Origin of the sequence: Streptomyces sp. NBC_00663, assembly GCF_036226885.1 — a bacterium.
In the GTDB taxonomy this organism is placed as follows: domain Bacteria; phylum Actinomycetota; class Actinomycetes; order Streptomycetales; family Streptomycetaceae; genus Streptomyces.
On sequence record NZ_CP109027.1, the window covers coordinates 6,901,121 to 7,362,493 of the forward strand.

The window sequence follows — 461,373 nt, forward strand, 5'->3', positions numbered from 1 at the left end:
ACCCGCACCCGCTCCGCGGACGTCCACGCCTGATAGGCGCGCGGACGCTCCTTCGGTACGACGGAGTGGATCCGGACGAGTTGGGCCGCCAGCAGGTCGAGACGCCGTACGAGATCCTCCTCGTCGACCCGCACCCGGCCCGGCAGCCGGGACATCAACAGGCTGGGGTGGTCGGCGAGTTCGGCCGTGGCGTCCACCGCGACCAGCTCGGGCGCCGGAACGCCGTCCTGCCCGGCGAGCAGCGTGAGGATCGCCGCCTCGCGGGCGAGGAGCCCGGGGGCGTGGTGCCGGAAGAAGGGCTTCACGAAGGAGCGCTGCACGAGGTCCGTGCCGTCGTCGAGGGTGAGCCCACGCATCTGCGAGGTCCAGCCGCCCGACAGGAAACGGGTGGTGACGACCGTACGGCCCGCGGGGAGCTGCTTGGCCAGCCAGGCGCGGGTCGCCGTCCAGCCGTCGACCAGGAGCGCGTCGGCGAAGGCCCGCAGGTCGTCGGCGTGATCGCGGAACCAGAGCCCCAACCGGTGTGCGGCGTCCGGAAGTTCGAGGTGGGTGTACTGCGCGCGCGTGGCCAGCGCGTCCTGCACGGCCTCGGTGACGGCGGGCGGGATCACCTCGTCATGGCCCGGCACCGCGAGCACCGCGCGGCCCTCGTAGGCGCGCAGGACATCGAGCGCGGGCGCCTCGCGCCAGCTGTCCGGGGTGCGGATGAGCTCGCTGAACGGTCCGTCCCCGTCCCCGAACGGCAGCTCCCACGCCTCGGCCGCGTACACCGCGGGCGAGCACAGCCCGATCGCCGACACCCGCGCCCCGTAGTGCCGTACGAGATCGGCGACGGTCTGCCCGCTCATGCTGAACCCGACCAGGACCAGCGGACCGTCCGCCGCGACCCGTGCGTCGATCACCGCGACGGCCTGCTCGAACCGGCGGCGCAGACTCAACTCCCGCAGCTCACCGCTGCTTTCGCCGTGCCCGGAGAAGTCGAGGGCGAGCACCCCGCAGCCACGGCCCGCGAACTCCGCCAGCACCGGCGTCAGTCGCTCCTTGCTGCCGTTGCCGGCCCCGTGCAGCACGACGGCGGTGGCCCGACCCGCACCACCGCCGCCGTACACCCCGCTGAGCCGTTCGCCGCCGTGACTGAAGGTGAAGGAGGACAAGGTGAAGGAGGACAACATGCCCTCATTCGATCACGACGGTCGGTCTCAAGCGGCGGTCTTCCGCGCCGCCTTGATCGCCTCGCGCAGATGGTCCTCGTCGGCCTGGCTCAGCGAGGTCTGCACCAACTGGCCGCCGAACGGCGCCAGTTCCGGGATCACCTTGTCCTGTGCCGCCTGCCTGACCAGGGCGAACAGGGCCGCGGCACCCGGGCGCAGATTCTGGCTCAGCTCCTTCATGAAGTTGTCGTCGATGCCGGTGTCGGTGATCGCGCCACCGGCCGCACCGGCCGCCGCGCCCACCGCCGCGCCGAGCAGCGGGGCGAGGAACAGCAGCCCGATCACCCCGCCCCACAGGGCGCCGCCGGCCGCGCCCATGGTGGTGTGGTTGACGGCCTGATGCAGCTTGATCCTGCCGTCGTCCCGTCGCTCGACGACCACGATGTCCTCCAGCTCGACGAGATGCTGCTTGGACAGCTCGACGACCTTCTCGCGGACCTGATGGGCGGTGGCGAGGTCGTCGTAGGCGACGACGAAGAGATCACTCATCCCGGGCACCCCTTATGTTGCGAAACAGATGGAATCTTCCGTTTCGGCCGACTCTAGGCCGCGGGAAAAGGAGATGCACGCCGAGTGACGGACTCCCTACGCTGGACACCCGTTGCGGAGCAGTCACCTCTGCTTTCGGCAGGACGGGCGTCACTCTGCGCGTTCGGCACTACTCTGCTGCTCACCCACCCACGCACACGGAGGCCAATGATGGGCACCATCGTCATGGCCGGGACCGTTGTTCTGGTCGTCTTAGGATTCGGGAACCACCTCTACTGGCTCGCCGCCGTCGCCGTGCTCTTCCTGTACATGCAGTACGGGCGCGGGACGTCCTCGACGCCGACGCGGGGCGGCGGATCGTCGTCCGGCGGCGGCATGATGGCCGGCGACTACCGCACATACCGCGACCGCCGTGACAAGCAGGCCAAGTGGGAGCGCCGCTACCGCCGTGAGCGCCCCCTCGAGGCCCGTCGTCAGGCGCGCGAGAAGAGCAAGTGAGAGCGGTACGGGTAGCCCCTGGTCACAGGCCGGGGGCGCCCCACACCGGGAACCAGCGGCTCAGATCCTGTTCGAGGCGCAGATCGTCCCCGAGGGCCGCCTTCACCCGCAGTTCCAGCGCGTTGTCGCGCCGCTGCCCCTCGCCGGGCAGCGGCGCGAACGGGTAGAACGTGCCGCGCTTGTAGAGATAGACCAGCGCGAGCGCACGCCCCGCCTCGTCCCGGAACCCCGCGAGCGAGCACAGCAGCTGCGGCCCGAAGCCGTTGACCTCCATCGAGGAGTTCACCGCGTGCAGATCGTTGACCAGCAGATGCAGCTGGTCGGGGGCGCGCTGCGACACCAGCCAGGAGTACCCGTAGTCGTCTCGCCGCAGCTCGACCGGAGGGCCGTCCCGGTCGGCGTCCGCGTCCAGCAGCGCCTGCACCTCCCGGTGCGTCTGCTCGAACGCCGCGCCCTCGACGGTCGCGAAGCACACCGCGCCGCTCCCGGACGGGGTGAACCCCGCCGCGGCCTCCAGCGTCACCGCCGCCGAGGGCAGCGCGAAGAGCCGGTCGAGATCGGGCGCGACCGGCTTGGTGCGCCCGAGCAGAATGTCCAGCAGCCCCATCCGCTACTCCGGCTTCCCGGGCCGGGCGGCCTCGCCCAACTCGGCCGAGATCCGGCCCAGTTGATCGAGGCGCTGTTCCAGGGACGGGTGGGTGGAGAAGAACCGCTCGATGCCGGGCTCCTTGCCGGTGGCCGGGGTGAAGTAGAAGGCGTTGAAGGCCTGCGCGGTCCGCAGGTCCTTGGTCGGGATCCGGGCGATGTCCCCGGACACCTTCGTCAGCGCGGAGGCCAGCGCCGAGGGCCGCCCGGTCAGCTGGGCCGCGGCCCGGTCGGCGGCCAGCTCCCGGTACCGGGACAGCGCCCGGATGAGCAGGAAGCTCAACGCGTACACGGCCGCCGAGACGCCCAGGACGGCGGCGAGGACGACCGCGGTGTTCTGGTCCTTGCGTCCGCCGAAGACCTGCGAGTAGAACGCGAACCGCACGATGAGCCCCGCGATGACCCCGAGGAACGAGGCGACGGTGATCACGGCGACGTCCTTGTGCGCCACGTGCGACAGCTCGTGCGCGAGGACCCCCTCCAGCTCGTCCTTCTCCAGCCGCCGCAGCAGCCCGTCCGTCACGCACACCACGGCGTGGTCGGGATTGCGCCCGGTGGCGAACGCGTTGGGCATGTCCATGTGGGACACGGCGACGACCGGCTTGGGCATGTCCGCGATGGCACACAGTCGGTCCACGACCCCGTGCAGCTCCGGATACGCGTCCCGCTCCACGACCTGCCCGCGCATCGCGAACAGCGCGACCCGGTCGGAGAACCAGTACTGCGCCCCGAGCATCGCGGCCACCACGACGACGACCAGTACCCAGGACTTCAGCAGCACGATCAACGCGCCCACGAAGACGACGTACAACAACCCGAGCAGGAACAGCGTGACCGTCATCCGCACGGTCAGCCGCCGGTCGCTCCGGAAGCGGCTCTGCATCTGCCTCACCCCGCAGTCAGGCACTCGTCCCACTGCCAGTGTGCACCCGGCCCCACCATGAAGCGGTCGGGATCAGCCCTGCGCCCGGCAAAGGCTCGGTCCAGGCCGCGCGCCCGCCCTCAGGCCCGCAGTCCGGCCTCCCGCTTGCGCCGCGTCAGCACGTACTCGCTGAACAGCTCCCGCGACCGGTCGTACAGCTCACCCACCTCCGCCGACCCCAGCGGCACGTCCGCGGTCGGCCGCCAGAGCTGCACGGACTGCCGCGCCCAGTGCCGCAGCTTGTCGTCCGGGTCGTCGATGAGCTCGACCGCGGCCCGCAGCCGTACGACCCCGCCGTGCCCGTCGAGCAACCGGAACGCCGAGACCCGCACCGGCCGGGACCGCCCCGCCGCGAGCCGCCCCATCAGCCACCCGGCGTCCACCGACCGCGCCGAGGGCACCAGCGCCAGGGTCGCCTCCCGCACCACCCCAGGATCGGGATCGTCGAGCAGCGCCGTGAACCGCGCCAGGTCCGACACGTCCAGGGCCCGCAGCCCCGCCACGGCCCGCGCCCGCACGGCAGGCACGGAGTGCGAGGTCAAGCCCCACAGCACCCCCGCGTCCCCCCGCTCCCCACACTCCGCGAGCCCGCTCACGGCCCCCGGCGTCACCCCCGCACCGGCACACCGCTCCCGGTACCAGGCCGCCGGATCACCCCCGTACTGCCGCGTCACATACCGCGCACAGGCCCGCACCCGCCCCGACCGGTCATCAAGAAACGCGATGGCCCGCTCGGGCAGCCCCGCCCGCCGCAACGCGGTGACCCCGGCGGCCCGGGCCCGCGGATTGCGGGCGCCGAGGAGAGGCTCGAGTACGTCTTCGTCGGCACCGTCCTCCGCCACGGCGGCCAGCGCGGCGTCGGCGCACAGGTCCTGGAGCACGGTGTCGTCGTCCTGGGCGGCGAGGCGGGCGAGCTCGACGGGGGAGAGGAGGCCGTTCTCGATGGCGAGACGGTGGGCGTAGCGGCGTACGGCACGATCCTGGGCGGTCAGCAGCGGGCCGAGCCGCTCCAGCGACGCCTCGCGCAGCACGTCCCCGAGCAGTTCGACGCCGTACACGCCCCGTGCGCGTCGGCCGACCAGCAGGATCAGCGGTGCGAGGGCGATGGCGTCGGCCATCGTGAGCATCCCGCGCAGCACCTCGCGGGCCTTCTCCCGCACCGGGTCGGCCCAGTCGGCGGCGCGGATGACGACCAGGGGCAGCAGCACCGGGAACGACCCCACCTGTTCGAGCGCCGCCTCCCGCACCCGCCCGTCGCGATGACACAGCGCGAGGGCCAGCCTCGACTCGTCGAGCGCTTCCGGGCGCCGCAACGCGGCGAACCAGGTGCGCCGGCGCTTGGCGCCCTCCGGCTCCCCTGTCCGGTGCCATTGCAGCCATGACCGTGCGTCCAGGTCCAGCGCGATCCAGGCCCCGGGGTTCGCGCCGTCGACCGCGTCCCGGAGATCGGCCCCCTCGGCCAGCCGCAGCACAGCAGCCAGCTCGTCCCTCACGTCGTCACTCATGGCCCATCCCGCCTAGTACGGCGCCCGGAATCCGCCGTACCCCAGCACCACGATCACCGCCGCCACGATCCCGAACACGAGCGCCGTCGACGCCCAGCCCGACCGTGGCCGCATCCCCCCGTCCGGGTCGGCGCGGAACGGCTGGGGCTCCGGGGGGTTCTCCTTCCAGCGGGCCGCGAGCATCCGGGCCCGGGCCGAGGGCTCCTTCAGCTCGGCCGCTTCGGCCCAGCGAATGTCGAACTCCCGGTCCTCGTCGTCCCGTTCGGGCTTTCCCATGACCCCGTGACCCCCGTCAGCCGTTTTCGAACAGTCGTGCAGGAAACCATACGACGGCGCCCCCACCCCTGAAAAACAGGGGCGAGGGCGCCGTCGCACGGACTACACGTCGATCACACGTCGAAGTACAGCTCAAACTCGTGCGGGTGCGGACGCAGCTGAAGCGGAGCGATCTCGTTCGCGCGCTTGAAGTCGATCCACGTCTCGATGAGGTCGGACGTGAAGACGTCACCGGCGAGCAGGAACTCGTGGTCGCGCTCCAGCGAGTCGAGGACGGCCGGGAGGGACGTCGGGACCTGGGCCACGCTCGCGTGCTCCTCGGGAGCCAGCTCGTAGAGGTCCTTGTCGATCGGCTCGGCCGGCTCGATCTTGTTCTTGATGCCGTCCAGGCCCGCCAGCAGCAGCGCCGAGAAGGCGAGGTACGGGTTGCCGGAGGAGTCGGGCGCACGGAACTCGACGCGCTTGGCCTTCGGGTTGGAGCCCGTGATCGGGATACGCATGGCCGCGGAGCGGTTGCGCTGCGAGTACACCAGGTTGATCGGCGCCTCGAAGCCCGGCACCAGACGGTGGTACGAGTTCACCGTCGGGTTGGTGAAGGCGAGCAGCGACGGGGCGTGCTTGAGGATGCCGCCGATGTAGTAGCGGGCGGTGTCCGACAGGCCCGCGTAGCCGGCCTCGTCGTAGAACAGCGGGTCGCCGTTGCTCCACAGCGACTGGTGGACGTGCATGCCCGAGCCGTTGTCACCGAAGATCGGCTTCGGCATGAAGGTCGCGGTCTTGCCGTTGCGCCAGGCCACGTTCTTCACGATGTACTTGAAGAGCTGGAGGTCGTCGGCCGCGGCGAGCAGCGTGTTGAACTTGTAGTTGATCTCGGCCTGGCCGGCGGTGCCCACCTCGTGGTGCTGGCGCTCGACCTGGAGGCCGGACTTGGCCAGCTCCAGCGAGATCTCGGCACGCAGGTCGGCGAAGTGGTCGACCGGCGGGGTCGGGAAGTAGCCGCCCTTGTAGCGGACCTTGTAGCCGCGGTTGTTCTCCTCCGCACCGGTGTTCCAGGCGCCGGCCTCGGAGTCGATGTGGTAGAAGCTCTCGTTCGCGCCGGTCGCGAAGCGCACCGAGTCGAAGACGTAGAACTCGGCCTCGGGGCCGAAGTACGCGGTGTCCGCGATACCGGTCGAGGCGAGGTAGGCCTCGGCCTTCTTCGCCACGTTGCGCGGGTCACGGGAGTACTGCTCGCCCGTGATCGGGTCGTGGATGAAGAAGTTGATGTTGACCGTCTTGTCGCGGCGGAACGGGTCGACGCGCGCGGTGGACAGGTCGGCGCGGAGCGCCATGTCGGACTCGTGGATGGCCTGGAAGCCGCGGATCGAGGAGCCGTCGAAGGCGAGCTCCTCGGCCGGGTCGAAGGCCTCGGCCGGGATCGTGAAGTGCTGCATCACGCCCGGCAGGTCGCAGAAGCGGACGTCGACGAACTTGACGTCCTCGTCCGCGATGAACTTCTTGGCCTCGTCGGCGTTCTGGAACATCCAGCTCCTCCTACTCCCGACGATTCCGTGCCGGGGTGGTAGTTCGTTCGTGCGGCCAGTGCGGTGGCACACGCTGTTCTCGACCCTAGGGACGGGTGATTTCTCAGGCGTGACCCATTTGTTTCGCACAAGTTAACCGGACACCTTCCGATCCACCCCACCTGTCCGTATCGCGAAACGCGGGCAGTACCGTGGACGCGTGGACAAGAGGGAAGCAATCGGATCGTGGCTCTCCGGCCCCCGCGCGGCCGCCGAGGAAGCCGGTGTGGACTTCGGATACCGGGGTCAGCAGCTGGGGCTGCCCGAGGAGGGACCGGGCTCCATCGCCCGCCCGGGACGACGCCTCGGGGCGCTGGTCGTGGACTGGGGGATGAGCATGTTGATTGCATCCCAGTTGATCACGCACGGCTACGACCAGGCGACGGGCAACTGGGCCCTGCTGGTCTTCTTCGTGATGAGCGTCCTCACGGTCGGCACCCTCGGCTTCTCCCCGGGCAAGCGCCTCTTCCGCCTCCGGGTCGTCGACCTCGCCACCGGCCAGGTCAAGCCGCTGCGCGCCCTGCTGCGCACGCTGCTGCTCTGCCTCGCCGTCCCGGCCCTGATCTGGGACCGCGACGGCCGCGGCCTGCACGACCGGCTGGCCCGCACGGTCGAGGTGCGGATCTGAGACGCGTACGACCTACGACGAGAAGGGCGCCCGGAGATCAACTCCGGGCGCCCTTCTCGTCGTAGAGGCTGATTCAGCGAGCCTTCGGGCCGCCCTTCGGCAGCTTCATGCCCTTCGGCATGGGACCCTTCGGCAGCGGCATGTTGCTCATCAGGTCGCCCATCGCCCGCAGCCGGTCGTTGGTGGCGGTCACCTGGGGGCCGGTCAGCACGCGCGGCAGCTTGAGCATCGAGGTCCGCAGCTTCTTCAGCGGGATCTGGCCCTCGCCCGTGCCCACGATCAGGTCGTGCACCGGCACATCCGCGACGATGCGGTTCATCTTCTTCTTCTCGGCGGCCAGCAGGGTCTTCACCCGGTTCGGGTTGCCCTCGGCGACCAGGACGATGCCGGCCTTGCCGACGGCCCGGTGCACCACGTCCTGGCTGCGGTTCATCGCCACCGCGGGCGTCGTCGTCCAGCCCCGGCCGATGTTGTCGAGCACGGCCGCGGCGGCGCCCGGCTGTCCCTCCATCTGCCCGAAGGCGGCCCGCTCCGCGCGGCGCCCGAACACGATCGCCGTTCCGAGGAAGGCGAGCAGGAGGCCCAGGATGCCGAGGTAGACCGGGTGACCGATCAGGAAACCGAACGCGAGAAAGACACCGAGGATGAGGAGGAAGACACCCGCGAGCACCAGGCCGATCGTCTTGTCGGCCTTGCGGGTCATCTTGTACGTCAGGGCGATCTGCTTCAGACGCCCGGGGTTTGCGGCATCCGCCGCGCTGTCACTTCTCGCCATGCCAGGAAGTCTACGTGGCGTCCGGAGCGGGGACGACGGCGGAGGCGCTCAGAGGCGGGCGCCGATCGCCTTCTCCAGGACCTGCTGGGCCTCGACCCGGTCCTTGGCGCGACGGCGGTCCTCCAGGACGGACGTCCAGGCGTTGCGGCGCGCGGTGCGCTGGCCGCTGCTCATGAGCAGCGACTCGACGGCACGGAGTGCATCGGTGAACGACGGGATGGCGGTGGCGCGAACGGGCGCGGCCTGCATGATGGAGGTCCCCCCTCAGGGATAACGGCTCTGGTGAGTGGTGCACGGGCTGTACAGCCAGGGTCACTGAATGGTGTTACCAGGGCGTGACCGACCGGTCAAACACCAATGAAGCCTTGATATGCGGCCCGAGAACACGGACGCGGCCCTGACGGTGCCCCCATCTGCGGGGACGCCGCGGGCCGCGCCAATTGGCCACTACCGTGCGGTAGTTGCTTGTGCCCGGATTCACACGCGCCGAGTGGCACGCAGTGCCATCCAGTCGTTCTCCAGCGAGTCTCAGACCGCCTGCGAGGCGACGTACGCGCCACGCTTCTCGATGGCCATCTGGTACAGCCGGCCGGCGCGGTACGAGGACCGGACGAGCGGGCCTGACATCACACCGGAGAAGCCGATCTGCTCGGCCTCCTCCTTCAGCTCCACGAACTCGTGCGGCTTGACCCAGCGCTCCACGGGGTGGTGCCGGACGGAGGGCCGCAGGTACTGCGTGATGGTGACGAGCTCACAGCCCGCGTCGTGCAGCTGCCTGAGCGCCTCGCTGACCTCCTCGCGGGTCTCGCCCATGCCGAGGATCAGGTTGGACTTGGTCACCAGGCCGAAGTCACGGGCCTCGGTGATGACCTTCAGGGAGCGCTCGTAGCGGAAGCCGGGCCGGATCCGCTTGAAGATCCGGGGCACCGTCTCGACGTTGTGCGCGAAGACCTCGGGCCGCGACTCGAAGACCTGCTGGAGCAGCTCCGGTACGGCGTTGAAGTCGGGGGCGAGCAGCTCGACCTTGGTGTGGCCGCCCTCGCGCTCCGCGGTCTGCTGGTGGATCTGGCGCACGGTCTCGGCGTACAGCCAGGCCCCGCCGTCCTCCAGGTCGTCGCGGGCGACGCCGGTGATGGTGGCGTAGTTGAGGTCCATGGTGACCACGGACTCACCGACGCGGCGCGGCTCGTCGCGGTCGAGCGCCTCGGGCTTGCCGGTGTCGATCTGGCAGAAGTCGCAGCGCCGGGTGCACTGGTCGCCGCCGATGAGGAAGGTCGCCTCGCGGTCCTCCCAGCACTCGTAGATGTTGGGACAGCCGGCTTCCTGGCAGACCGTGTGCAGCCCCTCGCTCTTCACGAGTTTCTGCATCGCGGTGTACTCGGGACCCATTTTCGCCCGCGTCTTGATCCACTCGGGCTTGCGCTCGATGGGGGTCTGGGCGTTCCGGACCTCCAGGCGCAGCATCTTGCGTCCGTCGGGTGTGACTGCGGACACATCGGCTCCCTGTAGCTTCGATTCTTCGGCGCACACCAGGGTACGCCCGTGTTTTCTACGGCCCTAACGCTGAGGGCAACTTCTCGGCGCCGGGCTCCATTCCCCACCTGGGGGCGCGGGGCTGTACTGATATGCGGCTCCGCCGCGTGGGCGCGACCAGCCCCACCGGCCCGCAGTGATCCACCGACCGCCTACGCCGAAGCCTTCTCGATCTCCCGAGGCTTCAGATCGGCGTTCTCCAGCACATCCCGCAGATGCCGCTCCACCACCGGCAGCACCTCATCGATGGTCACATCCCGGCCCAGCTCGTTCGCCAGCGAAGCCACCCCCGCGTCCCGGATCCCGCACGGGATGATCCGGTCGAACCACCGGTTGTCCGGGTTCACGTTCAGCGCGAAGCCGTGCATGGTGACGCCCTTGGCGACCCGGATGCCGATCGCCGCGATCTTCCGGTCCTCGCGCCGCTGCCCGGCGTTGGACGGCGCGTACTCGGGCCCGTTCATCCGCGGGTCGAACTCCTCGTCGGTGAGACGCGGGTCGAAGTCCAGCGACAGTCCGCCGATCGCGGGGCGCTGCTCGACCGGATCGCCGAGCACCCACACGCCGCTGCGGCCCTCGACCCGGCTGGTCTCCAGGCCGAACTCCGCGCATGTGCGGATCAGGGCCTCCTCAAGGCGCCGTACATGCGCGACGACGTCCACCGGACGCGGCAGCTTCTGGATCGGGTAGCCCACCAGCTGCCCGGGGCCGTGCCAGGTGATCTTGCCGCCGCGGTCCACGTCGACGACCGGGGTGCCGTCGAGCGGTCGCTCGCTGTCGGCGGTGCGCCGGCCGGCCGTGTACACGGGCGGGTGTTCGAGCAGCAGCACGGTGTCGGGGACCTCGTCGGTGAACCGCGCCGCGTGCACCCGGCGCTGCTCGTCCCACGCCTCCTGGTACTCGACGGACTCCGCACCGAATCCCATCCGGACGAACCGCAGCTCGCTCACGGCAAGCGCCTCCCTGGAGAGTCGTAAGGCACGAACTGTGCCTACGCCACTGTACGACTCGCCGTCACGCGTCAGCCGTGCGGTCAATCCTCACACGATCGGATGAACGAACGTGGAAGTGTGCGATCGTCTGCTCACTCTCCGCTACATTCACGCCGTCCTATAGAGGCCATAAGGGCTGCTCACAGGCAATCCGGGCAGGAGACACCACCGCAGATGACGGAACGACCCGCGCAGCGCACTCCCAACCGCCAGCTCGCCGCGCTCATCGCAGAAGCGGGGTTCTCCAACGCGGGACTCGCCCGTCGAGTGGACCAACTCGGTCTCGAACACGGGCTTGATCTGAGATACGACAAGACATCGGTCACCCGGTGGCTGCGCGGCCAGCAGCCCCGCGGCACCACCCCCGCCCTCATCGCCGAGGTCTTCACCCGCCGACTCGGCCGGCGGCTCAGCGCCCAGGATCTCGGGCTCGACGCCTGCGCGCCCGTCTACGCGGGCCTGGAGTTCGCGGCCACCCCCGAGGAGGCCGTCGACATCGTGGGCGGGCTGTGGCGCAAGGACTCCGGAAGCCACGCCGAACTGCGGAAGATCGCCTTCACCCCGGCCGGTCTCGTCGTCCCCAGCCGCGACTGGCTCATCGGCCGGGCCGACGACAAGGTCGCCCGCGGCGAACCCCCGCTCCGCGTCCCCGCCCAGGGCCGCCCGGTGGTGCCCCGGCAGCGCGGCGCCGAGCGCGGGCCCGGCCAGAAGGTCACCGGCGGCGACATCGCCGCGCTGCGCTCGGTCGGCGAACTGTTCCGCTCCCTCGACGACATGTACGGCGGCGGCCACGCCCGCCAGGCCCTCGTGCGCTATCTGGAGCACGAGTGCGAGCCGATGCTGCGCGGCACCTACGGCGAACAGGTCGGCCGCCGGCTGTTCGCCGCCGCGGCCGACCTGACCCGGCTCGCGGGCTGGACGTCGTACGACATCGCGGCGCACGGGCTCGCGCAGCGGTACTTCGTGCAGTCGCTGCGGCTCGCGCAGGCGGCGGCGGACCGGGCCTACGGGTCCTTCGTGCTGATCACGATGAGCCGGCAGGCGGTCTATCTCGGGCACGGGCGCGAGGCGGTGCAGCTGGCGCGGGTCGCCCAGCAGGGGCTCGGGACCAACGCCCCGCCGGTCGTGCAGGCGCTGCTGCACTCCGTCGAGGCGCGCGGACACGGGGTGCTCGGCGAGGTGCGCAACTGCACGGGCGCGCTGGTCCGCGCCGAGCGCGCCCTGGAGGCGGCCCGGCCCGGTGACGAAGTCCCGTACTGGGCCCGCTTCTTCGACGAGGCACAGCTCGCCGACGAGTTCGGGCACGCGCACCGTGACCTTCAGCAGTTCCGTGCGGCGGCGCAGCACGCCGAGCGCTCGCTTCAGCTGCGGGCGCCGGCGTACGCCCGCAGTCGGCTCTTCTGCCGGGTGGTGCTTGCCTCCGCTCGCCTCGGCCTCGGGGAGCTCGACCAGGCCTGCGCGCTGGGTGCGGAGGCCGCGGGTGCCGCTGCTGAGATGCGGTCGGTTCGGGCGATCGAGTATGTGAGGGACTTCGAGCGGAGGCTGGAGCCGTACAAGGACGCGGCACCGGTGCGGGGTTATCGGGACAAGGTGGCCGCGTTCGGGTAGCGCCGTGACTTCGGGTGGTGTGTGCCGGGTGCGGGTGCGTCGGGGCTTGTCGCGCAGTTCCCCGCGCCCCTGGGTGCGTTCAGGCGGCCCGTGTTGCCGGGAGCGGGTCCGCCCTGTGCATCGAACCCCTCGCCCCGAGGTCCGTCAGCATCGCTGTCGTCGCCCGGTGCGCCGAGTGCAACGCCCCCTGGACCGTGCTCGTGTCCCGGTGGTCGCCGCAGACGTACAGGCCCGCCAGGAGGCGTACCGGGCGGCGTAGGTCGTGGGGGGTGCGCATGGTCGGCACCGCCTCCGGGGTGTGGTGGACGGCGAGGGTCTCCCAGCGGGCCGTCGACGTGCCGTAGAGGCGGGAGAGATGCATACGGACGGCGGTCTCGACGTCCGGCGGGGGCGGGCCGAGGACCGTCGAGGAGATCAGGGCGCGGCCCGCGGGGGCGCGGCTCGGGTCCACGCGGCTCACCACCGCCGTGTGGACCACGGGGCCGCCGCGGTCCGCGTCCAGCAGCAGCGCGGTACCGGTCTCCGGCGGTTCGTCGGTCGTGTGGTGAACCACCGTCACCGGGTGGAAGTCGGGTACGCGCAGGCCCGGCAGCAGCTCGGCCGCGGCGCGGGCGTCGGTCGCCAGAAGTACCGCACGGCAGCGGAACTCGCCGTGCTCCGCGGTGGTCACCGTGTTGGTGGAGACCGAGGTGACCCGGACCCCGGTGTGCACCGTCCCCGGCGGCAGCGAGCGGGCCAGCAGCTCCGGCAGGATCTCGGCCCCGCCCTCCGGCACACTCAGCCGCCCGCCCGCGAAGGCCCGCAGCGCGAGGTCCGCGCAGCGGCTGGACGTCGTCAGCTCCGGGTCGCACAGCAGGGCCGCCAGCAGCGGTCGCAGGAACCCGTCGATCGTGCGGGCGGGCAGACCGCGGGCCGCGAGGGCCTGGGCGGCGGGGAGTTCGGGGCGGGCGAGGAGGCGCTCCACGGGGGCGTCCGCGATCCGGGCGAGCGCGGCGCCGAGGCGGGCCTGGTCGACGGCGGTGCCCAGCGGGGCGGTGCCGCTCCGGGGGGCCGCGGCCGGGCGGGGCGTCGGACGGGGCGCGGGACGGGGGGCGCTCGCCAGGGCGCGTACGGCATGGAGTGCGCCCCTCGCGCGCCTTGTGCTCCGGGCGCTCCTCGCGCTCCGTGTGACGCTCCACGCGGCGCTCCTCGAGTTCGCCGGGGTGGCGCCCGCGCGATGGTGGCGGCCGTCGCTGTGCAACAGGACACCGGGCGCGAAGGGGCGCAGCACCAGACCGTCGAGCCCTGGTGTCAGGCGCAGTTCGGGATACGCGGTGGACAGCAGCTGCCCGATGCGGTCGAGCCGGAAGCCGTCGACCTTCTCCGTCGACATACGGCCCCCCACACCGTGGGCGGCCTCCAGGACTGCGGTCGTCACTCCTGCGCTGGTCAGCCGATGTGCCGCGGAGAGCCCGGCGACCCCGGCTCCCACGATCACGACGTCCGCCTGGTACGCGGGCTCAAGCACGTGCCCCTCCTCGAGGTTGCGCGGCCGGTGGGGACGTCATGCCCCCAACCGCCTCCGGGGATACCCGAGTTCGGCTTGAGGTTAAGGCCGTGATCGGTCAGGGACAGTCGCGCATGAACAGGGCACGGTCGCACAGCGGTCGCATACGGTCACACGGCGGCTTTCAGTGCCCCCTCGACCTCCGGGAACGCGAACGTGAACCCCGACTCCAACAGCCGCTTCGGCACCACCCGTTGACTGCCGAGGACATCCCCCGCCATCTCCCCGAGCACCGTCCGCAGCACCGGCGCCGGCACCGCGAAGAGCGTCGGCCGGTGCAGCACGCGCCCCATCGCCTCGGTGATCTCCCGGTTGGTGAGCGGGGTCGGCGCGGTCAGGTTGAACGGCCCGGACAGACCGTCGGTGTCGATGAGATACCGGATGGCGGCCACCTCGTCGTGCAGCGCGATGAACGACCAGTACTGCCGTCCGTCGCCCAGCCGCCCACCGAGCCCGGCCCTGAACAAGGGGAACAACCGACCCCAGGCCCCGCCCCCGCGCGCCACCACCAGCCCGGTCCGTGTGAACACGGTCCGCACGCCCGCCTCCTGGGCCGGAGCCGCCGCGCCCTCCCACTCCACGCACAGCTCGGGCAGAAAGCCGTTGCCCGCGGGCGCGCTCTCGTCCACGACCCGGTCGCCGGTCTCGCCGTAATAGCCCATCGCACTGCCGCTGACGAAGACCCGCGGCGGCTTCTCCATCGCGGCGATCGCCTTGGCCAGCGTCGCCGTGCCCAGCACCCGGCTGGACCGGATACGGGCCTTGTACGCCGGTGTCCACCGCCGGTCCCCGATCCCGGCACCGGCGAGATTGACCACGGCCTGGCACCCGGCGAGCCCGGCCGCGTCCACCCGCCCGCCCTCGGGATCCCAGCGGACCTCGTCCGCCCCGTGCGGCGCCCGCCGCACGAGCCGCACCACCTCATGACCATCCGCCGTCAAGGACCGCACCAGAGCACTGCCGATGAGACCGGACGCACCGGCCACCGCGATTCGGGAAGACTGCATGCCGCCCATTCTGCGCCCGGGCACCCGGAAAACCCGTCGCCGCGGGGCGGCCCCGCCGCCGTAGGGTGGCGGTCATGTCCGAGCCGTACATACGCTGCGCCCTGCCCGACGACGACGAGGAGCTGGGGGCTCTCGACCGCGCGACCTGGTCGCCGCTGCACGCGGTGACGCCCCGACCGCAGCCGCCCTACGGTCCGTTCTTCGACGAGCGCCACAGCCCCGACGACCACCTGGTCGCCGAACTCGACCGCCGTATCGTCGGCTACGTCCGGCTCGGCTTTCCCACTCCGCTCGCCTGCAACACACACGTCCGCCAGATCCAGGGCCTCGCCGTCTCCGAGGAGGCCCGCGGTCTGGGCGTCGGCCGGGCCCTGATCCGCGCGGTGATCGAGGAGGCGCGTCGGCGCGGCGCCCGCCGTCTCACCCTGCGGGTCCTGGGCCACAACACCCCGGCCCGCAGGCTCTACGAGTCGGAGGGCTTCGCCGTCGAAGGGGTGCTGCCGGAGGAGTTCCTGCTCGACGGCGAGTACGTCGACGACGTGTTCATGGGGCGAAGTCTCTGACCTGGTCGGCCTCGGCGGCCGCGCGGCGCCTGCGCACGACGCGGAAGAGCACGCCCCCCGCCAGCAGCAGGGAGATCAGGAAGAAGACGGGCAGTGTCATGGGCCCAGGGGTACGCCGCTGTCGGCGCCCGGCCAGGGCATTGGGCCGTACGAGGGCCGGGTCAGCCCGTCAACAGGCGCATGCCGCCCATGAGTTCCCGCAGACAGCGCACGGCCAGCTCCGCGGGTGAGCCCGGCCCGGTCACCTCGGCGTCCGTCGCGGCCCACGCCTCCAGCGCCACCCGGATCGCGTCGGTCGCCGCGGCGGCCGTCAGACGTACCGCCATCGGGTCCGCGCCCGGCCCCGCGAGCCCGGCGACCACGTCGACCAGCTTCTCCTCGGACTCCTGGTTCACCCGGTACCAGACGGCCCGCAGCGCCGGATCGTCCACGGCCGCCCGCAGCAGCGCCCGGGTCTGCCGCAGTCCCTCCGCCGTGTGCGCGTCCGACGCCGACAGCGACTCCTGGACCGCCCGCTCCAGGGCGGCCGGCAGTCCCGCGCCCGGCTCCGACTCCGCCAGCAGCTCGCGCCAGCGGTCCGCGCCATGGGCGAGCAGCGGTGCCACGGCGTCCTGCTTGCTGCGGAAGTACCGGTAGAAGGTGCGCAGCGCGACCCCGGCCCGCTCGGCGACGTCCTCCGCCGTCGTCTGGTCCGGCCCGCGCTCGGTGAACAGCTCGGCGGCGGCCCGCGCGATGTCCAGCTGGGTCGCCGCCTTGCGGCGCTCGGTCAGCGAAGGGGGCTTGGTGCTCACCCGGGGAAGCGTACGCCGTTTCACTTTGAACGACAGATTCCGCAGCTGTGGCAAAACGTGCCACTTGGGCGTACCGTGCACGCCATGAACCGTTACGAGAACCGACGTGCCCTCATCACCGGCGGCGGCTCCGGCATCGGCCAGGCCACCGTGCTGCGCCTGCTCGCCGAGGGCGGCCGGGTCGTCGCCGCCGACATCAGCGAGGCCGGCCTGAAGGACACCGTCGAGAAGGCGGGCGCCGACGCCGGACGGCTGACCACGGTCGCCGTCGACATCGCCGACGAGACGTCCGTCCGGGACGCCGTGGCCTTCGCCGTCGAGGCACTCGGCGGGCTCGACGTGCTCGTCAACGCCGCCGGCATCCTGCGCTCCGCGCACACCCATGAGCAGAGCCTCGCCGACTTCAGCCGGATCATCGCCGTCAACCTGACCGGCACCTTCCTGATGATCCGCGAGGCGATACCGGCGCTCCTCACGGGCGACGCCCCGGCCGTCGTCAACTTCAGCTCGACCTCGGCGCAGTTCGCGCACCCGTACATGGCGGCGTACGCGGCGAGCAAGGGCGGCATCCAGTCGATGACGCACGCCCTGGCGAGCGAGTACGGCAAGCAGGGCATCCGCTTCACCGCCGTACAGCCCGGCTCGATCTCCTCCGGCATGACCGACGGCTCGGGCGCCAGCGGTCAGAGCGCCGGGCCGGGGCTGCCGGACGACACCGACTGGAGCCTGTTCACCAAGCTCACCCCGGCGCTGGGGGAGGGGTTCGCGGGCCCGGAGGCGGTCGCGGGCGTGGTCGCGATGCTGGCCGGCGAGGACGGCCGGTTCATCACCGGCACCGAGATCCGCATCGACGGCGGCACGCACTTCTGAGGTCGGTCACGAGGTGATCAGCTCACCCGTGTCCACCGGCTCCGTGGCGTCCGCCGCCCGCTCGGCGTCCGGAGCGACCTCGTCGGCGGTCAGGACGTACCCGGTCTCGGCGTCGGACGTCGACCGGGCGAAGACCACGCCGTACACCCTGCCGTCCGTGGTCAGCAGCGGTCCGCCGGAGTTGCCGGGCCGGACCGTGGAGCGGATCGAGTAGATCTCGCGCGTGACCCGCTCGTCGCCGTAGATGTTCTGGCCGTTCGCGTGGACCCGGTTGGCCACGGTGGCCGCCTGGAGGTTGAGGTCGCCGTCCTGCGGATAACCGGCGACGACCGCGGAGTCGCCGCGCGAGGCACTGTCGTCGAACCTCAGCACCGGGGCCCGAAGGCCGGGCACGTACAGCACGGCCACGTCCTTGTCCGGATCGAAGAGCACGACCTGGGCCTCGTACGACCTCCCGACCCCGCCGATGCGCACGCTCGGGCGGTCGATGCCGGCCACCACGTGCGCGTTCGTCATCACGTGCTCCCGCGCGTACACGAAGCCACTGCCCTCGCGGCCCTGGGTGCCGGAGGCGCCCTCGATCTTCACCGTGCTCACCTTGGCGGCGGTCGTGGCGGCCTTGGTCACGCTGTCGCCGGTGGGCTTGGCGACCTCGGCCGTCGACTCGTTCTCGAACGGGTTGAAGACCTGGGGGAAGCCCGCCTCGGTCAGCGCGGACGTGGCCCGCGAGAACCAGGTCGGCGTGGTGTCCGGCATCGCGTCCTGGACCGCGCCCAGCACCCGGGAGTCCCGGATCGACGAGGTGAGCAGCGCCGACGAGGACGCGCCGAGCACGCTCGCCGCCACCCACGCCACGATCAGCACGGCCACCGAGTTGGCCGCGGCCCCGCCGATCCCGTCGGCGACCCGCAGCGGCCCCTTGTCCAGCTCCCGGCGCAGCCGCAGCGCCAGCCGCCCCGCCAGTTCGTGCCCCACCACGGCCGGGACCAGCACGGTCAGCACCGCGGTCACCGTCGCCGACGTACTGCCCGGCGTCACCAGGTCCATCATCCAGGGCAGCACCCACACCCCGATGACCGCGCCGCCCACGAACCCGGCGAAGGAGACACAGCCGGCCATGAGGCCGCGCCGGTAGCCGGATACCGCATAGGCCAGTACGACCAGCACCAGCACGATGTCGAGCAGGTCCACGGAGCCGCCTTTCTCTCGGACCCCTTATTACGGGCGGGACGGTCCCAGTGATCAGCACGCACCCGCGCGTGGCGTCCGGAACCGGCCACGCGTGCGTGCGCACGACGAGCGTGCATCCGGAGAAACGCCCCGGACCAGGACGATGGTTCCACCGGGTGGCACACCACACATCGCGGGCGCGGACGATCCGGCCGAGAGTGGGACCATGCGTGTCCGACGAACCAGAGGGATGCGAAAACGACGCCCGGTCCGAATACCCGGCCGGGCACTGCTGCTGGCCTGCGTGCCGGGCCTCGCGGCCGTGGTCGCCCTGATCCTGTGCGCGACCGGCGTCGAACGCCGTGCCGAGGCCCGCCCCGCCCGCCCCCTCGCGGCCCGCCCGGCCACCCTCCACCAGGCGCCGAAGCCGCACATAGTGCCGCGCTCGGTCTGGGCGACGGGTTCGGGCGAGGCGAACTCCGCCGCCCGTACCCCACCCCCCGCGCGCTACGACGACAAGGTCGTCGCCGTCTTCATCCACCACACCGACTCGCCCAACAGCTACGACTGCGCCGACGCGCCCCGCATCATCCGCTACCTCGCGGCCGGCCAGACCGGCGTCCGCGACTGGGACGACATCGGCTACAACTTCCTGGTCGACCGCTGCGGCACGATCTACGAGGGCCGCGCGGGCGGCGTCGACCGCCCGGTCACCGGCGCCCACACCCAGGGCTTCAACCACCGCACCGCCGGCATAGCGGCCCTCGGCACCTTCACGGCGGGCGTCCAGGTCCCGCCCGCGATGAGCCACGCCATCGCGGCCCTCGCGGCATGGAAACTGGGCCTGACGGGCGTCGACCCCCGGGCGAGCGTGAAACTGCGGTCGAGCAACAGCTACAGCCGCTACGCCGCCGGCACCACCGCCACCCTCCCGGCCATCGCCGGCCACGACGAGGGCTACATGACGAGCTGCCCCGGCGCCGCCCTCACGGCTCGGCTCCCGGGGATCAGGGAGGAGGCGGCCCGCCTCCAGGGCAGGACCCCACCGCGCTCAGCGACGCCCGAGGTAGACCCGCACCGCACGCTGTAGGACGGCCCCCTGACTGCCCACGGGCCGCTCCCACTCCCCGAGGTACTCCACGACCCGCCCACCGGCCCCGGTCTTGAAGAGCAGCCGCCCCAGCAACTTGCCCTCCGTCAGCACCGGCGTGACGGACCGCAGGTCATATGTCTCGGCACCCGCCGCCCGCGCGTCGTTGAGCATCCGCCACAACAACGCGCTGCTGGGCCGGAACTGACGCCCCTGACGCCCGGAGGCGGCGTACGAATGCCACCCCCTCGACCCCACGTTGATCATCAGCGCGGCGGACAGCGCGACCCCGTCGTACTCGGCGAGATACAGCCGCACCTGGTCGTCGTCCAGGGCGTTGAGTGCCTTCCACAGCCGCCGGAAGTAGTCCGGCGGCCGGGCCTTGAACCCGTCGTGAGCGGCGGTCGAGGTGTACAGCCGATGGAAGTCGGGCAGATCGGCGGCGCCGCCCCAGCCGACCCGGACCCCGGCGTCCTCCGCGGTCCGCAAGGCCTGCTCCCAGTGCGAGGCGAGCGCGCCCCGCAACTCGTCCACCGACCGCCCGGCAAGCGGTACATGACACCCGTACCGGGGCTGCCCCGGCCCGAACCCGTTCCCCTCCTCGGCGCACCGCCGCCACCCGAGCCGCCTCAACCGCTCCCCGGCGTCCAGCGCGAACCCGTCCACGCCGTCCGCGGGCACCTCCCGCAGATGCCGTACGCCGGGGTCGGCGACGCCCGCCGCGACGGTGCCCGGCTCCCAGTGCCGGACGACCAGCGGCGGCCCGATCCGCAGCGAGAACGCCCCGCGCTCCTCGACATGCGCGACGAGCGGATCGAGCCAGGGTTCCAGGCGGGTGCGCCAGTCGACGCCGGGCCCGTCGGGAACGTAGGCGAGGAAGCGCCGGGTCCCCGGCAACGGCCGGTACAGCACCAGAGCGGCGGCGACCAACACATCACCCCCGTCGAACCACCCCACGCTCTCGGCATGCCAGTCGGGCTTCACATCGCCCCACTCGGGGATCTGGAGATGACTGACGTCGGGATGCAGCCGCAGGTGGGCGAGATGCTCCTCGCGCGATATCTCCCGCACGTACGGGCTGGTCATGGGCAGGGTGCTCCTGTTTCGGGAGCGGCCACGGTACGCCGAGGAGCGCGCCACCGGTCAAGAGGCCAAAAGTGAACCTTCCATGTCGATGACCGACCATCCACACAGGCTTCTCGTAGGTGACTCAAGGATCACCCTGAAACAACCCCCCTACCGTCAGGGCATACGCACTGACCGGAGGTGGGGAAGATGAACAGCAGTCACACCGGCACCAAGACGTCCCGCGGCCCCTGGGCGGCGCTCTGCGCGGCCGCGGCGGTCGTCCTCGGCCCGGCCGCCGTCACGGCCTCCGCCCTCGACCAGGCCAACGCGGCCCCGATGCACCACGTCGTGCTGAAGACGGATCAGACCCAGGCCTACATCCCGACGGACACCTCCCGCCGAAGGACCGCGGCGTAACGGGCGTCAGCCCCTGAACCGCTCCCACAGCTTCGGGTAGCGCTCCGCCAGGACCGCGTCGCTCTCGAAGTCGACCGGGGTGCCCTCCGGCTCCGAGGGCGCCGGGGGGATGCCGAGGTCGGGGGCGACGGCGCCGGTGAGCTGTTCGTAGGCCTCGTCCGCGGCGTAGCCCAGCTCCTCCCCGTCGCCGTCGATCTCCTCGTCGAAGTCGCCGAGGAGGTCGGCCAGGGAGTCCGGCGCGTGCACGGCACCCTCGTACACTTCACGGCCCTGGCCGATCAGCCAGCACCGGAAGAAGTCGAAGGCGTCGTCGCTGGCCCCGTCCAGGAGCAGCCACGCGGCGCCCCACAGGTCCCAGGTGTACGCCCGGTTGTAGCGGGCCTCGAAGTGACGGGCGAAGTCGAGGACCATCTCCGGGTCCAGCTGGAGGAGTCTGTCGACGAGCAGGTCGGCCTGCTCCTCGGGGTCGCCCTCGGCGGCCTCGCGGGTGGCGTCCACCAGCTCCCAGAACTCCGTCTCGTCCATCACGGGTCCAGCATCGGCCCTGCGCGGGTGGGGCGCACGTGGAGTGCGGCGGATTGTTATGTCCCGTACAGACGCGCCAGGCGTACGGCATCCCTCACGAACCGCGCCCTGAGCCCTTCGGGCGCCAGCACCTCAACCTCCGGCCCCAGCCCCGCGAGCTGGCTGTGCGCGACCTCCTCGGACTCCACGGGCACGGTCACCGTCACCCAGCCGTCCCCGTCCGGCGCCCCCGCTCCCTCCAGCGCCTCCCGCGCCGAGACCCGGTCCAAGGCGTACGGCAGCCCGCGCACCCCGTCGGGAGACAGCCGTACGACCACCTCCGCCCGCAGGATCGAGCGCGCGAACCGAGCCGCCTGCGCCTCCCAGAAGGCCGGGAGATCGAACTCCTCGTCCCGTGCGAAGCGCTCCTCGAGCGCGTCCACCGCTGTGAAGCGGTCGATCCGATAGACGCGGTACGTCTCCGCCTCGGGCACCCGCGCGCACAGGTACCAGACCCCCGCCTTCAGCACGAGCCCGTACGGCTCCAGCTCCCGCTCGACCTCTTCCTCGCCCTTGCGATACCGCGCGACGACCCGCCGGTCGTCCCACACCGCGTCCGCGACGGCGGGCAGCAGCTCGGGGGTCTTCGGCTCGCTCCACCAGTTCGGGGCGTCCAGATGGAACCGCTGGGCGGCCGAGCGCGAGGCGTCCCGCAGGGACGGCAGCAGCGCCGCCGACACCTTCAGCCGGGCGGCCGAGGCCGCGTCCTCCAGGCCCATCTCGCGCAGCGCCCCCGGCAGCCCGGACAGGAACAGCGCCTCCGCCTCACCGCGGTGCAGGCCCGTGAGGCGGGTCCGGTACCCGCCGATCAGCCGATACCCCCCGGCCCGCCCCCGCTCCGCGTACACCGGCACCCCCGCCTCGGACAGCGCCTGCGCGTCCCGGGTCACCGTCCGCTCCGACACCTCCAGTTCCGAGGCGAGCTCGGTGGCGGTCATGGAGGGCCGGGACTGGAGAAGAAGCACCATCTTGATGAGGCGGGCAGCACGCATGGGGTCCATTTTCGGGTGCGGGCCCGGATGCGGCCGATCGCGCAGTTCCCCGCGCCCCTAAAAGCAGGTCCGCTGAGGCGTACCTGATCTTTTAGGGGCGCGGGGAACTGCGCGACCAGCCCCCACTACCCCGCAGCCGAGCTACAACCCGTAACGCTCGCGCGCTTCCTTCACAGCCGTCGCCTTCACCTCACCGCGCCGCGCCAACTGCGCCAGCGCGGCCACGACGATCGACTCCGCGTCGACGCCGAAGTGGCGGCGGGCCGCGTCACGGGTGTCGGAGAGACCGAAGCCGTCCGCGCCCAGCGACGACCAGTCCTGCTCGACCCACTGCGCGATCTGGTCCGGGACCTGGCGCATGTAGTCGGAGACGGCCAGCACCGGGCCCTCGGCGCCGTGCAGCGCCTGGCGGACGTACGGGACGCGCTCCTCGCCGCGCAGAAGGGCGGCGTCCGCCTCCAGCGCGTCGCGGCGCAGCTCCGTCCAGGACGTCGCCGACCAGACGTCGGCCGCCACGCCCCACTCCTCCGCCAGCAGCCGCTGTGCCTTCAGCGTCCAGTGGATCGCCGTGCCGGACCCGAGGAGCTGGATGCGCGGGGCATTGGCGGCAGCCACGTTGACGCCCGCCGACTCCGCCGTGTTGAAGCGGTACAGGCCCTTGACGATGCCCTCGTCGATGCCGAGCCCGGAGGGCTTCGCCGGCTGCGGGAGCGGCTCGTTGTAGACCGTCAGGTAGTAGAAGACGTTCGGGTCCTCGCCCGGGGCCGCCTCGCCGTACATACGGCGCAGGCCGTCCTTGACGATCGTCGCGACCTCGTACGCGAACGCCGGGTCGTACGTCAGCGAGGCCGGGTTCGTCGCCGCGATGACCGGTGAGTGACCGTCCGCGTGCTGGAGGCCCTCGCCCGTCAGGGTCGTCCGGCCCGCGGTCGCGCCCACCAGGAAGCCGCGGCCCAGCTGGTCGCCGAGCTGCCACATCTGGTCGGCCGTGCGCTGCCAGCCGAACATCGAGTAGAAGATGTAGAACGGGATCATCGCTTCGCCGTGCGTGGAGTACGCGGTCGACGCGGCGATGAAGTCGGCCATCGAACCGGCCTCGGTGATCCCCTCGTTGAGGATCTGGCCGTTCTTGGCCTCCTTGTAGTACATGAGCTGGTCGCGGTCGACCGGCTCGTACGTCTGGCCCTTGGGCGAGTAGATGCCCAGCGACGGGAACAGCGACTCCATGCCGAAGGTGCGCGCCTCGTCGGGGACGATCGGCACCCAGCGCTTGCCCGTCTCCTTGTCGCGGACCAGGTCCTTGATCAGGCGGACGAAGGCCATGGTGGTGGCCACGTTCTGGGAGCCGGAGCCCTTGTCGAAGGAGGCGAAGACCTTCTCGGCGGGGGCGGGCAGCGGGGCCAGCGGGTGCACCCGGCGCGCGGGGGCGGGGCCGCCGAGGGCCGCGCGGCGCTCCTGGAGGTAGCGCACCTCGGGAGAGTCGGCGCCCGGGTGGCCGTAAGGCACGACACCGTCGACGAACTGGCTGTCGGAGATGGGCAGTTCAAGAAGATCACGCATCGTCTTGAACTCGTCCACCGTCAGCTTCTTCATCTGGTGGTTGGCGTTCTTCGACGCGAAGCCCTCGCCGAGGGTGTTGCCCTTGACCGTCTGGGCCAGGATCACCGTCGGAGCGCCCTTGAACTCGACCGCGGCCTTGTAGGCGGCGTAGACCTTGCGCGCCTCGTGGCCACCGCGGGAGAAGTGGAAGCACTCGAGGATCTTGTCGTCGCTCAGCAGCTTCGCCATCTCGACGAGCGCGGGGTCGGCCCCGAAGAAGTCCTGGCGGATATAGGCGGCGTCACGGGTCTGGTACGTCTGGACCTGCGCGTCCGGTACCTCGCGCAGCCGTCGCAGCAGCGCGCCCGTGGTGTCGAGCTGGAACAGCTCGTCCCAGGCCGAGCCCCACAGCGTCTTGATGACGTTCCAGCCGGCGCCGCGGAACTGGGCCTCCAGCTCCTGCACGATCTTGAAGTTCGCGCGGACCGGGCCGTCGAGGCGCTGGAGGTTGCAGTTGATGACGAAGGTGAGGTTGTCGAGACCCTCACGGGAGGCGAGTGCGAGTGCCGCCGTGGACTCCGGCTCGTCCATCTCGCCGTCGCCGAGGAAGGCCCAGACGTGGGACTGCGAGACGTCCTTGATGCCGCGCGCCGTCAGATAGCGGTTGAAGCGGGCCTGGTAGATCGCCGACAGCGGGCCGAGGCCCATGGAGACGGTCGGGAACTCCCACAGCCAGGGCAGCCGGCGGGGGTGCGGGTACGACGGGAGGCCGTTGCCGCCCGACTCACGGCGGAAGTTGTCGAGGTGGTCCTCGTTCAGCCGGCCGTCGAGGAAGGCGCGGGCGTAGATGCCGGGGGAGGCGTGGCCCTGGATGTAGAGCTGGTCACCCGACCCGTCCGCCTCCTTGCCCTTGAAGAAGTGGTTGAAGCCGGTCTCGTAGAGCCAGGCCGCGGAGGCGAAGGTGGCGATGTGGCCGCCGACGCCGTATTTGCTGCCGCGGGTCACCATGGCCGCCGCGTTCCAGCGGTTCCAGGCGGTGATCCGGGTCTCCAGCTCCGGGTCACCGGGCAGGCCCGGCTCCGCGGCGGTGGGGATGGTGTTGACGTAGTCGGTCTCGAGGAGCTTCGGCAGCGCGATGCCGTTCCCCTCCGCCCGCTCCAGCGTGCGGCGCATCAGGTACGCGGCACGGTGCGGGCCCGCCGCCTTGGCGACCGCGTCCAGAGAGGCCTGCCATTCGGCGGTCTCCTCCGGGTCCCGGTCGGGGAGCTGGTCGAGCTCGCTCGGCTGGATGGCGTGGGGGTCGGTCATGTCGCCGCCTTCCTCAGTCGAAGGGGGTTCCCTCATCTGTAAGGGTTCGGGGTCGCCCTAGGTCTTTGGCAGGACAGGGCTGGGGCCTCGGTAGAGGCCCGTCGGCGACTGTAACTCCCTGATCGATGATCGATCAAAGGGTTGAGAGGCAAAACCTCTTGATTTCGAGAAAGTAGGCACGGGGTGCCTCCGGCGGTGGCACGGGGTGACCTTGGTTGGTGCCTGTTTTCGCAGGTGAGCGGGGGAGTGCTCGGGTGGGGCGGGTTCGCCGCAGGGGTACGGGTGCGTGGCCGGGTGCAGGCGATTTGTGGCTGGTCGCGCAGTTCCCCGCGCCCCTGGGTATGCCGCCCTACTCTCCTTCGTGTCGTGGCGCGCAGCCCAGCACGTGGGCCTTCACCAACTCCGCGATACGGGGATCCCGGCGCCGGAACGCCTGCACCAGCTCCTCGTGCTCCTCCGCGTACGACTGCTGCACCGTCCCCAGCCAGCGGATCGACAGGGCCGTGAAGACCTCGATGCCGAGCCCCTCCCAGGTGTGCAGCAGCACGGAGTTGCCGGCCGCGCGGACCATCTCCCGGTGGAAGCCGACCGTGTGCCGGACCTGGGCCGTGCCGTCCGCCTCCCGGTCGGCCTCGCACAGCGCGACGACATGCGGTTCGAGCGCCGAGCAGTCCACCGCCAGCTTCTCCGCCGCCAGCTCCGCCGCGATCGCCTCCAGACCGGCCCGGACGGGGTAGCTCTCCTCCAGGTCGGCCGCGGTCAGATTCCGCACCCGTACGCCCTTGTTCGGCGCCGACTCGATCAGCCGCAGCGACTCCAGCTCGCGCAGCGCCTCCCGCACCGGCGTCTGGCTGACCTCCAGCTCGGTCGCGATCCGCCGCTCGACGATGCGCTCGCCCGGCTTCCAGCGCCCGCTCACGATCCCTTCCACGATGTGCTCGCGGATCTGTTCGCGCAGCGAGTGGACGACGGGCGCGGTCATGAGTGCTCCTTAAGGGCGTTTGACGTTTAGACAATAAGGCCGAGTGCCCGTTCGGGAGGGGCGCATGGGGGCGCTTTCATGCAGGTGAGACGAGACTTACACGCTCCCAGTCCGCGGACTTCTGTCAAGACACGGAACCCCGTGACCCCGAGGAGTGTCGCGTTCGGCAGGGGTTGCCACATCGGTGCCCCTTCGTACGACGGGGGGACGGCATGCACATCGGGGGACACCGGGGACGGGTCATCGCGGCCGTGATCGGAGCGATCGCCGGGATCGTCGGGATCACGGGCTGCGGGCAGACGGCGACGAAGGCGACGACGGAAACCAGGCCCGACAGCACCGAAACGCTCACCAACATGGCGGGCGCCGGCCAGGCGGGCGGTGGTGGCGGCGCCTGCGTCTTCGTCAAGCCCGACGGGGCGCAGAAGTTCGGCCACGTCGGCTGGGGCTTCCGCGTCACGGGCACGGACCAGTGGGTCTACGGCGCCGTGGAGAACCCCACGAACAAGCTCTACACCCCGCCGGGCGGCGACATCGGCGCCTGGCACGCGCAGGGATCGTACGACCGCATGCTCAGCGACATGTCCCGGGACGCCCACTACCCCGGCAAGTCCACGCACCCCTACAGCCGCTACCGCTGCGTCGCCTCGTCGACCAGTGACGTGAACGCCGCCTGGGCCATGATCCATGCCGTCGAGAGCCGCGGCTTCCTCGTCGGCTTCGACCCGGCGACCGGCGAACTCACCTCACGCGACTGCCTCGACGCCACCTATGACGTGCTGCGCGCCTACCGCACCCGGCACTTGACCTACTCGCCCCGGCTCAACGTCCCGAACGCGTGGGTCGAGACCCTGTGGGCCTGGAGCGACCGCACGCTGACGCCCCGCTGAAAAGACCGGTGCCCCGCCCGGAGAAAGCTCCGGACGGGGCACCGACGTACTGCGTACGAGCCTTACAGGCCGAGCTCGACCTCGAACTCGCCCGCCTCCAGGATCGCCTTGACCGCGGTCAGGTAACGGGCCGCGTCGGCGCCGTCCACCAGACGGTGGTCGTAGGAGAGGGTCAGGTAGGTCATGTCGCGGACGGCGATGACCGTGCCCTCTTCGGTCTCCAGGACGGCCGGGCGCTTGACCGTGGCGCCGATGCCGAGGATCGCGACCTGGCCCGGCGGCACGATGATCGTGTCGAAGAGCGCACCGCGCGAACCGGTGTTGGAGATGGTGAAGGTCGCGCCGGACAGCTCGTCCGGCGTGATCTTGTTGGCGCGGACCTTGCCGGCCAGCTCCGCCGTGGCCTTCGCGATGCCGGCGATGTTCAGGTCGCCCGCGTGCTTGATGACCGGGGTCATCAGGCCCTTCTCGGAGTCCACCGCGATACCGATGTTCTCGGTGTCGAAGTAGGTGATCGTGCCCTCGGCCTCGTTGATCTTGGCGTTGATGGGCGCGTGCGCCTTCAGGGCCTGGGCCGCGGCCTTGACGAAGAACGGCATCGGGGACAGCTTGACGCCCTCACGGGCGGCGAAGGAGTCCTTGGCCCGGCCGCGCAGCTTCATCAGACGCGTGACGTCGACCTCGACGACCGAGGACAGCTGCGCCTGCTCGTGCAGCGCCTTGACCATGTTGTCGCCGATGACCTTGCGGATGCGCGGCATCTTGACGGTCTGGCCACGGAGCGGCGAGGCCTCCAGGGACGGCGCCTTCTTGGCGGCGGCCGGCGCGGCAGCGGCGGGAGCCGGAGCAGCGGCGGCGGCCTTCGCGGCCTCGGCGGCGGCGACGACGTCCTGCTTGCGGATACGACCGCCGACGCCGGTGCCCTTGACGGAGGCGAGGTCGACACCGTGCTCGGCGGCGAGCTTGCGCACCAGCGGGGTCACGTAGGCACCGTCGTCACCGGAGGTCGCGGCCGGAGCCGGGGCAGCGGGGGCGACGGGAGCCGGCGCGGCCGGCGCGGGGGCCGGGGCGGCCGGAGCCGGGGCGGCGGCGACCGGGGCGGGCGCCGCGGCCGGAGCGGCGGGGGCCGGAGCCGGGGCCGGCGGGGCCACGGGGGCGGCCGGGGCGGGCGCCGGGGCCGGAGCAGCGGCGGCCGGGGCCGGCGCGGCGGGAGCCGGGGCAGCGGCCGGAGCCGCACCCGGGGCGCCGATGACGGCGAGCTTGGCGCCGACCTCGGCGGTCTCGTCCTCACCGACGGTGATCTCCAGCAGGACACCCGAGACCGGGGCCGGGATCTCGGTGTCGACCTTGTCGGTCGAGACCTCGAGCAGCGGCTCGTCGGCGTCGACGGAGTCGCCGACGGCCTTCAGCCAGCGGGTGACGGTGCCCTCGGTGACGGACTCGCCGAGCGCGGGCAGGACGACGTCCGTGCCCTCGGCGGAACCGCCGCCGGTGGCGGCCTCGGCGGTGGGAGCGGGCGCCGGGGCGGCCTGCTCGGTGGACGGGGCGGCAGCGGCCGGCTCGGGAGCCGCGGCGGGCGCGGGCTCGGCGGCCGGGGCCGGGGCGGCAGCGGGGGCGCCCGTGCCGTCGTCGATGATGGCCAGCTCGGCGCCGACCTCGACGGTCTCGTCCTCGGCGACCTTGATGGAGGACAGGACGCCGGAGACGGGGGAGGGGATCTCGGTGTCGACCTTGTCGGTCGACACCTCGAGCAGCGGCTCGTCGGCCTCTACTCGCTCACCCTCGGCCTTCAGCCAGCGGGTGACAGTGCCCTCGGTGACGCTCTCGCCGAGCGCCGGAAGGGTTACGGAAACCGCCATGGTTTCGGTTGCTCCTTACGAATTGCGGAAGTCTGTGTCGTCGCGGAGACGGAGTCGCTTCGCGGTGTTCGACCGAGGGTCAGTCGTGCGCGTGCAGCGGCTTGCCCGCCAGGGCCAGGTGGGCCTCGCCGAGCGCCTCGTTCTGCGTCGGGTGGGCGTGGATGAGCTGGGCGACCTCGGCCGGCAGCGCTTCCCAGTTGTAGATCAGCTGGGCCTCGCCGACCTGCTCGCCCATGCGGTCGCCGACCATGTGGACGCCGACCACGGCACCGTCCTTCACCTGGACGAGCTTGATCTCGCCGGCGGTGTTGAGGATCTTGCTCTTGCCGTTGCCCGCCAGGTTGTACTTCAGAGCGACGACCTTGTCCGCACCGTAGATCTCCTTGGCCTTGGCCTCGGTGATACCGACGGAGGCGACCTCCGGGTGGCAGTAGGTCACACGGGGGACACCGTCGTAGTCGATCGGGACGGCCTTGAGACCGGCCAGACGCTCCGCAACCAGGATGCCCTCGGCGAAGCCGACGTGCGCGAGCTGGAGCGTCGGGACGAGGTCGCCGACGGCGGAGATGGTGGGGACGTTCGTCCGCATGTACTCGTCGACCAGGACATAGCCGCGGTCCATCGCGACGCCCTGCTCCTCGTACCCGAGACCGGCGGAGACCGGGCCGCGGCCGACCGCGACCAGCAGGACCTCGGCCTCGAACTCCTTGCCGTCGGCCAGGGTGACCTTGACGCCGTCGGCGGTGTACTCGGCCTTCGAGAAGAAGGTGCCCAGGTTGAACTTGATGCCGCGCTTGCGGAACGCGCGCTCAAGAAGCTTGGAGGAGTTCTCGTCCTCGACCGGGACGAGGTGCTTGAGGCCCTCGATGACGGTGACGTCCGCACCGAAGGACTTCCAGGCGGAGGCGAACTCCACGCCGATCACACCGCCGCCGAGGATGATCGCGGACTTCGGTACGCGGTCCAGGACGAGGGCGTGGTCCGAGGAGATGATCCGGTTGCCGTCGATCTCCAGGCCCGGCAGCGACTTCGGCACGGAGCCGGTCGCGAGGAGCACGTGCCGCCCCTGGATGCGCTGGCCGTTGACATCGACGGAGGTCGGGGAGGAGAGCCGCCCCTCGCCCTCGATGTAGGTGACCTTCCGGGAGGCGACGAGCCCCTGGAGGCCCTTGTACAGGCCGGAGATCACGCCGTCCTTGTACTTGTGGACACCGGCGATGTCGATGCCCTCGAAGGTGGCCTTCACACCGAACTGCTCGCTCTCGCGGGCCTGGTCGGCGATCTCGCCCGCGTGGAGCAGGGCCTTCGTGGGGATGCATCCCCGGTGCAGGCAGGTGCCGCCGACCTTGTCCTTCTCGATCAGGGCGACGTCCAGGCCCAGCTGCGCCCCGCGCAGGGCCGCGGCGTAACCGCCACTACCACCGCCGAGGATCACTAGGTCGAAAACGGTGCTGGCGTCGTTCGCCACGTCACGTCCTCCATGCATGTGCGCCTACGCCGGTCTGCGGGACCGGTCGGCGGCTGGTGTCCGGCCGCTCTTTCTTCGGCCCTGTGGTGGGGCCCTGTCCTGCCGAGCCCCATCTTCGCACTTGTCGGAAGGGAACGAGACGCCGGGCCGGGGTGTGAGACGCCACACGCTCACATGTGAAGAGGGCACGGAGTGAGATGCCCAAGGGCTGACGCCCCCAGGGGCGCGGGGCTGTATCGATCTGCGGCTCCGCCCCAGGGGCGCGGGGAACTGCGCGACCGGCCACAGCCGGCCCGCAGTCGCCCGCGAACCCCGGGCACCGGGCTCTCAGGCGACGGTCAGCCCAAGTCACCCGCGGCGGTCAGCTCCGCCAGCCGCACCAACGTACGCACCGCCGTACCCGTACCCCCCTTGGGCGTGTACCCGAACGGCCCACCCTCGTTGAACGCCGGACCCGCGATGTCGAGGTGCGCCCAGGTGATGCCCTCGCCCACGAACTCCCGCAGGAAGAGCCCGGCGACCAGACCGCCACCCATCCGCTCACCCATGTTCGCGATGTCGGCCGTCGGCGAGTCCATCCCCTTGCGCAGGTGGTCGGGGAGCGGCATCGGCCACGCCGGCTCGCCGACCTCCTCGGCCGCCTCGTGCACCGCGGAGCGGAACGCGTCGTCGTTCGCCATGATCCCGAACGTCCGGCTGCCCAGCGCCAGCATCATCGCCCCGGTCAGCGTGGCGACGTCCACGATCGCGTCCGGCTTCTCCTCCGACGCCGCCCACAGCGCGTCGGCCAGCACCAGCCGGCCCTCCGCGTCGGTGTTGAGGACCTCGACGGTCTTGCCGCTGTACATGCGCAGCACGTCACCCGGGCGCACCGCGGACCCCGACGGCATGTTCTCGGCGAGCGCCAGCCACCCGGTGACGTTCACCTCAAGACCGAGCCGCGCGACGGCGACGATCGCGGCGAAGACCGCCGCCGCACCGCTCATGTCGCACTTCATCGTCTCGTTGTGGCCGGCCGGCTTCAGCGAGATGCCGCCCGAGTCGTAGGTGATGCCCTTGCCGACGAACGCGAGGTGCTTCTTCGCCTTGGAGGAGGTGTACGACAGCTTCACCAGCCGCGGCTTCGCCTCGGAGCCGCCGCCGACGCCCAGGATGCCGCCGTAGCCGCCCTTGACCAGCGCCTTGCCGTCGAGCACCTGCACCTTGATGCCGTGCTCCTTGGCCGCGGCCTGCGCGACGGCGGCGAAGGCCTCGGGGTAGAGATCGTTCGGCGGGGTGTTGACCAGGTCTCGAGCGCGGTTCAGCTCCTCGGTGACCGCGAGGGCGCGCTCGACGGCCGCCTTGTACGCCTTGTCGCGGGGCTTGCCGCCCAGCAGGGCGACCTCGGCGAGCGGGGCCTTGGCGTTCTTCGGGTCCTTGCCGTTCTCCTTGTACGCGTCGAAGGAGTACGCGCCGAGCAGCGCGCCCTCCGCGACCGCGCCGGCGTCGGCGGCGTCCGTCAGGGGCAGCGCGAACGCGGCCTTCTTGGCGCCGTGCAGCGTGCGGGCGGCCGCACCGGCGGCCCGGCGCAGCGCCTCGGCGTCGAAGGAGGAGTCCTTCTCGGGCTCCGGGCCGAGACCCACCGCCAGCACGAGCGGGGTCTTGAAGCCGGACGGCGCGGGCAGCTTCGTCACCTCGCCCTCGGCACCGGAGGCGCCGAGGGTCTCCAGGACACCGGCGAGCTTGCCGTCGTAGGCCTTGTCCACGGCTTCGGCGCCCGGGGCGACGACCAGGTCCCCAGACCGGGATGCAGTGCCCTTGGCGACACCGATCACGATCGCGTCGGCCCGCAGGCCGGGCGCCGCGGCGGTGCTGAGAGTGAGAGCAGTCACGGTGGTGAAATCTCGCTTCCGATGTGAAGTTCCAGTGGTCGAGCGGGTGGGTCGACCGGGCCCGACAGCCGACCCTAGATCCGGGTCCGGGGGCGGCATCGACCGGGGCCTTCACCCCGTCGATGAACACCCGGAACGAGCCTACGCGCGTGGCGCGCTTTCGCTCATTCCTACGGGCGTTCACCTGTGGGTGGCGTCGTGGCCACTTCTCAGCTCTCACTCCCGGTCACCTCGGTCACACTCACTGTGTTCCGGCGGGCGCTCTGCTCGCCGCTTTGCATGATTTCCACGGATCCTCCGCAGATTTCCCCTCAATGGGGCGCAAGGGGATCTTCTGGGGGGAAGGGACACCAATGGCGCACCGTGCGCACAGATGGAAGGTCGCCGCGGCCGTCTCCACGACGGCGGGGCTGATCGCGCTGGGACTGGGGGCTCCCGGCGCCGTCGCCGCGGCGACACCACGTATCGACCTGAAGGTGCTGGTCGTGGACAATGGCGACAGCCCGGTCCAGGCCATCACCGCCCAGCTCAGGAACACCGGCATCCCGTACACCGTCGTCGACCTGAACGACGCCAACCGCCCGTCCCTCACGGCCGCGTTCCTCGCCGACACGGTCAACGGCACGGCCAGGGCCCGCTACCAGGGCGTCGTACTGCCCAACGAGGCCCCCTTCGGCGCGGGTTCGGCGGAGCAGACCGCGCTGGAGACGTACGAGCGGACGTACGGCATCCCGCAGGTCGACGCCTACACCTGGGCGCACCCGGAGGTGGGCCTGGACTACAGCGCGTACTCCGGGACGCTGGACGGCCGGACCGCCGACGTCACCACCGCCGGGAAGTCGGGCTGGTTCGGCTATCTCGACGGGGCCGTCGCCTTCGAGGACAACTCGGCCACCACGCAGGAGAGTTACGGCTTCGTCGCCACGCCCCGCACCGGGTTCACCAGTTATGTCGACGTACCCGTGCCGGGCGGCACCGGACGTGGCAGCCTGATCGGCGAGTACGCGCACGACGGACGCCGCGAACTCGTCGTGACCTTCGCCTACAACCAGTACCAGCAGCAGTTCCGGGTGCTCGCCCGCGGCATCGTCGAGTGGCTCACCCAGGGCGTGCACCTGGGGCAGACCCGCAACTCCTTCGAGGTACACGTCGACGACGTCTTCGCGCCCGACAGCCGCTGGGACACCGCCCACCACTGCACCCCGGGCGACTTCACCTGCCCCGGCGGCGACGGCGAGGGGACCGCCCCGATCCGGATGACCGCGGCCGACGCCCAGTACGCGGCGCAGTGGCAGCAGGAGCACGGCTTCAAGCTGGACATGGTCTACAACGCCGGTTCCGGCGAGGAGTGGAAGACCGAGAACGGCGGCGCCGACGCGCTCGCCGCCCAACTGCTCGCCGACAAGGCGAAGTACCGCTGGATCAACCACACCTACACGCACAAGTTCCTCGGCTGCGTCCAGGACACCACCGGCGTGCCGTGGAGCTGCGCCAAGAACGCCGACGGCACGACCCAGTACCTGAGCCGCGCCGACATCTCCGCGGAGATCAGCAACAACTACAACTGGGGCGTCGGCAAGGGCCTCCCGCTCAACCGCGCCGAACTCGTCACCGGCGAACACTCGGGCCTGCGCACCCTGCCCCAGCAGCCCGACGACAACCCCAACCTGGCCGGCGCCCTCGCCGCCAACGGCGTCAAGTGGACCGCCTCCGACAACTCCCGTGAACCCGACCAGCGTGCGGTCGGCAGCGGCACCCTCACCGTGCCCCGCTATCCGATGAACGTGTACTACAACGTGGGCACCGACGCGGAGATGGCCGACGAGTACAACTGGATCTACACCTCGGCGGCCGACGGCGGCAGCGGCCTGTGCGAGAACAACCCGACGTCCACCTGCCTGCCGGCGCCCCTCGACACGGCCACCGGCTACCAGTCCTACATCGTCCCGCAGGAGGCCCGCACCGCCCTCGGACACGCGATCTCGGGCGACCCCCGCCCGCACTACGCCCACCAGTCCAACCTGGCCGAGGACCGCACCCTCTACCCGGTCCTGAACAAGGTGCTGGCCGACTACCAGGCCCTGTTCGCCGACAACACCCCGCTGGAGAACCTCGCCCAGGCCGCGATCGGCACCGAACTCCAGCGCCGCGCCGGCTGGCAGGCCGCGCTGGCCTCCGGCAAGGTCACGGCGTACCGCGTCGGCAACACGGTGACGATCACGGCCCCGAGCGGGACGCAGATCCCGGTGACGGCGCCGGAGGGCACGAAGAAGCAACTCCTGCTGGGCACAGCGACGTTCGGCACCCCGTACGCGGGCAGGCGCTCGGCGTGGACCGCGCCGGAGGTACTACAGAGTGCGGTGACACTGAAACTGCCGTAGCGCACAACGCCCTCAGGGGCGCGGGGAACTGCGCGACAAGCCACGACGAACCCGCAGTCGGCCATGGCGCGCAGTTCCCCGGACCACATCCGCATAACAGGGGGGAACCGCGCTGCGATGCGCACGGGCAGTCACGTCACCATGCTCACCGAAGGCACCTACCCACATGTCCACGGCGGCGTCAGCACCTGGTGCGACCAGCTGATCAAGGGCATGCCGGAGGTCGACTTCCACATCCTGTCGCTCACCGGCAGCGGTCGCGAACCCGTGACCTGGGAGCTGCCGCCGAACGTCTACCGCCACACCTCGGTCCCCACCTGGGGCCCACGCCCCGGCCGCAGGACCGTCCCGTACGGCAGGGCGAGGCGCCGCTTCCTCGACTCCTACGAGCGTTTCCTGCTCTCCTTCCTCGACCCGGGGAACCACGACCACCACGACTTCGGCGAGTCCCTGCGCGAACTGGCCCGACCGGCCCGCGACGGGTGGCTGTCGGCGGCCCTGCGCACCGAATCGGCGCTGCGCTCCCTGATGTGGATCTGGACGATGCCGCACCTGCCCACCGCCGCCGCCCACCCCACGGTCCACGACGCCCTGACCGCCACCGACCTCCTGGAACACGCCCTGCGCCCGCTGGGCGTACGGATCCCCGAGGACTCGGTCGCGCACGCGGTGAGCAGCGGCCTCGCGACCCTGCCCGCCCTCGCCGCCCACCATCTGGACGGCGTGCCTTTCCTCCTCACCGAACACGGCATCTACCTCCGCGAGCGCTACCTCGGCTACCGCTCCGACGCCCAGCGCTGGCCGGTGAAGGCCTTCATGCTCGGCTTCTACCGTGAACTCAATTCACACGGATACAGGGCCGCCGACCTGATCACACCGTGCAACCAGTACAACCGCCGCTGGGAGGAGCGCGGCGGCGCCGACGCCGACAAGATCCGCACGGTCTACAACGGCGTCGACCCGGCCGCCTTCCCCCACGCGGGCCCCGAACCCGCCGCCCCCACCCTCACCTGGTGCGGCCGAGTCGACCCCATCAAGGACCTCGAAACCCTGATCCGCTCCTACGCCATGGTCCGCGCCGAACTCCCGACGACCCGCCTGCGCTTGTTCGGCCCGGTCCCACCGGGCGGCGAGGAGTACAAGACCCGCCTGGAGAAACTCGCCGCCGAACTCGGCGTCACCGACGGCCTCACCTTCGAGGGCCGCATCAGCGAGGTCTGGCGCGCCTACGCGGCCGGCCACGTGGTGATGCTCTCCTCCATCTCCGAGGGCTTCCCGTTCTCCATCATCGAGGCCATGTCCTGCGGCCGTACGACGGTGTCGACGGACGTGGGCGGCGTGCGCGAGGCCGTCGGTGACACGGGCCTGGTCGTCCCGCCGAGGGAACCGGAGAAGATGGCGGCAGCGGCCCTGACCCTCCTCAAGGACGACGAACGCCGCCTGAAGCTCGGCGAGTTGTCCCGCCAGCGAGTGATCGACCGCTTCACGCTCCGCCGCTCCGTGGACGCCTTCCGCACCATCTACCAGGAACTCGCGGGCCTGCCCGAGGTGTACGAGCCCACGATCGAGACCGTCACCGACTGGACCCTCGAACTGCGCGACCCCTGGTACGCGGCGGTCGCGACGGACGGAACCGACTGGTGAGCGGCTCGATCCGGCTCTCTCCAGGCACCGGCCCGGAGACCTTCCCCACCATCCCCAGACAACGCACCGCGCCCAGCTGGGCCGGCCCCGACCCCGTCGACGAACTCGCCGCCCGCCTCGACGACTTCGTGGCGGCGGCCGTCCACCCCGACGAGATCGCCGCACTCCTGGAGTCCGACGGCTTGTCGGACGACCAGATACGCGAGCGGTACGGCGTGAAGAACTCCTTCGCGCTGGCCGAGGAACTCTACGAACGCGTCACCCGCCGCCACCCCGAACCACGGACCCCACCCCACGACCCGTGGCGGGTAAGCCTGTTGACCTGCCTGCTCCGAGGAGTGCTCTTCGCCCTCCCTGGCCTCGCCTACGTCCTGGGCGCCGCGGCCCCGCTCCCGCTCCTGGCGAGCGCCCTGACCGGCTGGACCTGGAACCAGGGCCTGGCCCATCGGGCGTACACCTGGCTGGGTTTGGGCGACGTGAGGGCGGCGAAACGCAGCCTGCTGCTGGGCGCGCCCACGGGGGTGGTGCTGGGCGCCCTGGTGGCATTCCTGGTCTCAGGCACGGTCGACCAGTCCACGGCCTTCGCGGTGGGCCAGTCCCTGTACCTGGGAGCATCGACGATCTTGCTGGTACGGGCCCGCGAACGAGCATTGCTGCTGGCCCTGTTGCCGATGGCGGCAGGAGCAATCCTGACCCTGCTCCACTCCGTCCCGAACGCGACGAGACTGACGTTGCTGCTGGCTTCGCTGCTGACGGTGACAGTCCTGGCAGCACTTGAAGTCACGCCCGCGGGCAACGCACCTCAGGGGCGCGGGGAACTGCGCGCCCAGCCCCCACGCACCCGCAGCCGAAACGCAACAACAGGCCCCCAACTCATCGCGTCCTTCCCGCACGCCCTGTTCGGCCTGGCCACCGGCACCCTCGTCCTCCACGCAGCCCTGGAGGACAACCTCGCCGCAGTCGCCCTGACCCTGAGCATGGGCCCCGCCGAATACCTCCTCCACCGCCTCCGCAGCACCGGCGTGGCCGCCCTGCACTCCAGCACCACCCCAACCGCCTTCCGCCGCACCACGACCCGCACCCTCCTGCACCACCTCACCGCCTACCTCCTCACCCTCCTCGCCCTGGCCCTGGCCCTGGCCCTGGCCACCGGAATCAGCCCGGCACCCCTGCTGCTCCTGGGCGCGGTCCTGTGGACAGCCCTGCTGCTCCAGTCCTTCGGCGCGATCCTCCGCACGACAGCGATCTGCTGCACGGCGGCCCTGGCCCAGACCCTCGTCCCGCTGACCCACCCGGGCAGCCCGCACGGCATCGCCCTGACCGTGTACGCGACCGCCGCCGCGACCCAAGCAGCCCTGGCCTGCGCCCTGCTGGGGAAGGCGACCGCCCACCGATGACGAACCTGCTGCTCCCGTACTACGAGCACCCGTCCGTCCGCCCCGCGGAATGGGACGCGATCATCGAGGCGGCACCCCACCTCTACGCGGTCGTCCTCAACCCGGCCAGCGGGCCCGGCGACCGCCCCGACGAGGCCTTCGCCGAGATCGCGGCAAGACTGCGCGAGGCAGGCGTACGGACACTCGGCTACGTCGACACCGCCTACGCCCGCCGCCCCCACGCCGACGTCGTCCGCGACCTCGCCCACCACCGCGACTGGTACGCCACGGACGGCGCCTTCCTCGATCAAGTCGCCTCAGGAGAAGCCGAGTTCATGTACTACCGCAGGCTCGCCACAGCCGTGCGAGGCACCCTCGCCCTGAACCACGGAACCGCGCCGCACCCCTCCTACGCCCGCGTCGCCGACGTCCTGGTGACCTTCGAGGGCCCCTGGACGTCGTACCTCCACCTCGGCCCGCCGCAGTGGCGCGGCACCTCGGACGTACGGCTCTGTCATCTCGTGTACGGCGTCCCGCGTGGCGCGGATCTCGCGGTGCACGGGGCGGATCTGTACTGCGGGGTGCCGGGTATGGGTGATCATCCTTGGGGTACGTTGCCCCACACTCTGGAGCCCGCTCAGTGAAACGCCTCCTCTGGCTGTTCCCCCTGCTTCTCCTGGCCGCCTGCACCACGGCCCAGGACGGGAAGCCGGGCACGCGCTGGCAGCCGACCCCCGGGCTGGCCTGGCAGTGGCAGCTGAGCGGCCGGAAGATCGACACCTCCGTCGACGTGCCGGTCTACGACATCGACGGCTTCGACCAGCCCAAGGCGACCGTGACCGCCCTGCACCGCGAGGACCGCAAGGTGATCTGCTATCTCTCCACCGGCGCCTGGGAGGACTGGCGGCCCGACGCGAAGCGGTTCCCCGAGTCGGTGATCGGCCGCGGCAACGGCTGGGAGGGCGAGCGCTGGCTCGACATCCGGCAGATCGACGTACTGGAGCCGCTGATGGCGGCCCGCATCGACATGTGTCGCGACAAGGGCTTCGACGCGGTGGAGCCGGACAACATGGACGGCTACAAGAACCGCACGGGCTTCGAGCTGAAGGCCTCCGACCAGCTCCGCTACAACCGTCTGATCGCGAAGCTCGCGCACGACCGCGGTATGGCGGTGGGCCTGAAGAACGACCTGGACCAGATCCCGCGGCTGGTCGACGACTTCGACTTCGCGGTCAACGAGCAGTGCGCCCAGTACGACGAGTGCGAGGCCAACACGCCCTTCATCAAGGCGGGCAAGGCCGTGTTCCACGTGGAGTACGAGCTGCCGACGAGCGCCTTCTGCGCGGAGTCACGCCGGCTGAAGCTGAGCTCGATGGCGAAGAAGTACGAGCTGGGGGTGTGGCGCAAGGCCTGCTAGATGCCGAAGGTCAGGACGACCAGTGCTGTTGTGGCCGCGGTCTCCGCGAGCCCGCCGAACACGTCCCCGGTGATCCCGCCGAAGCGGCGCGTGCAGTGCCGTAGCAGAAGTTCGGACGCGGCGAGAGCGACGACGACGGCGATGACCGGCCCGTAGCTCCCCGCCAGCAGCCCGCCCCCGGCCGCCGCCACCAGCACCCCGACCGCGACCCCGGCCGCGCCCGCCACCGGCACCACCCCCGCCACCGCCGCACCCAGCCCCTCCGGCCGGGCGGCCGGCACTCCGGCACGGGCGGCCAGGGTCAGCGCGAGCCGCGCCACCATGCCCGAGACGACCGCGGCCACCGCACCCCGGGTCCAGGAGTCGTCGTACGCCTGTGCCAGCGCGGCCACCTGGCCGAGCAGCACGAAGACGAGCGTGAGCACGCCGAACGGACCGATGTCCGACTGCTTCATGATCCGCAGCGCGTCCTCCGCGGGCTTCCCGCTGCCGAGTCCGTCGGCGGTGTCGGCGATGCCGTCGAGATGCAGGCCCCGGGTCAGTACCGCGGGCACCGCGGCGGAGCCGACCGCGGCGAGGAGCGCCCCGGAGCCCAGCCACAGCAGCGCGAGCCCGACGCCCGCCGCCAGCCCGCCGATCACCACACCCACCAGCGGAGCGCACAGCATGCCGCCGCGCGCCGCCTCCCGGTCCCAGCGGCTCACCCGGACGGGGAGCACGCTCAGGGTGCCGAAGGCGAAACGGAGGCCGTGCAGACGGCCGTGGAGCTGCGGGGACGTGGACACGCCCGGAAGAGTAGCCCGGTCGCCGCACCCGCCGGGCAGCCCACCCCCGTCGGCCCGAGACTGGGCGCATGGGCCACTGGCTGCACCGCAACATCGTCGAACCCGGCAAGCTGCCGCTGCTCCTGGCCCTGACCGCGTTCGTCGTCACCTTCCTGGTCACCCGGGTCATCACCCGTCTCATCCGCGCGGGCAAGGGCCCCTTCGGCAACATCAGCACGGGCGGGGTGCACATCCACCATGTGGTGCCCGGCGTCATCCTGACGATCCTGGGCGGCTTCGGGGCGGTCGCGAGCGCGCGGCACGGCTTCGGGTCGGCGGCGTTCGCGGTGGTGTTCGGGGTCGGCGCCGGTCTGGTGCTGGACGAGTTCGCGCTGATCCTGCACCTGGACGACGTCTACTGGACGGAGGAGGGGAGAAAGAGCGTCGAGGTCGTCGTGCTCACCGCGGCTCTGGTGGGGCTGATGCTGTCCGGGTTCTCGCCGTTCGGGGTCAACGACATGAGCCAGGAGGAGCTCAAGGACCGCGGCAGTGTCATCACGACCGTGCTGGTCAACTTCCTCTTCGCCCTGGCCGTACTGCTCAAGGGCAAGGCGCGGATGGCCATCTTCAGCGTCGTCGTCCCGTTCGTGGGCATCATCGGCCTGGTCCGCCTGGCCCGCCCCGGCTCACCCTGGGCCCGCCGCTTCTACCGGCGCCGCCCGCGGGCCCGCGCCAGGTCGATCCTGCGCGCCTACCACCACGACCGCCGATGGGCCGGACCCAGCCGCCGCCTTCAGGACCTGATCGGCGGCAAGCCCGACCCCGACCCGGCCCTCGACGCCGGCCGCCGGTGACGCGGGGCCGACACCGCGCACAGCACCAGCACCGCCGCGATCGCCGCCAGATGCTCCTTGCCCGCGAGGTTGTCCTTCAGCAGCACCTCCACCACCATCGCGACGATCACCACGCCCGCGGTGACGTACGCCCGGTACCGCCAGCCCAGGAACACCGCCAGCCCCACCACCGCCGCCGACGGGCCGGTGTCCACGACCAGGGCGTCCGAGGCGGGCAGGCCGAGCGGGCTGTCGGGACCCAGCCCGATGCCCACGCGCGCGTACAGCGTGCCGGCGAGGGTGGCGACGTAGGCGATGACGAGCGTGCGCCACCAGCCCAGACAGATCTCCGCGATGCCGAACACCAGCAGGATCTGGGCGAGGGCGCCCCAGACGGGGAGGTCGAGGGCGGGGACGAACAGCGACAGGGGAGTGCGGAGCAGGGCCGGCCAGAGGGGATCCTCGGCCCGCACGGCCCCCACGTCCTCGACGAACCGGAAGCCCCACGCCTGGTTGTGGACGACGTGCAGCACCGCCGTCAGACCCACCACCCCGACCGTCATCGGCGCCGCCCGCCACCGCCGCCGGACCAGCGGTCCGCGTACGGCGAGGTACAGCGGCCCCCATTCGGCACGGGCCCAGCGGGCGAGCGTCGTCATCTCGGTTTCTCCAGGTGCGTCCGGTGCCTCCCCGGCAGCTCCAGGAAGCCTTCCGCGCGCGCCGAGGCGAGCCCGATGCGCGGCAGGTCCGCGCTCTTCTCGAAGAGCAGGAACCGCGGCTCCCAGATGGGCCGGTACTTGGCGTTGGCGCGGTACAGGGACTCGATCTGCCACCAGCGCGAGAAGAAGCTGAGCAGCGACCTCCACAGTCGCAGCACGGGTCCCGCACCGAGCCGTCCACCACGTTCGAAGACCGACCTGAACATCGCGAAGTTGAGTGACACCTGAGTGATCCCGATCTCGCGGGCCCGCCGCAGCAGATCGATCACCATGAACTCGACCAGCCCGTTGTCCGAGTCCCGGTCGCGCCGCATCAGGTCCAGTGACAGCCCGTGCGGCCCCCAGGGCACGAACGACAGCAGCGCCCTCAACTCGCCCTGGCCGTCCCTGCATTCGAGCATCACGCAGCGCCCGTCCCGCGCGTCCCCGAGTCGCCCCAGCGCCATGCTGAACCCGCGCTCGGTGGCCCCGTCCCGCCAGTCGTCGGCACGCTTGACCAGCGCGGCCATCTCCTCGGCCGGAATCTCCTCGTGCCGCCGGATCCGCACCATGTACCCGGCCCGCCGCACCCGGTTGTAGGCCTGCCGCACGGTCCGCATGGCCCGCCCCTCCAGCGTGAACTCGGCGACCTCCACGAGTGCCTCGTCCCCGAGCTCCAGCGCGTCCAGCCCGTGCCGCGCGTACACGGTTCCCGCCTCCTCGCTCGCCCCCATCACGGCCGGGATCCACCCGTGCGCCCGCGCCTGGTCGAGCCACGGCTCGATGGCGCCGGGCCAGGCCTCCGGGTCGCCGAGCGGATCCCCGGAGGCCAGGGCCACACCTCCTACGACGCGATAGGCGACGGCGGCCTTCCCGCTCGGCGACCAGACCACGCTCTTCTCCCGGCGCAGCGCGAAGTAGCCCAGCGAGTCCCGGTCGCCGTGCCGGTCGAGGAGCTCCCGCAGCCGCTTCTCGTCGTCGTCGGTCAGCGGGTCGACGGCACGGCGGGAGCGGAAGGCGGCGTAGAGGACGGCCAGGAGGAGGACCGTACTGAGTGCGTTGACGGTGACGTCGACCCAGTTGGGGGTGGCGATGCCGGGGGAGCGGAAGTCGGTGATGGAGACCAGGCGCAGGGTGCCGTAGCGCCAGCAGGCGGCGAAGGTGGAGTGCCGTTCGTTGGTCACCGTCACCAGCAGCGCCGCGAGCAGCGAGGAGACGAGCAGCCCGCCCGCGCCGACGGCCGCGGCCAGCTTCGGGTTGGCCCGGTCACCCTTGGCGTAGAACTCCCGCCGGCCGAGCAGCAGTGCGCTCACGAAGGCGGCGGTGAGGGTCAGCGACACCCAGTTCTGCGGGTGCCGCCGGATCTCCGGGAACACCATGGCGAACGCGAACAGCGCGAGGAACGCCCCGCTCAGCCCGAGGTTGAGCAGCCATGCGGCCCGCTTGCGGCGCCGCATGGTGATCGCCAGGAACGCCGTGAAGACCCCGGAGGCGAAGCCGGCGGTCAGCAGATACGGCGTGAACAGATCCTCCTGGTTGTGCCGCCGCACGTCCTGCCCCAGGGACACCCACACCGCACTGAGGAAGTTGACGAACGCGACGAGCCGGAGGTACCAGACGGCAAATCGGGCGTATCCCATGAGAGGGGATCATATGGGCGCCCATGTCCGTTGTGCCGGACCTACTCCTCCTTCTCCGGCTCCTCCTCGACGGCCGGCTCCGGCCGCTCGGGCAGCTCGGCCGCCAGCGCCGCCGCGGCCTGCACCAACGGCAGCGCGAGCAGCCCCCCGGCGCCCTCTCCCACCCGCACTCCGTGGTCGAGCAGCGGCTCAAGGGCCATCCGGTCCAACGCCTTCGCCTGGCCCGGCTCCCCGGAGTCGTGTGCCGCCAGCCACCAGTCCGGCGCCCGGAAGGCGATCCGCTGGCCCACCAGCGCACAGGCGGCGACGACCACCCCGTCCAGGACCACCGGCAGCTTCCGCACCGCGGCCTGCAACAGGAACCCGGTGAGTGCGGCGAGGTCGGCCCCGCCGACGGTCGCGAGGAGCTGAAGCTGATCGCCGAGCACCGGCCGCGCCCGCCGCAAGGCGTCCCGGATCGCCGCGCACTTGCGCATCCACGTCAGGTCATCGATCGCGAGGCCGCCCCGCCCGGTCACCACCGACGCGTCGGTCCCGCACAGCGCGGCGATGAGCACGCCCGCCGCCGTGGTCCCGCCGACGCTCACATCGCCGAGCACCACCAGATCCGTACCGGAGTCGGCCTCCTCGTCGGCCACCGTCATCCCGGCCCGGAACGCGGCCTCCGCCTCCTCCAGGGTCAGCGCGTCCTCGACGTCGATACGACCGCTGCCGCGCCGCACCCGATGCCGGACGACATCCTCCGGCAGCGTCTCCGGGTCGGTGTCCAGCGCCATGTCGACGACCCGCACCGGCACCCCGAGCCGTCGCGCGAGCACCGACACCGGGCGCCCGCCCGCCAGTACCTCACGCACCAACTCCCCGGCGCTGCCCGCCGGTCGGGCCGAGACGTCGAGCTCGGCGATGCCGTGGTCACCGGCGAAGAGCACGACCCGCGGCCGTTCGACCGGCCGCACCGGCACGGCCGACTGCGCGGCGGCCAGCCACTCACCCAGGTCGTCCAGGCGGCCCAGCGACCCGGGCGGCACGATCTGGCGCTCACGACGCGCCTCGGCGTCGCGGCGCACCCCGCCGTCGGGGCGCTCGATCAGATCGGAGAAGTCGTCGAGATTAAGCGAGCTCATTCGCCGAACAGTACCGGCACCGATCGAACAGAACGGCGCCACATGGCCACCACGCCCCCCTGACGTCGTTGCTCCCAAGATCGAGATCCCTTACGTTCCGTTTTGTAGTGGATTGTCGTACGTCTCAGGGAGCCTCCATGAAACGCCTGCGCGCCCGTCTCACCGACCTCGACCGCAGACGACGCCACCGCTCGACGGCCCGCGCGATGCTGCGCCTGAACCCGGAACCGGAGAGCTGGCTCGACATCGGCACGGGCCACGCCCACTTCCCGGCCGCTGCCAAGGCGTTGTTCCCCTACACCTCCTTCGACGGCCTCGACACGACCACCGCCGTGCTGGTGGCCCGCGAGGCGGAACGGGTGGAGGAGGCCTACCTCGGCAGCCCGGCCTCCCCGCACCTCACCCGGGCGCTGACCGGCCGCTACGACGTGGTCAGCGTCCTGCACCCCACCGAGGAACTCGCCGCGGTCCTGACGTTCCTCCGCCCCGGCGGCCTCGTACTGGTGGAGACCACGGAGGCCGTCGAGACCCTGCGCCCCGCACTGGAGGCCGGGAGCTGCGCGATCCTCCCGTCCACCCGTCACGCCGCCCTCGACCGACTGTCGAGAACGACCCGGGTGATCGCCCGCCGGGCGCCCTCACCCGCGTAGCACCAGCGCCTGCCCCGCCACCACCAGCAGCACCTGCTCGCACTCCCCGGCGAACGCAGCGTTCAGCCGCCCGAGTTCGTCCCGGTAGCGGCGCCCGGACGCGGTGGCGGGGACGATCCCCGACCCCACCTCGTTCGACACGGCGACGACGGTCCGCCGCGTCGCCCGCACCGCCTCCGTCAACTCCCGCACCCGCTCCCGCAGTGCCCGCTCCCCGCCCCCGGCCCACTCCGCGTCGTCCCACGCCCCGACGGCGTCCATGGCGTCCGTCAGCCACAGCGACAGACAGTCGATCAGCAACGGCGGCCCCTCGTCGGCGAGCAGCGGCACCAGGTCACAGCTCTCGGTCGTACGCCACGACCCCGGCCGCCGCTCCCGGTGCGTGGCGACCCGCGCCGCCCACTCGCCGTCCCCGTCGCGTGTCCCGCCCGTGGCCACGTACAGCACATCCGGGAAGGCCTCCAGCCGCCGCTCCGCCTCCACCGACTTCCCGGACCGCGCCCCGCCCAGCACGAACGTCCGCCGCGGCACATCCGGTACGTCCTCGTAGGCGCCGACGGCCAGCGTCGTCCCGTCGGGCACGACCCGCGCCCCGGCCGCCGCGAGCCGCCGCCGCACCTCGGCACCCGGCGGCACGTCATGGTCCAGATGCACGGCGACCACATCGGTGGTCGGCCCCACGGCCCCCACCGCCCGCAGCCTGGCCAGCGCGTCCGGCCGCTCCACGACATCGGCGAGGACCATGTCGTAGACGTCCCTGCCGTTGTCCTCCAGCCCCGCGGGAGCCCCGCCCGGCGGCAGATACAGCAACCGCTGCCCGTCCGGCCCGGTGACCGCGTACCCGGTCCCCGGCGCGTCCATCGCCACCGCCCGCACCCGATGCCCCGTCAGCAGCGCCAACTCCCGCCCGTCCGGCACCCGCCCCGGCTGCGGCAGCCCCGCGGGCACCTCGACGGCGGGCCCGTCGTGCGGATGCGACAACAGCACCTGCCGCACCCCGCCCAACGAATGCCCGGCCCGAGCGGCGGCGAAGGCGACGCCGGGCGTGAGATCGATCATGAGCGCCCCGTCGACGAGCAGCGCGGTGGCGGCACGGGCGTCGACACCGAGCGCGACAGCACACGAGGAACAGGGGCAGGAGGGCCGGGGGAGCCCCGAGGGCCCGCCGGTACCGAGCAAAGTCACGTCCACAGGACTGATTTTCGCCGGTAACTTCTGATCATGCGCGCGCTGCATGCCCTGAAGGGCGCGGGGAACTGCGCGATCAACCCCCACGCAGCCGCGGACAACCGAATAGGCTCTGAACCCTAGTCATACCTGGGAGGCGTACATGGCGGCATGGACGTGGCGATTCGAGAAGGCCGACGGGACGGAGGTCCAGCCCGCGGTGCAACCCGAGGAGTTCACCACGCAGGGGGATGCCGAGTCCTGGGTCGGTGAGTTCTGGAAGGACCTTGCCGAGGGCGGCGCGGATCAGGTGCACCTGTTCGAGGACGGCACGAAGATCTACGGCCCGATGAGCCTGCACGCCGAAGAGGCGTAAGCCACGGAGAAGGGGGCGGCCACAGAACAGTGGCCGCCCCCTTCTCGTCCTACTGCTCGCCCAGCGTCACATCCGCCGTCTTCTCGTCGCCGTCCCGCGTGTACGTCACCGTCACCTTGTCACCCGGCGACTCCGTCGCCAGCGCCTCCGACAGGGACGTGATGGTGGTGATGCCGGTGTCGCCCAGCGTGGTGATGATGTCGCCGGCCTCCAGGCCGGCCTTGTCCGCGGCCCCGCCGCCCTTCACCTCGACGACCGCGACCCCGGCGGCCCGGAAGCGGTCGTCCACGACCGTGCGGCCGGTGATGCCGAGCGCGGCCCGGCCCGAGTCGGTGACCTTGCCGTTCTCGACGATCTGGTCGGCGACCGTCTTCACCATCGACGAGGGGATCGCGAACCCGATCCCGGGCGCCGCGCTGTCCCCGAAGTTGGGGTCGGTCGCGGCGAGCGTCGGGATGCCGATGACCTGACCGTCGAGGTTGACGAGGGCACCACCGCTGTTGCCCGGGTTGATGGCCGCGGACGTCTGGACCATGTTGGCGATGGTCGCCCCCGTACCGCCGTCGCTACGGCCCTCCGTGACGGTCCGTCCGGTCGCCGAGACGATGCCCTGCGTCACGCTGGACGACAGTCCGAGCGGTGAGCCCATCGCCAGCACGATCTGGCCCACCTCGACCTTCGAGGAGTCCGCGAACGTCGCCGCCTTCAGCCCGTCCGGCACCTTGTCCAGCTTGATGACGGCGAGATCCTGATCCGGGTAGGAGTAGACGAGCTTCGCCGACAGGGTGTTCTCGCTGTTCGCCGTGGTCACCTGGAAGGTCTTCTCGTCGCCGACGACATGCGCGTTGGTGACGATGTGTCCGTTGTCGTCGTAGACCACCCCGGAGCCCAGGTCGCCGGAGGCCTGGATCTGCACGACCGACGGCAGGACCTCCTTGATGACCTTCTGGTAGTCGGACTGGAGGTCGCGGTTCACGGCGGGAGCGGCGGCCTGGGAGGTCGGATCCTGCTGCTCACCCGAAGAACCGGAGGAACCGGAGTCGGAACATCCGGCGAGCAGGGCGACGGAACAGACGAGCGCGGCGAACGGCACGACAAGGCGGAGGGCACGGCGGCGGAAAGCGTCCATGCCCCGAGTCTCACGTCAGGGTGAATGTCCAGCTTGCGGTGTACACCCGAACGGGCGCTTCAGCCCCGTACCCCGCACAGGTGCAGCAGTGCCGCGACCGCCCGGTACGGATCCGTCCGCCCGGCCCGCTCCTCGGCCACCAGCAGCGACTCCACATCGGCCGGGATCTCCGCCTCGTCCGCCGCGGTGTCGGTGAAGACCCGCACGCCGTACCAGGCCTGGAGCGGCGCCCCGATCCCGGCGAGCGTCGCGGTCAGCGCGGCCAGCCGGTCGGCGCGTACGTCGAGTCCGAGGCGGTTGGTGTACGAGACGGTGTCGAAGGAGTCGAGCGCGCCCGCCCAGTCACCCGACAGCCCCGGCCGCATGGCCAGCGCGTCCGCGTTGCGCACGAGCAGCGAGACCAGCCCGCCCGGCGCGAGCATCCGCGCGAGGCCCGCCAGCAGGGCGTCCGGCTCCTCGACGTACATGAGCACGCCATGGCAGAGCACCACGTCGAAGCTGCCCGGCAGGAAGTGCACCCCGGTGTCCCGGCCGTCGCTCTGGACCAGCCGCACCCGCTCCCGGATGCCCTCCGGCTCGCCGGCCAGCGCCTCGCGGGCGGCCATCAGCATCGTCGGGTCCTTCTCGACGCCGGTCACCTGGTGCCCGGCCCGGGCCAGACGCAGCGCCTGCGTGCCCTGACCCATGCCGACGTCAAGCACCCGCAATCGCTGCCCGACCGGGAAACGCCCGGCTATCTGCTCGTCGAGCTGCCGGGCCACCAGCTCCTGTCGTACGACGTCCCGCAGTCCGCCCAGCTTGTTCAGCCAGGCATCCGCGCCCCCGGTGAACGGCGTTGTGCTCAGGGCCGCTCTCCGCGCTTGACCTGCGGCTTGGGCAGCCGGAGCCGGCGCATCTGGAGGGAGCGCATGAGGGCGTAGGCCACCGCGCCCTTCCGGTTCTGGTCCGGGAAGCGCTCGGCGAGCCGCTTCTTGAGGCGCAAGCCCGTGAGAATCGAGTCGAGCACGATCAGCACGATCACGACGAGCCACAGCAGCAGCGCGATGCTCTGGAGCGCACCGACCTGCACCATGCTCAGCACGAGGATCACCACGGCCATGGGCAGGAAGAACTCCGCCACGTTGAACCGCGAGTCGATGGTGTCGCGCGCGAACTTGCGGACCGGGCCCTTGTCTCGCGCAGGCAGGTACCGCTCGTCACCGCCCGCGAGCGCCTGGCGCTGCTTCTCCATCTGCGCGCGGCGCTCGTCGCGCTGGCGCTTGGCGGCGTCCTTGCGCGTCATCGACGTATTGGCGACGCTGCGGCGCTGGGTCTGGGCCTCACTGCGCTTTGGCGTGGGGCGACCCTTGGGGGCCTGCGGGTCGCGGGGCTGCTTGGAGTCGGTCAGCGACGCCTGGTCGGCGGTCGCGGCCTTCTCTTCCTTGGCACGGCTTCGGAACACAAAACCCAAGGGTACGGGGTGCCCGGGGTTGGACCCCAGCCCGGTGGGGAACGATCCGGCAACACCAGTCGTCATGTAGGGGGACAGAGGGGACGTCCGGTGACCGACTGCTCACCCTGAAGGTCACCTACTCCTCACGCCGGAGCAAGGCCTTGGCCAGTCGTCCTTGGGGATGAGCGCATCCGTCCCCGGACAGTGCGTCAATGGATGCAGGGCCCGTACTGTGGGTTCTGTCGCAGACCTGTGAGCTGGAGTCCGTCAGAAGGGGGCGCGCGAAGCCCATGAGCGGTGTCATGAAGCGTATGGGGATGATCTTCCGCGCGAAGGCGAACAAGGCCCTTGACCGGGCCGAGGACCCGCGCGAAACCCTCGATTACTCGTATCAGAAGCAGCTGGAGCTGCTCCAGAAGGTCCGCCGCGGGGTGGCCGACGTGGCCACGTCCCGCAAGCGCCTGGAACTCCAGCTCAACCAGTTGCAGTCGCAGTCCACCAAGCTGGAGGACCAGGGCCGCAAGGCGCTCGCGCTCGGCCGTGAGGACCTCGCCCGTGAGGCGCTGTCCCGCCGGGCCGCGCTCCAGCAGCAGGTGACGGACCTCGAGACACAGCACGCGACGCTTCAGGGCGAGGAGGAGAAGCTCACCCTGGCGGCCCAGCGACTCCAGGCCAAGGTCGACGCCTTCCGTACGAAGAAGGAGACCATCAAGGCCACCTACACCGCCGCCCAGGCCCAGACCCGTATCGGCGAGGCCTTCTCCGGCATCTCGGAGGAGATGGGCGACGTCGGCATGGCCATCCAGCGGGCCGAGGACAAGACGGCCCAGCTCCAGGCCCGCGCCGGCGCGATCGACGAGCTCCTCGCCTCCGGCGCCCTCGACGACCAGTCCGGCATGCACAAGGACGACATCCAGGCCGAGCTGGACCGGCTCTCCGGTGGTACGGATGTAGAGCTGGAACTGCAACGCATGAAGGCGGAGCTGGCCGGAGGTTCCTCGTCCCAGCAGGCCATCGAGGGCGGCCCCGGCCAGGCGCAGTCCCAGCAGCAGCCGCAGGACACCCCGCGCTTCGACAAGCAGTGACGGACAGCGGGGCCCACGCCTAGGAGGGCGACATGATCGTACGGATCATGGGGGAGGGGCAGGTGAGGCTGGCCGACGGCCACCTCACCGAGCTGAACAAGCTGGACGACGACCTGTTGGCCGAGATGGAGAACGGCGACGGCCCCGGCTTCCGCCGCACCTTCGACGCCCTCCTGGCCAAGGTCAGGGAACTGGGCGAGCCCTTGCCGGACGACGCCCTGGAACCCTCGGAACTGATCCTCCCCTCCCCGGACGCCACGCTGGAGGAGGTCCGGGAGATGCTCAGCGACGACGGTTTGATCCCGGGGTAGAAGGCCACTTTCCAGCCGACGGTGAACCGGTGGTGGGTGGGCACAGGCCGGGGGTCCGGGGGCGGAGCCCCCGGTGACGGCCACAGAAGGGCCCCGTACCTTGTCTGACGTGAGCACCGTCGACCGCGTCCGGCATCAGCTGAAGGCGCACCCCATGGCGCTGGACGCCGTACTCGCGGTCGGCGTCCTCGCCTGCATGGTGGCCGGCTCATTCGTGGACCCGCACGGACCCGACGGTGTCACCTGGGGCATCCGCACCCCGGACCCGCTCAGCCTCGTCCTCATCGGCCTCAGCGCCGCGGCCCTCGTCCTCCGCCGCCGCGCACCGATGACGGTGCTCGCCCTCACCGGCACCTTCTCCGTCATCGAGTGCGTCACCGGCGACCCCCGCGCCCCCGTCGCCATGTCCGCGGTGATCGCCCTCTACACCGTCGCCTCGGCCACCGACCGCCCCACGACCTGGCGGGTCGGGCTGCTCACGATGACCGTCCTCACCGCCGCCGCGATGCTCGGCGGCCCCCTCCCGTGGTACGCCCAGGAGAACCTCGGCATCTTCGCCTGGACCGGCATCGGCGCCACCGCCGGCGACGCCGTCCGCAGCCGCCGCGCCTTCGTGCAGGCCATCCAGGACCGCGCCGAGAAGGCGGAGCGCACCCGGGAGGAGGAGGCCCGTCGCAGGGTCGCCGAGGAGCGGCTGCGTATCGCCCGCGATCTGCACGACGTCGTCGCCCACCACATCGCCCTCGTCAACGTGCAGGCCGGGGTGGCCGCCCATGTGATGGACAAGCGCCCCGACCAGGCCAAGGAAGCCCTCGCCCACGTCCGCGAGGCCAGCCGCTCCGCGCTCAACGAACTCCGTGCCACCGTCGGCCTGCTCAGACAGTCCGGCGACCCCGAGGCGCCCACCGAGCCGGCCCCCGGCCTCGACCGCCTCGACGAACTGGTCGGCACCTTCCGCAGCGCGGGGTTGCAGGTCGAGGTCGCCCGCGCCGACGCCGGCACCACCCTGCCCGCCGCCGTCGGCCTCGCCGCCTACCGGGTCATCCAGGAAGCCCTCACCAACGTCCAGAAGCACGCGGGCGGTGCGGCGAAGGCCGAGGTCAGCGTCGTACGGGTGGGACCGAACATGGAGATCACCGTCCTCGACAACGGCGCCGGCGCCGAGGACTCCGGGGACGGCGGCGGCCACGGCCTGCTGGGCATGCGGGAGCGCGTCACCGCCCTGCGCGGCACCCTCACCACCGGCCCCCGTTACGGCGGCGGTTTCCGGGTGCATGCGATCCTGCCGGTCAAGACCCGCGGCGCCGCCGACGCCGTATGAGCGATGTGCGGAACTCAAGTGCACCCCGCGGAAGTTGTCGTGGCACCGGACCATCTGCCGTGGAGGCCCCCGTATGACCATCCGTGTCCTGCTCGCCGACGACCAGGCGCTGCTGCGCAGTGCCTTCCGGGTGCTCGTCGACTCCGAGGCCGACATGGAGGTCGTGGGAGAGGCGTCCGACGGGGCGGAGGCGGTGCGGCTGGCCAAGGAGGAGCGGGCGGACGTCGTCCTGATGGACATCCGGATGCCCGGCACCGACGGTCTCGCCGCCACCCGCATGATCAGCGAGGACCCCTCCCTGGCCCAGGTCCGGGTGGTCATCCTGACGACGTTCGAGGTCGACGACTACGTGGTGCAGTCGCTGCGGGCCGGCGCCTCCGGCTTCCTCGGCAAGGGCAGCGAACCCGAGGAACTGCTCAGCGCGATCCGGATCGCGGCCGGCGGCGAGGCGCTGCTGTCCCCGGCCGCCACCAAGGGCCTCATCGCCCGCTTCCTCGCCCAGGGCGACGGCGCCGACGAGAGCGCCGACCCGGCCCGCACCGCCCGTCTGGAGGCGCTGACCGTCCGGGAGCGTGAGGTTCTCGTCCAGGTCGCCGGCGGACACTCCAACGACGAGATCGCCGAGCGGCTCGAAGTCAGCCCGCTGACCGTGAAGACGCATGTCAACCGGGCCATGGCCAAGCTGGGCGCGCGGGACCGGGCGCAGCTCGTGGTGATCGCCTACGAGTCGGGGCTGGTACGTCCAAGGGTGGAGTGAACTCCACCCCTCGTACTGCGACCGGAGTATGCGCCGGATAAGGAAATGGACCTGGGGGCTACGAAACACCGGCCTCACAGGACACAGGGTGTAGGGGCCGCTTCTGCCGCTCACAGAATTGAGATCCCTGACCCATGTCCTGGCTGTCGAGATTCAGCCTCGCGCAACGTGCCCTCATAGGCCTGATGTCGATCATCGCGCTCGCCTTCGGTGCGATCGCGATCCCCCAGCTCAAGCAGCAGCTGCTGCCCTCCATCGAGCTGCCCATGGTGTCCGTGCTCGCCCCCTACCAGGGCGCCTCACCGGACGTCGTCGAGAAGCAGGTCGTCGAGCCGATCGAGGACAGCCTCGAAGCCGTCGACGGCATCGAGGGCGTCACCTCGACGGCCAGCGAGGGCAACGCCGTGATCATGGCGTCCTTCGACTACGGCCCCGACACCAAGCAGCTCGTCGCCGACGTCCAGCAGGCCGTCAACCGGGCCCGCGTTCAGCTGCCCGACTCCGTGGACCCGCAGGTCATCGCCGGTTCCACGGACGACATGCCGACCGTGGTCCTCGCCGTCACCTCGGACAAGGACCAGCAGGCCCTCGCCGACCAGCTCGACAAGACGGTCGTGCCGGAGCTGAAGTCCGTGGACGGCGTCGGCCAGGTCACCGTGGACGGCGTCCGCGACCTCCAGGTCACCGTCACCCCCAACGACGCGAAGCTCGCCAAGGCCGGTCTCATCCCGGCCGCCCTCGCCCAGGCCCTCCAGGCGGGCGGCGCGACCGTCCCGGCCGGCTCCTTCGACGAGGCCGGCGCCAACCGCACCGTCCAGGTCGGCGGCGGCTTCACCTCGGTCGGGCAGATCCAGGACCTGATGGTCACCGGAGAGGTCGGGAAGAAGCCCGTACGCCTCGGTGACGTGGCCACCGTGCGGCAGGAGCAGGCCGCCGCCGACGCCATCACGCGCACCGACGGCAAGCCCAGCCTCGCCGTGATGGTGACCATGGACAAGGACGGCAGCGCGGTCTCCATCTCCGACGCCGTCGAGGACAAGCTGCCCGCCCTGCGCAAGGACCTCGGCAGCGGCTCCGAGATCACCGTCGTCTCCGACCAGGGCCCGGCCGTCGCCAAGGCCATCGAGGGCCTGACCACCGAGGGCGGGCTCGGCCTGCTCTTCGCGGTCCTGGTCATCCTGGTCTTCCTGGCGTCGGTCCGCTCGACCCTCGTCACGGCGGTGTCCATCCCGCTGTCGGTGGTCCTCGCCCTGATTGTCCTGTGGACCCGCGACCTCTCGCTCAACATGCTGACGCTGGGCGCGCTGACCATCGCCATCGGCCGGGTCGTCGACGACTCGATCGTGGTCCTGGAGAACATCAAGCGCCATCTCGGCTACGGCGAGGAGCGCCAGGACGCCATTCTCAAGGCGGTCCGCGAGGTCGCCGGCGCGGTCACCTCCTCCACCCTCACCACGGTCGCCGTGTTCCTGCCGATCGGCCTGGTCGGCGGCATGGTGGGCGAGCTGTTCGGCTCCTTCAGCCTGACCGTGACGGCCGCGCTGCTCGCGTCCCTCGTCGTCTCGCTGACGGTCGTCCCGGTCCTGTCGTACTGGTTCCTGCGCGCCCCGAAGAACACCCCCGAGGACGCGGCGGAGGCCCGCCGCCTCGCGGAGGAGAAGGAGGCCAGGAGCAGGCTCCAGCGGCTCTACGTCCCCGTCCTGAGGTTCGCGACCCGCCGCCGTCTCACCAGCGTCCTGATCGCGGTCGTCATCCTCATCGGCACGTTCGGCATGTCCGGCCTGCTGAAGACGAACTTCTTCGACCAGGGCGAGCAGGAAGTCCTCACCGTCAAGCAGGAGCTGAAGCCCGGCACCAGCCTGGCCGCGACCGACGAGCAGGCGAGGAAGGTCGAGCAGCTGCTCGCCGACACCGAGGGAGTCAAGGACTACCAGGTCACCGTCGGCTCGTCCGGCTTCATGGCGGCCTTCGGCGGCGGCACCGACACCAACCAGGCCTCCTACTCGGTGATGCTGGACGACTCGGCCTCCTCCGACGACGTCCAGGACCGCATCGAGGCCGGCCTGAAGAAGCTCGACGGCATCGGTACGACGACCATCGCGGCCGGCGACGGCTTCGGCAACCAGGACCTGAGCGTCGTCGTGAAGGCGGCCGACGCGGGCGTCCTGCGCGAGGCGTCCGAGGAGGTGCGCAAGACCGTCGCGGGCCTGGACGACGTCACCGACGTCACCAGCAACCTCGCGCAGAGCGTCCCGCGTATCTCGGTCAAGGCCAACTCCAAGGCGGCGGCGGCCGGTTTCAACGACCAGACGCTCGGCGCGGCCGTCGCCCAGGCGGTCAAGGGCACCACCGCCGCCAAGGCGATCCTCGACGACACCGAGCGGGACGTCGTCATCCGGTCGGCGAAGCCCGCGCAGACCCTGGACGAGCTGCGGAACCTGAAGCTCGGCCCGGTGAAGCTCGGTGACATCGCCACCGTGAAGCTGGTGGACGGCCCGGTGTCGATGACGAGGATCGACGGTCAGCGCGCGGCGACCATCACCGCCAAGCCGACCGGCGACAACACCGGCGCGGTGAGCCAGGACCTCACCTCCAAGCTCGACGCGCTGAAGCTCCCGGCGGGCGCCACGGCCGAGATCGGCGGTGTCACCTCCGACCAGGACTCCGCGTTCAAGAACCTGGGCCTGGCGATGCTCGCGGCGATCGCGATCGTGTTCATGCTGCTGGTGGCGACGTTCCGCTCGCTCGCCCAGCCGCTGATCCTCCTCGTCTCCATCCCGTTCGCGGCGACGGGCGCGATCGGTCTGCTGATCCTCACCGGCACCCCGATGGGCGTCCCCGCGATGATCGGCATGCTGATGCTCATCGGCATCGTGGTGACGAACGCGATCGTGCTGATCGACCTCATCAACCAGTACCGCAGGCAGGGCTATCCGACGGTCGAGGCGGTCATCGAGGGCGGCCGGCACCGGCTCCGCCCGATCCTGATGACGGCCCTGGCGACGATCTTCGCCCTGCTGCCGATGGCCCTCGGGGTCACCGGCGAGGGCGGCTTCATCGCCCAGCCGCTCGCGGTGGTCGTGATCGGCGGTCTGATCACCTCGACCCTGCTGACCCTGCTCCTGGTCCCGACGCTCTACACGATGCTGGAGCTCCGCAAGGAGCGCCGCGCGAAGAAGCGGGCCCTGAAGCGGGAGAAGAAGGCGGAGGTACCGGCGCAGCCGGAACCCGCGGGGGTGTGAGGGTCCCGTAGGAGGTGCAGGAGGGCGGCCGGGTGACCGGCCGCCCTCTCTTTTTCCGTGCGTATTCTGTGGCCTCGAACTGCCGTGCGCGGGAAGGGACATTCGGTCGTGCCACTGCACAAGGACGACCCGAAATCGGTCGGCGGGTACAAGCTGGTCGACCGGCTCGGCTCCGGGGGCATGGGTGTCGTCTACTGGGGCAGATCGCGCTCGGGCCGTGACGTCGCCGTCAAGGTGGTGCACGCGCAGTACGCGCAGGACAGGGTCTTCCGTGCCCGTTTCCGCCAGGAGATCGACGCAGTCCGCAAGGTCAGCGGCGCCTTCACCGCACCCGTGGTCGACGCCGACCCGGAGGCGGTACGGCCCTGGATGGCGACCCAGTACGTCCCCGGCAGCTCCCTCGCCCAGCGGATCCGCGACCACGGCGCCTTCAAGGGCCTCGAACTGCGGCGCCTGGCCCTGGGGTTGGTGGAGGCGCTTCAGGACATCCACCGCGCCGGAGTCGTCCACCGGGACCTCAAGCCCGCCAACGTCCTGATGGCCGAGGACGGCCCCCGCGTCATCGACTTCGGCATATCCCGCGCCGCCGAGAACCACCAGACCCTCACCGAGACCGGCCAGATGATCGGCACCCCGCCCTTCATGTCCCCGGAACAGTTCACCGACGCCCGCACGGTCGGACCCGCCTCGGACGTCTTCTCGCTCGCCGCGCTCCTGGTCTTCTCGGCCTCCGGACGCGGCCCCTTCGACGCCGACAGCCCGTATCTGACCGCCTTCCGGGTCGTCCACGAGCCGCCGGGACTGGACGGCGTACCGGGGCCGTTGCGCGCGGTCCTGGAACGCTGCCTGGTGAAGGACCCCGCCGAACGTCCCCCACTGGACGTTCTGGCCAAGGAGTTCGCCGAGGCGCTGCCCGAGCCCGACCTCATGGACCCCGACACCACGACCCTGCGCCTGGCCGACCTGCGGACCGTCGAGGAGACGTACGCCGGGACCGGCTCGGCCACGTCGACGACAGGGCGCCGCCGTCGCGGGCTCCGCCCGCTGCTGGTGGCGGCCTGCACGGCGGGCGTCCTGGTCCTGGGGACGGGGTGGTACCTGCGGTACGGGCCGGGCTTCCCGGACGGTGAACCGGCGGCGAGCTCCGCCTCGTCCGCGGACTCCCGCTGGGCGGCGGTCCCCACCGGCTGGCAGCCCTGGCAGACGACGATGACGCGGACGGCGCAGCGCGGCGAGGTCAACGCGCCGGCACTGAACGACGAGGACCCGCACGACGCCACCTGCGAGCGGTACGAGAACGCGGTCTACTGCGCGGGCAACAACATCCTCCCGGTCCGGCTGGACGGCCGTACCGGCGCCACCGTCTGGCGCTCCGCGCTCGCGTCCTCCGCCGAGGGCGCGGGCACGGGGCGGAACATCTTCCAGCTCCTCGGAGTGCGGGACGACGCGATGCTCGTCCAGCAGTCCGCCTACGGGGACGACGGGACCGCGAAGGTCAGCATCGTCGCCCTCGACACGGAGAGCGGCGACCAGCTCTGGACGCGCCCGCTGAACAGCGCGAACCTCGACCAGATCCTCTCCGGTGACCTCGTCCTGACCCCCGACTCGAGCGGCCGGCTGATCACGGCCCGGTCCCCGCGCACCGGCGCCGACCGGTGGACCACACAGCTGCCCGGCGACTACTACTGCCAGTTCATGACGGCCGGCTCCCGGCTGTACGCGCACTGCTTCCCGGACGACGAGACCCGGGACGCCGTACTCCTGGAGCTGGACAAGGCCGACGGATCGGTGCTCCGGCGTCTGAAGACCCCGCCGGGGAGCGGCCTGCTCGGCACCGTCGGCGGCCGGCTGGCCTTCGTGGTCGCCGGTGACCCCGGCCCGGCGCGCCCCGAGGCGGTGAAGTTCGGCGAGATCCGGCTCCTCGACCCGGACACCGGCGCCGCCACCACGACAAAACTGACGAAGACCTACTACGGCGCGGTGCGGCTGGCCGCCGGCACCCTGTGGATCACCCAGCCCAACGGCCAGGTGACCGCCGTGTCCCCATTGACCGGCAAGCAGCTGTGGCAGACCCGGACCGGCGTCGAGAGCTCGGGGCAGCCCACGTACGACGCGGGCACCCGCACCCTCTGTCTGGCCAGCATCAGCGGCCGGGTCGCGGCTCTCGACGCCCGCGAGGGCACGCTGCTGTGGGAGACGGACGCCCACGCCGAGCAGCCCGCGAGGGGCGAGGTGACCAAGTCCAGGGTGCTGCTGTACGGCGGCGCGCTGGTCGTGAGCACCCCGGACGGCACGGTCTTCAGCATTGACCCCGCTCACCCCGAGGAGAACTCCTCCTCGGGGTGATCACCAGGGGGCTACGGCAGGGCCAGCATCCGCTCCAGCGCCAGCTTCGCGAACGCCTCGGTCTCCTTGTCGACCTCGATGCGGTTGACGAGCTTGCCCTCGGCGAGCGACTCCAGCGTCCACACGAGGTGGGGGAGGTCGATGCGGTTCATGGTCGAGCAGAAGCAGACCGTCTTGTCGAGGAAGACGATCTCCTTGCCCTCGGGCGCGAAACGGTTCGCGAGCCGGCGGACGAGGTTCAGCTCGGTCCCGATGGCCCACTTGGAACCGGCCGGGGCCGCCTCCAGCGCCTTGATGATGTACTCCGTCGAACCGACGTAGTCCGCCGCCGCCACGACCTCGTGCTTGCACTCGGGGTGGACCAGGACGTTGACGCCCGGGATGCGCTCGCGCACGTCGTTGACCGAGTCCAGCGAGAACCGGCCGTGCACCGAGCAGTGGCCGCGCCACAGGATCATCTTGGCGGCGCGCAGCTGGTCGGCGGTCAGCCCGCCGTTCGGCTTGTGCGGGTTGTAGACGACACAGTCCTCCAGGGACATGCCCATGTCCCGGACGGCGGTGTTGCGGCCGAGGTGCTGGTCGGGGAGGAACAGCACCTTGTCGCCCTGCTCGAAGGCCCAGTCCAGCGCGCGCTTGGCATTCGAGGAGGTGCAGATCGTGCCGCCGTGCTTGCCCGTGAACGCCTTGATGTCCGCGGACGAGTTCATGTAGGAGACCGGCACGACCTGCTCGGCTATCCCGGCCTCGGTCAGCACGTCCCAGCACTCGGCGACCTGTTCCGCGGTGGCCATGTCGGCCATGGAGCAGCCGGCGGCGAGGTCGGGGAGGACCACCTTCTGGTCGTCGCCGGTCAGGATGTCCGCCGACTCCGCCATGAAGTGCACACCGCAGAACACGATGTACTCGGCCTCCGGGCGCGCGGCCGCGTCCCGGGCCAGCTTGAAGGAGTCGCCCGTGACATCGGCGAACTGGATGACCTCGTCACGCTGGTAGTGGTGGCCGAGGACGAAGACCTTGTCCCCGAGCTTCTCCTTGGCCGCGCGGGCACGCTCCACCAGGTCCGGGTCGGACGGCGAGGGCAGATCGCCGGGGCACTCCACACCCCGCTCGCTCTTCGGGTCGGCTTCACGGCCGAGGAGCAGCAGGGCAAGGGGCGTCGGCTGTACGTCGAGCTCCTGGGTCTGGGCGGTGGTCACGACACGCACCCTTTCTGTTCTGCGGAAGTGCTTTTCGTCGAACTGACGTTATCTATCATAACCCGGTTCACGTCACTTTGACGATGGTCATTGCGTCGATGTGACATGAATCCCGCCGCAGAATTACGGCCGCCTGTCAGATGCGGCATTTTCGGCTGCCTGTCAGGTGTGCGAGCATGAAGGAGACGCCGGAAACTCGGCGCCCGGCCCGGAATGAATCCGCGGCCTTGCCGGTTGCACCAGTCGGCAAGCAGTCTCCGTACAACCCGGGAGAGATGTAGATGTCCGTATCGGACGAGACCAGCACCGTCACCGACGGCATCATCCTGTCCGACGCCGCCGCGGCGAAGGTCAAGGCCCTGCTCGACCAGGAAGGCCGTGACGACCTGGCCCTGCGTGTCGCCGTTCAGCCCGGTGGCTGCTCCGGCCTGCGCTACCAGCTCTTCTTCGACGAGCGTTCCCTCGACGGCGACGTCGTCAAGGACTTCGACGGCGTCAAGGTCGTCACCGACCGCATGAGCGCCCCCTACCTGGGCGGCGCGTCCATCGACTTCGTCGACACCATCGAGAAGCAGGGCTTCACGATCGACAACCCGAACGCGACGGGCTCCTGCGCCTGCGGCGACTCCTTCAGCTAAGCCAAGCCGCTCCAGCTGAAGAACCGAACACACACGAAGGCGGCGGCCCCCTCCGACAGGGCCGCCGCCTTCAGCTGTTCTCCGGGACCATCGGGCCTACCGCGCCCCGGAGGTCTCCGGCAGCCGCGCCCCCGCCTTCTCCAGCGGGATCGCCTTGCCGTCCGAGCCCACGACCTCGCGGTCGCCCAGCGGCTCGTCGAGCTGCACGCTCTGGTGGTAGACCTTGGCGATCATGACGCAGACCTTGTCGGGCCACGGCGTCTCGGTGACCGTGACGGTCACCTTGTCCGAGCCCTCGACGGCCGCCGCCTTGTAGTCGGCGCACACCCCGCCCGTGAAGCTCACCGTCAGCTCCTTGCCGTCGGCGGAGTAGCCGTCCACCTGCACGTCCCGCGTGGCCGGCGCCGCGGTCGGCTCGTCGGAACCCGGCCCGGTCGGCCGCGGGCTCGGCGGGGCGGTCGGCTCACCCGTCGGCTCACCCGTCGGCTCACCGGTCGGCTCCGAGGACGGGGTGGCCGAGGCGATGTACTTCGGGTCGACCGCGGGATAGGTCACCGTGAAGGAGTCCTGCGCCCCCGACGCCTTCACCTCGAACAGCCAGGACGGCACCAGCGTCTGCCGCGCGTCCACATACTGCGCGGCAAGACCGAACACGGCCTTCTCGACGGTGATCGTGTCCTGCTTCGGCGTGCTGGGCGTGCCGGACGTCGACCCGCAGGGCGCCTCAAGGCGGTCCTTCAGCGGTACGGGACTGGCGCAGCCGCCGATCCCCATCCGATGGTCGGTCGCGGGCGCCGCGTTCATCAGCTCCAGGGCCTTCTCCGCACCCACGACCGGATATGTGTCGCCCTTCACCGGCGCCTTCAACTGACCGCTGCCGCCGACCACCTCACCCTGCGCGTTGACGGTGACCCCGGTCGTCCAGCCGTGCGTCGGCAGCCCGCCGACCACCGGATCGGCGTTCACGACCCGCTGCGCGCCCATGACCTGGCTCGCGTCGACCTTGGCGTCGTCCTGCCCGACCGCCTTCAGGACCGGCGCCGCCGCCTTCTTCGCGGCGTCCGCGCTCACCGGGTCGCCGGCCGGAGCGGCGGGGTCGCTCGCACACACCGTCTCGCTCTTGCAGTCGTCGGTGCCGGGCGCGTACCGGTGGAACGTCCACGTCCCCGGCGCGAGCTGGTTCACCTGGAGACTCGGCCCGGCGGCGTCCTGCCCGCCGACCTTCCACGCCTTCCCCTCCAGGACCGGCGTCCCGGCCACCCCGAGCGCCTCGGCCAGCCGGGCCACCTCGTCCTCGGTGACCTCGCCGGTGGCCCGGTACACGGGCGCGGAGTCGGGACCGTCCGGGAGCGTGCCGTCGGCCTGGTAGGTCACGCCGTACGGATTGGGCTCCCCGGGTGCGATACCGCCCGTACCGCCGCCCTCGGTGTACCCGTCCAGGTGCAGCGGCGGGGGAGTGTCGTCGCCGGGCGCCCCGGACGTCGTACCGCCGCCGCCCGAGCCGCCTGCGGCACCGGCGGCGAGATACGCCCCACCGCCGCCGACCAGCAGCACGGCGGCGGCGACGGAGGCGATGAGCACGGGGGACCGACGCCGTGCGGGGTGCTCGGCCTCGTCCCGTTCCGCCGTGGCCGCGACAACCGGCTCCTGAGAGTCACCGGTGTCTTCGGCGACCGTCTCGCCGGCCTCACCAGGCTCCTCGGCGACCGTCTCCTCGGCCGCCGTCTCCGTGGCCTCCTCGGCAGCCTCATCGGCGCCCGTGTCCCTGTCGACGACCTCGGCGTCGTCGTCGTTGTCGGGTCGCTCGGTGTTCACCGCATCGCTCCTTCGGCCGCGCAACTGTCCCTATGACCCTGACCCGGCCCTGACAAAGAGACCGGCCGGAGGGTCGTATCCCGCATCCCCTTTACGGGGGACAGCGATGGGACGCAGCGGGGGAGCGCACGGTTCCCCTGAGGGCGCCGGTTTCAGCCGCCGTCTGTGCTCAGTCGCCGTAGTCCGACATCGCGTCCAGCAGCCGGGCGGACTTCGTCGGCACCGTCACCCCGTGGATGAGGGAGGGCGAGACCGGGAGGGAGGCGACCCGGTCGGGAGCGGCCCAGTGCGGGACCATCCGGGCGCAGTCCCCGCGCAGCGACGCCAGGTCGCCGTCGAGGTCGGCCGGAGCGGGGGCAGGGGCCTTGAGGTTCGTCATGGCGGCACCGTAGGCACGTCGGAGCCCGCGAAGAAAGATCTACTATCGGGTAGTTTTGGCCGCTTCAGAGGCCCGCGCGAACCAGGTAGCGTGAACTGTCAATCCAGTTTCTCCCCACAGGAGAGTCCACGCCGTGCGCATCGCAGTCACCGGCTCCATCGCCACCGACCACCTCATGACCTTCCCCGGGCGCTTCGCCGACCAGTTCGTCGCGGACCAGCTCCACACGGTCTCGCTCTCCTTCCTGGTCGACAACCTTGACGTACGCCGGGGCGGCGTAGGCGCGAACATCGCCTTCGGCATGGGTCAACTGGGCACCGAGCCGATCCTGGTCGGCGCCGCAGGCTTCGACTTCGACGAGTACCGGGCGTGGCTGGACCGCCACGGCGTCGACACCGCCTCGGTCCGTATCTCCGAGACCCTGCACACCGCCCGCTTCGTCTGCACCACTGACGCCGACCACAACCAGATCGGCTCCTTCTACACCGGTGCGATGAGCGAGGCCCGCCTCATCGAGCTCAAGACCGTCTCGGACCGCGTCGGCGGCCTCGACCTGGTCCTCATCGGCGCCGACGACCCGGAGGCGATGCTCCGCCACACGGAGGAGTGCCGCTCCCGCTCCATCCCCTTCGCCGCGGACTTCTCCCAGCAGATCGCCCGGATGAACGGCGACGAGATCCGCGTCCTGCTGGAGGGTGCCACGTACCTCTTCTCCAACGAGTACGAGAAGGGGCTCATCGAGTCCAAGACCGGCTGGACGGACGCCGAGATCCTGGAGAAGGTCGGCCACCGGGTCACCACGCTCGGCTCGCGGGGCGTACGGATCGAGAAGACCGGTGAGGAGCCGATCGTCGTCGGCTGCGCCGAGGAGGAGCGCAAGGCCGACCCGACCGGTGTGGGCGACGCGTTCCGCGCCGGGTTCCTGTCGGGTCTGGCCTGGGGCGTCTCGCTGGAGCGGGCGGCCCAGGTGGGCTGCATGCTGGCGACCCTCGTCATCGAGACCGTGGGCACACAGGAGTACCAGCTGCGCCGCGGCCACTTCATGGAGCGCTTCACCAAGGCCTACGGCGACGAGGCCGCGGCCGAGGTGCAGAAGCACCTGGCGTAAGCCTCAGGAGGTCCGGCGGACGAGATAGGCCGTCCCCTTGTCCGCCGGCTCCTCACCCACGTACTCCTGCTCCCGCATCTCGCACCACGCCGGGATGTCGAGGCGGGCCGCCTCGTCGTCCGACAGCACCCGCACGAGGCCGCCCACCGGCACGTCGCCGATGACCTTGGCCAGCTCGATGACCGGGATCGGGCAGCGCTTGCCGAGGGCGTCGACGAGGAGTTCGTCCGCACGGACGACCGCCACCGGCATCGGCGCGCCCAGCTTCTCCCGTACGCCGTTCACCACACCCGGCAGCACGGCGAGGAACCTCTCCACATCCTCCGCCGCGGTCCCCGCCGGCAGCGAGACCCGCACATTCCCCTCACTCAGCACTCCCATCGCCTTCAGCACATGGCTGGGCGTCAGCGTGCTGCTGGTGCAGGACGAACCGGAGGAAACGGAGAAGCCCTCCCGGTCCAGCTCGTGCAGCAGGGTCTCCCCGTCGACATAGAGACAGGAGAAGGTGACGATCCCGGGCAGCCGCCGCTCCGGATCGCCGACCACCTCCACGTCCGCGACCAGCTCCGGCACCCGCGCCCGGATCCGCTCCGTCAGCTCCCGCAGCCGTACCGCCTCTTGAGCGGCCTCGGCCCGCACGGCTCGCAGCGAGGCCGCCGCCGCGACGATCGCCGGGAGGTTCTCGAAGCCGTATCCCCTCTCGTCCACCGGCCCTTGAGCGGCGAACCGCACGCCCTTGCGGACGACCAGCAGCCCGACTCCGGCGGGTCCACCCCATTTGTGCGCACTGGCCGTCAGCAACGACCACTGGCCCTCGACCGGTCCCCACCCCAGCGACTGCGCCGCATCCACCAGCAACGGCACCCCGGCCGCCCGGCACAGCTCGGCGACCTCCGACACCGGCTGTTCGGTGCCCACCTCGTGGTTGGCCGACTGCAGACAGGCGAGCGCGGTGTCCTCCTGGAGCGCGGCGGCACAGTCGGAGGCGTCCACCCGCCCCGCCCGGTCGACCGGCACCCGGGTGACGGAACCGCCCTCCTTCTCGTGGAGTTCGGCGGAATGGAGCACGGAGGAGTGCTCGACGGATGACACGACCAGGTGGCGTCCGACGCGTCGTCGTCCGGCCAGAGCTCCCGCGATCCCGCTGTGCACAGCGTGCGTCCCCGAAGGGGTGAAGCCGAGCTCGTCCGGTCGGCACCCCACCGCCTCGGCAGCGGCTTCCCGGGCGGCGTCGAGCAGCATGCGAGCCCGCCGGCCTTCCCGGTACAACCGCGCGGGATCAGCCCACCCTTCATCGAGCGAGGCCAACAGGGCCTGACGAGCAACGGGGTGGAGAGGGGCGCCGGAAGCGGCATCGAAGTAGGACACACAGCAACGCTAAGGCCTGCGACGACACGGTCGCGCCGGCCCGGATCGCATCGAACCGCCACTTCCGTTCCCCCTACAGCGAACACCTTGATCATCGGATGCCGGTCCGTAAGGGTGGATGCGGGAGGCGTCCGCGGCCGGACGCGTCCGTCAGGGCGACAGAACGGATGGAGCACATGACTGACGTGCAAGAGTTGAGGCACCGCTGGGTCAGGGAGTTCGCCTCTTCTCCGAACAGCGACATCACCGTCGTCTGCTTTCCGCACGCGGGAGGATCGGCCAGCTATTTCCAGCCGTTGTCCGCTCGGCTGACACCCCGTGCCGAGGTGGTCGCGTTGCAGTACCCGGGGCGTCAGGACCGTCGGCGGGAGCCCCCGCTCACCAGCGTCGACGAGCTGGTGGACGGGATAACCGGGGCGCTGCGCGCGCTCACCGACCGGCCGATGGTGTTCTTCGGGCACAGCATGGGCGGCACACTCGCCTTCGAGACCGCGCGACGTATGGAGGCGGAGCTCGGCGAGCGCCTGCTCGGGCTGGTCGTCTCGGGGCGCCGGGCGCCCAGCAGCGTGCGCCGGGACACGGTGCACCTGCGGAACGACGCGGGGCTCATCGCCGAGATACGCAAACTGGAGGGAACCGCGTCGGCGCTGCTGGACGACGAGGACGTGGTGTCGATGATCCTGCCCGCGCTCCGCGCCGACTACACCGCGGTCGAGCAGTACGTATACCGGCCGGGGCCGGCGCTGAGCCGTCCCCTGCACGTGTACATCGGTGACGCCGATCCGCAGGTGCGCGCGGACGAGGCCGAGGCGTGGGCCGAGCACACGAGCGCGGACTTCCGGATCAGGACCTTCCGGGGCGGTCACTTCTATCTGGCCGAGCAGAGCGACCAGGTGATCGCCGCGCTGCGCGAGGACATGGCGGTCTTTCAGGAGCGCTTGCGGGTCGACGCGGAGCGCTGACCGGGGCGGGGTGGGCACGCGCGGGCCGCGGTGGCGCGTGCCCCCAGGTCAGCGAGTGCCGGCGAAACGGGCGGTCAGTTCCCGCTTCAGCACTTTGCCGCTCGGCCCGAGAGGAAAGTCCTCGACGAACTCCACCAGGCGCGGGTACTTGTGCCCGGCCATCCGCTCCCGGCTCCAGGACACGATGTCCGCGGCCAGTGCCGGATCCGCCGGCGCGCCCGCCCTCGTCCGTACCACGGCGCACACCTCCTCGCCGTAGGTGTGGTCGGGGACACCGATGACCGCGACCTCGGCGATGGCCGGATGGCGCATGAGCACCTCCTCGACCTCTCGCGGGTAGACGTTGTAGCCGCCGCGCAGCACCATGTCCTTCTTGCGGTCGACGATGGTCAGGTATCCGTCGGCGTCCTTGACCCCCAGGTCACCGGAGCGGAACCAGCCGTCGACCAGCACGGCCGCCGTGGCCTCGGGCTGGTTGAGGTAGCCGGCCATCACGTTGTGGCCGCGTACGACGATCTCGCCCACCTCGCCCGCCGGCAGCAGCTCGACGCGGTCCTCGACGTCGGCCGCGGCGATCTCCGCCTCGACGCCCCAGATGGGGCGTCCCACGGTGCCGGGCCTGCGCGGCCACGCCTTCTGGTTGTACGCCACCACCGGCGACGTCTCCGTGAGGCCGTACCCCTCGTAGATCGGGCAGCCGTAGGTCTCCTGGAAGTCCTCCAGCACCTTGACCGGCAGCGCCGACCCGCCGGAGAAGGCTCGGTCGAGCGCGGGGCGACGGGTGTCCTGGGCGGCGGCGTCGAGGAGGGCGAGGTACATGGTCGGCACGCCCATGAACACCGTGCACCCCTCGGTCACCATGAGGTCGAGCGCGCCGGGGCCGTCGAAGCGGGGCATGAGGACCAGGGTGCCGCCGGCCAGGAAACAGGCGCTCATGCCACACGTCTGGCCGAAGGTATGGAACAGCGGGAGGCAGCCCAGCAGGACGTCGTCGGGGCCGAGATCGAACGGGGAGCGCATCGTGGTGCTGACGTTCATCACCAGGTTGAGATGGGTGATCATCGCGCCCTTGGGCTTGCCGGTGGTGCCCGAGGTGTACAGCACCAGCGCCAGATCGCCGGGCGCACGGGGCACCGGGCGGTCCACAGGTGCCGCCCGCTCGGCGAGGACATCCAGCCGGGGCGGACCGCAGTGGGCCTGCGTGCCGTCCTCGACCATGACGGTGAGCAGCGGAACCCCTGCCACCTCCGCCGCCTTGGCCCCCTCCGTCAGCATGGGGGCCGCGCACACCAACGCCTTCGCCTCGGAGTCGGACAGCACGTGGACGATCTCGTCGGCGCGCAGCAGACCGTGTACCGGGACCGCCACGGCGCCGAGCGCCAGTACGCCGTAGTACGCCATCGGGAAGTGCGGTGAGTTGGGCAGCAGCAGGGCGATCCGGTCGCCCGGACGCACGCCGTGCTCGCGCAGCACCGCCGCGTACCGCCGGGCGGCGTGCCACAGCTCGGCATAGCTGATCCGCTCCGGGCCGAAGACGAGCGCCGTGTGTCCCGCACGCCGCTCGGCGGACTCGGCGAGGACGGACGCCGCCGTCAGCATCAGGCCGTGCCGGTGTGCGACGCGGCCAGGGCCTGCTTGTCCGGCTTGCCCGCACCGGTCAGGGGCAGGGTGTCGTGGAAGGTGACCAGGGCGGGCACGTGCTTCGGCGACAGTTCGGCGGCGACATGGCCGATCAGGGCCTCGGCGTCCGAGTTCGCGTCCGGCCGGACCACGACGGCGGCGTGGATGTGCTCCACCCGGTCGTCGTCCACCACGCAGTACACCGCGGCCTGGGCGACGCCCGGGTGGCTCAGCAGCGCGTTCTCCACATCGATGGGATGGACCTTGATGCCGTTGGTCTTCATCACCTCGCCCATCCGGCCGTGCAGACGCAGCAGACCGCTCTCGTCGACGGAGCCGAGGTCGCCGGTGTGCACCCAGCCGTCGCGGACGGTCGCCGCGGTGAGCTCCGGGTCGCCCCAGTAGCCGAGCATGTTGAAGGGGGTGCGCACACACACCTCGCCGACCTCGCCGACGGCGAGGTCACGATGGTCGTCCACGTCACGGATGCGCACCTCGGCGGTCAGCCGGCCGACGGTTCGGCGCAGTTCGGGGTCGAAGTGGTCCGGCGGGATGAGCACGCTGATGCCGCTGGTCTCGGTGGTTCCGTAGAACTGCAGAAGCACCGGTCCGAAGGCCTCGACGGCCTCGGCCAGCCGGGCCGGGGAGGCGGCGCAGCCGCCGTAGGAGATGACCCTGATGCTCGACCGGTCGGTGGTGGCGAGATCCGGGTGGTCGACCAGCATGTACAGCTGTGGCGGGGTGACGGTGAGCGCGGAGACGCGGTGCCGTTCGACCGCGCGCAGCACCTCTCCCGGCTCGAACCTGTCGTGCAGGACCACCGTCCCGCCGGAGGCCAGGGCGAGGTCGACGCCGGAGCCGTTGGAGTGGCTCACCGGCAGGGTCGACAGGTACACGATGGGTTCCGGGGACTGGAGGCCCGCCTGGAGGTAGAGGCTGCGCACGCGGTAGGGCAGGGTGACGCCCTTGGGCTTGCCGCTGGTGCCGCTGGTGTAGAGCACCACGGCCGGCTGCTCGGGGTCGGCCTCGACGGCGCCGAGGTCGAAGACGTCCGGGTCGCCCGTCGAGAGGTCCAGGACATCGGGTCCGAGGGCGCCGAGCGCGGCCAGCCGCGGCGGCTCGGACAGCCCGTCGCACAGCTCGCGGGCCAGGTCGAGGTTCTCCTTGTCGACGGCGAGGAACGCCGCCCGGGTCGCGCCGAGGATCTCGCGCCGGGCGGCGGCGGCCAGCTGGTCGGTGGGGTCCACCGCGTTCGTGGAGTGCAGATGCACCACGGTGGCCCCGGCGAGGTTGGCCGCATAGCGGAGAATTACGGTCGCCGGGGTATTGGTGACGGTCAGCACCGCCACAATCGGAATCGCACCTTCCGAAAAATGCCGACGCAGGACTTCCGCCGCCGAGAGAACCGTCCTGGAGAACTCGCCCGCGGTCAGCTCCTCATCTTCCCGCCACAGCGCGATCCGGTCGGGATCGGGTGCCAGAGCTTCCAGCACCCGGCGGACGTAATTCTCGTTCGAAGACACCGGAACTCCCCCTCGCAACGCATTTCGGTCGATGCAGGATTGCACGCCCGCATGGCCGAGGCAACAGTGGGTGAACACCTGTCGGGTTCTCCGCATAGGCCCGAGTTGCCGTTTGTGTATGTTAAATAAGTGCCGTCCGAAAGTAGGTTGTACGCCGCCGGGTGACGGTGATATACAAGCGTGGCGTCCCTGTGCCTCCTCGAAAACGAGGACGGCGAATCGCTGGTATCCGGCCGATTCCATGGGTGACGCGTTCAGTCGGATCGATCCGAAGTCGGCGCCGTGGGGCGGTCCTGTACAGATCCGCTCAGTCGCCCGTATGTGCACGTGGCCTCAGTCAGCCCGAAAGCGAAGCGAGTAGACGTGACGACCCAATATCTGGACCTCTTTTCCCGCCTCATTGAAGGCTCCGACGGAGGAAAGAGAGAGTTCCTGGAGATCGGACGGCTCGCCGGGAGGTTCCCCGCGGCCAGCGTGCACAGCAGCGGGGACGCGGACAGCATCAGCGTCTGGTGCAGCAACGACTACCTCGGCATGGGCCAGCACCCCGCGGTGCTCGAAGCCATGAAGGAGGCGGTCGACAAGTACGGTGCCGGCGCCGGAGGTTCACGCAACATCGGCGGCACCAACCACTACCACGTGCTGCTGGAGAAGGAGCTCGCCGCGCTCCACGGCAAGGACGACGCCCTGCTGTTCACCTCCGGCTACACCGCCAACGACGGCGCGCTGTCCGTCATCGCCGGCCGGATGGACGGATGCGTGGTCTTCTCCGACGCGCTCAACCACGCCTCCATCATCGACGGCCTGCGCCACAGCCGCGCCCAGAAGCAGATCTTCCGGCACAACGACCCCGCTCACCTGGAAGAACTGATCTCCGCGGCCGACCCGGGGGCACCCAAGCTCATCGTCGCCGAGTCCGTGTACTCGATGAACGGCGACATCGCCCCCCTGCCCGAACTCGCCGACATCGCGAAGCGCCACGGTGCGATGACCTACCTCGACGAGGTGCACGCGGTGGGCATGTACGGCCCCGAGGGCGCCGGAATCGCGGCCCGCGAGGGCATCGCCGATGACTTCACCGTCATCATGGGCACCCTCGCCAAGGGCTACGGCACCACCGGCGGCTACATCGCAGGACCCGCCGAAGTGATCGAGGCGGTACGGATGTTCTCCCGCTCCTTCATCTTCACCACCGCCCTCCCGCCCGCCGTGGCGGCCGGCGCGCTGGCTGCCGTACGGCATCTCCGGTCCTCCGACGCCGAGCGTGAACGGCTGTGGTCAAACGCACAGTTGATGCATCGGCAGCTGAACGAGCGGGGCATTCCCTTCATTTCGGACCAGACGCACATCGTGTCCGTTCTGGTCCGGGACGAGGCCCTGTGCAAGCGGATGTCCGCCCTGCTGCTCGAGCGGTACGGCATCTATGTGCAGGCGATCAACGCCCCGAGCGTCCGGGTCGGCGAGGAGATCCTGCGGGTCGCCCCCGGAGCCGTCCACACCGCCGACGACGTGCGCGGATTCGTCGACGCCCTGGACCGAATCTGGGACGACCTGGGCGCCGTTCGGCTGCCGGGAGCCCGGGCCGTCGAGGCCAAGTGATCTTGGTCTCCTGAACTCGCGCGCATGCGCGGGGAGTTGGCCTCCGCGCAGTGTGCTCACAGCAAATATGTGCTTGACACACGATCACCGGCGGAGGTTGGATGAAATTGCCGACCAGTCAAGCGACCAGCAAGCAGAGGCGGACCCTTCGGGGCGCCGCTTATGATCGCCGCTAAGCGGTTTTGCTCTCCGGGCAGGGGAGCGGGAACGGGGGTTCTGAGTGTCACTGGCGTATGTCCTCGACGGCGGAATGAATGACCAGCCAGGAGCCGGTGCCGAACTGTACGAGATGTTTCCGAGTGTGCGGCAGACCTATGCGCATATCGCGGACTGGACCGGGATAGATGTCCAGCGAATCTTTCATGAAGAAAGAGCGCCGGGGCAGGAGCACCGCCAAGGAGTCGGGGCCATTCGGCAGGCCGCCGCTATTTTCGGAATCGCGGACGTTCTCGCCGAAGAATACGGAATCACTCCCGCTGCCGTGTGCGGCCTCAGTTTCGGCTCACTCATCGCGGCAAGCCTCGCAGGATCAGTGGAACGCCAGGAACTCTGCACCTTCCTGATGCGTTTGCGGGAAGTGCCGGCACCGTCCGCCGAATCAGCGCGACAAGCCGTCGCCATGCTGCGCATCCCCCTCGACACCGACCCGCCGGCGCTCATCGCGGACATCGCCGACGTCCATCTCTCCGCCGACCTCGGCCGCGTGGGCACCGGCACCGAACGCATGGTGCTGCTCGGCGGCTACCGAACCGCCCTGGAGACCTTCGGCGCGACCCTGCCCCCCGGCGCCCTGCACATCGCCGAGGAACACGGCAGCGCCTTCCACTCACCACTCCAGCGGCACATCACGGAGTTCCTCGCGCCCACCCTGGACGCCATGACCTTCGAGGACCCCCGCATCCCCGTCCATTCGTGCATGGAGCGAAAGCAGCTCACCACGGGCGAGGAGATCCGCGACCTGTTCCGCCGCAACCCGACCGACCCGGTCAGCGTCCCGCACATGATCGGCGGCCTCGAGGACGCCGGCACACAACTCGGCCTCGTCCTCGGCCCCGCCGCCTTCGGCACCTTCCAGAACGCGGACTTCCCCGTGGTCCACGTCGAAACCCCGGACCACGTCTTCGAAGCCATGACCGCCGTGTACGACTTCGGTGTCGACCTGCCCCCGGTGGAACCCGCCGCCCCCTCCAGCGAAGCAGTGGCGGGGTGAACGCGGTGAAGGACGTCACCCCCCTCGTCGACGAATGGCTCGCTCAGGACATCGATGCCTGGACGCGCCGAGTGGTCCGCCGTCACTTCGACCCCGACACGGGCAGCCCGTACTGGCTCAAGCGCGCCGCCGAACTCGCCGTCGACCCCAGGGACATCACCCGCTACGACCACCTCACCGCCTTCGGCCCGATGCCGCTCGGCGAACTGCGCACACTCGACCCGGCCGACCTCGTACCCCAGGCCGTACCCCGCCCCCTGGCCGGACGCGTCTGGGACTCCGGCGGCACCACGGGCAGCCCCTGCCGCGTCTTCTACACCGAACCGATGCTCCTCCAGCGCGCCGCCTGGCGCCGCTGGGTCATCGAACGCGAAGGGTTCGAGCCCGGCCGTGGCTGGCTCCAGGCCACCCCCACCGGCCCCCACCTCATCGGACACGGCGCCGTGGACCTCGCGGACCTGTACGACGGCCGCGTCTACGGCATCGACTTCGACCCCCGCTGGGTCAAGCGGCTGCTGCGGGCCGGCAGGCTCAAGGACGCCCAGGAGTACACCGCGCACATCATCGACCAGATGGCCTCCGTGCTGGAGAGCCAGCCCGTCGACTACCTCGTCACCACCCCGGCACTCCTCCAGGCCCTCATCAAGGCCCGGCCCGAACTGGTGGCACGACTGCACGGCGTACGCCTCAGCGGCACCCACGCCACCCCGGCGATGCGCCGCTCCTTCCACCAGGCACTCGGCGGCGGACTCGTCACCGTCACCTATGCCAACACCTTCGGCAACACCGTCGCCCTCCCCGTGGAGAACGACGGGGCGCTGATGCCCTACCTGCCCAACTATCCGCAGGTCACGATGGCGGTGGTCGACCCGGACGACTGGTCCGAGGTCGTCCCCTACGGAGAACAGGGCCAGGTCCGGCTGACCGTCCTGCACGACGACCTCTTCCTGCCGAACATCCTGGAACGCGACCTCGCCGTCCGCTACGACACCGGTGACGCCTGGCCGTGCGACGGCGTCGCCAACGTGCGCCCGCTCCAGAACGTCCGGTCGGCACCGGAAGGCATCTACTAGGCACCCCGGGCGGGCCCGCACGGGGCTCGCCCCGCCCCACTGAGGACTCACGACAACCCGCGGCGTACACCCGGCCGACCGCCCGTTGCCGCACACTCCGGCCCCCGGTCACCGGCCGAACCGGCCCCGGCCGGAACCGGTCGCCGGACCAGCGGGACGCAACGGCGCGTTCCCACGCAACCACCAGCAGCCGCGCCACGTGCGGCCGCAGCCGACACCCCGCCGTGCGAGGCGTCCCCCACAACAACCCATCAGCGTCACGCCCACCGGAGCCGGAAGCACCCCCATGGGCGCGTCGGCCCCCACGTCCTGGTCCCAGGGAGTTTTCCTCATGCAGCGTTCCGAGGCCGCCTTCGCAGACACGGCGGACACGGCGGACACTCCGATCGCGGTCGTAGGACTCTCCTGCCGGCTCCCCGGCGCCCCCGACCCCGCCGCCTTCCGGAACCTGCTGCGCACCGGTACCCACGCCATCACCGACGCACCCCCGGAGCGCTGGAACGCCGACGACCTGCCCGACGAGGCCGCCACCCGCCGCGGCGGCTTCCTCGAACAGCACCACGTCGACCACTTCGACGCGGCCTTCTTCGACATCTCACCCCGCGAAGCCGCCGCGATGGACCCCCAGCAGCGCCTCGTTCTGGAACTGACCTGGGAGGCGCTGGAAGACGCGGGTATCGCCCCGGACCGGCTCCGCACCACCGACACCGGCGTCTACATCGGCGTCATCGCCGACGACTACGCCACCCTGCAACGCCGGCGCGGCGTCGCGGCCATCGACCGGCACAGCTTCACCGGACTGCACCGCAGCATCATCGCCAACCGCGTCTCCTACCATCTTGGCCTGCGCGGCCCCAGCCTGACCCTTGACGCCGGCCAGGCCTCCTCCCTCGTCGCCGTCCATCTGGCCTGCGAAAGTCTGCGCCGCGGCGAGAGCACCGTCGCCGTCGCCGGCGGCGTCAACCTCATCCTCGCGCCGGAGAGCAGCGTCAGCGTCGCCAAGTTCGGCGGCCTGTCACCCGACGGCACCAGTTACACCTTCGACGCCCGCGCCAACGGCTACGTACGCGGTGAAGGCGGCGGCGCCATCGTCCTCAAGCCCCTCCCCGCCGCTCTCGCCGACGGCGACCCCGTCTACTGCGTCATCCGCGGCAGCGCCGTCAACAACGACGGCGGCGGCACCCACCTCACCACCCCCCACCAGGCCGCACAGGAAGACGTCCTGCGCCGCGCCTACCAGCAGGCCGGTGTGGACCCCGCCCGGGTCCAGTACGTCGAACTCCACGGCACCGGCACCAAGACGGGCGACCCGATCGAGGCCGCGGCCCTCGGCACCGTACTGGGCAGCGCCCGACGGCAGACCGGCACACCGCTGCGCGTCGGCTCCGCCAAGACGAACGTCGGCCACCTCGAGGGCGCCGCCGGCATCGTCGGCTTCATCAAGACCGCCCTGAGCCTGAAGCACGGCGAACTCTTCCCCAGCCTCAACTACCGCACCCCCAACCCCGAGATCCCGCTGGACGACCTCAACCTGCACGTCCAGACCGAGACCCAGCCCTGGACCCCCGACCCGGACAGTGACGCCCCCCGCACCGCGGGCGTCAGCGCCATCGGGGTCGGCGGCACGAACGCGCACGTGATTCTGGAGGAGGCTCCCGCTCCGGTTTCGGTTGAGGTTGAGCGTTCGGGGAGTGTGGCGCCGGTGGTGGTGCCGTGGGTGGTGTCGGGTAAGTCTGAGGGTGCGTTGCGGGGGCAGGCGGAGCGGTTGGCTGCGTCTGTGGGTGGTTTGTCGCCGGTGGATGTCGGGTTCTCGCTGGTGGCGGGTCGGTCGGTGTTTGAGCATCGGGCGGTGGTCCTGGATGGTCTGCCTGGTGTGGAGGCTCTTGCCGAGGGCCGTGAATCTGCGGGTGTGGTGCGGGGGAGTGCGGGGGGTGCGGATGGCCGTGCCGTGTTCGTGTTCCCGGGTCAGGGGTCGCAGTGGCTGGGGATGGCGGCTGAGCTGCTGGAGTCCTCCCCGGTGTTCGCGGAGCGGATTGGTGAGTGTGCGGTTGCGTTGGCGCCGTTCGTGGACTGGTCGCTGACCGACATCCTGCGGGACACAGCTGATGAGGCCTGGTTGGAGCAGGTCGATGTCGTGCAGCCGGTGCTGTGGGCGGTCATGGTCTCGCTCGCCGAGGTCTGGCGCTCGTACGGCGTGGAGCCGGCTGCGGTGATCGGGCATTCGCAGGGTGAGATCGCCGCCGCCGCTGTCGCCGGTGCGCTGTCGCTTGAGGATGCGGCGAAGGTGGTGGCCTTGCGTAGTAAGGCCATTCGGGCGTTGTCCGGGCGTGGCGGGATGGTGTCGGTCTCCCTCGGTATCGAAGACGTACAGGAGCGGCTGACTGCCTGGGATGGTCGTCTGGCGGTGGCGGCGGTCAACGGCCCGGCCATGGTGGTCGTTTCGGGTGACGCGGATGCCTTGGACGAGTTGCTGGCCGTCTGTGAGGCGGACGGTGTGCGGGCTCGTCGTATCGCGGTGGACTATGCCTCGCACTGCGCGCATGTGGAGGAGATCGAGGACGTACTGCTCCGGGAGTTGGCAGGGATCACTCCTCGGGCGGCGCAGGTCCCCTTCTACTCGACCGTCACTGCCGAGGTGCTGGACACGACGGCCCTCGACGCTGGCTACTGGTATCGCAATCTGCGCCAGACGGTGCGTTTCGCCGACACGGTGCGCGCGTTGTTGGATGACGGTTTCCGGTTGTTCGTCGAGTCGAGTGCGCATCCTGTGTTGACGATGGGTGTCGAGCAGACTGCTGAGGCTCACGTCAACTCGCCTGTGACCGCGGTGGGTTCGCTGCGCCGCGACGAGGGTGGTCTGGAGCGCTTCCTGACTTCCGCTGCCGAGGCGTTCGTCGGCGGTGCGCCCGTCGACTGGGCGGTGTTGTTCGAGGGTACGGGGGCTCGTCGTGTCGAGCTGCCGACGTACGCCTTCCAGCGTCGCCGTTACTGGCTCGACACGGTGGCGGACCCCCAGCCCGACCTGGCGGCGGAGGCGGTGGCGGACGCCGCATCCCTGCTCAGGGAACGCCTTTCAAGGCTGGACGAGGAGGAGCAGACAGAGCTGCTCCTGGAGCTGGTCTGTAGTCAGGTCGCCACAACACTGGGCTACGACAGCCCGGACGCCGTCGGCGCCGACCGGACGTTCAAGGAACTTGGTTTCGACTCGCTGGGTGTTGTCGAGTTCCGCAACCGTTTGAACATCACGACCGGACTGCGGTTGCAGACCACTCTGCTGTTCGACTACCCCACCCCGGCCGTTCTCTCTCGTCATCTGAGGGTCTCCCTCATCGGCGCCGACCAGTTGCTCAGCACCCCGGTGCCGGCAGCCGTGGCTCTTGACGAGCCCATCGCGATCGTGGGCATGGCCTGCCGGTTGCCCGGCGGCGTACGGTCGCCCGAAGAGTTCTGGGAGTTGATCGCATCCGAGGGTGACGCGATCGGCGGGTTCCCGGCGGACCGTGGCTGGGATCTGTCCGCCCTGTATTCGCCCGAGCGGGGCAAGCCGGGAACCACCTATGCCCGTGAGGGCGGTTTCCTGTATGACGCGGGTGACTTCGATCCGGCGTTCTTCGGTATTTCGCCGCGTGAGGCGCTGGCGATGGATCCGCAGCAGCGGTTGTTGTTGGAGACGTCGTGGGAGGCCTTCGAGCGGGCGGGTATCGCTCCCGACGGGCAGTGGCAGGGCGGGACCGGTGTCTTCGTCGGCGCGATGGCCCAGGACTACGGCCCCCGGATGCATGACGCCTCGGACGGCCTCCAGGGATACCTCCTCACCGGAAGCAGCGTGAGCGCTGCCTCCGGCCGCATCTCGTACACGTTCGGTTTCGAGGGGCCTGCGGTGACGGTGGACACGGCGTGTTCGTCGTCGCTGGTCGCCCTGCACCTGGCCGCGCAGTCACTGCGGCAGGGGGAGTGTTCGCTGGCGTTGGCCGGTGGTGTGACGGTGATGGCGACGCCCGGCCTCTTTGTGGAGTTCAGCCGACAGCAAGGCGTCGCGGCGGATGGCCGTTGCAAGGCGTTCGCGGCGGGTGCGGACGGCACCGGCTGGGCCGAGGGCGCGGGGATGCTGCTGCTGGAGCGTCTGTCGGACGCGCGTCGTAACGGGCATCGGGTGCTGGCGGTGGTCCGGGGTTCCGCCCTGAACCAGGACGGTGCGAGTAACGGCCTGTCGGCGCCGAACGGTCCGTCGCAGCAGCGGGTGATCCGGGCTGCGCTGGCGAATGCCCGGGTGTCGGCTGCCGAGGTGGATGTGGTGGAGGCGCACGGTACGGGTACGAAGCTGGGTGATCCGATCGAGGCGCAGGCGTTGCTGGCGACGTATGGCCAGGACCGGCCGGAGGACCGGCCGCTGCTGTTGGGCTCGGTGAAGTCGAACATCGGGCATACGCAGGCCGCGGCCGGTGTCGCCGGTGTGATGAAGATGGTCCTCGGAATGCAGCATGGTGTGCTGCCGCGGACGCTGCATGTGGACGAGCCGTCCCCGCATGTGGACTGGTCGGCGGGTGCTGTCGAGCTGGTGACGGAGTCGGTGGCCTGGCCGGAGAGTGGCCGGCCCCGCCGGGCTGGTGTGTCGTCGTTCGGCATCAGTGGGACGAACGCGCATGTGATTTTGGAGCAGGCTCCGGTCTCGACCGAGGTTGAGCGTTCGGAGAGTGTGCCGCCGGTGGTGGTGCCGTGGGTGGTGTCGGGGAAGTCCGAGGGCGCGTTGCGGGGGCAGGCGGAGCGGCTGGTGTCGTTCCTCGGGAAGCGTGCCGAACTCGCGCCTGTGGATGTGGCGTTGTCGCTGGTGGCGGGCCGGTCGGTGTTCGAGCACCGGGCGGTGGTGCTGGCCGGTGAGCGGGCTGGTATTCAGGCTGGGTTGTCGGCTTTGGTGGCGGGTGAGCCGGCTGCTGGTCTCGTCCAGGGGCAGGTCGTCCCGGGCAAGCTGGCGGTGCTCTTCTCCGGGCAGGGCAGTCAGCGGGCCGGTATGGGCCGGGAGTTGTATGAGGCTTTCCCTGTCTTCGCCGAGGCTTTTGATGAGGTGTGTGCGCAGTTCGATGCTCTGCTGGGCAGGTCGTTGCGTGAGGTTGTCTTCGGGGACGGCGATGCACTGGATGCGACGGGGTTCACGCAGTGCGGTCTGTTCGCTGTGGAGGTGGCGCTTTTCCGTCTGGTGTCGTCGTGGGGTGTGACGCCGGATGTGGTGGGTGGGCATTCGATCGGTGAGATCGCTGCCGCGTTCGTGGCGGGGGTGTGGTCGCTTGAGGACGCCTGTGTGCTGGTGGCGGCGCGTGGCCGGTTGATGCAGGCGTTGCCGTCGGGTGGCGTGATGGTGTCGGTGAGGGCCGCGGAGGCGGAGGTTGTTCCGCTGCTTGAGGGCCTGGACGAAGTCGGCGTGGCTGCGGTGAACGGGCCGTCGTCGGTGGTGGTTTCGGGTGCTGAGGCCGCGGTGGCGGTGGTGGTGGAGCGGCTGGAGCGGCGGGGTGTGAAGACGCGTCGGTTGCGGGTGTCGCATGCGTTCCACTCGCCGTTGATGGAGCCGATGCTGGACGAGTTCCGGGAGATCGTCGGCCGGTTGACGTACTCGGTGCCGCGGATCCCGTTGGTGTCGAATCTGACGGGTGAGCTTGTCGCGGATGAGGTGTGTGATCCGGGGTATTGGGTGCGGCATGTGCGGGAGGCGGTGCGTTTCGCCGACGGTGTCACCCGCCTCACCGCTGTGGGCGTGACCGCCTGCCTGGAACTGGGCCCGGACGGGGTGTTGTCGGGTATGGGGCAGGACAGTGCCCCGGAGATGCTGTTCGCGCCGGTACTGCGCAAGGACCGGAGCGAAGCAAGTGCGGTGCTGGAGGCACTCGCGCAGGTCTACGTCCGGGGCCATGGCGTGGACTGGGCCGCCTACCTTGCGCCCTCCCGTCCGCGTCGGGTGGAGCTGCCCACCTATGCCTTCCAGCGGGAGCGGTTTTGGGTTGAGCTGGGTCGGCCTGAGTCGGGGGCGTCGTCGGTGGTGCGGGACGCGGAGGGTTCCGGGTTCTGGGAGGCGGTGGAGCGTGGGGATGCGTCGGAGGTGGCGGGTCTGCTGGCGTTGCCGGGGGATGAGTCGCTGAGGGTGGTGTTGCCGGCGTTGTCGGCTTGGCGTCGGCGGGATCGTGAGCGGTCGGTTGTGGAGGGCTGGCGTTATCGGGTGGCGTGGTCGCCGCTGGCTGGGGCTTCGGGTGTGTTGTCGGGGGTGTGGCTGGTGGTGGTGCCGGCCGGGCTGGCCGGGGACGGATGGGTTGAGGCCTGCGTGGCGGGTCTGGCGCGTGGTGGTGCCCGGCCGGTGGTGCTGGAGCTCGGTGCGGAGGAGTTTGGTCGTGAGGTGATTGCCGAGCGGCTGCGTGACGCACTCGCCAGTGAGGCTGAGGCTGAGGTCGGGGTTGCGGGTGTGGTGTCGCTGCTCGCGCTGGCGTCGGGCCGTCATGCGGTGTTCGGGTCTGTGCCGGTCGGGGTGGCGTTGACTCTGGGGCTGGTGCAGGCGCTGGGTGATGCGGGTGTTGAGGCGCCGTTGTGGTGTGTGACCCGGGGTGCGGTCGCGGTGACCGGTTCGGAGCGGGTGGCGGATCTCGACCAGGCCCAGTTGTGGGGTCTGGGTCGGGTGGCTGGTCTGGAGTTGGCTGGTCGTTGGGGTGGTGTGGTCGACCTTCCTGAGGTGGTGGATGCCCGGTTGGTGGGGCGTCTGGCCGATGTGCTCGCCTCAGCTGAGGGCGAGGGTGAGGTCGCGGTTCGGGCTGCTGGTGTGTTCGGTCGACGTGTGGTGCGGGCTGGTTCGGGTGCTGGTGGTGGTTCCTGGCGGGTGTCGGGGACGGTGCTGGTGACGGGTGGTACGGGTGGTGTGGGTCGGCATGTGGCGCGGTGGCTGGCGGGGGCGGGGGCGGAGCATGTGCTGCTGGTCTCGCGTCGTGGTCCCGCGGCCGGGGGTGTGGAGGAACTGCGGGCTGAGATAGCCGGGTTGGGGGCGCGGCTGTCGGTGGTGGCGTGTGACGTCGGTGACCGTGATGCGGTGGCAGCGCTCCTGGCCGGTGTTCCTTCTGAGGTGCCGTTGACGGCGGTGGTGCATGCGGCTGGTGTGCTGGATGACGGTGTGCTGGACGGGTTGTCGGTGGAGCGGTTTGAGGGGGTGTTGCGGGCGAAGGCGGAGGGTGCCCGGCATCTGCATGAGCTGACGCGGGATCTGGGGTTGTCGGCGTTTGTGTTGTTCTCGTCGTTTTCTGCGACGGTGGGTGGTGCTGGGCAGGGTAACTATGCGGCGGCGAACGCGTATTTGGATGCGTTGGCGGAGGTGCGGCGGGCTGAGGGGTTGCCGGCGACCTCGATCGCGTGGGGGCCTTGGGCAGAAGACGGCATGGCGCGTGCCGTAGCGGACCGTTGGGAGCAGCACGGTCTGCCTGCGATGTCCCCCGATGCGGCGATCACCGTGTTGGAATCGGCGATCAACGACCCGATGTCCGCCTCACTGCTCGTTGCTGACGTCGACTGGGACACCCTGGCGCAGGCCAGGGCTGGTGCTGGTTCCTCGAAGCTGCTGACAGAGCTGACACGCCAGGCGTCGGGGAACGTGGCGGCGACTGACGGGGCCGCCGCGGCCGACGGATCGCTGCGCCAACGGCTCGCGGGATTGGGGGTCGCAGAACAGGAGCGCACTGTCCTCGAGTTCGTGCGCTCCCATGTCGCCGCCGCACTCGGGCACCGCCGACCGGAGACCCTCGACCCTGACCGGGCTTTCAAGGAACTGGGGTTCGACTCGCTGGCGGCCGTGACCTTGCGCAACCGCCTCAACGCGGCCGCGGGTCTGAAGCTCTCCAGCACCCTGGTCTTCGACCACCCCACGGTCAGGGCACTGGCACGGGCGCTCCGCGTCGAGGCGCTGGGGCTGCGTGGTGATGAGGGACCGACGCTGCCCGACACGGCGCCCACGGACGACGAACCGATCGCGATCGTGGCGATGAGCTGCCGTTTTCCGGGAGGCGTACGGACCCCTGAAGAGCTGTGGAAGCTTCTTGTCGACGAACGCGAAGTGCTGACCGAGTTCCCCGCAGGGCGCGGCTGGGATCTCGACAGCCTCTTCGCTCCCGATCCGGACGAGTCGGGCAAGAGCTATGTCCGAGAAGGAGCCTTCCTCAGCGACGCCGGTGCGTTTGACGCGAAGTTCTTCGGCATCTCGCCGCGTGAGGCGACGGCGATGGACCCGCAGCAGCGGCTGCTGCTCGAGACCAGCTGGGAGGCCTTCGAACGGGCCGGCATCGACGGCACCCTCCTACAGAGCACACCGACCGGAGTCTTCATCGGCAGCAACGGGCAGGACTACGGACGGAGTCTGCGCGAGGCACCGTCCGAGAACGTCGAGGGACACCTGGTGACCAGCAGCGCCGCCAGTGTCGTCTCCGGGCGCATCGCCTACACCTTCGGCCTTGAGGGGCCCGCGGTGACCATCGACACCGCCTGCTCGTCGTCGCTGGTGGCCCTGCATCTGGCCGCGCAGTCACTGCGCCAGGGGGAGTGCTCGCTGGCGCTGGCCGGTGGCGTGACGGTGATGTCCACCCCTGAGCTCTTCGTGGAGTTCAGTCGTCAGCGGGGTCTTGCTCCGGACGGCCGGTGCAAGGCGTTCGCGGCGGGCGCGGACGGTACTGGGTGGGGTGAGGGCGTCGGTCTGCTCCTGTTGGAGCGGTTGCCGGACGCGGAGCGCAACGGGCACCAGGTGCTGGCGGTGGTGCGTGGTTCGGCGATCAACCAGGACGGTGCGAGTAACGGTCTTACGGCGCCGAACGGTCCCTCCCAGCAGCGGGTGATCCGTGCCGCGCTGGCGAGTGCGGGGCTGTCGGCCGGCCAGGTGGATGTGGTGGAGGCGCACGGTACGGGTACGAAGTTGGGTGATCCGATCGAGGCGCAGGCGCTGCTGGCGACGTACGGTCAGGATCGGCCGGAGGACCAGCCGTTGTGGCTGGGCTCCATCAAGTCGAACATCGGGCACACGCAGGCCGCGGCCGGTGTCGCCGGGATCATCAAGATGGTCCTCGCGATGCGGAACGGTGTGCTGCCCCGCACGCTGCACGTGGACGAGCCCACTCCACACGTCGACTGGTCTGCCGGGGCTGTCGAACTGCTCACAGACTCGATCGGCTGGCCTGAGACAGGGCATGCACGCCGGGCGGGCGTCTCGTCCTTTGGCGTCAGTGGGACGAACGCGCATGTGATTTTGGAGCAGGCTCCGGTTTCGACCGAGGTTGAGCGTTCGGAGAGTGTGGCGCCGGTGGTGGTGCCGTGGGTGGTGTCGGGGAAGTCTGAGGCTGCGTTGCGGGGGCAGGCGGAGCGGTTGGCTGCGTCTGTGGGTGACTTGTCGCCGGTGGATGTGGCGTGGTCGCTGGCGACAGGCCGGTCGGTGTTTGAGCATCGGGCGATGGTCCTGGACGGTCTGCCTGGTGTGGAGGCTCTTGCCGAGGGCCGTGAGACCGCGGGTGTGGTGCGGGGGAGTGCGGGGGGTGCGGATGGCCGTGCCGTGTTCGTGTTCCCGGGTCAGGGGTCGCAGTGGCTGGGGATGGCGGCTGAACTCCTCGATGTTTCACCGGTGTTCGCGGAGCGGATCGGTGAGTGTGCGGTTGCGTTGGCGCCGTTCGTGGACTGGTCGCTGACCGACATCCTCCGCGACACCGACAGCGAGGCCTGGTTGGAGCAGGTCGATGTGGTGCAGCCGGTGTTGTGGGCGGTGATGGTCTCGCTCGCTGAGGTCTGGCGCTCGTACGGCGTGGAGCCGGCTGCGGTGATCGGTCATTCGCAGGGCGAGATCGCTGCCGCGTGCGTGGCTGGTGCGCTGTCGCTCCAGGACGCGGCGAAGGTGGTGGCCTTGCGTAGTAAGGCCATTCGGGCGTTGTCCGGGCGCGGCGGCATGGTGTCGGTCTCCCTCGGTATCGAAGCCGTACAGGAGCGGCTGACCGCCTGGGATGGTCGTCTGGCGGTGGCGGCGGTCAACGGCCCGGCCATGGTGGTCGTTTCGGGCGACGCGGACGCGTTGGACGAGCTGCTGGCCGCGTGTGAGGCGGACGGGGTCCGGGCCCGTCGTATCGCCGTGGACTACGCCTCACACTGCGCGCACGTGGAAGAAATCGAGGACGTACTGCTCCGGGAGCTGGCAGGGATCACTCCCCAGGCCGCATCGGTCCCCTTCTACTCGACCGTCACCGCCGAGGTGCTGGACACGACAGCCCTCGACGCGGGCTACTGGTATCGCAATCTGCGCCAGACGGTCCGTTTCGCCGACACGGTCCGTGCGCTGCTGGATGACGGTTTCCGGTTGTTCGTCGAGTCGAGTGCGCATCCGGTGCTGACGATGGGTGTCGAGCAGACTGCCGAGGCGCACGTCAACTCGCCTGTCACCGCGGTGGGTTCGCTGCGCCGCGACGAGGGCGGACTGCTCCGCTTCCTGACCTCGGCTGCCGAGGCGTTCGTGGGTGGCGCGCCCGTCGACTGGGCCAGTCTCTTCGACGGCACCGGTGCCCGCCGCATCGACCTGCCCACCTACGCCTTCCAGCACCAGCACTACTGGATCGAAGCCGACACGCGTCAGGGTGATGTGACGTCGGCGGGTCTTTCCTCCGCTGATCATCCGTTGCTCGGTGCTGCTGTTGCGTTGCCGGCGTCGGACGGGGCGTTGTTGACGGGGCGGTTGTCGCTGCGTACGCACCCCTGGCTGGCCGATCACGCGGTGCAGGGCACGCCGCTGCTTGCGGCCTCAGCTCTCGTGGAGTTGGCGTTGCGCGCCGGGGACGCGGTCGGCTGTGACCGGGTGGAGGAGCTGACGCTGGAAGCGCCACTCGCACTGTCGGAGCGGGGCGCCGTACAGATACAGGTGACCGTTGGCGGGCCCGACGGGAACGGGGCGCGTTCCGTCGAGGTGTACGCCCGTGGCGAGGACACCGTGGAGGGTCCTTGGACCCGGTACGCCTGTGGCGTTCTGGTCTCAGGGGCCGAAACCCCCGCTTCGGACGCGGAGTTGAGCGTGTGGCCGCCTGCGGGTGCGCACGCGGTCGAACTCGCTGGTTTCTACGAGCGGCTGGCGCAGACCGGAGTCACGTACGGACCGGCGTTTCAGGGGCTGAACGCCGCCTGGCGGCGTGGTGACGAGGTGTTCGCCGAGGTGGCGCTGCCGGAGGCGGAGCGCACGGACGTGGCTCGGTACGGACTCCACCCTGTGCTGCTGGACACCGCGCTACAGGCAGGCCTGGGCCCGCTGGACGCGGACGGCGGTGTCGTCGGGGGCACGCGGTTGCCGTTCGTCTGGCGTGGGGTGTCGCTGCATGCGACCGGCGCTTCGGCGTTGCGCGTGCGGCTGGCGCCGGTCGGGGCCGACGGGATGTCGGTGCTGGTCGCCGACGCGGCGGGCAGGCCGGTCGCGACCGCGGACGCCCTGGTGACGCGCCCGGTGTCGCAGGAGCAGCTGTCGGCGGTGGCCGATTTCGGCACCCGTGCGGCAGCCGGCGGGTCGGCCCGGACCGCTGTGACCCGGCGTGCGCTGGCCCAGGCGGCCACGGACACCGAAGAGCCGGCCCTGCGGCGGAGTCTGCTGCGCGCGGGCGAGGCGGAGGGGCGGCGCATACTGCTGCGGCTGGTGCAGGAGCAGGCTTCCACAGTTCTCGGGCACGCCACCCCGGACGAGGTTGAGCCCGAACTCACTTTCAAGGACCACGGATTCGACTCCCTCACCGCGGTTCAGCTGCGCAACCGTCTGAACAACGCCACCGGGCACCGGTTGCCGGCCACCCTCGTCTTCGACCATCCGACCCCGCTCGCCCTCGCGGATTACCTGCACGCCGAACTCCTCGGTCACCGGGACGACACCGCCACCCCCGTGGTACCCGTCGTCCGGGCAGCGGCGGACCAGGAACCCATAGCCATCGTTGGAATGAGCTGCCGCCTCCCTGGGGGGGTGCGGTCGCCCGAAGACCTGTGGGCGCTGCTGACCGATGGCCGCGACGCGATCTCCGGATTCCCCGAGGACCGTGGCTGGGACGCGGAGGGGCTCTACGACCCCGACCCCGACGCCCCGGGCAAGACGTACACGCGTCACGGCGGCTTCGTCTCCGACGCGGGCGCCTTCGACCCGGCGTTCTTCGGTATCTCGCCGCGTGAGGCGACGGCGATGGACCCGCAGCAGCGGCTGCTGCTGGAGACAGGCTGGGAGGCGTTCGAACACGCGGGCATCGACCCTGCGGTCCTCCGGGGCAGCCAGACCGGTGTCTTCATGGGCGCCGGCTCGCACGGCTACGGCACGGGCAGCCACGATCCGGCGACCGGCGTCGAGGGCTACCTCGTCACCGGCAACGCGCTCAGCGTCACCTCCGGCCGACTCGCGTACATCTTCGGTTTCGAAGGACCCGCCGTCGCCGTGGACACGGCGTGCTCGTCGTCGCTGGTCGCCCTGCACCTGGCCGTGCAGTCGCTGCGCCAGGGCGAGTGCCCGATGGCACTGGCCGGGGGCTCGGCGATCATGTCCACGCCGTGGACCTTCGTCGGCTTCAGCCGCCAGCGTGGGCTGGCACCCGACGGCCGCTGCAAGCCGTTCTCCGCTGCCGCCGACGGTTTTGGACCGGCCGAGGGCGTCGGCGTCCTGCTGTTGGAGCGGTTGTCGGACGCGCGTCGTAACGGGCATCGGGTGCTGGCGGTGGTGCGTGGTTCGGCGATCAATCAGGACGGTGCGAGCAATGGTCTTACGGCGCCGAACGGTCCCTCCCAGCAGCGGGTGATCCGGGCTGCACTGGCGAATGCCCGGGTGCCGGCTGCCGAGGTGGATGTGGTGGAGGCGCACGGTACGGGTACGAAGCTGGGTGACCCGATCGAGGCGCAGGCGCTGCTGGCGACGTATGGCCAGGACCGGCCTGAGGACCAGCCGCTGCTGTTGGGCTCGGTGAAGTCCAACATCGGCCACACGCAGGCCGCCGCCGGTGTCGCCGGTGTGATCAAGATGGTCCTCGGAATGCAGCATGGTGTGCTGCCGCGCACACTGCACCTGGACGAACCCACTCCGCACGTCGACTGGTCCACGGGGGCGGTGCGACTACTGACGGAGGACGTGGCCTGGCCCGAGACGGGGCGGCCCCGACGCGCGGCCGTCTCCTCCTTCGGAATGAGCGGGACCAACGCCCACGCAGTACTCGAACAGGCGCCGGATTGGGCTTCGGAGAAAGAACGGTCCGCACCGGGCGTGCTGCCTGCTGTGGTCCCATGGGTGGTCTCGGGCCGCTCGGACAGCGCGCTGGCGGCCCAGGCCGAGCGGCTGACCGCGTTCGTGCGTGAGCGGGCCGATGTGTCGCCGGCGGATGCCGGGTTGTCGCTCGCGACCACACGGTCGGTCTTCGAGCATCGAGCGGTGGTCCTCGCGGAAGACCGCGATGGACTCGTGGACGGCTTGGGCGCGCTGGCCGACGGACGCGCACTGCCCGGTGTGGTGCGGGGCGTTGCCGGTTCACGCGGTCAGACGGTGTTCGTGTTCCCGGGTCAGGGGTCGCAGTGGCTGGGGATGGCGGCTGAACTGCTGGATTCCTCCCCGGTGTTCGCGGAGCGGATCGGTGAGTGTGCGGTTGCGTTGGCGCCGTTCGTGGACTGGTCGCTGACGGACATCCTGCGGGACGCCGACAGCGAGGCCTGGTTGGAGCAGGTCGATGTGGTGCAGCCGGTGCTGTGGGCGGTGATGGTCTCGCTGGCTGAGGTCTGGCGCTCGTACGGTGTCGAGCCGGCTGCGGTGATCGGGCATTCGCAGGGCGAGATTGCCGCCGCGTGCGTGGCTGGTGCGCTGTCGCTCCAGGACGCGGCGAAGGTGGTGGCCTTGCGCAGTAAGGCCATTCGGGCGTTGTCCGGGCGCGGCGGGATGGTGTCGGTCTCTCTCGGTATCGAAGCCGTACAGGAGCGGCTGACCGCCTGGGATGGTCGTCTGGCGGTGGCGGCGGTCAACGGCCCGGCCATGGTGGTCGTTTCGGGTGACGCGGACGCGTTGGACGAGCTGCTGGCCGTCTGTGAGGCGGACGGTGTGCGGGCTCGTCGTATCGCGGTGGATTATGCCTCGCACTGCGCGCACGTGGAGGAGATCGAGGACGTTCTCCTGCGGGAGTTGGCGGGTATCACTCCCCGGGCGGCGCAGGTCCCCTTCTACTCGACCGTCACTGCCGAGGTGCTGGACACGACTGCCCTCGACGCGGGTTACTGGTATCGCAATCTGCGCCAGACGGTGCGTTTCGCCGACACGGTGCGCGCGTTGTTGGATGACGGTTTCCGGTTGTTCGTCGAGTCGAGTGCGCATCCTGTGTTGACGATGGGGGTCGAGCAGACTGCTGAGGCGCACGTCAACTCGCCTGTGACCGCGGTGGGTTCGCTGCGCCGTGACGAGGGTGGTCTGGAGCGGTTCCTGACTTCCGCTGCCGAGGCGTTCGTCGGCGGTGCGCCCGTCGACTGGGCGGTGTTGTTCGACGGTACCGGTGCCCGCCGCATCGACCTGCCCACCTACGCTTTCCAGCACCAGCACTACTGGATCGAAGCCGACACGCGTCAGGGTGATGTGACGTCGGCGGGTCTTTCCTCCGCTGATCATCCGTTGCTTGGTGCTGCTGTCGCGTTGCCCGCTTCCGACGGGGCCTTGTTGACGGGGCGGTTGTCGCTGCGTACGCACCCCTGGCTGGCGGATCACGCGGTGGCCGGGGTGACGTTGCTGCCGGGGACGGCGTTCGTGGAGCTGGCGTTGCGCGCCGGGGACGCGGTCGGGTGTGACCGGGTGGAGGAGCTGACGCTGGAAGCGCCACTCGTCCTGCCCGAAGTCGGTGGCGTACAGGTGCAGGTGGTGCTGGACGGACCGGGGGACGGCGGACGCCGGGAACTCGGTGTGTACTCGCGGCGGGACGACGCGTCCGACGGGGCGTGGACGCGCCACGCCTCGGGAATACTGGCTGCTTCCCAGGCCGAAGGCCCGCTGGCGGAGGCCGAGTTGGGCGTGTGGCCGCCCGCGGGAGCGCGTGAGGTCGAATGCGAGGACCTCTACGAGCGACTGGCCGCCACGGGGTTGACCTACGGGCCGGCCTTCCGTGGGCTGAACAGGGCGTGGCGGCGTGGCGACGAGGTGTTCGCCGAGGTCGCTCTCGCCGAGGAACAGCGCGCCGACGCGGTCCGGTACGGACTGCACCCGGCGCTGCTGGACTCCGCCCTGCATGCCTGGCTGACGGACACGGAACGCGACTCCGGCGGGATCCGGCTGCCGTTCGTCTGGCGTGGGGTGTCGCTGCATGCGACCGGCGCCTCGACGTTGCGCGTGCGGCTGGCGCCGGTCGGGGCCGACGGGATGTCGGTGCTGGTCGCCGACGCGGCGGGCAGGCCGGTCGCGACCGCGGACGCTTTGGTGACACGCGCGCTCACGGCCGACCAGGTTGCGGCGCCGACGCCGGGCGTGGTGAACGAGGCGCTGTACCGGGTGGACTGGACCGAAGTGTCCGGTGCCGGTGCCGGCACGGTGGGCGCGGACGGTGGCTGTGCCGTCGTCGGGGCGGACGACTCGGAGCTGGCCGGGGCGCTCAAGTCGGCAGGCCGGGCCCCGCAGGAGTACACCGACCTCACTGATCTCGCGGAGCAGTTGGACTCCGGCTCTCCCGCACCGGAGCTGGTCTTCGCCGGTGTCGCGCCGGGTACTGTGCCGGGTGACCACGACGATGTCGTGACGGTGATGCGGGAGGTGACGCAGCGGACGCTGGAGCTGGTGCAGGCGTGGCTGGCCACTGACGGCCTCGACCGGGCGCGGCTGGTTCTGGTGACCCGGGGCGCGGTGTCGGCCGTACCCGGTGAAGACGTGACCGGCCTGCCCGCCGCCGCCGTGTGGGGGCTGGTGCGCTCGGCGCAGGCCGAGCACCCGGACCGGTTCGTCCTGCTGGACGTGGACGACAGCGGCGCCTCGCTCGCCGCGCTGCATGAGGCCGTGCTGACCGGCGAACCCCAACTGGCCCTCCGCGAGGGCCGGGTGCGAGTGCCGCGGCTGGTCGGCGGCGCGGCCGACGGGGTGCTGGCGCCCGAGAACGGCGTACCGGCCTGGCGGCTGACGGCGTCCGAGGACGGGACGCTGGAAGGCCTGAGGCTGCGGGAGGCACCGGATGCGACCCGGGAACTCGGTGAGCACGAGGTGCGGATCGCCGTACGGGCCGCCGGACTGAACTTCCGCGATGTGCTCCTCGCCCTTGGCATGTACCCCGACGTGGCCTTGATGGGCGGCGAGGGTGCGGGCGTGGTGGTGGCCACCGGCCCCGGAGTGTCCTCGTTCTCGGTCGGCGACCGGGTGATGGGCATCTGGTCCGGCGGCTTCGGACCGATGGTCGTGGCGGACCAGCGGACGCTGGCCCGCGTGCCGGACGACTGGTCGTTCACCGAGGCAGCGTCAGTCCCCGTCGTGTACGTGACGGCCCTGTACGCGCTGCGCGAACTGGCCGGCGTACGCCCCGGCGAGTCGCTGCTGGTGCATTCCGCCGCGGGCGGGGTCGGCATGGCGGCGGTGCAGCTCGCACGAGCCTGGGGCGTCGAGGTGTTCGCCACCGCGAGCCCGGCCAAGTGGGAAGTGCTGCGGGCGCTGGGCCTCGACGACGCACACTTGGCGTCCTCCCGCTCGCTGGAGTTCGCCGGCCGGTTCGGCGGTGCGGCCGGCGGCGTGGACGTCGTCCTCAACTCCCTGGCCGGGGAGTACGTGGACGCCTCGCTGGGCCTGCTCCGGGCCGGCGGGCGCTTCGTGGAGATGGGCAAGACCGACGTACGGGACGCCGACACGGTGGCGGCGGCCCACCCGGAGGTCGACTACCGGGCCTTCGACCTCGGCGAGGCCGGTCCCGAGCGGATCGGCGAGATGCTGGCGGAGGTCCTCGACCTCTTCGCGCGAGGCCGGCTGCGGCTGCTGCCCACCCGGGTGTGGGACGTACGCCGGGCCCCGGAGGCCTTCCGGTTCATGAGCCAGGCACGCCACATCGGCAAGCTCGTGCTCAGCGTTCCCACCACAGGGCCGGAAACCGACGGCACCGTGCTGATCACGGGCGCCGCGGGCACCCTCGGCCGGCTCGTCGCCCGACACCTGGTGGAACGGCACGGGGTACGCAGCCTGCTGCTGGTCAGCCGACGCGGTCCGGCCGCCGAAGGCATGCCGGAACTCAGGGACGAACTCGTCGCCCTCGGCGCCTCGGTACGGATCGCCGCCTGCGACGTCACCGACCGCGACGCGCTGTCGGCGCTGCTCTCCGGCCTGCCGGACGGACAGGGTCTGACCGGTGTGGTGCATGCCGCGGGTGTCCTGGACGACGCCACGGTGGCGTCCCTGACGCCGGAGCGTCTCGACGCCGTGATGCGCGCCAAGGCGGACGCGGCCTGGCATCTGCACCGGCTCACGCGCCGCTTCGACCTCACGCTGTTCGCCCTGTTCTCCTCCACCGCCGGCGTCTTCGGCTCCGCGGGCCAGGCGAACTACGCGGCGGCCAACACCTTCCTGGACGCCCTCGCCCAGCACCGCAACGCGCACGGTCTGCCCGCGACCTCCCTGGCCTGGGGCCTGTGGGCCGAGCGCACCGGAATGACCGGCCACCTGGGCCGGGCGGACCTGTCCCGGATGACCCGCGGCGGCCTGCTGCCCTGCTCCTCCGAAGAGGGACTCGCACTCCTCGACGGCGCCGGCGGCCTGGCCGAGGCCCTCGTGGTGCCCGCCCGGCTGGACATCGGCGCCCTGGCCGCCGAGGCCGCCCAGGGTGCCACCCCACCCCCCGCCGTGCTGCGCGGTCTCGTCCGCCGCCCCGAGCCGGCCCGGCGGGCTCGCGTCCAGGAACCGCAGCGCCCCGACGAGCCGTCGCTGGCACAGCGCCTGACGCCCCTCGCCGCGCCGGAGCGGCGGCGCACACTGCTGCGGTTGGTCCAGGAGCACGGCGCCACCGTGCTGGGCCACGGCTCCGCGGTGTCCGTCGTGCCCGACCGGGGCTTCCTCGAACTCGGTTTCGACTCCCTCACCGCCGTGGAACTGCGCAACAGGCTCAACGCGGCCACCGGGCTGCGCCTGCCGGCCACGCTGATCTTCGACTATCCGACCCCCGAGGCACTCGTCGGACTCCTGGACGAGGAACTCGCCCCCGCCCCGTCAGCCGGGGTGCCGGACGCCGCCCTGAGCGACGAACTCGACCGCCTACAGGCCGCGTTGCGCGCGGCGGTGGCCGACGTCGGCACCGACGCCGCCGCGCGCGAACGGGTCGCCGGACGGTTCCGGGACCTGCTGTCCACCGTCTCCGCCTGGGGCGAGGGAACACCGCAGGACACCACACCGGGCGCCGGTGCCGCCGAGCCCGGCGCTGCGGACAGCGCCGCCGACCGCCTGGAGACCGCGGACGCGGACGAACTCTTCGCGTTCATCGACCAGGAGTTCGGCTCCGCGGAGGAGTCCTGATCCGCTTGACCACTTCCGCGCCCACCGGCGCCGCCCGGTGCTCCGCCCTGTCCTTCCCGCCGCACACCCAGCTTCCCAAGCACGTGAGGTCCTGATGTCGGAACAAGAAAAGCTCCTCGGTTACCTCCGGCGGGTCACGGCCGACCTGCATCAGACCCGCAACCGCCTGCACGAGGTGGAGGCGGCGGCCCACGAGCCGATCGCGATCGTCGGGATGGGGTGCCGCTTCCCCGGCGGTGTCCGCACCCCGGAGGACCTGTGGCGCCTGGTGTACGGCGAGGAGGACGCCATCACGCCGTTCCCCGCCGACCGAGGCTGGGACACCGACGCCGTCTACGATCCCGACCCCGACCGGCCGGGGACCACGTACGCCCGTGAAGGCGGCTTCCTTGCCGAGGCCGGCGACTTCGACGCCGACTTCTTCGGCATCTCGCCCCGCGAGGCGACGGCGATGGACCCGCAGCAACGGCTGCTCCTTGAGACCGCCTGGGAGGCGATCGAGCGCGCGGGCATCGACCCGGCCTCGCTCAAGGGAAGCCAGGCCGGCGTCTTCGCCGGCGCTGTCGCGCCCGACTACGGCCCGCGCGTTCATGAGGCCCCCGACAGCATCGAGGGCCACCTCGTGACGGGCAGCGCCATCAGCGTGGTCTCCGGCCGCGTCGCCTACAGCCTCGGTCTGGAGGGCCCCGCCGTCACGGTGGACACCGCCTGCTCCTCCTCCCTCGTCGCCCTGCACCTCGCCGTGCAGGCCCTGCGCCGCGGCGAATGCACCCTCGCCCTCGCCGGCGGTGTCACCGTGATGGCCACCCCCGGCACCTTCATCGGCTTCAGCCGCCAGCGAGGCCTCGCCCCCGACGGCCGCTGCAAGCCCTTCGCCGCCGAGGCCGACGGCTTCGCCCCCGCCGAGGGCGCGGGCATGCTCCTCCTGGAGCGTCTCTCCGACGCCCGCCGCAACGGCCACCCCGTCCTGGCCGTCGTCCGCGGAACGGCCATCAACCAGGACGGCGCCAGCAGCGGACTGTCCGCCCCGAACGGCCCCTCCCAGCAGCGGGTGATCCGCGCCGCCCTGGCGGACGCCGACCTCGCCCCCGCCCAGATCGCCGCCGTCGAGGCCCACGGCACCGGCACGAAGCTCGGCGACCCCATCGAGGCGCAGGCCCTCCTGGCCACCTACGGCCGTGAACGCCCCGCCGACGAGCCGCTGTTCCTCGGTTCCGTCAAGTCCAACATCGGGCACACCCAGGCCGCGGCCGGCGTGGCCGGCCTGATGAAGATGGTGCTGGCCATGCGGCACGGTGTGCTCCCGCGCACCCTGCACGTGAACGAGCCGTCGCCGCACGTGGACTGGTCGACGGGCGCCGTCGAACTGCTGACCGAGGCCACCCCGTGGCCCGAGGGCGAGGAACCACGACGGTTCGGCGTGTCCTCCTTCGGCATCAGCGGAACCAACGCCCACGCCATCGTCGAAGCTCCCCCCGCCCCGCGATCCGACATGGACGAGGACACTCCGGCTGCCCAGGCACCGATGGCCTCGCCCGTCGTCCCCTGGGTGCTGTCGGCCAAGTCCGCGACAGCGCTGCGCGCCCAGGCCGCACGCCTACTGGAGCATGCCGAGACCCACACCGAGGCAACCGGAGCCGACACCGCCCTCTCCCTCGCCACCACCCGGACCACCTTCGACCACCGAGCCGTGGTCCTGGCGCCCGACCGCACCGAGGCGATACGCGAACTCCAGTCCTACGTCGCCGGCCGCACCACCTCCGCCCTCGTCGAGGGCACCGTCCGACGCGGCACCGGGGTCGCCTTCGTGTTCCCGGGTCAGGGGTCGCAGTGGCTGGGGATGGCGGCTGAGCTGCTGGAGTCCTCCCCGGTGTTCGCGGAGCGGATCGGTGAGTGTGCGGTTGCGTTGGCGCCGTTCGTGGACTGGTCGCTGACCGACATCCTGCGCGACACCGGCGATGAGGCCTGGTTGGAGCAGGTCGATGTGGTGCAGCCGGTGCTGTGGGCGGTCATGGTGTCGCTGGCTGAGGTGTGGCGCTCGTACGGCGTGGAGCCGGCTGCGGTGATCGGTCATTCGCAGGGTGAGATTGCTGCCGCGTGTGTGGCTGGTGCGCTGTCGCTTGAGGATGCGGCGAAGGTGGTGGCGCTGCGTAGTAAGGCCATTCGGGCGTTGTCCGGGCGTGGCGGGATGGTGTCCGTTTCGCTTGGTGTGGAGGACGTGCGGGAGCGGCTGACTGCCTGGGGTGGTCGTCTGGCGGTGGCGGCGGTCAACGGCCCGGCCATGGTGGTCGTTTCGGGTGACGCCGATGCCTTGGACGAGCTTCTGGCCGCTTGCGAGGCCGAGGGGGTCCGGGCTCGTCGTATTGCGGTGGACTATGCCTCGCACTGCGCGCATGTGGAGGAGATCGAGGACGTTCTCCTGCGGGAGTTGGCGGGTATCGCTCCCCAGGCCGCATCGGTGCCGTTCTACTCGACGGTCACTGCCGAGGTGCTGGACACGACTGCTCTGGACGCGGGCTACTGGTATCGCAATCTGCGCCAGACGGTGCGTTTCGCTGACACTGTCCGTGCGTTGTTGGATGACGGTTTCCGGTTGTTCGTCGAGTCGAGTGCGCATCCTGTGTTGACGATGGGGGTCGAGCAGACTGCCGAGGCGCACGTCAACTCGCCTGTGACCGCGGTGGGTTCGCTGCGCCGTGACGAGGGTGGTCTGGAGAGGTTCCTGACTTCCGCTGCCGAGGCGTTCGTGGGTGGCGCGTCCGTCGACTGGGCCGGTCTCTTCGACGGCACGGGTGCTCGTCGTGTCGAGCTGCCGACGTACGCCTTCCAGCACCAGCGGTACTGGCTGGAAGCCGCGAGGACGGGGCCCATCGGACACGGTATGGCGGCCGGTGACCGCACGGACGCGATCTTCTGGGACGCGGTCGAACGGGAGGACGGCGCGGCGCTCGCGGCCACGCTGCGTGTCGACTCCGTCGAACAGCAGGAGTCGCTCGACGCCGTACTGCCCGCCCTCGCGCAGTGGCGTCGGCAGCGGCGCTCCGAGTCTGCCGTGGACGCGTGGCGCTACCGTGCCGTGTGGCGTCGTACGACCGGCACGGCGGTGCCGTCGGTCACGGGCACGTGGCTCCTGGTCACTTCGGACGCGTGCGATGCCGACCCGCTCGTGGCGGACGTACGGCGGGCGCTCGAAGAACACGGCGCCGACGTCGTGTCCCTGCCGCTGGGGGAGGCCGACGCGGACCGCACCGTACTGGCGCGGCGGCTGCGTGAGGTCACGGCGGGCCACCCGCCTACCGGTGTCCTCTCGCTGCTGGCGCTGGACGAGGCGCCGTATCCGGCGCACCCCGTCACCACCACCGGCCTGGTACTCACCCTCGGCCTGATCCAGGCCCTGGGCGACCTCGGCACCGGGGCGCGGCTGTGGTGTGCCACGCGGGGCGCGGTGTCCACCGGCAGCGCCGAGCCGCTGGCCACCCCGGCACAGGCCACGGTGTGGGGCCTCGGCCGGGTCGCCGCCGTGGAGTACCCGGAGAGCTGGGGCGGCCTGATCGACCTGCCCGCCACCCTGGACGGGCGGGCCCGCACGCGGTTCGCCGGTGTGCTGGCGGGCACCGACTCCGAGGACCAGGTGGCCGTCCGTGCCTCCGGGGTCATGCTGCGCCGACTGGAGCCCGCGCCGCTCGGCGACCGTCGGCCCGGCCGTACCTGGAAGCCGCGGGGCACGGTTCTGGTCACCGGAGGCACCGGCGCCCTCGGCACCCACCTCGCGCGGTGGCTGGCCCGCAACGGGGCCGAACACCTCGTCCTGACGAGCCGCCGTGGGCCCGCCGCGCCCGGAGCGGACGCCCTGGTCGCCGAACTCGCCGCGCTGGGCACCCGGGTCACCGTCACCGCCTGCGACGTCGCGGACCGCGACGCCGTGGCGGCCGTCCTCGCGTCCGTACCGGAGGACTGCCCCCTCACCGCGGTCATCCACGGCGCCGCCTACATAGATCTGGCTTCGCTTGCCGAGACGACGGCGGTCGAGTTCGCCGACGTCATGAACGCCAAGGCTGCGGGCGCGGCACACCTCGACGCGCTGCTGGGCGACACCCCGCTCGACGCGTTCGTCCTGTTCTCGTCGGTCTCGTCCGTCTGGGGCGTCGGCGACCACGGCGCCTACGCGGCGGCCAACGCCTACCTCGACGCGCTCGCCGAACGACGCCGGGCGAACGGTCTGACCGCTACATCGGTGGCATGGGGCGTGTGGGACGCGGTCGGTGACAACGCGCCCGAGGCCCTCGACCTCGACCAACTCCGTCGTCGTGGGCTGCGGTTCATGGACGTCGAACTCGGCATCGCCGCGCTCCACCAGACGATCGACCACGACCAGACGCACCTGGCGATCGCCGACATCGACTGGGAGAGTTTCATCCCGGTCTTCACCTCCGCCCGCCCCAGCCCCCTGCTGGCAGAGCTTCCCGAAGCGCGACGCATCCAGCGGGAGAGCGTCGCCGGCCCCCGGGACGCCGCCGCCTCCGAGACCGCCGCGGCCTCGCCGCTCCAGCAGCGGCTGGCCGCCCTGACGCCGGGCGAGCGCGCACACGCCGTCCTCGACCTCGTCCACGAGCAGGTGGCGGCCGTGCTCGGGCACACCACCCCGGACACGCTCGACTCCGAACGTGCCTTCAAGGACCTCGGATTCGACTCCCTGACGGCGGTGGAGCTGCGCAACCGGCTGAACACGGCCACCGGGCTGCGGCTGCCCGCCACCCTGATCTTCGACTACCCCAGCAGCGCCGTACTCGGCGAGTACATACAGGAGCAGCTCTTCGGCGGCGAGGCCGCGACGGCCTCCGGCGCGGACGCCGCGCTGCTGCCCGCTGCTGTCGCCACCGGGGTGACCGCGACCGACGACGATCCCGTCGCGATCGTCGCGATGAGCTGCCGCTACCCCGGTGGGGTGACCTCCCCGGAGGAGCTGTGGCAACTGATCACCTCCGACGGGGACGCGATCGGCGGACTGCCCACCGACCGAGGCTGGGACATCGAGGGCCTCTACGACCCCGACCCCGACGCCCCTGGCAAGACCTACGTGCGCGAGGGCGGCTTCCTCTACGACGCTGCCGAGTTCGACCCCGCGTTCTTCGGTATCTCCCCGCGTGAGGCCGCCGCGATGGACCCCCAGCAGCGGCTGCTGCTGGAGACCTCCTGGGAGGCCTTCGAACGGCTCGGCGTGCCCGCGTCGACCCTGCGGGGCAGCCGCACCGGCGTCTTCATCGGCAACAACTACCAGGAGTACGGGCCGCGCGTGCACGAGGCGCCCGCAGGCTCCGAAGGCCACCTGATGACGGGCAACGCGGCCAGCGTCGTGACCGGTCGCGTCGCCTACTCCTTCGGGTTCGAGGGCCCTGCGGTGACGGTGGACACGGCGTGTTCGTCGTCGCTGGTCGCCCTGCACCTGGCGGTGCAGTCGCTGCGGCAGGGCGAGTGCACACTCGCCCTCGCCGGCGGCGTCGCGGTCATGCCCAACCCCAGCGCGTTCATCGCCTTCAGCCGGCAGCGCGGGCTCGCCGCCGACGGCCGTTGCAAGGCGTTCGCGGCGGGGGCCGACGGCATGGGACTCGCCGAGGGCATCGGCGTGCTGGTGCTGGAGCGGTTGTCGGACGCGGAGCGCAACGGGCACCAGGTGCTGGCGGTGGTGCGCGGTTCGGCGATCAACCAGGACGGTGCGAGTAACGGTCTTACGGCGCCGAACGGTCCCTCCCAGCAGCGGGTGATCCGGGCTGCGCTGGCGAATGCCCGGGTGTCGGCTGCCGAGGTGGATGTGGTGGAGGCGCACGGTACGGGTACGAAGCTCGGTGACCCGATCGAGGCGCAGGCGCTGCTGGCGACGTATGGCCAGGACCGGCCTGAGGACCAGCCGCTGCTGTTGGGCTCGGTGAAGTCCAACATCGGCCACACGCAGGCGGCTTCGGGTGTCGCCGGTGTGATGAAGATGGTGATGGCGATGCGTCACGGTGTGCTGCCGCGGACGCTGCATGTGGATGAGCCGTCGCCGCATGTGGACTGGTCGGCGGGTGCTGTTGAGCTGGTGACGGAGTCGGTGGCGTGGCCGGAGAGTGGCCGGCCTCGGCGTGCGGGTGTGTCGTCGTTCGGGATCAGTGGCACGAACGCGCATGTGGTTCTTGAGCAGGCTCCCCTTTCGGACTCGGATTCGGATTCGGATTCGGCTGAGGATCCGTCGTCGCAGGGCGTGCCGCCGGTGGTGGTGCCGTGGGTGGTGTCGGGTAAGTCCGAGGCCGCGTTGCGGGGGCAGGCGGAGCGGTTGGCTGCGTCTGTGGGTGGTTTGTCGCCGGTGGATGTCGGGTTCTCGCTGGTGGCGGGCCGGTCGGTGTTTGAGCATCGGGCGGTGGTGTTGGGGGATCTGGCTGGTGGGTTGTCGGCTTTGGTGTCGGGTGAGCCGGCTGCTGGTCTCGTCCAGGGGCAGGTCGTGCCGGGGAAGCTGGCGGTGCTGTTCTCGGGGCAGGGCAGTCAGCGGGCCGGTATGGGCCGGGAGTTGTATGAGGCTTTCCCTGTCTTCGCCGAGGCTTTCGATGAGGTGTGTGCGCAGTTCGACGGGCTGTTGGGCAGGTCGTTGCGTGAGGTCGTCTTCGGGGACGGGGAGGCGCTGGATGCGACGGGGTTCACGCAGTGTGGTCTGTTCGCCCTTGAGGTGGCGCTTTTCCGTCTGGTGTCGTCGTGGGGTGTGACGCCGGATGTGGTGGGTGGGCATTCGATCGGTGAGATCGCTGCCGCGTTTGTGGCGGGGGTGTGGTCGCTTGAGGACGCCTGTGTGCTGGTGGCGGCGCGTGGCCGGTTGATGCAGGCGCTGCCGTCGGGTGGCGTGATGGTGTCGGTGAGGGCCGCGGAGGCGGTGGTTGTTCCGCTGCTTGAGGGCCTGGACGAAGTCGGCGTGGCTGCGGTGAACGGGCCGTCGTCGGTGGTGGTTTCGGGTGCTGAGGCCGCGGTGACGGCTGTCGTGGAGCGGCTGGAGCAGCGGGGTGTGAAGACGCGTCGGCTGCGGGTGTCGCATGCGTTCCACTCGCCGTTGATGGAGCCGATGCTGGACGAGTTCCGTCACGTCATCGAGCAGTTGGCGTACTCGGCGCCGCGGATCCCCGTGGTGTCGAACCTGACGGGTGAGCTTGTCGCGGACGAGGTGTGTGATCCGGGGTATTGGGTGCGGCATGTGCGGGAGGCGGTGCGTTTCGCCGACGGCATCTCCCGCCTGACCGCTCTGGGTGTGACGGCCTGCCTGGAACTGGGCCCCGATGGAGTGTTGTCGGGTATGGGGCAGGACAGTGCCCCGGAGATGTTGTTCGCGCCGGTACTGCGCAAGGACCGCAGCGAAGCAAGTGCGGTGCTGGAGGCACTCGCGCAGGTCTATGTCCAGGGCCATGGCGTGGACTGGGCCGCCTATCTTGCGCCTTTCCGTCCGCGTCGGGTGGAGCTGCCGACGTATGCCTTCCAGCGCGAGCGGTACTGGATGGGATCGGCCCCGCAGGTCGGCGATGACGTCCCCGAGACGGTTGATTCCGGGTTCTGGGAGGCGGTGGAGCGTGGGGATGTGTCGGAGGTGGCGGGTCTGCTGGCGTTGCCGGGGGATGAGTCGCTGAGGGTGGTGTTGCCGGCGTTGTCGGCTTGGCGTCGGCGGGATCGTGAGCGGTCGGTTGTGGAGGGCTGGCGTTATCGGGTGGCGTGGTCGCCGCTGGCTGGGGCTTCGGGTGTGTTGTCGGGGGTGTGGCTGGTGGTGGTGCCGGCCGGGCTGGCCGGGGACGGATGGGTTGAGGCGTGTGTGGCGGGTCTGGCGCGTGGTGGTGCCCGGCCGGTGGTGCTGGAGCTCGGTGGGGAGCAGTCGGGTCGTGAGGTGATTGCTGAGCGGCTGCGTGACGTACTGGCTGGTGAGGCTGGGGTTGCGGGTGTGGTGTCGCTGCTCGCGCTGGCGTCCGGCCGTCATGCGGTGTTCGGGTCTGTGCCGGTCGGGGTGGCGTTGACGTTGGGGCTGGTGCAGGCCCTGGGTGATGCGGGTGTTGAGGCGCCGTTGTGGTGTGTGACCCGGGGTGCGGTCGCGGTGACCGGTTCGGAGCGGGTGGCGGACCTCGACCAGGCCCAGGTATGGGGTCTGGGTCGGGTGGCTGGTCTGGAGTTGGCTGGTCGTTGGGGTGGTGTGGTTGATCTGCCTGAGGTGGTGGATGCCCGGATGGTGGGGCGTCTGGCGGGTGTGCTCGCCTCGGGTGGGGTTGAGGGTGAGGTGGCGCTGCGTTCGGCTGGTGTGTTCGGTCGGCGTGTGGTGCGGGCTGGTTCGGGTGCTGGTGGTGGTTCCTGGCGGGTGTCGGGGACGGTGCTGGTGACGGGTGGTACGGGTGGTGTGGGTCGGCGTGTGGCGCGGTGGCTGGCGGGTGCGGGGGCGGAGCATGTGCTGCTGGTCTCGCGTCGTGGTCCCGCGGCTGAGGGTGTGGAGGAGTTGCGGGCTGAGATAGCCGGGTTGGGGGCGCGGCTGTCGGTGGTGGCGTGTGATGTCGGTGACCGTGATGCGGTGGCAGCGCTCCTGCGTGATGTTCCTTCTGAGGTGCCGTTGACGGCGGTGGTGCATGCGGCTGGTGTGCTGGATGACGGTGTGCTGGACGGGTTGTCGGTGGAGCGGTTTGAGGGGGTGTTGCGGGCGAAGGCGGAGGGTGCCCGGCATCTGCATGAGCTGACGCGGGATCTGGGGTTGTCGGCGTTTGTGTTGTTCTCGTCGTTTTCTGCGACGGTGGGTGGTGCTGGGCAGGGCAACTATGCGGCGGCGAACGCGTATTTGGATGCGCTGGCGGAGGTGCGGCGGGCTGAGGGGTTGCCGGCGACCTCGATCGCGTGGGGGCCTTGGGCAGAAGACGGCATGGCTGTCAGCAGTGCCGAGGTCAGCCGTACCCTCCGGCGCACCGGCATGCTCCCGATGGACCCGGACCTTGCGGTGAAGGCTCTGGAGCAGGCCCTGGTCGTGGGGGACACCGCTGTCGCCGTCGTGGACGCCGACTGGAAGCACTTCGCCGGCACCTTCGAGGCCAGGCAGCTGTCCCGCATGCTCAGCGGAGTCCCGGAAGTCGCCCGAGTGACGGAGGCGGCCGAAACCGCCGCGGCGGACGCACCGCATGCCGAAGGGGCGTCCGCTCTCGTACGGCAGCTGGCAGGGCTGCCCGAGGCTGAGCGGCACCGGGTCGTGCTGGAACTGGTACGGGCCCACGTGGCCGCCGTACTCGGGTACGCCGGAGCCGACGCGATCGCGTCCGGCCGCGCGTTCACGGAGATCGGGTTCGACTCCCTGACGGCCGTCAATCTGCGCAACAGGCTCATCAAGGCGACCGACATGCAACTGTCGGCCACGCTGGTCTTCGACTACCCCACGCCGGCCGCGCTGTCCGACCACCTGCTCACCGAACTGCTCGGTGCGCGCGACGAGGACAGCGTCCCGGCGCTCCCTGCCTCGGTGGCCGCCGCTGACGAGCCCCTGGCGATCGTCGCGATGAGCTTCCGCTTCCCCGGAGGCGTGGGAACCGCGGAAGAACTGTGGGACCTGCTCGCCGTCGGCAAGGACGCCACCTCGGGCTTCCCGACGGACCGTGGCTGGGACCTCGATGGCCTGTACGACGCCGACCCGGACGCGCTCGGCAAGAGCTACGTCCGCGAAGGCGCGTTCCTCTCCGAAGTGAGCGGATTCGACGCCGACTTCTTCGGGATCTCGCCGCGTGAGGCGCTGGCGATGGACCCGCAGCAGCGGCTGCTGCTCGAGACCTCCTGGGAGCTGTGGGAGCGGGCCGGGGTCGACCCCGAGTCCGTGCGCGGCAGCAGGACGGGTGTGTTCATCGGCACGAACGGCCAGGAATACGTCTCCCTTGTCGACCAGGGCCCGGACGTGACCGAGGGCTACGTCGCCACCGGCAACGCGGCCAGTGTCGTCTCGGGCCGTATCTCGTACACGTTCGGCCTCGAAGGGCCCGCGGTCAGTGTGGACACGGCGTGCTCGTCGTCGCTGGTCGCCCTGCATCTGGCCGCGCAGTCCCTGCGCCAGGGCGAGTGCTCCCGCGCGATCGTCGGCGGTGTCTCGCTGATGATCTCGCCCCGTGGTTTCGTGGAGTTCAGTCGTCAGCGGGGTCTTGCTCCGGACGGCCGGTGCAAGGCGTTCGCGGCGGGCGCGGACGGTACTGGGTGGGGTGAGGGCGTCGGTCTGCTCCTGTTGGAGCGGTTGTCGGACGCGGAGCGCAACGGGCACCAGGTGCTGGCGGTGGTGCGTGGTTCGGCCGTCAACCAGGACGGTGCGAGTAACGGTCTTACGGCGCCGAATGGTCCCTCCCAGCAGCGGGTGATCCGGGCCGCGCTGGCGAGTGCGGGGCTGACGGCCGGCCAGGTGGATGTGGTGGAGGCGCACGGTACGGGTACGAAGCTGGGTGATCCGATCGAGGCGCAGGCGCTGCTGGCGACGTACGGTCAGGACCGGCCGGAGGACCGTCCCCTGCTGTTGGGCTCCATCAAGTCGAACATCGGGCACACCCAGGCCGCGGCCGGTGTCGCCGGGATCATCAAGATGGTCCTCGCGATGCGGAACGGTGTGCTGCCGCAGACACTGCACGTGGACGAGCCCACCCCGCACGTCGACTGGTCGTCCGGCAGCCTGCGGCTGTTGACCGAGGCGACCCCGTGGCCGGAGGCCGAGGAACCCCGCCGGGCCGGCGTGTCGGCGTTCGGCGTCAGTGGCACCAACGCCCACGTGATCCTGGAGCAGGCTCCGGTTTCGGCTCCGGAGGAGGACCCGGCCGAGGCCATCGAGCCGCCGGTGGTGGTGCCGTGGGTGCTGTCGGCGAAGTCTGAGGGCGCGCTGCGAGCGCAGGCCGAACGGCTGGCCTCGTTCCTCGCGAAGCGTCCGGAACTTGCGGTTGCGGATGTGGCGTCGTCCTTGGTCACCGGCCGGTCGGTGTTTGAGCACCGGGCGGTGGTGGTCGGTGATCTGGCCGGTGGTCTGGAGGCTCTTGCCGAGGGCCGTGAGACCGCGAGTGTGGTGCGGGGGAGTGCGGGGGGTGCGGATGGCCGTGCCGTGTTCGTGTTCCCGGGTCAGGGGTCGCAGTGGCTGGGGATGGCGGCTGAACTGCTGGATTCCTCCCCGGTGTTCGCGGAGCGGATCGGTGAGTGTGCGGTCGCGTTGGCGCCGTTCGTTAACTGGTCGCTGACCGACATCCTCCGCGACACCGGCGATGAGGCCTGGTTGGAGCAGGTCGATGTGGTGCAGCCGGTGCTGTGGGCGGTCATGGTCTCGCTCGCCGAGGTCTGGCGCTCGTACGGCGTGGAGCCTGCTGCGGTGATCGGGCATTCGCAGGGTGAGATCGCCGCCGCGTGCGTGGCTGGTGCGCTGTCGCTCCAGGACGCGGCGAAGGTGGTGGCCTTGCGCAGTAAGGCCATTCGGGCGCTGTCCGGGCGCGGCGGCATGGTGTCGGTCTCCCTCGGCATCGAAGACGTACAGGAACGGCTCACCGCCTGGGGTGGTCGTCTGGCGGTGGCGGCGGTCAACGGCCCGGCCATGGTGGTCGTTTCGGGTGACGCCGATGCCTTGGACGAGTTGCTGGCCGCCTGTGAGGCGGACGGTGTCCGGGCCCGTCGTATCGCCGTGGACTATGCCTCGCACTGCGCGCACGTGGAGGAGATCGAGGACGTACTGCTCCGGGAGCTGGCGGGTATCACTCCCCGGGCGGCGCAGGTCCCCTTCTATTCGACGGTCACCGCCGAGGTGCTGGACACGACAGCTCTCGACGCGGGCTACTGGTATCGCAATCTGCGCCAGACGGTGCGTTTCGCCGACACCGTCCGCGCCCTGCTGGATGACGGTTTCCGGTTGTTCGTCGAGTCGAGTGCGCATCCTGTGCTGACGATGGGGGTCGAGCAGACCGCCGAGGCGCACGTCAACTCGCCAGTGACCGCGGTGGGTTCGCTGCGCCGCGACGAGGGCGGACTGCTCCGCTTCCTGACCTCGGCTGCCGAGGCGTTTGTCGGCGGTGCGCCCGTCGACTGGGCCGGTCTCTTCGACGGCACGGGTGCCCGCCGCATCGACCTGCCCACCTACGCCTTCCAACACCAGCGCTTTTGGATCGAACCGTCCACCGCCCGCCAGGGTGACGTCACTTCGGCTGGTCTCTCGTCCGCCGATCACCCCCTGCTCGGCGCGGCCGTCACCCTGCCGGAGTCCGGCGGGCAGCTCTTCACCGGCCGGCTCTCGGTGCAGTCGCATCCCTGGCTGGCGGATCATGCTCTCTACGGCTCGACGGTGCTCCCGACCTCCGTGTTCGTGGAGTTGGCGCTGAGGGCGGGTGACGGGGTCGGGTGCGACCGGCTGGACGAGCTGACGCCTCAGGCACCGCTGGCGCTGCCCGACGGCGGGGCGGTCCAGCTCCAGCTCGCGGTGAGCGGACCGGATGATTCCGGCCGCCGTACGGTGAGCGTCTACTCGCGCCACGAGGACGGCGCGTCGGATCTCCCATGGACCCTGCATGCCCGTGGTGTGCTGACGGCGGGTGCGTCGCCGGTGGGTTCGGAGGCGGCCCGTGCGCTCGGCCAGTGGCCCCCGGCCGACGCCGACCCGATCGACGTGGCGGCGCTGTACGAGGACAGCGAGGAAGGTGTCGGCCTCGTCCACGGCTCCGCATTCCAGGGACTGCGGCAGGCCTGGCGCCGGGGCGAGGAGGTCTTCGCCGAGGTGACGCTGCCGGAGGAGCAGCGGGCGGACGCCGGGCGCTATGGCCTGCATCCCGCGCTGCTGGACGCCGTTTTCCACGCCGCGGACGGCGGGAGGGCCGACGTGGCCGAGGGGACGGTCGCGCTTCCGCACGCATGGAGCGGAGTGTCCCTGTACGCCACCGGCGCGACCACGCTGCGCGTGCGTCTTGCGCCGGGGGCCGGGGACGGTGCCGCGCTGCTGCTGGCCGACGAGTCCGGCCAGGTGGTGGCCACCGTGGAGACGGTGACGACCCGGAGCGTCACGCGGGACGACGTGGCCGGTCAGGGACGGGTGCCGCACGAGTCGCTGTTCCGCGTGGAGTGGGCGGCCCTCCCGGCGGCCTCCATGGCCGCGGTGGAGGACGACGGCGCCCGCCGCGTGGTCGTCGGTCCCGACGCGGCCGAGCTGTCTGCTCTGCTCGGGTACGCCGACGAGCGGATCGACGGGTACACCGGCATCCGTGACGCGGCGACGTCGGACGAGGCCGCGCCCGCGTGCGTGTTGCTGCCGTTCCTCTCCGGCTCCCGGGCCGGTGGGGGCGTCGGTGATCCGGCCGCCGTGCGGTCGGCGACGCGTCGTGCGCTGGAGGCGTTGCAGGAGTGGCTGGCCGAGGAGCGGTTGGCCGGGTCGCGGCTGGTCGTGGTGACGCGGGGCGCGGTGTCCGCGGAACCCGGTGAGGATGTGACCGATCTGGCGGCTGCCGCGGTGTGGGGTCTGGTGCGGTCGGCGCAGGCCGAGCACCCGGACCGGTTCGTCCTGCTCGACCTGGACGGGAACGAGGTGTCCGGCGCCGCGCTCGACGCGGTACTGGCCGGCGGGGAGCCGCAGATCGCCGTACGGGAGGGGCGGGTGTACATCCCGCGCCTGGCCAGGGCGATGGTCCCTGCCGCCGCTACCGCGTCGCCTGCCGTGTGGGATGCCGATGGGTCCGTGCTGATCACCGGCGCGAGCGGGGTACTCGGCCGTCTGGTGGCGCGACACCTGGTCGCCGAACACGGGGTCAGGTGTGTGGTCCTGGCCTCGCGACGCGGGCGGGACGTGTCCGGCGCGGCCGAACTCGAAGCGGAACTGGGCGCGTTGGGTGCCGAGGTGGTGTTCGAGGCGTGTGACGTGACGGACCGCGAGGCGCTGGCCGGCCTGCTGGCACGGATTCCCGCGCACCGCCCGCTGCGCGGCGTGGTGCACGCGGCGGGTGTCCTGGACGACGGTCTGATCGAGTCGCTTACGCCGGACCGGCTGGACGCCGTGCTGCGGCCGAAGGTCGACGCCGCCGTGCATCTGCACGAGTTGACCCAGGACCTGGGGCTGACGGCCTTCGTCATGTTCTCCTCCGCGGCCGCCACGTTCGGCGCCGCCGGCCAGGGCAACTACGCCGCGGCCAACATGTTCCTGGACGCCCTGGCGGCGCACCGGCGGGCACACGGCCTGCCGGCAGTCTCGCTGGCCTGGGGCTTCTGGGCCGAACGCAGTGAGATGACCGGTCACTTGGGCGAGGTCGACATGGCCCGCATGGCCCGCTTCGGCATGACGCCACTGCCCGCCGACGAGGGACTGGCCCTGTTCGACGCGGCGCACGCGACGGACGAGTTCCTCCTCGTGCCGACCCGTATGGACGTCGCCGTGCTGCGCACCAACGCGCGGCCCGGGACGGTACCCGCGATCCTGCGGCACCTCATCGGTGCTCCGGCCCGCCGGGTCGTCGAGTCGGCCGCCGCCGACGACGGCGCTCCCGCCCTCGTACGGCGCCTTGCCGGCCTCACGCCGGCCGCGCGCGAGGAGATGCTGCTGGAGCTGGTGGCCGACAGCGTGGCGGCCGTCCTCGGTCACACGGACGCGGTCGCGTTCGAGCGTGCCTTCAAGGACCTCGGGTTCGACTCGCTCACCGCTGTCGAACTCCGGAACCGCCTGAACGCGGCGACCGGCCTGCGACTCTCGGCCACGCTCGTGTTCGACTACCCGACCCCGGCCGCCGCCGCCCGCCACATCGTCGGCGAGTTGCTGGGCCCGGACCACGTGGACGGCGAACAGCAGGCCGCCGCCGCCCCGAATCTGGCGACGACGACACCACGGACCGTCCCCGACGACGACCCGATCGCCATCGTGGGCATGGGCTGCCGCTTCCCCGGCGGCGTACGCACCCCCGAGGAGCTGTGGCAGCTGCTCGCCAACGACGGCGACGCGGTGTCCGGCCTGCCCACCGACCGTGGCTGGGATCTGGAGGCGCTGTACCACCCGGACCCCGATCACAAGGGCACGGCGTATGCCCGTGAGGGCGGTTTCCTGTATGACGCGGGTGACTTCGATCCGGCGTTCTTCGGTATTTCGCCGCGTGAGGCGCTGGCGATGGATCCGCAGCAGCGGTTGCTGTTGGAGACGTCGTGGGAGGCGTTGGAGCGGGCGGGTATCGACCCGGCGTCGGTGCGGGGCAGCCAGACCGGCGTGTTCTGCGGCCTGACCTACCACGACTACGGCGACCTGGTCCATCAGGCGGGGGAGGCCTCCGAGGGCTACCTGATGACCGGCAACGCCGGCAGCGTCGCCTCCGGCCGTATCTCGTACACGTTCGGTTTCGAGGGTCCTGCGGTGACGGTGGATACGGCGTGTTCGTCGTCGCTGGTCGCCCTGCACTGGGCGGCTCAGGCGCTGCGCCAGGGCGAGTGCACGCTCGCTCTCGCCGGCGGGGCGACGGTCATGGCCAGCCCGGTCGCCTTCGTGGAGTTCAGCCGTCAGCGGGGCCTCGCCCCCGACGGCCGTTGCAAGGCGTTCGCGGCGGGTGCGGACGGCACCGGCTGGGCCGAGGGCGTCGGCATGTTGCTGCTGGAGCGTCTGTCCGACGCGCGCCGCAACGGGCACCCCGTCCTGGCGGTGGTCCGGGGCTCCGCCCTGAACCAGGACGGTGCGAGTAACGGCCTGTCGGCGCCGAATGGTCCCTCCCAGCAGCGGGTGATCCGTGCCGCGCTGGCGAGTGCCGGCCTCTCCGCCGACCAGGTGGACGCTGTGGAGGCGCACGGTACGGGTACGAAGCTGGGTGATCCGATCGAGGCGCAGGCGCTGCTGGCGACGTATGGCCAGGACCGGCCGGAGGACCAGCCGCTGCTGTTGGGCTCGGTGAAGTCGAACATCGGGCATACGCAGGCCGCCGCCGGTGTCGCCGGAATCATGAAGATGGTGATGGCGATGCGGCACGGTGTGCTGCCGCGGACGCTGCACGTCGACGAGCCGTCGCCGCATGTGGACTGGTCGGCGGGTGCTGTTGAGCTGGTGACGGAGTCGGTGGCGTGGCCGGAGAGTGGTCGGCCTCGGCGTGCGGGTGTGTCGTCGTTCGGCATTAGTGGGACGAACGCGCATGTGATTTTGGAGCAGGCTCCGGTCTCGAGCGAGGTTGAGCGTTCGGAGAGTGTGGCGCCGGTGGTGGTGCCGTGGGTGGTGTCGGGGAAGTCCGAGGCTGCGTTGCGGGGGCAGGCGGAGCGGTTGGCTGCGTCTGTGGGTGGTTTGTCGCCGGTGGATGTCGGGTTCTCACTGGTGGCGGGCCGGTCGGTGTTTGAGCACCGGGCGGTGGTCCTGGACGGTCTGCCTGGTGTGGAGGCTCTTGCCGAGGGCCGTGAGACCCCGGGTGTGGTGCGGGGGCAGGTCGTCCCGGGCAAGCTGGCGGTGCTGTTCTCCGGGCAGGGCAGTCAGCGGGTGGGGATGGGCCGGGAGTTGTATGAGGCTTTCCCTGTCTTCGCCGAGGCTTTCGACGAGGTGTGTGCGCAGTTCGACGGTCTGCTGGGCAGGTCGTTGCGTGAGGTCGTCTTTGGGGACGGCGATGCGCTGGATGCGACGGGGTTCACGCAGTGTGGCCTGTTCGCTGTGGAGGTGGCGCTTTTCCGTCTGGTGTCGTCGTGGGGTGTGACGCCGGATGTGGTGGGTGGGCATTCGATCGGTGAGATCGCTGCCGCGTTCGTGGCGGGGGTGTGGTCGCTTGAGGATGCGTGTGTGCTGGTGGCGGCGCGTGGCCGGTTGATGCAGGCGTTGCCGTCCGGCGGCGTGATGGTGTCAGTGAGGGCCGCGGAGACGGAGGTCCTTCCGCTGCTTGAGGGCCTGGACGAAGTCGGCGTGGCTGCGGTCAACGGGCCGTCGTCGGTGGTGGTTTCGGGTGCTGAGGCCGCGGTGACGGCTGTCGTGGAGCGGCTGGAGCGGCAGGGTGTGAAGACGCGTCGGCTGCGGGTGTCGCATGCGTTCCACTCGCCGTTGATGGAGCCGATGCTGGACGAGTTCCGGGAGATCGTCGGCCGGTTGACGTACTCGGTTCCGCGGATCCCCGTGGTGTCGAATCTGACGGGTGAGCTTGTCGCGGACGAGGTGTGTGATCCGGGGTATTGGGTGCGGCATGTGCGGGAGGCGGTGCGTTTCGCCGACGGCGTCTCCCGCCTCACCGCTGTGGGCGTGACGGCCTGCCTGGAGCTGGGTCCGGACGGGGTGTTGTCGGGTATGGGGCAGGACAGTGCCCCGGAGTTGTTGTTCGCGCCGGTACTGCGCAAGGACCGCAGCGAAGCAAGTGCTGTGCTGGAGGCGCTGGCTGGGGTCTATGTCCAGGGCCATGGCGTGGACTGGGCCGCCTATCTTGCGCCTTTCGGTCCGCGTCGGGTGGAGCTGCCGACGTATGCCTTTCAGCGGGAGCGGTTTTGGGTTGAGCTGGGTCGGCCTGAGTCGGGGGCGTCGTCGGTGGTGCGGGACGCGGAGGGTTCCGGGTTCTGGGAGGCGGTGGAGCGTGGGGATGCGTCGGAGGTGGCGGGTCTGCTGGCGTTGCCGGGGGATGAGTCGCTGAGGGTGGTGTTGCCGGCGTTGTCGGCTTGGCGTCGGCGGGATCGTGAGCGGTCGGTTGTGGAGGGCTGGCGTTATCGGGTGGCGTGGTCGCCGCTGGCTGGGGCTTCGGGTGTGTTGTCGGGGGTGTGGCTGGTGGTGGTGCCGGCCGGGCTGGCCGGGGACGGATGGGTTGAGGCGTGTGTGGCGGGTCTGGCGCGTGGTGGTGCCCGGCCGGTGGTGCTGGAGCTCGGTGGGGAGCAGTCCGGTCGTGAGGTGATTGCCGAGCGGCTGCGTGACGTACTGGCTGGTGAGGCTGGGGTTGCGGGTGTGGTGTCGCTGCTCGCGCTGGCGTCCGGCCGTCATGCGGTGTTCGACTCTGTGCCGGTCGGGGTGGCGTTGACGTTGGGGCTGGTGCAGGCCCTGGGTGATGCGGGTGTTGAGGCTCCGTTGTGGTGTGTGACCCGGGGTGCGGTCGCGGTGACCGGTTCGGAACGGGTGGCGGACCTCGACCAGGCCCAGGTATGGGGTCTCGGCCGTGTTGCGGCCACCGAGGGCATTGGCCGCTGGGGTGGCTTGGTCGACCTTCCTGAGGTGCTGGATGCCCGGTTGGTGGGGCGTCTGGCCGGTGTGCTCGCCTCAGCTGAGGGCGAGGGTGAGGTCGCGGTTCGGGCTGCTGGTGTGTTCGGTCGGCGTGTGGTGCGGGCTGGTTCGGGTGCTGGTGGTGGTTCCTGGCGGGTGTCGGGGACGGTGCTGGTGACGGGTGGTACGGGTGGTGTGGGTCGGCATGTAGCGCGGTGGCTGGCGGGTGCGGGGGCGGAGCATGTGCTGCTGGTCTCGCGTCGTGGTCCCGCGGCCGGGGGTGTGGAGGAGTTGCGGGCTGAGATAGCCGGGTTGGGGGCGCGGCTGTCGGTGGTGGCGTGTGATGTCGGTGACCGTGATGCGGTGGCAGCGCTCCTGCGTGATGTTCCTTCTGAGGTGCCGTTGACGGCGGTGGTGCATGCGGCTGGTGTGCTGGATGACGGTGTGCTGGACGGGTTGTCGGTGGAGCGGTTTGAGGGGGTGTTGCGGGCGAAGGCGGAGGGTGCCCGGCATCTGCATGAGCTGACGCGGGATCTGGGGTTGTCGGCGTTTGTGTTGTTCTCGTCGTTCTCCGCGACGGTGGGTGGTGCTGGGCAGGGCAACTATGCGGCGGCGAACGCGTATTTGGATGCGTTGGCGGAGGTGCGGCGGGCTGAGGGGTTGCCGGCGACCTCGATCGCGTGGGGCCCCTGGGCAGAAGACGGCATGGCGGCACAGAACAGCCTTGTCAGTGGCCGCATGGAGCGGTTCGGTCTGCCGCCCATGGCGCCCGAACTGGCCGTCAAGGCGATGGAGCAGGCGCTCAGTGGCTCCGAGACCTGCCCGGTGATCACCGACGTCGACTGGTCGCGGTTCGCCAAGGAGCTGAGCGGTTCCCGTACCAGCGTGCTTTTCGGTGAGATCGCCGAAGTGAAGCAGCTGCACCAGACCGTTGACGGCTCCATGGAAGACGGCCGACCCGCCGAGCGGACATCGCCGCTCGCGGAGACCCTGGTCGCCCTTCCGGTAGCCGAACGCGAGTCGTTGCTGCTGGACCTGATCCGCAAGCACGTCGCTACGGTGCTCGGATACGCCGCCCAGACAGGGATCGACGCCGAGCGAGGCTTCTTCGAGATGGGCCTCGACTCACTTACCGCCGTGGAGCTGCGGAACCGTCTGAACACGGCCACCGGCCTGCGGTTGCGGCCCACGACCCTGTTCGACTACGCCTCTCCCAATGCGCTCGCCCGCCACCTCCTGGCAGAGCTGGCCCCGGACGAGGCCGCGCCGGAGAACGTGCTGCCCGCGGAGATCGACCATCTTGAGACCGTTCTCGCCGCGCTGCCGGACGACGACATCGCCCGCACCAAGGCGGTGATCCGACTCCAGTCCATGTTGGCGAAGTTGAACCAGGCCGGTGCCGCCTCCAGCGGGGGCAGGGAACCGAACGTGACGGAAAACGATCTTGAAGATGTGTCGGTCGACGAGCTCTTCGACGTCATCGACCGAGAACTCGGGGATTCCTGAGAATGATCAAGAACCATGCGGAGTCCGCGAGGGGGCAGGGCCAAGTGTCGAACGAAGAGAAGCTCGTTGAGTATCTGAAGCGGGTCATGGCCGACCTGCGTCAGACACAGCGCCGCCTTCGCGATGTCGAGGACAAGTCGCAGGAGCCCATCGCGATCGTCGGGATGAGCTGTCGCTTCCCCGGAGGCGTCCAGTCCCCGGAACAGCTGTGGGAACTGCTCGCCGACGGCGGCGACGCCGTGGCCCGGTTCCCGGACGACCGCGGCTGGGACCTCGGTGCCCTGTACGACCCGGACCCGGACCGGGCCGGCACCTCGTACGTGAAGGAAGGCGCCTTCCTGTCCGACGCGGGCGCCTTCGACCCGGCGTTCTTCGGCATCTCGCCGCGTGAGGCGCTGGCGATGGACCCGCAGCAGCGCCTGCTGCTGGAGACCAGCTGGGAGGCGATGGAGCGGGCCGGCGTCGCACCGGCGTCGTTGCGCGGTGCCAAGGCAGGCGTCTTCGTGGGCACCAACGGCCAGGACTACATCGAGGCCCTGCGCCAGGCCCCCAAGGGCGTCGAGGGCTACCTGGCCACGAGCGTCGCGGCCAGTGTGATGTCCGGCCGGCTCTCGTACACCTTCGGTTTCGAGGGCCCCGCCGTGACGGTGGACACGGCGTGCTCGTCGTCGCTGGTCGCCCTGCATCTGGCCGTGCAGGCCCTGCGCCAGGGCGAGTGCTCGGTCGCCTTCGCCGGCGGCGTCACGGTGATGACGACTCCCGGACTGTTCGTGGAGTTCAGCCGTCAGCGCGGCCTCGCCCCCGACGGCCGCTGCAAGGCGTTCGCGGCCGGCGCGGACGGCACCGGGTGGGGCGAGGGCGTGGGCATGCTCCTGCTGGAGCGTCTGTCCGACGCGCAGCACAACGGGCACCCCGTACTCGCCGTGATCCGGGGCTCTGCCGTCAACCAGGACGGCAGCAGCAGCGGCCTGACCGTACCCAACGGCATCTCCCAGCAGAGGGTGATTCTCCAGGCGCTGGCGAACGCCCGTTTGTCCTCGGCGGAGATCGACGCCGTCGAGGCGCACGGGACAGGTACGACGCTCGGTGACCCGATCGAGGCGCAGGCGCTGCTGACCGCGTACGGCCAGGACCGCCCCGACGGTCGGCCGCTGCGACTCGGCTCCATCAAGTCGAACATCGGGCACACCCAGGCGGCTGCGGGTGTCGCCGGTGTGATGAAGATGGTGCTGGCGATGAAGCACGGTGTGCTGCCGCAGACCCTGCATGTCGATGAGCCGTCGCGCCAAGTGGACTGGTCGGCGGGGGCTGTTGAGCTGCTGACCGAAACCATGCCGTGGCCGGAGACCGAGGAACCCCGCCGGGCCGGCGTGTCGGCGTTCGGCGTCAGTGGCACCAACGCGCACGTGATCCTGGAGCAGGCTCCGGTTCCGGTTCCGGAGGAGGAGCCTGCGGAGAGTGTGCCGCCGGTGGTGGCGCCGTGGGTGCTGTCGGGTAAGTCCGAGGCCGCGCTGCGGGCTCAGGCGGAGCGGCTGGCCGCTCATGCGCGCCGCGATGTTTCGGCGAGCGATGTCGGGTTCTCGCTGGTGGCGGGCCGGTCGGTGTTTGAGCATCGGGCGGTGGTCCTGGACGGTCTGCCTGGTGTGGAGGCTCTTGCCGAGGGCCGTGAGGCTGTGGGTGTGGTGCGGGGGAGTGCGGGGGGTGCGGATGGCCGTGCCGTGTTCGTGTTCCCGGGTCAGGGGTCGCAGTGGCTGGGGATGGCGGCTGAACTGCTGGATTCCTCCCCGGTGTTCGCTGAGCGGATCGGTGAGTGTGCGGTTGCGTTGGCGCCGTTCGTGGACTGGTCGCTGACCGACATCCTCCGCGACACCGACAGCGAGGCCTGGTTGGAGCAGGTCGATGTGGTGCAGCCGGTGCTGTGGGCGGTGATGGTCTCGCTGGCTGAGGTGTGGCGCTCGTACGGCGTGGAGCCGGCTGCGGTGATCGGTCATTCGCAGGGTGAGATAGCCGCTGCCGCTGTCGCTGGTGCGCTGTCGCTTGAGGATGCGGCGAAGGTGGTGGCCTTGCGTAGTAAGGCCATTCGGGCGCTGTCCGGGCGTGGCGGGATGGTGTCGGTCTCCCTCGGTATCGAAGCCGTACAGGAGCGGCTGACCGCCTGGGATGGTCGTCTGGCGGTGGCGGCGGTCAACGGCCCGGCCATGGTGGTCGTTTCGGGTGACGCGGACGCGTTGGACGAGTTGCTGGCCGCCTGTGAGGCGGACGGTGTCCGGGCCCGTCGTATCGCCGTGGACTACGCCTCGCACTGCGCGCATGTGGAGGAGATCGAGGACGTACTGCTCCGGGAGCTGGCAGGGATCACTCCCCGGGCGGCGCAGGTCCCCTTCTACTCGACCGTCACCGCCGAGGTGCTGGACACCACAGCTCTGGACGCGGGCTACTGGTATCGCAATCTGCGCCAGACGGTGCGTTTCGCCGACACGGTGCGCGCGCTGTTGGATGACGGTTTCCGGTTGTTCGTCGAGTCGAGTGCGCATCCGGTGCTGACGATGGGTGTCGAGCAGACTGCCGAGGCTCACGTCAACTCGCCTGTGACCGCGGTGGGTTCGCTGCGCCGTGACGAGGGTGGTCTGGAGCGGTTCCTGACCTCGGCTGCCGAGGCGTTCGTGGGCGGCGCGTCCGTCGACTGGGCCGGCCTGTTCGACGGCACGGGTGCCCGCCGCATCGACCTGCCCACCTACGCCTTCCAGCACCAGCACTACTGGCTGAAGTCGCCGGATTCCCGCGTCGGTGACGTAGCGGCCGTCGGTCTCGGGGCCGCGGATCACCCGTTGTTGGGGGCGGTGGTGTCGCTGGCGGATGCGAACGGGCTTGTGCTGACAGGCCGGTTGTCGTCGGCGGCCCAGCCCTGGCTGGTCGACCACCAGGTGCTGGGCAGGGTGGTGGTTCCGGGGACGGCGTTCGTGGAGCTGGCGCTGCGCGCGGCGGACGCGGCCGGGTGCCGGACGCTGGAGGAGCTGACGCTCCAGACGCCGTTGGTGCTGTCCGAGTCGGGCGCGGTTCAGGTGCAGGTCGTCGTGGGTGGTACCGACGATCCGGGCCGCCGCGATGTGGGGATCTACTCCCGTGTCGAGGGCGACGACGAGGAGTCCTGGACCTGCCATGCCAAGGGCGTGCTGGCGGTTGTCGACACGGAAGTCGGCTCGTCCGCAGGTGAGTTGACGGTGTGGCCGCCGCAGGGGTCCATGCCGGTCGCGGTGGACGACCTGTACGAGCGGCTCGCTGGGCTGGGTCTTGACTACGGGCCGGTCTTCCGTGGTGTACGGGCGGCCTGGCGGCGCGGGGACGACGTGTTCGCCGAGGTGGCGCTCCCGGAAGAGCATCGTGTGGAGGCGGAACGCTTCGGCATCCACCCGGCGCTGCTGGACGCCGCGCTGCACGTGACCGGCGTCGGTCACCTGAGTGGTCCAGACGCCGGGGACGGGACGGAGACGGGATCGGCACGGCTGCCGTTCGCGTGGAGCGGCGTGTCTCTGCATGCCACAGGCGCGTCCATGCTCCGCGTGCACCTGGCCAGGGCGGGCACGGACGGTGTGTCGTTGCTGGTGGCTGACGCCACCGGCGCACCGGTGGCCTCCGTCGGCTCGTTGGTGGGCCGTCCGGTGTCGCCGGAACTGCTCGACACCGTCGCGCGGCCGTCGCTGGACTCGCTGTTCGCGGTGCGCTGGGAGACGGTTTCGGGCACGGCCGCGGTCGCCGCCGCGGACGACTGGGCGGTGCTCGGTACGGAATCCTCGTGCCCCAGCGTCCTGCACTCCTCCGTCGGACGGCTTGCGCCCACCCTCGCCGAGCTGTCCTCGATCACGGAAGAGACGTTCCCGCAGGTAGTCCTTCTACCGTTCTCCGCGGCGGATTCGGCTGCGGACGCGGCGGCGGACGAGGCCGCCGTCGCTGTCGCCGCCCGTGAGCGCACTCACCGGGCGCTGCGCGCAGTACAGGAGTGGCTCGGCAGCGAGGCAACCACGACGTCGAAGCTCGTGTTCGTCACGCGCGGCGCAATGGCGGCCATGGCCGACGAGGATGTGACGGACCCTGCCGCGGCTGCCGTATGGGGGTTGGTCCGGTCCGCACAGACGGAACACCCGGACCGCTTCCACCTGGTCGATGTCGACACCTGGGACGCCGCGACCGACGCGGCGCGCGCGGCACTTGCCTCCGAGGAGCCGCAGATCGCCGTCCGCGCGGGCGAGTTCCGCGCCCCCCGACTGGTCAGGGCGTCCGGACCGGCAACGGCTGGAGAGGCCGGGGCCTGGGCTGCCGACGGATCCGTGCTGATCACCGGAGCGAGCGGCGTCCTGGGCGGCCTGGTCGCCCGCCACTTGGCCGCCGAACACGGTGTACGCCGTCTCGTCCTGGTGTCACGCCGGGGCCGGGACGCGACCGGCGCCGCCGAACTGGACGCCGAGTTGGCCGCCTTGGGCGCGCAGGCGGTGTTCGAGGCGTGTGACGTGACGGACCGCGAGGCGCTGGCGGGCGTGCTGGCGCGCATCCCCCAAGACCTGCCTCTGCGCGGGGTGGTGCACGCGGCGGGCGCGTTGGACGACGGCGTGGTGGACGCGCTGACACCCGAGCGGGTGGATACCGTGCTGCGGCCCAAGGTGGACGCGGCTCTGCTCCTGCACGAGTTGACCCGGGACCTGGACCTGTCGGCGTTCGTGCTGTTCTCGTCGGCCGCCGCGACGTTCGGCGCGGCCGGACAGGCCAACTACGCCGCGGCGAACGCCTTCCTCGACGCCCTCGCCGCCGGCCGGCGCGCGCAAGGCCTTCCCGCGGTGTCACTGGCCTGGGGCTTCTGGGCCGAACGCAGCGAGATGACCGGTCACTTGGCCGACGCCGACCTCGCCCGGATGGCCCGCGGCGGCGTCATACCGCTGTCGTCCCAGGAAGGACTGGCCCTCTTCGACGCGGCAATCGCCGCGGACGAGGCACTGCTCGTTCCGGTGCGCCTCGCCGGCACGGTGCTGCGGGGTGAAAACGGCCCGGTACCGCCCCTGCTGCGTCGGCTGGTCCGCGTATCGGCGCGGCGCACCGCGGCGGCGTCCGCGACTGCGGTCGGCACGGCCGACGGCCTCGCCGGGGACCTGGCCGCACTGCCGGAGGCCGAGCGGGAACAGGCCGTACTGGACCTGGTAGGCGCCCACGTCGGCGCCGTACTGGGCTACGGACCGGGCGACACGGTCGCGGCCGATCGCGCCTTCCGCGAACTGGGCTTCGACTCGTTGACGGCGGTGGAGCTGCGTAACCGGTTGAACGCGGCTTCGGGGTTGCGGTTGCCGGCCACGCTTGTCTTCGACTATCCCTCGCCGGCGGCCTTGGCCCGGCATCTGCTGGCGGAGCTGTCGGTGGCGGCGGGTGAGATGGTCGGCGCCGTCTCCGAGCGTCCGGCGCTGCCTGGTGCCGGGACGGCGACGGTGGTGGACGAGCCGATCGCGATCGTCGCGATGAGCTGCCGCTACCCGGGCGGCGTACGCACCCCCGAGGACCTGTGGTCTCTGCTTGCCAGGGGCGACGACGCCATGGCCGCGTTCCCGGACGACCGAGGCTGGGATCTGGAGGCGCTGTATCACCCGGACCCCGATCACAAGGGCACGGCGTATGCGCGTGAGGGTGGTTTCCTGTATGACGCGGGTGACTTCGATCCGGCGTTCTTCGGTATTTCGCCGCGTGAGGCGCTGGCGATGGATCCGCAGCAGCGGTTGTTGTTGGAGACGTCGTGGGAGGCGTTGGAGCGGGCGGGTATCGACCCGGCGTCGGTGCGGGGCAGCCAGACCGGCGTCTTCGCCGGGATCATGCACCACGACTACGGCTCCTTGTCGATCCCGGAGGACGTCGAGGGCTACATCGGCAACGGCACCGCCGGCAGCATCGCCTCCGGCCGTATCTCGTACACGTTCGGGTTCGAGGGTCCTGCAGTGACGGTGGATACGGCGTGTTCGTCGTCGCTGGTGGCTCTGCATCTGGCGGTGCAGTCACTGCGCCAGGGGGAGTGTTCGCTGGCGTTGGCCGGTGGTGTGACGGTGATGGCGACGCCGGCGTTGTTCGTGGAGTTCAGTCGTCAGCGGGGTCTTGCTCCGGACGGCCGGTGCAAGACGTTCGCGGCGGGTGCGGATGGCACGGGGTTCTCCGAGGGTGCGGGGATGCTGCTGCTGGAGCGGTTGTCGGACGCGCGTCGTAACGGGCATCGGGTGCTGGCGGTGGTGCGTGGTTCGGCGATCAATCAGGACGGTGCGAGCAATGGTCTTACGGCGCCGAACGGTCCCTCCCAGCAGCGGGTGATCCGCGCCGCGCTGGCGAGTGCCGGCCTCTCCGCCGACCAAGTGGACGCTGTGGAGGCGCACGGTACGGGCACGAAGCTCGGTGATCCGATCGAGGCGCAGGCGCTGCTGGCGACGTATGGCCAGGACCGGCCGGAGGATCGGCCGCTGTGGCTGGGCTCGGTGAAGTCGAACATCGGCCATACGCAGGCTGCGGCCGGTGTGGCTGGTGTGATGAAGATGGTGATGGCGATGCGGCACGGGCTGGTGCCGCGGACGCTGCATGTGGATGAGCCGTCCCCGCATGTGGACTGGTCGATGGGCTCCGTCGAGCTGGTGACCGAGGCCACACCGTGGCCCGAGACCGGGCGGCCCCGTCGGGCGGGTGTCTCGTCGTTCGGCGCCAGTGGGACGAACGCGCATGTGGTCCTTGAGCACGAGCCGACGCCGGCCCGGCCTGCCGACGATAGTGCCGGAGCTGAACCGGTGGTGGTGCCGTGGGTGGTGTCGGGGAAGTCTGAGGCCGCGTTGCGGGGGCAGGCGGAGCGGTTGGCTGCGTCTGTGGGTGGTTTGTCGCCGGTGGATGTGGCGTGGTCGTTGGTGGCGGGCCGGTCGGTGTTTGAGCATCGGGCGGTGGTCCTGGGGGATCTGGCCGGTGGGTTGTCGGCTTTGGTGTCGGGTGAGCCGGCTGCTGGTCTCGTCCGGGGGCAGGTCGTGCCGGGGAAGCTGGCGGTGCTCTTCTCGGGGCAGGGCAGTCAGCGGGCCGGGATGGGCCGGGAGTTGTATGAGGCTTTCCCTGTTTTCGCTGAGGCTTTTGATGAGGTGTGTGCGCAGTTCGATGGTCTGTTGGGCAGGTCGTTGCGTGAGGTCGTCTTCGGGGATGGGGAGGCGCTGGATGCGACGGGGTTCACGCAGTGTGGCCTGTTCGCTGTGGAGGTGGCGCTTTTCCGTCTGGTGTCGTCGTGGGGTGTGACGCCGGATGTGGTGGGTGGGCATTCGATTGGTGAGATTGCTGCCGCGTTTGTGGCGGGGGTGTGGTCGCTTGAGGATGCGTGTGTGCTGGTGGCGGCGCGTGGCCGGTTGATGCAGGCGTTGCCGTCGGGTGGCGTGATGGTGTCGGTGATGGCCGGGGAGGGGGTGGTTGTTCCGCTGCTTGAGGGCCTGGACGAAGTCGGCGTGGCGGCGGTGAACGGGCCGTCGTCGGTGGTGGTTTCGGGTGCTGAGGCCGCGGTGACGGCTGTCGTGGAGCGGCTGGAGCAGCAGGCGGTGAAGACGCGTCGGCTGCGGGTGTCGCATGCGTTCCACTCGCCGTTGATGGAGCCGATGCTGGACGAGTTCCGGGAGATCGTCGGCCGGTTGGCGTACTCGGTGCCGCGTATCCCGTTGGTGTCGAACCTGACGGGTGAGCTTGTCGCGGATGAGGTGTGTGATCCGGGGTATTGGGTGCGGCATGTGCGGGAGGCGGTGCGTTTCGCCGACGGCATCACCCGCCTGACCGCTGTGGGCGTGACGGCCTGTCTGGAGCTGGGTCCGGACGGGGTGTTGTCGGGTATGGGGCAGGACAGTGCCCCGGAGATGTTGTTCGCGCCGGTACTGCGCAAGGACCGGAGCGAAGCAAGTGCGGTGCTGGAGGCACTCGCGCAGGTCTATGTCCAGGGCCACGGCGTGGACTGGGCCGCCTACCTCGCGCCCTCCCGTCCGCGGCGGGTGGAGCTGCCGACGTATGCCTTCCAGCGGGACCGGTACTGGCTGGAGGCGGCGCCGGCGGCGGGTGATGTCACCTCGGTGGGTCTGGGAGTGGCCGATCACCCGCTCCTCGGTGCGGCCGTGACGCTGCCCGACTCCGACGGCTGCCTCTTCACCGGCCGACTGTCCGCGCGTACGCATCCGTGGCTGGCGGATCACGCGGTGCTGGGCGCTGTACTCGTGCCGGGGACGGCCTTCGTGGACCTGGCCCTTCACGCGGGCGCCCGATTCGGTTGCACGCGGGTGGACGATCTGGTTCTGGAGGCACCTCTGGTCCTGCCGGAGAACGGTGGGGTTCAGGTCCAGGTCGTTGTCGCAGGCCCGGACGACAGTGGTCGACGCGAGGTCAACGTGTACGCGCGTCAGGAGTCCGGTGACCCGGACCAGCCGTGGACGCGGCACGCCGGCGCTGTGGTGACCAGGGCTGCCGCCGAGGTCGCGCACCCCGTGTCGGACGAGCCGGGCGTGTGGCCGCCTGCGGGTGCCGAGGCGCTGGACATCGAGGGAATGTACGAGCGGTTCACGCTCGGGGGGCTGGCGTACGGACCGGTGTTCCAGGGGGTACGGGCGGCCTGGCGGCGCGGTACCGAGGTGTTCGCCGAGATCGCGCTGCCGGAGGAGCACGCGGCGGAGGCCGTGCGCTACGGACTGCACCCGGCGCTGTTGGACGCGGCCCTGCATGTGGCCGGGCCGGGGGGACTCACCAAGCCGGGAGGGGAGGACCGGGACCAGATCCGGTTGCCGTTCGTCTGGAACGGGGTCTGCCTGTACGCCACCGGCGCGAGCAGGATCCGGGTACGGCTCACGGCCTCCGGAGCCGACGGCGTGTCCGCGGTCCTGGCGGACGAGGCCGGCCGGCTGGTGGCCTCCGTGGACGAGTTGGTGACGCGCCCGGTCACGGCCGAGCAGATCGACACCGCCCGGGGTGCTGCCTTGCGCGAGTCGCTGTTCCGGCTGGACTGGCAGGCCATGCCGTTCCCGGTGACCGACGGGCCGTCCGCACTCCGCTGTGCTGTGGTCGGCGAACCGAGTGAGGCCGGTCTGGCCGCCGCTCTGCGGTCGGGCGGTTGGGACGTGGCGACGCACCCGGACCTGAAGAGCCTGGGCGATGCCCATATCGGCTCGCCCGTGGGGGGCGCCGAAGTGGCGTCGCTTCCGGAGTGGGTCTTCCTCCCTGTGCCGGGCGCTCTCGACACCGGCACGGGCGAGGGTGAGCGACTGCGGTCCGTGGTGGCCGGAACGCTGGCCTGGGTGCAGGACTGGCTGGCGGACGACCGGTTCGCCGACGCGCGCCTGGTGATCGTCACTCAGGGCGCCGTGAACACCGCATCGTTCGCGGCGGACCCCGCAGAGCAGGCCGTGCGCGACGCGTCCATGGCCGCCGTCTGGGGGCTGGTGCGCTCGGCGCAGGCAGAGCACCCTGGCCGGCTGTTCCTCCTCGACACCGACGCGCCGGCCGAGATCGAAACCGAGATCGAAACCGACATCGAGATCGACACCGAGAACGACACCGATATCGACACCGATATCGAGACCGCGTCCGTCGCCGCCGCCCTCGCCACGGGAGAGCCGCAACTGGCCCTGCGCGCAGGACGCGTCCTGCTGCCCAGACTCGTCCGGGCTGCTGACACCGGCTCGGCTGCGAGCAGCGGACCGGTCGCGACCTGGGACCCGCAGGGCACCGTGCTGATCACCGGCGCGAGCGGCACGCTCGCCGGACTCGTGGCCCGTCACCTCGTGGACGAGCAAGGGATACGGCACCTGCTGCTGCTCAGCCGAAGGGGTGCCGAGGCGGACGGGGCGGCGGAACTGACCGCCGAACTCACCGATGCCGGCGCCTCGGTGACGTGGGCGGCCTGTGACGTGGCGGACCGGGATGCCCTCGGCGCGGTGCTCGCCGGTATCCCCGCCGCCCATCCGCTGAAGGGCGTGGTGCACGCGGCGGCGGTGCTGGACGACGGGGTCGTCACCTCGCTGACCCCGCAGCGGATCGGCGCGGTGCTGCGCCCGAAGGCGGAGGCGGCTGCCATCCTCCACGAACTGACGGCCGACGCCGACCTTGGCGCGTTCGTGCTCTTCTCCTCCGCGGCCGGCACACTGGGCGCCGCCGGACAGGCCAACTACGCCGCCGCGAACGCGTTCCTGGACGCCCTCGCGACCCGGCGCCGCGCACAGGGCCTGCCCGGTCTGTCGCTGGCCTGGGGACTGTGGGAGCAGCGCAGCGCGCTGACCGGCGGCCTGGGCGAGGCGGACCAGCGGCGCATGGCCGGCATCGGGCTCGGCGGACTGCCGACGGCAGACGGACTCGCCCTGCTCGACGCCTGCTGCGCCGGCGATACCGCGGTGATCGCACCGATGCGGCTCGACGCGGCGGCCGTACTGGCGACTGTCCGTGACAGCGGCGGTGAAGTACCGCACGTACTGCGGGAGTTGGTGCGTGCACTGCCCAGGCAGCGGCAGGCCGTGGAGGCCGCCGGGGCGGCAGCGGGGGGCCTTCGGGAACGGCTGGCCGGTGCGTCGGCTGCGGAAGGCGAACGCATGGTGCTGGACGCCGTGCGGCGCAATGTCGCGGCCGTACTCGGCCACGGCGGAATAGAAACCGTGGAACCGGCCCGCGCTTTCAAGGATTTCGGATTCGATTCCCTGACGGCGGTCGAACTGCGCAACCGGCTCAACGCGTTCACCGGACTGCGCCTGCCCGCAACCCTCGTATTCGACTATCCGACACCGACGGCCCTGGCCGCATTCCTGCACCAGGAGCTGGCGCCCCGGCCGGCACTCGACGGCGGCGACGTGCCCGTGTCGGTGGGTCTCGACCGGCTCGAAACCGGGCTGTCGGCCATGACCATCGAGGAGATCGGCCGCACCGACGTGATCGAACGACTGCGGAACCTCCTCGCGAAATACGGCGACACAGAGGAAGGAACGGAAGGAGCCGATCTCGTCGAGCAGCTCGAATCGGCGACGGACGGCGACCTCTTCAGGATGGTGGACGACCTCGGAATCAGCTGAACCGACCCTCCTGACGTACGAGAGACCACCCTCGGTCGAAGTCGAATCCTTTCCGCCGGCTGCCTTGTGGCCGACTGCTTTTGATGGGAAAGCACGATGAGCAACGAAGACAAGCTCCGGGACTACCTCAAGCGGGTCATTGCCGAACTGCACCAGACACGGCAACGTCTCCAGGAGGCCGAGACCGCGGACCACGAGCCGATCGCCATCGTGGCGATGAGCTGCCGCTACCCCGGCGGAGTGACATCCCCGGAGCAGTTGTGGCAGCTGGTGTCCGCCGGAGCCGACGCCGTTTCGGGCTTTCCCGAGGACCGTGGCTGGGACGTGGAGGGGCTGTACGACCCCGACCCGAACGCCGTGGGCAAGAGTTACGCCCGCGAAGGCGGCTTCCTGCACGCGGCCGGCGACTTCGACCCGGCGTTCTTCGGTATATCGCCGCGCGAGGCCCTGGCCATGGACCCCCAGCAGAGGCTGCTCCTGGAGACCAGCTGGGAGACCTTTGAACGCGCGGGCATCGACCCGGCCTCGGTACGCGGCACCCGCACAGGCGTCTTCACCGGCGTCATGTACCACGACTACGGCGCAGGCCTCGACGCCGTACCCGCCGGCCTCGAGGGCTACCTCGGCAACGGCACCGCCGGCAGCATCGCCTCCGGCCGGGTTTCCTACACACTCGGCCTGGAGGGCCCGGCCGTCACTATCGATACGGCCTGCTCCTCGTCCCTGGTGGCCCTGCACTGGGCGGCACAGGCCCTCCGCCGACGTGAGTGCGCGCTCGCGCTGGCCGGTGGCGTGACGGTGATGTCGACTCCCGGCACCTTTGTGGAGTTCAGCCGTCAGCGGGGCCTCGCCCCCGACGGCCGTTGCAAGCCCTTCGCGGCGGCGGCGGACGGCACCGGGTGGGGTGAGGGTGTGGGCATGCTCCTGCTGGAGCGCCTGTCCGACGCGCGCCGCAACGGCCACCCCGTCCTGGCAGTGGTCCGAGGCTCCGCCCTGAACCAGGACGGTGCGAGCAATGGTCTTACGGCGCCGAACGGTCCCTCGCAGCAGCGGGTGATCCGGGCGGCCCTCGCGGACGCCCGGCTCTCGGCCAAGCAGGTCGACGTGGTGGAGGCGCACGGTACGGGTACGACCCTGGGTGACCCGATCGAGGCGCAGGCGCTGCTGGCGACGTATGGCCAGGACCGGCCTGAGGACCAGCCGCTGTGGCTGGGCTCGGTGAAGTCGAACATCGGGCATACGCAGGCCGCCGCCGGTGTCGCCGGAATCATGAAGATGGTGATGGCGATGCGGAACGGTGTGCTGCCGCAGACGCTGCACGTCGACGAGCCGTCGCCGCACGTGGACTGGTCGGCGGGTGCTGTTGAGCTGCTGACCGAAACCATGCCGTGGCCGGAGACCGAGGAACCCCGCCGGGCCGGCGTGTCATCGTTCGGCATCAGCGGCACCAACGCCCACATCATCCTGGAGGAGGCTCCCGCTCCGGTCTCGGTTGAGGAGGAGCGTTCGGAGAGTGTGGCGCCGGTGGTGGTGCCGTGGGTGGTGTCGGGGAAGTCCGAGGCCGCGTTGCGGGGGCAGGCGGAGCGGTTGGCTGCGTCTGTGGGTGGTTTGTCGCCGGTGGATGTCGGGTTGTCGCTGGTGGCGGGCCGGTCGGTGTTTGAGCATCGGGCGGTGGTGCTGGATGGTCTGCCTGGTGTGGAGGCTCTTGCCGAGGGCCGTGAGGCTGTGGGTGTGGTGCGGGGGAGTGCGGGGGGTGCGGATGGCCGTGCCGTGTTCGTGTTCCCGGGTCAGGGGTCGCAGTGGCTGGGGATGGCGGCTGAGTTGCTGGAGTCCTCCCCGGTGTTCGCGGAGCGGATCGGTGAGTGTGCGGTTGCGTTGGCGCCGTTCGTGGACTGGTCGCTGACGGACATCCTGCGGGACGCCGACAGCGAGGCCTGGTTGGAGCAGGTAGATGTGGTGCAGCCGGTGCTGTGGGCGGTCATGGTCTCGCTGGCTGAGGTCTGGCGCTCGTACGGTGTCGAGCCGGCCGCGGTGATCGGTCATTCGCAGGGCGAGATAGCCGCCGCCGCTGTCGCCGGTGCGCTGTCGCTTGAGGATGCGGCGAAGGTGGTGGCGCTGCGTAGTAAGGCCATTCGGGCGTTGTCCGGGCGCGGCGGGATGGTGTCGGTCTCCCTCGGCATCGAAGACGTACAGGAGCGGCTGACTGCCTGGGATGGTCGTCTGGCGGTGGCGGCGGTCAACGGCCCGGCCATGGTGGTCGTTTCGGGTGACGCCGATGCCTTGGACGAGCTGCTGGCCGTTTGTGAGGCGGACGGGGTCCGGGCTCGTCGTATCGCGGTGGACTATGCCTCGCACTGCGCGCATGTGGAGGAGATCGAGGACGTTCTCCTGCGGGAGTTGGCGGGTATCACTCCCCGGGCCGCATCGGTGCCGTTCTACTCGACCGTCACGGCCGAGGTGCTGGACACGACGGCCCTCGACGCGGGCTACTGGTATCGCAATCTGCGCCAGACGGTCCGTTTCGCCGACACGGTGCGCGCCCTGTTGGATGACGGTTTCCGGTTGTTCGTCGAGTCGAGTGCGCATCCTGTGCTGACGATGGGTGTCGAGCAGACCGCCGAGGCTCACGTCAACTCGCCTGTCACCGCGGTGGGTTCACTGCGCCGCGACGAGGGTGGTCTGGAGCGGTTCCTGACTTCCGCTGCCGAGGCGTTCGTGGGCGGTGCGCCCGTCGACTGGGCCGGTCTCTTCGACGGCACGGGTGCCCGCCGCATCGACCTGCCCACCTACGCCTTCCAGCGTGAGCGGTACTGGCTGGAGAGCACCGGCGCGGTGGTGAGTCAGAACGCCGCTGCCGGTCTGGGGCTCGGTTCCGCCGATCACCCGCTCTTGGGAGCGGTCGTGGCGCTGGCCGATGCGGAAGGGTTCCTGCTGACGGGGCGGCTGTCCCTGCGTACGCACCCCTGGCTGGCCGATCACGCGGTGGCCGAGACGACATTGCTGCCGGGGACGGCGTTCGTGGAGCTGGCGTTGCGCGCCGGGGACGCGGTCGGGTGTGACCGGGTGGAGGAGCTGACGCTGGAAGCGCCACTCGTCCTGCCCGACAGCGGCGCCGTACAGGTGCAGTTGACGGTCGGTGGAGCGGACGCGGCGGGGCGGCGTCCGGTGGCGGTGTACTCGCGGCCGGAGGACGCTTCCGAGGGATCCTGGACGCGGCACGCCACGGGCACGCTGACGGACGGCCGGGTCGGTGATGGCGACGAGGCCTCGGTCGCCGCGGCACTCGCCGTCTGGCCGCCGGCCGGTGCGGAGCCGGTCGCGGTGGACGACCTGTACGAGCGGCTCGCGGCCACGGGGCTGCAGTACGGTGCCGCCTTCCAGGGCGTACGGGCGGCGTGGCGACGGGGCGACGAGGTGTTCGCCGAGGTCACTCTCGCCGAGGAACAGCGCGCCGGCGCGGGTCGCTTCGGCCTGCATCCCGCGCTGCTGGACTCCGCCCTGCACGCCATGGCGTCGGGAGCGGACGACCCGGAGCGCGGCGACAGCGAACGGCGTCCCGGGCTTCCGTTCGTCTGGGGCGGCGTGTCCCTGTTCGCCACGGGTGCGGACGCGCTGCGCGTTCGGCTCGCTCCAGCCGGAACGGACGCGGTGTCCGTGTTCGTCGCCGACACCACGGGAGCGCCGGTCGCGGCGGTGACATCCCTGGTGACGCGCACCGTGTCACCGGAGCAGCTGGGGGCTGCGGCACGGCTCACCGGCGAGGCGCTGTTCCGCGTCGCGTGGCGCAAGATCGAGCCGCGCACCTCGGCGCCGTCCCCGGTGACCCTGGTCTGCCCGGACCTGGAGGAGCTGCGGGCCGCCGTGGCGGCGGGAACCGAGACAGTGCCGGACGTGGTGCTGGCCTCCTTCACGACCCGCACGGATGACAGCATCGGTGGGGGCGTCGGTGATCCGGCCGCCGTGCGGTCGGCGACGCGTCGTGCGCTGGAGGCGTTGCAGGAGTGGCTGGCCGAGGAGCGGTTGGCCGGGTCGCGGCTGGTCGTGACGACGCGGGGCGCGGTGTCCGCGGAACCCGGTGAGGACGTGACCGATCTGGCGGCTGCCGCGGTGTGGGGTCTGGTGCGGTCGGCGCAGGCCGAGCACCCGGACCGGTTCGTCCTGCTCGACCTGGACGGGCAGGAGACGCCCGGTGCGATGCTGGACGCCGTGCTCGCCACCGGTGAGCCGCAGATCGCCGTACGGTCGGGAGAACTGCTCGCTCCGAGACTGGCACGGGCCTCGGCCCAATCCCTGGCCGGATCCGGTGCTGTCCCTGCCCCTGCCTCTGCCCCTGCTTCCGGTTCCGCGTCGGCCGGCTCTTGGAACCCGGACGGCACCGTAGTGCTGACTGGCGCCACCGGCACACTGGGCGCCCTCGTGGCGCGGCATCTGGTCGCCGAGCATGGCGTACGGCATCTGCTGCTGGTCTCCCGGCGTGGCCGAACGGCACCGGGCGCCCCCGAACTGGAGGTGGAGCTCACGGAGTTGGGCGCGTCGGTGACTGTCGCCGCCTGCGACATCGCCGATCGGTCGGCACTCGCGGAGTTGCTGCGGGCCGTGCCCGCCGAGCATCCGCTGACCGCGGTCGTCCACGCGGCAGGCGTCCTGGACGACGGTGTCGTGGAGTCGCTGACGCCGGACCAACTCGACGCAGTCCTGAGGCCCAAGGTGGACGCGGCCGTCCACCTCCACGAGCTGACCCGGGATCTGGACCTCGCCGCGTTCGTCCTCTTCTCCTCCGCCGCCGGGACGTTCGGTGGCGCCGGGCAGGGCAACTACGCGGCGGCGAACGCGTTCGTGGACGCCCTGGCGGCGCACCGGCGGGCACACGGCCTGCCGGCAGTCTCGCTGGGCTGGGGCTTCTGGGCCGAACGCAGTGGAATGACGGGCCACTTGGCCGACGCGGACGTGCGACGCATGCACCGCGCCGGCATCGCCGCCCTTACGTCGGAGGAGGGCCTCGCCCTGTTCGACGTCACAGCGATCCCGGCGACCGGCTCGGCCACGTCGGACGCGGTCCTGCTGCCCATACGCCTCGACCTGCCCGCACTGCGCGCCCAGGCCGCGTCCGGTGTCGTACCGACGCTGCTGAGGGACCTGCTGCGCATCCCCACCCGCCGCACGGTGGAGGCATCCGGTACTGGTACCGGTACCTCGGCGCTGTGGCAGCGCCTGACACCATTGCCGGAGGCCGAACAGAACGAGGTCTTGCGGACGCTGGTGTGCACCCATGTCGCCGCGGTCCTCGGCCACGCCGACGAGACCGCGGTGGACAGCGACCGCGCGTTCAAGGAGCTGGGCTTCGACTCGTTGACGGCGGTGGAGCTGCGTAACCGGTTGAATGCGGCTTCGGGGTTGCGGTTGCCGGCCACGCTTGTCTTCGACTATCCCTCGCCGGCGGCCTTGGCTCGGTATCTGCTGGCGGAGCTGTCGGTGGCGGCGGGTGAGATGGTCGGCGCCGTCTCCGCGAGCCCGGGGCTGCCTGGTGCCGGGACGGCGACGGTGGTGGACGAGCCGATCGCGATCGTCGCGATGAGCTGCCGCTACCCGGGCGGCGTACGCACCCCCGAAGACCTCTGGCAGCTCCTCGAGCGCGGCACGGACGCCATGGCCCCGTTCCCGGACGACCGCGGCTGGGACATCGAGGAACTCTACGAACCCGGTTCGGAAACCCCGGGGAAGATCCATGCCCGTGAGGGCGGTTTCCTGTATGACGCGGGTGACTTCGATCCGGCGTTCTTCGGTATTTCGCCGCGTGAGGCGCTGGCGATGGATCCGCAGCAGCGGTTGCTGTTGGAGACGTCGTGGGAGGCGTTGGAACGGGCGGGTATCGACCCGGCGTCGGTGCGGGGCAGCCAGACCGGCGTCTTCGCCGGGATCATGCACCACGACTACGGCCTGTTGCAGGGCCCCGAAGGCACTCCCGGCTCTCCCAGCCCCGGCAGCATCGTGTCCGGCCGTATCTCGTACACGTTCGGATTCGAGGGTCCTGCGGTGACGGTGGACACGGCGTGTTCGTCGTCGCTGGTGGCTCTGCATCTGGCGGTGCAGTCACTGCGGCAGGGGGAGTGTTCGCTGGCGTTGGCCGGTGGTGTGACGGTGATGGCGACGCCGGCGTTGTTCGTGGAGTTCAGTCGTCAGCGGGGTCTTGCTCCGGATGGCCGGTGCAAGACGTTCGCGGCGGGTGCGGATGGCACGGGGTTCTCCGAGGGTGCGGGGATGCTGCTGCTGGAGCGGTTGTCGGACGCGCGTCGTAACGGGCATCGGGTGCTGGCGGTGGTGCGTGGTTCGGCGATCAACCAGGACGGTGCGAGCAATGGTCTTACGGCGCCGAACGGTCCCTCCCAGCAGCGGGTGATCCGCGCCGCGCTGGCGAACGCTCACGTCCCGGCTGCCGAGGTGGATGTGGTGGAGGCGCACGGTACGGGTACGAAGCTGGGTGATCCGATCGAGGCGCAGGCGCTGCTGGCGACGTATGGCCAGGACCGGCCGGAGGATCGGCCGCTGTGGCTGGGCTCCATCAAGTCGAACATCGGGCATACGCAGGCTGCGGCCGGTGTGGCTGGTGTGATGAAGATGGTGATGGCGATGCGGAACGGTGTGCTGCCGCAGACGCTGCACGTCGACGAGCCGTCCCCGCATGTGGACTGGTCGGCGGGTGCTGTCGAGCTGGTGACGGAGTCGATGCCGTGGCCGGAGAGTGGCCGGCCCCGCCGGGCTGGTGTGTCGTCGTTCGGCATCAGTGGGACGAACGCGCATGTGATTTTGGAGCAGGCTCCGGTCTCGGTCGAGGTTGAGCGTTCGGAGAGTGTGGCGCCGGTGGTGGTGCCGTGGGTGGTGTCGGGTAAGTCTGAGGCTGCGTTGCGGGGGCAGGCGGAGCGGTTGGCTGCGTCTGTGGGTGACTTGTCGCCGGTGGATGTGGCGTGGTCGCTGGTGGCGGGCCGGTCGGTGTTTGAGCATCGGGCGGTGGTCCTGGATGGTCTGCCTGGTGTGGAGGCTCTTGCCGAGGGCCGTGAGGCCGCGGGTGTGGTGCGGGGGCAGGTCGTGCCGGGGAAGCTGGCGGTGCTCTTCTCCGGGCAGGGCAGTCAGCGGGTGGGGATGGGCCGGGAGTTGTATGAGGCCTTCCCTGTCTTCGCCGAGGCTTTCGATGAGGTGTGTGCGCAGTTCGATGGTCTGCTGGGCAGGTCGTTGCGTGAGGTCGTCTTCGGGGACGGCGATGCACTGGATGCGACAGGGTTCACGCAGTGCGGCCTGTTCGCTGTGGAGGTGGCGCTTTTCCGTCTGGTGTCGTCGTGGGGTGTGACGCCGGATGTGGTGGGTGGGCATTCGATCGGTGAGATTGCTGCCGCGTTCGTGGCGGGGGTGTGGTCGCTTGAGGACGCCTGTGTGCTGGTGGCGGCGCGTGGCCGGTTGATGCAGGCGCTGCCGTCGGGTGGCGTGATGGTGTCGGTGAGGGCCGCGGAGGCGGTGGTTGTTCCGCTGCTTGAGGGCCTGGACGAAGTCGGCGTGGCTGCGGTGAACGGGCCGTCGTCGGTGGTGGTTTCGGGTGCTGAGGCCGCGGTGACGGCTGTCGTGGAGCGGCTGGAGCAGCAGGCGGTGAAGACGCGTCGGCTGCGGGTGTCGCATGCGTTCCACTCGCCGTTGATGGAGCCGATGCTGGACGAGTTCCGGGAGATCGTCGGCCGGTTGACGTACTCGGTTCCGCGGATCCCCGTGGTGTCGAATCTGACGGGTGAGCTTGTCGCGGATGAGGTGTGTGATCCGGGGTATTGGGTGCGGCATGTGCGCGAGGCGGTCCGTTTCGCCGACGGCATCACCCGCCTGACCGCTCTGGGTGTGACGGCCTGCCTGGAACTGGGCCCCGATGGAGTGTTGTCCGGTATGGGGCAGGACAGTGCCCCGGAGATGCTGTTCGCGCCGGTACTGCGCAAGGACCGCAGCGAAGCAAGTGCGGTGCTGGAGGCACTCGCGCAGGTCTACGTCCAGGGCCACGGCGTGGACTGGGCCGCCTACCTCGCGCCTTTCGATCCGCGGCGGGTGGAACTGCCCACCTACGCCTTCCAGCGGGACCGGTATTGGCTGGAGGCGGCGCCGGCGGCGGGTGATGTCACCTCGGTGGGTCTGGGAGTAGCGGGTCACCCGCTCCTCGGTGCGGCCGTGACGCTGCCCGACTCCGACGGCTGCCTCTTCACCGGCCGACTGTCCCTGGCGTCACACGGCTGGCTGGTCGACCACCGGGTCATGGGGGCGGTGCTGCTGCCGGGAACCGCGTTCGTCGAACTCGCGCTGCACGCCGGTGGCTGGGTCGGATGCGAGCGGCTCGAGGAGCTGACGCTCGAGGCGCCCCTCGTGCTGCCGGAGCGGGGCGGTGTCCAGGTGCGGGTGGCAGTCGCCGACGCCGATGAGTCGGGCAGCCGAACGCTGACCGTGCATTCGCGCCCGGACGACGAGACCGCGCCGTGGACCCGGCACGCCACGGGCCGGGTCGCGCCGGAAGTGGCGCCCCCCGACGCCGATGAGCGCGTGTGGCCGCCGCGCGGCGCCGAGGCCCTGGCCCTGGACGGGTACTACGAGCGCGCCGCCGGTACGGGCCTGCGGTACGGGCCGGTCTTCCAGGGCCTGCGGGCCGTATGGCGGCGCGGTGACGACGTGTTCGCCGAGGTCGCGCTCTCGGAAGAGACGGCGGCGGAGTCGGGCCGCTTCGGTGTGCACCCGGCCCTGCTCGACGCGGCCCTGCACGCGATGGGCGCTGCGGCCGACCCGTCGGGCGTGCCCGGGTCACCGGAGTCGTCGGCTGCGATCCGGCTGCCGTTCTCCTGGAGCGGCGTGTCGGTGTACGCCAGGGGCGCCTCGGCGCTCCGCGTACGCCTGAGCCCCGGCGGAGCCGACGGTTCGGAGCTGTCGCTCGAGGTGAGGGATCAGAGCGGCGGGCTCGTGGCCCGCGTGCGGTCGCTGGTGACGCGTCCCGTTTCCGCCGAGCAGATCAGCACGGCGGGCGGTGTCCTCAACCAGTCGCTGTTCCGGCTGGGATGGCGCGCCGTGCCCGGTGCCGTCGAGGCGCGGGCCCGGCACGTCGGCACCGCGCCGGTCCTGCTGGGCTGGGCCGGAGTGACGTCCCGGGACGCATGGGCGGAAGGAGTGCTCGACCTGACGTCGTACCACGCGGACCTCGACGTGCTGCGTGCCGCGATCGACGCCGGTACGGCCGTGCCGCCGGTGGTCGCCTGTGTCCTGCCGTCCGCGTCGGGCGTGGACGCCGACGCGGCGCGAGAGGCGGTGCACCGGGGCCTGGAGCAGGTCCAAGGCTGGCTGACGGAGGAGCGGTTCGCCGACTCGCGGCTGCTGATCGTCACGCGTGGTGCGGTGGCGGTCGAGGACGGCGACGGCGTCACGGACCTCGCCGCGGCCGCGGTATGGGGGCTGGTGCGGAGCGCGCAGAGCGAGCATCCCGGCCGGTTCGTCCTGGTCGACCTGGAGGCCGGCGAGGAGCACCCGACCGCCGAGCCCTGCGCGTTCACCGTCGAGGACCTCTCGTTCCTGTCCGCCGTGGCGGCCTGCGGCGAGCCCCAGACGGCGGTCCGGGGCGGGTCCCTGCTGGCCGCGCGTCTGGACCGGGTGCGCGCCACCGAAACGGCCCCGGAGCCCTCGGCGACCTGGGACGCGGCGGGCACGGTCCTGCTGACCGGCGCCGGCGGCACCCTCGGCAGGCTGGTAGCACGCCATCTCGTGACGGAACTCGGCGTCCGGAACCTGCTGCTCGTGAGTCGGCGGGGCGCGGACATCGACGGTGCTTCCGAGCTGGAGTCGGAGTTGTCGGCCACCGGCGCCTCCGTGACCTGGGCGGCCTGTGACGTGGCGGACCGGGCGGCATTGGCGACCGTACTGGAGAGTGTTCCGGCGGATCGTCCGTTGCGCGCGGTGGTGCACACCGCCGGAGTGCTCGACGACGGCGTCATCGACTCGCTCACCCCGGAGCGCGTCGACACGGTCCTGCGTCCGAAGGTGGCCGCGGCGGTCAACCTCCACGAACTGACGCACGGTCTGGACCTGTCGGCCTTCGTGCTGTTCTCCTCGGCCGCAGGCACCTTCGGGACCGCCGGCCAGGGCAATTACGCCGCCGCCAACGCGTTCCTCGACGCGCTCGCACGGCACCGTCGCGCGACCGGCCTGGCCGGACTCTCCCTCGCCTGGGGACTGTGGGACACGGCCGACGGCATGGCGGGTGGACTGGCCCGCACCGATCTGCGCCGCATCGAGCAGTCCGGTGTGCTGGGTCTGGCCCCCGAAGAAGGACTGACCCTGTTCGACACCGCCTGCGCGGCGGACACACCGGTGGTGGTCCCGTTGCGACTGGACCCGGCGCAGGCCGGACGCGGTGGCGAAGTGGCCCACGTGCTGCGCGACTTGGTACGGCACACGCACCGCCGATCTGCCGACACCACCCGTGCCGCGGGATCCTCGCAGCTGCGCGAACAGCTCGCCGGAGCCTCGGCCGCGGACGGTGAACGACTGGTCCTGAACGTCGTACGCCAGAACGTGGCCGCTGTCCTCGGACACGCGGAGGCCGACGCGGTGGAACCGGGCCGGGCCTTCAACGACTTCGGCTTCGACTCGCTGACGGCCGTGGAACTGCGCAACCGACTTACCACGGCCACCGGACTGCGCCTGCCCGCCACTCTGGTCTTCGACTACCCGTCCCCGCTGGCCCTGGCCCAGTACCTCCACCAGGAACTGACCGGCCGCGAGGACACCGCACACGCCACGGCCCCTGCCCTGCCCTCCGGCCCGTCCGGCGGGGACGGCGAGGACGACCCGGTGGTCGTCATCTCCATGGGCTGCCGCTTCCCGGGCGGCGTCCGCACCCCCGAAGGACTGTGGAGCCTGCTCGCCGCGGGCGAGGATGCCGTTTCCGGCTTCCCCGAGGGGCGTGGCTGGGACATGGAGGGGCTGTACGACGCCGACGCCGACTCGGACGGCACGAGCTACGTCCGCGAAGGCGGCTTCCTGCACGGAGCCGGCGACTTCGACCCGGCGTTCTTCGGTATATCGCCGCGCGAGGCCCTGGCCATGGACCCCCAGCAGAGGCTGCTCCTGGAGACCTCCTGGGAGACCTTCGAGCGGGCGGGTATCGACCCGGCGTCGGTGCGGGGCAGCCAGACCGGCGTCTTCGCCGGCCTCATGTACCACGACTACGGTTCCCAGTTGCAGAGCATCCCCGAAGGCGCCGAGGGCTACCTCGCGACGGGCGGTTCCGGGAGCATCGCCTCCGGCCGTATCGCCTACACCTTCGGTTTTGAGGGGCCCGCGGTGACCATCGACACCGCCTGCTCGTCGTCGCTGGTGGCCCTGCATCTGGCCGCGCAGTCACTGCGCCAGGGGGAGTGCTCGCTGGCGCTGGCCGGTGGCGTGACGGTGATGTCCACCCCCGCGACCTTCGTGGAGTTCAGCCGTCAGCGCGGCCTCGCTACGAATGGCCGCTGCAAGCCTTTCGCGGCGGCCGCCGACGGCACCGGGTGGGGCGAAGGGGTCGGTCTGCTCCTGTTGGAGCGCCTGTCCGACGCGCGCCGCAACGGCCACCCCGTCCTGGCAGTCGTCCGAGGCTCGGCCGTCAACCAGGACGGTGCGAGCAATGGTCTTACGGCGCCGAACGGTCCCTCCCAGCAGCGGGTGATCCGCGCCGCGCTGGCGAACGCCCAGGTCTCCGCCACCGACGTCGACGCGGTCGAGGCGCACGGTACGGGTACGAAGCTGGGTGATCCGATCGAGGCGCAGGCGCTGCTGGCGACCTACGGTCAGGACCGGCCGGAGGACCGTCCCCTGCTGTTGGGCTCCATCAAGTCGAACATCGGGCACACCCAGGCCGCGGCCGGTGTCGCCGGAATCATCAAGATGGTGCAGGCGATGCGGCAGGGCGTGCTGCCGCGGACACTCCACGTCGACGAGCCCACCCCGCACGTCGACTGGTCCGCCGGAGCCGTCGAACTGCTCACCGAGTCCACGCCATGGCCCGAAACGGGCCGACCGCGCCGGGCGGGCGTCTCTTCCTTCGGTCTCAGCGGCACCAACGCCCACATCATCCTGGAGGAGGCTCCCGCTCCGGTCTCGGTTGAGGAGGAGCGTTCGGAGAGTGTGCCGCCGGTGGTGGTGCCGTGGGTGGTGTCGGGTAAGTCCGAGGCTGCGTTGCGGGGGCAGGCGGAGCGGTTGGCTGCGTCTGTGGGTGGTTTGTCGCCGGTGGATGTGGCGTGGTCGTTGGTGGCGGGCCGGTCGGTGTTTGAGCATCGGGCGGTGGTCCTGGACGGTCTGCCTGGTGTGGAGGCTCTTGCCGAGGGCCGTGAATCTGCGGGTGTGGTGCGGGGGAGTGCGGGCGGTGCGGATGGCCGTGCCGTGTTCGTGTTCCCGGGGCAGGGGTCGCAGTGGCTGGGGATGGCGGCTGAACTGCTGGAGTCCTCCCCGGTGTTCGCGGAGCGGATCGGTGAGTGTGCGGTCGCGTTGGCGCCGTTCGTGGACTGGTCGCTGACCGACATCCTCCGCGACACCGCTGATGAGGCCTGGTTGGAGCAGGTCGATGTGGTGCAGCCGGTGCTGTGGGCGGTCATGGTCTCGCTCGCCGAGGTCTGGCGCTCGTACGGTGTCGAGCCGGCCGCGGTGATCGGTCATTCGCAGGGTGAGATCGCTGCCGCGTGCGTGGCTGGTGCGCTGTCGCTCCAGGACGCGGCGAAGGTGGTGGCGCTGCGTAGTAAGGCCATTCGGGCGTTGTCCGGGCGTGGCGGGATGGTGTCCGTTTCGCTTGGTGTGGAGGACGTGCGGGAGCGGCTGACTGCCTGGGGTGGTCGTCTGGCGGTGGCGGCGGTCAACGGCCCGGCCATGGTGGTCGTTTCGGGTGACGCCGATGCCTTGGACGAGCTTCTGGCTGCTTGCGAGGCCGAGGGGGTCCGGGCTCGTCGTATTGCGGTGGACTATGCCTCGCACTGCGCGCATGTGGAGGAGATCGAGGACGTACTGCTCCTGGAGTTGGCGGGTATCACTCCCCGGGCCGCATCGGTGCCGTTCTATTCGACGGTCACCGCAGAGGCCTTGGACACGACCGGTCTGGATGCGGGGTACTGGTATCGCAATCTGCGCCAGACGGTCCGCTTCGCCGACACCGTCCGTGCGCTGTTGGATGACGGTTTCCGGTTGTTCGTCGAGTCGAGTGCGCATCCTGTGCTGACGATGGGTGTCGAGCAGACCGCCGAGGCTCACGTCAACTCGCCTGTCACCGCGGTGGGTTCGCTGCGCCGCGACGAGGGCGGACTGCTCCGCTTCCTGACCTCGGCTGCCGAGGCATTCGTCGGTGGCGCGCCCGTCGACTGGGCGGTGTTGTTCGACGGCACCGGTGCCCGCCGCATCGACCTGCCCACCTACGCCTTCCAACACCAGCACTACTGGCTGGAGTCGGAGCCGGTGGCTGTTGCCGATGTGACGTCGGCGGGTCTTTCCTCCGCTGATCATCCGTTGCTCGGTGCTGCTGTTGCGTTGCCGGCGTCTGACGGGGCGTTGTTGACGGGGCGGTTGTCGCTGCGTACGCATCCTTGGCTGGCTGAGCATGCGGTGGCCGGGGTGACGTTGCTGCCGGGGACGGCGTTCGTGGAGCTGGCGTTGCGCGCCGGGGACGCGGTCGGCTGTGACCGGGTGGAGGAGCTGACGCTGGAGGCGCCACTCGTCCTGCCCGAAGACGGTGCCGTGTCCGTGCAGGTCTCCGTCGGTGGGCCCGACGAGTCCGGGCGGCGCGCGCTGAGCGTGTACTCGCAGGTGGACGGAGGTTCCTGGACACGGCACGCGGTCGGGGCTCTCACGGACGGCGGCGGCGCGACGGTGTGGGCGGACGCCGGTGCGGCGTGGCCGCCGGCGGACTCGGAGGCCGTCGACGTGGCGGGCCTGTACGAGAGGTTCGCGCGGAACGGGTTCGGGTACGGACCGGCGTTCCAGGGGCTGCGGGCGGTGTGGCGTCGCGGTGACGAGGTGTTCGCGGAGGTCCGGCTGCCCGAGGAGCAGTGGTCCGAGGCCCGGAACCTGGGCGTGCACCCGGCGCTGCTGGACGCGGCGCTGCACGCGATGGCGTTCGGCGGGTTCGTGCGGCTGCCCGGCACCGTCACCCCGGACGGGGACACCGGACGGGTCCGGCTGCCCTTCGCCTGGAACGGTGTCTCCCTGCACGCCCAGGGTGCGTCCGCGCTGCGGGTGCGGCTGGCCCCGGCGGGACCGGACGCGGTGGCGGTGACCGCCGTGGACGAGTCGGGCCGGTCGGTGCTGTCGGTGGACTCGCTGGCGACCCGGGCGATCTCGCGCGAGCAGCTCAGCCGGGCGCACGGCACGTTCCACGAGTCGCTGTTCCGGCTCGACTGGACCTCGGTGGCGATGGCCGCCGTGCCCGGTGGGCCGGGCAGGTGGGCCGTGCTGGGTGACGACGGCGCGTCGCTGCCGACGGCTCTGAAGTCGGCGGGTGCGGCCGGGGCGCAGGCCGAGCGGTACCCGGACCTGGCGGCGCTGACCGAGACCGTGGCAGCGGGCGGGAGCGTCCCGGACCTGGTCTTCGTCCCGTTCATGTCGGCTCTCGGCGCGGGTGCGCCGGGTGAGCTGTCCGCTGACCGGGTGCGCGCCATGACGCACGAGGCCCTGCGGCTGGCGCAGGCGTGGCAGAGCGCGGAGGCTTTCGCGGGTTCCCGACTGGTGTTCGTGACCCGTGGGGCGGTCGCCGCAGGCTCCGGGGACGGAGTGCCGGATCCGGCCTGCGCGGCGGTGTGGGGTCTGGTGCGGGCGGCACAGTCGGAGAATCCCGACCGGTTCGTGCTGCTGGACCTGGACGACGAGGAGGCCTCGTTCGCGGTGCTGCAACAGGTCCTGGCCGGTACGGAACCGCAGCTGGCGGTGCGGGCCGGGCGGGCGTTCGCTCCTCGGCTGGCCCGGGTGCGCGCGGAGCGGCCCGCTGACGGGGCCGGACCGGACGCGGTGGACGAGGGCACGCCCGGCCCGTCCGTGTGGTCCCCCGAGGGCACGGTACTGATCACCGGGGCGACCGGCGTGCTGGGGTCCCTGGTGGCCCGGCATCTGGTGGCCGAGCACGGTGTGCGGCATCTGCTGCTGACCAGCCGCTCCGGCCGCGCGGCTGCCGGTGCCGTCGAGCTGGCGGACGAGCTGACCGCCCTGGGAGCGTCGGTGCGGCTGGCCGCCTGTGACGCGGCTGATCGGTCCGCGCTGGCGGAGCTGCTGGCGACGGTGCCGGCCGAGCATCCGCTGACGGGTGTGGTGCACGCGGCCGGTGCCCTCGACGACGGTGTCCTCGGGTCGCTGACGCCGGAGCGTGTGGACACGGTGCTGCGGCCCAAGAGTGACGCGGCGGTCAACCTTCATGAACTGACCCGGGAGTCGCCGCTCACCGCGTTCGTGCTCTTCTCGTCGGCCGCGGGGGTGTTCGGTGCCGCAGGGCAGGCCAACTACGCGGCGGCCAACGCGTTTGTGGACGCGCTGGCGCAGCACCGCAGGGCGGCGGGGCTGCCCGCGGCCTCCCTGGCCTGGGGACTGTGGGCCGAACGCAGCGCGATGACGGGGCACATGGACGACGGTGACGTACAGCGGCTGAACCGGTCCGGGGTGAGCGCGCTCACCTCCGCGGCGGGCCTCGCCCTCTTCGACCTGGCAGTGGCGCTGACGGCCGATGGCGGGGGTGCCGGTTCCGACGTGGACCCGCTGCTGGTGCCCATGCGGCTGGATGTCGCGGCCCTACAGGCGCAGGTTGCCTCCGTCGGCACGCCTCCGCTGTTGCGGGGGCTGGTCCGGGTGCCGGCGCGCCGGGTGGCCGACCGGGCCTCCGGCGGGGGAGAGGGCGGGCAGGGGCAGGTGCCGCTCGGGCAGCGGCTGGCCGGGTTGACGGCCGCGGAGCAGCTGCGGACGCTGACCGAGCTGGTGCGGACGCACACCGCGACGGTGCTGGGGCACGACTCCGTGGACCCGGTCGAGGAGGGCCACGCCTTCCTGGAACTGGGCATCACCTCGCTGACAGCGGTGGAGATCCGCAACCGGCTCAACCACGTCACCGGTCTGACCCTCCCCGCGACGCTGCTGTTCGACCACACCACTCCCGCCGCACTCGCCGGTTATCTGCGTGCCCAGGTGGTGCCGGGGGCCGCGGCGGCCCCGGCGGCGCCCACCGCCGGTCCCGCCGCCGGGCAGCCGGTGGCCCCCGCGGCCCAGAGCGGTTCGACGATCGAGTCGCTCTACCGGCAGGCGTGCGCCGACGGCGAGTACGTCGCGGGCACTCAGCTGCTGATGGCGGCGGCCCGGCTGCGACCGTCGTTCCGAACGGCCGCCGAGTTGACGAGCCCGCCCAAACTGGTGCGGCTGTCCAAGGGCAGCGCTGGGCCGGGCCTGGTGTGCTTCCCGTCGCTGGTGGCGATCTCGGGGGCCCGCGAGTACGCCCGTTTCGCGGCCGGGTTCCGGGGCCGCAGGGATGTGACCGTGCTGCCCGAACCCGGTTTCGGCAAGGACGAGTTGCTGCCGGCCGGCGTCGACGCGGTGGTGGAGATGCAGGCGGAGGCGGTGCTGCGGACCGTGGGGGAGGGGCCGTTCGTGCTCGTCGGCAGGTCGTCGGGCGGATGGATCGCCCAGGCGGTCGCGGGGCTGCTGGAGGAGCGTGGGAGCGCCCCGTCGGCGGTCGTCATGCTGGACACGTATCTGCCGCGCAGCGAGGCTCTGCCGTGGATCCAGACCAACCTGTCCGGAAAGATGTTCGATCGCGAGAAGATGTTCGGCGCGGTGGACGAGGGCCGGCTCACCGCGATGGGCGGCTACCTGCGCCTCTTCTCCGACTGGGGGCCGGCACCGATCGGTGCGCCGATCCTGGCGGTCAAGGCCGAGGAGACCTTCACGGGATCGGAGCAGACCTCCGACGAGGAAGCGGCGTGGGGCGCCCGGGTCACGCGGATCGAAGTGCCCGGCGACCACTTCACGATGATGGAGGATCACGCCGGCGCCACCGCCGGGGCCGTCCTCGACTGGCTTGCGGAGAACGGGTGAGGTGAGGGCCCGGCATCCCGCCGGGCCCGGATCACTCGTCGCGAGGAAGACGGAAGCCCCGCGGGCGCGCAGCGTGCCACTGTCGCCGTTCATGCGCCGCTCGGCTTCCGGACATTGCAGATCACAGCGTGCTCGTGCACGCGGATACAAACAGGAGATGAAAGTGACCTCTTCGGGTTTCACGCCGGTCGGTGAGCAGGTCGGTCAGTTCTACGATCAGCTGATGGGCGCGTTCGACGCCTCGCTGTACGGCCCCAACATCCACGTGGGCTTCTGGAGCAGCCAGGAGGACGCCACCGGGCTGGAGGACGCCGCCAACCGACTGACGGACATGATGATCGAGCGCCTCCAGGTCGGCCCCGGTGACCGGGTCCTGGACATCGGCTGTGGTCTCGGCGGGCCGGCGATCCGGCTCGCGCAGGCGACGGGCGCCGAGGTGGTGGGCATCAGCGTCAGCCGCAAGCAGGTGGAGAAGGCCAACGGGCTGGCCGAGGCGGCCGGTATGAGCGGCAAGGTCAGCTTCCAGCACGGCGACGCGATGAACCTGCCGTTCGACGACGCGTCGTTCAGCGCCGTGTGGATGCTGGAGTCCGTCATGCAGATGCCCGACCGGACGGCTGCGCTCACCGAGGCGGCCCGGGTGCTGCGCCCGAACGGCCGGCTCGCGCTCACGGACAACTACGAGCGGGAGACCATCTCGGCGGAGCGGCGCGTGGTGATCGAGGGCATCCTCAAGCGGTACCTCACCCAGTCGCCGGCCTCCTTCGAGGCGTACCCCACGATGCTGCGCGAGGCGGGGTTGCGGTGTGCGGAGATCATAGACGTCAGTGAGAACACCACGCGGCAGTCGGTCAAGCGGCTCGGCGAGGCACTCGCCAAGAACATGGAGCAGCTGGCGGCCAAGGTCGACCCGGAGGTCTTCGCCAAGCTGAAGCCCGCCGAGGGGGAGAACCTGGAGATGCCCGAGGTGGGGTACCTCATCGTGACGGCACGACGGCCCGCGGCCGTCTAGTCCTTTCACGGGCCGCCGCGGCGGCGCCGGTCACAGGGGTGCGTCGCCGCGGCGACGCACCCCTTTCTCCGTCGGGACGACGCGCTGCCGGCCGACGCGCCGGAGCCGAACTGCCGTGTCTGCGGCGGTTCCTCCCATCGGGTGACAGTGCGGAAGCGGAGCACCACAGGGGCCTGCGGTGCCCCGCGGCGCGTTTGGCACCCCTCCCGCGACTTCACTGAGGGCGTCGGCTAGGGTTTGGTCCGCATAAACATCCAAACCCCTGCCCGACGCAGGGCGGCGACCGACCGGCGAGAAGGCGGGCCGTAGCCAACCGCGCGGGCGAGACTCTCGGGAAGGCGCTACGTGAGTCCCAACGGCTCCGACCGCTCGCCGCGGCGCCCGATGCGGCGGAAGCTGCTGCAGGCAATGACCGCCGGCCTGGTCCTGGCGACCGCCACCGGTTGCACATACAAGGACTTCCCCCGCCTTGGTATGCCCACCCCCACCACGGAAGAGGCTCCGCGGATCCTCTCCCTGTGGCAGGGCTCCTGGGCTGCCGCGCTGGCCACCGGCGTGCTGGTGTGGGGCCTGATCCTGTGGAGTGCTTTCTTCCACCGGCGCAGCCGCACGAAGGTCGAAGTTCCTCCGCAGACCCGGTACAACATGCCCATCGAGGCGCTGTACACCGTGGTCCCGCTCATCATCGTCTCGGTGCTGTTCTACTTCACGGCCCGCGACGAGTCGAAGCTCCTCAGCCTCGACAAGAAGCCCGACGTCACGGTGAACGTGGTCGGCTTCCAGTGGAGCTGGGGCTTCAACTACATCGAGAACGTCGACGGTTCCTCCGGCGACGCGAAGACCGACAAGAACCTGGACGCCATTCCGGACCGGTTCAAGAAGGACTTCCCGGCGAGCGCCGGTGGTGTCTACGACGTCGGTACGCCCGGTACACGTAACCCGCAGACCAACAACCCAGGTCCGACCCTGTGGCTGCCCAAGGGCAAGACGGTCCGCTTCGTCCTCACCTCGCGTGACGTCATCCACTCCTTCTGGGTGGTGCCGTTCCTGATGAAGCAGGACGTCATCCCGGGCCACACCAACTCCTTCCAGGTGACCCCCAACAAGGAGGGCACCTTCCTGGGCAAGTGCGCCGAGCTCTGCGGCGTCGACCACTCCCGGATGCTGTTCAACGTGAAGGTCGTCTCCCCCGAGCGCTACGAGCAGCACCTCAAGGACCTCGCCAAGAAGGGGCAGACCGGTTACGTTCCCGCGGGCATCGAGCAGACCGCCCACGAGAAGAACCGGGAGACGAACAACCTGTGAGCATCCTCAACGAACCCCAGGGTGCCGCGGCAGCAGAGTCCCACTACGCGGACGAGTTGCCGGTCCGGCGCAAGCAGCCCGGCAACGTCGTGATCAAGTGGCTCACCACCACTGACCACAAGACGATCGGAACGCTGTACCTCGTCACGTCGTTCGCGTTCTTCTGCATCGGTGGCGTGATGGCGCTGCTCATGCGCGCCGAGCTCGCCCGGCCTGGTCTCCAGATCATGTCGAACGAGCAGTTCAACCAGGCGTTCACGATGCACGGCACGATCATGCTGCTGATGTTCGCGACGCCGCTGTTCGCCGGCTTCGCGAACTGGATCATGCCGCTCCAGATCGGCGCCCCCGACGTCGCCTTCCCGCGGCTGAACATGTTCGCCTACTGGCTGTACCTGTTCGGCTCGACGATCGCGGTCGGCGGCTTCCTCACCCCGCAGGGCGCGGCCGACTTCGGCTGGTTCGCCTACAGCCCGCTCTCGGACGCGGTCCGCTCGCCGGGCATCGGCGCCGACATGTGGATCATGGGTCTGGCCTTCTCCGGCTTCGGCACCATCCTCGGCTCGGTCAACTTCATCACCACGATCATCTGCATGCGCGCGCCGGGCATGACCATGTTCCGCATGCCGGTGTTCACCTGGAACGTGCTGCTGACCGGTGTGCTGGTCCTGCTGGCCTTCCCGGTCCTGGCCGCCGCGCTGTTCGCCCTGGAGGCGGACCGCAAGTTCGGAGCCCATGTCTTCGACTCCGCCAACGGCGGGGCCCTGCTGTGGCAACACCTCTTCTGGTTCTTCGGCCATCCAGAGGTGTACATCATCGCGCTACCGTTCTTCGGCATCATCTCCGAGGTCATCCCCGTCTTCAGCCGGCGCCCGATCTTCGGTTACATGAACCTGATCGCGGCCACCATCGCCATCGCCGGCCTGTCGGTCACCGTGTGGGCCCACCACATGTACGTCACCGGCGGAGTCCTCCTGCCGTTCTTCTCCTTCATGACGTTCCTCATCGCCGTACCGACCGGCGTGAAGATCTTCAACTGGATCGCCACCATGTGGAAGGGGTCCTTGAGTTTCGAGACCCCGATGCTCTGGGCCACCGGCTTCCTGATCACGTTCACCTTCGGTGGTCTGACCGGTGTCATCCTGGCCTCGCCGCCGCTGGACTTCCACGTGTCGGACTCGTACTTCGTGGTGGCGCACTTCCACTACGTCGTCTTCGGCACCGTCGTCTTCGCGATGTTCTCCGGCTTCCACTTCTGGTGGCCGAAGATGACCGGCAAGATGCTCGACGAGCGCCTCGGCAAGATCACGTTCTGGACGCTGTTCACCGGCTTCCACGGCACGTTCCTCGTCCAGCACTGGCTGGGCGCGGAGGGCATGCCGCGTCGTTACGCGGACTACCTCGCGGCCGACGGCTTCACCGCCCTGAACACGATCTCGACGATCAGCTCGTTCGTCCTCGGCGCGTCGATCCTGCCGTTCCTCTACAACGTCTGGAAGACCGCCAAGTACGGCAAGAAGATCGAGGTCGACGACCCGTGGGGCTACGGCCGTTCGCTCGAGTGGGCGACGTCCTGCCCGCCGCCGCGGCACAACTTCATCACCCTGCCGCGGATCCGCAGCGAATCCCCGGCGTTCGACCTGCACCACCCGGAGATCGCCGCTCTCGACCAGCTCGAGAACGCACCTCACGGTGAGAAGGCTCTCGCGGGCGGCAAGGAGGCCGGCAAGTGAAGATCCAGGGCAAGATGTTCATGTGGCTGAGCGTCTTCGTCCTCGCCATGGCGGTTGTTTATGGCGTTTGGTCGAAGGAGCCGGCCGGTACCACGGCCCTCTTCCTGGCCTTCGGCCTGTGCATCATGATCGGCTTCTACCTGGGCTTCACCGCCCGGCGGGTCGACGCGGGTGCGCAGGACAACAAGGAGGCGGACGTCGCGGACGACGCCGGCGAGGTCGGGTTCTTCAGCCCGCACAGCTGGCAGCCGCTGTCCCTCGCGGTCGGTGGCGCCCTCGCCTTCCTGTCGATCGCGATCGGCTGGTGGCTGATGTACTTCTCCGCGCCGCTGATCCTGATCGGCCTGTGGGGCTGGGTCTTCGAGTACTACCGCGGTGAGAACCGCACCCAGTAGCACGAGCTGAGCTCAACGAGAGCCCGGACACTCCGTCAGGAGGGTCCGGGCTCCCGCTTTTGCAGCAGTTTCGATGGCCGGATGCAGCAGCGTCCGTCCCTCGAACGAGTTACCCACCGCGCCGCCGCTGACGAACCTTCCTAGCGTGAAACGCATGAGCCACACTCCGCGCACGCGCACCGTTGTCTCCTGCACCCTGCTGGTGCTCGCCCTCACCGCGGGCGTCACCGCCTGCGGCAGCGACGGCAACCCGCTGTCGGCGGCGCCGTACGACGCGGCGGACCAGATCGCCTTCAACGGCCCCTCCGACGACGGCAAGAAGGCCGACCCGGACAAGCCCCTGGAAGTCACCGCCGAGGACGACGACGGGCGCATCACGGACGTCACGGCCATGGACGCCACGGGACGCCATGTGGCGGGCGAACTCTCCGCCGACGGCACCCGGTGGCACAGCACCTCTCCGCTGGCCGCCAGCGCCCACTACACGGTCCGGGTGAGCACCGAGGACGAGGACGGGGCACCCGGCCGCCGGGTCCTCGACTTCGACACCGGCAAGCCCACCACCAAGAAGCGCCTGAAGGTCACCTTCGGCCCCAAAGCCGGCAAGTACGGCGTCGGCCAGCCCATCACGGCCGAACTGAACAAGCCCGTCAAGGACAAGGCCCAGCGGGCCATCGTCGAGCGTGCCCTCAAGGTCGACTCGATGCCCGCCACAGAGGGTGCCTGGTACTGGGTGGACGACAAGGAACTCCACTACCGCCCCAAGGAGTACTGGCCCGCCCACGCCACGATCCAGGTGCACAGCAACCTGGACGGAGTCAAGATCAGCGATCGCTTGTGGGGCGGTCGGGTCAAGCCCCTCAAGCTGACCACCGGCGACCGCATCATCGCGGTCACGGACGCCTCGGCACACTCCATGAAGGTCTACAAGAACGGCGAGGTCATCAACGAGCTCCCCGTCACCACCGGCAAGCCCGGCTTCGAGACCCGCAACGGCGTCAAGGTCGTACTCGGCAAGGAGTACTTCGTACGGATGCGCGGCACCAGCATCGGCATCGCCGAGGGCTCCTCGGAGTCGTACGACCTGCCGGTCTACTACGCGACCCGGGTCACCTGGAGCGGCGAGTACGTGCACGCCGCCCCCTGGTCCGTCGGCTCACAGGGCTACGAGAACGTCAGCCACGGCTGCACCGGCATGAGCACCGGTGACGCCGAGTGGTTCTTCGACACCGTCCACGAGGGTGACGTCGTCAAGGTCGTGAACTCGTACGGCGACACCATGGAGACCTTCGGCAACGGCTTCGGTGACTGGAACCTCAAGTGGACGAAGTGGCGGACGGGCAGCGCCCTGACCGCCGGCACCCCGGAAGCCCCCAGCGCCGAGCAGCGGGCTCGACTGCGGCCGGAGAGCGTCTAGAGGCTCCCTCGGGCCCCTCAGGCGCTCAGCGCGCTCTTCTGCCGCAGCAGAGCGGCCAGCGCCGACGCGAACTCCACCGGGTCCACCGGGTGCGTCACCGCGGCCTCGGCGCGGCTCCAGGTGGCCAGCCAGGCGTCCTGCGGGCGGCCGATCAGCAGCAGCACCGGCGGGGAGTTGAAGACCTCGTCCTTGATCTGCCGGCACAGCCCCATGCCACCCATCGGCACGGCCTCGCCGTCCAGCACACAGACGTCGATCCCGCCCCTGTCCAGCTCTTTCAGCACCGCGGCAGGCGTCGCGCACTCCACGAACTCGACCTGAGGAACGTCCGGAGCCGGCCGCCGGCCGGTCGCGAGCCGTACCTGCTCGCGGGTGTTGGCGTCGTCGCTGTAGACCAGCACCGTGGCGGTCGCCTGCATGCTTCCTCCGTGACATCAGCGTCGTACGGACAGAACAGTTGCCGCGGATGCTACTCCCTTGAACAGCTCGTCAACACCCGCTGGAACACCCCTGCGATGGGCCATCCGGGCAGTACACACGCTGCGAACACTCCGAACGGCACCCCCCGGAGTGAGGGCGGGATAAGGGACCGACATAATGTCGGTCGTGGCGACAGCAACGACAGTAGAAACCGGGCACGCGCACCCGTCGGTCAATCGGCCGAACCTCACCAGCGTCGGAACCATCATCTGGCTGAGTTCCGAGCTGATGTTCTTCGCGGCCCTCTTCGCGATGTACTTCACCCTGCGATCGGTGACGGGTCCTGATCACTGGAAGGAAATGGCCGAGAGCCTGAACTTCCCGTTCTCGGCGACGAACACCACGATCCTGGTGCTCTCCTCCCTCACCTGCCAGCTCGGCGTCTTCGCCGCCGAGCGCGGTGACGTGAAGAAGCTCCGGGGCTGGTTCATCGTCACCTTCATCATGGGTGCGATCTTCATCGGCGGTCAGGTCTTCGAGTACACCGAACTGGTCAAGAAGGACGGGCTCTCGCTCTCCTCCGACCCGTACGGCTCGGTGTTCTACCTGACCACCGGCTTCCACGGCCTGCACGTGACGGGAGGTCTCATCGCCTTCCTGCTGGTCCTCGGCCGCACCTACGCGGCGAAGAGGTTCACTCACGAGCAGGCGACGGCCGCCATCGTCGTGTCCTATTACTGGCACTTCGTCGATGTCGTCTGGATCGGCCTCTTCGCCACGATCTACATGATCAAGTAGTCGGGTCCGTTCCCGAGCGCTTCCCGAGAAGCGCATTTCCAGCAGCATCGACGCAGAAGATCCTGACACCGGGGTAATCCGTGAAAAAGCTCTCCGCACGACGACGCCATCCGCTGGCGGCGCTCGTCGTCCTACTCCTCGCGCTGGCGTGCACGGGGGGGCTGTACGCCGTGTTCGCGCCCGCGGACAAGGCGCAGGCCGACGAAACCGCCCAGTCCCTCACCATCGAGGAGGGCAAGAAGCTCTACGCCGTGGGCTGTGCCAGTTGCCACGGCACCGGTGCTCAGGGCACCACCGACGGGCCGAGCCTCGTGGGTGTGGGCGCCGCGGCCGTGGACTTCCAGGTCGGCACCGGCCGTATGCCGGCCCAGCAGCCGGGCGCACAGGTCCCGAAGAAGAAGGTCATCTACACGCAGGCCGAGATCGACCAGCTCGCCGCGTACATCTCCTCCCTGGGCGCCGGTCCGGCCGTCCCGACGAAGAACGAGTACAGCCCGGACGGGGCGGACATCGCCAAGGGCGGCGAGCTGTTCCGCACCAACTGCGCGCAGTGCCACAACTTCACCGGCAAGGGCGGTGCGCTGACGCACGGCAAGTTCGCGCCGAGCCTTGAGGGCGTCGACCCGAAGCACATCTACGAGGCCATGCAGACCGGCCCGCAGAACATGCCGTCGTTCCCCGACACCACGCTGTCGGAGCAGAACAAGAAGGACATCATCGCGTACCTCGACGCGGTCAACGGTGACGACACCGAGAGCCCCGGTGGCCTCGAGCTGGGCGGCCTCGGTCCGGTCAGCGAGGGTCTGTTCGCGTGGGTGTTCGGACTCGGTGGCCTGATCGCGATCGCCGTCTGGCTCGCCGCTCGGACCGCAAAGGCCAAGAAGTCATGAGTAGCCAAGACATTCCAGAAGAGAACCTGCCCGCAGAGCAGGACGACCACGGCGCGGTGAGCGTCGCGGACGACAGGGACCCCTTCGCCGACCCCGGTCTGCCGCCCCACGAGCACCGGGTCCAGGACATCGACGAGCGGGCCGCCAAGCGGTCCGAGCGCACGGTGGCGATGCTGTTCACGGTGTCGATGCTGGCCACGATCGGCTTCATCGCCGCGTACGTGGGTGTCCCGCACGACAGGGCGATCTACGTCTTCCCGATCGGCCACATCAACGCGCTGAACTTCTCGCTGGGTCTGACGCTCGGCGTCGCCCTCTTCGCGATCGGCGCGGGCGCGGTCCACTGGGCCCGCACCCTGATGTCCGACGTGGAGATGGTCGACGAGCGCCACCCGATCGAGGCGCCGCCCGAGGTCCGCGAGAAGGTCTTCGACGACTGGAAGCAGGGCGCCAAGGAGTCCGCGCTCGGCCGTCGCAAGCTGATCCGCAACACCATGCTCGGCGCGCTCACCCTGGTGCCGCTCGCCGGTGTCGTGCTGCTGCGCGACCTCGGCCCGCTGCCCGGGACCAAGCTGCGGCACACCATGTGGCGCAAGGGCCTGCTGCTCGTCAACATGAACACCAACGAGCCGCTGCGTCCCTCCGACGTCGCGGTGGGCTCGCTGACCTTCGCCAAGCCCGAGGGCCTGGAGGAGCACGACGAGGCGTTCCAGACCGAGATCGCCAAGGCCGCCCTGATGATCGTCCGGATCCAGCCGGACAACATCAAGGACAAGCGCGAGCTCGAGTGGTCGCACGACGGCATCGTGGCGTACTCGAAGATCTGCACCCACGTGGGTTGCCCGATCTCCCTGTACGAGCAGCAGACGCACCACGTGCTCTGCCCCTGCCACCAGTCCACCTTCGACCTCTCCGACGGTGCCCGAGTGATCTTCGGCCCCGCCGGTCACGCCCTGCCGCAGCTGCGGATCGCCGTGAACGAAGAGGGCTACCTCGAGGCGCAGGGCGACTTCGAAGAGCCTGTCGGTCCTGCCTTCTGGGAGCGCGGATGAGCACCAACGAGAACAACGAGTCGTCCCGCGCCCGCGGGCAGGCCCCGGCCGGCGAGAAGCTCGCCGACTGGGCCGACGGCCGGCTGGGGATCTACTCCCTGGCCAAGGCCAACATGCGCAAGATCTTCCCCGACCACTGGTCGTTCATGCTGGGTGAGATCTGCCTGTACGCCTTCATCATCATCATCCTCACGGGTGTGTACCTGACGCTGTTCTTCCACCCGTCGATGAACGAGGTGGAGTACCACGGCAGCTACGTCCCGTTGCAGGGACAGCTGATGTCCGAGGCGTTCAACTCGACCATGCACATCTCCTTCGATGTGCGCGGTGGTCTGCTGATCCGGCAGATCCATCACTGGGCGGCGCTGATCTTCCTCGCCGGCATGTTCGTGCACATGATGCGCGTCTTCTTCACGGGTGCGTTCCGCAAGCCGCGTGAGGTCAACTGGCTGTTCGGCTTCCTGCTGTTCGTCCTGGGCATGTTCACCGGCTTCACCGGTTACTCGCTCCCTGACGACCTGCTCTCCGGCACCGGTGTCCGCTTCATGGAGGGCGCGATCCTGTCCGTGCCGATCGTCGGCACGTACCTGTCGTTCTTCCTCTTCGGCGGCGAGTTCCCGGGCGGCGACTTCGTGGCCCGCTTCTACTCGATCCATGTGCTGCTGCTGCCGGGCATCATGCTCGGCCTCATGGTCGGCCACCTGATCCTGGTGTTCGTCCACAAGCACACGCAGTACGCGGGCCCCGGCAAGACCAACAAGAACGTCGTCGGCATGCCGCTGTTCCCGGTGTACACCGCCAAGGCCGGAGGCTTCTTCTTCCTGGTCTTCGGTGTCATCTCGGCCATCGCGGCGATCGCCTCGATCAACCCGATCTGGTCCATGGGCCCCTACCGTCCGGACCAGGTGTCCACGGGCGCCCAGCCCGACTGGTACATGGGCTTCTCCGAGGGCCTGATCCGTGTCATGCCGGGCTGGGAGATCAACTTCTGGGGTCACACGCTCGTCCTGGGTGTGTTCATCCCGCTGGTGATCTTCCCGCTGGTCCTGGTGGCCATCGCGGTCTACCCGTTCATCGAGGCCTGGGTCACCGGCGACCGGCGCGAGCACCACATCCTGGACCGCCCGCGCAACGCCCCGACCCGCACGGCCTTCGGCGTCGCGTGGATCACCTGGTACATGGTGCTGCTCGTCGGTGGTGGAAACGACCTCTGGGCCACCCACTTCCACCTGTCGATCAACTCGATCACCTGGTTCGTCCGTGTGGCGTTCTTCGTCGCGCCGGTGCTCGCGTTCATCGTCACCAAGCGGATCTGCCTGGGCCTCCAGCGCCGCGACAAGGACAAGGTGCTGCACGGCCGCGAGTCCGGCATCATCAAGCGCCTGCCGCACGGTGAGTTCATCGAGGTGCACGAGCCGCTCAGCCAGGACGCGCTGCACACGCTCACCGCGCACGAGCAGTACAAGCCGGCCGAGATCGGCCCGACGGTCGACGACAACGGCGTCGAGCGCAAGGTGAAGGGCTCCGAGAAGCTGCGCGTCAAGCTCAGCGAGGCGTACTTCGGCGACGAGTCGCAGATCGCCAAGCCCACCGTCGAGGAGTACAAGGAGATCACGAGCGGCCACGGCCACCACTGATCGCTGCGCTCGCCACGCGCTGTGCAAGGGCCCCCGTCCGGTCTTCGGACGGGGGCCCTTCTCCGTGCCCGGGGCTGGATAGGGTGGGGTCAAACATCTGTTGAACCCTGTTGTACGACACCCAGGAGCGGCCGTATGAGCGCTGTGACCCCCGCTGGAGGCGACACCGCGGCGGGCCGTTCCTGGCCCGAGGTCCTGAACGCCCTGCTGTACGGCCGTGACCAGAGCGCCGCCGCGACCGCCTGGGCGATGGACCAGATCATGCGCGGCGAGGCGACGGACGCGCAGATCGCCGGGTTCGTGGTGGCCCTGCGGGCCAAGGGCGAGACGGTCGAGGAGATCACCGGGCTCGTCCAGGCGATGTACGAGCACGCCAATGTGATCGAGGTGTCCGGGCGGACCGTCGACATCGTCGGCACCGGCGGCGACGGCGCGAAGACGGTGAACATCTCCACGATGTCCTCCCTCGTGGTGGCCGGCACCGGCGCGAAGGTCGTCAAGCACGGCAACCGGGCGGCCTCGTCGGCGTCGGGTTCCTCGGACGTCCTGGAGAAGCTGGGCGTCAACCTCGACCTCACCCCGCAGCGGGTGGCCGAGGTGGCCGAGGAGGCCGGCATCACCTTCTGCTTCGCTATCAAATTCCACCCGGCGCTGCGTCACGCGGGCGCCGCCCGCGGCCAGTTGGGCATCCGTACGGTGTTCAACGCGCTGGGCCCGCTGACCAACCCCGCGAAGGTCAGGGCGCAGGCGGTGGGCGTCGCCGACCCGCTGATGGCGCCGATCGTCGCCGGGGTCTTCGCCGAGCGCGGCAACTCCTCGCTGGTCTTCCGCGGTGACGACGGCCTCGACGAGCTGACGACGACGTCCACCTCCCGGGTGTGGGTCGTGCGCGACGGCAAGGTCACCGAGGAGGCCTTCGACCCGCGTGACGTCGGCATCGAGCTGGTGCCGGTGGAGGCGCTGCGGGGTGGCGACCCGGCGTTCAACGCGGACGTGGCGCGCAGACTCCTCGACGGCGAGACGGGTCCGGTCCGGGACGCGGTCCTGCTGAACTCGGCGGCGGCGCTCGTCGCGCTGGAGCCGACCGGGGCGTCCCTGGCGGACCAGCTGCGGGACGGGATGGCGAAGGCCGCGGAGTCCATCGACTCCGGCGCGGCCAAGCGGACTCTGGAGCGCTGGGTGGCGGCCAGCAACCGGTAGCCGGTATCGATGGTCGTCCCGCGATCCGGACGCGGGTTGCGGGACGACGATCACATCGCGTACGTTCCTGTACCAGGTCATGAGTGACAGTCATGAGGCCCCGGCCGACTGTCCGGCAACCCTCCGTCCGTGGCGGGGTGCCCCGGGTGAAGACCAGGCCGTAGGCAGCGAGGTCTACGGCAAGCGCGGGCCCCTCTCGAAACCAGGGGTCCTGGTCGTTCGAGGGAGTCTTCCGTGAGCAAGCGAATGCGATAGGGCCGCCGAGCCCCGCCTCCGCGCACCCTTTTCCTCTTCCCCGCATGCCCTGCTTCAGCATGCCCTCTCACGGGAGTCCCCCATGTCTGTCTCCACCGCTGCCGCCACCCGGACCATTTGCTCTCCGCTGCCCGTTCTGGGCCGGGATGTCACCGTCCCGCTCGTCACCGGTGGCGAGGTCACCTACGCGGCCCTCGACTACGCGGCCAGCGCGCCGGCCCTCCAGCGGGTCTGGGACGACGTGGCGGCCTACGCGCCCTACTACGGCAGCGTCCACCGCGGTGCCGGGTACCTGTCGCAGCTGTCGACCGACCTCTTCGAGAACGCCCGGAACACCGTCGCCGAGTTCCTCGGCTGCCGCGAGGGCGACCAGGTCGTCTTCACCCGGTCCACCACCGACTCGCTCAACCTGCTCGCCGCCGCCCTGCCCGCCGACTGCCAGGTCTTCGTCTTCGAGACCGAGCACCACGCCTCGCTGCTGCCCTGGCGCGACGCCCGGGTGACCTACCTCGACGCCCCCCGCACCCACCAGCAGGCCGTGGAGACCCTGGAGCAGGCCCTCGCCGACCGCGACCCGTACGGCCCCGCCCTGGTCTGTGTGACCGGCGCCTCCAACGTCACCGGCGAGCTGTGGCCGGTGCGCGAGCTGGCCGCCGCCGCCCATGCGCACGGCGCCCGGATCGTCCTCGACGCCGCCCAGCTCGCCCCGCACCACGCGGTGTCCGTCGCCGACCTCGACGTCGACTGGGTCGCCTTCTCCGGCCACAAGCTGTACGCCCCCTTCGGCTCCGGCGTCCTCGCCGGCCGCGCCGACTGGCTGACCGCCGCCGAGCCCTACCTCGCCGGCGGCGGCGCCAGCCGCAAGGTCACCCGGCGCGAGGACGGCGGCGTGGACGTGGAGTGGCACGAGAACGCGGCCCGCCACGAGGCCGGCTCCCCGAACGTCATCGGCGCCTACTCCATCGCCTCCGCCTGCAAGGCGCTGACCGAGGCCGGCTTCGACACCCTCGTCGCCCGCGAGCAGTACCTGATCGAGAAGGTCAGGAGCGGCCTCGCCGACGTTCCCGAGGTCCGGATCCTCTCCCTCTTCGGCGACGACGCCCCCCGCGTCGGCGTCCTCTCCTTCGTCGTCGAGGGCTGGAACAGCTCCCACTTCGCCGCCGCCCTCTCCGCCGAGTACGGCATCGGCGTCCGCGACGGCCTCTTCTGCGCTCACCCCCTCGTCCGCACCCTGCTCGGCAGCGACCCGCAGACCCAGGGCGAGTGCGGCGCCCCCGAGGCCGCGCCCGGCGAGAAGTCCCTCAACGCCATCCGCGTCAGCTTCGGCGCGGGCACGCCGGACGAGCATGTCGAGCGGTTCGTGAACGCCGTGCGCGAGCTGGTGAGCGACGGTGCGAAGTGGCGGTACCGGACCGAGGACGGACGGTGCGTCCCCGCCGTCTGACCGGCTGACCGGCTGGGCGGCGGTTGCCGATACCCTCCCCTACGGCGTTCGTACGACACACAGGGGGAGCGGGAGTGCAGGCGCTGCGCGCGACGGATCCACGCAGGGTCGGCCCGTACGAGGTACGGGGCCGGCTCGGCTCGGGCGGCATGGGCGAGGTGTATCTCGCCGAGTCACGGACCGGGCTGCGGCTGGCGGTGAAGGTCGTACGGCCCGAGTACGCCCAGGACCGCACCTTCCGCGCCCGGTTCCGGCAGGAGGTGCGGGCGGCGCAGACCGTCGGCGGGGCGGGCACGTACACCGCGCGCGTGGTCGACGCCGACCCGGAGGGCGAGCACCCGTGGATGGCCACGGAGTTCGTGGACGGGCCGAATCTGCGGGACGCGGTCATGGACGGCGGGGCACTGCCCGAGCAGGCGGTGCGGGTGCTGGGGGCCGCGCTGGGTGAGGCGCTGGGCGCGATCCATGCGCGGGGCATGGTCCACCGGGACCTGAAGCCCTCCAACATCCTGCTGGCGCCGGACGGTCCGCGGGTCATCGACTTCGGGATCGTACGGGCCCTCGAAGCCACGGCGATGACCCGTACGGGCGCGATCGTGGGCTCGGTCGGCTATGTCTCGCCCGAGCAGATCCGCAACGGTGGCAAGGTCGGCCCGCCGAGCGACGTCTTCTCCCTCGGCGCGGTCCTCGCGTACGCGGCGAGCGGGCGCGAGCCCTTCGGCGAGGGCCAGGACTCGGTGATCCTGCTGCGCATCCTGACCCGGGACTTCGACCTGACGGGCGTACCGGAGGAACTGCTGCCGCTGGTGGAGGCGTGCCTCAGGGACGAGCCGGGGCAGCGGCCGATGCCGAAGGACGTCGTCGAGGCCGTGGGGGGTTCGCCGCGCGGCGGACTGCATCCTGGCTGGTACACGGGTGCGGGCCCGGAGCCCGAGGCTTCTCGGGGAGGCGAACTCTGGCTTCCCGAGCGGGAGTCGGGAGAGCGGGAGAGCCGGGTCGAGTACATGGCGCCGGTGCCGGAGACGCCTGACGTGGTGCGGCCCGAGGCCGAGGTGGCGGAGACACCTCAGGCTGCGCCGCCCGAGGCCGAGGTGGCGGACGTACGGCCCTCGCGGCGCGGGCTGCTGCGCCTCGCCGTGGGCGGGGCCGTGGTCGCCGGCGCCGGGGGAGTGGGCGGCTGGTGGTGGCTCGGGCGCTCGGAGGCCGGTAGCGAGGGCGGGGGGAAGAGCGGGAGCGCGAATACGCCGGGGTTCGTCGCGCGGAAGGCGGCCGTGAGCTGGTCGTACAACGTGGGCGGCGCGCCCAGCGTGGACGGCGGTCCCTGCGGGGCGCTCTCCGCCGACGGCCGGACGCTGTACTTCGCCGGGGCCGACGGGAACCTGCGGGCGCTGGGCAGCGACGGCGAGGAACGCTGGAAGGTGTCCGTCTTCCAGGGGGAGGCCTTCGTCACCAGGCCGGTCGTCACGGCCGACGGGATCTTCGTCGCCGTGGTCAGCGACACCGCGACCGAACCGGGGAGGCTCATCGCGGTGAGCGCCGCCGGTGAGGAGATGTGGAGGCGGGAGCTGCCCAGTCCGTACTTCCGCCAGCCCGCGGTGCTCGGGGGCGCCGTCGTCGTCGGCTCCGCGAAGAGCACGATCGACGGTGCGGGGGTCGTGCAGGCGTACGACAGCCGGGGCAGGGTGAGCTGGGACGTCCCGCTGGGTGGTGCGCCCTGCGACGAGCTCGTCGTGGCCGGCGGCGTCCTCTACGCGCCCTGCTACGACAACCACCTCTACGGGTTCACCGACGGCGGCACCAGCACGCCGTTCGACGCCGCGCTGGACGGTGATGTCGGCCGCCCCGCCGTCAGCGGCGACACCGTGGTCGTGAGCACCGGGAACCAGGCGAACGAGCTGTTCGGGCTGGATCTCGCGGGCCGACAGAAGTGGAAGAAGAAGGGCCTCGCCGGTTCCTACGTCCCGGCGAAGGCCGGCTCCTTCGCCTTCCTGGGCGTGACCGACGCGAGCGCGGCGCTCAAGGCGATCACGGAGGACGGGGACGAAGTCTGGTCGTACGGCGGGGGCGGGGCCCTCTCGGACCCGGTGCTGGTGGACTCCACGGTCTATGTGCGCACCGACACCGAGGTCCACGCCCTCGACACGCGGGGCAACCGGCTCTGGAAGACCGAGGTGGGCGCCGACCCGGGCGTCCTGCTGACCCCCGTCGTGCACGGCCGCCGCGTCTACGCCGGGACGAACAAGGGCGTCGCCGCCCTCGATGTCAGCGGTTAGTTGTCGAGCCCGATCGCGAACGCCGCCTCCAGGTCGTGCTGGGAGTACGTGCGGAAGGCGACGTGGGTGTCCGTGGCCTCCACGCCCGGGATCTTGCTGATGCTGCCGGGGATGACCTCGGCGAGGTCCTCGTGCTGCCGGACGCGGACCATGGCGATCAGGTCGTAGGTGCCGGTGACGGAGAAGACCTCGCTCACCGAGTCCAGGGCCGCGATCGACTCGGCGATCTCGGGGATCCGGTCCACGCTGGTCTTGATGAGGACGATCGCGGTGATCACTGCTGGTTCTCTCCCTCGGGGGCCGGAGCTGGGGCGGGCCTCACTCTAGTCGCAGGGGGGAATCGGACCCACGCGAAGGCGAAGCCCAGGCCGAAGCCCACCAGGTGGGCCAGATACGCCACCCCGGGCCCGTTCGCCGCCCGGCCCGCCGCCAGCCACTGGAGGGCCGCCCAGAAGGGCAGCACCAGCCATGCCGGGAACCGTAGGGGCAGGAAGAAGAGGAACGGGAGCAGGCTTGTCACCCGGGCGCCGGGGAACAGGTAGAGAAACGCTCCGAGCACGGCTGAGATCGCTCCGGAGGCCCCGACCAGCGACTGGTCGGAGTCGGAGTTCGCGGCGGCGTAGCCCAGCAGCGCCAGATAGCCGCAGCCGAGGTAGAAGAGCGTGAACTGGACGCGGCCCATCCGTTCCTCGGTCATCACTCCGAAGACATAGAGGAAGAGCATGTTGCCGAGGAGGTGGACCCAGCTGCCGTGGACGAAGAGGGCCGTCGCCGGGGTGAGTGCGGCCCGGGCCGAGCCTTCGAACAGTTCCGCGGGGACCACGCCCCAGTGGTGGAAGTAGGCCCGCTGGGCGACGAGCAGTTCGTCCCCGGTGCCGTAGGCCGGATTGAGGCCCCCCGCGGGGCCGATGACGAAGAGCAGACAGCACAGGGCGATCAGGCCGTAGGTGACCGGTGCCGTACCCCACAACGACCTGCTCGCGCCACCGACTGTCACCCTCCAGTTGCTGATCATGAACACAGAGCATGACGTAACGGGACGCAACCGAACAGAGTGCCTCGCCGCCCGGGCGGGCACTGAGACGGCCGAGCGACGAGTACCCGCCAGGCCGTAGGGTTACGAGCCACACACCGGGTCCGGTGTGTCGCGGACAATGGAAGACCTAGAAGGAAAGAGCTCAGGCACGATGACGGTTCCCCTGCCGACCGCCTCGACGCGGTGGCGCTGCACCCTCTGCGGCAACCTCACCCGCTTCGACGTGACCCGCTCGTCGAAGGTCGTCGAGTACGTCCACCTCGACCTGGCCGGTGAGCCGAAGGTGGAGGAGCGCGAGGTGGTCAGTGAGACCATCGAGTCGGTGCGCTGCCGCTGGTGCAACGCCGTGGATCAGGTGGAACTCGTGGACAGGCCGGGCGCCGACTCCTGAGGGAGTGGCCCCCGCACACAGGTTGGGGTGTTGACGGATGGTGGAGACACAAGGCGGGGGGCCGGGCGACGGCGCCGCCGAGGTGCTCGACCGTCCGCTGCCCGACGGCGTGCGCCGTCGCGTCGTGCAGATCGTCTCCGACGGCTTCGGCGGCCTCACCGTCGGTGAACTGCCCGCGCAGCTCAGACAGTACGCCCGGTTCGCGCCGAACCGGCGGGCCAAGTTCGCGGGCAACGCGATGGCCGCGGCACTGGAGACCGATCCCCTGTTCCGGCAGCGGATCGGCGAGAAGTTCAGAGAGGCCCAGCCGGAGCTCGCCGGCGCCCTCGACTCCGGCTCGCCGCCCCCGGCCGCGGATCCGCTCGACGTGGCGGCCGCGGCCTATGTACTGCGTCCCACGGGCTGGGTGAAGCTCGTGACCGCGGCCGGCGAGGAGGCCCAGCGGGCCGACGCCGAGCGCGCCGACGAGGAGAGCCGCGTCGAGCTGGAGCGGCTGCGCGAGGAGCTGGTGGCCGCCAGAGACCACACGCGCGCCGAGACCGAGCGGTTGCGCACCGAGCTGGACGCGGCCAAGAAGGAAGCCGAATCGCTTCACCGCAAGCTGCGGGCCGCCCTCAGTGACGTCAAGCGCGGCGAGGCGGCGCTGCGCAAACTACAGGTCGAGATGGACGCCGTGCGCGCCGAGGGGCAGACGCAGGTGTCCACCGCCGAGGTCGAGTCACGGCGGCTCAAGGCCCGGCTGAGCGAGGCCGAGGCCGCCCTGGAGGCCACGCGCAAGGCGGCCCGGGAGGGGCGCAGTGTCGAGGACATGCGCGTCCGGCTGCTGCTGGACACCGTGCTGGACGCGGCCCAAGGGCTGCGCCGGGAGCTGGCGTTGCCGCCCGTGTCCGTGCGGCCCGCGGAGACCGTCGACGCGGTCGAACCGGGACGAATGACCCCGAAGGACATCGCCGCGCGGGCGCTGTCCGAGAACGATCCGGCCATTCTGGACCAGCTGCTCGCCCTGCCCCAGGCCCACTTGGTGGTCGACGGCTACAACGTCACCAAGACCGGTTATCCCCAGATGCCGCTGGAGAAGCAGCGGCTGCGGCTGCTCGGGCAGCTCTCGCAGCTCGCCGCGCAGACCGGCGCCGAGGTGACCTGTGTCTTCGACGGGGCCGAGCTGCTCGCGCCGGTGCTGCTCGCGCCGCCGCGCGGCGTGCGGGTGCTGTTCTCCAAGGCGGGCGTCACCGCCGACGAGTTGATCCGCCAGTTGGTGCGCGCCGAGCCACCGGGCCGGCCGGTCATCGTCGCCTCCACCGACCGCGAGGTGGCCGACGGGGTGGCCAAGGCGGGGGCCCGGCCTGTCGCTTCGGCGATGCTTTTGAAGCGCCTGTCCTGAAGTTCTAACTTCCAGGTTTAATGACCGAATTGGTCGGATCGTCACGCAACGTAGTGTCAGTCGAGCATTACCGCACGTGAGTTGTGTGTAAAGAATGCAGTCCGTGACTGATTTTTTCGCGTGAGGATTTGAACTGATCACAAGAAGGTCACTAGGGTCTGGGCTCGAACCTCCGAACGGGTGATCACTCACAAGAAGGAGCTCACCTCCGTGGCGTCCCACCGTCGACCCAAGCAGCCGAGCCGCACACGCGTGACCGTGCTGACCACCGCCGCTGCCGCCGCCGTCGCGCTGAGCGCCAACGCCGCCAACGCGGCACCGAGCGAGAAGCCCAGCAAGGACGAGGTCAAGTCCAAGGTCGACAAGCTCTACGAGGAGGCCGAGCAGGCCACCGAGAAGCTCAACGGCGCCAAGGAGAAGCAGGAGAAGCTCCAGAAGGAGATCTCCGCCATCCAGGACACCGTGGCCCGCGGCCAGGAGGACCTCAACGGCCTCCGTGACTCCATGGGCCTCGCGGCCGCCGCCCAGTACCGCACCGGCTCCATAGACGCCTCCTTGCAGCTCTTCCTGTCGTCCAACCCGGACGACTATCTGGACAAGGCCTCCACGGCCGACCAGTTGAGCGCCCAGCAGGTCGAGGCGCTGAAGAAGATCCAGGAGAAGCAGCGCGAGCTCGCGCAGGAGCGCTCCGAGGCCTCCGAGAAGCTCAAGGACCTCTCCTCCACCCGGACCGAACTGGCCAAGAAGAAGAAGGAAGTCCAGGCCAAGCTCGCCGAGGCGCAGAAGCTGCTCAACACGCTGACGGCCGCCGAGAAGGCCGCCCTGGCCGCCGAGGACGAGCGCGCCAGCCGCTCCGCCAGCGAGCGCGTGGACCTCGGCGACGCCCCCGCCGCCTCCAACTTCGCCGCCGCCGCCTTCTCGGCCGCCCAGAGCCAGCTCGGCAAGCCGTACGTCTACGGCGCCACGGGCACCGCCTCCTACGACTGCTCGGGCCTGACCTCCTGGGCCTACGCCCAGGCGGGCGTCTCCATCCCCCGCACCTCGCAGGCCCAGGCGAACGCCGGCACGCGGATCTACTCGCAGAGCCAGCTCAAGGTCGGCGACCTCGTCATCTTCTACGGCGACCTGCACCACGTCGGTCTCTACGCCGGCAACGGCCAGGTGATCCACGCCCCGCGCACCGGCACGGTCGTGCGCTACGAGTCGATCGGCAACATGCCGTTCCAGTTCGGCGTCCGGATCTGATCCGCCCAGAAGTCACGCTCAAGATCACGACACCCTGCCGCCCGTTCGGGCGAATCCTGGCGACGTGAACTGACCCCACGCCCCGCCACTGACCTGCGTCGGTGGCGGGGTGTCACGTTGTGTGGCCGTGGAGGTCTTTGGAAGCGCCCTTGTCACGGGGCTACTGTCGGCCGCGTTTCCTGTCCGCCAGCGGAAGGGGTGCGGCTTCTCGTGGGGTCCCATCGCCGCCTTGCATCGACATCGTCCGGGTTCGACCGGGGCGCCAGTGCCGCGCTCTGCGTCCTGTCGGCCACCGCCGCGGTTCTCGGGGCCGTACCGGCCTCGGCCGCCCCGCACGACGACACCCGTGCCGAGGTGGACCGCCTCTACGAGGAGGCCGAGAAGGCGACCGAGGCCTTCAACAAGGCCGACGAACGGGCCGACGCGCTGAAGAAGCAGGTCGGCACCGCGCAGGACCGGATCGCCCGCCAGCAGGACCGCATCAACTCCATGCGGGAGACGCTCGGTTCGCTGGCCGGTGCCCAGTACCGCTCCGGCGGCCTCGATCCGTCCCTGGCCCTGCTGTTCTCCGACGACCCGGACGACTACCTCGACAAGGCCGCCGCCCTCGACCGGATCACCGCCCATCAGGCCGGTGAGCTCAAGGACCTCCAGTCGGCGATGCGGGAACTCGCCCAGGAGCGCGCGGAGGCGGCCGGGCAGCTGGCCGAGCTGGAGAAGAGCCGCAAGGCGGTCGCGAGCCACAAGCAGACCGTCGAGAAGAAGCTCGCCCAGGCCCGTCGGCTGCTCAACTCCCTGCCGTCCGAGGAGCGCGCCGCCTACGACCGGGCCTCCCGCTCCGGCCGCGACGACATGCCCGACCTCAGCGGGGCCCTGCCGCCCAACGCCCGGGCCGCCGCCGCGGTCGCCGCCGCCCGCGCCGCGATCGGCAAGCCGTACGTCTGGGGCGCGACCGGCCCCTCCGGGTTCGACTGCTCGGGCCTGATGGTGTGGTCGTACCGGCACGCCGGAGTCTCCCTGCCGCGCACCTCGCAGAGCCAGCGCTACGCCGGGCAGCAGGTCCCGCTCTCCCAGGCACAACCCGGCGACCTGGTCACCTACCGGTCCGACGCCAGCCATGTCGGCATGTACGTCGGCAACGGCCAGGTGATCCACGCGCCCTACCCCGGCGCCCCCGTCCGCTACGACCCGGTGGGCATGATGCCGGGCGCCACCGTCACCAGGGTCTGACCCAGGCCCTCTGACCCCGGCGGCCGTCCCGCCGTACGATCGTGAAATGGCTGGTCGAGGGCGGGCGTCGAGACACGGGATCCTCGCGCTGTGTCTGCTGCTGGTCTCCCTGGTGGCCTGTGGCGGCAAGGCCGGCACCGGCACCGCCAAGGCCGATGTCCAGGCACTGCTCGACCGGCGCTCGGTCGCCGTCCTGGACCGGGACCGGGCCGCGTTCATGCAGACGGGCGCGCTGGACTGGTTCGAGAACGCGCGGGGCGTGCCGTTCGCCTCCTGGGCGTACCGCGTGACGGGGCTCCACCGGGACGGCGCCGACGCCACCGCCGACGTCGAGCTCAAGTACCGCATACAGGGCTACGACAACGCCCCGGTCACCGTCGGCCGCACGCTCACCCTGAGCCTGGACGCGGGCGGCGAGTGGTTCGTCGACCAGGAGAAGCCCGCGAAGAAGTCCGCCCAGCAGTTGTGGGACCAGGGCGAGGTCGCCGTCGTCCGCGGCAAGGACAGCCTCGTCCTCGGCGTCGGACGGTCGAGCGCGGCGCTCCAGACCTATGTGGAGCTGGCGGACCGTGCCGTTCCGGCGGTGTCGGCGGAGTGGGGCACCGACTGGACCCGGCATGTCGTCGTGCTCGTACCGAAGTCCCTGGACGGTATGGCCGGGCTGCTGGCTTCGCCCGCGTCCTCGTACCGTGGGATCGCCGCCGTCACCACCGGCGAGACGGGCGCCCCGGCGCGCGCGCCCGCGGACCGGATCATCGTCAACCCCGACGCGTTCGGCGTCCTCGGCAGCGTCGGCAAGCAGGTCGTGCTCACCCACGAGACCACTCATGTCGCCACCCGCGACCACACCGGCGCGGCCACGCCGCTGTGGCTGTCCGAGGGGTACGCCGACTGGATCGGCTATCTCGACTCCGGCCGCTCGCCGGTCCAGGCCGCGCCGGAGCTGTGGCGGGCCGTGACGGAGGGGCGGACGCCGACGGCCCTGCCGAGGGACGCGGACTTCGGGTTCAGCGGCGACGCGACGAGGCTCGCCCAGGCCTACGAGGGCGGCTGGCTGGCCTGCCGGATGATCGCGGCAGAGTGGGGGACCGACCAGCTCCGCGCCTTCTACCGGGCCGTCGGCGCCCACAAGCAGCGCGCCGGGGCGGTCGAGGACGCGCTGAAGAACGTGCTCGACACGAACCTGGACGACTTCACGGACCAGTGGCGGGACTATCTGCGGGTTCAGCTCGACTGAGCCGCTCGACGGCCTCCTCCAGCCAGGTGCGTTCCGCCTCTCCGGTCGCCCGCGCGACCCGCAGCATGCCCTCCCGGAACAGGTCCGCCGCTTCCTCCGCGCGCACGGGTCTGCCCTCGTCGTAGAAGAAGCTCGTGGGCGCGTCGAGGAACTCCAGGCGGCGGCGGAGCACCGCGGCCTGTTCCTGGCGGTCCGGGAGGTGGCGCAGGAACGTCAGGACCGTGTTGAAGCGGACCTGGTCGGAGATCTCGACCGGCTTGGGCCGACGCAGGCGCTCCAGGAGGTCCGCGCGGCCCGCCTCGGTGAGGGAGAGCGTGCGCCGCGGGGCCGCGCTCGCGCCCGGCTCGGTGTGTTCGTCGAGCTTGCCCGCCTTGATGAGCCGGGTGATCGCCGGGTAGAGGGCGCCGTCGCTGACCGGGCGGACATGGCCGCTGAGCGCCTTGATGCGCTCCTTCAGCTCATAGCCGTGCAAGGGCTCTTCGGCCAGGAAGCCCAGGATCGACAGCTCCAGCACGCCGGTTCCTCCTTGTGGTGGTCGTGACGCCATGGTACCTCTTATCGAGCTATCTCGTTTCGAGGTAGCTCGAATCGAGGGGGTCACTTTTCGTGGACAGTCATCGCCGCCGGCTCATCGCGCTCGCCCACCCCGTCTACTTCTCGCTGCTCGCCTCCGTCGCCGCCGGGATCATCAACACCGTCTGGGTCTCCCGGCTCGGCGGAGCGGCGGTGGCGGCCGTCGCCGTGGCGACGAACGCCGAGAACGTGCTTCTGGGGGTCGCCCTGGTCTTCGGCTCGGGCACGACCGTGCTGGTCGCGCATGCCCGGGGTGCGCGGGACCCAGCGGCGGTACGGGCCGCCGTGCGCGGGGGCTGGGCGGTGTTCGGGCTGGTCACGCCGGTGGTCGTGGCGGGCGGGTATCTGCTGCGGGAGCCGCTGGCGCGGCTGGTCCTCGGCGGGGGCGCGCCGCTGTCGCTCGCTGTCGGGTACTTCGCGATATCGATGCCGGGCATCGCCGTGTTCTTCGCCCAGCAGCTGGTCGACGGGATCCTGAAGGGTGCGGGGGACACCCGGACCCCCATGCGGCTCGCACTGCTCGCCAACGGGCTGATCCTCGTCTGCGACCCGCTCCTGATTCACCTCTACGGCGTCCAGGGCGCCGCCGCCTCGACGGTCCTGTGCCGGTGCGTGGCCCTGGGGGTGGGGTTGCTCGCCCTGCGCCGGAACGCGCTGCTGCGGGCGTCCGCCGGGCCCGGGGTCGCCTTCGGACGGGTGCTGCGCACCGGGCTGCCCATGGCGGCCGACTTCACCGTGCGGCAGGGCGGGGCGCTCGTACTGGTCGCGATCGTGGCGCGGCTCGGGGTGACGGCGGTGGCCGCGTACGCCATCGCGTACAAGGTCCTGTACGTGGCCACCATGGGCTTCTACGCCGTACGGCAGGCCGCCTCGATCCACACCGCGCATCTGCTCGGCGCCGGGCGCGACGAGAGACGGGCGATCGGGCGGGAGGCGGTGCTGGTGTCCGGAGCCTTCGGGGCGACCGCCGCTGTGCTGTTCGCCGTCACCGCGCCCTGGATCATGGCCGCCTTCGGCGCCGGGGCGGGAGTCGCCGGGGAGGGCGTGCTGTTCCTGCGCTGTGCCGGGCCCTATCTGCTGCTGATGGCCTGCTTCATCGCGCTGGGCGGGGTCTTCGAGGGAAGCGGGGGCGCGCCCGTGCTGCTCCGGGTGACGCTGCTCGGTACGGCCGTCCAACTGCCGTTGGCGTACGGCCTGTCAGGGCTCGGGCTGCCGGGCGTGTGCCTGGCGATGGCGCTGGCCATGACGGTGCAGTGCGCGGTGGTGGGTGCGGTGCTCGGCCGGTCCCGGCGTCAGGAGGCGACCGAGGTCTCCGACGGCTCCTCGGTGGCCCGCGCCGGGTGAGCCGGCTCGAGGTCCTCGACGGGGACGCTGACCGTGGCCCGCCACAGCTTCACGGCCGCCAGGACGGTCGCGATGACGAGCAGGCCGTTGCGGAGGAAGAGCAGGGTGACGCCCAGGCCGTCGCTGGCGACGACGTTCGCGAAGTAGACCGGGAACTCGAGGACCGTCACGAAGGACGCCACCAGGACCAGCAGCGCGGGAAGCGTCATCCGGCTCGCCCGGAAGCACAGGCAGACCGCCGCGAGGCCGACCAGCCACACCATGTACTGCGGGCTGATCACCCGGCTCGTGGTCGTGAACAGCAGCACCGCCACGAACGCCGCGTCCGCCGTGGTGTGCGCCTCGAACCGGGTCGCCACCAGCCGCCACAGCAGCAGCCAGCCGAAGGCGACGCCGGTCAGGGCGAGCGCGGCCGTGCTGACGACGTTCACCCACGGGCCGAGGAACTCCACCGAGCCGTAGTTCAGCAGCACCTGGCCGTCCCAGCCGTACTGCCGGGCCACATGGAAGACCAGGGAGCCCAGCGACTCCACCTCGGTGCCCCGGTCGGCCTGGAAGGTCAGGAACGCGAAGGCACCGGGCATGGTCACCGCGAACAGCGCCGCGAGACCGGCCGCGGTGACCGCCGCCGACATCCAGACACCGCGCCTGCGGGCGGCCACCAGCAGCAGCACCGGCCACACCTTGAGCATCGCCCCGAAACCGACCAGGGCGCCCATCACCCGGGGATGCCGGGCGCCCGCGAGCAGGGCGGCCACGGCCACGGCGGTGACCATCACGTCGTAGCGGGCGTACACGGTCGGTCCGAGCAGCGGGACGCCCACCACCCACACCCAGACCCCGCGCAGGCTCCGCCCGGGGCGCAGGCCCGCGTACAGCAGCAGGGAGAAGACCACCAGGTCGGCCAGGAAGGCGAGGACGAAGAAGGCCGTCGCGTACGGCAGGAACGGCAGCAGCGCGGGGGAGAGGATCGCCAGCGCGGCGGCCGGCGGGTACTGCCAGGTGACGTCGTCCTGCGGGAAGGCGCCGGTGCGCAGCACGTCGTTCCAGCCCTGGTAGATCACCGACACGTCGCTGGTCACGTCCGGGCCGGGGAACACGTACACCTTGAGGACGAACAGGAGCAGCAGCAGCCTCGTCAGGCCCCAGGTCGCCAGCAGTCCCGCCAGAGACCGCCTCGCACCCGCAATGTCCACCGGAGCCCCTGTTCGCGCGTTGCTGTCTTTGCCGTCTTTGAGATGGCCATGATGTCCCGGCCTGCTGTGAGGTTGCCATAAACGTGGCCGTGCCCGGCTGTGAGGGGGGCGTTGGGTAGGGTCTGCGGCGATGCACACGACGATGTCCAAGACCCTGATCGTCACGAACGACTTCCCGCCCAGGCCGGGCGGTATCCAGGCGTTCCTGCACAACATGGCGCTGCGCCTCGATCCCGAGCGGCTCGTGGTCTACGCCTCGACCTGGAAACGCGGCCGGGAGGGCGTAGCGGCCACGGCTGCCTTCGACGCCGAGCAGCCCTTCACCGTCGTACGCGACCGTACGACGATGCTTCTGCCGACGCCCGCGGCCACGCGTACGGCGGTCGGGCTCCTTCGTGAACACGGCTGTACTTCGGTGTGGTTCGGGGCGGCGGCACCCCTCGGGCTGATGGCGCCCGCGCTGCGCAGGGCGGGTGCCGAGCGGCTGGTGGCCACCACCCACGGGCACGAGGCGGGGTGGGCGCAGCTGCCCGCCGCGCGGCAGTTGCTGCGCCGGATCGGGGAGGGCACGGACACGATCACCTACCTCGGGGAGTACACGCGGTCGCGGATCGCCGGCGCGCTGACGGCGGAGGCGGGTGCGCGGATGGTGCAGCTGCCGCCGGGCGTGGACGAGAAGACCTTCCACCCGGGGTCGGGCGGTGAGGTGGTGCGGGCGCGGCTCGGGCTCACCGACCGGCCGGTGGTGGTGTGCGTCTCGCGGCTGGTGCCGCGCAAGGGGCAGGACACGCTGATCCTGGCGATGCCGCGGATCCTCCTGAAAGAGCCCGACGCCGTGCTGCTGATCGTGGGTGGCGGGCCGTACGAGAGGGAGCTGCGCAAGCTGGCGCACGAGACCGGTGTCGCCGACTCCGTGCGCTTCACCGGGTCGGTGCCCTGGTCCGAGCTGCCCGCGCACTACGGGGCCGGGGACGTGTTCGCGATGCCGTGCCGCACGCGGCGGGGCGGCCTCGATGTGGAGGGGCTCGGGATCGTGTACCTGGAGGCCTCCGCGACCGGGCTGCCGGTGGTCGCCGGGGACTCCGGGGGCGCGCCGGACGCCGTGCTCGACGGGGAGACCGGGTGGGTCGTGCGGGGCGGCTCGGTGGAGGACTCGGCCGAGCGGATCGTGGCCCTTCTGGGCGATGCCGAGCTGCGGCGGCGGATGGGGGATCGGGGGCGGGCCTGGGTCGAGGAGAAGTGGCGGTGGGACCTGCTGGCGGAAAAGTTGAAGACGTTGCTCTAGCCGTCTAGGCGGAACCGAATAATCCGCACATGCTGCGCGCATGACAGCAAAACTGATGCAACGTCAGCTGACGAGACGTCAAATATTGGGCATGGTGGCCCTCCAGACCGCCGCCGCGTCCGGTCTCACCCGCATCGGTCTCGAGTCGGCGTCGGCCGTGGAACCGGCCGCCGTCGACAGCGCCCCGGCCATCGTGGTCGGTTCGGGCTACGGCGCCGCCGTGGCCGCCCTCCGCCTCGGTCAGGCCGGCATCCGCACGCTCATGATCGAGATGGGCCGGCTCTGGAACACCGCCGGCTCCGACGGCAAGGTCTTCTGCTCCACCGCCAACCCGGACCAGCGTTCCATGTGGTTCCGCACCCGCACCGAGGCCCCGCTGGCCACCTTCCTGTGGCTGGACGTCGTCAACAAGGACATCAGCCCCTACCCCGGCGTCCTGGACCGGGTGCGCTTCGCCAACATGTCCGTGTTCGTGGGACGCGGCGTCGGCGGCGGCTCCCTGGTGAACGGCTGTATGGCGGTGACCCCGCTGAAGTCGTACTTCGCCGAGCAGTTCCCGACCGTCGACGCCGACGAGATGTACGGCACCTACTTCCCGCGGGCCAACTCCATGCTCGGCGTCAACACCGTCGACCCGGCCTGGTTCGAGTCGACGGAGTGGTACCGCTTCTCGCGGATCTCCCGCAAGCACGCCCAGAACACCGGCCTGAAGACCACCTTCGTGCCCAGCACCTACGACTTCGCCTACATGCAGAAGGAGGCGGCCGGTACGGCGACCAAGTCGGCGCTCGCCCAGGAGGTCATCTACGGCAACAACCACGGCAAGAAGAGCCTCGACAAGACCTATCTCGCCGCCGCGCTCGGCACCGGGAACGTCACCATCACCACCATGGAGCGGGTGCGGGCCATCAGCCGGGCCGGCGACGGTTCGTACATCCTGACCGCCGACCGCATCAACGACGCCGGCACGGTCGTCGAGACCAAGCAGTACCGCTGCACCTACCTGTTCCTCGGCGGCGGCAGCCTCGGCACCACCGAACTCCTCGTCCGCGCCCGGGACACCGGCACCCTGCCCGCCCTGGACGCGAGCGTCGGCGCCGGCTGGGGACCCAACGGCAACACCATGCTCGGCCGGGCCAACCACCTGTGGGACACGGTCGGGGCCAACCAGTCGACCATGCCGGTCATGGGCATCGACGACTGGGCCAACACCGCCAACCCGGTCTTCGCCGAGATCGCTCCTTTACCCACGGGCCTGGAGCACTGGGTGAGCCTCTATCTGGCGATCACCAAGAACCCGTCGCGGGCCGCGTTCACGTACGACAGCGCCACGGACGGCGTGAAGCTGGGCTGGACCGCGGCCCAGAGCGCGGTGTCCTCGGGCATGGCCAAGAAGCTCTTCGACCGCATCAACTCGGCCAACTCCACGATCTACCGCTACGACCTGTTCGGCTCGTCCAACAAGGTCTTCGCCGACGACTTCACCTACCACCCGCTGGGCGGCTGCGTGCTGGGCAAGGCCACCGACAACTACGGCCGCGTGAAGGGGTATTCGAAGCTGTATGTCACCGACGGCTCGCTGGTGCCCGGATCGATCGGCGTCAACCCGTTCGTGACGATCACCGCGCTCGCGGAACGGACGATGGCGCGGGTCCTCGTGGAGGACACCGCGCCATGACGCTCTTTCAGCAGGCTTGCTACTTCTGGTAGATCGCCTCGATCTCGTCCGCGTAGTCCTTCGCCACCACGTTGCGCTTGAGCTTCAGGGACGGCGTCAGGTGGCCCGACTCCTCCGTGAACGGGGAGGACAGAATGCGGAACTTCCGCACCGATTCCGCCTTCGACACCGCGGCGTTGCCGTCGTCGATCGCGGCCTGGATGGCAGCGTTCAGGTCCGCGTCCCCGGCCAGCGACGCCGCGGTGGAACCCGCGGGCTTGCCGTGCTCGTCGGCCCAACGGCCCAGGAACTCCTCGTCGATGGTGACCAGCGCGCCCACGAAGGGCCGCCCGTCACCGACGACCATGCACTCCGCGACCAGCGCGTGGGCGCGGATACGGTCCTCGATCACGGCCGGGGCGACGTTCTTGCCGCCCGCGGTGACGATGATCTCCTTCTTGCGGCCGGTGATCCTGAGGTAGCCGTCCTCGTCGAGGGTGCCGATGTCACCGGTGTGGAACCAGCCGTCGGCCAGCGCCTCGGCGGTCGCGGCCTCGTTGTTCCAGTAGCCCTTGAACAGGTGCTCGCCGTGCAGCAGCACCTCGCCGTCGTCGGCGATGCGGACCACTGAGCCCGGCAGCGGCTGCCCGACCGTGCCGATCTTCTGCCGGTCCCAGGGGTTGAAGGCGGTGGCCGCGCAGGACTCGGTCAGGCCGTAGCCCTCCAGGACCGTGAAGCCGATGCCGCGGAAGAAGTGGCCGAGCCGCTCGCCCAGCGGGGCGCCGCCGGAGATGGCGTACTCGCCCTTGCCGCCGAGGACCGCGCGGAGCTTGCTGTAGACCAGCTTGTCGAAGGTCTTGTGTTTGATCTTCAGACCGAGGGACGGGCCCGAGGGGGTGTCCAGCGCCTTGCTGTACGCGATCGCGGTGTCGGCGGCCTTGTCGAAGATCTTGCCCTTGCCGTCGGCCTGCGCCTTGGCGCGCGCCGAGTTGTAGACCTTCTCGAAGACGCGCGGCACGCCCAGGATCAGCGTCGGCCGGAACGAGGCCAGCTCGTCGGTGAGGTTCTTGATGTCCGGGACCATGCCCAGCTTGATCGGCGCCATCATCGGCGCGACCTGCACGAGCCGTCCGAAGACATGCGCGAGCGGCAGGAAGAGCAGGACCGAGCACTCACCGGTGCGGAACAGCGGGCGCAGCCGCTCGACGACGTTGCCGCACTCGGCGAAGAAGCTGCGGTGGGTCAGCACACAGCCCTTGGGGCGGCCGGTCGTGCCGGACGTGTAGACGATGGTCGCCGGGTCGTCGGCCTTGGCGAGCGAGCTGCGCTCCTCGACGGCGGCGTCGGTGACGTCCTGCCCGAGCCGGCCCAGCTCCTCGACACCGCCGCCCTCGATCTGCCAGACGTGCTTCAGCGCGGGCAGCTGGTCGCGCACCGACTCGACGGCGGCCGTGTGGCTGTCCAGCTCGACGACGATGGCGGTGGCGCCCGAGTCGGAGAGGATCCACTGGACCTGCTCCGCCGAGCTGGTCTCGTACACCGGCACGGTGATCGCGCCCGCGCTCCAGATCGCGAAGTCGAGCAGCGTCCACTCGTAGCGGGTGCGCGACATCAGACCGACCCGGTCACCGGGCTGGACGCCGGAGGCGATGAGCCCCTTGGCGGCGGCGTGGACCTCGGCCAGGAAGGTCGTGGCGGTCACGTCCTGCCAGGCACCGCCCACCTTGCGGGCGATCACGGCGACGTCGGGATGCTGCGCGGCGTTTCTACGGACGATGTCCGTGAGATTGCCGTCCGCAGGGACCTCGTACAAAGCCGGAAGGCTGAACTCGCGCAAGACTGCTGCTCCTAATAAGGCGCCGGCGCCACGACGTTGTGCGATGCGACGGTGCGGTCCAAGGCTCGGGCAGGTGCTCGGACTTCTTGAGTGGTTGCAGCCACAAGTTGAAATCCTGAGCACGACTGGACTGCCCGGACGTTACCCGCCGGTATGGCGTCTGCGACAGGGGGTCCCGGCGAGATGTTCGCTGCGTCACACGGATTGGTGTTTCTCATTGCTCTTTCTCAGCGCACAGTAGTCGAGGCGTTTGATGACTAGCCAGTAACCGCAGGTCCGGCCGCCACTGTTCACGTATGCCGCACACGCCTACCCTTGATCGCCATGGCACCCTCACTGCCCGGTAACCGGAGGACACGCGTACATGTGGTCAGCGACGTGCACGGCAACGCCCGTGACCTGGCCCGCGCCGGCGAGGGCGCGGACGCCCTGATCTGCCTGGGTGACCTGGTCCTCTTCCTCGACTACGCCGACCACTCCCGCGGCATCTTCCCCGACCTGTTCGGCACGGAGAACGCCGACCGCATCGTCGAACTGCGCACCGCCCGCCGCTTCGAGGAGGCCCGCGAGTTCGGCGCCCGCCTGTGGGCCGGGATCGGTACGGACCGGGCGAGCGCCATCGAGAAGGCCGTACGCAAGCAGTACGCCGAGATGTTCGCCGCGTTCCCGACACCGACGTACGCCACCTACGGCAATGTCGACATGCCGCCCCTGTGGCCGGAGTACGCCGGGCCGGGCACGACGGTCCTCGACGGCGAGCGGGTGGAGATCGGCGGCCGGACCTTCGGCTTCGTCGGCGGCGGCCTGCGCACCCCCATGCGCACCCCGTACGAGATCAGCGACGAGGAGTACGCGGCCAAGATCGAGGCGGTCGGCGAGGTGGACGTGCTGTGCACCCACATCCCGCCGGACGTGCCGGAGCTGGTCTACGACACCGTCGCGCGCCGCTTCGAGCGGGGGAGCCGGGCGCTGCTGGACGCGATCCGGCGCACCCGGCCCCGGTACGCGCTGTTCGGCCATGTCCACCAGCCCCTCGTCCGCCGCATGCGGATCGGGTCGACCGAGTGCGTCAACGTCGGGCACTTCGCGGGGAGTGGCAGGCCGTGGGCGCTCGAATGGTGACCGGTCGGTGAAGTCGGGCCCCACGTGCGCGGTAGCCTTCACGCTGCACACACGTGCGCACGCTTCATGACCTACCGGCCCGTATCTGGAGGAGCCACGGCGATGGCGGAACACACCAGCTCGAGCATCACGATCGAGGCGGCACCGGCCGACGTCATGGCGGTGATCGCCGACTTCGCCCGCTACCCGGACTGGACCGGCGAGGTCAAGCAGGCCGAGGTCCTCGCGACCGACGCCGCGGGCCGGGCCGAGCAGGTACGGCTCGTGATGGACGCCGGCGCCATCAAGGACGACCAGGTGCTCGGCTACACATGGACCGGCGAGAACGAGGTCTCCTGGACGCTGGTGAAGTCGCAGATGCTGCGCCAGCTGGACGGGTCCTACCTCCTCAAGCCGGCCGGCACCGGGTCGACCGAGGTCACCTACCTCCTGACCGTCGATGTCAAGATCCCGATGCTGGGGATGATCAAGCGCAAGGCCGAGAAGGTCATCATCGACCGTGCGCTGGCCGGGCTGAAGAAGCGGGTGGAATCGGGGGCGAAGTAGGGATTCGCCGCCTGGCGATCTACCGTTCACTCCCATGCGCACCCTCCTGATCACCGGTCCCGGCGGCAGCGGTCGTACGACCCTTGCCGCCGCCACCGCGGTCGCCGCCGCCCGCGCGGGTGACCGGACCCTCCTCCTGAGCGCCGACCGGACCGACAGCCTCGGCGCGGTCCTGGGCGTGGCCACCGGGCCGGCGCCGGTCGAGGTCCGGGACGGGCTCACCGCCTGGCGCCCGGACGCCACCGCCGGTTTCCGGGACGACCTCGCCGGCTTCCAGGAGCGCGCCTCCTCCGTCCTCGACCTGCTCGGCGCCTCCCGCCTCGACCCCGAAGAGGTCACCCCGCTCCCCGGTGCCGAGGAGCTGACCCTCCTGCGTGCCCTGCGGGACGCGGCCCTGTCGGAGCGCCACGACCTCCTCGTCGTGGACCTGCCGCCCACCCCGCAGGCCCTCGCCCTCCTCGCCCTCCCCGAGGAACTGCGCCGCTATCTGCGCCGGCTGCTGCCGCCCGAGCGGCAGGCGGCGCGGGCGCTCAGGCCGATGCTGGGGCGGCTGGCCGGGGTGCCGATGCCGTCGGAGTGGCTGTACGAGACCACCGCGCGCTGGGACATGGAACTCGCCGCCGTCGAGGCCGTCATCGCCGACGGGAAGACCGTCGTACGCCTCGTCGCCGAGCCGGGTCCTTCCGGCGCCGACGCCGTGCGCGACGCCACGCTCGGGCTCGCCCTGCGCGGGCTGCGTCCCGACCACGTGGTCGCCAACCGGGTCCTCCCCGACGCGCCCGCCGACAGCTGGCTCGCCGGGCCCGTCGCCCAGCAGCGCAAGACGCTGGAGGGGTGGCGGGAGTCGTCCGAGGTCGTGGAGATCGCCCACCTCGGACGGGACCCGCGTGGCCTCGACGACCTCGAAGGGCTCGGTGCGCCCGGTGCGCCGGAGACCTCCTCCCGTGTCGAGTGGCCGGTCGCCGACCGGCTGGCCGGGGACGGCGTGCTGGTGTGGCACGTGCCGCTGCCCGGCGCGATACGGGACGAGCTGGACCTCATCCGGCGCGGCGACGAACTCGTCGTCAACGCCGGGCAGTTCCGGCGGATCGTGCCGCTGCCGTCCGCCCTGCGGCGCTGCACCGTCGCCGGGGCCGCGCTGCGGGACGGGGAGCTGTGTGTCCGGTTCGCGCCGGACCCGGAGCTATGGCCGCAGACACGGTGAATCCGGTACGGCCGTTCGGGTAACGTCGGAGAGACGAACCGCAGTCAGGAGTCCGTCATGAGCGAACAGCTCCCGCCGTCAGACGCCGCCGACGAGGCCGTGGACGAGGTTCGGGCCACCGACGCCGACGCCTGGGCGACGGCGTGCGCCGAGGACCTCGCGGAGGAGAAGGCCCGTCGCCGCGCCAACTACGGTCCGCCACCCGGCTCGGCCGCCGAGGAACTGCGCAAGCTGGTCGACGCCGTCACCGACAAGCTGTCCTCGATCCAGTCGCCGCTGTTCGGGGCGGTCGCCGGACCGGCCGCCCAGCAGGTGGTGCAGCAGGTCGTCCAGCAGGCCAAGGCCGCCGTCGAGCCCGTCATCGAACGCAACCCGGACGTCTTCGACCACCTGGCAGCCGCGGGCAACGAACTGCTGGCCGCCTACCGCTCCGCCGTCCAGGCCCAGGAGCAGCGCTGGACCGCTCGCGACACCAAGCCCGGACAGGGCGGCGAGGAGCCTGGTCCGGGGGAGCGCATCGACCTGGACTAGAGCGCCCTCGGGTACGGTGGGCCGTAGCGGGGCTCGACCGAAACTGAGGGATTCATGGGACTCACCATCGGCGTCGACATCGGCGGCACGAAGATCGCGGCCGGCGTGGTCGATGAGGAAGGCAACATCCTCTCGACCTTCAAGGTGCCGACCCCGGGCACGCCCGAGGGCATCGTGGACGCCATCGCCTCCGCCGTCGAGGGCGCACGCGCAGGTCACGAGATCGTCGGCGTGGGCATCGGAGCCGCCGGTTACGTCAACCGGCAGCGCTCGGAGGTCTACTTCGCGCCCAACATCGACTGGCGCAACGAGCCGCTGAAGGAGAAGGTCGAGGCCCGCGTCGGCCTCCCCGTCGTCGTGGAGAACGACGCCAACGCGGCCGCGTGGGGCGAGTACAAGTTCGGCGCCGGCAAGGGCCACCGCAACGTCATCTGCATCACGCTCGGCACCGGCCTCGGCGGCGGCATCATCATCGGCAACAAGCTGCGCCGCGGCCACTTCGGCGTCGCCGCCGAGTTCGGCCACATCCGCATGGTCCCGGACGGGCTGCTGTGCGGCTGCGGTTCGCAGGGCTGCTGGGAGCAGTACGCCTCCGGCCGCGCCCTCGTCCGGTACGCCAAGCAGCGCGCCAACGCCACCCCGGAGCGCGCCGAGGTGCTGCTCGCCCTCGGTGACGGTTCGCCCGAGGGCATCGAGGGCAAGCACATCTCCGTCGCCGCCCGGCAGGGCGACCCGGTCGCCGTCGACTCCTACCGCGAGCTCGCCCGCTGGGCCGGCGCCGGCCTCGCCGACCTCGCCTCCCTCTTCGACCCGTCCGCCTTCATCGTCGGCGGCGGCCTCTCCGACGAGGGTGAACTGGTCCTCGACCCGATCCGCAAGTCGTACAAGCGCTGGCTGGTCGGCGGCAACTGGCGCCCGGTGGCGGATGTCATCGCCGCCCAGCTGGGCAACAAGGCCGGGATGGTCGGCGCCGCGGACCTGGCCAGGGAACCCGACCCGATCATGTAAACAGGCGCCTGGGTGACGTCCCTCAGGGGCGCGGGGAACTGCGCGACCAGCCACATCGAACCGGCACTCGCGCACATACCTCGCGCCCCGAGCTGTCAGGCGCAAAAATCAACGCCATGGCACCTGACGATTCCACCCTCGTCCGAGTCCTGAGCTACAACGTCCGCTCCCTACGCGACGACACCAACGCCCTCGCCAGAGTCATCAAGGCCTGCGAGCCGGATCTCGTCCTCGTCCAAGAAGCCCCCCGCTTCTTCCGCTGGCGCAAGAAACTCGCCCGCCTGGCCCGCGCGGCCGACCTCGTCATCCTCACCGGCGGCGCCACAGCCGCGGGCCCCGCGATCCTCTGCGACCTCCGCGCCACCGTCGAGCGCACCGAGGACGTCCTCCTCCCGCTCACCCCCGGCCAGCACCGCCGGGGCTTCGCGACCGCCGTCGTCCGGTTCGGCAACTCCCGCGTCGGCGTCCTGAGCTGCCACCTCAGCCTTCAGAAGGACGAGCGCTACGAGCAGGCGGGCATGCTCCTCGACCGGCTCGCCGGCATGGGCGTCGAGCACGCCGTCGCGGGCGGCGACCTCAACGAACGCCCCGGCGGCCGTACGTTCCACCGCCTCGCCGAGAACCTCCAGGACTGCTGGGCGACCGCCCCGCTCGGCGGCGAGCACACCTGGGTGCACAGCGAACCCCACCAGCGCATCGACGCGATCTTCGCCACGAAGGGCATCGAGGTGCTCGGCTGCGGGGTGCCGCCGGATCTCCCCGAGACAGACCTGAGGGCGGCCACGGACCACCTTCCGGTCCTGGCCACCCTCAAGATCCCGGCCGGCTAGACGACCGCGCCCCGCCCGGGGTCCTCGTCCTCGTCCTCGTCCGTCCGCATCCGCGTCACCAGCGTCGCGAACCCGCCCAGGAAGCCGCCGATCCCGATGGTGGCGAGCCACCAGGTCATGTCCCAGCGCAGCAGTACCGCCAGCAGGAGGAGCAGCGGGCCGCCCAGCACCCCGAGCCACGCGAACCTGGCCGTGGTGTCGGCGGCGGGCAGCGGCGGCGGCTCCGGCGGGACGAAGTGGCCCTCGTCGTCCTCGTCGAAGTCGTCCTCGGCCGGCTCCGGCGCGGTGTAGTCACGCGGGCCGACACCGGGTGCGAAGGCGACGGAGCTGCCCAGCGGCTTGGCCGACGCCGGCTTCTCGTCCGCCTTCGGCTGCTCGGCGCCGGCGGCGTCCTTCGTGTCGGTGTCGGTGTCGGTGCCGTTGGTCTCCGGCTCCAGCAGCGCCAGGTCCTCCACCGACTTGAACGGCTTGGCGCCCGGCGGGTCCGGCGGCTCCTCGCCGTACCCGGCGACGATCGCCTCCCAGGCGGCGGTCTCGTCGAAGGGGACGTGCTGCTCCTCCGCGCCGAGACCCTCACGGTCGTCGCGGTTCTCCCAGTCCTCCCGGTCCTCGCGGTCCGAGTCGTACTCAGCCACGTACGGCCGTCCCTTCCTTGCTGCCGGTGCCGGCGGCGAGCCGGCCGATGAACGCGGAGCTCTCCTCGAAGATCCGCTCCGCGTCGTGGTCCAACGTCGCGACGTGGTAGCTCTGTTCCAGCACGATCTCTGTTACGTCCGTCGAGGACACCCGGCTCAGCACGCGCGCGGAGTCCGCCGCCGGCACGACGTGGTCCTCGGCGCTGCGCAGCAGCAACAGCGGCTGGGTGACCTGCGGCAGCTCGCCGTCGACCAGCCGGAAGAAGGTCCGCAGGGAGTGCGCGGCGTGCAGCGGCACCCGGTCGTAGCCCAGTTCGTGCCGGCCCTCCTTGGCGATGTCGTCGGCGATGCCCGGCGTCGACCGCAGGAGATGCCGCGCCACCGGAAGGGCGTACGGCGCGAGGCCGTGCATACGGTTCGCCGGGTTGACGACCATGACGCCCCGGACCGCGTCCCCGTGCTTCGCCGCCAGCCGCAGCGCCAGCGCGCCGCCCATCGACAGGCCGGCCACGAACACGTCGGCGCAGCGCTCACGCAGGGCGCGCAGCTCGCGGTCCACCTCCGCGTACCAGTCCTGCCAGCCCGTCAGCTGCATGTCCTCCCACCGGGTGCCGTGTCCCGGCAGCAGGGGCAGCGACACGGTCAGACCGCGCTCGGCGAGGTGCTCCGCCCAGGGGCGCAGCGACTGCGGGGAACCGGTGAAGCCGTGGCAGAGGAGGACACCCGTCTCTCCGCCCTCATGGCGGAACGGCTCGGCTCCAGGGAGGACCGGCACCTTCGGTCTCCTGTTCATGGGGTCGGTTGCAGGAACTTCACCGTACGCGACCGCACTGACACCGACCAGGGTCGTCGGGCCCTTTGAGGGTGCTCCGGGTTAAGGTCTGATCGACAGACACAGGAGGCACTCGGTTGTTGTACGGAACGATGAAGGTCGCCATCGGAGGGCCGCTGAAGGTCGCCTTCAGGCCCTGGGTGGAGGGCGCCGAGAACATTCCGGACCAGGGCCCCGCGATCCTGGCGAGCAACCACCTCTCCTTCTCCGACTCCTTCTTCCTGCCCGCGGTCCTCGACCGCAAGGTCACCTTCATCGCGAAGGCCGAGTACTTCACCACGCCCGGAGTGAAGGGCCGGCTGACGGCCGCCTTCTTCAAGGGGGTCGGCCAGCTCCCCGTGGACCGCTCCGGCGGGCGCGGGGCGGGCGAGGCGGCGATCAAGAGCGGCACAGAGGTCCTGGAGCGCGGTGAGCTGTTCGGGATCTACCCGGAGGGCACGCGCTCGCCCGACGGCCGTCTCTACCGGGGCAAGCCGGGCGGCCTCGCGCGCGTGGCGCTCGCCAGCGGAGCGCCGGTCATCCCGGTTGCCATGATCGACACGGAGAAGATCCAGCCGCCGGGCAAGGTGATGCCCAAGATCATGCGGCCGGGCATCCGCATCGGCAAGCCACTGGACTTCAGCCGGTACCACGGCATGGAGCACGACCGGTTCGTGCTCCGCGCGGTGACCGACGAGGTCATGTACGAGATCATGAAGCTCTCCGGCCAGGAGTACGTCGACATCTACGCGACCGCCGCCAAGCGGCAGATCGCGGAGGCGGCCAAGGCCGAGAAGGAAGCGGAGAAGGCGGCGAAGTCCGCCCTCGCGCAGGCCGAGAAGGAACGCTCCGGGTCCTAGCGGGCGCTCGGGGACGGTGGGGGACGGGTGGGGGACACATGGCCAGGCGTGAGCGTGTCATGAGGATGTCGGTCGAGCTGCCGCTGTGGCGTGCGCTCACCGGCTACCGGGTGCTGACCATGCTGTACGCGGTCGGCCTGTTCGCCACGCAGTACGACGACTACGACCGCCCGGGCATCGCCATCGGCTACTTCGTCGTCCTGTGCGGATGGACGCTCGCCACACTGCCCCGTGTCCAGAACGAGGCGGCCTGCACCAAGCGCTTCCTCGCCGCGGACCTGACCGTCGCGCTCACCGGCATCGTGCTCACCCCGCTGGTGGTCAACGACGCGCACATCGACAGCGGCGGCTCCACGCTGCCGTCGATATGGACCGCCGGTTCGGTCCTCGCATTCGCCATCAAGGGCGGCTGGCGCTGGGCCGCGTTCGCCTCGACGCCGGTCGCCGTCGCCAACCTCATCGAGCGCGGCGCCCCGGCCCGGGACACCATCCACAACGTGATCCTGGTCTGGGTCGCCTCCATCGCCATCGGCTACGTCGTCGAGGTCGCCCGCGCCTCCGAGCGCACCCTCGCCCGCGCCCTGGAGATCGAGGCGGCGACCCGGGAACGGGAGCGGCTGGCCCGGGACATCCACGACAGCGTGCTCCAGGTGCTGGCCATGGTGCAGCGGCGCGGCGCGGTCCTCGGCGGCGAGGCGGCGGAGCTGGGCCGGATGGCGGGCGAGCAGGAGGTGGCGCTGCGCACCCTGGTCTCCGGCGGGCTGACGCGGGTCTCCTGGGCGTCCGAGGACGTGTCCCAGGGGGCGGTCGTACGGGCCGTCGACGAGCCGGATGCCGAGGGTCCCGTCGATCTCCGCGCGCTGCTCGCCCCGTTCGCCGCCGCCAAGGTCAGCTTCGCCGAGCCCGGTGCTCCGGTGGAGCTGCCCCCGGCCGCCGCGAGGGAGCTGGCCGCCGCGGTGGGGGCCACCCTGGACAACGTACGCAAGCATGCGGGGGAGCACGCGTGCGCGTGGATCCTGGTCGAGGACGAGCCCGACGAGGTGATCGTGACCGTACGGGACGACGGGCCCGGCATCCCCGAGGGGCGGCTCGCCCAGGCCGAGGGCGAGGGGCGGATGGGGGTCGCCCAGTCGATCCGGGGGCGGTTGCGCGACCTCGGCGGCAGCGCCGAACTGATCTCGGTGCCCGGGCAGGGCACGGAGGTCGAACTGAAGATACCCAAGGCTTCACGGGGGAAGGCAGGACAGCGATGAGTGACCAGGGCCCGATCAAGGTGATGGTGGTCGACGACCATCCGATGTGGCGCGACGCGGTCGCCCGCGACCTGGGCGAGTCCGGCTTCGAGGTGGTGGCCACCGCGGGCGACGGCGACCAGGCGGTGCGCCGCGCCAAGGCCGCCGGGCCCGATGTGCTCGTGCTCGACCTGAACCTGCCGCTCAAGCCCGGCGTCCAGGTCTGCAAGGAACTCGTCGGCCACAACCCGGCGTTGCGGGTCCTGGTGCTCTCCGCCAGCGGCGAGCACGCGGACGTGCTGGAGGCGGTGAAGTCGGGCGCGACCGGCTATCTGCTGAAGTCGGCGTCCACGGAGGAGCTGCTCGACGCGGTGCGCCGGACGGCGGTGGGTGACCCGGTGTTCACCCCCGGCCTCGCCGGACTGGTCCTCGGCGAGTACCGCCGGCTCGCCTCCGAGCCCGCGCCCGCCGCCGACGCCGACCAGCCCAAGGCGCCCGAACTCACCGACCGCGAGACCGAGGTGCTGCGCCTCGTCGCCAAGGGCCTCAGCTACAAGCAGATCGCCGAGCGTCTGGTCATCTCCCACCGCACGGTCCAGAACCACGTCCAGAACACCCTCGGCAAGCTCCAGCTGCACAACAGGGTGGAGCTGGTCAGGTATGCCATAGAGCGTGGACTTGACGACGAGTAAACCAATGAACCGCTGATTCACCGGAATTGCCCGTCCCGCCCATCCCTGTGTGACCTGGATCACCATTAGCGTGGCCTTCACCAGGCAACCGCGGCGAAGGGACATTTCCATGCGGGTCGGAGTACTGACCGGAGGCGGCGACTGCCCCGGGCTCAACGCCGTCATCCGGGGCATCGTCCGCAAGGGCGTGCAGGAGTACGGCTATGACTTCGTCGGCTTCCGGGACGGCTGGCGTGGGCCCCTGGAGGGCGACAGCGTCCGCCTCGACATCCCCGCCGTGCGCGGCATCCTGCCCCGCGGCGGCACCATCCTCGGCTCCTCGCGCACCAATCCGCTGAAGCAGGAGAACGGCATCCGGCGCATCAAGGAGAACCTCGCCAAGCTGGAGGTCGACGCGATGATCGCGATCGGCGGCGAGGACACCCTGGGCGTGGCCGCGCGGCTCACCGACGAGTTCGGCGTCCCCGTCGTCGGCGTACCGAAGACCATCGACAACGACCTGTCCGCCACCGACTACACCTTCGGCTTCGACACCGCGGTCGGTATCGCCACCGAGGCCATCGACCGCCTCCACACCACCGCCGAGTCCCATATGCGCGTCCTGGTCTGCGAGGTGATGGGCCGGCACGCCGGCTGGATCGCCCTGCACTCGGGCCTCGCCGGCGGCGCCAACGTCATCCTCATCCCCGAGCAGCGCTTCGACCTGGACCAGGTGTGCGCCTGGATCACCTCCCGCTTCAAGGCCTCCTACGCCCCGATCGTCGTCGTCGCCGAGGGCGCCATGCCCAGGGACGGTGACGTGGTCCTCAAGGACGAGTCGCTGGACTCCTTCGGGCATGTGCGCCTGTCCGGGGTCGGCGAATGGCTCGGCAAGGAGATCGAGAAGCGGACCGGCAAGGAGGCCCGGACGACGGTCCTCGGACACATCCAGCGGGGCGGCACGCCCAGCGCCTTCGACCGCTGGCTCGCCACCCGCTTCGGACTGCACGCCATCGAGGCGGTGCGGGACGGCGACTTCGGGAAGATGGTCGCGCTGCGCGGCACGGACATCGTGCGCGTGCCGATCTCCGACGCCACGGCCAGACTGAAGACGGTCGACCCGGAGCTGTACGCGGAGGTCGGGGTGTTCTTCGGCTGACCTTCCCTGTCCGTTGCTCGGCCTGAGAGCGCCGCCGCGGTTTCCGTGGCGGCGTTCGCCGCGTGTGGGCGCGGGTACGAGAGGGGCGGGAGCGGCGGGCGACGGGGGAGGGCCGCATGGTCGGATGGTGGAGCGGGCGGGAGTTACGGGCGCTGCTGGAGCGGCACGAGAAGCAACTCGGCGCCGTATGGCCCGCGTTACGGGACGCCGGTGTGCCGCCGGCTCCGACGCCCGATCAGCTGCTGGGCCTCGCCGAACTGCTGCGGACCGCCGGGAAGTCGGGTGGGGACCGGGGCGCGAAGATCGACAGCACGCCCGAGACCGCGGTGATCATCCTCTCCCTCGCCCTGATCCACCGGCTGCAACCCGCCCTCACGCCGCTCCCGTTGCGCGTCCTGGTCGATCCGGCGGTACGGCTCGACGCCGACGACGTGAACTCCGCGGGCCGACTGACCGCACGGTTCGCGGAGCTGGCCCGGGACGAGCACACCCCGCAGCATCTGCGCCGTTGGTGCGCGGACGCCGCCCTGCTCTGCGGCGCCCGGTGCCTGAGCGGCTCGGCACCCGACGACCCCCGTCTCGGCGGGCTGCACCGGGTCGTCTCGGGCGCCGCCGAACAGCGCTTCGCGCACACCGGTGACGTTGCCGACGAGGACACGGCCCTCGCCCACGCCCGCGCGTCCTACGACCACCGCGCACCCGGCTCCTCCGGCGCCGAGGAGGCCACCCGGCTCGCCCAGTTGCTGGGGCAGCGCTGCTCCCGGCTCAGGGACGCCTCCCCCATGGGCGACGTACCCGACCTCGTCCGGGCCGCCCTCGCCGCGACCGACCCCGCGAGCCCGCACTGGCTGGCGTACGCCGCGACGGCCACCGGCGCGTATGTGACCGCCACCGCCCATGAGAGGCGGAGTGTCGAACTCCTCGACGCCGCCCTGGAGTTGCAGCGCGCGATCCGCAAGCACCCCCACTACGGGATCATCCGCGACCAGATGGAGCCGACCTGCGCCGGACTGCTGGCCCAGCGCTTCGCCCGCCGCCGGGACCGGGAGATCCTCCAGGAGGCCCTGGAGATCTACGAGACGCTGTACGCCGCCCAGCCCCGGCGCTACGCCGCCGACCTCGGCCGGCACCTTCAGTACCGCTACCAGATGCGCGGCGACACCGCCGACCGGCGCCGCGCCCTGGACCTCATGGGGCAGGGCCTGGCCGGGCCGGACCCCTCGCACGAGGCGGTGAGTTCGTACAGCGCCGCCGCGGTGCACGAGTTCCAGGAGACCGGCGACGAGGCGGTGATCGAGCGTGCCCTGGCCGTGGTGACCCCGCTGACCGCCCCCGGCGGCGTGCACGCCGAGACCGCTCCGGCCCACCGCGCCCTCTGCCGGCTGTACCTCATACGCGCCGACAGCGAGACCGCGTTCGACCACGTCCCCGCCGAGGCCGCCGCCCGTCGCGCCCTCTCCCTCGCCCGCTCCGCCACCGACCGGGCGCTGGCCCTGGGCATGCTCGCCGCCGTGCTCGTGTACCGCTACCGCTTCGGCCGCGATCTCGCCGTGCTCGACGAGGCGATCGCCCTCAGCCGCGAGGGCTTGGACGAGCTGCCGGACGAACCCGGCTCCGAGCAGCTGATCAGCATCAAGGGCAGTCTGATCATGGGCCTCTCCGAGCGGCACACCCGCACCGGACACCTCGCCGCGCTGCGCGAGGCGGTCACCGTGGCCGAGGAACTCGCCGTGAACATCCCGCAGTTCGAGGCCGAGACCCCGGTCATCCTCGGCAATGTGGCCACCCTGCTGGTCACGTACGCCCGCCAGAAGGCGGACCGGGGCGGCACCGGCGGAGCCGAACTCGACCGGGCCCAGCGGCTGGTGGAGCGCGCCCTCGCCGGTATCGATCCCGGCCACAACGGCCGGCACCACCTGGTCTCCGCGCTCGGCGGTGTCCTGCTCGCCCGCTTCCAGCAGCCCGGCGCCGGCCTCGACGACGCCGAGACCGCCGTACGCCACTACGAGACGGCCCTCGCCGACCCGCCCGCCGATCCGCTGAACCGCGCTCAGTTGTACGGCAACCTGGGCCACGCCCTGCGCGAGCGCCACCGGCACAGCGGGGACCGCGAGGACCTCGACATCGCCCTCGCCGCCGCCCGCAAGTGCGTACGCCTCGTACCGGCCGGGCATCCGCTGCACGGCGCCGGTCTGGCCGCGGTGTCCTGGGTGCTGCGGGACATCGCCGGCGCGGACGGGGGCTACGACGCGATCAGCGACCAGGCGCTCACCGTCAACGCCGAGCTGGCCGCCGACCCCGCGATGCCCCCGGCCCACAGCGTCGCCGCCTCGGTGCGGCTGGCCGAGGTGGCCCATGAGGTCGGGGACGAGGAGCGGGCGCTCGGCGCGTTGCGGACCGCGATCGACACGCTGCCGCTGGTGGTGTGGCGCGGCGGCGACCGCGACGACCACGAACGGGCGCTCAGCGAAACGGAGTTGGGTTCGTTCGCCGCGACGGTCGCGCTGGCCGCCGGGAAGCCGTACGACGCCCTGGAGCTGCTCGAAGCGGGCCGCGGCCTGCTCGCCGCCCAGGCCCTCGAACTGCGCACCGACACCGACGACCTGGCCGCCGCCCACCCCGAACTCGCCGACCGTTTCGGCGAGATGCGCCGACAGCTCGAACACGCCACAGCCACCGACGACCTCTCCGCCTCCGGCGCCGACCGCCGCCACCGGCTGGCCCGCGAGTGGCAGGAGACCCTGGCGGACATCCGGACCCGCCCCGGCTTCGCCGACTTCCTGCGCCCGCCCAGAGCCGGCCGGCTGCTGTCCGCGGGCGCGCACGGACCGGTCGTCGTCGTCACCGTCGGCCGACGGGGCACCGGACACGCCCTGCTCCTCGACGACACCGGCCTCAACGTCTGCCCGCTGCCCGGGCTCACCCATCAAGAGGCCCGGGAACGCAGCGAGTTGCTGTTCCAGGCGGTCGCCGCGGCCGGCCGTTCCGGACTGGCCCGCGCCTTCGCCGAGCAGTCCGTCGCCGACCTCCTCGACTGGCTGTGGACCACGATCGCCGAGCCGGTCCTCGACACCCTCGGCATCACCGGGCCGCCCCCGCCCGGCGAGGAGCCGCCCCGCCTGTGGTGGTGCCCCTCCGGGCCGCTGACCTTCCTGCCCCTGCACGCCGCGGGCGCCGTGCCCGACCGGGTCGTCTCCTCGTACACCCCGAGCCTCGCGGCCCTGCTGCGGGCGCGCGGCCGGAGCAGCCCCGCGGATCGAGACCCGCTGATCGTCGCCGTGCCGGAACTGGACGGCCAGGCCCCGCTGCCGGGCGCCCTGAGGGAGGCCGAACTGGCCCATCGGGTTGCCGGCGGCGTGCTGTGGCGAGGGGAGGAAGTACGGGCCGAGGCCGTGCGGAACGCGCTGCACGCCCACCCCTGGGTCCACTTCGCCTGCCACGGCGTCCAGGACCCGGAACGTCCGTCCCAGGGGCGGCTGTTGCTGCCCGACGGCGCCCTGTCCGTCCTCGACGTCACCCGACTCCACCTGCCCGCCGCCGAGTTCGCCTACCTCTCCGCCTGCGAGACCGCCGTCGGCGGCGCCCGCCTCCCCGACGAGGCGCTGCATCTCGCGGGCTCCCTCCAACTCGCCGGGTTCTCCCAGGTGATCGGCACGCTGTGGCGGGTGGACGACGACTCGTCCGCGGAGATCGCCGCGCAGGTCTACGGTCGGCTGTCCACCGCCGGTCCGGGGGCACCGCCTGCCGCGCGAGCCCTGTGGCACGCCGTACGGCAGGTGCGGGAGCGGTGGCCACAACAGCCGTTGAGCTGGGCCGCGCATGCGCATTCGGGGGCGTGAGGGGCGTGGACGGCTCTACGATCGATCCCGTGGAACCAGCCGACAGTGATCTGCACGCCGAATTCTGCCGGGAGTTGGCGACCTTCCGGCTCCTCAGCGGGTCCCGGCGCGCGGCCCTTGAACAGGCGGTACGACGGTTGCGCGAGGGGGCGGCCATCGACGAGGTCCTCGACGGCCTCGGGTTCGGTCTTCTGGACCGGCAGAACCTCCGCGGGGGCCTCCCCACCCGGGCCGCGGACACCCCCGGCCCACCCGTCCCCGGCACCTACCTCTGCCCCGTCGGCGCCTGCCACCGCACGGAGAAGCGGTACGCCGGCCACGGCCCACCCGAGTGCCTGGTCCACGAACGCGTCCTGACCTTCGTACCGGACGCCTGAGGACCGGCCGGTGACGGGGTTCCTCGCCGAGCTGGGCCGGAAGCTGGCCGAGCGCTGGTTCACGCTGCTGGTCCTGCCCGGGCTGGCCTATCTCCTCGTCGCCGCCGCGGCGTTCCGGCTCGGCCACCGCGACTGGCACGACGGGCGTGAGCTGTGGGACGGCTTCACCGCGCTCACCGAGGCCGGCGACCCCGGCCGCCAGGACGCCCTCGCGATGCGGGCGGTCCTGCTGGTCCTGGCCGCGGTACCGGTCTCGGCCGCGCTGGGCGTGCTGGCCCAGGCGCTGGCGGGCCCGGTCGAGCGTGCCCTCTGCGGCCCCTGGCCGCGCCCCTTCGCCGGCCTCTCCACCCGCCGGACCCGCCTGCGCGCCGACGCCTGGACCGCCGAGGACACCGCCTACCGCGAGCACCGCGACCCGGAGCGAGCCGCCCGCCGCAACGCCCTCTCCCTCATCCCGCCCGAGCACCCCACCCGCCTCGGCGACCGCCTCCGCGCCCCCGCCGTCCGCCTCCGCCAGGAGTACGGCATCGACCTCGCCACCGTCTGGCCACGCCTCTGGCTCCTCCTCCCGACCCCCACCCGCGACACCCTCACCGAGGCCCGCGGCCGTCTCGACACGGCGTTCACGCTCGGCGGCTGGGCGGTCCTCTATCTGGCGCTCGCCGCGCGCTGGTGGCCGGCCGTCCTGATCGCCCTGCTCGTCGCCGCCGTCGCCCGGCGCCGCGCCACCGTCGCCGCCGAGGTGTACGCCGAACTGGTCGAGGCCACCGTCGACCTCCACCTCGACCGCCTGCACACCCGCCTCGCCGAACCCCGCCCGTCCCCGCAGCAGGGCCGGGCCCTCACCGAGCGGCTCCGCAGAGGTCTGTGAACGCCGCCGGACGTATATTCGGCCCATACCCCACCAGAACGGGAGCTGCCGTGGAGATCCTCGCCTTCGGTGTCCAGGCCGACGAGAAGCCCCTGATCAAGCACGCCTTCCGGGACCACCACGAGGTCCGCTGCCTGGACGTCTTCCTCAACGAGGACACCGCCCTCATCGCCGCCGGGTACGAGACCATCTCCACCAGCGTCAACGCCGAGCTGGGCCCCCGCGTCCTGGAGGTCCTGGCGGCCGGCGGCACCCGGATGATCGCCCAGCGCTCCACCGGCTTCAACAACATCGACCTCAAGGTCGCCGAGCGGCTCGGCATGACGGTCGCCCGGGTCTCGTACTACTCGCCGTACTCGGTCGCCGAGTTCGCCTGGACCCTCGCCATGGCGGTCAACCGCCGGATCGTCCGCGCCTCCACCCGCACCCGCGACTTCGACTTCCGCCTCGACGGCCTGATGGGCCGCGACCTGCGCGGCCGCACCGTCGGCGTCCTCGGCACCGGCAAGATCGGCGAGGCCTTCACCCGCATCGCCCACGGCTTCGGCATGCGGCTGCTCGGCTGGGACGTCGCCGAGAACCCCGCCTGCCTGGAACTCGGCATGAAGTACGTCCCCAAGGACCAGCTCCTCGCCGAGTCCGACCTGATCACCCTTCACGTCCCGCTGATGCCGGAGACCCGGCACCTCATCGACGCCGCCGCCCTGCGCGCGATGCGGGACGACGCGATCCTCGTCAACTCCAGCCGCGGCGGTCTCATCGACACCGCCGCCCTGGTCACCGAGCTGCGCGCGGGCCGCTTCTCGGGCGTCGGCCTCGACGTGTACGAGGCGGAGGCGGGCCTGTTCTTCCTCGACAAGTCCCTGGAGGCCATCGAGGACGACACCCTGGCCCGCCTGGTCACCTTCCCGAACGTCCTGGTCACGTCCCATCAGGCGTACTACACCGAGGACGCCGTCGGCCAGATCGTCGACGCCACGGTGCGGAACGTCCTCGACTACAAGGCCGGCCGCCGCTCGGAGAACGTGCTGGTGCCGCGCAGCTGAGCCATCAACTCCCGTACGACAGCGGCCCCGTTCAGTGTCAGCACCGACTCCGGGTGGAACTGCACACCGGCGAAGCCGGGTCCGCGCAGCGCGTGCACCTCGTACGACCCGCTCCGGCTCACCTCGACCTCGTGCGCGGCAAGCTCCGCCGCCGTCTCGTCGTCGCAGCGCGCCACGAAGCTGTTGTAGAAGCCGACGGTCTCCTCCCGCCCGAACAGATCGACCCTCGTCTGCGCCCCCTGGTACGGCACTTCCTTCCGTACGATCTCCAGCCCCAGCTCCGCCGCGATCAGTTCGTGCCCGAGGCACACGCCGAGCACACCGTGCCGGTGCTCACGGACGACATGGGCGGCGAGATCGCGCAGGAAACGCATCTTCGGGTCGGTGAGGTCGGACGGGTCGCCCGGTCCGGGGCCGAGCACCACCGGGCCCTCGTGCGCGACGACCGCCGCACGCAGACCGGGCTCGTCGTAGCGCCGGACGGTGACGTCGAGGCCGCTGGAGCGCAGCACGTGCGCCAGCATCGCGGTGAAGGTGTCCTCGCCGTCGACGACGAGGGCGTGACCGGTGAGTTCCTCGGTCCGGTCCTGCATCCGCAGCCAGAACGGGGCGAGAGACGCCCGGCGCCCGTCGAGCGCGGCACGCACGCGTGGGTCGTCGGTCAGCCGGGGGCGCGCCTCCTGCGTGCGCGGGCGGGACGGTCGTACGCCCAGGGCCGCCAGTACCCCCGCCGCCTTCGCGTGGGTCTCCGCGACCTCGCCCGCCGGGTCCGAACCGCGGACCAGGGTCGCGCCGACCGGGACGCGGAGGCGTCCGTCGGGGGCGATGTCGGCGGTGCGGATCAGGATCGGGGAGTCCAGGGTCTGCGCCCCGCCCGAGTCCCGGCCGAGCAGCGCCAGGGCGCCCGCGTAGTAGCCGCGCCCGCCGACCTCGTGCCGCTCGATGACCCGGCAGGCGTTCTGCACCGGCGACCCGGTGACGGTCGCCGCGAACATGGTCTCGCGCAGCACCTCCCGCACATCCAGCGAGGACTTCCCGCGCAGCTCGTACTCGGTGTGCGCGAGGTGGGCCATCTCCTTCAGCCGCGGCCCGATCACCACCCCGCCCCTGTCGCCGACCGTGCACATCATCTTGAGCTCCTCGTCGACGACCATCGACAGCTCCTCGATCTCCTTGCCGTCGGCGAGGAAGTCCAGCAGGTGCTCGGGGGTGGGGCCCTCGGCGGGATAGCGGTACGTCCCGCTGATCGGGTTCATCACGACCGTGCCGCCGGACATCCGGACGTGCACCTCGGGACTGGCGCCGACGAGGGTGCGGTCGCCGGTGTGGACGACGAAGGTCCAGTAGGCGCCCCGCTCTCCCTCCAGGAGCCGCCGGAACAGGGCGAGCGCGTCGGCTCTTCCGAACCCCGGGATCTCACCCTCGTACGTCCGCCGGATCACGAAGTTCGCGCCCTCGCCCCGCCCGATCTCCTCCCGCAGCACCCGGCCGACGATCTCGCCGTACTCCTCGTCGGCGACGTCGAAGCCGCCGTTCTCGACGCGGACGTCATGGGCGGGCAGCTGCTCCAGTGCCGCGGTGAGCGGGACGGTGTGCGTCTCCTCGGGGACCAGCACCGCCAGCGGCGTCCCGTCGTCCCGCACGTCGAAGCCGCGTTCGCGGATCTGCCGGAAGGGGATGAGGGCGAGGCCCTCGTCGGGGAGGTCGGCGAGGCGGTCGTACGAGGAGACCGGGCCGAGGAACACCTCGACGGTGTTCTCGGCGTGCCCCGGCGTACGGCGGCGCAGCAGGGCGAACGGGCGGTCGTCGTGCAGGAGCTGGGTCAGGTCCATGGCGGTTCCTCGGCTGTCGATGATGTCGATGGAGAGGAACGACCCCGGAAACGCCGAAGGCCGCCCCTCGGGCGGCCTTCGCGAAGTCTTGCGTACGCGCAGTCAGTGGGCCGCCGGATGAGCGGTCCACCACCAGTTCTGGGTCGAGTGCGCGAACATGCGACGCACCCTATCCCATGTCCGTTCTCTGTACCCCGTGTCTCATTTGCTGGGCATACGGCGGGAGCCGTGACACGACCCCGTAATGTTGAGGCCGTGACCGTGAACGCTAAGACCAGCGCGAGCGCTGGCAACACCTGGCGAGACCTGCCCGCGGCGCAGCAGCCCGAGTACCCCGACACCGAGGCTCTGCGCGCAGTCGTTGCGGAGCTGGAGTCGTATCCGCCGCTCGTCTTCGCGGGCGAGTGCGACCAGCTGCGCGCCCGGATGGCGTCCGTCGCCAAGGGAGAGGCGTTCCTCCTCCAGGGCGGCGACTGCGCCGAGGCCTTCGACGCCGTGTCCGCCGACCACATCCGCAACAAGCTCAAGACCCTGCTCCAGATGGGCGCCGTGCTGACGTACGCCGCCTCGGTGCCGGTCGTGAAGGTCGGCCGCATCGCCGGCCAGTACTCCAAGCCGCGCTCCAAGGGCACCGAGACCCGCGACGGCGTGACCCTGCCGACCTACCGCGGCGACTCGGTCAACGGCTTCGACTTCAACGAGAAGGCCCGCATCCCGGACCCCGAGCGCCTGAAGCGGATGTACAACGCCTCCGCCTCCACGCTCAACCTGGTGCGCGCCTTCACCACCGGCGGCTACGCCGACCTGCGCCAGGTGCACGCCTGGAACCAGGACTTCGTGAAGTCGTCTCCCTCCGGCCAGCGCTACGAGCAGCTCGCCCGGGAGATCGACAACGCGCTGAACTTCATGCGGGCCTGCGGCACCGACCCGGAGGAGTTCAAGACCGTCGAGTTCTACTCGTCGCACGAGGCGCTGCTGCTCGACTACGAGTCGGCCCTCACCCGCGTGGACTCGCGCACGGGCAGCCTGTACGACGTCTCCGCGCACATGGTGTGGATCGGTGAGCGCACCCGGCAGCTGGACCACGCGCACATCGAGTTCGCCTCGAAGATCCGCAACCCGATCGGTATCAAGCTCGGCCCGACCACCACGGCCGAGGAGGCGCTTCAGTACATTGAGCGCCTCGACCCGGACCGCGAGCCGGGCCGCCTCACCTTCATCGTGCGCATGGGCGCGGACAAGGTCCGCGACAAGCTGCCCGAGCTGGTCGAGAAGGTCACCGCCTCCGGTGCGACCGTCGCGTGGATCACCGACCCGATGCACGGCAACACCTACGAGGCGGCCTCCGGTCACAAGACCCGCCGCTTCGACGACGTGCTGGACGAGGTCAAGGGCTTCTTCGAGGTCCACAAGGCGCTGGGCACCCACCCGGGCGGCATCCACGTGGAGCTCACCGGTGACGATGTCACCGAGTGCGTGGGTGGCGGCGACGAGATCTTCGTCGACGACCTGCACCAGCGCTACGAGACGGCCTGCGACCCCCGGCTGAACCGCAGCCAGTCGCTTGACCTGGCGTTCCTCGTCGCGGAGATGTACAGGGACCAGTAAGGGTTTCGCCTGTTACCAGGGCATGCAGTGGGGCGCGGATCACATACGATCCGCGCCCCACTGCACTTTTGTGGCTCCCGCATGGCGGGTAAGGTTAGGTTAGCCTCACCGATCAACGGGGATGGCAAGACCGATCAATCCCGTCGGGAGGTGACCCGCGTGTACGTGTGCAGTTGCTTCGGGGTCACCGAGCAGCAGGTGAAGAAGCACGCGGCGGACGGTGCCTGCACCCCCCGCCAGATAGCCTCCGCCTGCAAGGCGGGCACGGACTGCGGTTCCTGTGTACGCCGTATCCAGGCGATCCTGGGCCGGGGTGCCTGTCCGCGACGCGAGCTGGCCGACCAGGGTATGCCGGTCCTCGCCGAGGTGGCCGAGGCCGAGGTTCTGGAAGAGGCCGCCTAGCCCTTCGCGGCGGCTCAGCTCTCCGGCTGCTCGATCAGCTGGGCGATGTAGAGCGCCTCACCGAGCTTCTCCAGAAGCTCCAGCTGCGTGTCGAGATAGTCGATGTGGTGCTCCTCGTCCTCAAGGATCGACTCGAAGATGTTCGCCGACGTGATGTCGCCCTTGGCGCGCATCACCTCGATCCCGCGCTTGAGGCGGTCGATGGCCTCGACCTCGACCTGCCGGTCGGCCTCGAACATCTCCTTGACCGTCTGCCCGACCCGGACATGGAACAGGCGCTGGTAGTTCGGCAGCCCCTCCAGGAACAGGATCCGGTCGGTGAGCACCTCGGCGTGCTTCATCTCGTCGAACGACTCGTGGCGGGTGTACTTCGCGAGCTTCGTCCAGCCGAAGTTCTCCTGCATCTTCGCGTGCAGGAAGTACTGGTTGATCGCGGTGAGCTCGCCGGTGAGCTGCTCGTTGAGGAATTCGATGACCTCGGGGTCGCCCTGCATCGCAGAGGCTCCTTCCAAAGGGGGAACTGGCAGGTTGCGCCGCATCCTTGCACCGTCACCGAAGATCGTCCAGTAAGTCTTTGCTTAGTAAGTAAGTGCATGCTTAGTCCGGTTTGAGATGTATCGGGGTGGGGTTGGTCAGGTGCACCGCCCCAGGTCTGTCAGGATGGAGTCATGGGTCAGCCGGTGGAACGCGAGTCAGGAGAAGCGGCACACTCCGATCTTCCGCCGGGGCAGCGACTACAGCGTGGCTGGCCCGTCACGCACTACGGCCCGGTCCCCAAGTTCCGGCCCGAACGCTGGGAGTTCCGGGTCTTCGGGGCCACCGCGGACAGCGAGAAACGCTGCTGGAACCACGAGGAGTTCACGGCCCTGCCGTACACCTCCGTGGTGGCGGACCTGCACTGTGTGACCAAGTTCAGCATGCTCGGCGCCGAGTGGGGCGGGGTCCCCGCCCGGACCGTCCTGGAGATCGCGCCGCCCGCGCCGGACGTCACCCATGTGATGGTGTGGGCCGAGTACGGCTTCAGCTCCAACCTCCGTCTCGCCGACTTCGCCGCCGGGTCCACGATCTTCGCCACCCACAAGGACGGCGAGCTGCTGACCGCCGAGCACGGCTTTCCGCTCCGCCTGGTCGTGCCCCACCTGTACGCCTGGAAGGGGCCCAAGTGGGTCCGAGGCGTGGAGTACATGACCGCCGACCGCCGTGGCTTCTGGGAGGAGCGCGGCTATCACAACGTCGGCGACCCCTGGAAAGAGCAGCGGTACTCGTACCAGGAGGAGCCCGGGGACGGCCCCGAGCTCTGACTCCTGGTCGTTCCGGATTCTTTCCGGTCAGTGGTGGTGCTGGTGCACGACCGCGTGCCCCTTGCCGCGGCCGATCATCCACTTGTTCACCGGCACGGTGGCGACGAACGCGATGACCAGCGAGATCGCCAGCGCACCCCAGAACAGCAGGTCGCCCAGCTCCGCGTCCATCGCGCCCGGCCACAGCACGATCACCCCGTTGTCGACCAGCTCCATCACGGCGATCGACAGGGTGTCCGCGGCCAGCGCCACCTGCACGGCGGCCCGGAGGCCGAGGCCGGAGCGGAGCACCCCGCGCAGGGTGAGCGAGTAGCCGAAGAAGAACGCCAGGACGATCGCGAGGATCGTCGTCGGCAGGTTCCCCCAGCCGAACGCGGTGCCGATCACCATGCCGAGCACCTCGCCGATGGCGCACCCCGTGAGGCAGTGGAGGGTGGCCTGGACGGCCATGGACCAGCTGCTGCCGGGCGCCTGGTGGCCCTCGTGGTGGTGTGCGTGTCCGGCGTGCGCCTCGTGCTGCATGAGTGCCCCCAATGTCGGATGACGGTTCCTGCATCGAGCAAGAACCGTATACCCCCAGGGGGTATTCCGTAACGGGTTATCCGTCGCGAAGTTTCTTCAGCCGCTCCACATCCGCCGTGTGCCCCTCCTTGCCGCCGGGCGTCTCGATGATCAGCGGTACGCCCTCCGTGGCGGGGTGGGTCATCAGCGCCCGGAACGGGTCCTCGCCGATGTGGCCCGCGCCGATGTTCTCGTGCCGGTCCTTGTGGGCGCCGACGACGTCCTTGGAGTCGTTGGCGTGGATCAGCTTCAGCCGGCCCGCACCGACGGTGTCCACCAGGAGGTCGAGGGTCTGGTGCATACCGGTCGGGCCGGTCAGGTCGTGGCCGGCGGCGAAGATGTGGCAGGTGTCGAGACAGATCCCCAGCTTGGGGTGGGCGTCCAGCGCCTCGAAGTACGGCCCGAAGTCCCAGGTGCGCGAGCAGAGCGAGGAGCCCTGTCCGGCCGTCGACTCCAGGAGCAGGAACGGGTCGTCGTCGTGGGTGAGTTCGTCGAGCAGCGGCAGCAGATGCTCCCGGACCTGCTTCAGCGCCACGGACCGGTCCCGCCCGCCGGTCGCGCTGCCCGTGTGCACGACCACGCCGAGGGCCCCGATCTCCCGCCCACGCCGCAGCGAGTGCCGCATGCTCTCCACCGACTTCTCCACGGTCGCCTCGGTGTGCGAGCCGAAGTTGATCAGATACGGGGCATGGACGTACGCCGGGATCGACTCGGCCTCGCACGCCGCGCGGAACTCCTCGTCCTGCCGGGGGTTGCCGACGGGGGTGGCCCAGCCGCGCGGGTTGGCCACGAAGACCTGTACGGTCTCGGCCCTCAGGTCACGGGCGTAGGACAGGCCGACGGAGTTCAGACCGCCGGCCACGGGGACATGGCCGCCGACGGGGTTGCGCTGAGTCATCACCCGTTCAGGGTGTCATGCGCGGCCCGATGCCCTGCCGGGGGTCCGGGGTCCGGTCGACGTCCGGGCCCGGGGTCCGGGCCCCGGTCTCAGCGGATCTCGATCGTGATCGTCGACCCCTTGGGCGCGGTGTCGCCGCCGTCCACGGACTGGCTCTTGACGGTGTCACCGAAGAGCCCGAGGATCCCGCGGTCCTCGTCGACCTCGAACCCGGCGGCCTCCAGCGCGGCCTTCGCGTCGTCCACACTGTCGCCGACCACGTCCGGGACCTCGACCATCTCCGGACCCTTGGAGATCGTCAGCGTCACGGTGTCGCCCTCGGCGGCCTCGCTGCCCTCGCCCGGGGTCTGGGCGGCGACCTGGCCCTTGTCGTACTCGGAGTTGACCTGCTCGGTGGCGACCTTCACCTTCAGGCCCGCCTCCGTCAGATCCGCCTTGGCGTCCTCCAGGCTCTCGCCGGTGACGTCCGGGACGTCGACCCGGCTGCCCTTGCTGACGACCAGGGCGACGGCCGTGCCCGCGTGGAGTTCGGTACCGCCCTCGGGGTCGGTGCGGATCACGAAGCCCTTGATGACGTCGTCGCTGAACTCCCGGGTGACCATGCCCGGTTCCAGACCGTCGTTCTTCAGCCGGAGCCGCGCCTTGTCCAGCCGGTAGCCCTTGAGGTCGGCCAGCTTCACGGTCTCGGGGCCGTTGGAGACGGTGAGCGTCACCGAGTCGTTGTTCCGTATCCGGGTGCCCACGTCCGGGTCCGACTTGACGACTCTGCCGCGCTTCACGGTGTCGCTGTACACGCGCTTGACCTTGGCGACGTCGAGGCCCTCCTGGGAGAGCCGCTCACGCGCCTGCGCCTCGGTCTTGCCGATCAGCGCCGGGACCTTGGTGAACTGGCCGGAGTTGATGTACCAGACGCCCGCGCCGACGCCGAGGATCAGCAGCAGGGCGACGACGATCGCGAGCGGGCCGCGCGGAACGCCCGAGCCGCGGCGCCGGGGCGGCGGGGGCGGTGGGGTCGCGAACCGGCTGGTGCGATGGAGCGCGGACTCGTCGTCCTCGTTGACCGGCAGTGGCCGCGGCACCGTGAGCGAGCGCGGGATCACACTCGTCCGGTCCTCGGTGTTGTTGTGCTCGGTGGTCAGTGCCTGCGGCGGTACGGCGTCCAGCTGGTCCTCGCTGAGCGCGGCACGCGCCTCGCGGGCCTGGGCGAGCAGCGCCACCGCGTCGTACGGGCGGACGTCCGGGATGCGGGCGGTCGCCGACGCGACCAGCTCGTCCAGCTCGAACGGCAGGCCCGGCACGATCGCCGAGGGCGGCGGCACGTCCTCGTGCAGGTGCTTGTAGAGGACGATGGCGGGGGAGTCCCCGTCGTGCGGCTTCTCGCCGGTCAGCATCTCGTACAGCACGACACCGCACGCGTACACGTCGACGCGGGCGTCGGCGGCGCCCGGCTGCTCGATCTGCTCCGGCGCGAGGTAGGAGACCGTGCCGAGCACGGTGCCGGTGGTGTTGGTGACGGTGTCGACCGAGCGGACCAGCCCGAAGTCGGCGACCTTGACCCGGCCGTCGTCCCCTATCAGCACGTTCTCGGGCTTCATGTCGCGGTGCACGAACCCGGCGCGGTGCGCGGCCCCGAGCGCGGCCAGCACCGGCTCCAGGATGTCGAGCGCGGCCCGGGGCTGGAGCGCCCCGCGGTCGCGCAGCACGTCACGCAGGGTGCAGCCGGCGATGTACTCCATGGCCAGATAGACGTACGACCCGTCGGTGCCCTGGTCGAAGACCTGCACCACGTTGGGGTGGGCGAGCCGGGCGACGGACTTGGCCTCGCGGATGAAGCGGTCGACGAAGGTGGCGTCGGCGGCGAGGCCCGGGTGCATGACCTTCAGGGCGAGCACACGGTCGAGGCGGGTGTCCAGGGCCCGGTAGACCGTGGCCATCCCGCCGACGGCGATCCGCGCTTCCACGCGATACCGGCCGTCGAGCACCTGCCCGACCAGCGGGTCCTGAAGGGTCGTATCCACGCAGGTGAGTGTACGAGCCGTGACTGACAGGGCCGGGGGTTCGGGTGAGATCGGGGCGGGACTGAAGCCGAGCTGTGACGGACCTCGCACCCGCTCCCGAATCTCATCGAACGTACGTTCAGAACGCTGGGCGTTCGGGGTCCAGGCGCGCCAACCCCTCGGCGGGGGAGGACGCTTCGGCGAAGTGGCGCTTGGGAATGCGGCCGGCCCGGTGGGCCAGCCGGCCCGCCTCGACCGCGTGCCGCATCGCGTGTGCCATCAGTTCCGGCTCCTGGGCCCGTGTCACCGCCGAGGCGAGCATCACACCCGCGCAGCCCAGCTCCATCGCGAGCGCCGCGTCGGACGCCGTACCGGCTCCCGCGTCCAGGATCACCGGCACGCGCGCGTGCTCGACGATCAGCTGGAAGTTGTGCGGGTTGCGGATACCGAGCCCGGACCCGATGGGGGAGCCCAGCGGCATGATCGCCGCACACCCCACGTCCTCCAGCTTCCGGGCCAGCACCGGGTCGTCGTTGGTGTACGGCAGCACCGTGAACCCGTCGTCGACCAGGGTCTCCGCCGCCTCCAGGAGCTCGATCGGGTCCGGCAGCAGGGTGCGCTCGTCGGCGATGACCTCCACCTTGATCAGATCCGTGCCGAGCGCCTCGCGCGCGAGGCGGGCCGTCAGCACCGCCTCGCCCGCCGTGAAGCAGCCGGCCGTGTTCGGCAGCACCTGGATGCCGAGCCTCGTCAGCACGGACAGGACCGAGCCGTGGACGTTCGGGTCCACGCGCCGCATCGCGACCGTCGTGAGTTCCGTGCCCGAGGCGACCAGCGCCCGCTCCAGCACGTCCAGGCTGGGCGCCCCGCCCGTGCCCATGATCAGCCGGGACGAGAACGTTGCAGCGCCGAGGACGAAGGGATCGTCGGCCATGGGTCAGCCTCCTTGGACGGCGGTGAGGACCTCGACGCGGTCCCCCTCGGAGAGGGACGTCGACGGCCACTGCGCGCGCGGGACGACGGTTTCGTTGAGGGCGGCGGCCACTCCGGAGGGCGCCGGGGTGAGGGCGCGCACGACGGTGTCGAGCGCCGTGCCGGGAGCGAACCGACGCGGCTCCCCGTTGACGGAGATGTTCATGCGGGCTGCTCCGTGAGGTGCTTCGTGAATCGCCGGGGAGTGAAGGGGCGGGCCTCGTCCGGGAGTTCGCCGGTGGTGAGGGCGTGGGCCAGCGCGTCCCCGGTGACCGGCGTCAGCAGCACCCCGTTGCGGTAGTGGCCGGTGGCCAGCAGCAGGCCCGGCAGCTCGGTCGGGCCGAGCAGCGGGGCGTTGTCCGGGGAGCCGGGGCGCAGACCCGCGCGGGTCTCCGTCAGCGGCAGCTCGGTGATGCCGGGGACCAGCTCATGGGCGTCGCGCAGCAGCTCGTACACCCCGCCCGCGGTCACCGTCGTGTCCCAGCCCAGCTCCTCGCTGGTCGCCCCGATCACCAGCTCGCCGTTCTCGCGCGGCACCAGATAGACCTGGCTGCCGCGCACCACGGCCCGCACGGTCCGGCTCAGGAACGGCGCGTAGCGGGGCGGCACGGTCAGCCGCAGCACCTGGCCCTTCACGGGGCGGACCGGGGGCAGGACGGCGTCCGGGACTCCGGCGAGGCGTCCGCTGAGGCTGCCCGCCGCCAGCACGACCTGGCCCGCGCCCAGCCGCGTACCGTCGGTCGCCGTGACCCCGGCGGCCCGGTCCCCTACGACGTCGAGCCGCTCGGCCCAGTCGCGATGGAACACCACACCCGCCCGCTCACAGGCGGCCAGCAGCGCCTTGGTCAGCCGCCGAGGGTCGATCTGGTGATCGCCGTCCACCCGGAGGCCGCCGCGCACGCCCGGCGCGAGCATCGGCTCCAGACGCCGGCACTCCCGCCCGGACAGCCACTCGGACTCAAGGCCCGACTGCTGCTGCAAGGCGTGCAGTTCGCGCAGATGGGCTCGGTCGTCGGCGTCCAGGGCGACGGCGAGCGTGCCGCAGCGGCGGTAGCCGAGGTCGAGCCCGGTCAGGTCGGTCAGCTCGGCCGCGAACTCCGGATAGCGGCGGGCCGAGGCCAGGTTCAGGGCGAGCAGGGTCTGCTCGCCGTAGTGGAGTTCGGTGACGGCGGCCAGCATGCCGGCCGCCACCTGGGCGGCCCCGCCCCCCGGTTCGGGGTCCATGACGGTGGTGGCGAGACCGCGCTGCGCGGCCCGCCAGGCCGTGACGAGGCCGATGATTCCGCCCCCGACGACGAGGACGTCTGACGTACGTGAGGACATGGGCGTCCAGCCCCTCCCTTCGCCGGCATGACCCGGATCAGGTTCGTACGGTCGGAGGCCGCCAGCCTCCCTCTCAGCCCGGTGCGTCCGGGCTCCCGCGAGTGCTCTACGTTGGCCACCCTAGCTCTTGGTTTTGCGCTTTTGTAAGGAGGCCCACTGTCATGGCCCGCTCGCTGGACGGCCTCGTCCTCGCCCCCGTCGCCGACCAGGCCCCAGGTCAGGTGGGCACCCGCACCCGGTTCACGTACCACGAGAAGGACGGCGAGATCTGGGCCGAGTACGCGGGCGGCGACGTCGTCCGCGGGCATCTCGTCGGCACACGGGAGGGCGATCGGCTCGACTTCCGGTACGTGCAGCTCAAGACCGACGGGACGACGTCGAGCGGGCACTGTGTGTCCACGGTCGTGGAGCTCGCGGACGGGCGGGTGCGCCTGGCGGAGCGCTGGGAGTGGGAGTCACAGGCGGGCAGCGGCACCAGCGTGGTCGAGCAGATCGCGGATGAGGGCCGGATCGCGGAGGGTGTGCAGCAGGTCACGGCGCACGACCGCTGACTGACAAATTGTCAGGTGACTATGGTGATCAGGTGAGCGACGAGACGGATACGCAGGCGCGGCGGCGCGTGGTCGTGGTCGGCGCGGGCATGGCCGGCGTCCAGACCGCGGTGGCCCTGCGCGAACAGGGCTTCACCGGCACCGTGACCCTGATCGGCGCGGAACCCCATCAGCCCTACGACCGGCCGCCGCTGTCCAAGGCCGTGCTGCTCGGCAAGGCCGAGGGCTCCGCCTTCGAGGTCGACTTCGAGGCACTCGGCATCGAACTGCGCCTCGGCGTGGAGGTCCTGGGCGTCCGCCCCGCCGACCACGAACTCGACGCCGCGGGCGGGCCGGTGCCGTACGACGTCCTGGTCCTCGCCACCGGCGCCGAACCGATCCGGCTGCCCGGCGCGGAGGGCGTCCCCGGCGTCCATCTGCTGCGCACCCTCGACGACGCCGAACGGCTGCGGCCCGTACTCGCCCGGCAGCACGACATCGTGGTCGTCGGCGCGGGCTGGATCGGCGCCGAGTTCGCCACCGCCGCGCGCGACGCGGGCTGCGCGGTGACGGTCGTCGAGGCCGCCGACCGGCCGCTGGCGGGAGCCCTGCCCGCCGAGGTCGCCACGCCGATGACCGCCTGGTACGCCGACGCGGGGGCCGCACTGCGCACCCACGCGCGCGTGGCGCACATCGAGCCCGGCGAGGTCGTCCTCGACGACGGCTCCCGGCTGCCCGCCGACGCCGTCGTGGTCGGCATCGGGGCCCGCCCCGCCACGTCCTGGCTGTCCGGCTCGGGCGTCGACCTCGGCGCGCACGGCGAGGTCGTGGCCGACGCCGGGCTGCGTACCTCGCTCCCGGACGTGTACGCCGTCGGCGACTGCGCGTCCTTCCCCTCGGGGCGCTACGGCGAGCGACTGCTGGTCCACCACTGGGACAACGCCCTCCAGGGCCCGCGCACGATCGCGGCCAACATCATCGGCGAGACGCCGTCGGTCTACGACCCGGTGCCGTACTTCTGGTCCGAGCAGTTCGGCCGTTTCGTCCAGTACGCCGGCCATCACGCGTCCGCCGACACGGTCCTGTGGCGCGGGGACCCGTCAGGGCCGGCCTGGACGGTCTGCTGGCTGCGCGAGAACCGGCTGGTCGCGCTGCTGGCGGTGGGCCGGCCGCGGGATCTGGCGCAGGGGCGGCGGCTGATCGAGGCGGGGACGGAACTGGACCCGGAGCTGCTGCCGGATCCGGGCAGGCCGCTGAAGGCGGCCGTGGTCTAGCGGAAATGTCAAGGTAGGGGCCGTTTCGGGTGGCCCCGGCTTCCGACTGTCAGTGCGGGATGGCAGGCTTGATTCCGTGACCGAGATTGACGCAAAGATCGATGCTCTCGTCCCCGCCTGGCTCACCCTCCCCGACATCGCAGAAATGCTGGATGTCGAGGTGACGCGTGTGCGGCAGCTGGTCAAGGAGGGCCAGCTCATCGCCGTACGCCGAGGTGAGAACCGCGCACTGCACGTCCCCGCCGCCTTCATCGACGGGGCCGAGCAGAAGGTCGTCAAGGGCCTCACCGGGACCCTGACGCTCCTGCGGGACGACGGCTTCAGCGACGAAGAGATGCTGGAGTGGCTCTTCACCCCGGACGACAGCCTCCCCGGTACCCCGGCCCAGGCCCTCAGTGAGAACCGCGGCACGGAGGTGAAGCGCCGCGCCCAGGCGCTCGCCGTCTGACCTGAACACCGTCCGGCCCCAGGGTCCGTCTGCCGTAGCTGCGCGCCATGTCTCCGTGTAGCTGCGGGCAGTCGTGCCGCTGGGGCCGGACGGGTCGGCGCGGCGGCACCCCGCGAGCGCGGGCGAGCGACACCCACCCCCGGCCCACCACGGCGTACCGGCATGCCCCCGCACAGCCCACCTGTGGTTCACTACCGCCCGCCGAGGCCGACCGCACTCGCCCGAGGCCCGTACGCCACCGACACCGGGGGACCGAACATGACCGACGCAACCGACGCGACCGACTCCGCCCGCACGGCCCGCGCCCACCTCGCCGACGCCCGCGTCTACCTCTGCACGGACGCCCGCAGGCGCCAGGGCGACCTCCCGGAGTTCCTGGACGCGGTCCTGGCCGGCGGTGTGGACATCGTGCAGCTCCGGGACAAGGGCATGGAGGCCGCCGAGGAACTGGAGCACCTCCAGGTCTTCGCCGACGCCTGCGCCCGCCACGGCAAGCTGCTCGCCGTCAACGACCGTGCCGACGTCGCCCACGCCGCCCGCGCCGACGTACTCCACCTCGGCCAGGGCGACCTCCCGGTCCCCGCGGCCCGCGCGATCCTCGGCGACGACGTCCTCATCGGCCGCTCCACGCACGCCGAGTCGGAAGCCGCGGCGGCCGCCGTCCAGGACGGCGTCGACTACTTCTGCACCGGCCCCTGCTGGCCCACCCCCACCAAGCCCGGCCGCCACGCCCCCGGCCTCGACCTGGTCCGCCACACCGCCGCCCTCCGCACCGACCGCCCCTGGTTCGCCATCGGCGGCATCGACCTCGGCAACCTCGACGAGGTCCTGGAGGCGGGCGCGGAGCGTGTCGTCGTCGTACGCGCCCTCACGGAGGCGGACGATCCCGGCGCGGCGGCGGCGGAGTTCGCCAAGCGCCTGCGCCAGCGGTGACCTGCCCCGACAACGATCGTTCTGTTGTCCACGGCCCACGGCCCACGGCCCGCTGTCCGAAAACTGTCCGATGGGTGGACAACAAATCGACAATTCGGGCAAATATCCGTGATCTGGTTGGGTGACCAGCGCCCCCTGGCTAACCTGCCGGTATGGCCCTCGGAACCGCATCCACCAGGACGGACCGCGCACGCACCGTGCGCGACATCCTCGCCACCGGCAAGACCGTGTACTCGTTCGAGTTCTGGGCTCCGAAGACGGAGAAGGGCGAGCGGAACCTGTGGAACGCGCTGCGGCGGGTCGAGGCGGTGGCCCCCGACTTCGTCTCCGTGACCTACGGCGCCGGCGGCTCCACCCGCGCGGGCACCGTCCGCGCCACCGAGCGGATCGCCGCGGACACCACCCTCACCCCGGTCGCCCACCTCACGGCGGTCAACCACTCGATCGCCGAGCTGCGCAACATCATCGGTCAGTACGCCGACGCCGGGATCCGCAACATGCTCGCGGTGCGCGGCGATCCGCCCGGCGACCCCATGGGCGACTGGGTGCCGCATCCGCAGGGCCTGACGTACGCGGCCGAACTGGTCCGGCTCATCAAGGAGTCGGGTGACTTCTGCGTCGGCGTCGCCGCCTTCCCCGAGATGCACCCGCGCTCCGGCGACTGGGACACGGACGTCGAGCACTTCGTCGACAAGTGCCGGGCCGGCGCCGACTACGCCATCACGCAGATGTTCTTCGAGCCGGATTCCTACCTTCGCCTCCGCGACCGGGTGGCCGCCGCCGACTGCTCCACCCCGGTCATCCCCGAAGTGATGCCGGTCACGAGTGTGAAGATGCTCGAACGGCTTCCGCAGCTCAGCAACGCGTCGATCCCCTCTGCCCTGAAAGAGCGGATCCTCACAGCAAAAGACGATCCGGCCGCTGTACGCTCCATCGGTATCGAATTCGCCACCGAGTTCTGTGCGCGGCTGCTGGCCGAGGGAGTGCCCGGACTGCACTTCATCACGCTCAACAACTCCACGGCGACGCTGGAAATCTACGAGAACCTGGGCCTGCACCACCCACCGCAGGCCTAGACCGGCCGCACGGATATACGACACACTGCGTAGCGGTTACTGGGAGAGGGGCGTACATGGGCTGGACGGTCCTCTACATCGCGTTCGGAGTCGTCGCGCTGTGGTTGCTCGGCGAGGTGCTGCTCCAGTACAAGGCGCGCCTGCGCTGGCGCCTGCTCGCCTTTGCGGGCTTCGTGGGCGTCGTCCTCGGTGTCCTGATCCCGTCGGTCGTCGTCATCGGACTGGGCGCCATCGCCTTCGCGATCGGCCAGACCTACGTCACGCTCTCCTTCCGCCGCGGCTTCGAGCAGGGCTGGGCGGTCAATCCGCCGGCGGCCCTGGGCGGGCTGGCCGGCGGCAAGCGCCGTGAGCGCGGCCGCGAGGAGCCGACCCTGGAGGTCTCCGACCTGGAGGCGACCGACGCCGACTACGGCGACGCGGGCAACTACCGCCAGGACACCGCCGGTTACGGCGACGACTACGACCGCGACGACGTGTTCACGCCCGCCCGCCCCGCCGCGGCGGCCGAGACCACCGCGGTCTACGAGCCCCAGCCCATGCCGGACGACACCGGCTCCTACGGCATATACGGCGACACTCCCTACCCGGCGGCGGCCGACGACGGCACCTACGCCGGCCAGGACCAGTACGCGACGGCGGCCCAGGGCGCCGACCAGAACTACGCCTACGACGGCTACACCGGCTACGACCAGCAGCAGTACGGCTACGACACGACCGGACAGCAGCAGTACGCCGCCTACTCCGACCCGTACATCGGCACCCAGACCTACGGTGGCGGGTACGACACCTCCTACGGCGGCCAGCAGCAGTACGGCCAGCAGGCCTACGGCCAGGACCAGTACGGCAACCCCACTTACGGCGGCGAGGCCCCGGCCGGCGGTGTCTGGGTCCCGCAGCAGCGCACCGACGACACCTACGGCGGCGAACTCCCGCCGGAGCAGCCGTACCCCTACCAGGGCAACGGCCAGCAGGGGAACGGCTACGACGAGCAGTACCGCTTCTGAGCGACGGTCACCCGGAGCCGGCGGCTTGCGGGGCCGTCACTGAGAGCCCCGGAAGTCCGGTCCCTCCACGATCAGCCCGGCGACCAGCGCGCCCGACATGCCCGCGTGCGGGAGACCGCCACCGGGGTGCGACCAGCCGCCGACGGTGAACAGACCAGGCAGCTCCGTCCGGTTGGAGGGGTGCAGCAGCCGCCCCTCGGCCGCGGCGAGAGCCGGGGCCGGTACCGCGCCGCCCTCCGAGCCGGTGGCGTCCGCGATGTCGGCCGGGATGCGTACCTCACGCCAGAGAAGGCGCTCGCGCAGGTCCGGTACGGCCCGCTCGGCGGCGGTGATGAGCTTGTCCGCGTGGTCGGCGAAGACCTCGGACTCCGGCCGGTCGCCGCCGGGGTGGGCGGGCACCGTCGCGGTGAGGGTGACGGCCTCGTGGTCGAGGTCCGGGACCAGGGCGGGGTCGTCGGGCCGCAGGACGGTGAGTGTGGGGCGCGCGTCGAGACCCGAGGGCGAGCCGAACAGCAGGGACAGCTCACGCTGCCGGTCCTCCGCGTGCACGACCGTCTTGTGTGCCACGCCCTTCGGGCGTCCACCACGCAGCGCCAGCAGCACCGTCAGACGGCTCGGCAGCCCGCCTCGCGGCGGGATCTGACCGTCGGCCCGGACCGCTGAGCCACGCACACAACGGCTCAGCACCTCGGGAGCGACCCCGGCGACGACGAACTCCGCCTCCACCACCGAACCGTCGCCCAGCTCCAGCCCGGCCGCCCGGCCGTCCTTCTCCAGCACCCCGGTGACCTCGGCCCCGAAGTGGAACTCCACCCGGCGCGCCACACACCGCTCGTACACCGCGCGCGCCAACTCCCGCATACCGCCGCGGACATACCAGGTCCCGAAGGCGTGCTCCATGTACGGCAGCACCGCGGCGCTCGCCGGGGCGGTGCCCGGGTCGAGGCCGTACGCCAGCGCGTAGCCGTCCAGCAGCGCGGCCAGCCGGGGGTCGCGCAGCTCCCAGGCGCCGATCTCGGCGAGGAGAGCGGCGCGGCGGGTGCGCAGCAGCTTCTTGTGGGGGACCGACGGGTAGGGCTCGCGGTCGGCCAGCACCGACCAGTTGGGCCACAGCGGCTCCTCCAGGAGCGGCCGGCGCGTACGGTCCCAGGCCTCGCGGGCCCGGACCAGGAAGTCGCCCCAGCGGTCGCCGGCCCCCGCGCCGAGCGCTTCGTCCAGCGCCGCCACCACGCCCGCGCGGGACGCGTTCGGCAGGGCGACCTCGGTGCCGTCCGCGAAGAGGTGCCGCGACGACGGGTCGACCTGGACCAGCTCGACGACCGACTCCAGCGGCTCCTTGCCGGTCTTGACGAACAGGTCGCGGTAGACGGCGGGCAGCGGCAGCAGTCCCGGGCCGGTGTCGAAGGCGAATCCGTCGCGCTCGAAGCGGCGCAGCGCACCGCCGTACGTCTGCGTACGCTCGTACACCGCCACCCGGTGGCCCGCGACGGCCAGCCGGGCAGCGGCCGCCATCGCGCCCATCCCGGCGCCGATCACCGCAATCCGTGCCATGCCTGCGACTTTATCGGCCGCCACTGACAGCCCGGGCCGTGGGCCGGTGTGACGTCACCAGCCCGGTGGGTGGCCCGAGCGGCCCGCGAGCCGTCTCTCCTCCCGGCGTTGGGCCCGGCGCCGCAGGAAGCGCCGGATCCGGGAGATCAGGAAGATCAGTATCACCAGCCCGCCGAGCAGCAGCACGGCCGCGATGATCGCCGCCGCCTGCGGGTTGAAGATCGCGAAGGTGACGATGCCGCCGACGCCGAGATCCTCGGCCAGGCTCACGATCACATTGCTGAACGGCTCCGGCGAGGTGTTGACCGCCATCCGCGTCCCGGCCTTGACCGCATGGCTGGCCAGTGCCGTCGAACCGCCGACCAGTCCCGCGACGACGTCGTTGAGCGAGCCGCTCTGACCGGCCAGCACCGCGCCGACCCAGGCTCCTGCCGCCGGGCGGATCACCGTGTGCACGGAGTCCCACGCCGAGTCGACGTACGGGATCTTGTCCGCGACCGCCTCGCACAGGAACAGCACGCCCGCTGTGACGAGCACCTCAGGGCGCTGCAAGGCCGCGGGGACGTCGTCGCTCAGCCCGGTGGAGCCGAAGACGCCGAGCAGCAGCACGACGGCGTACGCGTTGATTCCGCTGGCCCAGCCGCTGGTGAAGACGAGAGGGAGTACCGACACGGACGCGATCGTAACCAGTGGGCGACGGGGCGTCCTGGGCCTGAGTGCGCAGGTCTGAGTATCCGTACCTAGTGGGCGAGATGAGTACGCGCGCGGATGGGGGCCGACCTGCGTGAACGAGAGAGTGGAGCCACGGAGACGGGGAACGGCTCCGGAACCGGCGACACGGGGCGCCGGAATCGGAGCCGCCCCTGATCCGCTCCTTCCGCCGGCGGAAGTCGGCGGGAGCGAGGCACGGGGGCCCGGGGGAACGACCGAACGGGGGTCCAACGGGGGACACGGGGGAAAAGGGAAAACGGGGGAGCACGAGAAGGCGCCGGTTCGAGGTGGCCCGCGGGGGACGCGGCCACAGCGGACCGGCGCTTTCGTGTCTACGCGCGCGTACCCGTACTTGCGCGGCGGCTCATCCCCGGCCGCTCACCCGGCCCTGGAGCAGCCGCGACAGCGCCGAGTGGACGTCGTCCAGGGAGCGCTCCGACTGGAACGCCTTCCAGTCGAGCGCGGCGACCAGCACCATGCCGACGAGGGCCGACGCGGTCAGGGAGACGTCGATGGCCTCATGGAACTCGCCGTTGTCGATGCCCTCGCGCAGCACGTCCTCGACGACCGCCACCGCCTGCTGACGGACCACCAGGAGGGTGGACTGCCAGGCCCGGTTGGTGCGCCACAGCTCGGCCACGTACAGCTGGGTGAAGGCCGGGTAGCGGTCGATGAAGACCAGGCCGGCCCGGATCATCGCGTCCAGGGCGTCCGTCTTGCTGCCGCCGTCCCGGGCGGTCCGTTCCGCCGCCTCCCGGAGGGACGCGGTGAGCAGGCCCACACCGTGCCGCAGCAGCTCCTCGAAGAGGACGGACTTGCTCGCGAAGTTGTAGTAGACGGTGCCCTTCGCGACCCCGGCCCGCTCCGCGATCTCGTCGACGGTCGTGGCGGAGAAGCCCTGCTCGGCGATGAGGGTGACGGCCGCCTCGTAGAGCTTCTGCCGGGTGGCCTCGCGGCGCGTGCTGCCGCTGCTGCTTTCCATGGCCCCGATTGTCACAGCAACCGTGGGCCCGTCGGTCGTCGAGGTCACAGGCTCAGCTCCGGGTGCAGCCGGTCGAGCGTCCACACCTGGCGTCGGCGGGCCGACAGGGCGGTCAGTGCGAGAGCGCCCGCGGTGAAGGCGGTGAGCACCACGCACGCGTGCCACACCGGACCGAGACCGCCGCCCGTGATGAGCCGGCGTAGCGCCTCGACGACGTAACTCATCGGCAGGAAGGGGTGGAGCGCGTTGAAGAAGCCCGGGCTCGTCTGCACGGGGTAGGTGCCGCCCGCGGAGGTCAGCTGGAGCATCAGGAAGGCGAGGACGAGGATCCGGCCCGCCGCCCCGAAGCGGGCGTTCAGCCACTGCACGATCGCCGCGAAGCACGCCGTGACCAGGAACAGGAAGCCCACCGTCCCGGCCGCCCGCACCATCTGGAGGCCGATCGCCCAGTGCAGCACCGACATCAGGGCGACCGTCTGGAGCACTCCGACGGCCACCACCGGCAGCCAGCCGGCCAGCGCGATCCGCCACGCGGGGGCGCCCGCCGCGAGCGCGCGCCGGTTCATCGGCGCCACCAGCATGTACGCCACCATCGCGCCCACCCACAGGGACAGCGGGATGAAGTACGGGGCGAAGCCGGTGCCGTAGTTGGGCGCCTTGTGGAGGTCCCTGGAGACGAGGTGGACCGGGTCGGCCATGACGCCGGTGCGCTGGTCGCGGTCAGCCTTGTCGTAGTCGGGGATCTGGCCGGCGCCGTCGTGCAGTCCGTCGGAGAGCTTCCCGGTGCCGTCGACGAGCTTGTACATGCCGCCGTTGAGGTCCTCGGCGCCCGTCTTGAGCTGGCCGACCCCCTCGTCCAGGTCGCCGGCGCCGGTCTTGGCCGTGCCGAGCCCGGTGTGGAGGGTCTTGGCGCCCGCGGCGACCTTGCCCGCGCCCTCGTTCAACTTGTTGATCTTGGAGACGGCGTCGTCGAGGTCCTCGGAGAGGTTCGGCGCCCGGTCGGCGAGAGCCTGGGCCTGCTCCTGGAGGGTCGCCAGGTTCTTGTCGAGCTTCTTCAGATCGCCGTCCTGGTCGTCCACGAGGGTGTTCACGTCGTCCGCGATCGTCGCCACGTCCGCGGCGGCGTCCTTGGCCTTCTTCAGGTCGGCGCAGGCCCCGTCCGGCAGGACCGGGTTCTCGCAGCGCGCCTTGTAGACGTCGTCCAGGGTGTCGGAGGCCGTGTGGGCGCCCTTGGCGGCGACCGGAGCCGTCTTCACCAGGGTGTCGAGGTTGTCGCGGATCGCCCCTGCGGAGTCCGCGACGAGCTGGGCGGTGTCGCCGATCGTCTTCTCGTTGTCCTTGAGGAACGGGCCCACCTTCTCCGCGACCCCGTTGACCTTGTCGGCGAGGGTCTGGGTGCCCTCGGAGACCTTCTCCGAGCCGTCCTGGAGGTCGCCCGCGCCCTTGTCGAGCTTCTTGAGCCCCTTGGACAGCTTGCCGCTGCCGCTCTTGGCGTCCTTGAGGCCGTCGGCGAGGTCCTTGGAGCCCTTCTCGGCCTTGGCCGTGCCGGTCTCCAGCTTGTCGGCGCCCTTGGCGGCCTTGACCGTCGCGCCGTGGATGTCGGAGAAGGAGATGAAGATCTGGTCCAGGAAGGACCGCGAGGCCTTCGTGGACGCGGCCTGACGCACCTCGCTGAAGACCGTGCGCGAGATCTGCCCGACGATGTAGTTGTTCGCGTCGTTGGTCCTGACCTGGAGCGCCCCGGTCTCGGGGGAGTCGCCCGCGCTGGAGGCGATGCGCTCGCTGAAGTCGGTCGGCATGGTCAGCGACAGGTAGTACGTGCCGTCCTCGACGCCCGCGCGCGCGTCGGCGGCGCTCACCTCGTGCCAGTCGAAGACGTCGCTTTCGCGCAGCCCCTTCGTGATGTCGGCGCCCGCGGTGATCTTCTTCCCGTCGGCGGTCGCCCCCTTGTCGGCGTTCACGAGCGCCACCGGGATGCGGTCGAGCCGGCCGTACGGGTCCCAGAACGACCACAGGTACAGGGCGCCGTACAGCAGCGGCAGCACCAGCAGCGCGACCAGGGCGGCGCGCGGCAGCCTGCCCCGGCCGAAGCGCCGGAGCTCAAGCGCGGCCAGTCGCGGCGAGCGCATCGGCCTTCTCCTTCCCCTCGGTGGACACCTTCACCACGCCGTCCGGGGCCTCGCTGCACACGGCCACGACGGTGGTCCCGGCCTCGGTGAGCGACCTCAGCAGCGCCCAGACCTCGGCCCGTTCGGCGTCCGACAGCTTCAGATCGGTGTCGTCGACGCCGAGCAGCTTCGGACGTCCGATGAGGGCGAGGGCGAGGGACAGCCGCAGCGCCTCCAGCCGCTCCAGATCGCGTACGGCGGTCCGGGAGCCCTTGGGCAGGGCCTCCCGGTCGAGGCCGGCGGCGGTCAGGGCGGTGTCGATCCGCAGTCTGGCCTCGTCGGTGCGCTCCGCGCGGGGCCGCAGCAGCGCACGCAGGGAGTCCCCGAACCGGTGCTGGAGCAGGGCCCGCTCCCGCAGGTGCTCCGCGACGGTGAGGGCCGGGTCGAGGTCGGTGACGCCGGCGACATGCGCGACGGCGCTCATCCGCCGCACCGCCCCGAGCTGCTTGGGCAGCCGTGCCCCGCCCACGGCCGCCGTCCCCTCGGTGGCCTTCATCCGCCCGGTGAGCGCGAGCAGCAGACATGTGCGGCCGGTCCCCGACGGGCCCTCGACCGCGATGAGCGAGCCGGGCTCGGCCTCGAAGGTGATCCCGCGGAAGGCCCACCCCCGTGGCCCCTTGAGCCCGAGGCCCTCGGCTGTGACGACGACTCCGTCCACAGCCCACCCCCTGAGTGTTGAAGCGAGTTTTTGAACTGACTGGTCAGTGCAAAAACTAACCCGAACCTTCGATCGAAGCAAAAGCCCAGGTCAGAACGGATTGTCAGTGGCATACCTCACGATGGGCACATACGGCCACAACGCCGTCACGCAGACGACAGGAGGTTCGTCATGGCCACCTACCACGCAGCAGCCGCCCGTCGGCGCCGCGCCACCGGCCCTGCCCCCTCACTGACCGGACCGGCGAGCGACGTACACCCCGTGCTGCGCCGGACCACGGCCCCGCCCGCCGCCCTCGACCTGCTCGCCCAGGCCCGTGCCGGACTCGACGAGGCCGCCGTCCTGGAAACCCCGAACGAGCGCTATGCGACGGCGCATCTCGCCGCCCTGCGCACCGCCGCCGCCGTCCTCGCCGCGCGCGGACGTCCGGAGCCGACCCCCCGACGCCGGGCCAAGATCCGGAGCGCCTGGGAAGTGCTCCCCGAGATAGCGCCCGAGCTCGCCGAGTGGAGCGCGCTCTTCGCCGCCGGGGCCCGCCGCCGCGCCCGGGCCGAGGCCGGCATCCAGGGCGCGGCCTCCCGCCGGGACGCCGACGACCTCATACGCGACGTGGCGATGTTCCTGCGCCTCGTCGAGCGGATGCTGGTCCTCCAGCCGGTCCTGCCTCAGCCCCGCCAGGACACGGACCACCCGGACCCCGACGACCACCCAGAGAGCAGGGACATGCCGGACGCGGGGTGAACCCCGTCGACGAGCCTCGCGGTCCACCGAAGACAGTGCGCGGCTCAGGACTCGGTCGGTGATGACTCGCTTCGCCGCCCATTAGGGTGGAGGCGCCTGAAACCCTCGCCTTCCGCACCCCGGGCGGGGAGGGTGCCCGTTCGCTCCGCCGTGCATGAGGCGGTGCCGCGCCGAGGAGTCAACTGCCGTGTCGGACCCGCTGCGACCCCGCGCCTCCCTCCGTACCGCCGTGGTCTGGGAGGTCCTCCAGGACGCTCTCGAACGGCGGGTCAAGGCCACGGGCCGGGAGTCCCTGGACGTCCTCGACACCGGAGGCGGCAGCGGCAACTTCGCCGTGCCCGTCGCCCGCCTCGGCCACCGCGTCACCGTCGTCGACCCCAGCCCCAACGCGCTCTTCGCCCTGGAGCGCCGCGCCGCCGAGGCCGGCGTCGCCGACCGCGTCCAGGGCGTCCAGGGCGATGCCCACGGTCTCTTCGACGTGGTCGAGCGCGGCGCCTACGACGCGGTGCTGTGCCACGGCGTCCTGGAGTACGTCGACGACCCCGCCGAGGGCGTCCGCAACGTGATCGCCGCGCTGCGCTCCGAAGGCGTCCTCAGCCTGCTCGCGGCCGGCCTGGGCGGCGCCGTGCTCGCCCGCGCCCTCGCCGGCCACTTCAAGGAGGCCAAGCAGGCCCTCGCCGACCCGAACGGCCGCTGGGGAGACGGCGACCCCGTGCCGCGGCGTTTCACCGCCGAACAGCTCACCGCGCTCGTCGAGGGAGCGGGCCTAAAGGTCGGCGCCGTGCACGGCGTCCGGGTCTTCGCCGACCTGGTCCCCGGAGTGCTGGTCGACACCGAGCCCGGGGCCCTGGAGGCGCTGCTCAAGCTGGAGGAGGCGGCGGCCGAGCTGCCCGCCTTCCACTCCGTGGCCACCCAGCTTCATGTGCTCGGCGAGACGCGGTCGGCGTCCTGAGACCCGTGTGCCGCGTCCTGGTGCGGCGCTGATCAGGGACTTGGGTGCAGATGGAGTACGCCACAGGCCCCCCGATCGGGCGCCCAGCGCCGTATGATCGAGGGAGACCGCCCGGCATGACGGGTCGGCTGCTGGGGAATGCAAGATTCAGCGGCCGGGACGCTCATGGCGGAATCCGGTTGGCTAATTGGCGTAGAGGGGCGGGTTTCACGGGGGCGATTCCCTGCCTATCCTGAAGGGACCCCCCGAGTCGCCCCGGCGACTGCACGATGAGGAGGACTCCGTGCCGCTCTCGGAGCACGAGCAGCGAATGCTCGAGCAAATGGAGCGAGCGCTGTACGCCGAAGATCCCAAGTTCGCGACAGCGCTCGAGGGAAGCGGGCTGCGTACGTACACCCGGCGACGGGTCTACCAGGCGGTCGCGGGCTTCCTCGTAGGTATCGCGCTCCTCATGGCAGGAATGGTCGCCAAGCAGGTCTGGCTCAGCGTGGTGGGCTTCCTCGTCATGCTGGGCTGTGCGGTACTCGCCGTGACCGGCTGGCGCAAGGCTCCCAAGCCGGGCGAACAGCCCGCGGCGGGTGGCGGCCAGCAGGCTAGTCGCCAGCCCCGGCAGAAGCGCTCCATGATGGACCGCATCGAGCAGCGCTGGCAGCGGCGCCGCGACGAACAGGGCGGCCAGTAGCTCGACCCACAGCGAATGAGGGGGTGACCGCCCACGGGGCGGTCACCCCCTCACGCACGCCCTTTGCCCCCCTTGGTTCCCTCGTTCCGGCAGCCGGTCCGGTGAGACAGCTGAGCCCCCGGTCCGCTTCCACGGACCGGGGGCTCACTCGCTGCCGAGCGCCGTCCTAGTTCTGCTGGCCGGACGGCTTGCGCAGGGTCGGCCGGGCCGCCGCCGCCCGGGTCTTGACGCCGCTCCACCACTCCGAGACGGCCCACACCACCCGTACGGTCGAACGCGGGGCGAGGGCCGCCCGCAGTTGCGTGCTCCGCGGTGCCGTGCCGCGCAGCCCGGCGATCGCCCGCCGGACGTCCTCCGCGAGCCCCGCCGTGGGGCGCGGCCGCGGCGCGTACAGCACCTGCTCCACCGCCTCCGCCACACGGTGCACCGAGGCCGCGGCAGCCTCATCGAGATGACCCAGCCGGACGAACCGGGCCGCCGCCTTGCGAGGCGTCTGCGACTCGTCCGGCATGATCCCGAAGTCCCAGGCCGTGTCGGTCAGTTCCAGCCAGACCGCCAGCGTGTGCTGCGCGGCGTCCGCCTCGGTCCGGCCGTGCGCCCCCAGCCGTACCGCCCGGGTCCGGGTCCGCCACAGCCCGGGCGCCAGCGGGATCGCCAGGGCGGCGAGACCGCCGAGCGCCCACGCCAGGAAGACGTACCACTTCGGGCCGTCGCCGTCCTTGGCGAGCGCCGCCGCCGTGGACTCGCTCGGGCAGGCCTCGAGCTTCTTCTGCGCCGCGGAGCAGCTCTCGCTCGCCGACGGCGTGGCGGAGGGCGCCGCGCTCGCCGACTGCGTCGGACGACCGGTGTCCGGCAGGCTGCTGCCCGGGGTCTCGGTCTGCGTGTACTCGGGCTGTGTGCCCCGGGTCGGGGTCGGCTCGAAGCGGGTCCAGCCGACGCCCTCGAAGTACAGCTCGGGCCAGGCGTGGGCGTCGCGCAGCGTGACCGTCACCGATCCGTCGCCCTGCGGTGTACCGGGCGCGAAGCCCACCGCGACCCGGGCCGGAATGCCGAGGCTGCGGGCCATCGCGGCCATCGCGAAGGAGAAGTGGACGCAGAAGCCCTGCTTGTTCTCCAGGAACCGGGCGATGGCCTGCGAGCCGCTGCCCGCCTGGACCTGGGTGTCGTACTGGAAGCCGCCGGTCACCGTGAAGTACTCCTGGAGCTTCACAGCCTCCTCGTAGTGGTTCGAGGAGCCGGCGGTGACCTCGCGGGCGGTCTTGGTGACGATGTCGGGCAGGGACTTCGGCAGCTTGGTGTACTCGCGCTTCAGGGTCGCGGGAGGCTCCGGGGCCGAGGCCAGCTGCTCGGCCGTCGGCCGCACGTCCAGGCTCTTGACCGTGTACGTCTTCCCGCGCGTGGTCTGGCCGTGGTCGCCGACGAGCGTCATGCCCACCGGTTCGTAGCGCCACTTGCCGTCGACCTCCACGCCGCTCGGCGGGTACGGCATCGGCAGCCAGTCCTGCTGGTACCAGTCGGCGGCCGAGATCCGCGTCGTGATCTCGGCACGCCGGACGTCGGCGCCGAGACCGGGCGGGGTGGGGAACTCGTCCGGCACCTTGTCGATTTCACGCTTGGACGGCTTCCACGTGGTGCCGTCGAAGTCGTCCAGGGAGACGATCCGCAGATACTGGGCGCCGGCCGCCTCCGGGTCGGACCGCACGGACAGGACGTCGCGGTCGTCGTCCGCGTTGAGGTTGTCGCGCAGGGACACCAGGGGGTTCACCGCGGAGATCGTGCCCCCGCTGCCGTTGCCACCGCCCGCGCCCGCTCCGACGCCGTCCAGCAGGCCGCCGCTCATCGAGGGCAGGGCGATCGGCACCACGAGGGCCAGGCCCAGCGCGACGGCGCCGATACGCCGCCCGGTGCGGACCGGGGCCACCACGCCGGACTCGCCGCCCGGGGTGCGCGGCGCCCCGCCGAAGACCCGGCCCCACTGGGAGAGCCGGTCGCGTCCCTCGGCGAGCAGCAGCATCAGATAGCCGGCCGCCGCGACCACGAACCACAGCCAGTCGGCACCGCCGTCGGACAGCCCCGCGGCCACGGAGTACAGCGCGAGCAGCGGCAGTCCGGCCGGGGCCGCGCTGCGGAAGGTCACCGCGAGGGTGTCCACCGCGAGCCCGATGACCAGGACGCCACCGAGGATCATCAGCCGGATGCCGTCGGACTCCAGCGGCGCCGGGATCGCGTACCGCGCGATGTCGTCGCTGCCCTGCTGGAGCAGGTCGGCGAAGCGCTGGAAGGCCTCGGGGCCGGGGACGATCCCGGCGACCGCCTGCTCCCGGGTGAAGACCAGGGTCAGCATCATCAGCGTGACCAGGGCCTGCGAGGCCACGGTCAGGGGGCGGGCCAGCGGTACCCGCCGGGTCGCCGCGCCCACCAGCGACTGGACGCCCAGCAGGAAGGCCGCCTGGAGGATCCACGTGGCCGGTTCGACCAGGGGCAGCAGGGCGCAGGACGCCATCAGGGTGGCCGCCCAGGCGCCCAGCGCCAGTCGTGCCCGCCCGCTCATGTCCGTGTCCCCTCACTGCCGGCGCCGTTCGCCGCACCGAGACCGGCGCGCTCGCGGTCCGCCTGGCGCCACAGCTCGCTCAGAGAGCCACCGCGCGGCACGCGCAGCGCCGTCCAGCCGGCCTCGCGCAGCATCCGCAACCGCTCCTCGCTCCGGTCCAACGGCCGGGCCACATCGGTCGGTTCCCGGCCCCAGCCCGCCCCGTCCAGCAGGAAGGCGACCGCGCCTCCGCTGCGCTGGCGCATCTTGGCGGCGACCGTGGCCTGTTCCTCGTCGAGGTCGCCGAAGAAGGCGACCAGCAGTCCCTCGTTGCCGCCGCGCAGCACGTCGTAGGCGCGCGACAGGCCCGTGCCGTCGGAGTGGTCGATCACCGCGAGGGTGTCCATCATCAGGCCCGCCGCGTCCGCCGACTCCTGGCTCGCGCCCGCGAACCCGTCCGCGCCCTCGCCGGGCACCGAGCTGCCGGTGTCCGTCAACAGCCGGACGGAGAAGCCGCGTTCGAGCATGTGGACCAGCGCCGACGCGGTGCCCGAGACGGCCCACTCGAAGGCCGAGTCGGGGCCCGCGCCGTGGAAGGCGAGGCCCCGGGTGTCGAGGAGCACCGTGCAGCGCGAGCGCTGCGGCTGTTCCTCGCGGCGCACCATCAGCTCGCCGTAGCGCGCGGTGGAACGCCAGTGGACCCGGCGCAGGTCGTCGCCGTAGCGGTAGCCGCGCGGGATGACGTCGTCCTCGCCGGCCAGGGCGAGCGAGCGCTGCCGTCCGTCGCCGTAGCCCTTCGCCTCGCCGCTGAAGCGCACCGGCGGCAGCGGCTCCACGCGCGGGATCACCGTCAGGGTGTCGTACGACGAGAAGGACCGGGTCAGCTCGCACATGCCGAACGGGTCGGTCAGACGCAGCTGGAGCGGGCCCAGCGGATAGCGGCCGCGCAGGTCGGAGCGGACCCGGTAGGAGACCTCGCGGCGACCGCCCGCCTCGACCCGGTCGAGGACGAAGCGGGGGCGCGGGCCGAGGACGTACGGCACCCGGTCCTGGAGCATCAGCAGGCCGGTGGGCAGCCGCGACACGTTGTCCATCCGCAGATGGACGCGGGCCTCGCTGCCGGCCGGCACGCGCGCGGGGGAGAGCCGGCGGCTGCCGGCGACCCGGTAGCGGGTGCGGTACAGGACGGTGGCGCAGACCAGGGGCAGCACGGCCAGCAGCAGGCCGACCCGGAGCAGATCGCTCTGCCCCAGGACGTACGCGCAGATGGCGGCGGCGATGCCCGCGGCCAGGAACGACCGGCCGCGGGTGGTCAGACCGGCCAGCGCGGTGCGCACCCCGCCCTTGTCGCCCCGGTCGGGCTCGGAGTGCCCAGCCCCCCCGGCGGTGGTCATCCAAGCCTCCGCGGCGGCTGCTGGCCGTACGCCTGCGTGCCGTGGCCGAGGCCGATGCCGCCCTGCTGCTGGGGCACCGGGGTGCGTTGCAGGATCTCCTGCACGACCTGCTCCGAGGTGCGCCGGTTGAGCTGGGCCTGCGCGGTGGGCAGCAGCCGGTGGGCCAGGACGGCGACGGCGAGGGCCTGCACGTCGTCCGGCAGCGCGTACTCCCGGCCGCTGAGGGCGGCGGACGCCTTCGCCGCGCGCAGCAGATGCAGCGTCGCGCGCGGGGAGGCGCCGAGTCTCAGGTCGGGGTGGGTGCGCGTGGCGGCGACCAGGTCGACGGCGTAGCGCCGGACCGGGTCGGCGACGTGGACGCCGCGGACGGCGTCGACCAGCTTCACGATGTCGTGCGCGTGGGCCACCGGCTGGAGGTCGTCCAGCGGGTTCACCCCGCCGTGGACGTCGAGCATCTGAAGCTCGGCCTCCGCGCTGGGGTAGCCGATGGAGACCCGCGCCATGAAGCGGTCGCGCTGGGCCTCCGGCAGCGGGTAGGTGCCCTCCATCTCGACCGGGTTCTGCGTGGCCACCACCATGAAGGGGCTGGGCAGCTCGTAGGTCTGCCCGTCGATGGTGACCTGCCGCTCCTCCATGGACTCCAGGAGCGCGGACTGCGTCTTCGGCGAGGCGCGGTTGATCTCGTCGCCGATCACGATCTGCGCGAAGATCGCGCCCGGCTTGAACTCGAAGTCCCGGCGCTGCTGGTCCCAGATGGACACACCGGTGATGTCCGAGGGCAGCAGGTCCGGCGTGAACTGGATACGCCGCACCGAGCAGTCGATGGACCGCGCCAGTGCCTTCGCCAGCATGGTCTTGCCGACGCCGGGCACATCTTCGATCAGAAGATGCCCCTCGGCGAGCAGTACGGTCAGCGAAAGCCGTACGACCTCGGGCTTGCCCTCGATCACTCCTTCCACCGAACTGCGGACACGCTCCACAGTGGCGGTCAGATCAGTGAGGCTCGCTCGATCGTCATAGGTCGTCACCCGGCCCTCCTCGGCCCGTTCTTTCTCCGGGCCGACGCGCTGCGATGCGGACCGGCCCACCCCGAATCACGGACACCACGCGGAAATGGTTCCGCGTGACGTCCATCCCCGCATTCTTGCTGCCGTTACCGATTCGTGTCACTCGCCTGTGGACAACTGCCTGCGATATGTCAGGGCTTGCGCCCTTTTACGCATCCGGGAACCGGAAATCAACAGCAGAACGACAGCTTCGGAGGGCGGCTTGACGGGGTCAGGAGGGGTCGACCTCGCGCAGCAGACCCGTCTTCACGTCGAAGACGAAGCCGCGCACGTCGTCGGTGTGCAGCAGGAACGGGCTGGTGCGCACCCGCTGCATGGACTGCCGTACGTCCTGGTCGACGTCCCGGAAGGACTCCACGGCCCAGGCCGGGCGCTGGCCGACCTCCATCTCCAGCTCGGTGCGGAAGTCCTCGGTGATCGCCTCCAGGCCGCAGCCGGTGTGGTGGATCAGGACGACGCTCCGGGTGCCCAGCTTGCGCTGGCTGATGGTGAGGGACCGGATCACGTCGTCGGTGACCACTCCGCCCGCGTTGCGGATGGTGTGGCAGTCGCCGAGCTCCAGGCCGAGCGCGGCGTGCAGGTCGAGACGGGCGTCCATGCAGGCCACGACGGCGACGTGCAGAACGGGGCGGGCGTCCATGCCGGGGTCGGTGAACGCGGCGGCGTACTGCTCGTTCGCGTCGACCAGGCGGTCGGTGACGGCGCCGACACGTATGGCGCCTTCGGATGCGGTGGCGGCTGATGCAGAAGTCGTCATATGCACGACGTTACTGGTCACAGCCGATCCGGTCCTGTGGTGAGAAGGGAAAAAGAGCGTCATCACGTCCTCTTTGTGAGGTAAGCCACAGGGGGGCGGGTGCGTCCGGCCGGGTGACATCCCGCCACCGGTCGCCTCACCCCGATGCCCGGCCGCGACGCGCAGGCCGGTTGATTGACCGCGAGACACCGTGGACTAAAGTGACGCGAAGCGGGAGGCGAGGTCTCCCTGTCGGCATCAATTCCCCAGGAGACACCGGCGCAGTCACCGGATCTCCCCACGCGCGCGGCGCGTACGTACGGCTCGGCCTTCTCCCGGAGGCGGGGGCCCGGCGGTGCGGACGGCCCGCCGGACCTGAGAGGGCCCCTTGAGCAACACGCGACATGTCCCGGTGATGCTCCAGCGCTGCCTGGACATGTTGGCCCCCGCCCTGCGGGCCCCCGGAGCGGTCGTCGTCGACTGCACCCTCGGTCTCGGCGGCCACAGTGAGGCCCTTCTCCAGCAGTTCCCCGACGTCCGTCTGGTCGCTCTCGACCGCGACAAGGAGGCCCTGCGCCTGTCCGGCGAGCGCCTCGCGCCCTACGGGGAGCGCGCCACCCTCGTCCACGCGGTCTACGACGAGCTTCCGGACGTTCTCGACCGACTCCGCGTCCCGCGCGTGCAGGGCGTCCTGTTCGACCTCGGCGTCTCCTCCATGCAGCTCGACGAGGCCGACCGCGGTTTCGCCTACGCCCAGGACGCCCCGCTCGACATGCGCATGGACCAGACGACCGGCATGAGCGCCGCCGAGGTCCTCAACACCTACCCGCCGGGCGAGCTGGTGCGGATCCTGCGGGCGTACGGCGAGGAGAAGCAGGCCAAGAGGATCGTCGCCGCCGTCGTGCGCGAGCGCGCGAAGGAGCCGTTCAGCAACAGCGCGCGGCTCGTCGAGCTGATCAGGGACTCCCTGCCGCAGGCCGCCAAGCGCACCGGCGGCAACCCGGCCAAGCGCACCTTCCAGGCGCTGCGCATCGAGGTCAACGGTGAACTCTCGGTCCTGGAGCGGGCGATCCCGGCCGCGGTGAAGGCGCTCGACGTGGGCGGACGGATCGCCGTGCTGTCGTACCACTCGCTCGAGGACCGGCTGGTGAAGCAGGTGTTCGCGGCCGGCGCCGCCAACACCGCGCCCCCCGGCCTCCCGGTGGTCCCCGAGCAGTACCAGCCGCGGCTCAAGCTGCTCACGCGCGGTGCCGAACTTCCCACCGAGGAAGAGGTCGCCGAGAACCGGCGGGCGGCCCCCGCGCGGCTGCGTGGAGCCGAGCGGATCAGGGCGGACATCGAGTGAGGAGCGGAGTGAGCAGGAAACCCGAACTGAGGGGGCGGGCGGCTCGTCTCGCGCGACTCCTTCCCTCCCCTTCCGGCTCCCGCCAGGCGGCCCGCACCCCGTTCGTGCTCCTCGTCGTGCTCCTTCTCGGCGGCGGCCTCATCGGGCTCCTGGTGCTGAACTCCGCGCTCAGCGAAGGGTCGTTCAAACTCGACGACCTGGAGAAGGAGACGAAGAGCCTCACCGACCAGCAGCAGGCTCTCCAGCGCGACATCGACGCCTACTCCGCCCCCGATGCCCTCCAGCGCCGCGCCCGCGAACTCGGCATGGTCCCCGGCGGCGACCCCGCCTTCCTCGACCCCGACGGCACCGTCAAGGGCGTCCCGGGCGCCGCGGCCGAGCAGTCCTCGGCCCAGGTCGTCCGGCCGCCCGAGGCCATGCCCCTCACGGCCACGTCCCCGACGCCCGCGTCCCCGACTCCCACGGCCACGGCGCCGACACCCACGCCCGTACCCACCCCCACAGTCACCCCCTCCACCGCACCGTCCTCCGCGACCCCGACCCCCGGCAGGTGACGGAAGTGTCCGACAGGGAACCGCCGCGCCGCCGTGTGCCCGGACCCGCCAGGCCCGCGGGCGACGGCCGCCGACGCCCCGCAGGACCCGGCGCGCGCCCGGTCCGCCGCCCGGTGCCGCCCCGCCCCGCGGCCCCCCGCGCCACGGCCCCGCGCCCGCTCCGGCTCGGCAGCCCCCGGCCCCGGCTGCGCATGGTCAGCCTCGCCCTGACCCTGGTGATGATCGCCTTCGTCGTCCGGCTGCTCCAGGTCCAGGCCGTCGACGCGAGCACCTACGCCGCCAAGGCCGAGCAGAACCGGTACGTCGGCTACACCCTGGCTGCCGAGCGCGGCCAGATCACCGACCGGGCCGGCGTGGCCCTCGCGACCAGCGTGGACGCGTACGACATCACGGCCGACCCCACGCTCTTCAAGCGCAAGCAGCTCAAGATCGACGACGGGCCCGAGCAGGCGGCCGCGCTGCTCGCCCCGATCCTCGGGCAGGAGCAGAGCGAGCTGACCGAGAAGCTCCGCACCAAGGGGCAGTACGTCAAGCTCGCCGGGCGGCAGACGCCGCAGGTCTGGAAGCAGATCAAGGACCTCAAGAGCGCGCTCGCCACAAAGGCCGAGGAGGGCACCGGCGTCAATGTGCTCGCCGGTGTCTTCGCCGTCGCCACCAGCAAGCGCGTGTATCCCAACGGGGATCTCGCCGCCGGGATACTGGGCTGGGTCAACGCCGACGGCAAGGGCGGCGGCGGAGTCGAGCAGCAGCTGAACAAGACGCTGACCGGCAAGGACGGCAAGATCCGGTACGCCCAGTCCGGAGGCCGGCAGGTCCCGACCGCGGGCTCGACGGAGACGCCCGCCGTGCCCGGCAGCGACGTCGAGCTCACCATCGACCGTGACATCCAGTGGGCCGCGCAGAACGCCATCAGCGAGCAGGTGGAGAAGTCCAAGGCGGACCGCGGGTACGTGATAGTGCAGGACACGAAGACCGGCGAGATCCTCGCCATGGCCAACTCGCCCGGCTTCGACCCCGGCGACCTCACCCAGGCCGACCCGAGCACCCTGCACAACTGGGCCCTGGAGGACGCCTACGAGCCCGGCTCCACCGCCAAGGTCATGTCGATGGCCGCCGTACTGGAGGAGAACGCCGCGACGCCGCTGACGCATGTCACCGTGCCCAACCGGCTGCACCGCGGCGACCGCCTCTTCAAGGACGACATCGACCACAAGACCTGGTACCTCACGCTCAACGGCGTGCTCGCCATGTCCAGCAACATCGGCACCATCCTGGCGACCGGCCAACTCGGCAAGACCCAGACGCAGTCCAACGAGATCCTGTACTCGTACCTGCGCAAGTTCGGCCTCGGCAGCTACAGCGGCCTGGACTTCCCCGGCGAGACGAAGGGCATCCTCGCGGCGCCCCAGGACTGGTCGACCTCGCAGCAGTACACGATTCCTTTCGGCCAGGGCGTCTCCCTCAACGCGATGCAGGCGGCCTCCGTCTACTCGACGATCGCCAACGGCGGCGTGCGCGTCGAACCCACCCTGGTGCGCGGCACTCAGGGACCCGACGGACGCTTCACGCCCGCCGCCAAGCCCAAGAAGTCAAGGGTGGTCAGCGAGAAGACGGCGAAGACCCTCGCCCGGATGCTGGAGTCGGTCGTGGACGACGAGGCGGGTACCGGTGCCAAGGCGCGTATTCCGGGGTACCGGGTCGCGGGCAAGACGGGTACGGCCAACCGTGTGGATCCGGCCACCGGCAAGTACCGCGGCTACACCTCGTCGTTCGCCGGATTCGCGCCCGCCGACAGCCCCCGCATCACCGTGTACTGCGCCATCCAGAACGCCACCAAGGGCAACTACTTCGGCGGCCAGATCTGCGGCCCCGTCTACAAGCAGGTCATGGAGTTCGCCCTGAAGTCCCTCCAGGTCCCACCGACGGGAACCAAGTCCGCCCCTCTCCCCGTCACCTTCACACCCTGATCAGTACGAGCAGCCAGGAACCACCTCGTGACAACGATCACTCCCGATTCCGGGAACCAGAGCACGCCCACGCCCTCGCTTCGCTCCGAAGCGGGTGTGCCCGGTACGCTCACCGCCGTGCCACACGCTGATCAGTCCCAAACCACCCAGAAGGGCCATCCCGTGACATATCCGGGACCGCCCCGGCCGGTCCGGGTCTCCGCCACACCCCTCGCGGAACTCGCCGATCAGCTGGGTGCCGCGCAGCCGGACAGCACCGCCGAGGTCACGGGCATCACCCATGACTCGCGCGCGGTCCGCCCCGGCGACCTGTACGCCGCCCTCCCGGGCGCCCGCCTGCACGGCGCCGACTTCGTCACCCAGGCCGCCGGCCTCGGCGCGGTCGCCGTGCTCACCGACCCCACCGGCGCCGAACGCGCCGCGGCGACCGGCCTGCCGGTCCTCGTCGTGGCCGACCCGCGCGCGCGGATGGGCGAACTGGCGGCCACCATCTACGGCCGCCCGGGCTGCGATCTGCTCCAGATCGGCATCACCGGCACCTCCGGCAAGACCACCACCGCCTATCTCGTCGAGGGCGGACTGAAGACCAAGAACAACACCGGTCTGATCGGCACCGTCGAGATGCGGATCGGCGACGAGCGCATCAAGTCCGAGCGCACCACCCCCGAAGCCACCGATCTCCAGGCCCTGTTCGCGGTCATGCGCGAACGCGGCGTGGAGGCCGTCGCGATGGAGGTCTCCAGCCACGCCCTGGTCCTCGGCCGGGTCGACGGCTGTGTCTTCGACATCGGTGTGTTCACCAACCTCAGCCCGGAACACATGGAGTTCCACTCCGACATGGAGGACTACTTCCGGGCCAAGGCACAGCTGTTCACGCCGGAACGCAGCAAGCTGGGTGTCGTCAACTTCGACGACGAGTACGGCCGACGGCTCGTCGAGGAGGCCACGGTCCCCGTGGTCACCTTCTCCGCCGAGGGGCACCCGGACGCCGACTGGCGCGCCGAGAGCGTCCAGGTCGGCCCGATGGACTCGACGTTCACCGTGATCGGTCCGCAGGGCGAGCGCCTCCGCGCCAGGTCCCCGCTGGCCGGCCCCTTCAACGTGGCCAACACGCTCGCCGCGATCGTCGCCCTCGCCGTCGCCGGGCTCGACCCGCAGACTGCCGCCGACGGCGTCGCCGCGGTGCCGGGTGTGCCGGGCCGGCTGGAGCGCGTGGACGTCGGACAGCCCTATCTCGCGGTCGTGGACTACGCCCACAAGACCGACGCCGTCGAATCGGTCCTCAAGGCGCTCCGCAAGGTCACCGAGGGCAGCCTGCACGTCGTGCTCGGCTGCGGCGGCGACCGGGACACGACCAAGCGCGCGCCGATGGGCGCCGCCGTGGCGCGGCTCGCCGACACCGCCGTACTGACCTCCGACAACCCCCGCTCCGAGGACCCCCTCGCGATCCTCGCCACCATGCTCCAGGGCGCGGCGTCCGTACCGGTGCACGAGCGCGGCGAGGTCCAGGTCTTCGAGGACCGGGCCGCCGCGATCGCCGCCGCCGTCGCCCGGGCACGGCCCGGGGACACCGTGCTGGTCGCGGGCAAGGGCCATGAGCAGGGCCAGGACATCGCCGGGGTGGTCCGTCCCTTCGACGACCGCCAGGTGCTTCGAGAAGCCATCCAGAAGACCCAGGGATGAACTTGTGATCGCCCTCTCTCTCGCCGAGATCGCAGCAGTCGTCGGCGGGCAGACCCACGACATACCGGATCCGTCCGTCCAGGTCACCGGGCCGGTCGTCCGGGACTCCCGAGAAGTGGAGTCCGGCAGCCTCTTCGTCGCCTTCGTCGGCGAGCGCGTCGACGGCCACGACTTCGCGGCCCAGGTCGTCGAGGCGGGCGCGGTCGCCGTGCTGGCGTCGCACCCCGTCGGCGTGCCCGCGATCGTCGTGGACGACGTCCAGAAGGCCCTCGGTGCCCTCGCGCGTGATGTCGTACGACGGCTCGGCGCGACCCTCGTGGCGCTGACCGGCTCGGCCGGCAAGACCAGCACCAAGGACCTGATCGCCCAGGTGCTCCAGCACAAGGCACCGACCGTGTGGACCCCGGGTTCGCTCAACAACGAGATCGGGCTCCCGCTGACCGCCCTGTCCGCCACCGAGGAGACGCAGTTCCTCGTACTGGAGATGGGCGCCCGCGGTATCGGCCACATCCGCTACCTCGCCGAACTGACGCCCCCGAAGATCGGCCTGGTCCTCAACGTCGGCACCGCCCACATCGGCGAGTTCGGCGGCCGGGAGCAGATCGCGCAGGCCAAGGGCGAGCTCGTCGAGGGGCTTCCGCCCGCGGCGGACGGCGGCACGGCGGTCCTCAACGCCGACGATCCCCTCGTACGGGCCATGGCATCCCGTACGAAGGCGAAGGTGATCCTTTTCGGAGAGTCCGACGAAGCGGACGTACGCGCCGAGAACGTGAGACTCACGGACACGGGACAGCCGGCCTTCAGGCTTCGCACACCCTCCGGTGACAGTGACGTGACCATGCGCCTGTACGGTGAGCACCACGTGTCGAACGCGCTCGCCGCGGCCGCCGTCGCCCATGAGCTGGGCATGTCCGCGGAAGAGATCGCCACCGCGCTCTCCGAGGCGGGCTCCCTCTCCCGCTGGCGGATGGAGGTCACCGAGCGCCCGGACGGCGTGACCGTCGTCAACGACGCCTACAACGCCAACCCCGAATCCATGCGGGCCGCATTGCGCGCGCTCGTGGCCATGGGCCGGGGGCGGCGGACCTGGGCGGTGCTCGGCAAGATGGCCGAGCTCGGGGACGAGGCGCTCGCCGAGCACGACGCGGTCGGACGGCTCGCCGTCCGGCTCAACGTCAGCAAGCTCGTCGCGGTCGGGGGGATCGAAGCCTCCTGGCTGCAACTGGGCGCATATAACGAGGGTTCGTGGGGTGAGGAGTCGGTGCACGTGTCCGACGCACAGGCGGCGGTCGACCTGTTGCGCAGTCAGCTGCGCCCGGGAGACGTCGTACTCGTGAAGGCGTCCCGTTCGGTCGGCCTGGAGAGTGTCGCCGCGGCGCTGCTCGGCGCCGAGGGTGAGGTTGCCGCGCGATGATGAAGCAGATCCTGTTCGCAGGAGTCATTGGTCTGTTCCTGACCCTGGTGGGCACCCCGCTGCTGATCAAGCTGCTCGCGCGCAAGGGCTACGGCCAGTACATCCGCGACGACGGCCCGCGCGAGCACGCCAGCAAGCGCGGTACGCCGACCATGGGTGGTATCGCCTTCATCCTGGCGACGGTCGCCGCCTACTTCCTGTCCAAGGTCATCACCGGCTACCCGCCCACCTACTCGGGCCTGTTGGTGCTCGGTCTGATGGTCGGCATGGGCCTGGTCGGCTTCCTCGACGACTACATCAAGATCGTCAAGCGACGCTCGCTCGGTCTGCGGGCCAAGGCGAAGATGGCCGGCCAGCTGATCGTCGGCATCAGCTTCGCGGTGCTCGCGCTGATGTTCCCGGACGCCCGCAACAACACCCCGGCCTCCGACAAGTTGTCGTTCATCACGGACTTCGGCTGGAAGATCGGCCCCGTGCTGTTCGTGATCTGGGCGCTGTTCATGATTCTCGCCATGTCGAACGGCGTGAACCTGACGGACGGTCTGGACGGCCTGGCCACCGGTGCCTCGGTGCTCGTCTTCGGCGCCTACACGTTCATCGGCGTCTGGCAGTTCCAGGAGTCCTGCGCCAACGCGGGCACCCTGACCAACCCGGGCGCCTGTTACGAGGTGCGCGACCCGCTCGACCTGGCCGTCATCGCCTCGGCGCTGATGGGTGCCTGCCTCGGCTTCCTGTGGTGGAACACCTCGCCGGCGAAGATCTTCATGGGCGACACCGGTTCGCTGGCCCTCGGCGGAGTCCTCACGGGTCTGGCCATCTGCTCCCGCACGGAGCTGCTCGTGGCCATCATGGGCGGCCTGTTCGTCCTCATCACCATGTCGGTCGTCATCCAGGTCGGCTCCTTCAAGCTCACTGGCAAGCGCGTCTTCCGGATGGCGCCGTTGCAGCACCACTTCGAACTCAAGGGCTGGTCCGAGGTCCTCGTGGTGGTCCGCTTCTGGATCATCCAGGGCATCTGTGTGATCGTCGGCCTGGGTCTCTTCTACGCGGGATGGGCAGCAGAAAAGTGACCTCCTCGGTGTCCGCGGACTTCCAGGGCAAGCACGTCACCGTCGCCGGACTCGGCGTCTCCGGCATCCCGGCGGCCAAGGTGCTGCACGCGCGCGGGGCGCTCGTCACGGTCGTCAACGACGGCGACGACGCACGCGCGCGTGAGCAGGCCGCCGAGTTGGAGGCGCTCGGCGTCACCGTCCGCCTCGGCGACGGCGCGACCCTGCCCGAGGGCACCGAACTCATCGTCACCGCACCCGGCTGGAAGCCCGACAAGCCGCTGTTCACGGCGGCCCGGGAAGCCGGTGTCGAGGTCTGGGGCGACGTCGAACTCGCCTGGCGCCTGCGCGGCCCCGACGCGGCCCCCTGGCTCGCGATCACCGGCACCAACGGCAAGACGACGACCACGCAGATGCTGGCGTCCATCCTGAAGGCCGCCGGACTGCGCACCGCCGCCGTCGGCAACATCGGCGTCTCCCTGCTGGACGTGGTCCTCGGCGAGGAGCAGTACGACGTCCTGGCCGTGGAGTTGTCGAGCTACCAGCTCCACTGGGCGCCCTCCCTGCGCGCCCACTCGGCGGCCGTCCTGAACCTCGCCCCGGACCACCTCGACTGGCACGGCTCCATGGAGGCGTACGCGCGCGACAAGGGCCGTGTCTACGAGGGCAATCGCGTCGCCTGCGTCTACAACGTGGCCGACAAGGCCACCGAGGACCTGGTGCGCGAGGCCGACGTCGAGGAGGGCTGCCGGGCCATCGGCTTCACCCTCGGCTCACCCGGCCCCTCCCAACTCGGCGTCGTGGACGGCATCCTGGTCGACCGCGCCTTCGTGGAGAACCGGCAGAAGAACGCCCAGGAGCTCGCCGAGGTCTCCGACGTCAACCCGCCCGCCCCGCACAACATCGCCAACGCCCTTGCGGCGGCGGCCCTCGCGCGCGCCTTCGGGGTGCCCGCCAAGGCCGTACGGGACGGTCTGCGGGCGTTCACCCCGGACGCCCACCGCATCGCGCACGTGGCCGACGTGGACGGCGTCGCGTACGTGGACGACTCCAAGGCCACCAACACCCACGCCGCGGAAGCCTCGTTGGCGGCGTACGAGTCCATCGTGTGGATCGCCGGCGGGCTCGCCAAGGGGGCCTCCTTCGACGAGCTGGTCGCCAAGTCGGCAAAGCGACTTCGGGGCGTGGTGCTGATCGGCGCCGACCGGGCCCTGATCCGCGAAGCCCTCGCGCGACACGCGCCGGAAGTACCCGTGGTCGACCTCGACCGGACCGACACTGGGGCGATGCTCCAGGCGGTGACGGAGGCGAAGCGGCTGGCTCGGCCCGGCGACACGGTGCTGCTGGCCCCGGCCTGCGCCTCCATGGACATGTTCACCAACTACAACAAGCGCGGTGACGCGTTCGCGGAGGCGGTTCGCGAACTCGGCTCCTGACCGACGTAGCGGAGGCTCTGATGCCCAGCAGCCGTACCGGCCGACCGCCCGTGCAGCGGACCGTCAGACGTCCCGCCGCTCCCCGGACCGCGCGCGACAACCCCGTACGACAGCTCTATCTGCGCGCGAAGAAGGCCTGGGACCGGCCGCTGACCGCGTACTACCTCATCCTCGGCGGCAGCCTGCTGATCACCGTGCTGGGGCTGGTGATGGTCTACTCGGCCTCCCAGATCACGGCCCTTCAGATGTCGCTGCCGGGGTCCTTCTTCTTCCGCAAACAGTTCCTGGCCGCCGCCATCGGCGGAGTGCTGCTGCTGGCCGCGTCCCGGATGCCGGTGAAGCTGCACCGGGCGCTGGCCTATCCGATCCTCGCGGGCGCGGTCTTCCTGATGGCCCTGGTGCAGGTGCCGGGGATAGGGATGTCGGTCAACGGCAACCAGAACTGGATCTCGCTCGGCGGCTCCTTCCAGATCCAGCCCAGTGAGTTCGGCAAGCTCGCGCTCGTGCTCTGGGGCGCCGACCTGCTCGCCCGCAAACAGGACAAGAAGCTGCTGACCCAGTGGAAGCACATGCTGGTGCCGCTCGTCCCGGTCGCCTTCATGCTGCTCGGGCTGATCATGCTCGGCGGCGACATGGGCACGGCGATCATCCTCACGGCGATCCTTTTCGGCCTGTTGTGGCTCGCGGGGGCGCCGACCCGGCTGTTCGTGGGGGTGCTGTCGATCGCCGCGCTGATCGGCCTGATCCTCATCAAGACCAGCCCCAACCGCATGGCCCGGCTCGCCTGCATCGGCGCCACCGAGCCCAAGGCGGGGGCCGCCGACTGCTGGCAGGCCGTCCACGGCATCTACGCCCTCGCCTCCGGCGGAATCTTCGGCTCCGGGCTCGGTGCGAGTGTGGAAAAATGGGGCCAACTCCCAGAAGCGCACACGGACTTCATCTTCGCCGTCACCGGTGAGGAACTGGGCCTGGCGGGGACGCTGTCGGTGCTGGCCCTGTTCGCGGCTCTAGGCTATGCGGGTATCCGCGTGGCCGGCCGCACGGAGGACCCCTTCGTCAGGTATGCCGCGGGAGGCGTGACCACCTGGATCACCGCACAGGCGGTGATCAACATCGGTGCGGTGCTCGGCCTGTTGCCGATCGCCGGTGTCCCGCTCCCGCTGTTCTCCTACGGAGGATCCGCCCTGCTGCCGACCATGTTCGCGATCGGGCTGCTGATCGCCTTCGCTCGTGACGAGCCCGCTGCGCGGGCCGCGCTTGCGATGCGGCAACCCCGCTTTGGTAGAAAGCGGGGTGCCGGGGGCTCCGCTCGCAACAGGGAGCCGCGGAGATGGAACACGATGCGACGGCGTGCCTCGGCGGCACGCACGTCCGGAGAGCGGTGAATTTCGGTGCATGTCGTACTCGCCGGTGGGGGGACCGCCGGCCACATCGAGCCCGCGCTCGCCCTCGCGGACGCCCTGCGCAGGCAGGACCCGACCGTGGGAATCACGGCCCTGGGCACGGAGCGCGGCCTGGAGACCACACTCGTTCCGCAGCGGGGCTATGAGCTTGCGCTGATCCCCGCCGTACCGCTGCCACGCAAGCCCACCCCCGAGCTGATCACCGTCCCGGGCCGGCTGCGCGGCACGATCAAGGCCGCCGAGCAGATCCTGGAGCGCACCAAGGCGGACGCCGTCGTCGGCTTCGGCGGGTACGTGGCCCTGCCCGGCTACCTCGCCGCCAAGCGCCTGGGCGTGCCCATCGTGATCCACGAGGCCAACGCCCGCCCCGGCCTGGCCAACAAGATCGGCTCGCGGTACGCCGCCCAGGTCGCCGTCTCCACCCCGGACAGCAAGCTGCGCGGCGCCCGTTACATCGGCATCCCGCTGCGGCGCACCATCGCCACCCTCGACCGGGCCGCCGTCCGCCCCGAGGCCCGCGCGGCGTTCGGCCTCGACCCGAACCTGCCGACCCTGCTGGTCTCCGGCGGCTCCCAGGGCGCCCGTCGTCTCAACGAGGTCGTCCAGCAGGTCGCCCCTTGGCTCCAGCAGGCCGGCATCCAGATCCTGCACGCGGTCGGCCCGAAGAACGAACTGCCGCAGGTGCACCATATGCCGGGGATGCCGCCGTACATCCCGGTACCGTACGTGGACCGGATGGACCTCGCGTACGCCGCGGCCGACATGATGCTCTGCCGCGCGGGCGCGATGACCGTCGCCGAGCTCTCCGCCGTCGGACTCCCGGCCGCCTACGTCCCGCTGCCCATCGGCAACGGTGAACAGCGGCTCAACGCCCAGCCGGTGGTCAAGGCCGGCGGCGGCCTGCTGGTCGACGACGCGGAACTCACCCCGGAGTGGGTCCAGCAGAACGTCCTGCCCGTGCTCGCCGACCCGCACCGGCTGTACCAGATGTCCCGCGCCGCCGCCGAGTTCGGCCGCCGGGACGCCGACGACCTGCTCGTCGGCATGGTGTACGAGGCGATCGCCGCCAACCGTGCACGTCACTAGGAACGTATGACCGAAGGGCAGGGAGCGTGGCCGGACCGACCACCGCCGAACGCGGTGAACGCCAGCAGGAGTCGTCGTCCGCCCCGCCCCCTGTCCGCCGGTTGAGGCCGCCCGGGCCTCGTACGATCATCATCCTGGCCGTCGCGCTGGTTCTCCTCGGCGGCGGTGCCCTCTGGGCCCTGTACGGCTCCCAATGGCTGCGCGTGGAGCGGGTGTCGGTCTCCGGCACCGACGTGCTGACGCCCGCACAGGTGCGCGAGGCGGCCGACGTGCCGCTCGGATCGCCGTTGATTTCCGTCGACACCGATGCGATTGAGGCACGGTTGCTCCGGAAATTGCCCCGAATTGACTCGGTTGACGTGACACGCTCCTGGCCGCACGGAATCGGGCTGAAAGTGGTTGAGCGCACTCCGGTCCTGATTGTCGAAAAGGGCGGAAAGTTTGTCGAAGTGGACGATGACGGCGTCCGTTTTGCCACGGTTTCTCAGGCTCCGAAAGGCATCCCCGCCCTCGAATTGACGGTCTCCGAGTCGGGCTCCGCCGCCGCGAGCCTGCGCCGCTTCGGCGAGGGCCGGCTGGTGCGCGAGGCGGTCCGCGTCGCCGGTGACCTTCCGGCCGCCGTCGCGCGAACGACCCGGACCGTCAAGGTGCGTTCGTACGACGACATCTCGCTGGAGTTGAGCGGTGGCCGCACGGTCGCGTGGGGGAGTGGCGAGAAGGGCGCGGCGAAGGCCCGTACGCTCAGCGCTCTGCTGAAAGCGGCGCCCGATGCGCGGTACTTCGACGTCTCGGTTCCCACCGCCCCTGCGTCATCAGGGAGTTGACGTACATCCGCGCAGGCCAGCACCCTGGTTGGCTACCGCTACGGCTGATCACATAGGGTGAAAAGAAAAACGGGAGGTTCGGCGTGTTCGTTGAACGTGCGCCACTTGTCGACTTAGTGTCCTGTTCAGAAGACTCCAGGGAACAGACACACTGGTAACCCTAAACTTCAACGTTAGGGTTCGGGTCGGCACTATGGACCGTCCCATTCGGCATCCGTCGCGTATCGCATGACCACGCGAGACGACGACACGTAACTCGAGGCGAGAGGCCTTCGACGTGGCAGCACCGCAGAACTACCTCGCAGTCATCAAAGTCATCGGTGTCGGCGGCGGTGGTGTCAATGCCATCAACCGGATGATCGAGGTCGGTCTCAAGGGCGTCGAGTTCATCGCCATCAACACAGACGCGCAGGCGCTGTTGATGAGCGACGCCGACGTCAAGCTCGACGTCGGCCGGGAACTCACCCGCGGACTCGGCGCCGGCGCCAACCCGGCCGTCGGCCGCAAGGCCGCCGAGGACCACCGCGAGGAGATCGAGGAGGTCCTCAAGGGGGCCGACATGGTCTTCGTGACGGCCGGTGAAGGCGGCGGCACCGGCACCGGCGGCGCCCCCGTCGTGGCCAACATCGCCCGCAACCTGGGCGCCCTCACCATCGGCGTGGTCACGCGCCCGTTCACCTTCGAGGGACGGCGCCGCGCCAACCAGGCCGAGGACGGCATCGCGGAACTCCGCGAAGAGGTCGACACCCTCATCGTCATCCCCAACGACCGGCTGCTGTCCATCTCGGACCGCCAGGTCTCGGTCCTCGACGCCTTCAAGTCGGCCGACCAGGTCCTGCTCTCCGGTGTCCAGGGCATCACCGACCTCATCACCACGCCCGGTCTGATCAACCTCGACTTCGCCGACGTCAAGTCGGTCATGTCCGAGGCCGGTTCGGCCCTCATGGGCATCGGCTCGGCCCGCGGCGACGACCGCGCGGTGGCCGCCGCCGAGATGGCGATCTCCTCGCCGCTGCTGGAGGCGTCCATCGACGGCGCCCGCGGTGTCCTGCTCTCCATCTCCGGTGGCTCCGACCTCGGCCTGTTCGAGATCAACGAGGCCGCCCAGCTGGTGAGCGAGGCCGCGCACCCCGAGGCCAACATCATCTTCGGCGCGGTCATCGACGACGCCCTCGGCGACGAGGTCCGGGTCACGGTCATCGCCGCCGGCTTCGACGGCGGCCAGCCGCCGGCCCGCCGGGACAACGTCCTCGGCTCGGCCTCCAACTCGGCCCGCCGCGAAGAGCCCACTCCGGTACGGCAGACCGAGTCCCGCCCGTCCTTCGGTTCGCTCGGCAGCGTCACGCCGAAGGAGGAGCCGGAGCCCGCGCCCGAGCCGGTGGCCGACCTCCCGGTCGCCCCGCCGGTCCCGCCGTCGCGCACCTACTCGGACAGCGCGGCCGAGGAACTGGACGTGCCGGACTTCCTGAAGTGATAGGACGGCGCGACACCGTGAGCGGCGCGCACTTCGCCTTCACCGACCGGTGGGGCGGGGTGAGCGCCGTTCCGTACGAGGAGCTCAATCTCGGCGGGGCGGTCGGCGACGATGCCGACGCCGTCCGTACCAATCGTGAACTGGCCGCCAAGTCGCTGGGGATCGACCCGGCGCGGGTGGTCTGGATGAACCAGGTGCACGGGGCGGAGGTGGCGGTGGTCGCCGAGCCGTGGGGGGACCGGCCGGTACCGGAGGTCGACGCGATCGTCACCGCCGGACGCGGTCTCGCCCTCGCCGTCCTCACCGCCGACTGCACGCCCGTCCTGCTCGCCGACCCGGTCGCCGGAGTCGTCGCGGCGGCTCACGCGGGCCGGCCCGGCATGATCGCGGGGGTCGTCCCCGCCGCCGTACGGGCCATGACCGAACTCGGCGCCGATCCCGCCCGGATCGTCGCCCGCACCGGACCCGCCGTCTGCGGCCGGTGCTACGAAGTGCCGGAGGAGATGCGCGCCGACGTCGCCGCGATCGAGCCCGCGGCGTACGCCGAGACGAGTTGGGGCACCCCGGCCGTCGACGTGACCGCCGGAGTGCACGCACAGCTCGACCGGCTCGGGGTGCGCGACCGGGAGCAGTCGCCGGTGTGCACCCGGGAATCGGGCGACCACTTCTCGTACCGCCGCGATCGCACCACGGGGCGACTCGCGGGATATGTCTGGCTGGACTGAGAGAGCATGACGGACCGTAAGGGCGAACTCGCCGCGAACCTGGCGAAGGTGGAGGAGCGCATCGCCGCCGCGTGCGTGGCCGCGGGGCGCAAGCGCGAAGAGGTGACCCTCATCGTGGTCACCAAGACCTACCCCGCGAGCGATGTGCGGATCCTGTCGGAACTCGGTGTCCGCGACGTCGCCGAGAACAAGGACCAGGACGCGGCCCCCAAGGCCGTCGAATGTTCCGATCTGTCCCTTAATTGGCACTTCGTCGGTCAGCTTCAGACCAACAAGGTGCGTTCCGTGGTCGGTTACGCGGATCTCGTGCAGTCCGTCGATCGTTCGAAGCTGGTGACGGCTCTCTCCAGGGAGGCCGTACGGGCCGAGCGTGAGGTGGGGTGTCTGCTCCAGGTCGCGCTGGACGCGGAGGCGAGCGAGCGCGGGGAGCGGGGTGGCGTAGCGCCCGGCGGAATCGAAGAGTTGGCCGACCTCGTCGCCGGGGCTCCGGGGCTGCGGCTCGACGGACTGATGACCGTCGCACCGCTCACCGGGGAGTACGCGGGGCGCCAACAGGCGGCGTTCGAGCGGTTGATGGATTTGTCGACCGACCTGCGCCGAGCCCATCCGGCTGCGAACATGGTCTCGGCAGGGATGAGTGCGGATCTCGAACAGGCCGTGGCCGCCGGAGCGACACATGTACGCGTCGGTACCGCGGTACTCGGAGTCCGCGCGAGGCTCGGGTAACGTCGCCAGGAAGTCGGACCACAGCAGAAAATATGGTCATTACCGCCGGAAGGCGGGCGTAACGACCTCGTGGATCGCAGGCACTTGGCAGTCGTCAGCAGATCCACCACAGAGCGGAGGACTCAGAGCATGGCCGGCGCGATGCGCAAGATGGCGGTCTACCTCGGCCTCGTGGAGGACGATGGGTACGACGGCCGCGGTTTCGACCCCGACGACGACTTCGAACCCGAACTGGACCCGGAGCCCGAGCGGGACCACCGGCGGCACGAACCGGTGCACCAGTCGCACAGTGCACATCAGTCCCAAAGGGACGAAGAGGTGCGAATCGTGCAACCCTCCACCCCCCGTGAGCCGCTCGCCCGTTCCGCTTCGCTAGCCGCGGAATCCGGACGTCCGGCGCGCATCGCGCCCGTGGCGTCCATCACACAAGAACGCCAGAGCCTGGAGAAGAACGCACCGGTGATCATGCCCAAGGTCGTGTCCGAACGAGAGCCTTACCGGATCACCACGCTTCACCCGCGGACCTACAACGAGGCCCGTACCATCGGGGAACACTTCCGTGAGGGCACCCCGGTGATCATGAATCTGACTGAGATGGATGACACAGACGCGAAGCGACTTGTCGACTTTGCGGCCGGTTTGGTGTTTGGTCTTCACGGCAGCATCGAGCGGGTGACGCAGAAGGTGTTCCTGTTGTCGCCTGCTAACGTCGATGTCACGGCGGAGGACAAGGCCCGTATCGCAGAGGGCGGGTTCTTCAACCAGAGCTGAGACAGACAGACCGGCAACAGCACGAAACAGGGGAGAGGGAAAGAAAGACCATGAGCGTGTTCGCGCAGGTGATCTACATCGCGCTGATGGTGTTCCTCATCGTGCTCATCTTCCGGTTGGTCATGGACTACGTCTTCCAGTTCGCCCGCTCGTGGCAACCTGGCAAGGCGATGGTGGTCGTCCTGGAGGCCACCTACACTGTCACCGATCCACCGCTGAAGCTTCTGCGGCGGTTCATTCCGCCGCTGCGTCTCGGGGGCGTGGCGCTCGACCTGTCCTTCTTCGTACTGATGATCATCGTCTACATCTTGATCTCTATCGTGGGCAATCTCGCGAGGTGACAGTGGACGATACGGTCTTGCCGACTGCCGATGACTACGTTGAGGTGAAGAGATGCCGTTGACCCCCGAGGACGTGCGGAACAAGCAGTTCACGACCGTCCGCCTCCGAGAAGGCTATGACGAGGACGAGGTCGATGCCTTCCTCGACGAGGTCGAAGCCGAACTGACCCGCCTGCTCCGCGAGAACGAGGACCTGCGCGCCAAGCTGGCCGCGGCGACGCGTGCTGCTGCCCAGAACCAGCAGAACATGCGCAAGCCCCCCGAGGGTCCCGGCGGTCCCGGTCCGCAGGACCAGCAGCAGGGCATGCAGCAGCAGGGGATGCCGCAGCAGGGAATGCCCGGGCAGGGCATGCAGCAGCAGGGAATGCCGCAGCAGGGCATGCGTGGGCCTGGCGGCCCCGTGCCCGCCGGCATATCTGGCCCGCCGCAGCAGCAGATGGGCGGCCCCATGGGAGGCCCGCCCCAGCTGCCGAGCGGTGCGCCGCAGCTGCCTGCCGGTCCGAGCGGCGGCCAGGGTGGCCCGCAGGGTCCCGGTCCGATGGGCCAGGGCCCGATGGGTCAGGGTCCGATGGGTCAGGGCCCCATGGGTGGTCAGCCGCCCATGCAGCAGCAGATGGGTGGCCCGATGGGCGGCCCCATGGGCGGTCCGATGGGCGGCCCCGGTCAGGGTCCCGGTGGCGACAGCGCCGCCCGTGTCCTCTCGCTGGCCCAGCAGACCGCCGACCAGGCGATCGCCGAGGCCCGTTCCGAGGCCAACAAGATCGTCGGCGAGGCGCGTTCGCGTGCCGAGGGTCTGGAGCGTGACGCCCGAGCCAAGGCCGACGCCCTGGAGCGGGACGCGCAGGAGAAGCACCGCGTCGCGATGGGCTCCCTGGAGTCCGCCCGCGCCACGCTGGAGCGCAAGGTCGAGGATCTGCGCGGCTTCGAGCGCGAGTACCGCACGCGTCTGAAGTCGTACCTGGAGTCGCAGCTGCGTCAGCTGGAGACCCAGGCCGACGACTCGCTGGCTCCGCCGCGTACCCCGGCGACCGCGTCGCTGCCGCCGTCCCCGGCGCCTTCGATGGCTCCGGCCGGTGCGAGCGCCCCGTCGTACGGTGGCAACCCGGGCGGCATGGGCGGTGCTCCGGCGCCGGCCGGTCCGTCCTACGGCGGCCAGCAGCAGATGTCGCCCGCGATGACCCAGCCGATGGCTCCGGTCCGGCCGCAGGGCCCCGGCCCGATGGGCCAGGCCCCGTCGCCGATGCGCGGGTTCCTCATCGACGAGGACGACAACTGACGAGTTGTAGTACGCCTTAGGCGTCGGCAGCGTTCAAAGGGGCGAGCCCTGGACTTCGGTCCGGGGCTCGCCCCTTTTACGCGGGTTGCTCGGGGGCGGGGTTTCGCTTGTCCGGCGGCATAGTTGAGGGCCCGGCCCCCCCCGCGTGGGGAGACCGGGCCCTCGTAGGTCGTGCGTTACGCCTTGCGCAGGTGGAACGTCAGCGACAGGCCCTCGTCGGTGAACGCGGTGCCGTAGGTGTCGTCCGGCTCGCCCTGGGCGAAGTCCGTCGACAGGACCTCGTCGGCGAGCAGGCCGGCGTGTTCGGTCAGGGCCGCGATCACTGCCGGGTCCGTGGACGTCCAGCGCAGGGCGATCCGGTCGGCGACGTCCAGGCCGCTGTTCTTGCGGGCCTCCTGGATCAGACGGATCGCGTCACGGGCGAGGCCCGCCTGGCGGAGCTCCTCCGTGATCTCCAGGTCCAGGGCGACCGTCGCACCGGAGTCGGAGGCGACCGACCAGCCCTCGCGCGGGGTCTCCGTGATGATGACCTCGTCGGGAGCGAGGGTGATGGTCTCGCCGTCGACCTCGACCGACGCCGTGCCTTCGCGGAGCGCAAGCGACAGTGCCGCCGCGTCGGCGTTCGCGACCGCCTTCGCCACGTCCTGGACGCGCTTGCCGAACCGCTTGCCCAGGGCCCGGAAGTTGGCCTTGGCGGTGGTGTCGACCAGGCTGCCGCCGACCTCGGAGAGGGACGCCAGGGACTCGACGTTCAGCTCCTCCGTGATCTGCGCGTGCAGTTCGGGGTTCAGGGTGTCGAAGCCCGTCACCGCGACCAGCGCGCGCCTCAGCGGCTGACGGGTCTTCACGCCCGACTCCGCGCGCGTGGCACGCCCCAGCTCGACCAGCCGGCGGACGAGGACCATCTGCCGCGACAACTCCGGGTCGATGGCGGAGAGATCGGCCTCCGGCCAGGTGGCCAGGTGGACCGACTCAGGCGCGCCCGGGGACACCGGGACGACCAGGTCCTGCCAGACCCGCTCGGTGATGAACGGGGTCAGCGGCGCCATCAGCTTCGTCACCGTCTCGACGACCTCGTGCAGCGTGCGCAGCGCGGCCTTGTCGCCCTGCCAGAAGCGGCGACGCGAGCGGCGGACGTACCAGTTGGACAGGTCGTCGACGAACGCCGAGAGGAGCTTGCCGGCGCGCTGGGTGTCGTACGCCTCCAGAGCCTGCGTCACCTGGTCGGTGAGCGCGTGGAGTTCGGACAGCAGCCAGCGGTCCAGGACGGGGCGGTCGGCCGGGGCCGGATCCGCCTCGCTGGGCGCCCAGTTGGAGGTGCGGGCGTACAGGGCCTGGAAGGCGACGGTGTTCCAGTACGTGAGGAGCGTCTTGCGGACGACCTCCTGGATCGTGCCGTGGCCCACGCGGCGGGCCGCCCACGGGGAGCCGCCGGCCGCCATGAACCAGCGGACCGCGTCGGCGCCGTGCTGGTCCATCAGCGGGATCGGCTGAAGGATGTTGCCCAGGTGCTTGGACATCTTGCGGCCGTCCTCGGCGAGGATGTGGCCGAGGCAGACGACGTTCTCGTACGACGACTTGTCGAAGACCAGGGTGCCGACCGCCATCAGGGTGTAGAACCAGCCGCGGGTCTGGTCGATGGCCTCGCTGATGAACTGGGCCGGGTAGCGGGACTCGAAGAGTTCCTTGTTCTTGTACGGGTAGCCCCACTGCGCGAACGGCATCGAACCCGAGTCGTACCAGGCGTCGATGACCTCGGGCACGCGCGTGGCCGTCTTGCCGCAGGCGTCCTTGGGGCAGGCGAAGGTGACGTCGTCGATGAACGGGCGGTGCGGGTCCAGGTTCGACTGGTCCGTGCCCGTCAGCTCGGTGAGCTCCGCGCGGGAGCCGACGACCGTGAGGTGGTCGTCCTCGCAGCGCCAGATCGGCAGCGGGGTGCCCCAGTAGCGGTTGCGGGACAGCGCCCAGTCGATGTTGTTGTTCAGCCAGTCGCCGTACCGGCCGTGCTTGACCGTGTCCGGGAACCAGTTGGTGTTCTCGTTCTCCTGGAGGAGGCGGTCCTTGATGGCCGTGGTGCGGATGTACCAGGACGGCTGCGCGTAGTAGAGGAGCGCGGTGTGGCAGCGCCAGCAGTGCGGGTAGCTGTGCTCGTACGGGATGTGCTTGAAGAGGAGGCCGCGGTCGTGGAGGTCTTCCGTGAGCTTCTCGTCCGCCTTCTTGAAGAAGACGCCGCCGACCAGGGGGACGTCCGCCTCGAAGGTGCCGTCGGGGCGGACCGGGTTCACGACCGGGAGGCCGTAGGCGCGGCAGACCTTGAGGTCGTCCTCACCGAAGGCGGGGGACTGGTGGACCAGACCCGTGCCGTCCTCGGTCGTGACGTACTCGGCGTTCACCACGTAGTGGGCGGGCTCCGGGAACTCCACGAGCTCGAACGGACGTTGATACGTCCAGCGCTCCATCTCGGCGCCCGTGAAGGACTGGCCGGTGGTCTCCCAGCCCTCGCCGAGGGCCTTGCCGACGAGCGGCTCGGCGACGACGAGCTTCTCCTGGCCGTCGGTGGCGACGACATAGGTGACGTCGGGGTGCGCGGCGACCGCGGTGTTGGAGACCAGCGTCCAGGGGGTCGTCGTCCACACCAGGAGCGCGGCCTCGCCGGCGAGCGGGCCGGAGGTGAGGGGGAAGCGGACGTACACGGACGGGTCGACGACCGTCTCGTAGCCCTGCGCCAGCTCGTGGTCCGAGAGGCCGGTGCCGCAGCGGGGGCACCAGGGGGCGACGCGGTGGTCCTGGACCAGCAGGTCCTTGTTGAAGATCTCCTTGAGCGACCACCAGACCGATTCGATGTACTCGGGGTCCATCGTGACGTAGGCGTCGTCGAGGTCGACCCAGTAGCCCATGCGGGTCGTCAGCTCGGAGAACGCGTCGGTGTGGCGCAGCACGGAGTCGCGGCAGCGGACGTTGAACTCGGCGATGCCGTACGCCTCGATGTCCTGCTTGCCGCTGAAGCCGAGCTCCTTCTCCACCGCGAGCTCCACGGGCAGGCCGTGGCAGTCCCAGCCGGCCTTGCGGGCCACGTGGTAGCCGCGCATGGTGCGGAAGCGGGGGAAGACGTCCTTGAAGACGCGGGCCTCGATGTGGTGGGCGCCGGGCATGCCGTTGGCGGTGGGCGGGCCCTCGTAGAACACCCATTCGGGGCGGCCCTCGGACTGCTCCAGGCTCTTGGCGAAAATCTTCTGCTCGCGCCAGAAGTCGAGCACGGCGTGCTCAAGGGCGGGCAGGTCGACCTGGGCGGGCACCTGGCGGTACTGCGGCGTTGTCATCAGCGAGCTTCCTCCGGCGGACTTGCTGCCTTCCGTCCGGAGGGACGAGAGCCTTGTCTTTCCTTACGCCGGTGTCGGCGCGCTCCCGCGGTACCACCCTCCTTGGCTCCCCTGTGCGCCGTACGCACCGGTGAGCCCCCTCATTGGGGTCGCGATGCCGGGTCTACTGGCCCTGGGGGCTTTCTTCCGGCGGCTCCGGGGTGATCTTCGCGTCGCGCTCGCCCCCGGGCTTCCACCGTCCCCGGGTCGCTCTGGGCTGCGTACGTCGCTACTCGTCCCCATCCACGCTTTTCGCTCCGCCCAGTGTACGGCGCCGCGCGGACAGCGGCCGACCGGTTTTTCCGGGCCCGGGGGCGCGGGCGCCGAGGGTGGCGGAGTGACCCGAATGGAGCGGTACGCGTGTTCGGATTCCGGGACGTGTGGTCCGGCGGATTACCGGGCGGGGAGCTGGGCACAACGCTTGCATGCCTGACGTGCTCTCTGCGTGAGGCGGGCGAATCGGGCGGTGCGTCCCGTTGCCGCGGGACTCAAGTCGATTTATCGTCCCAGCACGATTCGCGTGCAAGATCACAAAATGTGAAGGGGCCGCGGCCATGGTGGCGAAGAAGACCGCCGATCAGAAGTCGGCGTCGGGCAGATCCACACATGCCTCCGGCGGTGCGGCCAAGGACGTGGGCGGGAAGAAGGCCGTGGGGGCGGCCGCGAAAAAGCCGACGGCCAAGAAGGCCGTGAGCAAGAAGTCCGTGACCAAGAAGGCCGTGACCAAGAAGACCGCCGCGAAGGAAGCGGCTGGGACGGCTGGGACGGCTAAGACGCCGGGAGAGAAGGCGGTGGTGAAGAAGGCGGCGGTGAGGAAAACGGCCGCCAAGAAGACCGCTGCCACGAAGAGCACCACCTCGACGACCTCGAAAAGCACGAAAAGTACCTCCACGAAGAGTGCGGCCGGCGAGAGCGCGGCCGGGAAGACGGCCAAGAAGGCGGGCGCGGCGCAGGCCGCGAAGCAGACGGGAGCCACGACGGTGGTTGCGAAGAAGACTTCTGGCACGGCCACGGCGGCGAAGACCGCCGTCCCCAAGGCACGCCTCGTCGCGGCGGAGCCGGGCGAGCTCGCGGTCCGCCCCGGAGAGGACCCCTGGACCCCGGAGGAGGTCGCGGAGGCGCGCTCCGAGCTACAGTCCGAGGCCCTGCGGCTGCGCTCCGAGATCACGACGTCCGAGGAGTCCCTCGTGGGTCTGATGCGGGACTCCGGGGACGGCGCGGGCGACGACCAAGCCGACACCGGCACCAAGAACATCACGCGCGAGCACGAGATGGCCCTCGCGGCCAACGCGCGCGAGATGCTCGAACAGACCGAGCGGGCGCTGGACCGGCTCGACGCGGGTACCTACGGTCTGTGCGAGAACTGCGGCAACCCGATCGGCAAGGCGCGGATGCAGGCGTTCCCGCGCGCGACCCTGTGCGTCGAGTGCAAGCAGAAGCAGGAACGCCGGTACTGAGGGTCCGCAGGGGTGTGCCGTACCCTCGTCCTCAGTCAGGCACCTAGGTTGAGGGACTCACGTGACCGAAGCGGAGCGCATGATCGGTACGCCGGACACCCCTGAGGGGGGCGGGGCCGAGCCGGAGCGGGCAGCCGGGCAGGAGGGCGTCGAGGAGCGGCCCCAGCCCAGGGGCAAGCGCCGGATCGCCGTGCTGTTCGCCGTCGCCGCCTTCGCGTACCTCCTCGACCTCGGCAGCAAGCTGCTCGTGGTGGCCAAGCTGGAGCACCACGACTCGATCGAGATCATCGGGGACTGGCTGAAGTTCGAGGCGATCCGCAACGCGGGCGCCGCCTTCGGTTTCGGCGAGGCCTTCACCGTGATCTTCACGGTGATCGCGGCGGCCGTGATCGTGGTCATCGCCCGCCTCGCCCGCAAGCTCTACAGCCTGCCCTGGGCGATCGCGCTCGGCCTGCTCCTCGGCGGTGCGCTCGGCAACCTCACCGACCGGATCTTCCGCTCGCCCGGCGTCTTCGAGGGCGCGGTCGTCGACTTCATCGCGCCGAAGCACTTCGCGGTGTTCAACCTGGCCGACTCGGCGATCGTGTGCGGCGGCATCCTGATCGTGCTGCTGTCCTTCAAGGGCCTCGACCCGGACGGGACCGTCCACAAGGACTGAGGCCCGTTATCCACAGGCGCCGGTCGGGGCTGTCGGTGCGGTCCTGCATACTCGACGGGTGAGCACGCTTCCCGAGATCCGAACCCTGCCCGTGCCGGACGGCCTGGAGGGCGAGCGCGTCGACGCCGCCATCTCCCGGATGTTCGGCTTCTCCCGCACCAAGGCGGCCGAGCTGGCGGCGGCGGGCAAGGTCCAGGTCGACGGGTCCGTGGTCGGCAAGTCCGAGCGCGTGCACGGCGGCGCCTGGCTGGAGGTCGAGATGCCCGGCGCGCCCGCGCCCGTGCAGATCGTCGCCGAGCCGGTCGAGGGCATGGAGATCATCCATGACGACGACGACGTGGTGGTCATCGTCAAGCCCGTCGGAGTCGCCGCCCATCCGTCGCCCGGCTGGACCGGACCGACCGTCATCGGCGGCCTCGCCGCCGCCGGGTACCGCATCTCGACCTCCGGCGCCGCCGAGCGCCAGGGCATCGTGCACCGCCTCGACGTCGGCACCTCAGGGCTGATGGTGGTCGCCAAGTCCGAGCGCGCGTACACCTCGCTCAAGCGCCAGTTCAAGGAGCGCACGGTCGACAAGCGCTACCACACCCTCGTCCAGGGCCACCCGGACCCGACGAGCGGCACCATCGACGCCCCCATCGGCCGCCACCCGAACCACGACTACAAGTGGGCGGTCACCGCGGACGGCAAGGCGTCGGTCACCCACTACGACCTCATCGAGGCGTTCCGCGCGGCCTCCCTGCTCGACGTGAAACTGGAGACGGGCCGCACCCACCAGATCCGCGTCCACATGGCCGCCCACCGCCACCCCTGCGTCGGCGACCTCACCTACGGCGCCGACCCGACCCTCGCCAAGCGGCTGCGCCTGACCCGGCAGTGGCTGCACGCGGTCCGCCTGGGCTTCGAGCACCCCGGGGACGGACAGTGGGCCGAGTTCGCCAGCGACTACCCGGAGGACCTCCAGCAGGCCCTCGACCAGGTCCGCGAGGAGACGTACGCGTGAGCCTGCCGTCGTACACCGTGCGGGTCGCCGAGGACCCCGCCGACCGGGAGATGTGCTTCGCCGTGCGCAAGCAGGTCTTCGTCGTCGAGCAGGGCGTTCCGGAGGATCTGGAGTACGACGCGTACGACGCCGTGGCGGTGCATGTGCTGGCCGTGCGGGACGACGGGGTGGCGCTGGGCACCGGGCGGCTGCTCCACGGCTCCCAGGCCGCCGAGAAGGTCGGCGGTGATCTCACCCTGGGGTCGCTGGGGCGGCTCGCGGTCGCCGAGGAGGCGCGCGGTCTCGGCGTCGGCGTGGCGCTCGTACGGGCCATCGAGGACGCGGCACGCGCGCGGGGGCTCGCGGCGGTGGATCTGCACGCGCAGACGCACGCGCTGGGGTTCTACGAGCGGCTCGGGTACGAGGCGTACGGGCCGGAGTACCTGGAGGCGGGGATTGCGCACCAGGGGATGCGGCGCGCGCTGTAACTGATCGGCGTGGCCGTCATGGCAGGCTGGATGACTGGAGATTCCTGCTCGTCCGACCCGCCGGAGCCTGACCGTGGATCAGTTGGCCCTGCTGTTCATGCTGTTGCTCGGGGCCGTGGTGAGTGTCCCGGTGGGGGACCGGTTCAAATTGCCGGCGCCGGTGCTCATGACGCTTCTCGGCATCGTGCTCGCGCTGCTCGACTTCGTGCCCAACGTCGATGTCGCGCCCGACCTCATCCTGCCCCTCCTGCTGCCGCCGCTGCTCTACGCGGCCGTACGCCGCACCTCCTGGCGGCAGTTCGCGGCCAACGTACGGCCGATCCTGCTGCTGGCCGTGGCGCTGGTGTTCGTCACCACTCTGTGCGTGGCCCTCGTCGCCCACGCGATCGTGCCGGGGCTGCCGCTCGCCGCCGCCGTGGCGCTCGGCGCGCTGGTCGCGCCGCCCGACCCGGTCGCGGCGACCGCCGTCGCCGGGCAACTGGGGCTGCCGCGGCGGCTGGTGTCGATCCTGGAGGGCGAGGGGCTCTTCAACGACGTGACGGCGATCGTGCTGTACCACGTGGCGATCGCCGCGGCCGTCAGCGGTTCCTTCCACGCCGGGGAGGCCGCGCTCGAACTGGTGCTGTCCGCGGTCGTCGCCCTCGTCGTGGGGGTGGTCCTCGGCTGGTGCGCCAACAAGCTGATGGACCTGCTCGGCGACGCGACCCTCCAGATCGGGCTCACGCTCCTCGTGCCGTACGCCTCCTATGTCCTGGCCGAGGAACTGCACGGCTCCGGAGTGCTCGCGGTGCTCACCACCGCGCTGTTCCTCGCCGAGTACGCCACCGACCCCGACGACGTGGCCACCCGGCTGGCCGGGCACACCTTCTGGGACATCGTCGACACGCTCGTCACCGGCGTCGCCTTCGGGCTGATCGGCCTCGAACTGCACAACGCCATCCGGACCGCGTCCGGGCGGTGGGGCGAGATGCTCGGCTGGGCCGCCGCGATCGTCGCGGTCGTCGTCCTCGTACGCCTGCTGTGGCTGATGCCCGCGACCTGGGTCGCCAAGCGGCTGCACGCGAAGCAGGACTACGACGAGGAGATCCCGATGACCTGGCGGGAGACGGTCGTCATGTGGTGGTCGGGGATGCGGGGCGTGGCGTCCGTGGCGTTGGCGCTGGCGATCCCGCTGAAGACCGACGAGGGGGGCGCCTTTCCCGACCGGGACGAGATCGTGTTCATCGCGTTCGGCGTCATCATGGCGACCCTGGTGCTCCAGGGGCTGACCCTGCCGTGGCTGGTGGAGCGGCTCGGGGTGGAGGCCGACACCGAGCGGGAGAAGGAGTTCGAGAAGAACCTCGCCATCCGGGCCGCCAAGGCCGCCAAGCGGCGGCTGAGGGAGATCGAGGAGGTCGAGGAGCTGCCGGAGGAGCTGTCCGAGCAGATGCTGCGGCGGGCCTTCGACATCGGCGTGCGGATCAGTCCCGACATGGGGGACGAGGAGCGGCGCGAGGCGCATCAGCAGCGGGCGAAGCGGTTGAAGCGGGTGCGGCGGATCCAGGGCGAGATGATGAGCGCGGCGCGGCACGAGGTGATGGCGGCGCGCAGTGAGCCGGGGGCGGATCCTGAGGTGGTGGATCGGGTGCTTCGGCATCTGGACGTGCGTAGCCTGCGGTGATCTTGGGTGTTCTCCCGCCCGCGCACCGCCTGTTTCCAGTTCGTGAAAGGGTTCCGTTTCCCGTGGGGGACCATCGCCGTCGGAGGCTTTCCGCTCGTACCCTCGGATCATGGCTCGCAATGTCGTAATCAGTGGTGGCGGTACGGGAATCGGGCTCGCTGCGGCCCGTGTCTTCGCGGCGGACGGGGACCGGGTGCTGTTGCTCGGGCGGCGGAAGGCGGTGCTGGAGGAGGCCGGGGTGCCCGGGGCGCTGACGTATGCCGCCGATCTCAGTGACACGGGGGATGTGCGCGGGGTCGCCGAGTTCGTCGGGCGGGAGCTCGGGGCCGTGGATGTCCTGGTCCACAGTGCCGGTGGGAACGGGCAGTTGGAACCCGCTGCCCCCGGGGGCGATCCGCTGGACGCCGCCGCGCACCACTGGACCGTCAACTTCCGGCTCAATCTGCTGACCGCGGCGCTGCTCACCGAGGCCCTCAGGGACCGGCTCGCCTCGCCGGGCGGGCGGGTGCTGTTCGTCAGCTCCATCGCCGCCTACCGGGGGTCCGGGAGCGGGGCGTACGGGGCCGCCAAGGCGGGTCTGCATCCCTACGCCCATGATCTGGCCCGGGATCTCGGGCCGCGCGGGATCACCGTGAACGTCGTCGCGCCCGGCTATGTCGAGGACACCGAGTTCTTCGGCGGCGCCATCGACCCCGCCCGGCGGGAGCGGCTGATCAATGACACCGCCACCGGGCGCCCCGGCACCCCCGGGGACATCGCCGAGACGCTGCACTGGCTGGCCTCGCCCGGCGCTGGGCACGTCACTTCGCAGATCGTGCAGGTCAACGGGGGCGCCGAGCGAGGCAATTGACGGTTCAGCGGCTCTGCCTCGGCGGCTCGTGCGCCCTGCGGGGCACGCCGTCCGGGGAGGCGGACGGGCGGGAGCCGTTGAAGCCCGGGGGCAGGGCCGAGTCGGCCGTGTTGACGCGGGGCAGGGCGTAGGGGTGGCGTTGGGTCAGCCAGCGGATCATCTGCTCGCGGACCGTGACCCGCACCTTCCAGATGTCGTCGGCGTCCTTGGCGGTCACCAGGGCCCGCACCTGCATGGTGTTGGGCGTCGAGTCCGTGACCGTCAGATCACAGGCGCGGCCGTCCCACGCCGGGCACTCGCGGAGGATGTCGCGGAGTTTCTCGCGCATCGCCTCCATCGGCGCCGAGTGGTCCAGATGCCAGTAGACGATGCCGGTCATCTGGGCCCCGCCGCGCGACCAGTTCTCGAACGGCTTCGAGGTGAAGTACGACACGGGCATGGTGATCCGGCGCTCGTCCCAGGTCCGGACCGTCAGGAAGGTCAGCGTGATCTCCTCGACCGTGCCCCACTCGCCGTCCACCACGACCGTGTCCCCCAGGCGGACCATGTCGCCGAACGCGATCTGGAACCCGGCGAACATGTTGCTCAGCGTGGACTGCGCCGCGACACCGGCGACGATGCCGAGGATGCCGGCCGAGGCCAGCAGCGAGGCACCGGCCGCGCGCATCGCCGGGAACGTCAGCAGCATCGCGGCGACGGCCACGACGGCGACGATCGCGGTGACCACCCGTGTGATGAGGGTCACCTGGGTACGGACGCGACGGACCCGGGCGGGGTCGCGCTGGGCGCGGGAGTAGCGCGTGTACGTCGTCTCGACGACCGCGGCCGCGATCCGGACCATCAGCCACGCCGTCGCCCCGATGAGGACCAGCGTCAGTGTCCGGCCGATACCGACCCGGTGCTCCATCAGCACCCGTGCCTCGTCGTAGGACCCTCTGAGCAGGGCCGCGAAGATGACGAGCTGGTAGGGGATGCGGCCGCGGCGCAGCAGACCCCACAGCGGGGTCTCGCTCTGCCCTTGGTCGGCCTTGCGCATCAGCAGATCGGTCGCCCAGCCGATGAGAAGCGTGAGCACGACCGAGCCGCCGACGACGATCAGCGGGCGCAGTACGTTCTCCATGTGTCCGACCGTACTGGCACGATGGGCCTCATGAACATCATGCTCTTTCACTCGACGTACGGTCTGCGGCCCGCGGTGCGCGCGGCGGCGGACCGGCTGCGCGCCGCCGGACACCAGGTCTGGACGCCGGACCTCTTCGAGGGCAGCACGTTCGAGACGGTCGAGGAGGGCATGGAGTTCAAGGAGAGCATCGGCAAGGACGAGCTGCTGAAGCGGGCCGTGCTGGCCGCCGCGCCCTATTCCGAGCGGGGGCTCGTCTACGCCGGGTTCTCCTTCGGTGCCTCCGTCGCGCAGACCCTCGCTCTCGGCGACGACAAGGCGCGCGGGCTGCTGCTTCTGCACGGCACCTCGGACATCGCCGCCAACGCGGCCGTGGACGAGCTGCCGGTCCAGCTGCATGTCGCCGAGCCGGACCAGTTCGAGACGGACGACTGGCTGAGTTCCTGGTATCTCCAGATGGGCCGCGCGGGCGCGGACGTGGAGATCTACCGGTACGCCGGGGCCGGCCACCTCTACACCGACCCCGACCTGCCCGACTACGACGAGGAGGCCGCCGAGGCCACCTGGCGGGTGGCCCTCGGCTTCCTGGAGACCCTCTAGATCAGCCGGTTCAGCCCGCGGCGCGGTAGGCCGCGAAGCTCTGCTGCATGCGCGTCACCTGGCCCGAGGTGAACTGGTACATGCAGTTGTCGTACGTGTAGTCCATGAAGTTGTGGATCGGGTCGACGCCGGTCTTGTTGGTGCAGCTGTCGCGGCCGGTCGGGCACTCGAAGGCGGCGCTCTTCTCGGCCGGGGTGTCGCTGACGTAGTCGCCGTTGCCGTTACAGCCGCCCTGGAAGGTGTGGTAGAGCCCCATCCAGTGGCCGACCTCGTGGGTGGCGGTGTCGCCCTCGTTGTAGTTGGTCGCCGAGCCGCCGGGCAGGGACGTGTCGAGGATGACGACACCGTCCATGGAGGGGCTGGACTTGTAGGAGCTGGGGAAGGTGGCCCAGCCGAGGAGGCCGCCGCCGAGGTTGGCGGTGTAGATGTTGAGCGCGTTCGCGCCGCCCTTGCGCAGGGCGGTCTTCATCGCCTTCTCCGCCGTGGAGCCGGAACCGACGTTGTACCAGGTGGCGTTGTCGGTGTAGTCCGTGCCGGCCAGCGTGAACTGGTAGCCGGAGTCGACGTTTCCGGTGCCCTGGCCGGCGTAGGCCGCGTTCAGGACGTTCATCTGGGCGGTGATGGCGGACGAGCTGAGGTTGCCGGTGGCGCCGTCGTGGATGACGTGGAAGTACACCGGGATGCTGGTGGAGGCCGCGGCGGCGAGGCTGCGGCTGCCGGACGAGGGCAGCTTGTCGAGCTTGGCGCGCAGATCGGCGTCCATCGCCTGGGCCTTGGCGGTGCTGACCTCGTTGGGCTCGGCGACGTTCTCGCCGCTGCCCGGGCGGGACTCGCGGGCCGCCGCGTGGGTGTCCGTGTCGGCGCAGTCGGCGGCCGGAGTCTGGGCCGCGGCGATTCCGGTGGGTGCCGACAACGGGGTGAGCATCAGGGTTCCGGCCATCACGGCCGTACCGAGAAGGCGTCTGCGCATAACAGGGGATATCCGGGCAAGCGCACGCATGCTGACTCCTAGCTGATGCGTTGGGGAGAGCGGACGCAGGGGTCTTCCTGGCCGCCGCCCGGAGATTACGTGTACATGCCCAGCCTGTAAATGCTTTCCGATCACCTTCTGACTTCGGGCGAGGGGCGCGGCCGTATACGAACACGGGCCGCACCCCTCGCCGTTGGCCGGAACCTGACTACACGGGGTCGTAAGTCCGCTCGACCTTCTGCGTACCGGTCCTCGTGCGGTACGAACGCGCCCAGGACGAGGTCGCGTTGGCCTTCGTCTTGTCGGAGACGACGTAGTAATCCATCTGCGCGCGGTCGGCGGTGATGTCCAGGACGCCGTAGCCGTGGCGGTCGGTGTCGACCCAGTGGACATGCCGGTTGGCCAGCTTGATGATCGGCGCGGCGACCGCGGAGACCGTGCCCTCGGGGACCTTCACGAGGTCGTCGAGGTTGTCCGAGGTCACCGAGGTGACGACGAACTCGGTCGCGGCCGAGGCCGACAGCGGGTACGTACCGGCGTCCACCGGTACGTCGTTGGCCCACGCCATGTGGATGTCACCGGTCAGGAACACGGTGTTGCGAATCGCGTTCGAGCGCAGATGGGCCAGGAGTTCACGGCGGTCGTCCGTGTAGCCGTCCCACTGGTCGGTGTTGAGGGCGAGGCCCTCCTGCGGCAGGCCCAGCAGCTTGGCGAGCGGCTTGAGCAGGTCGGCGGAGAGCGAGCCGATCGCGAACGGCGAGATCATCACCGAGTTGCCGACCAGCCGCCAGGTGGTGTCGGAGGACTTCAGGCCCGCCTTCAGCCAGTCCAGTTGGGCCCGCCCGGTGAGGGTGCGGTCCGGGTCGTCGACCGAGCCGTTCCCGACGGAGACCTGCTGCGAACGGAAGGACCGCAGATCGAGGAGCGACAGGTCGACCAACTTGCCGAAGCGCAGCCGCCGGTAGGTCGTCCCCGCGATCGCCGGGCGCACCGGCATCCACTCGAAGTACGCCTGCTTCGCGGCGGCCTGGCGCGCGGCCCAGGCGCCCTCCGTGCCCTCGGTGTGGTTCTCGGCCCCGCCCGACCAGGCGTCGTTGGCGAACTCGTGGTCGTCCCAGATCGCGACGACCGGGGCCACCGCGTGCAGCGCCTGAAGGTCGGCGTCGGTCTTGTACTTCCCGTGCCGGACGCGGTAGTCGGCGAGGCTGAGGATCTCGTGGGTCGGCGCGTGCTGCCGTACGACGGTGTCGCGCGTCCCGTACTCGCCGGTGCCGTACTCGTAGATGTAGTCGCCCAGATGGAGCCAGGCGTCCAGGTCGCCGCGGGCCGCGAGATGGCGGTACGACGCGAAGTAGCCAGCCTCCCAGTTGGCGCAGGAGACCACGCCGAAGCGGAGGTTCGTGACGGCCGCGTCCGCCGCCGGCGCGGTGCGGGTACGCGCCGCCGGGGAGTCGGTGCCGCCCGCGGAGAAGCGGAACCAGTAGTCGGTGGCCGGGGCGAGGCCGCGCACGTCGGCCTTGACGGTGTGGTCGGAGGCGGCGGTCGCGGTGACCGAGCCCTTGGCGACGATGTTCGTGAACGCCTTGTCCAGGGCGACGATCCAGCTCACCTCGGTGTCCGGGCCGAGCCCGGAGCCGGGTATCGCCGCGGCCACGGGGGTCACCCGGGTCCACAGCAGGACGCCGTCCGGGAGCGGGTCGCCGGAGGCGACGCCGTGCAGGAAGGCGGGGGCCTCGTCGGCGGCGCCGGCGGGGAAGGGGGCCGCGACGAGGACGGCGCCCGCGGTGGCGGCGGCGGCCTTCACGACCGTACGGCGGCGTGGCGCCAGGGAGTTGAGGCGCTCGGATGCTCTGTGTCTACTGGTCACGACCGATCAGGTTACTGATCGGTATGAACGAGAGCGGGCGAACCGGTGAAAGTTCGCCCGCTCTTTGCCCGAAGGCCTGGATCAGGCCTTCAGGGCCGCCTCGAGCGCGGTGTTGAACTCGGCCACCGTCATCGGCGCGTTCTCGCCGTCGGAGCCGGTCAGGTTCTTGCCGTCCATCTGCAGGGTCGGGGTGCCGCCCACGCCGGCCTTGTCGAACACCTTGGACTCCTCCAGCGCCCACTTGTCGTAGGTGCCGTCCTTCACGTCCTTCTGGAACTGCTTGTTGTTCTTCAGGGCGTCGACCGTGTTGGCGACCTTGATGAGGTAGGCGTCGTCCTTGAACTTGTCGTCGGTCTCCTCGGGGTGCCACTTCGTCGAGTACATCGCGGTCTTGTACTCGAGGAAGGCCTCGGGGCTGACGTTGAGCGCGGCGCCGAGCGCGCTGAGGGCGTTCTTGGAGCCCTCGCCGGTCAGCTTGTCGTCCAGGAAGGTGGCGCCGACGTACTGGATCTTGAACTTGCCGGCGTCGAGGTCCTTCTTCACGGTCGGGCCGACCGTCTGCTCGAACTGGGCGCAGACCGGGCAGCGCGAGTCCTCGTACATGACGAGGGTCTTCTTGGCGCTGCTCTTGCCGATGACGACGGTCGTGCCGTTCGTGCCGGTGGTGTTGGCCGGCTTGACGAGCTTGTCGTTCTTGGCGTCTTCCCAGTAGCCGGGCTTGTTGTTCTGGACGACGGCGTAGCCGATGCCTCCGGCTATCGCGAGGACGCCCACTATGGAGCAGGCGACGATGACCTGCCGCTTGATCTTGTCGCGCTTGGCCTGGCGCTCGCGCTCCAGACGCAGCCGCTCGCGGGCCGCCGTCTTCGCCGCCTGGCTGTTCCGCTTGCTCATGGGTGATCTCCGTAAGGGGACGCGCACACGTCGTGTGCGGATACGTAAGAGGGAGTGGTGATGCTCGGTGCTGTTCGGGTGGGTCAGGCGAAAGCGACCGAGCACGGCGGTCCACGCCGTCCCAGGGAGTGCACGAGGATCCGATCGCGCGCGGTGGCCGTACGGCGACCGGGGTGGAGCGGGCGGCGCGGTGCCGGGGTGCGGCGGACCGCCACGGCGGCGACCGCCAGCAGGAGCGGCCGGAACGTCGTCGCCGACACCGCGCGCAACAGCTGGGCCAGCGCCCGCTCGCCGCGGCGCAGCCAGACGGCGGCCAGCAGACCCACGCCGATGTGCGCGCCGAGCAGCAGCCAGGCGGCCTGCGGGTCGGCGTGGGCGAGGAGGGACGCCAGCCGGTCGGTGTCGGTGCCCGTGACGCGGGCCAGAGGGCTGCCGACACTGGTGCCGTCACCGCAGAACACGTCCCAGCCGACCGAGCGCAGCGGTCCCGCGACGGGGCCGCCCGCGGCGCCGTAACAGACGTGCTGCCCGGTGGTGAGGGCGGTGTCGGCGGCCAGCTCCAGGGGGACGAGCAGGGCGGCGATCCGCCCGAAGCTCCGCTCCCGGCCGGCCAGCGCGTACGCCACGGCGAACACGGCGGCCGCGACCAGGGCCACCGTGTTCAGCGGCAGCGGGGCCCGGGACAGCAGCACGTGCGACGCGGTGCTGAGCGTCACGACGAGTGCCGTGAACAGCGCCGCGCGGAGCGCTCGTAGCTGGGTCCCGGATATGTCCATAGCGGAGAGAGTGTGTCACGCGGGCCTGTAAGGGACCGCTAAAAGCTCCCTGTGAGCGGCCCTATCGTTATGGACACCCGCGCGGTTTCCGTCACAGACCCGGGATCCGGCCGTTGCGGAACAGGTCGACGAAGATCTGGTGGTCGGTACGCGCGCGTGCGCCGTAGTCGTGCGCGAAGGAGACCAGGAGGTCGGCGAAGCCGTCCTCGTCGGCCGCGATCGCCGCGTCGATGGCCCGCTCGGTGGAGAACGGCACCAGGGACTCGCCGGACTGGTCGTCCGCCGCCGCGTGCATGGTGGCCGTGGCCCGGCCGAGGTCGGCGACGACCGCCGCGATCTCCTCCGTGTCGTCGATGTCACTCCAGTCCAGGTCCACCGCGTACGGCGAGACCTCGGCGACCAGCTGCCCCGCCCCGTCCAGCTCGGTCCAGCCCAGCCACGGGTCGGCGTGCGCCTGGAGGGCGCGCTGGGAGATCACCGTGCGGTGGCCCTCGTGCTGGAAGTAGCCGCGGATCGCCGGGTCGGTGATGTGCCGGGAGACGGCCGGGGTCTGGGCCTGCTTGATGTAGATCACGACGTCGTTCTCCAACGCGTCGCTGTGGCCCTCCAGGAGGATGTTGTACGACGGGAGCCCCGCCGAGCCGATGCCGATCCCGCGCCGGCCGACCACGTCCTTCACGCGGTAGGAGTCCGGGCGGGCCAGCGAGGTCTCCGGCAGGGTCTCCAGGTAACCGTCGAAGGCCGCCAGCACCTTGTAGCGCGTGGCCGCGTCCAGCTCGATGGAGCCGCCGCCCGGGGCGAAGCGGCGCTCGAAGTCACGGATCTCCGTCATCGACTCAAGGAGCCCGAAGCGGGTCAGCGAGCGGGCGTCGCGCAGCGCGTCCAGGAGCGGGCCCTCGGCGGTGTCCAGGGTGAAGGGCGGCACCTCGTCGCTCTTGGCGCCGGTCGCCAGCGCGTGGATGCGCTCGCGGTACGCGCCCGCGTACACCCCCACCAGCTCGGTGATCTGCTCGTCGCTGAGGGCCTTGGCGTAGCCGATCAGGGCGATGGAGGCGGAGAAGCGCTTGAGGTCCCAGGTGAAGGGGCCGACGTAGGCCTCGTCGAAGTCATTGACGTTGAAGATCAGCCGGCCGTTGGCGTCCATGTACGTGCCGAAGTTCTCCGCGTGCAGGTCGCCGTGGATCCACACGCGCGAGGTGCGCTCGTCCAGGTACGGGCCGCCTCGCCTGTCTGCTTCGAGGTCGTTGTAGAACAGGCACGCCGTCCCCCGGTAGAACGCGAACGCCGAGGCCGCCATCTTGCGGAACTTCACGCGGAACGCGGCCGGGTCGGCGGCCAGGAGCTCGCCGAACGCGGTGTCGAAGACGGCGAGGATCTCCTCGCCGCGAGGCTCGTCGTTGAGCTGCGGTACCGACATCGCTGGGTGCCTCCTGGTGCATGTGTACGACAGCGTTTCTGTCGTCTCAACGGGCGGGAGCGGACGAAAGTGCCCGCGGAATCCCTCGCTGTGAAGGTACGCGGGGCGGGCCCCGGAGTGTCAGTGCCGAGGCATAGACTTCCGAGCTGTCCCCCGAACTGTGCGCCAGCCGTCGCCGACTGTTTTCCCTGGAGGCCAAACCGTGTCGAAGCCGCCGTTCACGCACCTGCACGTCCACACCCAGTACTCCCTGCTGGACGGTGCCGCGCGGCTGAAGGACATGTTCGACGCGTGCAACGAGATGGGCATGACCCATATCGCCATGTCCGACCACGGCAACCTCCACGGGGCGTACGACTTCTTCCACACCGCGAAGAAGGCCGGGGTCACGCCGATCATCGGGATCGAGGCCTATGTCGCCCCCGAGTCCCGGCGCAACAAGCGCAAGATCCAGTGGGGCCAGCCCCACCAGAAGCGGGACGACGTCTCCGGTTCGGGTGGTTACACCCACAAGACGATCTGGGCGGCGAACGCGACGGGCCTGCACAACCTCTTCAAGCTCTCCTCGGACGCCTACGCCGAGGGCTGGCTCCAGAAGTGGCCCAGGATGGACAAGGAGACCATCTCCCAGTGGTCCGAGGGCCTCATCGCCTCCACCGGCTGCCCCTCCGGCGAGCTCCAGACCCGCCTTCGCCTCGGCCAGTTCGACGAGGCCCTGAAGTCGGCCGCCGAGTACCAGGACATCTTCGGCAAGGACCGCTACTTCCTCGAGCTGATGGACCACGGCATCGAGATCGAGCACCGGGTCCGTGACGGCCTGCTGGAGATCGGCAAGAAGCTCGGCATCCCGCCGCTGGTGACCAACGACTCGCACTACACGTACGCGCACGAGGCGACGGCCCACGACGCGCTGCTGTGCATCCAGACCGGCAAGAACCTCTCCGACCCGGACCGCTTCAAGTTCGACGGCACCGGCTACTACCTGAAGTCCACGGACGAGATGTACGCCGTCGACTCCTCCGACGCCTGGCAGGAGGGCTGCCGCAACACCCTCCTGGTCGCCGAGCAGGTCGACACCACCGGCATGTTCGAGGCCAAGAACCTCATGCCGAAGTTCGACATCCCCGAGGGCTACACCGAGGTCACCTGGTTCCGCGAGGAGACCATGCGCGGCATGGCCCGCCGCTTCCCGGACGGCATCCCGGACGACCGCATGAAGCAGGTCGAGTACGAGATGGACACCATCATCTCGATGGGCTTCCCGGGCTACTTCCTCGTGGTCGCCGACTTCATCATGTGGGCCAAGAAGCAGGGCATCGCGGTCGGCCCGGGCCGAGGCTCCGCGGCCGGTTCGATCGTCGCCTACGCCATGGGCATCACCGACCTCGACCCGATCCCGCACGGCCTGATCTTCGAGCGGTTCCTCAACCCCGAGCGCATCTCCATGCCCGACGTCGACATCGACTTCGACGAGCGTCGGCGCGTCGAGGTGATCAGGTACGTGACGGAGAAGTACGGCTCGGACAAGGTCGCCATGATCGGCACCTACGGCAAGATCAAGGCCAAGAACGCGATCAAGGACTCCGCGCGCGTGCTGGGCTACCCGTACGCGATGGGCGACCGCCTGACCAAGGCCATGCCCGCCGACGTCCTGGGCAAGGGCATCGACCTCGACGGCATCACCAACCCCTCGCACCCGCGCTACAGCGAGGCCGGCGAGATCCGCGCGATGTACGAGAACGAACCGGACGTGAAGAAGGTCATCGACACCGCCAAGGGCGTCGAGGGCCTGGTCCGGCAGATGGGTGTGCACGCGGCCGGCGTGATCATGTCCAGCGAGCCCATCGTCGACCACGCCCCGATCTGGGTGCGGCACACCGACGGCGTGACCATCACACAGTGGGACTATCCGCAGTGCGAGTCGCTCGGCCTGCTGAAGATGGACTTCCTGGGCCTGCGCAACCTGACGATCATGGACGACGCCGTCAAGATGGTGAAGTCCAACAAGGGCATCGACCTCGACCTGCTGGCCCTGCCGCTGGACGACCCGAAGACCTTCGAACTCCTCCAGCGCGGTGAGACGCTCGGCGTCTTCCAGTTCGACGGCGGCCCCATGCGCTCGCTGCTGCGGCTGATGAAGCCCGACAACTTCGAAGACATCTCCGCCGTCTCGGCCCTGTACCGGCCGGGCCCGATGGGCATGGACTCGCACACCAACTACGCGCTGCGCAAGAACAAGCTCCAGGAGATCACCCCGATCCACCCCGAGCTGGAGGAGCCGCTCCGGGAGGTCCTGGACGTCACCTACGGCCTGATCGTCTACCAGGAGCAGGTGCAGAAGGCCGCCCAGATCATCGCCGGGTACTCGCTCGGCGAGGCCGACATCCTGCGCCGCGTGATGGGCAAGAAGAAGCCCGAGGAACTGGCCAAGAACTTCACCATCTTCCAGGCCGGCGCCCAGAAGAACGGCTACAGCGACGAGGCCATCAAGGCCCTGTGGGACGTCCTGGTCCCGTTCGCCGGCTACGCGTTCAACAAGGCGCACTCGGCCGCGTACGGCCTGGTCTCGTACTGGACCGCCTACCTCAAGGCGAACCACCCCGCCGAGTACATGGCCGGACTGCTCACCTCGGTCAAGGACGACAAGGACAAGTCCGCGATCTATCTCAACGAGTGCCGGCGCATGGGCATCAAGGTGCTCCCGCCGAACGTGAACGAGTCGGTGCACAACTTCGCCGCCCAGGGCGACGACGTGATCCTCTTCGGCCTCGAAGCGGTGCGCAACGTCGGTACCAACGTGGTCGAGTCGATCATCAGGAGCCGCAAGGCCAAGGGGAAGTACGCCTCCTTCCCCGACTACCTCGACAAGGTCGAGGCGGTCGCCTGCAACAAGCGCACCACGGAGTCGCTGATCAAGGCGGGCGCCTTCGACACCATGGGGCACACCCGCAAGGGCCTCACCGCGCACTTCGAGCCGATGATCGACAACGTGGTGCAGGTCAAGCGCAAGGAGGCCGAGGGCCAGTTCGACCTCTTCGGCGGCATGGGCGAGGAGGAGACCAGCGAGCCCGGCTTCGGACTCGACGTGGAGTTCACCACCGACGAGTGGGACAAGGCCTATCTCCTCGCCCAGGAGCGGGAGATGCTCGGTCTCTATGTCTCCGACCACCCGCTCTTCGGCCTGGAGCACGTGCTGTCCGACAAGGCCGACGCGGGCATCGCCCAGCTCACCGGAGGTGAGCACGCGGACGGCGCGGTCGTCACCATCGGCGGCATCATCTCGGGCCTCCAGCGCAAGATGACCAAGCAGGGCAACGCCTGGGCGATCGCCACCGTCGAGGACCTCGCCGGCTCCATCGAGTGCATGTTCTTCCCTGCGACCTACCAGCTGGTGTCGACCCAACTCGTCGAGGACGCCGTCGTGTTCGTCAAGGGCCGCCTCGACAAGCGCGAGGACGTCCCCCGCCTGGTCGCGATGGAACTCCAGGTCCCCGACCTGTCCAACGCGGGCACCAACGCGCCCGTGATCCTCACCATCCCGGCAACGAGGGTCACCCCGCCGATGGTCAGCCGCCTCGGCGAGATCCTCAGCCACCACAAGGGCGAGAGCGAGGTCCGGATCAAGCTCCAGGGCCCGACCAAGACCACCGTCCTGCGCCTGGACCGGCACCGGGTGAAGCCGGATCCCGCACTCTTCGGCGACCTGAAGGTCCTGCTCGGCCCGTCCTGCCTGGCCGGTTAGCCGTACGTCGAGAGGGCGCACCCGGAAACCGGGTGCGCCCTCTCTGTGTGCCTGGGTCTCAACGACCAGGGGGTCTCAACGACCCGTTATGCAGATGTCAGTTGTGACCGAAGCGCTTCTGCTTGCCCTTGCGGGCCATGTCACCCGGAGTCACCTGGGTCATGCGCTGCTCGGCCTGCGCCTCCATCGAGGACTGCTGGGCCTGCTGCTGACCACGCTCGGACTGCGGCTGCTTGCGGTCACGGTTCTTGTTCTTGGCCATGGTGATCTGCCTCCTGAGGGGGATCTAGGGGCCAGGGCCGCGACCAGATTCACATAGGCTGACAAAGAACGCATTTCGGATAATTACCGTGTGTGACAGGGGTTCTCGCTCGGCGATGCCTCGAAACGCCACGCCGAAGATCGAGTTCCGGCCGTTAACCTCCGCGCGGTCGGGCAGACTCGAAGGAAGCCCGAAGCAAACCTCCCGGGAAGAGGGTGAGTCGCGTGGACCGCTGCATCGTCCTGGTGGACGCCGGGTATCTGCTGGGGGCGGCGGCCAGTCTCCTCGCCGGAGAGCCCTCCCGCTCCCGCATCACCGTGGATCACGCCGCCCTCATCCAGGGCCTGCGCGAACGCGCGGAGTCGGACACGGAACGGCCGCTGCTGCGCATCTACTGGTTCGACGGCGCCCCCGACCGTGTCCCCCAGCCCGAGCACCGCAGGCTGCGGGTGATGCCCCGGGTCACCGTCCGGCTGGGCGCCCTGACCCGCAGCGACGGACGCTGGGCCCAGAAGGGCGTCGACGCGGCCATGCACGCCGAACTCACCGAGCTGGCCCGCAACCGCGCCTGCTCCGACATCGTCCTCGTCACCGGCGACGGCGATCTGCTGCCCGGCATGATGGCCGCCAAGGAGCACGGCGTCGCCGTACACCTGTGGGCCGTGCAGGCCGCCGACGGCGACTACAACCAGTCCGAGGACCTGGTCGCCGAGGCCGACGAACGGCGCGTCCTGGACCGGACGTGGATCACCAAGGCCGTCCGCGCCAAGGATCTCGGCGGGATCTGCGCGCCGCCGCCCGCGCCCCGCCCCGAGATCGCCGCGATCCTGTCCGCGCCGCTGCCCGAGTCCGCGCTCGCCGCCGCCGAGCGCTCCGCCGAGGAGGGCGAGCACGCCACAGCCGGCGTCTCGGAGAACGGCACCCAGGACCGGGTGCCCGCGCCCAAGGGCGTGCCCACCCCCAAGGACCTCGCCGCCCTGCGCGCCCCAAGCGTCCAGCCCCAGCAACCCGCCAACGCGACCCTGCGCTGGTCCTCCGACAAGGGCTGGGTCGACCGGCCCGGCGGCGCCGCCGAACCGCCCGAGGTCGCCTCCATGCCCACGCTCGCCCAGCTCACCACCGCCGAGCAGCGCTGGGCCGACCGCGAGGAGGACATCACGACCGTCGGCGGCGACCCCTACGAGGTGGGGCAGGTCTTCGCCCGGCGCTGGATGGAGCGGCTCGGCGACCAGGGCCAGTTGCAGAAGCTGTCGGGCATGTACCCGCGCGTCCCGCACCGCATCGACGGTGAGCTGCTGCGCTACGCCGCCCGCTTCGGACTGCTCGCCCACAAGGACGACCAGATCGACGAGCACGACCGGTATGCCATCCGGGCCGGGTTCTGGCGCGAGATCGACGTACGCACGACCGCGGAGCACGCGCCCGCGGGGGAGTGAAACGGCACATACCCCGCCCCCAGAGGCGGACGGAGCTTCCCGACCCCGTAGTCTCGTCCCTTGTGAGTACGCGCGCGGGACAGGCACTTCGGCAGGGCGGCGACGTCGTGTGCGCCGTGCGCGGACTGACCAAGACCTATCCCGCGGTACGCGGCAGACGCGGCGTCCCCGCGACGCCCGAGGTGCGGGCCACCGACGACGTAGGACTCGACATCCGCCGCGGTGAGATCTTCGGGCTGCTCGGTCCGAACGGCGCCGGCAAGTCCACCCTCGTACGGCAGCTGACCGGTCTGATGCGGCCCGACAGCGGCAGCGTGGAGATCCTCGGGCACGACATCGTGCGCCACCCGGAGCGGGCCGCGCGCATCCTCGCCTACCTCGGCCAGGAGTCCACCGCCCTCGACGAGCTCACCGTGTCGCTGGCCGCCGAGACCACCGCACGGCTGCGCGGCCTGGAGGCGCGTGTGGCGCGGGCCGAGCGGGACGCCGTACTCGACGAACTCGGGCTCACGCCGCTCGCCGGGCGGGCGATCAAGAAGCTGTCCGGCGGGCAGCGGCGGCTCGCGTGCTTCGCCGCCGCGCTGGTCGGGGAGCGGTCGCTGCTGGTGCTCGACGAGCCGACCACCGGCATGGACCCGGTGGCGCGGCGGGCCGTGTGGGCGGCCGTGGACCGGCGGCGGGCCGAGCGCGGGACGACCGTGCTGCTCGTCACCCACAACGTCATCGAGGCCGAGACCGTGCTCGACCGGGTCGCGGTCCTCGACCGCGGGCGGGTGATCGCCTGTGACACCCCCGTCGGGCTCAAGGAGCAGGTCGCCGGGGAGGTCCGGGTCGACCTCGTGTGGCGCGAGGCCGCGCCGCTGCATGTCCCCGAGGTCGCCGCGCTGCACGACCGGGCCGTCGAGGCCGGACGGCGCTGGACGCTCCGGCTCGCCCCGGAGGAGGCCCGCGCGGTCGTCGCCACCGTCACCGGCGGGGCCGCCTTCGCCGCCCTCGACGACTTCACGCTGGCCACGCCCAGCCTGGAGGACGTGTACCTGGCGCTGGGCGGCGCGGCCCGGCAGGGGCTGGTGAAGGCGTGAACGCTTTGAAGGCTCTTGAGTCGGGCTTGAGCGAGCCGGCCGTAGCATCCGTACGGAGACGGAGCAGGGCGAACGCGTTCTCCGACAGATCCCCCTCAGTGACCCCGTTGGTGAAAGGGAGCAGCGCCACGTGAGTGTCGTACCCGCCGAGGTGCTGCCGGGCGGCGCCCTGGCCGTCGAGGAGACGGACCGGGACGCGGCCGAGCTCGGGCCGCGTGCGCGGATGTGGCCGGCGCTCGTGGCCGTCTACCGGGCCCAGCTGTCCCGGGCCCGGGTCGCACGCATCCCGCTGCTGTTCGTGGCGACCTTCCAGTCCGTCGGGATCATGGTCCTGATGCGCGGGGTCGTGGACGGCGGGGCCGAGGCGCAGGCCGTGGTCGCGGGCTCGGCGGTGCTCGTGGTGGCCTTCGTCGCGCTCAACCTGCTCGCCCAGTACTTCGGGCAGCTGCGGGCGAGCGGGGGGCTGGACCACTACGCGACCCTGCCCGTGCCGCCCGCCGCCGTCGTGCTCGGGGCGGCCGGGGCGTACGCCTCCTTCACCGTGCCGGGGACCGTCGTGACGGCCCTCTTCGGGTGCGTCCTGTTCGGGCTGCCGATGGCGCATCTGTGGGTGCTCGTCGCGGTGATCCCGCTCGCCGGGGCCGCGCTCGCCGGGCTCGGGGCGGCCTTCGGGCTGCTCGCGCCGCGGCCGGAGCTGGCGACGGTGCTCGGTCAGTTGGGCATGTCCGCGGCGCTGCTGCTGGGCGTGCTGCCGGCCGACCGGATGCCGGAGGGGGTGCGGTTCCTGCGGGATCTGCTGCCCTCGACGTACGGCGTCGAAGCCTTCGCGCGGACCTTCGGGCCGCATCCCGACTGGGCGTTCGTCCTCGGTGACCTGGCCGTCTGCGGGGCGGTCGGGGTCGTCTCGCTGGGCGTCGCCACCTGGGCCTACCGTCGGGCGGCCGTCCGGTGACGCGCCGCACAGGCGGGCCTGGCACGATGTCAGGGTGACCGCACCGCTGACTCCTCCTCCGCCGCCGAGCGACCCGTCTCCGCACCAGGCCTGGCAGGCGCCGCCGCAGTACGGTGCCGGTGGGCCCGGAAGCCTGTACGAACAGGACGGCCCTGGAATGAAGACCGAACTGCGGGAAGCCGCCGTGATCGCGGTGGCGTCGGCGCTGGGTGGGCTGCTGCTCGGGGTGCTGTGGTGGTGGCTGGCGCCGCATGTGCCGCTGGTCGGGGACATCGTCGAGAAGCGCTGGGTCGTCTACCTCAAGGACACCGAGGGGGAGCAGGCGATCGGCGTCGACGGAACGTTCACGCTGCTCGGGCTGGCGTTCGGGGTCGTGAGCGCGTTCGCGGTGTTCCTGCTGCGGCGGCGTGGCGGCGTGCCGCTGGTGGTGGCGCTCGGGGTCGGCGGGCTGCTCGGGTCGCTGCTGGCCTGGCGGGTCGGGATCTGGCTCGGGCCCGCGCAGGACGTGCTGGCCCATGCGAAGTCCGTGGGCAAGGGGGTGACGTTCTCCGCGCCGCTGAAGCTCGGGGCCAGGGGGGCGTTGCTGGCGTGGTCGTTGAGCGCGCTGGTGGTGCACCTGGGGCTTACGGGGCTGTTCGGGCCGCGGGATCCTGAGCTGCCGTACGGGGCGGGGCCGTACGGGGCGAAGCCGCAGGCGTAGGAGTGCGGGTGCGTTGTGGTTGCGGCGGGGTGTCGCTCGCCCCCGCCGCCCCTACCCGTCCCCTCCTGGGGGCTGCTGCCCCCCAGGCCTCCGCTTCGGCCCTGAAGGGGCCTCGTCCTCAAACGCCGGACGGGCTGAGAGAACCGCCTACGCCGGGCGCCTGCCGTGGTTTGAGCGGCCCTTCTTGACGCGCCACTTTCGCTTTCGCGTTTTCTTCGACATGTTCCTCGTACTTAACCGAGGAACGGGCCCCCGTCGAGGGGTCACGCGCGGCCGATGGGGGCCAGCACCGCCTCCGTGAGCTTCACCAGGTCCTCGGGAGCGAGTTCGACCTCCAGGCCTCTGCGGCCCGCCGAGACACAGATGGTGGGGTGGGTGGAGGCGGAGGCGTCCAGGACCGTGGGGAGCTTCTTGCGCTGGCCCAGCGGGGAGATGCCGCCTCGGACGTAGCCCGTGGTGCGTTCGGCGAGGGTCGGGTCCGCCATGGCCGCCCGTTTGCCGTTCACCGCCGCCGCCAGGGCCTTCAGGTCCAGCTGGCCCGCCACCGGGACCACCGCCACCGTCAGGGTGCCGTCCACGTCCGCCACGAGGGTCTTGAAGACGCGCTCGGGGGACACGCCCATCGCCTCGGCCGCCTCCTCGCCGTAGGAGGGGTGGTTCGGGTCGTGGTCGTAGGCGTGGACGGTGAAGGCCACGTCCGCTGTCGTCAGGGCCACCGTCGCCGGGGTGCCGCCCGACTGCTGTGCCTGCTTCTTGGACTTCTTCGCCATCGGTGGTCCCCCGGGCTCAGTTCAGACTCGTCGGGCCGCGCGTCAGATCGGACGCGGGCAACGACGGCAGGTTACGGATGATCGCCGTCTCGGTGCGCAGGAGTTTCAGCTCGTCGCGCAGCCGGGACGCGGTGTCCGGGGCCTGGAGCAGGCGCTGTTTGGTGGGGGTGTCGAGCATCACCGCCGCCGCCACCAGGTAGGAGACGACCGCTGGTTCGTCCGGCAGCTCCGAGCCGGAAGTGAGCGAGCGTTCGCGGGCGCCGGCCAGGCGCTTCTGATACGCGCGGAAGGCCCTCAGGACGCCTTCGGCCAGGGCGCCGGCCTCCTCGCCCCGTTCCTCCGGGAGCTCCTCCAGCTCCGCGACGAGATACGGGCCCGACGCGTCGACGGACACCAGCTTCACACGGGTCGTGCCCGTCGCCAGGACCTCGAACGTGCCGTCGGCCCGCTCCCTGATCGTCGCCGCGTCCGCGATGCAGCCGGTGCCGTGGAAGGCCTTCAGCGGCTCGGTGCCGAAGCCCGCCGCCGGGCCACGCTCGGGGACGGACGTGGGATCGGGCATGCCCGGTTCGCTCGCCGCCACCTCGTGGCCGTCGCGGATCGCGACGACGGCGAAGCGGCGTGGTTCGTCCTCGGGGGTTTTCAGAAGTTCGCGCATCATGGCGCGGTAGCGCTCCTCGAAGACATTCAACGGGAGCACCAACCCCGGGAACAGAACCGAGTTCAGGGGGAAGAGCGGGAGCCGGACGGTGGTCACGGCGCAAAAGCCTAATGGTCGCGGGAGTGTGCACGTCCTCGGTGCTCACTCCGTGGATGCCCGGAGGCCGACCTGAGGCGGATCTCCTCCCGCAGTTCCAGGAACCGGCCCAGCGGATCGTCGGAGACCAGGTCCCAGGGGAACGAGGTCGCGTAGGGGCCGATCCGGCGCAGTTGCTCCAGGGCGTCCGCCCGGCGGTCCAGGAGCGCGAGGACGTACGTCAGCTTGTTGCGCATCTCGGCCGGCCACGGGTCCGCCGCCGGGAACCGCGCCGACAGCGCGATCGCCCGGTCGGCCGCCGCGTGCAGCCGGGACCGGGGTATGTCCGGGCCGCAGCCGTCGGTCAGATAGGCGAGCACCGCCCGGGTCGGCAGGGCCTGGACGAGGGAGTCGGCGGGGGCGTCCTGCGCGGCGGTCTCCGCGAAGTCGAGGCACTCGTGGTGCGAGCCGTGCCAGGAGTCGGCGAGGTAGCGCAGGGCGGCGGCGTGGCAGCCGTAGTGGTGGGGCGCGCGGCGGATCGCCGCCTCCCACAGTTCCTCGAAGTACTTGTGGCCGGCGTTCGAGCCGTGCGCGTGGTCCAGCGCTATCCGCCACGGCACCGGATCCCGGTCGTCCCCGCGGGCGGCGGCCGTGATCAGCGGGCTCAGCTCGCGCAGCAGCTCCGCCCGGGCGGGCGAGGGCCAGGCGCGGGCCACGGCGAGCTGGGCGCCGACCACCATCAGGTCCGGGTCCTGCGGGGCGGCCGTACGCCAGGCGTCGAACCACTCGGGGCGCGCGCCCGCGAAGGACGCCAGGCGTACGACGTACCGGTCGCGGTTCTCCCAGGCGCCGCTCGCGCGGGTCGTGGCGAGCAGGGTGGCCGCGACCTCGTACGATCCCTGGCCGGCCGCCACGAGAGCGGGGCCGAGCAGGTCGTCGGGCGCGTCGAGGAGCACCTCGTCGTCGGCCGGCAGCGCGACGGGCGGGTGCTCGACGGTCCTGGTCGTCCGGGAGGCCCGGATGAACGGAGGCAGCAGAGCCATGGTGTCGACCATTGAAAAGCCGCAGCTCCGGGAAGCGCCAGAGGTTCTCGGCAATGTGAGGAAAGTTGTACGCCGTCCGGTCAAGAGCGGGTAAAGAGGTTACTGTTCAACAACTGTTCGATCGCTGTGCACCCGCCACTCGGGTCACGCGGATCTAGTTGCGTCTCAGCAGCCTCGTCGCCCCCGCCGCCACCGTCGTCGCCAGGATCCAGCCCAGCAGAATCATCGCCGCCGCCAGCCACTGCCAGCCGCCGCGCAGCTGCCAGAAGCCGACCTGGCCCAGGTCGATGACCGGCAGGAGCAGGTCGAGGGCGAACAGCGTCGCGTTCCAGTGCGGGACCTCGCCGCCCTTGAGCGGCGGATGGGCGGCGTGCGCGAAGGCCAGCGAGCCCGCCGCCCACAGCAGCGCCATCCACACCAGGGCGCGCCCCGGCCGGTAGCCGTAGGCGACCGTCCAGTCCTGGGCGTACCCCCACAGCTTGGCGGCCGGCGGCAGGGTCTCGCGGCGGCGGCGCTGCTTGGCGAGCAGCACCTCGCGCGCGTCCTCGTCCTCGCCGCCCGCCCGCAGCACCGTCGCGAGACGCTCGTACGGCTCCGGGTTGTACTCGGCGGTCGCCGCGGCCACCCAGTCGAGCCGCTCGGTCAGCGGGAACGGACCCCTCGGCACCAGGTTCTCGTAGCTGAACCCGCCCATGTGGAGACGGCCCGGGCCCGGCCAGCTGTCCATCCGGTCCATCAGGTTCACCACCCGCGCCCCGGACAGCACGACCATGCCCCGCGCCGGCCGCGCCCCGAGGAAGCGCAGCTCGGGTGTCTGGATGCGGCGCAGCGACACCTCCTGGTCGTCGGTGAGGGTGAACCGGGCCTGCTCGAAGTCGACCGCGTCCCCGAACCGCCCGTCGTCAAGGCGCAGCCCGCCCTCGCAGGTGAACCGCTGGATGCGCGTGCCTTGCGCCGGGGTCGCCCCGCTCAGCAGCGCACTGCCGATGCCCGCCGGGGTCAGGTACATCGAGCGCCCGACGGTCAGCTGCGGGGCGTTGAGCGCGAGGCGGGTGTACGGGTTGGCCAGCTTCGCGCCGCGCAGGCTCAGCGAGACACCCACCTTGGCGCTGCGCAGGCTCAGCTCGCCGTGCGATTCGAGGAGCTCGGCCTGGAGGTCCTGGCCCACGGTCATACCGTCGGCGGCGATCGAACGGCCGCTGCGGTCCCGGTAGACGATGGCCTGGTTGAGCAGCAGATCGGTGCCGATGTGCGCGTCGGTGAGCCGTACCCCGTTGTGGAACCGGCAGCGGGGCAGATGCAGATCGCCCTCGGTGTGGACGCGGGCCGCCTCCAGACGCGGCACCGCGCAGTCCACCAGGCGGACGGTGGTGAAACGGGCCTCCGGCAGCAGCACGTCCCGCTCGAACCGGCAGCCCTTCAGCTCCACGTACGGCACCACGATGCCGCCCGCCAGGTCCAGCGGGCCGCTGATCTGCACGCCGGCCAGCTTCAGCGCCGACACCCGGCCGGCCAGCGCGGGCGGTCCGTCCAGCAGCAGCCAGCACACGATGCGGGCCCGCACGGTCCGCTCCGGCCCCCAGGGGTGCCCGCCGTGCGGATCGTCGACGACCGCGTCGCCGCTGCTCAGGTCGTACACGCTGCCGTTGCGGAACGCCTGCCACATGCCGGCCTCGGCGGGCGTCAGATCGTCCGGCACTTCCCCCTCGGTCACCACTCCTCCAACGTTGTCCTCGCTCCCGGTCATGCCCGTTCGGTCACCCCCGAAGCACAGGACGTGAAGGCGATCTTCCGGGTTGCGTATCAGCCATTGGAATGCCCGAACGACGCCGAACCGTGGTCTGAGAGAATTGACCCCGTGATCTCCCGAATCGACCTGCGCGGCGACGCCCTCCCCGAGGGCCCCGCCCTGCGCGACCTGCTGCCCCGAGCCGACTTCGACGTTCAGGCCGCCCTGGAGAAGGTGCGTCCGATCTGCGAGGCCGTGCATCATCGGGGCGACGCGGCGCTGATCGACTTCGCGGAGAAGTTCGACGGGGTGCGACTGGAATCCGTACGGGTTCCAGTGGAGGCGCTGGAGAAGGCCCTCGCGGAACTCGACCCGGCGGTCCGCGCGGCCCTGGAGGAGTCCATCCGCCGCGCCCGGCTCGTCCACCGCGCCCAACGTCGCAGCACCCACACGACCCAGGTCGTGCCCGGCGGTTCCGTCACCGAGAAGTGGGTGCCCGTCGACCGCGTCGGGCTGTACGCACCGGGCGGCCGGTCGGTCTACCCGTCCTCCGTGATCATGAACGTGGTGCCCGCGCAGGAGGCCGGTGTCGCCTCCGTCGCGCTCGCCTCGCCCGCCCAGGCCGAGTTCGACGGCCTGCCGCACCCGACGATCCTCGCCGCCTGCGCGCTGCTCGGCGTGGACGAGGTGTACGCGGCCGGTGGCGCCACCGCCGTCGCGATGTTCGCGTACGGCACCGAGTCCTGCCCGCCCGCCAACATGGTCACCGGCCCCGGCAACATCTGGGTCGCCGCCGCCAAGCGCTACTTCACCGGCAAGATCGGCATCGACGCCGAGGCGGGCCCGACCGAGATCGCGGTCCTCGCCGACGCCACCGCCGACCCGGTGCATGTCGCCGCCGACCTGATCAGCCAGGCCGAGCACGACCCGCTGGCCGCCGCCGTCCTGGTCACCGACTCCGTCGAGCTGGCGGACGCGGTGGAGAAGGAGCTGGCGCCGCAGGTCGCGGCCAGCAAGCACATCGAGGACCGGATCGCCCCGGCCCTCGCGGGCAAGCAGTCCGCGATCGTCCTCGTCGACGGCGTCGAGGAGGGCCTGCGGGTCGTCAACGCGTACGGCGCCGAGCACCTGGAGATCCAGACGGCCGACGCCACCGCGGTCGCCGAGCGGGTGACCAACGCCGGCGCGATCTTCATCGGTCCCTGGGCGCCCGTGTCGCTCGGCGACTACGCCGCCGGGTCCAACCACGTGCTGCCCACCGGCGGGTGCGCCTGCCACTCCTCCGGGCTCTCCGTCCAGTCCTTCCTGCGCGGCATCCACATCGTCGACTACACGCAGGACGCGCTCGCGGACGTGGCGCACCACGTGGTCACGCTGGCGGAGGCGGAGGACCTGCCCGCGCACGGCGCGGCGATCAAGGCAAGGTTCGGTTGGAAGGTGCCTGAGAGCAAGTGAGCTTCGGAATCGACGATCTTCCCGTACGGGACGAGCTGCGCGGCAAGTCCCCTTACGGCGCGCCCCAGTTGGACGTGCCGGTGCGGCTGAACACCAACGAGAACCCGTATCAGCTGCCCGAGCCGCTGGTCGAGCGCATCACCGAGCGGGTCCGTGAGGCCGCCCGCGACCTCAACCGCTACCCGGACCGGGACGCGGTCGAGCTGCGCACCCAGCTCGCCAAGTACCTGACGGACACGTCCGGTCACGAGGTGGGCCTGGCCAACGTGTGGGCGGCGAACGGCTCCAACGAGGTCATCCAGCAGCTGTTGCAGACCTTCGGCGGCCCCGGCCGCACCGCGATCGGCTTCGAGCCGTCGTACTCGATGCACGGTCTCATCGCGCGCGGGACCGGCACGGAGTGGATCTCCGGCCCCCGCAACGAGGACTTCACCATCGACGTCGAGTCGGCCGCGCGGGCGATCGCCTCGCGGAAGCCGGACGTCGTCTTCATCACCACCCCCAACAACCCGACCGGCAACGCGGTCCCGCCCGAGACGGTCCTCGCGCTGTACGAGGCCGCGCAGGCGGCGAAGCCGTCGATGGTCGTGGTCGACGAGGCGTACATCGAGTTCAGCCACGGCGACTCGCTGCTGCCGCTCATCGAGGGCCGGCCCCAGCTGGTCATCTCCCGGACCATGTCGAAGGCCTTCGGCGCGGCGGGCCTGCGCCTCGGCTACCTCGCCGCGCACCCGGCGGTCGTGGACGCCGTACAGCTCGTACGGCTGCCCTACCACCTGTCGGCCGTCACCCAGGCGACCGCGCTGGCCGCCCTGGAGCACACCGACACGCTGCTGAAGTACGTCGAGCAGTTGAAGGCCGAGCGGGACCGGCTGGTCAGCGAGTTGCGGGCGGCCGGGTACGACGTCGTGGAGTCCGACGCGAACTTCGTGCAGTTCGGCCTCTTCGACGATTCCCACGCCGCCTGGCAGAAGATCCTCGACCGGGGTGTCCTGGTCCGGGACAACGGCATTCCGGGGTGGCTGCGGGTGTCCGCAGGAACCCCCGAGGAGAACGACGCGTTCCTCGACGCGGTCCGTGAGTTGAAGAAGGAGCTGAACGCATGAGCCGCGTAGGACGCGTGGAGCGAGTCACGAAGGAGACCTCCGTGCTCGTCGAGATCGATCTCGACGGGTCCGGCAAGGTCGATGTGTCGACCGGGGTCGGCTTCTACGACCACATGCTCGACCAGCTCGGCCGGCACGGTCTGTTCGACCTGACCGTGAAGACCGAGGGCGACCTGCACATCGACTCGCACCACACCATCGAGGACTCCGCCCTCGCCCTCGGCGCCGCCTTCAAGCAGGCGCTCGGCGACAAGGTGGGCATCTACCGCTTCGGCAACTGCACGGTCCCGCTGGACGAGTCCCTCGCCCAGGTGACGGTGGACCTGAGCGGCCGCCCGTACCTCGTGCACACCGAGCCCGAGAAGATGGCGCCGATGATCGGCGAGTACGACACCACGATGACCCGGCACATCCTGGAGTCCTTCGTCGCCCAGGCCCAGATCGCCCTGCACGTGCACGTGCCCTACGGGCGCAACGCGCACCACATCGTGGAGTGCCAGTTCAAGGCGCTCGCGCGGGCGCTGCGGTACGCGTCCGAGCGTGATCCGCGCGCGGCCGGCATCCTCCCCTCCACGAAGGGCGCGCTGTGAACGGGCTGTCCACCGTCCTGATCTTCGTCGGCCTCTTCCTGGTCGGCGGCATCATCTCCTTCGCCAAGCAGGAGATGCCGAAGCAGCTCATCGTGCTGCTCTCCATCGCCGCCGCGATGTGTCTCGTCGCCGGTGTCATGAGGCTGGAGGTGTGGAGTTGAGCGCGGCCGGCGGCAAGAAGGTCGTCGTCTTCGACTACGGCTTCGGCAACGTCCGCTCCGCCGAGCGCGCCCTCGCGCGCACCGGGGCCGACGTCGAGATAACGCGTGACTTCGACCGGGCCATGAACGCCGACGGCCTGCTGGTGCCGGGCGTCGGCGCCTTCGCCGCCTGTATGAAGGGCCTCAAGGAGGCGCGCGGCGACTGGATCATCGACCGCCGGCTGTCCGGCGGGCGCCCGGTCATGGGCATCTGCGTCGGTATGCAGATCCTCTTCGCGCGCGGCATCGAGCACGGAGTGGAGACCGAGGGCCTCGACGAGTGGCCCGGCTCGGTCGAGCCGCTCCAGGCCGACATCGTGCCCCACATGGGCTGGAACACCGTGGACCGCCCGGCCGACTCCCAGCTGTTCGCCGGCCTGGACGCGGACGCGCGCTTCTACTTCGTGCACTCCTACGCCGTCCACGACTGGTCCCTGGAGATCACGAACCCGGCGATGAAGGCCCCCCTGGTCACCTGGTCGACGCACGGCGAGCCGTTCGTGGCCGCCGTGGAGAACGGCGCCCTGTGGGCCACCCAGTTCCACCCCGAGAAGTCCGGCGACGCCGGAGCGCAGCTGCTGAACAACTGGATCGGAACCCTCTGATGCCCGCGAAGCCCGCACGGCTCGAACTCCTCCCCGCCGTCGACGTCCGTGACGGCCAGGCCGTCCGCCTCGTGCACGGTGAGTCCGGCACGGAGACCTCGTACGGCTCCCCGCTCGAGGCCGCCCTCGCCTGGCAGGCGGCGGGCGCCGAGTGGCTGCACCTGGTCGACCTGGACGCCGCCTTCGGCACCGGCGACAACCGCGCCCTGGTCCGTCAGGTCACCGAGGCCATGGACATCAAGGTCGAGCTGTCCGGCGGCATCCGGGACGACGCCTCCCTGGCGGCGGCCCTCGCCACCGGCTGCACCCGCGTCAACCTCGGCACCGCCGCCCTGGAGACCCCCGAGTGGGTCGCCAAGGTCATCGCCGAGCACGGCGACAAGATCGCGGTCGGCCTGGACGTCCGCGGCACGACCCTCAAGGGCCGCGGCTGGACCAGCGAGGGCGGCGACCTCTACGAGGCGCTGGAGCGGCTCGACAAGGAGGGCTGCGCCCGGTACGTCGTCACCGACATCGCCAAGGACGGCACGCTCCAGGGCCCCAACCTGGAGCTGCTGCGCAATGTCTGCGCGGCGACCGACCGGCCGGTCGTGGCCTCCGGCGGCGTGTCGTCGCTGGACGACCTCCGGGCCATCGCCGAGCTGGTACCCCTCGGTGTCGAGGGCTCCATCGTCGGGAAGGCCCTGTACGCGAAGGCGTTCACGCTGGAAGAGGCCCTGGAGGTCGTGTCGACATGACGTCGGAAGCCGTACGGCGGGTGCAGAGCGGAAGTCCCTGGGAGGAGTCCTTCGGTTTCGCGCGCGCCGTCGCGGCGGGCGACCGGGTGCTGGTCGGCGGCACGACGTCCTTCAAGGGCTCCGTGCTGTACGGCGAGGGCGATCCGTACGAGCAGGCCAGGGTCGCCTTCGGTGCGGCGATCGAGGCCCTCGGCGAGTTCGGCCTCGGCGTCGAGTCGGTGATCCGTACGCGGATGTACCTGACCCATGCGCGGGACGTGGACGACGTGGGCCGCGCGCACAAGGAGCTCTTCGACGCGGTGCGTCCGGTCTCGACCCTTCTCGTCGTGGAGGGCTTCGTCGACCCGCGCATCCTGGTCGAAGTCGAAGTAGAGGCATTCAGAGGAGCCGTGAACTCATGACCCTGGCGGTCCGAGTCATTCCCTGCCTGGACGTGGACAACGGCCGGGTCGTCAAGGGCGTCAACTTCCAGAACCTGCGCGACGCGGGCGACCCCGTCGAGATGGCCAAGGTGTACGACGCCGAGGGCGCCGACGAGCTGACGTTCCTGGACATCACCGCGTCGTCCGGCAACCGCGAGACGACGTACGACGTGGTGCGCCGCACGGCCGAGCAGGTCTTCATCCCGCTCACGGTCGGCGGCGGTGTGCGTACCGCCGAGGACGTGGACAAGCTGCTGCGGGCCGGTGCGGACAAGGTCGGTGTGAACACCGCCGCCATCGCGCGTCCGGATCTCATCCGCGAGATCGCCGAGCGGTTCGGGCGGCAGGTGCTGGTGCTTTCGGTGGACGCGCGGCGTACTCCGGAGGGCACCTTCGAGGTCACCACCCACGGTGGCCGCAAGGGCACCGGCATCGACGCCGTCGAGTGGGCACACCGGGCCGCGGAGCTGGGCGCGGGGGAGATCCTGCTCAACTCGATGGACGCGGACGGCACCAAGGACGGCTACGACCTGGAGATGATCGCCGCCGTGCGCAAGCACGTGACGGTTCCGGTCATCGCCTCGGGCGGCGCCGGCAAGCTCGCCGACTTCGCCCCGGCGATCGAGTCGGGGGCGGACGCGGTGCTGGCGGCCTCGGTGTTCCACTTCGGTGATCTGCGGATCGGCGAGGTGAAGGACGCGCTGCGAGGGGCCGGGCACCCGGTGCGGTGACGGTCCTCAAGGGTTGAGGTAAGCCCCGGCCACCAGGTGGTCGGGGCTTACTTGTGGACAGATAGGAAAGAGAAGTTGCGCAAAATCTATTGCGCAACTTTTCTTTCCTATCTACGGTGGGACACATGACAGGCAAGGAGAGGGACCGCAGGATCACGGACGTGGGCACGCTCAAGGCGCTCGCCCACCCGCTGCGGATGCGGCTGTACCGGAACCTGACCCTGGCCCGTGTCGCCACCGCCTCACAGCTGGCCGAGTCGGTCGACGAGGCCGTCTCCCTGGTCAGCTACCACCTGCGCAAGCTCGCCGAGCACGGGCTGATCGAGGAGGCCGAACCGCAGAGCGCGGACGGCCGGGAGCGGTGGTGGCAGCCCGCCTCCGAGGGCGTCAGCATCCGCGACGAGGACTTCCAGGACGCCCCTCAGGTAGCGGCCGCACACGCGGCGGCCACAAGGATCTTCGCCGACCAGCGCATCGACATGTACCGCCGCTGGCTCGACGAACGGTCCACCTGGAACCCCGAGTGGAACCGGACGGCCACTGCCACCGAGTCGTCGATCCGCCTGACGGTGGAGGAGACGGCCGAACTGAACAAGGAACTGCTCGCGCTGCTCCACAAGTACGACGAGCTGGGCCGGGTCGCCGACGCCGCCGGTGACACCGAGGGCCGCGAGAACGTCGCGGTGCACACATACACCTTTCCGTTCCGCGCCTGAGACGTCCCGAGAGGACCCCGCCCATGACCGCCACGCTCATAGCCCCGACGGACGTCACCTCCCGCCCCGCCCACCGCGACGGCAACGTCCTGCGCTGGCTCGCCGCCTACACCTCCTCGATGGTCGGTGACAGCGTGTACTACATCGCCCTGTCCTGGGCCGCCGTACAGGCCGGAAGCCCTTCACAGGCCGGTGTCGTGATGTCGGTCAGCGCACTGCCGCGGGCGATCCTGATGCTCGGCGGCGGAGTCATCGCCGACCGGCTCGGACCCCGCCGGGTCGTCATCGGCAGCGATGTGGTGCGCTGCGCGGCCGTCCTCGCGGTGGCGGCGCTGCTGTTCTTCGCCAGCCCCGGGCTGTGGCCGCTGGCCGCGCTGGCGTTCGTCTTCGGCACCGTCGACGCCGTGTTCATGCCGGCCGTGGGTGCCCTCCCCGCGCGCGTGACGACACGGGACCAGCTCGCGCGGGTGCAGGGCATGCGGGGCCTCGCGATCAGGTTCGCCAGCGTGGTCGGCGGACCGCTCGGCGGCCTCGGGGTGGCGATGGGCGGAGCAGCTGCCGCCTTCGGGCTGGCGGGGCTGCTCATCGCGGTGTCGGTGCCGCTGCTGGTCTCCGTACGGGTGGGGGAGGTGCCCGCCGACGCCAAGACCGGCGACGGCCCTCGGAGCAGCGCCTGGAGCGACCTGGTCAGCGGCCTGCGCTACATCCGCCGGCACCGTGTCCTCGCCCCGCTGATGCTGGCCATCGCCCTCGGTGACCTCGGCTTCGTCGGCCCGCTCAACGTCGGTCTGACCCTGCTCGCCGACGAACGCGGCTGGGGCGCCTCCGGCATGGGCGCGGTGCTCGCCGGGTTCGGCGTCGGCGCCGGGCTGGCCTCGCTGCTGCTGACGGTGCGCGGACGCCTGCCGCACGCCGGGCAGGTCGCGGCGTACGCCATCCTCGCGGGCTCCGTCGCGATCGGCGCCCTCGCCTACGTACCGAGCCTGGTCGCCGCCGTCGGCACCGCCCTGGTCGTCGGGCTGCTCGCCGGGCTCAGCGGCGCGATGTGCGGCGCCCTGCTCCAGACCCAGGCCGACGCCGCCTACCTGGGGCGCGTCACCGCCGTCTCCGGACTGGTCAGCCTGGGCTTCGCGCCGCTGAGCATGCCGCTGTCCGCCGCGGCCATCGGGGCGTGGGGCACGGGGCCGGTGTTCGTCGTCAGCGCGGCGGTGTGCGGACTCGGCGGGGTCGTCGCCCTGGCCGTACGGGAGCTGCGGCGGGCCGAGCTCCCGAAGTAGGGCCGGGACGCGGGAGGGCCGGAGCCGGTGCTCAGATCCCCAGCTGCTTGCCCTCGTGCAGCTTCGTGATGGCGTCCTTGTCGCCGTCCAGCTCCACGTCGACGGCGTTCTTGCGGCCGTAGAGGAACAGCAGCAGTTCCGACGGCTCGCCCGTCACCGTCACGACCGGCGTCCCGCGGTGGGCGACCGCGGTCTGGCCGTCGGGGCGGCGCAGTACCAGGCCGGTCGGGACACCGCGGCCCATCAGCCGGGCGGTGCGCTCCAGACGGGACCACAGGGCGTCCTGGAAGACGGGGTCGAGCTCGCGGGGCGTCCAGCCCTCCTGGGCCCGGCGGACGTCCTCGGTGTGGACGTAGAACTCGATCGTGTTGGACGCCTCGTCGAGCTGCTTGACCTGGAACGGCGAGAAACGCGGCGGGCCGGTACGGATCAGCTGGATCAGCTCCTCGTACGGCTTGGCCGCGAACTCCTCCATCGCCTTGTCCAGACGGGCGGAGAGCTGCTTGATGAGGAGGCCGGCCGAGGCGTCGGGGCGGCGCTCGCGCACCACCACGTGCGCGGCGAGATCCCGGGTCTGCCAGCCCTCGCACAGGGTCGGGGCCTCGGGTCCTGCGGTTTCCAGGAGATCGGCGAGCAGAAGTCGTTCACGCTTGGCGAAAGTCGACATGCCGTCAGCCTACGACCGCGCACGAGGTCCGCACAGTGGACGCCACGCCTGTGCTGTCAGTGCGGCGCGGCACAATGGCACCCATGACCAGCACGCCCCCGCCCAGCAACCTCGACCCCGAGATCGCCGCGCGTCTCAAGCGCAGCGCCGACGGGCTCGTCCCCGCCATCGCCCAGCAGTACGACACCGGTGAGGTGCTGATGCTCGGCTGGATGGACGACGAGGCGCTGCACCGCACGCTCACCACCGGCCGCTGCACCTACTGGTCACGCAGCCGCCAGGAGTACTGGGTCAAGGGCGACACCTCCGGCCACTTCCAGTGGGTCAAGTCGGTCGCGCTGGACTGCGACGCCGACACCGTGCTGGTCAAGGTCGACCAGGTCGGCGCCGCCTGCCACACCGGCGCGCGCACCTGCTTCGACGCCGATGTGCTCCGCAAGGACGGCGACGGCCCGGACCGGGGCGCCGCCGATTCCGGCCTACCGGCCTCGGATCAGTAAGGTCAGCCGCCATGGACCTCGAGACCTTCCGCAAGCTCGCCACCGACCGGCGCGTCATCCCGGTCACGCGCAAGCTCCTCGCCGACGGCGACACCCCGGTCGCGCTCTACCGCAAGCTCGCCGCCGAGCGCCCCGGCACCTTCCTGCTGGAGTCCGCGGAGAACGGCCGCTCCTGGTCCCGCTACTCCTTCGTCGGCGTCCGCTCCTCCGCGACGCTCACCGCGCGCGACGGTCAGGCCCACTGGCTCGGTGAGGCACCCGTCGGCGTCCCCACGGACGGCGACCCGCTCGCCGCCCTGCGCGCCACCATCGAGGCCCTGCACACCCCGCACCAGGAGGGCCTGCCGCCCTTCACCGGCGGCATGGTCGGCTATCTCGGCTACGACATCGTCCGCCGCCTGGAGAAGATCGGCCCCGGCGAGCGCGACGACCTTCAGCTGCCCGAGCTGACCATGCTCCTCACCAGCGACCTCGCCGTGATGGACCACTGGGAGGGCTCGGTCCTGCTGATCGCCAACGCGATCAACCACAACGACCTCGACACCGGCGTCGACGAGGCCCACGCCGACGCGGTGGCCCGTCTGGACGCCATGGAGGCGGACCTGTCCCGCGCGGTGGCCCAGCCGCCCGCCGTACTGCCGCCCTCCGAACTCCCCGAGTACACCGCCCTGTGGGGCGGCGAGGACTTCCAGGCGGCCGTCGAGGACATCAAGGAGCGCATCCGCGCGGGCGAGGCCTTCCAGGTCGTCCCCTCCCAGCGCTTCGAAACGCCGTGCACGGCCAGTGCGTTGGACGTCTACCGGGTCCTGCGGGCGACCAACCCCTCCCCGTACATGTACCTGTTCCGCTTCGACGGCTTCGACGTCGTCGGCTCGTCCCCCGAGGCCCTCGTCAAGGTCGAGGACGGGCGGGCCATGGTCCACCCCATCGCCGGTACCCGCTGGCGCGGGGCGACCCCGCAGGAGGACCAGGCCCTCGCCGACGAGCTGCTCGCCGACCCCAAGGAGCGCGCCGAGCACCTGATGCTGGTCGACCTCGGCCGCAACGACCTGGGGAGGGTCTGCGAACCGGGCTCGGTCGAGGTCGTCGACTTCATGTCCATCGAGCGGTACTCGCACGTGATGCACATCGTCTCGACGGTCACCGGAAAGGTGGCGGAGGGCCGTACCGCCTTCGACGTCCTCACCGCCTGCTTCCCGGCCGGCACCCTCTCCGGCGCCCCGAAGCCCCGCGCGATGCAGATCATCGACGAACTCGAGCCGTCCCGGCGCGGGTTGTACGGCGGCTGCGTCGGCTATCTCGACTTCGCGGGCGACTCCGACACGGCCATCGCCATCCGAACGGCCCTGCTCAGGGACGGTACGGCGTACGTCCAGGCGGGCGCCGGGATCGTCGCCGACTCCGACCCGGTCGCCGAGGACCAGGAGTGCCGCAACAAGGCGGCGGCGGTGCTGCGCGCGGTGCACACGGCCAACCGGCTCGGGCGATAGGGCGAGGCTCGCCGGAAAGTAGGACGAGGCTCATACGAACCCCGGGTGACGGTTCGCCCGGGGTTCGGGCGATAGTGGAGTACGTGACTGCCGTTCCTCCCCCCCGTTCCGAAGCCGCAGGACCCGCCAGGGCCGGCCGCCTCAGCCTCGCTGTAGCCCTGCTGGCCGGTGCCCTCGGCGCGGCCGTGGCGCTGCTCTCCACCCGCCAGCAGTGGTCCTCGGGCACCGCCACGGTGGCCGGCGGCGACTTCCCGCTGACCGCCAGGGGCAGCGACGTCACGGGCGTCCCCGCGGCCCTCGCCATAGTGGGCCTCGCCGCGCTCGTCGCCGTCTTCGCCGTCCGCAAGGTGGGCCGCTTCGCGGTCGCCGCGCTGCTCGCGCTCTCCGGTGTCGGCATCGTCGTCTCGGCGCTCCTCGGTACGTCCGACAGCTCCGCGCTCGACGACCAAGCCGCGTCCGCGTCCGGTGACGCGGCGGCGACGGTCGACGGCCTCAGCCATACGGCGTGGCCCTACCTCGCCGTGGCCGGCGGGGCGTTGATCCTGCTGGCCGGGTTGTTGGCGCTGCGGTACGGGCGTCTGTGGCCCGCGATGTCGGGGCGGTACGAGCGCAACGGGGAGCCGCGGGTCGCCCGTAGGGCGCGGGTCGCCGATCCTGACAGGCCCGAGGAGATCTGGAAGGCGTTGGATCGGGGCGAGGATCCGACAGGGGCGTAGAGGGGGGTGAGTGTCGGCTGCGGGCCGGTGGGGGTTGTTCGCGCCCACGCGGTGGAGCCGCACATCGATACAGCCCCGCGCCCCTGAAGGGCGGCTGCACTTCCCGGCATTGACCCGCTAGGCCTACCCCTGCTCACCGCTCACGCACCTGTGCGGAACAATGGACCCCGAGCGTCCGGCTCAGACACGTTTACAGCAACGAGGAGCAAGTCATGGCGGGCAGCAGCCACGGTCACACCCCGGCCGCCTGGACCGGTGTCACGATCGCCTTCATCGGTTTCTGCGTCTCGGGCGCCTTCATGGTGATGGCCCAGCCCGCGGGCTTCTGGGCCGGCATGGCGCTCGTGGTCATCGGCGGTGTCGTCGGCTGGATCATGAGCGCGATGGGCATGGGGCAGCCGAAGGACAGGCACAAGGACCTGCTCGCCGCACAGCGTGAGCCGGCGAGCGTCGAGGGCTGAGAGCGGCACGTACCTCGTCGAGGGGCGGACCGGCGGACCTGCCGGGGCCGCCCCTCACGCGCGTCCGGGCCCGTGCGGGGGCACAATGCGAGGCGTGAACGCCGACAGCCAGAGGGTGATGACACATACGGCCGTGCTGGGACGGGTGGCCGTACCGGCAGGCGTCCTCGCCGCCGTCGCCGGTGCCTTCGCCTACGTCGGCGCCGTGGACCCCAACGAGACCGGTCACTACCCCGTCTGCCCGCTCCTGCGCCACACCGGCCTCTACTGCCCCGGCTGCGGCGGACTGCGCAGCGCGCACGCCTTCGTCCACGGGGACGTCCTGACGGCCCTCCAGGCCAACGCCCCGGCCGTTCTCGGCTATCTGGGCTTCGCCGTGCTGTGGACCGTCTGGGTGGTCCGCTCGGCGCGCGGACGACCGCTGCGGATCGACCTCGGCCCGGTCCACCTGTGGACGCTGGGCACGTTGCTGCTGGTCTTCACCGTTGTCCGGAACCTGCCGTTCGGTGGCTGGCTGCATCCTTGATCAATCGGTGAACGTCCAGGTAGTGGGACCGGCGTCAACCGGATGCGAGGGCTACGCCCTCCTGCGGATACCATCGCAGTGACCACCTGTTTTCACCGGTCGCTGGAACTGTCAACCGTCTGGAAGGGGGCCGCTCGCGTGAGTGTGCTCGACGAGATCATCGACGGAGTCCGTGCCGACCTCGCGGAGCGGCAGGCGCGCGTCAGCCTCGACGAGCTCAAGGAGCGCGCGGCGAAGGCTCCCGCGGGCAAGGACGGCGTGGCCGCACTGCGCGGCGACGGCGTCAAGGTCATCTGCGAGGTCAAGCGCTCCAGCCCCTCCAAGGGCGCGCTGGCCGCGATCGCCGACCCGGCGGGCCTGGCCGCGGACTACGAGGCGGGTGGCGCCGCCGTCATCTCCGTCCTCACCGAGGAGCGCCGCTTCGGCGGCTCGCTGGCCGACCTGGAGGCCGTCCGCGCGCGCGTGGACATCCCGGTCCTGCGCAAGGACTTCATCGTCACGTCGTACCAGCTGTGGGAGGCCCGGGCCTACGGCGCCGATCTCGTGCTGCTGATCGTGGCCGCCCTGGAGCAGCCCGCCCTGGAGTCCCTCATCGAGCGCGCGGTGTCCATCGGACTCACCCCGCTCGTCGAGGTCCACGACGAGGACGAGGTCGAGCGCGCGGTGGACGCCGGCGCGAAGATCATCGGCGTCAACGCCCGCAACCTCAAGACCCTTGAGGTCGACCGCGGCACCTTCGAGCGCGTCGCCCCCGAGATCCCCGACCACATCGTCAAGATCGCCGAGTCCGGCGTCCGCGGCCCGCACGACCTCATCGCGTACGCCAACGCCGGCGCCGACGCGGTCCTGGTCGGCGAGTCCCTGGTCACGGGCAAGGACCCGAAGACGGCGGTGGCGGACCTGGTGGCGGCGGGCGCACATCCCGCACTCCGCCACGGCCGCGGTTGATCACCCGCTAGGCTTGGGCTCGATGACCGTCCTGATGACCGTGACGACCGCGGACCGCTATGCACGCCTCGCGCGTGGCTGCCGTCCGCGTGGTTGCCGTGCGCCCGCGCGAAGGGTGCACGGTCGCCGGGTCCGGTATGTCATCGGTGACGAGCCGGGTCAGGTCAATGGCATGCGATGGCATCAGCGCCCCTTCAGGGGCGCGGGGAACTGCGCGACCAGCCACGACGGGCCCGCAGCCAACTGACATTCCCCGCCCCCACGGCGATTAGGTATTTCCCAACTCACCGTGAGGTTTCCGCATGCCCAGCGAGTTCTTCATCCCCGACCCCGACGGTCAAGTCCCGAGCGCCGAAGGCTACTTCGGCGACTTCGGCGGCAAGTTCATCCCGGAGGCCCTCGTCGCCGCCGTGGACGAGGTCGCCGTCGAGTACGACAAGGCCAAGCACGACCCCGAGTTCGCCAAGGAACTCGACGACCTGCTCGTCCACTACACCGGCCGCCCCAGCTCCCTCACCGAGGTGCCGCGGTTCGCCGAGCACGCCGGTGGCGCCCGGATCTTCCTCAAGCGGGAAGACCTCAACCACACCGGCTCACACAAGATCAACAACGTCCTCGGCCAGGCCCTGCTCACCAAGCGCATGGGCAAGACGCGTGTCATCGCCGAGACCGGCGCCGGTCAGCACGGCGTGGCCACCGCCACCGCCTGTGCGCTGTTCGGCCTCGAGTGCACGATCTACATGGGCGAGATCGACACCCAGCGCCAGGCCCTCAACGTGGCCCGGATGCGCATGCTCGGCGCCGAGGTCATCGCCGTGAAGTCCGGCAGCCGCACGCTGAAGGACGCGATCAACGAGGCGTTCCGCGACTGGGTCGCCAACGTCGACCACACGCACTACCTCTTCGGCACGGTCGCAGGTCCGCACCCCTTCCCGGCGATGGTCCGCGACTTCCACCGGGTCATCGGCGTCGAGGCCCGCCGTCAGATCCTGGAGCGGGCCGGCCGGCTCCCCGACGCGGCGATCGCCTGCGTCGGCGGCGGCTCCAACGCCATCGGTCTGTTCCACGCCTTCATCCCGGACGCCGACGTACGCCTCATCGGCTGTGAGCCCGCCGGGCACGGCGTGGAGACCGGCGAGCACGCGGCCACCCTGACCGCGGGCGAGCCCGGCATCCTGCACGGCTCCCGCTCCTACGTCCTCCAGGACGAGGAGGGCCAGATCACCGAGCCGTACTCCATCTCCGCCGGTCTGGACTACCCGGGCATCGGCCCCGAGCACTCCTACCTCAAGGACTCCGGCCGCGGCGAGTACCGCGCGGTCACCGACGACGCGGCCATGCAGGCGCTGCGTCTGCTCTCCCGCACCGAGGGGATCATCCCGGCCATCGAGAGCGCCCACGCGCTGGCCGGCGCCCTGGAGGTCGGCAAGGAGCTGGGCAAGGACGGGCTGATCATCGTCAACCTGTCCGGGCGCGGCGACAAGGACATGGACACGGCCGCGCGCTACTTCGGCCTGTACGACACCGACGCCGAGGTCGCGGCCGACGCCGCCGACCTCGCCGAGATCGAGGGGGACGCCAAGTGAGCGGGAACATTCAGCTGCTGACCGACACCCTCGCGGCCGCCAAGGCCGAGGGCCGCGCCGCGCTCATCGCCTACCTCCCGGCCGGGTTCCCGACCGTGGACGGCGGCATCGAGGCGATCAAGGCCGTCTTCGACGGCGGTGCCGACGTCGTCGAGGTGGGGCTGCCGCACAGCGACCCCGTCCTCGACGGTCCCGTCATCCAGACCGCCGACGACATCGCCCTGCGCGGCGGCGTCAAGATCGCGGACGTGATGCGGACGGTGCGCGAGGCCCACGAGGCCACCGGGAAGCCGGTGCTCGTGATGACGTACTGGAACCCCATCGACCGCTACGGCGTCGAGCGCTTCACCGCCGAGCTCGCGGAAGCGGGTGGCGCCGGGTGCATCTTGCCCGACCTGCCCGTGCAGGAGTCGGCGCTGTGGAGGGAGCACGCCGAGAAGCACGGTCTCGCGACGGTCTTCGTCGTGGCGCCGAGCAGCAAGGACGAGCGGCTCGCCCGGATCACCGCGGCGGGCAGCGGGTTCGTGTACGCCGCCTCGCTGATGGGCGTCACCGGCACTCGTGCCTCGGTCGGCGCCCAGGCGCAGGACCTGGTCGAGCGCACCCGGGCCGCCGGCGGCGACCTGCCGGTCTGCGTCGGGCTCGGCGTCTCCGACGCGGCGCAGGCCGCCGAGGTGGCCGGCTTCGCCGACGGGGTGATCGTCGGCTCGGCCTTCGTGAAGCGGATGCTGGACGCGCCGGACGACAAGGCCGGCGTCGAGGCCGTCCGCGAACTCGCCGGTGATCTGGCGAAGGGCGTGCGCGGACAGGCGTAACAAGTCCGGGCATTTCGTACAGGTCACTCGAACGGGTGGACCTGGGACCGGGGAGGCGCGCTGCGCCTCCCCGGTTCGTTTCCGGGGTGTGAGCGAGAAGAACCGTGAGGGAAAGCGCACCGCCCGCGAGCGGCTGGCGGTCGAGCGTGAGAAGCAGAAGGCCGCGGAGAGGCGCCGGCGGACGCTGATCGTGAGTGCGAGCGTCCTGTGCGTCCTGGGCCTCGCGGCGGTGATCGGCATCGTCGCCGCCAACGCGGGCAAGGACGACGACAGCGACGCCGCGGGCCCGGTCGTGGCACCCTCGGGCGCCAATGGCGACGACAACCTCGCCATCCCGGTGGGCAGGACCGACGCCAAGTCCACGCTCACGGTGTGGGAGGACTTCCGCTGCCCCGCCTGCAAGTCCTTCGAGGACGCCTACCGCTCCACGATCCATGAGCTGACGGAGTCCGGGGAGCTGAAGGTCGAGTACCACCTCGCGACGATCATCGACGGCAACATGGGCGGCAGCGGCTCCCGCACCGCGGCCAACGCCGCGGCCTGCGCCCAGGACGCCGGCAAGTTCACCGCGTACCACGACGTGCTGTACGAGAACCAGCCGTCCGAGACGGACGACGCCTACGCCGAGAACAGCAAGCTCATCGAGCTGGCGAAGAAGGTCGACGGCCTGGACACCGCGACGTTCCGGACGTGTGTCGACAAGGGCACCCACAACAGCTGGGTCAGCAAGTCCGCGGCGGCCTTCCGCAACGGCGGATTCAGCGGCACCCCGACCGTCATCCTCAACGGCAAGAACATCTACCAGGACCAGACGATGACTCCGGCGAAGCTGAAGGAGCAGGTGCAGAAGGCGGCCAAAGGGTAGCGGGGGACACAAGAATTCCGGCCCTCCCGTTATGGAGCCGTAGCCGGGCTGCCTGCCGTCGGCGGCGCCCGGCACGGTAGCGTCGGTCCTGCCATGGAACTTGCCTACATTCCCAGCCCGTCGCGCGGGGTGATCCACCTCGGTCCCATCCCGCTGCGCGGCTACGCGTTCTGCATCATCATCGGCGTCTTCGTCGCGGTCTGGCTCGGCAACAAGCGCTGGATCGCCCGCGGCGGCCGCGCCGGCACGGTGGCCGACATCGCGGTCTGGGCGGTGCCCTTCGGTCTCATCGGTGGCCGGCTCTACCACGTGATCACGGACTACGAGCTGTACTTCAGCGAGGGTCGTGACTGGGTGGACTCCTTCAAGATCTGGGAGGGCGGCCTCGGCATCTGGGGCGCGATCGCGCTCGGTGCGGTGGGCGCCTGGATCGGCTGCCGCCGCCGGGGCATCCCGCTGCCGGCCTACGCCGACGCCATCGCCCCCGGTATCGCCCTCGCACAGGCGATCGGCCGCTGGGGCAACTGGTTCAACCAGGAGCTGTACGGCCGGGCGACCGACCTCCCCTGGGCCCTGAAGATCACGTCCTCCACGGACGGCCGGGTGCCGGGCACCTACCACCCGACGTTCCTCTACGAATCCCTGTGGTGCATCGGCGTCGCGCTGCTCGTCATCTGGGCCGACCGCCGCTTCACGCTCGGCCACGGACGGGCGTTCGCGCTGTACGTCGCGGCGTACTGCGTCGGCCGGTTCTGGATCGAGTACCTCCGGGTCGACGACGCCCACCACATCCTGGGCCTGCGGCTGAACAACTGGACCGCGCTCGTCGTGTTCCTGCTGGCGGTCGTCTACATCGTGATCTCGGCGAAGAAGCGCCCGGGCCGCGAAGAGGTCGTCGAGCCGGGTGCCTCTGACACCGAGGCCGAGGAGGGCGACGGCGAGGAGAAGAAGGCCGAGGCCGATTCGTCCGAGGAGGCCAGCGAGGCCACTGAGGCCACCGAGGATGCCGAGGACGCCGAGGGCGTGAAGGACGAGGCCGAGTCGGCCAAGAAGGGCTGACCGTCAGTCGTACGACGACGAGGGCGCCCGGCGACGGCCGGGCGCCCTCTGTCATGTGCGGAGGTCAGCGGCGGCGTGCGAGCGACAGAGTCCGTCGTGCCGCCGCCACCACCGCCGCGTCGACGAAGCTGCCGTCCGGCAGCGCCTGAGCGCCTTGTTCCGTTGTCGCCGCCTTCACGATCGTCTCCGCCTTCTCGATCTCCTCCGGGGCCGGGAGGTAGGCCCTTTCGATGACCGGGAGTTGGCGGGGATGGATGGCCGCCCGGCCCAGGAAGCCCAGGGTGCGGCCGTGGGCGCAGGAGGCGGCCAGGCCCGCCAGGTCGCGGATGTCGGGGTGGACGGACTGGGGCGGGGGCGGGAGGTTCGCGGCGCGTGCGGCCACGATCACCCGGGAGCGGGACCAGTCGAGGCCCGCGTCGTCCCGTACGCCCAGATCGGCCCGTAGATCGGCCTCGCCGACGGAGATGCCGCGCAGGGACGGGTGGGCCGTGGCGATCGCGTAGGCGTGTTCGATGCCGAGGGCGGACTCCAGGAGGGCGTGGAGGGCTGGGGCGCCTCCGGCGGCGGGGGCGGTGCGTTCGGCGATGCCGGTGATCTGCCGTGGTCCTGTCACCTTGGGCAGACGGAGGCCGGACAGGCCCGGGAGGCCGGCCACCGCCGTCAGGTCGGCTGCCGCGAACGGGCCGTCCAAGGCGTTCACGCGGACGTGCACCGGGACGCGGTGCCGTGCGGTGAGGAGTTCGGCGGTGGCGTCGCGGGCGTACGCCTTGCGGTCCGGGGCGACGGCGTCCTCCAGGTCGACCACGACGACGTCGGCGCCGGCCGTCAGCGCCTTCGCCACCACCCGCGGGCGGTCACCGGGGACGTACAACCAGGTCAGTGGTGTGGTCATACGGCTCCCTCCGCGCGCAGGGCCGTCAACTCGGCGTCGGTCAGGCCCAGTTCGTTGAGGACCGGGTCCGTGTCGGCGCCGTGCGGACGGCCCGCCCAGTGGATCGCGCCCGGGGTGGCGGAGAGACGGAAGAGGACGTTCTGCATCCTGAGGGGGCCGAGTTCGGGGTCGGGGAGGGTGGTGACGGTGTCCAGGGCCGCGTACTGCGGGTCCGTCATCACGTCCCGGACGTCCTGGATCGGGGCGACCGCGGCCTCCGCCTTCTCGAAGGCCGCCAGGACCTCCGTGCGGGTGCGCTCGGCGATCCAGTCACCGACCGCCTTGTCCAGGACGTCGGCGTGCCGGGCCCGGTCGGCGCCGGTCGCGAACCAGGGTTCGTCGATCAGGTCCGGGCGGCCGACCAGGCGCATCACCCGTTCCGCGATCGACTGGGCGGAGGTGGAGACGGCGACCCAACCGCCGTCCGCGGTGCGATAGGTGTTGCGGGGGGCGTTGTTGGCGGACCGGTTTCCGGTGCGCTGCTGGACATAGCCGAGTTGGTCGTACCAGGTCGGCTGGGGGCCGAGGACGGTGAGGATCGGCTCGATGATCGCCATGTCGACGACCTGGCCCTCGCCCGTGCGGTCGCGGGCCGCGAGGGCCGTCATGACGGCGTACGCGGTCGCGAGCCCGGCGATGGAGTCGGCGAGGCCGAACGGCGGCAGCGTCGGGGGCGCGTCCGGTTCGCCGGTGATCGCGGCGAAACCGCTCAGCGCCTCGGCGAGGGTGCCGAAGCCGGGGCGGTGGGCGTGCGGGCCGAACTGGCCGAAGGCGGTGACCCGGGTGAGGATCAGCCGGGGGTTGGCCGCGGACAGCTCGTCCCAGCCCAGGTCCCATTTCTCCAGGGTGCCCGGGCGGAAGTTCTCGATGATCACGTCCGCGGTCGCGGCCAGGCGCAGCAGGGTGGTCCGGCCGCCCGGCTTGGACAGGTCGAGGGTGATCGTGCGCTTGTTGCGGCCCAGCACCTTCCACCACAGACCGATGCCGTCCTTGGACGGGCCGTGGCCGCGGGAGGGGTCCGGCTTGGTGGGGTGCTCGACCTTGATGACCTCCGCGCCGAAGTCACCGAGGAGGGTGGCGGCGAGGGGGCCGGCGAAGAGGGTGGCGAGGTCGAGGACGCGGAGGCCGGAGAGCGGGGTGTCGGTCATGAGTGGTACTGCTTCTCGATCTCGGAGCGGTACGGCATCGACGCCGACGCGCCCGGCCGCTGCACCGACAGGGCCGCCGCCGCTGCCGCCCAGTGCAGGGCCTCGCGGATGGGGCGCTCCTCGCTGAGCGCGACCGCGAGGGTGCCGGCGAAGGTGTCGCCCGCGCCGGTCGAGTCCACGGCGGTGACCGGCGGGGCGGGCACGGCGAGGGGCTCGGCGGCGTCACGGGCCAGATAGAGGCTGCCCGCCGCGCCGAGCGTCACGACGACCGCCGGTACCAGGTCGAGCAGGGCCCGGGCCGCCGCGATCGGGTCGGACAGGCCGGTGAGGGTGGTCGCCTCGTACTCGTTGGGGAGCAACAGGTCGGTGGCGGCGAGGAGTTCGGGCGGGAGGGGCTGCGCGGGGGCGGGGGTGAGGATCGTCCGGACGCCGTGGGCGCGGGCTGCCCCGGCGCCGTCCAGAACGGCCTTCAGCGGGATCTCCAACTGGAGCAGCAGGGCGTCGGCGGACGCGATCAGGCTCTCGTCGCCGGGGGCGAGATGGTCGACGGTGCCGTTCGCGGCGGGGATCACGACGATCGCGTTGCCGCCCTCGTCGTCGACGACGATGTGCGCGGTGCCGGACGGGCCCTCGACGGTGCGCAGATGGTCGGTGTCGACGCCGGAGTGCTCAAGGGTGGAGCGGAGCTGGGTGCCGTAGGGGTCGTTGCCGACCGCGCCGATCATCGACACGGTGGCGCCGGCGCGGGCGGCGGCGATCGCCTGGTTGGCGCCCTTGCCGCCGGGGATCGTACGGAACTCGCGCCCGGTGACCGTCTCGCCGCGCTGCGGGGCCTTCTCGACGTAGGCGACGAGGTCCATGTTCGTGCTGCCGAGTACGGCGATGTGCGTCATGGGCGGGAAGCCTCCAGGTGGGTCAGGTGGGCCAGGGCGTCGAAGCCGGTGCCGTCGAAGTCGCCCACGGACGTGGCGAGTCGGTTCTTCAACGGGGTCGTCCAGCGGTCGGGGAGGGCGGCCGGGGCGCCGGTGAGGAGGGCGGCGAGGCTGCCCGCTGTCGCGCCGTTGGAGTCGGTGTCCCAACCGCCGCTCACCGCGTTGCGGACGGAGGCGGTGAAGTCGCCGCCGGCGTGGGTGAGGGCGGCGGCGATCAGGGCGGTGTTGGGGATCGCGTGGACCCAGTGGTGGGTGGGGGAGTGGGTGGCGTGGAGTTCGTCCACGACCGTGTCGAAGTCCTGTGTGGACGCGGCCAGTCGGATCGCGTGGCGGACCGCCTTCGCCAGCCGGGAGCCGGGGGGTACGACGGTCAGGCCGGTGCGCAGACAGGCGTGGACGTCGTGGGTGCCGGTGGCCGCGGTGGCGATCGTCGCCGCCGTGAACATCGCCGCGTAGACGCCGTTGGCGGTGTGGGTGAGGGTGGCGTCCCGGTGGGCCTGCTCCGCCGCGGCCGCCGGGTGGCCGGGGTTGGTCCAGCCGTGGACGTCGGCGCGGATGAGGGCGCCGATCCATTCGCGGAAGGGGTTGCGGTGGCGGGCGGTGTGCGGGGGTTCCAGACCGAGGAGGAGATTGCGGTAGGCGATGCGTTCGGCCGTGAAGGTGCGGCCTGCGGGGAGTTCGTCCAGCCAGAGGGCGGCCACGTCCGTGGTGGTGAACCGTCTGCCGTGGCGTTGGAGCAGGAGGAGGTTGAGGAGGGGGTAGTTGAGGTCGTCGTCCTCGGGCATGCCGTCGATGTTCTCGGCGAGGGAGGTGGGGGCTGAGCGGCGGTTCCAAGGGTGGGCGGCGAGGAGGGCTGGGGGGACTCCTCGGGCGGTGAAGTAGGTGTTCAGGGGCCAGTTGCCGGTGGACTTGGCCAGTTGACGGATGGCGTCCAGGGGGAGCTTTTCTACGGGTTTGCCTAGGAGGCAGCCGATAGAGCGGCCCAGCCACGCTGCTTCGTAGGCTGCGGGGGGTGGGGGCTGGGGTCGGGGAGTTTCGCCTGCCCGCGTCGGCGGGGTGCCGCCTTTCTTTGGGCCGGGGCCGCCCAAGGGGTACGACTGCCCGCAGTCAAGCGGCTGAGAGTCGCCCGGCCACTCTGGGCAGAGCGCCTTGATTCCTGCCAGGTCCGTGGGTTCCTGGTCGGCCAGCCTGCTGGGCAGGTCCGCCAGTTCGTCCAGCAGGTCCTTCGCCAGGAGGCGGAGGTAGCGGGACGGCGGGTGGGGGGAGGCGCCTGCGCTGAGGGGGGCGTCCTGGCCGCCTGCCGCCATCCAGCGCGCCGCGATCACCGAAGCCTCACGGCCGTCCAGTGCCGCCTGGCGGAGTTCATGGCCCAGGAGGTCCTCCGGTTGGACCCAGGTCAGCCGGAGCATCTCAGGCCTCCGATCTCCGTGAACGCGGCCTCGTGGGCGCGGCGGCGGTGGATGTCCCGGTCGTGGATCTCACGGGTCACCTGAGTGAGCGTCGTCGCCGGTTCCCAGAGGTCCAGGCGGCTGGCCTCCGAGACCGTCTTGGACCAGTCGTCCGGCGCCGGGGAGCCCAGGGCGCCCGCGATCGCGCCGGCCATCGTCGCGATGGAGTCGCAGTCGCGGCCGTAGTTCACGGCGCCCAGGACCGCGTCGCGGTAGTCGCCCGCGGCCACGATCAACATGCCCAGGGCGATGGGGAGTTCCTCGATCGAGTGGAGGCGGGACGGACGGCGGGCGCCGAGAGAGGGGCTGCGGTAGTCGGGGCCCACCGTGTCGTAGGGGGCCACCGCCTCGCGCAGGGGGGCCAGGGCCGACTCGAAGGTGGTGTGCCGGGTCGCTGCTTCGCAGACCTTCTCGATCGCCGTCCTCGTGCCGTCCTTCGCCAGGGCGAGGCAGTGGGTCACGACGCTGTCCGGGGTCGCGTCCGGTGCGCAGGCTGCCGCCACGGCCGCCGCGAAGACCCCCGCCGCCTCGCGGCCGTACGACGACTGGTGGGCGCCCGCGATGTCCAGCGCCTCGGCGTAGGCGGCCCTCGGGTCGGCCGCGTTGACCAGGCCCACCGGGGCCATGTACATCGCCGCGCCGCAGTTGACGATGTTCCCCGCGCCCGCCTCCCGGGGGTCGGCATGGCCGTAATGGAGGCGGGTCACCAGCCATTTCTCCGCCAGGAAGATCCGGTGGAGGGGGAGGGCCTCCTGTTCGAGTTCCGGGATCCAGCGGGGAGTTGTCATCAGGTCGGGGACCAGGTGGTCGGCGACCGCGTAGGCGTCGAGGTGGTCGCGGACCTTGGCGTAGACCCTGACCAGGGCGTGCGTCATCAAGGTGTCGTCGGTGACGTGGCCGTCGCCCTTGTGGTACGGGGCGATCGGGCGGGCCGTGCGCCAGGCGTCGCCGTTCCAGGGGCCGACGATGCCGTGGACGCGGCCGGCGTGGCGGTCGAGGATCTGGTCGGGGGAGTAGCCCTCCACCGGGCCGCCCAGGGCGTCGCCCACCGCGGCGCCCACCAGGGCGCCGGTGATGCGGTCCTCAAGGGTGGGTGTGGGGGTGGGGGTGGGGGTGGGTGCGGGGGTGGTCGGTGAAGGGTTTTGTTGTGGGGGTTTGGGTGTCTTGGGAGGCATGGACCGAATCATCCTCCTGGCGGGGGCGGTTGCGTGGCTTCCAGGAGTTCGGCGAGTTCCACCAGGTCGGTGCCGGTGAGGCGGGGGAGGGCGCAGCCGGAGAGGGTGCGGCAGGCGTCCCGCCAGGAGGACGGGAGCGCGGTGCCGCCGGTGAGGGCTCCGGTGAGGGCGCCGGTCAGGGCGGGGGCCGAGTCCGCGACGCGGGACAGACAGGCGGCCGCGGGGATCGCTTCCGTGATGTCGCCGTTCGCCGCGGTGGCCAGGGCCAGGGCGACCGGAACGGTTTCCGCGGCCGCGATGCCGTAGCTGTAGACGTGGTCGACGATCTGGTGTTCCAGGAGGGGGATCAGGGCGAACGCAGTGGGGGTGGTGTGGGCGAGGTCCAGGGCGTGGCGGGCGTTGCGGCCGATCTCGGTGGACTCCGGGAGTTCGGTGAGGGCGGCGCTGACGCAGGTGTGGACGTCGGCGCCGGTGAGGGCGAGGGAGAGGGCCGCGGCCATGGCTCGGGCGCCGTGGACTCCGTCGCCGTCCTGGGTGTAGCGGGCGTCGAACTCGGCCAGGTCCGCGGCGAGTCGGGGGTTGCCGGGGTGGGTCACGGCCAGGACGCAGGCTCTGACGCAGGCCGCGTCGTCGAAGTAGTGGGGGTTGTCGTGGCCTGTCGCGGGTGGGCGCAGGCCGGTGGCGAGGTTGCCGAGGCCGGCTCTTACCGAGATGCGGGCGCGTAGGGGGAGTACGGCGGACTCGACTTCCGGGGCGCGGTTCGCCGCGGCGGCCACCTCGCCGGCGAGGGTGGTCCAGGTGAGGTCGATGGCTGCTCTTGTACGGCGGTCGCGGCTGAGGTCGGGGAGGGCGGTGTCGTCGCCTGCGCGGAGGAGGGACTCCGCGGTGAAGGCCGCCCATTCGGCGTCGTCGGAGGGGCCGAGGCGGAGGGGTTCGGGGGGTTGGTTGAGGGCGATGGGGACGGGGAGGGTGGTGGTGGCGTTCTGTTCGGCGAAGGTGTCGAGTTCGCGGGTGAGGCGGCGGGTCCAGTCGGGCATGCGGGCGGCTCTGTGGCGGGCGGCGGGCCAGCCGGCGGCGTCGCCTGCGGCCAGGCCGAGGAGGAGGCCCTCGATGCGGCGAGGGTTTGCGGTGGGGGTGTCGGCGGTGGCTTTCTTCGCCCCCGCCGCCCCTACCCGTCCCATCCCCAGGGGCGCTGCCCCTTCGACCCCGTCCCCAGGGGGCTCCGCCCCCTGGACCCCCGTCGGCCCTGAAGGGGCCTCGTCCTCAAACGCCGGACGGGCTGGATGATCTGGGTGGGTGGGGGAGGGGGACGGCAGGAGCTCGTCCTCGAATGTCGAGTGGGGTGGATGGGCTGGGTGGGTGGGGGAGGCGGGCGGCAGGAGCTCGTCCTCGAGCGTCGGGCGGGGTGGGTGGGCCGGGCTGGTGTTGAGGGGTGCGGCTTTCGGGAGCTTGTGCTCGAGTGTCGGGTGGGGTGGGTGGGTCGGGCTGGTGTTGAGGGGTGCGGCTTTCGGGAGCTTGTGCTCGAGTGTCGGGTGGGGTGGGTGGGTCGGGCTGGTGTTGAGAGGTGCGGCCTTCGGGAGCTTGTCATTGGATGTCGGGTGGGGTGGATGGGTCGGGCCGGTGTCGAGGGGCGCGGCCTTCGGGAGTTCGTTCTCGAATGTCGGGCGGAGTGGATGGGCCGGGCCGGTGTCGAGGGGGGGCCGTTCCTCGTGTTCCAGGGTCATCTCGCGCCCTCCAGTTCGTCGCCGTCCGCTGCCAGTACGTACTCGGCCGGGGTCAGCAGGTCCGCCACGTCCAGGACGTGGTGGCCTGCCATGGAGGGGAGGCAGGTGCCCTGTGCCGGGGTGATGGCCGCTGCCCAGTCCGCCGGGATCGCTGAGGCTCCCCGGGTCGCGCCTGCCAGGGCGCCGGCCACCGCCGCCGTCGTGTCCGCGTCGCGGCCCATGTTGACGGCCGTCAGTACCGCCTCCACGAAGTCGCCGTCCGCCGCCGCGTACGCGCCGAAGGCGAGGGCGACGGCTTCGGGGGCGAGGTCGGTCCAGGGGTAGCCGCCGATCACGACCGCGGAGCGGACCGCTTGTTCGCCTCGGTGGGCCACCGCCACCGCGCGGCGCAGGGAGCGGGCCGTCCAGGAGTCGTCCGGGATCACCGCCAGGGCCGAGGCGACCACCGCGACCGTGGTGGCGCCCGCCATCGCCGCCGCCACTCCTGCCGCTACCGCCTGGCCGCCGTAGATGCCCTCGCCGTCGTGGCTCACCGAGCCGTCGATCGCCGCCAGGCGGGCCGCCTCGGCGGGGCGGCCCGACGCGTAGACGCCGAAGGGGGCCGCGCGCATCGCCAGGCCGTCGCTCCAGGCGTGGCGGTGCTGGGCGGAGATGGGGGCCGCGAGGCCTCGGCGCAGGTTCTCCAGGGTTCCTCGTTCGCTGAAGCCCGCGCCCCGGAACGGGCCCTCCTCGCGGTCCGCGATCCACTCGTGCCAGGCCGCCTCGACATGGGCCGGGGTGAGGGCCGAGCCGTGGCGGGCCAGGAGGAGGCCGGAGAAGATCGCGTACTCCGTGTCGTCCGTGCCGGAGGGGTGCTGCGCCACGTAGCCCGTGATGCGGCCCCAGCGGGCTCGGATCTCGGAGGGTTTGAGGTTTTCGGCGGGGGCGCCGAGGGCGTCTCCTACCGCCAGGCCCAGCAGGGCGCCTCGACCCCGTTCGCGGAGTTCGGCGGCGTTCCCGGGTGCCGGGACCGAGGGGATGCAGGCGATCGATGCCATACGGCGGCCTCTCCTCCGTGGGCTCCGCACAGGGCGCGGGGCCTTTGCGGATGTGTCCCACGGGAGGGCCGTAACACGAGCATCTCAGGCCTCAGCATCACCCGGTCGACATCTGAGCGGGCCTCTGATCGTATGCGCATTCGGAGGTAAAGGTGCAGGTTAGCGCAGCCTTTCCTTCGTGGCGGGCGGGAATTTCTCGTCGTACAGTCAGGTTGTCGGTAATTAGAATCTGTCTAAAGTTAGCTTTGGCTTAGCTTCCCTGGGGGATCCCTGATGGCCATCATCGAGACCGAGGCGCCACTGCACGCGGCGCACCGTGACAACCACACCCACCGTGATGTGAACGGGGGGTGGTTGCGGCCCGCCGTCTTCGGGGCCATGGACGGGCTGGTCTCCAACCTCGCCCTCATGACCGGTGTCGCTGGCGGGGCCGTGGGGCAGCAGGCCATCGTGCTCACCGGTCTCGCGGGGCTGGCCGCCGGAGCCTTCTCCATGGCCGCGGGTGAGTACACCTCCGTCGCCTCGCAGCGGGAGCTCGTCGAGGCCGAGCTGGATGTCGAGCGGCGGGAGCTGCGCAAGCACCCGGAGGACGAGGAGGCGGAGCTCGCCGCGTTGTACGCGGGCCGGGGGGTCGATCCCTTGCTCGCGCGGGAAGTCGCCAGGCAGTTGTCCCGTGATCCCGAGCAGGCTCTGGAGATCCACGCGCGGGAGGAGCTCGGGATCGACCCCGGGGATCTGCCCTCGCCGCTCGTCGCCGCCGTGTCGTCCTTCGGGGCTTTCGCGCTCGGCGCGCTGCTCCCCGTACTGCCTTATCTGCTGGGGGCGAGTGCGCTGTGGCCTGCGGTTCTCGTCGCGCTCGTCGGGCTCTTCGCATGCGGGGCGGTGGTGGCCAAGGTGACGGCGCGGACCTGGTGGTTCAGCGGACTGCGGCAGCTCGCTCTCGGTGGTGCGGCGGCCGGTGTGACGTACGCCCTGGGCAGCTTGTTCGGAACGGCCGTAGGATAGGTCGACCGCTACTTATGCGATGGGCCGCATAAGTAGCCGTTACTCGCTGGTTTCGAATGCTTAACCACTGGGCATGAGCCGTAAGCGCTGTGGGCAATGACGCCTGCCGCGCATCCGCGAGGTGGGCGACGTCGCTCGCCTCGCCCTTGGAGCGACGGACATCGATCTGTCCCGTTCGGTCCCCACACACTTCCAGCCATGTGCGCGATACCCCCGTCGCCACCGCATGGCGTCCGCATGCTGGAACGGAGTATCCGGTTCCCGAGAACCGCTCCATCATGTAACCTGCACGAAATTTTGCGCACACGCAGAGGGCCAACGTCGTCCCTCGGCACAGCACATTGCCACTTGAGACGACGACGGGAGAGCCGATGCGTACGCCGCGCCAGCCGTCCCAGCATTCCGCGAATGGCCAGAAGTGGTCCTTCATGGATGCTCGCCCTGCTGCGCAGGGTATGTACGACCCCCGCAACGAAAAGGACGCCTGTGGCGTCGGTTTCGTGGCCACCCTCACCGGCGAGGCGAGCCATGCGCTGGTCGAGCAGGCGCTCACGGTTCTGCGCAACCTGGAGCACCGCGGTGCCACCGGCTCCGAGCCCGACTCGGGTGACGGCGCGGGCATCCTGACCCAGGTTCCGGACGCCTTCTTCCGTGAGGTCGCCGGATTCGAGCTGCCCGAGGCCGGTGGTTACGCCGTCGGTATCGCCTTCCTGCCCGAGGACGGGACCGCGGACGCCGTCTCGAAGATCGAGACGATCGCCGGCGAAGAGGGCCTCACCGTCCTCGGCTGGCGTGAGGTTCCGGTCGCGCCCGAGCTGCTCGGTGCCACCGCCCGTTCGACCATGCCCGTCTTCCGCGAGATCTTCGTCGCCGACGGGGCCAGCACCGGTATCGACCTCGACCGCAAGGCCTTCGTGCTGCGCAAGCGCGCCGAGCGCGAGGTCGACGTCTACTTCCCGTCGCTGTCCGCGCGGACCATCGTCCACAAGGGCATGCTGACCACCGGCCAGCTGGAGCCCTTCTTCCCGGACCTGTCCGACCGCCGCTTCGCCTCGGCCGTCGCCCTCGTCCACTCGCGCTTCTCCACGAACACCTTCCCGTCGTGGCCGCTCGCGCACCCCTACCGCTTCGTCGCGCACAACGGTGAGATCAACACCGTCAAGGGCAACCGCAACTGGATGGTGGCCCGCGAGTCGCAGCTCGTCTCCGACCTGTTCGGGACGGACGACAAGGCGCTCGACCGCGTCTTCCCCGTCTGTACGCCGGACGCCTCCGACTCGGCGTCCTTCGACGAGGTGCTCGAACTCCTCCACCTCGGTGGCCGTTCGCTGCCGCACTCCGTGCTGATGATGATCCCGGAGGCGTGGGAGAACCACGACTCCATGGACCCGGCCCGGCGCGCCTTCTACCAGTTCCACGCCACGATGATGGAGCCCTGGGACGGCCCGGCCTGTGTCACCTTCACCGACGGCGTCCAGGTGGGTGCGGTCCTGGACCGCAACGGTCTGCGCCCCGGCCGCTACTGGGTCACCGACGACGGTCTCGTCGTGCTCGGTTCCGAGGTCGGCGTTCTCGACATCGACCCCGCCAAGGTCGTCCGCAAGGGCCGCCTCCAGCCCGGCAAGATGTTCCTCGTCGACACCGCCGAGCACCGCATCATCGAGGACGACGAGATCAAGGCCGCCCTCGCCGCCGAGCAGCCGTACGCGGAGTGGCTGGAGGCCGGCGAGATCGAGCTGTCCGACCTGCCCGAGCGCGAGCACATCGTGCACACGCACGCCTCGGTCACCCGCCGCCAGCAGACCTTCGGTTACACCGAGGAAGAGCTGCGCGTCCTCATCGCGCCGATGGCCAAGGCCGGTGCCGAGCCCATCGGTTCGATGGGTACGGACTCGCCGATCGCCGCTCTCTCCGAGCGTCCGCGGCTGCTCTTCGACTACTTCACCCAGCTGTTCGCGCAGGTCACCAACCCGCCGCTGGATGCCATCCGTGAAGAGCTCGTCACCTCGCTGCGTTCGTCCCTCGGTCCGCAGGGCAACCTGCTCGACCCGACGGCCGCTTCCTGCCGTACGGTCACCCTGCCCTTCCCGGTGATCGACAACGACGAGCTGGCCAAGCTCATCCACATCAACGCCGACGGCGACATGCCCGGCTTCAAGGCCGCGACGCTGTCCGGTCTGTACCGGGTCTCCGGCGGCGGCGACTCCCTCGCCGCGCGCATCGAGGAGATCTGCGCCGAGGCGGACGCCGCGATCGAGAACGGCGCCCGGCTGATCGTCCTGTCGGACCGCCACTCCGACGCCGAGCACGCGCCGATCCCGTCGCTGCTGCTCACCGCGGCCGTCCACCACCACCTCATCCGCACCAAGCAGCGCACCGAGGTGGGCCTGCTGGTCGAGGCCGGTGACGTCCGCGAGGTCCACCACGTCGCCCTGCTGATCGGCTTCGGCGCCGCGGCGGTCAACCCGTACCTGGCGATGGAGTCCGTCGAGGACCTCGTCCGCGCGGGCACCTTCCTCTCCGACATCGAGGCCGAGCAGGCCATCCGCAACCTGATCTACGCCCTGGGCAAGGGCGTGCTGAAGGTCATGTCGAAGATGGGCATCTCGACGGTCGCCTCCTACCGCGGCGCCCAGGTCTTCGAGGCCGTCGGCCTGGAGGAGTCCTTCGTCGCGAAGTACTTCAACGGCACCGCCTCCAAGATCGGCGGCGTCGGCATCGACGTCATCGCCAAGGAGGTCGCCGCCCGGCACGCGAAGGCGTACCCGGCGTCCGGCATCGCGCCGGCCCACCGTGCGCTGGACATAGGCGGCGAGTACCAGTGGCGCCGTGAGGGCGAGCCCCACCTGTTCGACCCGGAGACGGTCTTCCGCCTCCAGCACTCGACGCGCGCCAACCGCTACGACATCTTCAAGAAGTACACGGACCGCGTGAACGAGCAGTCCGAGCGGCTGATGACGCTCCGTGGGCTCTTCGGCTTCAAGTCGGACCGTCCCTCGATCTCCATCGACGAGGTCGAGCCCGTCTCCGAGATCGTCAAGCGCTTCTCGACCGGTGCCATGTCCTACGGCTCCATCTCGCGCGAGGCCCACGAGACCCTCGCCATCGCGATGAACCAGCTGGGCGGCAAGTCCAACACCGGTGAGGGCGGCGAGGACGCGGACCGGCTGTACGACCCGGCGCGGCGGTCCAGCATCAAGCAGGTCGCCTCCGGCCGCTTCGGTGTGACCTCCGAGTACCTGGTCAACGCGGACGACATCCAGATCAAGATGGCCCAGGGCGCCAAGCCCGGCGAGGGCGGCCAGCTGCCCGGCCACAAGGTCTACCCGTGGGTCGCCAAGACCCGTCACTCCACCCCGGGTGTCGGTCTGATCTCCCCGCCGCCGCACCACGACATCTACTCCATCGAGGACCTGGCCCAGCTGATCCACGACCTGAAGAACGCGAACCCGCAGGCGCGGATTCACGTGAAGCTGGTCTCCGAGGTCGGCGTCGGCACGGTCGCCGCGGGTGTCTCCAAGGCGCACGCGGACGTCGTGCTCATCTCGGGCCACGACGGTGGCACGGGTGCCTCGCCGCTGACCTCGCTCAAGCACGCCGGTGGTCCCTGGGAGCTCGGTCTCGCCGAGACCCAGCAGACCCTGCTGCTCAACGGCCTGCGTGACCGCATCGTCGTGCAGACCGACGGCCAGCTGAAGACCGGCCGTGACGTCGTCATCGCCGCGCTGCTCGGCGCCGAGGAGTTCGGTTTCGCGACCGCGCCGCTCGTCGTCTCCGGCTGCGTCATGATGCGCGTCTGCCACCTGGACACCTGCCCGGTCGGCATCGCCACCCAGAACCCGGTGCTCCGCGACCGGTTCACGGGCAAGGCCGAGTACATCGTGAACTTCTTCAAGTTCATCGCCGAAGAGGTCCGCGAGATCCTCGCCGAGCTGGGCTTCCGCACCATCGAGGAGGCCGTCGGCCACGCCGAGAGCCTCGACGTGACCCGCGCCGTCAACCACTGGAAGGCACAGGGCCTGGACCTGGCCCCGCTCTTCTACGTGCCCGAGCTGCCCGAGGGCGCCGCGCTGCACCAGGTCATCGAGCAGGACCACGGCCTGGAGAAGGCGCTCGACAACGAGCTCATCAAGCTCGCCGCCGACGCGCTGGCCGCCGACTCGGCGACCGACGCCCAGCCGGTGCGCGCCCAGGTCGCGATCCGCAACATCAACCGCACGGTCGGCACCATGCTCGGCCACGAGGTGACGAAGAAGTTCGGCGGTGCGGGCCTGCCCGAGGACACCATCGACATCACCTTCACCGGCTCCGCGGGCCAGTCCTTCGGCGCCTTCCTCCCGCGCGGCATCACGCTGCGCCTGGAGGGCGACGCCAACGACTACGTCGGCAAGGGCCTCTCCGGCGGCCGGGTGATCGTCCGTCCCGACCGGGGCGCCGACCACCTCGCCGAGTACTCGACGATCGCGGGCAACACGATCGCCTACGGTGCGACCGGCGGCGAGCTCTTCCTGCGCGGCCGTACCGGCGAGCGGTTCTGTGTCCGCAACTCCGGTGCCACGGTCGTCGCGGAGGGCGTGGGCGACCACGGCTGCGAGTACATGACCGGTGGTCACGCGGTGGTCCTCGGTGAGACGGGCCGTAACTTCGCGGCCGGCATGTCCGGTGGCGTCGCGTACGTCATCGACCTCGCCAAGGACAACGTCAACGTCGGCAACGTGAACGCCGTCGAGGCGCTCGACGACACCGACAAGCAGTGGCTGCACGACGTGGTGCGCCGCCACCAGGAGGAGACCGGCTCCACGGTCGCCGAGAAGCTCCTGGCCGAGTGGGACACCGCGGTCGAGCGCTTCAGCAAGATCATCCCCAGCACGTACAAGGCTGTGCTCGCCGCCAAGGCCGCCGCCGAGCAGGCCGGACTCTCCGAGTCCGAGATCACCGAGAAGATGATGGAGGCGGCGACCAATGGCTGATCCCAAGGGCTTCCTGAACCACGGCCGTGAGGTCGCCAAGTCCCGTCCGGTCGACGTCCGGCTGAAGGACTGGAATGAGGTCTACGTCCCCGGCTCCCTGCTGCCGATCATCAGCAAGCAGGCCAGCCGCTGCATGGACTGCGGTATCCCGTTCTGTCACAACGGCTGTCCGCTGGGGAACCTCATCCCCGAGTGGAACGACTACGCCTACCGCGAGGACTGGGCCGCCGCCAGCGAGCGGCTGCACGCGACCAACAACTTCCCGGAGTTCACCGGTCGCCTCTGCCCCGCGCCCTGTGAGTCGGCGTGTGTGCTCGGCATCAACCAGCCGGCCGTGACCATCAAGAACGTCGAGGTCTCGATCATCGACAAGGCGTGGGACAGCGGCGATGTCGACCCGCAGATCCCCGAGCGCCTGTCGGGCAAGACCGTCGCCGTCATCGGCTCGGGCCCGGCCGGCCTCGCCGCCGCCCAGCAGCTCACCCGGGCCGGCCACACGGTCGCGGTGTACGAGCGCGCCGACCGCATCGGCGGTCTGCTCCGCTACGGCATCCCCGAGTTCAAGATGGAGAAGCGGCACATCAACCGCCGCATCGAGCAGATGCGCGCGGAGGGCACCCGCTTCCGCACCGGCATCGAGATCGGCCGCGACCTCAAGGCGACCGACCTGAAGAAGCGGTACGACGCCGTCGTCATCGCCGCCGGTGCGACGACCGCCCGTGACCTGCCCGCCCCGGGCCGCGAGCTCAAGGGCATCCACCAGGCCATGGAGTACCTGCCGCTGGCGAACAAGGTGCAGGAGGGTGACTACGTCACCGCTCCGATCACCGCCGAGGGCAAGCATGTCGTGGTCATCGGCGGTGGCGACACCGGCGCCGACTGCGTGGGCACCGCCCACCGCCAGGGCGCGGCCTCGGTCACGCAGCTGGAGATCATGCCGAAGCCGGGCGAGGACCGCGCCCCGAACCAGCCCTGGCCGACCTTCCCGATGCTCTACAAGGTCACCTCGGCGCACGAGGAGGGCGGTGAGCGGGTCTACTCCGTCTCCACCACCCACTTCGAGGGCGACGAGGACGGCAACGTCCAGTGGCTGCACCTCGTCGAGGTCGAGTTCATCGACGGCAAGCTGACCCAGAAGCCGGGCACGGAGCGCAAGATCCCCGCCCAGCTGGTCACCCTCGCCATGGGCTTCACCGGCACCGACCGGGAGAACGGCCTGGTGGACCAGTTCGGCCTTGAGCTCGACGAGCGCGGCAACATCGCCCGCGACGCCGACTTCCAGACCAACGTCCCCGGTGTCTTCGTCGCCGGTGACGCGGGCCGCGGTCAGTCGCTCATCGTGTGGGCGATCGCGGAGGGCCGCTCGGCCGCCCGCGGCACCGACCGGTTCCTGACCGGCGCCAGCGACCTGCCGGCCCCGATCCGGCCGACGGACCGCTCGCTGATGGTCTGACAGAGTCTGACGACTCGTCAAAAGACGTCCCGTACAACGGCGTACGGAACACTGGCGGCGCTCGCCCATCTCGTCCCCGACCGGACGATGGGCGGGCGCCGTCGCCCTTTCTCAGCCCGAACCGGCCTCCAGGCCCTCGAACTCCACCGTCGCATCCTCCGAGTAGGCGCCCACCCGGCCCTGGTTGTACGGCAGTTCGGCGTCCGTGAACCGCACCAGCGGCTTGCCGCCGACCGACACGGACAGCGCCGCCCCGTGCTGCTCGACCTGGACGTCGTACCAGGGACCCACGGGGTACTGGGTCCGGCCGGTCGCCAGGAAGCGCTGGCCGCCCGGGTAGGCCGGGTCGCGTTTGCCGAGCTCCCAGCCGTTCGGCTTGAGGGTGATGTAGTAGAAGTGCTCCGGGTCGGTGTACGCCCAGACCAGCCACGGCACTTCCCACGGGTTCGGCTTCGGTGAGCGCAGCTGCTTCAGTGTCCGCATCCGTGCCTCGTAGCGCACGTCCGTGTAGGCGGCGGTGCTCACCACCAGGCCCGCGTGGGTGGTGCCGGGGTCCTCGGCGGCCATGGGGGAGAGGGTGAGCGAGCTGTCGTCGCCGTGGTTGGTGCCCATGCCGTTGAAGACCGACAGCCAACGGCCGTGGGTGGTGCCGTCGATCCAGGGCTTGGGGGGCGGGGAGTCGTCGCCCCGGCACTGACTCACGGTGATCGCGACGATCGCGGCCAGGGCGAGCGCCAGTGCCAGTCCGGTGACGCGACGACTCCTGCGTGTCATGCCGTCGAGTATGGCCCGGATGCCGTCAGGCCGACCGGGACATCGGCGGCGAAGTCCTCGGCCAGCTGGCCCAGGATGCGGTGCGCGGCCTCACCGTCGCCGAACGGATTGCTCGCGGTCGCCATCCGCCGGTACTCCGCGGGGTCGTCGAGGAGCCGTTCCGCCCAGGTCACGATGGCCTCCGGGTCGGTGCCGATCAGCCGGGCCGCGCCCGCCTCGACCGCCTCGGGCCGCTCGGTCGTGGTGCGCAGTACCAGCGAGGGCTTGGCGAGGCTCGGCGCCTCCTCCTGGATGCCGCCGGAGTCGGTCAGCACGAGGTCGCACTCGGCCAGCGTCGCCGCGAAGTCCAGGTAGTCCAGCGGCTCGACGAGGGAGATGCCCTGCTGGCCCTCCAGTTCGGGCAGCAGCGCCTCGCGGACGGCCGGGCTCTTGTGCAGCGGCAGCACGATCTCCACGTCCCCGCGCCGGGCGAGCCGGGCCAGGGCCCGCCCCATGCCGCGCATCCGCTCACCCTGGTTCTCCCGGCGGTGCAGGGTCACCAGGATGCGCTTGGGGCCTGCCCGGCGGATCGTGTCGGCGTCGCGGGCCCTGGCGTCGGTGTCGAACGCGGAGACGCCGGTGCCCTCGGTCAGCACCCACAGCAGGTTGTCGATGACGGTGTTGCCGGTGGTGAAGACCTGCTCGCCGGGGACGCCCTCGTCGGTCAGATGCCGGGCCGCGGCCGGGGTCGGGGCGAAGTGCCAGCGGGCGATACGGCCGATGAGGCTGCGGTTGAGCTCCTCCGGGAACGGGTTGTCGATGACGCCGGTGCGCAGGCCCGCCTCGACATGGGCGACCGGGATCTTCTCGTAGAAGGCGGCCAGGGCGCCGGCCAGCGCGGTGGTGGTGTCCCCCTGCACCACCACCAGGTCGGGCCGCTGCTCCCGCAGCACCCCGCCGAGCTCACGGACCAGACGGGCGGTCAGGTCGGAGAGCTGCTGCCGGGTGCGCATCACGTCGAGGGCGATCCGGACGTCGACGCCCAGCATGCCGAGCATCTGGTGGAGCATCTCGCGGTGCTGTCCGGTGGTGACGACGATCGGCTCGAACTGTGGGCCGGCGGCCATCGCCCGCGCCACGGGCGCCAGTTTGATCGCTTCCGGCCGGGTGCCGAGCACCAGCATGGCGCGTACGGGCATGGTTGACGCAGGTGTGGACATGATGGGTGCCCCCCTTGGGCATGCGTGATCGGCGCAGCGACCACGTGAAGGTGATGAGAGGTGGAGCGGCGAGAGATGAGGACCCGCGCGGGGACCCGGCGCGGCCTGAACGTCCTCGGGTGAGAGGTCTGAAGGGGCTCAGGTGCGAGCGGTCTTGAGCCAGCCCCGCTGACCGGTGAGCATCCGCCAGAAGCCCCACCAGCCGGCCGCGAACCAGATGTAGCCGTAGAAGACGAAGACATGGGCGAGCAGGACCGAGCGCACCAGGCCCAACTCCCGTTCCCGCTTGGCGTAGATGAAGCCGTACGCGTAGGCGGTGGTGAAGGAGAGCAGATACGGGCCGAGCAGCCACATCGGCGACACGAGCGGGTGGCCCACCTGCACGGAGGCCACGGTGGTGGCGCCGAGGGCGACGAGGAAGGACAGCGGCAGCAGCGAGGTGAGCAGGATCAGCACCGGGCTGGAGAGGTGGTAGAGCAGGTCGATGGCGGCTCTGGTCGGGACGTCCCTGAGGATGAGCGGGACGAGTCCGGCCGACTGCAAGTGGCCCTGGAACCAGCGGGACCGCTGGCGGATCAGGCGGCGCAGGCTGAGCACGGCCTGCTGGGAGACCGCGGCGGCGGTGCAGTGCTGGTTGGTCCAGCCCTTGGCGATCAGCCGCACCCCGAGGTCGAGGTCCTCGGTGAGGCTGTCGCTCCAAGGCCCGTCCCCGTCAAGGGTGTTGAGCGCGGACAGCCGCATGAACTGTCCGTTGCCGCCCATGCCGACGCTGCCGATGTAGCGGCGGGCGCTCTGGAAGACGTCGCCGTAGACGACGAACTCCATGTCCTGCATACGGGCGAGCAGTCCGAGGTGGCGGTTGTACATCCGCACGCAGACCTGGACCGCGCCGGTGCGCGGGTCGTCGAAGTACGGGTCGACCGACTGCACGACGTGCGGATCGAGCCGTCCGTCGGCGTCGACCACGCACAGGACCACGTCGGCCGGGTCGTGCCCGGCGAGCAGGCCGGACGCGCGCAGATGGCGGACCCCGTCGTTGAGGGCGGCACCCTTGCCCTTGCGGCAGTTCGGCGGGGTACGCCGGTGCACCCGGACCAGGGCCGGATCGGCGGCCCTTGCGACCTGGAAGGTGCGGTCGTCCGAGCCGTCGTCGATGACCAGTGCCATGAAATTCCGGGCGGGCAGCGAAGTGATCCGCGCCAGGCTTTCGGAAAGCACTTTCTCCTCGTTGAGGCAGGCCATCAGAAATACGTAGAACCGGTCTCTCCGGTCGGTCCGGGAGCGGCGAATTCTGCGCCTCGACAACAGAAAGAGACTGGTGTTGTAGCACCCGGCCATAATGATCAGAGTGATGCTCGACCACAGCAGCAGTTCGGTGATCATGACTGCTCCCCGGTGCCGACCTGCGTCCTTTGTGCTTGACGGCGCAGTCGTATCCGGGCCAGCAATATCAGACAGGCCGTCAGGCAATAGAACAGAAATCCGGCTCCCGCCGTTGCCTGTAGGGCTTTGGCCAAAGGTAGCCCCGGTACAGCTTCTGGCGCGGCCATCGCCCCTGCCAGGGGCAGCAGAGCCCCCAGGGCGGGTCGTCCGTACATTGTCCCCCCACATTTCACAGCGCGTCCCCATCGCGCGAAAGTGAACGTAGCAGACGCCGAGGGCGACTCAGAAGACTATTCGGAAAAAGGACATGTCCGATCTTCTGGTGCGGTCTCCTGGTCGTGCCGGAATTCACCCTTGGGCCCATTGACACCCCTCTTGGGCTTCATGAGAATCAGTGACTTCCATTGGGAAAAACCTTTGCCAAGAAAAGGCAAAGTGGGGGGAATGATCGTGAGACCAGTGATCCGCCCTCGGCGACGAGGAATCCCGAAGCTTTCCGTGCTCCTACTGCTGATCGCCGCCCTGCTGAGCGGCACTTTCCTGGCCGCCGGCGCCCAGGCCGCACCAAAAGGTCATGGACATGGCCATGAAAACATCGGCGGTAAATCCGGACTGAATCGCGTCGACCTCAAGGGCTGGGCCAAGGCCCAGCTCAAGGCCGACGACACCCGCCACGACAAGGCCCGCGCCAAGACGCCGAAGACGTCCACGACCACGCTGTCGACCACCGCGGTCCTCCCGGCCCGCACCGCCACGACCGTGACCCGCCAGGCCGCCCTGCTCCAGGCAGCCGACGCCGAGGCCGCCGCCGCGGCCGACCCGAGCACCCTCGTGCTCTACGACACGGCGGGCCCCTACGGGCAGTTGGGCGAGCTGTACGCCATGGCCGCGGCCAACCTCGCCGGCCACTTCGGCACGGTGACCGCAAAGCCGGTCCAGCAGTACACGGCCGGCCTGGTCGACTCGTACGCGGCCGTGATCTACATCGGCTCGACCTACTACTGCTGCGACGTCCCGGACGCCATCCCGGCCGCCTTCTACCAGGACGCCTCCACCACCACGAAGCCCGTGCTGTGGATGGGCGCCAACATCTGGAACATGGCGAACTCGGTGGGCGTAGCCCAGTTCACCCAGAAGTACGGCTGGGACCCGACGACGTCGTACTACGAGGACGGCGGTTCGATCGGGACCGTGACGCAGGTGACGTACAAGAACCAGGCCCTCACCCGGAAGATCCCGGCGGGCCAGGACGGCGGTGTGCTGCGTCCCAACGTCCTCACCGGCCCCGGCTATCCCGCCGTCACCCGGCTCGCGGAGGGACTCGACACCGCCAACGGGCACACCTTCGGGTGGGCGGTGCGCTCCTCGAACCTCACCTACATCGGTGAGATCCCGTTCGCGTACGTCTCCGAGAGCGACCGGATCATCGTCCTGGAGGATCTCCTCTTCGACGCCCTCGCGCCGGCCACCACCGAACGGCACCGCGCGCTGCTGCGGCTGGAGGACATCAGCCCCGACTCGGACCCGGCCGAGCTGCGCGCGACGGCCGACTACCTCAAGTCGCAGAACATCCCGTACGGCATCAACGTGATCCCGGTCTACACGGACCCCAACGGCACCTATAACAACGGTGTCCCGCAGACGCTCACGCTCGCCCAGCGGCCGCAGGTGGTCAGCGCCCTGAAGTACATGCTCGCCAGGGGCGCGGTCCTGATGGACCACGGCTACACCCACCAGTACGGCAATGTCGCCAACCCCTACAACGGTGTCACCGGCGACGACTTCGAGTTCTACCGGGCGCACGTCGACGCCTCGGACAACGTGGTCTACGACGGGCCCGTCGCCGGTGACTCCACGGCCTGGGCACAGGGCCGGGTGACCAGCGCGCTGGCCGCGTTCGCCGCCGTCGGGCTGCCGAAGCCGACGCTGTGGACCACCCCGCACTACGCGGGTTCGGCCACCGACTACAAGGCCGTCAGTGCCAACTTCGCGGCCCGCCTGGAGCGTTCGCTGTACTTCTCCGGCACCCTCGGCGGCAGCTCCGCCGGACCCAACGTGTTCATCGGCCAGTTCTTCCCGTACGTCGTCAAGGACGTCTACGGCACCAAGGTGCTGCCCGAGAACATCGGCAACTACGAACCCGACGCCTACAACAACCACCCGCCGAGGCTGCCGGCCGACCTGATCGCCTCGGCCAAGGCCAACCTGGCCGTCCGCGACGGCTTCGCCAGCTTCTTCTACCACCCGTACTACCCGACCCAGCCGCTCAAGGACACGGTCGACGGCATCAAGGCCCTGGGCTACACGTTCGTCAGCCCGACGAGCCTGTGAGGGCCACCACCGTGAAGAGGAGGGCCGTCGCCGCAGCCGCGGTGGCGGCCCTGCTCGCCGCCGCGGGCTGCACCACCACCGGCGCCTCGGACCACAAGAAACCGTCGGCCACCCTGCGCGGCATCACCCTGCCCTCCTGGTACCGCACCGACTACGACAGCCCCGCCGCCCCCCGCTATCTGCGGGACATCAAGGCCACCGGGGCCCGCTGGGTCACCTTCACGCCCACCTGGTACCAGCGGCATCGCACCGACACGGAGATGCACCCCACCGAGGAGACCGCGAGCGACGCGAGCCTGCGCCGGATCGTGCGCCGCGCCCACCGGGCCGGCCTCCAGGTGATGATCAAGCCGCACGTGGACCTGCCCGGCGACGGCGACCGCGCCGAGATCCGCCCCCGTGACCGGGCCGCCTGGTTCACCTCGTACCGCCGTTTCATCACCCACTACGCCGGCCTCGCGGCGGACACGGACGTCGAGCAGTTCGCGGTCGGCACCGAACTCGCCGGGGTCTCCGGCGAGCGTGCCGCGTGGACCCGCACCATCGCGGCGGTCCGGGAGCGCTACGACGGCACCCTGACCTACGCCGCCAACTACGACGAGTACCCGAAGGTCCGCTTCTGGAAGGAGCTCGACGTCATCGGCATCGACGCCTACTGGCCGCTGTCCGAGAAGCCCACGACGGACGTCGGTCAACTGCGCCGCGCCTGGCGGCCGATCGCCGAGGAACTCGCCGCGTTCGCCGAACGGCACGACCGGCGCGTCCTGTTCACCGAGGCCGGGTACGTCAGCCAGCGTGGTGCGACCACCGCGCCGTACGCCTGGGACCTCAGCGAACGCACCGGGGACGCCGAACAGGCCGCTGCCTACCGGGCGTTGCTGGAGACCTTCACCGGCCGCCGCTGGTGGGCCGGGGTCTGCTGGTGGATGTGGGACGACTGGCCGGACAGCGGCGAGACGCCCGCGAAGCTGGCGTACACGCCGCACGGGAAGCCGGCGGAGGGGGTGCTGAAGGACGCGTGGGGCACCTAGGGGACTTCGTATGTCTCCCCGTACACCGCCCACGTCAACGGTGTCTCCAGCCCCAGCTTGCCCTCCCGTAGGAAGCGGCGCTGGGCCGTGTCGACGCGGGAGGTGTCGATGTCGGCCCTGCGGGTCCGCATCGCGGCCTCGCGGACGTCGAGGAAGGCGTCCAGGTAGGCCTTCTCGGAGCCGCCCTCGGAGGGCAGTTCGGCCTTCTTCATGGCGCTCTCGCGCAGGCCGTAGAAGCTGGTGGCGTTGGTGCCGGGGCCGTGGAAGACCATGGCGTCGTAGTAGACGAACTGGCCCAGGGCGCCGAGCCCGTCGAGCTTGGCGAGGCGGACCGCGGGGTCGAAGTAGACGCGGTCGCGTTCCGCGTCCTGGGCCTCGCGGAACGCCTCGACCTTCGCCTCCGCCTTCCACGCCGCGGTGAAACCGGGGTCCAGGCCCTCGTGCGAGTCCGAGCCGTCCACCTCGCGCAGGGCGGGGAGGTAGCGGGCGAGGCCGTTGTCCGGATGGTCCTTCGTGTAGCGCTCGACGAGGGTGAGCAGGTCGTGGGTGCCGGTGCAGAAGCCGATGATGCCGGCCGTGTAGCCCTGGCCGTCGCCGATGTCCTCGATGTAGGCGTAGGCGGTGCGCCAGTCGAGGGTGGAGTTCTCGGCGCTGGCCACGATCTGCTGGGCCAGCTCCTTCTTGGCGGGGGCGGCGAGACCGGCGGGGAGCGAGGCGAGGGCCTTGTCGTCCTCCGAACGTTTCTGCGCGGAGGCGGTCCGCGTGGCGTCCGGCGCCTCGGACGAGTCCGAGGGGGAGAGGAAGAACACTCCCGCCGCGATGGCCACGGGAACGGCCGCGAGCAGCAGGACACCCACACGTCTCACTGGGTCAACTCCGAGATCTTCACGAGCGTCAGGACCACGAGCAGCGCGAGGAGCGCCACGCAGGCGACCGCTTGGATCAGGGCGCGCCGCGGTCCCCGGGGAGCGTACGCGTAGGCGAGCGTGACCGCGCCGCCGGTGAGCAGTCCGCCGAGGTGGCCCTGCCAGGAGGTGACGAAGGCCGAGCCGACCAGCCAGACCAGCATGTAGGCCATGAAGCGGTTCACCCCGCGCATGTCCGCGCCGACCCGGCGGGCCAGCACGTAGTAGGCCGCCGCCAGCCCGAAGATCGCCCCCGAGGCGCCGAGCGATTCCGTGCCGGGGTCGGCGAGCAGCGCCTCGCCGACGGAACCGCCGACCGTCGCGAGGAGATAGAGCGCGAGGTAGCGAGCCCGGCCCAGCGCCGGTTCCACGGCCCGGCCGAGCTGCCACAGCGAGACCATGTTCATCACGATGTGCAGCAGCCCGAAGGTGCCCTCGGTGGGCTCCAGGTGCAGGAAGCCGCTGGTCAGCAGCCGTTCCCACTGGCCCGCCACCAGACCCTCGGCGTGGAAGTCGGACGGGTAGGAGGACTGGTGGACGTAGTGGCCGCCGTCCGGGCCGACCAGGCCCGCGGTGAGCATCGCGAAACGGTCGACGATCGCCGGGCGGACCACCTCGCCGACGTACGCGAGCACGTTCAGCCCGATCAGTACGTACGTCACCAGCGGCACCTTCGACACCCGCCCGCCGACGACCGTGCGGGCCTGCCGCACCGACTTCGCGCCCTCCTTCACACACTCCACGCACTGATGGCCGACCGACGCCTCGCGCATGCAGTCCGGGCAGATGTACCGGTCGCAGCGGGTGCAGCGGACGTGGGACTCCACCTTGGGGTGGCGAAAGCAGGTGGTCACGGCGGACTCGGTGGCCTCGGGTTCCACGGCCGGCTCCTCGGAGATGGGACGATCTGTGAGCCGGTGGGGACGGCGGCGAACAAAATAGCGAATGCCTGGGACGAGAGAGACGGTGGGGGAACGAATGGCGGCGATCAGCCTCAGCAAGGTCGAGGAGACGGCACCCGCGCTGGTGAACCTGTACAAGAGCGCGGGGGTCTCGCTGCGCAAGCACGGCCTGGACGGACTACGGGCCGCCGTCTATCTCGTGGTCGACTACTCCGGGTCCATGAAGCCGTACTACGCCGACGGCAGTGTCCAGGCGCTCGCCGACCGGGTGCTCGGGCTCTCCGCGCACCTCGACGACGACGGCACCGTCCCGGTCGTCTTCTTCTCCACCGACGTCGACGCCGAGACGGAGATCGCCCTCGCCGACCACGAGGGGCGGATCGAACGGATCGTGGCGGGGCTCGGGCACATGGGCAAGACCAGCTACCACCTGGCGATGGACGCGGTCATCGACCACTACCTCGACAGCGGCTCCCAGGAACCCGCCCTCGTCGTCTTCCAGACCGACGGCGGCCCCATCAACAAGCTCGCCGCGGAACGCTATCTGTGCAAGGCGGCCCGGCTGCCGCTGTTCTGGCAGTTCATCGGCTTCGGGGACGCGAAGAGCAAACAGTTCGACTACCTGCGCAAACTCGACGAGCTGGCCGTCCCCGACAAGCGCGCCGTCGACAACGCCGGGTTCTTCCACGCCGGTTCGGAGCCGCGCAAGGTGTCCGACAGCGAGTTGTACGACCGACTCGTCGGCGAGTTCCCGAAGTGGCTGGTCGCCGCGCGGGCGCAGGGGATCATCCCGCCGCGCGCCTGAACGCCGCCGACGACCCGTTGGCTTAGCCGTACGACCGTGCCACCCTGAAGTTGATCCGACGGGAGGCGGCGACGTATGGACGGCGCGCGATCGGTCAACGGACGGGCGAGCAGGCGTACTTCGGGTCCGCCCGGTGGCGGTGAGAAACTCGCCGACTGGGCGGACGGGCGGCTCGGCCTGTACGGGCTGGCCAAGGCCAACATGCGCAAGGTCTTTCCGGACCACCCGTCCTTCATGCTCGGTGAGATCTGTCTCTACAGCTTCATCGTGATCATCCTCACCGGCATCTATCTCACCCTGTTCTTCGAACCGAGCGGCGTCGAGGTCGTCTACAACGGCTCCTACGAACCCCTCAACGGCATCGTGATGACCAGGGCGTTCGAGTCCACGCTCGACATCAGCTTCGATGTGCGCGGCGGGCTGCTGATCCGGCAGATCCACCACTGGGCGGCCCTGGTCTTCGTCACCGGCATGCTCGTGCACATGATGCGGGTATTCTTCACCGGCGCCTTCCGCAAGCCGCGCGAGGTCAACTGGGTGTTCGGCTGGACCCTGTTGATGCTCGGCATCCTCACCGGCCTGACCGGCTACTCGCTCCCCGACGACCTGCTGTCCGGCACCGGCATCCGCTTCGCGCAGGGCGCCATCCTGTCCGTGCCGATCATCGGCACGTATCTGTCGTTCTTCCTGTTCGGCGGGGAGTTCCCGGGGCACGACATCATCCCGCGACTGTTCCCCATCCATGTCCTGCTGCTGCCCGGGATCATGCTGGGCCTGGTCACCGCGCATCTGATCCTGGTCTTCTACCACAAGCACACACAGTTCCCGGGGCCCGGCCGGAACGAGAAGTCGGTCGTCGGGATGCCGTTCCTGCCCGTCTACACCGCCAAGGCCGGCGGTTTCTTCTTCCTGGTCTTCGGCATGTTGGCGCTCATGGGCGGCATCGCCCAGATCAACCCGGTGTGGGCCTTCGGGCCGTACCGCCCCGACCTCGTCACCACGGGCGCCCAGCCCGACTGGTACCTCGGCTTCTCCGAGGGGCTGATCCGGGTGATGCCGGGATGGGAGATCAACGCCTGGGGCCACACGCTCCAGTTGGGCGTCTTCATCCCCTTCTCGCTCTTCCCGCTGATCCTGGCCGCCATCGGCGCCTATCCGTTCATCGAGGCGTGGATCACCGGCGACAAACGTGAACATCACATCCTGGACCGGCCGCGCAACGTCCCCGTGCGCACCGGCCTCGGCGTGGCCTGGCTGAGCCTGTACGTGGTCCTGCTGATCGGCGGCGGCAACGACGTGGTGGCCACCCATCTGCATCTGTCCATCAACGCGATCACCTGGTTCGTGCGGATCTCCGTCTTCGTGGTGCCGGTGCTCGCCTTCGTCGTCACCAAGCGGGTCTGTCTCGGGCTCCAGCGCCGCGACCGGGACAAGGTGCTGCACGGCAGGGAGTCGGGCGTCATCCGGCGGCTGCCGCACGGGGAGTACGTCGAGGTCCACGAGCCCCTCGCACAGGCACAGCTGCACACCCTCACCCAGCACGAGCAGAACGGGCACTACGAGATCGGCCCGCTCGTCGACGCCAACGGCGTCCGGCGCCCGGTCACCGCCTCCATGCGGATGCGGGCGCGGCTGGCGCGGGCGATGTTCGGGCCGGAGACGCGGATACCGAAGCCGACGGTGGAGGAGTACCGGGAGCTCACCAGCGGCGATCACCACTGAGGACGGTGTCTCTGCACTGCTCCGGGCTGCCCCAGGCCGTGCGCAGGGCGCGGGCCTTGGTCAGCCACAGGGACAGGTCGTACTCCGCCGTGTAACCGATCGCGCCGTGCAGCTGGAGCGCGGTGCGGGCGGTGGCGTACGCCGCCTCGCACGCCGTGACCTTGGCGGCGGCGACGTCGGCGGGGTCCAGGGTCAGCGCGGCTGCGTACACGAGGGGGCCGGCGAACTCCAAGGCGATCTTCGCGTCGGCCAGTTGATGCTTCACGGCTTGGAAAACGCCTATGGGGGCGCCGAATTGAGTCCGCTGCTTGACGTAGCAGACGGTCCGGTCGAGGAGGGCGAGTCCGACGCCGAGGGCCTGGGCGGCGGTGGTGAGACGGGCGAGCAGGAGGGCCTGCTCGATGGGCGGGGTGGCGGTGAGGAGTTCATCGGGGGCCAGGGCCGTGAGCCGGCGGGCCGGGTCGAGGGACGGGCGTACGGGGCCGTGGCCGGTGGCCCGGTGCAGGCCGTCGGGGGTGAGGACGAGACGGAGGTCGGCCGCGTCGCCGTCCAGGGCGTACGGGCTGTCGTACGCCACCGTCGCCATGTCCTCGCCCGACACGAGCCGCTTGACGAGGTCCGGCGTGGGGAGGAGCACGGCGGCCGTGACCGTCTCGACGAGCGGGCCGGGCACGGCATGGCGGCCCAACGCCATGAACGCGACGGCGAGTTCGACGGGGCGGACGCCGACACCGTCGTACTCCTCCGGGGCGGCCAGCGCGAACACCCCGGCCGCCGCGAGGCGCACCCACAGAGCGCGTCCGCTGCCGTGCTCGCCGCGACTCCACTCCCGTACGACGGAAGGGGTGTCCGCGCCGGTCAGCAGGGCCTCCAACGAGTCGGCGAACGCCCGCTGTTCGCGGTCGAGCACGAGCCGCATCAGCGTCGCCCCTTCGGCAGGCCCAGCAGGCGTTCGGCGATGATGTCGCGCTGGATCTCGTTCGTGCCCGCGTAGAGGGGGCCGGCGAGGGCGAAGACGTACCGCTCGGACCAGTCGGTGTCCGCCGACTCGCCCTCCGCGCCCAGCAGATCGAGGGCCGTTTCGGTGAGCGCGATGTCGTACTCGGACCAGAAGACCTTGTTCAGGCTGGACTCCGGGCCGAGGGACTCGCCGTCGAGGAAGCGGGAGGCGGCGGTCCAGGTGAAGAGCTGATAGGCGCGGGCGCCGATCAGGGCGTCGGCGACCCGGGCCTTGGTCCCGCCCGGGCTGCCCTGCTCGCGCCACAGGGCGTGCAGACGGTTCGCCGCCGCCAGATAGCGGCCGGGGGAGCGGAGCGTGAGCCCGCGTTCGTTGCCCGTCGCCGCCATCGCGATCCGCCAGCCCTGACCCGGCTCCCCGATCACGTCCGCGTCCGGCACGAACACCTCGTCCAGGAACAGCTCGGCGAAGGCCGGCTTGCCGTCGAGGCGGGCGATCGGACGGACCGTGACGCCTGGTGCGCGCAGGTCGAACATGAGGTACGTCAGGCCCTGATGGGGCTTCGGGGCGTCCGGGTCGCTGCGGAACAGGCCGAAGGCACGGTCGGCGAACGCGGCCCGGGACGACCAGGTCTTCTGGCCGCTCAGCAGCCAGCCCCCGTCCGTACGCACCGCCTTGGAGCGCAGCGACGCCAGATCCGAACCCGCCTCCGGCTCGGACCACGCCTGCGCCCAGACCACCTCGCCCCGGGCCATCGGCGGCAGCACCCGCGTCCGTTGCTCCTGCGTGCCATGGTCGAAGAGGGTCGGTGCGAGGAGGCTGATGCCGTTCTGGTTGACGCGCCCGGGGGCGCCGGCGGCGTAGTACTCCTCCTCGAAGAGCAGCCAGCGGACCAGCCCCGCGTCCCGGCCGCCGTACTCCGTCGGCCAGTCGACCGCCGACCAGCGCTCCGTGGCCAGTTCGGCCTCCCAGGCGCGATGGGCCGCGAAGCCCTCCGCCGTCTCCAGGGAGGGGAGGGGAGCCGCCGGGACGTGCGCCAGGAGCCATGCCCTGGCCTCCTCCCGGAACGCCACCTCCTCCGGTGTGAAGGCGAGATCCATCGGCGAACCGTCCTTCCCTAACAAGTGTTTGGTAGGTTAGCGTGACGCCATGACAGGCGTCGAGAGTCCGGTGTACGAGCCGGGGCACGGGCTGCTGACAGGCCGCACCGCCGTCATCACCGCCGCCGCGGGCGCGGGCATCGGCGGGGCGACCGCGCGGCGCTTCCTGGAGGAGGGCGCGCGCGTGATCGTCAGCGACGCGCATGTGCGGCGGCTCAAGGAGTACGAGGCCCAGCTGGCCGGTGAGTTCGGGGAAGCGGCGGTGCGGGCTGTTGCCTGTGATGTCACCGATGAGACACAGGTGCACGCGCTCTTCGAGGCCGCCGTACAGACTCATGGGCGATTGGACGTCGTCGTCAACAACGCCGGGCTCGGCGGGACTTCACCTCTGGTCGACATGGCGGACGAGCAGTGGTCCCGGGTCCTCGACGTCACCCTCAACGGCACCTTCCGGTGCACCCGGGCCGCCCTGCGGCTGATGCGGGAGAGCGGGGGCGGCGTCATCGTCAACAACTCCTCCGTCGTGGGCTGGCGGGCCCAGGCCGGGCAGGCGCACTACGCGGCGGCGAAGGCGGGGGTCATGGCGTTGACGCGGTGCGCGGCGATCGAGGCGGCCGAGTTCGGGGTGCGGGTCAACGCGGTGGCGCCGAGTCTCGCCATGCATCCGCACCTCGTGAAGGTGACCTCCGCGGAGCTGCTGGCCGAGCTGACCGCGCGGGAGGCGTTCGGGCGGTACGCGGAGCCCTGGGAGGTGGCCAACGTGATCGTGTTCCTGGCGTCGGGCTACTCGTCGTACCTGACGGGCGAGGTCGTCGCGGTCAGCTCCCAGCACCCGTAGGACGACAATGGACCCGTGCCGACCAAGAAGAAGCCCCAGGTGACCGCCGCGCCCGCCCGGCGCCGCGAACTCCTCGACACCGCCGCCGAGGTTTTCGCCGAGCAGGGCTACAACGCCACCACCGTCCGCAAGATCGCGGACCACGCGGGCATGCTCGCGGGCAGCCTCTACTACCACTTCGACTCCAAGGAATCGATGCTGGAGGAGATCCTGCGGACCTTCCTCGACGAGCTCTGGGCCGGTTACGACACCGTCCTGGAGGCCGAGCTGGACCCGCGCGAGACCCTTGAGGCCCTCGTCACCGAGTCGTTCCGGGAGATCGACCGGCACCGCGCCGCCGTCGCGATCTACCAGAAGGAGAGCAAGCAGCTCGTCACGCAGGAGCGGTTCGGCTTCCTCGCCGAGTCGCAGCGCAGGTTCGAGAAGGCGTGGCTGTCCACGCTGGAGCGCGGGGTCGCCGCCCGGGTCTTCCGGGCCGACCTCGACATGCGGCTCGCCTACCGCTTCGTGCGCGACACCGTCTGGGTCGCCGCGTCCTGGTACCGGCCCGGCGGACAGCACAGCCCGGAGGAGATCGCCCGGCAGTACCTGTCGATGGTGCTGGACGGGATCGCCGTACGCGAATAACCCCTATCTGGCAGGGAGTTGTCATGGCCGAGGCCTACATCGTCGAAGCGGTGCGGACGCCCGTCGGGCGGCGCGGGGGAGGACTCAGCGCGGTCCACCCGGCCGACCTGGGCGCGCATGTGCTCAAGGAGCTCGTCGCGCGGGCGGGGGTGGACCCGGGGGCCGTCGAGGACGTGGTCTTCGGCTGCCTCGACGCGGTGGGGCCACAGGCCGGGGACATCGCGCGGACCGCATGGCTCGCCGCCGGGCTGCCCGAGGAGGTGCCGGGCGTGACCGTGGACCGCCAGTGCGGCTCCTCCCAGCAGGCCGTGCACTTCGCGGCGCAGGGCGTGCTGTCCGGGACGCAGGACCTGGTCGTCGCCGGCGGGGTGCAGAACATGTCGATGATCCCGATCGCCTTCGCCACCCGCCAGGCCGCCGAGCCGCTCGGCCTCACTCAGGGACCCTTCGCGGGCAGCGCGGGCTGGCAGGCGCGGTACGCGGGCAAGCCGGTGAACCAGTTCGTCGGCGCCGAGATGATCGCCGCGAAGTGGGGGATCAGCCGGCAGGACCAGGAGGAGTTCGCCCTGCGCTCCCATCAGCGGGCGGTACGGGCCATCGACGAGGGACGCTTCGCACGGGAGACCGTGGCGTACGGGGACGTGGGCGTCGACGAGGGGCCGCGCCGGGACACCTCACTGGAGAAGATGGCCAATCTGAAGCCGGTCGTCGACGGCGGCACCGTCACGGCCGCCTGCTCCTCCCAGGTCTCCGACGGCGCCGCCGCGATGCTGCTGGCCTCCGAGCGGGCGGTACGGGAACACGGGCTCACGCCCCGCGCGCGCGTGCACCACCTCTCCGTGCGCGGCGAGGACCCCATCCGCATGCTCACCGCGCCCATCCCGGCCACCGCCCACGCCCTGAAGAAGACCGGGCTCTCCCTCGACGCCATCGACCTCGTCGAGATCAACGAGGCCTTCGCACCGGTGGTGCTGGCCTGGCTGAAGGAGACGGGGGCGGACCCCGAGAAGGTCAACGTCAACGGCGGGGCGATCGCGCTGGGGCATCCGCTGGGGGCCACGGGCGTGAAGCTGATGACGACCCTGCTGCATGAACTGGAGCGCACAGGTGGGCGGTTCGGGCTCCAGACGATGTGCGAGGGCGGGGGACAGGCCAACGTGACGATCATTGAGCGGCTTTGAGAGCCTGAAGGGTCTCGTCGGCCTCCTTCATGATCCGCTCCACCAGCTCCGCGCACGACGGCAGGTCGTCGATCACCCCGGCGACCTGCCCGGACGCCATCACCCCGAGATCCGTACGGCCGTCCACCATCGCCGACCTGAGCAGCATCGGCGTGTTGGCGGCGAGCAGGACCTGACTCCAGGTGAGGTCCTTGCCGTGCTTCATGGCGAGGCCGTCGTGGATCATCCTGCGCCAGCTGAGTCCGGACACCCGGCGGAACCCGGTCGCGTGCCTGACGGCTCTCAACAGGGCTCTCCCGCGGCCGGAGTTCTCCAGTGCCGTCACCAGGTCGGTGCGCAGCATCCGGTGCGGCAGACCGTCGACCGCCCGCGTCACCGTCACGTCCCGCACGGTCGCCGCGAGATAGCGCGCCTTCACCGCGTCCGGCACCGTCGAGTCCGACGTCAGCAGGAACCGCGTGCCCATCGCCACGCCCGCCGCCCCGTACGACAGGGCCGCGACCAGACCGCGCCCGTCGAAGAAGCCGCCCGCCGCGACGACCGGGATGTCCACCGCGTCGACCACCTGCGGCAGCAGCACGGTCGTCGCCACCTCGCCGGTGTGCCCGCCGCCCTCCCCGCCCTGCACGATCACCGCGTCCGCGCCCCATGCCGCGACCTTCTCGGCATGGCGGCGGGCCCCGACAGAGGGGATGACCACGACGTCCGCCGCCTTGAGCCGGGCGATCAGCTCGGGGGAGGGCGCCAGCGCGAACGAGGCCACCCGTACGCCCTCGTCGAGCATGATCGACACACGCTCCCCGGCGTCCGCCGCGTCCGCCCGCAGATTCACGCCGAAGGGGGCGTCCGTACGGGATCTGACCTCGCGGATCGCCGTGCGCAGCTGGTCCGGGGTCATCGTCGCCGAGGCCAGGATGCCGAGCGCGCCCGCGTTCGCCGTGGCCGACACCAGACGGGGGCCCGCCACCCAGCCCATGCCGGTCTGCACGACGGGGTGCCGGACCCCGACGAGCCGGGTGAGTGCCGTGTCCATCAGGCGGCGACCTCCCAGGTACGGTGGCCGGCCGGGTCGAGCACCTCACGGATCAGCCGCAGTTCCTCGGCGGTCGGTTCGCGGGTGTACGGCACCTCGTCCCCGACCGTCAGCGCGAAACCGGTCGCCTCCCGGACCTCGGCGACATCCACCCCGGGATGCAGCGACGCCAGCCGCATCGAATGGTCCGGCGTCGCGAAGTCGAGGACGCCGAGGTCGGTGACGACGCGGGGGATGCGGTGGAAGCGTGCCCCGGCGGCGTGGTCGTACCCCACCCCGCACACCATGTCGACCTTCTCCACGAAGACCCGCCGGGAGTGCCGGGGCACCCAGTAACTGGTGGGATTGTTCAGGGTGTTGACCGGCGCGCCGCGCACCCCGAGGAGCTGCCGCTTCGGGCGCTCCCAGGCGCCGATGCAGGAGATGTTCTGGTTCCCGTACCGGTCGATCTGGCTCGCGCCCATCATCACGTGCCGCCGCCCGCCGGTGACCAGGGCCAGATGCTGCCGGTACGGCAGCCAGCCCTCGACGGTGCCGTCCGGGCGGACCAGCATCGCCTCGCCGTCGGTCAGCAGCAGGTCGGGTGCGAAGGTGAGGCGGGCCAGCCGGGCGCCCAGGGAGGGGATCAGGCCCATGGGGCTCGCGAGGATCTCGCCCGCGTCGCGCCAGGCCTCGGCGCAGGCGATCACGCAGTACTCGGCGCGGGTCGCGGTCATGTCGTCCTCCCGTCGAGGTGGCGTTCGGCGAACTCCGGCCACGGGGTGCTCGCGTACTCCCGCTGGGCGTCCTCGTCACGGCCGTAGTCGGGGGCGCAGGAGGTGAAGTGGGCTCCGCCCGGCGCCTCGACGACTCCGGTCACCGTGTGCCGTTTGAGGAGCAGCGACTGGGGCGGCCCCTCCTTCGTCAACTCGGCGGTGTCCACGACCCGTTCGCACGACACGTACGCCGCCTCCGACGCCTCGCAGAAGAGGTCGTCGAAGTACGGGTCGGGGCCCAGGCACTGTCCGTTGCCCAGCCGGTCGGCGCGGTTGACGTGGACCAGGGCCGCGTCCAGGCGCAGGGCGGGCATGGCGACGAAGGTCTCGCCGTCGTCGTACGGCGAAGTCACCGTCCGCAGACCGGGGTTGACCCGCATGACGTCCGAGCCGAGGCCGGCCCGCACCGGCAGGAACGGCAGCCGGTGGGCGGCCGCGTGCAGACCCCACATGAACATCGCCTCGTCGATCTCCGTCAGCTCGAAGGCGCCGCTCTCACGGGCCGTGCGGTAGTGGGGTTCGAGGGGGATGGAGTCGAGGGTGACGAACGGGGCGACGAGCTTGCGCAGGCGTCCGGCGGCGGCGAGCATGCCGACGTCGGGTCCTCCGTAGGAGACGACGGTGAGATCGGTGATCTCCGTGCGGAGCAGTGCGCTCACCAGTGCCATCGGCTTGCGGCGCGAGCCCCAGCCGCCGATGCCGAGGGTCATGCCGCTCTCCAGCCGGGAGACGGCCTCGTCGGCCGTCATCGTCTTGTCGGTCACCTAGGAATCACCCTTCCCGAACCTGCTCCGCACCCGGTCGGCGACCCCGCTCACGCTCGCCTCGAAGGTGAACCCCTGCTCGAAGCGGTAGCTGCGGTGCACATCGACCGGGTCGATGCCGTTGATGGCGGCCTTGGCGAGCCGCAGCAGCTCCCCGTCCTTGGCGGCGATCTCGCGCGCCAACTCCAGCGCGGCGTCCAGCAGTTCCTCGCGCGGCACGACCGCCCACACCGACCCGTGCGTGTGCAGCTCGGCCGCGGTGACGGTGCGGGAGGTGAAGTACAGGGCGCGCATGAGGTGTTGGGGGACCAGCCGGGCCAGATGAGTGGCGGCGCCCAGGGCCCCCCGGTCCAGCTCGGGCAGCCCGAAGGAGGCGTCCTCGCTCGCCACGATCACGTCCGCGTTGCCCACCAGGCCGACCCCGCCCCCGAGGCAGAACCCCTGCACGGCCGCCACGACCGGCACCGCGCACTCGTACACCGCCGAAAACGCCTCGAAACAGCCGCGGTTGACCCCGACCAGGGCGTCCGGGCCCCGTGCCTGGAGCTCCTTGACATCGACGCCCGCGTTGAACCCCCGCCCCTCGGCGGCCAGCACCACACAGCGCGTGGCCGGATCGCGGCCGGCGGCGCGCACGGCGTCGGCCAGCGCGTACCAGCCGTCCACCGGAAGGGCGTTCACCGGCGGGAAGTCGACCGTGACGACGCGGATCCCTTTTTCTCGCATCCCATTTTCCTGGGACGAGGTGGAGACACCCATGGAAGCATCAGCTACCTTTCCACCAAACGTTTGTTAGGCGGAGGGTAGCGGCGAATGGAGCTGAAGGGGAGGGTCGCCGTCGTCACGGGCGGCACCCGGGGCGTCGGCGCCGGTATCGCGGGCTCCTTCGCGCAGGCGGGCGCCGAGGTCGTGGTCTGCGCCCGACGCCCGCCCGAAGTGCCCCTCAAGGGAGCCGAGTTCATGCCGCTCGACGTCCGTGACCACGACGCCGTACGCGCCTTCTTCGCTGAGCTGCCCCGGGTCGACGTCCTCGTCAACAACGCGGGTGGCGGCCCCTACCGGCTGCTGGCCGACGCGGACGCGGCACGGCACGCGCGCGTGATCGAGCTCAACCTCCTCGCCCCGCTGACGGTCTCCCTCGCCGCCTACGACCACCTCAAGCGCGCCAAGGGCTGCGTCGTCATGGTCGGCAGCGTCAGCGGCAGCCGTCCCTCGCCCGGTTCGGCGGCGTACGGGGCGGCGAAGGCGGGGCTGGAGAACCTGGCCCGCTCGATGGCGGTGGAGTGGGCGCCGGACGTCCGGGTCAACACCCTGGTCGTCGGCATGGTCCGCACCGAACTCGCCCATCTGCACTACGGCGGCGAGGAGGCGGTCACCGCAATCTCGCGCACGGTCCCGCTGGGCCGCCTGGCCGAGCCCTCCGACGTCGGTGCCGCGGCCGTCCTCCTCGCCTCGGACGCCGCCGCCTACATCAGCGGGGCCTCGCTCCTGGTCCACGGGGGCGGGGAGCGGCCGCTGTTCCTGGACGCCGCGACTGCCCACAGGGAGACATGAGATGACCGGGATCTGCGAGGGACGGGTCGTCGTCGTCACCGGCGCGGGGCGGGGGCTGGGCCGTGCCCACGCGCTGGCGTTCGCCGCGGAGGGGGCGCGGGTCGTGGTCAACGACCTGGGTGTGGGGCTGGACGGCACCCCCGGGCCCGACAGCCCGGCGGCCCAGGTCGTGGCGGAGATCCGCGCGGCGGGCGGCGAGGCGGTGGCGCACGGCGGCGACATCGCGACGACCGACGGCGCGCGAAACCTGATCGCGACCGCGGTGGAGACGTACGGCCGCCTCGACACCCTGGTCAACAACGCCGGCTTCCTGCGCGACCGGATGCTGGTGAACCTCGACGAGGACGACTGGGACGCGGTGCTGCGGGTCCACCTCAAGGGTCACTTCCTGCCCCTGAAGCAGGCGGCGGCGCACTGGCGGGGCGAGGCGAAGGCGGGCCGCACGCCGACCGCCCGCATCGTCAACACCAGTAGCGGAGCGGGGCTGTTGGGCTCGCTCGGGCAGGGCAACTACAGTGCCGCGAAGGCCGGGATCGTGGGGCTCACCCTGGTCGCCGCCGCCGAACTCGCCCGCTACGGCGTCCAGGTCAACGCCATCGCGCCCGCGGCCCGGACCCGGATGACGGAACGGACCTTCGCCGAGACGATGGCGGCGCCCGACGCGGGGTTCGACGCGATGGCGCCCGGGAACGTCTCGCCGCTCGTCGTCTGGCTGGGCTCGGCGGCGAGCGAGGGCGTGACCGGGCGGGTCTTCGAGACGGAGGGCGGCCGGGTCACGGTCATGGAAGGGTGGCGCCCCGGCCCGAGCGCCGACAAGGGGGAACGCTGGACGCCGGGCGAAATGGACGTCGTGGTACGGAAGCTGCTGTCGCAGACCGCTGATCCCGGACCGGTCTACGGGACGTGACAGGGGTACCCCCGGGAACCCCTACGTGTCGCACTCCAGCACCGTCCGGCACACCCCGCACCGCGCCCGCATCCGCCCCCGCACCGGCACCCGGATCTTCTGGTGGCAGGTCGGACAGGGGAAGGACACCCGCAGCTGCCCGCCCCCGTCCGGACTGAACGCGTACGGCACCCCGGCCGGCGCGACCGTCGCCTGCTTGCGCTCGCGCGCGTACCGTCGCCGCCCCGCCCACCCCGCCGCGGTCAACGGCTGCTGCTGTTCGTCCTCGCGGGCCCGGGCCATCCCCTTCACATACGCGGTGTAGCCCTGCGGGCTGGTGAACCAGACCGACGGATCCTCGCCGAACACCAGCGACCGTTTGGCCAGCACGTACCCGAACTCCTCCGGCGTCAGATACCCGAGCTTCTGCGAGGACGCGGAGTCCTCCCGGTAGGCGTCCAGCAGCAGCCACCCGGCGCCCAGATAGGTCGCCGCCGTGTCCGTGAGGATCTCGTTGTCCCGCGTGCCGGGGAAGGACAGCCCGAGACGGTGCAGATACACATGCATCACCTCGTGCGCCAGCGCCGCCCCGATGTCCCGCCGATGCGTCCGGAACCGGTCATTGAGTTCGACGAAGTACTCGGGCCCGGCGGCGAGTTCCACGTTCGCCGCATGGGTCATCTCACGGAAGCCGACGATCATCCGGGCATCGGGCAGCCGATAGTGCCGCACCATCTCGCGCGCCACCCGCTGCGCGCCCAGATGGAGATCGTCGGTGTCGCAGAACGCCACGTCGGCCGGGGCCACACTGGTCGCGAAGGTCTGCACGGTGTCGTACGACAGCCGTTTCCACAGCGCGGTGATCGCGGCCCGCACCGTCTCCAGATGCGGATACCCGTGCTCGACCGGCCCGTCGTTCGCCACGCCCGTACCCCCAAGACGCCGAGAACCCGACTCCACTCTACGAGGTCATCGCCTCCTGACGTACGGCGCCGACGCCGCCCGCTCCAGCTCAAGCACCCACACGTCGTTGACCCCCTCCCGCAGTACCGGGCCGGGCACGTAGAGCGACCGCTGCGGGCCCACGCACCAGTAGCGGCCCAGGCCGAAGCCGTTGATCCACACGAAGCCCCGGGTCCAGCCCGGCAGCTCCAGCAGCGCGTCCCCGGGGCCACGAACGTCGAGCGTCCCCCGGTAGAGGCCGGGCGCACCGTCCTCGGGAAGGTCTCGCAGCCGTACGTCCCCGATGTCGTCCAGCGCGTCCAGCCGCAGTCCACGCGCGCGTACTCCGTGCAGATACTGCCGCTCGTGCAGCAGCCCGCCGGTGATCCCCTTGGCCTCCCCGGTGCGCGGCCCGTAGTTGACCCGGCCCAGGGACTCCACCCACAGCTCCACGCGCGCGTGCCCGGCGACCGGCTCCTGCAACGTCCCGTCCTGCTCCGTCAGCACCCCGGCCCGCTTCCCGTCGACGTACACCACCGCCAGGTCCCGCAGCCCGCGCGCCAGGAACGGGTACGGCTGCCGCGGCCCCGGCACGGTCACCTCGTAACGCACCAGCCCCCGGTCCACGTCCAGTTCCTCGAAGGTCGGCGGGACGGGGGCGGTGACGACCGGCCCGCCCCGCGTCTCCAGCACCTCCGCCAACGACGCCCACCCCGTGAGCCCCACCTCCGCCCGCCCCGCCAACTGCGGCGGCAGCGGCGGCGGTTCGGGCAGCGGCCCGTCCGCGTACTGCGCCAGCACCGCACGGAAACGCCAGAACTTCTCCGTCGGGTGCCCGAACTCGTCGATCGGGGCGTCGTAGTCGTACGACGTCACATCCGGCTCCAGCACACCGTCGTGCAGATCACCGCCACCCCGGTTCGCGCCCGCCCAGCCCGCGAAACTCGTGCCGCCGTGCGCCATGTACAGGTTCACCGACGCACCGCACTCCAGGATCTCCCGCAGCGCCGCCGCCGCGTCCGCCGGATCCCGTACGACGTGTTCGGCGCCCCAGTGGTCGAACCAGCCGCACCAGAACTCCATGCACATCAGCGGCCCGGAGGGCCGGTGGCCGCGCAGGACCGCGAAGGCCTCGCGGGCCTGGGAGCCGAAATTGACCGTGGCCAGGACCCCGGGAACCGAGCCGCCGGTCAGCATGTGGTCCTCGGGACCGTCCGAGGTGAACAGCGGGACGCTGACGCCCTGGGCGCGCAGCAGCGCCGCCAGCCACCGCAGGTACTCCGCGTCCGAGCCGTAGCTGCCGTACTCGTTCTCCACCTGCACCATGATCACCGGGCCGCCCCGGTCGGCCTGCCGCGTCACGATCTCCGGCAGCAGCCGGCCGAACCAGCGCTCCACCTGCCCCAGATACACCTCGTCGCTCGTCCGCGCCCGCCCCGCCAGCCAGTGCGGCAGCCCGCCGTTCTCCCACTCGGCGCAGATGTACGGCCCCGGCCGCACGATCGCCCACAGCCCCGCCTCCCGGGCCGCGTCCAGGAACCGGCCGAGGGCCGCCACGTCCTCGTACACCCCGGGCCGCGGCTCGTGCAGGTTCCACGGGACGTACGTCTCCACACAGTTCAGCCCCATCGCCCGCAGCATCGCCAGCCGGTGCCCCCACTGCGCCTCGTGCACCCGGAAGTAGTGCAGCGCGCCGGACAGCAGCCGCACCGGCCGGCCGTCCAGCAGAAAGTCGTCGTCGCCGACCGTGAACTCGCTCATGCGCCCCACCCTCACCTCTGGCGCCGATCACGGTCCATGGACAAAGATCGACGGGGCTTGGACCGAAGGGGGGACCGGCACCGAAGGGAGGCACCGTTGACGTACCACACGTGGATGCGGTTCTTCACGCCCGGCCCCGCCCACCACCGCCTCGGCCTGGTCTGCCTCGGCGTCGGCCTCCAGTACGGCGCCCTGCCCACCGTCGGCCCCCGCACCCTGGACCACCACGTCGCCGTCGTCATCAGCACCGGCAGCGGCTGGTACGACCACCCCGACGGCCGCCGTACCCCCGTCACCGCGCCCGCCCTGCTCTGGCTCACCCCCGGCGTCCCGCACCACTACGCGCCCGACCCGGACACCGGCTGGGACGAGGGCTTCGTCGACTTCACCGGGCCCGCCACCGCCTCGTACACCGAACTCGGCTACATCGAGCCCGACCGCCCCGTCGTCCCCCTCTCCGACGCCTCCGGACCACGCGCCGTCATCGGCCGCACGGCCCGCGCCGCCCGCCGCGACAACCCCCTCCTCGAAGTCGAGACCGGCGCCGCCGTCCACGAACTCCTCGTCGCCCTGCGCCGCGCCCGCGCCGACCTCACCCCCGACGGCGACCAGGTCCTCAAGAGCCTCGCCCGCGACGCCTTCACGCCGCTGACCGTCGCCGACCACGCCGCCCGGCACGGCATGACCGTCGCCGAACTGCGCACCGCCGTCCGCCGCGGCGCCGGATGCAGCCCCAAGGACTACCTCCTCGGCATCCGCCTCGGCCGCGCCAAGGAACTCCTCGCCGGCACCGAACTCCCCGTCGCCGCCGTCGCCCGCCGCGTCGGCTACGACGACCCCGCCTATTTCTCCCGCCTGTTCACCCGCCGCGTCGGCACCCCGCCCGTCCGCTTCCGTGCCCAGCAGGGCCGTGTCGTCCCCGGCGGCTGGAGCGACCAGGTACCCGACCCCGAGGATCCGCCGATCATCCCCGCCACCCGGGCACCGTAGGGTGGACGCTCATGACCACCAGCAACCCCGGTACCGGTGACGTCGACCCCGCCGTGCGCGAGGAGCTCGCCCGGCTGCGCGACAGCATCGACAACATCGACGCGGCCGTCGTCCACATGCTCGCCGAACGCTTCAAGGCGACCCAGCAGGTCGGCCACCTCAAGGCCGAACACCAGCTGCCACCCGCCGACCCGGCCCGCGAGGCCCGCCAGATCGAACGGCTGCGCAACCTCGCCGAGAACGCCAAGCTCGACCCGGCCTTCGCTGAGAAGTTCCTCAATTTCATCATCGCCGAAGTGATCCGCCACCACGAGCGCATCGCCGACGACGCCGTCAACGGGGCCACGCCCACAGCGAACTGACCTCGACGGGCGTCCCCGGGGCGTGACAGGAGACCTCCCGCAGGGGCATGCTGCGCTGTGCACTCCTTGTCAGCTGGCGGGCACGCACGGTCAGCGCCTCGGACATAAGCTGGTTGTCCCATGCGGGAGGGACGTCGAGCCATGCCGTCGGATGCCAAGATCCTCATCGTCGACGACCACGAGGACACGCTGTACGCGCTGGAGAGCGCCCTGGCCCCGCTGGGCTACCGGCTCGGCCGGGCCACCAGCGGCGACGAGGCGCTCAAGCAGGTTCTGCGCGGCCAGGTGGGCCTGCTCCTCCTCGACGTCCGCATGCCCGGCGTCAGCGGCCTCGACGTCGTCCGCTACATGCGCCGCGTCGAACAGACCCAGCACATCCCCGTCGTCCTGCTCACCGGCTTCGGCCCCGACCAGGAACTCACCGCCACCGCCTTCGGGCTCGGCGTCGCCGACCTCGTCATGAAACCCATCGACCCCTGGGCCCTGCGCACCAAGGTCCGCTACCTCTTCGACGCCCACCGCCGTCACCTCGCCCTCGAAGAGGAGGTCCGCGCCCTGCGCGCCCTCGTCAAGGACGGCCCCGAACCCACCGGCCGCCACCCACGCCCCGCCCTGCCCCACCCGGACCCCCGCGTCCCGCTCCAGCGCGCACAAGGGGCGCACACCGGCAACCTCGAACAGGACCGGACATAGGGCGCGTACCGATCCGCCCCTGTGCCGTGCCCGCACCATCAGGCAGCATGTCGTGCATGTCCGTACTGACGCGCGACGAAGCGCAGACCCGTGCCACCCTCCTCGACGTCCACCGGTACACGATCGACCTCGATCTCACCACCGGCGACGACACCTTCGACTCGAAGACCGTCATCCGCTTCACCGCGCGCACGGACGCGGACACCTTCGTCGAGGTCAAGCCCGCCGAACTGCGCTCCGTCACCCTCGACGGACAGCCCCTCGACCCCGAGACCCTCGACGGCAACCGCCTGCCCCTGAAGAACCTCACCGCCGGTGAACACGAGATCCGCGTCGACGCGAGCATGCGCTACTCCCGCACCGGCGAGGGCATGCACCGCTTCACCGACCCCACCGACGGCGAGACCTACACCTACACCCAGCTGTTCATGGAAGACGTCCAGCGCGTCTTCGCCGCCTTCGACCAGCCCGACCTCAAGGCCGTCTTCGAGCTGACCGTGAAGGCCCCCGACGGCTGGAGCGTCCTCGCCAACGGCATCACCACCGACCTCGGCGACGGCCACTGGCAGGCCGCCCCCACCCCGCTGATCTCCACGTACCTCGTCGCCGTCGCCGCCGGCCCCTGGCACTCGGTCCGCACCGAACACCGCGGCCTGCCCTTCGGCCTCCACTGCCGTCGCTCGCTCGCCCCCTACCTCGACACCGACGCCGACGAACTGTTCGAGATCACCAAGCAGTGCTACGACCGCTACCACGAGAAGTTCGAGGAGCCCTACCCCTTCGACTCCTACGACCAGGCGTTCGTGCCCGAGTTCAACGCAGGCGCCATGGAGAACCCCGGACTCGTCACCTTCCGCGACGAGTTCATCTACCGCTCCGCCGTCACCGACACCGAACGCCAGACCCGCGCCATGGTCATCGCCCACGAGATGGCCCACATGTGGTTCGGTGACCTCGTCACCCTGCGCTGGTGGGACGACATCTGGCTCAACGAGTCCTTCGCCGAGTACATGGGCTACCAGACCCTCACCGAAGCCACCCGCTTCACCGACACCTGGACCGACTTCGGCGTCGTCCGCAAGGCCTGGGGCTACGACGCCGACCAGCGCCCCTCCACCCACCCCGTCGCCCCCGACCCCGAGCTCGTGCCCGACACCGCCTCCGCGATGCTCAACTTCGACGGCATCTCCTACGCCAAGGGCGCCTCCGCACTGCGGCAACTGGTGACCTGGCTCGGCGAGAAGGACTTCCTCGCCGGCATCAACACCCACTTCGCCCGCCACAAGTTCGCCAACGCCACCCTCGCCGACTTCATCGACTCCCTCGCCAGCGGCACCGAACGCGACGTCCACGCCTGGGCCGACACCTGGCTGCGCACCACCGGCGTCGACACCCTCACACCCGTGATCACCCCCGGCGACGAGGGCACCTACACCCTCCAGGTCGAACACCTGGGCAGCCGCCCGCACCGCGTGGCGGTGGGCCTCTACGACCAGGACATCGCCGACGAGGGCCGCCACCTGGTGCTGCGCGAACGCCTCCACCTGGACATCCCGCAGACCGACGGCCCGCAGCCCATCGGCAAGCGTCCCGCACTCCTGCTCCTCAACGACGGCGACCTCACCTACGCCAAGGTCCGCTTCGACGCCGCGTCCTTCAAGACGGTCACCGCGAGCCTGTCCGGACTGCCCTCGCCGCTGACCCGCGCCGTCGTCTGGAACGCGCTGCGCGACTCCGTCCGCGACGGCGGCAGCACCCCTCGGGGGGCGACCCCCGAGCCCGCGGTGACGCCCGCCGCCTACCTGGAGGCCGCCCGCACCCACCTCCCGCACGAGACCGACCTCGCCCTCGTCCAGGGCGTCCTCGCCTTCGCCTCCGTCCAGATCGCCGGCCGCTACGTCACCACCGAGGAACGCCCGGCGGCCCTGGCCACCCTCTCCTCGCTCTGCCGCGACCTCATCCGCCGCACCGAGGACGGCGACAACCCCGGCCTGCGCCTGATCGCCGTACGCCACTTCATCGACGTCGCCGCCCACCCCGACACCATCGCCGCCTGGCTCACCGACGGCACCGTCCCCGGCGGCCCCGAACTCGACCCCGAACTGCGCTGGCGCGTCCTCGCCCGTCTCGCCGTCCTCGGCGCCACCGACGAGGACGCCATCGCCGCCGAGCTCGCCCGCGACCCCTCCGCCACCGGCCAGGAAGGCGCCGCCCGCTGCCGCGCCGCCCTGCCCGACGCGGACGCCAAGGCCAAGGCTTGGGAAGCGCTGTTCAGCGGCGACGACCTGTCCAACTACCTGTTCACCGCCACTGCCCAGGGCTTCTGGCAGCCCGAACAGGCCGACCTCGTCCGCGCGTACGTGCCCCGCTTCTTCGAGGACGCCGTCACCCTCGCCGCCCGCCGCGGCCCCGCCATGGCCGACGCCGCCGGCCGCTGGGCCTTCCCGGCCCACGCCGTCGACCCGGAGACGCTCCGCCTGGGAGAGCGGTGCCTGCGCGACGCCGAACCCATTCCGGCACTGCGCCGCAAGCTCGTCGACCAACTGGACGACCTGGGGCGGGCGTTGCGGGTGAGGCAGGCGTAACCCGACGGGGTCCGTGAGGCAGTCGGGGCCTCACGGACCCCGACATGCTTTCCCCGCACGGACGTACCCCCTTTCGGGTTCCGATCGTTGGGCTTTTCGGGCGCGAGCACGCATCCGCGTACAAGCTGGAACTCCCTCTGCCCAGCGCGCCCGGGAGGACCCACCATGAGCACCCCGCCGCTCGCGTCAGGCCCCGAGGCCCTGCGCCCGCTGCTCGACACGGTCCTGGACGCGCTGGGGGAGGGCACGCGGGCACGCGGGGGACCGATGCCGGGGGGAGGGCCGGAAGGGGTCGCGGGTCGGCTACGGGCGGCTGTGGGCGACGTACTGCCGGAGGCGGGCGATCCAGAGGCGCTACGGCACGTCGTGCGGGCGCTGACGGAGGGCTCGGCGGACCCGGCGGACCCGTTGTGCGCGGCCCACTTGCATTGCCCGCCCTTGGCGGTGGCGGCAGCAGCAGATTTGGCGGCGTCAGTCCTCAACCCGTCCTTGGACTCATGGGACCAGGCGCCGGCGGCCTCCGAGCTTGAGGCGCTGGTGACCAGGGCACTTGCAAACGAGGTTTACGGTGAGACACCCAGGGGCGCGGGGCTGTATTCATCCGCGGTTCCGCCGCGGGGCGCGACCAGCCCCCACGCACCCGCAGCCTTGGTAACCACAGGTGGCACCGAGTCCAACCAAGTAGCTCTTCTCCTGGCCAGAGAAGCCGTAGGCGCCAACGTCCGCCTGATCTGCGGATCCAACGCCCACCACTCACTGCCCCGCGCCGCCTGGCTGATGGGCCTACCCGAACCAGTGATCGTCCCCGCCCCCGCAGGGACGATGCACCCCGCAGCCCTGAACGCCGCCCTCACCGAACTCCCCGGCCCCCACCTGGTCGCCGCCACCGCAGGCACCACAGACGCAGGCCTCATCGACCCCCTCCCCGAGATCGCCGCAGTCTGCGAAGCTCACCGCGCCCGCCTGCACATCGACGCGGCCTACGGCGGAGGCCTCCTCTTCAGCGACCGGCACCGAACCAAGCTCACCGGCCTCAGCGCCGCCGGCACCGTCACTCTCGACCTCCACAAACTCGGCTGGCAGCCCGTCGCCGCCGGAATCCTCGCCGTCCGCGACGCGAGCGACCTCACCCCGCTCCACCACCACGCCGACTATCTCAACGCCGACGACGACACCGAAGCCGGCCTCCCCGACCTCCTCGGCCGTTCCCTGCGCACCAGCCGCCGCCCCGACGTCCTCAAGATCGCCGTCACCCTGAAGACCCTGGGACGGACAGGGCTCGGTGCCCTCGTCGACCAAGTCTGCGACCGGGCACACGAGTTCGCGGAACTCCTCGACGCACACCCCGGCTTCGAGCTCTACGACCGGCCCACCATCAGCACGGTCCTGTTCCGCCCCGCACCCGCGACGGACGACGACATCGCCACCACCCGCCGGCGACTCCTCACCACCGGCCGCGCCGTCCTCGGCCGGACCCGCCTCGACGGCCGGCTCTGGCTCAAGGCCACCCTCCTCAACCCCCACACCCGGCCCGACGACCTGGCCGCCCTGCTGAAACTCGTCGAACACCTCGTGGAAGGAACCACCCCGCGATGAGTCCCGCCCCCGCCCCCACCCCGCCCCACTCCCACGAGCCCGACGCACCCCGCGATCTGGTCGGCATCGGCATCGGCCCCTTCAACCTCTCCCTCGCCGCCCTCGCCCAGCCCCTCGCCGAACTCGACGCCGTCTTCTACGAACAGCACCCCGCCTTCGACTGGCACCCGGGGCTGCTCATCGAAGGCGCCCGCATCCAAGTCCCGTTCCTCGCCGACCTGGTGACCCTCGCCGACCCGGCCAGCCCCTGGACCTTCCTCAACTACCTCAAGGCCCGCGACCGGCTCTTCCCGTTCTACTTCGCCGAGCGCTTCCACATCCAGCGCGCCGAGTACGACGCCTACTGCCGCTGGGTCGCCGGGAACCTCCCCGGGCTCCACTTCGGCCACCAGGTCGACGCCGTCCGCTGGAACCCCGAACGCGACGTCTTCGAGGTCGACTTCACCCAGCTCGACGCGGACGGCGAGGCCGAAGCCCTCGGCCGTTCGTACACCAGGAACATCGTCCTCGGGGTGGGCACCGAGCCCTACCTCCCCGAACCCCTCAAGCCCCTCGTCGAAGCCGCCGGCGTGCCCGTCATCCACGCCGCCGACTACCTCGCCCACCGCCAGACCCTCGCCGCCGCCGAACACGTCACCGTCATCGGCCTCGGACAGTCCGGCGCCGAGATCTTCCTCGACCTGCTGCGCGACCGCCCCGCCGGCCGCGAAGGCCTGCACTGGCTCGGCCGCACCGAGGCGTTCGCGCCCATGGAGTACTCCAAGCTCGGCCTGGAACACTTCACCCCCGACTACACCCGCTACTTCCACGGCCTCGCCGAAGGCGTCCGGGACCGCCTCGTCACCTCGCAGTGGCAGCTCCACAAGGGCATCGACAGCGACACCATCGCCGCCATCCACGACGAGCTCTACCGACGCACCCTGCACGGCGGCTGGCCCGACGCCGTCCTCACCCCCGGCGTCCGCGTCCGCACCGCGGGCCGCGTCGCCACCACCAAGGTCGAACTCCACCTCGAACACACCGAGCAGAACACCCGCTCCCGCCTCACCACCGACGCCGTCGTCCTCGCCACCGGCTACCGCGAACGCCCCCTCGACCGCATCCTCGCCGGCCTCGACCCCTACCTGCGCCGCGACAGCCGTGACCGCCCCCGCGTCGACGAGCAGTTCAGGCTCGTCATGGACCCCTCCGTCACCGGCTCCCTCTACGTCCAGAACGCCGAACGCCACACCCACGGCGTCGGCACCCCCGACCTCGGCCTCGCCGCCTGGCGCAGCGCCACCATCCTCAACACCGTGACCGGCAAGGACCCCTACCCGCTGCCCACCCGAACGGCCTTCACCACCTTCGGACTCGAGCAGCCGGCCCAGATCCCCCAGCCCCGCCAGACCCCCACCCTCACACCGCTCACCGACAGCCACTGAGGGGATTTCCCTTTCAGGCGCTTTATCAATGACATTTCCCCATTCCATTCCACCCCTGTGACGGCCGCCACATTGCGTGAGACGGTGACGCATTGCCGACTTCCTCGAAGATAATCAGGCTGCCTTGTGCAATTAACTTCAGAGGTCGAGGGGGATGTGATGGGTATGAACGTGGGGAAAAGAGGAGTCGCGGCAGCTCTCGCCGGGGCGGCATTGGCCGTAGGCATGGCTGCCGCCCCCGCTTCCGCAGAGGTTTCCGCCACCTTGATCTGTGACACGACGGGTGCGAGAGGCGTCGTCGTTGTCAATGACTGGCAGAACGGCGGCACTTCGTTCCCCGTCTCCATCGCCGTCGGGGACAATCTCGCCGACGGCCACCATGTCCGGGTTCGGGTGGTCGGCAGGGCTGAAGACGGGGACTGGATTTATTGGCCGTGGCACGCGAACTATGACGGAAACGGCACGGCCAAGAGTTGGAGCAGTACAGCCAACTTCTCCGGCGGCATCTACGACATGGGAGTCCAGGCGGCCCGATTCGAGGGGGACACTCTTCTGAATTACTGCACGGACTGGATGAAGGAAACCTGACAGAATGCGACGGGGGCGGCGTCACCGCCACCCCCGTCGCCGCGACGCACCGCGCCGGCTGAGTCGTTACGCGCTCACGCGAAGACCGGCGTACCGTTCCGCGTCAGCTTCCAGTCCACCGACGCGAAGTCGGCCGGGTTCAGCACACCCTTCGCCGTCACCCACTCCGCGATCCGCGTACGGATCTCCGTCGACTCCGACCACAACTCCGTCGCCGACGCCACATGCGGGAACGCACCGCCGCCATTGGCACGGTAGTTGTTCACCGCGAACACGAACTGCTGCGCGTCGTCCAGCGCCGCACCGTTGTACGTCAGGTTCTTGATCCGCGAACCCGCCGCCTGCGCGATGTCGATGTCGTACGACAGCCCCGACACATAGTCGTAGTTGTAGTCCGGCCGGTTGTTGGCGTTCGTCAGCTTCTCGACGTCCACCACCGCGCCCGCCGCCGTCTGCACGAAGTACTCCGCCGAATACTCCAGGTACGCCTTGAGCTGCGCGCCCGTCAGCAACTTCGCGACCAGCGTGTTGTCGTACACGTACAGGCTCGACAGATCCCGGATCGTCACCTCACCCGCGGGGATCTCCGACGTCCGCGAGAACGGCGACGCCTGCGCGATGACCGGCAGCGAGGCGTACTCGGTGGAGGCGAGCGCCGCCTTGACGACATCCTCCTGGACCTTGGTGATCAGATCGATGATCGGGGCGTCCTTGTAGCGCGCATCGACCGTCGTCAACGTCTGCGTCGCCGTACCGACGACCTGGTTGACGTACTCCACGACGACGTCGTGATCGGCCTTCAGGAGCTTGGTGATCTTCGGGTCGTCCGCGACGGAGTTCGAGTTGAGCACCGAGGCGGCCACCGACGCGACCGTCCACTTCCCCTTCTCGAAGACCAGCTCGATGTCGAACAGCGACAGCCGCTCCGCATACGCCAACGGCTCGGAGAGAACCACGGTCTTACCGGTCGCCGTGTTGGTGACCTTCAGCTCCGGAATCTCCACATGCGCATGCCCGACGAGAATCGCGTCGATACCGGGCACCTGCTGGGCGACAAGCGCCGCCGAGTTCTCCACGTACGGCAGCTGGTCACCGTAGGAAGAGGTGCCCGACGACCCGGAGTGCGCCGACACCACGACCACGTCCGCGCCCATCGACCGCAGCTTCGGCACCCACTTCGCCGCCTGCTCCTCCAGCCCCGGGAACGTCAGCTTGCCCTCGACATACGCCTTGTCCCAGATCGCGATACCAGGGTTGGTGAGCCCGAGGACCGCCACCTTGACCGGCGGCGCACCGGCCACATGGAACTTCTTGATGAAGTACGGCGGGAAGGCCGGCTTCAGCGTCTTCGCGTCCAGCGCGTTCGCACCCAACAGCGGGAAGTCACACTGCTCCTCGAACTTCCGCAGCGTCTCGATGCCGTAGTTGAACTCGTGGTTGCCGAGCGCCACCGCGTCATACCCGATCGCGTTCATCGCCGCGGCCATCGGGTGAACGGGACCGCCGGGAGCGGTGATCGGGTCCACCTTCGCGTAGTAGTACGTCAGCGGCGTGCCCTGGATCGTGTCGCCCGCGTCGAGCAGCAGCGTGTTGCAACGCCCCTTCTCCGCACGGACCTGGTTCACCAGCGTCGAGATACGCGACAGCCCCTGCGCGTTGCCCGCCGTGTCCTTGTACTCCGCGTCCTTGAAGTAGTCCCAGTTGAAGACGTGCCCGTGCAGGTCCGTCGTGCCCATCACCGTCAGCGAGTACCGCTTCGCGGGCTTGTGCCCCTTCTTGCTCCCGGCCACGTCCGCCGCCTGCGCCGCAGGGGCCCCCACGGCACTCGCCAGCGCGACCCCGGCTCCGGTCACGGCGGACTTCTCCAGGAACTTCCTGCGGTTCAACGGCATGTCTCGATCTCCTCGGGGAACGGTCAACAACGCGCGTAGATTCTGACCCGAGCACACTGAACGGCAATAGACCCCAGAGGTTTCGATCTGGTGACCTAACCTGTGACTTCGGACGCCGGTAACCAGCCAAGAAGTGACAGAGTGGGTCGTATGACCACACCCACCTCCGACTCCTCACCGGCCGTGCCCTACGGCACCCCCGACGCCCCCCGCATCGCCGTCCGTGGCGAAGCACGTCTCGAAGTCGACCCCGAGATCGCCCGCATCGGCGTCACCGTCGCCGCCCGCGGCAAAGACCGCCGCGCCGCCCTCGACGACCTGACGCGCCGCAACGCCACCGTCCTGGACCTCATCAAGACCTACGGCGACGCGGTGGAAAGGCTGGAGACGGGATCCTTCTCGATCACCCCGGAGCTGAAGGAGAAGGGGCGAGGGGAGCGGGTTCACGCCTACCACGGCCGCGTCCGCATCACCGCGGAACTGACGGACTTCACCGCCTTGGGCGAACTCACCACCCGTATCGCCGACTTGGACCTCACCCACGTGGACGGCCCCTGGTGGGCCCTGCGCCTCACCTCACCGGCCTACCGCAACGCACGCCAACAGGCGGTACGGGAAGCGGTACAGCGCGCACAGGAGTACGCGGAAGCGCTCGGCACGACACTGGCGGCGCTGGTGGAACTGGCCGACGTCGGCGCGGAGAACGCCCAGCCCCTCGCCCCCGCGGCCCCCGGCGGCCGTATGCGCTCCATGTCCTACGCCGCCGCGGAGGACACCGCAGCCGCCCCTCTCGACCTCGAACCCCAACGCCAACGCGTCTTCGCCCAGGTCAACGCCCGCTTCACCATGCACCCGCCGCAGCTGTGAGCCACCTGCTTCATTACTTGTCAACAGCCCTTCACCGAAAGGTCGTTGGGGCGCCGCGCCGGGCCAATTCTCTACCCACCGGTAAGCCCTAAGGTCGAAGCATGCGCCGAGCCAAAATCGTCTGCACCCTGGGCCCCGCCACCGACACGTACGGCCAGATCAAAGCCCTGGTCGAAGCCGGAATGGACGTAGCCCGCTTCAACCTCAGCCACGGCGGCTACGCCGAGCACGAGGAGCGCTACCACCACGTCCGCAAAGCCTCCGACGAAACCGGCCACAGCGTCGGCCTGCTCGCCGACCTTCAGGGCCCGAAGATCCGCCTCGGCCGCTTCGCCGAGGGTCCGGTACTCCTTGAACGCGGCGACTCCTTCACCATCACGGTGGAGGAGGGGGCGGAGGGGAACCAGCAGCGCTGCGGGACGACGTACGCGGGCCTGGCGGACGACGTGACACCGGGGGAGCGCATCCTGGTGGACGACGGCAAGGTGTGCCTGGAGGTCACCGGGGTCGACGGCCCGCTCGTCCACACCACGGTCGTCGAGGGCGGCGTGATCTCCGACCACAAGGGCCTGAACCTCCCGGGCGTGGCAGTCTCCGTCCCGGCCCTGTCGGAGAAGGACGAAGCCGACCTGCGCTGGGCGCTGCGCGCCGGCTTCGACGTCATCGCCCTGTCCTTCGTCCGCTCCGGCCGGGACATCGAGGACGTCCACCGGATCATGGACGAGGAAGGGCGCCGACTGCCCGTCATCGCCAAGGTGGAGAAGCCGCAGGCGGTGGACGCGATCGACGACATCGTGGCGGCGTTCGACGGGATCATGGTGGCGCGGGGGGACCTGGGCGTCGAAATGCCCCTGGAACAGGTCCCGATCGTCCAGAAGCGCGCGATCAAACTGGCGAAGCGCAACGCCAAGCCGGTCATCGTCGCCACGCAGATGCTGGACTCGATGATCGACAACTCGCGGCCGACGAGGGCGGAGGCGTCGGATGTCGCCAACGCGGTCATCGACGGCACGGACGCGGTGATGCTGTCCGGCGAGACGAGCGTCGGCAAGTACGCGGTGGAGACGGTCCGGACGATGGCCCGGATCGTGGAGGCTGCGGAAGAGGACATCCTCGCGAAGGGCTTGCCCCCGCTGACGGAACGGAACAAGCCCCGTACCCAGGGCGGTGCGGTGGCGCGGGCCGCGGCGGAGATGGGCGACTTCCTGGGCGCCAAGTTCCTGGTGGCGTTCACCCAGTCCGGGGACACGGCGAGGCGGTTGTCCCGGTACCGATCGCCGATTCCGCTGTTGGCCTTCACCCCGGAGGCGGCTACTCGGTCGCAGTTGAATCTGACGTGGGGTGTGGAGACGTTTCTGGGGCCGCGGGTCGAATCGACGGACGCGATGGTCGACCAGGTGGATGAGCTGTTGTTGAAGTACGGGCGGTGTGAGAAGGGGGACGTGGTGGTCATTACGGCCGGTTCGCCGCCCGGGGTCGCGGGGTCGACGAACCTGGTCCGGGTGCATCACGTGGGGGAGGACGACAGCCCGAAGTAGGGGGCGCGGCAAAAAGCGGATGTTCACGGGAGCGTGGACATCCGCTTGAAATGGTGACCTTTGATCTGAAGGAAAAGTACCCCGGGTCGGATTCGAACCGACGCTGGATGGTGTTTGAGACCATTGCCTCTACCGCTGGGCTACCGGGGCCCCTGTAAAACAAAGGTTGGCGGTCACCCGCCGTGCCCCTACCTTATCGCAGCTAGGTAGGCTCTTGTCAGCAGCACCCCTGCCCCGATCAAGGAGCCCCCGTGACCGCCCCCGAGTCGCCCCAGCCCGTAGACGCGCCCGACGACGACAAGTCGCACGTGCCTCCGCTGACGACCCGTGTCGTCATCGCCGAGGACGAGGCACTGATCCGGCTCGACCTCAAAGAGATGCTCGAGGAAGAGGGCTACAGCGTCGTAGGCGAGGCCGGTGACGGTGAGCAGGCCATCGAGCTCGCCCGTGAGCACCAGCCGGATCTCGTGATCCTCGATGTGAAGATGCCGAAGATGGACGGTATCTCCGCCGCCGAGAAGATCGCCGAGGAGCGCATCGCACCCGTGCTGATGCTCACCGCCTTCTCGCAGCGCGACCTCGTCGAGCGTGCTCGCGACGCCGGTGCCATGGCCTACCTCGTGAAGCCGTTCAGCAAGAGTGACGTCGTGCCGGCCATCGAGATGGCTGTGTCCCGGTTCACCGAGCTGAAGGAGCTGGAGAAGGAGGTCGCCGACCTCACGCTCCGGCTGGAGACGCGCAAGCTCGTCGACCGCGCGAAGTCCATCCTCCAGACCGAGTACGGACTGACCGAGCCCGCCGCGTTCCGGTGGATCCAGAAGACGTCCATGGACCGGCGTATGTCGATGCAGCAGGTCGCCGAGGCCGTCATCCAGGACGCCGATGAGAAGAAGGCGTCCAAGGGCTGACGCCCGACCGGTACACGCAGCGAGGCCCGCGTCCCCAGCAGGGGGCGCGGGCCTCGTCGTATCGCGGTCAAGGCGAAGTGCTAGTCCTCGCCGAGGTATGCCTTGCGGACCGACTCGTCGTGCAGGAGGTCCTGGCCCGTGCCCGACAGGACGATCTTGCCGATCTCCATCACGTGGCCGTGGTCGGCCAGGGACAGGGCCGCCTGGGCGTTCTGCTCGACGAGGAGGATCGTCGTGCCCTGGGACTTCAGCTCGGCGATCGTCGCCATGATCTTCTGCATCATGATCGGGGAGAGGCCCATGGAGGGCTCGTCCAGCATGAGCAGCTTCGGCTGGGACATGAGCGCGCGGCCCATGGCCAGCATCTGCTGCTCGCCGCCGGACAGGGTTCCGGCGGCCTGCTTGCGACGCTCTCCGAGGATGGGGAAGAGGTCGTAGGCGCGCTGGATGTCCTTCTCGATGCCTGCCCTGTCGTTGCGCAGGAAGGCGCCGAGGCGGAGGTTGTCCTCGATCGTCATGCGGGGGAAGATGTGCCGGCCCTCGGGGGAGTGGGCCAGTCCCAGCGAGACGATGTCGTGGGCGGGGACCTTCTTCAGCGACTTGCCGCCGAACTTGATCTGACCGCCGACCGGCTTGAGCAGGCCGGACAGGGTGCGCAGGGTGGTCGTCTTGCCGGCGCCGTTGGTGCCGATGAGGGTGACGACCTCGCCTGCCTCGACCTTGAAGGAGATGCCCTTGACGGCTTCGATCTTGCCGTAGGCGACGCGGAGGTCCTCGACCTCGAGGAGTGCGGTCATCGGTCGTTCTCCTTGCCGGGCGTGGCGTCCGACGGGGTGCCTGCTTCGGCTGCTTCGACTTCGGCTGCTTCCTCGTCGCCGGGGGCGTTCTCGAAGGGTTCGCCGAGGTAGGCGGCGATGACGCGTTCGTCGCCCTGGACGGTGGCGCTGTCGCCCTCCACCAGCTTCTCGCCCTGGACAAGGACGGCTACGCGGTCGCAGAGGTTGAAGATGAAGCGCATGTCGTGCTCGATGACGAGTACGGCGATGCCCTTGTCGCGGATGGCGAAGACCAGTTCCTCGGTGGCGCGGGTCTCCTGGGGGTTCATGCCGGCCGTGGGCTCGTCGAGCAGGAGCAGGCCCGGCTCGCTGGCCAGGGCTCGCGCGATCTCCAGCTTGCGCTGTTCGCCGTAGGGGAGATTGCGAGCCAGGTGCTCGGCCTTGCTCGCGAGGCCCACGAACTCCAGCAGCTCCATGGCGCGTTCACGCGAGGCCTTCTCGGCCCTGTGGAAGCCGGGGCCGCGGAGCAGTGCGGACCAGAGGCCTTCCTTCGTCCGGGTGTGGCGGCCGACGAGCACGTTCTCCAGGACCGTCATGTTGGCGAACAGACGGATGTTCTGGAAGGTGCGGGCGATGCCGGCGGCGGTGACCTTGAAGGACTTGGGCGGCAGGACGGCGCCCTTGTAGCGGACTTCGCCTTCCGTGGGGATGTACAACCCCGTCAGGCAGTTGAAGAAGGTCGTCTTGCCGGCGCCGTTGGGGCCGATGAGTCCGACGATCTCGCCGCTGTTGACCTGGAGGTCGACGTTGCGTACGGCGGTCAGGCCGCCGAAGCGCATGGTGACGCCGCGGGCGTCGAGGACGGTGGTCCCGGTGACGGTGGTGGTGTCGGTGGTCATGTGTCAGACCCCTGTCTTGCTGAGGACTGCGGGCGCTTCGGCCTCTTCGTGGAATTCGAGCTGGCGGCGCCGGTTGGGGATGAGGCCCTCGGGGCGGAAGCGCATCAGGAGGACGAGCGCGAGTCCGAAGGCGAAGAGCTGGTAGTCGCCGAGGAACTGGAGCTTGGCCGGGATGAGGTAGAGCAGCGCGGCGCCGACGAGGGGTCCGGCGATGGTGCCCATGCCGCCGAGGACGACCGCGGCGAGCAGGAAGGCCGAGTTGGGCGGGACCACGTGGGCGAACTGGTACTGCTCCGGCGTCACGGTGTAGGTGACGTGGGCCTGGACCGAGCCGGCGAGGCCGGCCAGGGAGGCACCGAGGGCGAAGGCGATCAGCTTGACGCGGAAGCCGTTGATGCCCATGGCGAGGGCGGCGGTCTCGTCCTCGCGGATGGCGATCCAGGCGCGGCCGATGCGCGAGTCGCTGCTGCGCTGGAAGACCACCACGACGATGAGCGTGATGAGCAGCATCAGCAGGAAGTAGTTGGCGAAGCGCGCGATGGTGAAGCCGAGGATGTCGTGCGACTTGCCGAAGTCGAACCCGAGGATGTCGAGGTTCGGGATCGAGGAGATGCCGTTGGAGCCGTTGGTGATGTCGGGTCCGGAGGTGCCGTCCATGTTGAGGACGGTGATACGGAAGATCTCACCGAAGCCGAGGGTCACGATGGCGAGGTAGTCGCCGCGCAGTCGCAGGGTGGGGGCGCCGATGAGGACGCCGAAGACCATGGCGACGGCGGCGCCGAGCAGCGCCGAGAGCCAGAACGGCAGGTGCACGTCGAACGGCGAGGCGGGGGAGCCGGAGACCATGGCCGCGGTGTAGGCGCCGACGCCGAGGAAGGCGACGTATCCGAGGTCGAGGAGGCCGGCGAGGCCGACGACGATGTTCAGGCCGAGGGCGACGGTGGCGAAGATCAGGATGTAGACGCCGATGGTCGCGTACTGGTCGTCGGACTGGGTGAAGGGGAAGAGCGCGGCGGCGATGAACGCGCCGAACATGGTGATGGTGCGGTGTTTGCCGGTGATGGCCGAGACCCGGGCCACGAGCCCGGCCTTGGCCAGGGCGGAGAAGCCGAAGCCGACCGTGATGAGGAAGCCGACGAAGAGTTCGTCGTACTCGGTGCCGATGCCGTAGGTGAAGACGGTCAGGCCGACGGCCATGGCGGCGACGATGACCAGGATCTCGGCGTAGGTGGGGAGGGCCGGGGCCTTGCGGGGCGTGCCGGAGGCGATGGAGGCCTTGAAGACCGACCAGTTGTGGCGCACGCCGTGCTTGAACTGCTCCCAGCCGGTGTCTTCGGGGTCGACGGGGTCGGGCTCGGGGCGTTCGAAGGGCAGGGAGAAGGCGCCGAGGAGGGCGGCCAGGGTGACGATCGCGACGATGTAGCCGCCGGGTTCGAGGTTGACGACGCCGCCGAGCTGGGCGCTGATCGCGATGACCGTGTACCAGGCGGTGGCGAAGGTGCCGAGTGCGGCGAGCTTGACGGAGCTGTCCGCACCGGCCGGGGTCAGCCAGCGCAGGCCCTTGACGCCGTACGACGCGAGGCCGAACAGGGCGGTGAGGGCGCCGCCGATGAGGACGAGGACCTGGAGGCCACCCGGGTAGCCGTAGTAGGTGAGGTCGCCGGGGAACTCGGAGGTCCAGGTCCAGGCGAGGAAGGTGGAGGCGACGGCGAGGGCGCCGCCGACGGTGGCGAGGGCGCGGCCGACGTTCTCGGGGAGGCCGACGAGGCCCTTGGTGGCGCCGTCCTTGTGGGCGGGGGCGCTGGGGGACTGGGTGGTCTGTGTCGTCATCGTTGTCACGCCCTGTCCGCGACGCGCTCGCCGAGCAGACCCTGTGGCCTGACGAGGAGTACGAGGATGAGGAGTACGAAGGCCCAGACGTTGGCCCAGGACTGGCCGCCGAGCAGGTCGAAGCCGGGGACGTCGGCGATGTAGGCGGTGGCCATGGTCTCGGCCAGGCCGAGGACGAGGCCGCCGAGCATGGCGCCGTAGATGTTGCCGATGCCGCCGAGGACCGCGGCGGTGAAGGCCTTGAGGCCGAGGATGAAGCCCATGCGGAACTGGACCTGGCCGTACTTGAGGCCGTAGGCGACGGCTCCGACGGCGGCGAACAGGGCGCCGAGGGCGAAGGCGACCACGATGATGCGGTCGGTGTTGATGCCCATGAGCTTGGCGGTGTCGGGGTCCTGGGCGGTGGCCTGCATGCCGCGGCCGGTGCGGGTCTTCATGACGAAGTAGGCGAGGATCGCCATGCTGACGGGGGCGGCGATGAACAGGAAGATGTCACCGGTCTGAATGGTGACGCTGCCGATCTCGAAGGGTCCGCCCGGGATCTCGGGGAAGTTGATGGACTCCTTGGCGCCGGGGTACCAGGCCCATACCGCCTGCTGGAGGGCGAGGGAGAGGCCGATGGCGGTGATGAGGGGCGCGAGGCGCGGGGCGGTGCGCAGGGGGCGGTAGGCGAACCGTTCCGCTCCGACGGCGACGAGGACGGCTGCGATGACGGCTCCCACGAGCATCAGTGGCAGTGCGACCCACATGGTGGTGCCGTCGGGCAGTACGTACAGATAGACCGTGAGGGCTCCGAACCCTCCGATCATGAAGATCTCGCCGTGGGCGAAGTTGATGAGCTGGACAATGCCATAGACCATTGTGTAGCCGATGGCGACCAGCCCGTACATTGCTCCTAGTAGCAGGCCGTTGACCAGCTGCTGCGGCAGTTCGTTCACCGCATGTCCTCCGAGGTTTCGGATGTTCGACGGATGTGACCGGATGTGTGTCCGGGGCCGGATGTGAGTCCGCGCGGGGCGCCTGTGGAACAGCGCCCCGCGCGGCTCAGGTGGTGCGGGTGGGGATGGATCAGCCGGTGTAGGTACCGGACTTGACGGCCTTCCAGGCACCGTTCTCGACGGCGTAGACGGTGAGCTGCTTGTTGGTGGCGTCACCGTACTCGTCGAAGGAGACCTTGCCGGTCACACCGTCGAACGAGACGTTCTGCGTGGCGGCGGTGATCTTCGCGCGGGCGTCCGACGGCAGCTTGCCGTCGTTGTCGTCGACGACCTTCTTCACGGCGAGGATGATCGCCCAGGCGGCGTCGTAGGAGTAACCGCCGTAGGCCGCGTACTCGTCCTTGTAGCCGGCCTTCTTGTAGTCGGCGACGAACTGCTTGGCGGAGCTGAGCGTCTCGACCGGGGCACCGACGGAGGTGGCGAGGTCACCGGTGCTGTTGGCGCCGGCCAGCTCGACGAAGGTCGGGTCGTAGATGCCGTCGCCGCCGACCAGCGGGATCTTGGCGCCGGCGGCCTTGATCTGCTTGCTGAGCGGGCCGGCCTGCGGGTACTCGCCGCCGTAGTAGACGACGTCGGCGCCGGAGTTCTTGACCTTGGTGGCGACCGCGGAGAAGTCCTTGGTGTCGGGGTCGATGTGGTCGGTGCCGGCGATCTTGCCGCCGAGCTTCTTGAACTCGTCGGTGAAGGTGGCGGCGAGACCGGCGCCGTAGGTCTTCTTGTCGTCGATGACGAAGACCTTCTTCTTCTTGGCGTCGTTGTAGACGTACTGCGCGGCGAACGGGCCCTGGATGGCGTCCGTGGTCGCGGTGCGGAAGTACGACTTGTAGGTGCGGACCTTCTTGGTCTGCCAGTCGACACCCTGGGTGAGGGCGGGGCCGGTGTTGGCCGGGGAGATCTGGACCAGGCCGGCGTCGTCGAAGACCTTCTGCATGGACTCGGCGACGGAGGAGTTCAGCGGACCGACGACGCCCATCACGGACTTGTCGGACTGGAGGGTGACGGCGTTGGCCTGGCCCGAGGAGGGCTGGGCCTGGTCGTCGAGGGCCTTGATCTCGAAGGTGACACCGTCGACGAGCTTCTGCTTGTTGGCGGTCTTCGCGGCGAGGTCGACGGAGTTCTTGATGCCGAGGCCCAGCGCGGAGAGGTCACCCGTCAGCGGGGCGTCGACACCGATGACGACCTTGGTGCCGCCGCTGCCGGAGTCCGAGCCGCCGTCGTCGTCGCGCGAGCCGCAGGCGGTGAGGGTGAGTGCTCCCGCCGCCAGCGCGGCGGTGATGGTGATGAGCGAACGTTGACGCACGATTCGTCCTTTCACTGGCGCGGCGCTCCCCCCTGGAAGCGACCGAGTCTCTGCGCTGGTCTGTTGTGAGATTCCATGGCGCGGTGACTGGGCGTGACTCTAAGCGCGGGCGGGGAGGGTGGAGGAGGGTCTGACGGAGGCTGTGACGCTCTTGTTATGACACGTCGTAATGCAGAGCGGTACTGAGTGGGTGGAACAGCGGAATTCAGGCCGATTCGCCCTGTCCGCATTGTGAGAACCCGCAGGACCCGATGCAACTCGTTCAGGTGTCTCAGGCGTTTTGGTAATTACCCGGATCCGTTGCTACAGGCGACTTGTAGGGCCTCGGACAGATGCTGGGCGTAGCGCTGTCCGAGGATGAAACTGTGAACTTCTATTGCGCGCGTATTACGTAGAGTTACGTCAAGGAAAGGGAGCCCGGCGTTCCATGGCACTTTCCTGCACTGCGCCACATGCATGGTGATGACGATCTTGCGGTTGGTGCCCGCGCTCGTCCCGAAGGGCGCTTCGGGCGCGGAGGTCACCGACATGCCGGCGTACGGCTGGGAGATCCGGACCACGGTGACGGGCGGGCCGGAGAGCACGCTCAGTTCGACCCCGAAGCTGAAGCTCCGCGGCCCGGCGCCCGCGGGGGTGGGCTCTCCGCTGAGGTAGTGCAGGTCCGTCACTTGAGACGGGTACGGCGGATCGGGGGGTGCCGGCGGCTGCGGCCGGGTCGCGTAGAGGTAGCCGCCGCCCAGGAGGAGGGCCAGGGCTGTCGCGGTGCCGAGGACGGCACGCCGGTGCCGGTCGTAGAGCTCGGTGAGGCGGCCGCGGGGCAGGGTGGAGGCGGGGGAGTCGAGGGTGTCCCAGGTGTGGGTGCCCTCGCCCGGCTCGACCGGCCCGGTGCCGCTCAACTCCAGGGCCCCTCGCCGGGACCGCCGTCGCGGTACCACCGCACACAGCCGCTGCGGGCCTGACGGTCGATCAACCGGTCCGCGGCGGCGGCGCCTTCGCGTTTCTTCTCGGCGCGGGCGGCGTCGACGACCTTGATGAGAATGTCGTACTGGCCGTTGGACAGGCCCATCGACTGGTAGTCGCCGTAGGTGTTCTGGTCCAGCACCTCGTGGGACCAGTGGGCGACGAGGCGGGTGCAGAGGTCTTCGGGGGGTGTGTGGGGTGCCGAGGCCGCCGTTGTGGCCGTGGCGGTGCTTGTGGCTGCGCCTGTGGCTGTCGCCCCGGCCTGCGCGGTGGTGGCGGAGCCGGATCCTCCGCATCCGCCGAGGCTCAGCAGGACCGCCATGACCCCGACCCTGACCCCGGCCCCGAGCACCGGGACTCCTCCCGTTCGCATGCCCCGACGCTAGGCCTTGCGGCACGGTCGGGGCCAGAGGTCTTCATCGTCAGGCGGTGGCCCCGACATGGACGCCGTCGCCAGGATTCACGTCCCGCAGCAGACAGGTCAGCCGCGCGGTGCACACCCGCCGCCCCTCCTCGTCGCTGATCACGATCTCGTACGTCGCCGTCGACCGCCCGCGGTGCACGGGCGTGGCCACGCCGGTCACCAGGCCCGAGCGCGCGCCCCGGTGATGGGTGCAGTTCAGATCCACGCCGACGGCGATCTTCGAGCTGCCGCCGTGCAGCATCGAACCGACCGAGCCGAGGGTCTCGGCGAGGACGGCGGAGGCACCGCCGTGCAGCAGCCCGTACGGCTGGGTGTTGCCCTCCACCGGCATCGTCCCGACGACCCGGTCCGCGGAGGCCTCGACGATCTCGACGCCCATACGGGTGCCGAGGTGCCCGGCGGAGAACAGGGCCAGCAGGTCCACGCCGAGCGCGGCGTACTCGTCGATGACCTCTTGCGGGAACTTCACGTGCTGCTGCTCGCCCATGGGGCCCGGCTCCGTTCGTCGGGAACGCTCACTCGAACTCAATCCGCTGAGCAAACGCTCAGTCGGTGGCCGATTGTTCCAGACGCACCACGACGGACTTGCTGGCCGGGGTGTTGCTGGTGTCCGCGGTGGCGCCCAGCGGGACGAGGACGTTGGTCTCGGGGTAGTAGGCGGCGGCGCAGCCGCGCGCGGTCGGGTAGTGCACGACACGGAAGCCGGCCGCCCGGCGCTCCACGCCGTCCTTCCACTCGCTGACGAGGTCCACGTACGAGCCGTCGGCGAGCTTCAGCTTCGCCGCGTCCTCGGGATTGACCAGGACGACCCGGCGGCCGTTCCTGATGCCCCGGTAGCGGTCGTCCAGGCCGTAGATCGTGGTGTTGTACTGGTCGTGCGAGCGCAGGGTCTGGAGCAGCAGGCGGCCCTCGGGGAGCGCCGGGTACTCGACGGGGGCGGCGGTGAAGTTGGCCTTGCCGGTGGCGGTCGGGAAGCGGCGCTCGTCGCGCGGGGCGTGCGGGAGGGTGAAGCCGCCGGGCTCCGCCACGCGCGCGTTGAAGTCCTCGAAGCCGGGGATCACGCGCGCGATGCGGTCCCGGATCGTCGCGTAGTCCTTCTCGAACTCCTCCCAGGGGGTGCGGGAGGCGTCGCCGAGGACGCGGCGGGCGAGACGGGCCACGATGGCCGGCTCGGACAGCAGATGGCCGCTCGCGGGCTCCAGACGGCCCTGGGAGGCGTGCACCATGCCCATGGAGTCCTCGACGGTCACGAACTGCTCGCCGCCGCCCTGGAGGTCGCGCTCGGTGCGGCCGAGGGTGGGCAGGATCAGGGCACGCGCGCCCGTGACGGCGTGCGAGCGGTTGAGCTTCGTCGACACGTGCACGGTCAGCCGGGCGCGCCGCATGGCGGCCTCGGTGACGTCGGTGTCGGGGGAGGCGGAGACGAAGTTGCCGCCCATGGCGAAGAAGACCTTCGCCCGGCCGTCGCGCAGCGCCTCGATGGCCCGTACGACGTCGTAGCCGTGCTCGCGCGGGGGCGCGAAGCCGAACTCCTTCTCCAGGGCGTCCAGGAAGGCCGGGGCGGGGCGTTCGAAGATGCCCATGGTGCGGTCGCCCTGCACGTTGGAGTGCCCGCGCACCGGGCACACGCCCGCGCCCGGGCGGCCGATGTTGCCGCGCAGCAGAAGGAAGTTGACCACCTCGCGGATGGTCGGCACGGAGTGCTTGTGCTGGGTCAGGCCCATCGCCCAGCAGACGATGGTGCGTTGCGAGGCGAGCACCAGGGAGAGGGCTTCCTCGATCTCCGCGCGCGTGAGGCCGGTCGCGGTGAGCGTCTCGTCCCAGTCGGCGGCGCGGGCGGCCGCGACGAACTCCTCGTAGCCGTGGGTGTGTTCCTCGACGAAGGCCTGGTCGACGGCGCCCTCGGTCTCCAGGATCAGCTTGTTGAGGAGCCGGAAGAGCGCCTGGTCGCCGCCGATGCGGATCTGGAGGAACAGATCGTTGAGGGCCGCGCCCTTGAGCATGCCCTGTGCGGTCTGCGGGTTCTTGAACCGCTCCAGGCCCGCCTCGGGCAGCGGGTTGACGCTGATGACCTTCGCGCCGTTCGCCTTGGCCTTCTCCAGGGCGGAGAGCATGCGCGGGTGGTTGGTGCCCGGGTTCTGGCCGGCGACGATGATCAGGTCGGCCTTGTAGAGGTCCTCCAGCAGGACGCTGCCCTTGCCGATGCCGATGGTCTCCGTGAGGGCCGAACCCGAGGACTCGTGGCACATGTTGGAGCAGTCCGGCAGGTTGTTGGTGCCGAGTTCGCGCGCGAAGAGCTGGTAGAGGAAGGCGGCCTCGTTGCTGGTGCGGCCCGAGGTGTAGAAGAGGGCCTCGTCGGGGGAGCCGAGGGCGGCGATCTCCTCGGCGACGATGTCGAAGGCGCGCTCCCAGGTCACCGGCTCGTAGTGCGTGCCCCCTTCGGGGAGATACACGGGGTGGGTCAACCGCCCCTGCTGCCCCAGCCAGTAGCCGCTGCGCGTCGCGAGGTCGGTGACCGGGTGCGCGGCGAAGAACTCCGGGGTGACCCGGCGCAGGGTGGCCTCCTCGGCCACGGCCTTCGCGCCGTTCTCGCAGAACTCGAAGGTGTGCCGGTGTTCGGGCTCCGGCCAGGCGCAGCCCGGGCAGTCGAAGCCCTCCTTCTGGTTCACCCGCAGCAGCGTCAGCGCGGTCCGCTTCACGCCCATCTGCTGCTGGGCGATCCGCAGGGTGTGCCCGATGGCCGGCAGCCCCGCCGCCGCGTGCTTCGGCTCCGCGACCTGCGGAGCGTCCTGGACCGGATCCCCCTTGGGCGGCTTCGTTGCCATCGCGGCGCTCTCCTTCGCGTGCACATGTGAGGTACGTCTCCGATCCTCGCACGCAACGCCGACAACGGGGGTGGCCGGGGTGGGTGGAGGGCTGGGGCAATGGTTGCGTATCAGGCAACGATTGCGGAAGAGGGAACGGAGGGGGAGGGGTGGTGGGGGGTGGGGGAAGGCGGTGGGGGAGGGGAGGGGAGGGCGAAACGGGGCTGGTCCTCGCAGCCGCGGCGACGGCACACGATCCCCGAGGCCCGGACCGGCCGACCTGATGGCACGCCCCAGCGGTCCGAGGCGGTCCGAGGCGGTCGGCGCCGGGTGCGCCTGGCGGCTTGGGGTGGCCGGTATGCGGGTGTGGTCGGTATCCGGGAGTGCTTGCCGGCTCGGGGTGGCTGTCCCGCTGGTGCGGTCCGACCGTGCTGAAGCCGCCCCTGGTCCGAGCCCCCGCTGTCGCTTCGGGCATGGCCCCGGGTTCTCCCCGCCGCCGCTCCGGGCATGGCCCCGGGTTCTCCCCGCCGTCGCTCCGGGCATAGCCGAGCACCCTCGCCGTCGCCCCGAGCACGGCCCGCGCCCTGCCCCCCGCTGCCGCCCCGACGCACCCGACCGCCCGTGGCCGCCTTCCGTCGTGTGGTCCGAGTGTCAGTGGGGCGTGGCAGGATCGGGGGCGTGGCAGAGACAGCATCGAAGAAGACCGACAACAGCCCCGGCGGCAGCCGCCCGCGCCTGATGCTCATGGACGGGCACTCACTGGCGTACCGCGCGTTCTTCGCGCTGCCCGCGGAGAACTTCACGACCGCGACGGGCCAGCCGACGAACGCGATCTACGGCTTCGCCTCGATGCTGGCCAACACCCTGCGCGACGAGGCGCCGACGCACTTCGCGGTGGCCTTCGACGTGTCGCGCAAGACCTGGCGCTCCGAGGAGTACACGGAGTACAAGGCCAACCGCTCGAAGACCCCGGACGAGTTCAAGGGCCAGGTCGAGCTGATCGGCGAACTCCTCGACGCGATGCACGTGTCGCGTTTCGCGGTCGACGGCTTCGAGGCCGACGACATCATCGCCACGCTCGCCACCCAGGCCGAGGCCGCCGGCTTCGAGGTGCTGATCGTCACCGGCGACCGCGACTCCTTCCAGCTCGTGAGTGAGCACACCACCGTGCTCTACCCGACGAAGGGTGTCTCCGAGCTGACCCGGTTCACCCCGGAGAAGGTGTTCGAGAAGTACGGCCTGACGCCCGCCCAGTACCCCGACTTCGCGGCCCTGCGCGGCGACCCGTCCGACAACCTGCCGGGCATCCCGGGCGTCGGCGAGAAGACCGCCGCGAAGTGGATCAACCAGTTCGGGTCGTTCGCGGACCTCGTCGAGCGCGTCGAGGAGGTCAAGGGCAAGGCCGGGCAGAACCTGCGCGAGCACCTGGAGGCGGTCAAGCTCAACCGCCGTCTCACCGAGATGGTCCGCACCGTCGAGCTGTCGAAGACGGTCACCGACCTGGAGCGCGCGCCGTACGACCGCAAGACGCTCGCGATGATCCTCGACACTCTCGAGATCCGTAACCCGTCACTGCGCGAGCGCCTGCTCGCCGTCGACCCGGGCGCCGAGGAGGCAGAGCCGGCCCCGGCCGCGGCGGCCGGCGTGGAACTCGACGGCACCGTCCTCGCCACCGGCGAGCTGTCCGCCTGGCTCACCGAGCACGGCACGCAGACACTGGGCGTCGCCACGGTCGACACCTGGGGCCTGGGCACCGGCTCGGTCGCCGAGATCGCCCTCGCGGCAGCCGGCGGAGCGGCCGCCTGGCTCGACCCCACCCAGCTCGACGAGGCCGACGAGAAGACCCTCGCCGGCTGGCTGGCCGACGCGGACCGGCCCAAGGTCTTCCACAACGTCAAGGGCGCGATGCGGGTCTTCGCCGAGCACGGCTGGAGCATCGACGGCGTCGCCATGGACACCGCCCTGGCCGCCTACCTCGTCAAGCCGGGCCGCCGCTCCTTCGACCTGGACGCCCTGTCCCTGGAGTACCTCGGCCGTGAGCTCGCGCCCGCCGCCGCGGCCGACGGCCAGCTCGCCTTCGGCGCGGACGACGGCGCGGAGGCCGAGGCCCTGATGGTGCAGGCCCGCGCCATCCTCGACCTGGGCGAGGCCTTCGGGACGCGGCTGGCCGAGGTCGGCGCCGCGGACCTGCTGCGCGACATGGAGCTGCCCACCTCCGCCCTGCTGGCCCGCATGGAGCGGCACGGCATCGCCGCCGACCGGGCCCACCTGGAGGCCATGGAGCAGATGTTCGCCGGCGCCGTCCAGCAGGCCGTCAAGGAGGCCCACGCCGCCGCCGGGCACGAGTTCAACCTGGGCTCGCCCAAGCAGCTCCAGGAAGTCCTCTTCGGTGAACTGGGCCTGCCCAGGACGAAGAAGACCAAGACCGGCTACACCACGGACGCCGACGCGCTTGCCTGGCTCGCCACCCAGACCGACAACGAACTGCCGGTGATCATGCTCCGTCACCGCGAGCAGGCGAAGCTGCGCGTGACGGTCGAGGGCCTGATCAAGACGATCGCCGCGGACGGCCGTATCCACACCACGTTCAACCAGACGGTCGCGGCCACGGGCCGTCTCTCCTCCACCGACCCGAACCTCCAGAACATCCCCGTCCGCACGGACGAGGGCCGGGCCATCCGCCGCGGCTTCGTGGTCGGCGAGGGCTTCGAGTCGCTGATGACGGCCGACTACAGCCAGATCGAACTGCGCGTGATGGCCCACCTCTCCGAGGACGAGGGCCTCATCGAGGCGTTCACCTCCGGTGAGGACCTGCACACCACGGTCGCCTCGCAGGTGTTCGCCGTCGAGCGCGAGGCCGTCGACGCGGAGATGCGCCGCAAGATCAAGGCCATGTCGTACGGGCTGGCGTACGGCCTGTCCGCGTTCGGCCTCTCGCAGCAGCTGAACATCGACGCGGGCGAGGCGCGTGCCCTGATGGACACGTACTTCGAGCGCTTCGGCGGTGTCCAGGACTATCTGCGCCGCGCGGTCGACGAGGCGCGGGCGACGGGCTACACGGCGACCCTCTTCGGCCGCCGCCGCTACCTCCCCGACCTCAACAGCGACAACCGCCAGCGCCGCGAGGCCGCCGAGCGGATGGCCCTCAACGCGCCCATCCAGGGCACCGCGGCCGACATCGTCAAGATCGCCATGCTCAACGTCGGCAAGGCCCTCAGCGAGGCGGAGCTCACCTCCCGCATGCTGCTCCAGGTGCACGACGAAATCGTCCTGGAGATCGCCCCGGGCGAGCGCGACCGGGTCGAGGAACTCCTCCGCCGCGAAATGGCGAACGCGGTCCAGCTGCGCGCCCCGCTGGACGTCTCGGTGGGCGTGGGCCCGGACTGGGAGTCGGCGGCGCACTAGCGTCGATCGCCGGGAGCCGCGGCGGAGGGCCACTGTGGTCTTTCTCCGCCGCGGCTACCGGCACCCACGGCGGCGCGTTCCGGGGCTGGCGAACCCACCCGGCACCCCGAAAAGCCGTCACTCAGGTGGCCCCCGCGAAAACGCCCCCACCCACCCCCGCCCGTAAAGATGCGGACATGGGTATACGCACGCTCCACCGCCAGACGGCTCCGGCGCAGGCGAACACCGATGCGACCGCGTCCACCCCAGCCGTGCACATCCCGCCCTTCTCGGCAGCGGCAAGCACTCCCCGCATCCCCAGGGACCTCGCCATGACCCTCCGCCGGACGGCCACAGACGTCCGTCACCGGCTCACCCGCAGGGACCTGCGCACAGACCTGTGCACAGACCTGCGCCTCTGGGCCGACCAGGCCCGCGGCTACCTGGCGCTGCTCCTCGGCGCACTCCCGCGCTCCCGCCCGATGCGGACCATGACCGTGTTCATCGCGACCGTCGGCACGGTCACCGACGCCTCACCCGGATCCGGCAGCACCGCCACCGACTCCGCACCCGGATCCGCCCCCGGCAGGACCGTCACCGACGCCCCGGGCGGCTCGGCTCCCGGCCGGTCCGGTCGGGCCCGCCGGGAACCCGAACCGGACGCCACGCCCTGACCCCCACGGCGTACCCCAGCACCCCCAGCACCAGCCCCGCGCCCACGCCGAAGCACAGCGTCGGGATCAGTTCCCAGGGCCTCGCGGTGGCCCCCCAGTAGGCCCACCACCGCGAGGCCCGCTGCACCGCCGCGACCAGCACACAGCCGCCGATGACGACCCCGGCCCACCACCGGTCGCGCGGCGAGAGCGCCGGCACCCCCGAAGGCTCGCTCGCCGGCAGTCGCCGTACCGCTCCCACCACGAACACGGCGATCACGACCGCCGCCACCGCCGAACTGCCGTACTGGAGATACCAGTACAGCGGCGATCCCGCGATCGTCTCGCCGAGCACGGGGAACAACCGCATCCCCCACCGGTCGTGGTGCGTGAACGCGTCCCACACGACATGCGTCAACGCCCCCAGCGCCGCCGACACGTACCACCGCGCCACCAGCGCCGGCCGCACACGCGCGCGTGGCGCCCCGCAGCGCAGCAGCGCCGCCACCCGCCCCTGCCGCGTCCTCGGCAGCAGCGCCACCAGCGGCTCCCGGATGAGCAGCCACAGCCCCACCAACGCCCACGCGACGAGCACGTCGACGGTGAAGACGCCCGGGAAGGAATGCGTGACGTTCCCGAACTCCATCGCCTCGGAGAACGCGCTGGCCGCGAAGTACGTCATGTCGGGAGCGAAGGAACCCGCCACGAGAACGGCCGGAATCAACCGCCCCCGCCCGGTTCCGTCGGCACGCACGACCGGTAACACGGCCGCCGCGTGGCTGAGGGTGAACGGCAAGAGGCCTCCCAAGGCAGCGAACGGATCGGCCCAGTATGGCCAACTGGTGAAAAGCGGGCACGAACGGGTGCCCGAGCAAAGCAAGTTGCCGTAGGGTCGCCTGGGCCCCTCCGCCGGGCAGCGGAGCGGGCCAGCGGAACCGAACACAAGAACAACGCACGGAAAAGCTCCACGAGGGCAACCCGCGCCGCGGGTCGATCGTCACACCATGACGAGCACGTCGGACGGAGACGGGCGCTCGGCGTCCACGGGAGGGGTTCACTTTATGTCGGCGCAATTCGGCAGGAGGCTGCGCAAGGGGGCGGTGGCCACCACCGTCGCCGCCGCGGCGGTCGCGGCACTGTCAGCGTCCCAGGCACCCGATGTGTCGGTGGACGACAACGGCAGATCGACCACCGCCGACGCCCAGCCCACTCCCGACGCGAGCGACGACGACGGCGCGACCGGCGGCTCGCCGTACTGGATGGACCTCCCGCCCCTCAACAGCCCGAGCCCCACGCCGGGCGCCGGCAGCGGTGACACCGCCGCCACGGGCACCGGTGAGGCGGGCATCCCCGCGACCGTCCTCGACGCCTACAAGAAGGCCGCGGCGGCCCTCCAGGAGTCCAAGCCCGGCTGCAACCTGCCCTGGCAACTCCTCGCCGCCATCGGCAAGGTCGAGTCCGGCCAGGCCCGCGGCGGCCGCGTCACCGCCGACGGCACCACGATCGACCCGATCCTCGGCCCCCAGCTGGACGGCAACGGCTTCGCCCTCATCCCGGACACCGACAACGGCGTCTACGACGGCAACAGCACGTACGACCAGGCCGTCGGCCCCATGCAGTTCATCCCCTCCACCTGGGAGTGGGCCGGCCGCGACGGCAACGACGACGGCAAGAAGGACCCCAACAACATCTACGACGCGGCCCTCGCCGCCGGCCACTACCTGTGCCGCAACGGCTGGGACCTGTCCGCGCAGGCGGACATGAACAGCGCGATCCTCAGCTACAACAAGTCGCAGGACTATCTCAACACGGTCCTGTCGTGGCTGGAGTACTACCGCAAGGGCACCCACGAGATCCCCGACGGCACCGGCTCGCTGCCCGGCAACCGCAGCGACGACAACGACACGACGAGCCCCTCGCCGTCGCCCGTCCCGCCGTCGACGCCCGGCACTCCGAGTACTCCGAACACGCCCAGTACGCCGAGTACGCCGAGTACGCCGGGGACGCCCAGCACCCCGTCGCAGCCCAGCACGCCCAGCCCCTCGCCCACCCCGACCGACACGGTGGACCACCTGGAGGACGCGGGCACCGCCAAGCTCACCGCGCAGGCCGGCGACGCGTTCACCAAGCGGATCAGCACCCGCGCCGAGACCTCGGCCGGCAAGGCCGTCGGCAAGGTCCGTATCCGCTTCACCATCGTCGGCTCCACCGACACCACCTTCACCGGTGGCGAGAGCGTCGCCACGATCGTCACCAACAGCGCGGGCGTCGCCGTCGCGCCCGCCCTGAAGGCCGGCGAGAAGACGGGCGACTTCACCGTCCGCGCCACCGTCGTGGGCCGCGCGGTCGCCGGCCTCGACTACAAGGCCACCGTCACCGAGCGCGTCGCCGACACCCTCGTCCGCACCAGCGACACCGCGCTGACCTGCACCCCGGGCGGCGAGTTCGCCGACCAGGTCGAGGTCAAGGCGACGTACGACGGCGCCGTCGCGGACGGCGTCGCCGCCACCGCCACCCTGATCACCTCGGCGGACGACACCACCGAGAACACCAAGGGCCCCTACTTCAAGGACGCGGACGGCAAGACCGTACGCACCCTGACCGGCCTGGAGACGGACGCGAACGGCCTGCTGAAGCTGCCGAAGCTCTACTCCGACGACACCACCGGCACGTTCCTGCTCCGCGTCAACACCGCGGGCGGCGCGGTCCTGACCGTCGAACTGACGGTCGCGGCGGCAGCCGAGCCGACCGAGTCGCCGAGCCCCTCGGCCAGCCCCAGCGCGTAGTTTTCCCGTACGACCACGACGGCGCCCTTCTTCGGAGGGGCGCCGTCCTCGTGTGCGACGTGTTCTCATCTCGGTCGCCCGTTGCTACCGTGCCGGACCTGACGATGTATCAGCTCCAGTCCGTCGGGAGGCCGTCATGCGTGCCCTGATCGCCGCCGCGATCGGCCTGGCCGTCGCGCTCGCCCTGGTGTTCACGATCACCGCGATGGGCTCGCCGGCCGGCAGGACATCGCCCGAGCCGCTGCTCACCACCGTGCCGTCACACCCGTAACCGCCCGGGAGGGAGGCCGAGATGCGCCGCAAGGCCGGCCTGATCCTGCTCGCCCTCGCCGTGTTCTTCGCGGCACTGTCCCCGATGCTGCGCTGGTACGCCTTCCCGCGCCTGGCCAAGGTCCCGGCCGACCAGTACCAGGACATGGTCCTGGAGGCGAAGGACGCCACCCTCGTCGACAACGCGTTGCAGGAGAAGAAGGTCTCCAAGATCACCATCGTGCAGACCCTCAAGGGCAACGTGGAGGCCTCGGAGAAGATCGAGAAGACGCTGGGCCGGGACGTCGTCGTCTGGGACAGCCTGTCCTACGCCCAGGACCCCGACGGCAAGATGGTCGCCTACATCCCCGAGCGCTACATCTTCGACGCGCACAGCCAGGCCCCCGTCCACGCCACCGGCGAGATGGTCGACGGTGACCCGGTCAAACGCGAGGGCATCGAGTTCAAGTGGCCCTTCCTGACCGAGAAGCGGGACTACGAGTACTTCGACGCCCAGACCCGCACCAGCAGCCCCATCCACTACAAGGGGACGCAGAACTTCCGCGGCCTGGAGGTCTACTACTTCGAGCAGACCATCCCCTGGACCCAGGTGGAGTTCCCCAAGAAGCTGCCGGTCGCGGGCATCACCCCCGAACAGATCGCCAAGACGGGTACGACCCGCTGGTACACCACGGTCCGCAAGTTCTGGGTCGAGCCCGTCACCGGCGCCCCCGTCTACGGCGAGGAGATCCACAAGGAGGAACTCCGCGGCGGCACCCTCCTCGGCGACCGCCAGAAGGTCACCGCGTTCGACGGCCATGTGAAGATGCGCGAGGACTACATCGAGCACACGGTCGCCATGGTCAAGTCCAACCGGCTGCTGGTCCTGATGATGACGACGTACCTCCCCTGGGGCTTCCTGACCCTCGGAGTCCTGCTCCTCGCCCTGTCCCTGTGGCTGGAGGCCCGCGGCCGCCGCCCGGACGACCCCGTGCCCACGACCGCGGACGAACCGGAACCGGTCACCGCCTGAGGCGCGCGTTCGTGTGCCGCGTGGGCTCGGCGGCGGCCGGGTCCTCCGGCCAAGGATGCTTCGGATACCGGCCGCGCAGCTCCGCCCGTACGCCCTTGTAGCCGTCCTTCCAGAAGGAGGCGAGATCGGCGGTGACGGCCGCGGGCCGCCCGGCGGGGGAGAGGAGATGGACGAGCAGGGGCACCCCGGCGATCCGCGGCGACTCCTGAAGCCCGAACATCTCCTGCACCTTGACGGCGAGAACCGGCTGTTCCGGCTCCGCGTAGTCGATCCGGATCCTGGACCCGCTCGGCACGGCGATCCGCTCGGGAGCGAGCTCGTCGAGCCGCCCCGCCTCACCCGACGCCCACGGAAGCAGCCGGTTCAACCCCTCCCCGGCGTCGATCCGCGCCAGATCGCTCCGCCGCCGCGCCCGGCTCAGCTCCGGCTCCAACCACTCGTCCACGCGCGCGTGGAGCGCGTCATCGGACACATCGGGCCAGGGCGCGCCGAGGTGCAGACGCAGAAAGGCGAGCCGCTGCCGCAGTACGCGGGCCTCCGGCGACCAGCGCAACAACCCCAGCCCCTCCTGCCGCAGCCCTTCGAGCAGCGCCTCGCGTACGAGGGTGGCGTCGGCGTCCTTCAACGGCCGCGCGGTCAGTTCGATCGCCCCGAGCCGCTCGACCCGCCGCGCGACGACGTCCCCGCCGGCCCAGTGGACCTCCTGAGCCTCGGAGTACATCGACGCGCAGGCCGCCCGCGCCGTCTCCTCGTCCACACTCGCGGCGAGCTGCACACGCGCGTGCCCTCTCCCGACGGGCCGATCGGCGACGGCCACCGCGATCCAGGGGGCACCCCGGAGCGCGGAACCCTCCGGAAGTTCGGCACGGGTACCGGACGCCATGAGATAGGAGCCGCCGTCGGCCTTGGCGACACGCTCGGGGAAGGCGAGGGCGGCGACGAGGCCGGCAAGTCGGTCGTCGCCGCTCGCCCGCTCGGCCCCGGGGTGCGCCGCTCCCGGAAGGGAGCCATGGACGGGCGGGTGCGAAGACCCCGTGGAGACGGACCGCAGCCGCCGCACCTCCGCCCGCCACCGCCCCGCATAGGCGTCACCCCCACGCCGAGCGGCCCGAAGGGCACCCGCGAGATCGTCGCCGTACTCCCGAGGAACGTCCTCCGACAGCAGCGCCACCACCTCCGCGGCGTCCCCGGGAGCATCCAGCAGCGCCCGCCCCAGCCGGGGATGCAGTCCCATCCGGGCCAGTCGCACGCCCCGCTCCGTGGCCCGCCCGGCGGAGTCCACCGCGTTCACCGCCGCGAGAGCGCCCCGCGCCGCCGCCATCGCCCCGTCCGGCGGCGGATCCAGCAACGCCAGCCCCGACGCGTCGGGATCGCCCCAGCAGGCCGCCTGGAGCGCGAACGCCGTCAGGTCGGCCACCTTGATCTCCGGCGCCGGGAACAACGGAAGACGCGCGTCCTCCGCCTCGGCCCAGCACCGGTACACCGCCCCAGGCGCCTCACGCCCGGCCCGGCCCGCCCGCTGCCGCCCGGCCGCCCGCGAGGCCCGCACGGTCGTCAGCGCGCTCAGCCCGCGCGCGTGATCCACCCGCGGCTCCCGGGCCAGCCCGGAGTCCACGACCACCCGAACCCCGGGAACCGTCAGCGAGGACTCGGCGACGGACGTCGCCAGCACCACCCGCCGCCGCTCCGCCGGAGCCAGCACCGCGTCCTGCACGGCCGCCGGTGCACGCCCGTGCACCTGGAGCACCTCTACGTCCCCGAGGCCGCCCAGCTGTCCGGCGACCCGCGCGATCTCCCCGACGCCCGGCAGGAAGCACAGCACGTCCCCCGTCCGCTCGGTCAGCGCCCGCCGCACCACCGACGCCACATGCGCGAGCAGCGCCGGATCGACCCGCATCCCGTGCGGCGGCCGGACCGGCCTGACCGGCGGCGCCCACACCACGTCCACCGGATACGAGACCCCCGCCGCCGCCACGACCGGCGCACCGCCCAGCAGCCGCGCCCAGCCCTGCGCGTCCGTCGTCGCCGACGCGGCCACCAGCCGCAGCTCCGGCCGCAGGGCCTGCCGTACGTCCCACAGGAAGGCGGCGGACGTGTCCGCGTCCAGATGCCGTTCGTGGCACTCGTCCAGCACGACCACGTCCACGCCCGTGAGTTCCTGGTCCCGCTGAAGCCGCTGGAGCAGCACGCCGGTCGTGACGACCTCCACGCGTGTGTGCCGCCCGACGACCCGCTCCCCGCGCACGGTGTAGCCGACGCTGTCGCCTGCCTTCTCGCCCAGCAGCCACGCCATCCGCCGGGCGGCGGCACGGGCGGCGATACGACGCGGCTCGGCCACGACCACGCGCCGCGCGGGAGCGTCGGTGTCCAGGAGACCCGCCAGGACCAGCGGCACCAGGGTGGTCTTGCCGGTGCCGGGCGGCGCGACGAGGACGGCGGTGCCGTGGTCGTCCAGCGCCGTACGCAGCGCGGGCAGGGCGGAACGTACGGGCAACCGGTCGAGAGCGTCGCTGCGGATCACCTGACCAGTCTGGTGCACGCCGCTATCGTCACCGCATGCCGTTGCCTGATGAAGACATGCCACTGCCCGATGAGGACATGACGCTCAACCATCACCTGGGCACCGTCGCCCAGTCCGTGGGCGGGCAGGGAAAGCTCACCCGCCTCGTGGCCGGGCGGCTCAAGAAGGACGTACGGGAGATCCGCCTCGGCACCGACCTGGCGCCGGAGGCGGCGCTGGCACTGGCGGAGCGGATGGTGGTGGGCTGCGTGCCGCCGCTGGCCGTCGTCGCCCTCCCGGGCGGTGGCCATGCCGTCCGCGCGGTCATGGGGACCGGTTTCGGCGGGCTCAACCCGGCCGTGGTCACGCTCACCGTCACCGCGGCCGACGACGCGGGCAGCACGGTCCTCGTCCGGGGCGCCGCCAAGGAGGGCCTGATCAAGCAGCGCGGTGGTCAGCGGGCCGTCGAGGGGATCGTGTCCCGCTGGCTGGCCGAGGACCCCACCGCCGGCCCCGAGACCGACCTGCCGAAGACCGGCCTGCCGGACTGAGGGCCCCGGTCCCGCCCCGGGTCAGCTCCTGGCGTCCCGCTCGCACACGAAGATCGCCGTTCCCGGGATCAGATTCCCGCGCAGCGGTGACCAGCCGCCCCACTCCGAGGTGTTCCAGACCGGCCACTCCGGCTCCACCAGGTCCACGAGACGGAACCCCGACGCCACGATGTCCCGCACCCGGTCGCCGATCGTCCGGTGATGCTCGACGTACACCGCGCGGCCCTCCTCGTCCTGCTCGACGTACGGCGTGCGGTCGAAGTAGGAGGCGGAGACGCTCAGCCCCTCGGGGCCCGGCTCGTCCGGGAAGGCCCAGCGGATCGGGTGCGTCACCGAGAACACGAAACGGCCGCCCGGGCGCAGCACCCGGCGTACCTCCGCCAGGACCCGCACCGGGTCGGCGACGAACGGCAGCGCCCCGTACGCCGAGCACGCCAGGTCGAAGGAGGCGTCCGCGAAGGGGAGGGCGCCGGCGTCGGCGCAGACCAGCGGGAAGGCGCCGCCGATGCGCAGGGCGTGCTGGAGCTGGCGGTGCGAGATGTCGAGCGCGACCGGGCGGGCGCCCTGCGCGGCGAGCCAGCGCGAGCACTGGGCCGCGCCGGCGCCGATCTCCAGGACCCGTTTGTCCTTGAGGTCCTCCGCCGGGCCGAGCAGCTCGGCCTCCACCTCGTCCACGCCCTCGGGGCCCCACACGAAGCGGTCGTCGCCGAGGAACGTGCCGTGTTCCACCTGGTACTCGTCGGCGTTCCGGTCCCACCAGCCGCGGTTGGCCCGGGAGCTCTCGGCGGCTCCCGCGTCGCGCCGTGTGGCCTCCGGCTCGAAGTCGGACTCGGAAGAAACGGGCTCTTGGATGATCGGCTCCCTCGTCGTACTCTTCCCTCCAACCCGTCCCCACGGGGTGTCACGGAAGAGGTGTCTCAGGCCTGCGTGGCCTCCAGAGACAGTTCTTGTGCCGGGTATGCGGCGATCCGCCCCGGGTGTGCGCCTTCGCGCATTGACCCTGCCCGGCTGCCCCCGTATGCTACAAGTTGCGCTGCGGGCCTGCGCACCTCAGACGTAGCAGGCTGCGCTCGCATCTGTTGTATGTCCCCTCGGTTTTCGAGGCGCCATCACCAGTTCACTGGTGAGGCGTTTCCTTGGCTGTCCGGCTTCATCAGAGCGATACGGGCTCCCGGCGTAGCAGTACCTACGACTTTCTGTCCGTAACCGGAGCCCTTTCCCACATGACGAGCAGCACCGAGACCACCGCCACCACCCCGCAGGTTGCGGTCAACGACATCGGTAACGAGGAAGCTTTCCTCGCCGCGATCGACGAAACGATCAAGTACTTCAACGACGGCGACATCGTCGACGGCGTCATCGTGAAGGTCGACCGGGACGAGGTCCTGCTCGACATCGGTTACAAGACCGAAGGCGTTATCCCGAGCCGTGAGCTCTCCATCAAGCACGACGTCGACCCCAACGAGGTCGTCGCCGTGGGCGATGAGATCGAGGCCCTCGTTCTCCAGAAGGAGGACAAGGAAGGCCGCCTGATCCTCTCGAAGAAGCGCGCCCAGTACGAGCGCGCCTGGGGCACCATCGAGAAGATCAAGGAAGAGGACGGGATCGTCACCGGTACCGTCATCGAGGTCGTCAAGGGTGGTCTCATCCTCGACATCGGCCTCCGTGGCTTCCTCCCGGCCTCCCTGGTCGAGATGCGCCGCGTCCGCGACCTCCAGCCCTACGTGGGCAAGGAGCTCGAGGCGAAGATCATCGAGCTGGACAAGAACCGCAACAACGTGGTCCTGTCCCGCCGTGCCTGGCTGGAGCAGACCCAGTCCGAGGTCCGCCAGACGTTCCTCACGACCCTCCAGAAGGGTCAGGTCCGCTCCGGTGTGGTCTCCTCGATCGTCAACTTCGGTGCCTTCGTGGACCTGGGTGGCGTCGACGGTCTGGTCCACGTCTCCGAGCTGTCCTGGAAGCACATCGACCACCCCTCCGAGGTTGTCGAGGTCGGCCAGGAAGTCACCGTCGAGGTCCTCGACGTCGACATGGACCGCGAGCGTGTCTCCCTGTCGCTGAAGGCGACCCAGGAAGACCCGTGGCAGCAGTTCGCCCGGACCCACCAGATCGGCCAGGTCGTGCCCGGCAAGGTCACGAAGCTGGTTCCGTTCGGTGCGTTCGTCCGCGTGGACGAGGGCATCGAGGGTCTGGTCCACATCTCCGAGCTGGCCGAGCGCCACGTGGAGATCCCGGAGCAGGTCGTCCAGGTCAACGACGAGATCTTCGTCAAGGTCATCGACATCGACCTCGAGCGTCGCCGGATCTCGCTGTCCCTGAAGCAGGCCAACGAGTCCTTCGGTTCCGACCCGGCCTCGGTCGAGTTCGACCCGACGCTCTACGGCATGGCCGCGTCCTACGACGACCAGGGCAACTACATCTACCCCGAGGGCTTCGACCCCGAGACCAACGACTGGCTTGAGGGCTTCGAATCCCAGCGTGAGGTGTGGGAGAACCAGTACGCCGAGGCGCAGACCCGCTTCGAGCAGCACCAGCAGCAGGTCATCAAGTCCCGCGAGGCCGACGCCGCTGCTGCGGCCGAGGGCGGCGACGCTGCGGGTGCGGCTCCGGCCGCGGGCGGTGGCGGCGGCGGTTCGTACTCCTCCGAGGGTGCGGACACCTCCGGTGCCCTGGCTTCCGACGAGGCGCTCGCCGCGCTTCGCGAGAAGCTCGCGGGTGGCCAGAGCTGAACGCTGGCCGCTGAGGCTTAGCCGATAACTGAGGGACCGTACCTTTCGAGGTGCGGTCCCTCAGTGTTTTCGGGTGCGGGTTCGGTGGGGGCTTGTCGCGCAGTTCCCCGCGCCCCTGAAAGCCCTGTGTCGCTCCCTCTGCCATGAAAAGGCCGTAAGAGATGGCTGATCAGGCGTAGCCGTGGGAATGCCCCTGCTCCAGGGGGCGTTGAAGCGTATGAACACGAGGAGGAGCGGTCACTGTGCTTGATCCGCAGGGTTTGTACGCATGGGAGCCGAAGGGCCTGGCTGTCGTCGACATGGCGCTCGCCCAGGAGTCGGCCGGTCTTGTCATGCTCTACCACTTCGACGGATACATCGACGCGGGTGAGACCGGCGACCAGATCGTCGACCGTGTGCTCGACTCGCTGCCCCACCAGGTCGTGGCCCGCTTCGACCACGACCGGCTCGTGGACTACCGCGCCCGCCGTCCGCTGCTCACCTTCAAGCGCGACCGCTGGACGGAGTACGAGGTCCCCTCGATCGAGGTGCGACTCGTGCAGGACGCCACCGGCGCGCCCTTCCTGCTGCTGTCGGGGCCCGAGCCGGACGTGGAGTGGGAGCGCTTCGCGGCGGCCGTCCAGCAGATCGTGGAGCGGCTCGGCGTCCGGCTGTCCGTGAACTTCCACGGCATCCCCATGGGCGTCCCGCACACCCGCCCCGTAGGCCTCACCCCGCACGGCAACCGCAACGACCTGGTGCCGGGCCACCGCAGCCCCTTCGAGGAGGCGCAGGTCCCCGGCAGTGCCGAGTCGCTCGTCGAGTACCGCCTCCTGGAGGCCGGACACGACGTCCTGGGCGTCGCCGCGCACGTCCCGCACTACATCGCGCGCTCCCCGTACCCGGACGCGGCCCTGACCGTCCTGGAGGCCATCACGGCGGCCACCGGTCTGGTCCTGCCCGGTATCGCGCACGCGCTGCGCACCGACGCCCACCGCACCCAGACCGAGATCGACCGCCAGATCCAGGAGGGGGACGAGGACCTCGTGGCCCTCGTCCAGGGCCTTGAGCACCAGTACGACGCCGCGGCGGGCGCCGAGACCCGCGGCAACATGCTCGCCGAGTCGACAGACATCCCCTCCGCCGACGAGATCGGGCTCGAGTTCGAGCGGTTCCTGGCGGAGCGGGAGGGCGACAACTGAGCCCTGAGGAGTGCGCTGTCAGCGGTACCGCCTAAGCTGCGGCTCATGCTGAAGGTAGGCCTGACCGGTGGGATCGGTGCCGGCAAGAGCGAGGTGTCGCGGCTGCTCGTCGAGCGGGGGGCCGTGCTGATCGACGCGGACCGTATCGCGCGCGAGGTCGTCGCGCCGGGCACGGCCGGCCTTGCGGCGGTGGTGGAGGCCTTCGGGGCCGATGTGCTCACCGCCGACGGCAGCCTGGACCGGCCGAAGCTGGGGGCGATCGTGTTCGCCGACCCCGAGCGGCTCGCCGTGCTGAACTCGATCGTGCACCCGCTGGTGGGCGCCCGCTCCCGCGCCCTGGAGTCGGCCGCCGCCGAGGACGCGGTCGTCGTCCATGACGTCCCGCTCCTCACCGAGAACGGCCTCGCCGCGCTCTACGACGTCGTGGTCGTCGTCGACGCCAGCCCGCAGACCCAGCTCGACCGTCTCGTCCGGCTGCGCGGCATGACCGAGGACGACGCACGCGCGCGGATGGCCGTCCAGGCGACACGCGAGAAGCGCCTGGAGATCGCGGACATCGTCATCGCCAACGACGTACCCCTGGAAGACCTGCGGCAACGCGTGGCGGACGTGTGGGACGAACTCGTACGAAGGGCTCGCGCGTCCCACCCGCCCCAGGGCCGGCCCGGGGCGTCCCAGGAATAGCGGGCCCCTGTCCGGGCGTTGAACCCTTCCAGTGAGGGAAGGACTTTGCCGTGCCCGAGACCAGCGGTTGGACCGGACGTACTCCGGAGACGCATGTCATCGACTTCCGTGCCGCCGAGCAGCTGCTTGCCGCGCGGGATCCGAAGGGCGCGGTGAAGCTGCTCGACCAGGTGATCGCCGCGCACCCCGAGAACACCGCCGCCCGCCTGCTGCGCGCGCGTGCCTTTTTCGCGGCCGCGCAACTGCGGCCCGCCGAGCTGGAGTTCACCGTCGTGCTGGAGCGCGAGCCGGACAACGCGTTCGCGCACTTCGCACTCGCCCGCACCTATGAGCGTCAGGCCCGCCCTGACCAGGCCAAACGCCATTTCCGGCTGGCTGCCGCGCTGGACCCGAACCCGCAGTACCTGAAGGCGGCACGGTTCGAGTCCTGAGCCTCCCTAGGGACGCCGGTTCTCCGGTGGCCGGTACGGCGGGATGTCAGGGCCCGGCTGGTAGTGCGGGCCCTGACGGATGTGGCGGAGGATCAGGGTCAGATCGACGGTGATCACCAGCCACAGCACCCCGCAGGCCGCGGCCCAGCCGGGACGGCCGACGAGGGCGAACGCGGCCGTACCGAAGATCGCCCAGACCAGCCCCCACACGCTCAGCCAGAACCGGGCCCGCAGCGCACTGCGTGCGGTCGTCGGCTCACTGCCCGTACGCATCGGGACCACCACTCCTCTCTGACAACGTACTCCGCGTACCGCTCGCGCACCTCTTACGCTGCGTACTCCTACGCTTCGTACTCCTACGCTTGGTACTCCTTGTACCCCTCGTACTCCTTGCCGGAGGGCGCGTGCTGCCGGACACCGATGAGCTCGCCGAGGTGCTGCTCGACCTCGCGGTACCGCACCAGGACATCAACGCACTCGTCGCGCTGCGCCGGACGGTGGTGGCCGACGCAGGAGCGATGCGGCGCATCGAGGAGTGCGTCGAGGCGCTGGTGCGCGACATGGGGAGGATCGTCGAGTACGGCGACGGGCTGCAACTGGGGGAGCGGGTCGCCGAGGCGCCGGCGGCGCTGCGCCGGTCCTTCGCCGCGTATGTGTTCGTCGCCGCCCTTCCGTACACACGCGCGTACCACCGCGCACGCGGTGTCTCCGCCGACGTCTCCCGGCGCACCCTCACCGACCTCGGCCGGAACATGGCCGTCCACCGCAGACGGCACGGGACGTACGGGGTCCAGTCCCCGCAGTGGCTGGTTCTCCACTTCCGCGGTGAGCTCTACCAGTTGGGGCGACTGCACTTCCAGCGGACGCGGCTCCGGCAGCGGGCGGCGCGCGGGCTCGCGGCGGCCGGGATGGAGACGGCAGGGATGGAGACGGCAGGGATGGAGGCGGCCGGGACGGAGGCGGCTGCCGGGACGCTCTGTCTGGACCTCCACATCCCCGACTACCTCGGCCCGCTGACCCCGGCCGCGTGCGACCGTGCGGTGGCGCTGGCGGGCGCGTTCTTCCGGGCGCACTATCCGGAGGAGGAGTACCGGGCGGCGATGTGCCACTCCTGGCTGCTGGACCCGCAGTTGAAGCGGTATCTGCCCGTGGACTCCCATATCGTCCGCTTCCAGGAGCGGTTCCGGATCGCTCCGCAGGACGCCGAACCGGCCGACACCGAGCCGGTCCAGTTCGTGTTCGGGGACCCGGGGCTGCCGGTGGAGGGGCTGCCGCGGCGCACCTCGGTGGAGCGGGCGGTGGGGGACCATCTGCGGTCGGGCGGGCACTGGTACGTCGGGCACGGGTGGTTTCCGATGCCGACGGGGCGGGGTCACTCCGACGGGTGAAAGTATGCGACCGGGGAACGGGCGTGCGGGTGCGGGCCGTTGGGCGGGCATGGAGCTGAAAATGCGCGAGGGGTATGAGGGCACGGGTCCCGGGGCGATCACTCCGGACGGCTGCGCGGTGGAGCTGTACGCGCGGCTTCCGGTGTACGACGAGCCGGACATCATCGCCGCGGCCGTACCGGCGGGGGCGCACATCCTGGAACTCGGCTGCGGTGTCGGGCGGATGACCCACCCGCTGCTGGAACGGGGGTTCACGGTCACGGCGGTGGACGAGTCCCCCCAGATGCTGGCCCGCGTCCACGGGGCGCGCACGATACGCGGCGCGGTCGAGGACCTGGACCTGGCCGAGACCTTCGACGTGGTGATGCTCGCGTCGTTCCTCGTGCACACCGGCGACGCCGAGGTGCGGCGCGGGATGCTGCGGGCCTGCGCCCGGCATGTGGCGGAGGGCGGGTGTGTGCTGATCCAGCGGGAGGGCGAGGACTACCACACCGACCTGCCCCGCGAGCGGGTCGATCCCAGTGGCTTCACCGTCCGGATGGTGTCGGCGGAGCCGGTCGGGGACGGGGTGAACGCGGTGCGCGCGGAGTACGAGTTCCCGGACGCGGTCTGGACCCAGACGTTCCTGGCGCGGCCGTTGACGAAGGAGCAGTTCGAGGAGGCGCTGCGGGAGGCGGGGCTGAGGGTGGACAAGTATCTGACGGAGGACCGGATATGGGTGCGGGCGGTGCGCACGGAGGAGGCCGGGGCGGCTTAGACGCAGTGCGGTTTGGACGCAGTGCGGTGCCCGGGCGGCGACCGGGGTGAAGTCGCTCGCCGGTGGTGATGAGTTTCGCTCGCCGGGTGGCGATGAGTTTCCGTGCGGGGGTCGGTCTATCTCTGTGACAGCACAACGGACCGCTTCCCACAGGAGACCCCGATGTCCGAGACCACCGCCCCCGTCACCGCCGCCGCCTCCCTCAACTCCGGGACCGGTGCCGTTGTCGCCGAGTCCGCGACCGCCCGCGGCCGTCGCGCCCGGATCGCCCTGCGCACCATTCAGGTGCTGCTCGCCCTGTTCTACGCGTTCGCGAGCGCGCTGCCCAAGCTGATCGCGCATCCCACCGCCGCCGACGCCTTCGCGGAGATGGGCTGGGGCAACGCGGGGATGTACACCATCGGCGCGCTCGAACTCGCCGGTGCGATCGCGCTGTTGATCCCGGTGCTCCAGTCGGTGGCGGCGGTGGCGTTGAGCGGGCTGATGGTGGGCGCCTTCGTGGTCCAGGTCTCCTACTTCGACGGGGAGAACGCCGCGACACCACTCATCCTGATCATCCCCCTGGCCCTCATCGCCTGGGCCCGCCGCAGCCACAACGCACAGCTGCTGCGGCTGCTGCGACGAGGGGCGTGACGGGTGGCTCCGGCCCTGCCGGGCCTCGCCTTCAATCGCCGGACGGACTGGTCGACCCAGCCCGTCCGGCGATTGGGGACGAGGCCCTTCCCGGCGGTCACCGTCCCCCGGCGCGTCCGCCCGTCGCCCCCGGAGGCCCGCCCATGCCCCGCAGCCGCTCCATGTCCCGACGGTCCCGCTTGGTGGGCCGCCCCGCGCCCCGATCGCGGATACCGGCCGGCGCGACGGCCTCGCGCGGCGGAGGCGGCGGGCTGTTGTCGACGTAGCACTGCACGGCGACCGGAGCCCCGACCCGCTTCCGGATGAGGCGCTTGACGACGACGATCCGCTCACGGCCTTCGTGCACCAGACGTACCTCGTCGCCGACGCGGACGGAGTGGGCGGGCTTGACCCGCTCACCGTTCACCCGGACATGCCCGCCCTTGCAGGCGGCGGCACCGGCGGACCGGGTCTTGATCAGGCGGACGGACCAGATCCAGCTGTCGACGCGAACCGTCTCGCCCTGCTGCGGCCCGGCCGCCTCAGCGGCGGCCACCGCGGCGGCGACCTGCGGATCGGTGCCCGTCCTGGCGGTGACCTGCGGGTCCGTGCCGGCTCCGGCAGCGGCCTGCGGATCCTTGCTCATGCCGGCGGCGGCCTGCGGATCGGTGCCCGCTCCGGCAGCGGCCTGCGGATCCGTGCCCGTTCCGGCGCCGGCCGCGACCGGTCTGTCCCCGTTCCCGGTCGGCTCCGTCCCGGTACCGCCCCGGGAGTCCTCGTCGGCGCTCACGCTGTCGCCCACACCGTCCTCCACGCGTTCAGCAGCCATGCCCCGACCTTAGCCGCACGCCCCCACCCGCCCCGACGGGATTTCCCCGCCGAGCCTTGTCGACCCCGCCGACCCCACTGAGCCCCGCCGACGCCGCTGACCCCTGCCGACCTCCGCCGAGCACCGCAGCCCCCCGCGCGCCCGGGATTCCGGGGTGGCCCGGCGAGGGTCGTACGGTGGTGGCGTGGACGCTCTTGCCGATCTCGACCGGCGTATCGCCGGCTGCCGGGCCTGTCCCCGCCTGGTCGACTGGCGTGAGGACGTGGCTCGTACGAAAAGGGCCGCCTTCGCCGACCAGACGTACTGGGGCCGGCCGGTGCCGGGGTTCGGGCCGGCGGACGCCCGGATGCTGATCGTCGGCCTCGCCCCCGCCGCGCACGGCGGCAACCGCACCGGACGGATGTTCACCGGCGACCGTTCCGGTGACGTGCTGTACCAGGCGCTGTACGACATCGGCCTCGCCTCGCAGCCCACGTCGGTCGGCATCGACGACGGGCTCGAACTGCGCGGCGTCCGCGTCACCTCGCCCGTGCACTGCGCCCCGCCCGCCAACAAGCCCACGCCGGGGGAGCGGGACACCTGCCGTCCCTGGCTGGTGCAGGAGCTGAACCTGCTGCGGCCCACCCTGCGGAGCGTCGTCGTGCTCGGCGCCTTCGGCTGGCAGGCCACGCTGCCCGCGTTGGCGGAGGCGGGGTGGGACGTGCCCCGGCCGCGGCCCGGCTTCGGGCACGGGGTGCGGGTGCCGCTCGACGGGATCGAGCTGTTCGGCTGCTTCCACGTCAGCCAGCGCAACACCTTCACCGGCCGGCTGACCCCGGAGATGCTGCGGGACGTGCTGCGCACGGCGGCGGTTTATTGAGGGGACCTGGTCGCCGTACGGGAGTTAGGGTCGTCGGATGCCTCTTTACCCGGAGATCGAACCGTACGACCACGGCATGCTCGATGTCGGAGACGGCAACCGCGTCTACTGGGAGACCTGCGGGAACCCGCGGGGCAAGCCGGCCGTGGTGCTGCACGGTGGGCCGGGGTCGGGCAGCGGGCCGTACTTCAGGCGGCTCTTCGATCCGGCGGCGTACCGGATCGTGCTGCTCGACCAGCGCGGTGCCGGGCGGTCGACGCCGGCGGCGAGCGCGTACGGCACCGACATGAGCGTCAATACGATGCCGCGCCTCATCGCCGACCTGGAGCTGCTGCGGGAGCACCTCGGGATCGAGCGGTGGCTGGTGTGGGGGGTGTCGTTCGGGTCGGTGCTGGGGCTGCGGTACGCGCAGACGCGTCCGGCGGCCGTGAGCGAGGTGGTGCTGACGGGGGTCGCGACCGGGTCGGATGCCGAAGTCGCCCTGCTCACCAGGGGACTTGGGCAGATCTTCCCGGAGGCGTTCAAACGGTTCCTGGCGGAGCTGCCCGCGGGCGAGCGGGACGGCGATCTCGCAGCCGCGTACAACCGGCTCCTCGAGTCACCCGATCCCGAGGTGCGGGCCCGGGCGGCGCGGGCCTGGACCGACTGGGAGACGGCGACCATTCCGGCACCGCCCAGGTCGGTCGAGCGCTTCGAGGATCCGGAGTTCCGCCTCGGCTTCGTCCGTACCGTCACGCACTACTGGGGCAACGGGCACTTCCTGGAGGAGGACGGCGTCGTCCTGCGCGACGCGCATCTGCTGAAGGACGTGCCCGGCACCCTCGTGCAGGGCAGCCTCGACTTCGGCAACCTCGCCGGGATCGTCTGGCGGCTCCATCACGCCTGGCCGGGAAGTGAGTTGGTGGTGATCGACGAAGTCGGGCACAACGCCGGTGCGCCGGGGGTCGCCGATGCCATGGTGTCGGCGACCGACAAGTACGCACGTCAGTGGCTGAGTTCGGCGTCCTCTCCGAACAACTGCCTTACCGTCGACTCGTAGTTGGTCCGCACGTGCGCGAGGGCGTGTGCGCGGGCCAGCTCCGGGTCGCCGGAAGCGATGGCCTCGTACAACTCGCGGTGTTCCACGAGGAGTTGGGGCCATTCCTCGTTGCGCCTGGTCATCCAGCGCAGTCGTCCGGCGACGGGTTCGAGGGCCTCGATCAGCAGGGTGTTGCCGGCCATGGCCACGATCCGGTCGTGCAGCAGGCTGTTGACGTCCGTGATCGTCTCCGCGTCGCCCGCCTCGGTCGCGGTGGCCGCCCGGTCGAGGAGCTGCTCGACCTCGGCCAGGTCCTCGGGGGTCGCGCGGGACGCGGCCAGTCCCGCCGCGTAGACCTCCAGCGCCTCGCGCAGTTCGAAGAGTTCCTGGACGTCCTGCGGGGTCAGGCGTCGTACGACGATCCGGCGCGGTGTCTCGAAGTGGACGAAGCCCTCGGCGACCAGGGCGCGGATCGCCTCACGCACCGGCACCCGGGAGACCCCGAAGCGCTCGGCGAGCTCCCGTTCGACCAGCCGGTCGCCGGGGCGCAGGCCCCCCGCGATGATCTCCTGCCGTAGCGCGGCCAGGACGCGTTCGCGGACGGCGCCCAGGGGTTCGATCTTCGTCGTGGAGCTCATGGAGCCATCTTCGCCGACTCCGGAGGTGTTTTACGGAGCGTTAACAGAGGCGACATCGGTCGGAACGCTTGACGGGAGGACCATGACCGCAGTTTGGTATACCAAACGGCGTTCCAGGCGGTCGCATCCGCCACCCTCCTCCGTCCCCGGCTCATGGAGGCCCCGTGTCCCTCGCCGACCGCACCACAGCCACCGGCGCCCCCGCGTTCGTCCCCGACCCCCGCCTCACCAACGAAGACCTCGCACCCGCCGAGAAGCGGAACTGGAAGGTCTTCGACCTCTTCGCCATGTGGATGTCCGACGTCCACAACCTGGGCAACTACACCTTCGCCGCCGGTCTGCTCGTCCTCGGCATGAACGTGTGGCAGGTCTTCACCTCGCTCCTCGTCGGCTTCGTGCTCATCTACATCGGCATGAACTGGATGGGCAGGATCGGCCAGCGCCACGGGGTCCCCTTCCCGGTCGTCAGCCGCATCAGCTTCGGCGTCTGGGGCGCCAACATCCCGGCCCTCATCCGGGCCGTGATCGCCATCATGTGGTACGGCATCCAGACCTATCTGGCCTCGGTCGCGGTGAACGTGATGCTGCTGGCCGCCTGGCCGGGCCTGGAGTCCTGGACACACAGCTCCTTCCTGGGACTTGACGCACTGGGCTGGGTCTCCTTCCTCTCCCTGTGGCTGATCCAGGCGCTGATCATCAGTCAGGGCATGGAGTCCGTAAGGAAGTTCCAGGACTTCTGCGGTCCGGCGATCTGGATCGTCATGATCGCGCTCGCGGTCTGGGTGCTCGCCAAGGCCGACTGGACCATCTCCCTCACCACCACCCCGCACCCGGTGTCGGTCGGCGAGCAGTGGCGCCAGTGGTTCGGCGCGATCGGCCTGATCCTCGCCACCTACGGCACGCTGATGCTCAACTTCTGCGACTTCTCCCGCTTCGCGCCGGACTACAAGACCGTCCGCCGCGGCAACTTCTGGGGTCTGCCCATCAACTCCACGGCCTTCGTGGTCGTTTCGGTGATCGTCACCGCCGGTTCGCTGGAGGTGTTCGGCGAGGCCATCACCGACCCGGCCGAACTGGTGGCCAAGGTCGGCAACACCTGGGTCCTGGTCGTCGCGGCGCTCACCTTCGCCATCGCCACCATGGGCGTCAACATCGTCGCCAACTTCGTCTCACCGGCGTACGACCTCGCCAACGTCTGGCCGCAGAAGATCAACTTCAAGGTCGGCGGCATGATCAGCACGGTCGCGGCGCTGCTCGTGACCCCCTGGAACCTCTTCTCGAACCCGACCGTCGTCAACTACTTCCTCGGCGGCCTCGGCGCCTTCCTGGGCCCGCTGTTCGGCGTGATCATGCTCGACTACTACTGGGTCAAGAAGGGCCGCGTGGACGTGAACGAACTGTTCGACGGCGCCCCCGGCTCCCGCTACTACTACAAGAAGGGCGTCAACCCCAAGGCGCTGTGGGCGTTCCTGCCGTCGGCGGGTGTCGCGGCCGTCCTCGCCCTGGTGAAGACGTTCAGCGACGTGGCCCCGTACTCCTGGTTCATCGGCACGGCACTGGCGGCCGGACTGTACGCGCTGCTGTGCCGGAGCGAGCGTACGGCTGCGGCTACGCCCACCGAGGCTGTGGAGGTCTGACGGAAGTGCGGATCGTCGTCACCAACTGCAACACCACGCAGCGGATGACCGAGGAGATCGTACGAGGTGCCCGGGCCGCGGCAGGTCCGGGCACCGCCGTGACCGGGCTGACACCGCAGTGGGGGCCCGAGTCGGCCGAGGGCTGGCTCGACAGCTACCTGTCGGCGGCCGCGGTGATCGACCTCTTGCGGACCTACGAAGGCCCCGCGTACGACGCGGTCGTCATGGCCGGTTTCGGAGAGCACGGGCGGGAAGGGGTCCGGGAGTTGGTCGACGCCCCCGTCGTCGACATCACTGAGGCGGCGGCTCATCTGGCCTGTCTGCTCGGCCGGCGGTACGGGGTGGTCACCACGCTGGAACGCTCCTGCGGCCAGATCGAGGACAGCCTGGAACTGGCGGGCGTGGGCCGCAACTGCGCCGCGGTGGTGGGAACGGGGCTCAGCGTCCTGGAACTCGGCGACGCGGACCGTACGGAGGCCGCCTTCGTGGCCGCCGCGGAGAGGGCGATCGCCGCGGGCGCCGAGGTACTGGTACTGGGCTGCGCCGGCATGACAGGGCTACAGCGGGCGGTGAGCGAGAAGCTGGGGCTGCCGGTGGTCGACGGGGTGGGGGCCGCGGTGAAGCTTGCGGAGTCGCTGGTGGGGCTGGGGTTGGGGACGAGCAGGGTGGGGGGGTATGCGCGGCCGCTGCCCAAGCGGCGGGGGTGGGGGCGGGCGGTGGGGTGAGGGGTGGTTGATCGGGGGTGTGTGGTGAGGCTTTCCGGTCGGGGGTGCCTGGGCCGGTGGGGCGCCGCCGGCGGGGTGAGCCTGGCGTGGTTCGGTCAGGTGTACGGCCGGTCGGGATGCGGTACGGCCGCACACTTCCGTCGGGACGAATCGCCGCCCTGCGTCCCTGGCACGTCCTGGTGCTCGGCGGCGGGAACGGAGTCGCCGGTGTCCATCGTCGAACCGGACGCCGTCGCCCAGGTGGTGGCGGGCTGCACCCAGGTCGTGGCCGACGACCGCTATGTCCTGCTCGCCTACGCCGTCGACCGCTTCAAGCGGCGCCCGCACACCCGCGTGTATCTCGACGCGGGCAACTCCGGCTGGATTCCCGAGGCTTGGCGGCTCGTCGCCCCCCCTGACGGCGGCGGGCGTCGCCCAGGCCGACGGGGTCGCGCTCAACGTCCCGGCACCGACAGCTGGTGCAATCCACCCGGCCGTGCGCTCGGCGTGCCCCCGACGACAAGTACAGGCCACCGTCTCCTCGACGCCTACCTGTGGATCAAACGGCCGGGGCCCGGAGCGCCCGTACCTGAAGGCCGTCAGGCGCCGTGGCTGTCTTCCGTCACGGCCGCCACACGTACCGCACGTCCGGCTCCCGCTCCTCGTTCCCGCTGCCGTCCGTGTACTCGACGGCGACGAAACCGTGCCGCTCGTAGAAGCGGTGGGCGGGCTTGTTGACCTGGAAGGTCCACAGGTGCAGCCCTTGCGGACCGCGCTCCTTGGCGAGTGCGACGAACCGGTCCCCGATGCCGTGCCCGCGCCGGTCGGGGGCGAGGTAGAGCTGGGAGAGGAGGTCGCCGTTGAGCACCATGACCCCCACGATCTCCCGGTTTCCGGGATCGGTTGTCTCCGCGACCCATGTCTCCCGCAGCGGTACGACGACGTCCCGGAAGTACTCCCGCACCTCGTCGTCGGACCGGGGTCTGACCACGCTCGGCAGCGCGGCGGCGAAGGAGCGCAGCCAGACGTCGGCGGTGGCGGCGGCGTCGGGTGCGGTGGCACGCCGAATGGTGACGTTCGATTCGCTACTCATCGTGCCTCTTCCGGGACCGCGGCCGTCGCCGTGATCTCCACCAACTGACCGCTGTACCCGAGACAGGCCACACCGATCAGCGTCGACGAGTGCGGCCCGGTACTGAGCCCGGACGCCTCGACGACCTCCCAGACGGCGGAGAGCACCGAGGTCTCGCCACTCACCACATATACGTCGGTGTACAGCACGTGCGCCAAGCCGCTGCCGATCGCCCGCAGTTGCTCCTCCAGGTTCGCGATCACCTGCTCGGCCTGCCGTACGGGGTCCCCCTCGCCGACGATCCTGCCCTCGGCGTCGAGCGGCACGGACCCGGCGAGAAACGCGAGCTTCGTGCCGGCCTCCACGACGGAGGCGTGGGAGTAGGTGGGCGGCGGGAAGAGAGCGGGGGCGGTGACGCGCCGGATCAAGGGGGCTCCAGGACTGGGTGGAGGGCGGACGACCTCGCGATCATCCAAGCCTCGGTAGCCGGGCCGCATCCGATTTTCGTGCCGGGCGCGGCTGTCCTGGACAAGCCGAGGTCGCTCCCTGGATAACCGGTCGACAGCCCGGCCCACTGCTGTCAGCCTTCCGGCATGCGTGACAAGCAGCTGGGACGCTTCACGGCAGCCGACTTCTAGCGGTCCACCGGAAGTTCCGGTGGCCCCAGGAGGTCCGCCATGTCACGTACCGTTCACCACGTCCCCAGCAGGCACCGCATCCTGCCCGCCTTCTGGCCGCTAGGCCTGCCGGGCCCGTGGACCGGCAACGCGGTTGCCGAACTCCGCTACTCCCACGCGGAGTTCAGCCGCGCCCGACGCGAGGGACGTCGCCCCGTACCGATACTCGTCGTACGCAGCTTCACCTCGTACACCTACTCCCGCGCCATGAACGAGCGCCGGAACTCCCCGTACGAACGCCGGGCCCGAGCGGCGCTCCAGGCCTTTCGAAGCGCCGCCCGCACACATCTGCGCGCGGCGCCCGCAGGCGCGCTGTCACGGTGGGCCGAAACCCTGGACCACCCGCCGACCCGCCACCGCCACCGTGACCTGTGGGAGGCCTGAGTGGAGCGAGCCCGGGCTCGACGCACTCGCCCTCCCCTCCCGTCCCCAGGCATGTCATGACGGCGGAGGACCGAACCCCCGCTCGCGCAGCTGCTGTTCGCACTCCCGCGCGAGATCCGGATACGCCTCGGCGATGGCCGCGTAGACCTTGCGCCGCAGCAGCTCCTCCGCGGTCGCGCGGCCGGTGCTTCCGTAGAGGCCGTCGAGGAGTTCGTCGTAGCGGGTCAGCCCGTGCCGGAGGTAGTTCACCTTCCACCGGGCGAGTGCGCCGGGCTCGGCGTTCTCGAGCGTGGCGGGATCCGGTACATGGTCGGACCGTTCGTACACCCGCTCCCGGTCTCTGTGATTGCGATGCTCGACCGCTGCCGCCGCGAGCCGTTCTGGCGCCAGGTGAGGTACGTCGACCGGTTCCGCCGCGATCCGTGCCAGTACCTCCCGGCGTCTGCGCGCTGCGGCGGCCCGCGCCGCGGCGGACCGCCGCAGTGCGGCTGCCGCGGCGGTGCGGAACTCGTCGCTCCGCTCGGCGGCCGCGATCCGCTCCACGCGGTAGAGCCGGGTCCGCGGTGCGGTCCGGAAGTACGGGTTGGTACGCAACAGATCCGGCTCGCCCAGCAGTTGGTGCACCATTCCGGCGGTCCAGCCCCTGGCTCGCAGCCCGGCCGCGGACAGATGGGTACGGTTCGGATCAGAGGGCGTGGCAGTGCCATCGTCCCGTTCGTGATCCCTGGCGTGCGTCGCCATGCCTGTTTCCCCCGTCGATGTGACACTGAGTGACGAGTTCATTGATAACGCGCACCACTGACAACGGGTGGACGGGAGGCCTCCGAATCGGGTCGGCCCTCCCGGCAGCGAGTTCCGCTCACGCGTAATCGCGTGGAAAGTACCTCGCCCGGCTTCGTACCCTGCCCCCATGCCGTCCCTCTCCGACGCCGCCTTCCTCGACACCGTCGCCGACCGTCTCGCCGCGCTCCCCACGGTCCGGGCGGTGGCCCTCGGCGGTTCCCGGGCGCAGGGCACCCACCGCCCGGACAGCGACTGGGACCTGGCCGTCTACTATCGCGGCCCCTTCACCGCCGCCGACCTGCGCGCCGTCGGCTGGGAAGGGGAGGTGTCGGAGGTCGGCGGCTGGGGCGGCGGAGTCTTCAACGGCGGCGCGTGGCTGACCGTCGACGGGCGGCGGGTCGACGTCCACTACCGCGACCTCGACGTCGTCGAGCACGAGCTGGCGGAGGCGGAGCTAGGCCGGTTCCACGTCGAGCCGCTGCTCTTCCATCTCGCGGGAATCCCGAGCTACTTGGTGGTGGCCGAGCTGGCGATCAACCGGGTGCTGCGGGGGGACCTGCGGCGCCCGGACGGGTACCCGGAGAAGCTCCGCCGCGCCGCGAGTGAACGTTGGCACGGCACGGCCCGGGCCACCCTGGCCTATGCCAAGTCCGCACACGCGCCGGCCGGCCGGGTCACCGAGCTTGCCGGCGCCCTCGCCACGGCTGCGGCGCAGACCGCCCACGGAGTGCTCGCGGCACGCGGCGAGTGGGTGACCAACGAGAAGCGACTCCTGGAACGGGCCGGACTGCGAACCGTGGACGGCATCGTCGCGTCCCTCTCCGCGGAGGCGGACCCGGAGTCCCTGATCCAGTCGGCCACCCGAGCCGAAACGGTCTTCGAGACAGCGAGCCGCGACAGCGCCGCGGGTCTCTAGGAGGGAGCTGGACGTTCGGCGTACGCCCGCGGGCCGGGCAGTTCGCGGTTCTGCGTGCGAGTGTCGGTACGGGGGTGTCCGTCGTCCTCGCCGGGCGGCCCAGTGCGCACAGTTGACGGCGTTCCCACCCGAATAACCCTTCGAAATACCGCCGTTCTCGCTGCTAACGTCCCCCACGTGGCAAAACTCAACCAGATCATCGCAGTGGAGAAAGGCGTCAAGTCCAAGGCGCACCAGGACCTGACGGCCGCTCATCACGGGTTGCAGAAGCCCGCGTTGCTGGCCGGTATCTCGCGTACGTATCAGCCGAAGGACGAGGAGGGCGAGCAGTTGCCGCCCGAGTCGACGCGGGTACAGGTGAAGGCCGAGGACGTGCTGCGGGACACCGCGGCCACGCTGACGCGGCTGTTCGATGTGACCGCCACCAAGGACTGGGCCAATTGTGAGGCCCGTGCGGATGTGACCGTGGACGGGCGCGTGCTGGTCGCCGATGTGCCTGTGTCTTATCTGCTCTTCCTCGAGAAGCAGCTCGTCGATCTCAATACCTTTGTGCGGAAGCTGCCCGTGCTCGATGCCTCCGAGGCGTGGGTGCAGGACCCGTCCACGGACTCCTGGAAGACCGAGCCCGTGCGGACGCTGCGGACCAAGAAGGTGCCTCGTAACCATGTGAAGGCCGAGGCCACCGAGAAGCATCCCGCCCAGGTCGAGGTCTACTACGAGGACATTCCGATCGGGTACTGGACCACCGTGAAGTTCTCCGGCGCCCTTCCCGCCCGGCGCGTCAACGAACTCCTCGGCCGTGTCGAGAAGTTGCAGCAGGCCGTGAAGTTCGCCCGGGAAGAGGCCAACGGCGCGGATGTCGTCGACCAGCGGGTCGGGGACGCCGTGTTCGGTTACCTTTTCGGATAACACAGCACGGATATCACACCCACAGACCCCCCGGTCCTTGTGACCGGGGTGCGCGAGGAGCGCAAGCTGAAACTGAAGTTTGTCGTGATGAAGCGGTGTCAGGTCCAAGAACCGGCCGCGGTAAATCTCAGACTCTCGCTCCAGATTCAGTATTCGCCGTCGATCGCCGGATCGACCGGGCCCAGACCCAGGGCGTCGAGATGCTGGTTCAAGTCCAGTCCGCACAGCTCGATGTGCGGTGGTCCAAAGGCAGGACGCGACGACATGATGACTGATCTGGGTTCTCAAGCGTGCCGGCGTGCGAAATGGACGGCATCACTCAGGGCCCGGGGGCAGGCTACGCCCTCGGGCCCGCTCCCGTTTCCGGGCCCCCCGGGCAGTTGAGTTCATAAAGAAACCGGCTCCCCGGCCAACCGTCACATCCCCGAAATACGACCGTCCCATTTCCTCCTCGCACGCGATCTACTGTGGACACCGACCGCCCGGCCACCGTCGCCCGAAGGCACCCACCCCGCCCTCGACCAGCCGACAGGAGCCCAGTGTCACGTCCGTTCGCCCTCCCGCCCTGGCTCGCCCACACCCTGCGCACCCAGCGCGGCCCCGTCCCCTGGAACGCCGTCCTGCGCGGCGCCCTCTCCGCCGGGCCCCTCCTGCTCGCCGCCGTGCTCACCGACCGCACCTCCCTCGGTGTCGTCGCCGCCATCGCCGCGATGCTCGCCGGCATCAACGACCGGCCCGGCAGCAGGCGCGCCTCCGTGCAGCGGATCGGGGTCCCGGCGCTGGCCGGCGCGCTGGGGATGCTCGTCGGGACGTATGCCGGACAGCAGGTCTCGGCCATACCGCTCACCCTCCTCCTCACCGGGCTCGGGCTGGTCGCGGGTGGCATGAGTGCCGTCGGGCCCGTCGCCTCCGGTGCGGGGACACAGCTGCTGGTCGCCTCCGCCATCGGGGCCGGCATGCCCCTGCCGGAGGCGGGCTGGCAGCGGGCGCTCGGCTATCTCGCCGGTGCCGCCTGGCTGCTCGGGCTACGGCTGGCCCTGCCCACGCCCGGATCCCTCGCCGGCGACTTCCGGTTCGACGGGGAGCGGGCGGCGGTCGCGGGGGTGTACGACGCCGTCGCCGACCTTCTCGACGCTGTCGGCGCCGAGCACGCCACCGCCCGGCGCGCCGCCCTCACCGCCGCTCTCGACCACGCGCAGGACGCCCTCGCCGGACCCCGGCTGCGGCAGCACGCCAGTTCCGCCGCCGAGCGCCGGCTGCACGCGCAGTACGCCGCCGCCCTTCCGCTCGCCGAGGCCGCCACCGCGCTCGCCTGGGCGGGCGAAGCGCTGACCGGGCGGGCCGGGCAGGCCTCGGCCGGGCCCCGACGGCTCTCCACCGCCGTACGCGAGAACACGCACACCGGGCCGCTGCCCGCGCCCAGCCGGTCCGCTCCCGCCCTGCGCGCGCTCGACGACGCCCTGCTGCACGCCGCCGAGGCCTTCGACCGGGGCAAGGGCGAGGATCTGCACACCCGTCGGCGCGGGGCCGGCGATCTGCTGCGGGCCGCGTTCGGCAGCGGCGGGCGGGAGTACGGACTCCGGGTCGCCCTCTGCTTCGGGGCCAGCGCCGCCATCGCCCAGGCCCTGCACCACTCCCACTGGTACGGGGAGCACGAGCACTGGTACTGGCTGCCCGCCACCGCCGTCTTCCTCGTCAAGCCGGATCTGGGGCCGCTGGTCTCGCGGGTGCTGTGCCGGGCCGCGGGGACAGTCCTCGGCGCGCTCGTGTTCGCCGCCTTCGCCCTCGTACTGCCCCGTCCCGAGGGGCTCATCGCGCTGGTCGCCGTGAGCGGGGCGCTCATCCCCGTCGCCACCCGGCACTTCGCCGCCCAGACCGCCGTGGTCACCGTCCTCGTGCTGGCCCTGGTCATGGTCGGCGGCGAACCGCAGGCCTCCGTGAGCCGGATCGGCGAGACACTGCTGGCCTGCGCCCTCGTGCTGGTCGTGGGGCATCTGCCGATGCCGGGGCAGCGCGGCGGGGGAGTACGGGCCCGGCTCGGCGCGGCGAGCGAGGCCGCCGAGGCGTATCTCGCACACGTCCTGCACGAGACGGACCCGGACGGGGACAGTCGTGGCGTCGGCCCGGGCGCGGACAGTCGTGGCGTCGGCCCGCGCACGGACAGCTGTGGTGTCGGCCCGCGCACGGACGGCCGTGGCGTCGGCCCGCGCACGGACAGTCGTGGCGTCGGCCCGGGCGCGGACGGCCGTGGTGTCGGCCCGCGCACGGACAGCCGTGGCGTCGACTCGCGCACGGACAGCCGTGCCGTCCGCTGGACGCTTCGCCGCGAGGCCTATCGCACGCTCGCCGAAGCGCGTACCGCCATCGCCCTCGCCGCCGCCGAACTCCCCTCGCTCGCCCGGCACTCGGAGGGCGCGGGCGACGTCGTCGCCGTACTGGAGGAGCTCGTCGACACGACCACCGCGTGCGCCGTCCACCTCGACGACACGGGCCGGCTCACCCCCCGGCACACCGAGCGCCTCGCAGAGCTGGTGCGCGAACTCGCCGGTGACCGCGCCCACTTGGGCGTACGGCTCCCGGAACTTCCGCTGGCCGGCTAGCCGATCCGCACCCACACGGGCGCGTGGTCCGACCCCGGCGCCCCCTGCCGTTCCGCGGGACGAAGCGGGTCCACGGACGGCAGATCGGGCGCCACCTCGTCCGGCAGGCCCGTGCCCGCCTCCGTCACCCGGTGGACGAGGTGGTGGCTGAGCAGGATGTGGTCGATCAGTTCGCGGCGCCCGGAGTTGACGCGGGAGAAGCGCCGCGCGGCCGGGATCAGCGGGGCCACGTCCCACAGTCGCAGCGCGTCGCCCCCGTCCGGCCGGTCGAAGCCGGGCGTGCCGATCTCCGAGCCGGGCGGGCCGAGCAGGATCTGCGTGGTCGCCGCCTGCACCTCGTCGTTCAGATCCCCCAACACCACCACGTCCCGCTGCCGACCGTCGCCCGTCAGCAGTACGTCCGCCAGCGCACGCAGCGCCGTCGCCTCCGCCGCTCGCCGGTACAGCGCGTACGCCCCGTAGCGCGCCCGCTCCCCCTCGTCGCGCGGCTGGAAGCGGCCGTCCGGATACGACAGCAGCTTCGACTTGAGATGGCAGACCGCCGCCCGCAGGGGGCCGGTGTCCGTCACCGTCTCCACCGCCAGGAAGCCGCGGCCCGCCTCGGCGACCGCGCCGCCCTCGTCGTCCGCCTGGACCGGGCGCAGCGGCGGCGGGAACGCGGCGGTGTCGGACAGGACCGTCAGCGGCGTACGGCTGAGGAAGCCGACCCGGATGCCTCGGCTGTCCGGGTGCTGGGAGAGCGCGGTGTGCCAGTCGCCGCCCACCAGGCCGGCCAGGTCCCGCAGCGCTTCCGGCTCCCCGACCTCCTGCACGCCCAGCAGCGTGGGGCCGAGCTGCGTGATCGTGGTGGCGAGGGCGGCCAGCTTCGTCTCGTACGCGGCCTTGTCGGCCGGGCCGAACGGGCCGCCGGGACGGTAGAGGTTCTCCAGGTTCCAGGTGCCGATGAGCATGCCGGTCCCCCTTCCGGGCACGGTGGTCAGGCCAGGGTGCTCGTCCGGGCGGCGCCACGACAGAGTCGCGACAGGATGCGCGGTTCGGCTCACCCGACCCGAGGACCACGCCGTACGTTGGCGTGATGACCGACTCTCCCGCCGACCTCGTCATCACCGGATGCACCGTCCTCGTCCACGACGACCAGGAGCGCGTCGGGTTCGAGGAGAACGCCACCATCGTCGTACGCGACGGAGTCATCGAGTCCGTCACCACGGCCCGTGAACAGCCGCCGGCCACCGAACACATCGACGCCCGTGGGCAGGTGGCCATGCCCGGGCTCGTCAACTGCCACACCCACGCTCCCATGGTCGCGCTGCGCGGTGTCGCCGAGGATCTGCCGACCGAGGAGTGGTTCAACGATGTCGTATGGCCGATCGAGTCCAATCTGACCGAGCGGGATGTGGAGTCGGGGGCCCGGCTCGCCTGCGCGGAGATGATCCGCGGGGGCGTCACCTGCTTCGCCGACCACTACTTCTCGATGGACGCCGTCGCCTCCGTGGTCGAGGAGTGCGGCATCCGGGCCCATCTCGGTGAGGCCTACTTCTCCTCCCAGGGGCCGCAAGGGCGGGAGAGATCGCTGGAGTTCGCGCTCCGGCACCGCGGCGGCGCAGCCGGCCGCATCACCACCGCCCTCGCCCCGCACGCCCCCTACACCGTGGACGACGCCGACCTCGCCGCCACCGCCGAACTCGCCCGCGCCCACGGACTGCCCGTCCACCTCCACGCCGCCGAGAACCGTGACCAGGCGGAGGCAAGTCTCCAACGGCACGGCGTCACCCCCATCGAGGTCCTGGCCCGCACCGGCATCCTCGACACCGACGTCCTCATCGCCCACGGTACCGGCATCCTCGACCGTGACCTGCCGGTTCTCGCCGAGGCGACCGGCCGGGTCAGCGTGGCCACCGCACCCCGCGGCTACCTCAAGTTCGCCTGGCCCACCACCACACCGGTCCGCGCCCTGCACGACCTCGGCATCCCCGTCGGCCTCGCCACGGACGGCGCCGCCTCCAACAGCTCCCTCGACGTGTGGGAGTCGATGGCGCTCACCGCGCTCGTCCAGAAGTCCACGACCGGCGACCCGCGGTGGCTGACCTCCCGCCAGGCCCTGCACCACGCCACCCTCCAGAGCGCCCGCGCGATCGGACTCGGCGACACCCTCGGCACCCTCGCCCCCGGCCGCCGCGCCGACCTCGTCCTCGTCGATCTCACCGGGCCGCACACCCAGCCCGTCCACGACCTGGCCGCCACCCTCGTCCACAGCGCCCGCTCCTTTGACGTCCGCACGACGATCGTCGACGGACGGGTCCTGATGCGCGACCGCGAGCTGCTGACCATCGATGTGGCGGCGGTGGTAAGGGAGTTGGGGGAGCGGCTGCCCTCCCTTCTGGACCGCAGTCACGGCAGGCGGATCCAGGAGTACGACACCTGAGGGCCGCGCGGAAAAAACTTCCCGGCACAGCGATGAGTTCCGCCCCTGCCCTCGGTCACCACCCCGAACGGACCGTTGCACAGGAGGGGTCATGTCGCTTCCGGAGGTCGTCTCGCGTGATGAGTGGCGCGCGGCGCGTGGGGAACTGCTGGTCAGAGAGAAGGCCGCCACGCGGGCGCGGGACGCGCTCAACGCCGAGCGGCGTCGGCTGCCCATGGTGGAGATCGAGGAGGAGTACCTCTTCGAGGGCGGCGACGGGAAGGCGACGCTGCTCGATCTCTTCGAAGGGCGGTCCCAACTCGTCGTCTACCACTTCATGTTCGCGCCGGACTGGGACGCGGGCTGCCGCAGCTGCTCGGCGTTCCTGGACCAGATCGGGCATCTGGCGCATCTGAGGGCGCGGGGGACGACGTTCGCGGCGGTGTCCCGGGCGCCGTACACCAGGATCCTGCCGTTCAAGGCGCGGATGGGCTGGACCGTGCCCTGGTACTCGTCGTACGGCGGCGAGTTCAACCGTGACTTCGAGGTGACCCTGGAGCGTGACGGGGAGCTGGTCGAGCGGCCCGGCCTCAGCTGCTTCCTGCGGGAGCGCGATCGTGTCTTCCACACCTACTCGACCTATGAGCGAGGACTGGACGGGCTCGGCTCGACGACCAGTCTCCTGGACCTCACCGCGCTGGGCCGCCAGGAGGAGTGGGAGGAACCGGAGGGGCGTGCGTCGGCACTGGGGGCGCCCGCGGGGAGCGAGCGCATTCGCTATCACGACGAGTACGACGACTGACCGGCGAGCACGAGTGATGACCGTGATGTCCGGCAGGCACGAGTGATGACCGGAGAGTGCGAGTAATGACGCGGACGGTTACGGAAGTGACCGTTCGGTAACCGGTTTCTCACGCTGCGCGTTGAACCGGTGTCAGCTACGTCTCAGTCCCGCAACTCAGCGAGCCGTTCCGCCTCTCCAGAGCGTTAACTCCTACAAGAAGGACGCTTGATCGGAGGTGCAGGATGGTGAACGGGCGAAGAGTGCTCGAGCGCTTTCCCGCCGGTGGGCCGCGTGGCTCCTGGCCCGCTGAGGAGTTCGCGCACGCGCGGCGGATGGAGGGCACGCCCGCCGAGGTCGTGATGGACCTCGCCACGGACGCGTTCCTCGTCGTGGTCCCCGGAGACACGGCGGTCAGCTCGCCTTCGGTGCTGTGAACTGGTCCGCCTGGAGCGAGTACAGCTCCGCGTAGACCCCACCGGTCGCCAGCAGCTCCTCCGGCGTGCCGGACTCCACGAGGCGGCCCTGCTCCAGGACGTGCACCAGATCGGCGTGGCGTACGGACGCCAGCCGGTGGGTGATCAGCACGACCGTCTGGCCGGTGCCCGCCAGAGCGCGGATCTTCTCGAAGACCTCCAGCTCGGCCCGCGCGTCCAGAGCCGCCGTCGGCTCGTCCACGATCAGGATCCGGCCGCGCCGGTAGGCCGCCCGCGCGATGCCGAGGCGCTGCCACTGCCCACCCGAGAGTTCGTGCCCGCCGCTGAAATGGCGGGCCAGCAGCGTGTCCAGGCCGCGCGGCAGATCCGCCACCACCTCCTCGGCCCCGGCCTCGGCGATCGAGTCGGCCATCCGCTCCTCGGTCAGCGGTGCCGCCGACCGGCCGACCGCCACATTGACCCGGGCCGTGAACGGCCAGCGCTTGAAATCCTGCGCCACCATCGCGATCCGCTCGGCGAGCAGCCGCCGGTCCGCGTCCGCGGTGTCCGTCCCGTCCCACAGGATGCGGCCCCGGTCCGGTTTGTAGAGCCCGGCCAGCAGCTTCACCAGGGTCGTCTTGCCCGAGCCGTTCTCACCGACCAGCGCCACGATCCGGCCGAAGGGCAGGGTGAGGGTGACGTCGTCGAGCGCCGGGCGGGTGGACTCGCCCGGATAGCTGAACGTGACGTTCTCGAAGCGGATCTCCCGCGGGTCCTCGGGCAGCTCCCGTCCGCCGACCGGGATGGCCCGCCGCTCTGCCTCGACGTACAGCCGCTGGAGGTCGCCGACGAAGAGGGCCTCCTGATGGAGCTGGTTCACCTCCAGGACCAGGCTGTCCAGGCTGGCCGAGCCGGAGCGGATCGCGATCACGGCCGTACCGGCCACCGACAGCGCGCCCGCGAGCAGCAGACCGCCAAGGGTCGCGTACGTCGCCACCGTCGCGAGGCCCGTCCAGAACGCCGCGATCAGCCCGGTACGGGCCGCGAGCCGCGCCAGCCGGGCCTGCTCGGCCTCCGCCGCCTCCGACATCGCCCGGTAGTGGTGGAGCAGGAAGGGGCCGACGCCGTGCACCCGGATCTCCGGGGCCGCCGTCGGTTCGGTGAGCAGCTCGCTGAGGAGATGACCGGCGCGGGCGTGCTGCACCCAGGTGTGGAAGGACTCGTACCGGCGCCGGGCGATCGTCAGGGCACTCCACGCGCTCGGCAGGGTCATGGTCATCAGCAGCGGCAGCAGGGCCGGGTGCAGCACGGTCAGTACGCCGGCCGCCGCGATCAGCGAGATGCCCGCGTTCATGACCCGGGTGGCGTAGCCGATCATGCGGCGTGCGGAGGAGGCCCCGTACTGGGCGGTGTCCAGCAGTTTGTGGAAGGCGTGGTCCTCGATCGCGGCCAGCTCGACCGCCGCCGCCCGCTCCAGATACCGCTCGGTCGCCACCCGCTCGACCTTGGGTTCCAGGCGCCCGGTGGCGTATGTCGACGCGGCCCGCAGCAGCGCCGCCACCAGCATGACCGCCGTCATGGTGGCCAGGGCGGGCACGGCGCCCCGTAGCCGGTCCTCGATGGCACCGCCGCGGATCAGCCGCCCCAGCACACTGTTCACGGCCAGCAGACTCACCGCCTGCGCCGCGCCCCGGCCCGCCTCGGCGGCGAGCACGATCTTCGCGGCCCGCCGGTCGGCCTGCCAGGCGAGCCGGAAGCTGAGCGACAGCAGCGCGGGCAGCTGCCGCACCATCTCCCAAAAGTTCAGCTGGAGCCGGGCGTCGGAGTGGCTGTTCCAGCCCGTGTCGTAGCGCAGCGGACCACCGAAGAGCAGCCGCTCAGACTCCGACACCTCGGCCTGTTCGGCGCCGCGCTTTGTGCCCACCGTCGACCTCCCCCGATCCTGGACGGACGGCCACTATCTCGGGAGGGGGCAGTCAGGGGGCAGGGCGCGGAGGGGAGGGGCGGTTGCGCGCGGGCGTACGCCTTCACGGGGGCACGGGGGCACGGGGGCACGGGGGCACGGGGGCACGGGGGCACGGGGCCACCGGGTCACGGGGGCGCGGGGCGGCCCGGCCGCATGGAGACGGAGGCTCAGGCGCTGACCGGGCGTGACCAGGCCGGCGTCGTCCCCGTCAGCCGGCACAGGGCCAGATACAGGGGGATCGGCGGGGTGTAGGGGACCGTGCCCTCCGGCTTGTGGATGAGGCCGGGGGTGCCCGGGGTGTCGGGAACGATCGCTCCGGTGGCGTAACGCGCGGGCGCGGGCCACTCCAGGGCGTAGTCGGAGTCTGACGGAACGATCCACCACCAGTGCGCCTCGTCGGCGTACACGCATCCGACGCGCGGCAGCCGGGGCATCACCAGCGGGCCGAAACGGGCGGGTACGGCCACCGCGTCGCAGCCCAGCGGGGCCGTCATGCCGTCGGGTACGAGGAGCCGTCGGGGGGCGACCGGCGTGTGCAGTCCCCGCCGGAGGCGGACCAGCGTGTCCAGGGTCATGACCTGGCCGCCGGTCGCAGCCCTCAGAGCCATGGGCCCCCCGTCCCGTGGTGCGGTGCCGATCCGTGGTGCCGGGATGTGCCGTGGTGCCGGGCTTCCGCCCCGTCGTACCGGACTTCCGTGCCGTCGTGCCAGGGAGCCCCGTAGTGCAGGGTCTCGGGGCCGTCGTGCCGGGGCCTGCCGAGATGCCAGGTCTCGGCGGCGGGGTGGCGGGGGGCGCCGTCGTGCCGGGGGTCGGCGGCGGAGTGACGGGGGACGCCCTCATGGCGGGTATCCGGCCCGTCGGGCCTGGGTATGCCGTCGAGCCGGGTTCTCACGCCGTCGTGTCGCGAGGTCACGCCCTCGTGTCGGGGGGCCGCGCCGTCGTGCCGCGGGGTTGCACCCTCGTGTCGCGGGGTCACGCCCTCGTGTCGGGGGGTGGTGCCGTCGTGCCGTGGGGTCGCGCCCTCGTGTCGTGGGGTCGCGCCCTCGTGTCGGGGGGTGGTGCCTTCGTGTCGCGGGGTGGCGCTGCCGCGCCCGGGTATCGCGTCGCCGCTCCCAGGTATCGCGCGGCGCCATGTGTCGCCCTCGTGCCGTGCTTCCGGCTCGTCGTCCTCGTCGCCCGGGCCGTCGGCGGGGCCGGGCTTGGGGCGGGCTCCCCAGCCCAGGTCGTTCCGGGGGCCGAGGTCGGTGTCCGGGGCGTCGCCCTGGCGGGGCAGGTCAGCCCAGACCAGGAGGCCGGGGCCGTGCTCATGGGTGCCCCAGGAGTGACACAGGGCGTCGACGAGAAGCAATCCCCTCCCGTGCTCCTCCTCGCCCCGCGGTGCGCAGGGGTGGGGCTCACCCGGGGCGCAGCCCTCGTCGCGCACGGCTATGCGCACCAGGTCCTCGCCGTCGTGGAGCTCGCAGACTATGTGTCTGCTCGCCGTGTGCACGATGGCGTTGGTGACCAGCTCGGAGACGACCAGGGCGGCCGTGTCGCAGGTGTCCTCGCAGACCGCCCAGCCGTTCAGCCGGGCGCGCGTCAGCCGTCTGGCCTGGGCGGCGGAACCCGGATGTGCGGCCAGCTCGAACCGGAACCGGCGCTCGGCAGCGGGCCCCGCGGGGCGGCCGACTCCCGATGCGGCACCGAGGCTGTGGGGGCCTGCGGCAGCGTCTGTTCCTAAGGGCGCGGACGGAATCACGCTTGCCACTATCGCCCCGCCGTGAACACTTGGCAAGTGTCACTCTGAAAATTGCAGAGTGCTGTGTGACGGTCTGGAAGGCCGTGGCACACTGCTCGCAACAGCATGCCGAGCGGCGCCAGTTGAGATCACCGGAGATCCGACCAGGTCTTCGAATAGGTCTTCGAATGGCGCCGCCCGGCTGTCAGGATTCTTTTAGTCAGGTTTTTACCGGGACTCCGAGCCCCGGGGGACACCCATGGGAGGTGGAGGGTGAGCGAGCCGCGGTCCGCGCCGACGGTCGGCCAGGTCGTCCTCGGCCGGCGCCTGCTGGACCTGCGCGAGCGCGCCGGTCTCAAGCGCGAGGAGGCCGCCAAGGTCCTCCGCGTCGCCCCCGCCACCGTCCGCCGCATGGAGATGGCCGAGGTCGGCCTCAAGATCCCGTACCTCCAGCTGCTCCTGAAGTCCTACGGCGTCTCCGAGGAGGAGGCCGACGCCTTCGTGCAGCTGGCCGAGGAGGCCAACAAACCCGGCTGGTGGCAGCGGTACCACGACATCCTGCCCGGCTGGTTCTCGATGTACGTCAGCCTTGAGGGCGCCGCCAGCCTCATCCGGTCCTACGATCCGCACTTCGTGCCCGGGCTGCTCCAGACCGAGGACTACGCCCGCGGTGTCCTGAAGTCGGGGGCCATCGGCCAGACCCGGCCCGAGGACATCGAGCGGCATGTCGCGCTGCGAGTACAACGCCAGGAACTGCTCACCCGTCCCGATGCCCCCCGTTTCTGGGCGGTCATCGACGAGACCGCGCTGCGCCGCCCGGTCGGCGGCCCGGAGGTGATGCGTGCCCAGATCGACAGGCTGCTCGAGGCCACGAAGCTGCCCAACGTGACGCTACAGGTCGCCCCGTTCGCCAACGGGCCGCACCCCGGCACGTACGGGCCCTTCGTGCTGTTCCGATTCGCCGTGCCGGAGCTTCCGGACATGGTTTACAGCGAGTACCTGACCGGCGCCGTCTATCTCGACGCGCGCGCCGAGGTGGCGACCCACCTTGAGGTCATGGACCGCACGGCGGCGCAGGCCGCTACGGCACATCGCACGAAGGAGATCCTCCGGGATCTCCGCAAGGAGCTGTGAATGGATCGCATCAAGCCGCGCATACCGGTCTACAACGGCATGCCCGCGCGGGAGTTGGGCAGCGAGGGCTGGCACAAGCCGTGGAGCGGCGGCAACGGCGGCAACTGCCTGGAGGCGATGAAGCTCGCCGACGGCCGGATCGCCGTCCGCCAGTCGACCGACCCGGACGGCCCGGCGCTGATCTACACCAGCGACGAGATGACGGCCTTCATCGAGGGCGCGAAGGCGGGGGAGGCCGACTTCCTGCTGTCATGACGTGAGTTGACGCTTGTTAAGCAGTGATTGGCATCGACGCTCAGAACCAGGACGCGATCCGCCGGGGCGCGTCCACCAGGCGGCTCACCGCCACCACCGGAAGCGGCGGCTGCTCGGCCTCCGCGGGGCTCAGATCGAGCCCGTAGTAGATCTGCTCGATCGACGGCGGTCCGACCGCGAGGTTGCGCCGGACCGCCTGAGCCGACGACTTCTCGCCGGTCTGCACGAGATATGCCGCCGCCATCGTGCCCGTACGGCCGACTCCCGCACCGCAGTGCACGAACACCGGTCCGGACGACCGGGCGACGACCTCCAGGAAGCGCCGGTCGACGACCGTGGTGATGACCAGGGCGGCCAGCGCCCGGTATCCGGCGGGAGAGGGGGCGGCGCCCCGCCGCAGCCGTCCCTCCTCCTCGCGCATCCAGTACGACAGCGCCAGAACGCCCCCGGCTTCGGCCGCCCACAGGACGACGTGACCGAGGAGGACGGCGAGCAGAACACGCAGCGTGCGCCGCTGGAGCGGACGTTTGTGGAAGGCGGGGCGGGGGGCGGGGGTCCGTCCTCGGTAGGTGTCCGCTTCCGCGTCGGCGCAGGCTCGGTGCCGTGAGGGCCAGCACCACGGGGTGGGTGGCGATGATCTGCTCGTCCGGCACGTGCCGGGCACGGGCCTCGGACAGGGCGGTCAGAGCCGCGCCCGCCGCCGTGCGGTTCCTCGGTGGCTCCGGTGGGTCGCCCCAAGGGCGCCCGAGGGCCTCTTGGGCGTGCAGGGACACCGGGACGGCGCGAGTCCAGCGGAGCCCCCGGCGACTGGTCCAGCCGCAGCAGTCGTCCCCTCGTTCCCACGCAGGAGGCGTCGCGAGGCGGGCTCATCCGAAGGCAGGAGCGCCGCCCGGCTCACCCGGCGGCAGCGCCGCGCACAACGCCTCGAGCGCCGCGCCGTACGCATGCTCGGAGGGCGTCGCGTACCCGACCACGAGGCCGTCCTGGACCGGCATGTCCCCCACCGACGCCGCCGGATGCCGGAACTCCGCCAGCCCGTCGAGCGCGACGCCCTGCCAGACGGCGGCCTTGACCGCCGACCGTTCGGTGCCGGGCGGCAGCCGCAGCACCGCGTGCAGCCCTGCGGCGACCCCGCTGACCTCGACGTGCGGCGCGTGCGCGGCGAGGGCCGCGACCAGCCGGTCCCGCCGGCTCCGGTACCGCTGCCGCATCCGCCGTACATGACGGTCGTACGCCCCGGAGACGAGGAAGTCGGCGAGGGCCAGTTGGTCGAGGACGCTCGCCCATGCCTCGCGCTCGCCCTTGGCCGCGAGCACGTCGTCGACGTACCGTTCCGGCAGCACCATCCATCCCAGCCGCACCGCGGGCGACAGGCTCTTGCTCACCGAGCCGATGAAGATCACCCGCTCCGGATCGAGCCCCTGAACCGCTCCGACGGGCTTGCGGTCGTAGCGGAACTCGCCGTCGTAGTCGTCCTCCAGCACCACCGCGCCACGCGCGCGTGCCCAGTCGACGACGGCCGCCCGCCGCTCGGCGTGCAGCGGACCGCCGGTCGGGAACTGGTGTGCAGGCGTGAGCAGTACGGCCCGCTCGCGCCCCAACCGCCCTACGTCGGCGCCGTGTTCGTCCAGCGGCAGCGGTACGGTCCGCACGCCGGCGCCCGCGAGCAGTTCCCGGTGGAAGGGCAGGCCGTACGCCTCCACGGCGAGGGGGCCTTTGAGGCCTTGGGCGTTCTGGAAGAGCAGGCGCAGGGCGTGGGCGAAGCCGGAGCAGATCACGATCCGTCCCGGCTCGGTCCGCACGCCACGTGCGCGGGCCAGGTACTCCGCGAGCGCCTCCCGCAGCTCGACCCGTCCGGCGGGGTCACCGGGTCCGAACACCTCGTTCGGCGCCTGCTGAAGCGCCCGCCGGTAGGAGGTCAGCCAGGCCGCCCGCGGGAACGACGACGCGTCCGGGGCGCCCTGCCGCAGATCGTGCCGCGGCCCACGCGCGCGTAGCGGCGCCTTCCTGGGTACACGCGCGTGCCCGGCCGCCCGCAGCGGTTCGGTCCGCTCCGCCACCCGCGTCCCCGAACCCTGGCGGGCGGTGAGCCACCCCTCCGCGACGAGCTCGGCGTACGCGTCCGCCACCGTGTTGCGGGCCACGCCCAGGTCGGCGGCGAGCGACCGGTACGGCGGCAGCCGGGTGCCGGGGGCGAGCCGGCCACTGCGTACGGCCTCCCGCAGGGCGTCGCCGAGCGCGGCCCGCCTGCCGCCCGGGCCGGTCAGCTCCAGTTCCAGTTCCAGGTGCAGATCGGAGCCGATTCGCTCCGCGGAATTGACCCACGATCTCGCCATGGAAATGCACCATACTGCCGGTCTTTCCCGGCCGTAGATTCGAGGGCATGACGACGAACACGACTGCTTCCGCCGAGACGACCCGCCTGAACTTCGCCAAGTCCGCCCCGAAGGTCTTCCGCGCCCTCATCGGCTTCGACGCCGCCGCACGCGCGGGCCTCGACCCGGCCCTGGTCGAGCTGATCCAGATCCGCGCCTCTCACCTCAACCACTGCGCCTACTGCCTCCACATGCACACCAACGACGCCCGCAAGGCCGGCGAGAGCGAGGACCGGCTCCACATGGTCGTGGTCTGGCGGGAGGCTCGGCACTTCTTCACGGAGCGGGAGCAGGCCGCGCTGGCCCTGACCGAGGCGGTGACGCTGGTGGCCGACGGGGGAGTCCCGGACGCGGTGTACGCGCAGGCCGCGGCCCACTTCGGCGAGGAGGAGCTGGCGCAGGTCCTGGCGCTGATCTTCGCGATCAACACATGGAACCGGGTGGCCCTGGCGACGAAGAAGGTGGCGGGGACGGACGAACGGGTCTGACGAACGGGTCTGCGGAACGGGTCTGACGAACGGGTCTGACGAACGGGTCTGACGCGCCCCGGTTCCCCCGGCCGGCGGTCGTTCACACGGTCGCTCACACGGTCATCGGCCGGTCGTACGGTCCGATCGGCGCCGGCAGCCGCGTAGTGCCCGTCAGATGGCGGTCGACGGCCGCCGCCACCGCCCGTCCCTCCGCGATCGCCCACACGATCAGCGACTGCCCCCGCGCGGCGTCCCCCGCGGCGAACACCCCGGGGGCGCTCGTCGCGAACCCGGCGTCCCGCGTGATCGTGCCGCGCGGCTCCATGGCCAGCCCGAACTGGTCGACGAGCCCGTCCGCGCGGTCGGGCCCGGAGAAGCCGAGGGCGAGCAGGACGAGGTCGGCGGGGAGCGTCCGCCCGGTCCCCGGCACGGGCCGCCGCGCCGCGTCGACCTCGACCAGGTGCAGTGACCGCACATGACCGTCGGCGTCGCCGGTGAAACGGAGCGTGGACGCCGCGAACAGCCGTGCGTCCGCGTCCGCCGCCGGAGCGGTCCCCAGCGCCCCGGCCTCCTCGTGCGCGGCCGACAGCCGGTAGACCTTCGGGTACGTCGGCCAGGGCTCGGCGTCCTCGTCGCGCTCGGCGCCGGGCTGGGCGTAGATGTCCAACTGCGTGACGGACGCGGCGCCTTCGCGCACCGCCGTACCCAGACAGTCGGCGCCCGTGTCACCGCCGCCGACGATGACGACATGCTTCCCGGCGGCGGACATCGGGGAGACGTCCAGATCTCCCTCGCCCACCCGGTTGGCCAGCGGCAGATACTCCATGGCCTGCTGGATGCCGGTCAACTCCCGTCCGGGCACGTCCAGTTCGCGCCAGGCGGTGGCGCCGGTGGCGATCACGACCGCGTCGTAGCGCGCCCGCAGCTCCGCCGCCCCGATGTCCCGCCCGACCGCCGTCGACGTACGGAACTTCGTTCCCTCGGCCCGCATCTGCCCGATGCGGCGCTCCAGATGGTGCTTCTCCATCTTGAACGCGGGGATCCCGTACCGCATCAGTCCGCCCGGCCGGTCGTCCTTCTCGAACACGGCGACCGTGTGCCCCGCCCGCGTCAACTGCTGTGCCGCGGCCAGTCCCGTCGGCCCCGAGCCGATCACCGCGACGGTGCGCCCGGACAGCCGGTCCGGTGGCCGCGGTGGCGCGAAACCGAGCTCCCAGGCCCGGTCGGCGATGGCCGCCTCGACGTTCTTGATGGTGACCGCGGGCTGGTTGATGGCGAGGACGCAGCCCGCCTCGCACGGCGCCGGGCACAACCGGCCGGTGAACTCGGGGAAGTTGTTGGTGGCGTGCAGCCGGTCGGCGGCGGCCCGCCAGTCGTTCCGGGAGACGAGGTCGTTCCACTCGGGGATCAGGTTCCCGAGCGGACAGGCGTCGTGGCAGAACGGTATGCCGCAGTCCATGCAGCGGTCGGCCTGCTGGTCGATGATGGGCAGCAGCGCCCCGGGGACGTACACCTCGTCCCAGTCCCGGACCCGCTCCTCGACCGGCCGACGGGGCCAGTCCTGGCGAGGGGTGGTCATGAATCCCTTGGGATCGGCCATGGCCGTCTTCCTTGCGTCGGAGTCGACGGGCCGTGCGTCATCGGGCGGCACTCTTTCGGCCACGATACGTCGCCCCGGCGCCACGCGCAGAGTGGGGGGACAGCGCTTTCTCAAGGGGTTCGGACGGGCCGGGGAACCGTCGTGGAACCACCGTGGAACCGCAGTGGAGCCGGCGTGGAGCGGCCGTGGAGCGGCCGTGGAGCGGCCGTGGAACCCGTCGCGGGACTACGTCAGCGCCAGCACGTACGCCACCGCCGCCGCACCCGAGGCGACCATGCGGACGTGGTTCCACATCGTCCACTCGCGCACGTACGTCGGCCAGTACGCGGCGGCTTCGGGAGTGCCGGCGTCCAGCTTCAGCAGGGCGTCGTTGCGGGGCACGTTCGCCACCATCGTCACCCCGAACGAGCCGACCAGATACAGCGCACTGCCCAGCAGCAGCTCCACCGTCCCGTCGTCCGGCAACAGCACGAACGTCACCACCGCGAGCACGGCCGACAGCACCGCCGAGCCGAGGAACACGAGCATGAACGCCGGCCGCAGCGCGGTCACGTTGATCGCCTTCATCGCGGCGACCCCCTGCGCCGGCGGCAACGCGGCGAGCCCCTTCATCACGAAGGTCGAGAACGCGCAGAACACCCCGGCCACCAGCCCGGTCCCCAGCACACCCAGCACCGTCAGTACGAAGTACGGTCCAGCGATCATCTCAACGTCAACTCCCGCATCGAGCCGAGATCCTGCCCGGCACCCACCGTCACCACAAGTGAATTCCCGTACGAGGACCGTCACCATGGCCGATCGACGCGCGCGCATACGCAGGCGTCCAGGGGACGTCTCCCTCCTCCCGATGCGGTTCCGTTTCCTCCCGATGCGGTCCCGTCCGAATCCGCGGCCCCTTCCGTCCGCCGCGACGGTGAGTCACCGCCACCGACCCAGCACTTCCTCCACCGCCACCGCGATCCTCCGCCGCGCCTCATGCCGCGGCACCCCGCTCATCAGCAACTGGTCGTACGGCGTGTCCAGATGCCGTACGGACGCCACCACCGCCGAGACGACGGCCCCCTCCGACAACGCCCGCCCGGCCGCACTCCGCCCCACCCGACCACTGCCCCGCACCGACGCGTGCGCGGCGATCCCCCGGGCCCGTTCGGCCGGGCAGCCGGGAAACAGGCGGCGGATCTCCGCTTCGAACAGCTCCGTGAACCGCACGTCCTCCGCCGCCCGCCGCCGCGCGTCCCGCACCCGGCGCCGCCGTCGCGCCTCGGCGTCCGCCAGACACCGCGCCTCCGCCCGGGCCAGCGCCGCCTCCTCGACGAGGACACCCTGCCGCTCGTACCGCCCCTTGCGCCGGTTGAACCGTACGACCACCGCCGACAGCACGCTCTCCTCCCTCGACCTGCGCGTCAGCGCGGTGTCGCCGCGCGGCAGGAACACCAGGTGACCGAGGTCGGCGCAGTCCAGACACCGTGGCGCCCCGTCCTCCAGCACCAGCATCGGCAGCGGTCCGCGCCGGCACTCGGCGCACTGCTTCCGCCTGAGCGGCTGGACGGCGAGAAGCCCGGTGCGGTGCGGGGGAGTTACCAGGTGCGCCATAGGTGGTTCATTCCCGTGCACGGGCCACGAACCACCCCGCCCGCCCTACTCCACACCCGTCACCGACACCCGCGTCCGATGCCGCGTCGGCCGCTCGATCTCGTCGACCACCGCCACCGCGAGATCCGCGTACGACAGCGTCGGCTGCGACCCCTCCGTAGCCCGCTCGCCGCCGAACACATAACGCCCGGTGCACGGCGCGCCCTCCTCCAGTCCTCCTCCCGGGGTGAGCATCACCCAGTCGACCGTGTCCTCCCCGGCCGCGTGTGCGCGCAGCCGGTCCAGCCCCGCCGTGTGCGCCCGCGCGAACGGCCGTATCTCCGGCGGGAACACCGCGGGGTCATCCATCAACGGCCGTCCGTCCGCCCCGAGCAGGTTCACGAACAGCCCCACGGCCACCAGTCGCCGCACCCCCGTCGCGGCCAGCCCGCTCAGCAGCGCGTCCGCCGCCTTCACGAAGAAGTCCGGATCGAGCGTGTCGAACCCCTGCTCCGGCCCGCTGAACGGCGACACCGCGTGCACGGCGGCCACATGCCCACCCACCACGGAGCCGACCGAGTCGGCGTCGGTCACATCACCCCGGACGACCGTCACTCCCTCGGCGCCCAGCGCCGGATACCGCGCCGGCTCCCGCACCACGGCCGTCACCTCGTACCCACGCCCGCGCGCCTCTGCCGTGACCGCCCGGCCCGCACGCCCGCCGCCCCCGAAGACGACGATCCCGCCACCCATGACCAACCTCCTTGTCCGGCACCGAGGTTCGGCACCCGACCCGGACGTTAGAGACGCAGGCCCCGGTTACTTCAACGGTATCGGCGCTAGCCTCGACCGATGACTCCTTCCACCCCCTCCCTGGGCCCTGACATGTTCGACCCCGTGTGCCCTTCCGCCGCGATGCCCTTCAGGGTGGGGGACAAGTGGACCGGCATGGTCGTCCGCTGTCTGGAGGGCGGTCCGCGCCGCTTCACCGAACTCCGTGTCCCGCTCCGGGCCGTCACCCCCAAGGTCCTCAGCGAGACCTTGCGCGCCATGGAGCGCGACGGTCTGCTCACCCGCACCGCCTACGACGAGAACCCGCCCCGCGTCGAGTACGCCCTCACCCCCCTCGGCCGCACCCTGATCCCCCTCCTCGACGCCGCCCGTACCTGGAGCGAGACCCATCTCCCGCAACTGCTCGCCGCCCGCCGGTCGCATCAGCGGAACGCGTCCTGACCGTCGGCTGACGCATCATGGCCCTGTGCGACTCGAAGCGATCACCTGGGACCGACTCGGCGACCTCCTCGCCGACCGCCTTCTCGACCTGAAGCCGGCCGACGGCAGCCCCTGGCCGCGGATCGCCTTCGACGGTGCTCCGGCGGCCCGCCCCCAGGACCTCGCCGAACGCGTCGCCGAAGCGCTCCGCATACGAGGCCGCCGTCCTCTCGTGGTCGGCACCCGGGGCTTCCTGCGCCCCGCCTCGCTCCGTTTTGAATACGGCCACCAGGACGTGGAGGCCTATTACGACGGCTGGTTCGACACCGGCGCCCTGTGGCGTGAGGTCTTCGGTCCCCTCGAACCGGGTGGCGACGGCCGCGTCCTGCCCGACCTCTGGGACCCCGCCACCGACCGCGCCACCCGCAGTCCCTACGTCCAACTCCCGCCCGGCGGCTTCCTGTTGCTGCACGGCCCCCTCCTGCTGCGGCACTGGTTCCCCTTCGACCTGACCGTCCACGTACTCCTCTCCCCGGGCGCCCTGCGCCGCCGCACCCCCGAGGCCGAGCACTGGACCCTGGAGGCCTTCGAGCGCTACGAGGGCGAGACCGACCCCGCGGGCACCGCCGACGTCCTGGTGCGCGCCGACGATCCCCGGCACCCGGCATGGCGGGGATGAGGCGGCCCCGGGGGACTCACTTCCAGAAGATCCAGCAAACCACTTTTATATGCGCGTGCATGTAACTACGCTGAGCCCCATGACGACTTCCACGAGCGGTCACCTCTCCTTCGACGACTCCGTCCGCGCCCTCCTCGACGGCCGAAACTTCGCCAGCGTCGCCACCCTCGGCCCCGATGGCTCCCCGCAGAACTCCGTGGTCTGGATCAAACGCGAGGGCGACGCCGTCCTCTTCTCCTCCGTCGACAACCGGCAGAAAGTGCGCAACCTCCGCCGCGACCCCCGCATCAGCGTCTCGGTCTACGACCTGGCCAACCCCTACACCTCGGTCGAGATCCGCGGCACCGCCGAGATCCTCCCGGACCCCGGCAAGCGCCTCCCGCACGACCTCTCGCACAAGTACCTCGGCATCGACCCGCCCGCCGAGAAGGACGACGAGACCCGCGTGATCATCCGTGTCGTCCCGCGGCGGATCGTGGGCTTCTCGGCCTGAACCGTCCCCGTCCCCGTCCCCGCTCCGTCCCCGATCCCGCCTCCGGGTGCGACAGCGGCTGGGCGCGGCGAGAATGAACGACGCCGGGACCAGCGGTGCGCCAGTGCTCCGCGTCGGCCGCCGGACCCGCGCGGTGCGCCCAGTGCTCCGCGCCGGCCGTCCGGAACCGGGAGGTACTTCATGACCACCGCCGGAGACATCATGCATCGCGGCGCTCAGTGGATCCCCGCCCACGAGACCCTCGACCGCGCCGCCCAGCTGATGCGTGACCTCAACGTCGGAGCCCTGCCCATCAGCGACGCGAACGAACGGCTCTGCGGCATCCTCACCGACCGCGACATCGTCGTGGGCTGTGTGGCCATGGGGCACGACCCGGCTAAGGTCACCGCCGGTGAGATGGCCCAGGGCACACCTCGCTGGATCGACGCGGGCGCCGATGTGGGCGACGTGCTCCGGGAGATGCAGGACCACCAGATCCGCCGGCTCCCCGTCATCGAGAACAAGCGCCTCGTCGGCATGATCAGCGAGGCCGACCTGGCCCGGCATCTGACGGAGGACCAGATCGCCACCTGGGCGGAGAGCGTCTACGCGAAGAGCGCGACGCACTGACCGTCGGCCGGGGGCTCGCTCAGAGCCAGCCGTTGCGCCGGAAGCCTCGGTAGAGGGCCAGACACGCCACGGATATGACACCGAGGACCATGGGGTAGCCGAACGTCCAGTGCAGTTCCGGCATGTGCTCGAAGTTCATGCCGTACACCCCGCAGACCATCGTCGGCACGGCGACGATGGCCGCCCACGCCGTGATCTTCCGCATGTCCTCGTTCTGCGCGACCGTCACCTGGGCGAGGTGTGCCTGAAGGATCGAGTTGAGCAGTTCGTCGAACGCGGCGATCTGTTCCTTGGCGCGCAGCAGATGGTCGGAGACATCGCGGAAGTAGGCCTGTATCTCCGAACTGACCACCCGTATGGGACGTGTGGACAACTCCTCGATCGGCCGGGCCAGCGGCACCACGGCCCGCTTCAGTTCGAGGAGTTCGCGCTTGAGCTGGTAGATGCGCCCCGGGTCGGTCCGCGCACCGTCCTGGGAGAAGACGTCCGTCTCGACCTGGTCGATGTCCTCCTGGACCGCGTCCGTGACGTTCAGATAGTCGTCGACCACATGGTCCGCGATCGCGTGCAGCACCGCGGCGGGCCCCTTGGCCAGCTGCTGCGCGTCGGCCTCCAGCTCCTCGCGCAGCGGGCCCAGCGAGCCGTGCATCCCGTGCCGCACGGTGATCACGAAGTCCTCGCCGACGAACACCATGATCTCGCCGGTGTTCACCACCTCGCTCGTCGCCGTGAGCTCCTCGTGCTCCACGTAGCAGACGGTCTTGAACACCGCGAACAGCGTCTCGTCGTACCGCTCCAGTTTCGGGCGCTGGTGGGCCTCGATGGCGTCCTCGACCGCCAGCGGGTGCAGTTCGAAGAGCTCCGCGATGCCGGCGAACTCCTGGTCCGTCGGCTCATGGAGACCGAGCCACACGAAACCGTCGCCGTACTTGCGCACGCGCTCCACGGTGTCGACCAGGTCACCGCCACCCGGGACCCGGGCCCCGTCCCGATAGGACACACAGTTCACCACCGACGAGCCCAGAGGTGACCTGGCGGGATGGCTCAGGTCGACGCGCGGACGGCGCCGCGCCAGCCGTGCCACCCTGCGAAGGCCGCTGACCCTGCCGAGGCTCGTGACCTTCCGCAGATTCCCTGCCATGGACATCTGGAACTCCTTGCATGGATCCCCGCTCGCCGCATCGCTGCGCCCTGGCGTGCCAGTGTGCCAGCCCTGCGTGAAACGCGGGTAAGCCTGTGGGACCAGGGCGTTCCGCTTTGTTCCCGCCTGTGGACAAGGGCTTTGGGGCGGGCGCCGGGAGCGTTGGGCAAGGGGCTTTCGGGCCGGTGTGAGGGCTCGGGTACCCCCTCGTGGAGTTGCGTCGCCGTGCTGTCGTACCGGAGCGTCGACCACTATGGACAACCAGGACAACTGGAATGATCGCGGCATGATGCGAACCGACGGGTATCTCCTCGACAACCGGCAGACCGAGGCCGGAGAGCGCTTCGACGCCTTCGCCTCCCTCTTCGACCCCACGACCTTCCGGCACCTCGAAGGATTCGGTGTCGGCCCCGGCTGGCGCTGCTGGGAGGTCGGGGCCGGCGGCACGTCCGTCGTGTCCTGGCTGGCCAAGAAGGTGGGCCCGACCGGGCGGGTCGTCGCGACCGACATCGACACCTCCCGGGTCGCCCCGGCCGCCCGGCCGCCGGTCGAGGTGCGTGTCCACGACGTGGGCGCGGAGGAGCCGCCGGGGGAGGGCTTCGACCTCGTGCACGCGAGGCTCGTCCTCGTCCATGTGCCGGACCGGGAACGGGCGTTGCGGTCGATGATCGAGTCCCTGCGCCCCGGCGGACGGCTCCTGATCGAGGACGCCGACCCTGCCCTACAGCCCCTGACCTGCCCCGACGAACACGGCCCCGCCGAGCAGCTGGCCAACCGACTGCGCACCGGCTTCCGCCGGCTCCTCGCCGACCGCGGCGCCGACCTCTCCTACGGCCGACGCCTCCCGCGCCTGCTCCGCGAGGCCGGACTGCGCCGCGTGCAGGCCGACGCCTACTTCCCGCTCACCTCACCCGCCTGCGCGGCCCTGGAGTCCGCCACGATCCGCCAGGTCCGCGCCGACCTCGTCACGGCGGGACTGGCCACGGACGAGGAGATCGACCGCCACCTGGCGAACGTCGAGGCGGGCACGATGGATCTGGCCACGGCACCGATGATCTCGGCGTGGGGGCGGAAGGCGTAGGGAGCGGGAGAGGCAGGGCGCCGCTCGCCCGCCGCCGGGCTGGTGCTGCCCGGAGCGCCGGAACACCGGTGGCCCGCCGCCCGGCTTCGGCTCGCCCGGAATCATCCGGAGGTCGGTGGCAGGAGTGTGGTGGCCTGCGCCGGGTTTTGGCTCTCCTGGAATCATCCGGAGGTCGGTGGCAGGAGTGTGGTGGCCTGCGCCGGGTTATGGCTCTCCCGGAATCATCCGGAGGCCGGTGGCAGGAGTGTGGTGGCCTGCCACCCGGCTTCGGTTCTCGCCGAGTCATCCGGACGCCGGTGGCCTGCCTCCCACCCTCTCGATCGACTTCGCCCCCGCCCGGCACCCCTCCCGCGCCGCGTCCTCCGGTTCGGCGCCGGTGAGGAGGGTGGCGAGGAAGGCGCCGGTGAAGGCGTCGCCGGCGCCCGTCGTGTCCACAGGCGTGGCCGGGACCGCGGGGAGGCGGGCGGTGACCGTACCCCCGCGAGCCACCAGCGCACCGTCCGCACCCTGCTTGGCGACCACCAGCGGTACCTGACGGCTGAGCTTGGCCGCCGCGTCCTCCACATCGGGCAACCCGGTCAGCAGACAAGCCTCGTCCCGGCTCGGCAGCAGGACGTCGACCCCTTCCACCAGCGTGAGAAAACGGTCGATCCCCAGCTTCCTCAGGAACCCGACCGACGCCGGATCCAGACTCACCGGCACCCCACGCGCGCGTGCCGACGCCAGCGCCACCTCCACGAACGCGCGGCTCGGCGCGGAGAACAGCAGGTATCCCGACAGATGCAGCCGGGCCACCCCGTCGAGCAGTGCGTCCGACCAGTCGCCCGGGTCGAGCCGTATGGCCGCACCACTGTCCGTGAGGAACGTCCGCTCGGCGGCGGCACCCGTGTCGACCAGGCAGATCACCGTGCCGGTCGGCGCCTCCGGGTCGACGACGAGACGGGGCCGTACCCCGCGGGCCGCCAGCTCCCGCTCGTGCCAGGCCACCGCGTCCGCGCCCACCCGGCCGAGCATCCGGACCTCGGGACCACCCCAATGGGCCGCCCAGCAGGCCACGTTGGCACCGGCCCCGCCGGGCAGGGTCCGGATCGCCGAGACCGTGTCCGTGCCCGCCGCGAGCGGCCCCCGATGCCGGGCGACGATGTCCGTGATGACGTCCCCGACGACGAGCAACGCACCTGACGACGAACCGTCGTCCCCCGCCTCGGCCCCGGCCCCCTCGGCCCTCACCGCTACGCCCCGGCCCAGGCCGCCGCGATCCGCCCCGCCAACCGCACATTGCCCCGTACCGCAGCCAGGTTGGCACTGAGAGAGGCGCCGTCGGTGTGCCGTACCAGATAGTCGAGGAGGAAGGGGGTGACGCCTTGGCCCGTGACGCCCCGCTCCTCGCACGCGTGCAGCGCGTCGGCGAGTACGCGCGCGTGCAGATCGGGATCCAACTGCTCGGCCTCCGGTACGGGATTGGCGACGATCAACGCCGACTCGGGGCCACCCAGCGTGTCCTGAGCCCGCATCACATCCGCCACCTGCCCCGGGGAGTCCAGCGTCCAGTCCACCGGGTGGCCCGAGTCCGACAGATAGAAGCCGGGGAAGTGGTCCGTGCCGTACCCTGCCACCGCGACGCCGAGCGTCTCCAGCCGTTGCAGGGTCGCCGGCACGTCCAGGATGGACTTCACGCCCGCGCACACCACCGTGATCCGCGTCCGCGCCAGCAGCCCCAGGTCGGCCGACTCGTCCTGCGTCACCGTCCACTCCCGGTGCACCCCGCCGAGCCCGCCCGTCGCGAACACACGGACACCCGCCAGCGCCGCCAGCAGCGCGGTCCCCGACACCGTGGTCGCCCCGCTCACTCCGGCGGCCACCGCGAGCGGCAGATCACGATGGCCCAGCTTGCGGATCCCGTCCTCGTTCGCGACCCGCTCCAACTGCTCCTTGTCCAGGCCGACATGGGGCCGCCCGTCCAGCACCGCGATCGTCGCGGGAACCGCGCCCTCCTGCCGTACGACGTCCTCCAGCTCCAGCGCCACCTGGAGATTGCGCGGTCGCGGCAACCCGTGCGCGATGATCGTGGACTCCAGGGCCACCACGGGTCGACGCGCGTCGATCGCCTCGCGCACTTCTTCGGAAACCACCAGCACCACGCGCCCGCCTCCTGTCGATCGTCCTTCCCTCATCTCTGGCGGGCGGCGCACCCGGCCAAACCCTTGCGAGCCGTGGGAGACGACACCAGCCTGGGGTGCATGACGGACAACTCGACACGTCTCGACCATGTCGTCCTCTGGGTGCGGGACCCGGTGGCGTCGGCCGATTTCTACGAGAAGGCGGTCGGCATGCGCCCCCTGCGGGTCACCGAGTTCGCCGCCGGGAAGGCGCCCTTCCCTTCCGTACGGCTCAACGACGAGACCATCCTCGATCTCGCCCCGAAGGCCGGGGCGGACCGCATGACGATGCTCCCGGGCGCCGCCGAAAGCGCGGGCCACCCGGTCAATCACATCTGCCTGGCCCTGCCGAGCGACGACTTCGACGCACTGCGCACCCGCTTGGAGGAACGCTCGGTGCCCGTCTCGGAGATCTTCCACGACTCCTACGGCGCCCGGGGCGCGGCCCCGCGCAGCTTCTACTTCCGCGATCCGGACGGCAACGTCTTCGAGGTACGGCACTACGACTGACCGGCTCACCGACGGGCGAGGGGGTCCACGCGCGCGTGGACCCCCTTGAGGCGTCAGACGGGCCGTACGCCCTTCAGCGCCCCGTGCGGGTCGAGCACGTACTTCCGGCTCGCGCCCTGGTCGAACTCGGCGTAACCGCGCGGTGCGTCCTCGATCCCGATGACGGTCGCGTTGACCGCCTTCGCGATGTGCACGCGCTCGTGCAGGATCGCCATCATCAGACCCCGGTGGTACTTCATCACCGGACACTGACCGGTGGTGAACCGGTGGCTCCTGGCCCAGCCGAGCCCGAGCCGCACCTTCAGCGTCCCGGACTTCGCGTCCTCGTCGACCCCGCCGGGGTCATCCGTGACATACAGACCGGGGATGCCGAGGGCGCCGCCCGCGCGCGTGATGCCCATCAGGGAGTTCAGGACCGTGGCGGGTGCCTCCGGAGCCTCGGGGCCATGTGCCCGGGCCTCGAAGCCGACCGCGTCGACCGCGGCGTCCACCTCGGGCTCGCCGAGGATCTGCGCGATCTGCTCGCCCACACTGCCGCGCGAGACGTCGACGGTCTCGCAGCCGAAGCTGCGCGCCTGGGCCAGCCGCTCGGCGTTGAGGTCGCCGACGATGACGACCGCGGCACCCAGCAGCTGCGCGGACGCGGCCGCCGCCAGCCCCACCGGGCCCGCCCCGGCGACGTACACCGTCGAACCGACACCGGCGCCCGAGCTCACCACGCCGTGGAAGCCGGTCGGGAAGATGTCCGACAGCATGGTCAGATCGAGCAGCTTCGCGCGCGCCTGGTCCCGGTCCGGGAACTTCAGCAGGTTGAAGTCCGCGTACGGCACCATCGCGTACTCGGCCTGGCCGCCGACCCAGCCGCCCATGTCGACATAGCCGTAGGCCGCTCCGGGGCGCGCGGGGTTGACGTTCAGACAGATGCCGGTGGCCCGCTCCTTGCAGTTGCGGCACCGGCCGCAGGCGATGTTGAACGGTACGGAGACGATGTCGCCGACGTCGACGGTCTCGACGTCCGGTCCCCGTTCTACGACCTCTCCGGTGATCTCGTGTCCGAGGACCAGCCCCTCGGGCGCGGTCGTCCGCCCGCGCACCATGTGCTGGTCGCTGCCGCAGATGTTGGTGGCGAGCACCTTGAGGATCACTCCGTGCCGGCACTTGCGGCCGACGTTCTCCGGTGCGACCCCCGGCCCGTCCTGCAATTCGAGCGTCGGGTGGTCGATGGTCCTGACCTCCACCGCGCCCGGCTTCAGATACGCGACTGCCCTGTTCCCGCTTCCGCTCATGCGTGATCGCCGTCCCTTCGGCTCCGATGTCTTCGGATGCCAGTGGCTGTGCGCAGGGCGGAGTCTGCTACCGCATCGGCCTTCCGGCCAGCCGTCGCGCACGGACCGGAGGCGGCCGCCTCTCAGAACAGCGGTTCGGGGAGCACTCCCTCCAGGGCGAGCAGCTTCCGCTTGGTCTCCAGCCCGCCCCCGAACCCGCCGATCCCGCCGTCGCTCTCCACGACCCGGTGGCAGGGCACGACCACCGGCAGCGGATTGGAACCCATCGCCACCCCGACCGCCTGGGCCGCGCCCGGCTGGCCGACCCGCCCGGCCAGATCGCCGTACCCGACGACGCTGCCGTACGGCACCCCGGCCGCCAGCTCGCGCAGCACCTGCCGGTTGAAGCCGGAGATCAGCGACCAGTCCAGGGGCAGCTCGAAATCGCGCCGCCGACCCTCGAAGTACGCCCTCACCTGGCGTATCGGCTCGGCCAGCAGCGGGGAGCCGGGCGCCTCGACGGGCGCGCTGCCCAGTCGGGAGGCGAGCCGGTCCAGCGCCTTGTCGCGCACCGGCTCGGTGGCGTGGAACACGACGTTGACGAGTCCGTCGCGGGTCGCGGCCAGCAGCAGGGGGCCGATGTCGGTACCGACGACGGCCCACACGACCTGCTGCGCGTTCTGCCCATGGCTGTCCATGCGCCCACCGTACGACCCACCACTGACAACGCCCTGCGAGGCGGCCCCGGGCCTCAGGACCCGCTGGTCGCGTCCCGGACCACGTCGGGCTTGTTGCTGATGAGGCCGTCGACTCCGTACCCGGCGACCCGGCGGGCGGTCTCCGCGCTGTTGACGGTCCACGCGAAGACCTCCAGCGGCTTGCCGTGCGCCCCGTCGAAGGCCTGGACGGCGGCCACGTAACCGGAGGTGATCGTGGTGTGCGAGGGGTTGATCTGGTCGGTGAACCGCGCGAGTGCGTGCAGGTCCGCCACGGACGGCGTACCGAGGAGGCCGGTCTTGACGCCGGGCTTCAGCTGGTGGACGGTGCGCACGCTGTCCGCACTGAAGCTCTGCACGATCAGCCGGCTCGCGAGGTGCCCGCTGTCGAGCCAGCCCTCGTTGGCGAGGACCTTGAGGGTCTGCTGCTCGATGCCCGGGTAGAGGGTCGGGTTCTTGATCTCCAGGAGGAGCTTCTGGTGGTTGCGGTCGACCCGGCGCACGTACTGCTCCAGCGTCGGCACGCGCGTGCCCGCGTAGGAGGGGCCGAACCAACTGCCCGCGTCGAGGCGCGCGATCTCGGCGGCGGTGAAGTCCTTCACCTTCCAGGGCGCCCGGCCGGGGAAGACCTGCTCGACGTCGGTGGTGCGCTGGAGGCTGTCGTCGTGGATGACGACGAGCTTGCCGTCCTTGGTGCGCTGGACGTCGTTCTCGACCCAGTGGATGCCCAGCCCGGCCGCGGTGTCGACGGCGGCCAGGGTGTTCTCGGGAGCGTAGGCGGAGGCGCCCCGGTGGGCGATGACCGTGGGCCGTTCGCCGTCGTCGGCGGCCCGGACGTCGGAGGAGGGAAGCAGGAGGGCGACGGTCCCCAGGAGCGCGGTGGTCGTGGCGGCAACAGCACGCGCGTGCATGCGTACTCCTTGCATCGAGCGTTCACGGACAGCTCCACTGTGACAGCAGAGGGTCAACAGCAGAGGAGTACAGAATGACCACAGATTGAATGGAGTTGCCCAACTCCGCTCACCGGTGCCGCACAACTGCGGCAACGGCGTGGCAAGGGCGTGTTTCTTTGCCGGAAAATCGTTCGACCATTCCGGTGGGGGTCATACTCTTCGCCTCGGCCCTGACCGCTCGGGCGGTCCTGGGAGGGGCGCATTTCAGCACATTCCGGGACGCAAGAAGGCGGAAGGGTAGCCGCGCATGCAAGGCACGGTCGACGGATTCAGCTACGGACTCGTCACACCGCTGGTGGCCTACCTCATGGCTTGCCTGGGAGGCGCCCTCGGCCTGCGCTGCACCACCAGATCCATGCTGGTGTCGAACTCGTGGCGACCCGGCTGGCTGGCCCTGGGATCCGCCGCGATCGGCTCCGGCATATGGACCATGCATTTCGTGGCGATGATGGGCTTCACCGTCAGGGGCGCCCCGATCCACTACGACAAAGCCATGACGTTCGCGAGCCTGGGCGTCGCGATCGTCATGGTGGGCGTCGGGATCTTCATAGTCGGTTACAAGGGCGCGAGCGGAACGGCGCTGTTCACCGGAGGCACCATTACGGGCCTGGGCGTCGCCTCGATGCACTATCTGGGCATGGCCGGGATGCGGCTCAACGGAAACCTGGAATACAACACGCTGACCGTCGCCGCCTCCGTCGTCATAGCCATGGCCGCCGCCACCGCCGCGCTGTGGGCGGCCGGCCAGGTCAGAGGCCTGATGTGGAGCGTGGGCGCGAGCCTCGTCATGGGTCTCGCCGTGAGCGGTATGCACTACACCGGCATGGCCGCCCTCAGCGTCCATCTGCACGGCAGCTCCGCCGCCCCGTCCTCGGGTGACTCGCCCGCCGAACTGCTCGCGCCCATGATGATCGGCCCCCTGGCCTTCCTGCTGATCGCCGGCGTCGTCGTGATGTTCGACCCGCTGATGGTCATGGGCAAGCCCGACTGGGCGCCCGTCGAGAACAAGCCAGGTATTCCGGCCCACGCAGACGCCCCGCACACCGCCCGCCGCCTCTCGGTCCGACCCCGCCGACGGGTCGGCCAGCGCAGCTCCCGGACCCCGCAGAACTGGTGACCGCACCGCGTTGTCAGTGGGTGGTCGTACGGTGGACTCCATGCGGCCCGTTTCCCACATCGAACGCACGGTGGCGCCTTTCGAGGTCGTCAGCCCCTACCAGCCCAGCGGCGACCAGCCGGCGGCCATCGCCGACCTGGCCAGGCGCATCGAGGCCGGCGAGAAGGACGTCGTCCTCCTCGGCGCGACCGGCACCGGCAAGTCCGCCACCACCGCGTGGATGATCGAGAAGCTCCAGCGGCCCACCCTGGTGATGGCCCCGAACAAAACGCTGGCCGCCCAGCTGGCGAACGAGTTCCGGGAGCTGCTGCCGAACAACGCGGTCGAATACTTCGTCTCGTACTACGACTACTACCAGCCCGAGGCCTACGTCCCGCAGTCGGACACCTACATCGAGAAGGACTCCTCGATCAACGAGGAGGTCGAGCGGCTGCGCCACTCCGCGACCAACTCCCTGCTGACCCGCCGCGACGTCATCGTGGTCGCCTCGGTCTCCTGCATCTACGGCCTCGGTACTCCGCAGGAGTACGTGGACCGGATGGTCCCCCTCAGGGTCGGCGACGAGCTCGACCGCGACGAGCTGCTGCGCCGCTTCGTCGACATCCAGTACACGCGCAACGACCTGGCCTTCAGCCGGGGCACCTTCCGGGTGCGCGGCGACACCATCGAGATCTTCCCGGTCTACGAGGAGCTCGCCGTCCGCATCGAGATGTTCGGCGACGAGATCGAGGCGCTGTCCACGCTCCACCCGCTCACCGGCGAGATCATCAGCGACGACCAGCAGCTCTACGTCTTCCCGGCCTCCCACTACGTCGCCGGCCCCGAGCGTCTGGAGCGGGCCGCCAACGACATCGAGAAGGAGCTGGGCGAGCGCCTCACCGAGCTGGAGAAGCAGGGCAAGCTCCTGGAGGCCCAGCGGCTGCGTATGCGGACGACGTACGACCTGGAGATGCTCCGCCAGATCGGCTCCTGCTCGGGCGTCGAGAACTACTCGATGCATTTCGACGGCCGTGAGCCCGGCTCCCCGCCGAACACCCTGCTGGACTACTTCCCGGACGACTTCCTGCTGGTCATCGACGAGTCGCATGTCACGGTCCCGCAGATCGGCGCCATGTACGAGGGCGACGCCTCCCGCAAGCGCACCCTCGTCGACCACGGATTCCGGCTGCCCTCCGCCCTCGACAACCGCCCGTTGAAGTGGGAGGAGTTCCAGGAGCGCATCGGGCAGACCGTCTATCTGTCGGCCACCCCGGGCAACTACGAACTCTCGCGCGGCGACGGCGTCGTCGAGCAGATCATCCGCCCGACCGGTCTGATCGACCCGGAGGTCGTGGTCAAGCCCACCGAGGGCCAGATCGACGACCTGGTGCACGAGATCCGCAAGCGCACCGAGAAGGACGAGCGCGTCCTGGTCACCACGCTCACCAAGAAGATGGCCGAGGACCTCACGGACTACTTCCTGGAGCTCGGCATCCAGGTCCGCTACCTGCACAGCGACGTCGACACCCTGCGCCGCGTCGAACTGCTGCGGGAACTGCGCTCCGGCGAGTTCGACGTCCTGGTCGGCATCAACCTCCTCCGCGAGGGCCTCGACCTGCCCGAGGTCTCCCTGGTGGCGATCCTCGACGCCGACAAGGAGGGCTTCCTGCGTTCCGGCACCTCCCTCATCCAGACCATCGGCCGCGCGGCGCGCAATGTCTCCGGCCAGGTCCACATGTACGCCGACAAGATCACCCCGTCGATGGAGAAGGCCATCGACGAGACCAACCGGCGCCGGGAGAAGCAGGTCGCGTACAACACGGCGAACGGCATCGACCCCCAGCCGCTGCGCAAGAAGATCAACGACATCGTGGCGCAGATCGCCCGCGAGGACGTCGACACCGAGCAGCTGCTCGGCTCCGGCTACCGCAAGCAGAAGGACGGCAAGGGCGCCAAGGCTCCGGTGCCGTCCCTCGGCGGCAAGGCGGCGGGCGGTAAGGCAGCCAAGTTCAAGGCCAAGGACACCGTGCCGACCGACCGGCCCGCGGCCGAACTGGCCGAACAGATCGAGGAGATGACCGCGCGGATGCGCGCCGCCGCCGCCGATCTCCAGTTCGAGATCGCGGCCCGGCTGCGCGACGAGGTCTCCGAGATGAAGAAGGAACTGCGCCAGATGCGGGAGGCGGGCCTGGCCTGACGGACACGCGACGCCCCTGTTGCACGCGCTGTGTTGCAAGACCGACACAAAGTACGGCCCCGGGTAGCGGCACTGTCAGTGCCCCCGCATAGGGTTCTGGTCAACCGCGGACTCCGCGGCAACAGGGGACAGTTCGAGAGGGGAATCAGCGCGTGACCGTCAACATGACCAAGGGTCAGGCCATCAGTCTGCAAAAGAACGACGGCGGCAGCCTGACCGCGGTGCGCATGGGTCTCGGCTGGCAGGCGGCTCCCCGTCGCGGCCTGTTCGGCTCGCGCACCCGCGAGATCGACCTGGACGCCTCCGCCGTCCTGTTCGCGGACAAGCAGCCCGTCGACGTCGTCTTCTTCCGCCACCTGGTGAGCGACGACGGCTCGGTGCGCCACACCGGCGACAACCTCGTCGGCGGTGTCGGACAGGGCGGCGACGACGAGGCGATCCTCGTCGACCTGGCGCGCGTCCCGGTCCACATCGACCAGATCGTCTTCACCGTGAACTCCTTCACGGGCCAGACCTTCCAGGAAGTGCAGAACGCGTTCTGCCGTCTCGTCGACGAGACCAACGGCCAGGAGCTGGCCCGCTACACGCTGGCGGGCGGCGGCGCCTACACGGCCCAGATCATGGCCAAGGTGCACCGCACCGGCCCCGGCTGGACGATGACGGCCCTCGGCACCCCGGCCAACGGCCGCACCTTCCAGGACCTGATGCCGGCGATCCTGCCGCACCTGTAGCCCGCCCGGCCAGGGCCCGCGACACCGGCATGATCCGCCCGCCGGGCCCTGGCGGCACCCGACACCGAAAGCGACACAGGGGGACGAAGGCATGACGGCCGAGCTGGTGCGGGGGCAGAACCACCCGCTCTCCCAGGCCCGTCTCGAGATCCGGGTCTCGGCCGGCAAGCCGATCGTGGCCGGCGTGACGCTCAGCGACGAGCACGGCAAGGTCCATGGCGTCGAATGGGTGGCCCACCCGGGCGCCCCCACCCTCCCGGGCCTGGAGGTCTCCCGCCAGGCCGCCGCCGACCACCGCCTCGCGGTGGACCTCGACGCCGTGCCGGAAGCCGTGCACCGGGTGAGCGTGCTGCTCGCCCTGCCCACCGGAGTGGGCGGCCCCACCCGGTTCGGCGGTCTCGCCGCCCCCTTCCTCGCGGTCACCGGCCTCGACGGCTCCGAGGTCGCCAACTACACCATCACCGGCCTGGAGGCCGAGTCCGCCGTCGTCGCCCTGGAGCTCTACCGCCGTCAGGGCGCCTGGAAGGTCCGCGCCGTCGGCCAGGGATACGCCGGCGGCCTCGCCGACCTCCTCGCCGACCAGGGACTGCCCCAGGCCCCCCAACTGGCCGGCAGCATCAACGACGCCGTGGCCCAGGGCCTCGCCCGCTCGGTCCAGGCACCCCGCACCGACGGCGACCGCACCCGGCACGCGGCGACCCCGACCCTCGGCGCCGACCAGGGCGGCGCGGCGACTCAGGGCGCCGTACCCCCGCCCGCGTCGCCGTACGGCACCCAGGCACCGGGCGCACCCGGCCAGCCCACCTCTCCCTACGGTGCCCAGGCACCCGGCACCCCCGGGCAGCCGCCCGCCTCGCCCTACGACCCTCCGGCCGCAGCGGACCCGCCCACCGGCGCCCACCAGGGCCCCACCACGGGCGGCACCGTCAACTACAGCCATCCGCGCCGCCAGACCAGCGCCCCGCCGCCGCCCCCGCCGACCGCGCCCCCGGCCCAGCCCGGTCAGCCCGCGCAGCCCGTCGCGGGGGACGCGACCGGTTGGTCCATGGACGAGCGGCTCTACAACCAGGTGTGGGGCATGTTCGAGGACCTGGCCCGCACCATGGCCGCGTACCGCAGTGCGGTCGACTTCGCCGACTCCCGTATGGAGAAGGAGCTGGACCAGGCCCTGTCCGACCCGCGCAGCCGGATCGGCGGCCAGAGCGACGCCGCGCGCGAAACGGCCCGCGCCCGGCACACCGATCTCGTCGACCAGGCCCGCGCGGCCCTGGACCGCGACCTCGCCCAGCTCGCCGCCGAGGCCGACGTCGTCGAGCCCGCGCTGCCCGCGGCCTTCGCCCGCTGGGACAACCCGGTCTGGCACGGCCACCGGGTGCCGATGGAGATCCCCATGGCCCTGCGCCTGGGCGACCTGCATCTTCCCGAGGCCCCGCAGCTGCGCATCCCGATGCTGGTCAGACTGCCGCTGGAGCGCGGTCTGTGGATCGACAGCGGGCGAGCCGACTCGCTCGACGGCTCCTACCACGACTCCCACGAACTCAAGCGCCTGGCGATGGAGACCGCGGTGGCGCACGCGGCCCGGCTGCTCGCCGTCTATCCGGCGGGCGAGTTCACCGTGCACGTCATCGACCCGGCCGGCTCGGGCGGGCAGGCGCTCGTACCGCTGGTGCAGACCGGCGTGCTCGCCGGGCCGCCCGCCCTCGGCGCGGCCGGTGTCTCTGACGTCCTGGCCCGGCTCACCCAGCGCGTCGACCTGGTGCAGATGGCGGTGCGCGCGGGCGCGCCCGACTCGCTCCCCCCGGGCTTCGACACCTCCGAGCAGCTGCTGATCGTCAACGACTTCCCGCACGGCTTCGACGACCGTGCCGTGACCCAGCTGCGCTATCTCGCCGACGAGGGTCCGGCGGTCGGCGTCCATCTGATGATGGTGGCGGACCGCGAGGAAGCCTCCGCGTACGGCCCGTTGCTGGACCCGCTGTGGCGTTCGCTGCTGCGACTGACCCCGGTGCCCGACGACCATCTCGCCGACCCGTGGGTGGGGCACGCCTGGACGTACGAGCCCGCGCTCGTGCCGCCGGGCAGCCAGGTGCTCCAGCGGGTGCTCAGTCAGCTGGCAGCGGCCCGCACCAAGTACACGTAAAAGCCGTCGACCTGCGACTTTGACCTTTCTTTTGCCAATCACTTTACCTTTCCTTGGTGATTGGGGTACCGTCTTCCTTGCGGAGGGGAGTACTCCCTGTCGACTGCGGCGTTCCCGTCAATACGGAACAGATCCCCATGGATCTGCTCCCGGGGCGTCGGCCCACCGTGGGTGGAAGAGACCTCCGGCAGCGCGACGACGCTGACATTTGCCGTTACGTAATGCCGGAGGATCAGTGGATGTTTCTGTGACCCTATGGGTCCTGACCATCGTGGGCCTCGCCGCCCTCATCGCGGTCGACTTCTTCATCGGCCGCAAGCCGCACGACGTGTCCATCAAGGAAGCCGGGATCTGGACGGTCGTCTGGATCGCCCTGGCCGGCCTCTTCGGCCTCGGCCTGCTGATCTTCGGCGGGGGCCAGGCCGGCGGGGAGTTCTTCGCGGGCTTCATCACCGAGAAGTCCCTGAGCGTCGACAACCTCTTCGTCTTCGTCCTGATCATGGCGAAGTTCGCGGTGCCCTCGCAGTACCAGCAGCGGGTGCTCCTCGTCGGTGTCCTCATAGCCCTGGTCCTGCGGGCCATCTTCATCGCCGCGGGCGCCGCCATCCTCGCCAGCTTCGCGTGGGTCTTCTACCTCTTCGGCGCCTTCCTGATCTGGACCGCCTGGAAGCTCATCCAGGAGGCCCGGGCCGACGAGGAGGACGAGGAGTTCGAGGAGAACAAGCTGCTCAAGGCCGCCGAGCGCCGCTTCGGCGTGGCCGACCGCTACCACGGCACCAAGCTGTGGATCGAGGAGAACGGCAAGCGGGTCATGACCCCGATGCTCGTCGTGATGCTCGCGATCGGCACCACCGACGTGCTCTTCGCCCTCGACTCCATCCCCGCGATCTTCGGCCTGACCCAGGACCCGTACATCGTCTTCACGGCCAACGCGTTCGCCCTGATGGGTCTGCGTCAGCTGTACTTCCTCATCGGCGGTCTGCTGAAGAAGCTGGTCCACCTCAGCTACGGCCTGTCGATCATCCTCGGCTTCATCGGCGTCAAGCTGGTGCTGCACGCGCTGCACGAGTCCGGGGTCCATGTCCCCGAGATCAGCATCCCGGTCTCTCTCGGCGTGATCTGCGGCGTCCTGGTCGTCACCACGATCACCAGCCTCCGCGCCACCCGGAAGCAGGCGGCGGCCGAGGCGGCGCAGACGCGGAGCGATGGCGCTCCGAAGGACAGCATCGACGCCTGACCACGTCGGACGTAGGAACAACCAGCACCGGGAGCGCCGTGTGGCCGATTGCCGCCCCTCGCTCCCGGTGCTTCCGTTGTGTGCGGAGCGACTCCGGTCCGGAGACGCCACGGCCCGGTGGAGGCAATCGTGGACGCACCCATGAAGTTCGTACAGATCATCGACTACGAGACCGACAGCATCGAAGAGATGCAGGAGCTGGGCCGACAGGCCGAGCAGCGGTTCGCCGGACGTGCGGACGGCCCCACCCACCGGCTCGTCCTGCGGGACCGCAGCAACCCCAACCGCTATCTCGTCGTCATCGAGTTCAACTCGTACGAGGAGGCCATGCGCAACAGCAACGACCCGGACACGGGCAAGTTCGCGGAGCAGATGGCCGCTCTGTGTACCAAGGCGCCGACCTTCACCGACTGCGACGTCGTGGACATCACCGAGTTCAAGTAGCGCCCGCCGGGCCCCGTACCGCCGGAGTGCGGGGCCCCTTCGCCTCTGCGACGATCACTCCATGATCGCTCGGCTCAGGTCGCTCACCACCCAGTGGACGTTCCTCGTGCCGGTGCTCGCGGTCGTCCTGCTGGCGTTCACCTGGGGGCGTGACCTGCCGGGCGTGGTCGTCGGCCTGGTGACCGTGGTCCTCGCGGGCGCCGTCCTGGCCGCCGTGCACCATGCCGAGGTCGTCGCCCACCGGGTCGGCGAACCCTTCGGCTCGCTCGTCCTCGCGGTCGCCGTCACCATCATCGAGGTCGCGCTGATCGTCACCCTGATGGCCGACGGCGGCAGCAAAGGTTCGACCCTCGCCCGGGACACAGTCTTCGCGGCCGTGATGATCACCTGCAACGGCATCGTCGGCATCTGCCTCCTGGTCGCCTCCCTGCGCCACGGCATCGCGGTCTTCAACCCCGAGGGCACCGGCGCCGCCCTCGCGACCGTCGCCACCCTGGCCACCCTCAGCCTGGTGCTGCCGACGTTCACGACAAGCAAACCGGGCCCGGAGTTCTCCGGCGTCCAGCTGACCTTCGCCGCGCTGTCCTCGCTGATCCTGTACGGCCTGTTCGTCGCCACCCAGACCGTGCGGCACCGCGACTACTTCCTTCCCATCACCCGCCACGGCGAGGTCATCACCGCCGACGACCACGCCGACGCGCCCTCCGCCCGCACCACCCTGATCAGCCTGGGCCTGCTGGGCCTCGCCCTGATCGGCGTCGTGGGACTGGCCAAGGGCGTGTCGCCCACCATCGAGTCCGGAGTGGAGGCGGCCGGCCTCCCGCATGCCGTCGTCGGTGTGATCATCGCCCTGCTGGTCCTGCTCCCCGAGACCATCGCCGCGCTCCGCTCCGCCCGCCGCGACCGGGTGCAGACCAGCCTCAACCTCGCGCTCGGCTCGGCGATGGCCAGCATCGGCCTGACCATCCCCGCCGTCGCCCTGGCCTCCATCTGGCTCGACGGCCCGCTCGTCCTCGGCCTCGGCTCCACCCATATGGTGCTGCTCGCCCTGACCGTGGTCGTGAGCTCCCTGACGGTGGTTCCCGGCCGGGCCACCCCGCTCCAGGGCGGCGTACACCTGGTGCTGTTCGCGGCCTACCTGGAACTGGCGCTCAATCCATGACCGGGGTCGCGGCGACCACCCCCACCGGTCGCGTCTCCGGCAGCAGCGCGAAGCAGACCAGACTGAGCAGCGCGATCCCCGTCAGATACGCCCCCACCCCCCACGGCACCCGACCGCCCTGCTCGGCCAGCGCCGTTGCCACGATCGGGGTGAGCGCGCCTCCGAGGACCCCGCCGAGGTTGTAGCCGACCGCGGCTCCCGTGCAGCGCACCCGCGGCTCGTACAGCTCCGGCAGATACGCGGCGATCACCGCGAACATCGTGATGAACGCGAGCATCGCGCCCAGGAACCCGAGGAACATCAGCAGCGGCGCCCCGGTCGCGAGGAGCGCGACCATCGGGAACATCCACAGCGCCGCCGCCGCGCACCCGGCCAGACACAGCGGTCGCCGCCCGTACCGGTCGCCGAGCAGCGCCACCACCGGCGTGAGCGAGCCCTTCACCACGACCGCGGCCATGATGCAGGCCAGCATCACCGTACGGCTCACGCCCAGCCGCTCGGTCCCGTAGGCGAGGGACCAGGTCGTCACGGCGTAGAAGATCGCGTACCCGACCGCGAGCCCGCCGGCCGTCAGCAGGACGAGCCGCCAGTGGTCGCGCACCACCTCGGCGAGCGGCACGCGCGCGTGGTCGTCGAGTGCGAGGAAGGACGGACTCTCGACGAGCGACGACCGCAGCCACAGCCCGGCGACGGCCAGCACGCCCGCCGCCCAGAACGGAACCCGCCACCCCCATGAAGCGAACTGCGCGTCCGTGAGCGTCACCGACAGCGCCAGCATCACACCGTTGGCGAGCAGGAAGCCCACCGCGGGCCCGACCTGCGGGAAGCTCGACCACAGTCCGCGTCGCTCGGCCGGCGCGTGCTCCGCCGTCAGCAGCACCGCCCCGCCCCACTCCCCGCCGAGCCCCAGCCCCTGAAGGAACCGGAGGACGAGCAGCAGCAGGGGAGCGGCCACACCGATCGAGTCGTACGTCGGCACACAGCCGACCGCGACGGTGGCACCGCCGGTCAGCAGCAGCGACAGTACGAGGACCGGCCGCCGGCCGCGCCGGTCGCCGATGTGTCCGAACAGCACCGACCCCAGCGGCCGGGCGACGAACCCCACGCCGAACGTGCCGAACGCGGCCAGCGTCCCCGCCAGCGGCGAGAACGTCGGGAAGAACAGCGGCCCCAGGACCAGTGCCGCCGCGGTCCCGTAGACGAAGAAGTCGTAGAACTCGATGGCCGTCCCGGCGAGCGAGGCGGCCGCGAGCCGCAGCATGGAGGGCGCCCTTACGGTGCGTACGTCGTGCATGCCGCGTCAACTACCCACGGTGACGGTGGGTTACGGGGGCGTGCGGGGGCGCGCCCTCCGGATCAGTAGGTGACCGTGATGCGCCGGGCGGGACCGTCGACGCGTACGAGACCGCCGTAGGGGATCACCAGTTGAGGATCGGTGTGGCCGAAGTCCACGTCGAAGACGATCGTGGTGTCGGGGGCGTACACGCGCATCGCACGGAGTACCGCTTCGCGCTGCTCAGCCGCGTAACGGTCGGCTTCCTCCGGGCTGTTGGGCCGCTCGAAGGACCAGGTCTTCGCGCGCCCCATCAGAAGCGCGGAGAAACGCTGGAGCAGGCCGCGCTCGCCCATGTTGCGCAGGGTGCGGAAGACCTCCTCGCCGCTGGGCAGTTCCTCGGAGGTCTCCAGGAGCAGCACTCCGCCGTCGTACGCGCTCAGGTCGCGTGCGATCTCGCGGTCGGCCATCAGCAGCCATCCCAGGATCTCCAGGCAGCCGCCCCAACTGCGGCCCTCGATCACCCGGTCGGGGTTGACCCAGCTCCAGCCGTCGCCGGGCCGGGTCTGCGGTGCCGTCTCGAAGGTCGCCGGGTCCGCCCAGTCCCGGTTGACGTCGTTCCAGTGCTCGGCGGGCGCGAGTTCGTACTCTCCGGAGGTGAACAGCGCGGCCCGCAGCGACTCGGCGGTGAGCGTGTCCATGGCCACCGGACGCCCGAGCGCGGTCATCACGGCCGCGCCGTGGTAGCCGACGATGCCGGTGTTGCTCAGAAAGGCCAGCAGGTTGGTGTTGTCGCTCATCCCGAAGAACGGCTTCGGGTTCGCCCGGATCAACTCCCGGTCCAGGAACGGCAGTACGGTGATCTGGTCGTCGCCCCCGATCGAGGCCATGATCACCTTGATGTCCGGGTCGGCGAAGGCGGCGTTGACGTCGGCGGCCCGCTCCCGCGGGGTCGCGCCCATCCTGCGCGTCGTCGGGTACTCGACGGGTACGAGGCCGAACTCCTCGCGCAGTCGCTCCAGCCCCAGTTCGTACGGGCGCGGGAAGAGCCCGGGCAGCCCGGCGCCGGGCGAGATGACGGCTATACGGTCACCGGGGGAGGGCTTGGGCGGGTACGAGATCGTCGTCATTCCGGGAGGGTACGGGCCGCACCGCGCCCGGCGCACCGTGATAAACCGGGTCTGAGCAGCGGTCTTCAATGGGCCGCCGACCCATCACCGGACCGGAGGAACCGTGCCCCGCACCCTGGCCAACGCCCCGATCATGATCCTCAACGGCCCCAATCTGAACCTGCTCGGGCAGCGTCAGCCGGAGATCTACGGCAAGGACACGCTGGCCGACGTCGAGTCCCTGTGCGCCAAGGCGGCGGCCGCGCACGGCGGCACGGTGGACTTCCGTCAGTCCAACCACGAGGGCGAGCTGGTCGACTGGATCCACGAGGCGCGGCTGAACCACTGCGGGATCGTCATCAACCCCGGCGCCTACTCGCACACCTCGGTCGCGATCCTGGACGCCCTCAACACCTGTGACGGACTGCCCGTGTTGGAGGTCCACATCTCCAACATCCACCAGCGCGAGACCTTCCGGCACCACTCGTACGTCTCCCTGCGCGCCGACGGCGTCATCGCGGGCTGCGGGGTGCAGGGGTACGTGTTCGGTGTGGAGCGGGTCGCGGCGCTGGTCGGGGCGGCACAGGCCGACGTGTAAGGACCGATGGCCTGGAGGGCGGTCGTTACAGCCACCTTTACCGCCTTACAGAGCCGCCCTTCACCGCCTTACAGTCGGCCCGCCTCCACGATCCGTCGCAGGAACCGCTGTGTGCGCTCCTGCTGCGGGTCGCCGAAGATCTGCTCGGCCGTCCCGCGTTCCAGGACAACGCCTCCGTCCAGAAAACAAACCTGGTCGGCGACGTCCCGCGCGAAGCCCATCTCGTGCGTGGCCAGCACCATGGTCATGCCGTCGTCCTTCAGATCGCGGACGACGGTGAGGACCTCGCCGACGAGCTCAGGGTCGAGGGCGGCGGTGATCTCGTCGAGCAGCAGCAGCCGGGGACGTACGGCCAGAGCCCGCACGATCGCCACCCGCTGCTGCTGACCGCCGCTCAGCCGGTCCGGGTACTCGCCCGCCTTCCCGCCGAGCCCGAGCCGCTCCAGCAGCTCCCTGCCGCGTTCCTCGGCCTGGGTGCGGGACACCCCGTGCACCCGGCGCGGGGCAAGGGTGATGTTCTCCAGCACGGTCATGTGCGGGAAGAGGTTGTACGCCTGGAAGACCACGCCGATACGGCGGCGTACCGCGTCCTGGTCGGCGCCCGGGTCGGTGATCTCCTCGCCGTCCAGCCAGATCGCGCCGTCGTCGATCTCCTCCAGGAGGTTGGCGCAGCGCAGCAGCGTGGACTTGCCGGAACCGGAGGCGCCGATCAGCGCGGTCACGGTGTGCGGGGCGACCTCCAGGTCGACGTCCCGCAGCACGACCGAGTCACCGAAGGTCTTGCGGACGGACTCCATCCGCAGCACGGCGGACGCGTCGGGGGTGTCGCTCATGTGGTGCCTCCCTGGGCCCGCTGACGGTCCATCCGAGCCGTCACCCAGTCCGTGAAGCGGGTCATCGGGATGGTCAGCGCCACGAACACCAGGCCCGCGACGATGTACGGCGTGTAGTTGAGGCTGCGGCCCACGATGATGTCGGCGGCCCGTACGGCGTCCACCGCGCCGCCGATCGACACGAGCCCGGTGTCCTTCTGTAGCGACACCAGGTCGTTGAGCAGCGGCGGCACCTGACGGCGCACCGCCTGCGGCAGCACCACGTACCGCAGCGCCTGCCGGTTGGAGAGGCCGAGGGAGCGGGCCGCGGCGCGCTGCGAGGGGTGGATGGACTCGATGCCGGCGCGGAACACCTCGGCGACGTACGCCGAGTACGTCAGTGTCAGCGCCGTGCCGCCCAGCCACACCGGGTCGACCGTCACGCCCTGGAGCCGCAGCGCGGGAACGCCCAGGACGACGATCATGAGGTTGATGATGAGCGGAAGTCCGCGGAAGAAGTCCGTGTAGGCGGCGGCCAGCACCCGCAGCGGGAAGAACACCGGGCCGCGCAGCGTACGGGCCACGGCGATGAGCATGCCGAGGACGAGCACGGCCGCGCCGCAGATCAGCAGCAGCCGGACGTTGAGCCAGAGCCCTTCGAGGATCTTGGGCAGCGCCTCGCGCGCGTACTGCCCGTTGAAGAAGGTCTCCTTGGTGCGCGGCCAGCCGGGCGCGTTGACGACGACCAGATAGAGGACGACCGCCGTCACGAGCGTCGAGACCGCGGCGATCGCCGTGGCGCGGCGGGAGCGGGCGCGCTGGTGGCGCTCGCGTTCCAGTCGCCGCGCGGAGGGCGTGTACGCGTCGACCGGGTCCGGCGTCTCCGCGCCGGACTCGTCCTTCGTGAGCGTCACTTGAGCACCGGGGCGTCGACGGCGTCGGACAGCCACTGCTGCTCGATCTTCGCCAGCGTGCCGTCCTTGCGCAGGGTGTCCACGGCGTCGGTCACGCAGGACGTGAGCGCGCTGCCCTTGTCGAGGACGAGCCCGAACTGCTCCGGAGTGCCGCTCTGGTTCTCGAACTGGCCGACGATCTCGGCGTCCGTCACCTCGGCCGCCGTGATGTAGAAGGCGGTCGGCAGGTCCACGACGATGGCGTCCACCTGGCCGTTCTTCAGGGCGGACTTGGCCTGGTCGTTCTTGGCGTAGGCGGCGGCCTGCTGCGTCGGCTTCACCACGTCCTCGATGTAGTTCAGGCTGGTGGTGCCGACCTGGGCGCCCAGCTTGAGGCCCTTGAGGTCCGCGATGCTCGTCGCCTTGGCGGCCTTGGAGCCCTTGAGGGCGATGACGGCTTGGCGCACGTCGTAGTAGCCGGACGAGAAGTCCACGGCCTTCTTGCGCTCGGCGCTGATCGACACCTGGTTGATGTCGAAGTCGAACGTCTTCTCCCCGGGCGCGAACGCCTTGTTGAAGGGGACGCTCTGCCAGACGACGGCGCTCTTGTCGTAACCGAGCCGCTCCGCCACCGCGTAGGCGACCGCGGACTCGAATCCCTTGCCGTTGGCGGGCTTGTCGTCCTTGAACCAGGGCTCGTACGCCGGCTCGTCGGTGGCGATCGTCAGCTTGCCGGACGTCTTGGTGGCGAGCTTGCCCTTGGTGCACGCGGTGCCCTTCGTCGACCCCGAGGGCTTGGCCGCCGAGTCCTCCTCGGGCTGCGGAGCGCAGCCGACGGCGGTGGCGAGCAGGGCTATCGTTCCGGCGGCTACGGCGCGGCGCAGGGCGCTGGGGGCGAGGTGCATGGCGGGAGATTGACAGGACGTCGCCTCGTTTGTCGAGGTCACGTCGGCTTTTGTCCGCATACTGGGAACGGGTGTTGCGTTCTCGTGAACGGTCCCTGTGCGGGGTACGTCGCCGGGGCCGCCGGTCGAGGGCGGGGATCGGAAGACCGGCGGCCCGTACCGCGCAGGAGCCGTCATCCTGTGCGGGGCGGTTACCAGTTGACCGCGCAACAAGGCAGGCCGGGAGCGTGCGGATGACACCGGCGTGTGCGAAGGGTTCACACGGGGCGCGTGCGTGCGCGTGCACGCCGGGCGTGCGGAATGGCCCTGTGCGCCCCGGCCTTCACGCGCCGCGCGTGCGGAGCGCTGCGGGCGCCCCGGCGTTCACCACCCGCGCGCGTGCCACTCCGGCAGATGCGGTCGCTCGGCGCCCAGCGTCGTGTCGTTGCCGTGCCCCGGGTAGACCCATGTCTCGTCCGGCAGGACGTCGAAGATCTTCGTCTCCACGTCGCGGATCAGGCTGGCGAACGCCTCGGGGTCCTTCCATGTGTTGCCCACGCCGCCGGGGAAGAGGCAGTCGCCGGTGAACACATGGGGGTGGCCGTGCGGGTCGTCGTAGACGAGGGCGATCGAGCCCGGCGTGTGGCCGACCAGATGGCGGGCGGTGAGTTCCACGTGGCCCACCTGGAGGGTGTCGCCGTCGGCGACGAGGACGTCGGTCGGCACGGGGATGCCGGCGGCGTCGTCCCGGCCCGCGTAGGTGCGGGCGCCCGTGGCCTCGACGACCCGGGCGAGCGCCTGCCAGTGGTCGCCGTGCTGGTGCGTGGTGACGACGGAGGCGATGCCGTCGTCACCGATCATGCCGAGCAGGGCGTCCGCGTCGTTGGCCGCGTCGATCAGCAGCTGCTCGTCCGTGGCCCGGCAGCGCAGCAGATAGGCGTTGTTGTTCATCGGACCGACCGCGATCTTGGTGATCATCAGGTCCTTGAGTTCGTGCACGTCCGCCGGGCCACCGACGGTCACCTGTCCGCTGTACGTCATGGCGGTCAGTCTAGGACGCGCTCACAGCGGAGGAAGCTCCGGCAGCCGTCCGCCCTCCACCCGCAGCGTCGATCCGTCCCGACGTCCGGCGAGCCAGCCGAGCAGGTCCGCGGGCGGTCCCGTGACGGTGGCCACGACCGCCTCGGCCACCCGACCCGTCGTCCACGCGCGCGTGCCGTCCGTCAGCCGTGTCGGCGGTACGTCGGGGTGCCCGGTGAAGCGGTCGGCGAGGAACGCGATCTCTCTTCCCGTGAACTCCGCCGGTACGTCCTCCAGCTCGTACCCGATCCCCAGGTCGACGCGGTGCAGCTCCACCTCGACCCACCGCCGGAACGGCACCATGGCCGCCGAATCGGTCACCCCGTTGCGCAGCTGCACGATCCGCGACCAGTCGGCCGGCGCGGCCCCGGCCTCCTGGAAGCGGGCGGCGCTGTCGCGGACGTCCGCGAGCTGGACGTCGAGGGGGCGCGGGGCGTCGCGGTCGATGTCGGCGTCCCGGGCGTCGCCCGAGGCGTACATGGGGCGGCCTTCGAGTACGTTCACCAGGGCGTCCGCGTTCCGGGCGAGGTGGGCGAGGACATGACCACGGGTCCACCCGGGAAGCCGTGACGGCTCGGCCACCGACGCGTTGTCCAGTTCGGCGACTGCGGTGAGCAGCCGGTCCGTAGCGTCACGTACAGACGCCAGGTCATGCGCGTGATCAATCATGGTGCTGACCCTAGTCCCGCCACACCTTTGGGTGAAGGTGGTGAAGCGGTGCCGTAAATCGAATGCGCGTGCTATATGGTCGGTCGTGGCGTCGGGCATGCTGGATGGTCCGGGATTGTTGTCCCATTCGGGAATCCGACCGGCGTTGTCAGTGGCTCCCCCTAGTGTGAGAAGACACGGGGGCCTCGCCCCTGTCACTTCTCTGAAAGAAAGGTGCGGACCGGCGTGGCCGACCGTCTCATCGTCCGTGGCGCGCGCGAGCACAACCTGAAGAACGTCTCGCTCGACCTGCCGCGTGACTCGCTCATCGTCTTCACGGGCCTGTCCGGGTCGGGCAAGTCCTCCCTGGCCTTCGACACCATCTTCGCCGAGGGCCAGCGCCGCTACGTGGAGTCGCTCTCCTCGTACGCCCGCCAGTTCCTCGGCCAGATGGACAAGCCGGACGTCGACTTCATCGAGGGCCTCTCCCCGGCCGTCTCGATCGACCAGAAGTCGACCTCCCGCAACCCTCGCTCGACGGTCGGCACCATCACCGAGGTCTACGACTACCTGCGACTGCTCTTCGCCCGCATCGGCAAGCCGCACTGCCCCGAGTGCGGCCGGCCCATCGCCCGCCAGTCGCCGCAGGCCATCGTCGACAAGGTCCTGGAGCTGCCGGAGGGGAGCCGCTTCCAGGTCCTTTCGCCGCTCGTGCGCGAGCGCAAGGGCGAGTTCGTCGACCTGTTCGCCGACCTCCAGACCAAGGGCTACTCCCGCGCGCGGGTCGACGGCGAGACCATCCAGCTCTCCGAGCCGCCCACGCTGAAGAAGCAGGAGAAGCACACCATCGAGGTCGTCATCGACCGGCTCACGGTGAAGGACTCCGCCAAGCGCCGGCTCACCGACTCGGTGGAGACCGCCCTCGGCCTGTCCGGCGGCATGGTCGTCCTCGACTTCGTCGACCTCCCCGCCGACGACCCCGAGCGCGAGCGCATGTACTCGGAGCACCTGTACTGCGCCTACGACGACCTGTCCTTCGAGGAGCTGGAGCCCCGCTCCTTCTCCTTCAACTCGCCCTTCGGCGCCTGCCCCGAGTGCACGGGCATCGGTACGCGCATGGAGGTCGACCCGGAGCTGATCGTCCCGGACGAGGACAAGTCCCTCGACGAGGGCGCCATCCACCCCTGGTCGCACGGCCACACCAAGGACTACTTCGGCCGTCTCATCGGCGCCCTCGCGGACGCCCTCGGCTTCCGGACGGACATCCCCTTCGCCGGGCTGCCGCAGCGCGCCAAGAAGGCCCTGCTCCACGGCCACAAGACGCAGATCGAGGTGCGCTACCGCAACCGGTACGGCCGCGAGCGCGTGTACACCACGCCCTTCGAAGGCGCCGTCCCCTTCGTCAAGCGCCGCCACAGCGAGTCGGAGAGCGACGCCAGCCGTGAGCGCTTCGAGGGCTACATGCGCGAGGTGCCCTGCCCCACCTGTGAGGGCACGCGCCTGAAGCCGATCGTCCTCGCGGTCACCGTCATGGGGAAGTCGATCGCCGAGGTCTCCGGCATGTCCATCAGCGACTGCGCGGACTTCCTGGGCGAGCTGAAGCTCAGCGCTCGCGACAAGAAGATCGCCGAGCGGGTGCTGAAGGAGGTCAACGAACGGCTGAAGTTCCTGGTCGACGTCGGCCTGGACTACCTCTCGCTGAACCGCGCGGCCGGCACCCTCTCCGGCGGCGAGGCCCAGCGCATCCGCCTGGCCACCCAGATCGGCTCCGGCCTCGTCGGCGTGCTCTACGTCCTCGACGAGCCGTCCATCGGTCTGCACCAGCGTGACAACCACCGGCTGATCGAGACCCTGGTCCGGCTGCGCGACATGGGCAACACGCTCATCGTCGTCGAGCACGACGAGGACACCATCAAGGTCGCCGACTGGATCGTCGACATCGGCCCCGGCGCCGGCGAGCACGGCGGCAAGGTCGTGCACAGCGGCTCCCTGAAGGAGCTGCTCGCCAACGACGAGTCGGAGACCGGCCAGTACCTGTCCGGCAAGAAGGCCATCCCGCTCCCGGACATCCGCCGCCCGCACGACCCGTCCCGGCTGCTCACGGTGCACGGCGCCCGGGAGAACAACCTCCAGGACATCGACGTCTCGTTCCCGCTCGGCGTCTTCACCGCGGTCACCGGCGTCTCCGGCTCCGGCAAGTCCACGCTGGTCAACGACATCCTGTACACGCACCTGGCGCGCGAGCTCAACGGCGCCCGCAGCGTCCCCGGGCGGCACACGCGCGTGGACGGCGACGACCTCGTCGACAAGGTCGTCCACGTCGACCAGTCGCCCATCGGCCGCACCCCGCGGTCCAACCCGGCGACGTACACCGGCGTCTTCGACCACGTCCGCAAGCTGTTCGCCGAGACCACCGAGGCGAAGGTCCGCGGCTACCTGCCGGGCCGCTTCTCCTTCAACGTCAAGGGCGGCCGCTGCGAGAACTGCGCGGGCGACGGCACCATCAAGATCGAGATGAACTTCCTCCCGGACGTCTACGTCCCGTGCGAGGTCTGCCACGGCGCCCGGTACAACCGGGAGACCCTGGAGGTCCACTACAAGGGCAAGTCCATCGCCGAGGTCCTGAACATGCCGATCGAGGAAGCCATGAACTTCTTCGAGGCCGTCCCGGCGATCAACCGCCACCTCAAGACGCTCAACGACGTCGGTCTCGGCTATGTCCGCCTCGGCCAGTCCGCGACCACCCTGTCCGGCGGTGAGGCCCAGCGCGTGAAGCTCGCCAGCGAGCTCCAGAAGCGGTCCACCGGGCGCACGGTCTACGTCCTCGACGAGCCGACCACCGGTCTGCACTTCGAGGACATCAGCAAGCTGCTGAAGGTCCTGGCCGGCCTGGTCGACAAGGGCAACACGGTCATCGTCATCGAGCACAACCTCGACGTGATCAAGACCGCCGACTGGATCGTCGACATGGGCCCCGAGGGCGGCGCGGGCGGCGGTCTCGTCGTCGCCGAGGGCACCCCCGAGGAGGTCGCCGGAGTCCCCGCCAGCCACACCGGCAAGTTCCTGCGCGAGGTCCTCGGCGCCGACCGGGTCAGCGACGGGGCCGCGGTGAAGGCCCCGCGCAAGTCGACGGCCAGGACCGCGGCGAAGACGGCGACCAAGAAGACCGTCGCGGCCAGGTCGACGGCGAAGAAGACGGCGACGGCCAAGACCACGGCCGCGACCACGAAGAAGGCAGCCTCCGCGAAGAAGGCGGCCCCCGCCAAGAAGGCGACCCGGGCCCGCAAGGCCTGACGGGGCAGAACACCGGATCCCGGGAGGCGGCTGGCCGACAGCCGCCTCCCGGCACCGTTTCCGGCCCCCGTCCCTTTGATCGACAGGCCCCGGGCTGTCATGCTGCGCCCAGCACCGAGCACCAAGTGCCTTGCACAGCAGGGGGAATCCATGTCCGAACCCGTCGTCCCGGCCGCCAGAGGCACGTCACCGGACCGCCGTGAGGAAAAGCCCGCGGACGTCGTATGGCAGCGCCTCCAGGAACAGATCCGCTGGTTCGACAAGAAGAGCGAGTCCGCCCAACACCAGTTCAGGCGCCTGAAGATGGCGACCCTGGTGCTGGCGGCGGGCATCCCGGTAGTGGTGGCGGCCTCCGCGCCGAACTGGGTCGCGGCACTCATGGGCGCCCTGGTCGCGGTCGTCGAGGGAACCCAGCAGCTCTTCAAGTACCAGGAGAACTGGATCAGTTACCGCTCGGTCTGCGAGAACCTGCGCCGCGAGGAGCACCTGTACCTGGCCCACGCCGGCCCCTACGCCACCGCTCAGAACCCCGAACTGCTGCTCGTCGAGCAGGTGGAGAAACTCGGCAGCCAGGAGACGACCCAGTGGGCGGAGCGCGAGACGGCGCACTGACCTTCCGCTGCCTGCGGCCGTCTCCCTCGGCTCAGCCCTCTTACAAGCCCCCCACCTCACCGGCGTACGGCGGTTCCGCCCCCGCCCGTGAGCAGGTGATCGCCGCCGCGCGCGCCGCGAACCGCAGCAGTCGGGTCCAGTCGTCGGGGCGCAGTGCCTCAAGCGCCTCCGCGGACAGGGCGTCGAGGGCGGCCAGGCCGTGCAGCAGGGCCGCGTTCACGGTGTCACCGGCGCCGATCGTGTCGACCACGTCGACCTCCTCGCCCGGCACGGAGTGCACACCCCCGTCCCGGGTGAACGCGGTCAGCCCGTCACCGCCCTGGGTGACGACCACGGCAGAGGGGCCCGAGGCCAGCCACTCGCGCGGGGTGCCGCCGAGCCACAGCGCGTCCTCCTCCGAGAGCTTGAGCAGCGACACCGACGGCAGCCAGCTCTTGAACCGGGCCCGGTAGGCGTCCGCGTCCGGGATCAGCCCGGTGCGGATGTTGGGGTCGAGCGCGGTGAACACGCCCCGCGCGGCGGCGACCCGCATCAGCTCCTCGTAGGCGCTCGCCCCCGGTTCCAGCACCAGCGAACAGGTGCCGAACGACACCGCGCGCGTGTCGGCGGGGAGTTGGGCGGGGGCCGTGAACAGGCGGTCGGCGGTGCCGTCCACGTAGAAGGAGTAGGCGGCCGAGCCGTGCGTGTCGATCGTCGCGACGGCCAGCGTGGTCGGCTCCGGGCCGCGCTGCACGGCCGACACGTCCACCGAGGCCCGCCGCAGCCCGTCGAGCAGGGCCTCGCCGAACGCGTCGGACGACGTACGGGAGCAGAAGGCGGTGGGGGAGCCGAGGCGGCCGAGGGCGACGGCCGTGTTGTACGGGCCGCCGCCGAGCGCCGGCGTCAGCGCCGCCAGGGCTCCCGTGCCCTGCGGTACCAGGTCGATGAGTGCCTCACCGGCGACGACGATCACGAGACGGTTCCTTTCTGAGGGTCTTCAGGGTTCTCGGACTTCCCGGACCGCGCGGGCGGTGCGACGGTTTCGGCGCAGCCGCACGAACCGCGGTGGACGAACGTGCAGGGCAGCCGCACGGTCCGGGCGGGCTCGTCCGGCGCGGCCAGCCGTGCCAGCAGCACCCGTACCGCTTCGGCGCCGATCTCCTTGCTGGGCTGGGAGATCGCGGTCAGCCGGGGGGAGAAGAGGTCGGCCCAGGCGAAGTCGTCGAAGCAGCACAGCGCGAGGTCGCCCGGCACCGACACGCCGTGGTCGCGCAGGGCGCGCAGGGCGCCGATGGTCATCGCGTTGTTGGCCGTGACGAGTGCCGTGGGCGGATCGGTGAGGGCCAGCAGGGCGGCGGTCGCCCGCTCGGCACCGGCCGACGCGGAGTCGCCGTGCGCGACGAGCCGCTCGTCGTACGGCAGTCCGGCGGCCGTGAGGCCGGACCGGTACCCGGCGATCCGCTCATCGCTGGTGCTGAGCCCGGACAGCCCGGCGACCAGGCCGATCCGCCGGTGGCCCAGGCCGGCGAGGTGGGTGACCAGCAGGCCGGTCGGCCCGATGTTCTCGGCGCACACCTGGTCGAAACGAGGCGCGTCGCCGACCACCCGGTCCAGCAGCACCGTCGGTACCCGATGGCGGTCCAGGTAGGCCAGCAGCTCTCCGGGTTCCGCGGAGGGGGCGACGATCATGCCGTCCACCCGGCGCTCGTGCAGGAGCTGGACGACCTTGCGCTCATGGACGGGGTCGTCGTGCGGGTCGGCGATGAGGAGGCTGTAGCCGTGTCGCAGTGCCTCGGCCTCGACGCCCTGGAGGATCTCAGTGAAGTACGGATTGCTGATCGCCGACACCGCGAGCCCTATGGAACGGGTGCGGGACGTCACCAGGGCACGGGCGAGCGTGTTGGGCGTGTAACCGAGCTCGTCCATGGCGTCGAGGACCGCCTGGCGGGTGTGGGGGAGGACCGGCCGGGTGCCGTTGAGCACATGCGAGACGGTCGCCACGGAGACGCCCGCGCTGCGCGCCACGTCGGCCATGGTCGGCATGGCGACCCCCCTCGTTCCCTCCCAGAAACACCTTCAGGCCGGGAAGGTATCCCATCCAGAGCCGCGCGTAAACGCTTGCGCAAGCGTTTACGCGCGGTACCGGGCCTCAGAGGGGCTCGCTCCGGACATCGGAGGGGCGTGCTGCCGACCTCACAGGGGCAGGCTCCGCGCCTCAGAGGGCGCGCTCTACTCCCAGTCCCACCCGATCCCCACGATCCCGCTCCGCACCCGCGGCTCGACGATGTGGACCGAGCGATGGAGCCCGGTGAGGGCCAGTTCCTGGCGGCCGCTGCGAGGGGCCGCGGGCGAGTGCTGGGTGAAGCGGTGGCAGCGGGACGGCAGCGCGTTCTCGTCGAACCGCACCTGGAGCGCGTACTGGCCGCCGGCCGGCCCGAACCCGCGGACGTACTCGCGGGAGACACCGGCCGTGCCGTCCTCGATGGCGTAGCGGAAGAGGAACGTATCGCCCGCGCGCAGCCGGGTGTCGAAGAGCAGCTCGGCCACCAGCACCCCGGTGTCGTGGTGCAGCCGGACGCGACCCGTGCGGCAGTTCTCCAGCGCGTGCACCCGCATATGCTCCGGTGCGCACCCCGGGTCGCCGTGGTGGACGGCCAGGAAGCGGTCGACGCCGTCCTTGTGGGCGCGCACGATGTGGTGCGACTCGCGCCCGAGGAGTTCGCGGCGCCCGCCGATGCGTACCCACTCGTGGTGCCCGAGGGTGTGCAGTCCGCCGTCCACGGGTGAGCCCAGTTCGGCCAGCAGCCCTTGCAGGACGCCGGAGGCCTCGACGAGGGAGCGGTAGGAGCGGGCGGCGGGGCGCTGGCCGGCCGCACTGTCCTCGGTCTCGGCGAGCAGCCTGATCAGCGACTCCTCGGGCAACTGGAGGATCTCCTCCAGGGCGCGGACCGCGCGCAGCGACTCGGGCCGCTGTGGCCGCCGTGCTCCCTGCTGCCAGTAGCTCAGGCTGGTGACACCGACTTTGACCCCGTGGCGGGAGAGGTGGTGCTGCACGCGCTGGAGGGGCAGACCGCGGGCGGCGATCGCGGCACGCAGGGCCACGTGGAAGGGGCCGCCTCGCAGGGCCGAGTCCAGTTCCGCGGTGGCGACGACGGCGGCGACGTCCGCGTGCTGTGTGGCGTGCGGCATGCAGGGGCCTTTCTGTGGGTGTTCGCAACGGCTGGTCAGACCGTGCGCGGGGACGTCCTCGGGGCCACCCCGTCGGCGCGGGGGGCGTCATCACATACGTACGCCGTCGCTTCCGTGCGCCGTCGTTCACGGCCCCGAGTTCCCCCGCATTGAAGCGTGTTGACCTAGTCCCGACAACACCTCCTGCCCAACAGCGGCCCCTGTGCGGCTGATACGCGACCGGTGGAGTCAAGTCGGCGCGCCGAAGCGGTCGTTGTCGAGTACGACTCCGATCGCCCCGGTGGCGAGCGACACCCGGGAGCTGCCGGCCGGGGGCCGAGGCATCGGCTGCCTCCGCAAGGTCCGCACTCTCATGGCCGAGGGCCGCAGGGTGCGCGGCGCGGGTCGCGGACCGCTGAAGGCTTCGTCCACAGCCTCGCCGGACTGTCACCGCCCGCCAGTAGGGTGTGAAGCATGGCCGACCCCTCCAGCTACCGCCCCAGGCCGGGACAGATCCCGGACTCTCCCGGGGTCTACAGGTTCCGTGACGAGCACCGCCGGGTGATCTACGTCGGTAAGGCGAAAAGCCTGCGCCAGCGCCTGGCGAGCTACTTCCAGGACCTGGCGAACCTGCACCCCCGCACCCGCACGATGGTGACCACCGCCGCGTCCGTGGAGTGGACGGTGGTGTCCACGGAGGTCGAGGCCCTGCAACTGGAGTACTCCTGGATCAAGGAGTACGACCCCCGGTTCAACGTCAAGTACCGCGACGACAAGAGCTACCCGTACCTCGCGGTGACGATGAACGAGGAGTTCCCGCGCGTACAGGTGATGCGCGGCCACAAGAAGAAGGGCGTCCGTTACTTCGGGCCCTACGGACACGCGTGGGCGATCCGCGACACCGTCGACCTCCTGCTGCGTGTCTTCCCCGTCCGCACCTGCTCCGCCGGTGTCTTCAAGAACGCCGCCCGCACCGGCCGCCCCTGCCTCCTCGGCTACATCGGCAAGTGCTCCGCGCCCTGCGTCGGCCGGGTGTCGGCACAGGAACACCGCGAGCTCGCCGAGGAGTTCAGCGACTTCATGGCCGGCCGCACCGGCACCTACCTCCGCCGCCTGGAGAAGCAGATGACGGAGGCGGCCGAGGAGATGGAGTACGAACGGGCGGCCCGTCTGCGCGACGACATCGGGGCCCTGAGGAAGGCCATGGAGAAGAGCGCGGTCGTGCTCGCCGACGCGACCGACGCCGACCTGATCGCGGTCGCCGAGGACGAGCTCGAAGCCGCCGTGCAGATCTTCCACGTCCGCGGCGGACGTGTGCGCGGCCAGCGCGGCTGGGTCACCGACAAGGTCGAGGAGATCACCACCGGCGCCCTCGTGGAGCACGCCCTCCAGCAGCTCTACGGCGAGGAGACCGGCGACTCCGTCCCCAAGGAGGTCCTCGTCCCGGCCCTGCCCGAGCCGGTCGAGCCCGTCCAGGAGTGGCTGACCGGACGCCGCGGCTCGGGTGTCTCGCTGCGCATCCCGCAGCGCGGCGACAAGAAGGCCCTCATGGAGACCGTCGCGCGCAACGCCCAGCAGGCCCTCGCGCTGCACAAGACCAAGCGCGCCTCCGACCTCACCACACGCTCGCGTGCCCTGGAGGAGATCGCCGAGGCCCTCGACCTCGACAGCGCCCCGCTCAGGATCGAGTGCTTCGACATCTCCCACCTCCAGGGCGACGACGTCGTGGCCTCCATGGTCGTCTTCGAGGACGGCCTCCAGCGCAAGAGCGAGTACCGCCGCTTCCAGATCAAGGGCTTCGAGGGCCAGGACGACGTCCGCTCCATGCACGAGGTCATCACCCGCCGCTTCAAGCGCTACATCGCCGATAAGGAGAAGACCGGCGAGTGGGGGGACGAGGGTGCCCAAGAGGTCGCCCAGGACGCCGCACAGGACGACTTCCGGGACGCCTCCGGGAACACCCTCACCGAGGACATCGGCCGGCCGAAGAAGTTCGCGTACCCGCCCCAGCTCGTCGTCGTCGACGGCGGTCAGCCGCAGGTGGCCGCCGCCAGGAAGGCCCTCGACGAGCTCGGTATCGACGACATCGCCGTCTGCGGCCTCGCCAAGCGCCTGGAGGAGGTCTGGCTCCCCGACGAGGACGACCCGGTCGTCCTGCCGCGGACCAGCGAGGGCCTCTATCTCCTCCAGCGCGTCCGTGACGAGGCCCACCGCTTCGCGATCACCTACCAGCGCACCAAGCGGGCCAAGCGGTTCCGGTCCAGCCCGCTGGACGACGTACCGGGGCTCGGGGACACCCGTAAGCAGGCGCTTCTGAAACATTTCGGCTCGTTGAAGAAACTTCGATCTGCCACCATCGATCAGATCTGCGAGGTTCCCGGCATAGGCCGCAAAACGGCCGAGACCATTGCCGTGGCCCTGGCCCAGGCGGCACCGGCCGCGCCTGCCGTGAACACAGCTACTGGAGAGATCATGGAAGAGGAACCCGACATCATGGGTTCCGGTGGGGAGCCCGCGACGGCGGGCGCCCCGGACGAACGACGGGGGCAGGAGACATGAATGTGAACGAGCACGAAGGCCAAGAGAGCCAAAACGGAGACGGAGCACAGGTGAGTACGGGTACGACCGCTGACGCGGCCGGAACCCCCGACGTGGCCATCCCGGAGCTGGTGATCATCTCCGGCATGTCCGGGGCCGGCCGGTCGACCGCCGCCAAGTGTCTGGAGGACCTCGGCTGGTTCGTCGTCGACAACCTCCCGCCCGCGCTGATCCCCACCATGGTGGAGCTGGGCGCCCGCTCGCAGGGCAACGTCGCCCGGATCGCGGTGGTCGTCGACGTCCGCGGCCGGCGCTTCTTCGACAACCTCCGCGAGTCCCTCGCCGACCTGGAGGCCAAGCACGTCACCCGGCGGATCGTCTTCCTGGAGTCCTCCGACGACGCCCTGGTGCGCCGCTTCGAGTCCGTGCGCCGCCCGCACCCCCTCCAGGGCGACGGCCGCATCGTCGACGGCATCGACGCCGAGCGCGAGCTCCTGCGCGAGCTGCGCGGCGACGCCGACCTGGTCATCGACACCTCCAGCCTCAACGTGCACGAGCTGCGCGCCAAGATGGACGCCCAGTTCGCCGGTGAGGAGGAGCCCGAGCTGCGGGCCACCGTCATGTCCTTCGGCTTCAAGTACGGCCTCCCGGTCGACGCCGACCTCGTCGTGGACATGCGCTTCCTGCCCAACCCGCACTGGGTCCCGGAGCTGCGGCCGTACACCGGCCTGAACGAGGAGGTGTCGGCGTACGTCTTCAACCAGCCCGGCGCCAAGGAGTTCATCGACCGCTACAGCGAACTGCTCCAGCTGATCGCGGCCGGCTACCGCCGCGAGGGCAAGCGGTACGTGACCATCGCGGTCGGCTGCACCGGCGGCAAGCACCGCTCCGTCGCCACCTCCGAGAAGCTCGCCGCCCGCCTCGTCTCCCAGGGTGTGGAGACGGTGGTCGTACACCGGGACATGGGACGCGAATGACCGCACGTTCTCCGCGGCTGGGCCGGCTCGGCAGGCTGGGCCGGACGGTGCCCGAGTCCCGCGCGGGCCGGCCCGTCGAGACCCGGGGCGCCAGGCCCCGCCGCCGCGGCGCCCAGCCCAAGGTCGTCGCCCTCGGCGGCGGCATGGGCCTGTCCGCCTCGCTCGCCGCGCTGCGCCGGATCACCGGCGACCTCACCGCCGTCGTCACCGTCGCCGACGACGGCGGCTCCAGCGGCCGGCTCCGCGACGAGCTGGGTGTCCTGCCGCCCGGCGATCTGCGCAAGGCGCTGGCCGCGCTGTGCGGGGACGACGACTGGGGCCAGACCTGGGCCCGCGTCATCCAGCACCGCTTCCACTCCAAGGGCGACCTGCACGACCACGCGGTCGGCAATGTGCTGATCGTCGCCCTGTGGGAGCAGCTCGGCGACCATGTCCAGGCCCTGGACCTGGTCGGCAAGCTGCTCGGCGCGCACGGACGCGTGCTGCCCATGTCCGCCGTACCCCTGGAGCTCCAGGCGCTGGTCAAGGGGCACGACCCGGAGCGGCCGGAGGACGTGGACACCGTCCGCGGCCAGGCCACCGTCGCCCTCACCCCGGGCGAGGTGCAGTCCGTGCACGTCGTGCCGCACGACCCGCCCGCGGTCCCCGAGGCGGTGGCCGCGGTCCTGGACGCGGACTGGGTGGTCCTCGGTCCGGGCTCCTGGTTCTCCTCGGTCATCCCGCACCTGCTGGTGCCGGAACTGCTGGACGCGCTCACGGAGACGAAGGCGCGCCGGGTACTCTCGCTGAACCTCGCGCCGCAGCCCGGAGAAACCGATGGCTTCTCCCCGCAGCGTCATTTGGAGGTTTTGGGACGACACGCCCCTAAACTCGCCCTGGACGTGGTGCTGGCCGACGAGGCCGCCGTGCCCGACCGTGACTCGCTCACCGATGCCGCCAAGCGGTTCGGCGCCGCGGTCGAGCTGGCCCCGGTGGCCCGGCCCGACGGAACCCCGAGGCACGATCCGGAGCTCTTGGCCGCCGCGTACGACCGTATTTTTCGGATGCATGGAAGGATCGGCCCATGGCGATGACGGCAGCGGTGAAGGACGAGATCTCCCGGCTCCCCGTCACCCGGACCTGCTGCAGAAAGGCGGAGGTCTCGGCCATCCTGCGGTTCGCCGGCGGCCTTCACCTGGTGAGCGGGCGCATCGTGATCGAGGCGGAGCTGGACACCGCGATGGCGGCCCGTCGGCTCAAGCGGGACATCCTGGAGATCTTCGGCCACAGCTCGGAGCTGATCGTGATGGCGCCGGGCGGACTGCGCCGCGGCTCGCGTTACGTCGTGAGGGTCGTCGCCGGCGGTGACCAGCTGGCCCGGCAGACCGGCCTGGTCGACGGCCGGGGCCGCCCGATCCGCGGTCTGCCCCCGCAGGTCGTCTCCGGGGCCACCTGTGACGCGGAGGCGGCCTGGCGCGGGGCGTTCCTGGCGCACGGCTCGCTCACCGAGCCCGGCCGTTCCTCCTCCCTGGAGGTGACCTGCCCGGGTCCCGAGGCCGCGCTCGCCCTGGTCGGCGCCGCCCGGCGGCTGTCCATCGCCGCGAAGGCCCGCGAGGTGCGCGGAGTGGACCGCGTGGTCGTCCGGGACGGCGACGCGATCGGCGCGCTGCTCACCCGGCTCGGCGCGCACGAGTCGGTGCTGGCCTGGGAGGAGCGCCGGATGCGTCGCGAGGTGCGGGCGACGGCGAACCGGCTCGCCAACTTCGACGACGCCAACCTGCGCCGCTCGGCCCGCGCGGCCGTCGCCGCCGGTGCCCGGGTCCAGCGCGCGCTGGAGATCCTCGCCGACGACGTGCCCGAGCACCTCGCCGCCGCCGGGCGGCTGCGCATGGACCACAAGCAGGCCTCCCTGGAGGAGCTGGGCGCGCTCGCCGACCCGCCGCTGACCAAGGACGCCGTCGCGGGCCGTATCCGCCGACTGCTCGCCATGGCCGACAAGCGGGCCCAGGACCTCGGCATTCCGGGTACGGAGTCCAGCATCACCGAGGAGATGGCCGACAACCTGGCAGGCTGACCCCTCGTCAATGCGCCGGTGCCGCCGCCCGCTTGGGTGAACGGCACCGGCTTTCGCATGTCTGTGAGGCACCCTTGACTGGATCATGAAGTGTCATGAGCCTGGCATACGTTCGCTGCTGTGGCGGACCACCGCAAGGGGGGCACATGAGACGCAGAGCGAGACCGATCCTCGCCGTTGGCGCACTCCTTCTGGGCGGCGCGGGCCTCGCGCCGCTCGCCCACGCCGCGGAGAGCGCCGGCTCTCCCGGTCCCGACGAGATCAAGGTCTTCCGGGCCGATGTCACCAGCGCGCAGGTACCCCTGCTGCTGGCGGCCGGTCAGGACGGCCACGAACTGAGTGAGCAGGTACCCGCGAAGGGCACCGCGACCGTCGAGGTCTACCTCACCGACAAACAGGCCGACAAGCTGGAGAAACAGGGCGTCGAGCTCACCGAGCACACCCTCTCCGCCAAGGCCGAGGCCCGCGTCGACGCCGCCGCCGAGGGCGTGTACCGCCCCTACAGCGGCAGTGGCGGCCTCAAGCAGGAGATCCTCGCCACCGCCCAGGCCAACCCCGGCCTCACCAAGGCGGTCTCCATCGGCAAGACCGTGAACGGCCAGGACATCCTCGCGGTCAAACTGACCAAGAACGCGAAGCACACCAAGGACGGCGCCAAGCCCTCCGTCCTCTACATGTCCAACCAGCACGCGCGCGAGTGGATCACCCCGGAGATGACCCGGCGGCTGCTCCACTACTACCTGGACCACTACAAGACCGACCAGCGGATCAAGAAGATCGTCGACTCCACCGAACTGTGGTTCGTCCTCTCGGCCAACCCCGACGGCTACGACTACACGTTCACCGGCACCGACCAGCGTCTGTGGCGCAAGAACCTGCGCGACAACAACGGCGACGGCTCCATCGCCATCGGCGACGGCGTCGACCTCAACCGCAACTTCTCCTACAAGTGGGGCTACGACGACGAGGGTTCGTCCCCCAACCCCACCAGCGAGACCTACCGCGGCACGGAACCGGGCTCCGAGCCCGAGACCAAGGCGCTCGACGCCTTCGAGAAGCGGATCGGGTTCACGTACGGCATCAACTACCACTCCGCCGCCGAACTCCTCCTCTACGGAGTCGGCTGGCAGGTGGCCACCGACACTCCGGACGACGTCATGTACAAGGCGCTCGCCGGCACCCCCGACAACTCCGCGATCCCCGGCTACCGGCCGCAGGTCTCCTCGGAGCTCTACACCACCAACGGCGAGGCCGACGGCCACGCTTCGAACGTCAACGGCCTGGCGATGTTCACGCCCGAGATGTCGACCTGCCAGACCGCCTCGGACCTCGACCCGAACGACCAGTGGAACGCGGCCGACTGCCAGTCGGTCTTCAACTTCCCGGACGACGAGAAGCTGATCCAGCAGGAGTTCGAGAAGAACGTCCCCTTCGCGCTCTCCGTCGCCGAGTCCGCGAAACAGCCCGACCAGCCGAAGTCCTCGCTCGGCCTGAAGGCCGCCGACTTCACCCCCAAGACGTTCAGCACGTCCTACGCGCGCGGCGCGAGCCAGGAAGTCTCCGCCGTCGTACGCCGGGCCGTGCGCGACAAGGAGCTCAAGTACCGCGTCAACGGCGGCCGTACGCACGACGTGTCGCTCAGGGCGTGGAAGGGCGGCGAGACGTACGGCGGTGAGGACAACCTCTACTTCGACGAGTACCGCGCCAAGGTCGCGGGCGCCCGTCCGGGCGACAAGGTCGAGGTCTGGTTCACCGGCGAGACACGCGGCGGAAAGTCCACCTCCAGCTCGCACTTCACCTACACGGTCGCCGAACGGCCGTCCGCGGACACGCTCGTCGTCGCCGAGGAAGGCGCGACCGCGACCCAGGCGCAGACCTACGTCGACGCGCTGAAGGCCAACGGCCGCAAGGCGATCGTCTGGGACGTCGCCACGCAGGGCGCGCCCGACGCGCTCGGCGTCCTCGACCACTTCAAGACGGTCGTCCACTACACGGGCGCGAGCATCCCCGGCAACGCCACCCAGCTCCAGCTGCGGGCCTTCCTCAACGAGGGCGGCAAGCTGATCGAGGCCGGTGAGCGGGCCGGCGGCAGCGTCGACCTCGGCGGCGGCACCCTGTCGAACGACTTCAGCCAGTACTACCTGGGCGCCTACACCCGTACGTCGCTGCCGAACGCCACCGCCTTCCAGGGCAGCGGCAAGCTCGCCGGAGCCGGCGGAGCGCTCGGCGCCGCCCCGGGCAACCCCCTCGACACCGCGGGGTCGTTCAGCGTCACCTCGGACAGCCTGCCGGTCTCGACGTACCCGCAGTTCGCCAGCGCGGGCGCGGGCAGCTACCCGGGCACGATCAACCCGTACGGCCCCTACGAGGGCGCCTCCATGGCCGCCGTCACCCACAGCGACTACGCCTGGAACCGTCTCACCCGCACCATCGACCTCACGAACGTGACCGCCGCCCAGGCGCCCACGTTCCAGACCCGGATGCTGTGGAACACCGAGGAGGGCTACGACCACGCCGTCCTGGAGGCCCACACGGCCGGGGCCGACGACTGGACCACGCTTCCGGACAAGAACGGCCAGACCAGCACCGCCGTACCCGCCGAGTGCGAGGCCGGGTACTTCATCGCGGCCCACCCCGCGCTCAAGCGGTATCTGACCCTCGGCGCCGGCGGCTGCGCCAACACCGGCACCAGCGGCCAGTGGAACAGCTTCACCGGGGCGTCGGCCGGGTGGCAGCAGGTCGCCTTCGACCTCTCCGCCTACGCAGGCAAGAAGGTCGAGATCTCCGTCAGCTACATCACCGACCCCGGCAGCGGCGGTCGCGGCGTCCTCGTCGACAACGCCTCCGTCGTCATCGGCGGCCAGGCCGTGGAGACCGAGGGCTTCGAGACCTCGCTGGGTGCCTGGAGCGTCCCCGGACCGCCCGCGGGCAGCCCGGCGGTCGTCAAGGACTGGGGGCTCGCCGGTGAACTTTTCAAGACGTACGGCGCCGTCACCACGGACGACACCGTGCTGCTGGGCTTCGGCCTGGAGCACGTCACCGCGGCGGCCGACCGCACGGCACTGCTCGGAAAGGCGCTCACGGCGCTCGACGGATGAGCGCGGACAAACACGGACGAGCGGGGAGCGCACTGGTCAACACTGACTGACTCTCCGTAGTCAATTCGGGCCATAGAGCTTTTCGGCCCGGGCGGTCCGTACCCCTACTGGCGGGTACGGACCGCCTGCCCGTGTATGGGCCATCTCGATGTCACTGACGAGGCATCGGAGAGGTAGGGTCGTAGGCGGTCGGGGACATCCCAAACAGAGCTCGCCGGCACCGCATAGCCGGCGTACCAACGAGGAGATCGGTTCGTGACGATCCGCGTAGGCATCAACGGCTTCGGTCGTATCGGTCGCAACTACTTCCGCGCACTGCTGGAGCAGGGTGCAGACATCGAGATCGTGGCAGTCAACGACCTGGGTGACACCGCGACCACCGCTCACCTGCTGAAGTACGACACCATCCTGGGCCGCCTCAAGGCCGAGGTGACGCACACCGCCGACACGATCACCGTCGACGGTCACACCATCAAGGTGCTGTCGGAGCGCAACCCCGCCGACATCCCGTGGGGTCGGCTGGGCGTCGACATCGTCATCGAGTCGACCGGCATCTTCACCAAGAAGGCCGACGCCGAGAAGCACATCGCCGGTGGCGCGAAGAAGGTCCTCATCTCGGCTCCGGCCAAGGACGAGGACATCACCATCGTGATGGGTGTCAACCAGGACAAGTACGACGCGGCCAACCACCACGTCATCTCCAACGCCTCCTGCACCACCAACTGTGTGGCGCCGATGGCCAAGGTCCTGGACGAGAACTTCGGCATCGTCAAGGGCCTGATGACGACGGTGCACGCGTACACCAACGACCAGCGCATCCTGGACTTCCCGCACTCGGACCTGCGCCGCGCCCGCGCCGCCGCCGAGAACATCATCCCGACCACGACGGGTGCCGCGAAGGCCACCGCCCTGGTCCTCCCGCAGCTCAAGGGCAAGCTCGACGGCATCGCGATGCGCGTGCCGGTCCCGACCGGTTCGGCCACCGACCTGGTCGTCGAGCTCCAGCGCGAGGTCACCAAGGACGAGGTCAACGCCGCGTTCAAGAAGGCCGCCGACGACGGCGACCTCAAGGGCATCCTCTTCTACACCGAGGACCCGATCGTGTCCTCCGACATCGTCAGCGACCCGGCCTCCTGCACCTTCGACTCCTCCCTGACCATGGTCCAGGAGGGCAAGTCGGTGAAGATCCTCGGCTGGTACGACAACGAGTGGGGCTACTCCAACCGCCTCGTCGACCTGACGGTCTTCGTCGGCAACCAGCTCTGACCGACAGAGCAGGCAGCTTGACATGAGTGCAGGGCTCGGGCAGCGCGACGGCGCGTTGTCCGAGCCCTCGCTCATGTGATCAGCTTTCGTACGATCCAGAGCCCTCCCCAGGAGTCCCCTATATGAAGACGATCGACGAACTCCTCGCCGAAGGAGTCGCCGGCAAGCGGGTCTTCGTCCGCGCCGACCTCAACGTGCCGCTGGCCGGCACCACGATCACCGACGACGGCCGTATCCGCGCGGTGCTGCCCACCGTCAAGGCGCTGGCCGAGGCGGGCGCCCGTGTGGTCGTCGCCTCCCACCTGGGCCGCCCCAAGGGTGCCCCGGACCCGGCGTTCTCCCTCGCCCCGGCCGCCGCGCGCCTCGGTGAACTCCTCGGCGCCGACGTCGCCTTCGCGACCGACACCGTCGGCGAGTCCGCCACGTCCACCGTCGCCGGCCTCGCCGACGGCCAGGTCGCGGTCGTCGAGAACCTGCGCTTCAACGCCGGCGAAACCGCCAAGGACGACGCCGAGCGCGCCGCCTTCGCCGACCAGCTGGCCGCCCTCGCGGACGTGTACGTCGGCGACGGCTTCGGCGCCGTGCACCGCAAGCACGCCTCGGTCTTCGACCTCCCGGGCAAGCTGCCGCACTACGCCGGCTACCTCATCGCCACCGAGGTCGGCGTCCTGAAGAAGCTCACCGAGGACGTCCAGCGGCCCTACGCCGTCGCGCTCGGCGGATCCAAGGTCTCCGACAAGCTGGCCGTCATCGACCAGCTCCTCGGCAAGGCCGACCGCATCCTCATCGGCGGCGGCATGGCCTTCACCTTCCTCAAGGCCAAGGGCTACGAGGTCGGCGCCTCGCTGCTCCAGGAGGACCAGATCCCGACCGTCATCGAGTACCTGGAGCGCGCCGAGAAGCTCGGCGTCGAGCTGGTGCTCCCGGTCGACGTCGTGGTCTCCGCGGGCTTCCCCGACCTGAAGGCCAAGGCGCCCACCGAGCACGCCGTCGTCGACGCGTCCGACATCCCCGAGGGATCCCTGGGCCTGGACGTCGGCCCGAAGACCGGCGAGCTGTACGCCGGCAAGCTCACCGACGCCAAGACCGTGTTCTGGAACGGCCCGATGGGCGTCTTCGAACACCCCGACTACGCCGAGGGCACCAAGGCGGTCGCCCAGGCTCTCATCGACTCGGACGGCTTCACCGTCGTCGGCGGTGGAGACTCCGCCGCGGCCGTGCGCACGCTCGGCTTCGACGAGAACGCATTCGGCCACATCTCGACCGGCGGCGGCGCCTCCCTCGAATACCTCGAGGGCAAGACGCTCCCCGGCCTCGCCGCACTGGAGGACTGACCCCGCATGACCACTCGCACGCCGATCATGGCGGGTAACTGGAAGATGAACCTCAACCACCTCGAGGCCATCGCACACGTCCAGAAGCTCGCTTTCGCCCTGGCCGACAAGGACTACGAGGCCGTCGAGGTCGCCGTCCTGCCGCCCTTCACCGATCTGCGCTCCGTGCAGACCCTGGTCGACGGCGACAAGCTCAAGATCAAGTACGGTGCCCAGGACATCTCGGCCCAGGACTCCGGCGCCTACACCGGCGAGATCTCCGGGGCGATGCTGGCCAAGCTGAAGTGCACCTACGTGGCCATCGGCCACTCCGAGCGCCGCCAGTACCACGCCGAGACCGACGAGATCGTCAACGCCAAGGTCAAGGCCGCCTACAAGCACGGCCTGACCCCGATCCTGTGCGTCGGCGAGGAGCTGGACGTCCGCGAGGCGGGCAACCACGTCTCCCACACCCTCGCCCAGGTCGAGGGCGGTCTGAAGGACCTCCCGGCCGAGCAGGCCGAGTCCGTCGTGATCGCCTACGAGCCCGTGTGGGCCATCGGCACCGGCAAGGTCTGCGGCGCCGAGGACGCCCAGGAGGTCTGCGCGGCCATCCGCGGCAAGGTCGCCGAGCTGTACACGCAGGAGCTGGCCGACCAGGTCCGCATCCAGTACGGCGGCTCCGTGAAGTCGGGCAACGTCGCCGAGATCATGGCGCAGCCCGACATCGACGGTGCGCTCGTGGGCGGTGCGTCGCTCGATGCCGACGAGTTCGTCAAGATCGTGCGCTTCCGCGACCAGTAAGTATGCGGTAGCGGCGATCCGTCGTACCCTTGCGGGGGCACAGCCCGGCGGCTGTGCCCCCGTCGTCCGTCCAGATCCGAGGAAGTTGGTCCAGCCGTGGTTATGGGGTTCTCGATCGCCCTGATCGTCTTCAGCGCGCTGATGATGCTGCTGGTGCTGATGCACAAGGGCAAGGGTGGCGGCCTCTCCGACATGTTCGGCGGCGGCATGCAGTCCTCCGTCGGCGGTTCCTCCGTCGCCGAGCGCAACCTCGACCGGATCACCATCGTGGTCGGTCTGCTCTGGTTCGCGTGCATCATCGTGCTCGGTCTGTTGATGAAGACGAACAACTGACCGGCACATCCATTCCGTACGTAAGGCCCCATGTTCGGTACGCGCTCCTGAGCGCGGCCTATCATGGGGCTTGCGTCTAGATGTGGGGGCTGTAACTCCAATCACTGGACGCGCGTTGGGCCTTACGTAGACTGAGGCGCTCGCAACGAAGCGAAACGCCGACTCGCTTCGCGGCACCATCACGCAGGGAGTTACGACCGTGGCAAGTGGCAACGCGATCCGAGGAAGCCGGGTCGGGGCGGGGCCGATGGGCGAGGCCGAGCGGGGCGAGTCCGCGCCCCGACTGCGCATCTCCTTCTGGTGCTCCAACGGGCACGAGACGCAGCCCAGCTTCGCCAGCGACGCGCAGGTTCCCGACACCTGGGACTGCCCGCGCTGCGGCTTCCCCGCCGGACAGGACCGGGACAACCCGCCGGACCCCCCGCGCACCGAGCCGTACAAGACGCACCTCGCGTATGTACGGGAGCGGCGCAGCGACGCGGACGGCGAGGCGATCCTCGCCGAGGCACTCGCCAAACTGCGGGGCGAGATCTAGGACTTGACGACCGGCCGGGCACCGAGAGGTGTCTGGCCGGAGCTGTTTTCACGCCGGTCGCCGGGGGTTGTCCACAGGCCCGGCCGACTGTCAGTGGTGACCTCTACGGTTTGTGCATCGCTTCAACGCGTGCGAATCGTGAGGGGGAAGCCGTGGCGGTCGAGGCTGTGGGTGGCGCGGGTGCGCCCGCGTGGCGTGGGGGGTTCGGGCGGCTGTGGGGTGCCGCGGTGCTCTCCAGCTTCGGAGACGCGCTGCGTACGGCGGCGCTGCCGCTGCTGGCCGCCACCCTGACCGACGAGCCCCTGGCGATAGCGGCCGTCACCGCCTGCGGTTATCTGCCCTGGCTGGTCTTCGGGCTGCTCGGCGGCGCCGTCGCGGACCGTGTGGACCAGCGGCGCGCGATGTGGACGGTGGATGCCCTACGAGGTCTGCTCGTCGCCTGCTTCGCCGTCGCCGTCGGCCTGGGGCACGCCTCCATCGGCCTGCTCATCGCGCTCGCCTTCGCGCTGACCACGTTCCAGACCCTCTTCGACAACGCCTCCACCGCACTGCTGCCGTCCCTGGTCGACAGCGACGCCCTCGGCAGCGCCAACGCCCGGCTGATGACCGGGCAGAAGATCGCGGGCGGGCTGCTGGGCGCCCCCGTCGTACCGCTGCTGCTGGCGGGCGGCGCCGCGCTGCCCTTCGCGGCCGACGCGGCGACCTTCCTGTTGGCCGCCGCGCTGGTGGCCTCACTGCGCCCTCCCACCCCCAGCCGCAAGCGGAGACCGGCCGGCAGCACCCTGCGCAAAGAAATCACCGAGGGCCTGCGCACCCTCGCCCGCGACCGGGCCCTGCGCGGCCTGTGCGCCGCCACCGCCCTGTGCAACATCGGCGTGGGCGCCCTCATCGCGACCATGGTCCTCCTGGTGACCGGCTGGCTGGACGCCGGACGCACCGGGTACGTGGCGGCGACCACGGCCTACACCGTCGGCTCGCTCGCCGGGGGAGCGGTCAACCGGCTGCTCGTCTCCCGGATGGGGCGGGTACGGGCGGTGCTGCTCGCCGGAAGCACACAGATCGGCGCGCTCGTCGTCATGGGAACCGTCCGCAGCCTGACCGCGCTGGTCGCCGCGATGGCCCTCTTCGGGCTCCTGGGCATGGTGTGGAACGTCAACACGACGACGCTCATGCAGCAGCGCAGCCCCGCCGAGATGCTGGGCAGGGTCAGCTCCGCCTTCCGGACCCTGGGCGTCGCCGGGGCACCCGTAGGGGCCCTGCTGGGCGGGGCCGTCGCCACCGCCTGGGGGCTCAACACCCCGGCTCTGCTCGCGGCCGTGTTCTTCATCCTGTCCGTCGCCTCGTTGATACCGGCGTTCAAGCGGGACGTACCTGTTGTTGCACCGCAGGACGGCGCCACGACAGCTCATGTCACCCGCTGATCAACTAGGTTGGACCGGCTGGGACAGGCACGAAAGAAGGCGGAAGTCGGACATGAACGCAGACGGCCGTACCAGGCTCAACCAGACGCCCGAGTGGACCGCTCTGGCCAAGCACCGTGAGGAACTCGGCGAGGTGCGGCTGCGCGAGCTGTTCGCCGCAGACCCCGGGCGCGGCGCCGGCTACACGCTCCAGGTCGGCGACCTGCACATCGACTACTCCAAGCACCTGGTCACCGACGAGACCCTGCGGCTGCTGGGGGAACTGGCCGCCGCGACGGACGTCTTCGGGCTGCGGGACGCCATGTTCCGCGGCGAGAGGATCAACACCACCGAGGGCCGGGCGGTCCTGCACACCGCGCTGCGGGCAGCGCCGGACGCGGTGGTCGAGGTCGACGGGGAGAACGTCGTCCCGCAGGTGCACGCCGTTCTCGACAAGATGGCCGGCTTCGCCGACCGGGTGCGCTCGGGCGAGTGGACCGGCCACACCGGCAAGCGCATCAGGAACGTCGTCAACATCGGCATCGGCGGCTCCGACCTAGGTCCGGCGATGGCGTACGAGGTACTGCGCGCCTACACCGACCGCGACCTCACCGTCCGCTTCGTGTCGAACGTCGACGGTGCCGACCTGCACGAGGCCACCCGTGACCTGGACGCGGCGGAGACACTGTTCGTCATCGCGTCCAAGACCTTCACCACCATCGAGACGATCACCAACGCGACCTCGGCGCGGGAGTGGCTGCTCGATGAGCTGAAGGCCGGCCAGGAAGCCGTCGCCCGGCACTTCGTGGCTCTGTCCACCAACGCCGAGAAGGTCGCCGACTTCGGCATCGACACGGCCAACATGTTCGAGTTCTGGGACTGGGTCGGCGGGCGGTACTCCTACGACTCGGCGATCGGCCTCTCCTTGATGATCGCCATCGGCCCGGACCGCTTCCGCGAGATGCTCGACGGCTTCCGCATCGTCGACGAGCACTTCCGCACCGCCCCCGCCGAGTCCAACGTGCCGCTGCTTCTTGGCCTGTTGGGCATCTGGTACGGCAACTTCCACGACGCCCAGTCGCATGCGGTGCTGCCGTACAGCCACTACCTGTCCAAGTTCACCGCCTACCTCCAGCAGCTGGACATGGAGTCCAACGGCAAGTCGGTGCAGCGCGACGGCCGGCCCGTGGACTGGCAGACCGGTCCCGTGGTGTGGGGCACGCCCGGCACCAACGGGCAGCACGCGTACTACCAGTTGATCCACCAGGGCACCAAGCTCATCCCGGCGGACTTCATCGGCTTCGCCGAGCCGGTGGCCGAGCTGAGCGAGGGGCTCAAGGCGCAGCACGACCTGCTGATGGCCAACTTCTTCGCGCAGACACAGGCGTTGGCCTTCGGTAAGACGCCGGACGAGGTGCGGGGCGAGGGGGTGCCGGAGGAGCTGGTGGCCCACAAGACCTTCCAGGGCAACCACCCGACGACGACGATCCTCGCCCGTGAGCTGACGCCGTCCGTGCTCGGCCAGTTGATCGCGCTGTACGAGCACAAGGTGTTCGTGCAGGGCGCCGTCTGGAACATCGACTCCTTCGACCAGTGGGGCGTCGAACTGGGCAAGGTACTCGCCAAGCGGGTCGAACCGGCGCTCACGGAGGGCGCGGACGTGCCGGGTCTGGACGACTCGACCCGGGCCCTGGTCGCCAAGTACCGGGAGCTGCGCGGCCGGTAGCCGGCGCTGAGGGTCACGATGCGGGAAAGCGGGCGGCGCGGGACCGGCCGCTTCCCGTAGACTCCCGACGATCATGGAGGCCATGGCTCGGGGGAGTGCAAAGTGGCTGGTTCGCAAGGCAGTTGGACAGGTGGCTCGCTGACGGCGAGAGATCTGCTGAAGCCGAAGCACGCGGCACGGGCCGCGTTTCATCCGGCGTGGATCCCGGAGTCCATCGACCCGGCCGTGGAGCAGCTCAAGAAGATCCGTCTCATCGCCGGGACGATCGCCGCGGTCGGCGTCTACACCTTCGTGGAGGGCGGCTTCGCCTTCGACGAGATGCTGGAGAACATGCTGACGGCGTCCGTCGTCCTGCTGTTCATCACGCCGCTGACGGTCGGCGTCATGCTCCTGGTGTGGAAGCGGCACGGCGACATCCGGTCGTTGAAACCGCCGTTGTTCAACTCGCTGAAGCTGCTGCTGCTCTTCGTCGGGTCGATCGTGCTCACGGTCGTGCTGTTGCAGTCGACGACCGCCGCGGGATTCTTCCTGCTGCTGCTCGCCCCGATGGTGATCTGGCTGGCGGTCTTCGTCGGACGCGGTGCCTGGCACGTGGGCGCGAACTTCTTCGGCACCGCCGGTGTGCACCGCTGTCTGCCGCCGCTGCTGGCCACGGTCACCACCTGGCTGATGGCCCTGCCCGACCTCTTCACGGGCGACCTGCACGGCCTGAGCCTCGGGATGGGCGTCCTGTTCATCCTGGGCGCACCCCTGACGGTCACGGGCATCGCGCTGATGGAGATGCGACGACTGGACCAGCGCTACGGCATCCGCCTGGCGGCCCACCCGGCCGCGCAGGCGCCGCCCGTCCCGCCGATGCCACCGATGCCGCCCCAGACCCCTCCGACGCCGCCGTACGTGCCGCCGCAGGGGAACCCGTACGGCAACCCGTACGGGCCGGGTCCGGGGCAGCCGTACAACCCCGGGAACCCGTACGGCCCGCCCGCCGGGAACCCCTACAACCAGGGCAATCCCTACGGCCCAGGACCGTACGGCTCCTGAAGGCCTGTGCGTTTCCCGCGGGCCGTGCCTTAGGGTCCTCCTGAAATCGGGGGGTTACCAGAGGTGCAGATGATGCGTGGGGGACGGCTCGCCGTGGTGATGGCGGCGGCCTTGGTGGGGGCGACGCTCGCCGGGTGCGGGCAGCGGCACGAAGCGGACGAGGACGCGCCGCGGAGGGCGGGCCGGGAGGCTCCGGCCGCGTATGCGGGGCTGGCGGACGTGCCCGAGAAGCTTTCCGCGGACGGGACAACGATCGTGGTCGGCGACTCGCATGCCCCGCTCGCCGTGCATCTGTACGAGGACCTGCGCTGCCCGGTGTGCGAGGAGTTCGAGACCACCGGCGGTCAACGCCCTGCGGGCGGCGCTGGAGGCGGGCAAGTTCGCGGAGTACCACGATGTGCTGTACGCCAACCAGCCGGCGGAGGCCGTCGACGGTTTCACCGACGCCTATCTGTTGCGCGGTCCCGCCTTCGACTCCGCGGTGAAGACGATGAAGTACCGCACGTTCGTGACGGCCTCTCAGAAGGTCTTCGACGGTTCCGCGGCGGAGGGCACACCGACGGCGGTGATCAACGACGTGGTCATTCCCGAGCTGTACTACGGGCTGCTGTTCGACCCCTCGCTCTTCGAGACCTTCCTTGAGCAGGTCGGGAAAGATCCCGGCCTGCTCAAGGAACTGGACTTCTGAGCCAGGACGCTCAGGACGATGCCGGCGGGTACAGCGAGCGCGGCAGTTGTGAGGCCGCTGCCGCGTCCAGGAGCCACAGGGTGCGGGAGCGGCCCTGTGCGCCTGCCGCCGGGGCCTGGATCTCGCCCGCGCCCGACAGGGCGATCGCCGCGGCCTGGGCCTTGTCCTCGCCCGCCGCCAGGAGCCAGACCTCGCGGGCGGCGCGGATGGCGGGCAGGGTGAGGGTGACCCGGGTCGGCGGGGGCTTCGGGGCGCCGCGCACACCGACCACCGTACGATCCGTTTCCCGGACCGCGGGGAGCTCGGGGAACAGCGACGCCACGTGCGTGTCCGGGCCGACGCCCAGCATCAGGACGTCGAAGGTCGGCACCGAACCGTGGTTCTCCGGGCCCGCCGCACGGGCGAGTTCCTCCGCGTACGAGGCCGCCGCCGCGTCCACGTCGGCGCCGTGCGGGCCGTCCGAGGCGGGCATGGCGTGCACCCGCTTCGGGTCGAGCGGCACCGCGTCCAGCAGGGCCTCGCGGGCCTGCGTGACATTGCGGTCCGGGTCGCCCTCGGGCAGGAAGCGCTCGTCCCCCCACCACAGGTCGAGCCGGCCCCAGTCGACGGCGTCCCTCGCGGGCGCCGCCGCCAGCGCGGCCAGCAGACCGTTGCCGTTGCGCCCGCCCGTGAGGACCACGGACGCGTAGCCCCGGGAGGCCTGCGCGTCCACGATCTTCGTGATCAGGCGGGCCGCGGCGGCCTGCGCCATCAGCTCCTTGTCGCGGTGCACGACCAGCTGCGGAGTGCTCACTTCGCCGCCGCCTTCTTGGCCGGGGCGCGCTTGACGGCCGTCTTCTTCGGGGGAGCGGGTGCTTCCTCGACGACAGCGGGCACCGGAGCCGGATTCAGCTTCTCCACCCCGAACCGCAGCGCGGACGCGTACGTGTCGTCCGGGTCGAGGCGCCGCAGCTCCTCCGCGATCAGCTCGGCCGTCTCCCGCCGCTTGAGCGCCACCGCACGGTCCGGCTGGCCCTCGATGGACAGCGTCGCCAGGGCGCCGTCCGCACGGTCGAGGACGATCGGGCCGTGGCTGGTGTCCATACGGACCGCGGTCAGGCCGGGGCCGTTGGACAGCGAGCGCTTCACCGGCACGTCCAGCCGGTCCGCGAGCCACATGGCAAGCAGCTCACAGCTCGGGTTGAACTCCTCGCCCTCCACCTCGACGCCCTTGACGTCCACGGTGACCTGGTCGAGGGCCGCCGCCAGCATCGAGCGCCAGGGCGTGATGCGGGTCCAGGACAGGTCGGTGTCGCCGGGCGTGTAGGCGTCGGCGCGGGCGCCCAGGTCCCGTACCGGCTGCTCGGAGGCGTAGGTGTCGGTGACCCGGCGCTGGGCGAGCGCGCCCAGCGGGTCCTTCGCCGGGTCGAGGGGCGCGTCCACCGGCCACCAGACGACCACCGGGGCGTCCGGCAGCAGCAGCGGCAGGACCACCGACTGGGCGTGGTGGACGACGTCGCCGTACAGCCGCAGCACGACCGTCTCGCCGGTGCCCGCGTCCGCGCCCACCCGCACCTCGGCGTCCAGGCGGGACTGCGTACGGTCGCGGGGTGAGCGCGAGACGCGCTTGATGACCACCAGCGTGCGCGAGGGGTGCTCGCGCGACGCGTCGTTGGCGGCCCTCAGGGCGTCGTACGCGTTCTCCTCGTCCGTGACGATGACCAGCGTGAGCACCATGCCGACGGCCGGGGTGCCGATGGCCCGACGGCCCTTGACCAGCGCCTTGTTGATCTTGCTGGCGGTGGTGTCCGTGAGGTCTGTCTTCATGGCCGGCGCCAGCTCCGTCCCTCTCGTGCGAGCATTTCGTCCGCCTCGACCGGCCCCCAGGTGCCGGACGGGTACTGGGCCGGCTTGCCGTGCTTGTCCCAGTACTGCTCGATCGGGTCGAGGATCTTCCAGGACAGCTCGACCTCCTCCGTGCGCGGGAAGAGGTTCGAGTCGCCGAGCAGCACATCGAGGATCAGCCGCTCGTACGCCTCGGGCGAGGACTCCGTGAAGGACTCGCCGTACGCGAAGTCCATCGACACGTCCCGGATCTCCATGGACGTACCGGGGACCTTGGAGCCGAAGCGGACCGTGATGCCCTCGTCCGGCTGGACGCGGATGACGATCGCGTTCTGCCCGAGTTCCTCGGTGGCCGTGGAGTCGAAGGGGGAGTGCGGGGCCCGCTGGAAGACGACCGCGATCTCCGTGACCCGGCGGCCGAGCCGCTTGCCGGTGCGCAGATAGAAGGGGACGCCCGCCCAGCGGCGGTTGTCGACCTCCAGCTTGATCGCGGCGTACGTGTCGGTCTTCGACTTGGCGTCGATGCCCTCCTCCTGGAGGTAACCGACCGCCTGCTCGCCACCCTGCCAGCCCTCGGCGTACTGACCGCGGACGGTGTCCCGGCCCAGGTCCTTCGGCAGCCGTACCGCGCCGAGCACCTTGGTCTTCTCGGCGGCCAGCGCGTCCGCGTCGAAGGAGGACGGCTCCTCCATGGCGGTGAGCGCCATGAGCTGGAGGAGGTGGTTCTGGATGACGTCACGGGCCGCGCCGATGCCGTCGTAGTAGCCCGCGCGACCGCCGATGCCGATGTCCTCGGCCATCGTGATCTGCACGTGGTCCACGTAGGACCGGTTCCAGATCGGCTCGAACATCTGGTTGGCGAAGCGGAGCGCCAGGATGTTCTGGACGGTCTCCTTGCCCAGATAGTGGTCGATGCGGAAGACCTGGTCCGAGCCGAAGACCTCGTGGACGACCTTGTTGAGGTCCTCGGCCGACTTCAGGTCGTGGCCGAACGGCTTCTCGATGACCGCGCGCCGCCAGGAACCGGAGGACTGGTCGGCGAGGCCGTGCTTCTTCAGCTGCTGGATGACCACCGGGAAGGAGCGCGGCGGCACCGACAGATAGAAGGCGAAGTTGCCGCCCGTGCCCTGTGCCTTGTCGAGCTCCTCGATGGTGCCGCGCAGCCGCTCGAACGCGTCGTCGTCGTCGAAGGTGCCCTGGACGAAGCGCATCCCCTGGATGAGCTGCTGCCAGACCTCCTCACGGAACGGCGTACGGGCGTGCGCCTTGACGGCGTCGTGGACCTCGGCGGCGAAGTCCTCGTGCTCCCACTCGCGGCGTGCGAAGCCGACCAGTGAGAAGCCCGGCGGCAACAGACCCCGGTTCGCGAGGTCGTACACGGCGGGCATGAGCTTCTTCCGGGACAAATCGCCCGTGACGCCGAAGATGACCAGGCCCGACGGCCCCGCGATACGCGGGAGCCGTCGGTCGGCGGGGTCACGCAGCGGGTTGCTGCTCGACAAGGTTTAGCCCTCCGAGGGTGCGAGGCGCTCCAGCTCCGCCTCGGTCGACTTGAGCAGGTCGTTCCAGGACGCCTCGAACTTCTCGACGCCTTCGTCCTCCAGCAGCTGCACGACCTCGTTGTAGGAGATCCCGAGCTTCTCCACCGCGTCGATCTCGGCGCGGGACTGGTCGTAGGTACCGGCCACGGCGTTGCCGCGGATCTCGCCGCTCTCCTCGGTGGCCTGGAGGGTGGCCTCCGGCATGGTGTTCACCGTGTTGGGCGCGACGAGCTCGTCGACGTAGAGGGTCGCCTTGTAGGCGGGGTCCTTCACGCCGGTCGAGGCCCACAGCGGGCGCTGCTTGTTGGCCTGCGCCTTGTCGAGGGCGGCCCAGCGGTCGGAGGAGAAGACCTCCTCGTACGCCTCGTAGGCGAGCCGCGCGTTGGCGACACCGGCCTTGCCGCGGGCGGCCTTGGCCTCGTCGGTGCCGAGCGCGTCGAGCCGCTTGTCGATCTCGGTGTCCACGCGGGACACGAAGAAGGACGCCACCGAGTGGATCAGAGAGAGGTCGAGGCCCTTGGCCTTGGCCTTCTCCAGACCGGCGAGGTACGCGTCCATGACCTCGCGGTAGCGCTCCAGCGAGAAGATCAGCGTGACGTTGACGCTGATGCCGTTGCCGATCACCTCGGTGATGGCCGGCAGGCCCGCCTTGGTGGCCGGGATCTTGATGAGGGTGTTGGGGCGGTCCACCAGCCAGGCCAGCTGCTTGGCCTCGGCGACCGTCGCCTTGGTGTGGTGGGCCAGGCGCGGGTCGACCTCGATCGACACGCGGCCGTCCTGGCCGCCGGTGGCGTCGAAGACCGGGCGCAGGATGTCGGCGGCGTCACGGACGTCCGCCGTCGTGATCATGCGGAGGGCCTCTTCGACGGTGACCTTGCGAGCGGCGAGGTCGGTGAGCTGCTGCTCGTAACCGTCGCCGCTGCTGATCGCCTTCTGGAAGATCGACGGGTTGGTGGTGACGCCCACGACGTGCTGCTGGTCGATCAGTTCGGCGAGGTTGCCGGACGTGATCCGCTTGCGCGACAGGTCGTCCAGCCAGATCGCGACGCCTTCTTCGGAGAGGCGCTTGAGTGCGTCTGTCATGGAATTACATCTCCTACGTGTCGTATGTCAGCGTCAGCGCTGGGCGGCGGCCAGGGATTCCCGGGCCTTCGCGGCCACGTTCTCCGCAGTGAAACCGAACTCCTGGAAGAGGACCTTGCCGTCGGCCGAAGCACCGAAGTGCTCCAGGGAAACGATGCGGCCCGCGTCCCCGACGTACTTGTGCCAGGTCAGCCCGATACCGGCCTCGACCGCGACACGCGCCTTGACGGCGGGCGGCAGGACGCTGTCCCGGTACCCCTGGTCCTGCTCCTCGAACCACTCCACGCACGGCATGGACACGACGCGCGTGGGCACACCGTCGGCCTCCAGCTGCTCGCGCGCCTCGACGGCGACGTGCACCTCGGAACCGGTGGCGATCAGGACGACCTCGGGAGCGCCGGTGGACGCCTCGAACAGGACGTATCCGCCCTTGACCGCGTCCTCGTTGGACTCGTACGTCGGCACGCCCTGGCGGGTCAGCGCGAGGCCGTGCGGGGCGCCCTTGCCGAAGACCTTCGTCCAGCGCTTGAGGATCTCGCGCCAGGCGATGGCGGTCTCGTTGGCGTCGGCCGGGCGGACCACGTTCAGACCCGGGATGGCGCGCAGCGAGGCGAGGTGCTCGACCGGCTGGTGCGTCGGGCCGTCCTCACCGAGACCGATGGAGTCGTGCGTCCACACGTACGTCACCGGCAGGTGCATCAGCGCCGACAGCCGCACGGCGTTGCGCATGTAGTCGGAGAACACGAGGAACGTGCCGCCGTAGATACGGGTGTTGCCGTGCAGCGCGATGCCGTTCATCTCCGCGGCCATGGAGTGCTCGCGGATGCCGAAGTGGATCGTGCGGCCGTACGGGCTCGCCTCCGGCAGCGGGTTGTCCGCCGGCAGGAAGGACGAGTCCTTGTCGATCGTGGTGTTGTTCGAGCCGGCGAGGTCGGCGGAGCCGCCCCACAGCTCGGGGATCACCGCGCCGAGGGCCTGGAGCACCTTGCCGGACGCGGCACGCGTGGCGACACCCTTGCCGGGCTCGAAGACGGGGAGCTTGTCCTCCCAGCCCTTGGGCAGCTCGCCGGCGGCGATCCGGTCGAACTCGGCGGCGCGCTCGGCGTTGTTGTTGCGCCACTCCTGGAGCTGCTTCTCCCACTCGGCCTTGGCCTGGCGGCCACGGTCGAGGGCCTGACGCGTGTGGGAGATGACCTCGTCCGAGACCTCGAAGGACTGCTCCGGGTCGAAGCCGAGGACGCGCTTGGTGGCGGCCACCTCGTCGTCGCCGAGCGCCGAGCCGTGGGCGGCCTCGGTGTTCTGCGCGTTCGGGGCGGGCCAGGCGATGATCGAGCGCATCGCGATGAAGGACGGCTTGTCCGTCACCTGCTTCGCGGCCTCGATGGCGTTGTAGAGGGCGTGCGGGTCGAGGTCGCCGTCCGGCTTCGGGGCGACCCGCTGGACGTGCCAGCCGTACGCCTCGTACCGCTTGACGGTGTCCTCGGAGACGGCCGTCTCGGTGTCGCCCTCGATCGAGATGTGGTTGTCGTCCCACAGCAGGACCAGGTTGCCGAGCTTCTGGTGGCCGGCCAGCGAGGACGCCTCGGCGGAGATGCCCTCCTGGAGGCAGCCGTCACCGGCGATGGCGTACACGAAGTGGTCGAACGGGGACTCGCCCTCGGCGGCCTCCGGGTCGAACAGACCGCGCTCGTAGCGGGCGGCCATGGCCATGCCCACCGCGTTGGCGACACCCTGGCCCAGCGGGCCGGTCGTCGTCTCGACGCCCTTGGTGTGGCCGTACTCCGGGTGACCGGGGGTCTTCGAGCCCCACGTCCGGAACGCCTTCAGGTCGTCCAGCTCAAGGCCGAAACCGGCCAGGTAGAGCTGGGTGTAGAGGGTCAGGGACGAGTGGCCCGCGGACAGCACGAACCGGTCGCGTCCGACCCACTCGGGGTCGGCGGGGTCGTGCCGCATCACCTTCTGGAAGAGGGTGTACGCGGCAGGCGCCAGGCTCATCGCCGTACCGGGATGGCCGTTGCCGACCTTCTGTACGGCATCGGCGGCCAGGACGCGGGCGGTGTCGACGGCCCGCTGGTCCAACTCGGTCCACTCGAGGTCTGTGGTGGTCGGCTTGGTGCTCACCCTGGGTCAGGGCTCCTCTCCACATGTCAGGCATGTCGAATGCCGGTGCTTCGGGCGCCCCGGCCGTTGTCGAGCCTACCCCCGTAAGTACGTGCGTTTTTTCGACTCAATCCAGACTGACGGGCCCTTCGAGGATCCGCCTCCCGACTGGCCCGAATCACGTTCGGCAACTGAATACGGCGCCGCTCGTTCGAGTGCTCAACCGAGTGTCGATCGGCTCTTCCGGAGGGCGCTCGACGGAGCGTCCGTCGGCTCGTTCGGCGCGTGCTCGCAGAGGCGTCCTTCCACTCATCCGGGGGCGCCTGCCAACACGACCCCACCCCCGCGAATGTCGGGGTATGGGCAACGTCTACAGTGGCGTGGTACGCGCGAGCCTTTACCGGGACTTCACACGGGAGGGGTTTGCTGGGATGTCTCTGTAGGGGTGTGCGTGACGGCCGTCGAATCCCGTCCAGCCGGTGTGCTGGGGGAGAGCAAGCGCTCGAGTCACCGGCCGTTCGGGGCCCGTGTCAAGGCATTCGTGGCGCTGACCAAGCCGCGGATCATCGAGCTCCTGCTCATCACCACCGTTCCGGTGATGTTCCTCGCCGAGCAGGGGGTGCCCGATCTGACGCTGGTGCTTCTCACCTGCGTCGGCGGCTACCTGTCGGCGGGCGGCGCCAACGCGCTGAACATGTACATCGACCGGGACATCGACGCCCTGATGGACCGCACCTCGCAGCGTCCGCTGGTCACCGGCATGGTGTCGCCGCGCGAGTGCCTGGCCTTCGGCATCAGCCTCGCGGTCGTCTCGACGCTGCTGTTCGGGCTGACCGTCAACTGGCTGTCGGCCTGGCTGTCCCTCGGCGCGCTGCTCTTCTATGTCGTCGTCTACACGATGATCCTCAAGCGCCGCACCTCGCAGAACATCGTGTGGGGCGGCATCGCCGGCTGTATGCCGGTCCTGATCGGCTGGTCGGCGGTGACGAACTCGCTCACCTGGGCGCCGGTCATCCTCTTCCTGGTCATCTTCTTCTGGACGCCGCCGCACTACTGGCCGCTGTCCATGAAGGTGAAGGAGGACTACGCGCGCGTGGGCGTGCCCATGCTGCCGGTCATCGCCTCCAACAAGACGGTCGCCAAGCAGATCGTCCTCTACAGCTGGGTGATGGTCGCTGTCTCCCTGCTCCTGACGCCCCTCGGGTACACCGGCTGGTTCTACACGCTGGTCGCCCTGGTCGCGGGCGGCTGGTGGCTGTGGGAGGCGCACGCGTTGCAGAACCGCGCGAAGGCGGAGGTGACGGGCGGGAAGCTCAAGGAGATGCGCCTGTTCCACTGGTCGATCACCTATGTCTCGCTGCTCTTCGTGGCGATCGCGGTCGACCCCTTCCTGCGCTAGCGGTGGACGGGTCGCTCTGAGGCAAGGGTCACGCACCCCGCCCGTCGCCGAACGATCTACTCGTCGGTAGCATCCTGGCCATGGCAGACACGCAGCAGGTTGACGCGAAGGCGGACCGCAAGGCGGCCAAGCTCGCCAAGCAGATCACCGCCTTCTCCAAGGCACACGGCGGCGCCGAGGGCCAGGTGGCCTACATCGGCCAGACCGGCGCCCGGATCGCCCTCGTCGGCGAGGACGGCAACTGGGGCAACCTGGTCGCCCCGACGTACGACATCGCCCGGAAGGCCGTCGAGAAGTCCGGCATCACCGTCCACGAGGACTTCGACGGCGAGTTCGCGGCGAAGGTGACGACCGGACGCTACGAGTGGACCCGCATGGCGGGCATCCAGGTGGGCGGCCCGAGCAACACCTGAGGCACGCCGGTTTCGCACGGGGTGTGTCCGAGCAACACCTGACACCCCGTTCACCCGTTAGGCCCCGTAAGAGGACATGGTCCAGTCACGGGAGCCCGGATGATCGAAACGCCGTCCCTCGTGGACCAGTACTGCCACGGCGTACTGAGAACCGAGCTGGGCCTCGGCACCTTCGAGGCCCAGTTGGCCCGTACCGAGGGGCCACCCGCCCCCGGTACGACCCTGTTCGACACCCAGACCGGTTTCGCCGTACGCCGCTGGTGTCCACCCCTGCTCGGTCTCGAACCGCACTGTCCGCCCGCCCGTTATCTCGCCCGACGCCGTGAACTCGGCGTACTGGAGGCGGGCCGCAGACTGCTGCGCGGCAGCGGCATCACCACGTACCTCGTCGACGCGGGCCTGCCCGGCGATCTGACCGGCCCCGACGAGATGGCGGTGGCGTCGGACGCCGAGGCCCGCGAGATCGTGCGCCTGGAACTCCTCGCCGAACAGGTCGCCGACACCTCCGGCACCGTCGAGTCCTTCCTCGCCAACCTCGCGGAATCCGTGCACGGGGCGGCCACCAGCGCGGTCGCCTTCACCTCGGTGGCGGGCGTACGGCACGGACTGGCCCTCGCCCCCGAGCCGCCCGGCCCGGGCGAGGTGCGGGGCGCGGCCGGGCGGTGGCTCGCGAGCCGCCGGGTGGGCGGCGAACTGACCGATCCCGTGCTGCTACGGCATCTGCTGTGGATCGCCGTCGCCTCGGGACTGCCCCTCCAACTGCACGCCGGGCTGGGTGAGCCCGGCCAGCGGATCGACCGCACGGACCCGGTGCTGCTCACCGACTTCGTCCGCGCCACGGCGGGCCTCGGCACCGACCTGGTCCTGCTGCACGGCTACCCGTACCACCGCCACGCCGCCCACCTCGCGGGCGTCTTCCCGCACGTCTACGCCGACTCGGGGGCCGCTCTCGTGCGTACGGGGGCCCGCGCGGCGACCGTCCTCGCCGAGATCCTGGAACTCGCCCCCTTCGGCAAGATCCTCTTCTCCAGTGGCGCCCAAGGGCTGCCCGAACTCCATGTCGTGGGCGCGCGGCTGTTCCGCGAGGCGCTCGGGCGGGTCCTCGGCACCTGGGTCGCCGAGGGCGCGTGGTCGCTCGCGGACGCCCAGCGGGTGGCGGGGCTGATCGCGGCGGGCAACGCGCGCAGGGTGTACGGGCTGGAGTGACGTGTGCGGGGTGTACGGGCCCGGGCGCGCTGTACAGGATGGGGGAATGCAGACCGACGCGTTACTCGACCGCTTCCTGTCCGGCCTCGCCCCCATCGCCCCGATCGCCCTCTGGGCGCACGGATCGCTCGCCGGCGGCGACTACCAGGAGGGCCGCAGCGACCTCGACCTCATCGCCGTCCTGGAAGCCCCGCTCACCCCGCGCACCGTCTGGCGGCTGGCGACCCTGCACGCCCGGTTGCGGAACGAGCCGCTCGCCGGCCTTCTGCACTGCACCTATCTGACGCCGGACGCCGTCGAGGACGCCGGGCGGTCCCATCTGACCTGGGCGCACCAGCAGCTGTTCAGGCGGCCCGTCACCCCGGTGACCCGGCGTGAACTGCACACCTTCGGGCGGGTGCTGCACGGGAAGGCGCCCGCCGGGCTGCTGCCGCCGGTGCCGGATCGGGAGCTCGACGAGTTCGTCGTACGCGATCAGCGTGACTTCTGGCGGCCCAAGCTCCGGAAACCGGAACGGTGGCGGCAGGCCCCCTGGGTCGACGTGGGCCTGACGACCTTCGCCCGCGCGACCGCCACCCTGTGCGACGGACGGCTGCTCTCCAAGCGGGAGGCGCTGGAACTGCTGCCGGAACTCGGCGCACCCGTCGAGGTGGTCGAGGACATCGGACGGCGGCGCTACGAGGACCACCCCGCGCCGACCACCGAGGAGTGGGCGGCGCGCAGGGGCGAACTGACCCGGAGCTACCTGGGACCGGCGATCGACGAGCTGGTGGCGGCGTACGGCTGATCCGGCAGCTGGATCTCGACCTCCGGTCGCTCGCGCAGCGCCAGCAGCACCCGCAGGACCGCGATCCACACCAGGCAGGAGCCGAACATGTGCACGCCGACGAGGATCTCGGGCAGATCGGTGAAGTACTGCACGTAGCCGATCACACCCTGCGAGAGCAGGATCAGGAAGAGGTCGCGGGTGCGGTCGAGCGGGCCCTTGGGGGCGTCGACGGCCTTGAGGACGAACCACAGGGCGAACGTCAGCGTCACCACGATCCACGCGAGCACGGCGTGCAGCTTGCTGACCGTCTCCCAGTCCAGCGGCATCCGATCGACCTCGCTGGAGTCGCCCGCGTGCGGGCCCGAGCCGGTCACGACCGTGCCCACCGCGATCAGCAGGACGGACGCGGCGACCAGGAACCACACCAGCTGCTGCACCGACGCGCCGACCAGCGGACGCGGTGCGTCGTCACCCTCACGGGTGCGCTGCCACATCACCGTGGCGACCGCGATCAGGGCCGTCGACAGCAGGAAGTGCGCGGCGACCGTGTACGGGTTCAGGCCGACCAGCACGACGATCCCACCGAGGATCGCGTTGCCCATCACGACCCAGAACTGCGCCCAGCCCAGCCGGGTGAGGCTGCGGCGGTAGGGCTTCTGCGAGCGGGCGGCGATGATGGCCCAGCCGACGGCGGCGCACAGGACGTACGTCAGCATGCGGTTGCCGAACTCGATGTAGCCGTGCAGGCCCATCTCGCTGGTGGTGGTCAGCGAGTCCTCGGTGCACTTGGGCCAGGTCGGGCAGCCGAGGCCCGAGCCGGTGAGCCGCACCGCACCGCCGGTGACCACGATGACCACCGACATGAGGAGCGCGGCGAGGGCCGCCCGCTGCACCGTCCGGGGTTCCGGGGTCCAGCGTGCGGCGATGAAGGCGAGGGGGTTGCGCGCGGCGGCTGTGGCGTCGGCGCGGGTCATCTTTGGCACGGGGTCCATCGTAGGGGGCCGCTTGTGCACGCTTTCACGAGGGGGCTGTTCGCGGGATCGGCCGTGGCGGCTGTTCGGCTACTCCCAGCGGAAGAACCGGCCGGCGGCGGCGAGCCCGACGACCGCCCACACCGCCAGAATCCCCAGGTCGCCCCATGGCATCCCGGCCCCGTGCTGGAGCACGTCCCGCAGCCCGTCGGACAGGGCCGAGATGGGCAGCAGCCCCAGCACGTCCTGCGCGCCGGAGGGGAACTTGTCCATCGGGACGATGACGCCGCCGCCGACCAGGAGCAGCAGGAAGACGAGGTTGGCTGCGGCGAGCGTCGCCTCCGCCTTGAGCGTGCCGGCCATCAGCAGGCCCAGGCCCGAGAAGGCGGCCGTGCCCAGGATCAGCAGGAGCACGACGGCCAACGGATTGCCTTGCGGGTCCCAGCCCAGCGCGAAGGCGATCACCGTCAGGAGCAGGATCTGGAGGATCTCCGTCACCAGCACCGACGCCGTCTTCGCCGTCATCAGGCCCCAGCGTGGGAGCGGCGAGGCGGCCAGCCGCTTCAGGACGCCGTAGCGGCGCTCGAAGCCCGTGGCGATCGCCTGGCCGGTGAAGGCCGTGGACATCACCGCGAGCGCGAGGATGCCGGGGGTGAGGAAGTCCACCGCCTCGCCCGCGCCCGTGTCGACGATGTCGACCGAACTGAAGAGCACGAGCAGGAGGGTCGGGATCACGACCGTCAGCAGGAGCTGCTCGCCGTTGCGCAGCAGCATCTTGGTCTCGAGCGCCGCCTGCGCCGCGATCATGCGCCCCATCGGCGCCGCGCCCGGCTTCGGGGTGTAGACACCGGTCGTGGTCACGAGCGCAGCTCCTTGCCGGTCAGCTCCAGAAATACGTCTTCCAGCGTGTGCCGCTCGACCGAGATCTTCTCCGGCATCACGCCGTGCTGCGCGCACCAGGAGGTGACGGTGGCGAGCAGTTGCGGGTCCACCTTGCCGCCGACCCGGTACGAGCCCGGCGTCAGCTCGGCGGCCGTGCAGTCCGCCGGGAGCGCCTTCAGCAGCGAGCCGACGTCCAGGCCCGGACGGCCGGTGAAGCGGAGCGTGTTCTCGGCGCCGCCCTTGCACAGCTCCTCGGGGGAGCCCTGGGCGATGACCCGGCCGGCGTCGATGATCGCGACGTCGTCGGCGAGCTGCTCGGCCTCGTCCATGTAGTGCGTGGTGAGGATGACCGAGACGCCGTCCGCGCGCAGATCACGGACCAGGTCCCAGGTGGCGCGGCGGGCCTGCGGGTCGAGGCCCGCGGTCGGCTCGTCCAGGAACACCAGCTCCGGGCGGCCCACCACGGCCATGGCCAGCGCCAGCCGCTGCTGCTGGCCGCCCGAGAGGCGGCGGTACGTCGTCCGGCCGCAACCGCCGAGCCCCAGGCGCTCGATGAGGGCGTCCACGTCCAGGGGGTGGGCGTGCAGCTTGGCGACATGGCGGAGCATCTCGTCCGCGCGGGCGCCCGAGTAGACGCCGCCGGACTGGAGCATCACGCCGATCCGGGTGTGCAGGTCGCGTGACTGCCGGACCGGGTCGAGACCCAGGACGCGCACGACGCCGGAGTCCGGCCTGCGGTACCCCTCGCAGGTCTCGACGGTCGTCGTCTTGCCCGCGCCGTTGGGTCCGAGTACGGCGGTCACGCCCGCCTTGGCCACCAGGTCGAGGCCGTCCACCGCGGTCTTCGTGCCGTACCGCTTCACCAGGGCCTGGACCTGGACCACGGGCTCACTTCGCATGGCTCAAGAGTCTAGGTACGACGGTGGCGGCTCCGGTCGCCGGGTTCAGATCTCCTCCGTACGGGGGCGGTGCAGCGCCAGCCACCGCTGTGCGTACGCCACCGCGTCGGCCACCGGGAACAGCCGTGCGTCGGCGGCGCCCACGGTGCCTCGTACGACGGGACGGTCCCGTTCGAAGTCGTGGCCGAGCTCGTCGAAACGGTCGGAGGTGATCGACACCTCGGTCACCGTCTCCCAGCCGGCCGGGCCTGGGCGGCCGACCTTCACGCGTGGGGACGGGATGCGGTACTCGGCGAGATGGAAGGTGGTGCAGGCGTCGTAGCCGGCGCCGAGGAGGAGCACGCGCGCGTGGAGGGCTTCGAGGCGGGCGAGGGGGCTGCGCTCGCCGAGCCGGCAGTCGGTGGCGTGTCCGTCGATCACCTCACGCGCGCGGGCGCCGAGCGCGGCGAACGACGTCTGCGGGTGCGCGCTGCGCAGGGCGCCGGGCCAGGTGCGCACGGTCTCCGGGAGCACGCCGACACCGCGGGAGGGGGTGATCAGGGGGTCGTACGGGGGCATGGAGGTCCGGATCTCGTCCCACCACTCCACGGGGACGGGCGGGTTCTCCCAGTCGGCCGGGTCCGAGAGGCCTCCGGTCTGGGTGGGGACCACCAGGGTGCCCTTCGGGCCGAGGGCGTCGAGGAGTCCCTGGACGACGGCTACAGGTCCGCCACAGACCCAGCCGAGCGACTTCAGGGAGGAGTGGACGAGGAGGGTCTCGCCGTCCTGGACACCCAGTTCGCGCAGCTGTGTGGCCACGGTGCCGCGGGTGACAAGAGGGCCGGTCGGAGGGGGTGTAGGCATGGTTCTGGAGTGTCCCGGAAGAGACCGGGCGATGCCACCGAATTGATCGATCAAAGATCGTTTCCGCAGGTCAGGTCAGCCTTACCTAAGTGATGCACTCCACCGTTGATCGGTCCGGGCGTGGGTTGCCCGGTCCTGAGGAATTACGCAACAATGGCGTTGTGAAAAACGTCGGCGAGGCTCGGGAGACCCCCACGGGGACCCCTCAGGAGGAGCTCGCGACCGGGGAGCGGTCCACCCGCAACCGAGTCGCGCGATCCATCCTGGACCACGGGCCGTCGACCGTCGCCGAGCTGGCCGGCCGGCTGGGCCTCACCCAGGCCGCCGTCCGCAGGCATCTCGACGCGCTGGTCGCCGACGACGTCGTGGAGGCACGCGAGCAGCGGGTTTATGGTGCGCGCACGCGTGGGCGGCCCGCGAAGGTCTTCGCGCTCACCGACTGCGGTCGCGACGCCTTCGACCAGTCGTACGACAAGCTCGCCGCGGACGCCCTCAACTTCATCCGGGAGCGGTTCGGCGGGGACGAAGCCGTCGTCGCCTTCGCGCGCGCCAGGATCGCCGAGCAGGCGACCGCCTATCGACGGGCCATCGAGGCCGCCGCCCCCGAGGAGCGCACCGAAGCCCTGGCCAAGGCCCTGAGCCTGGACGGGTACGCTGCTACGGCGCGCAGCGCACCGGTCGGCGAGCAGCTGTGCCAGCACCACTGCCCCGTCGCCCATGTCGCGGAAAAGTTCCCGCAGCTCTGCGAGGCGGAGACCGAGATCTTCTCCCAGCTGCTCGGAACGCACGTCCAGCGACTGGCGACCATCGCGCACGGCGACGGCGTCTGCACGACGTTCATCCCCAAGATTTCCCACACCACACACAACGCATCTGCAAGCACCGCCGGGAGGAACCCCGCATGACTCTCCCCATCGAGGAGACTGCCCACCCCGAGCTCGAGGGCCTGGGTAAGTACGAATACGGCTGGGCGGACTCCGACACGGCTGGTGCTTCCGCACGGCGCGGCATCAACGAGGACGTCGTCCGCGACATCTCGGCGAAGAAGAACGAGCCGGAGTGGATGACCAAGCTCCGCCTCAAGGGCCTGCGCCTGTTCGACAAGAAGCCCATGCCGAACTGGGGCTCGGACCTGTCGGGCATCGACTTCGACAACATCAAGTACTTCGTGCGCTCCACGGAGAAGCAGGCGGAGTCCTGGGAGGACCTGCCCGAGGACATCAAGAACACGTACGACAAGCTCGGCATCCCCGAGGCGGAGAAGCAGCGCCTCGTCGCCGGTGTCGCGGCCCAGTACGAGTCCGAGGTCGTCTACCACCAGATCCGTGAGGACCTGGAGGAGCAGGGCGTCATCTTCCTCGACACCGACACCGCCCTGAAGGAGCACCCCGAGCTCTTCAAGGAGTACTTCGGCACGGTCATCCCGGTCGGCGACAACAAGTTCGCGTCGCTGAACACCGCGGTGTGGTCCGGCGGCTCCTTCATCTACGTGCCGAAGGGCGTGCACGTGGAGATCCCGCTCCAGGCCTACTTCCGTATCAACACGGAGAACATGGGCCAGTTCGAGCGGACGCTGATCATCGTTGACGAGGACGCCTACGTCCACTACGTCGAGGGCTGCACGGCACCGATCTACAAGTCGGACTCCCTGCACTCCGCGGTCGTCGAGATCATCGTGAAGAAGGGCGCCCGCTGCCGCTACACGACCATCCAGAACTGGTCGAACAACGTCTACAACCTGGTCACCAAGCGCGCCGTGGCGTACGAGGGCGCGACCATGGAGTGGATCGACGGCAACATCGGCTCCAAGGTCACCATGAAGTACCCGGCCGTCTACCTGATGGGCGAGCACGCCAAGGGCGAGACCCTCTCCATCGCCTTCGCGGGCGAGGGCCAGCACCAGGACGCCGGCTCCAAGATGGTCCACATGGCGCCGAACACCTCCTCCAACATCGTCTCCAAGTCGGTGGCGCGTGGGGGCGGTCGTACGTCCTACCGCGGTCTCGTCGAGATCGGCGAGGGCGCCCACGGCTCCAAGTCCAACGTGCTGTGCGACGCGCTGCTCGTCGACACCATCTCCCGCTCCGACACGTACCCCTACGTGGACGTCCGCGAGGACGACGTGTCCATGGGCCACGAGGCGACCGTCTCCAAGGTCTCCGAGGACCAGCTCTTCTACCTGATGAGCCGTGGTCTCTCCGAGTTCGAGGCGATGGCCATGATCGTGCGCGGCTTCGTCGAGCCCATCGCGAAGGAGCTGCCGATGGAGTACGCGCTGGAACTCAACCGGCTGATCGAGCTCCAGATGGAAGGCGCGGTCGGCTAGTCAGCGACCCGTCTCCGTCAAGTTCACTTACGTAGGAAGAGAGCAGACCGACAGCCATGGCTGAGGCTCAGAACATCCCGGTGGGGTCCACCACCGCCGGCGCGGTGGCCGTTGCCGCCGAGTCGACCGTCGCCACGCGCATGAGCGCGCCCCCGTCCTTCGACGTGGCGGACTTCCCGGTCCCGCACGGCCGCGAGGAGGAGTGGCGGTTCACCCCGCTGGAGCGCCTGCGCGGGCTGCACGACGGCACGGCCGTCGCCACCGGCGAGGGTCTGAAGGTCGAGGTGCAGGCCCCCGAGGGCGTCACCGTCGAGACCGTCGGCCGCGACGACGCCCGGCTCGGCAAAGCGGGCACCCCGGTGGACCGCATCGCCGCCCAGGCGTACTCGGCCTTCGAGAAGGCCGGCGTGATCACCGTCCCCAAGGAGACGGTCCTCACCGAGCCGATCCGGATCGCCGTGCACGGCGAGGGCGGCACCGCCTTCGCCCACCAGGTGATCGAGCTGGGCGCCTTCGCCGAGGCCGTCGTCGTCATCGACCACACCGGTGACGCCGTGCTCGCCGCCAACGTCGACTACCTCCTGGGCGACGGTGCCAAGCTCACCGTCGTCTCCGTCCAGGACTGGGACGACAAGGCCGTGCACATCGCGCAGCACAACGCGCTCATCGGCCGCGACGCCTCCTTCAAGTCGGTCGTCGTGACCTTCGGCGGCGACGTCGTACGCCTGCACCCGCGCGTGGCCTACGCCGGCACCGGCGCCGAGGCCGAGCTGTTCGGGCTCTACTTCACGGACGCCGGCCAGCACCAGGAGCACCGCCTCCTGGTCGACCACAACATCCCGCACTGCAAGTCCAACGTCGTCTACAAGGGCGCGCTCCAGGGCGACGGCGCCCACGCGGTCTGGATCGGCGACGTGCTCATCGAGGCCAAGGCCGAGGGCACGGACACCTACGAGATGAACCGGAACCTGGTCCTCACGGACGGCGCCCGGGTCGACTCGGTGCCCAACCTGGAGATCGAGACCGGCGAGATCGTCGGCGCCGGACACGCCTCCGCGACCGGCCGTTTCGACGACGAGCAGCTCTTCTACCTGATGGCCCGCGGCATCCCGGCCGACGAGGCCCGCCGTCTGGTGGTCCGCGGCTTCTTCGCCGAGCTGGTCCAGCAGATCGGCGTCGACGACATCGAGGCGCGCCTGCTCGAGAAGATCGAGGCCGAGCTGGAGGCCACGGTCTGATGGCCTTCGTACGCGCCTGTGGGCTGAGCGAGCTGGAGGAGGACACCCCCAAGCGGGTGGAACTCGACGGCACGCCGGTCTCGGTCGTCCGGACCGAGGGCGAGGTGTTCGCCATCCACGACATCTGCTCCCACGCGAACGTCTCCCTCTCCGAGGGCGAGGTGGAGGACTGTCAGATCGAGTGCTGGCTGCACGGCTCCAGCTTCGACCTCCGCACCGGCAAGCCGTCCGGCCTTCCCGCGACGCGCCCCGTCCCCGTATACCCCGTAAAGATCGAAGGGGACGACGTGCTCGTCTCCCTCAACCAGGAGTCCTGAGGCACCCATGGCAACGCTTGAAATCCGCGACCTGCACGTCACCGTCGAGGCCGACAACGCCACGAAGGAGATCCTCAAGGGCGTCGACCTGACCGTGAAGCAGGGCGAGACGCACGCCATCATGGGCCCCAACGGCTCCGGCAAGTCGACCCTCGCCTACTCGCTGGCGGGTCACCCGAAGTACACGATCACCGGCGGCACCGTCACCCTCGACGGCGAGGACGTCCTGGAGATGTCCGTCGACGAGCGCGCCCGCGCCGGCCTCTTCCTCGCCATGCAGTACCCGGTCGAGGTCCCCGGTGTCTCCGTGTCGAACTTCCTGCGCACCTCCGCCACCGCCATCCGCGGCGAGGCCCCCAAGCTGCGCACCTGGGTGAAGGAGGTCAAGGGGGCCATGGAGCGCCTCAACATGGACCCCTCCTTCGCCGAGCGCAACGTCAACGAGGGCTTCTCCGGCGGTGAGAAGAAGCGCCACGAGATCCTCCAGCTCGAACTGCTCAAGCCGAAGGTCGCGATCCTCGACGAGACGGACTCCGGTCTGGACGTCGACGCCCTCCGCATCGTCTCCGAGGGCGTCAACCGCGTCCGCGAGACCGGCGAGGTCGGCACCCTGCTGATCACGCACTACACGCGCATCCTGCGCTACATCAAGCCCGACTTCGTGCACGTCTTCTCCGGCGGCCGGATCGTCGAGTCCGGCGGTGCCGAGCTCGCGGACAAGCTGGAGAACGAGGGCTACGAGGC

The 461,373-nt window shown here is 70.7% G+C and carries 364 protein-coding genes, 1 tRNA gene, 2 pseudogenes and 2 riboswitches (2 of these 369 only partly in view); of the genes and pseudogenes, 216 read left to right on the forward strand and 151 right to left on the reverse strand.

Annotated elements, in window-relative coordinates; genetic code table 11:
* On the reverse strand, nucleotides 1–1,172 hold the 5' portion of the coding sequence (locus OG866_RS31505) for an alpha/beta fold hydrolase (RefSeq protein WP_329339937.1). Its footprint begins 445 nt before the window's first position; the window shows 1,172 of its 1,617 coding nt (coding positions 1–1,172); it begins with the start codon at nucleotides 1,170–1,172; the stop codon falls past the left edge of the window.
* Between the two features lie 27 nt (nucleotides 1,173–1,199).
* Nucleotides 1,200–1,700, reverse strand: coding sequence for a DUF1269 domain-containing protein (locus OG866_RS31510; protein WP_329339938.1), 501 nt, complete (start codon nucleotides 1,698–1,700; stop codon nucleotides 1,200–1,202).
* A 210-nt stretch (nucleotides 1,701–1,910) separates the two neighbouring features.
* On the opposite strand from OG866_RS31510, the gene OG866_RS31515 reads away from it, so the two are divergent.
* A complete protein-coding gene (locus OG866_RS31515; protein WP_329339939.1) occupies nucleotides 1,911–2,198 on the forward strand; it encodes a hypothetical protein in 288 nt (95 codons plus the stop codon).
* Between the two features lie 22 nt (nucleotides 2,199–2,220).
* Here OG866_RS31515 and pspAB read toward each other — a convergent pair whose 3' ends face one another.
* The 5 genes from pspAB to glnA all read right to left on the reverse strand — a co-directional run bounded on the left by pspAB (nucleotide 2,221) and on the right by glnA (nucleotide 7,069).
* Complete coding sequence (gene pspAB / locus OG866_RS31520) at nucleotides 2,221–2,805, reverse strand: PspA-associated protein PspAB (RefSeq protein WP_329339940.1); 585 nt, start codon at nucleotides 2,803–2,805, stop codon at nucleotides 2,221–2,223.
* Between the two features lie 3 nt (nucleotides 2,806–2,808).
* Complete coding sequence (htpX, locus tag OG866_RS31525) at nucleotides 2,809–3,726, reverse strand: zinc metalloprotease HtpX (RefSeq protein ID WP_329339941.1); 918 nt, start codon at nucleotides 3,724–3,726, stop codon at nucleotides 2,809–2,811.
* Between the two features lie 119 nt (nucleotides 3,727–3,845).
* Nucleotides 3,846–5,270 (reverse strand): hypothetical protein, encoded by a 1,425-nt coding sequence (locus OG866_RS31530; RefSeq protein ID WP_329339942.1) that lies wholly within the window; start codon nucleotides 5,268–5,270, stop codon nucleotides 3,846–3,848.
* A 12-nt stretch (nucleotides 5,271–5,282) separates the two neighbouring features.
* Nucleotides 5,283–5,546: an SCO2583/SCO2584 N-terminal domain-containing protein gene (locus OG866_RS31535; protein ID WP_329339944.1), complete on the reverse strand. Its 264-nt coding sequence runs from the start codon at nucleotides 5,544–5,546 to the stop codon at nucleotides 5,283–5,285.
* 113 nt (nucleotides 5,547–5,659) lie between these two features.
* A complete protein-coding gene (gene glnA, locus OG866_RS31540; protein ID WP_329339945.1) occupies nucleotides 5,660–7,069 on the reverse strand; it encodes a type I glutamate--ammonia ligase in 1,410 nt (469 codons plus the stop codon).
* Nucleotides 7,070–7,268: 199 nt separating this feature from the next.
* On the opposite strand from glnA, the gene OG866_RS31545 reads away from it, so the two are divergent.
* Complete coding sequence (locus OG866_RS31545) at nucleotides 7,269–7,736, forward strand: RDD family protein (protein WP_329339947.1); 468 nt, start codon at nucleotides 7,269–7,271, stop codon at nucleotides 7,734–7,736.
* A 73-nt stretch (nucleotides 7,737–7,809) separates the two neighbouring features.
* On the opposite strand, the gene OG866_RS31550 is transcribed toward OG866_RS31545, so the two are convergent.
* The 4 genes from OG866_RS31550 to lipB all read right to left on the reverse strand — a co-directional run bounded on the left by OG866_RS31550 (nucleotide 7,810) and on the right by lipB (nucleotide 11,081).
* On the reverse strand, nucleotides 7,810–8,511 hold the full coding sequence (locus OG866_RS31550; RefSeq protein ID WP_329339948.1) for a DUF4191 domain-containing protein: 702 nt from the start codon (nucleotides 8,509–8,511) through the stop codon (nucleotides 7,810–7,812).
* A 48-nt stretch (nucleotides 8,512–8,559) separates the two neighbouring features.
* Entirely contained in the window at nucleotides 8,560–8,760 is a 201-nt protein-coding gene (locus OG866_RS31555) for an SCO2195 family GlnR-regulated protein (RefSeq protein WP_329339949.1), read from the reverse strand.
* A 279-nt stretch (nucleotides 8,761–9,039) separates the two neighbouring features.
* Nucleotides 9,040–10,005 carry a lipoyl synthase gene (gene lipA / locus OG866_RS31560; protein WP_329339950.1) on the reverse strand — a complete coding sequence of 322 codons (966 nt, stop codon included), beginning with the start codon at nucleotides 10,003–10,005 and terminating at the stop codon, nucleotides 9,040–9,042.
* Between the two features lie 191 nt (nucleotides 10,006–10,196).
* Nucleotides 10,197–11,081, reverse strand: a complete 885-nt coding sequence (gene lipB, locus OG866_RS31565; protein ID WP_329339952.1) for a lipoyl(octanoyl) transferase LipB — start codon at nucleotides 11,079–11,081, stop codon at nucleotides 10,197–10,199.
* 129 nt (nucleotides 11,082–11,210) lie between these two features.
* On the opposite strand from lipB, the gene OG866_RS31570 reads away from it, so the two are divergent.
* A complete protein-coding gene (locus tag OG866_RS31570) occupies nucleotides 11,211–12,644 on the forward strand; it encodes a regulator (RefSeq protein WP_329339954.1) in 1,434 nt (477 codons plus the stop codon).
* Between the two features lie 79 nt (nucleotides 12,645–12,723).
* Here OG866_RS31570 and OG866_RS31575 read toward each other — a convergent pair whose 3' ends face one another.
* Nucleotides 12,724–14,151, reverse strand: a complete 1,428-nt coding sequence (locus tag OG866_RS31575) for an NAD(P)/FAD-dependent oxidoreductase (RefSeq protein ID WP_329339955.1) — start codon at nucleotides 14,149–14,151, stop codon at nucleotides 12,724–12,726.
* A 149-nt stretch (nucleotides 14,152–14,300) separates the two neighbouring features.
* Nucleotides 14,301–15,197: a TIGR01777 family oxidoreductase gene (locus tag OG866_RS31580; RefSeq protein WP_329339957.1), complete on the reverse strand. Its 897-nt coding sequence runs from the start codon at nucleotides 15,195–15,197 to the stop codon at nucleotides 14,301–14,303.
* 74 nt (nucleotides 15,198–15,271) lie between these two features.
* Here OG866_RS31580 and OG866_RS31585 point away from each other — a divergent pair, with 74 nt between their 5' ends.
* Nucleotides 15,272–15,760, forward strand: a complete 489-nt coding sequence (locus OG866_RS31585; RefSeq protein ID WP_329339958.1) for a GNAT family N-acetyltransferase — start codon at nucleotides 15,272–15,274, stop codon at nucleotides 15,758–15,760.
* Between the two features lie 161 nt (nucleotides 15,761–15,921).
* Here the strand turns inward: OG866_RS31585 and OG866_RS31590 are convergent, their stop codons facing one another.
* Entirely contained in the window at nucleotides 15,922–16,551 is a 630-nt protein-coding gene (locus OG866_RS31590; protein ID WP_329339959.1) for a TetR family transcriptional regulator, read from the reverse strand.
* An 84-nt stretch (nucleotides 16,552–16,635) separates the two neighbouring features.
* On the opposite strand from OG866_RS31590, the gene OG866_RS31595 reads away from it, so the two are divergent.
* A complete protein-coding gene (locus OG866_RS31595; RefSeq protein WP_329339961.1) occupies nucleotides 16,636–17,421 on the forward strand; it encodes an SDR family NAD(P)-dependent oxidoreductase in 786 nt (261 codons plus the stop codon).
* Nucleotides 17,422–17,427: 6 nt separating this feature from the next.
* On the opposite strand, the gene OG866_RS31600 is transcribed toward OG866_RS31595, so the two are convergent.
* Nucleotides 17,428–18,612, reverse strand: coding sequence for a MarP family serine protease (locus OG866_RS31600; protein ID WP_329339963.1), 1,185 nt, complete (start codon nucleotides 18,610–18,612; stop codon nucleotides 17,428–17,430).
* A gap of 229 nt (nucleotides 18,613–18,841) precedes the next feature.
* On the opposite strand from OG866_RS31600, the gene OG866_RS31605 reads away from it, so the two are divergent.
* On the forward strand, nucleotides 18,842–19,681 hold the full coding sequence (locus OG866_RS31605) for a peptidoglycan recognition protein family protein (RefSeq protein ID WP_329339965.1): 840 nt from the start codon (nucleotides 18,842–18,844) through the stop codon (nucleotides 19,679–19,681).
* On the opposite strand, the gene OG866_RS31610 is transcribed toward OG866_RS31605, so the two are convergent.
* Nucleotides 19,643–20,767 carry a lipid II:glycine glycyltransferase FemX gene (locus OG866_RS31610; RefSeq protein ID WP_329339967.1) on the reverse strand — a complete coding sequence of 375 codons (1,125 nt, stop codon included), beginning with the start codon at nucleotides 20,765–20,767 and terminating at the stop codon, nucleotides 19,643–19,645. The two genes, OG866_RS31605 and OG866_RS31610, sit on opposite strands and share 39 nt — an antisense overlap.
* Before the next feature lie 189 nt (nucleotides 20,768–20,956).
* Between OG866_RS31610 and OG866_RS31615 the strand changes: the two genes are divergently transcribed.
* Nucleotides 20,957–21,166, forward strand: a complete 210-nt coding sequence (locus OG866_RS31615) for a hypothetical protein (protein WP_329339968.1) — start codon at nucleotides 20,957–20,959, stop codon at nucleotides 21,164–21,166.
* Between the two features lie 6 nt (nucleotides 21,167–21,172).
* Here OG866_RS31615 and OG866_RS31620 read toward each other — a convergent pair whose 3' ends face one another.
* The 4 genes from OG866_RS31620 to OG866_RS31635 form a co-directional block, all read right to left on the reverse strand.
* A complete protein-coding gene (locus OG866_RS31620) occupies nucleotides 21,173–21,691 on the reverse strand; it encodes a DUF4240 domain-containing protein (RefSeq protein ID WP_329344395.1) in 519 nt (172 codons plus the stop codon).
* A gap of 56 nt (nucleotides 21,692–21,747) precedes the next feature.
* A complete protein-coding gene (locus tag OG866_RS31625; protein WP_329339970.1) occupies nucleotides 21,748–22,722 on the reverse strand; it encodes a helix-turn-helix transcriptional regulator in 975 nt (324 codons plus the stop codon).
* Between the two features lie 141 nt (nucleotides 22,723–22,863).
* Nucleotides 22,864–25,569 carry a pyruvate dehydrogenase (acetyl-transferring), homodimeric type gene (gene aceE, locus OG866_RS31630; protein ID WP_329339971.1) on the reverse strand — a complete coding sequence of 902 codons (2,706 nt, stop codon included), beginning with the start codon at nucleotides 25,567–25,569 and terminating at the stop codon, nucleotides 22,864–22,866.
* A gap of 349 nt (nucleotides 25,570–25,918) precedes the next feature.
* Complete coding sequence (locus OG866_RS31635; protein ID WP_329339972.1) at nucleotides 25,919–26,551, reverse strand: GntR family transcriptional regulator; 633 nt, start codon at nucleotides 26,549–26,551, stop codon at nucleotides 25,919–25,921.
* A gap of 212 nt (nucleotides 26,552–26,763) precedes the next feature.
* Between OG866_RS31635 and OG866_RS31640 the strand changes: the two genes are divergently transcribed.
* Nucleotides 26,764–27,441: a hypothetical protein gene (locus tag OG866_RS31640; protein WP_329339974.1), complete on the forward strand. Its 678-nt coding sequence runs from the start codon at nucleotides 26,764–26,766 to the stop codon at nucleotides 27,439–27,441.
* Between the two features lie 62 nt (nucleotides 27,442–27,503).
* Here the strand turns inward: OG866_RS31640 and sucB are convergent, their stop codons facing one another.
* From sucB to OG866_RS31655, 3 genes are all read right to left on the reverse strand, one after another.
* Nucleotides 27,504–29,300, reverse strand: coding sequence for a 2-oxoglutarate dehydrogenase, E2 component, dihydrolipoamide succinyltransferase (gene sucB / locus OG866_RS31645; RefSeq protein WP_329339975.1), 1,797 nt, complete (start codon nucleotides 29,298–29,300; stop codon nucleotides 27,504–27,506).
* 79 nt (nucleotides 29,301–29,379) lie between these two features.
* Complete coding sequence (gene lpdA / locus OG866_RS31650; protein ID WP_329339976.1) at nucleotides 29,380–30,768, reverse strand: dihydrolipoyl dehydrogenase; 1,389 nt, start codon at nucleotides 30,766–30,768, stop codon at nucleotides 29,380–29,382.
* 338 nt (nucleotides 30,769–31,106) lie between these two features.
* A complete protein-coding gene (locus OG866_RS31655) occupies nucleotides 31,107–32,639 on the reverse strand; it encodes a leucyl aminopeptidase (RefSeq protein WP_329339978.1) in 1,533 nt (510 codons plus the stop codon).
* A gap of 353 nt (nucleotides 32,640–32,992) precedes the next feature.
* Here OG866_RS31655 and OG866_RS31660 point away from each other — a divergent pair, with 353 nt between their 5' ends.
* From OG866_RS31660 to OG866_RS31680, 5 genes are all read left to right on the forward strand, one after another.
* Nucleotides 32,993–35,020, forward strand: coding sequence for a hypothetical protein (locus tag OG866_RS31660; protein WP_329339980.1), 2,028 nt, complete (start codon nucleotides 32,993–32,995; stop codon nucleotides 35,018–35,020).
* 117 nt (nucleotides 35,021–35,137) lie between these two features.
* Complete coding sequence (gene pelF, locus OG866_RS31665) at nucleotides 35,138–36,664, forward strand: GT4 family glycosyltransferase PelF (protein ID WP_329339981.1); 1,527 nt, start codon at nucleotides 35,138–35,140, stop codon at nucleotides 36,662–36,664.
* On the forward strand, nucleotides 36,661–38,061 hold the full coding sequence (locus OG866_RS31670) for a hypothetical protein (RefSeq protein ID WP_329339983.1): 1,401 nt from the start codon (nucleotides 36,661–36,663) through the stop codon (nucleotides 38,059–38,061). The genes pelF and OG866_RS31670 overlap by 4 nt, the downstream gene beginning before the upstream one ends.
* Nucleotides 38,058–38,684 (forward strand): spherulation-specific family 4 protein, encoded by a 627-nt coding sequence (locus tag OG866_RS31675; protein WP_329339984.1) that lies wholly within the window; start codon nucleotides 38,058–38,060, stop codon nucleotides 38,682–38,684. Before OG866_RS31670 ends, OG866_RS31675 begins: the two co-directional genes overlap by 4 nt.
* A complete protein-coding gene (locus tag OG866_RS31680; RefSeq protein WP_329339986.1) occupies nucleotides 38,681–39,457 on the forward strand; it encodes an endo alpha-1,4 polygalactosaminidase in 777 nt (258 codons plus the stop codon). Before OG866_RS31675 ends, OG866_RS31680 begins: the two co-directional genes overlap by 4 nt.
* On the opposite strand, the gene OG866_RS31685 is transcribed toward OG866_RS31680, so the two are convergent.
* Entirely contained in the window at nucleotides 39,454–40,242 is a 789-nt protein-coding gene (locus tag OG866_RS31685) for an adenosylcobinamide-GDP ribazoletransferase (protein WP_329339987.1), read from the reverse strand. The two genes, OG866_RS31680 and OG866_RS31685, sit on opposite strands and share 4 nt — an antisense overlap.
* 68 nt (nucleotides 40,243–40,310) lie before the next feature.
* Here OG866_RS31685 and OG866_RS31690 point away from each other — a divergent pair, with 68 nt between their 5' ends.
* Nucleotides 40,311–41,075 carry a hypothetical protein gene (locus OG866_RS31690; protein ID WP_329339988.1) on the forward strand — a complete coding sequence of 255 codons (765 nt, stop codon included), beginning with the start codon at nucleotides 40,311–40,313 and terminating at the stop codon, nucleotides 41,073–41,075.
* Here the strand turns inward: OG866_RS31690 and OG866_RS31695 are convergent.
* The 3 genes from OG866_RS31695 to cobT are packed head-to-tail and all read right to left on the reverse strand — an operon-like array spanning nucleotide 41,015 to nucleotide 44,516.
* Nucleotides 41,015–41,713: a hypothetical protein gene (locus tag OG866_RS31695; RefSeq protein ID WP_329339990.1), complete on the reverse strand. Its 699-nt coding sequence runs from the start codon at nucleotides 41,711–41,713 to the stop codon at nucleotides 41,015–41,017. The two genes, OG866_RS31690 and OG866_RS31695, sit on opposite strands and share 61 nt — an antisense overlap.
* Nucleotides 41,710–43,392, reverse strand: coding sequence for a phosphatidylglycerol lysyltransferase domain-containing protein (locus OG866_RS31700; RefSeq protein WP_329339992.1), 1,683 nt, complete (start codon nucleotides 43,390–43,392; stop codon nucleotides 41,710–41,712). The genes OG866_RS31695 and OG866_RS31700 overlap by 4 nt, the downstream gene beginning before the upstream one ends.
* A 41-nt stretch (nucleotides 43,393–43,433) precedes the next feature.
* Complete coding sequence (cobT, locus tag OG866_RS31705; protein WP_329339994.1) at nucleotides 43,434–44,516, reverse strand: nicotinate-nucleotide--dimethylbenzimidazole phosphoribosyltransferase; 1,083 nt, start codon at nucleotides 44,514–44,516, stop codon at nucleotides 43,434–43,436.
* A 137-nt stretch (nucleotides 44,517–44,653) separates the two neighbouring features.
* On the opposite strand from cobT, the gene OG866_RS31710 reads away from it, so the two are divergent.
* Complete coding sequence (locus OG866_RS31710; RefSeq protein WP_329339996.1) at nucleotides 44,654–45,166, forward strand: methyltransferase domain-containing protein; 513 nt, start codon at nucleotides 44,654–44,656, stop codon at nucleotides 45,164–45,166.
* Here OG866_RS31710 and OG866_RS31715 read toward each other — a convergent pair.
* Nucleotides 45,155–46,357, reverse strand: a complete 1,203-nt coding sequence (locus OG866_RS31715; RefSeq protein ID WP_329339997.1) for a bifunctional adenosylcobinamide kinase/adenosylcobinamide-phosphate guanylyltransferase — start codon at nucleotides 46,355–46,357, stop codon at nucleotides 45,155–45,157. The genes OG866_RS31710 and OG866_RS31715 overlap by 12 nt on opposite strands.
* Before the next feature lie 139 nt (nucleotides 46,358–46,496).
* On the opposite strand from OG866_RS31715, the gene OG866_RS31720 reads away from it, so the two are divergent.
* Nucleotides 46,497–46,709: a hypothetical protein gene (locus tag OG866_RS31720; RefSeq protein WP_329339999.1), complete on the forward strand. Its 213-nt coding sequence runs from the start codon at nucleotides 46,497–46,499 to the stop codon at nucleotides 46,707–46,709.
* A 49-nt stretch (nucleotides 46,710–46,758) separates the two neighbouring features.
* Here the strand turns inward: OG866_RS31720 and OG866_RS31725 are convergent, their stop codons facing one another.
* The 3 genes from OG866_RS31725 to OG866_RS31735 form a co-directional block, all read right to left on the reverse strand.
* A complete protein-coding gene (locus OG866_RS31725) occupies nucleotides 46,759–47,838 on the reverse strand; it encodes a S1C family serine protease (protein WP_329340001.1) in 1,080 nt (359 codons plus the stop codon).
* Nucleotides 47,839–47,897: 59 nt separating this feature from the next.
* On the reverse strand, nucleotides 47,898–48,599 hold the full coding sequence (locus OG866_RS31730) for a class I SAM-dependent methyltransferase (protein WP_329340003.1): 702 nt from the start codon (nucleotides 48,597–48,599) through the stop codon (nucleotides 47,898–47,900).
* Nucleotides 48,600–48,679: 80 nt separating this feature from the next.
* Entirely contained in the window at nucleotides 48,680–49,354 is a 675-nt protein-coding gene (locus OG866_RS31735) for a DUF3043 domain-containing protein (protein WP_329340005.1), read from the reverse strand.
* Nucleotides 49,355–49,560: 206 nt separating this feature from the next.
* On the opposite strand from OG866_RS31735, the gene OG866_RS31740 reads away from it, so the two are divergent.
* The 6 genes from OG866_RS31740 (at nucleotide 49,561) to OG866_RS31765 (ending at nucleotide 58,332) form a co-directional block, all read left to right on the forward strand.
* Nucleotides 49,561–50,355 (forward strand): PspA/IM30 family protein, encoded by a 795-nt coding sequence (locus OG866_RS31740; protein WP_443063592.1) that lies wholly within the window; start codon nucleotides 49,561–49,563, stop codon nucleotides 50,353–50,355.
* 32 nt (nucleotides 50,356–50,387) lie between these two features.
* Complete coding sequence (gene pspAA / locus OG866_RS31745) at nucleotides 50,388–50,666, forward strand: PspA-associated protein PspAA (protein ID WP_329340009.1); 279 nt, start codon at nucleotides 50,388–50,390, stop codon at nucleotides 50,664–50,666.
* 109 nt (nucleotides 50,667–50,775) lie between these two features.
* Complete coding sequence (locus OG866_RS31750) at nucleotides 50,776–51,987, forward strand: sensor histidine kinase (RefSeq protein ID WP_329340011.1); 1,212 nt, start codon at nucleotides 50,776–50,778, stop codon at nucleotides 51,985–51,987.
* Between the two features lie 73 nt (nucleotides 51,988–52,060).
* A complete protein-coding gene (locus OG866_RS31755) occupies nucleotides 52,061–52,744 on the forward strand; it encodes a response regulator transcription factor (protein WP_329340013.1) in 684 nt (227 codons plus the stop codon).
* A 134-nt stretch (nucleotides 52,745–52,878) separates the two neighbouring features.
* A complete protein-coding gene (locus OG866_RS31760) occupies nucleotides 52,879–55,986 on the forward strand; it encodes an efflux RND transporter permease subunit (protein WP_329340014.1) in 3,108 nt (1,035 codons plus the stop codon).
* Nucleotides 55,987–56,094: 108 nt separating this feature from the next.
* Complete coding sequence (locus OG866_RS31765) at nucleotides 56,095–58,332, forward strand: protein kinase domain-containing protein (RefSeq protein ID WP_329340016.1); 2,238 nt, start codon at nucleotides 56,095–56,097, stop codon at nucleotides 58,330–58,332.
* Between the two features lie 11 nt (nucleotides 58,333–58,343).
* Here OG866_RS31765 and nadA read toward each other — a convergent pair whose 3' ends face one another.
* Nucleotides 58,344–59,528, reverse strand: coding sequence for a quinolinate synthase NadA (nadA, locus tag OG866_RS31770; RefSeq protein WP_329340017.1), 1,185 nt, complete (start codon nucleotides 59,526–59,528; stop codon nucleotides 58,344–58,346).
* A gap of 281 nt (nucleotides 59,529–59,809) precedes the next feature.
* On the opposite strand from nadA, the gene OG866_RS31775 reads away from it, so the two are divergent.
* Nucleotides 59,810–60,166: a HesB/IscA family protein gene (locus OG866_RS31775; protein ID WP_030794551.1), complete on the forward strand. Its 357-nt coding sequence runs from the start codon at nucleotides 59,810–59,812 to the stop codon at nucleotides 60,164–60,166.
* A 96-nt stretch (nucleotides 60,167–60,262) separates the two neighbouring features.
* Here the strand turns inward: OG866_RS31775 and OG866_RS31780 are convergent, their stop codons facing one another.
* Together OG866_RS31780 and OG866_RS31785 are read right to left on the reverse strand one after the other, a co-directional pair.
* Complete coding sequence (locus OG866_RS31780; protein ID WP_329340022.1) at nucleotides 60,263–61,981, reverse strand: PT domain-containing protein; 1,719 nt, start codon at nucleotides 61,979–61,981, stop codon at nucleotides 60,263–60,265.
* Between the two features lie 169 nt (nucleotides 61,982–62,150).
* Nucleotides 62,151–62,360 carry a hypothetical protein gene (locus OG866_RS31785; protein ID WP_329340024.1) on the reverse strand — a complete coding sequence of 70 codons (210 nt, stop codon included), beginning with the start codon at nucleotides 62,358–62,360 and terminating at the stop codon, nucleotides 62,151–62,153.
* Nucleotides 62,361–62,493: 133 nt separating this feature from the next.
* Here OG866_RS31785 and OG866_RS31790 point away from each other — a divergent pair, with 133 nt between their 5' ends.
* The gene (locus OG866_RS31790) at nucleotides 62,494–63,468 is read left to right on the forward strand and encodes a carbohydrate kinase family protein (protein WP_329340025.1); all 975 of its coding nucleotides are present in this window, start codon (nucleotides 62,494–62,496) and stop codon (nucleotides 63,466–63,468) included.
* A 3-nt stretch (nucleotides 63,469–63,471) separates the two neighbouring features.
* On the opposite strand, the gene OG866_RS31795 is transcribed toward OG866_RS31790, so the two are convergent.
* A complete protein-coding gene (locus tag OG866_RS31795; RefSeq protein ID WP_329340027.1) occupies nucleotides 63,472–64,836 on the reverse strand; it encodes a cysteine desulfurase/sulfurtransferase TusA family protein in 1,365 nt (454 codons plus the stop codon).
* A gap of 176 nt (nucleotides 64,837–65,012) precedes the next feature.
* Here OG866_RS31795 and OG866_RS31800 point away from each other — a divergent pair, with 176 nt between their 5' ends.
* On the forward strand, nucleotides 65,013–65,798 hold the full coding sequence (locus OG866_RS31800) for a thioesterase II family protein (protein WP_329340028.1): 786 nt from the start codon (nucleotides 65,013–65,015) through the stop codon (nucleotides 65,796–65,798).
* Nucleotides 65,799–65,846: 48 nt separating this feature from the next.
* Here the strand turns inward: OG866_RS31800 and OG866_RS31805 are convergent, their stop codons facing one another.
* Nucleotides 65,847–67,400 carry a long-chain-fatty-acid--CoA ligase gene (locus OG866_RS31805; protein WP_329344397.1) on the reverse strand — a complete coding sequence of 518 codons (1,554 nt, stop codon included), beginning with the start codon at nucleotides 67,398–67,400 and terminating at the stop codon, nucleotides 65,847–65,849.
* The gene (locus OG866_RS31810) at nucleotides 67,397–68,941 is read right to left on the reverse strand and encodes a class I adenylate-forming enzyme family protein (RefSeq protein WP_329340029.1); all 1,545 of its coding nucleotides are present in this window, start codon (nucleotides 68,939–68,941) and stop codon (nucleotides 67,397–67,399) included. The genes OG866_RS31805 and OG866_RS31810 overlap by 4 nt, the downstream gene beginning before the upstream one ends.
* Before the next feature lie 363 nt (nucleotides 68,942–69,304).
* Between OG866_RS31810 and hemA the strand changes: the two genes are divergently transcribed.
* The 12 genes from hemA to OG866_RS31870 all read left to right on the forward strand — a co-directional run bounded on the left by hemA (nucleotide 69,305) and on the right by OG866_RS31870 (nucleotide 144,962).
* Entirely contained in the window at nucleotides 69,305–70,540 is a 1,236-nt protein-coding gene (gene hemA, locus OG866_RS31815; RefSeq protein ID WP_329340030.1) for a 5-aminolevulinate synthase, read from the forward strand.
* Nucleotides 70,541–71,159: 619 nt separating this feature from the next.
* Nucleotides 71,160–71,750 carry a hypothetical protein gene (locus OG866_RS31820; RefSeq protein ID WP_329340033.1) on the forward strand — a complete coding sequence of 197 codons (591 nt, stop codon included), beginning with the start codon at nucleotides 71,160–71,162 and terminating at the stop codon, nucleotides 71,748–71,750.
* Between the two features lie 5 nt (nucleotides 71,751–71,755).
* Complete coding sequence (locus OG866_RS31825) at nucleotides 71,756–72,823, forward strand: arylcarboxylate reductase (RefSeq protein WP_329340035.1); 1,068 nt, start codon at nucleotides 71,756–71,758, stop codon at nucleotides 72,821–72,823.
* Nucleotides 72,824–73,109: 286 nt separating this feature from the next.
* A complete protein-coding gene (locus OG866_RS31830) occupies nucleotides 73,110–91,307 on the forward strand; it encodes a type I polyketide synthase (protein WP_329340037.1) in 18,198 nt (6,065 codons plus the stop codon).
* 94 nt (nucleotides 91,308–91,401) lie between these two features.
* Complete coding sequence (locus OG866_RS31835; RefSeq protein WP_329340038.1) at nucleotides 91,402–110,940, forward strand: type I polyketide synthase; 19,539 nt, start codon at nucleotides 91,402–91,404, stop codon at nucleotides 110,938–110,940.
* 44 nt (nucleotides 110,941–110,984) lie between these two features.
* Nucleotides 110,985–122,009: a type I polyketide synthase gene (locus tag OG866_RS31840; protein ID WP_329340040.1), complete on the forward strand. Its 11,025-nt coding sequence runs from the start codon at nucleotides 110,985–110,987 to the stop codon at nucleotides 122,007–122,009.
* Nucleotides 122,010–122,105: 96 nt separating this feature from the next.
* Nucleotides 122,106–139,100 (forward strand): type I polyketide synthase, encoded by a 16,995-nt coding sequence (locus OG866_RS31845; protein WP_329340041.1) that lies wholly within the window; start codon nucleotides 122,106–122,108, stop codon nucleotides 139,098–139,100.
* A 163-nt stretch (nucleotides 139,101–139,263) separates the two neighbouring features.
* On the forward strand, nucleotides 139,264–140,112 hold the full coding sequence (locus OG866_RS31850) for an SAM-dependent methyltransferase (RefSeq protein ID WP_329340043.1): 849 nt from the start codon (nucleotides 139,264–139,266) through the stop codon (nucleotides 140,110–140,112).
* A 345-nt stretch (nucleotides 140,113–140,457) separates the two neighbouring features.
* Nucleotides 140,458–141,417 carry an aa3-type cytochrome oxidase subunit II gene (gene ctaC, locus OG866_RS31855; protein ID WP_329340045.1) on the forward strand — a complete coding sequence of 320 codons (960 nt, stop codon included), beginning with the start codon at nucleotides 140,458–140,460 and terminating at the stop codon, nucleotides 141,415–141,417.
* Nucleotides 141,414–143,150: an aa3-type cytochrome oxidase subunit I gene (gene ctaD / locus OG866_RS31860; RefSeq protein WP_329340047.1), complete on the forward strand. Its 1,737-nt coding sequence runs from the start codon at nucleotides 141,414–141,416 to the stop codon at nucleotides 143,148–143,150. Before ctaC ends, ctaD begins: the two co-directional genes overlap by 4 nt.
* Nucleotides 143,147–143,545 (forward strand): cytochrome c oxidase subunit 4, encoded by a 399-nt coding sequence (locus tag OG866_RS31865; RefSeq protein WP_329340048.1) that lies wholly within the window; start codon nucleotides 143,147–143,149, stop codon nucleotides 143,543–143,545. Before ctaD ends, OG866_RS31865 begins: the two co-directional genes overlap by 4 nt.
* A 154-nt stretch (nucleotides 143,546–143,699) precedes the next feature.
* On the forward strand, nucleotides 143,700–144,962 hold the full coding sequence (locus tag OG866_RS31870) for a L,D-transpeptidase (RefSeq protein ID WP_329340050.1): 1,263 nt from the start codon (nucleotides 143,700–143,702) through the stop codon (nucleotides 144,960–144,962).
* Nucleotides 144,963–144,979: 17 nt separating this feature from the next.
* Here the strand turns inward: OG866_RS31870 and OG866_RS31875 are convergent, their stop codons facing one another.
* A complete protein-coding gene (locus OG866_RS31875) occupies nucleotides 144,980–145,381 on the reverse strand; it encodes a hypothetical protein (protein WP_329340052.1) in 402 nt (133 codons plus the stop codon).
* 178 nt (nucleotides 145,382–145,559) lie between these two features.
* On the opposite strand from OG866_RS31875, the gene ctaE reads away from it, so the two are divergent.
* From ctaE to OG866_RS31910, 7 genes are all read left to right on the forward strand, one after another.
* The gene (ctaE, locus tag OG866_RS31880) at nucleotides 145,560–146,180 is read left to right on the forward strand and encodes an aa3-type cytochrome oxidase subunit III (RefSeq protein ID WP_079308715.1); all 621 of its coding nucleotides are present in this window, start codon (nucleotides 145,560–145,562) and stop codon (nucleotides 146,178–146,180) included.
* Between the two features lie 80 nt (nucleotides 146,181–146,260).
* Nucleotides 146,261–147,070 carry a cytochrome bc1 complex diheme cytochrome c subunit gene (gene qcrC / locus OG866_RS31885; RefSeq protein WP_329340055.1) on the forward strand — a complete coding sequence of 270 codons (810 nt, stop codon included), beginning with the start codon at nucleotides 146,261–146,263 and terminating at the stop codon, nucleotides 147,068–147,070.
* The gene (qcrA, locus tag OG866_RS31890) at nucleotides 147,067–148,122 is read left to right on the forward strand and encodes a cytochrome bc1 complex Rieske iron-sulfur subunit (protein ID WP_329340057.1); all 1,056 of its coding nucleotides are present in this window, start codon (nucleotides 147,067–147,069) and stop codon (nucleotides 148,120–148,122) included. Before qcrC ends, qcrA begins: the two co-directional genes overlap by 4 nt.
* On the forward strand, nucleotides 148,119–149,759 hold the full coding sequence (qcrB, locus tag OG866_RS31895) for a cytochrome bc1 complex cytochrome b subunit (protein ID WP_329340058.1): 1,641 nt from the start codon (nucleotides 148,119–148,121) through the stop codon (nucleotides 149,757–149,759). The genes qcrA and qcrB (OG866_RS31895) overlap by 4 nt, the downstream gene beginning before the upstream one ends.
* Before the next feature lie 135 nt (nucleotides 149,760–149,894).
* Complete coding sequence (trpD, locus tag OG866_RS31900; RefSeq protein WP_329340059.1) at nucleotides 149,895–150,959, forward strand: anthranilate phosphoribosyltransferase; 1,065 nt, start codon at nucleotides 149,895–149,897, stop codon at nucleotides 150,957–150,959.
* Between the two features lie 75 nt (nucleotides 150,960–151,034).
* A riboswitch (SAM riboswitch) is annotated at nucleotides 151,035–151,151 on the forward strand.
* A gap of 145 nt (nucleotides 151,152–151,296) precedes the next feature.
* Nucleotides 151,297–152,658, forward strand: coding sequence for an aminotransferase class V-fold PLP-dependent enzyme (locus tag OG866_RS31905; RefSeq protein ID WP_329340061.1), 1,362 nt, complete (start codon nucleotides 151,297–151,299; stop codon nucleotides 152,656–152,658).
* Nucleotides 152,659–152,732: 74 nt separating this feature from the next.
* Nucleotides 152,733–154,931 carry a serine/threonine-protein kinase gene (locus OG866_RS31910; RefSeq protein ID WP_329340063.1) on the forward strand — a complete coding sequence of 733 codons (2,199 nt, stop codon included), beginning with the start codon at nucleotides 152,733–152,735 and terminating at the stop codon, nucleotides 154,929–154,931.
* Here the strand turns inward: OG866_RS31910 and OG866_RS31915 are convergent.
* Nucleotides 154,928–155,209 carry an Lrp/AsnC family transcriptional regulator gene (locus OG866_RS31915; protein ID WP_059197589.1) on the reverse strand — a complete coding sequence of 94 codons (282 nt, stop codon included), beginning with the start codon at nucleotides 155,207–155,209 and terminating at the stop codon, nucleotides 154,928–154,930. The two genes, OG866_RS31910 and OG866_RS31915, sit on opposite strands and share 4 nt — an antisense overlap.
* On the reverse strand, nucleotides 155,206–155,946 hold the full coding sequence (locus tag OG866_RS31920; RefSeq protein WP_329340066.1) for a rhomboid family intramembrane serine protease: 741 nt from the start codon (nucleotides 155,944–155,946) through the stop codon (nucleotides 155,206–155,208). Before OG866_RS31920 ends, OG866_RS31915 begins: the two co-directional genes overlap by 4 nt.
* Before the next feature lie 172 nt (nucleotides 155,947–156,118).
* Between OG866_RS31920 and OG866_RS31925 the strand changes: the two genes are divergently transcribed.
* The 5 genes from OG866_RS31925 (at nucleotide 156,119) to OG866_RS31945 (ending at nucleotide 161,451) form a co-directional block, all read left to right on the forward strand.
* Nucleotides 156,119–156,358, forward strand: a complete 240-nt coding sequence (locus OG866_RS31925) for a hypothetical protein (RefSeq protein ID WP_020137397.1) — start codon at nucleotides 156,119–156,121, stop codon at nucleotides 156,356–156,358.
* Nucleotides 156,359–156,395: 37 nt separating this feature from the next.
* Nucleotides 156,396–157,739 (forward strand): NYN domain-containing protein, encoded by a 1,344-nt coding sequence (locus OG866_RS31930; RefSeq protein ID WP_329340069.1) that lies wholly within the window; start codon nucleotides 156,396–156,398, stop codon nucleotides 157,737–157,739.
* A gap of 210 nt (nucleotides 157,740–157,949) precedes the next feature.
* Entirely contained in the window at nucleotides 157,950–158,984 is a 1,035-nt protein-coding gene (locus tag OG866_RS31935) for a C40 family peptidase (RefSeq protein ID WP_329340070.1), read from the forward strand.
* 210 nt (nucleotides 158,985–159,194) lie between these two features.
* A complete protein-coding gene (locus OG866_RS31940) occupies nucleotides 159,195–160,214 on the forward strand; it encodes a C40 family peptidase (protein WP_329340071.1) in 1,020 nt (339 codons plus the stop codon).
* A gap of 46 nt (nucleotides 160,215–160,260) precedes the next feature.
* Nucleotides 160,261–161,451, forward strand: a complete 1,191-nt coding sequence (locus tag OG866_RS31945; RefSeq protein ID WP_329340073.1) for a hypothetical protein — start codon at nucleotides 160,261–160,263, stop codon at nucleotides 161,449–161,451.
* On the opposite strand, the gene OG866_RS31950 is transcribed toward OG866_RS31945, so the two are convergent.
* Nucleotides 161,408–161,965 (reverse strand): PadR family transcriptional regulator, encoded by a 558-nt coding sequence (locus OG866_RS31950; protein WP_329340075.1) that lies wholly within the window; start codon nucleotides 161,963–161,965, stop codon nucleotides 161,408–161,410. The two genes, OG866_RS31945 and OG866_RS31950, sit on opposite strands and share 44 nt — an antisense overlap.
* 92 nt (nucleotides 161,966–162,057) lie before the next feature.
* On the opposite strand from OG866_RS31950, the gene OG866_RS31955 reads away from it, so the two are divergent.
* Nucleotides 162,058–163,368 (forward strand): MATE family efflux transporter, encoded by a 1,311-nt coding sequence (locus OG866_RS31955; RefSeq protein ID WP_329340076.1) that lies wholly within the window; start codon nucleotides 162,058–162,060, stop codon nucleotides 163,366–163,368.
* Here the strand turns inward: OG866_RS31955 and OG866_RS31960 are convergent.
* Nucleotides 163,317–164,564, reverse strand: a complete 1,248-nt coding sequence (locus OG866_RS31960) for a glycosyltransferase family 87 protein (RefSeq protein WP_329340078.1) — start codon at nucleotides 164,562–164,564, stop codon at nucleotides 163,317–163,319. The genes OG866_RS31955 and OG866_RS31960 overlap by 52 nt on opposite strands.
* Nucleotides 164,565–164,706: 142 nt before the next feature.
* Between OG866_RS31960 and OG866_RS31965 the strand changes: the two genes are divergently transcribed.
* A complete protein-coding gene (locus OG866_RS31965) occupies nucleotides 164,707–165,849 on the forward strand; it encodes a glycosyltransferase family 4 protein (protein WP_329344399.1) in 1,143 nt (380 codons plus the stop codon).
* A gap of 91 nt (nucleotides 165,850–165,940) precedes the next feature.
* A complete protein-coding gene (locus OG866_RS31970) occupies nucleotides 165,941–167,527 on the forward strand; it encodes a GMC oxidoreductase (protein ID WP_329340079.1) in 1,587 nt (528 codons plus the stop codon).
* 19 nt (nucleotides 167,528–167,546) lie between these two features.
* Here the strand turns inward: OG866_RS31970 and OG866_RS31975 are convergent, their stop codons facing one another.
* The gene (locus tag OG866_RS31975) at nucleotides 167,547–169,343 is read right to left on the reverse strand and encodes an AMP-dependent synthetase/ligase (RefSeq protein ID WP_329340083.1); all 1,797 of its coding nucleotides are present in this window, start codon (nucleotides 169,341–169,343) and stop codon (nucleotides 167,547–167,549) included.
* A 324-nt stretch (nucleotides 169,344–169,667) separates the two neighbouring features.
* Between OG866_RS31975 and OG866_RS31980 the strand changes: the two genes are divergently transcribed.
* The 6 genes from OG866_RS31980 to OG866_RS32005 all read left to right on the forward strand — a co-directional run bounded on the left by OG866_RS31980 (nucleotide 169,668) and on the right by OG866_RS32005 (nucleotide 174,584).
* Nucleotides 169,668–170,465, forward strand: a complete 798-nt coding sequence (locus OG866_RS31980; RefSeq protein ID WP_329340085.1) for a metallophosphoesterase family protein — start codon at nucleotides 169,668–169,670, stop codon at nucleotides 170,463–170,465.
* Between the two features lie 102 nt (nucleotides 170,466–170,567).
* Nucleotides 170,568–171,011 (forward strand): SRPBCC family protein, encoded by a 444-nt coding sequence (locus OG866_RS31985; protein WP_329340086.1) that lies wholly within the window; start codon nucleotides 170,568–170,570, stop codon nucleotides 171,009–171,011.
* A gap of 34 nt (nucleotides 171,012–171,045) precedes the next feature.
* Entirely contained in the window at nucleotides 171,046–172,215 is a 1,170-nt protein-coding gene (locus OG866_RS31990) for an ArsA family ATPase (protein ID WP_329340088.1), read from the forward strand.
* Nucleotides 172,216–172,272: 57 nt separating this feature from the next.
* Nucleotides 172,273–172,746, forward strand: coding sequence for a DUF5304 domain-containing protein (locus OG866_RS31995; RefSeq protein WP_329340090.1), 474 nt, complete (start codon nucleotides 172,273–172,275; stop codon nucleotides 172,744–172,746).
* 54 nt (nucleotides 172,747–172,800) lie between these two features.
* On the forward strand, nucleotides 172,801–173,754 hold the full coding sequence (locus tag OG866_RS32000; protein WP_329340091.1) for an ROK family glucokinase: 954 nt from the start codon (nucleotides 172,801–172,803) through the stop codon (nucleotides 173,752–173,754).
* 116 nt (nucleotides 173,755–173,870) lie between these two features.
* Entirely contained in the window at nucleotides 173,871–174,584 is a 714-nt protein-coding gene (locus OG866_RS32005; RefSeq protein ID WP_329340093.1) for an endonuclease/exonuclease/phosphatase family protein, read from the forward strand.
* Here the strand turns inward: OG866_RS32005 and OG866_RS32010 are convergent.
* Nucleotides 174,581–175,219, reverse strand: coding sequence for a hypothetical protein (locus OG866_RS32010; protein ID WP_329340095.1), 639 nt, complete (start codon nucleotides 175,217–175,219; stop codon nucleotides 174,581–174,583). The two genes, OG866_RS32005 and OG866_RS32010, sit on opposite strands and share 4 nt — an antisense overlap.
* Nucleotides 175,212–175,994 carry an alpha/beta hydrolase gene (locus tag OG866_RS32015; RefSeq protein ID WP_329344400.1) on the reverse strand — a complete coding sequence of 261 codons (783 nt, stop codon included), beginning with the start codon at nucleotides 175,992–175,994 and terminating at the stop codon, nucleotides 175,212–175,214. Before OG866_RS32015 ends, OG866_RS32010 begins: the two co-directional genes overlap by 8 nt.
* Before the next feature lie 149 nt (nucleotides 175,995–176,143).
* Between OG866_RS32015 and OG866_RS32020 the strand changes: the two genes are divergently transcribed.
* From OG866_RS32020 to OG866_RS32055, 8 genes are all read left to right on the forward strand, one after another.
* On the forward strand, nucleotides 176,144–176,890 hold the full coding sequence (locus tag OG866_RS32020; RefSeq protein ID WP_329340096.1) for a lysophospholipid acyltransferase family protein: 747 nt from the start codon (nucleotides 176,144–176,146) through the stop codon (nucleotides 176,888–176,890).
* A 38-nt stretch (nucleotides 176,891–176,928) separates the two neighbouring features.
* Nucleotides 176,929–178,143 (forward strand): MacS family sensor histidine kinase, encoded by a 1,215-nt coding sequence (gene macS / locus OG866_RS32025; protein WP_329340097.1) that lies wholly within the window; start codon nucleotides 176,929–176,931, stop codon nucleotides 178,141–178,143.
* Nucleotides 178,140–178,814: a response regulator transcription factor gene (locus OG866_RS32030; RefSeq protein ID WP_329340098.1), complete on the forward strand. Its 675-nt coding sequence runs from the start codon at nucleotides 178,140–178,142 to the stop codon at nucleotides 178,812–178,814. The genes macS and OG866_RS32030 overlap by 4 nt, the downstream gene beginning before the upstream one ends.
* Nucleotides 178,815–178,923: 109 nt before the next feature.
* Nucleotides 178,924–179,952 (forward strand): 6-phosphofructokinase, encoded by a 1,029-nt coding sequence (locus OG866_RS32035; RefSeq protein ID WP_329340100.1) that lies wholly within the window; start codon nucleotides 178,924–178,926, stop codon nucleotides 179,950–179,952.
* Between the two features lie 116 nt (nucleotides 179,953–180,068).
* Nucleotides 180,069–183,791 (forward strand): CHAT domain-containing protein, encoded by a 3,723-nt coding sequence (locus OG866_RS32040; protein ID WP_329340102.1) that lies wholly within the window; start codon nucleotides 180,069–180,071, stop codon nucleotides 183,789–183,791.
* A gap of 29 nt (nucleotides 183,792–183,820) precedes the next feature.
* On the forward strand, nucleotides 183,821–184,168 hold the full coding sequence (locus OG866_RS32045) for a hypothetical protein (protein ID WP_329340104.1): 348 nt from the start codon (nucleotides 183,821–183,823) through the stop codon (nucleotides 184,166–184,168).
* A 10-nt stretch (nucleotides 184,169–184,178) separates the two neighbouring features.
* Nucleotides 184,179–185,039, forward strand: a complete 861-nt coding sequence (locus tag OG866_RS32050) for a hypothetical protein (RefSeq protein WP_329340106.1) — start codon at nucleotides 184,179–184,181, stop codon at nucleotides 185,037–185,039.
* A gap of 50 nt (nucleotides 185,040–185,089) precedes the next feature.
* Nucleotides 185,090–186,085, forward strand: a complete 996-nt coding sequence (locus OG866_RS32055) for a 2-hydroxyacid dehydrogenase (protein ID WP_329340107.1) — start codon at nucleotides 185,090–185,092, stop codon at nucleotides 186,083–186,085.
* Here the strand turns inward: OG866_RS32055 and OG866_RS32060 are convergent.
* Nucleotides 186,037–187,917 (reverse strand): anthranilate synthase family protein, encoded by a 1,881-nt coding sequence (locus OG866_RS32060; RefSeq protein ID WP_329340108.1) that lies wholly within the window; start codon nucleotides 187,915–187,917, stop codon nucleotides 186,037–186,039. The two genes, OG866_RS32055 and OG866_RS32060, sit on opposite strands and share 49 nt — an antisense overlap.
* A gap of 102 nt (nucleotides 187,918–188,019) precedes the next feature.
* Nucleotides 188,020–188,076 (reverse strand): trp operon leader peptide, encoded by a 57-nt coding sequence (locus OG866_RS45290; protein ID WP_071528813.1) that lies wholly within the window; start codon nucleotides 188,074–188,076, stop codon nucleotides 188,020–188,022.
* A gap of 96 nt (nucleotides 188,077–188,172) precedes the next feature.
* On the opposite strand from OG866_RS45290, the gene OG866_RS32065 reads away from it, so the two are divergent.
* Complete coding sequence (locus tag OG866_RS32065; protein ID WP_329340110.1) at nucleotides 188,173–189,525, forward strand: class II 3-deoxy-7-phosphoheptulonate synthase; 1,353 nt, start codon at nucleotides 188,173–188,175, stop codon at nucleotides 189,523–189,525.
* Nucleotides 189,526–189,675: 150 nt separating this feature from the next.
* Nucleotides 189,676–189,927 carry a (2Fe-2S)-binding protein gene (locus OG866_RS32070; RefSeq protein ID WP_329340112.1) on the forward strand — a complete coding sequence of 84 codons (252 nt, stop codon included), beginning with the start codon at nucleotides 189,676–189,678 and terminating at the stop codon, nucleotides 189,925–189,927.
* A gap of 14 nt (nucleotides 189,928–189,941) precedes the next feature.
* Here OG866_RS32070 and bfr read toward each other — a convergent pair whose 3' ends face one another.
* Nucleotides 189,942–190,421, reverse strand: coding sequence for a bacterioferritin (gene bfr, locus OG866_RS32075; protein ID WP_280857044.1), 480 nt, complete (start codon nucleotides 190,419–190,421; stop codon nucleotides 189,942–189,944).
* A 174-nt stretch (nucleotides 190,422–190,595) separates the two neighbouring features.
* Here bfr and OG866_RS32080 point away from each other — a divergent pair, with 174 nt between their 5' ends.
* Entirely contained in the window at nucleotides 190,596–191,228 is a 633-nt protein-coding gene (locus OG866_RS32080; protein WP_329340115.1) for a sulfite oxidase-like oxidoreductase, read from the forward strand.
* A gap of 27 nt (nucleotides 191,229–191,255) precedes the next feature.
* Here OG866_RS32080 and OG866_RS32085 read toward each other — a convergent pair whose 3' ends face one another.
* The 6 genes from OG866_RS32085 to thiO all read right to left on the reverse strand — a co-directional run bounded on the left by OG866_RS32085 (nucleotide 191,256) and on the right by thiO (nucleotide 196,979).
* On the reverse strand, nucleotides 191,256–191,750 hold the full coding sequence (locus tag OG866_RS32085) for a DUF4396 domain-containing protein (RefSeq protein WP_329340116.1): 495 nt from the start codon (nucleotides 191,748–191,750) through the stop codon (nucleotides 191,256–191,258).
* A gap of 76 nt (nucleotides 191,751–191,826) precedes the next feature.
* On the reverse strand, nucleotides 191,827–192,687 hold the full coding sequence (locus OG866_RS32090) for a deoxyribonuclease IV (protein WP_329340118.1): 861 nt from the start codon (nucleotides 192,685–192,687) through the stop codon (nucleotides 191,827–191,829).
* Between the two features lie 89 nt (nucleotides 192,688–192,776).
* Entirely contained in the window at nucleotides 192,777–194,705 is a 1,929-nt protein-coding gene (gene pknB / locus OG866_RS32095; RefSeq protein WP_329340120.1) for a Stk1 family PASTA domain-containing Ser/Thr kinase, read from the reverse strand.
* A gap of 118 nt (nucleotides 194,706–194,823) precedes the next feature.
* Nucleotides 194,824–195,618 carry a thiazole synthase gene (locus OG866_RS32100; RefSeq protein ID WP_329340121.1) on the reverse strand — a complete coding sequence of 265 codons (795 nt, stop codon included), beginning with the start codon at nucleotides 195,616–195,618 and terminating at the stop codon, nucleotides 194,824–194,826.
* A 3-nt stretch (nucleotides 195,619–195,621) separates the two neighbouring features.
* Nucleotides 195,622–195,822 carry a sulfur carrier protein ThiS gene (gene thiS / locus OG866_RS32105; protein ID WP_123988618.1) on the reverse strand — a complete coding sequence of 67 codons (201 nt, stop codon included), beginning with the start codon at nucleotides 195,820–195,822 and terminating at the stop codon, nucleotides 195,622–195,624.
* A complete protein-coding gene (gene thiO / locus OG866_RS32110; RefSeq protein ID WP_329340125.1) occupies nucleotides 195,819–196,979 on the reverse strand; it encodes a glycine oxidase ThiO in 1,161 nt (386 codons plus the stop codon). The genes thiS and thiO overlap by 4 nt, the downstream gene beginning before the upstream one ends.
* Nucleotides 196,977–197,088, reverse strand: a riboswitch (TPP riboswitch). (Overlaps the previous gene by 3 nt.)
* Nucleotides 197,089–197,140: 52 nt before the next feature.
* Between thiO and OG866_RS32115 the strand changes: the two genes are divergently transcribed.
* The 6 genes from OG866_RS32115 to OG866_RS32140 all read left to right on the forward strand — a co-directional run bounded on the left by OG866_RS32115 (nucleotide 197,141) and on the right by OG866_RS32140 (nucleotide 202,244).
* Nucleotides 197,141–197,530 carry a hypothetical protein gene (locus tag OG866_RS32115; RefSeq protein ID WP_329340126.1) on the forward strand — a complete coding sequence of 130 codons (390 nt, stop codon included), beginning with the start codon at nucleotides 197,141–197,143 and terminating at the stop codon, nucleotides 197,528–197,530.
* Nucleotides 197,531–197,562: 32 nt separating this feature from the next.
* Nucleotides 197,563–198,783 (forward strand): NAD(P)/FAD-dependent oxidoreductase, encoded by a 1,221-nt coding sequence (locus tag OG866_RS32120; RefSeq protein ID WP_329340127.1) that lies wholly within the window; start codon nucleotides 197,563–197,565, stop codon nucleotides 198,781–198,783.
* 76 nt (nucleotides 198,784–198,859) lie between these two features.
* On the forward strand, nucleotides 198,860–199,231 hold the full coding sequence (locus OG866_RS32125) for an Rv2175c family DNA-binding protein (RefSeq protein WP_329340128.1): 372 nt from the start codon (nucleotides 198,860–198,862) through the stop codon (nucleotides 199,229–199,231).
* A gap of 258 nt (nucleotides 199,232–199,489) precedes the next feature.
* Nucleotides 199,490–200,164 (forward strand): thiamine phosphate synthase, encoded by a 675-nt coding sequence (gene thiE / locus OG866_RS32130; RefSeq protein WP_329340129.1) that lies wholly within the window; start codon nucleotides 199,490–199,492, stop codon nucleotides 200,162–200,164.
* Between the two features lie 152 nt (nucleotides 200,165–200,316).
* Nucleotides 200,317–201,240, forward strand: a complete 924-nt coding sequence (metF, locus tag OG866_RS32135; protein ID WP_329340130.1) for a methylenetetrahydrofolate reductase [NAD(P)H] — start codon at nucleotides 200,317–200,319, stop codon at nucleotides 201,238–201,240.
* A 56-nt stretch (nucleotides 201,241–201,296) separates the two neighbouring features.
* Nucleotides 201,297–202,244 carry an SCO2102 family sporulation regulator gene (locus OG866_RS32140; RefSeq protein ID WP_329340132.1) on the forward strand — a complete coding sequence of 316 codons (948 nt, stop codon included), beginning with the start codon at nucleotides 201,297–201,299 and terminating at the stop codon, nucleotides 202,242–202,244.
* Nucleotides 202,245–202,280: 36 nt separating this feature from the next.
* Here OG866_RS32140 and OG866_RS32145 read toward each other — a convergent pair whose 3' ends face one another.
* From OG866_RS32145 to OG866_RS32165, 5 genes are all read right to left on the reverse strand, one after another.
* On the reverse strand, nucleotides 202,281–203,795 hold the full coding sequence (locus OG866_RS32145; protein WP_329340133.1) for a phytoene desaturase family protein: 1,515 nt from the start codon (nucleotides 203,793–203,795) through the stop codon (nucleotides 202,281–202,283).
* 54 nt (nucleotides 203,796–203,849) lie between these two features.
* A complete protein-coding gene (locus OG866_RS32150) occupies nucleotides 203,850–204,467 on the reverse strand; it encodes a DUF4126 domain-containing protein (protein WP_329340135.1) in 618 nt (205 codons plus the stop codon).
* Nucleotides 204,468–204,870: 403 nt separating this feature from the next.
* Entirely contained in the window at nucleotides 204,871–205,488 is a 618-nt protein-coding gene (locus OG866_RS32155) for a TetR/AcrR family transcriptional regulator (RefSeq protein WP_329340137.1), read from the reverse strand.
* A gap of 44 nt (nucleotides 205,489–205,532) precedes the next feature.
* Nucleotides 205,533–207,617, reverse strand: a complete 2,085-nt coding sequence (locus OG866_RS32160) for a YhgE/Pip domain-containing protein (protein ID WP_329340138.1) — start codon at nucleotides 207,615–207,617, stop codon at nucleotides 205,533–205,535.
* Nucleotides 207,589–208,314, reverse strand: a complete 726-nt coding sequence (locus OG866_RS32165) for an ATP-binding cassette domain-containing protein (protein ID WP_329340140.1) — start codon at nucleotides 208,312–208,314, stop codon at nucleotides 207,589–207,591. Before OG866_RS32165 ends, OG866_RS32160 begins: the two co-directional genes overlap by 29 nt.
* Before the next feature lie 171 nt (nucleotides 208,315–208,485).
* On the opposite strand from OG866_RS32165, the gene OG866_RS32170 reads away from it, so the two are divergent.
* The 3 genes from OG866_RS32170 to OG866_RS32180 all read left to right on the forward strand — a co-directional run bounded on the left by OG866_RS32170 (nucleotide 208,486) and on the right by OG866_RS32180 (nucleotide 210,689).
* Nucleotides 208,486–209,055, forward strand: coding sequence for an SAV_6107 family HEPN domain-containing protein (locus tag OG866_RS32170; RefSeq protein WP_329340142.1), 570 nt, complete (start codon nucleotides 208,486–208,488; stop codon nucleotides 209,053–209,055).
* Nucleotides 209,056–209,242: 187 nt separating this feature from the next.
* Nucleotides 209,243–210,007 (forward strand): methyltransferase, encoded by a 765-nt coding sequence (locus tag OG866_RS32175; protein ID WP_329340143.1) that lies wholly within the window; start codon nucleotides 209,243–209,245, stop codon nucleotides 210,005–210,007.
* A 283-nt stretch (nucleotides 210,008–210,290) separates the two neighbouring features.
* Entirely contained in the window at nucleotides 210,291–210,689 is a 399-nt protein-coding gene (locus OG866_RS32180) for a DUF3040 domain-containing protein (protein ID WP_329340145.1), read from the forward strand.
* A gap of 166 nt (nucleotides 210,690–210,855) precedes the next feature.
* Here the strand turns inward: OG866_RS32180 and OG866_RS32185 are convergent, their stop codons facing one another.
* The 4 genes from OG866_RS32185 to OG866_RS32200 form a co-directional block, all read right to left on the reverse strand.
* Nucleotides 210,856–213,240: a transglutaminase TgpA family protein gene (locus OG866_RS32185; RefSeq protein WP_329340147.1), complete on the reverse strand. Its 2,385-nt coding sequence runs from the start codon at nucleotides 213,238–213,240 to the stop codon at nucleotides 210,856–210,858.
* Complete coding sequence (locus tag OG866_RS32190; RefSeq protein WP_329340149.1) at nucleotides 213,237–214,613, reverse strand: DUF58 domain-containing protein; 1,377 nt, start codon at nucleotides 214,611–214,613, stop codon at nucleotides 213,237–213,239. The genes OG866_RS32185 and OG866_RS32190 overlap by 4 nt, the downstream gene beginning before the upstream one ends.
* Complete coding sequence (locus tag OG866_RS32195; RefSeq protein ID WP_329340151.1) at nucleotides 214,610–215,641, reverse strand: AAA family ATPase; 1,032 nt, start codon at nucleotides 215,639–215,641, stop codon at nucleotides 214,610–214,612. The genes OG866_RS32190 and OG866_RS32195 overlap by 4 nt, the downstream gene beginning before the upstream one ends.
* A gap of 250 nt (nucleotides 215,642–215,891) precedes the next feature.
* Nucleotides 215,892–216,500: a beta-class carbonic anhydrase gene (locus tag OG866_RS32200; RefSeq protein WP_329340152.1), complete on the reverse strand. Its 609-nt coding sequence runs from the start codon at nucleotides 216,498–216,500 to the stop codon at nucleotides 215,892–215,894.
* A gap of 304 nt (nucleotides 216,501–216,804) precedes the next feature.
* Here OG866_RS32200 and rsmH point away from each other — a divergent pair, with 304 nt between their 5' ends.
* The 16 genes from rsmH to OG866_RS32280 all read left to right on the forward strand — a co-directional run bounded on the left by rsmH (nucleotide 216,805) and on the right by OG866_RS32280 (nucleotide 234,490).
* The gene (gene rsmH / locus OG866_RS32205) at nucleotides 216,805–217,761 is read left to right on the forward strand and encodes a 16S rRNA (cytosine(1402)-N(4))-methyltransferase RsmH (RefSeq protein ID WP_329340153.1); all 957 of its coding nucleotides are present in this window, start codon (nucleotides 216,805–216,807) and stop codon (nucleotides 217,759–217,761) included.
* Between the two features lie 8 nt (nucleotides 217,762–217,769).
* Complete coding sequence (locus tag OG866_RS32210; RefSeq protein WP_329340155.1) at nucleotides 217,770–218,315, forward strand: septum formation initiator family protein; 546 nt, start codon at nucleotides 217,770–217,772, stop codon at nucleotides 218,313–218,315.
* A gap of 5 nt (nucleotides 218,316–218,320) precedes the next feature.
* Nucleotides 218,321–220,282: a peptidoglycan D,D-transpeptidase FtsI family protein gene (locus OG866_RS32215; RefSeq protein ID WP_329340157.1), complete on the forward strand. Its 1,962-nt coding sequence runs from the start codon at nucleotides 218,321–218,323 to the stop codon at nucleotides 220,280–220,282.
* Nucleotides 220,283–220,444: 162 nt separating this feature from the next.
* Nucleotides 220,445–221,965: a UDP-N-acetylmuramoyl-L-alanyl-D-glutamate--2,6-diaminopimelate ligase gene (locus tag OG866_RS32220; RefSeq protein WP_329340158.1), complete on the forward strand. Its 1,521-nt coding sequence runs from the start codon at nucleotides 220,445–220,447 to the stop codon at nucleotides 221,963–221,965.
* Nucleotides 221,966–221,969: 4 nt separating this feature from the next.
* Nucleotides 221,970–223,379 (forward strand): UDP-N-acetylmuramoyl-tripeptide--D-alanyl-D-alanine ligase, encoded by a 1,410-nt coding sequence (locus OG866_RS32225; RefSeq protein ID WP_329340159.1) that lies wholly within the window; start codon nucleotides 221,970–221,972, stop codon nucleotides 223,377–223,379.
* Complete coding sequence (mraY, locus tag OG866_RS32230; protein WP_329340161.1) at nucleotides 223,376–224,449, forward strand: phospho-N-acetylmuramoyl-pentapeptide-transferase; 1,074 nt, start codon at nucleotides 223,376–223,378, stop codon at nucleotides 224,447–224,449. Before OG866_RS32225 ends, mraY begins: the two co-directional genes overlap by 4 nt.
* On the forward strand, nucleotides 224,431–225,864 hold the full coding sequence (gene murD, locus OG866_RS32235) for a UDP-N-acetylmuramoyl-L-alanine--D-glutamate ligase (protein WP_329340163.1): 1,434 nt from the start codon (nucleotides 224,431–224,433) through the stop codon (nucleotides 225,862–225,864). Before mraY ends, murD begins: the two co-directional genes overlap by 19 nt.
* Before the next feature lie 20 nt (nucleotides 225,865–225,884).
* Nucleotides 225,885–227,249 carry a putative lipid II flippase FtsW gene (gene ftsW, locus OG866_RS32240; protein WP_329340165.1) on the forward strand — a complete coding sequence of 455 codons (1,365 nt, stop codon included), beginning with the start codon at nucleotides 225,885–225,887 and terminating at the stop codon, nucleotides 227,247–227,249.
* 6 nt (nucleotides 227,250–227,255) lie between these two features.
* A complete protein-coding gene (murG, locus tag OG866_RS32245; protein ID WP_329340166.1) occupies nucleotides 227,256–228,353 on the forward strand; it encodes an undecaprenyldiphospho-muramoylpentapeptide beta-N-acetylglucosaminyltransferase in 1,098 nt (365 codons plus the stop codon).
* Between the two features lie 26 nt (nucleotides 228,354–228,379).
* Nucleotides 228,380–229,177, forward strand: coding sequence for a cell division protein FtsQ/DivIB (locus OG866_RS32250; protein ID WP_329340168.1), 798 nt, complete (start codon nucleotides 228,380–228,382; stop codon nucleotides 229,175–229,177).
* Between the two features lie 277 nt (nucleotides 229,178–229,454).
* On the forward strand, nucleotides 229,455–230,651 hold the full coding sequence (ftsZ, locus tag OG866_RS32255) for a cell division protein FtsZ (protein WP_329340170.1): 1,197 nt from the start codon (nucleotides 229,455–229,457) through the stop codon (nucleotides 230,649–230,651).
* Entirely contained in the window at nucleotides 230,648–231,376 is a 729-nt protein-coding gene (gene pgeF, locus OG866_RS32260) for a peptidoglycan editing factor PgeF (RefSeq protein WP_329340172.1), read from the forward strand. Before ftsZ ends, pgeF begins: the two co-directional genes overlap by 4 nt.
* 6 nt (nucleotides 231,377–231,382) lie before the next feature.
* The gene (locus OG866_RS32265) at nucleotides 231,383–232,102 is read left to right on the forward strand and encodes a YggS family pyridoxal phosphate-dependent enzyme (RefSeq protein WP_329340173.1); all 720 of its coding nucleotides are present in this window, start codon (nucleotides 231,383–231,385) and stop codon (nucleotides 232,100–232,102) included.
* A 129-nt stretch (nucleotides 232,103–232,231) separates the two neighbouring features.
* Entirely contained in the window at nucleotides 232,232–232,873 is a 642-nt protein-coding gene (locus OG866_RS32270) for a cell division protein SepF (protein ID WP_329340175.1), read from the forward strand.
* 50 nt (nucleotides 232,874–232,923) lie between these two features.
* Nucleotides 232,924–233,214, forward strand: a complete 291-nt coding sequence (locus tag OG866_RS32275; protein WP_004932337.1) for a YggT family protein — start codon at nucleotides 232,924–232,926, stop codon at nucleotides 233,212–233,214.
* Nucleotides 233,215–233,266: 52 nt separating this feature from the next.
* A complete protein-coding gene (locus OG866_RS32280; RefSeq protein ID WP_329340180.1) occupies nucleotides 233,267–234,490 on the forward strand; it encodes a DivIVA domain-containing protein in 1,224 nt (407 codons plus the stop codon).
* 176 nt (nucleotides 234,491–234,666) lie between these two features.
* On the opposite strand, the gene ileS is transcribed toward OG866_RS32280, so the two are convergent.
* Complete coding sequence (gene ileS, locus OG866_RS32285; protein WP_329340182.1) at nucleotides 234,667–237,810, reverse strand: isoleucine--tRNA ligase; 3,144 nt, start codon at nucleotides 237,808–237,810, stop codon at nucleotides 234,667–234,669.
* A gap of 593 nt (nucleotides 237,811–238,403) precedes the next feature.
* Between ileS and OG866_RS32290 the strand changes: the two genes are divergently transcribed.
* From OG866_RS32290 to OG866_RS32315, 6 genes are all read left to right on the forward strand, one after another.
* Nucleotides 238,404–239,306 carry a TraR/DksA family transcriptional regulator gene (locus tag OG866_RS32290; RefSeq protein WP_329340184.1) on the forward strand — a complete coding sequence of 301 codons (903 nt, stop codon included), beginning with the start codon at nucleotides 238,404–238,406 and terminating at the stop codon, nucleotides 239,304–239,306.
* Nucleotides 239,307–239,367: 61 nt separating this feature from the next.
* Nucleotides 239,368–239,964: a signal peptidase II gene (gene lspA / locus OG866_RS32295; RefSeq protein WP_329340185.1), complete on the forward strand. Its 597-nt coding sequence runs from the start codon at nucleotides 239,368–239,370 to the stop codon at nucleotides 239,962–239,964.
* 58 nt (nucleotides 239,965–240,022) lie between these two features.
* On the forward strand, nucleotides 240,023–240,967 hold the full coding sequence (locus OG866_RS32300) for an RluA family pseudouridine synthase (protein ID WP_329340187.1): 945 nt from the start codon (nucleotides 240,023–240,025) through the stop codon (nucleotides 240,965–240,967).
* Complete coding sequence (locus tag OG866_RS32305) at nucleotides 240,964–241,434, forward strand: GNAT family N-acetyltransferase (RefSeq protein ID WP_329340188.1); 471 nt, start codon at nucleotides 240,964–240,966, stop codon at nucleotides 241,432–241,434. Before OG866_RS32300 ends, OG866_RS32305 begins: the two co-directional genes overlap by 4 nt.
* Nucleotides 241,435–241,507: 73 nt before the next feature.
* Nucleotides 241,508–243,094: a Na+/H+ antiporter gene (locus OG866_RS32310; protein ID WP_329340190.1), complete on the forward strand. Its 1,587-nt coding sequence runs from the start codon at nucleotides 241,508–241,510 to the stop codon at nucleotides 243,092–243,094.
* A gap of 109 nt (nucleotides 243,095–243,203) precedes the next feature.
* On the forward strand, nucleotides 243,204–243,944 hold the full coding sequence (locus OG866_RS32315; RefSeq protein ID WP_329340192.1) for an SDR family NAD(P)-dependent oxidoreductase: 741 nt from the start codon (nucleotides 243,204–243,206) through the stop codon (nucleotides 243,942–243,944).
* Between the two features lie 4 nt (nucleotides 243,945–243,948).
* Here the strand turns inward: OG866_RS32315 and OG866_RS32320 are convergent, their stop codons facing one another.
* Nucleotides 243,949–245,064 carry a mechanosensitive ion channel family protein gene (locus OG866_RS32320; protein ID WP_329340193.1) on the reverse strand — a complete coding sequence of 372 codons (1,116 nt, stop codon included), beginning with the start codon at nucleotides 245,062–245,064 and terminating at the stop codon, nucleotides 243,949–243,951.
* Nucleotides 245,065–245,094: 30 nt separating this feature from the next.
* On the opposite strand from OG866_RS32320, the gene OG866_RS32325 reads away from it, so the two are divergent.
* Nucleotides 245,095–245,664, forward strand: a complete 570-nt coding sequence (locus OG866_RS32325) for a dienelactone hydrolase family protein (protein ID WP_329344401.1) — start codon at nucleotides 245,095–245,097, stop codon at nucleotides 245,662–245,664.
* A gap of 10 nt (nucleotides 245,665–245,674) precedes the next feature.
* Here the strand turns inward: OG866_RS32325 and OG866_RS32330 are convergent, their stop codons facing one another.
* The 5 genes from OG866_RS32330 to OG866_RS32350 all read right to left on the reverse strand — a co-directional run bounded on the left by OG866_RS32330 (nucleotide 245,675) and on the right by OG866_RS32350 (nucleotide 251,588).
* Nucleotides 245,675–246,664, reverse strand: a complete 990-nt coding sequence (locus tag OG866_RS32330; protein WP_329340194.1) for a zinc metalloprotease — start codon at nucleotides 246,662–246,664, stop codon at nucleotides 245,675–245,677.
* A 178-nt stretch (nucleotides 246,665–246,842) separates the two neighbouring features.
* Nucleotides 246,843–248,501 carry an alkaline phosphatase D family protein gene (locus tag OG866_RS32335; RefSeq protein WP_329340196.1) on the reverse strand — a complete coding sequence of 553 codons (1,659 nt, stop codon included), beginning with the start codon at nucleotides 248,499–248,501 and terminating at the stop codon, nucleotides 246,843–246,845.
* 81 nt (nucleotides 248,502–248,582) lie between these two features.
* Nucleotides 248,583–249,395 carry a thioredoxin domain-containing protein gene (locus OG866_RS32340; RefSeq protein ID WP_329340197.1) on the reverse strand — a complete coding sequence of 271 codons (813 nt, stop codon included), beginning with the start codon at nucleotides 249,393–249,395 and terminating at the stop codon, nucleotides 248,583–248,585.
* 83 nt (nucleotides 249,396–249,478) lie between these two features.
* A complete protein-coding gene (locus OG866_RS32345; RefSeq protein ID WP_329340198.1) occupies nucleotides 249,479–250,171 on the reverse strand; it encodes a hypothetical protein in 693 nt (230 codons plus the stop codon).
* Nucleotides 250,172–250,262: 91 nt separating this feature from the next.
* A complete protein-coding gene (locus OG866_RS32350) occupies nucleotides 250,263–251,588 on the reverse strand; it encodes a DUF2252 domain-containing protein (RefSeq protein ID WP_329340201.1) in 1,326 nt (441 codons plus the stop codon).
* Nucleotides 251,589–251,790: 202 nt separating this feature from the next.
* Here OG866_RS32350 and dnaE point away from each other — a divergent pair, with 202 nt between their 5' ends.
* Nucleotides 251,791–255,330: a DNA polymerase III subunit alpha gene (dnaE, locus tag OG866_RS32355; protein ID WP_329340203.1), complete on the forward strand. Its 3,540-nt coding sequence runs from the start codon at nucleotides 251,791–251,793 to the stop codon at nucleotides 255,328–255,330.
* A gap of 97 nt (nucleotides 255,331–255,427) precedes the next feature.
* On the opposite strand, the gene OG866_RS32360 is transcribed toward dnaE, so the two are convergent.
* Nucleotides 255,428–255,592 (reverse strand): hypothetical protein, encoded by a 165-nt coding sequence (locus OG866_RS32360; RefSeq protein ID WP_165951132.1) that lies wholly within the window; start codon nucleotides 255,590–255,592, stop codon nucleotides 255,428–255,430.
* Between the two features lie 224 nt (nucleotides 255,593–255,816).
* Between OG866_RS32360 and OG866_RS32365 the strand changes: the two genes are divergently transcribed.
* The 4 genes from OG866_RS32365 to OG866_RS32380 all read left to right on the forward strand — a co-directional run bounded on the left by OG866_RS32365 (nucleotide 255,817) and on the right by OG866_RS32380 (nucleotide 259,762).
* Nucleotides 255,817–257,028 (forward strand): NYN domain-containing protein, encoded by a 1,212-nt coding sequence (locus tag OG866_RS32365; RefSeq protein WP_329340206.1) that lies wholly within the window; start codon nucleotides 255,817–255,819, stop codon nucleotides 257,026–257,028.
* Nucleotides 257,029–257,135: 107 nt separating this feature from the next.
* A complete protein-coding gene (locus OG866_RS32370) occupies nucleotides 257,136–258,110 on the forward strand; it encodes an ABC transporter ATP-binding protein (protein ID WP_329344403.1) in 975 nt (324 codons plus the stop codon).
* A gap of 130 nt (nucleotides 258,111–258,240) precedes the next feature.
* Nucleotides 258,241–259,062: an ABC transporter permease gene (locus OG866_RS32375; protein WP_329340207.1), complete on the forward strand. Its 822-nt coding sequence runs from the start codon at nucleotides 258,241–258,243 to the stop codon at nucleotides 259,060–259,062.
* 34 nt (nucleotides 259,063–259,096) lie between these two features.
* Nucleotides 259,097–259,762 carry an AAA family ATPase gene (locus tag OG866_RS32380; RefSeq protein ID WP_329340208.1) on the forward strand — a complete coding sequence of 222 codons (666 nt, stop codon included), beginning with the start codon at nucleotides 259,097–259,099 and terminating at the stop codon, nucleotides 259,760–259,762.
* Nucleotides 259,763–260,025: 263 nt separating this feature from the next.
* On the opposite strand, the gene ybaK is transcribed toward OG866_RS32380, so the two are convergent.
* From ybaK to OG866_RS32400, 4 genes are all read right to left on the reverse strand, one after another.
* Nucleotides 260,026–260,532, reverse strand: coding sequence for a Cys-tRNA(Pro) deacylase (gene ybaK / locus OG866_RS32385; RefSeq protein WP_329340211.1), 507 nt, complete (start codon nucleotides 260,530–260,532; stop codon nucleotides 260,026–260,028).
* 16 nt (nucleotides 260,533–260,548) lie between these two features.
* Nucleotides 260,549–261,289 carry an LON peptidase substrate-binding domain-containing protein gene (locus OG866_RS32390; protein WP_329340212.1) on the reverse strand — a complete coding sequence of 247 codons (741 nt, stop codon included), beginning with the start codon at nucleotides 261,287–261,289 and terminating at the stop codon, nucleotides 260,549–260,551.
* An 11-nt stretch (nucleotides 261,290–261,300) separates the two neighbouring features.
* Nucleotides 261,301–262,323 carry a hypothetical protein gene (locus OG866_RS32395; protein ID WP_329340214.1) on the reverse strand — a complete coding sequence of 341 codons (1,023 nt, stop codon included), beginning with the start codon at nucleotides 262,321–262,323 and terminating at the stop codon, nucleotides 261,301–261,303.
* 142 nt (nucleotides 262,324–262,465) lie between these two features.
* The gene (locus OG866_RS32400) at nucleotides 262,466–264,058 is read right to left on the reverse strand and encodes an oxidoreductase (protein ID WP_329340216.1); all 1,593 of its coding nucleotides are present in this window, start codon (nucleotides 264,056–264,058) and stop codon (nucleotides 262,466–262,468) included.
* A 111-nt stretch (nucleotides 264,059–264,169) separates the two neighbouring features.
* Between OG866_RS32400 and hisD the strand changes: the two genes are divergently transcribed.
* From hisD to OG866_RS32450, 10 genes are all read left to right on the forward strand, one after another.
* Nucleotides 264,170–265,495 carry a histidinol dehydrogenase gene (gene hisD, locus OG866_RS32405; RefSeq protein ID WP_329340218.1) on the forward strand — a complete coding sequence of 442 codons (1,326 nt, stop codon included), beginning with the start codon at nucleotides 264,170–264,172 and terminating at the stop codon, nucleotides 265,493–265,495.
* On the forward strand, nucleotides 265,492–266,601 hold the full coding sequence (locus OG866_RS32410) for a histidinol-phosphate transaminase (RefSeq protein WP_329340220.1): 1,110 nt from the start codon (nucleotides 265,492–265,494) through the stop codon (nucleotides 266,599–266,601). Before hisD ends, OG866_RS32410 begins: the two co-directional genes overlap by 4 nt.
* The gene (hisB, locus tag OG866_RS32415; protein ID WP_046261880.1) at nucleotides 266,598–267,191 is read left to right on the forward strand and encodes an imidazoleglycerol-phosphate dehydratase HisB; all 594 of its coding nucleotides are present in this window, start codon (nucleotides 266,598–266,600) and stop codon (nucleotides 267,189–267,191) included. Before OG866_RS32410 ends, hisB begins: the two co-directional genes overlap by 4 nt.
* Complete coding sequence (locus tag OG866_RS32420) at nucleotides 267,188–267,352, forward strand: hypothetical protein (RefSeq protein ID WP_329340223.1); 165 nt, start codon at nucleotides 267,188–267,190, stop codon at nucleotides 267,350–267,352. Before hisB ends, OG866_RS32420 begins: the two co-directional genes overlap by 4 nt.
* Complete coding sequence (gene hisH / locus OG866_RS32425) at nucleotides 267,343–267,996, forward strand: imidazole glycerol phosphate synthase subunit HisH (RefSeq protein WP_329340225.1); 654 nt, start codon at nucleotides 267,343–267,345, stop codon at nucleotides 267,994–267,996. Before OG866_RS32420 ends, hisH begins: the two co-directional genes overlap by 10 nt.
* Nucleotides 267,996–268,733, forward strand: coding sequence for a bifunctional 1-(5-phosphoribosyl)-5-((5-phosphoribosylamino)methylideneamino)imidazole-4-carboxamide isomerase/phosphoribosylanthranilate isomerase PriA (priA, locus tag OG866_RS32430; protein WP_329340227.1), 738 nt, complete (start codon nucleotides 267,996–267,998; stop codon nucleotides 268,731–268,733). The genes hisH and priA overlap by 1 nt, the downstream gene beginning before the upstream one ends.
* Entirely contained in the window at nucleotides 268,730–269,134 is a 405-nt protein-coding gene (locus OG866_RS32435) for a RidA family protein (RefSeq protein WP_329340229.1), read from the forward strand. The genes priA and OG866_RS32435 overlap by 4 nt, the downstream gene beginning before the upstream one ends.
* On the forward strand, nucleotides 269,131–269,886 hold the full coding sequence (hisF, locus tag OG866_RS32440) for an imidazole glycerol phosphate synthase subunit HisF (protein WP_194080134.1): 756 nt from the start codon (nucleotides 269,131–269,133) through the stop codon (nucleotides 269,884–269,886). Before OG866_RS32435 ends, hisF begins: the two co-directional genes overlap by 4 nt.
* Before the next feature lie 125 nt (nucleotides 269,887–270,011).
* Nucleotides 270,012–270,602, forward strand: coding sequence for an ArsR/SmtB family transcription factor (locus OG866_RS32445; protein ID WP_329340233.1), 591 nt, complete (start codon nucleotides 270,012–270,014; stop codon nucleotides 270,600–270,602).
* Nucleotides 270,603–270,625: 23 nt separating this feature from the next.
* Nucleotides 270,626–271,879, forward strand: a complete 1,254-nt coding sequence (locus OG866_RS32450; RefSeq protein WP_329340235.1) for an MFS transporter — start codon at nucleotides 270,626–270,628, stop codon at nucleotides 271,877–271,879.
* 31 nt (nucleotides 271,880–271,910) lie between these two features.
* Here the strand turns inward: OG866_RS32450 and OG866_RS32455 are convergent, their stop codons facing one another.
* Complete coding sequence (locus OG866_RS32455) at nucleotides 271,911–272,546, reverse strand: TIGR03085 family metal-binding protein (RefSeq protein ID WP_329340237.1); 636 nt, start codon at nucleotides 272,544–272,546, stop codon at nucleotides 271,911–271,913.
* Between the two features lie 83 nt (nucleotides 272,547–272,629).
* Here OG866_RS32455 and hisI point away from each other — a divergent pair, with 83 nt between their 5' ends.
* From hisI to lgt, 11 genes are all read left to right on the forward strand, one after another.
* Entirely contained in the window at nucleotides 272,630–273,046 is a 417-nt protein-coding gene (hisI, locus tag OG866_RS32460; RefSeq protein WP_329340239.1) for a phosphoribosyl-AMP cyclohydrolase, read from the forward strand.
* Between the two features lie 11 nt (nucleotides 273,047–273,057).
* Nucleotides 273,058–274,536 (forward strand): anthranilate synthase component I, encoded by a 1,479-nt coding sequence (locus OG866_RS32465; protein WP_329340241.1) that lies wholly within the window; start codon nucleotides 273,058–273,060, stop codon nucleotides 274,534–274,536.
* A gap of 74 nt (nucleotides 274,537–274,610) precedes the next feature.
* A complete protein-coding gene (locus OG866_RS32470) occupies nucleotides 274,611–275,252 on the forward strand; it encodes a TIGR02234 family membrane protein (RefSeq protein WP_329340243.1) in 642 nt (213 codons plus the stop codon).
* A 212-nt stretch (nucleotides 275,253–275,464) separates the two neighbouring features.
* Nucleotides 275,465–275,713, forward strand: coding sequence for an HGxxPAAW family protein (locus OG866_RS32475; protein WP_329340246.1), 249 nt, complete (start codon nucleotides 275,465–275,467; stop codon nucleotides 275,711–275,713).
* Between the two features lie 85 nt (nucleotides 275,714–275,798).
* The gene (locus OG866_RS32480; RefSeq protein ID WP_329340248.1) at nucleotides 275,799–276,239 is read left to right on the forward strand and encodes a DUF2752 domain-containing protein; all 441 of its coding nucleotides are present in this window, start codon (nucleotides 275,799–275,801) and stop codon (nucleotides 276,237–276,239) included.
* A 138-nt stretch (nucleotides 276,240–276,377) separates the two neighbouring features.
* Nucleotides 276,378–277,187 carry an indole-3-glycerol phosphate synthase TrpC gene (trpC, locus tag OG866_RS32485; RefSeq protein WP_329340250.1) on the forward strand — a complete coding sequence of 270 codons (810 nt, stop codon included), beginning with the start codon at nucleotides 276,378–276,380 and terminating at the stop codon, nucleotides 277,185–277,187.
* Nucleotides 277,188–277,221: 34 nt separating this feature from the next.
* Nucleotides 277,222–277,434 carry a tryptophan biosynthesis modulator TrpM gene (trpM, locus tag OG866_RS45295; protein ID WP_443063666.1) on the forward strand — a complete coding sequence of 71 codons (213 nt, stop codon included), beginning with the start codon at nucleotides 277,222–277,224 and terminating at the stop codon, nucleotides 277,432–277,434.
* 55 nt (nucleotides 277,435–277,489) lie between these two features.
* Nucleotides 277,490–278,773, forward strand: coding sequence for a tryptophan synthase subunit beta (gene trpB, locus OG866_RS32490; protein WP_329340252.1), 1,284 nt, complete (start codon nucleotides 277,490–277,492; stop codon nucleotides 278,771–278,773).
* Entirely contained in the window at nucleotides 278,770–279,588 is an 819-nt protein-coding gene (gene trpA / locus OG866_RS32495) for a tryptophan synthase subunit alpha (protein WP_329340254.1), read from the forward strand. Before trpB ends, trpA begins: the two co-directional genes overlap by 4 nt.
* A gap of 88 nt (nucleotides 279,589–279,676) precedes the next feature.
* Nucleotides 279,677–280,453 (forward strand): DsbA family protein, encoded by a 777-nt coding sequence (locus OG866_RS32500; protein WP_329340256.1) that lies wholly within the window; start codon nucleotides 279,677–279,679, stop codon nucleotides 280,451–280,453.
* Nucleotides 280,454–280,546: 93 nt separating this feature from the next.
* Complete coding sequence (gene lgt, locus OG866_RS32505) at nucleotides 280,547–281,512, forward strand: prolipoprotein diacylglyceryl transferase (RefSeq protein ID WP_329340258.1); 966 nt, start codon at nucleotides 280,547–280,549, stop codon at nucleotides 281,510–281,512.
* Nucleotides 281,513–281,576: 64 nt separating this feature from the next.
* Here the strand turns inward: lgt and OG866_RS32510 are convergent, their stop codons facing one another.
* From OG866_RS32510 to OG866_RS32540, 7 genes are all read right to left on the reverse strand, one after another.
* Nucleotides 281,577–282,404 carry an HpcH/HpaI aldolase/citrate lyase family protein gene (locus OG866_RS32510; RefSeq protein WP_329340260.1) on the reverse strand — a complete coding sequence of 276 codons (828 nt, stop codon included), beginning with the start codon at nucleotides 282,402–282,404 and terminating at the stop codon, nucleotides 281,577–281,579.
* Nucleotides 282,401–283,591 carry a CaiB/BaiF CoA transferase family protein gene (locus OG866_RS32515; RefSeq protein ID WP_329340262.1) on the reverse strand — a complete coding sequence of 397 codons (1,191 nt, stop codon included), beginning with the start codon at nucleotides 283,589–283,591 and terminating at the stop codon, nucleotides 282,401–282,403. The genes OG866_RS32510 and OG866_RS32515 overlap by 4 nt, the downstream gene beginning before the upstream one ends.
* Entirely contained in the window at nucleotides 283,588–284,484 is an 897-nt protein-coding gene (gene rbsK / locus OG866_RS32520; RefSeq protein WP_329340264.1) for a ribokinase, read from the reverse strand. The genes OG866_RS32515 and rbsK overlap by 4 nt, the downstream gene beginning before the upstream one ends.
* Nucleotides 284,481–285,932 carry an ADP-ribosylglycohydrolase family protein gene (locus OG866_RS32525; protein ID WP_329340266.1) on the reverse strand — a complete coding sequence of 484 codons (1,452 nt, stop codon included), beginning with the start codon at nucleotides 285,930–285,932 and terminating at the stop codon, nucleotides 284,481–284,483. The genes rbsK and OG866_RS32525 overlap by 4 nt, the downstream gene beginning before the upstream one ends.
* Nucleotides 285,920–287,146: an ADP-ribosylglycohydrolase family protein gene (locus tag OG866_RS32530; RefSeq protein WP_329340267.1), complete on the reverse strand. Its 1,227-nt coding sequence runs from the start codon at nucleotides 287,144–287,146 to the stop codon at nucleotides 285,920–285,922. The genes OG866_RS32525 and OG866_RS32530 overlap by 13 nt, the downstream gene beginning before the upstream one ends.
* A gap of 8 nt (nucleotides 287,147–287,154) precedes the next feature.
* Nucleotides 287,155–288,462 (reverse strand): ADP-ribosylglycohydrolase family protein, encoded by a 1,308-nt coding sequence (locus OG866_RS32535; RefSeq protein ID WP_443063667.1) that lies wholly within the window; start codon nucleotides 288,460–288,462, stop codon nucleotides 287,155–287,157.
* 404 nt (nucleotides 288,463–288,866) lie between these two features.
* Nucleotides 288,867–289,907, reverse strand: coding sequence for an ADP-ribosylglycohydrolase family protein (locus OG866_RS32540; RefSeq protein ID WP_329340271.1), 1,041 nt, complete (start codon nucleotides 289,905–289,907; stop codon nucleotides 288,867–288,869).
* A 273-nt stretch (nucleotides 289,908–290,180) separates the two neighbouring features.
* Here OG866_RS32540 and OG866_RS32545 point away from each other — a divergent pair, with 273 nt between their 5' ends.
* From OG866_RS32545 to OG866_RS32555, 3 genes are all read left to right on the forward strand, one after another.
* Nucleotides 290,181–290,912 carry a VIT1/CCC1 transporter family protein gene (locus OG866_RS32545; protein WP_329340273.1) on the forward strand — a complete coding sequence of 244 codons (732 nt, stop codon included), beginning with the start codon at nucleotides 290,181–290,183 and terminating at the stop codon, nucleotides 290,910–290,912.
* A 371-nt stretch (nucleotides 290,913–291,283) separates the two neighbouring features.
* On the forward strand, nucleotides 291,284–295,882 hold the full coding sequence (gltB, locus tag OG866_RS32550; RefSeq protein WP_329340275.1) for a glutamate synthase large subunit: 4,599 nt from the start codon (nucleotides 291,284–291,286) through the stop codon (nucleotides 295,880–295,882).
* Nucleotides 295,875–297,335 carry a glutamate synthase subunit beta gene (locus tag OG866_RS32555; RefSeq protein ID WP_329340278.1) on the forward strand — a complete coding sequence of 487 codons (1,461 nt, stop codon included), beginning with the start codon at nucleotides 295,875–295,877 and terminating at the stop codon, nucleotides 297,333–297,335. The genes gltB and OG866_RS32555 overlap by 8 nt, the downstream gene beginning before the upstream one ends.
* Before the next feature lie 111 nt (nucleotides 297,336–297,446).
* On the opposite strand, the gene OG866_RS32560 is transcribed toward OG866_RS32555, so the two are convergent.
* From OG866_RS32560 to OG866_RS32570, 3 genes are all read right to left on the reverse strand, one after another.
* A complete protein-coding gene (locus OG866_RS32560; protein ID WP_329340280.1) occupies nucleotides 297,447–298,109 on the reverse strand; it encodes a calcium-binding protein in 663 nt (220 codons plus the stop codon).
* On the reverse strand, nucleotides 298,106–299,308 hold the full coding sequence (gene wecB, locus OG866_RS32565) for a non-hydrolyzing UDP-N-acetylglucosamine 2-epimerase (protein ID WP_329340281.1): 1,203 nt from the start codon (nucleotides 299,306–299,308) through the stop codon (nucleotides 298,106–298,108). The genes OG866_RS32560 and wecB overlap by 4 nt, the downstream gene beginning before the upstream one ends.
* 138 nt (nucleotides 299,309–299,446) lie before the next feature.
* On the reverse strand, nucleotides 299,447–300,691 hold the full coding sequence (locus tag OG866_RS32570) for a glycosyltransferase family 2 protein (protein WP_329340283.1): 1,245 nt from the start codon (nucleotides 300,689–300,691) through the stop codon (nucleotides 299,447–299,449).
* Between the two features lie 498 nt (nucleotides 300,692–301,189).
* Between OG866_RS32570 and OG866_RS32575 the strand changes: the two genes are divergently transcribed.
* The gene (locus OG866_RS32575; RefSeq protein WP_329340284.1) at nucleotides 301,190–303,022 is read left to right on the forward strand and encodes a polysaccharide deacetylase family protein; all 1,833 of its coding nucleotides are present in this window, start codon (nucleotides 301,190–301,192) and stop codon (nucleotides 303,020–303,022) included.
* 11 nt (nucleotides 303,023–303,033) lie between these two features.
* Nucleotides 303,034–304,053, forward strand: coding sequence for a glycoside hydrolase family 113 (locus OG866_RS32580; RefSeq protein WP_329340286.1), 1,020 nt, complete (start codon nucleotides 303,034–303,036; stop codon nucleotides 304,051–304,053).
* Here the strand turns inward: OG866_RS32580 and OG866_RS32585 are convergent.
* Complete coding sequence (locus OG866_RS32585; protein WP_329340288.1) at nucleotides 304,050–304,919, reverse strand: chitosanase; 870 nt, start codon at nucleotides 304,917–304,919, stop codon at nucleotides 304,050–304,052. The genes OG866_RS32580 and OG866_RS32585 overlap by 4 nt on opposite strands.
* Nucleotides 304,916–305,839, reverse strand: a complete 924-nt coding sequence (locus tag OG866_RS32590; protein WP_329340290.1) for a rhomboid family intramembrane serine protease — start codon at nucleotides 305,837–305,839, stop codon at nucleotides 304,916–304,918. The genes OG866_RS32585 and OG866_RS32590 overlap by 4 nt, the downstream gene beginning before the upstream one ends.
* A gap of 97 nt (nucleotides 305,840–305,936) precedes the next feature.
* Here OG866_RS32590 and OG866_RS32595 point away from each other — a divergent pair, with 97 nt between their 5' ends.
* Both OG866_RS32595 and qcrB (OG866_RS32600) read left to right on the forward strand, forming a co-directional pair.
* Nucleotides 305,937–306,665, forward strand: coding sequence for a vWA domain-containing protein (locus OG866_RS32595; protein ID WP_329340291.1), 729 nt, complete (start codon nucleotides 305,937–305,939; stop codon nucleotides 306,663–306,665).
* A 75-nt stretch (nucleotides 306,666–306,740) separates the two neighbouring features.
* Nucleotides 306,741–308,387 (forward strand): cytochrome bc1 complex cytochrome b subunit, encoded by a 1,647-nt coding sequence (gene qcrB / locus OG866_RS32600; RefSeq protein ID WP_329340292.1) that lies wholly within the window; start codon nucleotides 306,741–306,743, stop codon nucleotides 308,385–308,387.
* On the opposite strand, the gene OG866_RS32605 is transcribed toward qcrB (OG866_RS32600), so the two are convergent.
* Together OG866_RS32605 and OG866_RS32610 are read right to left on the reverse strand one after the other, a co-directional pair.
* On the reverse strand, nucleotides 308,365–309,306 hold the full coding sequence (locus OG866_RS32605; RefSeq protein ID WP_329340293.1) for an acyl-CoA dehydrogenase family protein: 942 nt from the start codon (nucleotides 309,304–309,306) through the stop codon (nucleotides 308,365–308,367). The genes qcrB (OG866_RS32600) and OG866_RS32605 overlap by 23 nt on opposite strands.
* Nucleotides 309,306–310,445, reverse strand: coding sequence for an acyl-CoA dehydrogenase family protein (locus OG866_RS32610; RefSeq protein WP_329340294.1), 1,140 nt, complete (start codon nucleotides 310,443–310,445; stop codon nucleotides 309,306–309,308). The genes OG866_RS32605 and OG866_RS32610 overlap by 1 nt, the downstream gene beginning before the upstream one ends.
* Nucleotides 310,446–310,494: 49 nt before the next feature.
* On the opposite strand from OG866_RS32610, the gene OG866_RS32615 reads away from it, so the two are divergent.
* Genes OG866_RS32615 through OG866_RS32625 form a run of 3 tightly spaced genes read left to right on the forward strand, consistent with a single transcriptional unit; the run spans nucleotide 310,495 to nucleotide 313,091 of the window.
* On the forward strand, nucleotides 310,495–311,283 hold the full coding sequence (locus OG866_RS32615) for an SDR family oxidoreductase (RefSeq protein ID WP_329340295.1): 789 nt from the start codon (nucleotides 310,495–310,497) through the stop codon (nucleotides 311,281–311,283).
* A 15-nt stretch (nucleotides 311,284–311,298) separates the two neighbouring features.
* Complete coding sequence (locus OG866_RS32620; RefSeq protein WP_329340297.1) at nucleotides 311,299–311,910, forward strand: TetR/AcrR family transcriptional regulator; 612 nt, start codon at nucleotides 311,299–311,301, stop codon at nucleotides 311,908–311,910.
* Between the two features lie 23 nt (nucleotides 311,911–311,933).
* Nucleotides 311,934–313,091 carry an acetyl-CoA C-acetyltransferase gene (locus OG866_RS32625; RefSeq protein WP_329340299.1) on the forward strand — a complete coding sequence of 386 codons (1,158 nt, stop codon included), beginning with the start codon at nucleotides 311,934–311,936 and terminating at the stop codon, nucleotides 313,089–313,091.
* Here OG866_RS32625 and OG866_RS32630 read toward each other — a convergent pair.
* Genes OG866_RS32630 through OG866_RS32645 form a run of 4 tightly spaced genes read right to left on the reverse strand, consistent with a single transcriptional unit; the run spans nucleotide 313,075 to nucleotide 316,402 of the window.
* Nucleotides 313,075–314,124 carry an NAD(P)H-dependent flavin oxidoreductase gene (locus OG866_RS32630; RefSeq protein ID WP_329340300.1) on the reverse strand — a complete coding sequence of 350 codons (1,050 nt, stop codon included), beginning with the start codon at nucleotides 314,122–314,124 and terminating at the stop codon, nucleotides 313,075–313,077. The two genes, OG866_RS32625 and OG866_RS32630, sit on opposite strands and share 17 nt — an antisense overlap.
* Nucleotides 314,124–314,840 (reverse strand): CoA-transferase subunit beta, encoded by a 717-nt coding sequence (locus tag OG866_RS32635; protein ID WP_329340302.1) that lies wholly within the window; start codon nucleotides 314,838–314,840, stop codon nucleotides 314,124–314,126. The genes OG866_RS32630 and OG866_RS32635 overlap by 1 nt, the downstream gene beginning before the upstream one ends.
* Nucleotides 314,837–315,643 (reverse strand): CoA transferase subunit A, encoded by an 807-nt coding sequence (locus OG866_RS32640; RefSeq protein WP_329340303.1) that lies wholly within the window; start codon nucleotides 315,641–315,643, stop codon nucleotides 314,837–314,839. Before OG866_RS32640 ends, OG866_RS32635 begins: the two co-directional genes overlap by 4 nt.
* The gene (locus OG866_RS32645) at nucleotides 315,644–316,402 is read right to left on the reverse strand and encodes an enoyl-CoA hydratase family protein (RefSeq protein ID WP_329340306.1); all 759 of its coding nucleotides are present in this window, start codon (nucleotides 316,400–316,402) and stop codon (nucleotides 315,644–315,646) included.
* A gap of 54 nt (nucleotides 316,403–316,456) precedes the next feature.
* Between OG866_RS32645 and OG866_RS32650 the strand changes: the two genes are divergently transcribed.
* The gene (locus OG866_RS32650; protein WP_329340307.1) at nucleotides 316,457–317,197 is read left to right on the forward strand and encodes an SDR family oxidoreductase; all 741 of its coding nucleotides are present in this window, start codon (nucleotides 316,457–316,459) and stop codon (nucleotides 317,195–317,197) included.
* Between the two features lies 1 nt (nucleotide 317,198).
* Entirely contained in the window at nucleotides 317,199–318,104 is a 906-nt protein-coding gene (locus tag OG866_RS32655; RefSeq protein ID WP_329340308.1) for an SDR family oxidoreductase, read from the forward strand.
* Nucleotides 318,105–318,125: 21 nt separating this feature from the next.
* On the opposite strand, the gene OG866_RS32660 is transcribed toward OG866_RS32655, so the two are convergent.
* Both OG866_RS32660 and OG866_RS32665 read right to left on the reverse strand, forming a co-directional pair.
* On the reverse strand, nucleotides 318,126–319,007 hold the full coding sequence (locus OG866_RS32660; protein ID WP_329340309.1) for a hypothetical protein: 882 nt from the start codon (nucleotides 319,005–319,007) through the stop codon (nucleotides 318,126–318,128).
* Nucleotides 319,008–319,052: 45 nt separating this feature from the next.
* Nucleotides 319,053–320,786 carry a glycoside hydrolase family 35 protein gene (locus tag OG866_RS32665; protein WP_329340311.1) on the reverse strand — a complete coding sequence of 578 codons (1,734 nt, stop codon included), beginning with the start codon at nucleotides 320,784–320,786 and terminating at the stop codon, nucleotides 319,053–319,055.
* Between the two features lie 114 nt (nucleotides 320,787–320,900).
* Between OG866_RS32665 and OG866_RS32670 the strand changes: the two genes are divergently transcribed.
* The 7 genes from OG866_RS32670 (at nucleotide 320,901) to OG866_RS32700 (ending at nucleotide 329,024) form a co-directional block, all read left to right on the forward strand.
* On the forward strand, nucleotides 320,901–321,776 hold the full coding sequence (locus OG866_RS32670) for a helix-turn-helix domain-containing protein (protein WP_329344405.1): 876 nt from the start codon (nucleotides 320,901–320,903) through the stop codon (nucleotides 321,774–321,776).
* Between the two features lie 11 nt (nucleotides 321,777–321,787).
* The gene (locus tag OG866_RS32675; protein WP_329340312.1) at nucleotides 321,788–322,138 is read left to right on the forward strand and encodes a chorismate mutase; all 351 of its coding nucleotides are present in this window, start codon (nucleotides 321,788–321,790) and stop codon (nucleotides 322,136–322,138) included.
* 141 nt (nucleotides 322,139–322,279) lie between these two features.
* A complete protein-coding gene (locus OG866_RS32680; RefSeq protein WP_329340313.1) occupies nucleotides 322,280–322,831 on the forward strand; it encodes a response regulator in 552 nt (183 codons plus the stop codon).
* Between the two features lie 56 nt (nucleotides 322,832–322,887).
* The gene (gene pepN / locus OG866_RS32685; protein WP_329340314.1) at nucleotides 322,888–325,416 is read left to right on the forward strand and encodes an aminopeptidase N; all 2,529 of its coding nucleotides are present in this window, start codon (nucleotides 322,888–322,890) and stop codon (nucleotides 325,414–325,416) included.
* A 165-nt stretch (nucleotides 325,417–325,581) separates the two neighbouring features.
* On the forward strand, nucleotides 325,582–327,012 hold the full coding sequence (locus tag OG866_RS32690) for a pyridoxal phosphate-dependent decarboxylase family protein (RefSeq protein ID WP_329340315.1): 1,431 nt from the start codon (nucleotides 325,582–325,584) through the stop codon (nucleotides 327,010–327,012).
* Nucleotides 327,009–328,436, forward strand: coding sequence for a lysine N(6)-hydroxylase/L-ornithine N(5)-oxygenase family protein (locus tag OG866_RS32695; RefSeq protein ID WP_329340317.1), 1,428 nt, complete (start codon nucleotides 327,009–327,011; stop codon nucleotides 328,434–328,436). The genes OG866_RS32690 and OG866_RS32695 overlap by 4 nt, the downstream gene beginning before the upstream one ends.
* Nucleotides 328,437–328,595: 159 nt before the next feature.
* The gene (locus OG866_RS32700; protein WP_329340319.1) at nucleotides 328,596–329,024 is read left to right on the forward strand and encodes a hypothetical protein; all 429 of its coding nucleotides are present in this window, start codon (nucleotides 328,596–328,598) and stop codon (nucleotides 329,022–329,024) included.
* Nucleotides 329,025–329,098: 74 nt separating this feature from the next.
* Here the strand turns inward: OG866_RS32700 and OG866_RS32705 are convergent, their stop codons facing one another.
* Nucleotides 329,099–330,916, reverse strand: a complete 1,818-nt coding sequence (locus OG866_RS32705; RefSeq protein ID WP_329340320.1) for a bifunctional metallophosphatase/5'-nucleotidase — start codon at nucleotides 330,914–330,916, stop codon at nucleotides 329,099–329,101.
* 150 nt (nucleotides 330,917–331,066) lie between these two features.
* Here OG866_RS32705 and OG866_RS32710 point away from each other — a divergent pair, with 150 nt between their 5' ends.
* The gene (locus OG866_RS32710) at nucleotides 331,067–331,783 is read left to right on the forward strand and encodes an SIMPL domain-containing protein (protein WP_329340321.1); all 717 of its coding nucleotides are present in this window, start codon (nucleotides 331,067–331,069) and stop codon (nucleotides 331,781–331,783) included.
* Between the two features lie 101 nt (nucleotides 331,784–331,884).
* Complete coding sequence (gene pyk, locus OG866_RS32715) at nucleotides 331,885–333,321, forward strand: pyruvate kinase (protein ID WP_329340322.1); 1,437 nt, start codon at nucleotides 331,885–331,887, stop codon at nucleotides 333,319–333,321.
* A gap of 77 nt (nucleotides 333,322–333,398) precedes the next feature.
* On the opposite strand, the gene OG866_RS32720 is transcribed toward pyk, so the two are convergent.
* Nucleotides 333,399–333,471: transfer RNA gene (locus tag OG866_RS32720), tRNA-Leu, on the reverse strand.
* A 101-nt stretch (nucleotides 333,472–333,572) separates the two neighbouring features.
* Here OG866_RS32720 and OG866_RS32725 point away from each other — a divergent pair.
* Nucleotides 333,573–334,229: an ANTAR domain-containing response regulator gene (locus OG866_RS32725; protein ID WP_059197437.1), complete on the forward strand. Its 657-nt coding sequence runs from the start codon at nucleotides 333,573–333,575 to the stop codon at nucleotides 334,227–334,229.
* A gap of 80 nt (nucleotides 334,230–334,309) precedes the next feature.
* Here the strand turns inward: OG866_RS32725 and OG866_RS32730 are convergent, their stop codons facing one another.
* The 9 genes from OG866_RS32730 to OG866_RS32770 form a co-directional block, all read right to left on the reverse strand.
* The gene (locus OG866_RS32730; RefSeq protein WP_194080190.1) at nucleotides 334,310–335,026 is read right to left on the reverse strand and encodes an ABC transporter ATP-binding protein; all 717 of its coding nucleotides are present in this window, start codon (nucleotides 335,024–335,026) and stop codon (nucleotides 334,310–334,312) included.
* On the reverse strand, nucleotides 335,023–335,904 hold the full coding sequence (locus tag OG866_RS32735; protein ID WP_329340324.1) for an ABC transporter ATP-binding protein: 882 nt from the start codon (nucleotides 335,902–335,904) through the stop codon (nucleotides 335,023–335,025). The genes OG866_RS32730 and OG866_RS32735 overlap by 4 nt, the downstream gene beginning before the upstream one ends.
* Nucleotides 335,905–335,907: 3 nt before the next feature.
* A complete protein-coding gene (locus tag OG866_RS32740) occupies nucleotides 335,908–337,734 on the reverse strand; it encodes a branched-chain amino acid ABC transporter permease (RefSeq protein WP_329340325.1) in 1,827 nt (608 codons plus the stop codon).
* 5 nt (nucleotides 337,735–337,739) lie between these two features.
* Nucleotides 337,740–338,672: a branched-chain amino acid ABC transporter permease gene (locus OG866_RS32745; protein ID WP_194080193.1), complete on the reverse strand. Its 933-nt coding sequence runs from the start codon at nucleotides 338,670–338,672 to the stop codon at nucleotides 337,740–337,742.
* Nucleotides 338,673–338,802: 130 nt separating this feature from the next.
* Nucleotides 338,803–340,032 carry a branched-chain amino acid ABC transporter substrate-binding protein gene (locus tag OG866_RS32750; RefSeq protein WP_329340327.1) on the reverse strand — a complete coding sequence of 410 codons (1,230 nt, stop codon included), beginning with the start codon at nucleotides 340,030–340,032 and terminating at the stop codon, nucleotides 338,803–338,805.
* Between the two features lie 287 nt (nucleotides 340,033–340,319).
* Nucleotides 340,320–340,928 carry a Tat pathway signal sequence domain protein gene (locus OG866_RS32755; RefSeq protein ID WP_329340329.1) on the reverse strand — a complete coding sequence of 203 codons (609 nt, stop codon included), beginning with the start codon at nucleotides 340,926–340,928 and terminating at the stop codon, nucleotides 340,320–340,322.
* Nucleotides 340,925–341,365, reverse strand: a complete 441-nt coding sequence (locus tag OG866_RS32760) for a hypothetical protein (protein ID WP_329340330.1) — start codon at nucleotides 341,363–341,365, stop codon at nucleotides 340,925–340,927. Before OG866_RS32760 ends, OG866_RS32755 begins: the two co-directional genes overlap by 4 nt.
* Nucleotides 341,366–341,414: 49 nt before the next feature.
* Nucleotides 341,415–341,903 (reverse strand): PaaI family thioesterase, encoded by a 489-nt coding sequence (locus OG866_RS32765; protein WP_329340331.1) that lies wholly within the window; start codon nucleotides 341,901–341,903, stop codon nucleotides 341,415–341,417.
* Between the two features lie 58 nt (nucleotides 341,904–341,961).
* Entirely contained in the window at nucleotides 341,962–344,241 is a 2,280-nt protein-coding gene (locus OG866_RS32770) for an FdhF/YdeP family oxidoreductase (RefSeq protein ID WP_329340332.1), read from the reverse strand.
* Between the two features lie 657 nt (nucleotides 344,242–344,898).
* On the opposite strand from OG866_RS32770, the gene polA reads away from it, so the two are divergent.
* Both polA and OG866_RS32780 read left to right on the forward strand, forming a co-directional pair.
* Entirely contained in the window at nucleotides 344,899–347,625 is a 2,727-nt protein-coding gene (gene polA, locus OG866_RS32775; RefSeq protein ID WP_329340333.1) for a DNA polymerase I, read from the forward strand.
* 176 nt (nucleotides 347,626–347,801) lie between these two features.
* Nucleotides 347,802–348,278 (forward strand): hypothetical protein, encoded by a 477-nt coding sequence (locus tag OG866_RS32780; protein ID WP_329340334.1) that lies wholly within the window; start codon nucleotides 347,802–347,804, stop codon nucleotides 348,276–348,278.
* On the opposite strand, the gene OG866_RS32785 is transcribed toward OG866_RS32780, so the two are convergent.
* Nucleotides 348,199–349,053 carry a DUF4184 family protein gene (locus tag OG866_RS32785; protein ID WP_329340335.1) on the reverse strand — a complete coding sequence of 285 codons (855 nt, stop codon included), beginning with the start codon at nucleotides 349,051–349,053 and terminating at the stop codon, nucleotides 348,199–348,201. The two genes, OG866_RS32780 and OG866_RS32785, sit on opposite strands and share 80 nt — an antisense overlap.
* A 265-nt stretch (nucleotides 349,054–349,318) precedes the next feature.
* Between OG866_RS32785 and OG866_RS32790 the strand changes: the two genes are divergently transcribed.
* From OG866_RS32790 to OG866_RS32800, 3 genes are all read left to right on the forward strand, one after another.
* Nucleotides 349,319–351,043, forward strand: a complete 1,725-nt coding sequence (locus tag OG866_RS32790; RefSeq protein WP_329340337.1) for a lytic transglycosylase domain-containing protein — start codon at nucleotides 349,319–349,321, stop codon at nucleotides 351,041–351,043.
* A gap of 136 nt (nucleotides 351,044–351,179) precedes the next feature.
* On the forward strand, nucleotides 351,180–351,314 hold the full coding sequence (locus OG866_RS32795; RefSeq protein WP_329340339.1) for an SPW_0924 family protein: 135 nt from the start codon (nucleotides 351,180–351,182) through the stop codon (nucleotides 351,312–351,314).
* Between the two features lie 21 nt (nucleotides 351,315–351,335).
* Nucleotides 351,336–352,325, forward strand: coding sequence for a DUF3068 domain-containing protein (locus OG866_RS32800; RefSeq protein ID WP_329340342.1), 990 nt, complete (start codon nucleotides 351,336–351,338; stop codon nucleotides 352,323–352,325).
* Here the strand turns inward: OG866_RS32800 and hrpB are convergent.
* Nucleotides 352,315–354,846, reverse strand: coding sequence for an ATP-dependent helicase HrpB (gene hrpB / locus OG866_RS32805; protein WP_329344407.1), 2,532 nt, complete (start codon nucleotides 354,844–354,846; stop codon nucleotides 352,315–352,317). The genes OG866_RS32800 and hrpB overlap by 11 nt on opposite strands.
* Nucleotides 354,847–354,902: 56 nt before the next feature.
* On the opposite strand from hrpB, the gene OG866_RS32810 reads away from it, so the two are divergent.
* Nucleotides 354,903–355,376, forward strand: coding sequence for a hypothetical protein (locus OG866_RS32810; protein WP_329340344.1), 474 nt, complete (start codon nucleotides 354,903–354,905; stop codon nucleotides 355,374–355,376).
* 21 nt (nucleotides 355,377–355,397) lie between these two features.
* Here OG866_RS32810 and OG866_RS32815 read toward each other — a convergent pair whose 3' ends face one another.
* Nucleotides 355,398–356,231, reverse strand: coding sequence for a class I SAM-dependent methyltransferase (locus OG866_RS32815; RefSeq protein ID WP_443063668.1), 834 nt, complete (start codon nucleotides 356,229–356,231; stop codon nucleotides 355,398–355,400).
* A 368-nt stretch (nucleotides 356,232–356,599) separates the two neighbouring features.
* Here OG866_RS32815 and rpsA point away from each other — a divergent pair, with 368 nt between their 5' ends.
* From rpsA to OG866_RS32835, 4 genes are all read left to right on the forward strand, one after another.
* Nucleotides 356,600–358,105, forward strand: coding sequence for a 30S ribosomal protein S1 (gene rpsA / locus OG866_RS32820; protein WP_046263549.1), 1,506 nt, complete (start codon nucleotides 356,600–356,602; stop codon nucleotides 358,103–358,105).
* A 242-nt stretch (nucleotides 358,106–358,347) separates the two neighbouring features.
* Nucleotides 358,348–359,286 (forward strand): PAC2 family protein, encoded by a 939-nt coding sequence (locus OG866_RS32825; protein ID WP_329340347.1) that lies wholly within the window; start codon nucleotides 358,348–358,350, stop codon nucleotides 359,284–359,286.
* Between the two features lie 45 nt (nucleotides 359,287–359,331).
* Nucleotides 359,332–359,970 carry a dephospho-CoA kinase gene (coaE, locus tag OG866_RS32830; protein WP_329340349.1) on the forward strand — a complete coding sequence of 213 codons (639 nt, stop codon included), beginning with the start codon at nucleotides 359,332–359,334 and terminating at the stop codon, nucleotides 359,968–359,970.
* Between the two features lie 50 nt (nucleotides 359,971–360,020).
* Nucleotides 360,021–360,401 carry a tetratricopeptide repeat protein gene (locus tag OG866_RS32835; protein ID WP_329340350.1) on the forward strand — a complete coding sequence of 127 codons (381 nt, stop codon included), beginning with the start codon at nucleotides 360,021–360,023 and terminating at the stop codon, nucleotides 360,399–360,401.
* A 6-nt stretch (nucleotides 360,402–360,407) separates the two neighbouring features.
* Here OG866_RS32835 and OG866_RS32840 read toward each other — a convergent pair whose 3' ends face one another.
* Nucleotides 360,408–360,674: a DUF6343 family protein gene (locus tag OG866_RS32840; RefSeq protein ID WP_329340351.1), complete on the reverse strand. Its 267-nt coding sequence runs from the start codon at nucleotides 360,672–360,674 to the stop codon at nucleotides 360,408–360,410.
* Nucleotides 360,675–360,805: 131 nt separating this feature from the next.
* Between OG866_RS32840 and OG866_RS32845 the strand changes: the two genes are divergently transcribed.
* The 3 genes from OG866_RS32845 (at nucleotide 360,806) to OG866_RS32855 (ending at nucleotide 363,179) form a co-directional block, all read left to right on the forward strand.
* Complete coding sequence (locus OG866_RS32845) at nucleotides 360,806–361,789, forward strand: acyltransferase domain-containing protein (RefSeq protein WP_329340353.1); 984 nt, start codon at nucleotides 360,806–360,808, stop codon at nucleotides 361,787–361,789.
* Nucleotides 361,790–361,850: 61 nt separating this feature from the next.
* A complete protein-coding gene (locus OG866_RS32850) occupies nucleotides 361,851–362,546 on the forward strand; it encodes a class I SAM-dependent methyltransferase (protein ID WP_329340354.1) in 696 nt (231 codons plus the stop codon).
* Between the two features lie 162 nt (nucleotides 362,547–362,708).
* Complete coding sequence (locus OG866_RS32855; protein WP_329340355.1) at nucleotides 362,709–363,179, forward strand: DoxX family protein; 471 nt, start codon at nucleotides 362,709–362,711, stop codon at nucleotides 363,177–363,179.
* Between the two features lie 97 nt (nucleotides 363,180–363,276).
* Here OG866_RS32855 and OG866_RS32860 read toward each other — a convergent pair whose 3' ends face one another.
* Entirely contained in the window at nucleotides 363,277–363,804 is a 528-nt protein-coding gene (locus OG866_RS32860) for an RNA-binding S4 domain-containing protein (RefSeq protein WP_443063669.1), read from the reverse strand.
* 367 nt (nucleotides 363,805–364,171) lie between these two features.
* On the opposite strand from OG866_RS32860, the gene OG866_RS32865 reads away from it, so the two are divergent.
* Together OG866_RS32865 and pip are read left to right on the forward strand one after the other, a co-directional pair.
* Entirely contained in the window at nucleotides 364,172–364,846 is a 675-nt protein-coding gene (locus tag OG866_RS32865) for a uracil-DNA glycosylase (protein ID WP_329340358.1), read from the forward strand.
* A 37-nt stretch (nucleotides 364,847–364,883) separates the two neighbouring features.
* Nucleotides 364,884–365,885, forward strand: a complete 1,002-nt coding sequence (gene pip / locus OG866_RS32870) for a prolyl aminopeptidase (RefSeq protein WP_329340360.1) — start codon at nucleotides 364,884–364,886, stop codon at nucleotides 365,883–365,885.
* On the opposite strand, the gene OG866_RS32875 is transcribed toward pip, so the two are convergent.
* Complete coding sequence (locus OG866_RS32875; protein WP_329340362.1) at nucleotides 365,831–366,502, reverse strand: GntR family transcriptional regulator; 672 nt, start codon at nucleotides 366,500–366,502, stop codon at nucleotides 365,831–365,833. The genes pip and OG866_RS32875 overlap by 55 nt on opposite strands.
* A gap of 164 nt (nucleotides 366,503–366,666) precedes the next feature.
* On the opposite strand from OG866_RS32875, the gene OG866_RS32880 reads away from it, so the two are divergent.
* The 3 genes from OG866_RS32880 to OG866_RS32890 all read left to right on the forward strand — a co-directional run bounded on the left by OG866_RS32880 (nucleotide 366,667) and on the right by OG866_RS32890 (nucleotide 369,581).
* Complete coding sequence (locus OG866_RS32880) at nucleotides 366,667–368,139, forward strand: NCS1 family nucleobase:cation symporter-1 (protein WP_329340364.1); 1,473 nt, start codon at nucleotides 366,667–366,669, stop codon at nucleotides 368,137–368,139.
* 5 nt (nucleotides 368,140–368,144) lie between these two features.
* Nucleotides 368,145–368,864 (forward strand): aspartate/glutamate racemase family protein, encoded by a 720-nt coding sequence (locus tag OG866_RS32885; RefSeq protein WP_329340366.1) that lies wholly within the window; start codon nucleotides 368,145–368,147, stop codon nucleotides 368,862–368,864.
* A 264-nt stretch (nucleotides 368,865–369,128) separates the two neighbouring features.
* Nucleotides 369,129–369,581: a glycoside hydrolase family 6 protein gene (locus OG866_RS32890; RefSeq protein WP_443063670.1), complete on the forward strand. Its 453-nt coding sequence runs from the start codon at nucleotides 369,129–369,131 to the stop codon at nucleotides 369,579–369,581.
* Here the strand turns inward: OG866_RS32890 and OG866_RS32895 are convergent.
* Both OG866_RS32895 and OG866_RS32900 read right to left on the reverse strand, forming a co-directional pair.
* Complete coding sequence (locus tag OG866_RS32895; RefSeq protein WP_329340370.1) at nucleotides 369,466–369,936, reverse strand: GNAT family N-acetyltransferase; 471 nt, start codon at nucleotides 369,934–369,936, stop codon at nucleotides 369,466–369,468. The genes OG866_RS32890 and OG866_RS32895 overlap by 116 nt on opposite strands.
* Nucleotides 369,933–370,343 carry a RidA family protein gene (locus tag OG866_RS32900; protein WP_329340371.1) on the reverse strand — a complete coding sequence of 137 codons (411 nt, stop codon included), beginning with the start codon at nucleotides 370,341–370,343 and terminating at the stop codon, nucleotides 369,933–369,935. Before OG866_RS32900 ends, OG866_RS32895 begins: the two co-directional genes overlap by 4 nt.
* Nucleotides 370,344–370,592: 249 nt before the next feature.
* On the opposite strand from OG866_RS32900, the gene OG866_RS32905 reads away from it, so the two are divergent.
* A complete protein-coding gene (locus OG866_RS32905; protein ID WP_329340373.1) occupies nucleotides 370,593–370,976 on the forward strand; it encodes a hypothetical protein in 384 nt (127 codons plus the stop codon).
* A gap of 54 nt (nucleotides 370,977–371,030) precedes the next feature.
* Here the strand turns inward: OG866_RS32905 and OG866_RS32910 are convergent, their stop codons facing one another.
* The gene (locus OG866_RS32910; RefSeq protein WP_329340375.1) at nucleotides 371,031–371,603 is read right to left on the reverse strand and encodes a hypothetical protein; all 573 of its coding nucleotides are present in this window, start codon (nucleotides 371,601–371,603) and stop codon (nucleotides 371,031–371,033) included.
* Nucleotides 371,604–371,886: 283 nt separating this feature from the next.
* Here OG866_RS32910 and OG866_RS32915 point away from each other — a divergent pair, with 283 nt between their 5' ends.
* The 3 genes from OG866_RS32915 to OG866_RS32925 all read left to right on the forward strand — a co-directional run bounded on the left by OG866_RS32915 (nucleotide 371,887) and on the right by OG866_RS32925 (nucleotide 376,184).
* Entirely contained in the window at nucleotides 371,887–372,675 is a 789-nt protein-coding gene (locus OG866_RS32915) for a nucleotidyltransferase domain-containing protein (protein WP_329340377.1), read from the forward strand.
* A 177-nt stretch (nucleotides 372,676–372,852) separates the two neighbouring features.
* The gene (locus tag OG866_RS32920) at nucleotides 372,853–373,584 is read left to right on the forward strand and encodes a DUF7873 family protein (RefSeq protein WP_329340379.1); all 732 of its coding nucleotides are present in this window, start codon (nucleotides 372,853–372,855) and stop codon (nucleotides 373,582–373,584) included.
* A 539-nt stretch (nucleotides 373,585–374,123) separates the two neighbouring features.
* Nucleotides 374,124–376,184, forward strand: coding sequence for an FUSC family protein (locus OG866_RS32925; RefSeq protein ID WP_329340381.1), 2,061 nt, complete (start codon nucleotides 374,124–374,126; stop codon nucleotides 376,182–376,184).
* Here OG866_RS32925 and OG866_RS32930 read toward each other — a convergent pair.
* Entirely contained in the window at nucleotides 376,181–377,134 is a 954-nt protein-coding gene (locus OG866_RS32930) for an endonuclease/exonuclease/phosphatase family protein (RefSeq protein WP_329340383.1), read from the reverse strand. The genes OG866_RS32925 and OG866_RS32930 overlap by 4 nt on opposite strands.
* A gap of 125 nt (nucleotides 377,135–377,259) precedes the next feature.
* On the opposite strand from OG866_RS32930, the gene OG866_RS32935 reads away from it, so the two are divergent.
* The 3 genes from OG866_RS32935 (at nucleotide 377,260) to OG866_RS32945 (ending at nucleotide 379,803) form a co-directional block, all read left to right on the forward strand.
* Complete coding sequence (locus OG866_RS32935; protein WP_329340385.1) at nucleotides 377,260–378,606, forward strand: amidohydrolase; 1,347 nt, start codon at nucleotides 377,260–377,262, stop codon at nucleotides 378,604–378,606.
* A 91-nt stretch (nucleotides 378,607–378,697) separates the two neighbouring features.
* Entirely contained in the window at nucleotides 378,698–379,387 is a 690-nt protein-coding gene (locus OG866_RS32940) for a DUF899 domain-containing protein (RefSeq protein WP_329340387.1), read from the forward strand.
* A 224-nt stretch (nucleotides 379,388–379,611) separates the two neighbouring features.
* Nucleotides 379,612–379,803, forward strand: coding sequence for a hypothetical protein (locus tag OG866_RS32945; RefSeq protein ID WP_329340389.1), 192 nt, complete (start codon nucleotides 379,612–379,614; stop codon nucleotides 379,801–379,803).
* On the opposite strand, the gene OG866_RS32950 is transcribed toward OG866_RS32945, so the two are convergent.
* The 3 genes and pseudogenes from OG866_RS32950 to OG866_RS32960 all read right to left on the reverse strand — a co-directional run.
* Nucleotides 379,781–381,706: an ABC transporter ATP-binding protein gene (locus tag OG866_RS32950; protein WP_329340390.1), complete on the reverse strand. Its 1,926-nt coding sequence runs from the start codon at nucleotides 381,704–381,706 to the stop codon at nucleotides 379,781–379,783. The two genes, OG866_RS32945 and OG866_RS32950, sit on opposite strands and share 23 nt — an antisense overlap.
* 209 nt (nucleotides 381,707–381,915) lie before the next feature.
* Complete coding sequence (locus tag OG866_RS32955; protein WP_329340391.1) at nucleotides 381,916–382,356, reverse strand: hypothetical protein; 441 nt, start codon at nucleotides 382,354–382,356, stop codon at nucleotides 381,916–381,918.
* A gap of 536 nt (nucleotides 382,357–382,892) precedes the next feature.
* Nucleotides 382,893–383,522 (reverse strand): annotated as a pseudogene (locus OG866_RS32960) (ATP-binding protein); the annotation flags it as partial.
* 216 nt (nucleotides 383,523–383,738) lie between these two features.
* Between OG866_RS32960 and OG866_RS32965 the strand changes: the two are divergent.
* Both OG866_RS32965 and OG866_RS32970 read left to right on the forward strand, forming a co-directional pair.
* Nucleotides 383,739–384,599, forward strand: a complete 861-nt coding sequence (locus OG866_RS32965; protein ID WP_329340393.1) for a helix-turn-helix domain-containing protein — start codon at nucleotides 383,739–383,741, stop codon at nucleotides 384,597–384,599.
* The gene (locus OG866_RS32970; protein ID WP_266828603.1) at nucleotides 384,600–384,854 is read left to right on the forward strand and encodes a DUF397 domain-containing protein; all 255 of its coding nucleotides are present in this window, start codon (nucleotides 384,600–384,602) and stop codon (nucleotides 384,852–384,854) included.
* 40 nt (nucleotides 384,855–384,894) lie between these two features.
* Here the strand turns inward: OG866_RS32970 and OG866_RS32975 are convergent, their stop codons facing one another.
* Both OG866_RS32975 and pdxR read right to left on the reverse strand, forming a co-directional pair.
* A complete protein-coding gene (locus OG866_RS32975) occupies nucleotides 384,895–385,518 on the reverse strand; it encodes a protein-tyrosine phosphatase family protein (RefSeq protein WP_329340396.1) in 624 nt (207 codons plus the stop codon).
* A gap of 202 nt (nucleotides 385,519–385,720) precedes the next feature.
* Nucleotides 385,721–387,190 carry a MocR-like pyridoxine biosynthesis transcription factor PdxR gene (gene pdxR, locus OG866_RS32980; protein WP_329340398.1) on the reverse strand — a complete coding sequence of 490 codons (1,470 nt, stop codon included), beginning with the start codon at nucleotides 387,188–387,190 and terminating at the stop codon, nucleotides 385,721–385,723.
* A gap of 47 nt (nucleotides 387,191–387,237) precedes the next feature.
* Between pdxR and OG866_RS32985 the strand changes: the two genes are divergently transcribed.
* Complete coding sequence (locus OG866_RS32985) at nucleotides 387,238–387,717, forward strand: carboxymuconolactone decarboxylase family protein (protein WP_329340400.1); 480 nt, start codon at nucleotides 387,238–387,240, stop codon at nucleotides 387,715–387,717.
* Between the two features lie 94 nt (nucleotides 387,718–387,811).
* Here OG866_RS32985 and OG866_RS32990 read toward each other — a convergent pair whose 3' ends face one another.
* The 4 genes from OG866_RS32990 to OG866_RS33005 form a co-directional block, all read right to left on the reverse strand.
* Nucleotides 387,812–389,299, reverse strand: a complete 1,488-nt coding sequence (locus tag OG866_RS32990; protein WP_329340402.1) for a glutamate synthase subunit beta — start codon at nucleotides 389,297–389,299, stop codon at nucleotides 387,812–387,814.
* 225 nt (nucleotides 389,300–389,524) lie between these two features.
* Nucleotides 389,525–390,004, reverse strand: coding sequence for an anthrone oxygenase family protein (locus OG866_RS32995; protein ID WP_329340403.1), 480 nt, complete (start codon nucleotides 390,002–390,004; stop codon nucleotides 389,525–389,527).
* Between the two features lie 213 nt (nucleotides 390,005–390,217).
* Nucleotides 390,218–390,892: a DUF2293 domain-containing protein gene (locus OG866_RS33000; protein ID WP_329340404.1), complete on the reverse strand. Its 675-nt coding sequence runs from the start codon at nucleotides 390,890–390,892 to the stop codon at nucleotides 390,218–390,220.
* Nucleotides 390,893–390,937: 45 nt separating this feature from the next.
* Entirely contained in the window at nucleotides 390,938–391,624 is a 687-nt protein-coding gene (locus tag OG866_RS33005; protein WP_329340406.1) for an NAD(P)-dependent oxidoreductase, read from the reverse strand.
* 99 nt (nucleotides 391,625–391,723) lie between these two features.
* On the opposite strand from OG866_RS33005, the gene OG866_RS33010 reads away from it, so the two are divergent.
* The 4 genes from OG866_RS33010 (at nucleotide 391,724) to OG866_RS33025 (ending at nucleotide 393,864) form a co-directional block, all read left to right on the forward strand.
* Nucleotides 391,724–392,104 (forward strand): winged helix-turn-helix transcriptional regulator, encoded by a 381-nt coding sequence (locus OG866_RS33010; protein ID WP_329340408.1) that lies wholly within the window; start codon nucleotides 391,724–391,726, stop codon nucleotides 392,102–392,104.
* A 25-nt stretch (nucleotides 392,105–392,129) separates the two neighbouring features.
* Nucleotides 392,130–392,762 (forward strand): uridine kinase, encoded by a 633-nt coding sequence (locus OG866_RS33015; RefSeq protein ID WP_329340409.1) that lies wholly within the window; start codon nucleotides 392,130–392,132, stop codon nucleotides 392,760–392,762.
* A gap of 79 nt (nucleotides 392,763–392,841) precedes the next feature.
* Nucleotides 392,842–393,255: a PPOX class F420-dependent oxidoreductase gene (locus OG866_RS33020; protein ID WP_329340411.1), complete on the forward strand. Its 414-nt coding sequence runs from the start codon at nucleotides 392,842–392,844 to the stop codon at nucleotides 393,253–393,255.
* A gap of 180 nt (nucleotides 393,256–393,435) precedes the next feature.
* A complete protein-coding gene (locus OG866_RS33025; RefSeq protein ID WP_329340412.1) occupies nucleotides 393,436–393,864 on the forward strand; it encodes a CBS domain-containing protein in 429 nt (142 codons plus the stop codon).
* A 19-nt stretch (nucleotides 393,865–393,883) separates the two neighbouring features.
* Here the strand turns inward: OG866_RS33025 and corA are convergent, their stop codons facing one another.
* Nucleotides 393,884–395,011 carry a magnesium/cobalt transporter CorA gene (gene corA, locus OG866_RS33030; protein WP_329340414.1) on the reverse strand — a complete coding sequence of 376 codons (1,128 nt, stop codon included), beginning with the start codon at nucleotides 395,009–395,011 and terminating at the stop codon, nucleotides 393,884–393,886.
* A 280-nt stretch (nucleotides 395,012–395,291) separates the two neighbouring features.
* Here corA and OG866_RS33035 point away from each other — a divergent pair, with 280 nt between their 5' ends.
* On the forward strand, nucleotides 395,292–396,086 hold the full coding sequence (locus OG866_RS33035; protein ID WP_329340416.1) for a methyltransferase domain-containing protein: 795 nt from the start codon (nucleotides 395,292–395,294) through the stop codon (nucleotides 396,084–396,086).
* A 282-nt stretch (nucleotides 396,087–396,368) separates the two neighbouring features.
* Here the strand turns inward: OG866_RS33035 and OG866_RS33040 are convergent, their stop codons facing one another.
* Both OG866_RS33040 and OG866_RS33045 read right to left on the reverse strand, forming a co-directional pair.
* Nucleotides 396,369–397,316: a carbohydrate kinase family protein gene (locus OG866_RS33040; RefSeq protein WP_329340418.1), complete on the reverse strand. Its 948-nt coding sequence runs from the start codon at nucleotides 397,314–397,316 to the stop codon at nucleotides 396,369–396,371.
* A 2-nt stretch (nucleotides 397,317–397,318) separates the two neighbouring features.
* Nucleotides 397,319–398,227 (reverse strand): pseudouridine-5'-phosphate glycosidase, encoded by a 909-nt coding sequence (locus OG866_RS33045; RefSeq protein WP_329340419.1) that lies wholly within the window; start codon nucleotides 398,225–398,227, stop codon nucleotides 397,319–397,321.
* A 99-nt stretch (nucleotides 398,228–398,326) separates the two neighbouring features.
* Between OG866_RS33045 and OG866_RS33050 the strand changes: the two genes are divergently transcribed.
* Nucleotides 398,327–398,755, forward strand: coding sequence for a VOC family protein (locus OG866_RS33050; protein ID WP_329340421.1), 429 nt, complete (start codon nucleotides 398,327–398,329; stop codon nucleotides 398,753–398,755).
* Nucleotides 398,756–398,808: 53 nt separating this feature from the next.
* Here the strand turns inward: OG866_RS33050 and fdhA are convergent, their stop codons facing one another.
* From fdhA to OG866_RS33065, 3 genes are all read right to left on the reverse strand, one after another.
* Entirely contained in the window at nucleotides 398,809–400,041 is a 1,233-nt protein-coding gene (gene fdhA, locus OG866_RS33055) for a formaldehyde dehydrogenase, glutathione-independent (protein ID WP_329340423.1), read from the reverse strand.
* A gap of 122 nt (nucleotides 400,042–400,163) precedes the next feature.
* Nucleotides 400,164–400,718, reverse strand: coding sequence for a methylated-DNA--[protein]-cysteine S-methyltransferase (locus OG866_RS33060; protein WP_329340424.1), 555 nt, complete (start codon nucleotides 400,716–400,718; stop codon nucleotides 400,164–400,166).
* A gap of 53 nt (nucleotides 400,719–400,771) precedes the next feature.
* Nucleotides 400,772–401,647, reverse strand: coding sequence for a glycerophosphodiester phosphodiesterase (locus OG866_RS33065; RefSeq protein ID WP_329340425.1), 876 nt, complete (start codon nucleotides 401,645–401,647; stop codon nucleotides 400,772–400,774).
* Nucleotides 401,648–401,936: 289 nt separating this feature from the next.
* Between OG866_RS33065 and OG866_RS33070 the strand changes: the two genes are divergently transcribed.
* From OG866_RS33070 to OG866_RS33100, 7 genes are all read left to right on the forward strand, one after another.
* The gene (locus OG866_RS33070) at nucleotides 401,937–402,806 is read left to right on the forward strand and encodes an MHYT domain-containing protein (protein WP_329340426.1); all 870 of its coding nucleotides are present in this window, start codon (nucleotides 401,937–401,939) and stop codon (nucleotides 402,804–402,806) included.
* Between the two features lie 40 nt (nucleotides 402,807–402,846).
* Nucleotides 402,847–404,982 (forward strand): excinuclease ABC subunit UvrB, encoded by a 2,136-nt coding sequence (uvrB, locus tag OG866_RS33075; RefSeq protein ID WP_329340427.1) that lies wholly within the window; start codon nucleotides 402,847–402,849, stop codon nucleotides 404,980–404,982.
* A 152-nt stretch (nucleotides 404,983–405,134) separates the two neighbouring features.
* Complete coding sequence (locus tag OG866_RS33080) at nucleotides 405,135–405,713, forward strand: TerD family protein (RefSeq protein ID WP_329340429.1); 579 nt, start codon at nucleotides 405,135–405,137, stop codon at nucleotides 405,711–405,713.
* Between the two features lie 91 nt (nucleotides 405,714–405,804).
* Nucleotides 405,805–407,853: a TerD family protein gene (locus tag OG866_RS33085; protein WP_329340431.1), complete on the forward strand. Its 2,049-nt coding sequence runs from the start codon at nucleotides 405,805–405,807 to the stop codon at nucleotides 407,851–407,853.
* A 235-nt stretch (nucleotides 407,854–408,088) separates the two neighbouring features.
* Nucleotides 408,089–409,090: a TerC/Alx family metal homeostasis membrane protein gene (locus tag OG866_RS33090; protein WP_329340433.1), complete on the forward strand. Its 1,002-nt coding sequence runs from the start codon at nucleotides 408,089–408,091 to the stop codon at nucleotides 409,088–409,090.
* 129 nt (nucleotides 409,091–409,219) lie between these two features.
* Nucleotides 409,220–409,534: a hypothetical protein gene (locus tag OG866_RS33095; protein WP_329340435.1), complete on the forward strand. Its 315-nt coding sequence runs from the start codon at nucleotides 409,220–409,222 to the stop codon at nucleotides 409,532–409,534.
* 61 nt (nucleotides 409,535–409,595) lie between these two features.
* Nucleotides 409,596–410,696, forward strand: coding sequence for a calcium:proton antiporter (locus tag OG866_RS33100; RefSeq protein ID WP_329340436.1), 1,101 nt, complete (start codon nucleotides 409,596–409,598; stop codon nucleotides 410,694–410,696).
* Here the strand turns inward: OG866_RS33100 and OG866_RS33105 are convergent.
* Nucleotides 410,686–411,990, reverse strand: a complete 1,305-nt coding sequence (locus tag OG866_RS33105; protein WP_329340437.1) for an MFS transporter — start codon at nucleotides 411,988–411,990, stop codon at nucleotides 410,686–410,688. The genes OG866_RS33100 and OG866_RS33105 overlap by 11 nt on opposite strands.
* A gap of 62 nt (nucleotides 411,991–412,052) precedes the next feature.
* Nucleotides 412,053–413,099, reverse strand: a complete 1,047-nt coding sequence (locus tag OG866_RS33110; RefSeq protein ID WP_329340439.1) for a S66 family peptidase — start codon at nucleotides 413,097–413,099, stop codon at nucleotides 412,053–412,055.
* A 103-nt stretch (nucleotides 413,100–413,202) separates the two neighbouring features.
* Between OG866_RS33110 and aroQ the strand changes: the two genes are divergently transcribed.
* Nucleotides 413,203–413,676, forward strand: coding sequence for a type II 3-dehydroquinate dehydratase (gene aroQ, locus OG866_RS33115; RefSeq protein ID WP_329340441.1), 474 nt, complete (start codon nucleotides 413,203–413,205; stop codon nucleotides 413,674–413,676).
* A 68-nt stretch (nucleotides 413,677–413,744) separates the two neighbouring features.
* Here aroQ and OG866_RS33120 read toward each other — a convergent pair whose 3' ends face one another.
* The 5 genes from OG866_RS33120 to OG866_RS33140 all read right to left on the reverse strand — a co-directional run bounded on the left by OG866_RS33120 (nucleotide 413,745) and on the right by OG866_RS33140 (nucleotide 418,014).
* Entirely contained in the window at nucleotides 413,745–414,509 is a 765-nt protein-coding gene (locus OG866_RS33120; protein ID WP_329340443.1) for an amino acid ABC transporter ATP-binding protein, read from the reverse strand.
* Nucleotides 414,506–415,402, reverse strand: coding sequence for an amino acid ABC transporter permease (locus OG866_RS33125; protein ID WP_329340446.1), 897 nt, complete (start codon nucleotides 415,400–415,402; stop codon nucleotides 414,506–414,508). The genes OG866_RS33120 and OG866_RS33125 overlap by 4 nt, the downstream gene beginning before the upstream one ends.
* Entirely contained in the window at nucleotides 415,399–416,286 is an 888-nt protein-coding gene (locus tag OG866_RS33130) for an ABC transporter substrate-binding protein (RefSeq protein ID WP_329340448.1), read from the reverse strand. The genes OG866_RS33125 and OG866_RS33130 overlap by 4 nt, the downstream gene beginning before the upstream one ends.
* A gap of 363 nt (nucleotides 416,287–416,649) precedes the next feature.
* Nucleotides 416,650–417,306: an MBL fold metallo-hydrolase gene (locus OG866_RS33135; protein WP_329340450.1), complete on the reverse strand. Its 657-nt coding sequence runs from the start codon at nucleotides 417,304–417,306 to the stop codon at nucleotides 416,650–416,652.
* Between the two features lie 21 nt (nucleotides 417,307–417,327).
* A complete protein-coding gene (locus OG866_RS33140; protein WP_329340452.1) occupies nucleotides 417,328–418,014 on the reverse strand; it encodes a maleylpyruvate isomerase family mycothiol-dependent enzyme in 687 nt (228 codons plus the stop codon).
* Nucleotides 418,015–418,239: 225 nt separating this feature from the next.
* On the opposite strand from OG866_RS33140, the gene uvrA reads away from it, so the two are divergent.
* Nucleotides 418,240–421,287, forward strand: coding sequence for an excinuclease ABC subunit UvrA (uvrA, locus tag OG866_RS33145; RefSeq protein WP_329340454.1), 3,048 nt, complete (start codon nucleotides 418,240–418,242; stop codon nucleotides 421,285–421,287).
* Nucleotides 421,288–421,437: 150 nt separating this feature from the next.
* Complete coding sequence (locus OG866_RS33150; RefSeq protein WP_329340456.1) at nucleotides 421,438–421,899, forward strand: DUF4231 domain-containing protein; 462 nt, start codon at nucleotides 421,438–421,440, stop codon at nucleotides 421,897–421,899.
* Nucleotides 421,900–421,939: 40 nt separating this feature from the next.
* Here OG866_RS33150 and OG866_RS33155 read toward each other — a convergent pair whose 3' ends face one another.
* The 3 genes from OG866_RS33155 to OG866_RS33165 form a co-directional block, all read right to left on the reverse strand.
* Complete coding sequence (locus tag OG866_RS33155) at nucleotides 421,940–422,851, reverse strand: carbohydrate kinase family protein (protein WP_329340458.1); 912 nt, start codon at nucleotides 422,849–422,851, stop codon at nucleotides 421,940–421,942.
* The gene (locus tag OG866_RS33160) at nucleotides 422,848–423,921 is read right to left on the reverse strand and encodes a LacI family DNA-binding transcriptional regulator (RefSeq protein WP_329340459.1); all 1,074 of its coding nucleotides are present in this window, start codon (nucleotides 423,919–423,921) and stop codon (nucleotides 422,848–422,850) included. The genes OG866_RS33155 and OG866_RS33160 overlap by 4 nt, the downstream gene beginning before the upstream one ends.
* Nucleotides 423,922–424,107: 186 nt before the next feature.
* Nucleotides 424,108–425,067 (reverse strand): hypothetical protein, encoded by a 960-nt coding sequence (locus OG866_RS33165; protein ID WP_329340461.1) that lies wholly within the window; start codon nucleotides 425,065–425,067, stop codon nucleotides 424,108–424,110.
* Nucleotides 425,068–425,520: 453 nt separating this feature from the next.
* Between OG866_RS33165 and uvrC the strand changes: the two genes are divergently transcribed.
* From uvrC to OG866_RS33235, 14 genes and pseudogenes are all read left to right on the forward strand, one after another.
* Entirely contained in the window at nucleotides 425,521–427,605 is a 2,085-nt protein-coding gene (gene uvrC, locus OG866_RS33170; RefSeq protein WP_329340462.1) for an excinuclease ABC subunit UvrC, read from the forward strand.
* Entirely contained in the window at nucleotides 427,602–428,561 is a 960-nt protein-coding gene (rapZ, locus tag OG866_RS33175) for an RNase adapter RapZ (protein WP_329340463.1), read from the forward strand. Before uvrC ends, rapZ begins: the two co-directional genes overlap by 4 nt.
* Nucleotides 428,558–429,634 (forward strand): gluconeogenesis factor YvcK family protein, encoded by a 1,077-nt coding sequence (locus OG866_RS33180; protein WP_329340464.1) that lies wholly within the window; start codon nucleotides 428,558–428,560, stop codon nucleotides 429,632–429,634. The genes rapZ and OG866_RS33180 overlap by 4 nt, the downstream gene beginning before the upstream one ends.
* A complete protein-coding gene (gene whiA, locus OG866_RS33185) occupies nucleotides 429,625–430,614 on the forward strand; it encodes a DNA-binding protein WhiA (RefSeq protein ID WP_329340465.1) in 990 nt (329 codons plus the stop codon). The genes OG866_RS33180 and whiA overlap by 10 nt, the downstream gene beginning before the upstream one ends.
* 146 nt (nucleotides 430,615–430,760) lie before the next feature.
* On the forward strand, nucleotides 430,761–433,712 hold the full coding sequence (locus OG866_RS33190) for a M14 family metallopeptidase (RefSeq protein ID WP_329340467.1): 2,952 nt from the start codon (nucleotides 430,761–430,763) through the stop codon (nucleotides 433,710–433,712).
* A gap of 255 nt (nucleotides 433,713–433,967) precedes the next feature.
* Nucleotides 433,968–434,978 (forward strand): type I glyceraldehyde-3-phosphate dehydrogenase, encoded by a 1,011-nt coding sequence (gap, locus tag OG866_RS33195; protein WP_329340469.1) that lies wholly within the window; start codon nucleotides 433,968–433,970, stop codon nucleotides 434,976–434,978.
* A 122-nt stretch (nucleotides 434,979–435,100) separates the two neighbouring features.
* Entirely contained in the window at nucleotides 435,101–436,312 is a 1,212-nt protein-coding gene (locus OG866_RS33200) for a phosphoglycerate kinase (RefSeq protein WP_329340471.1), read from the forward strand.
* Between the two features lie 6 nt (nucleotides 436,313–436,318).
* Nucleotides 436,319–437,095: a triose-phosphate isomerase gene (gene tpiA, locus OG866_RS33205; RefSeq protein ID WP_329340473.1), complete on the forward strand. Its 777-nt coding sequence runs from the start codon at nucleotides 436,319–436,321 to the stop codon at nucleotides 437,093–437,095.
* Nucleotides 437,096–437,197: 102 nt separating this feature from the next.
* On the forward strand, nucleotides 437,198–437,428 hold the full coding sequence (gene secG, locus OG866_RS33210; RefSeq protein ID WP_059197350.1) for a preprotein translocase subunit SecG: 231 nt from the start codon (nucleotides 437,198–437,200) through the stop codon (nucleotides 437,426–437,428).
* Nucleotides 437,429–437,627: 199 nt separating this feature from the next.
* On the forward strand, nucleotides 437,628–437,963 hold the full coding sequence (locus OG866_RS33215) for an RNA polymerase-binding protein RbpA (protein WP_003957010.1): 336 nt from the start codon (nucleotides 437,628–437,630) through the stop codon (nucleotides 437,961–437,963).
* Nucleotides 437,964–438,115: 152 nt separating this feature from the next.
* Entirely contained in the window at nucleotides 438,116–439,384 is a 1,269-nt protein-coding gene (locus OG866_RS33220; RefSeq protein WP_329340476.1) for an MFS transporter, read from the forward strand.
* A 52-nt stretch (nucleotides 439,385–439,436) separates the two neighbouring features.
* On the forward strand, nucleotides 439,437–441,089 hold the full coding sequence (gene pgi, locus OG866_RS33225) for a glucose-6-phosphate isomerase (RefSeq protein ID WP_329340478.1): 1,653 nt from the start codon (nucleotides 439,437–439,439) through the stop codon (nucleotides 441,087–441,089).
* A gap of 102 nt (nucleotides 441,090–441,191) precedes the next feature.
* The gene (locus OG866_RS33230; protein ID WP_329340479.1) at nucleotides 441,192–442,130 is read left to right on the forward strand and encodes a DUF3824 domain-containing protein; all 939 of its coding nucleotides are present in this window, start codon (nucleotides 441,192–441,194) and stop codon (nucleotides 442,128–442,130) included.
* A gap of 99 nt (nucleotides 442,131–442,229) precedes the next feature.
* Nucleotides 442,230–442,818, forward strand: a pseudogene (locus OG866_RS33235) (thioredoxin domain-containing protein).
* A gap of 10 nt (nucleotides 442,819–442,828) precedes the next feature.
* On the opposite strand, the gene pgl reads toward OG866_RS33235, so the two are convergent.
* The 5 genes from pgl to tkt are packed head-to-tail and all read right to left on the reverse strand — an operon-like array spanning nucleotide 442,829 to nucleotide 449,387.
* Nucleotides 442,829–443,611 (reverse strand): 6-phosphogluconolactonase, encoded by a 783-nt coding sequence (gene pgl / locus OG866_RS33240; protein ID WP_329340481.1) that lies wholly within the window; start codon nucleotides 443,609–443,611, stop codon nucleotides 442,829–442,831.
* The gene (opcA, locus tag OG866_RS33245) at nucleotides 443,608–444,624 is read right to left on the reverse strand and encodes a glucose-6-phosphate dehydrogenase assembly protein OpcA (RefSeq protein WP_329340483.1); all 1,017 of its coding nucleotides are present in this window, start codon (nucleotides 444,622–444,624) and stop codon (nucleotides 443,608–443,610) included. Before opcA ends, pgl begins: the two co-directional genes overlap by 4 nt.
* Nucleotides 444,621–446,144 (reverse strand): glucose-6-phosphate dehydrogenase, encoded by a 1,524-nt coding sequence (gene zwf / locus OG866_RS33250; RefSeq protein WP_329340484.1) that lies wholly within the window; start codon nucleotides 446,142–446,144, stop codon nucleotides 444,621–444,623. Before zwf ends, opcA begins: the two co-directional genes overlap by 4 nt.
* Nucleotides 446,145–446,147: 3 nt before the next feature.
* Nucleotides 446,148–447,266: a transaldolase gene (tal, locus tag OG866_RS33255; RefSeq protein WP_329340486.1), complete on the reverse strand. Its 1,119-nt coding sequence runs from the start codon at nucleotides 447,264–447,266 to the stop codon at nucleotides 446,148–446,150.
* 33 nt (nucleotides 447,267–447,299) lie between these two features.
* Nucleotides 447,300–449,387 carry a transketolase gene (tkt, locus tag OG866_RS33260; RefSeq protein ID WP_329340487.1) on the reverse strand — a complete coding sequence of 696 codons (2,088 nt, stop codon included), beginning with the start codon at nucleotides 449,385–449,387 and terminating at the stop codon, nucleotides 447,300–447,302.
* 424 nt (nucleotides 449,388–449,811) lie between these two features.
* Here tkt and OG866_RS33265 point away from each other — a divergent pair, with 424 nt between their 5' ends.
* From OG866_RS33265 to OG866_RS33280, 4 genes are all read left to right on the forward strand, one after another.
* Nucleotides 449,812–450,765 carry a heme o synthase gene (locus OG866_RS33265; RefSeq protein ID WP_329340488.1) on the forward strand — a complete coding sequence of 318 codons (954 nt, stop codon included), beginning with the start codon at nucleotides 449,812–449,814 and terminating at the stop codon, nucleotides 450,763–450,765.
* A gap of 80 nt (nucleotides 450,766–450,845) precedes the next feature.
* Nucleotides 450,846–451,178 carry a hypothetical protein gene (locus tag OG866_RS33270; RefSeq protein ID WP_329340490.1) on the forward strand — a complete coding sequence of 111 codons (333 nt, stop codon included), beginning with the start codon at nucleotides 450,846–450,848 and terminating at the stop codon, nucleotides 451,176–451,178.
* Nucleotides 451,179–451,277: 99 nt separating this feature from the next.
* Nucleotides 451,278–452,384 (forward strand): amidohydrolase family protein, encoded by a 1,107-nt coding sequence (locus tag OG866_RS33275; protein WP_329340492.1) that lies wholly within the window; start codon nucleotides 451,278–451,280, stop codon nucleotides 452,382–452,384.
* Nucleotides 452,385–452,430: 46 nt separating this feature from the next.
* Nucleotides 452,431–453,171 carry a nucleotidyltransferase domain-containing protein gene (locus OG866_RS33280; protein ID WP_329340494.1) on the forward strand — a complete coding sequence of 247 codons (741 nt, stop codon included), beginning with the start codon at nucleotides 452,431–452,433 and terminating at the stop codon, nucleotides 453,169–453,171.
* Here the strand turns inward: OG866_RS33280 and OG866_RS33285 are convergent.
* The 4 genes from OG866_RS33285 to OG866_RS33300 all read right to left on the reverse strand — a co-directional run bounded on the left by OG866_RS33285 (nucleotide 453,126) and on the right by OG866_RS33300 (nucleotide 456,748).
* Nucleotides 453,126–454,145, reverse strand: a complete 1,020-nt coding sequence (locus OG866_RS33285) for a COX15/CtaA family protein (protein ID WP_329340495.1) — start codon at nucleotides 454,143–454,145, stop codon at nucleotides 453,126–453,128. The genes OG866_RS33280 and OG866_RS33285 overlap by 46 nt on opposite strands.
* A gap of 69 nt (nucleotides 454,146–454,214) precedes the next feature.
* The gene (locus OG866_RS33290) at nucleotides 454,215–454,985 is read right to left on the reverse strand and encodes an ABC transporter permease (RefSeq protein WP_329340497.1); all 771 of its coding nucleotides are present in this window, start codon (nucleotides 454,983–454,985) and stop codon (nucleotides 454,215–454,217) included.
* A complete protein-coding gene (locus OG866_RS33295; protein WP_329340498.1) occupies nucleotides 454,982–455,905 on the reverse strand; it encodes an ABC transporter ATP-binding protein in 924 nt (307 codons plus the stop codon). Before OG866_RS33295 ends, OG866_RS33290 begins: the two co-directional genes overlap by 4 nt.
* Nucleotides 455,906–455,950: 45 nt before the next feature.
* The gene (locus OG866_RS33300) at nucleotides 455,951–456,748 is read right to left on the reverse strand and encodes an aminoglycoside N(3)-acetyltransferase (protein WP_329340500.1); all 798 of its coding nucleotides are present in this window, start codon (nucleotides 456,746–456,748) and stop codon (nucleotides 455,951–455,953) included.
* 161 nt (nucleotides 456,749–456,909) lie between these two features.
* Here OG866_RS33300 and OG866_RS33305 point away from each other — a divergent pair, with 161 nt between their 5' ends.
* The 5 genes in view from OG866_RS33305 to sufC are tightly spaced (at most 56 nt apart) and all read left to right on the forward strand, a layout consistent with a single transcriptional unit that may run on beyond the window.
* The gene (locus tag OG866_RS33305) at nucleotides 456,910–457,653 is read left to right on the forward strand and encodes a helix-turn-helix transcriptional regulator (RefSeq protein WP_329340502.1); all 744 of its coding nucleotides are present in this window, start codon (nucleotides 456,910–456,912) and stop codon (nucleotides 457,651–457,653) included.
* On the forward strand, nucleotides 457,650–459,074 hold the full coding sequence (gene sufB / locus OG866_RS33310; RefSeq protein ID WP_329340504.1) for a Fe-S cluster assembly protein SufB: 1,425 nt from the start codon (nucleotides 457,650–457,652) through the stop codon (nucleotides 459,072–459,074). The genes OG866_RS33305 and sufB overlap by 4 nt, the downstream gene beginning before the upstream one ends.
* 56 nt (nucleotides 459,075–459,130) lie before the next feature.
* A complete protein-coding gene (gene sufD / locus OG866_RS33315) occupies nucleotides 459,131–460,312 on the forward strand; it encodes a Fe-S cluster assembly protein SufD (RefSeq protein WP_329340505.1) in 1,182 nt (393 codons plus the stop codon).
* Entirely contained in the window at nucleotides 460,312–460,629 is a 318-nt protein-coding gene (locus tag OG866_RS33320; RefSeq protein ID WP_275771025.1) for a non-heme iron oxygenase ferredoxin subunit, read from the forward strand. The genes sufD and OG866_RS33320 overlap by 1 nt, the downstream gene beginning before the upstream one ends.
* Before the next feature lie 7 nt (nucleotides 460,630–460,636).
* On the forward strand, nucleotides 460,637–461,373 hold the 5' portion of the coding sequence (sufC, locus tag OG866_RS33325; protein WP_329340509.1) for a Fe-S cluster assembly ATPase SufC. Its footprint extends 31 nt past the window's final position; the window shows 737 of its 768 coding nt (coding positions 1–737); the start codon lies at nucleotides 460,637–460,639; its stop codon lies off the right edge, out of view.

What these genes read in the sequence shown, in the direction of transcription:
- OG866_RS31510 (WP_329339938.1), bottom strand. Translation starts at nt 1,700, where the DNA reads ATGAGTGATCTCTTCGTCGTCGCCTACGACGACCTCGCCACCGCCCAT.
- OG866_RS31515 (WP_329339939.1), top strand. Translation starts at nt 1,911, where the DNA reads ATGGGCACCATCGTCATGGCCGGGACCGTTGTTCTGGTCGTCTTAGGA.
- pspAB (WP_329339940.1), bottom strand. Translation starts at nt 2,805, where the DNA reads ATGGGGCTGCTGGACATTCTGCTCGGGCGCACCAAGCCGGTCGCGCCC.
- htpX (WP_329339941.1), bottom strand. Translation starts at nt 3,726, where the DNA reads ATGCAGAGCCGCTTCCGGAGCGACCGGCGGCTGACCGTGCGGATGACG.
- OG866_RS31530 (WP_329339942.1), bottom strand. Translation starts at nt 5,270, where the DNA reads ATGAGTGACGACGTGAGGGACGAGCTGGCTGCTGTGCTGCGGCTGGCC.
- OG866_RS31535 (WP_329339944.1), bottom strand. Translation starts at nt 5,546, where the DNA reads ATGGGAAAGCCCGAACGGGACGACGAGGACCGGGAGTTCGACATTCGC.
- glnA (WP_329339945.1), bottom strand. Translation starts at nt 7,069, where the DNA reads ATGTTCCAGAACGCCGACGAGGCCAAGAAGTTCATCGCGGACGAGGAC.
- OG866_RS31550 (WP_329339948.1), bottom strand. Translation starts at nt 8,511, where the DNA reads ATGGCGAGAAGTGACAGCGCGGCGGATGCCGCAAACCCCGGGCGTCTG.
- OG866_RS31555 (WP_329339949.1), bottom strand. Translation starts at nt 8,760, where the DNA reads ATGCAGGCCGCGCCCGTTCGCGCCACCGCCATCCCGTCGTTCACCGAT.
- OG866_RS31570 (WP_329339954.1), top strand. Translation starts at nt 11,211, where the DNA reads ATGACGGAACGACCCGCGCAGCGCACTCCCAACCGCCAGCTCGCCGCG.
- OG866_RS31580 (WP_329339957.1), bottom strand. Translation starts at nt 15,197, where the DNA reads ATGCAGTCTTCCCGAATCGCGGTGGCCGGTGCGTCCGGTCTCATCGGC.
- OG866_RS31585 (WP_329339958.1), top strand. Translation starts at nt 15,272, where the DNA reads ATGTCCGAGCCGTACATACGCTGCGCCCTGCCCGACGACGACGAGGAG.
- OG866_RS31595 (WP_329339961.1), top strand. Translation starts at nt 16,636, where the DNA reads ATGAACCGTTACGAGAACCGACGTGCCCTCATCACCGGCGGCGGCTCC.
- OG866_RS31605 (WP_329339965.1), top strand. Translation starts at nt 18,842, where the DNA reads ATGCGAAAACGACGCCCGGTCCGAATACCCGGCCGGGCACTGCTGCTG.
- OG866_RS31610 (WP_329339967.1), bottom strand. Translation starts at nt 20,767, where the DNA reads ATGACCAGCCCGTACGTGCGGGAGATATCGCGCGAGGAGCATCTCGCC.
- OG866_RS31615 (WP_329339968.1), top strand. Translation starts at nt 20,957, where the DNA reads ATGAACAGCAGTCACACCGGCACCAAGACGTCCCGCGGCCCCTGGGCG.
- OG866_RS31620 (WP_329344395.1), bottom strand. Translation starts at nt 21,691, where the DNA reads ATGGACGAGACGGAGTTCTGGGAGCTGGTGGACGCCACCCGCGAGGCC.
- OG866_RS31625 (WP_329339970.1), bottom strand. Translation starts at nt 22,722, where the DNA reads ATGCGTGCTGCCCGCCTCATCAAGATGGTGCTTCTTCTCCAGTCCCGG.
- aceE (WP_329339971.1), bottom strand. Translation starts at nt 25,569, where the DNA reads ATGACCGACCCCCACGCCATCCAGCCGAGCGAGCTCGACCAGCTCCCC.
- OG866_RS31635 (WP_329339972.1), bottom strand. Translation starts at nt 26,551, where the DNA reads ATGACCGCGCCCGTCGTCCACTCGCTGCGCGAACAGATCCGCGAGCAC.
- OG866_RS31640 (WP_329339974.1), top strand. Translation starts at nt 26,764, where the DNA reads ATGCACATCGGGGGACACCGGGGACGGGTCATCGCGGCCGTGATCGGA.
- sucB (WP_329339975.1), bottom strand. Translation starts at nt 29,300, where the DNA reads ATGGCGGTTTCCGTAACCCTTCCGGCGCTCGGCGAGAGCGTCACCGAG.
- OG866_RS31660 (WP_329339980.1), top strand. Translation starts at nt 32,993, where the DNA reads ATGGCGCACCGTGCGCACAGATGGAAGGTCGCCGCGGCCGTCTCCACG.
- pelF (WP_329339981.1), top strand. Translation starts at nt 35,138, where the DNA reads ATGCGCACGGGCAGTCACGTCACCATGCTCACCGAAGGCACCTACCCA.
- OG866_RS31675 (WP_329339984.1), top strand. Translation starts at nt 38,058, where the DNA reads ATGACGAACCTGCTGCTCCCGTACTACGAGCACCCGTCCGTCCGCCCC.
- OG866_RS31690 (WP_329339988.1), top strand. Translation starts at nt 40,311, where the DNA reads ATGGGCCACTGGCTGCACCGCAACATCGTCGAACCCGGCAAGCTGCCG.
- OG866_RS31695 (WP_329339990.1), bottom strand. Translation starts at nt 41,713, where the DNA reads ATGACGACGCTCGCCCGCTGGGCCCGTGCCGAATGGGGGCCGCTGTAC.
- OG866_RS31700 (WP_329339992.1), bottom strand. Translation starts at nt 43,392, where the DNA reads ATGGGATACGCCCGATTTGCCGTCTGGTACCTCCGGCTCGTCGCGTTC.
- cobT (WP_329339994.1), bottom strand. Translation starts at nt 44,516, where the DNA reads ATGAGCTCGCTTAATCTCGACGACTTCTCCGATCTGATCGAGCGCCCC.
- OG866_RS31710 (WP_329339996.1), top strand. Translation starts at nt 44,654, where the DNA reads ATGAAACGCCTGCGCGCCCGTCTCACCGACCTCGACCGCAGACGACGC.
- OG866_RS31720 (WP_329339999.1), top strand. Translation starts at nt 46,497, where the DNA reads ATGGCGGCATGGACGTGGCGATTCGAGAAGGCCGACGGGACGGAGGTC.
- OG866_RS31725 (WP_329340001.1), bottom strand. Translation starts at nt 47,838, where the DNA reads ATGGACGCTTTCCGCCGCCGTGCCCTCCGCCTTGTCGTGCCGTTCGCC.
- OG866_RS31735 (WP_329340005.1), bottom strand. Translation starts at nt 49,354, where the DNA reads ATGACGACTGGTGTTGCCGGATCGTTCCCCACCGGGCTGGGGTCCAAC.
- OG866_RS31740 (WP_443063592.1), top strand. Translation starts at nt 49,561, where the DNA reads ATGAGCGGTGTCATGAAGCGTATGGGGATGATCTTCCGCGCGAAGGCG.
- pspAA (WP_329340009.1), top strand. Translation starts at nt 50,388, where the DNA reads ATGATCGTACGGATCATGGGGGAGGGGCAGGTGAGGCTGGCCGACGGC.
- OG866_RS31755 (WP_329340013.1), top strand. Translation starts at nt 52,061, where the DNA reads ATGACCATCCGTGTCCTGCTCGCCGACGACCAGGCGCTGCTGCGCAGT.
- OG866_RS31760 (WP_329340014.1), top strand. Translation starts at nt 52,879, where the DNA reads ATGTCCTGGCTGTCGAGATTCAGCCTCGCGCAACGTGCCCTCATAGGC.
- OG866_RS31775 (WP_030794551.1), top strand. Translation starts at nt 59,810, where the DNA reads ATGTCCGTATCGGACGAGACCAGCACCGTCACCGACGGCATCATCCTG.
- OG866_RS31785 (WP_329340024.1), bottom strand. Translation starts at nt 62,360, where the DNA reads ATGACGAACCTCAAGGCCCCTGCCCCCGCTCCGGCCGACCTCGACGGC.
- OG866_RS31800 (WP_329340028.1), top strand. Translation starts at nt 65,013, where the DNA reads ATGACTGACGTGCAAGAGTTGAGGCACCGCTGGGTCAGGGAGTTCGCC.
- OG866_RS31820 (WP_329340033.1), top strand. Translation starts at nt 71,160, where the DNA reads ATGCTGCGCATCCCCCTCGACACCGACCCGCCGGCGCTCATCGCGGAC.
- OG866_RS31830 (WP_329340037.1), top strand. Translation starts at nt 73,110, where the DNA reads ATGGGCGCGTCGGCCCCCACGTCCTGGTCCCAGGGAGTTTTCCTCATG.
- OG866_RS31835 (WP_329340038.1), top strand. Translation starts at nt 91,402, where the DNA reads ATGTCGGAACAAGAAAAGCTCCTCGGTTACCTCCGGCGGGTCACGGCC.
- OG866_RS31845 (WP_329340041.1), top strand. Translation starts at nt 122,106, where the DNA reads ATGAGCAACGAAGACAAGCTCCGGGACTACCTCAAGCGGGTCATTGCC.
- OG866_RS31870 (WP_329340050.1), top strand. Translation starts at nt 143,700, where the DNA reads ATGAGCCACACTCCGCGCACGCGCACCGTTGTCTCCTGCACCCTGCTG.
- OG866_RS31875 (WP_329340052.1), bottom strand. Translation starts at nt 145,381, where the DNA reads ATGCAGGCGACCGCCACGGTGCTGGTCTACAGCGACGACGCCAACACC.
- ctaE (WP_079308715.1), top strand. Translation starts at nt 145,560, where the DNA reads ATGTCGGTCGTGGCGACAGCAACGACAGTAGAAACCGGGCACGCGCAC.
- qcrA (WP_329340057.1), top strand. Translation starts at nt 147,067, where the DNA reads ATGAGTAGCCAAGACATTCCAGAAGAGAACCTGCCCGCAGAGCAGGAC.
- qcrB (WP_329340058.1), top strand. Translation starts at nt 148,119, where the DNA reads ATGAGCACCAACGAGAACAACGAGTCGTCCCGCGCCCGCGGGCAGGCC.
- trpD (WP_329340059.1), top strand. Translation starts at nt 149,895, where the DNA reads ATGAGCGCTGTGACCCCCGCTGGAGGCGACACCGCGGCGGGCCGTTCC.
- OG866_RS31905 (WP_329340061.1), top strand. Translation starts at nt 151,297, where the DNA reads ATGTCTGTCTCCACCGCTGCCGCCACCCGGACCATTTGCTCTCCGCTG.
- OG866_RS31920 (WP_329340066.1), bottom strand. Translation starts at nt 155,946, where the DNA reads ATGATCAGCAACTGGAGGGTGACAGTCGGTGGCGCGAGCAGGTCGTTG.
- OG866_RS31925 (WP_020137397.1), top strand. Translation starts at nt 156,119, where the DNA reads ATGACGGTTCCCCTGCCGACCGCCTCGACGCGGTGGCGCTGCACCCTC.
- OG866_RS31930 (WP_329340069.1), top strand. Translation starts at nt 156,396, where the DNA reads ATGGTGGAGACACAAGGCGGGGGGCCGGGCGACGGCGCCGCCGAGGTG.
- OG866_RS31945 (WP_329340073.1), top strand. Translation starts at nt 160,261, where the DNA reads ATGGCTGGTCGAGGGCGGGCGTCGAGACACGGGATCCTCGCGCTGTGT.
- OG866_RS31965 (WP_329344399.1), top strand. Translation starts at nt 164,707, where the DNA reads ATGTCCAAGACCCTGATCGTCACGAACGACTTCCCGCCCAGGCCGGGC.
- OG866_RS31970 (WP_329340079.1), top strand. Translation starts at nt 165,941, where the DNA reads ATGGTGGCCCTCCAGACCGCCGCCGCGTCCGGTCTCACCCGCATCGGT.
- OG866_RS31980 (WP_329340085.1), top strand. Translation starts at nt 169,668, where the DNA reads ATGGCACCCTCACTGCCCGGTAACCGGAGGACACGCGTACATGTGGTC.
- OG866_RS31985 (WP_329340086.1), top strand. Translation starts at nt 170,568, where the DNA reads ATGGCGGAACACACCAGCTCGAGCATCACGATCGAGGCGGCACCGGCC.
- OG866_RS31990 (WP_329340088.1), top strand. Translation starts at nt 171,046, where the DNA reads ATGCGCACCCTCCTGATCACCGGTCCCGGCGGCAGCGGTCGTACGACC.
- OG866_RS31995 (WP_329340090.1), top strand. Translation starts at nt 172,273, where the DNA reads ATGAGCGAACAGCTCCCGCCGTCAGACGCCGCCGACGAGGCCGTGGAC.
- OG866_RS32000 (WP_329340091.1), top strand. Translation starts at nt 172,801, where the DNA reads ATGGGACTCACCATCGGCGTCGACATCGGCGGCACGAAGATCGCGGCC.
- OG866_RS32005 (WP_329340093.1), top strand. Translation starts at nt 173,871, where the DNA reads ATGGCACCTGACGATTCCACCCTCGTCCGAGTCCTGAGCTACAACGTC.
- OG866_RS32020 (WP_329340096.1), top strand. Translation starts at nt 176,144, where the DNA reads ATGAAGGTCGCCATCGGAGGGCCGCTGAAGGTCGCCTTCAGGCCCTGG.
- macS (WP_329340097.1), top strand. Translation starts at nt 176,929, where the DNA reads ATGGCCAGGCGTGAGCGTGTCATGAGGATGTCGGTCGAGCTGCCGCTG.
- OG866_RS32030 (WP_329340098.1), top strand. Translation starts at nt 178,140, where the DNA reads ATGAGTGACCAGGGCCCGATCAAGGTGATGGTGGTCGACGACCATCCG.
- OG866_RS32035 (WP_329340100.1), top strand. Translation starts at nt 178,924, where the DNA reads ATGCGGGTCGGAGTACTGACCGGAGGCGGCGACTGCCCCGGGCTCAAC.
- OG866_RS32040 (WP_329340102.1), top strand. Translation starts at nt 180,069, where the DNA reads ATGGTCGGATGGTGGAGCGGGCGGGAGTTACGGGCGCTGCTGGAGCGG.
- OG866_RS32060 (WP_329340108.1), bottom strand. Translation starts at nt 187,917, where the DNA reads ATGGACCTGACCCAGCTCCTGCACGACGACCGCCCGTTCGCCCTGCTG.
- bfr (WP_280857044.1), bottom strand. Translation starts at nt 190,421, where the DNA reads ATGCAGGGCGACCCCGAGGTCATCGAATTCCTCAACGAGCAGCTCACC.
- OG866_RS32080 (WP_329340115.1), top strand. Translation starts at nt 190,596, where the DNA reads ATGGGTCAGCCGGTGGAACGCGAGTCAGGAGAAGCGGCACACTCCGAT.
- OG866_RS32085 (WP_329340116.1), bottom strand. Translation starts at nt 191,750, where the DNA reads ATGCAGCACGAGGCGCACGCCGGACACGCACACCACCACGAGGGCCAC.
- OG866_RS32090 (WP_329340118.1), bottom strand. Translation starts at nt 192,687, where the DNA reads ATGACTCAGCGCAACCCCGTCGGCGGCCATGTCCCCGTGGCCGGCGGT.
- OG866_RS32100 (WP_329340121.1), bottom strand. Translation starts at nt 195,618, where the DNA reads ATGGCCGACGATCCCTTCGTCCTCGGCGCTGCAACGTTCTCGTCCCGG.
- thiS (WP_123988618.1), bottom strand. Translation starts at nt 195,822, where the DNA reads ATGAACATCTCCGTCAACGGGGAGCCGCGTCGGTTCGCTCCCGGCACG.
- thiO (WP_329340125.1), bottom strand. Translation starts at nt 196,979, where the DNA reads ATGTCCTCACGTACGTCAGACGTCCTCGTCGTCGGGGGCGGAATCATC.
- OG866_RS32115 (WP_329340126.1), top strand. Translation starts at nt 197,141, where the DNA reads ATGGCCCGCTCGCTGGACGGCCTCGTCCTCGCCCCCGTCGCCGACCAG.
- thiE (WP_329340129.1), top strand. Translation starts at nt 199,490, where the DNA reads ATGACCGACGCAACCGACGCGACCGACTCCGCCCGCACGGCCCGCGCC.
- metF (WP_329340130.1), top strand. Translation starts at nt 200,317, where the DNA reads ATGGCCCTCGGAACCGCATCCACCAGGACGGACCGCGCACGCACCGTG.
- OG866_RS32140 (WP_329340132.1), top strand. Translation starts at nt 201,297, where the DNA reads ATGGGCTGGACGGTCCTCTACATCGCGTTCGGAGTCGTCGCGCTGTGG.
- OG866_RS32145 (WP_329340133.1), bottom strand. Translation starts at nt 203,795, where the DNA reads ATGGCACGGATTGCGGTGATCGGCGCCGGGATGGGCGCGATGGCGGCC.
- OG866_RS32155 (WP_329340137.1), bottom strand. Translation starts at nt 205,488, where the DNA reads ATGGAAAGCAGCAGCGGCAGCACGCGCCGCGAGGCCACCCGGCAGAAG.
- OG866_RS32160 (WP_329340138.1), bottom strand. Translation starts at nt 207,617, where the DNA reads ATGCGCTCGCCGCGACTGGCCGCGCTTGAGCTCCGGCGCTTCGGCCGG.
- OG866_RS32170 (WP_329340142.1), top strand. Translation starts at nt 208,486, where the DNA reads ATGGCCACCTACCACGCAGCAGCCGCCCGTCGGCGCCGCGCCACCGGC.
- OG866_RS32185 (WP_329340147.1), bottom strand. Translation starts at nt 213,240, where the DNA reads ATGAGCGGGCGGGCACGACTGGCGCTGGGCGCCTGGGCGGCCACCCTG.
- OG866_RS32190 (WP_329340149.1), bottom strand. Translation starts at nt 214,613, where the DNA reads ATGACCACCGCCGGGGGGGCTGGGCACTCCGAGCCCGACCGGGGCGAC.
- OG866_RS32200 (WP_329340152.1), bottom strand. Translation starts at nt 216,500, where the DNA reads ATGACGCTCTTTTTCCCTTCTCACCACAGGACCGGATCGGCTGTGACC.
- mraY (WP_329340161.1), top strand. Translation starts at nt 223,376, where the DNA reads ATGATGAAGCAGATCCTGTTCGCAGGAGTCATTGGTCTGTTCCTGACC.
- murD (WP_329340163.1), top strand. Translation starts at nt 224,431, where the DNA reads ATGGGCAGCAGAAAAGTGACCTCCTCGGTGTCCGCGGACTTCCAGGGC.
- ftsW (WP_329340165.1), top strand. Translation starts at nt 225,885, where the DNA reads ATGCCCAGCAGCCGTACCGGCCGACCGCCCGTGCAGCGGACCGTCAGA.
- OG866_RS32265 (WP_329340173.1), top strand. Translation starts at nt 231,383, where the DNA reads ATGACGGACCGTAAGGGCGAACTCGCCGCGAACCTGGCGAAGGTGGAG.
- OG866_RS32270 (WP_329340175.1), top strand. Translation starts at nt 232,232, where the DNA reads ATGGCCGGCGCGATGCGCAAGATGGCGGTCTACCTCGGCCTCGTGGAG.
- OG866_RS32275 (WP_004932337.1), top strand. Translation starts at nt 232,924, where the DNA reads ATGAGCGTGTTCGCGCAGGTGATCTACATCGCGCTGATGGTGTTCCTC.
- OG866_RS32280 (WP_329340180.1), top strand. Translation starts at nt 233,267, where the DNA reads ATGCCGTTGACCCCCGAGGACGTGCGGAACAAGCAGTTCACGACCGTC.
- ileS (WP_329340182.1), bottom strand. Translation starts at nt 237,810, where the DNA reads ATGACAACGCCGCAGTACCGCCAGGTGCCCGCCCAGGTCGACCTGCCC.
- OG866_RS32290 (WP_329340184.1), top strand. Translation starts at nt 238,404, where the DNA reads ATGGTGGCGAAGAAGACCGCCGATCAGAAGTCGGCGTCGGGCAGATCC.
- OG866_RS32315 (WP_329340192.1), top strand. Translation starts at nt 243,204, where the DNA reads ATGGCTCGCAATGTCGTAATCAGTGGTGGCGGTACGGGAATCGGGCTC.
- OG866_RS32320 (WP_329340193.1), bottom strand. Translation starts at nt 245,064, where the DNA reads ATGGAGAACGTACTGCGCCCGCTGATCGTCGTCGGCGGCTCGGTCGTG.
- OG866_RS32325 (WP_329344401.1), top strand. Translation starts at nt 245,095, where the DNA reads ATGAACATCATGCTCTTTCACTCGACGTACGGTCTGCGGCCCGCGGTG.
- OG866_RS32330 (WP_329340194.1), bottom strand. Translation starts at nt 246,664, where the DNA reads ATGCGTGCGCTTGCCCGGATATCCCCTGTTATGCGCAGACGCCTTCTC.
- OG866_RS32340 (WP_329340197.1), bottom strand. Translation starts at nt 249,395, where the DNA reads ATGAGCAAGCGGAACAGCCAGGCGGCGAAGACGGCGGCCCGCGAGCGG.
- OG866_RS32345 (WP_329340198.1), bottom strand. Translation starts at nt 250,171, where the DNA reads ATGGACATATCCGGGACCCAGCTACGAGCGCTCCGCGCGGCGCTGTTC.
- OG866_RS32350 (WP_329340201.1), bottom strand. Translation starts at nt 251,588, where the DNA reads ATGTCGGTACCGCAGCTCAACGACGAGCCTCGCGGCGAGGAGATCCTC.
- OG866_RS32360 (WP_165951132.1), bottom strand. Translation starts at nt 255,592, where the DNA reads ATGGCCAAGAACAAGAACCGTGACCGCAAGCAGCCGCAGTCCGAGCGT.
- ybaK (WP_329340211.1), bottom strand. Translation starts at nt 260,532, where the DNA reads ATGGCGAAGAAGTCCAAGAAGCAGGCACAGCAGTCGGGCGGCACCCCG.
- OG866_RS32395 (WP_329340214.1), bottom strand. Translation starts at nt 262,323, where the DNA reads ATGGTCGACACCATGGCTCTGCTGCCTCCGTTCATCCGGGCCTCCCGG.
- OG866_RS32400 (WP_329340216.1), bottom strand. Translation starts at nt 264,058, where the DNA reads ATGACCGGGAGCGAGGACAACGTTGGAGGAGTGGTGACCGAGGGGGAA.
- hisB (WP_046261880.1), top strand. Translation starts at nt 266,598, where the DNA reads ATGAGCCGCGTAGGACGCGTGGAGCGAGTCACGAAGGAGACCTCCGTG.
- priA (WP_329340227.1), top strand. Translation starts at nt 267,996, where the DNA reads ATGCCCGCGAAGCCCGCACGGCTCGAACTCCTCCCCGCCGTCGACGTC.
- OG866_RS32435 (WP_329340229.1), top strand. Translation starts at nt 268,730, where the DNA reads ATGACGTCGGAAGCCGTACGGCGGGTGCAGAGCGGAAGTCCCTGGGAG.
- hisF (WP_194080134.1), top strand. Translation starts at nt 269,131, where the DNA reads ATGACCCTGGCGGTCCGAGTCATTCCCTGCCTGGACGTGGACAACGGC.
- OG866_RS32445 (WP_329340233.1), top strand. Translation starts at nt 270,012, where the DNA reads ATGACAGGCAAGGAGAGGGACCGCAGGATCACGGACGTGGGCACGCTC.
- OG866_RS32450 (WP_329340235.1), top strand. Translation starts at nt 270,626, where the DNA reads ATGACCGCCACGCTCATAGCCCCGACGGACGTCACCTCCCGCCCCGCC.
- OG866_RS32455 (WP_329340237.1), bottom strand. Translation starts at nt 272,546, where the DNA reads ATGTCGACTTTCGCCAAGCGTGAACGACTTCTGCTCGCCGATCTCCTG.
- hisI (WP_329340239.1), top strand. Translation starts at nt 272,630, where the DNA reads ATGACCAGCACGCCCCCGCCCAGCAACCTCGACCCCGAGATCGCCGCG.
- OG866_RS32465 (WP_329340241.1), top strand. Translation starts at nt 273,058, where the DNA reads ATGGACCTCGAGACCTTCCGCAAGCTCGCCACCGACCGGCGCGTCATC.
- OG866_RS32475 (WP_329340246.1), top strand. Translation starts at nt 275,465, where the DNA reads ATGGCGGGCAGCAGCCACGGTCACACCCCGGCCGCCTGGACCGGTGTC.
- OG866_RS32480 (WP_329340248.1), top strand. Translation starts at nt 275,799, where the DNA reads ATGCGAGGCGTGAACGCCGACAGCCAGAGGGTGATGACACATACGGCC.
- trpM (WP_443063666.1), top strand. Translation starts at nt 277,222, where the DNA reads ATGACCGTGACGACCGCGGACCGCTATGCACGCCTCGCGCGTGGCTGC.
- trpB (WP_329340252.1), top strand. Translation starts at nt 277,490, where the DNA reads ATGCCCAGCGAGTTCTTCATCCCCGACCCCGACGGTCAAGTCCCGAGC.
- lgt (WP_329340258.1), top strand. Translation starts at nt 280,547, where the DNA reads ATGGAACTTGCCTACATTCCCAGCCCGTCGCGCGGGGTGATCCACCTC.
- OG866_RS32510 (WP_329340260.1), bottom strand. Translation starts at nt 282,404, where the DNA reads ATGACCACACCACTGACCTGGTTGTACGTCCCCGGTGACCGCCCGCGG.
- OG866_RS32515 (WP_329340262.1), bottom strand. Translation starts at nt 283,591, where the DNA reads ATGACCGACACCCCGCTCTCCGGCCTCCGCGTCCTCGACCTCGCCACC.
- rbsK (WP_329340264.1), bottom strand. Translation starts at nt 284,484, where the DNA reads ATGACGCACATCGCCGTACTCGGCAGCACGAACATGGACCTCGTCGCC.
- OG866_RS32525 (WP_329340266.1), bottom strand. Translation starts at nt 285,932, where the DNA reads ATGCTCCGGCTGACCTGGGTCCAACCGGAGGACCTCCTGGGCCATGAA.
- OG866_RS32530 (WP_329340267.1), bottom strand. Translation starts at nt 287,146, where the DNA reads ATGCCTCCCAAGACACCCAAACCCCCACAACAAAACCCTTCACCGACC.
- OG866_RS32540 (WP_329340271.1), bottom strand. Translation starts at nt 289,907, where the DNA reads ATGGCATCGATCGCCTGCATCCCCTCGGTCCCGGCACCCGGGAACGCC.
- OG866_RS32545 (WP_329340273.1), top strand. Translation starts at nt 290,181, where the DNA reads ATGGCCATCATCGAGACCGAGGCGCCACTGCACGCGGCGCACCGTGAC.
- gltB (WP_329340275.1), top strand. Translation starts at nt 291,284, where the DNA reads ATGCGTACGCCGCGCCAGCCGTCCCAGCATTCCGCGAATGGCCAGAAG.
- OG866_RS32555 (WP_329340278.1), top strand. Translation starts at nt 295,875, where the DNA reads ATGGCTGATCCCAAGGGCTTCCTGAACCACGGCCGTGAGGTCGCCAAG.
- OG866_RS32560 (WP_329340280.1), bottom strand. Translation starts at nt 298,109, where the DNA reads ATGACACGCAGGAGTCGTCGCGTCACCGGACTGGCACTGGCGCTCGCC.
- wecB (WP_329340281.1), bottom strand. Translation starts at nt 299,308, where the DNA reads ATGTCCACACCTGCGTCAACCATGCCCGTACGCGCCATGCTGGTGCTC.
- OG866_RS32570 (WP_329340283.1), bottom strand. Translation starts at nt 300,691, where the DNA reads ATGATCACCGAACTGCTGCTGTGGTCGAGCATCACTCTGATCATTATG.
- OG866_RS32595 (WP_329340291.1), top strand. Translation starts at nt 305,937, where the DNA reads ATGGCGGCGATCAGCCTCAGCAAGGTCGAGGAGACGGCACCCGCGCTG.
- qcrB (WP_329340292.1), top strand. Translation starts at nt 306,741, where the DNA reads ATGGACGGCGCGCGATCGGTCAACGGACGGGCGAGCAGGCGTACTTCG.
- OG866_RS32605 (WP_329340293.1), bottom strand. Translation starts at nt 309,306, where the DNA reads ATGCGGCTCGTGCTCGACCGCGAACAGCGGGCGTTCGCCGACTCGTTG.
- OG866_RS32610 (WP_329340294.1), bottom strand. Translation starts at nt 310,445, where the DNA reads ATGGATCTCGCCTTCACACCGGAGGAGGTGGCGTTCCGGGAGGAGGCC.
- OG866_RS32615 (WP_329340295.1), top strand. Translation starts at nt 310,495, where the DNA reads ATGACAGGCGTCGAGAGTCCGGTGTACGAGCCGGGGCACGGGCTGCTG.
- OG866_RS32625 (WP_329340299.1), top strand. Translation starts at nt 311,934, where the DNA reads ATGGCCGAGGCCTACATCGTCGAAGCGGTGCGGACGCCCGTCGGGCGG.
- OG866_RS32630 (WP_329340300.1), bottom strand. Translation starts at nt 314,124, where the DNA reads ATGGACACGGCACTCACCCGGCTCGTCGGGGTCCGGCACCCCGTCGTG.
- OG866_RS32635 (WP_329340302.1), bottom strand. Translation starts at nt 314,840, where the DNA reads ATGACCGCGACCCGCGCCGAGTACTGCGTGATCGCCTGCGCCGAGGCC.
- OG866_RS32645 (WP_329340306.1), bottom strand. Translation starts at nt 316,402, where the DNA reads ATGGGTGTCTCCACCTCGTCCCAGGAAAATGGGATGCGAGAAAAAGGG.
- OG866_RS32650 (WP_329340307.1), top strand. Translation starts at nt 316,457, where the DNA reads ATGGAGCTGAAGGGGAGGGTCGCCGTCGTCACGGGCGGCACCCGGGGC.
- OG866_RS32655 (WP_329340308.1), top strand. Translation starts at nt 317,199, where the DNA reads ATGACCGGGATCTGCGAGGGACGGGTCGTCGTCGTCACCGGCGCGGGG.
- OG866_RS32665 (WP_329340311.1), bottom strand. Translation starts at nt 320,786, where the DNA reads ATGAGCGAGTTCACGGTCGGCGACGACGACTTTCTGCTGGACGGCCGG.
- OG866_RS32670 (WP_329344405.1), top strand. Translation starts at nt 320,901, where the DNA reads ATGCGGTTCTTCACGCCCGGCCCCGCCCACCACCGCCTCGGCCTGGTC.
- OG866_RS32675 (WP_329340312.1), top strand. Translation starts at nt 321,788, where the DNA reads ATGACCACCAGCAACCCCGGTACCGGTGACGTCGACCCCGCCGTGCGC.
- OG866_RS32680 (WP_329340313.1), top strand. Translation starts at nt 322,280, where the DNA reads ATGCCGTCGGATGCCAAGATCCTCATCGTCGACGACCACGAGGACACG.
- pepN (WP_329340314.1), top strand. Translation starts at nt 322,888, where the DNA reads ATGTCCGTACTGACGCGCGACGAAGCGCAGACCCGTGCCACCCTCCTC.
- OG866_RS32690 (WP_329340315.1), top strand. Translation starts at nt 325,582, where the DNA reads ATGAGCACCCCGCCGCTCGCGTCAGGCCCCGAGGCCCTGCGCCCGCTG.
- OG866_RS32695 (WP_329340317.1), top strand. Translation starts at nt 327,009, where the DNA reads ATGAGTCCCGCCCCCGCCCCCACCCCGCCCCACTCCCACGAGCCCGAC.
- OG866_RS32700 (WP_329340319.1), top strand. Translation starts at nt 328,596, where the DNA reads ATGGGTATGAACGTGGGGAAAAGAGGAGTCGCGGCAGCTCTCGCCGGG.
- OG866_RS32705 (WP_329340320.1), bottom strand. Translation starts at nt 330,916, where the DNA reads ATGCCGTTGAACCGCAGGAAGTTCCTGGAGAAGTCCGCCGTGACCGGA.
- OG866_RS32710 (WP_329340321.1), top strand. Translation starts at nt 331,067, where the DNA reads ATGACCACACCCACCTCCGACTCCTCACCGGCCGTGCCCTACGGCACC.
- pyk (WP_329340322.1), top strand. Translation starts at nt 331,885, where the DNA reads ATGCGCCGAGCCAAAATCGTCTGCACCCTGGGCCCCGCCACCGACACG.
- OG866_RS32730 (WP_194080190.1), bottom strand. Translation starts at nt 335,026, where the DNA reads ATGACCGCACTCCTCGAGGTCGAGGACCTCCGCGTCGCCTACGGCAAG.
- OG866_RS32735 (WP_329340324.1), bottom strand. Translation starts at nt 335,904, where the DNA reads ATGACCACCGACACCACCACCGTCACCGGGACCACCGTCCTCGACGCC.
- OG866_RS32740 (WP_329340325.1), bottom strand. Translation starts at nt 337,734, where the DNA reads ATGACGACACAGACCACCCAGTCCCCCAGCGCCCCCGCCCACAAGGAC.
- OG866_RS32760 (WP_329340330.1), bottom strand. Translation starts at nt 341,365, where the DNA reads ATGCGAACGGGAGGAGTCCCGGTGCTCGGGGCCGGGGTCAGGGTCGGG.
- OG866_RS32765 (WP_329340331.1), bottom strand. Translation starts at nt 341,903, where the DNA reads ATGGGCGAGCAGCAGCACGTGAAGTTCCCGCAAGAGGTCATCGACGAG.
- OG866_RS32770 (WP_329340332.1), bottom strand. Translation starts at nt 344,241, where the DNA reads ATGGCAACGAAGCCGCCCAAGGGGGATCCGGTCCAGGACGCTCCGCAG.
- OG866_RS32780 (WP_329340334.1), top strand. Translation starts at nt 347,802, where the DNA reads ATGGGTATACGCACGCTCCACCGCCAGACGGCTCCGGCGCAGGCGAAC.
- OG866_RS32790 (WP_329340337.1), top strand. Translation starts at nt 349,319, where the DNA reads ATGTCGGCGCAATTCGGCAGGAGGCTGCGCAAGGGGGCGGTGGCCACC.
- OG866_RS32795 (WP_329340339.1), top strand. Translation starts at nt 351,180, where the DNA reads ATGCGTGCCCTGATCGCCGCCGCGATCGGCCTGGCCGTCGCGCTCGCC.
- OG866_RS32800 (WP_329340342.1), top strand. Translation starts at nt 351,336, where the DNA reads ATGCGCCGCAAGGCCGGCCTGATCCTGCTCGCCCTCGCCGTGTTCTTC.
- OG866_RS32810 (WP_329340344.1), top strand. Translation starts at nt 354,903, where the DNA reads ATGCCACTGCCCGATGAGGACATGACGCTCAACCATCACCTGGGCACC.
- rpsA (WP_046263549.1), top strand. Translation starts at nt 356,600, where the DNA reads ATGACGAGCAGCACCGAGACCACCGCCACCACCCCGCAGGTTGCGGTC.
- coaE (WP_329340349.1), top strand. Translation starts at nt 359,332, where the DNA reads ATGCTGAAGGTAGGCCTGACCGGTGGGATCGGTGCCGGCAAGAGCGAG.
- OG866_RS32840 (WP_329340351.1), bottom strand. Translation starts at nt 360,674, where the DNA reads ATGCGTACGGGCAGTGAGCCGACGACCGCACGCAGTGCGCTGCGGGCC.
- OG866_RS32850 (WP_329340354.1), top strand. Translation starts at nt 361,851, where the DNA reads ATGCGCGAGGGGTATGAGGGCACGGGTCCCGGGGCGATCACTCCGGAC.
- OG866_RS32855 (WP_329340355.1), top strand. Translation starts at nt 362,709, where the DNA reads ATGTCCGAGACCACCGCCCCCGTCACCGCCGCCGCCTCCCTCAACTCC.
- OG866_RS32860 (WP_443063669.1), bottom strand. Translation starts at nt 363,804, where the DNA reads ATGAGCAAGGATCCGCAGGCCGCTGCCGGAGCCGGCACGGACCCGCAG.
- pip (WP_329340360.1), top strand. Translation starts at nt 364,884, where the DNA reads ATGCCTCTTTACCCGGAGATCGAACCGTACGACCACGGCATGCTCGAT.
- OG866_RS32875 (WP_329340362.1), bottom strand. Translation starts at nt 366,502, where the DNA reads ATGAGCTCCACGACGAAGATCGAACCCCTGGGCGCCGTCCGCGAACGC.
- OG866_RS32895 (WP_329340370.1), bottom strand. Translation starts at nt 369,936, where the DNA reads ATGAGTAGCGAATCGAACGTCACCATTCGGCGTGCCACCGCACCCGAC.
- OG866_RS32905 (WP_329340373.1), top strand. Translation starts at nt 370,593, where the DNA reads ATGTCACGTACCGTTCACCACGTCCCCAGCAGGCACCGCATCCTGCCC.
- OG866_RS32910 (WP_329340375.1), bottom strand. Translation starts at nt 371,603, where the DNA reads ATGGTGCACCAACTGCTGGGCGAGCCGGATCTGTTGCGTACCAACCCG.
- OG866_RS32915 (WP_329340377.1), top strand. Translation starts at nt 371,887, where the DNA reads ATGCCGTCCCTCTCCGACGCCGCCTTCCTCGACACCGTCGCCGACCGT.
- OG866_RS32930 (WP_329340383.1), bottom strand. Translation starts at nt 377,134, where the DNA reads ATGCTCATCGGCACCTGGAACCTGGAGAACCTCTACCGTCCCGGCGGC.
- OG866_RS32935 (WP_329340385.1), top strand. Translation starts at nt 377,260, where the DNA reads ATGACCGACTCTCCCGCCGACCTCGTCATCACCGGATGCACCGTCCTC.
- OG866_RS32940 (WP_329340387.1), top strand. Translation starts at nt 378,698, where the DNA reads ATGTCGCTTCCGGAGGTCGTCTCGCGTGATGAGTGGCGCGCGGCGCGT.
- OG866_RS32945 (WP_329340389.1), top strand. Translation starts at nt 379,612, where the DNA reads ATGGTGAACGGGCGAAGAGTGCTCGAGCGCTTTCCCGCCGGTGGGCCG.
- OG866_RS32955 (WP_329340391.1), bottom strand. Translation starts at nt 382,356, where the DNA reads ATGGCTCTGAGGGCTGCGACCGGCGGCCAGGTCATGACCCTGGACACG.
- OG866_RS32970 (WP_266828603.1), top strand. Translation starts at nt 384,600, where the DNA reads ATGGATCGCATCAAGCCGCGCATACCGGTCTACAACGGCATGCCCGCG.
- pdxR (WP_329340398.1), bottom strand. Translation starts at nt 387,190, where the DNA reads ATGGCGAGATCGTGGGTCAATTCCGCGGAGCGAATCGGCTCCGATCTG.
- OG866_RS32985 (WP_329340400.1), top strand. Translation starts at nt 387,238, where the DNA reads ATGACGACGAACACGACTGCTTCCGCCGAGACGACCCGCCTGAACTTC.
- OG866_RS32990 (WP_329340402.1), bottom strand. Translation starts at nt 389,299, where the DNA reads ATGGCCGATCCCAAGGGATTCATGACCACCCCTCGCCAGGACTGGCCC.
- OG866_RS32995 (WP_329340403.1), bottom strand. Translation starts at nt 390,004, where the DNA reads ATGATCGCTGGACCGTACTTCGTACTGACGGTGCTGGGTGTGCTGGGG.
- OG866_RS33000 (WP_329340404.1), bottom strand. Translation starts at nt 390,892, where the DNA reads ATGGCGCACCTGGTAACTCCCCCGCACCGCACCGGGCTTCTCGCCGTC.
- OG866_RS33005 (WP_329340406.1), bottom strand. Translation starts at nt 391,624, where the DNA reads ATGGGTGGCGGGATCGTCGTCTTCGGGGGCGGCGGGCGTGCGGGCCGG.
- OG866_RS33010 (WP_329340408.1), top strand. Translation starts at nt 391,724, where the DNA reads ATGACTCCTTCCACCCCCTCCCTGGGCCCTGACATGTTCGACCCCGTG.
- OG866_RS33020 (WP_329340411.1), top strand. Translation starts at nt 392,842, where the DNA reads ATGACGACTTCCACGAGCGGTCACCTCTCCTTCGACGACTCCGTCCGC.
- OG866_RS33025 (WP_329340412.1), top strand. Translation starts at nt 393,436, where the DNA reads ATGACCACCGCCGGAGACATCATGCATCGCGGCGCTCAGTGGATCCCC.
- corA (WP_329340414.1), bottom strand. Translation starts at nt 395,011, where the DNA reads ATGTCCATGGCAGGGAATCTGCGGAAGGTCACGAGCCTCGGCAGGGTC.
- OG866_RS33035 (WP_329340416.1), top strand. Translation starts at nt 395,292, where the DNA reads ATGATGCGAACCGACGGGTATCTCCTCGACAACCGGCAGACCGAGGCC.
- OG866_RS33050 (WP_329340421.1), top strand. Translation starts at nt 398,327, where the DNA reads ATGACGGACAACTCGACACGTCTCGACCATGTCGTCCTCTGGGTGCGG.
- fdhA (WP_329340423.1), bottom strand. Translation starts at nt 400,041, where the DNA reads ATGAGCGGAAGCGGGAACAGGGCAGTCGCGTATCTGAAGCCGGGCGCG.
- OG866_RS33060 (WP_329340424.1), bottom strand. Translation starts at nt 400,718, where the DNA reads ATGGACAGCCATGGGCAGAACGCGCAGCAGGTCGTGTGGGCCGTCGTC.
- OG866_RS33065 (WP_329340425.1), bottom strand. Translation starts at nt 401,647, where the DNA reads ATGCACGCGCGTGCTGTTGCCGCCACGACCACCGCGCTCCTGGGGACC.
- OG866_RS33070 (WP_329340426.1), top strand. Translation starts at nt 401,937, where the DNA reads ATGCAAGGCACGGTCGACGGATTCAGCTACGGACTCGTCACACCGCTG.
- uvrB (WP_329340427.1), top strand. Translation starts at nt 402,847, where the DNA reads ATGCGGCCCGTTTCCCACATCGAACGCACGGTGGCGCCTTTCGAGGTC.
- OG866_RS33085 (WP_329340431.1), top strand. Translation starts at nt 405,805, where the DNA reads ATGACGGCCGAGCTGGTGCGGGGGCAGAACCACCCGCTCTCCCAGGCC.
- OG866_RS33100 (WP_329340436.1), top strand. Translation starts at nt 409,596, where the DNA reads ATGATCGCTCGGCTCAGGTCGCTCACCACCCAGTGGACGTTCCTCGTG.
- OG866_RS33105 (WP_329340437.1), bottom strand. Translation starts at nt 411,990, where the DNA reads ATGCACGACGTACGCACCGTAAGGGCGCCCTCCATGCTGCGGCTCGCG.
- OG866_RS33110 (WP_329340439.1), bottom strand. Translation starts at nt 413,099, where the DNA reads ATGACGACGATCTCGTACCCGCCCAAGCCCTCCCCCGGTGACCGTATA.
- OG866_RS33120 (WP_329340443.1), bottom strand. Translation starts at nt 414,509, where the DNA reads ATGAGCGACACCCCCGACGCGTCCGCCGTGCTGCGGATGGAGTCCGTC.
- OG866_RS33130 (WP_329340448.1), bottom strand. Translation starts at nt 416,286, where the DNA reads ATGCACCTCGCCCCCAGCGCCCTGCGCCGCGCCGTAGCCGCCGGAACG.
- OG866_RS33135 (WP_329340450.1), bottom strand. Translation starts at nt 417,306, where the DNA reads ATGACGTACAGCGGACAGGTGACCGTCGGTGGCCCGGCGGACGTGCAC.
- OG866_RS33140 (WP_329340452.1), bottom strand. Translation starts at nt 418,014, where the DNA reads ATGATTGATCACGCGCATGACCTGGCGTCTGTACGTGACGCTACGGAC.
- OG866_RS33150 (WP_329340456.1), top strand. Translation starts at nt 421,438, where the DNA reads ATGTCCGAACCCGTCGTCCCGGCCGCCAGAGGCACGTCACCGGACCGC.
- OG866_RS33160 (WP_329340459.1), bottom strand. Translation starts at nt 423,921, where the DNA reads ATGCCGACCATGGCCGACGTGGCGCGCAGCGCGGGCGTCTCCGTGGCG.
- OG866_RS33165 (WP_329340461.1), bottom strand. Translation starts at nt 425,067, where the DNA reads ATGCCGCACGCCACACAGCACGCGGACGTCGCCGCCGTCGTCGCCACC.
- uvrC (WP_329340462.1), top strand. Translation starts at nt 425,521, where the DNA reads ATGGCCGACCCCTCCAGCTACCGCCCCAGGCCGGGACAGATCCCGGAC.
- rapZ (WP_329340463.1), top strand. Translation starts at nt 427,602, where the DNA reads ATGAATGTGAACGAGCACGAAGGCCAAGAGAGCCAAAACGGAGACGGA.
- OG866_RS33180 (WP_329340464.1), top strand. Translation starts at nt 428,558, where the DNA reads ATGACCGCACGTTCTCCGCGGCTGGGCCGGCTCGGCAGGCTGGGCCGG.
- whiA (WP_329340465.1), top strand. Translation starts at nt 429,625, where the DNA reads ATGGCGATGACGGCAGCGGTGAAGGACGAGATCTCCCGGCTCCCCGTC.
- OG866_RS33190 (WP_329340467.1), top strand. Translation starts at nt 430,761, where the DNA reads ATGAGACGCAGAGCGAGACCGATCCTCGCCGTTGGCGCACTCCTTCTG.
- OG866_RS33200 (WP_329340471.1), top strand. Translation starts at nt 435,101, where the DNA reads ATGAAGACGATCGACGAACTCCTCGCCGAAGGAGTCGCCGGCAAGCGG.
- tpiA (WP_329340473.1), top strand. Translation starts at nt 436,319, where the DNA reads ATGACCACTCGCACGCCGATCATGGCGGGTAACTGGAAGATGAACCTC.
- secG (WP_059197350.1), top strand. Translation starts at nt 437,198, where the DNA reads ATGGGGTTCTCGATCGCCCTGATCGTCTTCAGCGCGCTGATGATGCTG.
- pgi (WP_329340478.1), top strand. Translation starts at nt 439,437, where the DNA reads ATGAACGCAGACGGCCGTACCAGGCTCAACCAGACGCCCGAGTGGACC.
- opcA (WP_329340483.1), bottom strand. Translation starts at nt 444,624, where the DNA reads ATGAAGACAGACCTCACGGACACCACCGCCAGCAAGATCAACAAGGCG.
- tal (WP_329340486.1), bottom strand. Translation starts at nt 447,266, where the DNA reads ATGACAGACGCACTCAAGCGCCTCTCCGAAGAAGGCGTCGCGATCTGG.
- OG866_RS33270 (WP_329340490.1), top strand. Translation starts at nt 450,846, where the DNA reads ATGGCAGACACGCAGCAGGTTGACGCGAAGGCGGACCGCAAGGCGGCC.
- OG866_RS33275 (WP_329340492.1), top strand. Translation starts at nt 451,278, where the DNA reads ATGATCGAAACGCCGTCCCTCGTGGACCAGTACTGCCACGGCGTACTG.
- OG866_RS33280 (WP_329340494.1), top strand. Translation starts at nt 452,431, where the DNA reads ATGCAGACCGACGCGTTACTCGACCGCTTCCTGTCCGGCCTCGCCCCC.
- OG866_RS33285 (WP_329340495.1), bottom strand. Translation starts at nt 454,145, where the DNA reads ATGGACCCCGTGCCAAAGATGACCCGCGCCGACGCCACAGCCGCCGCG.
- OG866_RS33295 (WP_329340498.1), bottom strand. Translation starts at nt 455,905, where the DNA reads ATGCGAAGTGAGCCCGTGGTCCAGGTCCAGGCCCTGGTGAAGCGGTAC.
- OG866_RS33300 (WP_329340500.1), bottom strand. Translation starts at nt 456,748, where the DNA reads ATGCCTACACCCCCTCCGACCGGCCCTCTTGTCACCCGCGGCACCGTG.
- sufB (WP_329340504.1), top strand. Translation starts at nt 457,650, where the DNA reads ATGACTCTCCCCATCGAGGAGACTGCCCACCCCGAGCTCGAGGGCCTG.
- sufD (WP_329340505.1), top strand. Translation starts at nt 459,131, where the DNA reads ATGGCTGAGGCTCAGAACATCCCGGTGGGGTCCACCACCGCCGGCGCG.
- OG866_RS33320 (WP_275771025.1), top strand. Translation starts at nt 460,312, where the DNA reads ATGGCCTTCGTACGCGCCTGTGGGCTGAGCGAGCTGGAGGAGGACACC.